Origin of the sequence: Hyphomonas adhaerens MHS-3, assembly GCF_000685235.1 — a bacterium.
GTDB classification, from domain to species: domain Bacteria; phylum Pseudomonadota; class Alphaproteobacteria; order Caulobacterales; family Hyphomonadaceae; genus Hyphomonas; species Hyphomonas adhaerens.
In genome coordinates, this window is the sequence record NZ_ARYH01000001.1 from 675,731 (window position 1) to 1,122,150 (window position 446,420).

General features: G+C 62.2%; 441 protein-coding genes and 2 tRNA genes (1 of these 443 cut by a window edge). 204 read left to right on the top strand and 239 right to left on the bottom strand.

Features of this window, described 5'->3' with window-relative positions; genetic code table 11:
- The 3 genes from thiD to HAD_RS03320 are packed head-to-tail and all read right to left on the bottom strand — an operon-like array spanning nucleotide 1 to nucleotide 2,814.
- Nucleotides 1–819 carry a bifunctional hydroxymethylpyrimidine kinase/phosphomethylpyrimidine kinase gene (gene thiD, locus HAD_RS03310; RefSeq protein ID WP_035569413.1) on the bottom strand — a complete coding sequence of 273 codons (819 nt, stop codon included), beginning with the start codon at nucleotides 817–819 and terminating at the stop codon, nucleotides 1–3.
- A gap of 4 nt (nucleotides 820–823) precedes the next feature.
- The gene (fsa, locus tag HAD_RS03315) at nucleotides 824–1,474 is read right to left on the bottom strand and encodes a fructose-6-phosphate aldolase (protein WP_035569415.1); all 651 of its coding nucleotides are present in this window, start codon (nucleotides 1,472–1,474) and stop codon (nucleotides 824–826) included.
- A gap of 29 nt (nucleotides 1,475–1,503) precedes the next feature.
- Nucleotides 1,504–2,814 carry a UDP-glucose dehydrogenase family protein gene (locus HAD_RS03320; RefSeq protein ID WP_035569417.1) on the bottom strand — a complete coding sequence of 437 codons (1,311 nt, stop codon included), beginning with the start codon at nucleotides 2,812–2,814 and terminating at the stop codon, nucleotides 1,504–1,506.
- A gap of 169 nt (nucleotides 2,815–2,983) precedes the next feature.
- On the opposite strand from HAD_RS03320, the gene HAD_RS03325 reads away from it, so the two are divergent.
- Nucleotides 2,984–3,622: a glutathione S-transferase family protein gene (locus HAD_RS03325; protein WP_035569418.1), complete on the top strand. Its 639-nt coding sequence runs from the start codon at nucleotides 2,984–2,986 to the stop codon at nucleotides 3,620–3,622.
- Between the two features lie 14 nt (nucleotides 3,623–3,636).
- Here HAD_RS03325 and HAD_RS03330 read toward each other — a convergent pair whose 3' ends face one another.
- The 4 genes from HAD_RS03330 to HAD_RS03345 form a co-directional block, all read right to left on the bottom strand.
- Nucleotides 3,637–5,151, bottom strand: coding sequence for a phosphohexomutase domain-containing protein (locus HAD_RS03330; protein ID WP_035571544.1), 1,515 nt, complete (start codon nucleotides 5,149–5,151; stop codon nucleotides 3,637–3,639).
- Between the two features lie 94 nt (nucleotides 5,152–5,245).
- Entirely contained in the window at nucleotides 5,246–5,965 is a 720-nt protein-coding gene (locus HAD_RS03335; RefSeq protein ID WP_035569420.1) for a glutamine amidotransferase-related protein, read from the bottom strand.
- A 6-nt stretch (nucleotides 5,966–5,971) separates the two neighbouring features.
- Nucleotides 5,972–7,831: an ABC transporter ATP-binding protein gene (locus HAD_RS03340; protein WP_035569421.1), complete on the bottom strand. Its 1,860-nt coding sequence runs from the start codon at nucleotides 7,829–7,831 to the stop codon at nucleotides 5,972–5,974.
- 71 nt (nucleotides 7,832–7,902) lie between these two features.
- Entirely contained in the window at nucleotides 7,903–9,666 is a 1,764-nt protein-coding gene (locus tag HAD_RS03345) for a DUF885 domain-containing protein (protein ID WP_241765287.1), read from the bottom strand.
- A gap of 108 nt (nucleotides 9,667–9,774) precedes the next feature.
- On the opposite strand from HAD_RS03345, the gene sdhC reads away from it, so the two are divergent.
- Genes sdhC through HAD_RS03365 form a run of 4 tightly spaced genes read left to right on the top strand, consistent with a single transcriptional unit; the run spans nucleotide 9,775 to nucleotide 13,192 of the window.
- Complete coding sequence (sdhC, locus tag HAD_RS03350) at nucleotides 9,775–10,173, top strand: succinate dehydrogenase, cytochrome b556 subunit (RefSeq protein WP_035569422.1); 399 nt, start codon at nucleotides 9,775–9,777, stop codon at nucleotides 10,171–10,173.
- 13 nt (nucleotides 10,174–10,186) lie between these two features.
- A complete protein-coding gene (gene sdhD, locus HAD_RS03355) occupies nucleotides 10,187–10,582 on the top strand; it encodes a succinate dehydrogenase, hydrophobic membrane anchor protein (protein WP_035569424.1) in 396 nt (131 codons plus the stop codon).
- 24 nt (nucleotides 10,583–10,606) lie between these two features.
- The gene (sdhA, locus tag HAD_RS03360; protein WP_035569425.1) at nucleotides 10,607–12,394 is read left to right on the top strand and encodes a succinate dehydrogenase flavoprotein subunit; all 1,788 of its coding nucleotides are present in this window, start codon (nucleotides 10,607–10,609) and stop codon (nucleotides 12,392–12,394) included.
- A gap of 15 nt (nucleotides 12,395–12,409) precedes the next feature.
- The gene (locus tag HAD_RS03365; RefSeq protein ID WP_035569426.1) at nucleotides 12,410–13,192 is read left to right on the top strand and encodes a succinate dehydrogenase iron-sulfur subunit; all 783 of its coding nucleotides are present in this window, start codon (nucleotides 12,410–12,412) and stop codon (nucleotides 13,190–13,192) included.
- Here HAD_RS03365 and HAD_RS03370 read toward each other — a convergent pair.
- From HAD_RS03370 to HAD_RS03445, 16 genes are all read right to left on the bottom strand, one after another.
- Nucleotides 13,189–13,800, bottom strand: coding sequence for a GNAT family N-acetyltransferase (locus HAD_RS03370; protein WP_051595892.1), 612 nt, complete (start codon nucleotides 13,798–13,800; stop codon nucleotides 13,189–13,191). The genes HAD_RS03365 and HAD_RS03370 overlap by 4 nt on opposite strands.
- A 204-nt stretch (nucleotides 13,801–14,004) precedes the next feature.
- Nucleotides 14,005–15,933, bottom strand: a complete 1,929-nt coding sequence (gene ftsH, locus HAD_RS03375; protein WP_035569428.1) for an ATP-dependent zinc metalloprotease FtsH — start codon at nucleotides 15,931–15,933, stop codon at nucleotides 14,005–14,007.
- Nucleotides 15,934–16,027: 94 nt separating this feature from the next.
- Nucleotides 16,028–17,002: a tRNA lysidine(34) synthetase TilS gene (gene tilS / locus HAD_RS03380; RefSeq protein ID WP_051595893.1), complete on the bottom strand. Its 975-nt coding sequence runs from the start codon at nucleotides 17,000–17,002 to the stop codon at nucleotides 16,028–16,030.
- Between the two features lie 68 nt (nucleotides 17,003–17,070).
- A complete protein-coding gene (gene ybgF / locus HAD_RS03385; RefSeq protein ID WP_035569429.1) occupies nucleotides 17,071–18,114 on the bottom strand; it encodes a tol-pal system protein YbgF in 1,044 nt (347 codons plus the stop codon).
- A 110-nt stretch (nucleotides 18,115–18,224) separates the two neighbouring features.
- A complete protein-coding gene (locus HAD_RS03390; RefSeq protein WP_241765288.1) occupies nucleotides 18,225–18,749 on the bottom strand; it encodes an OmpA family protein in 525 nt (174 codons plus the stop codon).
- 120 nt (nucleotides 18,750–18,869) lie between these two features.
- Nucleotides 18,870–19,415, bottom strand: a complete 546-nt coding sequence (pal, locus tag HAD_RS03395) for a peptidoglycan-associated lipoprotein Pal (protein WP_035569431.1) — start codon at nucleotides 19,413–19,415, stop codon at nucleotides 18,870–18,872.
- Between the two features lie 229 nt (nucleotides 19,416–19,644).
- Nucleotides 19,645–21,006 carry a Tol-Pal system beta propeller repeat protein TolB gene (gene tolB, locus HAD_RS03400; RefSeq protein ID WP_035569432.1) on the bottom strand — a complete coding sequence of 454 codons (1,362 nt, stop codon included), beginning with the start codon at nucleotides 21,004–21,006 and terminating at the stop codon, nucleotides 19,645–19,647.
- A 22-nt stretch (nucleotides 21,007–21,028) separates the two neighbouring features.
- Nucleotides 21,029–21,949, bottom strand: coding sequence for a cell envelope integrity TolA family protein (locus HAD_RS03405; protein ID WP_035569433.1), 921 nt, complete (start codon nucleotides 21,947–21,949; stop codon nucleotides 21,029–21,031).
- A 16-nt stretch (nucleotides 21,950–21,965) separates the two neighbouring features.
- Nucleotides 21,966–22,403, bottom strand: a complete 438-nt coding sequence (locus HAD_RS03410; protein ID WP_035569434.1) for an ExbD/TolR family protein — start codon at nucleotides 22,401–22,403, stop codon at nucleotides 21,966–21,968.
- Between the two features lie 4 nt (nucleotides 22,404–22,407).
- Nucleotides 22,408–23,121, bottom strand: coding sequence for a MotA/TolQ/ExbB proton channel family protein (locus HAD_RS03415; protein ID WP_035569436.1), 714 nt, complete (start codon nucleotides 23,119–23,121; stop codon nucleotides 22,408–22,410).
- A 248-nt stretch (nucleotides 23,122–23,369) separates the two neighbouring features.
- Nucleotides 23,370–23,834, bottom strand: coding sequence for a YbgC/FadM family acyl-CoA thioesterase (locus HAD_RS03420; RefSeq protein WP_035569438.1), 465 nt, complete (start codon nucleotides 23,832–23,834; stop codon nucleotides 23,370–23,372).
- A 66-nt stretch (nucleotides 23,835–23,900) separates the two neighbouring features.
- Nucleotides 23,901–24,449 (bottom strand): lipocalin family protein, encoded by a 549-nt coding sequence (locus tag HAD_RS03425; RefSeq protein WP_035569439.1) that lies wholly within the window; start codon nucleotides 24,447–24,449, stop codon nucleotides 23,901–23,903.
- A gap of 61 nt (nucleotides 24,450–24,510) precedes the next feature.
- Complete coding sequence (locus tag HAD_RS03430) at nucleotides 24,511–25,506, bottom strand: alpha/beta fold hydrolase (RefSeq protein WP_035569440.1); 996 nt, start codon at nucleotides 25,504–25,506, stop codon at nucleotides 24,511–24,513.
- 82 nt (nucleotides 25,507–25,588) lie between these two features.
- A complete protein-coding gene (locus HAD_RS03435; protein WP_035569442.1) occupies nucleotides 25,589–26,332 on the bottom strand; it encodes a HesA/MoeB/ThiF family protein in 744 nt (247 codons plus the stop codon).
- A complete protein-coding gene (locus tag HAD_RS03440) occupies nucleotides 26,329–26,925 on the bottom strand; it encodes a nicotinate-nucleotide adenylyltransferase (protein ID WP_035569444.1) in 597 nt (198 codons plus the stop codon). The genes HAD_RS03435 and HAD_RS03440 overlap by 4 nt, the downstream gene beginning before the upstream one ends.
- Nucleotides 26,922–28,208: a glutamate-5-semialdehyde dehydrogenase gene (locus HAD_RS03445; protein ID WP_084331755.1), complete on the bottom strand. Its 1,287-nt coding sequence runs from the start codon at nucleotides 28,206–28,208 to the stop codon at nucleotides 26,922–26,924. Before HAD_RS03445 ends, HAD_RS03440 begins: the two co-directional genes overlap by 4 nt.
- Nucleotides 28,209–28,337: 129 nt before the next feature.
- On the opposite strand from HAD_RS03445, the gene HAD_RS03450 reads away from it, so the two are divergent.
- The gene (locus tag HAD_RS03450; protein ID WP_035569446.1) at nucleotides 28,338–29,906 is read left to right on the top strand and encodes a long-chain-fatty-acid--CoA ligase; all 1,569 of its coding nucleotides are present in this window, start codon (nucleotides 28,338–28,340) and stop codon (nucleotides 29,904–29,906) included.
- Between the two features lie 335 nt (nucleotides 29,907–30,241).
- Nucleotides 30,242–30,649, top strand: coding sequence for a hypothetical protein (locus HAD_RS03455; protein ID WP_156942145.1), 408 nt, complete (start codon nucleotides 30,242–30,244; stop codon nucleotides 30,647–30,649).
- Between the two features lie 266 nt (nucleotides 30,650–30,915).
- Here HAD_RS03455 and HAD_RS03460 read toward each other — a convergent pair whose 3' ends face one another.
- The 6 genes from HAD_RS03460 to HAD_RS03485 form a co-directional block, all read right to left on the bottom strand.
- Entirely contained in the window at nucleotides 30,916–31,185 is a 270-nt protein-coding gene (locus tag HAD_RS03460) for a hypothetical protein (RefSeq protein WP_035569448.1), read from the bottom strand.
- 255 nt (nucleotides 31,186–31,440) lie between these two features.
- Nucleotides 31,441–31,962, bottom strand: a complete 522-nt coding sequence (locus HAD_RS03465; protein ID WP_035569449.1) for a CarD family transcriptional regulator — start codon at nucleotides 31,960–31,962, stop codon at nucleotides 31,441–31,443.
- 250 nt (nucleotides 31,963–32,212) lie between these two features.
- Nucleotides 32,213–32,554: a ferredoxin FdxA gene (gene fdxA / locus HAD_RS03470; protein WP_035569450.1), complete on the bottom strand. Its 342-nt coding sequence runs from the start codon at nucleotides 32,552–32,554 to the stop codon at nucleotides 32,213–32,215.
- A 93-nt stretch (nucleotides 32,555–32,647) separates the two neighbouring features.
- Nucleotides 32,648–33,085 carry a tellurite resistance TerB family protein gene (locus tag HAD_RS03475; protein WP_035569451.1) on the bottom strand — a complete coding sequence of 146 codons (438 nt, stop codon included), beginning with the start codon at nucleotides 33,083–33,085 and terminating at the stop codon, nucleotides 32,648–32,650.
- The gene (locus tag HAD_RS03480; RefSeq protein WP_035569453.1) at nucleotides 33,082–33,366 is read right to left on the bottom strand and encodes an RNA-binding protein; all 285 of its coding nucleotides are present in this window, start codon (nucleotides 33,364–33,366) and stop codon (nucleotides 33,082–33,084) included. Before HAD_RS03480 ends, HAD_RS03475 begins: the two co-directional genes overlap by 4 nt.
- 8 nt (nucleotides 33,367–33,374) lie before the next feature.
- Complete coding sequence (locus HAD_RS03485; protein ID WP_035571552.1) at nucleotides 33,375–36,116, bottom strand: helicase-related protein; 2,742 nt, start codon at nucleotides 36,114–36,116, stop codon at nucleotides 33,375–33,377.
- A gap of 122 nt (nucleotides 36,117–36,238) precedes the next feature.
- Between HAD_RS03485 and HAD_RS03490 the strand changes: the two genes are divergently transcribed.
- Both HAD_RS03490 and HAD_RS03495 read left to right on the top strand, forming a co-directional pair.
- Complete coding sequence (locus HAD_RS03490) at nucleotides 36,239–36,598, top strand: hypothetical protein (RefSeq protein WP_035569454.1); 360 nt, start codon at nucleotides 36,239–36,241, stop codon at nucleotides 36,596–36,598.
- Between the two features lie 77 nt (nucleotides 36,599–36,675).
- A complete protein-coding gene (locus HAD_RS03495; RefSeq protein ID WP_035569455.1) occupies nucleotides 36,676–37,803 on the top strand; it encodes an acyltransferase family protein in 1,128 nt (375 codons plus the stop codon).
- 11 nt (nucleotides 37,804–37,814) lie between these two features.
- Here HAD_RS03495 and HAD_RS03500 read toward each other — a convergent pair whose 3' ends face one another.
- The 8 genes from HAD_RS03500 to ftsE form a co-directional block, all read right to left on the bottom strand.
- Nucleotides 37,815–38,636 (bottom strand): UDP-2,3-diacylglucosamine diphosphatase, encoded by an 822-nt coding sequence (locus HAD_RS03500; protein ID WP_051595894.1) that lies wholly within the window; start codon nucleotides 38,634–38,636, stop codon nucleotides 37,815–37,817.
- A gap of 84 nt (nucleotides 38,637–38,720) precedes the next feature.
- Nucleotides 38,721–39,284 (bottom strand): HNH endonuclease, encoded by a 564-nt coding sequence (locus tag HAD_RS03505; RefSeq protein ID WP_035569456.1) that lies wholly within the window; start codon nucleotides 39,282–39,284, stop codon nucleotides 38,721–38,723.
- A gap of 138 nt (nucleotides 39,285–39,422) precedes the next feature.
- Nucleotides 39,423–40,064, bottom strand: coding sequence for a DNA-3-methyladenine glycosylase family protein (locus HAD_RS03510; RefSeq protein WP_035569457.1), 642 nt, complete (start codon nucleotides 40,062–40,064; stop codon nucleotides 39,423–39,425).
- Nucleotides 40,061–41,083 carry a DUF2125 domain-containing protein gene (locus HAD_RS17765; RefSeq protein ID WP_051595895.1) on the bottom strand — a complete coding sequence of 341 codons (1,023 nt, stop codon included), beginning with the start codon at nucleotides 41,081–41,083 and terminating at the stop codon, nucleotides 40,061–40,063. The genes HAD_RS03510 and HAD_RS17765 overlap by 4 nt, the downstream gene beginning before the upstream one ends.
- 14 nt (nucleotides 41,084–41,097) lie before the next feature.
- Nucleotides 41,098–41,844 (bottom strand): lysophospholipid acyltransferase family protein, encoded by a 747-nt coding sequence (locus HAD_RS03525; RefSeq protein ID WP_035569461.1) that lies wholly within the window; start codon nucleotides 41,842–41,844, stop codon nucleotides 41,098–41,100.
- A gap of 28 nt (nucleotides 41,845–41,872) precedes the next feature.
- The gene (locus HAD_RS03530; protein ID WP_051595896.1) at nucleotides 41,873–42,463 is read right to left on the bottom strand and encodes a YdcF family protein; all 591 of its coding nucleotides are present in this window, start codon (nucleotides 42,461–42,463) and stop codon (nucleotides 41,873–41,875) included.
- Entirely contained in the window at nucleotides 42,460–43,329 is an 870-nt protein-coding gene (locus HAD_RS03535) for a cell division protein FtsX (protein ID WP_035569462.1), read from the bottom strand. Before HAD_RS03535 ends, HAD_RS03530 begins: the two co-directional genes overlap by 4 nt.
- A complete protein-coding gene (gene ftsE / locus HAD_RS03540) occupies nucleotides 43,329–44,087 on the bottom strand; it encodes a cell division ATP-binding protein FtsE (RefSeq protein WP_051596213.1) in 759 nt (252 codons plus the stop codon). Before ftsE ends, HAD_RS03535 begins: the two co-directional genes overlap by 1 nt.
- A gap of 62 nt (nucleotides 44,088–44,149) precedes the next feature.
- On the opposite strand from ftsE, the gene HAD_RS03545 reads away from it, so the two are divergent.
- Genes HAD_RS03545 through HAD_RS03555 form a run of 3 tightly spaced genes read left to right on the top strand, consistent with a single transcriptional unit; the run spans nucleotide 44,150 to nucleotide 45,933 of the window.
- Nucleotides 44,150–44,866, top strand: coding sequence for a zinc-ribbon domain-containing protein (locus tag HAD_RS03545; protein ID WP_035569463.1), 717 nt, complete (start codon nucleotides 44,150–44,152; stop codon nucleotides 44,864–44,866).
- Nucleotides 44,863–45,393 (top strand): phosphoribosyltransferase, encoded by a 531-nt coding sequence (locus HAD_RS03550; RefSeq protein WP_035569464.1) that lies wholly within the window; start codon nucleotides 44,863–44,865, stop codon nucleotides 45,391–45,393. The genes HAD_RS03545 and HAD_RS03550 overlap by 4 nt, the downstream gene beginning before the upstream one ends.
- 18 nt (nucleotides 45,394–45,411) lie before the next feature.
- Entirely contained in the window at nucleotides 45,412–45,933 is a 522-nt protein-coding gene (locus HAD_RS03555; RefSeq protein ID WP_035569465.1) for a hypothetical protein, read from the top strand.
- A gap of 11 nt (nucleotides 45,934–45,944) precedes the next feature.
- Here the strand turns inward: HAD_RS03555 and HAD_RS03560 are convergent, their stop codons facing one another.
- Complete coding sequence (locus HAD_RS03560; protein WP_035569466.1) at nucleotides 45,945–46,931, bottom strand: 2-hydroxyacid dehydrogenase; 987 nt, start codon at nucleotides 46,929–46,931, stop codon at nucleotides 45,945–45,947.
- Between the two features lie 140 nt (nucleotides 46,932–47,071).
- Here HAD_RS03560 and HAD_RS03565 point away from each other — a divergent pair, with 140 nt between their 5' ends.
- The 5 genes from HAD_RS03565 to HAD_RS03580 all read left to right on the top strand — a co-directional run bounded on the left by HAD_RS03565 (nucleotide 47,072) and on the right by HAD_RS03580 (nucleotide 50,032).
- A complete protein-coding gene (locus tag HAD_RS03565) occupies nucleotides 47,072–47,575 on the top strand; it encodes an SH3 domain-containing protein (protein WP_162177464.1) in 504 nt (167 codons plus the stop codon).
- An 83-nt stretch (nucleotides 47,576–47,658) separates the two neighbouring features.
- Nucleotides 47,659–48,195 carry a bifunctional 3-hydroxydecanoyl-ACP dehydratase/trans-2-decenoyl-ACP isomerase gene (fabA, locus tag HAD_RS03570; protein ID WP_035569467.1) on the top strand — a complete coding sequence of 179 codons (537 nt, stop codon included), beginning with the start codon at nucleotides 47,659–47,661 and terminating at the stop codon, nucleotides 48,193–48,195.
- Nucleotides 48,196–48,268: 73 nt separating this feature from the next.
- A complete protein-coding gene (locus tag HAD_RS03575) occupies nucleotides 48,269–49,084 on the top strand; it encodes an enoyl-ACP reductase FabI (protein ID WP_035569468.1) in 816 nt (271 codons plus the stop codon).
- Complete coding sequence (locus tag HAD_RS18760; protein ID WP_422119983.1) at nucleotides 49,081–49,311, top strand: YjhX family toxin; 231 nt, start codon at nucleotides 49,081–49,083, stop codon at nucleotides 49,309–49,311. The genes HAD_RS03575 and HAD_RS18760 overlap by 4 nt, the downstream gene beginning before the upstream one ends.
- 40 nt (nucleotides 49,312–49,351) lie before the next feature.
- A complete protein-coding gene (locus HAD_RS03580) occupies nucleotides 49,352–50,032 on the top strand; it encodes a nitroreductase family protein (RefSeq protein ID WP_035569469.1) in 681 nt (226 codons plus the stop codon).
- A 3-nt stretch (nucleotides 50,033–50,035) separates the two neighbouring features.
- On the opposite strand, the gene HAD_RS17770 is transcribed toward HAD_RS03580, so the two are convergent.
- Nucleotides 50,036–50,863, bottom strand: coding sequence for a CAP domain-containing protein (locus tag HAD_RS17770; RefSeq protein WP_051595898.1), 828 nt, complete (start codon nucleotides 50,861–50,863; stop codon nucleotides 50,036–50,038).
- Nucleotides 50,864–50,926: 63 nt separating this feature from the next.
- Complete coding sequence (gene udk, locus HAD_RS03590) at nucleotides 50,927–51,613, bottom strand: uridine kinase (protein WP_035569470.1); 687 nt, start codon at nucleotides 51,611–51,613, stop codon at nucleotides 50,927–50,929.
- A gap of 159 nt (nucleotides 51,614–51,772) precedes the next feature.
- On the opposite strand from udk, the gene HAD_RS03595 reads away from it, so the two are divergent.
- Nucleotides 51,773–53,185 (top strand): pyridoxal phosphate-dependent decarboxylase family protein, encoded by a 1,413-nt coding sequence (locus HAD_RS03595; RefSeq protein ID WP_035569471.1) that lies wholly within the window; start codon nucleotides 51,773–51,775, stop codon nucleotides 53,183–53,185.
- Here HAD_RS03595 and HAD_RS03600 read toward each other — a convergent pair.
- Nucleotides 53,182–54,087, bottom strand: a complete 906-nt coding sequence (locus HAD_RS03600; RefSeq protein WP_035569472.1) for an AraC family transcriptional regulator — start codon at nucleotides 54,085–54,087, stop codon at nucleotides 53,182–53,184. The two genes, HAD_RS03595 and HAD_RS03600, sit on opposite strands and share 4 nt — an antisense overlap.
- Nucleotides 54,088–54,225: 138 nt before the next feature.
- On the opposite strand from HAD_RS03600, the gene HAD_RS03605 reads away from it, so the two are divergent.
- On the top strand, nucleotides 54,226–54,981 hold the full coding sequence (locus HAD_RS03605; RefSeq protein ID WP_035569474.1) for an SDR family oxidoreductase: 756 nt from the start codon (nucleotides 54,226–54,228) through the stop codon (nucleotides 54,979–54,981).
- 225 nt (nucleotides 54,982–55,206) lie between these two features.
- Here HAD_RS03605 and HAD_RS03610 read toward each other — a convergent pair whose 3' ends face one another.
- From HAD_RS03610 to miaB, 21 genes are all read right to left on the bottom strand, one after another.
- Complete coding sequence (locus HAD_RS03610; protein ID WP_035569475.1) at nucleotides 55,207–55,698, bottom strand: SRPBCC domain-containing protein; 492 nt, start codon at nucleotides 55,696–55,698, stop codon at nucleotides 55,207–55,209.
- 131 nt (nucleotides 55,699–55,829) lie between these two features.
- Entirely contained in the window at nucleotides 55,830–57,965 is a 2,136-nt protein-coding gene (gene pnp / locus HAD_RS03615; protein ID WP_035569476.1) for a polyribonucleotide nucleotidyltransferase, read from the bottom strand.
- A gap of 73 nt (nucleotides 57,966–58,038) precedes the next feature.
- Nucleotides 58,039–58,308 carry a 30S ribosomal protein S15 gene (rpsO, locus tag HAD_RS03620; RefSeq protein ID WP_035569477.1) on the bottom strand — a complete coding sequence of 90 codons (270 nt, stop codon included), beginning with the start codon at nucleotides 58,306–58,308 and terminating at the stop codon, nucleotides 58,039–58,041.
- 219 nt (nucleotides 58,309–58,527) lie between these two features.
- A complete protein-coding gene (locus HAD_RS03625; RefSeq protein ID WP_035569478.1) occupies nucleotides 58,528–59,901 on the bottom strand; it encodes a PIN-like domain-containing protein in 1,374 nt (457 codons plus the stop codon).
- A 599-nt stretch (nucleotides 59,902–60,500) separates the two neighbouring features.
- On the bottom strand, nucleotides 60,501–61,436 hold the full coding sequence (gene truB / locus HAD_RS03630; RefSeq protein ID WP_035569479.1) for a tRNA pseudouridine(55) synthase TruB: 936 nt from the start codon (nucleotides 61,434–61,436) through the stop codon (nucleotides 60,501–60,503).
- Nucleotides 61,437–61,578: 142 nt separating this feature from the next.
- The gene (locus HAD_RS03635) at nucleotides 61,579–62,307 is read right to left on the bottom strand and encodes a sulfite exporter TauE/SafE family protein (RefSeq protein WP_035569481.1); all 729 of its coding nucleotides are present in this window, start codon (nucleotides 62,305–62,307) and stop codon (nucleotides 61,579–61,581) included.
- A gap of 202 nt (nucleotides 62,308–62,509) precedes the next feature.
- Nucleotides 62,510–64,138: a putative bifunctional diguanylate cyclase/phosphodiesterase gene (locus HAD_RS03640; protein WP_051595899.1), complete on the bottom strand. Its 1,629-nt coding sequence runs from the start codon at nucleotides 64,136–64,138 to the stop codon at nucleotides 62,510–62,512.
- Nucleotides 64,139–64,276: 138 nt separating this feature from the next.
- Nucleotides 64,277–64,681 (bottom strand): 30S ribosome-binding factor RbfA, encoded by a 405-nt coding sequence (rbfA, locus tag HAD_RS03645; RefSeq protein ID WP_035569483.1) that lies wholly within the window; start codon nucleotides 64,679–64,681, stop codon nucleotides 64,277–64,279.
- Nucleotides 64,681–65,208 carry a YcxB family protein gene (locus HAD_RS03650; protein ID WP_035569484.1) on the bottom strand — a complete coding sequence of 176 codons (528 nt, stop codon included), beginning with the start codon at nucleotides 65,206–65,208 and terminating at the stop codon, nucleotides 64,681–64,683. The genes rbfA and HAD_RS03650 overlap by 1 nt, the downstream gene beginning before the upstream one ends.
- Before the next feature lie 11 nt (nucleotides 65,209–65,219).
- Nucleotides 65,220–67,790, bottom strand: coding sequence for a translation initiation factor IF-2 (gene infB, locus HAD_RS03655; RefSeq protein WP_035569485.1), 2,571 nt, complete (start codon nucleotides 67,788–67,790; stop codon nucleotides 65,220–65,222).
- A gap of 60 nt (nucleotides 67,791–67,850) precedes the next feature.
- Complete coding sequence (locus HAD_RS03660; protein ID WP_035569486.1) at nucleotides 67,851–68,528, bottom strand: RNA-binding protein; 678 nt, start codon at nucleotides 68,526–68,528, stop codon at nucleotides 67,851–67,853.
- Entirely contained in the window at nucleotides 68,503–70,284 is a 1,782-nt protein-coding gene (gene nusA / locus HAD_RS03665; protein ID WP_035569487.1) for a transcription termination factor NusA, read from the bottom strand. Before nusA ends, HAD_RS03660 begins: the two co-directional genes overlap by 26 nt.
- Nucleotides 70,281–70,880 carry a ribosome maturation factor RimP gene (rimP, locus tag HAD_RS03670; RefSeq protein WP_035569489.1) on the bottom strand — a complete coding sequence of 200 codons (600 nt, stop codon included), beginning with the start codon at nucleotides 70,878–70,880 and terminating at the stop codon, nucleotides 70,281–70,283. The genes nusA and rimP overlap by 4 nt, the downstream gene beginning before the upstream one ends.
- Before the next feature lie 210 nt (nucleotides 70,881–71,090).
- Complete coding sequence (locus HAD_RS03675) at nucleotides 71,091–71,300, bottom strand: cold-shock protein (RefSeq protein ID WP_035569491.1); 210 nt, start codon at nucleotides 71,298–71,300, stop codon at nucleotides 71,091–71,093.
- A gap of 186 nt (nucleotides 71,301–71,486) precedes the next feature.
- Nucleotides 71,487–72,200 (bottom strand): tRNA (guanosine(46)-N7)-methyltransferase TrmB, encoded by a 714-nt coding sequence (gene trmB, locus HAD_RS03680; RefSeq protein WP_051596214.1) that lies wholly within the window; start codon nucleotides 72,198–72,200, stop codon nucleotides 71,487–71,489.
- Nucleotides 72,201–72,232: 32 nt separating this feature from the next.
- On the bottom strand, nucleotides 72,233–72,667 hold the full coding sequence (locus tag HAD_RS03685; RefSeq protein ID WP_035569492.1) for a helix-turn-helix domain-containing protein: 435 nt from the start codon (nucleotides 72,665–72,667) through the stop codon (nucleotides 72,233–72,235).
- A gap of 42 nt (nucleotides 72,668–72,709) precedes the next feature.
- Entirely contained in the window at nucleotides 72,710–74,353 is a 1,644-nt protein-coding gene (gene lnt / locus HAD_RS03690; protein ID WP_035569493.1) for an apolipoprotein N-acyltransferase, read from the bottom strand.
- Nucleotides 74,354–74,359: 6 nt separating this feature from the next.
- A complete protein-coding gene (locus tag HAD_RS03695; RefSeq protein ID WP_241765290.1) occupies nucleotides 74,360–75,103 on the bottom strand; it encodes a transporter associated domain-containing protein in 744 nt (247 codons plus the stop codon).
- A 144-nt stretch (nucleotides 75,104–75,247) separates the two neighbouring features.
- Nucleotides 75,248–75,697 carry an rRNA maturation RNase YbeY gene (ybeY, locus tag HAD_RS03700; protein ID WP_035569497.1) on the bottom strand — a complete coding sequence of 150 codons (450 nt, stop codon included), beginning with the start codon at nucleotides 75,695–75,697 and terminating at the stop codon, nucleotides 75,248–75,250.
- An 8-nt stretch (nucleotides 75,698–75,705) separates the two neighbouring features.
- The gene (locus HAD_RS03705; protein ID WP_241765291.1) at nucleotides 75,706–76,695 is read right to left on the bottom strand and encodes a PhoH family protein; all 990 of its coding nucleotides are present in this window, start codon (nucleotides 76,693–76,695) and stop codon (nucleotides 75,706–75,708) included.
- Nucleotides 76,692–78,101: a tRNA (N6-isopentenyl adenosine(37)-C2)-methylthiotransferase MiaB gene (gene miaB / locus HAD_RS03710; protein WP_035569499.1), complete on the bottom strand. Its 1,410-nt coding sequence runs from the start codon at nucleotides 78,099–78,101 to the stop codon at nucleotides 76,692–76,694. Before miaB ends, HAD_RS03705 begins: the two co-directional genes overlap by 4 nt.
- Nucleotides 78,102–78,247: 146 nt before the next feature.
- On the opposite strand from miaB, the gene HAD_RS03715 reads away from it, so the two are divergent.
- Entirely contained in the window at nucleotides 78,248–79,726 is a 1,479-nt protein-coding gene (locus HAD_RS03715) for an alanine/glycine:cation symporter family protein (protein WP_051595900.1), read from the top strand.
- Nucleotides 79,727–79,868: 142 nt separating this feature from the next.
- Here HAD_RS03715 and HAD_RS03720 read toward each other — a convergent pair whose 3' ends face one another.
- The 3 genes from HAD_RS03720 to HAD_RS03730 are packed head-to-tail and all read right to left on the bottom strand — an operon-like array spanning nucleotide 79,869 to nucleotide 81,717.
- Nucleotides 79,869–80,342: a VOC family protein gene (locus HAD_RS03720; RefSeq protein ID WP_035569501.1), complete on the bottom strand. Its 474-nt coding sequence runs from the start codon at nucleotides 80,340–80,342 to the stop codon at nucleotides 79,869–79,871.
- Nucleotides 80,342–80,797 (bottom strand): hypothetical protein, encoded by a 456-nt coding sequence (locus HAD_RS03725; RefSeq protein WP_035569503.1) that lies wholly within the window; start codon nucleotides 80,795–80,797, stop codon nucleotides 80,342–80,344. Before HAD_RS03725 ends, HAD_RS03720 begins: the two co-directional genes overlap by 1 nt.
- Nucleotides 80,798–80,832: 35 nt before the next feature.
- Nucleotides 80,833–81,717, bottom strand: a complete 885-nt coding sequence (locus HAD_RS03730; protein ID WP_035569505.1) for a methylated-DNA--[protein]-cysteine S-methyltransferase — start codon at nucleotides 81,715–81,717, stop codon at nucleotides 80,833–80,835.
- Between the two features lie 150 nt (nucleotides 81,718–81,867).
- Between HAD_RS03730 and HAD_RS03735 the strand changes: the two genes are divergently transcribed.
- The 3 genes from HAD_RS03735 (at nucleotide 81,868) to HAD_RS03745 (ending at nucleotide 85,472) form a co-directional block, all read left to right on the top strand.
- Nucleotides 81,868–82,815, top strand: a complete 948-nt coding sequence (locus tag HAD_RS03735) for a glutathione S-transferase N-terminal domain-containing protein (protein WP_035569507.1) — start codon at nucleotides 81,868–81,870, stop codon at nucleotides 82,813–82,815.
- 55 nt (nucleotides 82,816–82,870) lie between these two features.
- Entirely contained in the window at nucleotides 82,871–83,680 is an 810-nt protein-coding gene (locus HAD_RS03740; RefSeq protein WP_035569509.1) for an SDR family NAD(P)-dependent oxidoreductase, read from the top strand.
- A gap of 91 nt (nucleotides 83,681–83,771) precedes the next feature.
- On the top strand, nucleotides 83,772–85,472 hold the full coding sequence (locus HAD_RS03745; protein ID WP_035569511.1) for an acyl-CoA dehydrogenase family protein: 1,701 nt from the start codon (nucleotides 83,772–83,774) through the stop codon (nucleotides 85,470–85,472).
- Between the two features lie 56 nt (nucleotides 85,473–85,528).
- On the opposite strand, the gene HAD_RS03750 is transcribed toward HAD_RS03745, so the two are convergent.
- The 3 genes from HAD_RS03750 to hisI are packed head-to-tail and all read right to left on the bottom strand — an operon-like array spanning nucleotide 85,529 to nucleotide 87,714.
- Entirely contained in the window at nucleotides 85,529–86,368 is an 840-nt protein-coding gene (locus tag HAD_RS03750) for a glycoside hydrolase family 16 protein (protein ID WP_035569513.1), read from the bottom strand.
- Nucleotides 86,369–86,374: 6 nt separating this feature from the next.
- The gene (locus HAD_RS03755; RefSeq protein WP_035571566.1) at nucleotides 86,375–87,271 is read right to left on the bottom strand and encodes an N-acyl homoserine lactonase family protein; all 897 of its coding nucleotides are present in this window, start codon (nucleotides 87,269–87,271) and stop codon (nucleotides 86,375–86,377) included.
- Nucleotides 87,272–87,312: 41 nt separating this feature from the next.
- On the bottom strand, nucleotides 87,313–87,714 hold the full coding sequence (hisI, locus tag HAD_RS03760) for a phosphoribosyl-AMP cyclohydrolase (RefSeq protein WP_035569517.1): 402 nt from the start codon (nucleotides 87,712–87,714) through the stop codon (nucleotides 87,313–87,315).
- 98 nt (nucleotides 87,715–87,812) lie between these two features.
- On the opposite strand from hisI, the gene HAD_RS03765 reads away from it, so the two are divergent.
- Genes HAD_RS03765 through HAD_RS03775 form a run of 3 tightly spaced genes read left to right on the top strand, consistent with a single transcriptional unit; the run spans nucleotide 87,813 to nucleotide 90,841 of the window.
- Nucleotides 87,813–88,628 (top strand): enoyl-CoA hydratase, encoded by an 816-nt coding sequence (locus HAD_RS03765; RefSeq protein ID WP_035571568.1) that lies wholly within the window; start codon nucleotides 87,813–87,815, stop codon nucleotides 88,626–88,628.
- A gap of 7 nt (nucleotides 88,629–88,635) precedes the next feature.
- Nucleotides 88,636–89,547 (top strand): hydroxymethylglutaryl-CoA lyase, encoded by a 912-nt coding sequence (locus HAD_RS03770; protein WP_035569518.1) that lies wholly within the window; start codon nucleotides 88,636–88,638, stop codon nucleotides 89,545–89,547.
- A 55-nt stretch (nucleotides 89,548–89,602) separates the two neighbouring features.
- The gene (locus HAD_RS03775; protein ID WP_156942148.1) at nucleotides 89,603–90,841 is read left to right on the top strand and encodes a hypothetical protein; all 1,239 of its coding nucleotides are present in this window, start codon (nucleotides 89,603–89,605) and stop codon (nucleotides 90,839–90,841) included.
- 17 nt (nucleotides 90,842–90,858) lie between these two features.
- On the opposite strand, the gene cobT is transcribed toward HAD_RS03775, so the two are convergent.
- The 6 genes from cobT to rpmB all read right to left on the bottom strand — a co-directional run bounded on the left by cobT (nucleotide 90,859) and on the right by rpmB (nucleotide 97,247).
- Nucleotides 90,859–92,859 carry a cobaltochelatase subunit CobT gene (gene cobT, locus HAD_RS03780; RefSeq protein WP_035569522.1) on the bottom strand — a complete coding sequence of 667 codons (2,001 nt, stop codon included), beginning with the start codon at nucleotides 92,857–92,859 and terminating at the stop codon, nucleotides 90,859–90,861.
- Between the two features lie 32 nt (nucleotides 92,860–92,891).
- Entirely contained in the window at nucleotides 92,892–93,572 is a 681-nt protein-coding gene (locus tag HAD_RS03785) for a dienelactone hydrolase family protein (protein WP_035569524.1), read from the bottom strand.
- 1 nt (nucleotide 93,573) lies between these two features.
- Entirely contained in the window at nucleotides 93,574–94,557 is a 984-nt protein-coding gene (gene cobS, locus HAD_RS03790; RefSeq protein ID WP_199285841.1) for a cobaltochelatase subunit CobS, read from the bottom strand.
- A 110-nt stretch (nucleotides 94,558–94,667) separates the two neighbouring features.
- On the bottom strand, nucleotides 94,668–95,132 hold the full coding sequence (locus HAD_RS03795) for a YybH family protein (protein ID WP_156942149.1): 465 nt from the start codon (nucleotides 95,130–95,132) through the stop codon (nucleotides 94,668–94,670).
- A gap of 24 nt (nucleotides 95,133–95,156) precedes the next feature.
- Nucleotides 95,157–96,839, bottom strand: coding sequence for an amidohydrolase (locus tag HAD_RS03800; RefSeq protein ID WP_035569529.1), 1,683 nt, complete (start codon nucleotides 96,837–96,839; stop codon nucleotides 95,157–95,159).
- 123 nt (nucleotides 96,840–96,962) lie between these two features.
- Complete coding sequence (gene rpmB, locus HAD_RS03805) at nucleotides 96,963–97,247, bottom strand: 50S ribosomal protein L28 (protein WP_035569530.1); 285 nt, start codon at nucleotides 97,245–97,247, stop codon at nucleotides 96,963–96,965.
- Nucleotides 97,248–97,503: 256 nt separating this feature from the next.
- Between rpmB and HAD_RS03810 the strand changes: the two genes are divergently transcribed.
- Nucleotides 97,504–98,421 (top strand): DUF3108 domain-containing protein, encoded by a 918-nt coding sequence (locus HAD_RS03810; RefSeq protein ID WP_241765293.1) that lies wholly within the window; start codon nucleotides 97,504–97,506, stop codon nucleotides 98,419–98,421.
- Between the two features lie 29 nt (nucleotides 98,422–98,450).
- Here HAD_RS03810 and HAD_RS03815 read toward each other — a convergent pair whose 3' ends face one another.
- On the bottom strand, nucleotides 98,451–99,482 hold the full coding sequence (locus tag HAD_RS03815; RefSeq protein WP_035569532.1) for an RluA family pseudouridine synthase: 1,032 nt from the start codon (nucleotides 99,480–99,482) through the stop codon (nucleotides 98,451–98,453).
- A gap of 90 nt (nucleotides 99,483–99,572) precedes the next feature.
- Here HAD_RS03815 and HAD_RS03820 point away from each other — a divergent pair, with 90 nt between their 5' ends.
- Nucleotides 99,573–101,267, top strand: a complete 1,695-nt coding sequence (locus HAD_RS03820; protein ID WP_035569534.1) for an alkaline phosphatase D family protein — start codon at nucleotides 99,573–99,575, stop codon at nucleotides 101,265–101,267.
- Between the two features lie 15 nt (nucleotides 101,268–101,282).
- Here the strand turns inward: HAD_RS03820 and HAD_RS03825 are convergent, their stop codons facing one another.
- The 4 genes from HAD_RS03825 to HAD_RS03840 form a co-directional block, all read right to left on the bottom strand.
- The gene (locus HAD_RS03825) at nucleotides 101,283–102,041 is read right to left on the bottom strand and encodes an SDR family NAD(P)-dependent oxidoreductase (protein WP_162177465.1); all 759 of its coding nucleotides are present in this window, start codon (nucleotides 102,039–102,041) and stop codon (nucleotides 101,283–101,285) included.
- Between the two features lie 5 nt (nucleotides 102,042–102,046).
- On the bottom strand, nucleotides 102,047–102,352 hold the full coding sequence (locus tag HAD_RS03830; RefSeq protein ID WP_035569538.1) for a hypothetical protein: 306 nt from the start codon (nucleotides 102,350–102,352) through the stop codon (nucleotides 102,047–102,049).
- Nucleotides 102,353–102,412: 60 nt separating this feature from the next.
- Nucleotides 102,413–102,580, bottom strand: a complete 168-nt coding sequence (locus HAD_RS03835) for a YdcH family protein (protein ID WP_035569540.1) — start codon at nucleotides 102,578–102,580, stop codon at nucleotides 102,413–102,415.
- Between the two features lie 115 nt (nucleotides 102,581–102,695).
- The gene (locus HAD_RS03840) at nucleotides 102,696–103,382 is read right to left on the bottom strand and encodes a GGDEF domain-containing protein (protein ID WP_051595902.1); all 687 of its coding nucleotides are present in this window, start codon (nucleotides 103,380–103,382) and stop codon (nucleotides 102,696–102,698) included.
- A gap of 113 nt (nucleotides 103,383–103,495) precedes the next feature.
- On the opposite strand from HAD_RS03840, the gene purE reads away from it, so the two are divergent.
- The 7 genes from purE (at nucleotide 103,496) to HAD_RS03875 (ending at nucleotide 110,373) form a co-directional block, all read left to right on the top strand.
- Nucleotides 103,496–103,990: a 5-(carboxyamino)imidazole ribonucleotide mutase gene (gene purE, locus HAD_RS03845; protein ID WP_035569541.1), complete on the top strand. Its 495-nt coding sequence runs from the start codon at nucleotides 103,496–103,498 to the stop codon at nucleotides 103,988–103,990.
- Nucleotides 103,987–105,066 carry a 5-(carboxyamino)imidazole ribonucleotide synthase gene (locus tag HAD_RS03850; RefSeq protein WP_035569543.1) on the top strand — a complete coding sequence of 360 codons (1,080 nt, stop codon included), beginning with the start codon at nucleotides 103,987–103,989 and terminating at the stop codon, nucleotides 105,064–105,066. Before purE ends, HAD_RS03850 begins: the two co-directional genes overlap by 4 nt.
- 17 nt (nucleotides 105,067–105,083) lie before the next feature.
- Nucleotides 105,084–105,839 carry a creatininase family protein gene (locus HAD_RS03855; protein ID WP_035569544.1) on the top strand — a complete coding sequence of 252 codons (756 nt, stop codon included), beginning with the start codon at nucleotides 105,084–105,086 and terminating at the stop codon, nucleotides 105,837–105,839.
- A 98-nt stretch (nucleotides 105,840–105,937) separates the two neighbouring features.
- On the top strand, nucleotides 105,938–106,669 hold the full coding sequence (locus HAD_RS03860; protein ID WP_035569546.1) for an ABC transporter ATP-binding protein: 732 nt from the start codon (nucleotides 105,938–105,940) through the stop codon (nucleotides 106,667–106,669).
- Complete coding sequence (locus tag HAD_RS03865; protein WP_241765294.1) at nucleotides 106,666–107,424, top strand: ABC transporter permease; 759 nt, start codon at nucleotides 106,666–106,668, stop codon at nucleotides 107,422–107,424. Before HAD_RS03860 ends, HAD_RS03865 begins: the two co-directional genes overlap by 4 nt.
- Nucleotide 107,425: 1 nt before the next feature.
- Nucleotides 107,426–109,324: a Gldg family protein gene (locus HAD_RS03870; protein ID WP_035569548.1), complete on the top strand. Its 1,899-nt coding sequence runs from the start codon at nucleotides 107,426–107,428 to the stop codon at nucleotides 109,322–109,324.
- Complete coding sequence (locus HAD_RS03875; protein WP_035569551.1) at nucleotides 109,321–110,373, top strand: DUF4340 domain-containing protein; 1,053 nt, start codon at nucleotides 109,321–109,323, stop codon at nucleotides 110,371–110,373. Before HAD_RS03870 ends, HAD_RS03875 begins: the two co-directional genes overlap by 4 nt.
- Nucleotide 110,374: 1 nt before the next feature.
- On the opposite strand, the gene HAD_RS17775 is transcribed toward HAD_RS03875, so the two are convergent.
- Complete coding sequence (locus HAD_RS17775) at nucleotides 110,375–111,052, bottom strand: DUF1223 domain-containing protein (RefSeq protein WP_051595903.1); 678 nt, start codon at nucleotides 111,050–111,052, stop codon at nucleotides 110,375–110,377.
- A gap of 120 nt (nucleotides 111,053–111,172) precedes the next feature.
- Nucleotides 111,173–113,860 (bottom strand): aconitate hydratase AcnA, encoded by a 2,688-nt coding sequence (gene acnA / locus HAD_RS03885; protein WP_035569552.1) that lies wholly within the window; start codon nucleotides 113,858–113,860, stop codon nucleotides 111,173–111,175.
- 251 nt (nucleotides 113,861–114,111) lie between these two features.
- Here acnA and ccmA point away from each other — a divergent pair, with 251 nt between their 5' ends.
- The 5 genes from ccmA to HAD_RS03905 are packed head-to-tail and all read left to right on the top strand — an operon-like array spanning nucleotide 114,112 to nucleotide 116,799.
- Entirely contained in the window at nucleotides 114,112–114,696 is a 585-nt protein-coding gene (gene ccmA / locus HAD_RS03890; protein ID WP_277813271.1) for a heme ABC exporter ATP-binding protein CcmA, read from the top strand.
- Nucleotides 114,693–115,358 carry a heme exporter protein CcmB gene (ccmB, locus tag HAD_RS03895; protein ID WP_051595904.1) on the top strand — a complete coding sequence of 222 codons (666 nt, stop codon included), beginning with the start codon at nucleotides 114,693–114,695 and terminating at the stop codon, nucleotides 115,356–115,358. The genes ccmA and ccmB overlap by 4 nt, the downstream gene beginning before the upstream one ends.
- A gap of 20 nt (nucleotides 115,359–115,378) precedes the next feature.
- Complete coding sequence (gene ccmC, locus HAD_RS03900; RefSeq protein WP_035569554.1) at nucleotides 115,379–116,110, top strand: heme ABC transporter permease CcmC; 732 nt, start codon at nucleotides 115,379–115,381, stop codon at nucleotides 116,108–116,110.
- Nucleotides 116,111–116,116: 6 nt separating this feature from the next.
- Nucleotides 116,117–116,281 carry a heme exporter protein CcmD gene (gene ccmD / locus HAD_RS18530; protein WP_156942150.1) on the top strand — a complete coding sequence of 55 codons (165 nt, stop codon included), beginning with the start codon at nucleotides 116,117–116,119 and terminating at the stop codon, nucleotides 116,279–116,281.
- Nucleotides 116,278–116,799 (top strand): redoxin family protein, encoded by a 522-nt coding sequence (locus HAD_RS03905; RefSeq protein WP_035569555.1) that lies wholly within the window; start codon nucleotides 116,278–116,280, stop codon nucleotides 116,797–116,799. The genes ccmD and HAD_RS03905 overlap by 4 nt, the downstream gene beginning before the upstream one ends.
- Before the next feature lie 14 nt (nucleotides 116,800–116,813).
- Here the strand turns inward: HAD_RS03905 and HAD_RS03915 are convergent, their stop codons facing one another.
- The gene (locus HAD_RS03915; protein WP_051595905.1) at nucleotides 116,814–117,536 is read right to left on the bottom strand and encodes a MarR family winged helix-turn-helix transcriptional regulator; all 723 of its coding nucleotides are present in this window, start codon (nucleotides 117,534–117,536) and stop codon (nucleotides 116,814–116,816) included.
- Nucleotides 117,537–117,660: 124 nt separating this feature from the next.
- On the opposite strand from HAD_RS03915, the gene HAD_RS03920 reads away from it, so the two are divergent.
- On the top strand, nucleotides 117,661–118,212 hold the full coding sequence (locus HAD_RS03920; RefSeq protein WP_035569557.1) for an NUDIX hydrolase: 552 nt from the start codon (nucleotides 117,661–117,663) through the stop codon (nucleotides 118,210–118,212).
- Nucleotides 118,213–118,217: 5 nt separating this feature from the next.
- On the opposite strand, the gene HAD_RS03925 is transcribed toward HAD_RS03920, so the two are convergent.
- Both HAD_RS03925 and HAD_RS03930 read right to left on the bottom strand, forming a co-directional pair.
- Entirely contained in the window at nucleotides 118,218–118,877 is a 660-nt protein-coding gene (locus HAD_RS03925) for an inner membrane-spanning protein YciB (RefSeq protein WP_035569562.1), read from the bottom strand.
- 75 nt (nucleotides 118,878–118,952) lie between these two features.
- Entirely contained in the window at nucleotides 118,953–119,819 is an 867-nt protein-coding gene (locus tag HAD_RS03930) for an EamA family transporter (RefSeq protein WP_035569563.1), read from the bottom strand.
- A 133-nt stretch (nucleotides 119,820–119,952) separates the two neighbouring features.
- Between HAD_RS03930 and HAD_RS03935 the strand changes: the two genes are divergently transcribed.
- The gene (locus tag HAD_RS03935; protein WP_035569564.1) at nucleotides 119,953–121,692 is read left to right on the top strand and encodes an N-acyl-D-amino-acid deacylase family protein; all 1,740 of its coding nucleotides are present in this window, start codon (nucleotides 119,953–119,955) and stop codon (nucleotides 121,690–121,692) included.
- Nucleotides 121,693–121,698: 6 nt separating this feature from the next.
- On the opposite strand, the gene ftsY is transcribed toward HAD_RS03935, so the two are convergent.
- Together ftsY and mtaB are read right to left on the bottom strand one after the other, a co-directional pair.
- Nucleotides 121,699–123,084, bottom strand: coding sequence for a signal recognition particle-docking protein FtsY (ftsY, locus tag HAD_RS03940; RefSeq protein WP_035569565.1), 1,386 nt, complete (start codon nucleotides 123,082–123,084; stop codon nucleotides 121,699–121,701).
- Nucleotides 123,081–124,358, bottom strand: a complete 1,278-nt coding sequence (gene mtaB / locus HAD_RS03945) for a tRNA (N(6)-L-threonylcarbamoyladenosine(37)-C(2))-methylthiotransferase MtaB (RefSeq protein WP_035571581.1) — start codon at nucleotides 124,356–124,358, stop codon at nucleotides 123,081–123,083. The genes ftsY and mtaB overlap by 4 nt, the downstream gene beginning before the upstream one ends.
- 125 nt (nucleotides 124,359–124,483) lie before the next feature.
- Between mtaB and HAD_RS03950 the strand changes: the two genes are divergently transcribed.
- Entirely contained in the window at nucleotides 124,484–124,930 is a 447-nt protein-coding gene (locus HAD_RS03950; RefSeq protein WP_035569566.1) for a GNAT family N-acetyltransferase, read from the top strand.
- On the opposite strand, the gene dapF is transcribed toward HAD_RS03950, so the two are convergent.
- The 6 genes from dapF to HAD_RS03980 all read right to left on the bottom strand — a co-directional run bounded on the left by dapF (nucleotide 124,927) and on the right by HAD_RS03980 (nucleotide 128,959).
- Nucleotides 124,927–125,736: a diaminopimelate epimerase gene (gene dapF / locus HAD_RS03955; protein ID WP_035569567.1), complete on the bottom strand. Its 810-nt coding sequence runs from the start codon at nucleotides 125,734–125,736 to the stop codon at nucleotides 124,927–124,929. The genes HAD_RS03950 and dapF overlap by 4 nt on opposite strands.
- 51 nt (nucleotides 125,737–125,787) lie before the next feature.
- Nucleotides 125,788–126,204 carry a hypothetical protein gene (locus HAD_RS03960; RefSeq protein WP_035569568.1) on the bottom strand — a complete coding sequence of 139 codons (417 nt, stop codon included), beginning with the start codon at nucleotides 126,202–126,204 and terminating at the stop codon, nucleotides 125,788–125,790.
- Nucleotides 126,205–126,242: 38 nt separating this feature from the next.
- Nucleotides 126,243–127,301, bottom strand: coding sequence for a MaoC family dehydratase (locus HAD_RS03965; protein ID WP_035569569.1), 1,059 nt, complete (start codon nucleotides 127,299–127,301; stop codon nucleotides 126,243–126,245).
- Nucleotides 127,302–127,344: 43 nt separating this feature from the next.
- Nucleotides 127,345–127,611, bottom strand: a complete 267-nt coding sequence (locus HAD_RS03970; RefSeq protein ID WP_035569570.1) for a hypothetical protein — start codon at nucleotides 127,609–127,611, stop codon at nucleotides 127,345–127,347.
- Between the two features lie 92 nt (nucleotides 127,612–127,703).
- Complete coding sequence (locus HAD_RS03975; RefSeq protein WP_035569571.1) at nucleotides 127,704–128,051, bottom strand: arsenate reductase family protein; 348 nt, start codon at nucleotides 128,049–128,051, stop codon at nucleotides 127,704–127,706.
- 20 nt (nucleotides 128,052–128,071) lie between these two features.
- Complete coding sequence (locus HAD_RS03980) at nucleotides 128,072–128,959, bottom strand: HpcH/HpaI aldolase/citrate lyase family protein (protein WP_035569572.1); 888 nt, start codon at nucleotides 128,957–128,959, stop codon at nucleotides 128,072–128,074.
- A 130-nt stretch (nucleotides 128,960–129,089) separates the two neighbouring features.
- Between HAD_RS03980 and HAD_RS03985 the strand changes: the two genes are divergently transcribed.
- Genes HAD_RS03985 through HAD_RS03995 form a run of 3 tightly spaced genes read left to right on the top strand, consistent with a single transcriptional unit; the run spans nucleotide 129,090 to nucleotide 131,350 of the window.
- Entirely contained in the window at nucleotides 129,090–129,611 is a 522-nt protein-coding gene (locus HAD_RS03985) for a hypothetical protein (protein WP_035569573.1), read from the top strand.
- Between the two features lie 16 nt (nucleotides 129,612–129,627).
- Complete coding sequence (locus tag HAD_RS03990; protein ID WP_035569574.1) at nucleotides 129,628–130,731, top strand: serine hydrolase domain-containing protein; 1,104 nt, start codon at nucleotides 129,628–129,630, stop codon at nucleotides 130,729–130,731.
- 1 nt (nucleotide 130,732) lies between these two features.
- A complete protein-coding gene (locus HAD_RS03995; RefSeq protein ID WP_035569575.1) occupies nucleotides 130,733–131,350 on the top strand; it encodes a LysE family translocator in 618 nt (205 codons plus the stop codon).
- A gap of 132 nt (nucleotides 131,351–131,482) precedes the next feature.
- On the opposite strand, the gene rarD is transcribed toward HAD_RS03995, so the two are convergent.
- Nucleotides 131,483–132,391: an EamA family transporter RarD gene (gene rarD, locus HAD_RS04000; RefSeq protein WP_035569576.1), complete on the bottom strand. Its 909-nt coding sequence runs from the start codon at nucleotides 132,389–132,391 to the stop codon at nucleotides 131,483–131,485.
- 127 nt (nucleotides 132,392–132,518) lie between these two features.
- Here rarD and HAD_RS04005 point away from each other — a divergent pair, with 127 nt between their 5' ends.
- Nucleotides 132,519–133,910 (top strand): mechanosensitive ion channel family protein, encoded by a 1,392-nt coding sequence (locus HAD_RS04005; protein ID WP_084331760.1) that lies wholly within the window; start codon nucleotides 132,519–132,521, stop codon nucleotides 133,908–133,910.
- A 5-nt stretch (nucleotides 133,911–133,915) separates the two neighbouring features.
- Here HAD_RS04005 and HAD_RS04010 read toward each other — a convergent pair whose 3' ends face one another.
- Nucleotides 133,916–134,950: an aspartate-semialdehyde dehydrogenase gene (locus tag HAD_RS04010; protein ID WP_035569577.1), complete on the bottom strand. Its 1,035-nt coding sequence runs from the start codon at nucleotides 134,948–134,950 to the stop codon at nucleotides 133,916–133,918.
- Nucleotides 134,951–135,084: 134 nt separating this feature from the next.
- On the opposite strand from HAD_RS04010, the gene HAD_RS04015 reads away from it, so the two are divergent.
- A complete protein-coding gene (locus HAD_RS04015; RefSeq protein WP_035569578.1) occupies nucleotides 135,085–135,456 on the top strand; it encodes a nuclear transport factor 2 family protein in 372 nt (123 codons plus the stop codon).
- Here the strand turns inward: HAD_RS04015 and HAD_RS04020 are convergent.
- The 9 genes from HAD_RS04020 to cysK all read right to left on the bottom strand — a co-directional run bounded on the left by HAD_RS04020 (nucleotide 135,453) and on the right by cysK (nucleotide 142,374).
- Nucleotides 135,453–136,649, bottom strand: a complete 1,197-nt coding sequence (locus HAD_RS04020; RefSeq protein WP_035569579.1) for an amidohydrolase family protein — start codon at nucleotides 136,647–136,649, stop codon at nucleotides 135,453–135,455. The genes HAD_RS04015 and HAD_RS04020 overlap by 4 nt on opposite strands.
- A gap of 82 nt (nucleotides 136,650–136,731) precedes the next feature.
- On the bottom strand, nucleotides 136,732–137,574 hold the full coding sequence (locus tag HAD_RS17780) for a phytanoyl-CoA dioxygenase family protein (protein ID WP_051595906.1): 843 nt from the start codon (nucleotides 137,572–137,574) through the stop codon (nucleotides 136,732–136,734).
- Between the two features lie 167 nt (nucleotides 137,575–137,741).
- Nucleotides 137,742–138,794, bottom strand: coding sequence for a 3-isopropylmalate dehydrogenase (gene leuB / locus HAD_RS04030; RefSeq protein WP_035569580.1), 1,053 nt, complete (start codon nucleotides 138,792–138,794; stop codon nucleotides 137,742–137,744).
- 102 nt (nucleotides 138,795–138,896) lie between these two features.
- On the bottom strand, nucleotides 138,897–139,193 hold the full coding sequence (locus HAD_RS04035; protein ID WP_035569581.1) for a putative quinol monooxygenase: 297 nt from the start codon (nucleotides 139,191–139,193) through the stop codon (nucleotides 138,897–138,899).
- Nucleotides 139,190–139,375, bottom strand: coding sequence for a hypothetical protein (locus tag HAD_RS04040; protein ID WP_035569582.1), 186 nt, complete (start codon nucleotides 139,373–139,375; stop codon nucleotides 139,190–139,192). Before HAD_RS04040 ends, HAD_RS04035 begins: the two co-directional genes overlap by 4 nt.
- A gap of 31 nt (nucleotides 139,376–139,406) precedes the next feature.
- Complete coding sequence (gene leuD, locus HAD_RS04045) at nucleotides 139,407–140,036, bottom strand: 3-isopropylmalate dehydratase small subunit (protein WP_035569583.1); 630 nt, start codon at nucleotides 140,034–140,036, stop codon at nucleotides 139,407–139,409.
- Between the two features lie 10 nt (nucleotides 140,037–140,046).
- Nucleotides 140,047–140,901: a VOC family protein gene (locus HAD_RS04050; RefSeq protein ID WP_035569584.1), complete on the bottom strand. Its 855-nt coding sequence runs from the start codon at nucleotides 140,899–140,901 to the stop codon at nucleotides 140,047–140,049.
- Nucleotides 140,898–141,377, bottom strand: coding sequence for a hypothetical protein (locus HAD_RS04055; protein ID WP_035569585.1), 480 nt, complete (start codon nucleotides 141,375–141,377; stop codon nucleotides 140,898–140,900). Before HAD_RS04055 ends, HAD_RS04050 begins: the two co-directional genes overlap by 4 nt.
- Nucleotides 141,378–141,390: 13 nt before the next feature.
- Nucleotides 141,391–142,374 (bottom strand): cysteine synthase A, encoded by a 984-nt coding sequence (cysK, locus tag HAD_RS04060; RefSeq protein WP_035569586.1) that lies wholly within the window; start codon nucleotides 142,372–142,374, stop codon nucleotides 141,391–141,393.
- A 155-nt stretch (nucleotides 142,375–142,529) separates the two neighbouring features.
- Here cysK and HAD_RS04065 point away from each other — a divergent pair, with 155 nt between their 5' ends.
- Nucleotides 142,530–142,853: a DUF2834 domain-containing protein gene (locus HAD_RS04065; protein WP_035569587.1), complete on the top strand. Its 324-nt coding sequence runs from the start codon at nucleotides 142,530–142,532 to the stop codon at nucleotides 142,851–142,853.
- Here HAD_RS04065 and HAD_RS04070 read toward each other — a convergent pair.
- The 4 genes from HAD_RS04070 to HAD_RS04085 form a co-directional block, all read right to left on the bottom strand.
- On the bottom strand, nucleotides 142,850–143,236 hold the full coding sequence (locus HAD_RS04070; protein ID WP_156942151.1) for a hypothetical protein: 387 nt from the start codon (nucleotides 143,234–143,236) through the stop codon (nucleotides 142,850–142,852). The two genes, HAD_RS04065 and HAD_RS04070, sit on opposite strands and share 4 nt — an antisense overlap.
- Before the next feature lie 134 nt (nucleotides 143,237–143,370).
- Nucleotides 143,371–144,768: a 3-isopropylmalate dehydratase large subunit gene (leuC, locus tag HAD_RS04075; RefSeq protein WP_035569589.1), complete on the bottom strand. Its 1,398-nt coding sequence runs from the start codon at nucleotides 144,766–144,768 to the stop codon at nucleotides 143,371–143,373.
- A 104-nt stretch (nucleotides 144,769–144,872) separates the two neighbouring features.
- Nucleotides 144,873–146,867: a PAS domain-containing hybrid sensor histidine kinase/response regulator gene (locus tag HAD_RS04080; RefSeq protein ID WP_051595907.1), complete on the bottom strand. Its 1,995-nt coding sequence runs from the start codon at nucleotides 146,865–146,867 to the stop codon at nucleotides 144,873–144,875.
- Between the two features lie 42 nt (nucleotides 146,868–146,909).
- Nucleotides 146,910–147,914 (bottom strand): NAD-dependent epimerase/dehydratase family protein, encoded by a 1,005-nt coding sequence (locus tag HAD_RS04085; protein ID WP_051595908.1) that lies wholly within the window; start codon nucleotides 147,912–147,914, stop codon nucleotides 146,910–146,912.
- On the opposite strand from HAD_RS04085, the gene HAD_RS04090 reads away from it, so the two are divergent.
- Complete coding sequence (locus HAD_RS04090) at nucleotides 147,913–148,917, top strand: LysR family transcriptional regulator (protein ID WP_084331761.1); 1,005 nt, start codon at nucleotides 147,913–147,915, stop codon at nucleotides 148,915–148,917. The two genes, HAD_RS04085 and HAD_RS04090, sit on opposite strands and share 2 nt — an antisense overlap.
- Nucleotides 148,918–148,984: 67 nt before the next feature.
- Here the strand turns inward: HAD_RS04090 and rplS are convergent, their stop codons facing one another.
- Complete coding sequence (gene rplS / locus HAD_RS18845; protein ID WP_035569590.1) at nucleotides 148,985–149,548, bottom strand: 50S ribosomal protein L19; 564 nt, start codon at nucleotides 149,546–149,548, stop codon at nucleotides 148,985–148,987.
- Nucleotides 149,535–150,260: a tRNA (guanosine(37)-N1)-methyltransferase TrmD gene (trmD, locus tag HAD_RS04100; protein WP_035569591.1), complete on the bottom strand. Its 726-nt coding sequence runs from the start codon at nucleotides 150,258–150,260 to the stop codon at nucleotides 149,535–149,537. The genes rplS and trmD overlap by 14 nt, the downstream gene beginning before the upstream one ends.
- A 122-nt stretch (nucleotides 150,261–150,382) precedes the next feature.
- On the opposite strand from trmD, the gene HAD_RS04105 reads away from it, so the two are divergent.
- The 3 genes from HAD_RS04105 (at nucleotide 150,383) to HAD_RS04115 (ending at nucleotide 152,027) form a co-directional block, all read left to right on the top strand.
- On the top strand, nucleotides 150,383–150,952 hold the full coding sequence (locus tag HAD_RS04105; RefSeq protein WP_035569592.1) for a TMEM165/GDT1 family protein: 570 nt from the start codon (nucleotides 150,383–150,385) through the stop codon (nucleotides 150,950–150,952).
- A gap of 73 nt (nucleotides 150,953–151,025) precedes the next feature.
- Complete coding sequence (locus tag HAD_RS04110) at nucleotides 151,026–151,430, top strand: hypothetical protein (RefSeq protein WP_035569593.1); 405 nt, start codon at nucleotides 151,026–151,028, stop codon at nucleotides 151,428–151,430.
- 69 nt (nucleotides 151,431–151,499) lie between these two features.
- Nucleotides 151,500–152,027: a hypothetical protein gene (locus tag HAD_RS04115; RefSeq protein ID WP_035569594.1), complete on the top strand. Its 528-nt coding sequence runs from the start codon at nucleotides 151,500–151,502 to the stop codon at nucleotides 152,025–152,027.
- A 7-nt stretch (nucleotides 152,028–152,034) separates the two neighbouring features.
- Here the strand turns inward: HAD_RS04115 and HAD_RS04120 are convergent, their stop codons facing one another.
- Entirely contained in the window at nucleotides 152,035–152,361 is a 327-nt protein-coding gene (locus HAD_RS04120; RefSeq protein ID WP_035569595.1) for a DUF6614 family protein, read from the bottom strand.
- A 58-nt stretch (nucleotides 152,362–152,419) separates the two neighbouring features.
- On the opposite strand from HAD_RS04120, the gene HAD_RS04125 reads away from it, so the two are divergent.
- Nucleotides 152,420–153,193, top strand: a complete 774-nt coding sequence (locus HAD_RS04125; RefSeq protein ID WP_035569596.1) for a glycosyltransferase family 2 protein — start codon at nucleotides 152,420–152,422, stop codon at nucleotides 153,191–153,193.
- 60 nt (nucleotides 153,194–153,253) lie between these two features.
- Here the strand turns inward: HAD_RS04125 and HAD_RS17785 are convergent, their stop codons facing one another.
- From HAD_RS17785 to HAD_RS04180, 9 genes are all read right to left on the bottom strand, one after another.
- Entirely contained in the window at nucleotides 153,254–154,978 is a 1,725-nt protein-coding gene (locus HAD_RS17785; RefSeq protein ID WP_051595909.1) for a beta/gamma crystallin-related protein, read from the bottom strand.
- A gap of 70 nt (nucleotides 154,979–155,048) precedes the next feature.
- Nucleotides 155,049–155,600: a ribosome maturation factor RimM gene (gene rimM, locus HAD_RS04140; RefSeq protein WP_035569597.1), complete on the bottom strand. Its 552-nt coding sequence runs from the start codon at nucleotides 155,598–155,600 to the stop codon at nucleotides 155,049–155,051.
- 53 nt (nucleotides 155,601–155,653) lie between these two features.
- The gene (locus tag HAD_RS17790) at nucleotides 155,654–156,367 is read right to left on the bottom strand and encodes a beta/gamma crystallin-related protein (protein ID WP_051595910.1); all 714 of its coding nucleotides are present in this window, start codon (nucleotides 156,365–156,367) and stop codon (nucleotides 155,654–155,656) included.
- A 170-nt stretch (nucleotides 156,368–156,537) separates the two neighbouring features.
- Nucleotides 156,538–156,984, bottom strand: coding sequence for a 30S ribosomal protein S16 (rpsP, locus tag HAD_RS18850; RefSeq protein WP_035569598.1), 447 nt, complete (start codon nucleotides 156,982–156,984; stop codon nucleotides 156,538–156,540).
- A gap of 37 nt (nucleotides 156,985–157,021) precedes the next feature.
- A complete protein-coding gene (locus HAD_RS04160; protein WP_035569599.1) occupies nucleotides 157,022–157,333 on the bottom strand; it encodes a chorismate mutase in 312 nt (103 codons plus the stop codon).
- Nucleotides 157,330–158,787, bottom strand: a complete 1,458-nt coding sequence (gene ffh, locus HAD_RS04165; RefSeq protein WP_035569600.1) for a signal recognition particle protein — start codon at nucleotides 158,785–158,787, stop codon at nucleotides 157,330–157,332. The genes HAD_RS04160 and ffh overlap by 4 nt, the downstream gene beginning before the upstream one ends.
- A 201-nt stretch (nucleotides 158,788–158,988) precedes the next feature.
- Complete coding sequence (locus HAD_RS04170; protein WP_035569601.1) at nucleotides 158,989–159,579, bottom strand: GNAT family N-acetyltransferase; 591 nt, start codon at nucleotides 159,577–159,579, stop codon at nucleotides 158,989–158,991.
- Between the two features lie 98 nt (nucleotides 159,580–159,677).
- Nucleotides 159,678–161,780, bottom strand: a complete 2,103-nt coding sequence (locus HAD_RS04175) for a prolyl oligopeptidase family serine peptidase (protein WP_051595911.1) — start codon at nucleotides 161,778–161,780, stop codon at nucleotides 159,678–159,680.
- Nucleotides 161,781–161,814: 34 nt separating this feature from the next.
- Entirely contained in the window at nucleotides 161,815–162,411 is a 597-nt protein-coding gene (locus HAD_RS04180) for a hypothetical protein (protein WP_035569602.1), read from the bottom strand.
- Nucleotides 162,412–162,552: 141 nt separating this feature from the next.
- On the opposite strand from HAD_RS04180, the gene HAD_RS04185 reads away from it, so the two are divergent.
- The 3 genes from HAD_RS04185 (at nucleotide 162,553) to HAD_RS04195 (ending at nucleotide 164,916) form a co-directional block, all read left to right on the top strand.
- Nucleotides 162,553–163,692, top strand: a complete 1,140-nt coding sequence (locus HAD_RS04185) for an AGE family epimerase/isomerase (RefSeq protein ID WP_035569603.1) — start codon at nucleotides 162,553–162,555, stop codon at nucleotides 163,690–163,692.
- Between the two features lie 70 nt (nucleotides 163,693–163,762).
- On the top strand, nucleotides 163,763–164,476 hold the full coding sequence (gene gpmA / locus HAD_RS04190; protein ID WP_035569604.1) for a 2,3-diphosphoglycerate-dependent phosphoglycerate mutase: 714 nt from the start codon (nucleotides 163,763–163,765) through the stop codon (nucleotides 164,474–164,476).
- Nucleotides 164,473–164,916, top strand: a complete 444-nt coding sequence (locus HAD_RS04195) for a bifunctional diaminohydroxyphosphoribosylaminopyrimidine deaminase/5-amino-6-(5-phosphoribosylamino)uracil reductase RibD (RefSeq protein WP_035569605.1) — start codon at nucleotides 164,473–164,475, stop codon at nucleotides 164,914–164,916. Before gpmA ends, HAD_RS04195 begins: the two co-directional genes overlap by 4 nt.
- Nucleotides 164,917–164,943: 27 nt before the next feature.
- Here HAD_RS04195 and HAD_RS04200 read toward each other — a convergent pair whose 3' ends face one another.
- Nucleotides 164,944–165,993 (bottom strand): glycosyltransferase, encoded by a 1,050-nt coding sequence (locus HAD_RS04200; RefSeq protein ID WP_035569606.1) that lies wholly within the window; start codon nucleotides 165,991–165,993, stop codon nucleotides 164,944–164,946.
- Between the two features lie 134 nt (nucleotides 165,994–166,127).
- Here HAD_RS04200 and HAD_RS04205 point away from each other — a divergent pair, with 134 nt between their 5' ends.
- Nucleotides 166,128–167,153 carry a glutathione S-transferase family protein gene (locus tag HAD_RS04205; RefSeq protein ID WP_084331762.1) on the top strand — a complete coding sequence of 342 codons (1,026 nt, stop codon included), beginning with the start codon at nucleotides 166,128–166,130 and terminating at the stop codon, nucleotides 167,151–167,153.
- Between the two features lie 74 nt (nucleotides 167,154–167,227).
- Here the strand turns inward: HAD_RS04205 and HAD_RS04210 are convergent, their stop codons facing one another.
- Nucleotides 167,228–167,704, bottom strand: a complete 477-nt coding sequence (locus HAD_RS04210; protein WP_035569607.1) for an Hsp20 family protein — start codon at nucleotides 167,702–167,704, stop codon at nucleotides 167,228–167,230.
- Nucleotides 167,705–167,904: 200 nt separating this feature from the next.
- Here HAD_RS04210 and HAD_RS04215 point away from each other — a divergent pair, with 200 nt between their 5' ends.
- The 5 genes from HAD_RS04215 (at nucleotide 167,905) to HAD_RS04235 (ending at nucleotide 171,077) form a co-directional block, all read left to right on the top strand.
- On the top strand, nucleotides 167,905–168,813 hold the full coding sequence (locus HAD_RS04215; RefSeq protein ID WP_035569609.1) for a class I SAM-dependent methyltransferase: 909 nt from the start codon (nucleotides 167,905–167,907) through the stop codon (nucleotides 168,811–168,813).
- A 64-nt stretch (nucleotides 168,814–168,877) separates the two neighbouring features.
- Nucleotides 168,878–169,492: a TIGR02466 family protein gene (locus tag HAD_RS04220; RefSeq protein ID WP_035569610.1), complete on the top strand. Its 615-nt coding sequence runs from the start codon at nucleotides 168,878–168,880 to the stop codon at nucleotides 169,490–169,492.
- Between the two features lie 12 nt (nucleotides 169,493–169,504).
- Nucleotides 169,505–169,807, top strand: coding sequence for a putative quinol monooxygenase (locus HAD_RS04225; protein ID WP_035569612.1), 303 nt, complete (start codon nucleotides 169,505–169,507; stop codon nucleotides 169,805–169,807).
- 97 nt (nucleotides 169,808–169,904) lie between these two features.
- Entirely contained in the window at nucleotides 169,905–170,426 is a 522-nt protein-coding gene (gene ppa / locus HAD_RS04230) for an inorganic diphosphatase (RefSeq protein ID WP_035569613.1), read from the top strand.
- A gap of 21 nt (nucleotides 170,427–170,447) precedes the next feature.
- Nucleotides 170,448–171,077 carry a LysE family translocator gene (locus HAD_RS04235; protein ID WP_035569614.1) on the top strand — a complete coding sequence of 210 codons (630 nt, stop codon included), beginning with the start codon at nucleotides 170,448–170,450 and terminating at the stop codon, nucleotides 171,075–171,077.
- Here HAD_RS04235 and HAD_RS04240 read toward each other — a convergent pair.
- The gene (locus HAD_RS04240) at nucleotides 171,074–171,697 is read right to left on the bottom strand and encodes a carbonic anhydrase (protein ID WP_035569615.1); all 624 of its coding nucleotides are present in this window, start codon (nucleotides 171,695–171,697) and stop codon (nucleotides 171,074–171,076) included. The genes HAD_RS04235 and HAD_RS04240 overlap by 4 nt on opposite strands.
- Nucleotides 171,698–171,845: 148 nt before the next feature.
- Between HAD_RS04240 and HAD_RS04245 the strand changes: the two genes are divergently transcribed.
- Together HAD_RS04245 and HAD_RS04250 are read left to right on the top strand one after the other, a co-directional pair.
- Nucleotides 171,846–172,445 carry a TetR/AcrR family transcriptional regulator gene (locus tag HAD_RS04245; RefSeq protein ID WP_035569617.1) on the top strand — a complete coding sequence of 200 codons (600 nt, stop codon included), beginning with the start codon at nucleotides 171,846–171,848 and terminating at the stop codon, nucleotides 172,443–172,445.
- Nucleotides 172,446–172,543: 98 nt separating this feature from the next.
- Nucleotides 172,544–173,596 (top strand): acyltransferase family protein, encoded by a 1,053-nt coding sequence (locus HAD_RS04250; protein WP_035569618.1) that lies wholly within the window; start codon nucleotides 172,544–172,546, stop codon nucleotides 173,594–173,596.
- On the opposite strand, the gene HAD_RS04255 is transcribed toward HAD_RS04250, so the two are convergent.
- Nucleotides 173,593–174,141: a DUF1465 family protein gene (locus tag HAD_RS04255; protein WP_035569619.1), complete on the bottom strand. Its 549-nt coding sequence runs from the start codon at nucleotides 174,139–174,141 to the stop codon at nucleotides 173,593–173,595. The two genes, HAD_RS04250 and HAD_RS04255, sit on opposite strands and share 4 nt — an antisense overlap.
- Nucleotides 174,142–174,203: 62 nt before the next feature.
- A complete protein-coding gene (locus tag HAD_RS04260) occupies nucleotides 174,204–174,389 on the bottom strand; it encodes a DUF1192 domain-containing protein (protein ID WP_035569620.1) in 186 nt (61 codons plus the stop codon).
- A gap of 53 nt (nucleotides 174,390–174,442) precedes the next feature.
- Between HAD_RS04260 and HAD_RS04265 the strand changes: the two genes are divergently transcribed.
- Entirely contained in the window at nucleotides 174,443–175,447 is a 1,005-nt protein-coding gene (locus HAD_RS04265) for an NAD(P)H-quinone oxidoreductase (protein WP_241765296.1), read from the top strand.
- A 162-nt stretch (nucleotides 175,448–175,609) separates the two neighbouring features.
- Entirely contained in the window at nucleotides 175,610–176,281 is a 672-nt protein-coding gene (locus HAD_RS04270) for a DUF1013 domain-containing protein (protein WP_035569621.1), read from the top strand.
- Nucleotides 176,282–176,416: 135 nt separating this feature from the next.
- Here the strand turns inward: HAD_RS04270 and HAD_RS04275 are convergent, their stop codons facing one another.
- From HAD_RS04275 to HAD_RS04285, 3 genes are read right to left on the bottom strand one after another with little or no spacing between them, the layout of a single operon-like run.
- On the bottom strand, nucleotides 176,417–176,941 hold the full coding sequence (locus tag HAD_RS04275) for a Smr/MutS family protein (RefSeq protein WP_035569622.1): 525 nt from the start codon (nucleotides 176,939–176,941) through the stop codon (nucleotides 176,417–176,419).
- A 9-nt stretch (nucleotides 176,942–176,950) separates the two neighbouring features.
- Nucleotides 176,951–178,174: a murein transglycosylase A gene (mltA, locus tag HAD_RS04280; RefSeq protein ID WP_051595913.1), complete on the bottom strand. Its 1,224-nt coding sequence runs from the start codon at nucleotides 178,172–178,174 to the stop codon at nucleotides 176,951–176,953.
- A gap of 60 nt (nucleotides 178,175–178,234) precedes the next feature.
- Nucleotides 178,235–178,822, bottom strand: a complete 588-nt coding sequence (locus HAD_RS04285) for a Tim44/TimA family putative adaptor protein (RefSeq protein ID WP_241765297.1) — start codon at nucleotides 178,820–178,822, stop codon at nucleotides 178,235–178,237.
- A 154-nt stretch (nucleotides 178,823–178,976) separates the two neighbouring features.
- On the opposite strand from HAD_RS04285, the gene secB reads away from it, so the two are divergent.
- Nucleotides 178,977–179,489: a protein-export chaperone SecB gene (secB, locus tag HAD_RS04290; protein WP_035569624.1), complete on the top strand. Its 513-nt coding sequence runs from the start codon at nucleotides 178,977–178,979 to the stop codon at nucleotides 179,487–179,489.
- Here the strand turns inward: secB and dnaQ are convergent.
- The 5 genes from dnaQ to HAD_RS04315 are packed head-to-tail and all read right to left on the bottom strand — an operon-like array spanning nucleotide 179,477 to nucleotide 183,027.
- Entirely contained in the window at nucleotides 179,477–180,169 is a 693-nt protein-coding gene (gene dnaQ, locus HAD_RS04295) for a DNA polymerase III subunit epsilon (RefSeq protein ID WP_051596218.1), read from the bottom strand. The two genes, secB and dnaQ, sit on opposite strands and share 13 nt — an antisense overlap.
- A gap of 5 nt (nucleotides 180,170–180,174) precedes the next feature.
- Nucleotides 180,175–180,783, bottom strand: coding sequence for a dephospho-CoA kinase (gene coaE / locus HAD_RS04300; RefSeq protein WP_035569626.1), 609 nt, complete (start codon nucleotides 180,781–180,783; stop codon nucleotides 180,175–180,177).
- Complete coding sequence (aroE, locus tag HAD_RS04305) at nucleotides 180,780–181,595, bottom strand: shikimate dehydrogenase (protein ID WP_035569627.1); 816 nt, start codon at nucleotides 181,593–181,595, stop codon at nucleotides 180,780–180,782. The genes coaE and aroE overlap by 4 nt, the downstream gene beginning before the upstream one ends.
- Nucleotides 181,592–182,188 (bottom strand): Maf family protein, encoded by a 597-nt coding sequence (locus HAD_RS04310; RefSeq protein WP_035569628.1) that lies wholly within the window; start codon nucleotides 182,186–182,188, stop codon nucleotides 181,592–181,594. The genes aroE and HAD_RS04310 overlap by 4 nt, the downstream gene beginning before the upstream one ends.
- Complete coding sequence (locus HAD_RS04315) at nucleotides 182,185–183,027, bottom strand: pyruvate, water dikinase regulatory protein (protein ID WP_035569629.1); 843 nt, start codon at nucleotides 183,025–183,027, stop codon at nucleotides 182,185–182,187. The genes HAD_RS04310 and HAD_RS04315 overlap by 4 nt, the downstream gene beginning before the upstream one ends.
- Before the next feature lie 341 nt (nucleotides 183,028–183,368).
- Here HAD_RS04315 and hemE point away from each other — a divergent pair, with 341 nt between their 5' ends.
- From hemE to HAD_RS04360, 9 genes are all read left to right on the top strand, one after another.
- Nucleotides 183,369–184,406, top strand: a complete 1,038-nt coding sequence (gene hemE / locus HAD_RS04320) for a uroporphyrinogen decarboxylase (protein WP_035569630.1) — start codon at nucleotides 183,369–183,371, stop codon at nucleotides 184,404–184,406.
- Nucleotides 184,407–184,408: 2 nt separating this feature from the next.
- Nucleotides 184,409–185,479 (top strand): ferrochelatase, encoded by a 1,071-nt coding sequence (gene hemH / locus HAD_RS04325; RefSeq protein WP_035569631.1) that lies wholly within the window; start codon nucleotides 184,409–184,411, stop codon nucleotides 185,477–185,479.
- Nucleotides 185,480–185,492: 13 nt separating this feature from the next.
- The gene (locus HAD_RS04330) at nucleotides 185,493–185,921 is read left to right on the top strand and encodes a CopD family protein (RefSeq protein WP_035569632.1); all 429 of its coding nucleotides are present in this window, start codon (nucleotides 185,493–185,495) and stop codon (nucleotides 185,919–185,921) included.
- A 158-nt stretch (nucleotides 185,922–186,079) separates the two neighbouring features.
- Nucleotides 186,080–187,369, top strand: coding sequence for a transcription termination factor Rho (gene rho, locus HAD_RS04335; protein WP_321360217.1), 1,290 nt, complete (start codon nucleotides 186,080–186,082; stop codon nucleotides 187,367–187,369).
- Between the two features lie 16 nt (nucleotides 187,370–187,385).
- Nucleotides 187,386–188,711, top strand: a complete 1,326-nt coding sequence (gene mnmE / locus HAD_RS04340) for a tRNA uridine-5-carboxymethylaminomethyl(34) synthesis GTPase MnmE (protein ID WP_035569633.1) — start codon at nucleotides 187,386–187,388, stop codon at nucleotides 188,709–188,711.
- A gap of 65 nt (nucleotides 188,712–188,776) precedes the next feature.
- Nucleotides 188,777–190,642 (top strand): tRNA uridine-5-carboxymethylaminomethyl(34) synthesis enzyme MnmG, encoded by a 1,866-nt coding sequence (mnmG, locus tag HAD_RS04345; RefSeq protein ID WP_035569634.1) that lies wholly within the window; start codon nucleotides 188,777–188,779, stop codon nucleotides 190,640–190,642.
- Between the two features lie 3 nt (nucleotides 190,643–190,645).
- Complete coding sequence (rsmG, locus tag HAD_RS04350; protein WP_051595914.1) at nucleotides 190,646–191,266, top strand: 16S rRNA (guanine(527)-N(7))-methyltransferase RsmG; 621 nt, start codon at nucleotides 190,646–190,648, stop codon at nucleotides 191,264–191,266.
- Entirely contained in the window at nucleotides 191,262–192,065 is an 804-nt protein-coding gene (locus tag HAD_RS04355) for a ParA family protein (protein WP_034767098.1), read from the top strand. Before rsmG ends, HAD_RS04355 begins: the two co-directional genes overlap by 5 nt.
- Nucleotides 192,066–192,070: 5 nt before the next feature.
- Nucleotides 192,071–192,985, top strand: a complete 915-nt coding sequence (locus HAD_RS04360; protein ID WP_035569635.1) for a ParB/RepB/Spo0J family partition protein — start codon at nucleotides 192,071–192,073, stop codon at nucleotides 192,983–192,985.
- A 3-nt stretch (nucleotides 192,986–192,988) separates the two neighbouring features.
- Here the strand turns inward: HAD_RS04360 and holA are convergent, their stop codons facing one another.
- From holA to HAD_RS04380, 4 genes are read right to left on the bottom strand one after another with little or no spacing between them, the layout of a single operon-like run.
- Complete coding sequence (holA, locus tag HAD_RS04365; RefSeq protein ID WP_035569636.1) at nucleotides 192,989–194,023, bottom strand: DNA polymerase III subunit delta; 1,035 nt, start codon at nucleotides 194,021–194,023, stop codon at nucleotides 192,989–192,991.
- Nucleotides 194,023–194,496, bottom strand: coding sequence for an LPS assembly lipoprotein LptE (gene lptE / locus HAD_RS17795; protein WP_051595915.1), 474 nt, complete (start codon nucleotides 194,494–194,496; stop codon nucleotides 194,023–194,025). Before lptE ends, holA begins: the two co-directional genes overlap by 1 nt.
- Entirely contained in the window at nucleotides 194,493–197,057 is a 2,565-nt protein-coding gene (gene leuS / locus HAD_RS04375) for a leucine--tRNA ligase (protein ID WP_035569637.1), read from the bottom strand. The genes lptE and leuS overlap by 4 nt, the downstream gene beginning before the upstream one ends.
- Nucleotides 197,058–197,095: 38 nt before the next feature.
- Nucleotides 197,096–197,524, bottom strand: coding sequence for a DUF3576 domain-containing protein (locus HAD_RS04380; protein ID WP_035569638.1), 429 nt, complete (start codon nucleotides 197,522–197,524; stop codon nucleotides 197,096–197,098).
- Nucleotides 197,525–197,627: 103 nt separating this feature from the next.
- Here HAD_RS04380 and HAD_RS04385 point away from each other — a divergent pair, with 103 nt between their 5' ends.
- Nucleotides 197,628–198,794: a porin gene (locus HAD_RS04385; protein ID WP_035569639.1), complete on the top strand. Its 1,167-nt coding sequence runs from the start codon at nucleotides 197,628–197,630 to the stop codon at nucleotides 198,792–198,794.
- Nucleotides 198,795–198,874: 80 nt separating this feature from the next.
- On the top strand, nucleotides 198,875–199,333 hold the full coding sequence (locus HAD_RS04390; RefSeq protein ID WP_035569640.1) for an NtrZ family periplasmic regulatory protein: 459 nt from the start codon (nucleotides 198,875–198,877) through the stop codon (nucleotides 199,331–199,333).
- Between the two features lie 19 nt (nucleotides 199,334–199,352).
- Here HAD_RS04390 and HAD_RS04395 read toward each other — a convergent pair whose 3' ends face one another.
- Nucleotides 199,353–199,997 (bottom strand): thiamine phosphate synthase, encoded by a 645-nt coding sequence (locus tag HAD_RS04395; RefSeq protein ID WP_162177466.1) that lies wholly within the window; start codon nucleotides 199,995–199,997, stop codon nucleotides 199,353–199,355.
- Here HAD_RS04395 and HAD_RS04400 point away from each other — a divergent pair.
- On the top strand, nucleotides 199,981–200,646 hold the full coding sequence (locus HAD_RS04400) for a YggS family pyridoxal phosphate-dependent enzyme (protein WP_035569641.1): 666 nt from the start codon (nucleotides 199,981–199,983) through the stop codon (nucleotides 200,644–200,646). The genes HAD_RS04395 and HAD_RS04400 overlap by 17 nt on opposite strands.
- Here the strand turns inward: HAD_RS04400 and HAD_RS04405 are convergent.
- On the bottom strand, nucleotides 200,637–201,158 hold the full coding sequence (locus tag HAD_RS04405) for a L,D-transpeptidase family protein (RefSeq protein ID WP_035569642.1): 522 nt from the start codon (nucleotides 201,156–201,158) through the stop codon (nucleotides 200,637–200,639). The two genes, HAD_RS04400 and HAD_RS04405, sit on opposite strands and share 10 nt — an antisense overlap.
- 99 nt (nucleotides 201,159–201,257) lie before the next feature.
- On the opposite strand from HAD_RS04405, the gene HAD_RS04410 reads away from it, so the two are divergent.
- Nucleotides 201,258–201,944, top strand: a complete 687-nt coding sequence (locus tag HAD_RS04410; protein WP_035569643.1) for a response regulator transcription factor — start codon at nucleotides 201,258–201,260, stop codon at nucleotides 201,942–201,944.
- On the top strand, nucleotides 201,941–202,393 hold the full coding sequence (locus HAD_RS04415) for a GNAT family N-acetyltransferase (RefSeq protein ID WP_035569644.1): 453 nt from the start codon (nucleotides 201,941–201,943) through the stop codon (nucleotides 202,391–202,393). Before HAD_RS04410 ends, HAD_RS04415 begins: the two co-directional genes overlap by 4 nt.
- Here HAD_RS04415 and HAD_RS04420 read toward each other — a convergent pair.
- Nucleotides 202,390–203,196: an exodeoxyribonuclease III gene (locus HAD_RS04420; RefSeq protein WP_035569645.1), complete on the bottom strand. Its 807-nt coding sequence runs from the start codon at nucleotides 203,194–203,196 to the stop codon at nucleotides 202,390–202,392. The genes HAD_RS04415 and HAD_RS04420 overlap by 4 nt on opposite strands.
- A gap of 308 nt (nucleotides 203,197–203,504) precedes the next feature.
- Nucleotides 203,505–204,164: a LolA family protein gene (locus tag HAD_RS04425; protein WP_035569646.1), complete on the bottom strand. Its 660-nt coding sequence runs from the start codon at nucleotides 204,162–204,164 to the stop codon at nucleotides 203,505–203,507.
- Nucleotides 204,165–204,394: 230 nt separating this feature from the next.
- On the opposite strand from HAD_RS04425, the gene trxA reads away from it, so the two are divergent.
- Genes trxA through HAD_RS04445 form a run of 4 tightly spaced genes read left to right on the top strand, consistent with a single transcriptional unit; the run spans nucleotide 204,395 to nucleotide 206,541 of the window.
- Nucleotides 204,395–205,282 carry a thioredoxin gene (trxA, locus tag HAD_RS04430; protein WP_035569647.1) on the top strand — a complete coding sequence of 296 codons (888 nt, stop codon included), beginning with the start codon at nucleotides 204,395–204,397 and terminating at the stop codon, nucleotides 205,280–205,282.
- A gap of 59 nt (nucleotides 205,283–205,341) precedes the next feature.
- Nucleotides 205,342–205,992, top strand: coding sequence for an LON peptidase substrate-binding domain-containing protein (locus HAD_RS04435; protein ID WP_084331763.1), 651 nt, complete (start codon nucleotides 205,342–205,344; stop codon nucleotides 205,990–205,992).
- Nucleotides 205,993–205,999: 7 nt separating this feature from the next.
- Nucleotides 206,000–206,224 (top strand): Trm112 family protein, encoded by a 225-nt coding sequence (locus HAD_RS04440; RefSeq protein ID WP_199285842.1) that lies wholly within the window; start codon nucleotides 206,000–206,002, stop codon nucleotides 206,222–206,224.
- Complete coding sequence (locus tag HAD_RS04445) at nucleotides 206,221–206,541, top strand: gamma-butyrobetaine hydroxylase-like domain-containing protein (protein ID WP_035569649.1); 321 nt, start codon at nucleotides 206,221–206,223, stop codon at nucleotides 206,539–206,541. Before HAD_RS04440 ends, HAD_RS04445 begins: the two co-directional genes overlap by 4 nt.
- Here HAD_RS04445 and HAD_RS04450 read toward each other — a convergent pair.
- Nucleotides 206,531–207,781 (bottom strand): FAD-dependent monooxygenase, encoded by a 1,251-nt coding sequence (locus tag HAD_RS04450; RefSeq protein ID WP_051595918.1) that lies wholly within the window; start codon nucleotides 207,779–207,781, stop codon nucleotides 206,531–206,533. The genes HAD_RS04445 and HAD_RS04450 overlap by 11 nt on opposite strands.
- Before the next feature lie 212 nt (nucleotides 207,782–207,993).
- On the opposite strand from HAD_RS04450, the gene HAD_RS04455 reads away from it, so the two are divergent.
- Complete coding sequence (locus HAD_RS04455; protein WP_035569650.1) at nucleotides 207,994–209,382, top strand: ammonium transporter family protein; 1,389 nt, start codon at nucleotides 207,994–207,996, stop codon at nucleotides 209,380–209,382.
- A 74-nt stretch (nucleotides 209,383–209,456) separates the two neighbouring features.
- Here the strand turns inward: HAD_RS04455 and HAD_RS04460 are convergent, their stop codons facing one another.
- On the bottom strand, nucleotides 209,457–209,858 hold the full coding sequence (locus HAD_RS04460; RefSeq protein WP_035569651.1) for a hypothetical protein: 402 nt from the start codon (nucleotides 209,856–209,858) through the stop codon (nucleotides 209,457–209,459).
- Nucleotides 209,859–210,083: 225 nt separating this feature from the next.
- Here HAD_RS04460 and HAD_RS04465 point away from each other — a divergent pair, with 225 nt between their 5' ends.
- The gene (locus HAD_RS04465) at nucleotides 210,084–212,651 is read left to right on the top strand and encodes a DNA translocase FtsK (protein ID WP_241765298.1); all 2,568 of its coding nucleotides are present in this window, start codon (nucleotides 210,084–210,086) and stop codon (nucleotides 212,649–212,651) included.
- Between the two features lie 79 nt (nucleotides 212,652–212,730).
- Here the strand turns inward: HAD_RS04465 and HAD_RS04470 are convergent, their stop codons facing one another.
- From HAD_RS04470 to HAD_RS04480, 3 genes are all read right to left on the bottom strand, one after another.
- Nucleotides 212,731–214,401, bottom strand: coding sequence for a trehalase family glycosidase (locus tag HAD_RS04470; RefSeq protein WP_051595919.1), 1,671 nt, complete (start codon nucleotides 214,399–214,401; stop codon nucleotides 212,731–212,733).
- Complete coding sequence (locus HAD_RS04475; protein WP_035569652.1) at nucleotides 214,364–215,380, bottom strand: aldo/keto reductase; 1,017 nt, start codon at nucleotides 215,378–215,380, stop codon at nucleotides 214,364–214,366. Before HAD_RS04475 ends, HAD_RS04470 begins: the two co-directional genes overlap by 38 nt.
- Nucleotides 215,381–215,474: 94 nt before the next feature.
- Nucleotides 215,475–215,987, bottom strand: coding sequence for a prolyl-tRNA synthetase associated domain-containing protein (locus HAD_RS04480; protein WP_035569653.1), 513 nt, complete (start codon nucleotides 215,985–215,987; stop codon nucleotides 215,475–215,477).
- 51 nt (nucleotides 215,988–216,038) lie between these two features.
- Here HAD_RS04480 and HAD_RS04485 point away from each other — a divergent pair, with 51 nt between their 5' ends.
- Complete coding sequence (locus HAD_RS04485) at nucleotides 216,039–216,776, top strand: DUF6065 family protein (protein WP_035569654.1); 738 nt, start codon at nucleotides 216,039–216,041, stop codon at nucleotides 216,774–216,776.
- Nucleotides 216,773–217,261, top strand: a complete 489-nt coding sequence (locus HAD_RS04490) for a GNAT family N-acetyltransferase (RefSeq protein WP_035569655.1) — start codon at nucleotides 216,773–216,775, stop codon at nucleotides 217,259–217,261. Before HAD_RS04485 ends, HAD_RS04490 begins: the two co-directional genes overlap by 4 nt.
- 4 nt (nucleotides 217,262–217,265) lie before the next feature.
- On the opposite strand, the gene hisE is transcribed toward HAD_RS04490, so the two are convergent.
- On the bottom strand, nucleotides 217,266–217,613 hold the full coding sequence (gene hisE, locus HAD_RS04495) for a phosphoribosyl-ATP diphosphatase (protein ID WP_084331764.1): 348 nt from the start codon (nucleotides 217,611–217,613) through the stop codon (nucleotides 217,266–217,268).
- A 97-nt stretch (nucleotides 217,614–217,710) separates the two neighbouring features.
- On the opposite strand from hisE, the gene HAD_RS04500 reads away from it, so the two are divergent.
- Nucleotides 217,711–218,523: a crotonase/enoyl-CoA hydratase family protein gene (locus HAD_RS04500; protein ID WP_035569657.1), complete on the top strand. Its 813-nt coding sequence runs from the start codon at nucleotides 217,711–217,713 to the stop codon at nucleotides 218,521–218,523.
- A gap of 13 nt (nucleotides 218,524–218,536) precedes the next feature.
- Here HAD_RS04500 and hisF read toward each other — a convergent pair whose 3' ends face one another.
- Both hisF and HAD_RS04510 read right to left on the bottom strand, forming a co-directional pair.
- Nucleotides 218,537–219,310, bottom strand: coding sequence for an imidazole glycerol phosphate synthase subunit HisF (hisF, locus tag HAD_RS04505; protein WP_035569658.1), 774 nt, complete (start codon nucleotides 219,308–219,310; stop codon nucleotides 218,537–218,539).
- A gap of 137 nt (nucleotides 219,311–219,447) precedes the next feature.
- The gene (locus tag HAD_RS04510; RefSeq protein ID WP_035569660.1) at nucleotides 219,448–219,717 is read right to left on the bottom strand and encodes a hypothetical protein; all 270 of its coding nucleotides are present in this window, start codon (nucleotides 219,715–219,717) and stop codon (nucleotides 219,448–219,450) included.
- Nucleotides 219,718–219,960: 243 nt separating this feature from the next.
- Between HAD_RS04510 and HAD_RS04515 the strand changes: the two genes are divergently transcribed.
- Nucleotides 219,961–220,659 (top strand): M24 family metallopeptidase, encoded by a 699-nt coding sequence (locus tag HAD_RS04515; RefSeq protein ID WP_035569662.1) that lies wholly within the window; start codon nucleotides 219,961–219,963, stop codon nucleotides 220,657–220,659.
- 13 nt (nucleotides 220,660–220,672) lie between these two features.
- Here HAD_RS04515 and HAD_RS04520 read toward each other — a convergent pair whose 3' ends face one another.
- The 3 genes from HAD_RS04520 to hisH all read right to left on the bottom strand — a co-directional run bounded on the left by HAD_RS04520 (nucleotide 220,673) and on the right by hisH (nucleotide 223,190).
- Entirely contained in the window at nucleotides 220,673–221,713 is a 1,041-nt protein-coding gene (locus HAD_RS04520) for a hypothetical protein (RefSeq protein WP_051595920.1), read from the bottom strand.
- A 93-nt stretch (nucleotides 221,714–221,806) separates the two neighbouring features.
- Nucleotides 221,807–222,541 carry a 1-(5-phosphoribosyl)-5-[(5-phosphoribosylamino)methylideneamino]imidazole-4-carboxamide isomerase gene (gene hisA / locus HAD_RS04525; RefSeq protein ID WP_035569663.1) on the bottom strand — a complete coding sequence of 245 codons (735 nt, stop codon included), beginning with the start codon at nucleotides 222,539–222,541 and terminating at the stop codon, nucleotides 221,807–221,809.
- A gap of 7 nt (nucleotides 222,542–222,548) precedes the next feature.
- Nucleotides 222,549–223,190 (bottom strand): imidazole glycerol phosphate synthase subunit HisH, encoded by a 642-nt coding sequence (gene hisH / locus HAD_RS04530; protein WP_035569665.1) that lies wholly within the window; start codon nucleotides 223,188–223,190, stop codon nucleotides 222,549–222,551.
- Nucleotides 223,191–223,311: 121 nt separating this feature from the next.
- On the opposite strand from hisH, the gene HAD_RS04535 reads away from it, so the two are divergent.
- Together HAD_RS04535 and HAD_RS04540 are read left to right on the top strand one after the other, a co-directional pair.
- Nucleotides 223,312–223,629 carry an AraC family ligand binding domain-containing protein gene (locus tag HAD_RS04535; protein ID WP_035569666.1) on the top strand — a complete coding sequence of 106 codons (318 nt, stop codon included), beginning with the start codon at nucleotides 223,312–223,314 and terminating at the stop codon, nucleotides 223,627–223,629.
- Nucleotides 223,630–223,718: 89 nt separating this feature from the next.
- A complete protein-coding gene (locus HAD_RS04540) occupies nucleotides 223,719–225,155 on the top strand; it encodes an amidohydrolase (protein WP_035569667.1) in 1,437 nt (478 codons plus the stop codon).
- 17 nt (nucleotides 225,156–225,172) lie between these two features.
- On the opposite strand, the gene ftsH (HAD_RS04545) is transcribed toward HAD_RS04540, so the two are convergent.
- The 4 genes from ftsH (HAD_RS04545) to hisB all read right to left on the bottom strand — a co-directional run bounded on the left by ftsH (HAD_RS04545) (nucleotide 225,173) and on the right by hisB (nucleotide 228,658).
- The gene (gene ftsH, locus HAD_RS04545) at nucleotides 225,173–227,005 is read right to left on the bottom strand and encodes an ATP-dependent zinc metalloprotease FtsH (protein ID WP_035569669.1); all 1,833 of its coding nucleotides are present in this window, start codon (nucleotides 227,003–227,005) and stop codon (nucleotides 225,173–225,175) included.
- Between the two features lie 214 nt (nucleotides 227,006–227,219).
- Nucleotides 227,220–227,516, bottom strand: a complete 297-nt coding sequence (locus HAD_RS04550; protein WP_051595921.1) for a hypothetical protein — start codon at nucleotides 227,514–227,516, stop codon at nucleotides 227,220–227,222.
- Nucleotides 227,517–227,657: 141 nt separating this feature from the next.
- Nucleotides 227,658–227,891 carry a hypothetical protein gene (locus HAD_RS04555; protein WP_035569670.1) on the bottom strand — a complete coding sequence of 78 codons (234 nt, stop codon included), beginning with the start codon at nucleotides 227,889–227,891 and terminating at the stop codon, nucleotides 227,658–227,660.
- 170 nt (nucleotides 227,892–228,061) lie between these two features.
- Complete coding sequence (gene hisB, locus HAD_RS04560) at nucleotides 228,062–228,658, bottom strand: imidazoleglycerol-phosphate dehydratase HisB (RefSeq protein ID WP_035569671.1); 597 nt, start codon at nucleotides 228,656–228,658, stop codon at nucleotides 228,062–228,064.
- A 133-nt stretch (nucleotides 228,659–228,791) separates the two neighbouring features.
- Here hisB and HAD_RS04565 point away from each other — a divergent pair, with 133 nt between their 5' ends.
- The gene (locus HAD_RS04565; protein WP_051595922.1) at nucleotides 228,792–230,531 is read left to right on the top strand and encodes a putative bifunctional diguanylate cyclase/phosphodiesterase; all 1,740 of its coding nucleotides are present in this window, start codon (nucleotides 228,792–228,794) and stop codon (nucleotides 230,529–230,531) included.
- Here the strand turns inward: HAD_RS04565 and HAD_RS04570 are convergent.
- The 4 genes from HAD_RS04570 to HAD_RS04585 all read right to left on the bottom strand — a co-directional run bounded on the left by HAD_RS04570 (nucleotide 230,528) and on the right by HAD_RS04585 (nucleotide 233,193).
- On the bottom strand, nucleotides 230,528–231,049 hold the full coding sequence (locus HAD_RS04570; protein WP_035569672.1) for a GNAT family N-acetyltransferase: 522 nt from the start codon (nucleotides 231,047–231,049) through the stop codon (nucleotides 230,528–230,530). The two genes, HAD_RS04565 and HAD_RS04570, sit on opposite strands and share 4 nt — an antisense overlap.
- On the bottom strand, nucleotides 231,046–231,474 hold the full coding sequence (locus HAD_RS04575; protein ID WP_035569674.1) for a nuclear transport factor 2 family protein: 429 nt from the start codon (nucleotides 231,472–231,474) through the stop codon (nucleotides 231,046–231,048). Before HAD_RS04575 ends, HAD_RS04570 begins: the two co-directional genes overlap by 4 nt.
- Before the next feature lie 67 nt (nucleotides 231,475–231,541).
- Nucleotides 231,542–232,093 carry an energy transducer TonB gene (locus HAD_RS04580; RefSeq protein WP_035569675.1) on the bottom strand — a complete coding sequence of 184 codons (552 nt, stop codon included), beginning with the start codon at nucleotides 232,091–232,093 and terminating at the stop codon, nucleotides 231,542–231,544.
- 41 nt (nucleotides 232,094–232,134) lie between these two features.
- Nucleotides 232,135–233,193, bottom strand: coding sequence for an HpcH/HpaI aldolase/citrate lyase family protein (locus HAD_RS04585; RefSeq protein ID WP_035569677.1), 1,059 nt, complete (start codon nucleotides 233,191–233,193; stop codon nucleotides 232,135–232,137).
- A gap of 145 nt (nucleotides 233,194–233,338) precedes the next feature.
- On the opposite strand from HAD_RS04585, the gene HAD_RS18325 reads away from it, so the two are divergent.
- Nucleotides 233,339–233,515: a YqaE/Pmp3 family membrane protein gene (locus HAD_RS18325; protein ID WP_084331766.1), complete on the top strand. Its 177-nt coding sequence runs from the start codon at nucleotides 233,339–233,341 to the stop codon at nucleotides 233,513–233,515.
- A gap of 23 nt (nucleotides 233,516–233,538) precedes the next feature.
- Here the strand turns inward: HAD_RS18325 and HAD_RS04590 are convergent, their stop codons facing one another.
- The 3 genes from HAD_RS04590 to HAD_RS04600 form a co-directional block, all read right to left on the bottom strand.
- Nucleotides 233,539–233,775 (bottom strand): hypothetical protein, encoded by a 237-nt coding sequence (locus HAD_RS04590; RefSeq protein WP_035569678.1) that lies wholly within the window; start codon nucleotides 233,773–233,775, stop codon nucleotides 233,539–233,541.
- A gap of 90 nt (nucleotides 233,776–233,865) precedes the next feature.
- Nucleotides 233,866–234,780 (bottom strand): tyrosine recombinase, encoded by a 915-nt coding sequence (locus HAD_RS04595; protein ID WP_035569679.1) that lies wholly within the window; start codon nucleotides 234,778–234,780, stop codon nucleotides 233,866–233,868.
- Between the two features lie 58 nt (nucleotides 234,781–234,838).
- A complete protein-coding gene (locus HAD_RS04600; RefSeq protein WP_035569680.1) occupies nucleotides 234,839–235,420 on the bottom strand; it encodes a TetR/AcrR family transcriptional regulator in 582 nt (193 codons plus the stop codon).
- Nucleotides 235,421–235,549: 129 nt separating this feature from the next.
- On the opposite strand from HAD_RS04600, the gene HAD_RS04605 reads away from it, so the two are divergent.
- Complete coding sequence (locus HAD_RS04605; RefSeq protein WP_035569681.1) at nucleotides 235,550–236,509, top strand: SDR family NAD(P)-dependent oxidoreductase; 960 nt, start codon at nucleotides 235,550–235,552, stop codon at nucleotides 236,507–236,509.
- A 52-nt stretch (nucleotides 236,510–236,561) separates the two neighbouring features.
- On the opposite strand, the gene HAD_RS04610 is transcribed toward HAD_RS04605, so the two are convergent.
- The 4 genes from HAD_RS04610 to HAD_RS18815 all read right to left on the bottom strand — a co-directional run bounded on the left by HAD_RS04610 (nucleotide 236,562) and on the right by HAD_RS18815 (nucleotide 241,088).
- Entirely contained in the window at nucleotides 236,562–237,020 is a 459-nt protein-coding gene (locus HAD_RS04610; protein WP_035569682.1) for a DUF2721 domain-containing protein, read from the bottom strand.
- Nucleotides 237,021–237,092: 72 nt separating this feature from the next.
- A complete protein-coding gene (locus tag HAD_RS04615) occupies nucleotides 237,093–239,060 on the bottom strand; it encodes a DUF3604 domain-containing protein (RefSeq protein ID WP_051595924.1) in 1,968 nt (655 codons plus the stop codon).
- 86 nt (nucleotides 239,061–239,146) lie between these two features.
- Nucleotides 239,147–240,964, bottom strand: a complete 1,818-nt coding sequence (locus HAD_RS04620; protein ID WP_035569683.1) for a hypothetical protein — start codon at nucleotides 240,962–240,964, stop codon at nucleotides 239,147–239,149.
- Nucleotides 240,954–241,088 carry a hypothetical protein gene (locus HAD_RS18815; RefSeq protein ID WP_272989807.1) on the bottom strand — a complete coding sequence of 45 codons (135 nt, stop codon included), beginning with the start codon at nucleotides 241,086–241,088 and terminating at the stop codon, nucleotides 240,954–240,956. The genes HAD_RS04620 and HAD_RS18815 overlap by 11 nt, the downstream gene beginning before the upstream one ends.
- A gap of 109 nt (nucleotides 241,089–241,197) precedes the next feature.
- Between HAD_RS18815 and HAD_RS04625 the strand changes: the two genes are divergently transcribed.
- From HAD_RS04625 to HAD_RS04635, 3 genes are read left to right on the top strand one after another with little or no spacing between them, the layout of a single operon-like run.
- The gene (locus HAD_RS04625) at nucleotides 241,198–241,770 is read left to right on the top strand and encodes a shikimate kinase (protein ID WP_035569685.1); all 573 of its coding nucleotides are present in this window, start codon (nucleotides 241,198–241,200) and stop codon (nucleotides 241,768–241,770) included.
- Entirely contained in the window at nucleotides 241,767–242,897 is a 1,131-nt protein-coding gene (aroB, locus tag HAD_RS04630; RefSeq protein ID WP_035569686.1) for a 3-dehydroquinate synthase, read from the top strand. Before HAD_RS04625 ends, aroB begins: the two co-directional genes overlap by 4 nt.
- Nucleotides 242,898–242,917: 20 nt before the next feature.
- The gene (locus tag HAD_RS04635) at nucleotides 242,918–244,180 is read left to right on the top strand and encodes an HlyC/CorC family transporter (RefSeq protein ID WP_035569687.1); all 1,263 of its coding nucleotides are present in this window, start codon (nucleotides 242,918–242,920) and stop codon (nucleotides 244,178–244,180) included.
- Here the strand turns inward: HAD_RS04635 and HAD_RS04640 are convergent.
- Both HAD_RS04640 and HAD_RS04645 read right to left on the bottom strand, forming a co-directional pair.
- The gene (locus HAD_RS04640) at nucleotides 244,160–244,525 is read right to left on the bottom strand and encodes a hypothetical protein (protein ID WP_156942153.1); all 366 of its coding nucleotides are present in this window, start codon (nucleotides 244,523–244,525) and stop codon (nucleotides 244,160–244,162) included. The genes HAD_RS04635 and HAD_RS04640 overlap by 21 nt on opposite strands.
- A 73-nt stretch (nucleotides 244,526–244,598) precedes the next feature.
- On the bottom strand, nucleotides 244,599–244,877 hold the full coding sequence (locus tag HAD_RS04645; RefSeq protein WP_035569689.1) for a BolA family protein: 279 nt from the start codon (nucleotides 244,875–244,877) through the stop codon (nucleotides 244,599–244,601).
- A 31-nt stretch (nucleotides 244,878–244,908) separates the two neighbouring features.
- Between HAD_RS04645 and HAD_RS04650 the strand changes: the two genes are divergently transcribed.
- Both HAD_RS04650 and HAD_RS04655 read left to right on the top strand, forming a co-directional pair.
- The gene (locus HAD_RS04650; RefSeq protein WP_035569690.1) at nucleotides 244,909–245,541 is read left to right on the top strand and encodes a DnaJ domain-containing protein; all 633 of its coding nucleotides are present in this window, start codon (nucleotides 244,909–244,911) and stop codon (nucleotides 245,539–245,541) included.
- Between the two features lie 7 nt (nucleotides 245,542–245,548).
- Nucleotides 245,549–247,033 (top strand): glycerol-3-phosphate dehydrogenase, encoded by a 1,485-nt coding sequence (locus HAD_RS04655; RefSeq protein ID WP_035569691.1) that lies wholly within the window; start codon nucleotides 245,549–245,551, stop codon nucleotides 247,031–247,033.
- 20 nt (nucleotides 247,034–247,053) lie between these two features.
- Here HAD_RS04655 and HAD_RS04660 read toward each other — a convergent pair whose 3' ends face one another.
- Nucleotides 247,054–247,680 (bottom strand): hypothetical protein, encoded by a 627-nt coding sequence (locus HAD_RS04660; RefSeq protein ID WP_035569692.1) that lies wholly within the window; start codon nucleotides 247,678–247,680, stop codon nucleotides 247,054–247,056.
- Between the two features lie 21 nt (nucleotides 247,681–247,701).
- Nucleotides 247,702–249,993, bottom strand: coding sequence for a tetratricopeptide repeat protein (locus HAD_RS04665; protein WP_156942154.1), 2,292 nt, complete (start codon nucleotides 249,991–249,993; stop codon nucleotides 247,702–247,704).
- A 222-nt stretch (nucleotides 249,994–250,215) separates the two neighbouring features.
- Between HAD_RS04665 and HAD_RS04670 the strand changes: the two genes are divergently transcribed.
- Nucleotides 250,216–251,205: a complex I NDUFA9 subunit family protein gene (locus tag HAD_RS04670; protein WP_035569694.1), complete on the top strand. Its 990-nt coding sequence runs from the start codon at nucleotides 250,216–250,218 to the stop codon at nucleotides 251,203–251,205.
- 13 nt (nucleotides 251,206–251,218) lie between these two features.
- Here the strand turns inward: HAD_RS04670 and HAD_RS04675 are convergent, their stop codons facing one another.
- Nucleotides 251,219–252,073: an undecaprenyl-diphosphate phosphatase gene (locus tag HAD_RS04675; protein WP_035569695.1), complete on the bottom strand. Its 855-nt coding sequence runs from the start codon at nucleotides 252,071–252,073 to the stop codon at nucleotides 251,219–251,221.
- Nucleotides 252,074–252,304: 231 nt separating this feature from the next.
- On the opposite strand from HAD_RS04675, the gene HAD_RS04680 reads away from it, so the two are divergent.
- From HAD_RS04680 to gltB, 3 genes are read left to right on the top strand one after another with little or no spacing between them, the layout of a single operon-like run.
- Nucleotides 252,305–253,747 carry an NAD(P)-dependent oxidoreductase gene (locus HAD_RS04680; protein WP_035569696.1) on the top strand — a complete coding sequence of 481 codons (1,443 nt, stop codon included), beginning with the start codon at nucleotides 252,305–252,307 and terminating at the stop codon, nucleotides 253,745–253,747.
- Between the two features lie 2 nt (nucleotides 253,748–253,749).
- Entirely contained in the window at nucleotides 253,750–254,169 is a 420-nt protein-coding gene (locus HAD_RS04685) for a GFA family protein (RefSeq protein ID WP_035569697.1), read from the top strand.
- 1 nt (nucleotide 254,170) lies between these two features.
- Entirely contained in the window at nucleotides 254,171–258,709 is a 4,539-nt protein-coding gene (gltB, locus tag HAD_RS04690) for a glutamate synthase large subunit (protein WP_035569698.1), read from the top strand.
- A gap of 69 nt (nucleotides 258,710–258,778) precedes the next feature.
- Here the strand turns inward: gltB and HAD_RS04695 are convergent, their stop codons facing one another.
- The gene (locus tag HAD_RS04695; protein WP_051595925.1) at nucleotides 258,779–259,705 is read right to left on the bottom strand and encodes a DUF4349 domain-containing protein; all 927 of its coding nucleotides are present in this window, start codon (nucleotides 259,703–259,705) and stop codon (nucleotides 258,779–258,781) included.
- Between the two features lie 327 nt (nucleotides 259,706–260,032).
- On the opposite strand from HAD_RS04695, the gene HAD_RS04700 reads away from it, so the two are divergent.
- Nucleotides 260,033–261,196 carry a pyridoxal phosphate-dependent aminotransferase gene (locus HAD_RS04700; protein WP_035569700.1) on the top strand — a complete coding sequence of 388 codons (1,164 nt, stop codon included), beginning with the start codon at nucleotides 260,033–260,035 and terminating at the stop codon, nucleotides 261,194–261,196.
- Between the two features lie 44 nt (nucleotides 261,197–261,240).
- Here the strand turns inward: HAD_RS04700 and HAD_RS04705 are convergent, their stop codons facing one another.
- Entirely contained in the window at nucleotides 261,241–262,788 is a 1,548-nt protein-coding gene (locus HAD_RS04705) for an acyl-CoA carboxylase subunit beta (protein WP_035569702.1), read from the bottom strand.
- A gap of 209 nt (nucleotides 262,789–262,997) precedes the next feature.
- Between HAD_RS04705 and HAD_RS04710 the strand changes: the two genes are divergently transcribed.
- The 4 genes from HAD_RS04710 to HAD_RS04725 all read left to right on the top strand — a co-directional run bounded on the left by HAD_RS04710 (nucleotide 262,998) and on the right by HAD_RS04725 (nucleotide 266,949).
- A complete protein-coding gene (locus HAD_RS04710) occupies nucleotides 262,998–263,300 on the top strand; it encodes an SCP2 sterol-binding domain-containing protein (RefSeq protein WP_034766830.1) in 303 nt (100 codons plus the stop codon).
- Nucleotides 263,301–263,382: 82 nt separating this feature from the next.
- On the top strand, nucleotides 263,383–264,333 hold the full coding sequence (locus tag HAD_RS04715; RefSeq protein ID WP_035569704.1) for an alpha/beta fold hydrolase: 951 nt from the start codon (nucleotides 263,383–263,385) through the stop codon (nucleotides 264,331–264,333).
- Nucleotides 264,334–264,367: 34 nt separating this feature from the next.
- Complete coding sequence (locus tag HAD_RS04720) at nucleotides 264,368–265,837, top strand: AMP-binding protein (RefSeq protein WP_035569706.1); 1,470 nt, start codon at nucleotides 264,368–264,370, stop codon at nucleotides 265,835–265,837.
- A 107-nt stretch (nucleotides 265,838–265,944) separates the two neighbouring features.
- On the top strand, nucleotides 265,945–266,949 hold the full coding sequence (locus HAD_RS04725) for a zinc-dependent alcohol dehydrogenase family protein (RefSeq protein WP_035569707.1): 1,005 nt from the start codon (nucleotides 265,945–265,947) through the stop codon (nucleotides 266,947–266,949).
- Nucleotides 266,950–267,101: 152 nt separating this feature from the next.
- Here HAD_RS04725 and phbB read toward each other — a convergent pair whose 3' ends face one another.
- The gene (gene phbB / locus HAD_RS04730; protein ID WP_035569709.1) at nucleotides 267,102–267,827 is read right to left on the bottom strand and encodes an acetoacetyl-CoA reductase; all 726 of its coding nucleotides are present in this window, start codon (nucleotides 267,825–267,827) and stop codon (nucleotides 267,102–267,104) included.
- A 147-nt stretch (nucleotides 267,828–267,974) separates the two neighbouring features.
- Between phbB and phaR the strand changes: the two genes are divergently transcribed.
- Entirely contained in the window at nucleotides 267,975–268,565 is a 591-nt protein-coding gene (gene phaR, locus HAD_RS04735) for a polyhydroxyalkanoate synthesis repressor PhaR (RefSeq protein ID WP_241765300.1), read from the top strand.
- A 76-nt stretch (nucleotides 268,566–268,641) separates the two neighbouring features.
- On the opposite strand, the gene HAD_RS04740 is transcribed toward phaR, so the two are convergent.
- Together HAD_RS04740 and HAD_RS04745 are read right to left on the bottom strand one after the other, a co-directional pair.
- Nucleotides 268,642–269,109 (bottom strand): hypothetical protein, encoded by a 468-nt coding sequence (locus tag HAD_RS04740; RefSeq protein WP_035571637.1) that lies wholly within the window; start codon nucleotides 269,107–269,109, stop codon nucleotides 268,642–268,644.
- A 247-nt stretch (nucleotides 269,110–269,356) separates the two neighbouring features.
- A complete protein-coding gene (locus HAD_RS04745) occupies nucleotides 269,357–270,088 on the bottom strand; it encodes a glycosyltransferase family 2 protein (RefSeq protein ID WP_051595926.1) in 732 nt (243 codons plus the stop codon).
- A gap of 170 nt (nucleotides 270,089–270,258) precedes the next feature.
- On the opposite strand from HAD_RS04745, the gene HAD_RS04750 reads away from it, so the two are divergent.
- Nucleotides 270,259–272,253, top strand: a complete 1,995-nt coding sequence (locus tag HAD_RS04750; protein ID WP_035569713.1) for an ArnT family glycosyltransferase — start codon at nucleotides 270,259–270,261, stop codon at nucleotides 272,251–272,253.
- Here HAD_RS04750 and HAD_RS04755 read toward each other — a convergent pair.
- Nucleotides 272,250–274,463 carry a TonB-dependent receptor gene (locus tag HAD_RS04755; protein WP_035569715.1) on the bottom strand — a complete coding sequence of 738 codons (2,214 nt, stop codon included), beginning with the start codon at nucleotides 274,461–274,463 and terminating at the stop codon, nucleotides 272,250–272,252. The genes HAD_RS04750 and HAD_RS04755 overlap by 4 nt on opposite strands.
- Nucleotides 274,464–274,653: 190 nt before the next feature.
- Between HAD_RS04755 and HAD_RS04760 the strand changes: the two genes are divergently transcribed.
- A complete protein-coding gene (locus tag HAD_RS04760) occupies nucleotides 274,654–275,970 on the top strand; it encodes an amidohydrolase (protein WP_035569716.1) in 1,317 nt (438 codons plus the stop codon).
- A gap of 9 nt (nucleotides 275,971–275,979) precedes the next feature.
- On the opposite strand, the gene HAD_RS04765 is transcribed toward HAD_RS04760, so the two are convergent.
- The gene (locus tag HAD_RS04765; RefSeq protein ID WP_051595927.1) at nucleotides 275,980–276,552 is read right to left on the bottom strand and encodes an ActR/PrrA/RegA family redox response regulator transcription factor; all 573 of its coding nucleotides are present in this window, start codon (nucleotides 276,550–276,552) and stop codon (nucleotides 275,980–275,982) included.
- Between the two features lie 48 nt (nucleotides 276,553–276,600).
- On the bottom strand, nucleotides 276,601–278,049 hold the full coding sequence (locus HAD_RS04770; RefSeq protein ID WP_241765301.1) for an ActS/PrrB/RegB family redox-sensitive histidine kinase: 1,449 nt from the start codon (nucleotides 278,047–278,049) through the stop codon (nucleotides 276,601–276,603).
- On the opposite strand from HAD_RS04770, the gene HAD_RS04775 reads away from it, so the two are divergent.
- On the top strand, nucleotides 278,048–278,659 hold the full coding sequence (locus tag HAD_RS04775) for an SCO family protein (RefSeq protein WP_035569718.1): 612 nt from the start codon (nucleotides 278,048–278,050) through the stop codon (nucleotides 278,657–278,659). The genes HAD_RS04770 and HAD_RS04775 overlap by 2 nt on opposite strands.
- Nucleotides 278,660–278,674: 15 nt before the next feature.
- Here the strand turns inward: HAD_RS04775 and HAD_RS04780 are convergent, their stop codons facing one another.
- Nucleotides 278,675–279,457 carry a 3-hydroxybutyrate dehydrogenase gene (locus HAD_RS04780; RefSeq protein ID WP_277813272.1) on the bottom strand — a complete coding sequence of 261 codons (783 nt, stop codon included), beginning with the start codon at nucleotides 279,455–279,457 and terminating at the stop codon, nucleotides 278,675–278,677.
- Between the two features lie 93 nt (nucleotides 279,458–279,550).
- Between HAD_RS04780 and HAD_RS04785 the strand changes: the two genes are divergently transcribed.
- From HAD_RS04785 to HAD_RS04810, 6 genes are all read left to right on the top strand, one after another.
- Nucleotides 279,551–279,982 (top strand): DUF350 domain-containing protein, encoded by a 432-nt coding sequence (locus HAD_RS04785; protein ID WP_035569720.1) that lies wholly within the window; start codon nucleotides 279,551–279,553, stop codon nucleotides 279,980–279,982.
- A gap of 21 nt (nucleotides 279,983–280,003) precedes the next feature.
- Entirely contained in the window at nucleotides 280,004–280,825 is an 822-nt protein-coding gene (locus HAD_RS04790; RefSeq protein WP_035569722.1) for a S1 family peptidase, read from the top strand.
- Entirely contained in the window at nucleotides 280,822–281,721 is a 900-nt protein-coding gene (gene pyrF / locus HAD_RS04795) for an orotidine-5'-phosphate decarboxylase (RefSeq protein WP_035569724.1), read from the top strand. Before HAD_RS04790 ends, pyrF begins: the two co-directional genes overlap by 4 nt.
- 132 nt (nucleotides 281,722–281,853) lie before the next feature.
- Entirely contained in the window at nucleotides 281,854–284,004 is a 2,151-nt protein-coding gene (locus HAD_RS04800) for a PQQ-dependent dehydrogenase, methanol/ethanol family (protein WP_035569726.1), read from the top strand.
- A 68-nt stretch (nucleotides 284,005–284,072) separates the two neighbouring features.
- Nucleotides 284,073–284,606: a tellurite resistance TerB family protein gene (locus HAD_RS04805; RefSeq protein ID WP_156942155.1), complete on the top strand. Its 534-nt coding sequence runs from the start codon at nucleotides 284,073–284,075 to the stop codon at nucleotides 284,604–284,606.
- A 36-nt stretch (nucleotides 284,607–284,642) separates the two neighbouring features.
- Complete coding sequence (locus HAD_RS04810) at nucleotides 284,643–285,470, top strand: sulfotransferase domain-containing protein (protein ID WP_035569728.1); 828 nt, start codon at nucleotides 284,643–284,645, stop codon at nucleotides 285,468–285,470.
- Here HAD_RS04810 and HAD_RS04815 read toward each other — a convergent pair.
- Both HAD_RS04815 and HAD_RS04820 read right to left on the bottom strand, forming a co-directional pair.
- Nucleotides 285,454–286,134 carry a glutathione S-transferase gene (locus HAD_RS04815; protein ID WP_035569729.1) on the bottom strand — a complete coding sequence of 227 codons (681 nt, stop codon included), beginning with the start codon at nucleotides 286,132–286,134 and terminating at the stop codon, nucleotides 285,454–285,456. The genes HAD_RS04810 and HAD_RS04815 overlap by 17 nt on opposite strands.
- The gene (locus HAD_RS04820) at nucleotides 286,131–286,427 is read right to left on the bottom strand and encodes a YciI family protein (protein ID WP_035569730.1); all 297 of its coding nucleotides are present in this window, start codon (nucleotides 286,425–286,427) and stop codon (nucleotides 286,131–286,133) included. Before HAD_RS04820 ends, HAD_RS04815 begins: the two co-directional genes overlap by 4 nt.
- A 134-nt stretch (nucleotides 286,428–286,561) precedes the next feature.
- Between HAD_RS04820 and HAD_RS04825 the strand changes: the two genes are divergently transcribed.
- Nucleotides 286,562–287,161: a TetR/AcrR family transcriptional regulator gene (locus HAD_RS04825; RefSeq protein ID WP_035571641.1), complete on the top strand. Its 600-nt coding sequence runs from the start codon at nucleotides 286,562–286,564 to the stop codon at nucleotides 287,159–287,161.
- A gap of 261 nt (nucleotides 287,162–287,422) precedes the next feature.
- On the opposite strand, the gene tsaD is transcribed toward HAD_RS04825, so the two are convergent.
- Nucleotides 287,423–288,532, bottom strand: coding sequence for a tRNA (adenosine(37)-N6)-threonylcarbamoyltransferase complex transferase subunit TsaD (gene tsaD, locus HAD_RS04830; RefSeq protein WP_035571648.1), 1,110 nt, complete (start codon nucleotides 288,530–288,532; stop codon nucleotides 287,423–287,425).
- Between the two features lie 201 nt (nucleotides 288,533–288,733).
- On the opposite strand from tsaD, the gene HAD_RS04835 reads away from it, so the two are divergent.
- Entirely contained in the window at nucleotides 288,734–290,422 is a 1,689-nt protein-coding gene (locus HAD_RS04835) for a serine hydrolase domain-containing protein (RefSeq protein ID WP_035569731.1), read from the top strand.
- On the opposite strand, the gene HAD_RS04840 is transcribed toward HAD_RS04835, so the two are convergent.
- A complete protein-coding gene (locus HAD_RS04840) occupies nucleotides 290,419–291,258 on the bottom strand; it encodes a class I SAM-dependent methyltransferase (protein ID WP_035569732.1) in 840 nt (279 codons plus the stop codon). The two genes, HAD_RS04835 and HAD_RS04840, sit on opposite strands and share 4 nt — an antisense overlap.
- A 73-nt stretch (nucleotides 291,259–291,331) precedes the next feature.
- Here HAD_RS04840 and HAD_RS04845 point away from each other — a divergent pair, with 73 nt between their 5' ends.
- Nucleotides 291,332–291,757, top strand: a complete 426-nt coding sequence (locus tag HAD_RS04845; protein ID WP_035569733.1) for a helix-turn-helix domain-containing protein — start codon at nucleotides 291,332–291,334, stop codon at nucleotides 291,755–291,757.
- A 19-nt stretch (nucleotides 291,758–291,776) separates the two neighbouring features.
- Here HAD_RS04845 and lepA read toward each other — a convergent pair whose 3' ends face one another.
- Nucleotides 291,777–293,582: a translation elongation factor 4 gene (gene lepA, locus HAD_RS04850; protein ID WP_035569734.1), complete on the bottom strand. Its 1,806-nt coding sequence runs from the start codon at nucleotides 293,580–293,582 to the stop codon at nucleotides 291,777–291,779.
- A gap of 215 nt (nucleotides 293,583–293,797) precedes the next feature.
- On the opposite strand from lepA, the gene HAD_RS04855 reads away from it, so the two are divergent.
- From HAD_RS04855 to HAD_RS04875, 5 genes are all read left to right on the top strand, one after another.
- The gene (locus tag HAD_RS04855; protein ID WP_035569735.1) at nucleotides 293,798–294,718 is read left to right on the top strand and encodes a hypothetical protein; all 921 of its coding nucleotides are present in this window, start codon (nucleotides 293,798–293,800) and stop codon (nucleotides 294,716–294,718) included.
- Between the two features lie 15 nt (nucleotides 294,719–294,733).
- Nucleotides 294,734–295,510: a hypothetical protein gene (locus tag HAD_RS04860; protein WP_035569736.1), complete on the top strand. Its 777-nt coding sequence runs from the start codon at nucleotides 294,734–294,736 to the stop codon at nucleotides 295,508–295,510.
- A 136-nt stretch (nucleotides 295,511–295,646) separates the two neighbouring features.
- Nucleotides 295,647–296,750, top strand: coding sequence for an aromatic ring-hydroxylating oxygenase subunit alpha (locus tag HAD_RS04865; RefSeq protein ID WP_035569737.1), 1,104 nt, complete (start codon nucleotides 295,647–295,649; stop codon nucleotides 296,748–296,750).
- A gap of 25 nt (nucleotides 296,751–296,775) precedes the next feature.
- Nucleotides 296,776–298,050 carry an SDR family oxidoreductase gene (locus tag HAD_RS04870; RefSeq protein ID WP_035569738.1) on the top strand — a complete coding sequence of 425 codons (1,275 nt, stop codon included), beginning with the start codon at nucleotides 296,776–296,778 and terminating at the stop codon, nucleotides 298,048–298,050.
- Nucleotides 298,050–298,520 carry a DUF2269 family protein gene (locus HAD_RS04875; protein WP_035569739.1) on the top strand — a complete coding sequence of 157 codons (471 nt, stop codon included), beginning with the start codon at nucleotides 298,050–298,052 and terminating at the stop codon, nucleotides 298,518–298,520. The genes HAD_RS04870 and HAD_RS04875 overlap by 1 nt, the downstream gene beginning before the upstream one ends.
- Before the next feature lie 3 nt (nucleotides 298,521–298,523).
- On the opposite strand, the gene HAD_RS04880 is transcribed toward HAD_RS04875, so the two are convergent.
- Nucleotides 298,524–299,381, bottom strand: a complete 858-nt coding sequence (locus tag HAD_RS04880; RefSeq protein WP_035569740.1) for a hypothetical protein — start codon at nucleotides 299,379–299,381, stop codon at nucleotides 298,524–298,526.
- Between the two features lie 171 nt (nucleotides 299,382–299,552).
- Between HAD_RS04880 and HAD_RS04885 the strand changes: the two genes are divergently transcribed.
- The 7 genes from HAD_RS04885 to HAD_RS04915 all read left to right on the top strand — a co-directional run bounded on the left by HAD_RS04885 (nucleotide 299,553) and on the right by HAD_RS04915 (nucleotide 304,881).
- A complete protein-coding gene (locus HAD_RS04885; protein ID WP_035569741.1) occupies nucleotides 299,553–300,044 on the top strand; it encodes a hypothetical protein in 492 nt (163 codons plus the stop codon).
- Between the two features lie 72 nt (nucleotides 300,045–300,116).
- A complete protein-coding gene (gene ruvC / locus HAD_RS04890) occupies nucleotides 300,117–300,620 on the top strand; it encodes a crossover junction endodeoxyribonuclease RuvC (RefSeq protein ID WP_035569742.1) in 504 nt (167 codons plus the stop codon).
- Entirely contained in the window at nucleotides 300,617–301,237 is a 621-nt protein-coding gene (gene ruvA / locus HAD_RS04895; RefSeq protein WP_156942156.1) for a Holliday junction branch migration protein RuvA, read from the top strand. The genes ruvC and ruvA overlap by 4 nt, the downstream gene beginning before the upstream one ends.
- Nucleotides 301,234–302,274 (top strand): Holliday junction branch migration DNA helicase RuvB, encoded by a 1,041-nt coding sequence (gene ruvB, locus HAD_RS04900; protein WP_035569743.1) that lies wholly within the window; start codon nucleotides 301,234–301,236, stop codon nucleotides 302,272–302,274. Before ruvA ends, ruvB begins: the two co-directional genes overlap by 4 nt.
- A 21-nt stretch (nucleotides 302,275–302,295) precedes the next feature.
- Nucleotides 302,296–302,739 carry a nucleoside deaminase gene (locus HAD_RS04905; protein ID WP_035569744.1) on the top strand — a complete coding sequence of 148 codons (444 nt, stop codon included), beginning with the start codon at nucleotides 302,296–302,298 and terminating at the stop codon, nucleotides 302,737–302,739.
- A gap of 95 nt (nucleotides 302,740–302,834) precedes the next feature.
- The gene (locus HAD_RS04910) at nucleotides 302,835–303,524 is read left to right on the top strand and encodes a hypothetical protein (protein WP_051595928.1); all 690 of its coding nucleotides are present in this window, start codon (nucleotides 302,835–302,837) and stop codon (nucleotides 303,522–303,524) included.
- A 349-nt stretch (nucleotides 303,525–303,873) separates the two neighbouring features.
- Nucleotides 303,874–304,881 (top strand): phosphatase PAP2 family protein, encoded by a 1,008-nt coding sequence (locus tag HAD_RS04915; protein WP_035569745.1) that lies wholly within the window; start codon nucleotides 303,874–303,876, stop codon nucleotides 304,879–304,881.
- A 49-nt stretch (nucleotides 304,882–304,930) separates the two neighbouring features.
- Here HAD_RS04915 and HAD_RS04920 read toward each other — a convergent pair whose 3' ends face one another.
- The 3 genes from HAD_RS04920 to HAD_RS04930 form a co-directional block, all read right to left on the bottom strand.
- Nucleotides 304,931–305,362: a hypothetical protein gene (locus HAD_RS04920; protein ID WP_035569746.1), complete on the bottom strand. Its 432-nt coding sequence runs from the start codon at nucleotides 305,360–305,362 to the stop codon at nucleotides 304,931–304,933.
- A gap of 111 nt (nucleotides 305,363–305,473) precedes the next feature.
- A complete protein-coding gene (locus HAD_RS04925) occupies nucleotides 305,474–306,277 on the bottom strand; it encodes a hypothetical protein (protein ID WP_035569747.1) in 804 nt (267 codons plus the stop codon).
- Between the two features lie 4 nt (nucleotides 306,278–306,281).
- Nucleotides 306,282–307,523, bottom strand: coding sequence for an argininosuccinate synthase (locus tag HAD_RS04930; RefSeq protein WP_035569748.1), 1,242 nt, complete (start codon nucleotides 307,521–307,523; stop codon nucleotides 306,282–306,284).
- A 176-nt stretch (nucleotides 307,524–307,699) separates the two neighbouring features.
- On the opposite strand from HAD_RS04930, the gene HAD_RS17800 reads away from it, so the two are divergent.
- A complete protein-coding gene (locus HAD_RS17800; protein ID WP_051595929.1) occupies nucleotides 307,700–309,781 on the top strand; it encodes a hypothetical protein in 2,082 nt (693 codons plus the stop codon).
- Here the strand turns inward: HAD_RS17800 and HAD_RS04940 are convergent.
- Complete coding sequence (locus HAD_RS04940; RefSeq protein ID WP_051595930.1) at nucleotides 309,765–310,202, bottom strand: DUF4112 domain-containing protein; 438 nt, start codon at nucleotides 310,200–310,202, stop codon at nucleotides 309,765–309,767. The two genes, HAD_RS17800 and HAD_RS04940, sit on opposite strands and share 17 nt — an antisense overlap.
- A 71-nt stretch (nucleotides 310,203–310,273) precedes the next feature.
- Here HAD_RS04940 and HAD_RS04945 point away from each other — a divergent pair, with 71 nt between their 5' ends.
- Both HAD_RS04945 and HAD_RS04950 read left to right on the top strand, forming a co-directional pair.
- A complete protein-coding gene (locus tag HAD_RS04945) occupies nucleotides 310,274–310,624 on the top strand; it encodes a DUF952 domain-containing protein (RefSeq protein WP_035571659.1) in 351 nt (116 codons plus the stop codon).
- Nucleotides 310,624–311,676 carry a quinone-dependent dihydroorotate dehydrogenase gene (locus HAD_RS04950; protein WP_035569749.1) on the top strand — a complete coding sequence of 351 codons (1,053 nt, stop codon included), beginning with the start codon at nucleotides 310,624–310,626 and terminating at the stop codon, nucleotides 311,674–311,676. The genes HAD_RS04945 and HAD_RS04950 overlap by 1 nt, the downstream gene beginning before the upstream one ends.
- On the opposite strand, the gene HAD_RS04955 is transcribed toward HAD_RS04950, so the two are convergent.
- The 3 genes from HAD_RS04955 to HAD_RS04965 all read right to left on the bottom strand — a co-directional run bounded on the left by HAD_RS04955 (nucleotide 311,673) and on the right by HAD_RS04965 (nucleotide 315,222).
- Nucleotides 311,673–312,974 carry an MATE family efflux transporter gene (locus HAD_RS04955; RefSeq protein WP_035569750.1) on the bottom strand — a complete coding sequence of 434 codons (1,302 nt, stop codon included), beginning with the start codon at nucleotides 312,972–312,974 and terminating at the stop codon, nucleotides 311,673–311,675. The genes HAD_RS04950 and HAD_RS04955 overlap by 4 nt on opposite strands.
- 29 nt (nucleotides 312,975–313,003) lie before the next feature.
- Nucleotides 313,004–313,807, bottom strand: coding sequence for a phosphatase PAP2 family protein (locus HAD_RS04960; RefSeq protein ID WP_156942157.1), 804 nt, complete (start codon nucleotides 313,805–313,807; stop codon nucleotides 313,004–313,006).
- A gap of 113 nt (nucleotides 313,808–313,920) precedes the next feature.
- The gene (locus tag HAD_RS04965) at nucleotides 313,921–315,222 is read right to left on the bottom strand and encodes a dicarboxylate/amino acid:cation symporter (RefSeq protein ID WP_035569752.1); all 1,302 of its coding nucleotides are present in this window, start codon (nucleotides 315,220–315,222) and stop codon (nucleotides 313,921–313,923) included.
- Nucleotides 315,223–315,354: 132 nt separating this feature from the next.
- Between HAD_RS04965 and hrpB the strand changes: the two genes are divergently transcribed.
- Nucleotides 315,355–317,796 carry an ATP-dependent helicase HrpB gene (gene hrpB, locus HAD_RS04970; protein WP_035571661.1) on the top strand — a complete coding sequence of 814 codons (2,442 nt, stop codon included), beginning with the start codon at nucleotides 315,355–315,357 and terminating at the stop codon, nucleotides 317,794–317,796.
- Nucleotides 317,793–318,278, top strand: coding sequence for a GNAT family N-acetyltransferase (locus HAD_RS04975; protein ID WP_035569753.1), 486 nt, complete (start codon nucleotides 317,793–317,795; stop codon nucleotides 318,276–318,278). The genes hrpB and HAD_RS04975 overlap by 4 nt, the downstream gene beginning before the upstream one ends.
- Before the next feature lie 2 nt (nucleotides 318,279–318,280).
- On the opposite strand, the gene HAD_RS04980 is transcribed toward HAD_RS04975, so the two are convergent.
- From HAD_RS04980 to HAD_RS05005, 6 genes are all read right to left on the bottom strand, one after another.
- Complete coding sequence (locus HAD_RS04980) at nucleotides 318,281–318,928, bottom strand: pseudouridine synthase (protein ID WP_035569754.1); 648 nt, start codon at nucleotides 318,926–318,928, stop codon at nucleotides 318,281–318,283.
- Nucleotides 318,925–320,355 (bottom strand): sensor histidine kinase, encoded by a 1,431-nt coding sequence (locus HAD_RS04985; protein WP_084331769.1) that lies wholly within the window; start codon nucleotides 320,353–320,355, stop codon nucleotides 318,925–318,927. The genes HAD_RS04980 and HAD_RS04985 overlap by 4 nt, the downstream gene beginning before the upstream one ends.
- 15 nt (nucleotides 320,356–320,370) lie before the next feature.
- On the bottom strand, nucleotides 320,371–321,804 hold the full coding sequence (locus tag HAD_RS04990) for a dihydrolipoyl dehydrogenase family protein (protein ID WP_035569755.1): 1,434 nt from the start codon (nucleotides 321,802–321,804) through the stop codon (nucleotides 320,371–320,373).
- Nucleotides 321,801–322,562 carry a TVP38/TMEM64 family protein gene (locus HAD_RS04995; protein ID WP_035569756.1) on the bottom strand — a complete coding sequence of 254 codons (762 nt, stop codon included), beginning with the start codon at nucleotides 322,560–322,562 and terminating at the stop codon, nucleotides 321,801–321,803. The genes HAD_RS04990 and HAD_RS04995 overlap by 4 nt, the downstream gene beginning before the upstream one ends.
- On the bottom strand, nucleotides 322,559–323,380 hold the full coding sequence (locus HAD_RS05000; protein WP_035569757.1) for a DUF547 domain-containing protein: 822 nt from the start codon (nucleotides 323,378–323,380) through the stop codon (nucleotides 322,559–322,561). Before HAD_RS05000 ends, HAD_RS04995 begins: the two co-directional genes overlap by 4 nt.
- 120 nt (nucleotides 323,381–323,500) lie before the next feature.
- Nucleotides 323,501–324,679: a serine hydrolase domain-containing protein gene (locus tag HAD_RS05005; protein ID WP_051595931.1), complete on the bottom strand. Its 1,179-nt coding sequence runs from the start codon at nucleotides 324,677–324,679 to the stop codon at nucleotides 323,501–323,503.
- A gap of 220 nt (nucleotides 324,680–324,899) precedes the next feature.
- On the opposite strand from HAD_RS05005, the gene rpmH reads away from it, so the two are divergent.
- Genes rpmH through yihA form a run of 4 tightly spaced genes read left to right on the top strand, consistent with a single transcriptional unit; the run spans nucleotide 324,900 to nucleotide 327,981 of the window.
- On the top strand, nucleotides 324,900–325,034 hold the full coding sequence (rpmH, locus tag HAD_RS05010; RefSeq protein ID WP_035569758.1) for a 50S ribosomal protein L34: 135 nt from the start codon (nucleotides 324,900–324,902) through the stop codon (nucleotides 325,032–325,034).
- 36 nt (nucleotides 325,035–325,070) lie between these two features.
- Nucleotides 325,071–325,463, top strand: a complete 393-nt coding sequence (gene rnpA, locus HAD_RS05015; protein ID WP_035569759.1) for a ribonuclease P protein component — start codon at nucleotides 325,071–325,073, stop codon at nucleotides 325,461–325,463.
- Nucleotides 325,464–325,514: 51 nt separating this feature from the next.
- Nucleotides 325,515–327,335 carry a membrane protein insertase YidC gene (gene yidC, locus HAD_RS05020; RefSeq protein ID WP_035569764.1) on the top strand — a complete coding sequence of 607 codons (1,821 nt, stop codon included), beginning with the start codon at nucleotides 325,515–325,517 and terminating at the stop codon, nucleotides 327,333–327,335.
- 4 nt (nucleotides 327,336–327,339) lie between these two features.
- The gene (gene yihA / locus HAD_RS05025) at nucleotides 327,340–327,981 is read left to right on the top strand and encodes a ribosome biogenesis GTP-binding protein YihA/YsxC (RefSeq protein WP_035569765.1); all 642 of its coding nucleotides are present in this window, start codon (nucleotides 327,340–327,342) and stop codon (nucleotides 327,979–327,981) included.
- Here yihA and HAD_RS05030 read toward each other — a convergent pair.
- Nucleotides 327,978–330,140: a penicillin acylase family protein gene (locus HAD_RS05030; protein ID WP_035569766.1), complete on the bottom strand. Its 2,163-nt coding sequence runs from the start codon at nucleotides 330,138–330,140 to the stop codon at nucleotides 327,978–327,980. The two genes, yihA and HAD_RS05030, sit on opposite strands and share 4 nt — an antisense overlap.
- Nucleotides 330,141–330,303: 163 nt before the next feature.
- Here HAD_RS05030 and argB point away from each other — a divergent pair, with 163 nt between their 5' ends.
- The 6 genes from argB to HAD_RS05060 all read left to right on the top strand — a co-directional run bounded on the left by argB (nucleotide 330,304) and on the right by HAD_RS05060 (nucleotide 334,954).
- Nucleotides 330,304–331,200, top strand: a complete 897-nt coding sequence (gene argB / locus HAD_RS05035) for an acetylglutamate kinase (protein ID WP_035569767.1) — start codon at nucleotides 330,304–330,306, stop codon at nucleotides 331,198–331,200.
- Complete coding sequence (locus HAD_RS05040; RefSeq protein ID WP_035569769.1) at nucleotides 331,175–332,221, top strand: DUF1036 domain-containing protein; 1,047 nt, start codon at nucleotides 331,175–331,177, stop codon at nucleotides 332,219–332,221. The genes argB and HAD_RS05040 overlap by 26 nt, the downstream gene beginning before the upstream one ends.
- The gene (locus HAD_RS05045) at nucleotides 332,211–332,957 is read left to right on the top strand and encodes a pyrimidine 5'-nucleotidase (RefSeq protein WP_035569770.1); all 747 of its coding nucleotides are present in this window, start codon (nucleotides 332,211–332,213) and stop codon (nucleotides 332,955–332,957) included. Before HAD_RS05040 ends, HAD_RS05045 begins: the two co-directional genes overlap by 11 nt.
- Before the next feature lie 37 nt (nucleotides 332,958–332,994).
- Nucleotides 332,995–333,822 (top strand): 2,3,4,5-tetrahydropyridine-2,6-dicarboxylate N-succinyltransferase, encoded by an 828-nt coding sequence (dapD, locus tag HAD_RS05050; protein ID WP_035569771.1) that lies wholly within the window; start codon nucleotides 332,995–332,997, stop codon nucleotides 333,820–333,822.
- Nucleotides 333,823–333,905: 83 nt separating this feature from the next.
- Complete coding sequence (locus tag HAD_RS05055; RefSeq protein WP_035569773.1) at nucleotides 333,906–334,403, top strand: SRPBCC family protein; 498 nt, start codon at nucleotides 333,906–333,908, stop codon at nucleotides 334,401–334,403.
- 113 nt (nucleotides 334,404–334,516) lie between these two features.
- Nucleotides 334,517–334,954, top strand: a complete 438-nt coding sequence (locus HAD_RS05060) for a hypothetical protein (protein ID WP_035569774.1) — start codon at nucleotides 334,517–334,519, stop codon at nucleotides 334,952–334,954.
- An 18-nt stretch (nucleotides 334,955–334,972) separates the two neighbouring features.
- Here the strand turns inward: HAD_RS05060 and HAD_RS05065 are convergent, their stop codons facing one another.
- The 6 genes from HAD_RS05065 to gluQRS form a co-directional block, all read right to left on the bottom strand.
- A complete protein-coding gene (locus tag HAD_RS05065) occupies nucleotides 334,973–336,709 on the bottom strand; it encodes a bifunctional helix-turn-helix transcriptional regulator/alpha/beta hydrolase (RefSeq protein WP_156942158.1) in 1,737 nt (578 codons plus the stop codon).
- Between the two features lie 126 nt (nucleotides 336,710–336,835).
- Nucleotides 336,836–337,936: a Zn-dependent alcohol dehydrogenase gene (locus tag HAD_RS05070; RefSeq protein WP_035569776.1), complete on the bottom strand. Its 1,101-nt coding sequence runs from the start codon at nucleotides 337,934–337,936 to the stop codon at nucleotides 336,836–336,838.
- Nucleotides 337,937–338,026: 90 nt separating this feature from the next.
- Nucleotides 338,027–338,803, bottom strand: a complete 777-nt coding sequence (locus HAD_RS05075) for a hypothetical protein (RefSeq protein WP_035569777.1) — start codon at nucleotides 338,801–338,803, stop codon at nucleotides 338,027–338,029.
- Nucleotides 338,804–338,810: 7 nt separating this feature from the next.
- Nucleotides 338,811–340,403: an alkaline phosphatase gene (locus tag HAD_RS05080; RefSeq protein WP_035569779.1), complete on the bottom strand. Its 1,593-nt coding sequence runs from the start codon at nucleotides 340,401–340,403 to the stop codon at nucleotides 338,811–338,813.
- 62 nt (nucleotides 340,404–340,465) lie between these two features.
- Nucleotides 340,466–341,371, bottom strand: coding sequence for a DMT family transporter (locus HAD_RS05085; protein WP_035569780.1), 906 nt, complete (start codon nucleotides 341,369–341,371; stop codon nucleotides 340,466–340,468).
- Nucleotides 341,368–342,213: a tRNA glutamyl-Q(34) synthetase GluQRS gene (gluQRS, locus tag HAD_RS05090; protein WP_035569781.1), complete on the bottom strand. Its 846-nt coding sequence runs from the start codon at nucleotides 342,211–342,213 to the stop codon at nucleotides 341,368–341,370. Before gluQRS ends, HAD_RS05085 begins: the two co-directional genes overlap by 4 nt.
- 141 nt (nucleotides 342,214–342,354) lie before the next feature.
- Between gluQRS and HAD_RS05095 the strand changes: the two genes are divergently transcribed.
- Nucleotides 342,355–343,422 carry a hypothetical protein gene (locus HAD_RS05095; protein ID WP_035569782.1) on the top strand — a complete coding sequence of 356 codons (1,068 nt, stop codon included), beginning with the start codon at nucleotides 342,355–342,357 and terminating at the stop codon, nucleotides 343,420–343,422.
- 11 nt (nucleotides 343,423–343,433) lie between these two features.
- On the opposite strand, the gene msrA is transcribed toward HAD_RS05095, so the two are convergent.
- Entirely contained in the window at nucleotides 343,434–344,084 is a 651-nt protein-coding gene (msrA, locus tag HAD_RS05100; protein ID WP_035569784.1) for a peptide-methionine (S)-S-oxide reductase MsrA, read from the bottom strand.
- Nucleotides 344,085–344,189: 105 nt separating this feature from the next.
- Between msrA and HAD_RS05105 the strand changes: the two genes are divergently transcribed.
- Nucleotides 344,190–344,279, top strand: a tRNA-Ser gene (locus HAD_RS05105).
- A gap of 237 nt (nucleotides 344,280–344,516) precedes the next feature.
- A complete protein-coding gene (locus tag HAD_RS05110; protein WP_051595932.1) occupies nucleotides 344,517–345,431 on the top strand; it encodes an alpha/beta hydrolase family protein in 915 nt (304 codons plus the stop codon).
- A 35-nt stretch (nucleotides 345,432–345,466) separates the two neighbouring features.
- On the opposite strand, the gene HAD_RS05115 is transcribed toward HAD_RS05110, so the two are convergent.
- Both HAD_RS05115 and HAD_RS05120 read right to left on the bottom strand, forming a co-directional pair.
- Complete coding sequence (locus tag HAD_RS05115) at nucleotides 345,467–346,303, bottom strand: beta-keto acid cleavage family enzyme (protein ID WP_035569787.1); 837 nt, start codon at nucleotides 346,301–346,303, stop codon at nucleotides 345,467–345,469.
- Nucleotides 346,300–347,631, bottom strand: coding sequence for an aspartate aminotransferase family protein (locus HAD_RS05120; protein ID WP_035569789.1), 1,332 nt, complete (start codon nucleotides 347,629–347,631; stop codon nucleotides 346,300–346,302). Before HAD_RS05120 ends, HAD_RS05115 begins: the two co-directional genes overlap by 4 nt.
- A 96-nt stretch (nucleotides 347,632–347,727) precedes the next feature.
- Here HAD_RS05120 and HAD_RS05125 point away from each other — a divergent pair, with 96 nt between their 5' ends.
- The 4 genes from HAD_RS05125 (at nucleotide 347,728) to HAD_RS05140 (ending at nucleotide 354,718) form a co-directional block, all read left to right on the top strand.
- A complete protein-coding gene (locus HAD_RS05125) occupies nucleotides 347,728–348,678 on the top strand; it encodes a LysR substrate-binding domain-containing protein (RefSeq protein ID WP_035569790.1) in 951 nt (316 codons plus the stop codon).
- Nucleotides 348,679–348,803: 125 nt separating this feature from the next.
- Nucleotides 348,804–351,767, top strand: a complete 2,964-nt coding sequence (locus HAD_RS05130) for a TonB-dependent receptor domain-containing protein (protein WP_035569792.1) — start codon at nucleotides 348,804–348,806, stop codon at nucleotides 351,765–351,767.
- A gap of 90 nt (nucleotides 351,768–351,857) precedes the next feature.
- A complete protein-coding gene (locus HAD_RS05135) occupies nucleotides 351,858–353,093 on the top strand; it encodes a M14 family metallopeptidase (RefSeq protein ID WP_162177467.1) in 1,236 nt (411 codons plus the stop codon).
- Complete coding sequence (locus HAD_RS05140) at nucleotides 353,090–354,718, top strand: gamma-glutamyltransferase family protein (RefSeq protein ID WP_051595933.1); 1,629 nt, start codon at nucleotides 353,090–353,092, stop codon at nucleotides 354,716–354,718. The genes HAD_RS05135 and HAD_RS05140 overlap by 4 nt, the downstream gene beginning before the upstream one ends.
- Before the next feature lie 144 nt (nucleotides 354,719–354,862).
- Here the strand turns inward: HAD_RS05140 and HAD_RS05145 are convergent, their stop codons facing one another.
- The 5 genes from HAD_RS05145 to HAD_RS05165 all read right to left on the bottom strand — a co-directional run bounded on the left by HAD_RS05145 (nucleotide 354,863) and on the right by HAD_RS05165 (nucleotide 364,016).
- Complete coding sequence (locus tag HAD_RS05145) at nucleotides 354,863–356,491, bottom strand: HlyD family secretion protein (RefSeq protein ID WP_035569794.1); 1,629 nt, start codon at nucleotides 356,489–356,491, stop codon at nucleotides 354,863–354,865.
- Nucleotides 356,492–356,502: 11 nt separating this feature from the next.
- Nucleotides 356,503–358,092 carry a glycosyltransferase gene (locus tag HAD_RS05150; protein WP_051595934.1) on the bottom strand — a complete coding sequence of 530 codons (1,590 nt, stop codon included), beginning with the start codon at nucleotides 358,090–358,092 and terminating at the stop codon, nucleotides 356,503–356,505.
- A 195-nt stretch (nucleotides 358,093–358,287) separates the two neighbouring features.
- A complete protein-coding gene (locus HAD_RS05155; protein WP_035569796.1) occupies nucleotides 358,288–359,685 on the bottom strand; it encodes an efflux transporter outer membrane subunit in 1,398 nt (465 codons plus the stop codon).
- On the bottom strand, nucleotides 359,682–362,816 hold the full coding sequence (locus HAD_RS05160) for an efflux RND transporter permease subunit (RefSeq protein ID WP_035569797.1): 3,135 nt from the start codon (nucleotides 362,814–362,816) through the stop codon (nucleotides 359,682–359,684). The genes HAD_RS05155 and HAD_RS05160 overlap by 4 nt, the downstream gene beginning before the upstream one ends.
- Before the next feature lie 18 nt (nucleotides 362,817–362,834).
- The gene (locus HAD_RS05165) at nucleotides 362,835–364,016 is read right to left on the bottom strand and encodes an efflux RND transporter periplasmic adaptor subunit (protein ID WP_035569798.1); all 1,182 of its coding nucleotides are present in this window, start codon (nucleotides 364,014–364,016) and stop codon (nucleotides 362,835–362,837) included.
- Nucleotides 364,017–364,134: 118 nt separating this feature from the next.
- Here HAD_RS05165 and HAD_RS05170 point away from each other — a divergent pair, with 118 nt between their 5' ends.
- Nucleotides 364,135–364,755, top strand: coding sequence for a TetR/AcrR family transcriptional regulator (locus HAD_RS05170; RefSeq protein WP_035569799.1), 621 nt, complete (start codon nucleotides 364,135–364,137; stop codon nucleotides 364,753–364,755).
- A 35-nt stretch (nucleotides 364,756–364,790) separates the two neighbouring features.
- Nucleotides 364,791–365,996, top strand: coding sequence for a CaiB/BaiF CoA transferase family protein (locus HAD_RS05175; RefSeq protein WP_035571672.1), 1,206 nt, complete (start codon nucleotides 364,791–364,793; stop codon nucleotides 365,994–365,996).
- Between the two features lie 21 nt (nucleotides 365,997–366,017).
- On the opposite strand, the gene HAD_RS05180 is transcribed toward HAD_RS05175, so the two are convergent.
- The 3 genes from HAD_RS05180 to HAD_RS05190 all read right to left on the bottom strand — a co-directional run bounded on the left by HAD_RS05180 (nucleotide 366,018) and on the right by HAD_RS05190 (nucleotide 369,556).
- Nucleotides 366,018–367,046, bottom strand: a complete 1,029-nt coding sequence (locus HAD_RS05180; protein ID WP_035569801.1) for a glycerophosphodiester phosphodiesterase family protein — start codon at nucleotides 367,044–367,046, stop codon at nucleotides 366,018–366,020.
- 66 nt (nucleotides 367,047–367,112) lie between these two features.
- The gene (locus HAD_RS05185; RefSeq protein WP_035569802.1) at nucleotides 367,113–368,945 is read right to left on the bottom strand and encodes a TonB-dependent receptor; all 1,833 of its coding nucleotides are present in this window, start codon (nucleotides 368,943–368,945) and stop codon (nucleotides 367,113–367,115) included.
- Nucleotides 368,903–369,556: a TonB-dependent receptor plug domain-containing protein gene (locus HAD_RS05190; RefSeq protein ID WP_035569803.1), complete on the bottom strand. Its 654-nt coding sequence runs from the start codon at nucleotides 369,554–369,556 to the stop codon at nucleotides 368,903–368,905. The genes HAD_RS05185 and HAD_RS05190 overlap by 43 nt, the downstream gene beginning before the upstream one ends.
- A 574-nt stretch (nucleotides 369,557–370,130) precedes the next feature.
- Between HAD_RS05190 and HAD_RS05195 the strand changes: the two genes are divergently transcribed.
- The 5 genes from HAD_RS05195 (at nucleotide 370,131) to HAD_RS05215 (ending at nucleotide 375,605) form a co-directional block, all read left to right on the top strand.
- Nucleotides 370,131–371,462, top strand: coding sequence for a metallophosphoesterase family protein (locus HAD_RS05195; RefSeq protein ID WP_156942159.1), 1,332 nt, complete (start codon nucleotides 370,131–370,133; stop codon nucleotides 371,460–371,462).
- Nucleotides 371,463–371,613: 151 nt separating this feature from the next.
- On the top strand, nucleotides 371,614–372,006 hold the full coding sequence (locus tag HAD_RS05200; protein WP_035569804.1) for a DUF2946 family protein: 393 nt from the start codon (nucleotides 371,614–371,616) through the stop codon (nucleotides 372,004–372,006).
- 83 nt (nucleotides 372,007–372,089) lie between these two features.
- Nucleotides 372,090–372,668 carry a DUF2244 domain-containing protein gene (locus HAD_RS17805; protein WP_051595935.1) on the top strand — a complete coding sequence of 193 codons (579 nt, stop codon included), beginning with the start codon at nucleotides 372,090–372,092 and terminating at the stop codon, nucleotides 372,666–372,668.
- 23 nt (nucleotides 372,669–372,691) lie between these two features.
- On the top strand, nucleotides 372,692–374,836 hold the full coding sequence (locus HAD_RS05210) for a TonB-dependent receptor (RefSeq protein WP_162177468.1): 2,145 nt from the start codon (nucleotides 372,692–372,694) through the stop codon (nucleotides 374,834–374,836).
- Nucleotide 374,837: 1 nt separating this feature from the next.
- Nucleotides 374,838–375,605 carry a TonB C-terminal domain-containing protein gene (locus HAD_RS05215; RefSeq protein WP_156942160.1) on the top strand — a complete coding sequence of 256 codons (768 nt, stop codon included), beginning with the start codon at nucleotides 374,838–374,840 and terminating at the stop codon, nucleotides 375,603–375,605.
- Between the two features lie 16 nt (nucleotides 375,606–375,621).
- On the opposite strand, the gene HAD_RS05220 is transcribed toward HAD_RS05215, so the two are convergent.
- Nucleotides 375,622–376,164 (bottom strand): flavin reductase family protein, encoded by a 543-nt coding sequence (locus tag HAD_RS05220; protein ID WP_035569808.1) that lies wholly within the window; start codon nucleotides 376,162–376,164, stop codon nucleotides 375,622–375,624.
- A 252-nt stretch (nucleotides 376,165–376,416) separates the two neighbouring features.
- On the opposite strand from HAD_RS05220, the gene HAD_RS18660 reads away from it, so the two are divergent.
- From HAD_RS18660 to HAD_RS05260, 8 genes are read left to right on the top strand one after another with little or no spacing between them, the layout of a single operon-like run.
- Complete coding sequence (locus HAD_RS18660) at nucleotides 376,417–376,851, top strand: DUF11 domain-containing protein (protein ID WP_162177469.1); 435 nt, start codon at nucleotides 376,417–376,419, stop codon at nucleotides 376,849–376,851.
- A gap of 60 nt (nucleotides 376,852–376,911) precedes the next feature.
- The gene (locus HAD_RS05230) at nucleotides 376,912–377,541 is read left to right on the top strand and encodes a phosphoribosylanthranilate isomerase (protein WP_035569809.1); all 630 of its coding nucleotides are present in this window, start codon (nucleotides 376,912–376,914) and stop codon (nucleotides 377,539–377,541) included.
- 4 nt (nucleotides 377,542–377,545) lie between these two features.
- Nucleotides 377,546–378,757, top strand: a complete 1,212-nt coding sequence (trpB, locus tag HAD_RS05235) for a tryptophan synthase subunit beta (protein WP_035571680.1) — start codon at nucleotides 377,546–377,548, stop codon at nucleotides 378,755–378,757.
- Nucleotides 378,754–379,128, top strand: coding sequence for a hypothetical protein (locus tag HAD_RS05240; RefSeq protein ID WP_162177470.1), 375 nt, complete (start codon nucleotides 378,754–378,756; stop codon nucleotides 379,126–379,128). Before trpB ends, HAD_RS05240 begins: the two co-directional genes overlap by 4 nt.
- Nucleotides 379,125–379,445, top strand: coding sequence for a divalent-cation tolerance protein CutA (gene cutA / locus HAD_RS05245; protein ID WP_035569812.1), 321 nt, complete (start codon nucleotides 379,125–379,127; stop codon nucleotides 379,443–379,445). The genes HAD_RS05240 and cutA overlap by 4 nt, the downstream gene beginning before the upstream one ends.
- Complete coding sequence (trpA, locus tag HAD_RS05250) at nucleotides 379,445–380,272, top strand: tryptophan synthase subunit alpha (RefSeq protein WP_035569814.1); 828 nt, start codon at nucleotides 379,445–379,447, stop codon at nucleotides 380,270–380,272. Before cutA ends, trpA begins: the two co-directional genes overlap by 1 nt.
- A 28-nt stretch (nucleotides 380,273–380,300) precedes the next feature.
- On the top strand, nucleotides 380,301–381,272 hold the full coding sequence (locus tag HAD_RS05255) for an acetyl-CoA carboxylase carboxyltransferase subunit beta (RefSeq protein ID WP_035569815.1): 972 nt from the start codon (nucleotides 380,301–380,303) through the stop codon (nucleotides 381,270–381,272).
- Nucleotides 381,269–382,522, top strand: coding sequence for a bifunctional folylpolyglutamate synthase/dihydrofolate synthase (locus tag HAD_RS05260; RefSeq protein ID WP_035569816.1), 1,254 nt, complete (start codon nucleotides 381,269–381,271; stop codon nucleotides 382,520–382,522). Before HAD_RS05255 ends, HAD_RS05260 begins: the two co-directional genes overlap by 4 nt.
- Before the next feature lie 133 nt (nucleotides 382,523–382,655).
- Here HAD_RS05260 and mscL read toward each other — a convergent pair whose 3' ends face one another.
- The 7 genes from mscL to HAD_RS05295 form a co-directional block, all read right to left on the bottom strand.
- The gene (gene mscL, locus HAD_RS05265) at nucleotides 382,656–383,069 is read right to left on the bottom strand and encodes a large conductance mechanosensitive channel protein MscL (RefSeq protein WP_035569818.1); all 414 of its coding nucleotides are present in this window, start codon (nucleotides 383,067–383,069) and stop codon (nucleotides 382,656–382,658) included.
- Nucleotides 383,070–383,169: 100 nt separating this feature from the next.
- Nucleotides 383,170–383,469, bottom strand: coding sequence for an integration host factor subunit beta (gene ihfB, locus HAD_RS05270; protein ID WP_035569820.1), 300 nt, complete (start codon nucleotides 383,467–383,469; stop codon nucleotides 383,170–383,172).
- Nucleotides 383,470–383,580: 111 nt separating this feature from the next.
- On the bottom strand, nucleotides 383,581–385,539 hold the full coding sequence (rpsA, locus tag HAD_RS05275) for a 30S ribosomal protein S1 (protein WP_035571682.1): 1,959 nt from the start codon (nucleotides 385,537–385,539) through the stop codon (nucleotides 383,581–383,583).
- 149 nt (nucleotides 385,540–385,688) lie between these two features.
- Entirely contained in the window at nucleotides 385,689–386,327 is a 639-nt protein-coding gene (gene cmk / locus HAD_RS05280; protein WP_035569822.1) for a (d)CMP kinase, read from the bottom strand.
- Between the two features lie 125 nt (nucleotides 386,328–386,452).
- On the bottom strand, nucleotides 386,453–387,235 hold the full coding sequence (locus HAD_RS05285; protein ID WP_035569824.1) for an SDR family NAD(P)-dependent oxidoreductase: 783 nt from the start codon (nucleotides 387,233–387,235) through the stop codon (nucleotides 386,453–386,455).
- Between the two features lie 56 nt (nucleotides 387,236–387,291).
- Nucleotides 387,292–388,374: an NADH:flavin oxidoreductase gene (locus HAD_RS05290; protein ID WP_035569826.1), complete on the bottom strand. Its 1,083-nt coding sequence runs from the start codon at nucleotides 388,372–388,374 to the stop codon at nucleotides 387,292–387,294.
- Between the two features lie 55 nt (nucleotides 388,375–388,429).
- The gene (locus HAD_RS05295) at nucleotides 388,430–388,936 is read right to left on the bottom strand and encodes a macro domain-containing protein (RefSeq protein WP_035569827.1); all 507 of its coding nucleotides are present in this window, start codon (nucleotides 388,934–388,936) and stop codon (nucleotides 388,430–388,432) included.
- A 253-nt stretch (nucleotides 388,937–389,189) separates the two neighbouring features.
- Between HAD_RS05295 and HAD_RS05300 the strand changes: the two genes are divergently transcribed.
- On the top strand, nucleotides 389,190–390,005 hold the full coding sequence (locus tag HAD_RS05300; protein ID WP_156942162.1) for a tetratricopeptide repeat protein: 816 nt from the start codon (nucleotides 389,190–389,192) through the stop codon (nucleotides 390,003–390,005).
- A 38-nt stretch (nucleotides 390,006–390,043) separates the two neighbouring features.
- Here the strand turns inward: HAD_RS05300 and aroA are convergent, their stop codons facing one another.
- On the bottom strand, nucleotides 390,044–391,366 hold the full coding sequence (aroA, locus tag HAD_RS05305) for a 3-phosphoshikimate 1-carboxyvinyltransferase (RefSeq protein ID WP_035569829.1): 1,323 nt from the start codon (nucleotides 391,364–391,366) through the stop codon (nucleotides 390,044–390,046).
- 112 nt (nucleotides 391,367–391,478) lie between these two features.
- Here aroA and HAD_RS05310 point away from each other — a divergent pair, with 112 nt between their 5' ends.
- The 11 genes from HAD_RS05310 (at nucleotide 391,479) to HAD_RS05355 (ending at nucleotide 407,625) form a co-directional block, all read left to right on the top strand.
- Entirely contained in the window at nucleotides 391,479–391,994 is a 516-nt protein-coding gene (locus tag HAD_RS05310) for a TIGR02300 family protein (RefSeq protein WP_035569831.1), read from the top strand.
- A gap of 47 nt (nucleotides 391,995–392,041) precedes the next feature.
- Nucleotides 392,042–392,117, top strand: a tRNA-Ala gene (locus tag HAD_RS05315).
- Between the two features lie 408 nt (nucleotides 392,118–392,525).
- A complete protein-coding gene (locus tag HAD_RS05320) occupies nucleotides 392,526–393,989 on the top strand; it encodes a DUF4407 domain-containing protein (RefSeq protein WP_162177471.1) in 1,464 nt (487 codons plus the stop codon).
- Nucleotides 393,990–394,204: 215 nt separating this feature from the next.
- Entirely contained in the window at nucleotides 394,205–394,777 is a 573-nt protein-coding gene (locus HAD_RS05325; RefSeq protein WP_156942163.1) for a hypothetical protein, read from the top strand.
- A 16-nt stretch (nucleotides 394,778–394,793) separates the two neighbouring features.
- Complete coding sequence (locus HAD_RS05330) at nucleotides 394,794–395,153, top strand: hypothetical protein (protein ID WP_156942164.1); 360 nt, start codon at nucleotides 394,794–394,796, stop codon at nucleotides 395,151–395,153.
- Entirely contained in the window at nucleotides 395,150–395,434 is a 285-nt protein-coding gene (locus tag HAD_RS18540) for a hypothetical protein (RefSeq protein ID WP_156942165.1), read from the top strand. Before HAD_RS05330 ends, HAD_RS18540 begins: the two co-directional genes overlap by 4 nt.
- A 360-nt stretch (nucleotides 395,435–395,794) precedes the next feature.
- Nucleotides 395,795–396,343: an RNA polymerase sigma factor gene (locus tag HAD_RS05335; RefSeq protein ID WP_035569839.1), complete on the top strand. Its 549-nt coding sequence runs from the start codon at nucleotides 395,795–395,797 to the stop codon at nucleotides 396,341–396,343.
- A gap of 71 nt (nucleotides 396,344–396,414) precedes the next feature.
- Complete coding sequence (locus HAD_RS05340; protein ID WP_035569840.1) at nucleotides 396,415–397,197, top strand: hypothetical protein; 783 nt, start codon at nucleotides 396,415–396,417, stop codon at nucleotides 397,195–397,197.
- A complete protein-coding gene (locus HAD_RS05345) occupies nucleotides 397,198–401,409 on the top strand; it encodes a hypothetical protein (protein WP_035569842.1) in 4,212 nt (1,403 codons plus the stop codon).
- Between the two features lie 176 nt (nucleotides 401,410–401,585).
- Nucleotides 401,586–401,975 (top strand): hypothetical protein, encoded by a 390-nt coding sequence (locus HAD_RS05350; protein ID WP_156942166.1) that lies wholly within the window; start codon nucleotides 401,586–401,588, stop codon nucleotides 401,973–401,975.
- Between the two features lie 484 nt (nucleotides 401,976–402,459).
- Nucleotides 402,460–407,625, top strand: a complete 5,166-nt coding sequence (locus HAD_RS05355; protein ID WP_156942167.1) for a hypothetical protein — start codon at nucleotides 402,460–402,462, stop codon at nucleotides 407,623–407,625.
- Between the two features lie 447 nt (nucleotides 407,626–408,072).
- On the opposite strand, the gene HAD_RS05365 is transcribed toward HAD_RS05355, so the two are convergent.
- The 6 genes from HAD_RS05365 to HAD_RS05385 form a co-directional block, all read right to left on the bottom strand.
- On the bottom strand, nucleotides 408,073–409,545 hold the full coding sequence (locus HAD_RS05365) for a DUF3987 domain-containing protein (RefSeq protein WP_035569849.1): 1,473 nt from the start codon (nucleotides 409,543–409,545) through the stop codon (nucleotides 408,073–408,075).
- Nucleotides 409,542–410,489, bottom strand: coding sequence for a bifunctional DNA primase/polymerase (locus HAD_RS18335; RefSeq protein WP_084331776.1), 948 nt, complete (start codon nucleotides 410,487–410,489; stop codon nucleotides 409,542–409,544). The genes HAD_RS05365 and HAD_RS18335 overlap by 4 nt, the downstream gene beginning before the upstream one ends.
- A gap of 89 nt (nucleotides 410,490–410,578) precedes the next feature.
- A complete protein-coding gene (locus HAD_RS05370; protein WP_035571686.1) occupies nucleotides 410,579–410,785 on the bottom strand; it encodes a helix-turn-helix domain-containing protein in 207 nt (68 codons plus the stop codon).
- Nucleotides 410,786–410,857: 72 nt separating this feature from the next.
- Nucleotides 410,858–411,733 carry a hypothetical protein gene (locus HAD_RS05375; RefSeq protein ID WP_035569850.1) on the bottom strand — a complete coding sequence of 292 codons (876 nt, stop codon included), beginning with the start codon at nucleotides 411,731–411,733 and terminating at the stop codon, nucleotides 410,858–410,860.
- On the bottom strand, nucleotides 411,726–412,946 hold the full coding sequence (locus HAD_RS05380; RefSeq protein ID WP_206741244.1) for a tyrosine-type recombinase/integrase: 1,221 nt from the start codon (nucleotides 412,944–412,946) through the stop codon (nucleotides 411,726–411,728). Before HAD_RS05380 ends, HAD_RS05375 begins: the two co-directional genes overlap by 8 nt.
- A 172-nt stretch (nucleotides 412,947–413,118) precedes the next feature.
- A complete protein-coding gene (locus HAD_RS05385; protein ID WP_051595938.1) occupies nucleotides 413,119–413,769 on the bottom strand; it encodes a LysE family translocator in 651 nt (216 codons plus the stop codon).
- A gap of 312 nt (nucleotides 413,770–414,081) precedes the next feature.
- Between HAD_RS05385 and HAD_RS05390 the strand changes: the two genes are divergently transcribed.
- The 4 genes from HAD_RS05390 (at nucleotide 414,082) to HAD_RS05405 (ending at nucleotide 417,264) form a co-directional block, all read left to right on the top strand.
- Nucleotides 414,082–414,321, top strand: coding sequence for a DUF1150 family protein (locus tag HAD_RS05390; RefSeq protein WP_035569852.1), 240 nt, complete (start codon nucleotides 414,082–414,084; stop codon nucleotides 414,319–414,321).
- Between the two features lie 165 nt (nucleotides 414,322–414,486).
- Nucleotides 414,487–415,749: a parallel beta-helix domain-containing protein gene (locus tag HAD_RS05395; RefSeq protein WP_035569854.1), complete on the top strand. Its 1,263-nt coding sequence runs from the start codon at nucleotides 414,487–414,489 to the stop codon at nucleotides 415,747–415,749.
- Nucleotides 415,746–416,795, top strand: coding sequence for an SO2930 family diheme c-type cytochrome (locus HAD_RS05400; protein WP_035569855.1), 1,050 nt, complete (start codon nucleotides 415,746–415,748; stop codon nucleotides 416,793–416,795). The genes HAD_RS05395 and HAD_RS05400 overlap by 4 nt, the downstream gene beginning before the upstream one ends.
- Before the next feature lie 67 nt (nucleotides 416,796–416,862).
- Nucleotides 416,863–417,264: a VOC family protein gene (locus HAD_RS05405; protein WP_035569856.1), complete on the top strand. Its 402-nt coding sequence runs from the start codon at nucleotides 416,863–416,865 to the stop codon at nucleotides 417,262–417,264.
- Nucleotides 417,265–417,415: 151 nt separating this feature from the next.
- Here the strand turns inward: HAD_RS05405 and HAD_RS05410 are convergent, their stop codons facing one another.
- Complete coding sequence (locus tag HAD_RS05410; RefSeq protein WP_035569857.1) at nucleotides 417,416–418,261, bottom strand: CPBP family intramembrane glutamic endopeptidase; 846 nt, start codon at nucleotides 418,259–418,261, stop codon at nucleotides 417,416–417,418.
- A 1-nt stretch (nucleotide 418,262) separates the two neighbouring features.
- Entirely contained in the window at nucleotides 418,263–418,937 is a 675-nt protein-coding gene (locus tag HAD_RS05415) for a winged helix DNA-binding protein (RefSeq protein ID WP_084331778.1), read from the bottom strand.
- A gap of 35 nt (nucleotides 418,938–418,972) precedes the next feature.
- Between HAD_RS05415 and HAD_RS05420 the strand changes: the two genes are divergently transcribed.
- Both HAD_RS05420 and HAD_RS05425 read left to right on the top strand, forming a co-directional pair.
- On the top strand, nucleotides 418,973–420,199 hold the full coding sequence (locus tag HAD_RS05420) for a threonine ammonia-lyase (protein WP_035569859.1): 1,227 nt from the start codon (nucleotides 418,973–418,975) through the stop codon (nucleotides 420,197–420,199).
- 96 nt (nucleotides 420,200–420,295) lie between these two features.
- The gene (locus tag HAD_RS05425; protein WP_051595939.1) at nucleotides 420,296–421,177 is read left to right on the top strand and encodes an FKBP-type peptidyl-prolyl cis-trans isomerase; all 882 of its coding nucleotides are present in this window, start codon (nucleotides 420,296–420,298) and stop codon (nucleotides 421,175–421,177) included.
- A gap of 5 nt (nucleotides 421,178–421,182) precedes the next feature.
- Here HAD_RS05425 and HAD_RS05430 read toward each other — a convergent pair whose 3' ends face one another.
- Entirely contained in the window at nucleotides 421,183–422,760 is a 1,578-nt protein-coding gene (locus tag HAD_RS05430; RefSeq protein ID WP_084331779.1) for a caspase family protein, read from the bottom strand.
- A gap of 134 nt (nucleotides 422,761–422,894) precedes the next feature.
- Here HAD_RS05430 and cysQ point away from each other — a divergent pair, with 134 nt between their 5' ends.
- The 4 genes from cysQ to HAD_RS05450 all read left to right on the top strand — a co-directional run bounded on the left by cysQ (nucleotide 422,895) and on the right by HAD_RS05450 (nucleotide 428,060).
- On the top strand, nucleotides 422,895–423,683 hold the full coding sequence (cysQ, locus tag HAD_RS05435; protein ID WP_035569861.1) for a 3'(2'),5'-bisphosphate nucleotidase CysQ: 789 nt from the start codon (nucleotides 422,895–422,897) through the stop codon (nucleotides 423,681–423,683).
- A 72-nt stretch (nucleotides 423,684–423,755) separates the two neighbouring features.
- Nucleotides 423,756–425,096, top strand: coding sequence for a phosphoglucosamine mutase (glmM, locus tag HAD_RS05440; protein WP_035569862.1), 1,341 nt, complete (start codon nucleotides 423,756–423,758; stop codon nucleotides 425,094–425,096).
- 132 nt (nucleotides 425,097–425,228) lie between these two features.
- On the top strand, nucleotides 425,229–427,088 hold the full coding sequence (locus HAD_RS05445; RefSeq protein WP_035569863.1) for an AMP-binding protein: 1,860 nt from the start codon (nucleotides 425,229–425,231) through the stop codon (nucleotides 427,086–427,088).
- A gap of 81 nt (nucleotides 427,089–427,169) precedes the next feature.
- A complete protein-coding gene (locus HAD_RS05450; protein WP_035569864.1) occupies nucleotides 427,170–428,060 on the top strand; it encodes a low molecular weight phosphatase family protein in 891 nt (296 codons plus the stop codon).
- Between the two features lie 4 nt (nucleotides 428,061–428,064).
- Here the strand turns inward: HAD_RS05450 and HAD_RS05455 are convergent, their stop codons facing one another.
- Nucleotides 428,065–428,712: a 2-hydroxychromene-2-carboxylate isomerase gene (locus tag HAD_RS05455; RefSeq protein ID WP_035569865.1), complete on the bottom strand. Its 648-nt coding sequence runs from the start codon at nucleotides 428,710–428,712 to the stop codon at nucleotides 428,065–428,067.
- Between the two features lie 64 nt (nucleotides 428,713–428,776).
- Here HAD_RS05455 and HAD_RS05460 point away from each other — a divergent pair, with 64 nt between their 5' ends.
- Nucleotides 428,777–429,733 (top strand): alpha/beta hydrolase, encoded by a 957-nt coding sequence (locus tag HAD_RS05460; protein WP_035569866.1) that lies wholly within the window; start codon nucleotides 428,777–428,779, stop codon nucleotides 429,731–429,733.
- Between the two features lie 72 nt (nucleotides 429,734–429,805).
- Here the strand turns inward: HAD_RS05460 and HAD_RS05465 are convergent, their stop codons facing one another.
- A complete protein-coding gene (locus HAD_RS05465) occupies nucleotides 429,806–432,610 on the bottom strand; it encodes a TonB-dependent receptor domain-containing protein (RefSeq protein ID WP_035569867.1) in 2,805 nt (934 codons plus the stop codon).
- A gap of 380 nt (nucleotides 432,611–432,990) precedes the next feature.
- Here HAD_RS05465 and HAD_RS05470 point away from each other — a divergent pair, with 380 nt between their 5' ends.
- Both HAD_RS05470 and HAD_RS05475 read left to right on the top strand, forming a co-directional pair.
- Complete coding sequence (locus HAD_RS05470) at nucleotides 432,991–435,318, top strand: TonB-dependent receptor (protein WP_035569868.1); 2,328 nt, start codon at nucleotides 432,991–432,993, stop codon at nucleotides 435,316–435,318.
- 120 nt (nucleotides 435,319–435,438) lie between these two features.
- Nucleotides 435,439–436,842 (top strand): protein adenylyltransferase SelO family protein, encoded by a 1,404-nt coding sequence (locus tag HAD_RS05475; RefSeq protein ID WP_035571694.1) that lies wholly within the window; start codon nucleotides 435,439–435,441, stop codon nucleotides 436,840–436,842.
- Between the two features lies 1 nt (nucleotide 436,843).
- Here the strand turns inward: HAD_RS05475 and HAD_RS05480 are convergent, their stop codons facing one another.
- Entirely contained in the window at nucleotides 436,844–437,923 is a 1,080-nt protein-coding gene (locus HAD_RS05480) for a fatty acid desaturase (RefSeq protein WP_051595940.1), read from the bottom strand.
- A gap of 116 nt (nucleotides 437,924–438,039) precedes the next feature.
- Between HAD_RS05480 and HAD_RS05485 the strand changes: the two genes are divergently transcribed.
- A complete protein-coding gene (locus HAD_RS05485; RefSeq protein ID WP_035569869.1) occupies nucleotides 438,040–439,212 on the top strand; it encodes a CaiB/BaiF CoA transferase family protein in 1,173 nt (390 codons plus the stop codon).
- A 9-nt stretch (nucleotides 439,213–439,221) separates the two neighbouring features.
- On the opposite strand, the gene HAD_RS05490 is transcribed toward HAD_RS05485, so the two are convergent.
- The gene (locus HAD_RS05490; RefSeq protein ID WP_035569870.1) at nucleotides 439,222–440,157 is read right to left on the bottom strand and encodes a DMT family transporter; all 936 of its coding nucleotides are present in this window, start codon (nucleotides 440,155–440,157) and stop codon (nucleotides 439,222–439,224) included.
- A 249-nt stretch (nucleotides 440,158–440,406) separates the two neighbouring features.
- Between HAD_RS05490 and gap the strand changes: the two genes are divergently transcribed.
- The 5 genes from gap to HAD_RS05515 form a co-directional block, all read left to right on the top strand.
- Nucleotides 440,407–441,414 carry a type I glyceraldehyde-3-phosphate dehydrogenase gene (gap, locus tag HAD_RS05495; RefSeq protein ID WP_035569871.1) on the top strand — a complete coding sequence of 336 codons (1,008 nt, stop codon included), beginning with the start codon at nucleotides 440,407–440,409 and terminating at the stop codon, nucleotides 441,412–441,414.
- A 22-nt stretch (nucleotides 441,415–441,436) separates the two neighbouring features.
- Nucleotides 441,437–442,069, top strand: coding sequence for an SAM-dependent methyltransferase (locus tag HAD_RS05500; RefSeq protein ID WP_035569872.1), 633 nt, complete (start codon nucleotides 441,437–441,439; stop codon nucleotides 442,067–442,069).
- Between the two features lie 5 nt (nucleotides 442,070–442,074).
- A complete protein-coding gene (locus HAD_RS05505) occupies nucleotides 442,075–443,277 on the top strand; it encodes a phosphoglycerate kinase (protein ID WP_035569873.1) in 1,203 nt (400 codons plus the stop codon).
- A gap of 340 nt (nucleotides 443,278–443,617) precedes the next feature.
- Nucleotides 443,618–444,511, top strand: a complete 894-nt coding sequence (locus HAD_RS05510; protein ID WP_035569874.1) for a fructose bisphosphate aldolase — start codon at nucleotides 443,618–443,620, stop codon at nucleotides 444,509–444,511.
- Between the two features lie 126 nt (nucleotides 444,512–444,637).
- Nucleotides 444,638–446,420, top strand: partial view of a M3 family metallopeptidase gene (locus tag HAD_RS05515; protein WP_051595941.1) — the 5' portion only. 296 nt of this gene lie beyond the right edge of the window; only the first 1,783 of its 2,079 coding nucleotides appear in the window; it begins with the start codon at nucleotides 444,638–444,640; its stop codon lies beyond the right edge, outside the window.

Below are 446,420 nucleotides of genomic sequence, written 5' to 3' on the forward strand. Positions count from 1 at the left end.
CTAATCCTCATCATCCAGCACCCAGCCATGATGGAGCGGCCCGGCGCCTTTCCCGAAGCCCTTCGCCGCGCGGATTGCACCCATCAGGTAATCCCGCCCCTGCTCCACAGCCTCCGGCACACTCTCCCCTTGCGCCAGCAAGGCGGCGATGGCGGAGGCGAGCACGCAGCCGGTTCCGTGCGTGGACGTCGTTTCGATGCGGGGGCTTTCAAAGATCCATTCGCCGGTGGTTGTCTGCAGCACATCGGTAATCTTGCTGCCCGGAATGTGCCCGCCTTTTACCAGCGCGCCATTGGCGCCAAGCTCCAGCAGCTGTTCGGCGGCGCGGCGCTGGCCGTCGACCGTCTCGACGGCCTTGCCGGTCAATACTTCCGCCTCGGGCGCATTCGGCGTGACGAGCCGGGCACCTGGTACAAGCTCGGAGCGGATTGCCTCCACGCCCTTTGCCTCGACCAGCCGGTGGCCTGAAGTTGCGATCATCACCGGGTCGATCACGCGCGGGATCATCGATGCGTTGGCAGCAAGGCATTCAGCCACAGATTCGACGAGCGCGGCGCTGCCCAGCATGCCGGTCTTGATCGCGTCGGCGCCGATATCGGCAAGCGTGACCTGCATCTGCCCTGTCACCGCTTCAACCGGCACAGGCCAGACGCCATGCACGCCGGTCGTGTCCTGCACGGTAATCGCCGTCACGGCCGTCATGGCATAGCCGCCCAGCATGGTGATCGTCTTGATATCGGCCTGGATCCCCGCCCCGCCGCCGGAATCCGAACCGGCGATGACGAGCACCCTGCCCTGTGGGCCTTGCGCCTCGGTCATGGGATCAGACCTTGATGCCTGCCTTTTCAGCGTCCGCCAGGAAAGCAGCGAGGCCCTTGTCCGTCAGCGGATGAGTCGCCAGCGACTTGATCACGTTCGGCGGCATTGTGGCAACATCGGCGCCTGCCAGCGCAGACTCCTTCACATGGTTCGCCGTGCGGATCGACGCGGCCAGGATCTCGGTATCGAACAGGTAATTGTCATAGATCTGGCGGATGTCGGAGATCAGCTCCATGCCGTCGAGATTGATGTCGTCGAGACGGCCGATGAACGGAGAGATGAACGTGGCGCCGGCCTTGGCGGCGAGCAGGGCCTGATTGGCCGAGAAGCACAGCGTGACATTCACCATCGTGCCTTCGCCTGTCAGCGTCTTGCAGGCCTTCAGGCCGTCCCAGGTGAGCGGCAGTTTCACTGCGACGTTTTCTGCGATCGCGGCCAGCTTGCGGCCTTCGGTGATCATGCCGTCATATTCTGTAGCGACAACTTCGGCGCTGACCGGGCCTTCGACCAGGTCACAGATTTCCTTGATCACGTCCGTGAACGGCCGGCCTGCTTTGGCAATCAGGGACGGGTTCGTGGTGACGCCATCGATCAGGCCGGTTGCAGCGAGTTCCGAGATATCGTCAGTGTTAGCGGTATCGACAAAGAATTTCATGGGTCCTGTCCTTGTTTGCAGGGGGCAGATCAGACGGCCGGACGGCCGATAGACGTATAGGCGAAGCCTTTGGCGGCCATGTCTTCCGGCGAATAGATGTTCCGCAGGTCTACCACGACATTGCTGTTCAGCGCAGCCTTGATCCGGTCGAGATCAAGGGCACGGAACTGGTCCCATTCCGTCAGGATGACGAGGGCATCGGCATCCTGCGCGGCTTCGTAAGCGTTCTTCGCGAACTGAATATCCTTCAGGAGGTGGCTGGCCTCGGTCATGGCTTCCGGGTCGTAGGCCTTGATCGTCGCGCCGGCGGCCTGAAGCGCCGGAAGAATATCCAGGCTCGGCGCATCGCGCATGTCGTCGGTGTTCTGCTTGAAGGCGAGGCCGAGCACGCCGATCGTCTTGCCGCTGACATCTCCGCCCATCGCCGCGATCACCTTGCCGGCCATCGCCTTCTTGCGGGCCGCGTTCACTTCGACAACCGTATCGACGATCCGAACCGGGCTGTCGTAATCATTCGCGGTCTTGGTCAGGGCCAGCGTGTCTTTCGGAAAACAGGAGCCGCCATACCCGGGGCCGGCATTCAGGAATTTCGACCCGATCCGGCCATCGAGGCCGATGCCACGGGACACTTCCTGCACATTCGCGCCCACCTTTTCGCAGAGGTCCGCCATCTCGTTGATGAAGGTGATCTTCACGGCAAGGAAGGCATTGGCTGCATACTTGATCAGCTCCGATGTCCGGCGTGCGGTGAACAGGATCGGCGTCTCGTTGAGGAACAATGGACGGTAAAGCTCTCCCATTACCTGACGGGCGCGCTCGTCTTCTGTCCCGACGACCACGCGGTCCGGAATCTTGAAGTCCTTGATCGCCGCGCCTTCGCGTAGGAATTCCGGATTGGAGACGACGGCAAAGTCCCCATCAGGCCGTGTCTTGCGGATGATCTCTTCGACTTCGTCTCCGGTGCCGACGGGCACGGTGGACTTGGTGACCACGACCGTGAAGCCGTCCATCAGCTGGGCGATCTCTTCGGCGGCGCCATAGACATAGGACAGGTCTGCATGGCCGTCGCCGCGGCGGGACGGTGTGCCGACAGCGATGAAGACGGCATCGGCATCGCGGATGGCTTCGGCCGGGTCAGTCGTGAAGAAAAGACGCTCTTCCGCAACATTGTTGGCGACCAGGCTGTCGAGGCCGGGCTCGTAGATCGGCATCACACCGGCCTTCAGCTTCTCGATCTTGGAAGCGTCCTTGTCGACACAAGTGACGACATGACCGAAATCCGCAAAGCAGGCGCCGGAGACAAGCCCCACATAGCCTGTGCCAATCATCGCAACGCGCATGGGACTAACCTCGATTCTGCCAGTGTAAACTGGGCGGAGGGGTGCGATTTTTGTGTCCCTAGGTCAAGAGGGCATGGCTGCCGGTCCGGCAGTTTCAGCTGCGACGATTCCGGATTGACTCAGGTGAACGCGAAGGACTAGATCAAAACGTGAACAACCGGAGGGGCGCATGACCACGTTGAAACTCTATACAAACCCGATGTCGCGCGGCCGGATTGCCCGCTGGATGCTGGAAGAGGTCGGCGTGCCTTATGAGGTGGAATACCTCACCTACGACGGCACGATGAAGGCGCCGGAATACCTGGCCATCAATCCGATGGGCAAGGTGCCTGCGATCGTTCACGGTGATCAGGTGGTGACCGAATGCGCCGCCATCTGCGCCTATCTGGCAGACGCGTTCCCGGAGGCCGGACTCGCCCCGCCGGTGGACCGCCGGGCAGCGTATTACCGCTGGATGTTTTTCGCCGCGGGGCCCGTGGAATCGGGGGTCACGAACCGCGCCCTTGGATTTTCGGTGAACGAAGAGCGCAAGCGCATGGCGGGCTATGGCGATTTCGACGACATGTACGGGGTTCTGATCAAGGCCGTATCCGATGCAAGCCCATATCTGTGCGGCGACCAGTTTACCGCCGCCGACGTCTATCTCGGGGCGCAGGTCGGCTGGGGGCTGCAGTTCGGCTCCATGCCGGCGCACGATGCCCTCGCCGCATATTGGGCCCGGCTTGAGTCCCGGCCCGCCTGGATACGTGCCGGAGAGCTCGATGATGCGGCCGGTGCCGAGATGGGCATGCCGCCTGCCGGCAGTTGATCAGAGGTAGCTGATCAGATTTCCTGGTTGTAGGCGCCGACTTCCGGGTGCTTGCCGAGGCGCGGTTTGATTTCCTTGTGGAAGAGGTCGCGCATGTCGTCTTCGCTGGCCATGGATTCGACCACGACGACGAGTTCCGGTTTGTTCGAAGACGCCCGGATCAGAACCCAGCTGCCGTCTTCCAGCGTCACGCGGGCGCCGTTGACGGTATTCACATCGACCACTTTGCGGCCAAGGATTTCCGTGCCGTTCAGGCCTTCGTATTCTTCGACCATCTTGTCGACGATGCCGTACTTGGTTTCGTCATCGCAATGCGGCGACATGGTGAGCGAGGTCCAGGCCGTCCCCAGTTCGCCCTTCAGCTCCGCCATCGTCTTGCCGGGGTTGCGGTCCAGCATCTGCAGCACGGCTTTCGCGGCGACGAGGCCGCAATCGTAGCCGAGCCCGATCGGCGGGCGGAAGAAGAAGTGGCCGGACTTTTCAAATCCGGCGAGCGCGCCGAGCTCATTGGTGCGGCGCTTGATGTAGGAATGTCCGGTCTTGTAGTAATCGACCGTGGCGCCGTTTTCCTTCAGCACGGGATCGGTCTTGTAGAGGCCGGTCGATTTCACATCGACAACGAATTTCGAGTCCGGATATTGTTTCGACAGGTCGCGGGCCAGCATCAGGCCGATCTTGTCGGCAAAGATTTCCTCACCCGTATTGTCGACAACGCCGCAGCGGTCCCCGTCCCCGTCGAAGCCGAGCGCGACATCGGCGCCATGTTCGCGCACGGCGGCGGCCATGGCGTGCAGCATTTCGGAATCTTCCGGGTTTGGATTGTATTTCGGGAAGGTCATGTCGAGATTGCAATCCATCTCGATGACATCTGCCCCCATGGCGCGCAGCGCATCCGGCGCAAACGCCCCCGCCGTACCATTGCCGCAGGCGGCGATGACGCGCAGCGGACGCGACAGCTTCACGCCGTCAGCAACCGAGGCGATGTATTTCTCGCGAATGCCTTCGATACGGTAATGCTTGCCGCCTTCGCGCTCCACAAAGGCGCCACCCATGACGATTTCCTTCAGGCGGCCCATTTCTTCCGGCCCGAATGTCAGCGGCTTGTTGGCGCCCATCTTCACACCGGTCCAACCATTCTCATTGTGGCTGGCGGTGACCATGGCACAGCAGGGCGCGTCCAGTTCGAATTGGCTCCAGTAGACCATCGGCGAGAGCGCCAGGCCGACATCCATCACTTCGCAGCCGCCTTGTGTCAGGCCGAGGATCAAAGCGTTCTTGATCGGCTGGCTGATGGAGCGGAAATCATGGCCCGTCACCACTTTCGGCTCGACGCCCAGTTCGTGGAACAGCGTTGCCATGCCGAGGCCAAGTGCCTGAACCCCGGTCAGGTTCAGCTCCGGGGCTTTTTCCTTGCCGATGCCATTGAACCACCAGCGGGCGTCGTATTCGCGAAAGCCTGTCGGTTTCACCAGTGGCAGCACCTCGAACTCAAACGTATTCGGAGCAATGTCTGCGAGTGGTTTCGGCATCATGTCGGAAATCTCCACGGGTTGTGTGCGCGTGTTGAACACTGTTGCGCCGGTTTCCGCAACAGGATGCAGGTTTCACACCAATACCAATTCGTTAATGCCCGCGTCGGTGCGCCGAAAGGAATTCTGCGGTCCAGCGCGCCAGACGGGCATGATCGCCCTCGATTTCGAGGGATTCGAGCGCCCGGTCAGTTAACGATTCGCCGATCCGCGGGCGGCGCAGGGCGTAGAGCGCCGCGGAATAATCGTCCGCAAACTCCGGATGGCACTGAAAGCTGAGCGCCGGGGCCTCAGGATAATACAGCCCGGCAAAGGGCGTGAAATCCGACGCCACGACCACTTTTGCCCCCGGCGGCAGGGTGACGACCTGGTCCTGATGGCTGACCGCCGCTGACACCGTGGCCGGACACGCCTCGCTGACAAAATCCGGACAGGCGACGACTTCATAGGTGTGGCGCCCGACGCCCCAGCCCTTGTCTGACTTTATCACCTTTCCGCCCAGCGCCTCGGCCAGGATCTGGTGGCCGAAACAGATGCCCACCTGCGGCACACCGGCGGCGGCACCTGCGCGGATGAAATCCGCCAGAGGACCGATCCAGGCCTCCGTGTCATAGACCCCGGCGGGCGACCCGGTGATCAACACCGCTTCCACCGCGTCCGGATCCGGCAAGGGCTCACCCTTCACCACCGAGACGGTATCGAATTCAAACGCGCCGGTGCCTGCCATCAAGTGGCGGAACATGGCCGGATAGTCTTCGAAGTCCCCGCGGATCGGCTCCGGGACGAGGCCGGTTTCGATAATGGTCAGTTTCATGAGGCCCTACTCCGCCGCAACTTCGCTGTCTGCCTTGTCCGGTTCCACCAGGAAGCCGCCGGACTGGCGTGCCCAGAGCTCGGAATAGAGCCCACCCGCAGCCACAAGATCCGCATGGTTGCCGTGCTCGACGATCTGTCCCTTGTCGAGCACGATCAGCCGGTCCATCGCCGCGATGGTCGACAGGCGGTGTGCGATGGCGATCACCGTCTTGCCCTCCATCAGTTCGAACAGCTTCTCCTGGATAACGGCCTCGACCTCGGAATCGAGCGCAGAGGTCGCCTCATCCAGGATCAGCACCGGTGCGTCCTTCAGGAAGATGCGGGCAATCGCGATCCGCTGGCGCTGGCCGCCGGACAGTTTCACGCCGCGCTCACCCACATGTGCGTCCAGCCCGCGGCGGCCCTGGGAATCCTCCAGATCGTTGATGAAGTCCAGGGCGGCGGCTTTCCCGCAGGCCGTCAGGATGTCCGCATCGCTCGCGCCCGGCCGGCCATAGGCGATGTTCTCTCGGATGGAACGGTGCAGGAGCGAGGTATCCTGCGTGACCACGCCGATCTGTGCCCGGAGGGAATCCTGCGTGACATGGGAGACATCGTGCCCATCGAGAAGGATCGCGCCGCTTTCCGTTTCGTAGAAGCGCAGCAGCAGGTTCGTCAGCGTTGTCTTGCCTGCGCCAGACCGGCCGACAAGGCCGATCTTTTCCCCCGGTCGGATCGTGAGGGAGAAGTCCTCGATCACGCCGGATCCTTTGCCATAGTGGAAAGAGACATTCCGGAATTCGATCGCTCCTGCCCCGCGCGGCAGGTCTTCCGCATCCGGCGCATCGGCCACGGCAACCGGGCGGTTCAGCATGGCCTTTCCGTCATAGACCACACCGATATTCTCGAAGAGGCCGGCAACTTCCCACATGATCCACTGGGACATGGATTTGATGCGCAGGGTCAGGCCGATCGCGGCCGCCACGCCCCCCGCGCCAATCAAATTCCCCATCCACAGATAGATGCCGACCGCGCCGACCAGGAAGACCAGCAGGGAGTTGTTCAGATAGACAATAAAGTTGAAGCCGGTGACGTAGCGCATCTGCTGGTAAACCGTCCCAAGGAAGCCTTCCATGCTGTCCCTGGCATAGGCTTCTTCATGCCCGGCATGGGCGAAGAGTTTCACGGTCTGGATATTGGTATAACTGTCCACAATGCGCCCGGTCATGGCCGAGCGGGCATCCGCCTGTCGTTCGGCCACCTTGCCGAGACGCGGCACGAACCAGGTCATGACAAGGCAGTAGAGTCCGCCCCACAGCAGGAAGGGCAGCATCAGGCGCCAGTCCGATGACGCGACCAGCACAAGCGCCGAGACGAAATAGACGATCACGAAGACGAAGACGTCGAGGATCTTCATCACCGTCTCACGCACCGCCAGCGCGGTCTGCATCACCTTGGTTGCGACCCGTCCGGCGAACTCATTGCCGAAGAAATTCATCGACTGGCCCAGCATCTGCCGGTGCATGCGCCAGCGTGCACTCATCGGCACATTGCCCATCAGGCCCTGATAGACGATCAGCGCATGGATCAGGGTTGCCAGCGGCAGCACCACCAGCACGACGCCTGCCATCAGGGCCAGCCGCAGGCCTTCGCGTTGCAGGAAGCCTTCCCGGTCTGCAGACGACAGCCAGTCGACAATCCCGCCGAGGAAGCCGAACAGGGTCACCTCGCCCACGGCAATGATCGCCGTAAAGACGGCCGTGACGACCAGCCACGGCACGGCATCGCGCACATAGTGCCAGACGAAGGGCCAGAACCCTTGCGGCGGCACATCCAGCTGGGCGTCCGGGAACGGCGGGAGACGGTGTTCGAAGAAGCGAAACATGGTCAGCCCATTTGGCGTACCGGCCAGCAGGATACAAGCCTGACCGGAACAAATTCAGAGTCGCTTTGCCATCAGGGCGCGTCGGCTATTTCAGGGGCCGTATCCGGTCCTGCTCCACGCATCTGTTCCGCCTCGATCCAGTCATGGATCTGATCGTCCAGCACATCCAGCGGAACAGCCCCCTTAGACAGGACCGCATCGTGGAAGGCGCGGATGTCGAACGCGTCGCCGAGGGCCGCTTCGGCCTGATGGCGCAGGTCCAGGATTTTCAGTTCACCGATCTTGTAGGCCGTCGCCTGTCCGGGCCAGCCCATGTAGCGGGTCACCTCATTGCGGATGTTCAGCGGTGCGAGGGCGGAATTCTCGTTGAAACATTCCTCCGCCTCTTCCCGCGTCCAGCCATAAAGGTGCAGGCCGGTGTCGGCGACGAGCCGGCAGGCGCGCCACATCTCCATGGAAAGCCCGCCAAAGCGTTCATAAGGCGTCTCGTTCAGGCCCGCCTCCATGGCAATGTGTTCGGCATAAAGCCCCCACCCTTCCCCGAACGCGGTGGCGTAATATTGCTGGCGGAAGCGCGGCTGCCCCTTCATTTCCATGGCCAGCATGATCTGGAGGTGGTGCCCCGGCACGGCCTCATGCGCAGAAAGCGCCGGCAGTTCGTAGAGCGGGCGCTGGTCCAGCGCATAGGTGTTCACGAGATAGGTACCCGGCCGGTTCTCCTCTGGATCGCCCTGCACATAGCGGGCAGACGTGTAACCCGGCGCGATCGCCGCCGGCACAGGCTCCACATTGTAGCCATGCTCCGGCAGCTTACCGAAATAGTCCGGCAGGATGGCATCCAGTTTCGCCGCGACCGCTTTCGCCCGGCCCATCAACTCGTCCGGCGTTTTCGCGTAGAAGGCCGGATCGGTGCGCAGGAAGACGAGAAAGTCCTGGAAGTCGCCTTCGAAATGGATCTCCTGCAGGATCGCCTCCATCTCCCCCCGGATGCGGGCGACTTCGGAGAGGCCGAGTTCATGGATCTCCTCGGGCGAATAACCGGCGCCCGCTGTGTGGTGCTCAATCGCGGCAGCATAAACCGCACTGCCACCCGGCAGGTTCGCGATCCCTGCCCCGTCCCGTGTGTGGGGCGCATAGTCCGTTTCGATGAACGCCAGGGTTCTGCGATAGGCCGATATGGCATTCGCCACCGCGGTCAGCCCGTCCGTCTTCAGGCGGGAGGCGACGGCGGGGTCCATGTCTTCCGGCAAATTGCGGAACGGTGCGTACAGGCCGCTTGCGCTGGGGTCGTCGGAGATCTGCTCGCGAATCTGGTCTGTCATCACGCCCAGCGGATCGGCATGCGCCACCCAGCCCGTGGCGAGCCCCCGGCGCATGTTTGCAACATTTTCTGCGAAATAGCGCGGCACATCGTTCAGGCGCGCAATCCAGGCGTCGCCTTCGGCCTCGCTGGTGATCCGGGTCTGCATCGCCGCAAAGACCGGCTCGGCCTGAAACCCCCAGTCTCCGGTGAAGGGGATCCGGGCGGTATCCAAGCGCGCATTGTCGATATCCGTCGTCAGAAGACGCTTGAGAATCGCCTGGTCGGTAGTCCGTTCGGTTTCCAGCGCAGCAATCGCATCACGCAGGGCCGCCGCCTTCGCCGCCCGCTCTGCGACCGCCTCCGGCGCGACATTTCCCCAGCCCGACGCAGCTTCCCCAGCGGCACGTGCCGCTTCCTCCGGGGAAGCGTCACGGACATAAGCCTCATATTCCCCGATCAGGTCGTCCATCGGATCGGCAAATGCCGAAGGTGTGAACAGAAAGAGGGCCCCAAGCCACAGAAATCGTTTCATATTGTCACTCCATGACTTGCTGTGCGTTGACAGGATCATAGAGACTCCTAGAACCGCAGGCCAAGCACTTGAGTTAAACTCTTACATCCATCGGAAGGTGTCCTTCGCATGTCAGGATCGTCCGGGGCTGATGCCCGCCCGCTGTCGCCACACCTCCAGGTCTGGCGTCCTCATATTACCATGGCCGCCTCGATCACCCACCGCATCACGGGCGTTGCCCTCTATTTCGGTACTTTCCTGATTGCAGGCTGGATCATCGCCCTAGCCACCGGCGCAGACTGTTACGGCGCCATCGAAGGGATCCTCTTCTCCTGGTATGGCAGCGTGATCCTGTATCTCTGGGCTGTCGCCGTCCTGTTCCATCTCGTGAACGGTATCCGCCACCTGCTTTGGGATGGCCCGAACATCGGCTTCGACCCGGGCCGGGCCAGCGCCGTTTCCGTCTTCAATTACGCATTTGCCATTCTGGGCGCGGCAGCCATCTGGCTCGCCGCCGCCGGACTGTAGGAGGCAGAGACCCATGTCGAACAGCCAGTTCCTGACCCCTGCCAAAGCCGCCCGCGGCCTCGGTTCCGCCAAATCCGGCACGCATCACCATATCGGGCAGCGCGTTTCCGCCATTGCCCTGGTTTTCCTGGTGCCGTGGTTCCTGTTTTCGGTCATCAACGCCGTCCAGGGCGGTGAAGCCGCCGCGATCGAGTGGATTTCACAACCGCTGCCTGCGATCCTGCTGATCCTTACGGCCGGCGCGACCGTATACCATATGCGCCTCGGCATGCAGGTCGTCATCGAAGACTATATTGCGAAGACGGGGATGCGCTCGGCGCTGCTGATCCTGAACAGCTTCGCCTGTATCGCACTGTTTGCGGCCATCGCCCTTTCGGTCCTGAAACTGTGGATTGGCGCGGGCGCGTAAGCGGCCCCGCGGGAGAGTTAGAACATGAGCACCTATAACTGGATCGATCATACTTACGATGTCGTGGTTGTCGGCGCGGGCGGTTCCGGCCTGCGCGCAGCCCTCGGCGCGGCCCAGGCAGGCCTGCGCACGGCCTGCATCACCAAGGTCTTCCCGACCCGGTCTCACACGGTTGCCGCTCAGGGCGGGATCGCCGCCTCGCTCGGCAATATGGGCGAGGACAACTGGCGCTGGCACATGTACGACACCGTCAAGGGGTCTGACTGGCTGGGCGACCAGGACGCCATCGAATACCTGACACGCAACGCCCCGAAGGCTGTCTACGAACTCGAGCACTGGGGCATGCCCTTCTCGCGGACCGAGGAAGGCAAGATCTACCAGCGTGCCTTTGGCGGCATGACCCGCGACTTCGGCGAAGGCCCCGTGCAGCGCACCTGCGCCGCCGCCGACCGGACCGGCCACGCCATGCTGCACACGCTTTACGGCCAGTGCGTGCGTGAGGAGACCGAGTTCTTCATCGAATACTTCGGCATGGACCTGATCATGGACGAAGAAGGCGCCTGCCGCGGTGTCACGGCCTGGAAGCTGGATGACGGCACGCTGCACCGCTTCCGCGCCCAGAAAGTCATCCTGGCCACCGGCGGTTACGGCCGGGCCTTCTTCTCCTGTACCTCCGCCCACACCTGTACGGGCGACGGCAATGCCATGGTGCTGCGCGCCGGCCTGCCGCTGCAGGACATGGAATTCGTCCAGTTCCACCCGACCGGCATTTACGGGTCGGGCTGCCTCATCACCGAGGGTTCCCGCGGTGAAGGCGGATACCTGACCAATTCCGAAGGCGAACGCTTCATGGAGCGCTATGCGCCCTCCGCGAAAGACCTCGCCTCCCGCGATGTCGTCTCCCGCGCCATGACCGTGGAAATCCGCGAAGGCCGCGGTGTCGGCCCGGAAAAGGATCACATCCACCTGCACCTCGAACACCTCGGCGCCGAAGTTCTGGCCGAGCGCCTGCCGGGCATTTCCGAAACCGCGAAGATCTTCGCCGGTGTCGATGTCACCAAGGAGCCGATCCCGGTCCTGCCGACGGTCCACTACAATATGGGCGGCATTCCGACGAACTATCACGGCGAAGTGCTGACCAAGAAGAATGGCGACCCGGACTCCATCGTGCCGGGCCTGATGGCCGTTGGCGAAGCGGCCTGCGTGTCGGTGCACGGCGCCAACCGTCTCGGCTCCAACTCGCTGATCGACCTTGTCGTGTTCGGCCGCGCAGCCGGCCTGCGCTGCGGCGAGACGACGATTGCCGGCGCCACGCAGCCGGAGCTGCCGAAAGGCGCGACGGACAGCCATCTCGCCCGCCTCGACAAGTTCCGCAACGCATCCGGCGACCAGCCGGTGGCCAAGCTGCGCCTCGAAATGCAGCGCGCCATGCAGAACAATTGCGCCGTCTTCCGCACCGGCGACGTCCTCAAGGACGGTGTCGATGCAATCGAGGAAGTCTACAAAAAACTGCCGGGCATCGATGTCCAGGACCGCACCATGGTGTGGAACACCGACCTCGTCGAAGCCCTCGAATTCGACAACCTGCTCGCCCAGGCGGCCGTCACTGTGAACGGCGCCGCCACCCGCGAGGAAAGCCGCGGCGCCCATGCCCGTGAAGACTTCGCCGACCGCGACGACGAAAAGTGGATGAAGCACACGCTGGCCTGGAATGACGGAACCGGGAAGGTGAACCTCGATTACCGCCCGGTACACGACTACACAATGTCGAACGAAATCAGCTACATCGAGCCCAAGGCCCGGGTTTACTAAGAGGACCGAACGAACATGGTACAGCTCACGCTTCCCAAGAATTCCACGGTCCGCAAAGGCAAGACCTGGCCGAAGCCGCAAGGCGCGACCAATCTTCGCCAGTTCCGGATCTATCGCTACAACCCGGAAGAAGGCGGCAATCCGCGCTGGGACACCTATTGGGTGGACATGGACAAGGCCGGGACGATGATCCTGGACGTCCTGCTCTACATCAAGAACAATATCGACCCGACGCTGGCCTTCCGCCGCTCCTGCCGGGAAGGCGTTTGCGGCTCCTGTGCGATGAACATCGCCGGGCGCAACACAATCGCCTGCACCAAGGGCTTCGACGATTTGCCGAAAGGCGTGATCACGATCAGCCCCCTGCCGTCGCAGCCGGTGGTACGCGACCTGATCCCGGACCTGACCAATTTCTACGCCCAGCACGCCTATGTGCAGCCCTTCCTCAAGACCGACACGCCGGCCCCTGAGAAAGAGTGGAAACAGTCCGAGGCTGACCGCGAAGAGCTGAACGGGCTTTACGAGTGCATCCTGTGCGCCTCCTGCTCGACATCCTGCCCGTCCTACTGGTGGAATGGCGACAAGTATCTCGGCCCGGCCGCCCTGCTGCAGGCTTATCGCTGGCTGATCGACAGCCGCGACGAAGCCACCGGCGAGCGCCTCGACGATCTGGAAGACCCGTTCAAGCTGTATCGTTGCCACACGATCATGAACTGTGCGCAGGTCTGCCCGAAAGGCCTGAACCCGGCCAAGGCCATCGCCAAGATCAAGCACATGATGGTGGAACGCGTCTCCTAAGGCGCGGCCACCTGGTCATCATCGGCGCCATTGATCCGGAAGACCTCGCGGAGCCCCTGCGGGGATTCCATGGCGCGCAGCACACTGATCAGTTCGCCCACATGGAACTGCCACATCGTGGTCGGCGGCATCGGCCGGATCACATGTCCGCCCAGCGCCTTGAACAGATTGTTGGCCTTCCGGTTCTCCGGCAGGGTTTCGGCTTCCAGCGTGATGATGCCTTCGGCGTGGCAGCAAAGCGCCACACACGCGATCAGCATGCGGGACAGTCCCTGCGCATGGTAGGCGTCCAGCACGCCCATGGCGAGTTCGCCCTCTTCCAGCTCATTCGTCGTGCGGATGGCGTGCGCCGCCGCAATGAAGGGCTGGCCCGGTTCGTTTTTCAGGGCCGCGGCCCAGGCGATGTGGCGGTGTCCGTCCGCATCGGCGAGCGCATGGATGATCGATTTCGGGATCACCCTGGCGCCTGAGAAGAAGCGCAGGTAACGCGACTCCTCCGACATGTTCGCCACGATGTGCTCGAACCGTGGCTCATCTGCCGGCCCGGCCGGGCGCAGAATGACCTCCACCCCGTTCGAGAGTACGATGTCTACCGGTTTGATGGGCATTGCGTTGTCTCCGCCTGCCTGGCTGTTCCGACCGAATGATGCCCCTTAGAAACCAGAATGCTGCAGTGCAGCAATCCATAGAATGCAGAGCGGCTGTACTTACACCGGGCTAAACTGACCCGGCCCTCATTCCAAGGCAGACGAGACGACAGAAAAAAGGCGCCGCCAGGATGGCAGCGCCTAAATTCAGGAATCTTCAGTGGATCAGGCCGGATTCGGTTCCGGATCGCCTGCGGCTTCACCGCCGCCATCCTTCGGCTTCCGGCGCTTGCCGATGGCCGGCACGGCGGAGGCAGGGCCCGTATCTTCGGCGCCGAGATCCGGACGGGTCGGCGGCTTGCCGTTCAGCAGGTCGGTGATTTCGCTACCGGTCAGCGTCTCGTATTCGAGCAGGCCATTGGCGATGGCGGACCATTCATCATGGCAATCGGTCATGATCCGGCGGGCATCGTCCATGCCGGTCTGGATCAGTTCGCGCACTTCTTCCTCGATCTTGCGGGATGTGTCTTCCGAGACATGGCTCGACTGCATGATCTGCTGGCCAAGGAACACATCGCCCTGGTCTGAGCCGTAATCCACCGGACCGATCTCGTCGGACAGGCCGAACCGGGTCACCATGGCACGGGCCAAGCGCGTCGCCTGCTGGATGTCGGAGGCGGCACCGGCGGTGACATTGTCGTCGCCGAATTTCAGCTCTTCGGCCACGCGGCCGCCCATCATGATGGCGAGGCGCGAGGTCATCTCGATCTTGGACATGGACAGCTTGTCGTCTTCCGGCAGCTGCATGACCATGCCGAGCGCGCGGCCCCGCGGAATGATGGTTGCCTTATGGACCGGGTCAGCGGCAGGCACTTTCATGGCCACGATAGCGTGACCGGCCTCGTGCCAGGCGGTGAGTTCCTTTTCCTTCTCGGACATGACCATGGAGCGGCGCTCCGGCCCCATCAGGACCTTGTCTTTCGCGTCCTCGAACTCCTGCATGGCGACCACGCGCTTGCCGCGCCGGGCGGCCAGCAGGGCCGCCTCGTTGACGAGGTTTGCAAGGTCGGCGCCCGAGAAGCCCGGCGTGCCGCGCGCGATGGTCTTCGCGTCGACGTCTTTCGCCAGCGGCACATTGCGCATGTGGACGCGCAGGATCTTTTCACGGCCAAGAATATCCGGATTGCCGACGGTCACCTGACGGTCGAAACGGCCGGGACGCAGCAGCGCCGGGTCCAGAACGTCCGGACGGTTGGTGGCGGCGATCAGGATGATGCCTTCGTTCGCCTCGAAGCCGTCCATCTCGACCAGCAGCTGGTTCAGCGTCTGCTCGCGTTCGTCATTGCCGCCGCCAAGGCCGGCACCGCGGGATCGACCGACAGCGTCGATCTCGTCGATGAAGATGATGCACGGCGCCGAGCGCTTGGCCTGCTCGAACATGTCGCGCACGCGGCTCGCACCGACGCCAACGAACATTTCGACAAAGTCGGAACCGGAAATCGTGAAGAAGGGCACGCCGGCCTCACCGGCCACGGCGCGGGCCAGCAGCGTTTTACCCGTGCCGGGCGGGCCAACCAGCAGCGCGCCTTTCGGGATCTTGCCGCCGAGGCGCTGGAATTTGGACGGATCCTGCAGGAATTCGACGATCTCCTGCAGTTCTTCCTTGGCTTCATCGACGCCTGCAACATCGTCAAAGGTGACGCGGCCATGCTTTTCGGTCAGCAGGCGGGCGCGCGACTTGCCGAAGCTCATCGCGCCGCGGCCACCGCCGCCCTGCATCTGGCGCATCATGAAGAAGACAAAGCCGACGATCAGCAGGATCGGCAGGATCGAGAACAGGAGCGAGGCGAAATTGTTGCGGCCGCTGTCGGCGTCCACCGTGAACGGCACATTGTGGTCGCGCAGATAATCCTGCGTGCTCATGTCGAGGGCGCGCAGCTCGCTGACCATGGTCTTGCCATCGGTGGTTTTGACGATGATCTGGTCATCGCCCAGCGTGGCTTCAGACACCTGTCCGCTGTCGACGAGGGTGTAAATCTCAGAGAGTTTCGCGCGCTTTGCGCTGGCGGTTTCGGGATTCCCGCCCATCGCGACCGCCATACCGATGACGAGCAGCGCGATTGCACCCCAGATGGCCAGGTTCCGAACGTTCATTGCATCTCTCTCAGTTTGGAAAGCTTCTCGACAGATAACATAGGCTCACTGGGGCCGAAAAACGACTCCTTAGCTGCGCCGTGGACATTTTATCTCACATATGCCCTGAACAGGCCGTGACCATGGCAGCGAGGCGTGCAGGGATTGCGTTAACCTGTTCAGGCGCGAGCCCATGCTCTGCCGTGACATGGAGCCTGTCTTTGCGAACCGCGACGATCGCCCCACCCAGCGTGGCCGGGCGCAGCGTGTCAGGCCGGGTGACGCGGCGTGACAGCCGGCTGAGTGCATCCGAACGCACAGGACGTGTGCGCCCGCTGGCCAGGGCAATCAGGGCGGCCAGCGCCCGCTCTCCCCGCTCGCCCGGCGGCAGCGGCAAAGGCGCCCGCAACGCGCCGTCCGGGCGGAGCTCGACATCCGCCGTCAACCAATTTGCCAGCGCCTGGTCCTGTAACTGCCGCAACAGCTGCAGCCGCTCCTGAAGGGCCAGAATCCGGGCGCGCAGGGCCGGGTCTTCCGCCAGCGTCCGGCGTACGCGTACGCGCTCATAGGCGGGGTTCTCGTTCGACGGGTCCTCGACCCAGTCTTCTCCTTGGGTCCGCAGCAGGTCCCTCAGCGCAGCCCGAGGCGTGGCAAGCAGCGGACGGCCCAGCAAAACCGGCACGCCGGGCGGCTCTGCAGGGGACAGGGACAGCGGCTGGATGCCCGCCAGCCCATACCAGCCAGACCCGGCGCGGGCGCGGATCAGAAAGGTTTCGGCGTTATCGTCCTGCGTGTGTGCCGTGAGGATCACCACGCTGCCAGCCTCACGCGCCGCTGCTGCGAGCAGCTGATGACGGGCGCGGCGGGCCTTTGCCTGGCCAGGTTGGGGGGGTTCCCAGCGCAGCGTCCGGTGCGGGATGCCGTACCGGGCGGCAATTTCCGCAACGAAACGGGCTTCCCCGGCGGCTTCGGGGCGCAAGCCATGGTCCACCGTCAGGGCGCACACATCCCGCCCGCGCGTCTGCGCCCAGTCGGCTGCGATCAGCAGGAGGGCAAGCGAATCCCCTCCCCCGGAAACCGCGACACACACAGGCCCGGCGACAACTTGGCAAAGCCGGTCAAAAGAATCCGTCAGCCCTTTCGGGACTGTGGGGGTTTCTAATTGTCGCAACCGGACCGGGTCCGTTCGACGGCGGCCAGGTCACGCGTCACGCCGGAAGCATTCGGATAGCGTTTCGGCAATGTATCGAGGGCAACGCAGGCCTTGTCCTTGTCGCCGATGAGACGCATCGACCGGGCCAGTTTCACCAGTGCATCAGGCGCACGCGGATCATCCGGATACGACCGGATCATCGTCGTGTAGGCCGCGCCGGATTCGGCATAGGCCTTCTGCTGGTAGAGCGACTCGGCAAGCCAGTAATGCGCTTCGCCCGCCTGCGGATCGGTATCGAACTTGTCGAGGAAGGCACGGAAGGCCTGTTCGGCCCCGGCATAATCGAACTGGACCAGTTTCGCCTTGGCCGCCGCGAACAGCGGACCGGCCTCACCCGGCAGGGCACTTGCCGGCAATGTGCCAAGCGATCCCTGCGGCGCACCGGGCGGAACAGCCGAGGCAGGCGTGGTATCGACGGTCGCCGGGCCTTCAGCCGCCTCGGTTGCGCCGGAGCGCGGCAGCAGGCGTTTCGGGCCGGAAGGTTCTGGCTCCACGGTCGCGGAGCGGGACAGGTTGTCCGCGGCAGGCTGCTGCGGCTCGGCCGGTGCAGTGGAAGCCGCATACGGGTCCGGCGACGCGGCGCCCGGATAGTCGGACAAGCCGGTGGCCGCTTCCCCTTCCGGCGGATCCATGCCGAGGGAGCGGGCCTGAAGGTCCTGAATGGCACGCGACTGGGCGCGCAGCTCGTTCTTCAGCGTGTTGATCTCCCGGGCGAGCGACTCATTGTCGTCGACCAGAGTCTCATTGTCGTTGCGGACCTGCTGCAGCTGGAACTCCAGCGTTTCGACCCGGCCCCTCAGGGTCATCAGGTCGCTGGACACGGCATTCACCTGCACTTTGGTGTCCGCGCTCAGCTGGCGGGCCTGGGAAATCTGGTCAGCCAGGTCGAGGCTTGTCGTGCCCTGCGTGATCGGAGCACCGCGCTGGGCGACAGCGGGCGCAGCAAGAAGCAGGAAGCTGGCAAGGGCCAGGGCCGGGGTCTTGAACATGAGCGAATGCCTCCAGATGTTGCCGGACCATAGTAAAGCAGCCGGGGCCAAAATATGGCACCCGGCTGCAAATTCTTTGTGAATCAGGCGCCCGGAAGGGGCAACCGGCTTCAGCTGTTCGGCGAAACCACCTGGATGAACCCGTTCCGGTTCATGGCCCAGGCCTGTTCGTTCGATTCCGCAGCAATGGGACGTTCCTTGCCGTAGGAAATCGTGTCGATGCGATTCGGCGCGATGCCGAGGCTGACAAGATAGTCTTTCACCTTGGCCGCGCGGCGCTCGCCGAGGGCGAGGTTGTATTCCCGCGTGCCGCGCTCGTCGCAGTTACCAGCAACGAGAATGCGGACAGACGGATCGGACGTGTATTTCAGGGCGTGCTGGCGCAGGAGCGACTGGTCGTCGGTATCCAGCGCATCGCCGTTCAGATCGAAATAGACGCGGTCGCCGAGGGCCGGGGTCTGAACGATCTGGCCGACGCTTGCGTCGTCCACATTACCGGTATCGACGGTCCGAACCTCTTCGACCACGGTTTCCGTGGTGGTTGTGCCTTCGGTAATCGGGGCCGGCTTGGACGCACAGGCGCCGAGCAGGACGAGCGAAGCACCTGCGAAAACAGATGCGGTGCGAATGATCATGGACATACCTTTCATGATGAAAAAAGGGACAGGGGAACGCACAAACTCCCTGCCCCTAAACAAAACAGCCGGGGCCAAAATGTGGCGCCCGGCTGCGTATTGCTGAATTGAAATGTTCCGTTAGCTGGTGGTGCCCGAAACAATCTGGGTGAACCCGTTGCGGTTCAGGGCCCAGGAGGCTTCGTCCGAACCGGCAGCGATCGGACGTTCCTTGCCGTAGGAAATCGTGTCGATGCGCGACGGATCAACGCCGAGCGAGACCAGATAATCCTTCACGACGGACGCGCGGCGCTCGCCGAGAGCGAGGTTGTATTCCCGCGTGCCACGCTCGTCGCAGTTACCGGCGACCATGATGCGGACCGACGGGTAGGACTGCAGCCAAGCGGCCTGCAGCTTCAGGATTTCCTGATCGTCGGGGTCCAGACGGTATTCGTTCAGATCGAAATAGACGCGCTCACCAACGTTCACGCGGAAATCTTCGAGCGAACCCGGTGCCGGGCCTGTCGGCTCTTCAACCACCGGCGGAGGTGGCGGAGGCGGCGGCGGTGCAGGTTGTTCAACCGGCGGTGCTTCTTCGACTGGCGGCGGCGGTTCGGGTTGCGAAGCGCAGGCGCCGAGGGCGATGAGCACAGCGGCCGCTGCGGAGATTTTGAGATAGGATTGCATTACAGTCAGACTCCCCTGGATGTCCTGAGCTTGGTGACGCCTTACGGCCCCTGTCTTACCAGCAGCCGACGCGTGTTCGGTGGTGCTTCCACAATCGGGCCGAATTCCGGCAACAATCGGGCGCAAGCTGCTGAGTTAGGCCTTTTACACAAAGATTCTGGCGCTGTCTCCCTAAAGCAACGCCCCCGACCAAAGAATCGGGGGCGAAACCTGTATATTAATCAGCAGATTACTGCAGGAGCGGCGACCAGGCTGGATCGGAGGCTTCTGTCTGGGTCTGCAGGCGGTGTGCATTCCGGCCGGAGAGATCCACCGACCAGAGCTGAGGACCGGCGCCGGGACGGCTTTCGCGGAAGTAAATGATCACGCGGCCGTTCGGCGACCAGTCCGGACCTTCATCCAGATAGGCTTCGGTCAGCAGGCGCTCGCCGGTGCCATCGGTGCCGATGACGCCGATATAGAACTTGCCGCCAAGCTGCTTGGTGAAGGCGACGAGATCGCCGCGCGGGCTCCATACCGGCGTGGAGTACTGGCCCTTGTTGAACGTGATGCGGCAGGCGACGTCCCGGCCGCCCGACGGACAGGTGCGCGGGCTGCCATCCGTGTTCATGATGTAGAGCTGCGGGCTGCCCCCACGGTCTGACGTGAAGACGATGGCCTTGCCGTCCGGCGACATCGATGGCGATGTATCGATCGCCGGATGATCGGTCAGGCGGCGCGACTGCCGGGTCTGCAGGTTCATGATGTAGAGATCGGAATTGCCGCGTTCGGCCTGGGTCATCAGCACGCTTTCGCCATCGCGCGAGAAGCGCGGGGCAAAGGTCATACCAGGGAAATTGCCCAGCAATTCCTGGCGGCCCGTTTCGATATTGAAGAGATAGACGCGCGGACGTCCGCCCTCATACGACATGTAGGTGATTTCCTGCGCCGACGGGCTAAAGCGCGGCGTCAGCACCGTGTTGGTGCCCGGTGTCAGGTATTGCTGGTTGGCGCCGTCGGAATCCATAATCGCGAGACGCTTTACGCGGTTCAGTTTCGGACCGGTCTCGGCGATGTAGACGATCCGCGTGTCAAAGTACGGATCCTCGCCGGTCAGACGGGTGTAGATCGAATCGGCAATCTTGTGAGCGATGCGGCGCCAGTTGTCCGGAGTCGTGGTCAGGCGGCGGCCCGGCTGGCCATTGATCCGCATCACATCGCCTGCATAGACATCCCACAGCCGGAACGAGACGGCGATCTTGCCATCCGGCAGCTCCTCGAACGCACCGACGACGAGACCGTCAGTCTTGATGATCTTCCAGTCGGCAAAACGCGGCTGGACGTCGATCGACAGATCCTTCTGGATGAAGGAGGCCGGGTTCTGCATTTCGAACAGGCCGGTCGATTCGAGGTCGTTGCGCACAACGTCGGCGATCTGGCGGGCGAGCTCGGTGTTCGTGCCGCCGCGGACTTCGAAGTCCGGGATGGCCAGAGGCGTCGGCTGGAAATTGCCGCTGCCTTCGACCAGCACTTTGAGTTCGGCCGAGGCGGTCGGCGCCAGACCAATGGCGGCGGTGAACGCCATCACCAGGGCAAGCAGCAGGCGGGTCATGGGATTCCTCCTTTGAACGGGTCTAGGGCTGGGTCGGGCTGACGGTGACATTGATGTCTTTCCACAGGTCATAATCGTCTTCGGGCAATTGGTAAGGGGCACATTTGCGCACGGCACGCAACGCTACGTCCACGGCAATACCGGAGCGGCCGATCGGGCGCGAGCGCGGACTGACCAGTTCGACATTGCCTTTCAGCGTGCCGTCTCGGTTCAGCGTAACACGCATCTGGACATCGATCTGGTCTTCCTTCGGCAGGTCGGACACGCCGCGCCAGCAGGTATAGATCTGGCGGCGCATGGCGGCCTGGAGCGAGGCCGTGTTGCCGCGGCGCTCCCCGGCGCCGGGCCGGTCTTCCTGCGCATCGCGCAGCACCGGCTTGTTGATCTGCGGCGGCACTTCCTCACGCGGCGTGCGGCGTTCGTCCTGCGCCTTGTCTTTCAGGATGTCCTCGAACTCATTCAGGAAGTCGAGATCGTCATTTGCCTTGGGCTTTTGCTTCTCAATCAGCTTGGGCTCCTCCTTTTTCGGAGGCGGCTCTTCCTTCTTGGGCTCTTCCTTTTTCTCCGGCGGCGGAGGTTCAGGCTCCTCGTCCGGAATGACGACTTCTTCCTCTTCCGGAGCCGATTCTTCCTGAGGCGGAGGTTCGGGCGCCTCTTCCGCCTCTTCGGGGACGGCTTCCTCTTCTTCCTGCGGCTCCTCGGCCTTTTGCACGGGCGCAATGTCTGTCACGAGGCCGATCTCGACAAAATCGATCGGCACGTCGATGGCGCTGGCGCATTGCGGGATGCGCATGAGGATATCGACCGGGGCGAGGCCCGGCTCCTCCTTCTGGAGGCGTTCGATCATCTTGTCGCAATCCGACTTCTGGTGCGGCCATGACAAGACCGCCATCGCAAGGACGGACGCGTGCACGATCGTGGAGACTGTCAGGCCGCGAAGCATTCCTGCCGGCCGCTCCTTATTTCTTCTGTTCCGTCACGAGCGAGACGCGCGTGTAACCGGCGGCACGAATCTCGGACATGACTTCCATCATGATGCCGTAAGGCGTCGCTTCATCGCCGCGCACATAGATCGGCTTGTCATACCCTTCGCCAATGATCGCCTGCAGCTGGGGCCCCAGCGTATCGACCTGGACCTCGGTGTTCTGGATGAACACGGCACCATCCGATTTGATGGTGATTGCCAGAGGCGCATCGTTCGGGTCGGTCTGGATCGGGCCGGACTTTGTTTTCGGCAGGCTGATGTCCTCACCCCGCACCAGCATGGGCGCGGTGATCATGAACACGATCAGCAAGACGAGCATGACGTCCACAAAGGGCGTCACATTGATTTCAGCGTTCAGGGACCGGCGTCCGCGCCGTCCTCCCTTGCCGCCAGAGCCGAGGATCATACCCATGCGATCAATCCCGCGCCGGATCAGACGCCCGGCGCGACAGGCGCACCAGGACATCCTGCGAGAAGGCGTCGAGCTGGTCAGCAAAGCGCGTCAGGTCGCCCGTGAACTTGTTGTAGAAAATCACCGCCGGGATCGCGGCGACGAGGCCCATGCCGGTGGCGAACAGGGCTTCGGCAATCGGGCCGGCCACGGTGCCAAGGCTGGTATCCTGCTGGGCAGCGATGTTGAGGAAGGCATTCATAATGCCCCACACCGTGCCGAACAGGCCGATAAAGGGCGACGCCGAACCAATCGTGGCCAGAACGCCAAGACCGTTCCCGGCCCGGCCAAGTTCCCGGTCGACCGTGGCGCGCATGGAGCGCTCTGCCCGGCCGACAAGGGCGCTCGCCTCTCCGGAGCCTGGCGCCACGCGGCGGGCATCCGACCATTCGCGGGCAGCCGCCTGGAATACCCGGCTGGCCGCGTCGCCGCCGCCCGAGCCCGGGCGCAGGTCGAGGTCTTCGGTCCGGCCGTTCCAGAAGGCGTCTTCGAACTGGCGTGCTTTCTTCCGGGCCGATCCCAGCGAGAAGAGTTTCTCGCCGATCACGATCCAGGACCAGACCGAGGCCAGGAACAGCATGAACATGACCAGTTTGACGACCGGATCTGCCTCGAAAATGAGGGCAATCAGTGAAAAGTCGGTATTACTGGCCGCTGTGCCGATCGCTTCCGATTCCATAGGACGAATGTGCTCCTTGAAGATGGCAGGCCGGCAGCCCGCAGATAAGGCGTGCGTCCCGTGAAGACGGGCGCTTGGTGCCCCTGTTTCTACAACAATTCCGGCAGAATCACGGCAGAGCGCCCTGATTCCGCAGCTTGCCTCCCGGCTAGGTGGGAAGGGTTAAGATTTTGTTCGATTTTATTAACCCTGCACGGGAAAGCGGCACCACGGGTTCGCGTGCGGGGCCTCTGCACCGAGCCTGTCCGTCAGGCTGATTCTGCGCCCGTCCAGCGGAAGGCAGCGAGCGTGTCCTTCATCTCGCGCACGGGCCGGCGCGGGCGGCCGTCTGCATGGATCATCACGGCGGTGATCTCGCCCTCGGCAATCACCTCGCCGTCACGCAGGCAAGCCTGGCGGAACAGGAAGCGCGGCCCGTCGAGGCCGAGATAGCGCGTGCGGATCTGGAGCAGGTCATCGACTTTCGCGGCGCGTTTGTAGTCCACCGCGACCCGGGTCAACGTGAAGGCGGCCGGGTCTTCGCGGTTCAGCAGGTCCTGGTGCGACACACCCGCATCCCGCAGGCAGTCTGACCGGCCCCGCTCGAAAAAGCGGAGATAGTTCGCATGATAGACCATGCCGGTGAAATCGGTGTCTTCGTAATAGACGCGCACCTCGATCCAGTGCTGGCGATCGGCGTCGAAATTGCGGTCATCTAGGGCAGGCAGGCTCATGGCTTTCGCCGTATCAGAGCTGGCACAACCCGTCACCCCTGTTGCGCCTGACCTGCCATGACGGGCCTATTGCGGCTGGACCGTCATTTCGAGCGGCGCGGTCTCGTATCCGAGGTCTTCGGCGCGCTGTTTCAGGCCCTCCAGTTTCGCCGGCGCAAGCTGGGGCGTACGGGACAGGATCCAGAGATACTTTCCATCCGGGCTGCCGACGAGCGAGGCGGAATAGTCCGGCTCCAGCGCGAGGATCCAGTAGTCGCCCTCCGCGAACGGCACCCAGGACGGCGCAAACTTCACTTTGAGCTGGCTGTTGCCCGAGCCTTCCACGACGCGCGCCCGGCCCTCCGCCACCTTCTTCTCCCCGTCCAGCGATCCCTCGAAACAGGTATTGGTGACCGAGACCGTGCCGTCATCCTTCAGGCCGTATTCGGCGGTGACGCCCGTACAGTCCCGCTCGAACCGGTTGGGATAGCGGGCGATCTCATACCAAAGCCCGGCATAGCGGGTCAGATCCACAGACGGCACGGTGGACGGGGCGGCCGTCTCTTCACGATAGTCGGGCTGGCTGGTGCAGGCTGCAAGCAGTACAGCGGCGAAGGCGGGTAGGGCGAGGCGCATCAGAATTCTCCTTCTTCCCTTTATACGCGTGAAGACCCCCGCCGGTTTCCGGGACACAGCATCAACCGTCTTCCGCCGGCTCCGCCGAGGCCGTTTCCGGCGCATTGATGTCTGCCAGGAAAGACCGCAGATCCTCTGCGGATTCTTCCGCCAGCTCTTCCTGCGGCAAGTGGCCTGCATCGGGATAGATCACCAGTTCCGCCCCGGGAATTGCATCGGCAAATTTCCGGGCGGCGGCGACCGGGATCAGATTGTCCTGCTCCCCATGCAGGATCAGCGTCGGGGTCTTGATGTCCGACAGGGCTTCCTTCGTCGCCCAGATACGGCCCTTGCCGCCCGATGTCAGTGCCATCAGCGCATCGCGGTGGCAGGGCGCGCGGGCGAGCGCGGTGTACCGGTAGACCATCTCGTCTGTGGCCAGATCCGGATTGGCGAAACTGTCGCGAAGGCCGTCCCGCACCAGCCACGTCATGTCGGTATTCTTCATCAGGCGCCGGGCGACGGGATTCGACAACAGCTTGAAGACGAGGGGATCCGATTGTTCTTCCTGGGACGTTTCGGGCCAGCCGGACGCGTCGACCAGGACCAGACCCTCCAGCCGCGCCGGATGCGCCAGCGCATAGGCCCAGGCCACACCGCCGCCCATGGAATTGCCCGCAAGGGTGAATTTGTCGACGCCCAGTGCGCGCGTCACCGCATCCACCGTCTCGACGAATTGTTCTGTGCCGATGCGGTCGCCATCCAGGCAATTGGTAAGGCCATGGCCCGGCAGGTCCAGCGAGATCACGCGATAGTCCCGCTTCAGGTTTGCAACCCAGGGCTCCCATGTATGCAACGAGGACGAAAATCCGTGCACCAACACAATCGCGGGCGCGTCCCGCGGGCCGACATCGCGGTAATGCACGCGCAACCCGTTCTCAAGCGGCAGGATGCGGCTGTCGGAATTTGCATAGACGAGTTCAAGCCGGTCATAGCCGATATCGGCGCGCTGGAGGGCAAACCAGCCAGCAGCCAAAATCGCAACAAGGGTAAGCAGAACCACCAGAAAACGGCGCATGCCCGTTTCCTTCCTCCCGGTTGATTTCTGAATCAGATGCGCAGAGTAAGCGCGCCCGGTCCTGCCCTGTCAATTCCGGAAGTCACCTGATTGCGCAAACCGGGCAGCCTGAATCCCGGCGAAGTGTGACGGTCCGCGATTCAGCACTTAGGCCGTCGATCAGCAGAACCCGGCCGATCAATGGACGGCCCGCTCCGGTAATCAGTTTCACGGTCTCCATCGCCATCGCCGTGCCGGTCATGCCGGTCAGGGCGCCGACCACGCCAACTTCGTCGCAAGCCTCGGCGTCCGGCGGCGTCTCGGGCACCCAGCACTGGTAGCAGGGCGCATCTGCCTGCAGGCCGGAGGCGAAGACGCTGACCTGCCCGCTCCAGCCCGCCGCGGCCCCATGCACCATGGCCCGGCCGGTTTCATGCGCCAGCCGGTTCAGGGCATAGCGTGTGGGAAAATTGTCGGACGCATCGATCAGGATGTCTCCGGCAGGCGCCGCGCCTTCCCCAAACCGCTCGGCCATTACCTCCACCTTGATGGATGGATCCATTGCCTGCAGGCGCGCCGCGAGGGTCTCCGCCTTTGGCGCGCCAACATCTTTATCCGTGAACTGAACTTGCCGTTGCAGGTTCGACCGCTCCACCCGGTCATCGTCCCAGAGGTCGATCCGGCCAACGCCCGCCGCCGCAAGATAGAGCGCGCAAGGACCGCCAAGCGCCCCTGCCCCGATGATGGAGACATTCGCGGCGCGCAGTTTCTGCACGCCCGGCCCGCCAATTTCCTTCAGCAGGATATGGCGCCGGTGACGGTCCAGTTCTTCCGGGGTCAGGCTCATGCCTCTGCCTTCCGGATGGCCGTGGAGGAGGATGGGTCCAGCGGGCCTTTCAGGTAGACCCAGGCCGGCGCGGCAAGCTGTGGCAAGATCGGGGCATAGGCCTCCGGAATGCGATCCTTTGCGAATGTCCGGGCGAATTTCGAATTGCGTGCACCGGGCCCCACGCCCGGCCGCGCCACGATCGCGATCGGCATCATCCGGGCAATGTCCTGCCAGCGCCGCCAATGATGGAAGCTGGTCATATTGTCGGCGCCCATCAGCCAGACGAAATCCGTTTGCGGGGCATGAACGGACAGCGTCAGCAAGGTCTGCCAGGAATAGGTGTAGCCGAGCTGTTTCTCGATATCGGTGACGATCATCCGTGGATGATGCCCGGCCACCGCTTCTGCCGAGGCAAAACGGGCATGGAAATCGCCATGGTCTGTCTTTAGCGGATTACCGCGCGCGACGATCCACCAGATCCAGTCCAGCTGAAGCCGCTTCATGGCCGTTTCGGCGACGTGGAGGTGGCCCGTGTGCGCCGGGTTGAAGCTGCCACCGAACAGGCCGATGCGCAGCCCCTTTGCAGGACCCGGTAACCGGACTGGCCTCAAGGACGGACCTGCCCCTTGCCGCGGACGAGGTATTTATAGGTCGTCAGCTGTTCTGCCCCGACCGGTCCGCGTGCATGGATGCGGCCTGTCGCGATGCCGATTTCCGCGCCCATGCCAAACTCGCCCCCATCGGCGAACTGGGACGAGGCGTTGTGCAGCAGGATGGCGCTGTCGACATCGGCAAAGAACTTGTCAGCCACGGTCTGGTCTTCGGTGATGACCACTTCGGTATGCCCGGACGACCAGCGGGAAATGTGGGCGAGCGCGCCATCAATGCCATCGACCACGGCAACGGCCAGAATTGGCGCCAGGTATTCCGTGGCCCAATCTTCTTCGGTCGCAGGCTTCATGTCGGGCACGATCGCACGGGCACGTTCGTCACCACGCAACTCGCACCCGGCGGCTTTCAGCGCATCCGCCAGTTTCGGCAGCAATGTGTCCGCAATCGCCGAATCCACCAGCAGCGTCTCGGCCGAGCCGCAGATACCGGTGCGGCGCATCTTGGCGTTGACGACAATCGCAACCGCCTTTTCCGGGTCCGCCGCCTTGTCGACATAGACATGGCACAGGCCTTCGAGGTGGCCGATCACCGGCACGCGGGCATCCATCTGAACACGCTCGACCAGGCCGCGTCCGCCGCGGGGCACGATCACGTCGATCTCTCCGTCCAGACCGGACAGGAGATGGCCAACGGCCTCGCGGTCCTGCGTCGGAACCAGCTGGATGGCATCCTGCGGCAGGCCTTCTTTCTCAAGCGCGCCGCGCATGGCGCCGACCAGCGCACGGGACGAGCGGGCACTTTCCGAGCCGCAGCGCAGGATCGCCGCATTGCCGGAGCGCAGGCAGAGCGCGCCAGCATCGGCCGTCACATTCGGGCGGCTTTCATAGATAATGCCGATCACGCCCAGCGGCACGGCCACGCGGGCAATGTCCAGCCCGGACGGCACGGTCCAGCGGGCGAGTTCGCGGCCAATCGGGTCCGCGAGGCCGGAAACGGCCTCAACGCCCTTGGCAATGCCTTCCACGCGCGCCTCATCCAGCGCCAGCCGGTCCAGCATGGCAGCGTCCAGGCCCTTGGCGCGGGCGGCTTCCATGTCTTCGGCATTGGCGGCCAGGATATCTGGCGCAGCCGCGCGGATGGCGGCGGCAATGGCTTTCAGGCCGCGAGTACGGTCGTCAGCGGTCAGTTTGCCGAGCGCGCGCGACGCTGCCCGGGCATTCCGGCCCAGTTGCAGCATGGTTTCGGCGAGATCGGCGTTCGGAGCGGGGGTTTGAATAGTCATAGGCATCAAGTGCCGTAAACGCGCGAAGGCCGCAAGGGTTGCGCCTGCAGCAACAGTCCGGTCATGGGCTGACAAGCAGCTGGAACCGACTAGAGTTGGCCAGGATAAAAAAATATACCGGAGGACCCGATGATCGACACAGAGGCAATGCCTTTTCTGGCGGATGTCCCGCGCGTGCAGGCCCAGATGCGTCCTGAGGACACCGCTTTCTGGTTTGAAGGCGAGACAACGACCTATCGGGAACTCGACACCTATTCCAGCCAGGTGGCCAATGGCCTGATCGCGCTGGGGCTCGAGCCGGACGACCGGGTCGGCTATCTCGCGAAGAACACCTCTCAATATTACGAGATGCTGTACGGCGCCGCGAAGGCCCGCACCGTGATGACAGCGGTCAACACGCGCCTCGCTGCGCCGGAAGTGAAGTTCATCCTGTCCGACGCCGCCGCGAAAGTCCTGTTCGTCGGCCAGGATTTTTACGACATGGCCGAAGAGATCCGCGCCGAACTGCCCGATCTTGTCCAGATCATCGCTGTCGACGGCGGCCACCCGGAATGGCCCGACTATCGCGAATGGCGCGACAGCCAGAGCGCCTCATTGCCGGGCCTGACGCCGAAGCCGGAAGATGACGTCATCCAGCTCTACACCTCCGGCACGACCGGCCTGCCCAAAGGCGTGCAGCTGACCAATGCGAATTACCGCTCCCTGTTCGAGCAGGCGGCCATGCTGGAATGGTCCACCTATGGTGTGGGCGAAGGCGTGATGAACGCGATGCCCCTGTTCCATGTGGCTGGCGTCAATATCGGCCTGCTCGCCGCAATCCAGGGGGCCCGCACCGTCGTGCTGCGCGAGATCGACCCGCAGGCCATCCTCAGCCTGATCGAAGACCAGGAGATCATGCACGCCTTCTGGGTGCCCGCGGTCATCCTGATGCTGACCCAGCAACCGAACGTGCGCGACATCGACTGGAGCAAGCTCAAGCAGATCTTCTACGGCGCCTCCCCCATAGCCGAGAGCCTGCTGCTGGAAGCCAAGGAAATCATGGGTGCCCGGTTTACCCAGCTTTACGGCCTGACCGAAACTGTCGGCGCGGCGACGTTCCTGCCACCGGAAGCGCACGATCCGTCTTGGGGCAAGCTCCGCTCCTGCGGCGTACCTTATCCCGGCGCCGTCATCCGCTGCGTCGACGAGACCGGTACGCCCGTACCGACTGGTGAGGTCGGCGAGATCATCGTCAAGGCAAGCTTTGTCATGAAAGGCTACTGGAACCGTCCGGATGCCACAGAAGAGGCAATCCGCGACGGCTTCTTCCATACGGGCGATGCTGGCTATTTCGATGAAGACGGTTTTCTCTATATCCACGACCGCGTGAAGGACATGATCGTGTCCGGCGGAGAGAACGTCTATCCTGCCGAAGTCGAGAACGCGATCTTCAGCCACCCGGCTGTCGCAGATGTCGCCGTGATCGGCGTGCCGGACGAGAAATGGGGCGAAGCGGTGAAAGCCATTGTGGTGCCCAAGCCAGGCGAGACGCCAACACCGGAAAGCGTGATCGCCTGGGCGAAGGAACGCATCGCCGCGTACAAATGTCCGAAGTCGGTCGATATTATCGAGGCCCTGCCCCGCAACCCGTCCGGCAAGATCCTGCGTAAGGATCTGAGAGAGCCTTACTGGAAAGACATGGACCGCAGGGTGGGCTGAAGCGTGGGCTGACGGCGGCCTTTGTGCCGCCGGGAGACAGGTTTACACCGGCGGCGGCGTCTCAACCTGAAACAGGTCTCCGCCCTGCAGCGAGGCAAGACGGGCCTGCCGGGCGCTCACCGGCAGGCGGACACCCGCGCCCAATTCACGGTCAGCGCGGCCGATTGGCCCGTCCGCATACGCATTTACTGTAAAAACCGCACAAACCGGGGGTGTTCCGATCAATTCGATCGATTGGCGAAAACCGTCATAAAGGTTTCCAAGGAATTCTGGGGGGAATGTTCAAAAAAGCGGCGGGTCCGGGCACGTCCGGCATGCCGCAGAGGGAGACGAACATGAAAGACTGGCAAATCTTTTTCTGGGCTGCCGCCTTCTTCAACTTTGCAATCGGCGCGCCACTTTTCATCTCTCCGGAGACGATGGTCGCCATGACCGGCACGGTCGGAACCGTTGACCCGGCACTTATGAAAGTGACGGGGGCGCTCGTTCTGTGCTTTGGCGTTGTCTATGCGATTGTCGGCGGTGACCCTGTGCGGTACCGCCCGGTGGTCTGGGCGGGCCTCCTCGGGAAACTGGGCGTTGCCTATGTCTATCTGCCGGACTGGTACCAGGGCACGATCCCGTTCACGACGACACTGATCGTCCTGATGGACATGGGCTTCATCGTCGCCTTCCTCTACTTCCTGCTCCGGCCGACCCAGAAGAAGAGCGGGTTCCAGGCCAATCGCGCGGTGAGTTCGTAACACCGCCTCCCCTTTTGCCGGCGTCTATCCCCCCACAGCACCGGCAATTTATATGCAGCCATCTGCATCTGAAACGGTCTCCGGCGTGCATCTGCTTTCGGGCAGGCACACCGGGGGCTTTTTTGTTTCCGGCCGCCCCGGGGCAAGGCCAGGAATGCGCGTCACCCGCATACGTCCCTATGCGGTGCAAACGCACGCAGCGCGCCGCGGCGAAGGAAAGCTTTCACCTGCCGGGGCGGAATCACCCCGGCTGCAACCGCCGTGTCTTAGTGGGCGAGCTTCAGCCAGTCACGCGCAGCGGACAGCGCCATCTTCACTTCTTCCGAGCTCAGAAGCTCAGCCATTTCCTGGCGCTGGCATTTGGCTTCCTCATGCCCGCGCGAGGCGGCGAGGTTGAACCATTTGTGCGCGGCGACCAGATCGATGTCGGCATCGATTCCGGCGGCGCAAACAAGGCCGGCCTGGTAGAAGTCATCTGCGCAGGCATCTGCACCCAGAAGGGCACCTGGCGGCAAAGGCATATCTGAATAGGGCATCTCGTTCTCCTGTCACCCGTTTCCCGTCCGGCCGGAGTTTTCTCCGTGCTTTCGGGGTCCAACCCAAGGGTCACCGGAATGTCCGGCAACGGAGAAAAGAGTGCGCTTTCAGGTTTTCATTAAGGTTAACAGGACGTGGCCCGGCGAATCACTTCGTAAACGGAATACCCGGTTTTGTTAGGGATCAGACGCAAAAACGCCCTGCAGACGGGCTGCAGGGCGTTTTCGCATGATGAGACGGTCAGGCTTTCGCCGTTACGCCGCAACTTTTTTCTTGGCCAGGGACTCGGCGAGTTTTTCCATCGCTGAGCCCTTGTCGATGTTTTCGACAGCGGCGAGTTCGCGGGCCATACGGTCAAGCGCGCTCTCATAGAGCTGGCGCTCGGAATAGGATTGTTCCGGCTGGTCTTCGCCGCGGTGCAGGTCGCGAACGACTTCCGCGATCGAGATCAGGTCGCCCGAATTGATCTTGGCTTCGTATTCCTGGGCACGGCGCGACCACATGGTGCGCTTGATGCGGGCCTTGCCGCCCAGCGTCTTGAGGGCGTCTTCAACCAGTTTGGAGCCGGCCAGTGCGCGCATGCCGGAGGCTTCGGCACGATTGGTCGGCACGCGAAGGATCATTTTGTCCTGATCGAAGGCGACGACGTAAACTTCAAGGTCCATCCCGGCGACAGTTTGCTTCTCGACCCCGGTGATCTTGCCGACCCCGTGTGCCGGGTAAACGACGCTTTGACCCACCCCGAACGTCAATGAGGCATCTGTTTTTTTCGCCATGTCGGTTATCGCCCTTTTCTACACATATAAGAGCCGAAGAAACCTACCCCAGTCCGTTGTCGTTACGGTCTGAGTTAGGAAAGTGCAGCTCTTTTCATTTATTGCTCAAGACCGGACAGTATCACAAATGTGCAGCTTTTTCAACAGGTCTGCGCAAGCGTTAACCATGTATGAAGTTAACGAAGCGCCGGAAATCGTTAACTTTTCCTCAGTCCTGCAGCATCTGCGGGGGTCCGGGCGGACCAGACCGTCAGTCGCCAGCCCCCGGATTTGTGCTGAAGTATTTCTCAAGTTTACCAGTTTCCTGGGCAAATTGTTCGCGATCAGCGGGCGGCTCTTTCATTCGCGTGATGTTTGGCCACGTCTTTGAATAGTCGGAATTCAACTTCAGCCATTTGCCGTCCGGGTCATCCTCCGTATCGGGCTTGATCGCTTCGACCGGGCATTCCGGTTCGCACACGCCGCAATCGATGCATTCTTCGGGGTGGATGACGAGCATGTTCTCGCCCTCATAGAAGCAGTCGACGGGGCAAACCTCGACACAATCCATGTACTTGCAGCGGATACAGGCATCGACAACGATATAGGTCATGAGCGGGAGGCTTCTTCAGAGGATTTTTGCAGGGGCGAAATGGCGCGCTCAGCGGGCCCTGTCAATGCGGCGTCCTGCACGGTGTCTTTAGCTTTACGCAGTGCGGCGGGCTTCAGCGCGCTGACGGGCGCCCGCGCGGGCGACGTCATCGACATAGAGGAGCGAGGCCACATGACGGATGAAGGCATCCTCTACGTCCGAGCGCTCCCCATCGGAGAGGGCGACCCGGTAGAGCCCCTCAATCACAGAGACCCTTGATTTCATGGGAAGTTTCTTCACATGCCGGGTAAAATTGAAGGAATCGACGGCCTCCTCGGCCAGCGTTTCGCCCTCGGCGAGCAGCACATCCACCTGATCGGCGTCCAGTTCAAACGCCTCCAGCAGGATTTCCGCGATCATGTCGCTTTCGATGTTCACATAAACGCCATCGACCAGGGCGGCTTCGACAAGTAGCGCCGCAGCGGCCAGTTTCGGGTCCATGTCCCGCTCGGCCGGGGTTCGGGACCGGAAGAGATTTCTGAGAATGTTCATTCGGGTCCGCCTTCCAACAGTCTGTACAGTGCCTGGGCTTCGGCGGGCGGACCGCGCCGCGTGCCAAGGTCCATGATCTCAACGCTGGTTATATGCGCCCCGCGCACAAGGGTTACAACATCACCCTGTGTGATCACCTGGCCGGGTTTGTCGACCCGGCGCGTCTGGCCGTTATGGGACAGGCGTATCCCGCGCCGGCGCACATGGCCGGCTGCCAGAGACCGAGTCTTGAAAAAGCGCGCGCGCCAGAGCCAGACATCGAGGCGCAGCGTGTCGGCCATCGGCAGGCTCAGCTGAAGGGCGTGTAGGTAAAGCCGTCCTTCGCGACAGCGGCCTCGGTCCCGGCGGATTCGCCGCCAGCGCCCGGTTTCGGACCGTTCTTTTTCTTCGGCTTGCGCTTCTTTTTCGGCGGCGGTTCTGGCGGCAGGAGCGCTGCCAGAGCGGCGAAGGGGCTGTTCGGGTCCGGCTGGCGGCTTTGCGGCGCGGATCTGCGCGGCGAACCGGGCTTGCCGCCCCGGCGGGGGCCGCCTTTCCCGCCGTCGCGGTTTTCCGGGCGTTTACCCTGTCCTTGCCCGCCCTCGCGGCGGGGCGGGCGTCCACCGCCCTCTTCCGGACGGGACCGGGCGCCATAGCGCCACAACGTGACTGCGCCGGTTTCCTTGTCCTTCTCCGCCGGCGCCAGGCCGAAGCCCTTCAGCACGGCGGGCCAATCATCGGCCGGGCAGGACACGACCGATGCGAGATCGATCGGTACCGCGAACGCATTCTTGCCGGCCTCGCGGCGGCGCTTGGAGAGTTCCCAGCCGAGACGCTCTGCCAGGTCGGCCCGGACAGCGCGTTTGCCGAAGCGGAGATACCCGTTCGCGGCCAGCGCCTCTTCCGGCCACGTGCCGTCCAGCGCGAAGGAGCCCGCACCTTCCGGCGCGAGCGGGAAGCCTTCATCGGCAAACACCGCGCGCAGGATGGCAATCATGCGCTGGGCGGCCGGCTTTTGGGCGTCCGGGACATGCGCCGCCACCCGACCGGCGCGGATGCCGATGCCCTTGAGCGCCTCACGCTGTTCCGGAGTCAGGCGGATCGACTGGTCGTCATTGCGCAGGTCCACTGCCGCGCCGCTTTCCAGCACGCGGAAAGCCAGGCCCCGTGGCAGGCCTTCCAGCGTCTCGCCGGATTTTTCCGCAGAGAGTTTCCAGTGAACGGGCAGGAGGCGCGCGATTTCGCTGCGCAGCCATTCCTCGATTCGGGCCCGGGCGGGTTCGCGGTCGTGCGGCTCAGTCTCGGTGGCGCCGACCAGCTCAACGCGCGGCGTCATCCAGGCAGACCCTTTCGACAGGCGCGCCACGGCGGCGCCGTCATGTTCGATCGAGCCATCGTCGGCCAGCGTGAACGCGTCCGACGGCGCGCCCGCAATCAAGGCCAGGCGTTGCAGCAGCATCGGCCGGATAGCCGCGGCGGCGGCACCCCGCACAGCCTTGCCTTCAAGCGTACGGGCATCCAGGACCGGTTCGAAGGTCAGGCCTTTCAGGCGTCCGACGATGTGGCCTTCGACGGTCACGTCGCCTTCCGGCGTCAGGTCAGTCACGAGAGCATCTTCCTTTTTCAGGCTGGCAAGCAGCGCTGTTGTTCTTCGGTCCACGAATCTTGCTGTCAACGCCTGGTGTAGCGCATCCGACAAGGCGTCTTCTATCGTGCGGGTCTTTTCCTGCCAATAAGTAGGGTTCTCTAACCAGTCGGGGCGGTTGGCCGCATAGGTCCATGTGCGGATGCTGGCAAGGCGCTGCTGCAGCTTCGCAATGTCGCCCTCGGTGGAGGAAAGATCGTCCAGCCGCCGTTCCATCCCGGCATTCGACAGGCGCGCATCCGGGTCCATCAGCGTTTCAGCAAGGCCCAGAACCAGCCGGGCATGCCCCTCCGGGCCAAGTTTACGAAAGTCCGGCAGGCGGGCGACATCCCACAGGCGGCGCACCTTGCGCGTCCCGGCGACATCCGGCCCGATATGGCCATCCTCACTCATCCGGCGCAGCACCCATTCGTCCAGCGCGTGCGGCGTATGGATCAGCACCGGATTGCCGGAGGGCTTTTCCAGGCTTCGGATCAGCGTTTTCAACGATGAGAAATCAAGATCGGAATTGCGCCACTGGATCGCGTCCACCGGATCGAAGCGGTGCGCCTCGATCGCGCGCCACTGCTCTTCCTCAAAGGGCGGGCAGTCGGCTGTTTCGCCAAATTCCCCATCCTGCCGGAACCGTCCGGCCCGGCCGGCAATCTGTCCGCACTCGGCCGTTGTCAGCGGCCGGTGGCGGCGCCCGTCGAACTTGGTGCGCGAGGCAAAGACAACCCGGTCGACATCGAGGTTCAGGCCCATGCCAATCGCGTCGGTGGCCACGATGTAGTCCACTTCGCCGGACTGGAACATCTCAACCTGCGCATTGCGCGTGCGCGGGCTGAGCGCGCCCATCACAACCGCTGCCCCGCCCTTCTGACGGCGCAGCAATTCCCCGATGGCATAGACCTCTTCGGCGCTGAAGCCGACAATGGCCGTGCGCTTGGGCAGCTTGGTGATCTTAGTGTGGCCTGTATAGCGCAGCTCCGAGAACCGCTCCCGCGGCTCTGTTCCCGCGCCCAGTTTCAGCTGCCCCAGAATGCCGCGCATCGTATCGGATCCCAGCAGCAGCGTCTCGTGATTGCCGCGCAAATTCAGGATACGGTCAGTAAAAATGTGGCCGCGGTCTTCATCCTGGGCGAGCTGGATTTCGTCGATCGCCACGAAATCCGTACGCATCTCCACCGGCATCGCCTCGACCGTGCAGATGAAATAGCGCGCCGTGGACGGAACAATCCGCTCCTCGCCCGTGATCAGCGCCGCCGAGGCCGCGCCTTTCATGGCCACAACCCGGTCATAGACCTCGCGCGCCAGAAGGCGCAGCGGCAGACCGATCATGCCGGTGCCAAAGCCAGTCATCCGTTCAATCGCGTAGTGCGTCTTGCCGGTATTGGTGGGGCCAAGAATGGCCTTCAGGGAGGAAGTCATCGGCGTGGGGTGGCCGGGGCGGCGGGGGAAGTCAAGCGGGCCATTCAACGGCGGGAGACATTTCCGGATGCGGGCGCATCATTGCCGGGTTAAACAGGCGCGGTCATCAGAAAGGGCTTTTCATGCAACGTCTTTCAGTCTTCGCCACGGGCGCCGCTCTCTTCGCCCTTGCCGCCTGCAGCCCTGCAGAGACGGCGACCACGCCCGCCGCGAGCGGGGACAGCCCTCTCGATTGCGCGGCCCTGATCAGCGCGGCGGACCATCTGATCGCCGATGGTGCCCTGCCCGAAGACGCAGACTTCCAGTCGCAGCTGCTGGTGTCGGCGATGACCTATCTCAACGCCTATGCCATCCCCGAGGGCGTGTCCGAACTGGAAGCGTTTAAAGCGTTGAACCTGCGCCGGGGTGAGCTGATGGATACGGTGACGGGCGACGAAATCCTTGCCCGCGCGAAAGCCTGCGTCGCGAAGACGCCGGGCTAGGCCATTGCGAGGATGCGGGCCTGACTTGGCACCAATCCTGCAGCTGCTTCTCCACTCAGAGGAAGAGCGAGGCGCGCGTGACCAGCGGATCGACACAAAAAGGCGGCGCGGCAGTCCAGCGCTATTACGTCCTGGACGGGTTTCGCGGCATCGCGGCGCTGATCGTGGTCCTGTATCACTATATCGGGCCGGAAAATTATCCCTTCCTGACCAACAGCTATATCGCGCTGGACATGTTCTTTGTTCTCAGCGGATTCGTGATCTATCACTCCTATGCGAACCGTCTTCGCAGGGGCATGAGCGCGGGCACATATATCAACCAGCGCTTCGCACGCCTCGCCCCCACCGTGGCGATCGGCGTCCTGTTCGGCGCCGTTGCAACGCTCGCCTATTACAATTCGATCGGACGAGAGGTCGATTCCACCCGTTTCGCCCTGGTCCATGCCGGAAACCTTCTCTTCATTCCGGGCCTGGTTGACTACAATGTCCCGGCGACCGGCATTTTCGAGCTCTTCCCCTCCAACGGGCCGCTCTGGTCGATTTTCTTCGAATTCGTGGCCAGCGTCTGTTTCATCTGGTTTGTGCGCCTGCGCCGCCGGTCCATGCTGATCGGCAGTCTCGCCTGCTTCCTCATCCTGTTCATCGGCGCCTGCTACCTGACGCTGACCACTGGCCGGTTGCTGACACCGGGGGTCGGATTCGCACCGCAACATTTCCTGCTCGGATTCCCGCGGGTGTTCGCATCCTTCCTGGCCGGCATGCTGATTTATGCGCTGACCCAGGAAGCCCCGAAATACCTGACGCGGCGGCTGCCGGTCAGCCGCAGCCTGACAGCGGCGTTCGGCATCTATGGTGTCATGCTGGCCATGCTGTTCTTCCCGTTCCACATGTCCGGCTTTTATCCGTTCCTCGGCGTTGCGGTGCTTTGCCCGCTGCTGATCACGGTCGGCGCGCGGATCCAGCCGCAAGCCCGTTGGTTCAATTGGGTGTCGGATTATCTGGGGCAGGTGTCTTTCCCGCTCTACTGTATCCACGTGCCGGTCTTCCTGCTGGTGCGGACCTATCTGGCTGACGCCCCGTGGAAGGTTCAGGTTCTGCTGTCGCTCGGCGTGGCGTTCGGGGCTTCGGTCCTGATCCTGGCCCTGATCGAATCCATGCGGGTCCGCCAGAATGTCACCAGACTGCTGAAACCTGTGCTGGGCTAGAAAGCCGCCGTTCAGGCCACCGCGCGGATGCGGGCCTCTTTTGCGACCGGCTCGTCTGCCTTGACGGTGTGCGGCTGGAAGTGGAGCAGCTCCCAGCGGCCATCATGATGCTCGACAAGGGCAGAGCAGCTCTCCACCCAGTCGCCATCGTTCATGTAGGTTATACCGTCGATGTCGCGCATCTCGGCAACGTGGATGTGGCCGCAGATGGCGCCGTCATAGCCCTTGCGGCGGCAATAGTCCGCCACATGACCTTCGAAATTGTGGATGTGGTTCAGCGCCCGCTTGGTGCGTTTCTTCAGGGCCTGCGACAGCGACCAGTAAGGCATGCCGAGGCGGCGGCGGATCGCGTTGAGCTTCGTGTTCGTCCACAGCAGGAAATTATAGGCATGGTCGCCGAGGTGCATGATCCATTTGCGGTCAGCCCGCATCATGCCGTCGAACATGTCGCCATGCACGACGAGATAACGTTTGCCGTCCTCGCCATCGTGAAGGGCGCGATTCTTCACGCGGATATCGCCGAAGGCCAGCCGGAACTGCAGGAAAGCGCGCAGGAACTCGTCATGGTTGCCGATGATGTAAGTGACTTCCGTGCCGCGCTTGGCGGCCGTCAGGATGCGGCGGACGACGTTCGTATGGGACTGCGGCCAATACCATTTCTTGCGCATGCGCCAGCCGTCAATGATGTCACCGACAAGATAGAGCTGTTCGGATGTATGCGTTTTCATGAACGCGCACAGCGCATCTGCCTGGCACCCGGCACTGCCGAGATGCACATCGGAGATGAAAATCGCCTTGTAATCCGGCCTGGGCTTCTGACGCGAGGAGGGCATCCGTTGGCGGATAGCCCGATTTCATAAGGCTTTTGTGACAGTTCGGGTGCGAATATGTAACAAATACAGCGGTCTGATGGTTAATCAGCTCTCCAGCTCGACGTCCCAGTAGAGATAATCCATCCACGTCTCATGGAGGTGGTTGGGCGGGAATCGGCGGCCGGTTTCCTGCAGCTGGTAATTGTTGGGCCGGAAAGGCCGGCGCAGCAGGTGCAAATCTGTCTGATTCAGCAGCTTGTTGCCTTTTTTCAGGTTACACGGGCTGCAGGCGGCAACGATATTGTCCCAGGTCGTGCGACCGCCTTTCGAGCGCGGCGTGACATGATCGAAGGTCAGCTGGTCCTGCGCCCCGCAATAGGCACACTGGAAACCGTCGCGCAGGAACACGTTGAAACGGGTAAAGGCCGGCGGGCGGTCCTGACGCACGAAATCGCGCAGGGCGATGACGCTCGGCAGGCGGAATTCCGTGCTCGGAGAGCGTACGACATAGTCGTATTCTGCAATAACATCGACACGATCGAGGAAAACCGCCTTCACGACTTCCTGCCACGGCCACAATGATAGCGGATAATAGGAAAGCGGCCTGTAATCGGCATTCAGAACCAGTGCAGGCCGCCCGCTGGGCGGCGCTGTGAGAACCTCAGCCATGATGACCCCCCATCTGGCAAAGAACGGAAACCTGATTGAACTGACTGAAGACGCACGCTCCTCTTTGGTCACCCGGTAATCTAGGCGATTCTTGTCATGAGAATATGACAGTGACCGCCCTTTGGGAAGGCACGGCGCTCAGGCTGGCGGAATCCCGGCCTTTGCGCGCTCGTCATTTACCCACCCCCACAGGAGGTGCGCCGCAACGCCCCGGTGCGGGCGCCAGCTTTCCGCGTGCGCGGTAAATGCCTTGTTCGTCATGCGTGTTTCATAGCCGCCAAGGCGCCTGTGCGCTTCCATCAGCGCGGCATCGCCATGCGGGAAGGCGTCCATTTTTCCTGCGGCGTAGAGCAGGAACAGGTCCGCCGTCCACGGACCGATTCCCTTCACGGCCAGCAATTCCGCGCGCGCCGCATCCACATCCGCCGCCTCGACACGGACGAGGTTCAGCGCCCCGTCTGCGATGGCGGCAGCGATTGTGTTCATGTGAGAAAGTTTCGGGCGGGAGAGACCGCAGGCCCGCAGGCCCTCCTGATCGCAGGTCAGCACGCGCTCTGGCGTGACCTCTCCGAGGAAGGCGCCCACCCGGCCCCAGATCGCATCGGCGGCGCGGGTGGAGACAAGCTGGTAGACCACGGTGCGCGCCAGCAGCGCAAAGCTCGCCTCATGCGTCCGCCATTCCGGCACACCGACCGCCGCATGGGCCCGGGCCAGCGCAGGGTCGATTGCGGAAAGGGCCTCGCAGGCCGCCTGGATCGCCGCGTGCGACGGCGCCGTCACGGCCGGCTGCCGGGCAGCTTGCCCAGCGGCACCGGGCCGACGAAGACCGTATCGTCCTTGACAGGCAGCGTGAGGAATCCGTCATCGCGCGAGGCCGCTTCCAGCGTGCCGAAAACGATCTGTTCCTGCTGGCCCCAATAGCCGCTATCGATCATCGCCTGCTTCAGCTCATCGGCATTTTCGATGCGTACCTTGAAGGCGCCGTTGGAGCGGCCGTTTGCGAGGGTCAAATTCGCTTGCGCGCCGAGGTCCAGCGGGCCCCAATCCAGCAACAGCTGGGCGACTTCCACCTCGCCGCCGGTCTCCAGCATCACAGGCCAGACGCGATTGATTTCCCGGCCGGACGCCTCATAGGCCGGGAAGAATCCACGTACTTCCCCGATCAGGCGGGACGGCCCAAGTTCCGTACCCAGATAAGGGGCCCCGACAGGGGCCGCGTCCAATGCCAGCTTGTCCCATTGTATCGCCACCATCAGGTCGTCCGGGCTTTCCGGGCGCGGGGCGAGGTTCAGCGAAAGATTGCTGAGATTGTAGATCTGGCCCGCCAGCAGCGCCTGCGCCTCGCCGGACTGGAAGCCGAACCGGTTCAGCCCGGCCTTGTTCCAGGACAGGCTGAACGCCGCATGGCCGTCGAAATCCACGCTGTTGCGGATACCGTCAGCCCCGGTGATGACGTGATGGCCCGGCATCCGGCCGATCATGTGGGTCAGGTTCCAGGCCTGCATCACGAATTCGGCCCGGCTGCCTTCCCAGGACGCTTCCCCCGGCCGGCCCTCATAGGCAGGCGCGTCGAACACCAGTTCGAACCGGAAAGGGTATCCGCCCATATGCCGTCCGGCATAGGTGAAGGCCGCCCCGCGGGCCTCCTGTTGCGCGATCCATGTGTCGACCGCCTGATCGATCCGGCCACGAGCGACATGCCACCAGGCCGACCAGGCCCCGATGGCGAGAAAAAGAAGCACGAAGGGCAGGAACAAGCCGAGGCGCGACCGTTTCTTCGGGGGGGTGGGAGACGCCATATCCGGGAAATCCTCTAGCTGGCCGGCAGCTCGCGGCCCTGCACGGCAAGGCCTTCCTTCACCAGCGCATCGGTCGCCGGTTCCAGCTCGCCCTGCAGTCTTGCCATCATGTCCTTGCGCGGCAGGCCAGCGGGAATGGGCGGAAGGATCTCGTAGACCACCTTGCCGGGCCGCCGCAGGAAGCCCCTGCCCGGCCAGCACAGGCCCGCATTGGTGGCCACAGGCACGATCGGCGCCTCGATCGCTTTGGCCAGGGCCGAGATACCGGCCGCGTGATAGTCCGGCGGATCGCCCGGCGCCTTGCGCGTGCCTTCCGGGAAAATGACGATCTGGCGGTAGTTTTCCGCCCGCTTCTTCGCCTCGCCGACCATGGCTTTCAGCGTCTTTGTCGTGCCCGCCCGGTCAATCGGGATCATCGCGGCCTTCAGCGCATACCAGCCAAGGAAGGGATACCAGAGCAGTTCCTTCTTCATGATGATGGCGGGGTCGCGCATCACCAGGAAGGGAATGAACACGTCATACATGCACTGGTGCTTGCCCGCGTACAGCACGGGGCCTTCCGGCATGTTCTCGCGCCCGCGGATTTCCGTGCTGATGCCGCAGATCAGGCGCAGGCCGAGCCGGATGACCCGCGCATAGGTCCGGATGCCGAAAACCGTCGCCCCGCGCGGCAGGATCAGGCTGGGCAGGAACAGGATGCCGAGAATGGCCATCCAGAGATAAAGCCAGACCACGAACAGGAGGGAAGTGAAGACTCGCATGCCCGCTGGCTTAGCCAATCGCGCGCAATCATTCCAGCGTCGTTACCCGCCACTTCGCCCATTCGAGAAAGACGCCCTTCAGGGATTTGTAGTCCGTCAGAAGATGCGACGGATCAACAACCGTGCGCACAGGCCATGGTTCCAGCGCGATGTCCGGCATCGCATCCTGCAGCACCAGCAGGCTGCGGGCCATGTGATAGTCGGAGGTGACGAGGATCAGGTCCCGGTAGCCGTTCTCATAGGCCCAGGCCGCGGTCTCGTCGGCATTGCCCAGCGTCGTTTCCGCGGCATGGCCAATGGTGACGCAGCAGGCCCAGACGTCCGGGTCCCCGCCCGCAAGGCCGATCAGGTCTTCCATCGTCACGTCCGGATGCACGCCTGAAATCAGCAGATGCCCGCCCCGGCCTTCGGAGACCAGCTGCACGCCTTCCGCGATGCGCAGGCCCGATCCGCCGGTCAGGGCAACGATGGCATCGCCTTTCACCGCCGGATCCGGCTTCATGGTCGCCGCACGCTGCGCAAACAGCAGGAAATCGACCGCCAGCAGGCCCAGCACGAACACGGCCAGCATCACGCCGAAGCGGGGCCGTCCGCGGCGGAGGCGCGGCTCCCGGCTCACATCATGCTCTTGAGGGCTCGGATCACCGTCACGCGGGCGGCAAGACGCGCAGCAAGACCGGCGATCACCGGGGTCATCACCAGAACGACAAGATCGGTATAGTCGAGACTGAGTTCCGGCAGCAGGCCAGCATGCCCGCCATGGGCCCGGGCGGCAAAGATTGCAGCCGCCGCCGCGCCGAGCGCCAGCAACGCTCCGACCGCCCCGGCGCGCAGGCCGAGCACCCAGAACCGCCGCTCGAACAGGCTGGCAATGAAACGGTCGCGCGCGCCCGACAGGTGCAGGACATCGACAATGTCCCGCCGGGCCAGCAAGGCTGCATGAGTCGCAAAGGCGATCACGGCAACGGCTGTCGACGCGAGCAGCGCCACGGCGGTGAGCGCGATCAGGCGCGTGATGGCCAGCACGCGGCGCACGTCACCGGCCCAGTCCGCATGCTCATCGACGGCGCTGTCATAGCCCGCCTCCGTCAGGACGCGCTGCAGGGTCGGGCCCATGTCCACCGCGCCCGGATCGGCCGTCACGGCGATCAGCTGTGGCAGCGGCAGGCTGTCGGGCAGGCCCCGATTGCCGAAATTCGGTTCCAGCAGCTTGTCGATTTCCTCCTTGGACAGGAGGTGCGCCGCAGTGACGCCGTCGGTCTTCTCGATCAGTTTCCGGGCATCCTCAGCCGCTCGCCGGTCGACATCCTGCAATGTGACCGTCATTTCGCCTTCCACTTCCGCCGTCCAGGCCCGGGCCGCCCCGTAAGTGGACTTGGCCGACAGGGCGGCGAGCGCAGCAAGGAAACAGAGCGCCGCGACGACAAAGAACAGCGCCGCCTCGCGCGCGTCTTCGACCGGCAGAAGGGGAGTTTCACGCGCCATCAGTCTTCCGCCTTTGTCGGGTCGGTCCGCCGGCGGCCGGCCATGCCGTCTCCGCCATACTCCACGTCGCGCACCAGGAGGCCATTGTTCAGCCGGTAAACAGGCGCTTCCACCTGCCGCACGAGGCCGAGGTCATGCGTCGCGATGATCACCGTCGTGCCCCGGCGCTTGTTCAGCTCCAGGAACAGGCGCATCAGGCGCGACCCCATTTCCGGGTCGACATTCCCGGTCGGCTCGTCAGCAATCAGGATGTCCGGCTGGGTCACGACGGCGCGCGCGATGGCGACGCGCTGCTGTTCCCCGCCTGACAGCGTCGGCGGGCGGGCATGCAGGCGCTTGCCAAGACCCACCCAGGCCAGCAATTCCTCCACATCGGCCCGGTAGTCGGCATCCTTGCGGCCCACAACGCGCAGCGGCAGGGCAACATTCTCATATGCTGACAGGTGTTCCAGCAGGCGGAACTCCTGAAAGACGACCCCCACCCGACGGCGCATCGCCGACAGCTGGTCGCGGGCCAGGCGCCCCGTAGGGCGGCCAAACAGGGAAACGTCGCCCCGTGTCGGCTTCAGCGCCAGGTACAACAGTTTGAGAAGGCTGGATTTTCCAGCACCGGACGCGCCTGTCAGGAAAGTGAAAGATCCCTGTTTCAGGCTGAGATCAATACCGCTAAGAACGTCATCCGAAGTGTCGTAGCGTAACGACACGTTATCCAGACGCACAGCAATATCGTCAAAAGGGTCGAGTCTCGAGAGGTTCATCGGCTCCATCGATTGGCCCGGATGGCTGGATTATTGAGGCGAATTGCAGGAAAGACCAAGGCATGATCCTCACCTGCCCGAAATGTGAGACACAGTATTTCGCCGATGACTCAACAATCGGTGAAAGCGGCCGCACTGTGAAGTGCGCCGCCTGCGGGCATTCGTGGTTTGTCGCCCCGATCGGGCTGGAAACAGACAAGGCCGGCGCCAGCCCGGCAGCCGCCCATGAAATCTACCGCGAACGGGTGCGCGAACAGCGCCGCCGCAAAAGCCGCACGGCAGCCCTGCTCTCCTGGATCGGCACGGCGGTCCTGTTCTTTGTGCTGGGCGTCGCCGCCATCATGTTCCGCAATGATGTGGTGAAAGTGCTTCCGCAAGCGGCCGGCGCCTACAAGATGGCCGGCTTCACGGTGAACCGGTTCGGCATCGAATTCGCCGATATCGAACGCTCGCGGACCTTCAACGACACGATCCCCGTCGTCACCGTCTCCGGCCGGGCCGAAAACGTGGCCCGCTCCACGGTCAACACCCCGCTGGTGAAGGTCGACCTGAAAGACGAGCGCGGCCGGACCGTCGCCACCCGGTATGGTGCGATCCAGCCGGCCCGCCTGTCCGCCGGATCCGACGGCCGTTTCCAGGTCGTGCTGGAACAGGCCCCCATGGAAAGCTTCCAGATCGAATTGTCCCTGGTCGACAGGGCGGACGCCCCCAGGGACGCCCTGGCGCCCCCGGACGACGAGGCGGCGCCTGAAACGCCCGACGGAAACGAGACGGAATGAGCGACAACACGAACATCGAAGTGATCGTCCCGGAAGACCAGCTGATGGCCCGGATCGACGAACTGGCTGACCGGCTGGCCCCGCGCCTGACGGGCGACTGGACGGTCGTCTCCATCCTGATCGGCGCGACGCCCTTCACGTCTGACCTGATGAAAGCGCTGGCCCGGCGCGACATTCACCCGATGCTGGATGTGATCTGGCTGGAGAGCTATCGCGATGCCCGCGAAAGCTCCGGCCGCGTGGTCGTGCGCGCGGACCTGTCACGGCAGGTGAAAGATCGCGGCGTGCTGCTGCTGGACGATGTGTTCGACACAGGCCGGACGCTGGATTTCGCCAAACATCACCTTCTGGCCAAGGGCGCGAAGGAAGTCATCACCTGCACGCTGACCCAGAAGCCCTGGGCCCCGCGCGGAGAGAAAGGCGTCGATTTCTGCGCCTTCGATTCCCCGGGCCGCTACCTTGTCGGCTACGGCATGGACGACGCCGGCAAATATCGCGGCCTGCCTTATATTGGCGCGCTGGACTGATGAGGGATCGGAAGCGCGATGACGGAGCCACACGCGCTAAGGAACCAGCTTGCCGCTTTTGACCGGAAGTCTCCCTCCGTCCTCACTGAGGCGGCGGCAACATATGGATCCGGCGAGACCTATTTCGGTATGCTGGCAGATCTGTCTGCGGATGAAGACGATGCGGTTTCGTCCGGCGCGACCTGGCTGATCAAGCATCACGCCGAAAACGGTGAGGCGCTTGCCCCGGATCAGTGCGTGACGCTGGCAAACCACCTCGACCGGATCACGGCCTGGGATGCGCAGCTGCACATCTGCCAGAGTGCACGCCTCCTGCCCTATCCGGACAAAGTGACAGATCGCCTCCTCACCTTTGCCCGCCCGTTGCTGGCGCACAGGCGCCCTTTCCTGCGGGCCTGGTCACTGGATCTTCTCTGCCACCTCGCTGAGCGCGATCCGGGCATCACCGCCGAAGCCGAAAAGGTCCTCGCACTTGCAGAAGAAGATCCGGCCGCCTCCGTCCGCGCACGCGCACGCAACCTCAGGAAAGCACGGCGCTAGCTGGCACCAGTTCAGAGGATCGCGGGGATAACCCGGTCTGGCGGGCGGTGGCCGTCGGCGAAGGTCTTGATGTTGATGATGACCTTCTCACCCATCTCGGTGCGGCCCTCGATCGTGGCCGAACCCATGTGCGGCAGCAGCAGCACGTTCGGCAGGCCGATCAGCTCTTCATTCACGGCCGGTTCGCGTTCGAACACGTCGAGCCCCGCTCCGGCCAGCTTGCCGGCCTTGATGGCGCGGGCGAGCGCGGCCTCGTCGATCACTTCGCCGCGGGCGGTGTTCACGATGAAGGCTTCCGGCTTCATCAGCTCGATCCGGCGGGCATTCATCAGGTGGAACGTCGCCGGTGTATGCGGGCAGTTGATGGAGACGATATCCATCCGGGCCAGCATCTGGTCGAGGCTGTCCCAATAGGTCGCTTCCAGCTGTTCCTCGACCCGGGCCCCGACCGGCTTGCGGTTGTGATAATGGATTTGCAGGCCGAAGGATTTTGCCCGGCGCGCGACGGCCTGGCCGATCCGGCCCATGCCGATGATGCCGAGGCGCTTGCCGGCAAGGCGGCGGCCCAGCATCCAGGTCGGCGTCCAGCCATCGAAACCGCCGGCATCCATGATCTGCGCGCCTTCATTCAGGCGGCGCGGCACGGCAAGGATCAGCGACATGGCGACATCGGCCGTGTCATCGGTCAGCACGCCCGGCGTGTTGGTCACGGTGATGCCGCGCTGGATGGCGCTCTGCACGTCGATATTGTCCACACCAGCGCCAAACTGGGCGATGAGGCGCAGCTGCTCGCCTGCGCGCGCAAGCAGGCGGCCGTCGATATGGTCGGTCACGGTGGGCACCAGCACATCGGCGGTCTGCATCGCCTCGGCCAGTTCTTCCTGTGTGAACGGGTGATCGTCCTCATTGAGGCGGGCGTCGAACAACTCCTTCATCCGCAATTCCACCGCGGCCGGCAGTTTGCGAGTGACGACGATCTTCAGCTTCCTGGTCGGCATGAGCACCCTTTGTATCTTTTATATTCGACTCTGCGGAGGCCTTAGCAAAGCCCTGACGGAACGCCAATGCCGAAGATTTTACGGCTAATTCACCAGAGCGTGGAATCTTGTCGCAGAATTCGCTTTGGAAGCAGATGCACATGAAGTGGGCACCCTTTCTTATCTCGGCCGTGTTCTTCCTTGGAGGGGCCGCCATGGCACAGGCACCGGAACTGGTGCGGGTGTCGCGATTCTCGGGAAAACCCGTCCCCCGTTTCGAAACGCTGAAATTTGCCATGGTCAACGGACGGGCGGGCCCGTCCAAACAGCATCCGGTGCTGTGGGAATACCAGCGCAAGGGCCTGCCCCTGCTGGTGATCAAGGAAAGCCAGAACTGGCGGCGCGTGCGCGACCCCTCCGGCACCGAAGTCTGGGTCCATGCCCGCATGCTGGAAGACGGCCACAAGGCCTATGTGCAAACCCCCACCGTGCTGCGCCAGGACCCGATGCCGGGGGCAGAGGCTGTGGCCGATCTCGGACGGGGCGTTCTGGTCGATCTCGGCGCCTGCACACGGGGCTGGTGCCGCGTGCGGGCCCAGGATTTCCGGGGCTATGCGCCCGAACCGTCGCTGTGGGGCGCCGACCCCGGTGAAACGGGCCTCTGAGGCCAAAACAGCGCCATATGAGTTGACAATCCGGGCGGTCCAGTGCCTTCAAGTCCGGTTACAGACGCTGAGGAAAACTACGCATGTCCGGACCGCACGACTTTCACACGCCCCAATCTTCCTACTCCAAGGAAGACCTGCTCGAATCCGGCAAGGGTGGCTATTTCGGTCCCGGCAACGCCCAGCTTCCGGCCCCGCCGATGCTGATGATGGACCGGATCACCGAGATCACCATGGATGGCGGCCAGTTCGGCAAGGGCCATGTGGTCGCCGAACTCGATATCACGCCGGACCTCTGGTTCTTCGAATGCCACTTCCCGGGCGACCCCGTCATGCCGGGCTGCCTGGGCCTTGATGCGATGTGGCAGATCGTCGGCTACTGGCTTGGCTGGTCGGGCAGCCCCGGCAAGGGCCGCGCCCTCGGCGTTGGCGATGTGCGCTTCACCGGCGAAATCACGCCCGACAAGAAGCTGGTACGCTACGAAATCGACATGAAGCGCGTGCGCCGCGGCAAGCTGGTCCTCGGCATCGCCGATGGCCGCGTCTATGTCGATGACGAGCATGTCTACACCGCCACCGACATGCGCGTCGGCCTGAAGAATATGGACCAGCCGGCCTGATCCGGCGCGCTTGACGGGGGCCAACCGCCCCCCTAGCCGTTCTCTTCAAGGATAAGCAGGAAGGATTCGCGCCATGGCTGATGACTGGACCCCGCCCGAAGGCACCCTGATGAAGGGCAAGCGCGGCATCGTGATGGGTGTTGCCAACCAGAACTCCATCGCCTGGGGCATCGCCCAGCAGCTGGCCGCCCAGGGCGCCGAGATCGCCTTCACCTATCAGGGCGAAAACCTTGAGCGCCGCGTGCGCCCGCTGGTCGAGTCCATCGGCATGGACTTCATGATCCCCGCCGATGTGACCGATGACGCTTCGATGGACGCCGCCTTCGCCTCCGTGAAGGAAAAATGGGGCAAGATCGACTTCCTCGTCCACTCCATCGCTTTTGCCGGCAAGGACGAACTGGTCGGCTCCATGGTTGAGAACACCACCCGCGAAGGTTTCCGCCGCGCGATGGACATCTCGGTCTATTCCTTCATCGACAGCGCCCGCCGCGCGGCAGAAATCATGCCTGATGGCGGCGCAATGATCTGCATGACCTATCTGGGCGCGGAGCGGACCGTGCCGTCCTACAACGTCATGGGCGTTGCCAAGGCCGCGCTGGAGGCCTCCACCCGCTATGCCGCGCGTGACCTCGGCACGCAGGGCATCCGCGTCAACGCGATCAGCGCCGGCGCGATGCGCACGCTGTCGCTGGCCGGCATCCGCGGCGGCAAGAGCCTGATGGGCACGGGCCGCGACTGGTCCCTCCTCAAGGAAGACACCCGCATGTCCGGCGTCGCCGGCTGCGCGCTCTACCTCCTGTCAGAGCTCGGCCACTCCATCGCGGGCGAAGTCATCCACGTCGACGCCGGCTTCCACGCCGTCGGCGTTCCGGAGCTACCGGAAGAATAATCCACCTGCTCGCACAGGGCGGGCATATCGAAATCATCCGCAACGAACACAACAAGCCGGAAGACCTGCTTTGCTTCACCCGCGATGGCTGGCGCTATCCGGGCTTCAGCCTGCGCCTCTTCCGAAAGCTGAAGCGCAAACGCGCCATCGCCTCGCAGGGCGGCCAGCCCTACCGCATCACGCGGAGGGGGCTGGAACTCGTCCGTGCCGAGTTCGATAACCGGTAAGTGATGTTGCCGGAAAAGGGGCACATGGTATCGGTGAGGCATGAAAACCTCGCCCGACACCCATGTGCCCCTGACCGGCTATGCCGACCTGCCGGAAGACGACATGCTGGCCCGCGCCCTCGCCTTCCATGACCGGATGGCGGCTCGCCGCTCTGTCCGTCAGTTCTCTGACAAGCCTGTGCCGCAAGACATCATCGAGGCCTGCGTGCGCACGGCGGGCTCTGCGCCTTCCGGCGCGAACCACCAGCCCTGGTATTTCGCCTGCGTCGGCAGTGCGGAGAAGAAGCGCGAAATTCGCGAAGCGGCCGAGGCCGAGGAACGTGAATTCTATTCCGGCCGCGCGGGCGAGGAATGGCTGGACGCCCTCGCCCCGATCGGGACGGATGCCGACAAGCCCTATATGGAAACTGCGCCCTGGCTGATCTGCATCTTTGCCCAGCGCCGCGGCGGCGTGCGCGAAGGCGAAGACCGCAAGAATTACTACATCCATGAAAGCGTCGGAATCGCCACGGGCCTGCTGATTGCCGCCTGCCATGAGGCAGGCCTCGCCACGCTGGTGCACACACCGAACCCAATGAAATTCCTGAACCGCATCTGCAACCGTCCGGAGACGGAGAAGCCCTTCCTGATCCTCGTCGCGGGCCACCCGGCAGACGGCGCGATGGTGCCGAAGCACGCATTGATCAAGAAACCGCTGGACGAGATCGCCGGCTTTCTCTGACGCTTAGCGCCCCACCGTCACGGCGGGGCCTGGCAGGCGGATCGTGTAGTAGAGACCCGGCTGTTCCCCGCGCATCCGGCCATTCGCGGTCAGTTCGATATCCCCATGCAGGCCTGCCGGGATCGCCCGCCCCAGCGCGACATAGCGATTACCCGCCTGCTTCGCGCCGAAATTCTGGAAGTGCCAGCCGCGCAGGGCGGGCGTCATGTCCAGCCGCTGGCCCGGCCGCATGCGCACCGGCAGCGGCGCCGGGAGCGCGCCGGTCAGGTCCACAAAGACCTGCGTCACCCAGACACCGGATTTCGTCCGCACCACGCCCATCGCAACGTCGGTAATATCGGGATTGAGGATGTTCGCCCGGTGGCCGGGGCTGTCCATCAGATTGCCATGCAGCCGGGCAACGGCATCCCGCTGGTTCCACCGCCCCCGGACGGCTTCCACCATGGCGACGTTCTCGGCGCTGTATTTGACCAGGGCGCGGCGGTCGAAGGCGGCGACGCGCGCATCATGGTGGCGCCCGTCCGGGCTCTGGTGCCCGAAGAAACCATTGTACGCCATGTCGAGGCTCTGGAAGCGGGCCGCGTCCAGCAGTTCCGGGCGATAGCGCAGCGGTTTCAGCCCACGCGAGGTACGCTCGTCATTCACACGCGCCAGGAAATCGGCCTCCATCCGCGCATCGGCAAGATAGCCCGCCGGCCACTGCCGCAGGCAGGGCTGTACGGTTTCAACATAGTCCGCCACCGTCTGGCCGCGATGGCGCACATCCATATCGCACGCCGCCGCCGGCAAGGCCGCAATCAGGAATCCCATCGCAAGAAACAGCGCACGCATCGTCATGGTCTGCGCATTGTATCGCGCCGAACATGAACAGAACAGTTACAAGCCCCCGCGGGGTCAGGTCACCCCGGCGGTCTGGAGGCGCGCCAGCACAGGCGCCAGCATCCGTTCCAGCGCTTCGCCCGTGGGCCGCACATTGCCATAGGCCGGCAGGCCTTCATCGGCGATCACGAGATCGGCCTCGAATTTCGCCGGATGCGTCCAGCGGTAATGCGCCGCCCGGACGGTGCCGAGATATTGCTGCAGCACGCTTTCCACATCGCGCCCGCGTTCGACCACGTCCCGGCGGATCCGCCGCGCCAGGCGCAGATCGTCCGGCGTGTCGACATAGACCGACAGGTCGATCAGCGGCCGGATCTTGGGCATGGACAGCGCGTGAATGCCTTCCAGGATCAGCACCGGCGCAGGCTCGATCCGCCGCGTCTTTATGCTGCGGTCGTGGCGGTCATAATCATAGATGGGCTGGTCGATCCCCTGCCCGGATTTCAGCGCGCGCAGATCCTTCACCAGATGGTCCACCTCCTTGGAGGCCGGGGCGTCATAATTGATGGTCGCGATCAGGGCGAGGCGTTCTTCTTCGTTCGCCGGGTCACCGTAGAAGCTCATCGGGTGATAATAGGCATCCTCCCCGAACATCACGGCCTTGCCGTCCGGCAGATGGTCCAGCAGCGCCTCGGCCAGGGTGGACTTGCCGGAGCCGGACCCGCCGGACATCGCGATGAGGAAGGATTTGCGCTTGGTCATGCATTGGCTTTAGCGGCAAACCCCCTGCCCGTTCAACGGGGAAACCCCCGCCTGCCTGCCCGGGCCACATGTTTGCCCGGACAGCCTGTACAGTGCGGCGCAAATTCCGGGTGGCGGGACGATGGCATGGGCGTATGACGTAGCCTCAAGGAGGCCGACATGTCTGACCCATTCGAGCGCGCCCGGCACCATGCCCGGAAATGGCTGGAAAATCTGGACACCGGCCCCGCCGGGGCACAGGCGGGCGCCGCAGAGCTGCGCGCCGCGTTTGAGGCGCCCCTGCCGGAAACGGGCCGCGACGCCGGTGAGATCATTGACGCCCTGGCCGCGAAGGCCACGCCGGGCCTGAACGCCAATGCGGGCGGGCGCTTCTTCGCCTGGGTCATGGCCGGGTCCCTGCCCTCTGCCACAGCCGCCGACTGGCTTGTCTCGGCATGGGACCAGAATGTTGGCCTGTTCTCCGTCGCCCCGGCCGCTGCGATGATCGAGGAGATCACGGGCGAATGGCTGAAGGATCTGTTCGACCTGCCGCGAGACGCCTCCTTCGCCTTCACGACGGGGTGCCAGATGGCGCACGTCACGGCGCTTGCGGCGGCGCGGCACCGCGTCCTCGCCCATGCTGGCTGGAATGTGGAGGAAGAGGGCCTCTTCGGTGCACCCGCGATCCGCGTTCTGACAAGCCGCAACCGGCACGGCTCCATTGATTCCGCCATCCGCTATCTCGGCATTGGCCAGTCCAACATCGTGGACGTGGACACCGGCCCGATGGGCGACATGCAGCTGGACGACCTGGAGCAAAAGCTCTCCCATTATGACGGGCCGATCATTCTCTGCCTGAACGCGGCGGACCTGAATGTCGGCACGTTCGACGATTTCGCCGCGCTGATCCCGGTGGCGAGGGCGGCAGGCGCCTGGGTGCATGTCGATGGCGCGTTCGGCCTGTTCGCGCGGGTCAGCGAGCGGCTGCGGTCTCTGACCGAAGGGATCGAGCTTGCCGACAGCTGGGCGACCGACGGCCATAAATGGCTGAACGTGCCCTATGATTGCGGCATTGCCTTTGTGCGGGATGCCGAAGCCCACCGCGCCGCCATGGCGCTGGGCGCGGCCTACCTCTCTCCCAGCAGGGAGGCGCGGGACCCGAATGACTGGAACCTCGAACTCTCCCGCCGGGCCCGGGCGATCCCCGTCTATGCGGCCCTGCAGGAACTGGGGCGGCAAGGCGTGGCGGATCTGATCGACCGCTGTTGCGAGCATTGCCACGCGCTGGTCTCAGGCATCGGCGCCCTTTCCGTCCCCGGGGCCAGCGCAAAGGCGCTGAACGACCCCGTGCTCAATCAGGGCCTCGTCCGGTTTGAGCGGGCGGGTGCCAGCAAGGAAGAGAATGACGCGTTCACCGATGATATCATCGCCCGCGTTAACGCCAGTGGCGAAGCCTTCTTCTCCGGCACCACCTGGAACGGCCGCCGCGCCATGCGCGTCAGCGTCGTCAGCTGGCGAACGAATGACGCGGATGTCGCGCACTCAATCGCGGCGGTGCAGACCTGCCTCACCGGGGCCCTTGCCGGCACCTAGGCACTCTGTTGCACACGGGCACGCGCGGCGGCGATTTCCCGGCCCGGCGGCTGGCCGAACAGGCGGCCATATTCCCGTGTGAACTGCGGCACGCTTTCATAGCCGACCGCATAGGCCGCTTCGCTGGCTGTCAGCCCCTCGGCCAGCATCGCCCGGCGCGCTTCGATCAGGCGCAGCTGTTTCTGGAACTGCAGCGGCGAAAGCGAAGTGATCGCCCGGAAATGCTGGTGGAAGGACGACAGGCTCATCCCCGCCTCCGCCGCGAGGCGCTCGACCGGCAGCGCCTGCGCATAGTCCGACCGGAGCAAGGCCACGGCGCGGGCGATGCGCTGCGCCTGTCCGTCCGGCCAGCCGAACCGCCGGATCGCCGCACCGTGACGGCCTTCCAGCAGCCAATAGTGCATTTCCCGGACAAGCTGTGCCTGCAGCACGGGAACAGAAGCCGGACGATCGAGCAATCGCATCAGACGCAGCGCCGTGTCCGCCACTTCCCGCTCGGTCGGCTCCACCCGGACCGGCCCGCCATGCGGTGGCGGCAGCCCTGTCATTTCGGCACCGAGGTCCGCAATCACCGCAGGATCGAGATCGAGCACCAGTGAGTAATAAGGCGCCTCCGGGCTGGCCTGCCGGATCTGGCTGATCGTCGGCACGTCCGCCATGATCAGCAGCGACTCGCCCGCACCGAAATCATAGACGTTCCGGCCCATTGTCACCTGTTTACCGCCCTGAAGCACGAGGCAGACAACGGGGCGGGAAATCGCATAGTCCAGTTCGCTGGGTGCCCCGGCACGGATGCAGGTGAGCCCCGGAATGGGGGTCGGCGCGCCGGCCCCTGCCCCGGAAGAGACGCCGGCATGCGCATCCGCAAACGCCTGTACGCGCGAGAGAAGCGTATCTGTCATGAGGGCCTGTCTACCGCGTCTGCGGGCACTGCGCCAGCCGCCCCGGAGAATCAGGCAAGTATTGCGAAGGTTTCGGCAACGCCTTTCCCCGCCCCGGCCGGTATGCATCCGGCATCGCAGAGACAAAAGGAGACCTGCATGACAAAGATCGCACTCGTCACCGGCGGCAGCCGCGGCCTCGGCCGCAACACTGCCCTCAGCATCGCCCGCCGTGGAAGCGACGTCATTCTCACCTACCGCTCCCGCGCGGAAGAGGCGGAGGCCGTCGTCGGCGAGATCGAAGCCATGGGCCGCAAGGCCGTGGCCTTCCAGCTCGACACGGCAGACGCCGCAAGCTTCGCGGATTTCGCAGAGCGCCTCTCAGTCGCGCTTCGCCGGGTCTGGGACCGCGAAACCTTCGATCATCTCGTCAACAATGCCGGCCATGGCGACATGGCCCTGATCGCCGACACGACCGAAGCGCAGTTCGACGCCCTGGTGGATGTCCACTTCAAGGGCGTCTTCTTCCTGACACAGGCCCTGCTGCCGCTGATCGCCGATGGCGGGCGCATCGTGAACCTGTCATCGGGGCTCACCCGCGTCGCCGCACCCGGCTTCGCCGCCTATTCCGCAGTGAAAGGCGCCGTCGAAGTGCTGAGCGTCTATCTCGCCAAGGAAGTCGGCAGCCGCGGCATCGCTGTGAACACGGTCGCACCGGGCGCCATCGAGACCGACTTTCTGGGCGGGGCCGTGCGCGACACGCCGGACCTCAACCGCACTTTCGCGGAGATGACCGCACTCGGCCGCGTCGGCGTGCCGGACGATATCGGCCCGATGATCGCCAGCCTTCTGGCCCCGGACAATCGCTGGATCAATGCCCAGCGGATCGAAGTTTCCGGCGGTCAGGGCATCTGACCGCCCGGCCAGACATCCCCAGACAGCGACACCCCAGACAAAAAAGGCCGCCCGGTGAGGGGCGGCCTTTTCAATTCGGTGCCTGGGGCGAAGACTATTCTTCTCCCCCACCACCTGGAACGGCCAGCGCGCCATGCGCGTCAGCGTCGTCAGCTGGCGGACGGATGAGGAGGATGTGGCCCGCACGATTGCGGCGGTGGCGAAGGCGCTGTCAGACGCGAACGCTTAGCAGGGCTGGGCGCCGGCCTCGGAATAGATGATGCTGGCACTGGGCATGCGCTCCACCAGTGTGGCCAGCCTGTCCAGCGTCAACTCGAACTGGCGGGTCAGCCAGTCGGTGTCCAGGCCCGGCGGCGTGTCATCGGCCACGATCCTCAGGCATGTCCCCTCCGCGACGTCCTCAAGGCTCCATGTGACGCGCATCGTGCCGGTGAAGCCCTGCAAGGCGGAGTCGAGTTCCAGGATCTGCACAATCTGCTGGTCGCTGATGATGTCGATAAAGCGCCCATTGATGGCCTCGACGGGGCAGTCTCCATCGCGGCCGAAAGAGACGCGGAACGTGCCGCCCGGCCGCAGATCGAATTTGTCGATGCGCATATCCTCCCCATCCGGCAACAGCCAGAGGGCAAGCTGGTCCAGGTCCGTCATCGCGCCGTAAAGCGTGTCTTCCGGCGCAAAGACAATACGGGAGGCTTCATGAGTTTTGCAGGCAGGCATGTGTTCGGCTCGTCAATTCTTGTTGCTTGAGCGAATTGACGCGCGAAATGCGGCCGGGTTCCGGAAAACATCTGGGCAATAAAAAGGCCGCCCGTTTCGGGGCGGCCTTCTGAATACGGTTGGGGAGAGGTTTATTCCTCTTCGCCGTCCTTGTCTTCGGAGATTTCCTTGCCGGTCTCCTGGTCGACGACTTTCATCGACAGGCGGACTTTGCCGCGATCGTCGAAGCCGAGCAGCTTGACCCAGACCTTGTCGCCTTCCTTGACCACGTCTTTCGGATGGCCAACGCGCTCGTTCGCCATCTGCGACACGTGGACGAGGCCATCCTTCGGACCGAAGAAGTTCACGAAGGCGCCGAAGTCTTTCAGGCCAACGACCGTGCCCTGATAGATCTCGCCGACTTCCGGCTCTGCAACGATCTCCTTGATCATCTGCAGGGCCTTGTCGATGGACGGACGGTCAAGCGCGGAGACCTGCACGGTGCCATCATCGTCGATGTTCACCTTGGCGCCGGACTCGTCCACGATGCCGCGGATCACCTTGCCGCCCGAGCCGATCACGTCGCGGATCTTGTCGGTCGGCACTTTGATGATTTCCATCTGCGGGGCATTCTCGGACAGTGCGCCACGGCTTTCGCCGAGGGCTTCGGCCATCTTGCCAAGGATGTGCATCCGGCCGCCATTCGCCTGGGCGAGGGCTTTCTCCATGATGTCCTTGGTGATGCCGGCGACCTTGATGTCCATCTGCAGCGAAGTCACGCCGACTTCGGTACCAGCGACCTTGAAGTCCATGTCGCCGAGGTGGTCTTCGTCACCCAGGATGTCGGACAGGACGGCGAACTCTTCGCCTTCCAGGATCAGGCCCATGGCGATACCGGAGACCGGACGGGTCACCGGCACGCCGGCGTCCATCATGGCCAGCGAGCAGCCGCAGACCGTCGCCATCGAGGACGAGCCGTTGGACTCGGTGATCTCGGAGACAAGACGGATCGTGTACGGGAATTCCGCGTGATCCGGCAGAACGGCTTTCAGCGCGCGCCAGGCGAGCTTGCCGTGGCCGATTTCGCGGCGGCCTGCCCCACCCATCCGGCCGGTTTCACCGACGGAGTATGGCGGGAAGTTGTAGTGCAGGAGGAAGTTTTCCTTCCGCGTGCCGTCGAGGCTGTCGATGTACTGTTCGTCATCGGATGTTCCCAGCGTGGCCACACAGATCGCCTGCGTTTCACCGCGGGTGAAGAGCGAGGAACCGTGCGTACGCGGCAGGAAGCCGGCTTCGGCCAAGATCGGGCGAACCTGATCCAGCTTGCGGCCGTCGATGCGTTCGCCGGTCTTCAGGATGTCCCCGCGGACCACAGCGGCTTCGGTTGCCTTGAAGGCGGCCTTGAACGTGTCACCGGACATTTCGCCCGGCTCTTCTTCGGTGCCCACCAGCGCGGCTTTCGCCTTGTCGCGGGCTTCGCCAACGGCGACCTGGCGCGACAGCTTGTCGGTGATCTTGTAGGCGGCAGACAGGTCTGCGCCGACAATCTTCTGGATCGCAGCGACGGCGGCGGAATTGTCCACCGGCTCGAAGTCGAACGGGGCCTTGGCGGCTTTCTCGGCGAGGTCGATGATCGCGTCGATCACCGGCTGCATGGCGTCATGGCCGGCGACAACGGCGCCCAGCATGACTTCCTCGGAAAGTTCCTTGGCCTGAGATTCCACCATCATCACGGCGTCGGCGGTGCCGGCGACGACGAGGTCCAGCTCGGACTCTTCAAGGTCCATCTGGCTCGGGTTGATGAGGTATTCGCCATCCTTGTAGCCGACGCGCGCTGCGCCGATCGGGCCCATGAACGGGGCGCCGGAAAGGACGAGCGCCGCAGAGGCGCCGATCATGCCGAGCACGTCCGGATCGTTTTCGAGATCGTAGGACACAGCCGTCAGCACGACCTGGACTTCATGCTTGAAGCCGGACACGAACAGCGGGCGGATCGGGCGGTCGATGAGGCGCGAGGTCAGCGTCTCTTTCTCGGTCGGGCGGCCTTCACGCTTGAAGTAGCCACCCGGGATGCGGCCCGATGCGTAGTATTTTTCCTGATAGTTGACAGTCAGCGGGAAGAAGTCCTGTCCGGGCTTGGCTTCCTTCGCAAAAACGGCCGTCGCGAGGAGGACCGTGTCGCCGTAAGTCACCATAACGGCGCCATCGGCCTGGCGGGCCACCTGGCCCGTTTCAATCGTCAGCGTGCGGCCGGCCCATTCCAGCGACACGGATTGCTTGTTAAACATTTCGTCTTGTCTTTCTTCACATACGAAAAGCCCGCCGCGGCCCTATTGCCCGGCGGGCTTGTTTTGGGTCGCCCTAGCGGCGAATGCCCAGTTCGGCGATGAGTTTGGTATACCGCGCCTCATCCTTGCCCTTGACGTAATCAAGCAGCTTTCTGCGCGTTGCCACCATGGCCAGCAGGCCGCGGCGGGAGTGGTTGTCTTTTTTGTTCGTTTTGAAGTGGTCGGTCAGATTGTTGATCCGTTCGGTCAGGATCGCGACCTGCACTTCCGGAGAGCCCGTATCGCCGGGTTTGGTGGCGAATTTCGTGATGAGCTCTGCTTTTTTCTCAGCGGTGATCGACATCGTATATCTTTCGTACTGTCGCCTTGCGGCGGGGTTTACATAAACGCCTGATTTGGCGGGGTTTTTCGGTGTTTTCCGGGGTCATTGGCCACAGCCGGGATGTCGTCCAGCAGGGTCAAGGTCCAGAGGCCCACCTCAAGCGGCGGCTTATGGCTCATTTTGGGGGGGAATGGAAGGGGGCGAGGTGAGTTGAGAAATCGCTGATCAAATGCCTAAATATCAAAAGACGTGGACAACGCCAAATAGCTGACCGTTCAGCAAGCTACTCACAAAAACGTTCAGCTTTGGGTCGTGATAAGCTTCCGCCATCTGGCTCAGTAGACGGGTCAACGGTTCCTGCGTTCCCTCACATAGAAAATATAGCTCTACGCTTTCAAAATTATTCTCTGTGGCCATACCACGTGTAATGTTCAATGCTTTTTCTATTTTAGAAAAACTTGTTTGGTCGGAAATGGTTTTCACCTCTACAGCAATAGAGGTGGCTTCTTTTAAATTGCGAACGATGAAGTCATAAGATCGCCCCTGAGAAAATTCGATGTGAGCGCCGGGATACTTTTCGAGCAGATATTCATATACGGCATTTTCAACTTCCAACTCGAACACGCGACGCTTGAATAATAAAGCCGTCTTGAGGTTGCTCGCATTCTCCGACCGGCGTTCATTTCTACGAGCAACATCTTTAACAGTCTCAATTGCGTCAGAGCTGATTTCTGCGCCTTCGTTCTCTTTCGCATATCGCAGAAAAGAGTCCGAAGCGTATGCAATGACATTCTTCGACCCAGTAATCTGACAGAATTCTTCTACCAGTTCTCTTCGAATACCGATTGTCTTGTTTCCAGAGGAACGTACCCTCCACCACCAATCATCTTTCGCATCGTCAGTCACGATCACAAGCGACGCTGATTTAACATCAGAAAAGTAAGAAAGAATCTGATGCCAGTTCAAATAATCCCCAAAAGCGCTCTGGTAATGCAAACCATTGAAGTGGAAATGACCTTCTGAATCCTCTGCTTTTTCTGCGTCCTTAAAACCAGGAGGCATCAGATCATCGTATCGCTTTTGACCCTCAACATATATTGAATCAAGCTCTTCTTGATCCTTAGGCGGACTACCCACACGGCCTGAAAATATTGCATCGATTCTGCTGCGAATTGGATCAAAGTCGTTCACGTCGATTTGTTTGTCGGCAGACTGAGAAATTATTTTAAGTGCTTTCTCCTTTGCCCCATCAAACACATCAATGATTGCTTGGGGGTCGATGAAAGAATGTCGTTTATCTAATTCGAGCTTCGAAAACTCTCGCGACAACTGGGTGACAGAGCCATCTACTAGCTTACGAACGTCACCTATCCGCTCACGCTGTGCTGCAATAACTTTCAGTCTGTTCCTCTGATATTCAAGTGCGATGTTATGGGGAACCCAAACTCGGTCTTTGAATTTCTCGATTGTATCTAGAAGCTCTGTCGCAACCTTTTCGGGATATCTATAAACATTCAAGAGAACGTTCGCATCAAACACGAAAGTGGCATCGGCCCAGACCTTTTTCGCACCAGCTTCATCAAACTTGTAAAATGATGGGAATTGATCCCGCATCTTCTGCCACCTCCGATAGCGTCAAACACAAAAGCACCAGATTTCCTATAAATTGCAAGCGTGGAGAATGGACAACCAATCCCACACGCTTGGCAACCTCGCTCCCCCACTGCAACAGCAAAGTAGCGCCTCTCCCACCCTCCCAATCCACCCCATATCCCCACCCGGGCATTCTGTGCGCCTTCTCAGGGCGGGGGCCGGGCCGGTACCGTTCGGTTTGCTTTGGGGAGGATTGGAGAGATTGGTTTGCACCCGGGGTAACGGCCGGGGGCAAGTCTAGAGAATCCGGTCGGGTGGGGGTGAAGGGAAAGACGACCTACCAAGGCCAGGACTGCTATGGCGGATCCGGTTTCATCCTTTCGGGGGTGTTGCTGGGCCGGCCGGGCATGGCAGGTGCATCCTGTCATGAAACGGCGGACGCGCCCGCGGATATCGAAATCTCCAGTCGGCGCGGCGGGCGGTAACGCTCCATTCCGTAGCCTATCTTTTGACTTCTGGCGGAGCGCCACGGCGCCCGCTGCGCCATGGCCCCGTTAGGGCCGGAATGTTCCGTCACCGGATGGCTGAGGCCATGCCGGTTCAAAGTGCTGGGCGGGATGTCAGGCGACGAACACGCGGGCCGGTTCGAACCGTCCGGCGCGGATCTCGCCCATGGCCACGGCGTGGCCGTCGCAGATGACGAGGGCGGCGCGGTCATCGTCCACGCGCTCGGCCCGCCACTGTTCCACAAGGTGGGGCATCAGCTGGATCTCGCGGCCCTGGCGCACATTGGCCGCCTCGCCGCGGGTGATGGTGAGTTGGGGGATATCGTCCAGCACGGCCTGGACCGGCTGCAGCAGGGCGAGCAGCTCGGCCTTGTCTTCGGTCTCCTCGATTCTGGAGACCGGCACGGCCTGCGCGGCGCCGAAATTGCCGACGCGCGTGCGGCGCAGCTGGCTGATATGGCCTTCGCAGCCAAGATCGAAGGCCAGGTCCCGCGCCATGGCCCGGACGTAGAAGCCCTTGCCGGAGGTGACATGGATCACCGTATGGTCCGCATCCGGCATGCCGATCACGGCGGCGTCGAACACGTCCACTTCGCGGGCCTTGAGCTCGAAATCCTCGCCCTCACGGGCCAGGTCATAGGCGCGCTGGCCGTCCACCTTGATGGCGGAATATTTCGGCGGCACCTGTTCGATCGTGCCGACATAGGATTTGAGGAGCTCCTCGACCGCTTCTCGCGTCGGCCGCGCATCGGAGGTGGCGGTCGCCTCCCCTTCTGCGTCCTGGCTGGCGGTGGAAATGCCCCAGCGGATGGTGAAGACATATTCCTTCTCGGCGTCCATGGCCCATTGCACGGTCTTGGTCGCCTCGCCGAAGGCAATCGGCAGGATACCGTCTGCCAGCGGATCAAGCGTGCCGCCATGGCCCACCTTCGCGGCATTGTAGCGGCGCTTCAGGATCGCCACGGCCTGGGTGGAGGTCATGTCCACGGGTTTAAACAGGTTCAGCCACCCGGTCACCGGGTCGCCCTTGCGCTTGCGTTGTCTCGCCAAGATCAACTCCCTTGCACCGGCCGGCGGATCGGACGCCGCGATGCGGTCTGGCAGAATGGAAAGCGTGGGCCTTAAGCGGGCAGGCAGGCGCCGTCAACCGGGCGGAATGCGCCGAATTGCCGGGGCGGCGTTGGGGGCGGCCTCAGGAGGCGGGCTTCATCGCGTCGGCGATCTTGTCGAACAGGGCATCCTGATGGTCGTCATCATGCCGGCGGGCAAGCTTTGGCAGCGGCGGGTCATCGGCGGCCTCTTCCAGGTCCGGCAGCGGTTTCGGCTCCGGCTCGGCCGGGCGGTCCGGCGTGGCGGTGGCCCGCCCACGGGGCGGGTCAGGTTCGGGCTGGTTCGGGGATTTCAGGTTCACGACGTCGAGGTTCAGGTCAAATTCGCCGACCAGCGTGCGGTCTTCGGTGTCCATCTTGTGGCGCACCACGTCGCGGATCTTGCACAACACCTCGCGATTGTCGTCCACCAGCGGGATCTGGCGGGCATCGGATGTGCCGATGACGAGGCGGAAATATTTCTGCTTCACGCGCAGCTTCGCCGCGATCATGCCCGCGCGCAGGCCGCAGATCATGGCGCCCAGCAGCATCACGATGCCGATGCCCAGCATCACCAGGCTGGCCGGGCGGCCTGGCAGGACGGCCCACCAGCCGATCCCCATGAGCGCGAAGAACATCATCGACACGAAAGCCGTCGCATAGCCCTTCTGCGTCACCCGGTTCTTCGGCGTGTCCCACGGGAAGAAATCATTCGCTTCCACCGTCATGGTGGCGATGCGCTGGATGGCAATCGTGTCATCGCCCATCTGCAGGGAAGCAGCGGAAATCTCACCCTGGCGGGCGCCTTCCATGTCCAGCGTCTGACGATCCATCACTTGCCCCTGTTGCGGGACCCTTTTCGAGGCCCTGTTCCGGGCCGTCGTCCGGCCCCTTTTCGGCATGTCATGAAATGCTGGCAATGTGGCCAGAGTAAGTCAACTTACATCGGGTCCAGAAACCAGCCGGCGCGGCACATGCCGCTTCTGTCGGGCGTATGCGCTTCAGAAAGCACGGTCCACGGTCCTGACGTCGACATCAGGCCTGCTTGCGATGTGGATCCGTCGGCTCATCCGATACAGGATATTCGTTATCAGGCCCGTCTTCGTTGGCCGCCGGTGACGCACGTCCGGCACCGACCGCTTCAGGCCGGCCGAACAGGAATCCCTGGCCGATATCGCAGCCGAACTCTGAAACGGCCGTCGCATTGTCGACCGAGTTGACGCCCTCTGCCGTCACGATCAGGCCGAGACTGTGGGCCATGGACGTGACGGTGCGCACGATGGTCTGCGATGTGGTGTCCACGGACAGGTTTTCGATGAACGACCGGTCAATCTTCAAAACTTCGAAAGGCAGTTCGCTGAGGTGACGCAGGGAGGAATAGCCCGTACCGAAATCATCCAGTGAAATGTGGATGCCCTGGTTCTTGAGAGACCAGAGAACATCCCGGGCAATCTGGAAATCACCGACCAGAGCATTCTCCGTCACCTCGATATCAAGGCGTCCCGGCTGGATGCCTTCTTCGACCAGGATCTGAAGAATACGCTCCACAAGCCAGGGGTCGTTGAACTGAACCGGCGAGAGATTGACTGAAAACGTCAACTCGCTGGGCCAGGTCCGGGCGGCCTTCGCGGCTTTTCTCAGAACGACATAGAAGATGTCCGAGATAAGCCCGGCTTCTTCGGCGATCGAGATGAATTCATCCGGCTCGCGGCACGTTCCGTCTCCCATGCACCAGCGTGCCAGCGCCTCATAGCCAATGATTGTCTTGTCCTCGAGCCGCACGAGCGGCTGGAAGTGAGCCTGGATCCTGTCTTCGGCCAGGGCCTGGCGCAGTTCTTCTTCCACTTTCGCACGGCGCAGCGCGGCGACTTCCATACCGGCTTCAAAGAAGCTGAATCCGTTGCGGCCATTGTTCTTGCACCGGTACATGGCGGCATCCGCCTGGGACATGAGTTCATCCATACTGGCATTGGGATCGGACGTCGTCGTTGCGCCGACACTCGCCCCGACCGAAACCGACACATCGGTCAGGTCGAACCGGCGATCGAACGCCACCGAGATGGCTTCGACCCGCGCCAGCAATTCATCTTCCGAGAAGGCGCCCGGCAACAGGACACAGAATTCATCCCCGCCAAAACGATAGACAGACGCCCGGGGCCCTGCCGCATTGATCAGGCGGGCGCCCGCCGCGAGCAGCAATTCATCGCCGATCGCATGGCCATGCAGGTCATTCACCGGTTTGAAGCGATTAAGGTCGATCGAGATGAGCGTGACCGGCTCCTCTTCTGCCCGTTCGAGGGCTCGCGAAATTTCGACCTGCGCCTTGCGGCGATTGCCCAGCCCGGTCAGCGTGTCATGCAAGGCCATCTGGCTGGCTTCCGTCTCCGCCACCTGCCTGCGCCTGAGTTCCGCGCGGGCCTCGTCCAGGCGGCGTTTGGCATAGATCACCAGCCCGATTGGCAACAGCATCATCGTGGTCATGATCTCATCGAGTTCCCAGCTCTCATGCTGATGAGACAGGTCAACGACGTATTCGAACGCTTCCAGATGGATCGCGAACAGAAGAATTGTACCGAAGAAGACGATGATCCAGCCGGCATCAAGAAATGGGCTGGATCGCCAGAACGGCATATCTGCGCGTTCGTCTTGGGAATAATCGTGCATATGGCTCCGCCAGAGTGGCGACCTGATAAAAGTTACGATGTACCCAAGACAATTGGTTTCTAGCCACTCATCATTTCGAATGGCTTAAGTGGTCCGGTCAAATGTGACGGACCCTCTGAAGTTCAGGATAAGCTTGGCTTATTCGCCTTCCACGTCCCGGCGGACCTTCGGGTCCATCAGGAGACGGTCGATCGCCGTCGCGTCATCATAGGAATTATCGGCAATGAAGTGCAGTTCCGGCGTATAACGCAGCTCGATTTCGCGTCCGAGACGGCCACGGAGGAATCCTGCCGCCCGGTTGAGCGCGGTGGCCAGCCGGGTGCGGCCTTCGTCCGAGTCGTCCCCCAGAGGAGAAATAAAGACATTCGCATGTTTCAGGTCCGGAGAGCAGCGGACCTCTCCGACTGTAATCATGACCTGTTCAAGGTCCGGGTCGCGGAATGCCTCGCGTGAGAGAATGTCCGTCAGGGCATGACGCACGAGTTCGCCGGCGCGCAGCTGGCGCTGCGACGGCATACCGGGCGGGGCTGACTTGCGTGCCATCAGGACTGAACCTTCTCTCTGAGCCGGGCCAGGAAAGCCTGGCGCGCAGCCTTGTTTTTGCCAAACCAGGCATTCGGGACGATCAGCGGCGCGGCGCCGTCGAGCCTGACCGTAACATGCCCACCCGATGCCGCCACATCCACGACACTGCTCCAGGTGGCACGTGTTTCGATGCCGCCCCGCCGGATGACCAAACCGTCCTCTTCCAGCGCGATACAGGTCTCAAGCTTGGTTTCCGTGCCGCGGCCATGCGCATGCCGATAAGACCAGCGGATAAAGATCAGGTACCAGGCGATCCCGGCAAAGGCCGCGACGAACGCCGCGATCAGCCACTGCCAATACGGGCTCGCGCCGACCATGATCATGGCATTGCGCATCAGAACCGACATGCTGGCGGAGATGATCGGCGCCGTCACGCCGGCATAATACACGGCCGTCGGCCCGACTGTGCCGCCACGCGCCAGACGTGTCAGCTTCCTGACATCCTTTTCGGTCAAAAGACCCGTGACGGTGAGCGGCTCAGTCATGGAAGACCAGACTAGTCGAGCGTTCTTGCGATTTCCTCAACCTGGAAGCATTCGATCTTGTCGCCGACACGGATGTCGTCATAGCGCTCGAACGCCATGCCGCATTCCATACCGGAAGACACTTCGTTCACTTCGTCCTTGAAGCGTTTCAGTGTCTTCAGCTTGCCTTCGTGGATCACGACATCGTCGCGCAGCAGGCGCACACCACAGCCGCGGAGAACCTTGCCTTCGCTGATCTTACAGCCGGCAACCTTGCCCACTTTGGTGATGTTGAAGACTTCGAGGATCTCGGCATAGCCGATGAAGGTCTCGCGCTTCTCCGGTGCCAGCATGCCCGACAGGGTCGCTTTCACGTCGTCGATCAGGTCATAGATCACCGAATAGTAGCGGATTTCCACGCCTTCCTTTTCGGCGAGGTCGCGGGCCTGCTTGTTGGCGCGGACGTTGAAGGCGAAGATCGGCGCTTCCGACGATTTCGCCAGCAGCACATCGCTTTCCGAGATACCGCCGACGGCCCCGTGAATGACATGGGCGCGGACTTCCTCGGTCGAGAGTTTGTCCAGAGACTGCGAAATCGCTTCGACAGAGCCCTGAACATCGCCCTTCACCACCACAGGAAGTTCCGATGTTTCCACCGCGCCTTCCTTCAGGCGGTTCATCAGCTGGTCCAGAGATGCACGTGCGGCCGCACCGGCCTTGCCGGACACCTGGCGCTTCGTCCGGATACGGTAATCCGTAATCTCGCGCGCTCTGGCTTCGGTGTCGACCACCACGAAGGACTCACCCGGATCGGGCGCACCATCAAGACCGAGCACCTCAACCGGCTGGGACGGGCCTGCGTCTTTCAATTGCTGGCCGCGCTCGTCGACCAGGGCACGTACCTTGCCCCACTGCGTTCCGGCCACAACAATATCGCCACGCTGCAGCGTGCCGCGCTTCACCAGAACCGTCGCCACCGGGCCACGGCCCTTGTCGAGCTGGCTTTCCACCACGATGCCATCAGCATCCCGGTCCGGATTGGCCTTCAGTTCCAGCAGTTCAGCCTGCAGCGAGATGGCATCTGTCAGCTCATCGAGGCCGGCGCCGGTCTTGGCCGACACGGCAACCGCCTGCGTTTCACCGCCCATGCTTTCGACCTGGACGTCGTGCTGCAGAAGGTCCGTCAGCACCTTGTCGGGATCGGCCGTTTCCAGATCGCTCTTGTTGACAGCGATGATGATCGGAACACCGGCCGCCTTGGCGTGATTGATGGATTCGATCGTCTGCGGCATGACGGAGTCGTCCGCAGCCACCACGATGATCGCGATATCGGTCGCCGTAGCCCCGCGGGCCCGCATGGCCGTGAAGGCTGCGTGACCCGGCGTGTCGAGGAAGGTGATCCGGTCGCCCGACTTCAGTTTCACCTGATAGGCACCGATGTGCTGGGTAATGCCGCCGGCTTCGCCGCCGACCACATCGGTCTTGCGCAGGGCGTCAAGCAGCGAGGTCTTGCCGTGATCGACATGGCCCATGATGGTCACGATCGGCGGGCGCGGCTTCAGATCCTTCGGATCGTCCTCTGCCCCTTCCAGACCGATTTCGACATCGGATTCCGCAACGCGCCGCACCGTGTGGCCGAATTCCTCGGCGATCAGTTCGGCCGTGTCGGCATCGATGATGTCGTTGCCGCGGAGCATCTCGCCCTGCTGGATCATGAATTTGACGACGTCGGCGACGCGTTCGTTCATCCGGCCGGCCAGGTCCTGCAACGTAATCGTTTCAGGCAGCGTGACCTCGACGGACACTTTTTCGCGCTGATCGCCACCACCACCGCGGCGTTCGCGTTCACGCTCGCGGGCCCGGCGAACCGAGGCGAGCGACCGCTGGCGGTCGGCATCATCGCCAAGTGCAGACGTAATGGTCAGCTTGCCACGGCGGCGGGAATCGCCACCGCGTCCACGCGAGGACGTGTCGCTGCGCGTCCGGTCGCTGCTGCGGTCATCCCGGCCGCCCTTGCCGCGCTTGCCACGGCCGCTGCTTTCTTCTGCAGCCGGGGCGGGTGCGCCGGGCGCAGCCTGGAAATCCGATTTCGCACGGGACGATTTGGAGGCGTGCTCGGCACGCTCCTTCTCAGCCGCTTCCGCAGCCTTGCGGGCTTCTTCCTCAGCCTTGCGGCGGGCTTCGGCCTCTTCGCGTTCTTTTTGTTCCTGAAGCTTGCGCTCTTGTTCGGACCGGAGGCGCTCCTGAGCTGCCTTGTCTTTCTCGATCTCTTTTGCGCGCGCGTTCTGCTTGTTCTTCTGTTCGGCCAGAGCTTTCTGCTGCGCAATCAGCTCCGCGACGGTGATGCCGCGCTGGGCCGCAATCGCTTTCAGCTTCTGCTCGAGCGAGGGCTCTCCCTTGCCGGAACCGGATGCCGCAGCACCGCCTCCTTCAGAGCCGCCCGAACCGCCCGGACCCACGGTCCGTCGCTTCTTCGTCTCCACGACGACCTGTTTGGACCGGCCATGGCTGAAGCTCTGCTTCACCGTACCCGATGTCTTGCGGGAAACAGTGAGCGGCTTGCGCCCGCCCGTATTGCCACCAGTGTCTTTCGTATCGCTCATTCGTCCTACATATCACAATTCTGGCCAGCGCACCCACATGGCGCGAAGGCGGTTTGTCCGCTACCGATCCTGATCCGTAAACCAGTCCAGCTCCGGCCTCTCCCGAAACCCGGCAAGGCGCGCATACGCGGCCTTCAGAGCTTTGGCGAAAGGCCCCTTGCGGACGAGACCGTGTATCACACGCTCACGTCCGAATGCCATGCCCAATTCAGCCGATGTCAGGGCACCCGCAACTTCCACCCCGCTATATAGTCCTTTCGCGAGGAAATACAGCTTAGAACGGCCATCTTCTGCACCGTCGGATGCCTCCAGCATGAGTCCGGGGGCCCGCTTGTTGAGGGCGTCACGCACCTGATCGAAGCCGATCACCACGTCCCCGCCCTTCTTCGCCATGCCCAGCAGGCCAATGAAGCGCTGCACCAGCAGGCTTTCCACCGTATCCGGAAGGCCATCGGGAACTTGGACGGAAGTCTTGAATGCGCGGGCAAACGCATTCTTCTTGAGTGCCTCTGCCAGAACGGCGAGGTCTGCCTTGATCCAGACCCCGCGTCCGGGAAGCTTTTCCGCCACATCCGGCGTCACGACGCCGTCGGGCGAAAGTGCGAAGCGCACAAGCGCCTCCTTGCCGAGACGCTCACGCGTCACGGCACACTGCCGGACGGAAGCATCGCTTCCGTCCGCAGGGATTCCTTCAGTGCCGGTTACTGCGACATCACTCTTTGGGTGCGGCTTCGTCATCGCCGCCCTCCGCTGCCAGAGCTTCAAGGTCAATGTCGCCGAGATCACCCAGCTCACCGAGGTCGCCAAGGTCGATTTCCTCGGCCTCACTGCTATCGAGCGTGTTCAGCGCCAGCAGCGCCCGCTCTTCCTCGGTCAGCTCCTGAGGCGCTTCGGCTTCTTTCTGGGCGGCGATCATCTGATCGATGGCATCCGCCTCGATCCATCCAGCCGCAACGCGGGCCTTCATGATGAACATCTGCGCGTCGTCCTTGCGCATTTCGCCCTTTTTGAGAACGCCCTCGACCCAAACCGGTTTGCCGTCCGGGCCCGGCTCGCGCCAGCCGGTGATGTCGTCCGGCACCAGGCCAGCGACGTCATCCAGCGTCTTCACGCCTTCCTCACCCAGGCGAACCGCGAAGGACGGGTTCATGCCCTCAAGTTCCATTACCGCATCTTCAACGCCCAGCTCCTTGCGCTTGGCATCGTTTTCAGCGGCCAGGCGCTCAAGATATTCGCGGGCACGTTCCTGCAGCTCGGCCGCGACGTCTTCGTCGAAGCCCTCGATCGAGATGAAGTCTTCCGGCGCGACGTAAGCGATCTCTTCGACCGTTTCGAAGCCTTCGGAAGCCAGCAGCTGAGCCAGCGTCTCGTCGGCGTCGAGCGCCTTCATGAACAGCTCGGTCCGCTCCTGGAATTCGCGCTGGTAACGCTCGGAGTCGGAGGTTTCCGTGATCAGGTCGATCTGCCAGCCGGTCAGCTGAGATGCGAGACGCACGTTCTGGCCGCGGCGGCCAATGGCCAGCGGGAACTGGTCGTCGGCAACCACGACTTCCACACGCCGTTCTTCTTCGTCGAGCACCACTTTCGACACTTCGGCCGGCTGCAGCGCGTTCACGATGAAGGTCGCGTCGTCATAGCTCCACGGGATGATGTCGATCTTCTCGCCCGACAGCTCGCCGACAACGGCCTGCACGCGCGCACCGCGCATACCGACACAGGCGCCGACGGGATCGATGGAAGAGTCGTTGGAAATCACGCCGATCTTGGCACGCGATCCCGGATCGCGGGCACAGGCCTTGATCTCGATCACACCTTCGTAAACTTCCGGCACTTCCTGGGCGAACAGCTTGACCATGAAGTCAGGCGCGGCGCGCGACAGGAAGATCTGCGGACCCTTGGTCTCGCGGGAGACCTTGTAGAGATATGCACGCACACGATCATTCGGCTGGAAGTTCTCGCGCGGGATACCGTCATTGCGGCGGATAATGCCTTCGGCGCGGCCGAGGTCCACGATCACATGGCCATACTCGACGCGCTTGACGACGCCGGAGATCACTTCGCCGACGCGGTCCTTGTACTCATTGTACTGACGCTCGCGCTCGGCATCGCGCACCTTCTGCATGATGACCTGCTTGGCGGTCTGAGCAGCAACGCGGCCAAAATCGAAGGGCGGCAGCTCTTCGGTCAGCTCACCGCCAATTTCGAGCGACGGGTCGATTTTCTTGGCTTCCGCAAGACGCAGCTGTTTGGCGTCGTCTTCGAATTCCTCTTCCGGGACAACCGTGAGAACACGCAGCAACGTCTGCTCGCCGGTGACCGGGTCGATGGTGGCGCGGATATCATGCTCCTGGCCGTATTTCGCCTTGGCAGCCTTCTCGATAGCTTCCTGCATGGCCTCGATGACGATCGACTGGTCGATCGACTTCTCCTCGGCCACGGCCTTGGCGATCTGCAGAATTTCGAGCCTGTTGGCTGAAACGCCGATAGCGCTCATTGGACGTCTCCCGTCTCTTCATTGGATTCTGTGTTGTCTTCCGTCTCGTCGATCTCAAGATCGCCGAGGTCGTCTTCATCCGGCTGCGGCGGCAGGTTTCCGGCTGCACGCGCCGCCTCAATCAGTTCGTCGGTCAGCATGAGGCTCGCCCGGCTCATCTCGTGAACGTGGGCCACCAGCTCGACATCATCGTCCAGCTCGATATGCGCGCCGTCCGCGTCTTCGCCCATGATCACACCGGTAAAGCGGCGGCGGCCGTCAATCGGGCGGGCCAGTTCCACTTTGACCAGATGGCCGACCCAGCGTCCGAAATCCCCTTCCCGCGTCAGGGGCCGGTCGATGCCGGGGGTCGAGACCTCCAGCGTGTAGGCTTCCTTGATCGGGTCACTTGCTTCCAGCACCGGGCCAATGGCACGCGACAGGCGCGCGCAATCTTCGACATCGGTCGGCGCCCCGCCTTCTTTCTCGGCCATGATCTGAAGGTGGGGCCGGCGCCCGCCCTGGATACGCAGGCGCACGATCTCCATGCCCAGAGACTCGGCCACGGGCGTGGCGAGGCTGAGAATTCTGCGTTCCTGTTCAGTCAGCGCGATCATGCAGGCAGACGGGACCTTCCGGTAAAGAAAAGCGGCGGCCCCGTTTCCGGAACCGCCGCCGATATGTTTCGACTTGGATAGATATATAGTCCTCCCGGCGGGCTCTGTCGAGAGGGACGCTCAGCAGGGCCTTTCCAGACAAAAATGGCCCCAACAAAAAACGGCAGCTCCGAAGAGCTGCCGTTCCAGTTCCTGAATTTACAGGAAACCTTAGAGGATCTTCAGGTCCACCGCCGAGGTCTTGCCGCGGCGCTCGTCCTTGTAGAGCTCGTAGGAAACTGCCTGGTCTTCCGCCAGCGTGCGGAGGCCCGAGCGTTCAACTGCGGAGATGTGAACAAACACGTCCGTGCCGCCTTCATCAGGTTTGATGAAGCCAAAGCCCTTCTGGTCGTTGAACCATTTCACTTTGCCAGTTGCCATTACTTGTCGTCCTTTGTGTCGTAGAAAGCAGCCGATCCCGGAATTCGGGGAGGTCTGCCTATCGAAACGGGTAGGAAGAAAGTCATGGCCGTCGGTCTGACGGGGTCTTGATATTTCAGACCGACCGAATTCGATGCGACATTTTGTACACGGGTTCGGGATTTCCGTCAAGAATATCCGCAGGCGTCAGACGATTTCGAAATCGTACCAGACCGGGTCACAATCCCCGAGCCGCTTTGTTTCATAACGGGTCGTCACATGGTCGGCCGGCGGGCGGCGCCAGTCATCTGCGGCCCCGGCCAGCCAATTGTATCCGCCATGCTGCAGGAAGCGCCAGAGCGCCTCGTCGGCATAGCTCGTGACATCGGTGGCGAAACGGACCTGCGCCCCGGTCCGGCAGGCCCGGTGCAAGCTGTCCAGAAAGTCCGGCTGGATCAGGCGGCGCTTCTGCTGGCGCTTCTTGGGCCACGGGTCCGGGAACATGATGAAGACACGCGCCAGGCTGCCCGGCGACAGCCCGTCGACCAGCGGCCGGGCATCATCCATCCGCAAACGGACATTGGTCAGCCCGTCTGCATCCACCTGTGTCAGCGCCTTGGCCATGCCTTCAATGAAGGGCTCACAGCCGATGAGACCGACATCCGGATTGCGCCGGGCCTGTTCGGCCAGATGCTCTCCGCCGCCGAAGCCGATCTCCAGCCAGGTTTCCCTGAGGCCGGGGAACAGTGTCTGCGGATCGGCCAGGCCTTCCGGAACCTGCAGCCGCGGCAGCAGATCGTCGACCAGCGCCTGCTGGCGCGCGGACAACGCCCGCCCGCCGATGCGGCCGAATGTACGGATGGGGCGGCCGGCCTGATCGCTGCCTGGTGTGCCGCCCTTTTGATCTGACGTCTCGTTCATGGCGCGCCTGATGCCCGAGCGCCGCGGCGCAATCAATCCTCGCTCTGCTTCGACTCGAACGCAGAGGCCGCGGCCCGCACCGTGTTCAGCAGGGACTTGCGCAGGGAATCGTCCTCGATCTTCTGGAACGCCGCGATCAGGTCCAGCGTCTCGGCATCGAGGACAGGGGCCCGCGGCCCCTCATTGGCGCCGCCGCCCTCGGCGAAGCGGTACGGACGGCTGTCTTCCAGCTGGCTTTCGGCGCCGTCATAGAAATAATTGACCTGCACGCCCATCACCGAGGCGATCTCGAACAGGCGTCCGGCGGAAACGCGGTTCACGCCTTTCTCGTATTTCTGAACCTGCTGGAAGGTCAGGCTCAGCAATTCGGCGAGTTGTTCCTGAGACAGTTTGAGCTCCCGGCGGCGCCAGCGGATACGCTGGCCGACCACGCGGTCTATTCCACTCGGAAGCTTGCTATCAGACATGTGTCCCCTACCCGCAGCGCAATTCTGGTCCGGCGCGCACTCCTAGCGGCGCCAAGTTGCAAATGCCAGTCCCACAAAGCCTGCAAGGGTGAGCCAGAACAGCACGACCCCCGCGCGGCTCTGGAACAGGGTCACCTTTGCCGGGGCCGGCAGCTTGCCGCGCCCGAAGGTCGTGCTCCACCCCGACGGCGCATCCTGCACGGGAGAGGCCCGCAGGACTTCGCGGCCATATCCGTCGATAATCGCGGAGGCCCCGCGGCTGGCGACCCGGGCCATGGGCAGGCCGCTCTCAATCGCACGATACCGGTTCTGGGCATAGTGCTGGGCCGGGCCCATGCCGCCGCCGAACCAGGCGTCATTCGAGACCAGCACGATCCAGTCCGCCCGGGCGGCAAGGTTCGCTGCGCGCGTAATCTCCGGGTACAGGCCCTCATAACAGATCAGGGCCACGAAGGGCGGCACATTGTCGGCAAAGATCACGGCCGGGCCGGTGCCGGGCTGGAAGCCGTTGCGCGCCAGTTGCTGCATCGCGCCTGGCAGGTAATCCGATATGGACTGCCCGAACGGGATGATTTGCGCCGCCGCCAGTTCCCCGAACGGGACGAGGCGGAATTTGTCATACAGCGCCACGGCGCCAGACCGGCTGACATTCTCGTCCAGCACGACCATGGAATTGAAATACACCCGCTCGTTCTGGCCTTCCAGCTGATAGCGGGTCGTCCCGGCGATCAGGGTGCGCGGGCCGAGATAGGCGCCGATCGCATCCAGCGCATTGATATCGTTCAGCAGGCTGGTCGGAACCGCGCCTTCCGGCCAGACGATGATGTCGCCCGGCTCGCTCTCGCCATTGGTCAACATGCGCAGGTATTCGACCATCACGGCATCCGGGCCGACTTCCCATTTCTCGTCCTGCGGTACGCCGGAATCCATCAGCACGACATATTGCTCGGTCAGCGGAGACGGCGCGGCGATGCGCTGCGCGCCCCAGGCCCAGCCGAAAGCGAGCAGAATGACCGCACCGAATGAGGGGGCGATCCGCAGCACCAGGCCGCGCGCATCGCGCGTGTCGACCATCGCCGCAGGCGCCGCCATTACGAAAACCGTCAGCAGGGTCAGCCAGTAGACCCCGCCCAGCGAGGCCGCCTGCGACAGCGCCCCGCCCGGCACCCAGGTCGTGCCCGGCAGGTTCCAGGGGAAGCCGCCGAACAGGTGGCCACGTACAAATTCTGCCAGCGCAAAGAAGAATGCAAAGACGAAGACCCGCGACGGCGAGGCAGACCAGAAGGCCCCTGCCATGGCCCCGAACGCCCCCCAGATCAGCGCCATGCCTGCCGGCAGCAGGATCAGCGGCATCCAGAGAAAGACGGCGAAACGTTCCGGCTCGACCAGGAAGGGTTCAGCCGTCCAGTGCATGGAAATCAGCGTAAACCCGACGCCAAACGCCCAGGTCCGCATGAACACCGCCCTGCCCCATCGGCGATGACCGCGGGCGCCGTCGATCATCCAGATCAGGCCGGTGAAGGAGAGGGCCAGCACAGCGCTGAAATGGAACGGGGCGAACGCAACGGCCGAAAACGCGCCCAGCAGGACAGCGGCCCCGGCAGCGGCCCACCCGGTCAGCCGGGCAAACGCTTCGTGAAGGGGTCCAAGCGCAGTGAACCCGTGGCTGCGGACAGCGGTATTCATTTTTGCCTACTCCTGCGGCTTGGGCGCGGGCACAGGTTCAGGCGTCCGGAGACGCAGGCGCCGGATGCGGCGGGCATCGGCATCGAGGACTTCGATCTCGACCCCGGACGGGTGGCGCAGGATTTCCCCGCGCACAGGCACACGCCCGGCGAGCGCGTAGGCGATCCCGCCCAGCGTGTCGAATTCCGAATCCTCATCAGTGAGTTCGAGGTCAATCCCCGTCTCCTCGGCGAAATCCTGTATTTCGGTGCGCGCATCGACTTCCCACACCCGTGCGCTGCGCCGGACGAACATGGGCTCTTCATCGTCGTGTTCGTCTTCGATGTCACCGACGATTTCCTCTACCAGGTCTTCCAGACTCACCAGTCCGTCCGTTCCACCATACTCATCCACAACCAATGCCAGATGAATGCGGGTGGACTGCATCTTCACCAGCAAATCGGACAGTTTCATGGAGGGCGGAACATAAAGCACTTCCCGGTGCAGCCGCTCAAGCGGCCGCTTGGTCGGTTCGCCGCCCTTGGCCAGTTCGCTGACCACATCCTTGATGTGCACAAAGCCGATCGGATCATCCAGCGTTTCGCGGAAAACCGGCAGGCGGGAATGGGTGCATTCGGCAAACACTTTCAGGAGATCGGGAAATTCGGTGTTCACCTCGACGGCCTTCACCTCGGCCCGGGCAACCATCACGTCTTCGACGCGCAATTCCTGGAATTCCTGAATGCGCAGGCGCATGGCCTGAGGGGTCACAGGGGCGGACGCCTCCGAATTGCCGTTTGGTTCAGCCGGCGCTGCAGGCGCACTTTCCTGCCGGCGGCCTATTCCGAAAAAGGTACGCCGCCGCTTTTGCGGCGTGGTATCAGAAGGGTCTGGATCGCTCATCGTCTCAGTAAATCAGTCTGTTCCATATGGGTTTGGAATGCCGAGCGATGCAAGCGCCTTTATCTCCAATCCTTCCATAAGGGCGGCTTCCGCCTCCCCTTCATGATCATGCCCCAGCAGGTGCAGGTATCCATGCACCAGCAGATGGGTCAGGTGATCGGCGAGGCCGATGCCCTGCGCGTCTGCATCACGCGCCGAGACCCCCAGCGCCACGGCGATATCGCCCAGCAGCGGCCGGTCCATCTCATGGGCCGGGAAAGACAACACGTCCGTCGGCTTGTCCTTGCCCCGGAAATCCCGGTTCAGCTGGTGCAGGACCGTATCATCGGCCAGCAGAAGCGACACGGTGCCGTCCGCCGGCTCCACAGCCGCTGCCGCCGCAAAGGCGCGGTCGCACAGGGCGGCGAGGTCCGGCAGGGCGTCCCAGCCGGTCTCTGCAATAATCAGGTCTGTCGTGATCATGGGGTGGCTCAGTTGCCCTCGCCCGCCGCGGCATAGGCGTCGATGATGCGGCTGACCAGGCCATGACGGACGACGTCCGCGGCGGTCAGCGTGTGGACATTGATCCCTTCGACATCCGACAGGATCTGCAGCGCATGGCGCAGGCCGGAGGTCTGGATTCCCGGCAGGTCCACCTGCCCCGGATCGCCGGTCACGATCATGCGGCTGTCACGGCCCAGCCGGGTCAGCACCATTTTCATCTGCGCAACGGTCGTATTCTGCGCCTCGTCCACGATCACGAACGCATTCTTCAGCGTCCGCCCGCGCATGAAGGCGATGGGCGCCACCTCGATTTCGCCGCGCGCCATGCGCCGTTCCATCTGTTCCTGCCCCATCAGTTCGCGCAGGCTGTCCCAGATGGGCAGCATGTAGGGGTCGACCTTCTCTTCCAGCGTGCCGGGCAGGAAGCCGAGCTTTTCGCCCGCTTCAACGGCCGGACGCGTCACGATCAGGCGCTGGCGCATGCCGGACATCAGCTCCGCCACACCTGCGGCGACGGCCAGGAATGTCTTGCCCGTGCCCGCCGGGCCGATGCCGAAGACGAGCCCGTTTTCCGGATTGCCCAACAGATTGATGTAGCGCGCCTGTCCCTTGGTCTGCGGCGTGATCGGCTTTTTCAGGCCCTTCAAGCCGCCGCCGAAACTCTGCGCCGGGGTTGAGGCCGCCTCGATGGCCGCGTCGAGATCCATGTCGGTGATGTCCACGCCAGCGCGCATGCGGCGCTCCAGTTCGGCCAGCGCCGCCTCTGCAATGGAGACACCTTCCGCCGTGCCGGCCAGCAGGATACCGCCGCCCTGGCTTTCCGCGCGCAGGCCGAAATCCTTCAGCTTGTCTTCCAGCCGGTGCAGGTAACGGTGGTGCGGCCCGCACAGGTCGCGCAGGCGTTCGGCATTGCTGACTTCGTAGAAACGGCTCACCGGCACGCCCGGGGAGAGATTGGGACGGCGCTTTCCGTTCACAGGGCCGCCTCGCGCATCTCAGCCACCTCGCCAACCAGCTCACCTGAAAGCGAGTTGAGGCTGGCGTCGATCACGCGAACGTCCACGATACGCCCCTTCAGGTCCGGTATGGTCATGGCATGATCCTGCGGCAGTTCGAAATGAACCGCCTGAAGCCATGGCGAGCGGCCATGCGCCTGGCCCGGATTCCGGCCCTTGCCGGTAATCAGGACCGGCACGGTCTGGCCGATCTTGGAGCGATTGAAAGCGGTCTGCTGTTCCCGCAGGAGCTGTTGCAGCTGCTGCAGGCGCGCGTCTTTCACCTCTTCCGGAACCTGGCCGAACATGTCCGCCGCCGGTGTGCCGGGACGGGCGGAATATTTGAAGGAATAGGCGATCGCATAGTCCACATCCCGGACCAGCTGCATCGTCGCCTCGAAATCGGCGTCGCTCTCACCCGGAAAACCGACAATGAAATCAGAGGCAATCGCGATATCCGGCCGGGCTTCGCGGACCTTGCGGATGATCTCGCGGTATTCGTCCGCCGTGTGGCCACGGTTCATGGCCTTCAGGATATTGTCGGAGCCCGACTGCACCGGCAGGTGCAGGAAAGGCATCATTTCCGGCACATCGCCATGGGCGGCGATGAGGTCATCATCCATGTCGCGCGGATGGCTGGTCGTGTAGCGGATCCGCTCGATCCCGCCGACTTTCGCGATATGCCGGACAAGCTGGCCGAGCGTCCAGTCCGCTTCATTGGTCAGGGCCGGTGCGGCGCCGTGGAAGGCGTTCACATTCTGGCCGAGCAGCGTGATTTCGCGCACGCCCTGCGCGGCAAGGCTGCGGGCCTCCATCGCAATATCATCGACAGGACGCGAGAGTTCTGCGCCGCGCGTGTAGGGCACCACGCAGAACGTACAGAACTTGTCGCACCCTTCCTGCACAGACAGGAAGGCCGTCGGACCATCGGCTTCGCGGGTCTTCGGCAGCGCATCGAATTTCTCGAGCGTCTCGAACTCGGTTTCGAGCCGGTCACCCACGGCGCGGCTGGCCCGCGCGATCATCTCAGGCAGCTTGTGATAGGATTGCGGCCCCAGCACCAGGTCCACCGCCGGCTGGCGGCGCATGATCTCGGCGCCCTCGGCCTGCGCAACACATCCCGCCACGGCGATGGTGAGATTGCCGCCGCGCGCCTGCTTGGTCAGTTTCAGCTGGCCGAGCTCCGAATAGACTTTTTCCGTCGCCTTTTCACGGATGTGGCACGTGTTGAGAACGACCAGGTCAGCCTCATCCGCACTGTCTACCGGCGCATAACCGAGCGGCCGCAGCACATCTCGCATGCGCTCGGAGTCATATACATTCATCTGGCAGCCATAGGTCTTGATGAAGACGCCTTTGGCCTGTTTGGGTTCGCGCGGGTCGGTCATTCGCGGGCTTATGCCTGAAAACAGGCCGTCCTTCCACAGCCGATTGCGTCGCCATTGCAGCGTTACATGCCTGCAATGCTCGCTTCACACATAGGCAAACGGGGTTAGTGTCGGCCTCAAGCAGACAAGAGGAGCCGGGGAGGCTTATGGAAAGTATTATTCGGGCGCTAAACGAGTTTGTCTGGGGGCCGCCCATGCTGGTGCTCCTGCTGGGCACAGGGCTTTACCTGACAGTCGGCCTGCGGCTGCTGTCGGTCCTGAAAATTCCGTTCGCCTTGCGCCAGCTGTTCAAGAAGCCGGACCAGCACGAGGAAGGGGATGTCACGCCTTTCGCCGCCCTGATGACCGCGCTGTCCTCCACCATCGGCACAGGCAACATTGCCGGCGTCGCGGCCGCAATCGCGATCGGCGGACCGGGCGCCGTCTTCTGGATGTGGATCACGGCCATTGTCGGCACGGCCACGAAATATTCCGAAGGCGTGCTGGCCGTCCGCTTCCGTGAAATCGACCATCAGGGACGCCATGTCGGCGGGCCGATGTATTACATCAAGAACGGCATGGGCAAGAAATGGATCTGGCTTGGCGGCACGTTCGCAACGCTGGGCATCCTGGCCAGCTGGGGCACAGGCGCCTCGATCCAGTCCAACTCGATCGCCGATGCCCTCAATGCGACCTACAATATCCCGCCGCTTGTCTCTGCCATCGTCCTGGCCGGCGCAGCCGCCGGCGTGATCCTGGGCGGAATCAAGCGCATCGCCCACGTTGCCAGCCGCCTCGTGCCGGTCATGGCGATCTCTTATCTTGCCGGCGGCCTGCTCGTGATCTCGCTTCATCTTGATGCGGTGCCGTCGGCCCTGAGCATGATCTTCAGCGGCGCGTTCGGATTCGACAGCGCCGGCACCGGCATCTCCATCGGCCTGCTGATGCTGGCAATGCAGAAGGGCGTCGCCCGGGGGATCTTCTCCAATGAAGCCGGCCAGGGCTCTGCGCCGATCGCGCACGCCGCCGCCAAGATCCAGGACCCGGTTGACCAGGGCCTCGTTGCGATGCTGGGCACGATCATCGACACGCTGATCGTCTGTACGATCACCGCCCTTGTCATCCTGACCTCCGGCGTGCTCGGTCCGGAATGTATTCCAACGGCCGCCAACGCGGCTGACATTCTGGCGAGTGGGCAACCTGCCGGATGCGACACGGGTGCCCCGCTGACAGTTGCGGCGTTTGACGCCGGCCTGACGGGCATCGGCGAACATATCGTTGCCATCGGCCTGACCGTGTTCGGCTTCACGACCATTCTCGGCTGGAGCTATTATGGCGAGCGCTGCGCGGAATACCTGTTCGGCGAAAAGTCCATCCTGCCGTTCCGCATCAGCTGGATCGTGGTCACCTTCTTCGGGGCCGCCGCCCTGATGTTCGAAGGTTCTGTGGCCAATATCGTGAACCTGTTCTGGCTCGTGTCTGACACGCTGACCGGCATGATGGCCGCGCCGAACCTGGTCGGTCTGGTCTTCCTCAGCCCGGTCGTGTTCGCGATGACCAAGGCGCACTTCGACGCTGTCCGGACCGGCCAGCCGAAGCCGCGCTATCCGATCATCGACCAGCGCAAAGAGGCGCCGGAAGAGTAGGGCGCCTCCCCCCAAAACGAACGCCCCGCCGGCATCTGCCAGGCGGGGCGTTTTCATTTCAGGACCCTCAAAAGGACCCTCAGGAACACCGTCTATGGACCCTATATGGACCGTCTATACGGCGGCGTTTACGGGACGGCGCCTACCAGCTGCCGATATTCTCCGCGCTCGCCCAGGGTTCTTTCGGCGCCAGCGGCTTGCCCTGCTGGAGCAGTTCGACCGAGATGCCGTCCGGCGACCGGACAAAGGCCATGCGCCCGTCGCGCGGCGGCCGGTTGATCGTGACCCCCAGGCCCTGCAGCTTTTCAACCGCCGCATAGATGTCCGAGACCGAATAGGCGAGGTGGCCGAAATTGCGGCCGCCGCCATAGTCTTCCGGGTCCCAGTTGTGGGTCAGTTCGATCATCGGGATCTGCATGTCGGTCGGGCTCTTGCCCTCCGGGATGCCGCCGCAGCGTTCGATATCGGCAGGCGAGGCAAGGAAGACGAGCGTGAACCGCCCGGCCTCGCTGTCATACCGGCCGACTTCCGTCAGGCCGAGGCCGTCACAATAGAATTTGAGCGAAGCGTCGATATCGGTGACGCGCACCATGGAATGCAGGAATTCGATGCTCATCAGGCACCTCCGTTCAGATCGCGAATGACTTGTTTGAGATTGGGCGGCATCAGCGCGTAATAGCGGCGCATGGCAATCGCCAAAAGGGCGATCGTGGCAAACATGAAGCTCAGGAACACCATGAATGTGTGGATCAGCGTGCCGGTCTCGAACACCGGCGACTTGCCGCTCATCTGCCAGAACATGGTCCAGACCGCATTGAAGCCCGCCACGAACGGGCCGAGCAGCAGGAACAGGATGGACGCGCAGGCGAAGAAATAGGTTTCCCCGCGCGGGCCTTCGCTGCGCAGGTAGAGATCGGTGAATTCCGCGTCGGTGACGTCGTCTGGAATTTCCTTGTCACGCTTCTTCGCGGCGAGGACGTCCGGCGCGAAGGCCCTGACCTCTTTCCAGCGCCAGCCAAGGCTGATGCCCCAGACCAGCAATCCGGCAATGGCGAAGTAGTAGATCAGCATGAGCAGGCCGTCCGGGCTTGCGCCCTGGCCAGCGATCAGGCGGCGTGGGCGCGTTCATATGTGAGCATGGCGCGTTTGCGGTCCACACCCCAATGATAATTATGAAGACGCCCATCCGCCGCAAGGGCGCGATGACAGGGAATGAACCAGCTGACCGGGTTTGCCCCGACCGCCGCCCCGACCGCCCGCGCCGCTTTCGGATGTCCGCTGGCAACCGCCAGTTCGCCATAGGTACAGGTGTCGCCCGCCGGAATATCCAGCAGCGCGCGCCAGACCTGCCGGCGGAATGGCGTGCCATACAGGGCAACCGGCAGGGGTTCGCCCTTTTCGAAGACCTGCGCCGCCATCTGGCGGGCCGCCGCATCGTCCCGGCGGATGTCAGCCCCCGGATACCGTCCGGCGAGATCGGCAAACACCGCGTCCTCGGCATATCCCGGATGCACGAACCCCGCCTTGGCCGGCGCATCGTCGTCAATGAAGCCGAGCGCAACGAGGCCGCGCGGCGACATCAGCCAGGCGCCTTCCCCGAACGGCGTCGGTGCCCGGCCGAGCACGAGATCGGCGCCGCGTCCGCCCGCCTTGGCCTCACCGGGGGTCAGGCCTTCATGGGCGATGAACAGGTCGTGCAGGCGGCCGGGGCCGGACAGGCCCGTCTCGAACGTGGCGTCCAGCACGCTGGCCCCCTGGCGCAGCAGCTCGCCCGCCTCGGCATGCGCGATGGCCGACTGGAACTGGCGCGGGGACACGCCGGCCCAACGGGTAAATTCGCGCTGGAAATGGCTGGGGCTGAGTTTCATGGCGGCCGCAAGCGAAGCGAGATCCGGCCAGTCCCGCCATGTATCGCCAAGATATGAGAGGGCCTTTGCCATCCGGTCATAGGCCGCGGCGCGCTCGTCCAGAGGGGTGTTTCGATCCGTCATGGCCGCCAATCTGCCTGACTGGCCGGGGCCCTGCCACCCGAATCTTGCGCCTCTGCAGAAAGCCAGTTGGTCAGAATTGGCCTCTTCCCTGCCTGCGAAAAGCCCGGCATGACTACACAATCCAAAACAAGAGACCGGAGCGAAACGGACATGGCGGACGCACGCAGCATTATTCTGCACGAATACCCTACCTCGCCATATGCGGAAAAAATCCGGCTCGCCCTGCGCCTGAAGAACCTCGCCTGGTCGCGCGTCGAGATCCCGGTCATCATGCCCCGGCCGGACCTGATGCCACTGACCGGCGGCTATCGCCGGACCCCGGTCATGCAGATCGGCGCAGACATTTACTGCGACACGGCCATCATCCTGCGCGAACTGGAAGCCCGCTTCCCGATGCCCGCCCTGAAACTGCCGGGCCATGAGGGCCTCGCCCAGATGGTTGCCGGATGGACCGACGGGCGCTGGTTCCAGTCATCCGTCGCGGTCATTTTCGGCGAGATGGGCGACAAGGTCGGCGAGGATTTCATAAAGGACCGCGAAAAGCTTTCGGGCCGGCCGTTCGACGTGAATGCGATGAAAGCCGTCGCCCCCATGATGCGCGACCAGTGGCGTGCCCGGCTGATGCTGCTGGAGGAACGCCTGCAGGGCGGGCAGGGCGCCGGGGCGGGCCTGTACCTGGTTGGCGCAAAACCCGGCCTTGTGGACGTGCATGCCTATATGAATGTCTGGTTCATGCAGCAGAACGTGCCGGATTTCCTGGCCAAATGTTTCGAAACCGCCGACCTGACCAAGGCCTGGTTCGAACGGCTGCAGGAATTTGAAGGCCAGGACCCCGAGACCATCACCTCGGCAGAGGCCCTCGAAATCGGCAAGCACGCCGCCCCGCGCCTTGTCGTGGCGACGACGAAATACGAGCCGCAGGACATCGCGCCCGGCGACATGGTGGCCGTGGCCCCGGACGATTACGGACAGGTCTGGGTCGAAGGCGAAATCGTGCACGCAGACTCGCAGCGCGTGATCCTCCAGCGCATGTCGGAGGAAGCCGAAACGGTGCACGTTCACTTCCCGCGCGCAGGATTCCTCGTCCGCCGCATCTGACGGGCCTGTTACCTTTGGCGGAATACACTACATTTACAGGCAAAGGAGGGCATTTATGGAACGCCGACTTTGCCTGATTACAGGGGCTTCCGCCGGGATCGGCGCAGAATTCGCCCGCCAGTATGCGGCGCTTGGCTGGGACGTCGCGCTGACGGCCCGCCGCGCCGACCGGCTGGAGACACTCGCCGCCGAACTCGAGGAAAAGCACAAGGTGACGGCGATCGTCATCGCCGAGGACCTGGCGAAGAAGTCCGCGCCGGCCAAGATCCTCGCCGCGCTGGAAGAAAAGGGCCGCCATGTCGATGCGCTGGTGAACAATGCCGGTTACGGCCTGCCGGGCACGTTCTTTTCCACCAGCTGGAAGGAACAGGGCGATTTCATCCAGGTGCTCTACACCGCGCCGCTGGAGCTGTGCCATCGCGTCCTGCCGGGCATGGCCGAGCGCGGCTATGGCCGCATCATCAATGTGGCCTCGCTGGCGGGCTATGCCGCCGGAAGCGCCGGGCACACGCTGTATGCCAGCGTGAAAGCGGGCCTGATCAAATTCTCCGAAAGCCTGAACGCCGAATGCCAGACGCTCGGCCATGACGATATCCACTGCACCGCGCTCTGCCCCGGCTTCACCTGGAGCGAGTTCCACGATGCGAACGGCACGCGGGAACAGACCGACAAGATGCCGAAATGGATGTGGATGGCTGCAGAACCGGTCGTCCGGCAGGGCATCGAGGCCGTAAACAGGGGACAGCCGGTGATCGTGCCGGGACTCGTCAACAAGGGGATGGCCACCCTGTCCCGCATCGTGCCGGAGCCCCTGGGCCGGGCCATGGTCCGCGGCCAGAGCCGCCGGTTCCGGAAAATGGAATGACCTGTCCCTGCGTTGTTGCACCGCACAATTATGGACTGACAGGGTCAGAAGAGGCCCCTATAAAGGCAAAAAACTGAAAAGGGGCAAGGATATGAGCACCGGCGAAATGGTTCAGGAAAAGCAATCTGCGGTCATGGATGGCCTCACGGCCACGATGCGCGACGCCCTCGGCGCGCTCGACACCTATGCCGCCGCGGCCACATCCGGCGCCCGCGGCGAGCTGGTCGGCGAAGACGGCCGCCCGGACCGCAAGGCGTTCGAGCGCCACCAGCACCTCGCCCACGGCCTGTCCTGGCTCGTCACCTATGTCGAGACGCTGCGCCAGGTGACCGAATGGGCCGCCCGCCTCGAAGCCGAAGGCAAGTTCACCGACGTCGAAGCCCTGCTCTCCCAGATCCTGTTCAGCGAATACTGCGCCCAGATCGTCGGTGGCATTCCGATGAACCAGGGCGAGACCATCCGCCCGCACGAACTTGGCAGCCTGGAGGCGTCCGACACGCTGTTCGCAGACCCGGCGATCAAGAAGCTGATCACCGAAGGCAAGACGCCGGCCTCCATGGCCCAGGCCGCCGCCCTCCTGCCGGATGCCCTGTCGCGCAACACGGTCGAGGAGACCGGGCTCGACGAGACGATGAGCATGGTGCGCGAGCAGTTCGCCAAGTACGCCGCCGAACGCATCAAGCCGCATGCGCATGGCTGGCACCTGCGCAATGAGTACATCCCGATGGACGTGGTCAACGAGATGGCAGAGCTCGGCGTGTTCGGCCTGACCATTCCGGAAGACTTCGGCGGCCTCGGCATGGGCAAGACGGCGATGTGCGTCGTCTCCGAAGAACTGTCGCGCGGCTATATCGGCACCGGCTCGCTCGGCACCCGGTCTGAAATCGCGGCGGAACTGATCCTGATCGGCGGGACGCCGGAGCAGAAGGAAAAATGGCTGCCGATGATCGCCAGCGGCGAGATCCTTCCGACGGCTGTCTTCACCGAACCGAACACCGGCTCCGACCTTGGCTCCCTGCGCACCCGCGCCGTGAAGGATGCCGACGGCGCCAATTACACGATCACCGGCAACAAGACCTGGATCACCCACCCGGTGCGCGCAGACGTCATGACGCTGCTCGCCCGGACCGATCCGGCCACGAACAATTTCTCCGGCCTGTCCATGCTGCTGGCTGAAAAGCCGCGCGGCGACGATGCCAATCCGTTCCCGGCTGACGGCATGACCGGCGGCGAGATCGAAGTGCTGGGCTATCGCGGCATGAAGGAATACGAGATCGGTTTCGACGACTTCAAGGTGAAGTCCGAGAACCTGCTTGGCGGCGTCGAAGGCCAGGGCTTCAAACACCTGATGGCAACGTTCGAAAGCGCCCGCATCCAGACGGCCGCCCGCGCCATCGGCGTGGCGCAGAATGCGTTCGAGACCGGCCTGCAATACGCCCTCGACCGTAACCAGTTCGGCAAGCCGATCTTCGAATTCCCGCGCGTTGCCAACAAGCTGGTGATGATGGCGGCCGAACTCGTCGGCGTGCGCCAGCTGACCTATTACTCGGCGCGCAAGAAGGACGAAGGCAAACGGTGCGACCTGGAAGCCGGCATGGCCAAGCTGCTCGGTGCCCGCGTGGCCTGGGCCGCAGCCGACAATGCCGTGCAGATCCATGGCGGCAACGGGTTCGCGCTGGAATACACGATCAGCCGTATCCTGCAGGATGCCCGTATCCTCAACATCTTCGAAGGGGCGGGCGAAGTGCAGGCCATGGTGATCGCGCGCCGTCTGGTCGAAGGGGGCAACTAGCCCCCGCGCGTCACAGCCGGCAGCCTGTTCCGTCTGCGGTCTGTTCTGTCTGCGGCCTATTTCGTCTGAGGAACGTGTTCGTAGACGCGCACCCAGTCGACCACGAACTTGTCGGGGAATTTCCGCGGATCGGGCTTGTTCGCCCACCAGATGTTCGCGGCCCCGTCGGTCGTGTCGATTTCACCCGACAGCTTCACCCATAGCGGCGCCTGGCTGACACCGCCGGCGGATGTCCGCCAGGTCTCCTGCCCGTCGACATAAAAGATGTATTTGTCGGGAAACCATTCCAGCGTGTAGGTGTGCCAGCCGCGCCGGATGCCGGGGCGCATCGAGGCGAACACGCTCCACTGGTGCGCCTCCCCGTAACCGTCCCAGTGCAGCGCATGGTTCACCTTGTCGGTCCAGCCGAAGGTTTCCATGATGTCGACCTCGGTGCCGTCCCGGCCGGATCCGTCGACATTGTGCACCGTATTGGAAAACAGCCAGAAGGCTGACCACCAGCCCGGCGCCTTTGGCAGTTTCGCGCGGACTTCATAGCGTCCGAAGGCCTGCTCGAACTTTCCCTCCGTCGACACCATGGCGCTGGCATAGTCATAAGGGTCGGAATCCTCTTCGGGATTCCGGTTCTCGATGACCGTCGTCTGAATGATCAGATGGCCGAGCCCGTTGAGATAGGCATTACCCGCATCCCACCAGCCGTCCGGGCCGTTTTCGTTGGGACGGCGATTGTACGCCTTGGAGATCCATTTGTCCGGGTCCGGACGTCCCTTGCCGCTGAAATCGTCCTGGAAGACGAGCTTCCATTCGGACGCCCCGTCATCCAGCGCAGAAAAGGTCGGCGTTTCACATGCGCCAACCAGAAAGACCAGGAACAGGGACGCGAAGAGGCGTTTCATGCCTCCCTACCGGATCACGCCGCCGAGCGGCTCGATATCATCCGGTTCATGTTGCAGGATCACTTTCGCACCGAGCTCGTCGGCCAGCGCTTCGAACTTGTCCATCGACACCAGCGTTTCCGGCTCGCTCCAGTTAAAGCGCGGAACCCGGCGCAGCGCGCGGCTTTCCTTGCGGTGATACAGATCGCCCGCAAGCAGGACCGGACCGCTTTCCGGCATGTCCAGCAGCAGCACCGAATGGCCCGGCGTGTGGCCCGGCATTTCGAGGATCTTCACCGTGCCGTCGCCGAAAACATCATAGTCGCCGCTGATCTTCTCCGCCTTCATCGGGCCGAAGGCCGCCCACATGGCCGCGAGCTGCGGGTCGGCATTCGCCTCGGTGCCTTCCGGCGGGAACATGTCGTTGTACTCGTCTTCCTGCACGATCCAGGTGGCGCCCTGCACCTGGCCGACCTGTCCGATATGATCGAAATGGTCGTGCGACAGGGAGACATAGTCGATGTCATCCGGGGTGAGGCCGAGATCGGCGAGCTGCTGGGTGATCGTCTTGTCCAGCGAGACATTGAAGATGCCGCCGACAGTCTGCTCTCCGGCGCCAGCCAGCATGCCCGGCAGGCCGAGATCCCAGAGCAACCGGCCGTCCGGATGGTTGATCAGGAAACAGGAGTCGGTGAGCGTATCGGTCTGGCCGGCATAATCCCCGGCGCTGGAGAAGGCATCGAGGTCCGTGACGTTGATCGTGCCGCAGTCCAGCACATTCACGGTCAGCGGCGCGGGCGCTTCGGCCTCGGCGACCGCCTCGACAACCGGTTCGGCTGGCGTATCGGCCGGTGCCGCCTTCGGCGCACAGGCCGGTGCAAGCGTAAACGCAGTTGTGGCAAGCAGCGCATGGATCAGGCGCATCGGAACCCCCTTCAGTTCTGTGAAACCCACTGAGGCGAAGCCTACCCCATGTCCTGATCGTGCGAAAGCGCAGACCCGTCAAAGGGGACAATGCGGTAAAAACAACTCGCCCGGCCGGTGTGACAGGCCCCGCCAGCCTGTTTTACCTTCAACAGGACCGCGTCCTGGTCGCAGTCGATCCGCACCTCGACGACCTCCTGCGTGTGGCCGGAAGTTTCGCCTTTCACCCACAATTCCCCGCGCGACCGGGACCAGTAAGTGGCCCGGCGGGTCGCCAGCGTCGCGGCCAGCGCGTCGGCGTTCATCCAGGCCATCATCAGCACATCGCCGCTGCCCGCGTCCTGCGCGATCGCGGCGATCAGGCCGTCAGCATTGAATTTCGGGCGCAGGTCGGGCGTCTCATCCTGCGCGCTGCCGGAAAGGGGGGGCGGAAATTGAGTCATGCCCGCTCCATACGTCACCCCTCCCCTTCGCGCCAGCCACAGTCTAGGCTGTGATGATACGAGTCCAAAACGGACCAACCCATGATGGAGGCATGACCATGGCGGATTATGAGCAGATCCTGAGCGACCAGAAAGACGGAGTCCTGACGCTGACCCTCAACCGGCCCGACCGGCTGAACGCGTGGACCGACGTCATGCACAATGAGCTGAAGCACGCCATCGTCACCGCCAGCAGTGATGACGCCGTCCGGGTGATCGTGGTGACCGGCGCCGGGCGCGGCTTCTGCGCCGGGGCGGACATGGACGTGCTGCAGGGCATCCAGGGCGGCGCGCGCGACCGGCTGACGGAAATCGAGGAGGCCCCGTCCGACCTGCGGGATCTCTATCCCGGCCGGTTCGGCTACATGTATGCCTGCCCGAAGCCGATCATCGCGGCGATCAATGGCGCGTGCGCGGGCATCGGCCTGATCTTCGCCCTGTTCGCGGACCTGCGCTACGCCGCGGCCGAGGCGAAATTCACGACCGCCTTTTCCCAGCGCGGCCTGATTGCCGAACACGGCATCGCCTGGCTGCTGCCGCGGCTGGTCGGCGAGGCAAACGCACTGGACCTGTTGTTCACCGCCCGCAAATTCACCGGCCGGGAAGCGGCAGAGCTTGGCCTCGTCAACGACGCCCTGCCGGTCGGCGAGCTGATGGGCAATGTGCAGCAGACCGCGCACCACCTGGCCACCATGGTGTCGCCCCGCTCCGTCGCGGTGATGAAACAGCAGGTGCGCAAGACCTATTTCCAGAGCTTCGGCGACTCGCTTTCAGAAGCAGATGCTGCAATGGAGGAAAGCTTCGCCACATTCGACTTCAAAGAAGGGGTGGCGAGCTTTGTGGAGCGCCGCGCCCCGGCATTCAAAGGACGATAGGAGAGCCATGACCCGCCGCATCGACATTGTGGAAGTCGGCCCGCGCGACGGGCTGCAAAACGATCCCGCCAACCTGACCGTTGAGCAGAAGCTGGAATTCATTTCCCGCCTCGAAGAGGCCGGCGTGACGCGGATGGAATCCGGCAGCTTCGTCAACCCAAAGGCCGTGCCGAAAATGGCGGACAGCCCGGCGGTCTTCGCCGGGCTCGACCGGTCGAAGCCGACGCGCCACATTGCCCTCGCCCTGAACGAGAAGGGCGTGCGGCGCGCCATCGATGCGCAGGCCGACGAGATCAATTTCGTGCTGGTGGCCAGCGAAACCTTCGGCCGCAAGAACCAGGGCATGAGCCCGCAGGACAGCGCCGACATGCTGGCCCTGTGCGCGCCGCTGGTGCACGAGGCGGGCATTCCCCTGTCCGCCACGATCTCTGTGGCCTTTGGCGACCCGTATGACGGCGAGGTCGATCTCAATGTCGTTGGCAATCTTGCCGCCCAGTCCCAGCGCGCCGGTGTCGCGGAGCTTGCCCTCGGCGACACGATTGGCGTGGCAGACCCGTGGGCCGTGCGGCGTGCCATCGACCGGGTACGGATGGAGTCGCCGGACGTGTACCTGCGCATGCACTTCCACGACACGCGCGGACAGGGCCTCGCCAATGTCGCAGCGGCGGTGGATGCAGGCATTGATGTGATCGATGCCAGCTGCGGCGGCATCGGCGGCTGCCCCTTCGCCCCGGCGGCGACCGGCAATGTGGCGACCGAAGACGTCGTCTACATGCTGGAACGCGGCGGCTTCGAAACCGGGCTGGACCTCGGCAAACTGATCGAAACCTCGAAATGGCTGGAGACGGTGCTACAGCACCCGGTCAGCTCAGCGCTCAGCCGCGCGGGCGGGTTTCCTCCCGCCATGCCAACTGGGTAGACGAATGCCTCTAAACTGGGCTTTATCAAGGGAGAGAAAAAGCGGGAGTGTTTAGGTGGGACCAATTGCACTTTTCGACAAATCGTTTCTGCAACTTCTCACTCTTGACGAATCTTGCGTGTTCGATGCGCTTTTCTCTGCAAACATTCCGCCAATCTTTCTTGCAGAAGTTCTTGCTGATTTAGCGAAAGCCGGGAAATCTCCCGCTCAAACGAAGCGTTTTGTGGCGTCTTTAGCCGAAAAAACCCCTTGTCTTCATAGTTATCCCAATGCTTTTCATTTTGGACTAATGCGAGGTGAACTGATTGGACTGAAAGTGGAAATGAGCGGACGCCCTCATATACATGGCGGTCAATTCGCGCGTTCAAATAAAGGGATCCACATCGTTCACGACAAGCCACCGGAAATGGAGGCTTTGAGCCGATGGGAAGACGGACAATTCGACGAAGTTGAAGCGCAATTCGCAAAGCAATGGCGTGAACAAATCGAATCTATTGATCTCAAAGAGGTCGCCGCACGTGTTGCTGATGCAGACACATTTGCGGGAAAAATTCGTGACCTATCGGAGGCCAGAACGCGGGCGGAAGAGTATCTCAACAATCCCCACCATCAACTTTCGATTCTAAAACTACTCATCGAGATGCTCGGCTTCGGGAATGTGCGCCGTAGAATTATTTTGGATCGTTGGACGAAATCCGGACGTGCACCGATGAGTAAGTTTGCTCCGTATAGTTTATACGTGCTGACCGTTGACATTTTCTTTGAGCTCGCACTCGGCAAGTCGATGATTGGTGCTCATCGCCCAAGCAATAAGATTGATATGTCGTATCTGTACTATCTGCCGTTCTGCCAAATTTTTGTGTCACGCGACAAACTTCACAAGCGGGTGGCTCCGCTATTCTTACGTGGAAGTCAGGAATTTGTCTGGGGTGACGACCTAAAATCCAGCCTCTCTGAACTGGTAGATGTTTTCTCCAGCTACCCAGAATCCGTCAAAGAAACCGGGCTTATGAAGTTCGCGCGTACCCCACCACTTGAGCACTCAGGGGCCGTCGCACAGCTTTGGGACAATCATGCTGGAAGTTGGAGGTCGAAGCAAAAGCCACCTGCCCTAAGCCCCAAAAAAGAAAGAGAAATTCTCGACATGCTCAAATCACAAATGAACTTGCCTCGACTGAAAAGTTCGCAAGCTTCATCAGCAGACATGAGAGCAGAGCCTCAGTCGATGTCAATTTCCAGAATGGTTCCACGAAAAAGAGGGCAGTGGTACATGCTGCCAAAAGACATAAAGTAATTCGCCCAAGAGCGCCGTTACTTCTTAGCGCCCTTCACTTCCTGGAAGCTGGTGGTTTTTACGGCGCGGCCGATGTCGACTTTTTTGCCTTTGCCGTAGGAGGGCGCGCCGCTGGCGGCGCCTGAGACGGCGCCGGGGCGGACGGTGCGTTCCGTCAGCGGAGGAATGGCCATGGCTTTCGGATTCGGCTGGTTCTCGTCGAACAGGCTGGCGAGCTGGTCCGTCATCGCGCCGCCCAGTTGTTCGGCATCCACGATGGTGACGGCGCGCTTGTAATAGCGCGTCACGTCATGGCCGATGCCGATGGCGATCAGTTCCACCGGGCTGCGCGTTTCGATCTCTTCGATCACCTGGCGCAAATGGCGCTCAAGATAGTTTCCGACATTCACGTTCAGCGTGGAATCGTCGACCGGCGCACCATCGGAAATGACCATCAGGATCTTGCGCTGTTCGGTCCGGGCGAGCAGCCGGTCATGCGCCCAGAGCAGCGCTTCGCCGTCGATATTCTCTTTCAACAGGCCTTCGCGCATCATCAGGCCGAGATTCTTGCGCGCGCGGCGCCAGGGGGCGTCGGCCTGTTTGTAGACGATGTGGCGCACATCGTTGAGGCGTCCCGGCGATGGGGGCTTGCCGGACTTCACCCAATCCTCACGCGACAGGCCGCCCTTCCACGCCTTGGTGGTGAAGCCGAGCACTTCAGTCTTCACATTGCAGCGTTCCAGCGTGCGGGCCAGAATGTCCGCACACAGCGCCGCCACCATGATCGGCCGCCCGCGCATGGAGCCGGAATTGTCCAGCAGCAGCGTCACGATCGTGTCGCGGAATTCGGAATCGTCTTCCTGTTTGAACGACAGCGGCGCGGTCGGATCGGTGATGACGCGCGTCAGGCGGGCCGTGTCCAGAACGCCCTCTTCCAGATCGAAGCTCCACGACCGGTTCTGCTGTGCCATCAGCAGGCGTTGCAGCTTGTTGGCGAGTTTCGAGACCGCGCCCTGCAGGCCCTGCAGCTGGTGGTCGAGATAGGCGCGCAGGCGCGTCAGTTCTTCCGGATCGCAGAGGTCCGGCGCCTGGGCCACTTCGTCATGCTCACGCGTGAAGACCGAATAAGTGAACCGGTCCCTGTCATCGCCATCGCGGAAATTGGGGCGCAGCGGCTGGGTGCCGTCCTCCTCGTCGTCCGGCGTATCGTCGGACTCCATGTCCATGTCCTGATCGACGGAGACATTGGATTCCTCGCCTTCCATTTCCTCCGTGTCGCCAGCTTCCATCTGCTCGGAGGAGGCGCCCATCGGCTCCTCGGATTCCATGTCCTGGTCGCCCTGGTCCGGCTGCTGCTCGGACTCCATTTCGCTGTCCTGCTGGTCGTCGCTGGTTTCAGCGTCCTCGCTGGGCGCGTCGGTGGCCGTCAGGTCGCGGATCATGTCGCGTACGGTGCGGGCAAAGCCCGGCTGGTCGTGCAGCTGGGAAATCAGCTTGTCGAGCGCATCGCCGGTCTTCTCGGCCACCTGTTCGCGCCAGACATCCGCCACGCGGCCTGCCGCCTCCGGCAGGGCCCGGCCGGTCAGGCGTTCGCGCAACAGGAATTCAATGGCGGGCGCAAGGACGGCTTCCGGCTCCTCGGTGCCCATGCCGAACTCGCCGGACTCGCAGCGGTGGGTCAGGACAGCGTCGAGATTGTCCGCCGTGCCGCGCATGGCGTTGGCGCCGAGGCTTTCGATCCGCGCGTTTTCCGCCGCATCATAGACCTGCCGGGGCAGATCCCCCTGCGGACGGTGCTTCATGTGCGCGCCCGCATCATGGTGCGCCTTGCGCAGCGCCACGGCGTCTGCCTCGCCGCGGATCCGCGCCGCCACCTCTGCCGGCAGCGTCACCGGCGGCGGCCGCAGCACGATGCGCTCGGCATCGGCGCCCGGCTCGTTGCCATAGCCAACTTCCACGTCCCGGTCGGCGCTCATCGCCTTGGTCGTCACGGCGAGCGCTTGCTTGAAGAGTTCCTGGGGGGTGGTGTCCTTGGCCATATATGTCTTGTCTTGTGCGCCTTCAGCGCAATCTAGAAGCCGGCGTCGGCTGCGGCCTGGTTGAACAGGTCGAGCGTGCGCCGGAAAGCGAGTTCGTCGGCATGGGCGTCATAATCGTCCGAACGCCGCCGGGCGAAACCGTGACCGGCGTCATAGATATAGACCGGCACATCATGCCGGGCCTGTTCGAACGCGCGCACGCCATCCATCGGGATATGCGGGTCATGCTGGCCGAAATGGACGATGGTCGGGCATTTGGGCGACTGGTCCTTCGCGCCGGGCACGAGGCTGCCATAATAGCCGCTGGCCGCTGACAGCCCGTCCAGCTGGCAGGCGGCAAGATACGCCATCGACCCGCCATAGCAGAAGCCGGTGATGAAGACCGGCGCTTCCAGTTCGCCGATACAGGTTGCGATATCCGCCATCGCATTTTCGAGGCCATTGGCGCGGGCATAGCCGCCGCCTTGCGCGATGGCATCGGGCGAATGGCTTTCTGTGGAGAAGCCTTTGTCCTGCCGGTCGAACATGGACGGCGCGAGCACTTCATAGCCTTCGGCGGCGAAACGTTTGCACGCCTCGATCATGTAGGAATTCACGCCGAAAATTTCCTGCACCAGCACGAGGCCGCCCTTGCGTGCGCCCTGTGCCGTTACATGCAGCGCATTGAACCGGAAGCCGTCACCGCTTGTGAGTTCGATGACCTTGGTGTTCATCTCAGGCCACCCGCACCATCAGGGCGCTTTCCGGCAATTCCTCCGCGAAGCAGCGCTGGTACATTTCGGCGACCAGCGGCCGCTCCAGCTCGTCACACTTGTTGAGGAAGGTCATGCGGAAGGCGTGGCCGAGATTTCCGAAGATGGCGAAGTTCTCCGCCCAGGTGATCACGGTCCGCGGGCTCATCACGGTGGACAGGTCGCCGGCCATGAAGGCGTTCCGCGTCAGGTCTGCCAGCGTCACCATCTTGGCCAGCGTGTCATCGTCGACGCCGGTGGCCTTGGACTTCACGATCTGCACTTCGGCATCATGCTCAAGGTAGTTCAGCGTGGTGACGATGTTCCAGCGGTCCATCTGGCCCTGGTTCAGCTGTTGCGTGCCGTGATAGAGGCCCGTCGTATCGCCGAGGCCGACCGTGTTGGTGGTCGAGAACAGGCGGAAATTCGGGTTCGGCGCGATCACGCGGTTCTGGTCCAGCAGGGTCAGCTTGCCCGAGCTTTCCAGAACGCGCTGGATCACGAACATCACGTCCGGGCGGCCGGCATCGTATTCGTCGAAGGTGATCGCCACCGGGCGCTGCAGCGCCCATGGCAGGATGCCTTCACGGAATTCGGTGATCTGCTGGCCGTCCTTCAGGACGATGGCGTCCTTGCCGACCATGTCGATCCGGCTGACATGGCTGTCGAGGTTGACCCGGATCATCGGCCAGTTGAGGCGCGCGGCCACCTGCTCGATGTGGGTGGATTTCCCGGTGCCGTGATAGCCCTGCACCATGACGCGGCGATTGTGCTCAAAGCCGGCCAGGATGGCGAGCGTCGTCTGCGGGTCGAACCGGTAGGCATCGTCGATTTCCGGCACATATTCGGTGCGGGTCTTGAAGCCATGCACCACCATGTCCGTATCGAGGCCGAACACCTTGCGGACATTGATTTTCTCGGTCGGCTCCATGCCGTCCAGGGCAGTGCTGTCACTCATTACGGTCATTGCAAATATCTCAGGCTTCGGGAGGTCTAGTCATACAAAGAGGGTTCTAGCACGGCTACGTGTCCGGGCTAGTGCGACGTAGGGTAAATCCTGCAGCCGGTCTGGAGCGGCTAGCGGTCTTCCGGCGCAGGCGCCCCGGACCCCATATCGGCAATCCACTTCCAGCTGCCGTCATCCTGACGCTGCCAGACCGTGATGTACTTGCCGTAGGACGCCCCTTCCTGCCCGGCCTGTGTGTAGGTCGCATAGCCCCAAGTGTAGCCGAAATCGCCGCCCTGTCCGGCATGGGCCGCCTCGGGCGCCCATTCGATGATCATCTCCTCCGGCCATCGGGACGTCCACGCTTCGACGGCCGCCTTCCCTGTTTCCGGCACGCCGGCAGACGGGAAAATCGTGACATCTTCGGCGGCGAACTCGACAAAGGCCGGACCGGCACCGATCTCGAGCGCGCGGGCGGCAAAGGCCCGGTCGGCTGCCATCATTTCCTGTTCGGTTGTGGCCGGGGCGGACACGGTGGCGCACGCGGCAAGCCCGATCGCCGGCAAGACGATCAGACGCTGCATCATTGGAGGCATTCGCCTCTCCTTGGACTTGTACCCCTACTCGTCCTCAGCCGTGCTGGAATCATACACGATCTTGCCGCCCACAACAGTCATCACGGTTTTCGCGTCGAGGATTTCGGCTTCCGGCACGGTCATCAGGTCGATGTCGAAGACGGTGAAGTCGGCGAGCTTTCCGGCCTCAATGGTGCCGAGATCGTCTTCCTGGAAGGCCGCATAGGCCGCCGCGGAGGTGAAAAGGGCGAGCGCCTGCTCGCGGGTCAGTTTCTGTTCCGGGTGCCAGCCTTCGCCTTCGAAGCCTTTCAGGTCCTTGCGGGCCACGGCGGCATAGAACTCGATCAGCGGCGAGCCGACTTCGACCGGCGCATCCGATCCGCCGGCCACAACGGCGCCGTCATCAATCAGCGCTTTCCAGGCATAGGCCCCGGCCAGACGGTCCATACCGAGGCGGGACGGGGCAAAGTGAAGGTCGCCGATGGCATGGCTCGGCTGCATGGAGGCGATCAGGCCCAGGTCGCCGACACGGGCAATGTCGGTCGGGGCGAGGATCTGCGTGTGCTCGATGCGCCAGCGCTTCTCCGGCGGGTAGCCGCCAGCCTCGTAGATATCGAGGATGCGCTGATTGGCGAGGTCGCCGATGGCGTGGATGGCCACCTGAATGCCGCTCTCGTCGGCGCGCGACATGAAGTCTGCCAGGTCTTCATCGGTGATGAGGGACAGGCCGGACGTGTCCGGACGGTCGGAATAGGGCTTGATCAGCTGGGCGCCGCGCGATCCGAGCGCCCCGTCCATGTAAAGCTTGATGGCGTGGTTGGTGATCGTCGGCGTCTCATAGTCCTGCGCGGCCGCCAGCGCCATGCCGTCCTCGGTCGCGTCGAACGCGTTCCACAGGCGCAGGGGCATTTTCCCCTCCCCTGCCAGTTCCTGCATGATCGGGGCTTCGTCCGGGCCGACACTCATATTGTGCACGCCGGTCCAGCCGCGCGAGACATAGACTTCCGCGCCGGTTTCCAGCGCGCGCGCCTTGGCGGCGGCGTCCGGTTGGGACCGCAGCGGGGCGACCAGCGCCATGGCATTGTCGATCAGCATGCCGGTGGCATGGCCGTCGGCATCGCGTTCGATCGCGCCGCCGTCCGGATTTTCCGTTTCGTCTGTAATGCCCACAGCGTCCATGGCCGCGGAGTTGGCGACCAGGGCGTGGCCGTCCGAGCGGATGAGGATCACCGGATTGTCCGGGCTGACGGCATCAAGGTCGGCCGCCGACGGCATGCGGCCTTCCGGCCAGCCCGTCTCGATCCAGCCCCGGCCGAACAGCAGGACGCCCGGCTCCATGCCATCCAGTTCGGCGCCGATCCGGGTGACCAGCTCCGCAATAGAGGCCGTGCCTTCCAGGCTGAGGTTCAGCTCCCGCTGGCCGATACCCATCAAGTGGGCATGGGCATCGGTAAAGCCGGGATACATGTAGGCCCCCTTGAGATCGACCAGGTCGATCTCGGCCTCGTCCCAGTCTTCCGACAGCGGCGGGGCGGTGCCGACAATGCGGCCATCCTCACCGACGACGACCGCGTCGACCGTCGGCAGGTCCGGGTTGCCGGTATAGATCGTGCCGCCCGTGAAGACGGTCAGGCGTTGCGCCGGCTCTGTCTCTGCCGCCTCTGGTGTTTGGTCCGCGCTACAGGCGGCAAGTGTCAGGGCTAGGGCGAGACTGGCAATACGCAACATTCGGACCTCCGTTGATCAGCGGTCCAAGTCCTGCCATGCGATCTGCGGAGGGGCAAAAGAAAAGCGCGCCAAACTGGCGCGCTGTTCCGTTTCTGCAATTTCTGCTGCAGCAATGGGCAGATATCAGGCAACGGCCTTTTTGGCGATATCACGCTTGATCTTGAGGGCCTTGGCCGGCAGCGTGTCGTCCTTGGCTTTTGCCAGGAACCCGTCGAGGCCACCCAGCTTGTCCACCGTACGCAGGGTGGATGCCGTGATACGCATCGGGAAGTTCTGGTTCAGGGCTTCGGAATGAAGCGTTACACGCACCAGATTCGGGCGGAAGATCCGCTTCGTTTTGATCTGGGAGTGGCTGACACGGTTGCCGACCATGGGCTTGGTGCCGGTAAGTTCACACTCGCGGGACATGGTCTCGCTCCAATAAATGGGTCTATCTCGAAGGCGCGCTGTTAAAACGCCTGGGCCCTCTCTGTCAACTCCGGTGTGCGGCGAATCCTCAGTTCACAGGCCCTGTAACTGCTTGTCACAAGGTTTGACCTCAAATCCGCCTGAATAAGGCGGGAAAACGGCACCCTTGTTCAGGCGGCGTTGGCACCCAATGCTTATATATGGCTAAACAGAGTGTCCGGCCCCTTCCGGCCGGTCAGGAAACGGTACAGTTCAGATGATGAAACGTTCGATCTTCCTTGCATCCGCCGCCGCGCTCGCCCTCACCGGGCTGGCGACGGCAGGCCTGGCCATGGCGGACAAATCGCCCGCACCGAAGAACGCGTCCGGCGCCATCCTCACCAATGTGAAGGCCGGCACGCCGACGCGGATGGAGTATGAGCTGCGGGCCAAGGCCTATATCTTTTTTATTCCTGCAACCGGGCGGGCGACGTTTACGACCGACCTGAAGCCTGACAGCTACACCATCGACTCCCGCGTGAAGGTTACCGGCATCGCGGACTGGTTCGTCAATTACGACATGAACATCCATGCCGAAGGTGAAACACGGGAAAACGAACTCAAGACCCGTACCTATGTATCCCAGAACAAGGACGGGAAGAAAAACCGCAAAGTGGAACTCGCCATCGGCGAGACGGATTTCTCCATGAATGCGAACCCGCGGTTCGGGAACCTCGGCGATCCGGCCGCGACGACCGAACAGGTGCTGAAGACGAATGACCCGATCACCGCGCTGATCACGTTCGCGCTGGAACCGCGCGCCCCGGGTGCAGACCCGTGCGGCGGCCCGATCCGCATCTTCGACGGGCGGCAGCTGACCTATCTTCACCTCAAGAATGCCGGCACGAAGCGCGTCGACACGCCCGTCTGGACCGGGGACGCCATCGAGTGCCATGTCACCATGGACAAGATCGCCGGCTACAAGAAGGGCGAGGCGGACAATGACAACCTGACCGGCATCGACGGCCCGCTGCGCATGTGGCTCGCCCCGCTGGACAATGGCGCCTCGGTGCCGATCAAGATCGCGGCCGATTCCAAGAAAATCGGTGACGTGACCCTGACGGCCAAGAAACTGCGCTTCGAACCGCTGGTGACCACCGAGGCGGCGGCCGGACAGGACGTGGCCGAGAACTAGGCCTTTTTCGTCCCTAAACCTTTTTGGGCCTAAACCTTTTTGGGAAGGCGCCGCAGCGCCGCGATCAGATCACTCATATCTTCAGGCAGAGGCGCTTCGAACCGGAGCGCCTCTTTCGTTACGGGATGGATGAAGCCCAACACCGCCGCGTGCAGGGCCTGGCGCGGAAAGGCGCGCGCGGCATCGAACCCGGCATCGCGCCCCGGCCCGGACCCCAGCACGGAGACACCCTTGTGGCGGCCATAGACCGGATCGCCCACCAGCGGCGTGCCGATATGCGCCATGTGCACGCGGATCTGGTGCGTGCGGCCGGTTTCCAGACGGCACTCGACCAGCGCCGCTGAGGGAAAGTTCGTCCCCTTTTCGCGGATGCCGAACGTCTCCAGCGTCTTGTAATGCGTCACGGCATGGCGCCCGAACCCGGCCTCCGGGTTTTTCACGACGGCCATCTTCTTGCGGTCGGCGGACGACCGCGCGAGGTGTTCGTCCACCGTGCCGTGCGACGGCCGGGGCGCCCCGCGCGTCACGGCCAGGTAGGCGCGCTCGATGTCATGCGTGCTGAACAGGGCCGAAAGACCGAGATGCGCCGGTTCGGTCTTGGCGGCGACCAGCACGCCCGTGGTCAGCTTGTCGATCCGGTGCACGATGCCCGGCCGCTCCACCCCGCCAATGCCGGAGAGCTGGCCCTGGCAATGGAACAGCAGCGCATTGACCAGCGTCCCGTCATGACTGCCGGGCGCAGGGTGCACCGCCATGCCCGACGGCTTGTTGATGACGATCAGGTGCTCATCCTCGAACAGCACGTCGAGCGGAATGTCCTGTGGCTCCGGCGTTGCCGCCACCGGCTCCGGCACGGCAACCGCATATGTCGCGCCGGCGACGACCGGCTTTTTCGGATTGGTTTCCGCCGTGCCGTCCATCGTTACGGCCCCGTCCAGAATCAGGGCTTTCAGGCGGGAGCGCGACAGGTCGTCGGCTGCCGCGGCGAGGAAAACATCGAGGCGCTTGCCGGCGTCGTCCGGGGCGGCGGTGAAGGTCAGTCGGTGGGTTGGGCGGGTCATCGCGCGGCTTATAGACGAAAGGCGAGGCGTGCGTCATGCTATTGTCTCGAACCGGCGCTAGACCGGGCCCGCCCTGTAGGAGGATTTTTCATGACAAACGTCACACGCCGCGGTCTGCTTGGTGCTGCCGCCACCGGAACACTCAGCCTTGCCGCGTGCGCGACGCCCGCCGCCAAGACCGGCCCGTCCGGTTACGCAGGCGAGGTGGAATTTCTCCACGGTGTCGCATCCGGCGACCCGCTGACAGACCGCGTCATCCTCTGGACCCGTGTGACTCCGAAGAGCGGCGACGGCCCCATCCCGGTCAAATACGAAGTGTTCGGCCAGGACGGCAGCCTCGTCACCTCCGGCATGCTGAGCGCCGATGCCGCGCACGACTTCTGCGTGAAAGCCGACGCCAAGGGCCTGAAGCCGGCCACCGTCTACACCTATAAATTCACCGCCATGACCGAAGGCGGCGATGTCACCTCCCCCACCGGGCGCACCCGCACGACGGCGGCCTCCGGCGAGACGCCGGTCAAGATGATCGTCATCTCCTGCTCCAACTGGCAGTTCGGCCAGTTCAACGCCTACAAGGCCCTGTCGGAAGAACCCGATCTCGATGTGATCCTGCACCTTGGCGATTACATCTACGAATACGGCATCGACGGCTATGGCGGCGAGATCGCCAAGAAGCTCGGCCGCGAGCACGATCCGATTACGGAATGTATCACGTTGTCGGACTATCGCCTGCGCCACGCCCAGTACAAGACCGATCCGAACCTGCAGGCCGCCCATGCCGCCGCCCCGTGGATCTGCACCTGGGATGACCATGAAAGCGCCAATGATTCCTACCGGACGGGCGCAGAGAACCACAATCCGGAAAACAATGAAGGCAGCTGGTCGGACCGCAAGATGGCCGCCATTCAGGCCTATTTCGAGTGGATCCCGATCCGCGAACCGGAAGCGGGCAACATCACCTCCGCCGTCTGGCGCAGCTTTGAATTCGGCGACGTGGCAACCGTCCACGCGCTGGAATCCCGGCTGACCGGCCGCTCGCCGGAACTGGAATGGTATTCCGTCGTGACCGGTAATCCGTCTCAGGAAGAGATGATGGCCCGCGTCCAGGCGAAACTGGCCGAGGTCAACGATCCTGCCCGCACCATGCTGGGCGCCGAACAGGAAGCCTGGCTGGAAGGCGAGCTTGGCAAATCCGTCTCCGCCGGGAAAACCTGGCAGGTGCTGGCCAATCAGGTGATCATGGCCAAGGTGGTCCTGCCGAACATGGGCGAAGTCCTCACCCCGGAACAGATCGCCGCGCAGGACAGCCCCTATGTCGAAGGCATGGTGGGCTTCTCCGCCCTTGGCCTGCCCTTCAACCTCGATGCCTGGGACGGCTTCCCGGCGGCTCGGGAACGTCTCTACACGTCAGCGAAGAAAACCGGCGCACGCCTCGTCACCGTCACCGGCGATACGCACACAGCCTGGGCCAACACGCTGCACGATGACGCGGGCGACCAGCGCGGCGTGGAATTCGGCTGCACCTCGATCACGTCACCGGGCATGGGCTCTGTCATCAAGGACGAGCCGAACCTCGGCGAACTGTTCACTGATGCCAACAAGGAAGTCGACTGGCACGACCCGTTCGGCCACGGCTATATCGTGATGACGCTGACCCCGGATACGGCGCATGCGGAATTCAAGAAAGTGTCGGGCATCCTGACCACGGACTGGACGGTTGACTCCGTGTCCGCTTGGAAAGCCGAGGCCGAAGACACCGGCATGTCGGACCTGAAGCCTGCCTGATCAGTCCAGCCCGGTTTAATCCAGAATACCGGCGAGGCCTGAGCGCCCCCCATCGAGGCGCAACACCTCGCCGGTAATGATGGCCGCCTCGGGCGAGGCCAGGAACGCTGCCGCATCGGCGATCTCATCGGCGAGCGCCGCCCGGCCAAGGGGCGTGCGCTTTCCGGTCCAGGTTTCCATCTTTTCCTCACGCGGACGAATCGCAACGATCGCGTTCACGCGGATGCCCGCTTCGGCAAGTTCGAGCGATCCGGCCCTCACCACACCCAGCACACCGGCCTGCGTCACCGATTCGGTGAAGCGGCCGGGCATTGTGGCGAGCGCGGAGTAAGACAGGACGAAGGTGACCGTGCCGCGCTGGCGGATGCGTTCGGCCCCGGCGGTCGGCAGGTCTGCCTGATCGGCAATGCGTTCGGCGAAGACTTTCAGGCACTGCGCCGCGCCGCGGACGGTCTTGGCCAGCGCCTTGTCGAATTTTTCCTGTGAAAAATCGTGAATGGAGTCGGGCTGTTCGATGCTGGGGATGACGACCAGATTGTCGATCCGGCCGAAGCCTTCGACGGCCGCGGCAACGGCATTGCGCAGGCCGAGCTTCGTGTGCAGGTCGCCAAGATGCAGCAGCACTTTCTCCGGCATCGCATTCTGCGCGGTCAGCAGACGGTCACCGCTGGAATCGGCAGCCAGCACATTGTGCCCGATTTCGTGGAACCGGCGCGCAGCCGCGTCCCCGACCTCGCGGCCAAGGCCCAGAATGGCAGTTACGGGAGAGCCCACGGCGCTCAATCCTCGTCCGCACTGCGGACAGACCGCAGGTCATCGCCGAGTACGGTCAGCCGGTCATTGAGGCGGTGCATCGACGCCAGAAGCTCTGTCAGCAGCCGCACGACGAGGAAGAGGAAGCCGAGGACGGCAAACGCGCCCAGGGTTTCGACAAAGGCCCCGATAAAGTGTCCGGTGAACAGGCGGCCAAGGCCGCGTAAAACTGACAGCAGCACCAAAGCCGCCAGAAGCAGGTTGAATATGCCTGCGGCCTGGCGGATCGCGCCCAGGCTGAGTGATTTGTCCTGATCGAAAATGTCCCGCATGGAACCGGTCCTTTCGCCTGCATTATACACCGGCGAAAGGACCTGAGGTCCATTCAGCCGTTAGCTGGCTTCAAGCCATCGCAGCTCTTCTTTAATCTTGAGTTTCTGTCGCTTGAGGTCTTTGAGGCGAAGGGTGTCGGCAGCCGGGCGCTTTTCTTCTTCTTCAATTTTCTGGTCCAGCTGGCGGTGCTTGTTGGCGAGCTCACTTTTCCGGCCCTGTAGCGACATATTTGCCTCCTTCTGCTTGTTAAGTGGCTGTGTCTTAACAGCAACACTTAAGCACAAGCCTGCCCCTTCGTCACCCTGATCTCAAATGAATCCTCCTTCAGAATCGGACTCCGCTTCAACCACGGGCAGAGCGCCCGCTTTTCCTGTGCGCTTTTTGCGCAAACATGGCCTGATCGGCCCGCGCAATGAGGTGCTGGGCATCTTCGCCGGTCTGCCAGGCCACGACGCCGCAGGACGCGCCGATGCGCAGTCCTTTGGCCGGGGCATCGTCGGCGCCGCGCACGGTGAGGGCGTCGATCCGTTCCGTCAGCTGGGCGGCCTTGCGCTCTGAATCGGCCAGCGTGGCCTGCGACAGCACAATCCCGAACTCATCCCCGCCGAGGCGACCGACAATGTCGGTATCGCGCGTCAGGCTGAGCAGGATTTCGGAGACTTTCAGCAGAACCGCATCGCCGGTGGCGTGTCCGAAAATGTCGTTCACCGGCTTGAAATGGTCGAGATCGGTGAAAATCAGGCTGAGCGGCGTGCCGAACCGGCTCGCCAGCGCGATCTCGCGGCGGACCTCGCGTTCAAAGGCCCGGCGGTTGAACATCGGGCACAGGGCATCATTGTCGGCCAGCAATTCGGCATCGGACAGGGCCCTGCGCGCATGGGCCAGGTCTTCGCGCAGGGAAATCACCTCGTCGCACAGGGCCTCGATGGCCGCGCGCGTATGCCGGTCGACGCTGTCCAGGTCGACACCCAGAATGTCGATCAATGCGCGCCGCCGGTCTGCCTGCGGGGAGAAGCCATCGTCTGCCATTCCGGAAGGATACGTCCAGTCCGCCCCCTTGTGGAGCGAGTTCTCCCAGCAGGCGGCAGTTGACGAGGCAGGCCGCCTGCATATGGTGCGCGCTTTCCGCCAGCGAGGAAGCCATGGCAACAAGCGAATCCCCCAAGGTCGGCATCATTATGGGCAGCCAGTCGGACTGGCCCGTGATGAAGGAAGCGGCTCGCCTGCTGGGCGAGCTTGGCGTGGCTTATGAGGCCCGGATCGTCTCCGCGCACCGTACGCCGGACCGGCTGGTCAGCTATGCCAAGGACGCGAAGGGCCGCGGCCTGAAAGTGATTATCGCGGGCGCCGGCGGGGCCGCGCACCTGCCCGGCATGACCGCCTCGATGACCCCCCTGCCCGTGCTGGGCGTGCCGGTCCAATCGAAAACCCTGTCCGGCCTCGACAGCCTGCTCTCCATCGTCCAGATGCCCCGCGGCGTGCCGGTCGGCACGCTCGCCATCGGCGAAGCCGGGGCGGTGAATGCTGGCATCATGGCCGCCTCCATCGTGGCGCTGGAAGATGACAGCGTCGCAGCGAAACTGGACGCCTACCGTCAGGCTCAGACCGATGGTGTGGGGGAGACGCCGGAAGGATGACCCCCGTCGCGCCAGGCAGCGTTATCGGGATCCTCGGCGGCGGACAGCTGGGCCGCATGCTGGCGAATGCCGCGCAGCGGCTGGGATTCGACGTCGACATCTATTGCCCGGAAGACAATCCGCCCGCCGCCCGCGTGGCCCACCATCACTGGAAAGGGGCCTATGATAACAAGGCCTTGCTGGGCGAGTTCGCCAAGGCCTGCGCGGTCATCACGCTCGAATTCGAGAACATTCCCGTTGCCGCCGCCGAAGCGATCGAAGCGGCCGGAACGCATCTTCACCCCGGCGCGAAATCGCTCGCCGTGTCGCAGGACCGGGCGGAAGAAAAGGCCTTTCTGAACGGGATTGGCATCGCCACAGCGGACTATCGCGTGATCAATTCGGATCATGACATTGCCAAGGCCCTGCCGGAACTGGGCGGCACCGGACTGCTGAAGACCCGCCGCGACGGCTATGACGGCAAGGGCCAGGCCTGGATCCGCTCCCCCGATGACATCGCCGCCGCCTGGGCCGATGTCGGCGCCGCGCCCTGCGTGCTGGAAGCGCCCGTGCCGTTCGAGCGCGAGATCTCGGTCATCGTCGCCCGCTCCAGCCAGGGCGAAACCGCCACCTGGGCGCCGCCGCAAAATGTGCACCGGGACGGCATCCTCGCCACCTCCACCGTGCCGTCGGGTCTGCCGCTGGACGTCGAACAGGCCGCCCGGGAGAAAGCCATCGCGCTGGTCGATGCGCTGGGCCATGTCGGCGTGCTGGCGCTGGAGCTATTCGTGCTGCCGGATGGCGGTCTGCTGGCCAATGAATTTGCCCCGCGCGTGCACAATTCCGGGCACTGGACGCCGGAAGCCTGCCAGACCGGCCAGTTCGAACAGCATATCCGCGCCATCTGCGGCTGGCCGCTGGGCGATACGCGCCGCCTGTTCGATGCCGAGATGGAAAACCTGATCGGCGAGGCGGGCAATGTGGACCCCACCACCCTTGCCCCCGGCGACGTGCTGACCCTTTATGGCAAGCACGAGGCCCGCCCCGGCCGCAAGATGGGTCACATCACCCGCAGACTCGCCCCCCGGAAGGCCTGAAATCTAGGACTGACGCCATGCTGCTTCCCGTTTCCACCTGGCAGGACATCGAATCCTGGCTGAAGACATCCCGCACCATCCTGATCCCGATCGGGTCGATGGAACAGCACGGGCCGAACGGCTTTGTCGGTACCGATGCGCTGTGCCCGGAAATCATCGCCCACCATGCCGAAGCGCAGGCGCCGGACGAGGTTCTGGTCGGCCCGACCTTCTCGGTCGGCTGCGCGCAGCACCATCTGGGGTTTCCGGGCACGATCACGCTGCGCCCGACCACGATGATCGCGGCCATGACGGACTGGACCGAAAGCCTGATGCGGCACGGCTTTGAGCGGATCTACTGGCTGAACGGGCATGGCGGGAACATTGCCACGATCCAGGCGGCCTTCTCTGAAATCCATTCAAAACGCAGTTTCGACCCGAACGGCGCCGACAACCGGCCGGGCCTGGAGCTGAAACTGCGCAATTGGTGGGATTTCTCGCCGGTCATGAAGCTGTGCAACCAGCTCTATCCTGTCGGCCATGGCAGCCACGCGACGGCCTCTGAAGTGTCGGTCACCTATTTCGGCTATCCGGACCGGGCCCGGCCGGAAGTGGAGATGAGCCCGAAACTCGCCCCCAATGGCAAGATCGGCGATGCGGTGCAGTACCGCCGCGACTTCCCGGATGGCCGCATCGGCTCCGACCCGACCCAGTCGAATGCCGAAGACGGGCAGAAGATCGTCGAAGCCGCCGCCGCCGCGGTCCTGGACGAGGTGAAACGCTTCGCCGCGTAAACCCAACCTTACTGACAGCGTAATTTTCCGGACTCTGGCCAGATGCGGCCAAGGACGGTATCAGAATCTCTCATGATAAGAGGCGTCTGAACCAGAGAATGCTCGACATTCGCAATCTGGAAAAAAGCTTTGGCGCCAAGCGCGCCGTGCAGGGCGTATCCTTCACGCTCGACAAAGGCACGGTGCTCGGCTTCCTTGGCCCGAACGGCGCGGGGAAATCCACGACGATGCGCATGATTGCCGGTGTGCTTGAGCCGGATTCCGGCGATGCGCTGATCGACGGCAAATCCATCGTGTCCGATCGCCGGACGGCGCAGGCGGCGCTCGGCTATCTGCCCGAAGGCGCCCCGCTCTATGAAGACATGACCCCGCCGGAATTCCTGTCCTTCATGGCCGCGGCCCGGAAGATCGACCGGGCCAAACGCAAGGACGCCGTGGAGCGGGCGATTGCGGATGCCCGCATCACCACCGTCGCGGGCCAGCGGATCGGTTCGCTCTCCAAGGGCTATCGCCGCCGCGTCGGCCTCGCCGGGGCGATCCTGCACGATCCGCCGGTCCTGTTGCTGGACGAGCCGACCGATGGCCTCGACCCCAACCAGAAACGCGCCGTGCGCGCCCTGATCGCCCGCATGGCGCCGACCAAGGCGATCCTCATCTCGACCCACACGCTGACGGAAGTCCCGGCCATGTGCACGCGGGCCATCATCGTCGACCGGGGCCGCGTCGTGGCCGACGGGACACCGGCAGAGCTGACGGAGAAATCCGATGACGGATCGCTGGAAAGCGCCTTCATGCGCCTGACAGACCAGGCCGAGGCGAACGCGCGATGATGGAATTTCTACGCCAGCAGATGGGCGGCTTTGGCGCCACCTACCGCCGGGAACTCGGCGCCTATTTCGCCACGCCCATGGCTTATGTTTTCCTGGCCGTCTTCCTGCTCGCCCTCGGCGTGTTCACCTGGGAAGCGGGCGGCTTCTTCGATACCGGCTCAGCCGATCTTTCCACCTTCTTCGTCTGGCACCCCTGGCTCTACATGATCTTCCTGCCCGCGCTGGCGATGCGCCTGTGGGCGGACGAACAGGGCGCGGGAACGGACGAGCTGTTGCTGTCCCTGCCGCTCGGCATGCCGGGGCTGGTCCTCGGCAAGCTATGCGCGGCCTGGACGGTGGCCGGGGTCGGCCTGCTGCTGACCTTCCCGATGTGGATCACGGTGAATTACCTTGGCGGGCCCGACAACACGGCTATCGCGCTGACCTATCTGGTCAGCTTCCTGATGGCGGGGGCCTATCTCTCCATCGGATCGGCCGTATCGGCCCTGACAGGCAGCCAGGTGACGGCGTTCGTCATCAGTGTCCTGATCGCCTTTGCCTTCACTGCTGCCGGCTGGCCGCTGGTGCTGTCGACCGTGAAAGCGGTGTTCGGAACGGGATTTGCCGACCTTGTCGCCCAGTTCTCCTTCCTGACGCAGTTCGAAGGCGCCCAGCGCGGCGTGCTGGAACTGCGCTCGGTCATGTTCTTCCTCGGCTTCACCGCCTTCTGGTCCATCCTCAATGGATTGTGGGCCGCCCGGCAGAGGCTCGGCTGAGATGAAGTCGAAGCATTACCTCCTGATCGCGACTGCGCTGGTCACCGTCATTTTCGTGGCGGGGAATTTGCTGGCGCAGAAAGTCCTGACCGGGGCGCAGATCGATTTTACCGAAAATCATCTCTACTCGCTGTCGAAGGCGACGCGGGAGAAGCTGTCGGACATTGCCGAGCCGGTGGACGTGACGCTCGTCTATTCGCGCAGCGTCGCGCAGGACTATCCGGCCGTGCGCGCCTATGCCGCCCGCGTGCGGGAATTGCTGAAGGCGTATGAGTCCCAGTCCGGCGGCGCTGTCCGCGTGCGGGAGATCGACCCCACCCCCTTCTCCCCGGCTGAAGACGAAGCGCTCGCCGCCGGGATTACCGCCATCGACACAAATGGCGACGACCCGCTCTATTTCGGCATCATCGGCCACAACACGATCGACGATCAGCGCGTGATCCCGTTCCTGGCGCCGGAACGCGAGGTCTCACTGGAATATGATCTCACCCGCATGGTCGCGCGGCTGGACGATCCCGATCCGCCGCGCGTGGGCATCCTCACCACGCTGCCCGGCATGTCGGCCCCGGGCGGACAGGGCGGCTACACATTGCTGGCGGACATCAACCGGTCGTTCGAAGTCGTTCCGATCTCCGACAATTTCCAGTCGCTGCCCGCCGATCTGGACGTGCTGCTGGTGGCGCACCCCCCACCCCTGTCGGACCGGCAGGAATGGCTGATCGACCAGTTCGTGCTGCGCAAGGGCCGGGCGGTGTTCCTCGTCGATCCCGCCGCGAAGACAGCTGTCGGCCAGGGCCTTTTCGACATGTCGGACGCGGAAGCGCATTCCGGTCTGGGCAAGCTGGGCGAGTCGTGGGGCATCACCGTGTCGCATGACGCGGTCGCGGATGCTGCGGGCGCCTTGCCTGTGCCGGTGGATGTTGGTGACGGGCGGATCGAGGAACAGGCCCATCCGCTGTTCATCGCCGCCCCGGCCGGGGACATGAACCAGGATGATCTGATTACGGCTGACCTGACGCGGGCGGTGAATTTCGGGGCGCCCGGCGCGCTCGTCGTGTCGGACCTGCCATCGGACGTCACCTTCTCGCCGCTGATCGAAACCGGGCCGAGCCCGTCCTATATCGACGCCGACCGGGCCGTGCATGACATGACCCCGTCGGACACGCTGAAATCCTATCAGACGCAGCCGGGCCCGCTCGTGCTGGCGGCGCGCCTGTCCGGCCATCTGGCCACCGCCTTCCCCGCCGGGGCCCCGGCGCTGAACGAACCCTCGGACCCGGTGATGGCGGAACTTGCCCGCGCCGATGCTGCCAACGCGCCGCCGCACATCTCGGCCAGCGAAACCAATGCCGAGCTTGTCTTCATCGCCGACGTGGATTTCATCGCCGATGATTTCTACATCGTGCCGGGACGCGACATCGTCGTGGCGGACAATGGCGCGCTGGTCCTGAACGCCCTTGATGCGCTGGCCGGTGGCGGGGAACTGTCGCGGCTTCGTTCGCGCGCGCCCAGCCTCCGGCCGATGAGCCGGATCGACAAGATGCGCGCCTCTGCCGAAGCCAAATATTTCCGCCAACAGGCCGAGCTGGAGGCCAGCCTGCAAGAGGCACAGGGGCGGCTGGAAGAGCTGCAGGCCATCGGCTCGACCGACGGCTTCTTCGAAGGCGACGCCGCCGCGGACCTGACCGATGACGAACGCACGGAACTGGCCCAGCTTCGCGAGCGGATCGTCTCCCTGCGCGGCGAGCTGCGGGCCATCGAACGCGACTACCGGCGCGACATCGACCATCTGGAAGCGACGCTGAAAGCCATCAATATCTGGGGCGGCCCAATCCTGATCGCGCTGGCCGGACTGCTTGTCTGGCGCCGCCAGCAGGCACGTGCGCGGAGGGAGTCATGACCGAACTCCGCCAGCGCCAGCGCCGCAAGCGCCTGCAGATCCTCGCCGCCGCTGCCGGTGTTCTGACCGTGCTGGCCGTGCTGGTGAACCTCGATTTCCGGGGCGGACCGGTGCAGACCGGGCGGACCGGACAGCCCGTCCTGCCGGATTTTGCCGAGACCCGCGCCGAAGCCGCCGAGATCCGCGTGACGCTGGCCGACGAATCCTACCGCCTGCTGAACAGTGTCGATGGCTGGACGCTGGAAGGCACGCATGGCTATCCCGTCCGGGCCGACCGGCTGGCCGACCTGGCCACAGGCCTCGGCGAGCTGGTCTGGGGCGAAGCGCGCACACGCGACCCCGGCAAGCTGAACCGGATCGGCCTCGGCGATCCGCGCAAGGGCGGCACCGGCGCGCTGATCGAACTGGCCAATGGCGACGGCGACATCACCGCCGCGATCATCACCGGACGGAAGGGAGAGCATCTCTACGCCCGCCGCCCGGATGAACAGCAGGCGTATCAGGTGAAGGGCGACCTGCCGCCGCTTTACAATGCCGATGCCTGGCTGGACCTGAACATTCTGGATATCAGCCCGGATGCGGTCTCCGCCGTCCGGCTGTTCGACCAGTATGGCGAGAGCCTCTATCTGCAACGCGCCGTGGGCACGAGCGAGCGCAGCTTCCGGCCCGGCCCGCCCTATCAGGATTTCCGCCTGATCAGCCGGATTGCCGCCTCCACCCCTGCCCTGGCGCTGAGCCGGTTCCAGCCCATCGGGGTGAAGCCGGCCGCGGACCTGACGACACGTCCGGTTGGCCGGCACATCACCGAAACGCATGACGGGCTGGAAGTGGAAGTCGAGGCCTATCGCGAACCGGACGGCTTCTTCGTCACGCTCCGTGCGGTCGAGGCGGGCGAAGGCGCGCATCGCGGCAGCACGATCAATGACAAGGCAACCGGCTGGGCGTTCGAATTGTCCGAATATGACTGGAACGATTTCACCCCGGCCGTCAGCTCGATTGTCCGGCCACCGGAAATCGCTGTGCCTGACACGCCTTCAGATACGCCCTAGGCTATTTCTCAGGTAGTGGGCTCAGCGGCCCCGGGTCCAGCGGCAGCGTGGCCAGCACCGGGCCAAACCCGGCTTCCTGGACAATCACGGCGCAATGCGAGTCGCAGGGCGGCAGCGTGACCGAGGTCCGGCCGCCAAGCCACGGACCAAGGGCCGTCACCCGCGTCACCGGATGGACCATGTCCGTCGTATTGTCGGCGCCGTCCAGGTAATCGACATACCAGATATCCGTCAGGCCCGCCGCCTTGCCGCTGAGTTCCACCCCATCCCCCTTGCGGACGAGGCGGACGCCTTCCGGCGTTTCCTTGCGGGCTTTGGAAATGGCGGACTCGACCTTGCCCGGCTTGTTGCCCGGACATTGCTCGACGCCGTTATAGACGGTCTGCGGCGTGTACGGCCCGCGCAGGCGGAACCGGTCGACATAGGCGCGCTGGCGTTCCTTGGACTCGCCCATGGCCATGGGGTCCTTGCCGCCCAGATAGTCCCAGTAGTCCACCGACCAGGTGAGGATGAGGACATCGTCCCGGGCTTCGTCCACAGCCTTCAGCGTCTTGTGTGCCTTCGGGCAAGCCCGGCAGTTCTGCGAGGCGAATAACTCAATCAGGGTCGGCGACTCCGCCTGAGCGGCGGGGACGGCGACGGGCGACAGGACGAAAAGGGCTGCGAGCAGGCGTTTCATAGCGGTTTCTGTATAGATCACCCTTGTCCCCACAACACAATCACAGCGGTGTGAGGGCTGCAAAAAACCCCCGCAGCGCCTGCTGCGGGGGTTTTCGTTATTAAGTTCCGGTCAGCCGCCTCAGGCAGCGCCGCGCGCCAGGTTGCGCAGCACATAGTGCAGGATGCCGCCATTGCGGTAGTAGTCCAGCTCGTTCTCGGTATCGATCCGGACCACCGTGTTGGCGGTGAAGGTCGTGCCGTCTTCACGGGTGATCTTCACGGGAACCGACTGGCGCGGCTTGATGTCTTTGACGCCTTCGATCGTGACCTGCTCCTTGCCGGTCAGGCCGAGCGTGGCGGCGCTTTCGCCTTCCGCGAACTCCAGCGGCAGGACGCCCATGCCGATCAGGTTGGAGCGGTGGATTCGCTCGAAGCTGCCAGCGATCACGGCGCGGACGCCGAGCAGGACGGTGCCCTTGGCAGCCCAGTCACGCGAAGACCCGTTGCCGTAGAGGTCGCCGGCGAAGATCACCAGCGGCGTGCCTTCGGCTTCGTACTTCATGGCGGCATCATAGATCGCCATCTGCTCGCCGTCCGGATAGTGGACCGTCACGCCGCCTTCGACGCCCGGCACCATCTGGTTCTTGATGCGGATATTGGCGAAGGTGCCGCGCATCATGACTTCGTGGTTACCGCGGCGCGAGCCGTAGGAGTTGAAGTCGAGGACCGAAACCTGATGTTCCTGCAGGTATACGCCTGCCGGGCTGGACGCCTTGATCGAACCGGCCGGAGAAATGTGGTCGGTGGTGATCGAGTCGCCGAACACGGCGAGCACGCGGGCGTCCTTCACATCCGTCGGGGCGTCCACGTCGAGCGTCATGCCTTCGAAGTAAGGCGGGTTCTGAACATAGGTCGATGCAGGCGGCCAGCTATAGGTCTGCCCGCCGGACACTTCGATGCCCTGCCAGTGCTCGTCGCCCTTGAAGACGTCGGAATAGCGCTCGGCGAACATTTCCGGGGTCACGGCCTTGGACATGATCTCGGCGATCTCGTGAGAAGTCGGCCAGATGTCTTTCAGGTAGACGTCATTGCCTTTCTTGTCGGTGCCGATCGGATCCTTGGTCAGGTTCTTGCGCAGCGTACCGGCAATCGCATAGGCGACGACCAGCGGCGGCGAGGCCAGATAGTTCGCCTTGATGTCCGGGCCGATGCGGCCTTCGAAGTTCCGGTTGCCGGAAAGCACCGAGCAGGAAACCAGGTCGCCGTCCGCGATGGCCTTGGCCAGGTGCGGATCCAGCGGGCCGGAGTTGCCGATACAGGTGGTGCAGCCATAGCCGACCAGGTTGAAGCCCAGGGCGTTCAGGTCGTCGGTCAGGCCGGCCTTGTCGAGATAGTCGGTGACCACCTGCGATCCGGGCGCCAGCGACGTCTTCACCCAAGGCTTGCGGGTCAGGCCCAGCTCATGGGCCTTCCTGGCCACGAGGCCGGCGGCGATCAGCACGGACGGGTTGGACGTGTTGGTGCAGGACGTGATGGCGGCGATGAACACGTCACCATGGGTGACCGTGTAGTCTTCGCCTTCCACGGCGATCGGCTCTGCGGCGTCAGACGCCTTGCCGAACTCCTTCGCCATGGCGTCGGCGAACGCGATGTCGCCTTCGGACAGCAGCACCCGGTCCTGCGGGCGTTTCGGGCCTGAGATCGACGGCACGACGGCCCCAAGATCCAGTTCCAGCGTGTCGGTGAAGACCGGCTCGGCCCGGTCCGGACGCCAGTAGCCCTGCGCCTTGGCATAGGCTTCGACCAGTTCCACACGGTCCGCATCGCGGCCGGTGTTGCTGAGATATTTCACCGTATCATGATCGACCGGGAAGAAGCCGCAGGTGGCGCCATATTCCGGCGCCATGTTGGAGATGGTCGCCTGGTCTTCCAGGGTCAGGTTCGACAGGCCCGGGCCGTAGAATTCGACGAATTTTCCGACCACGCCTTTTTCGCGGAGCATCTGAACGACGGTCAGCACGAGGTCGGTCGCCGTTGCGCCTTCGGCCATCTTGCCGTCCAGACGGAAGCCGATGACTTCCGGGATCAGCATGGAGACCGGCTGGCCGAGCATGGCGGCTTCAGCTTCGATCCCGCCGACACCCCAACCGAGGACCGACAGGCCGTTGATCATGGTCGTGTGCGAATCGGTGCCGACGCAGGTGTCCGGATAGGCAACCAGTTCGCCGTCCTCCTCCTTCGACCAGACGGTCTGGCCGAGATATTCGAGGTTCACCTGGTGGCAGATGCCGGTGCCCGGCGGAACGACACGGAAATTCTTGAACGCGGTGGAGCCCCAGCGCAGGAACTCGTAGCGCTCCTGGTTGCGCTTGTATTCGATCTCGACGTTCTTGGTGAAGCTGTCCGGACCGGCGAAGCTGTCGACCATGACCGAGTGGTCGATGACGAGGTCAACCGGGACCTGCGGGTTGATGGCATCTGCCGGAGCGCCGAGCTTCTTGGCAGCGTCGCGCATGGCGGCAAGGTCGACCACAGCCGGAACGCCGGTGAAGTCCTGCATCAGGACGCGCGCCGGGCGGTAGGCGATCTCGTGATCGTCCTTACCCTTGTTGTCGAGCCATTTCCTGAAGGCGAGGATGTCGTCCTTGGTGACGGTCTTGCCGTCTTCGAAGCGCAGCATGTTTTCCAGCAGCACTTTCAGTGAAGCCGGCAGGGAGGAGACATCGCCAAGACCGTTCTCGGCGGCGGCCTCAATGGAGTAATAGGTGTAAGTCTTGCCACCAGCGGTGAGCGTGCGTTTGGAATTGAAGCTGTCGAGGGACGGCATGGGAGGGGAACCTCGCGTCTAAGATGTGAATCCGGGGCCGCCGGGCGGATTGGGCGGCGCGTGCCCGTCTCATATAAGGCTGGAGGCGCTGACGCAATCGGGACAAAGGGACTATCCTGCAGCGCCTGAGCCGATAAAACGTCCCTGCAAACAGGCAGGTAGGAGATCCTGATGTCCCCACACGCGCCATATTCCCTTCATTTGCGCCTGTCCGGGCGCAGGAATGGGTGCTGCGCGGCGTGACCTCTCCCGTGTCTGGCCCCCTTTCTGGCCCCCTCCTTTCTGCAACCGGTCTCGGCATGATTCGGGGTGAACGGGTGCTGTTCACCGGTGTCGGCCTGTCGATTGCGGCGGGCGAGAGCCTTGTCCTGCGCGGCTCGAATGGCGCGGGCAAGACGACCCTGCTGCGCATCCTGGCCGGGCTGACCCGCCCGGAAACCGGTGACGTGACCCGCAGCGGCCCGCACCACTGGTTCGCACACCGCGAAGGGCTGAAGCCGCACGAAACCCCGCGTACACATCTTGGACTCTGGTCGCGCGCCTGGGGCTCAGAGTCTGATCTGGACTCAGTGCTGAGCCGGATGGGCCTGAAACGCCCAGCCGATGTGCCCGCGCGATACCTCTCTGCCGGTCAGCGCCGGCGCACCGCACTTGGCCGCCTCCTGCTGGAACAACGGCCCATCTGGATGCTCGACGAGCCCTACACCGCCCTCGATGCCGAAGGCCGGGACCTGGTGCTGGAACTGATCGAGGATCATCTGAAGGGGGGCGGCGGTGTGGTTGCGGCCATCCATGGCGAGTCGGGCTTTGTGCCAACGAGCGAGGTGGTGTTGTGAGGCCCGCCCCGATCCTGTCCGCCTTCCGGCAGGCGCTGGGCGAGGCCTGGGCCGGCGGCGCAGGCGCGCTGCTGCCGCTCGGCTTTTTCGCAGGCGCCGCCGTGCTGGTGCCGCTCGGGATCGGAACCGATCCGCAAACACTGCGCGCGGTCGGGCCGGGCATCCTCTGGGTGGCGCTGGCGCTGTCCAGCCTCGTCACGCTGGAACGGGTCTTTCAGGCGGATACGGAAGATGGCGCGCTGGACCTGTGGCTGCAGACAGGCGTGCCGGCCTCCGCGGTTGCCGCGGCCAAGACGTTCGCCCACTGGCTCGCTGCGGGCCTGCCGCTGGCCCTGCTCTCCCCGCTGCTGGCCCTGATGTTCCAGGCAGAGGCATCGGCCAGCCTGCTGCGCAACGCCGCGCTCTATGGGCTTGGCGGCCTTGCCTTCTATTTCTGGGGCGGTGTGGGCGCAGCCCTGTCGGCAACGGTGCGGCGAGGCGGCCTGTTGATCAGCCTTATTGCCCTGCCATTGTATGTCCCGACAGCCATTTTCGGAGCGCTCTCCATGACCCAAGGCCCCGGCAGCGAAAGCGCGCCCTTGTTCTTGGCGGCCTCAACCCTGTTCGCGCTGGCGGTCGCGCCCTTTGCCATGGCTGCAGCCTTGCGCTTGGCGGCAGACTGAGGGAGCGGTATCGCACATCCATGTTTTCCTGGTTCGCCAATCCCCTTCGTTTCATGCGCCTGTCGAACTGGCTGGCGCCGCTTTGCTACGCGCTGGCCGCGCTGCTGATCGGCTGGGGCCTGTGGCAGGGACTCTGGGTCGTTCCGAAAGACGACTATCAGGGCGGGGACATCATGCGCGTGATGTTCGTTCACGTCCCGGCCGCCTGGCTTGCCATGGCGAGCTATATGGCGATGGCCGTGATGAGCTTCATCTGGTTCATCTGGCGCCATGAAGTGGCCGACATTGCCGCGAAGTCCATCGCCCCGCTGGGCGCTGTGTGGACGGCGATCTGCCTTGCGACCGGATCGATCTGGGGCAAGCCGACCTGGGGCACCTGGTGGCAGTGGGACGATGCCCGCATGATGTCGGTGCTGTTCATGTTCTTCCTGTTCCTGGGCTACATGGCGCTGCGCGCGTCCATGGACACCCGCCAGAAGGCGGCCCGGGCCGGCGCGATCCTGGCCATGGTGGGCGCGATCAATGTGCCGCTGATCAAATTCTCCGTGGACCTCTTCACCTCGCTGCATCAGGATTCGAGCGTCATCACCGCCGACGGACCGAAAATGGCGGCTGTCTATCTCTGGCCTCTGCTGGCCAGCGGCCTCGGCCATACGATGCTGTTCGCCGGACTGACCCAGACCCTGATGCGCGCCGAAATCTGGGACCGGCGCACGGCGAAGGCGAATGCGAAACTGATGGCGGAAGGGTAAGCGGTCATGCTGCCGGATTTTGACAAGAATGCCGCCTTCATCTGGGCCTGCTACGGGATCGGTGCCGTCAGCCTGATCCTGACCCTGCTGGTTGTCACCCTGCGGGCGAAAGCTTCGCGGGCCAGAATGCTGCGGGCCGAAGCCCGCCTGCGCGGAGATGACGCAGCATGAAACGCTGGATTGCCGCCATTCCGGTCACCGCCCTGGTGCTTTTTGCGGGCCTGGCCGGCTGGGAACTCAGCCATCCGAAAAAAGGCGACTTCGAGCGCATATCCCGCACCGCGCCGGACCGGGCCTTCGAGCGGCTGGAGGGCGGTACGCTGAGGTTTGCGCCGACCCCCAATGGGCGGACGATCGCCGTGAACCTGTTTGCCAGCTGGTGCGCCCCCTGTGAGGCGGAGCATCCGCGCCTGACGGCGCTGGCCGAAGCCCATCCGGGGCAGGTTTATGGGGTGCTGTACAAGGATACGCCGGCCAACGGGCGGAAGTTCCTGGAAGAACTTGGCAATCCGTATGCCGATATCGTTCTGGATCCGTCTGGTCAGGGTGGTCTGGATTTCGGCCTGACAGGTGTGCCGGAAACCTTTGTCATCTCAGCCGATGGCGAGATTCTGGAGCATATCGCCGGGCCGCTGGACGCGGCGGCGGTAAAACAGGTGGGCGAGGCGCTCGCAGCGCCCCGCCCCTGATCCGTTAGGCCAGATTACTTTTTCTTGGCTTTACGAGCGGCCGGCTTCTTGGCCGGAGCTTTTTTCACGGCCGGCGCCTTTGCAGCAGCAGCGGCTTTCTTCGGTGCAGCCTTTTTAGGAGCGGCTTTTTTCGGAGCGGCCTTCTTGGCGGCCGGCTTCGTTGCAGCAGCTTTCTTCGGTGCAGCGGCTTTCTTGGCAGCCGGCTTCTTGGCCGGGGCCTTTTTGGCAGCAGGGGCTTTCTTGGCCGGAGCTTTCTTCGCCGGGGCCTTCTTCGCAGCAGCCTTCGGCGCGGCTTTCGGTGCCGGGGCCGGCTTGGCTTCTTCTTCAGCCAGGCCGACGAGGCCAGACATCAGGGCGTCCTGCTTCACTTTGGCGAGGCCCGAGAAGAGCGCAGTGTCAGCGGCCTGAACAGCCGGAAGGGCCTTATCGAGGGCCTTTTTGCCTTTTGCCGTCAGCGAGACAGACTTGGCGCGGGCGTCGGTTTTCGAAGCAGTGCGCTTGATCAGGCCACCAGCTTCCATACGGGCGACCATATCGGCCAGGGTCGAACGGTCGATGCCGGTGGCATTGACGAGATCGGACTGGCTGGAGCCGTCATTGCCGTCGAGGGCAGCGAGCAGCGAGAACTGGCGCAGCGTGATACCGGCGGTACGGAGCGCCTTGGCGCTGTGGTTTGCAGCAGCCTGCTGCGCACGATGCAGCAGGTGACTGGGCGAAGCGTTGAGATTGAATGACATATTGGTTTACCTTTCGAGGGATGACTTAACTAGTTCGGCGGCCGACCCACCCACAAGCCCCCTAAAGCAGAGGCCCGTGTGCGGATCAATACCCCTCTCTTAAACCGCGATTGGATAACAACAGATGACGGATCAATTATCGAATCCTTTCATTTCGCCCCTTTTTCACACGAAAATACCCCCAGGAGACGATAAATTGCGCCGTGTTTGCGCCCATTGCGAATTTATCGACTATGTGAACCCGAAAATCGTCGCTGGCTCCGTTGTGACCAAAGGTGACCAGATTTTGCTCTGCCGGCGGGCGATCGAGCCCCGAAAAGGTTACTGGACCCTACCGGCGGGATTCATGGAAGAAGGGGAAACGGTCGAGGAAGGCGCCCGCAGGGAGGCGCGCGAAGAAGCGTGTGCGGATATCCGGATCGAACAGTTACTCGCCGTTTACTCTGTTCCCCGCATCGCACAGGTTCAGGTCATGTTCCGCGCGGAACTGATGTCTGACATTTCTGCAGGGCCGGAGAGCGAAGAAGTCGGATTATTCGCCTGGAAGGATATCCCCTGGTCGGAACTCGCCTTCCCGACCGTGATCTGGGCGCTGACCCATTATGCGGAAACCCGGCATCTTCCGGCCTTCCCGCCCTTCGCCAACCCTCCGGGAACGGAAAAGCTCACCCATTAGGCGAGTCAGCGGTCGTCGGGATGGGTCTGCATATGCTTCAGAGTATAGGGAGTGTTCGCCAGAGCGAACACGAAACCAATGACGATATTGCCCATCTTCCAGTTCGCCCAGGCGGCCTCACCGAAGGCCTGCCAGACCACGATGTTCCATATCGCCATTGCGATAAAGTATAGGCCCCAGCGGATCGCCAGGACGCGCCATGCATAGTCCGGCAGATGAAAGAGCTCGTTGAACAGCATTTTCCAGATATTGCGGCCAACGGCGAGGCCGCCGAAAATCGCGCCGGCAAACATCAGATTGATAATGGTGGGCTTCAGGAAAAGCAGAAGCTTGGAATGAAACGCGATGCCCAGAACGCCGAAAACACCGATAAGACTTGATGAAACGAGCAGGAATGGCGGTATTCTCTGCTTACGGATCAATTTCATGGCGATCACGGCAGCCGTTGCCACAATCAGGACACCCGTGGCCCAGAAGAGCGCGTTTTCGCTGGAAAACAGCCCCTCTTCCGGAAAGCGCAGCATGACATTGTAGATGACAATGAAGGCCAGCGTCGGGCCGAGCTCTGTCCAGATTCCCCCGGCACGCGCGGCGGCGTCCTTGACGTTCGCCTCCTGAGGGGCATCGTCCGTGTGAATCGCAGTCTTGTTTTCCAACTCGGTCATATACTTCCTACGCACCATCCGTGCTTGCGGTTTTGTTAAAGCCGCTGTCGCACGAAATGTCGCACACGGCGAGTCTCAGGCTGCGCCGGCCTGCATCAGGACCAGACCCGTGGCAAGAACCGAGGCCGCAACGATGCGCCGGGCACCGAAACTCTCTTTCAGGAACACGGCCGCCATCACCGCCGCGAAGACGACGGAGGTTTCCCGTAATGCCGTCACCATGGCGGCATCTGTCATTGTGTAGGCAAAAATCGCCATGCCGTATGACAGGCACCCCACCATGCCGCCGATCATGCCGGAGCGGAGCTGCAGGCGGATCGTCTGCGTGTACCGGCCCCGCCGCTGCCAGAGGAAGACGAGCGTCACCCCGACCCAGTCGACCAGGAACAGGATGATGACGAAGGTCATCGGGTGCGGCATCGCCCGCGCCGCGCGTGTGTCGCTCACGGCATACAGCCCGATCCCGACAGCCGTCAGCACAGCCCAGAACAGAGCCCGCCGGTCCAGGCTGCGCCCTTCCCGCGTTACCGCTGTCGGCAAGGCAAAGAAGAGAATGGCAAAGGATGCGCAGAACAGGCCGATCTGCTGCATGGGGGCGAGATGTTCCTGCAGCAGGAATGTCGCGAACACCGCTGTGGCGAGCGGGCCAAGCCCGCGCATCACCGGATAGACGAGCGAGAGATCGCCCCGGTGCATCGCCCGGATCAGGCAGGCCTGATAAAACCAGTGAGACACCATGGAGATTGCCAGAAGCGGCCAGGTGCTCAAGGGCGGCAGCGGGAACACAAAAGCAAATGGCAGAACGATCAGCGCTGCGGTCACCTGAACGATCATCCGGCCGGTCAGAATATCGCCGCCGCCTTTGACCAGGACATTGGTCGTCGCCAGCGTGATCGCCGACATGAGGCAGAGGGCGATGGGAAGGATGTCAGAAACAGGCATGGCGTTCCGGGAGGCAGCAGGACGGCCCGTCTCATGCCCGAGTTTCCGAACCCTTTAAACTGCTGACGTGCGGTCAGGCTTTCTCGCGTGCGCCAGCTCTGGCATCCTTCCGGCAAATATAAAGGAGGAAACCATGGCGACGAGCGATCTGATTATCCGGGGCGGGACAATCGTGGACGGCACCGGGGCCGAGCCTTTTGAAGGCGACGTGGCCGTCTCCGGCGGACAGATCACCGCCATCGGCAAGGTTTCCGGCAAAGGCATCGAGGAAATCGATGCGCGCGGCCAGGTCGTCACCCCCGGCTTTGTCGACATCCACACCCATTATGACGGCCAGGCGGCGTGGGGCGAAGCGATCAGCCCTTCCTCCCTCCATGGCTGCACGACCGTGATCATGGGCAATTGCGGTGTCGGCTTTGCCCCTTGCCGCCCGGCAGACCATGACCGGTTGATCCGCCTGATGGAGGGCGTTGAGGACATCCCCTTCCCGGTCCTGTCCGAAGGCCTGCCGTGGAGCTGGGAAAGCTTCCCAGATTATCTGGACTTCCTGTCGTCCCGCCAGTTCGACACCGACATTGGCGCCCAGCTGCCGCACGCCGCCCTGCGCGTTTATGTGATGGGCGAACGCGGCGCGAACCGCGAAGAGGCCACCGCCGACGACATCGCCGCCATGAAACAGTTGGCGAAAGAGGCTGTGATGGCCGGCGCGCTTGGCTTCTCGACTTCCCGCACACTGAATCACCGCACGTCCGACGGCCAACCAACGCCGACCCTGACAGCCAGCGAAACCGAATTGATCGGTATCGCGGAAGGCCTGAAGGAAGCTGGCCGCGGCGTGTTGCAGTTCGTGTCTGACTTCAATGATCCGCAGAAAGAAGCCGCCATGCTGCGCCGGATTGTCGAAGCATCCGGACGGCCGCTGTCAGTTTCGCTCGCCCAGGCCGATGTTGCGCCGGAGGGCTGGCGGGCCCTGCTCGGCGCGATTGAGACGGCCATGAATGACGGCCTGCCGATGCGGGCGCAGGTGGCGCCGCGCCCGGTGGGGGTTCTGCTGGGCCTTGAGCTGACGATGAACCCGTTCAGCGCCCACCCATCCTATGCAGCGATCGCCAAACAGCCGCTGGCCGAACGGGTGGCCGCGCTGCGCGACCCGGCCTTCCGCGAAAAATTGCTGTCGGAAGAACCGGCTTCGGACAATCCCTTCCTGAAAGTCATGCTGCGCAGCTTCGGCAAGATGTTCCAGCTGCGCGACCCGGTGAATTACGAACCCGGCCCGGAGAGCACGCTGGAATACATGGCCAAAGAACGCAGCATCAGCCCGGAAGAAATGGCGCTCGACCTGATGCTGGAGCGTAACGGGCACGGCGTGCTCTACCTGCCCTTCCTCAACTATTCGCAAGGCTCGCTGGAACCCATCCGCGCGATGATGGAGAGCCCGGCCACCCTGCCCGGCCTGTCCGATGGCGGGGCGCATGTCGGCATGATCTGCGACGGCTCTTTCACCACAACGATGCTGACCCATTGGGCCAGGGACCGCCAGCGCGGGCCGAAACTGCCGATCGAGTATCTCGTGAAGCGCCAGACGCAGGACACGGCGCAGTGGATGGGCCTGCACGACCGCGGGGTGATCGCGCCTGGCTACCGCGCGGACCTCAACGTGATCGACCTCGCGAACCTGAAGCTCCACCTGCCGGAAGTGCAGTATGACCTGCCCGCCGGCGGACGGCGCCTGATGCAGCGCGCCTCCGGCTACACGGCAACCATCCTGAAAGGCGAGGTCACCCACCGGGACGGCGACCCGACCGGCGCGAAGCCCGGCCGGATGGTACGCGGCGCGCAGAGCCTGCAGACGGCCGCCATCGCAGCGGAATAAGCGGCCTTAGGCGCCCACACCCACAAGGGCTTTCGAGAAGGCCTCTGCACTGAACGGGCGGAGGTCTTCTGCTTTTTCGCCGATACCAATGAAGTGGATCGGCAAATCATAGGCCTCGGCGATCGCGACCAGCACGCCGCCCTTTGCCGTCCCATCCATCTTGGTCATGACAAGGCCCGTCACGCCGGCCGTATTGCGGAAGGCTTCCACCTGGCTGAGCGCGTTCTGGCCAACGGTGGCATCCAGCACCAGGATCACATCGTGCGGCGCGGTCGGGTCGAGCTTCTTGATGACACGGACGACTTTTTCCAGTTCGGCCATCAGCTCTGCCTTGTTCTGCAGGCGTCCGGCCGTGTCGATCAGGACGAGATCCAGATCCTCCGCCTTCGCTTTTTCGATGGCTTCATAGACAAGCCCCGCCGCGTCGGCGCCGGTCGGCTTCGACATGACGGGGATGCCCGCGCGGTCGCCCCAGACGGTCAATTGTTCGATGGCCGCCGCGCGGAACGTGTCGCCCGCCACCAGCAGGGCTTTGGCCCCCTGCTCTTTCAGTTTCGAGGCGATCTTGCCGATCGTCGTTGTCTTGCCGGATCCGTTGACGCCCACGAACAAGACGATGCGCGGGCTGGTGCCATCGGAAAAATCGACGATTTTCTCACGCGGTTTCAGGACGTCTGAAATCTCGCTGGCGAGGGCGAGGCGGATCTCCTCCTCGCCGATCTCCTTGTCAAAACGTTCTTTCGACAGATTGGTCGCAACCCGCGCGGCCACTTTCGCGCCGAGATCTGACGCGATCAGCAGGTCTTCAAGTTCCTCCAGCGTATCGTCATCCAGCTTGCGCCGGCCCAGCGCGGCAAGACCTTCAGTCAGGCGGGAAGACGAACGCGACAAGCCCTGCCCAAGTTTTGCGACAAAGCCCGGATTGTTCGCCTCGGCCTCCATCGCCGCACGGGCTGCGGCCTCGGCTTCGGCGCGCAGGCGCTCGGCCTCGCGCCGGTCGGCCAGAAGTTTCAGTTCCGCTTCGGCCTTGGCCTGTTGGGCGGCGCGTTCCTCGCGCGCCTTGCGGGCCAGTTCGGCTTCTTCGGCGAGGCGTGCGGCTTCTTCGGCATCTGCAGCCGCTGCAGCCTCTTCGGCGCGGCGGGCCTCTTCTTCCAGCCGCTTTGCCTCGGCGGCGGCCTCTTCGGCTTCGCGCGCCTGACGCTCTTCCCAGGCCTTGTTGGCCTCGGCAACGATCCGCTCGATTTCTTCCTTTTCGGCAGCCGCCTTGGCGGCCTCGGCTTCGGCCGCCTCTTTCGCGGCGAGGCCTTCTGCCGACAGCTCCGGCGAGGCCATCTCTGCGCCGGCCGTCTTCATTTCCTCTTTTTTCTTTTTCTTCCCGAACCAGAGGATCATGCGTCTATTTCTCCGATCAGCTGCCTGCCGTCATGCCCGGTTATATGGGCCCGCACGGGCCGTCCAGCTTGGCCGGGGTCGCGCGACAGTTTTACGGGGGTGAAGTCAGGCAGGCGGGCAGATGTGCCGCGCTCCACCAAAGCGTCCCGTATGCCCCCAATATGGCGCGAAAAGTGGGTTTTGAGCGCGTTTTCGCCCGTTTCCCGCAGGCGTGCGGCCCGTTCCTTGATGAGCGCTTTGTCCAGCTGAGGCATCCGCGCCGCCGGGGTTCCAGGCCGCGGGCTGTAGGGAAACACATGCAGGAAGGCGAGGCCGCATTCGTCCACAAGACGGACTGAGTTCTCGAAATGCACCTCAGTCTCGGTTGGAAACCCAGCGATGATGTCGGCGCCGAGTGCAATATCGGGACGCAGGGTGCGCAATTTCTCAGCCAGCGCTATCGCGTCATCCCTCGAATGGCGGCGCTTCATCCGTTTCAGGATCAGATTGTCGCCGTGCTGCAGTGACAAATGCATGAAGGGGGCAAGGCGCGGCTCGCCCATCGCCTCGAACAGGGCATCGTCGATCTCGATGGCATCGATGGAGGAAATGCGCAGCTGTTTCAGGTCCGGCACCAGTTTCAGGATGCGCTGGACAAGATTGCCGAGCTGCGGCGTGCCCGGAAGGTCTGCGCCCCAGCTGGTCAGGTCCACGCCCGTCAGCACAACTTCATAATGCCCCGTCTCCACGAGGCGGCGCACCTGCTCCACCACCTCACCCGCCGGCACCGACCGGGAGTTGCCGCGGCCATAGGGGATGATGCAGAAAGTGCAGCGGTGATCGCAGCCATTCTGGACCTGAACATAGGCCCGCGCGCGCCCGTCCATACCGTCGATCAGGTGGGCGGCGGTCTCCTTGACCGACATGATGTCGTTGACGCGGACCTTTTCGTACCCGCCCAGCAAGTCTGCCGGCTTCCAGGTCTCGGCCTTCATCTTCTCATGATTGCCGATGACGCGGGTGACTTCCGGCATCTCGGCAAACATGCCGGGGTCAATCTGCGCCGCGCAGCCTGTCACCAGAATGGGCGCGCCCGGATGGTCCTTTGCCGCGCGGCGGATGGCTTGGCGGGCAGAGCGCACCGCCTCCCCCGTCACCGCGCAAGTGTTCACGATCACCGCATCGGACAGGCCTGCACCGGCCGCATGGCCGCGCATCACCTCGGATTCATACGAATTGAGGCGGCATCCGAGCGTAATCAGCGTCGGGCTGGAAGGGGGGTCGGGCTTCGTCATGTCGATATCGTCCAGCGCACATCGCGCCGGAACGGGCACGAATCAAGGTCTTCCACCAGTCAGAGGGCGCGAGCCGCACAAAATGAGGCTACAGTCTCGTCAGATCATACGGGGTAAATACAACGATGTTGCGGGAAGCCTCCGTTTCAGATGCACCGGCGATTGCGAGGCTTCACACAGTCTCACGCGAAGCGGCCATGCCGTGGCTGCCCGTTGTCCATTCGCCGGAAGACGTCCTCGAATTCTTTCGCGACCAGGTCTTGCCCAGCCAGACGGTCATCGTCGCCGACACATTGGGCCATGTGACCGGGTTCGCCGCGTATACGGGGGGCTGGTTGAACCATCTTTATGTCGGCCCGGACGCCTGGCGAAGCGGTCTCGGCTCGCAATTGCTGCGCCGGGTCCAGGCGGCTTCCAGCCTGCTGCAACTCTGGACATTCCAGCGCAACAGCAACGCCCGCGCCTTCTATGCCCGGTTCGGGTTCGAGGAAGTCGAATTCACGGATGGACAGCGGAACGAGGAGAAAACGCCTGATGTGCGGATGATCTGGCGCCGGACGGAAGACCTTTAGATCTCTGTCTCGAATTCCAGTTCGACCGGGCCGGTCATGTAGACGCGGTCGTCGCTTTCGCGCCAGTCGACCAGCAACTCGCCGCCGTCGAGGATCAGCGTCGCCTTGCGCTCGGTGAGCTTTGCCCGCGCCGCACAGACCAGCGCCGCGCAAGCGCCCGTTCCGCAGGCTTTCGTCAGCCCGGCCCCGCGCTCCCATACCCGGAGGCGGATCGTGTTGCGGTCGATGACCTGCGCAAATCCGACATTCGTGCCTTCCGGAAACAGCGGATGCCACTCCACCAGCGGGCCAAGCGCCGGAATGTCATAGGCGTCGACATCGGACACGAAGAACACCGCGTGCGGATTGCCCATGGACACAACTGCCGGGCGCGACAGGATCGGGTTGTCCATCGGGCCGATTTTCACGTCGACCCCGCGCACATCCATCTTTTCCGCCAGCGGAATGTCTTCCCAGCCCATCAGGGGCGAGCCCATGTCCACCGTGATCAGGCCATCCTCAGCACGGAAGGCGCGCAGCATGTCGGCCTCGGTCTGAATCGTGATGCCGTCCTTGCCGGTCTCGTCCAGCAGCAGGCGGCCCACGCAGCGGCTGGCATTGCCACACGCGGACACTTCCCCGCCATCCCGGTTCCAGATACGCATGAACACATCGCGGGCCGCATCGCGTTCCAGCGCGATGACCTGGTCGGCGTTCATTTCCTCGGCCAGCTGGCGCACCTGGTCCTCCGTCGGGGAGAACGGCACCGACCGGGCGTCAAAAATGGCAAACGCATTGCCCGCCCCGTTCATCTTCCAGATTTTCATGCGCGTTTCCGGCTCCGGTGTTCAGGATTCTGCATAGCGGGCTCTATTGCCCTATCGCGGCAGTCGCGTCGAGACGATCCATCCCGCAACCTGAATGCCCAGCGCCAGCAGGAGGATTGCCGGCATCAGGCGGAAAGACACCAGGAGGGCCGTCACCGCCGCGGCGATGCAGGCATAATCGACCAGATCGGACGACATCAGCCAGCCTTCGGGTGTGCGGGCGCGGCGTACGTCCAGCAGCGTTACGCTGCGCCAGACGCGGCCCATGTCCGGCGGGCCGAACACGTCCTGCAAGCGTTTGGGATCCCGGATACCGGTCATTTCGGCCAGATCGCCGACCTGCGCCTCACCCAGCGCGATGTTCCGCTTGCGGCCGGATGTGCCGATCAGGCTCACCAATGCCGAAAGGACCACCGCAAGCGCGATGGCCACCAGCGTAAATCCGTCAAAAGGGCCATACCCGCTCATGGCACCTCATATAGGCGCGGGCACGGCCCTCTGGAAGGTCAGCGGCCGCTGAGCTTGGGAATGGACGCCCAGTAGTCGAAGTCGAGCAACACGCCGTCGGCATATTTGCCGTCACCGGTCTTGTAGGCGAATGCCCCCGGATCCTGGTCCTTCACGGCCACAAGGCGCAGGCGCAGGGCCCCTGCCTTGTCCGACAGGTCCGCCTTGTCCAGCACTTCGCTCCACGCATAGATCGTGTCGCCGGCGAACAGCGGGCTTGCATGCGTGCCGCCATTGATGGCCAGCACCTGCCCTGCATTGGCGAGGCCGTTGAAGGCCAGCGAGCGGGCGATCGAAATCACCACGCCGCCATAGATCAGGCGCTTGCCGAAGCGGCTGGATTTCTGGCCATGCGCATCGAAATGCACCTTCGCGGTGTTCTGGTAGAGGCGTGTCGCGATCTGGTGCTCGGCCTCTTCCACCGTCATGCCGTCGACATGGTTGATCTTCTCGCCGATCTCATAGTCTTCATACCCATAGGGCGACCCGGCGAGGGCAAAGTCCCAGTCCTCCATCGGGGCGAACCCTTCCAGCTCGCTGCCCGGCACGGCCTCCGGCAGGTCCGGAATGTGGGCGGGCGGCACAGCCGAATCCTCTTCCCACTTGTTCACCATCACCCAGCGCACGAAGGACATGACCTCGATGCCATTCTGGTTGAAGCCGCGTGTACGGACCCAGACGACGCCGGTGCGCTTGTTGGAGTTCTCTTTCATGCCGATGACTTCGGACACGGTGTTCAGCGTATCGCCGGGCATGATCGGACGGCGGATCCGGCCGTCGGCGTAACCAAGATTGGCCACCGCGTTCAGCGAAATGTCCGGCACCGATTTGCCGAAGACGACGTGGAAAGCATGGATCGGGTCGATGGCGAGGCCCGGCAAGCCGGCAGCCCGGGCAAATTCAGCCGAGGAATACTGGGCGTAACGGTTTCCGGTCAGCGCCCGGTAGAGCGCGATATCGCCCTCCGTCACGGTCTGGGGCGTGGCATGGACGAGCTCCATGCCGATCGAGAAGTCCTCGAAATAATTGCCGGGATTGGATTTTGTCTGTGCGGTCATGGCAGCCTCGTTTCCGGGGCTGCCGCTGGAATGCAAATCTGCCTTAGACCTGCCAGCTGCTGCCCGTCATCTGATCGGCGACTACCTGCACGCCGGTCCCGTGGGAAATCAAGGCCGGAGACGCCTGAAGCACCCAAACAAGTGAAATCGCCGCAGTCACCAGGCCGGTGAGCACGGCCTTGTCGGTCAGGCGGAGACGCAGCTGGTCCAGCACATGCCGCCCTGCGATCAAATAAGGCAGGCCGAAGAAACCGAAACCGGCAAAGACGAGGCACAGAGCCGCCAGGGCGAGAAGGACAGTCATCATCATGACGCCAGTCTCGCGCGGAGTGGCTTATATCCGGCAATCAGAATCGATGAAATTTGATCGAATCGCCCTGATTCAGGCCAAATTCGCAGTCATCAGGCAAGTTTCAGCAGGTCTTCCGGCGGACGGCCCAGCACGGCCTTCTTGCCCTTGATGCCGATCGGACGCTGGATCAGCTTCGGATTCTCCGCCATGGCCTCGAAAATGGCCTCATCGCTGGAATTTGCGTCGATTCCGGCCGCCGGGGCGTCCTTGGCCCGCATGAAGACGCGGGGGCTGACGCCGCCCATCTTTTTCGCGATGTCCTTCAGCTCCTCGACCGAAAGCCGTTCGGTGGCGTTCATGTATTTGCGGACGTCGGGCTCAATGCCGGCGTCTTTCAGCAGGTCCAGCCCCTTGCGCGATGTCGAACAGTTCGGGTTGTGCAGAATGGTGTAGCTCATCAGGTCCTCCCCTTCTCTGCTCAGGCCGTTTCGAAGGCGCGGATGGCCTCGTCCATGGCAACGGTGCGGCGGGCTTCGTCGAGGTGGAGCAGTTCGGTCATCTTGCCGTTGACCTTCAGGACACCCTTGCCAGCATTGGCAGGGTCTGCGAACGCCTCGATCACAGCCTTGGCCTGCTCCACGTCATTGTGGCTCGGCGCGAAGACACGGTTGGCCGTGTCCAGCTGCGACGGGTGGATCAGCGTCTTGCCGTCAAAGCCGAGATCGCGGCCCTGCTCGCATTCATTGATCAGGCCGTCCTCATCCTTGATGTCGTTGAACACACCATCGATGGCCGTGATGCCATAGGCGCGGGCGGCAGTAACCGACAGCTGCAACGCCACCTGGAAGGCGATCCGGTCCGGCGTCATGCGGGCACGGTACTCCTTGGCAAGGTCGTTGGTACCCATAACGAAGGTGGTGAGGCGCGTCTCGGCGGCGGTGGCGGCGATCTCCTCGATATGAAGGATGGCCTTCGGCATCTCGATCATGACCCACAGGCCGAAATCGGCCGGAGCCCCAGCCTCGGTCAGCGCCTTGTCGAGGACGTGAATATCAGCGGCAGATTCGACTTTCGGCGCCAAAACGGCCTTTGCGCCGCTGGAAACCGCCATTTTCAGGTCATCGGCGCCCCATTCGGTGCTGAGCCCGTTCATGCGGATGACAATCTCGCGGTAGCCATAGCCGCCCTGTTTCACGGCGCTGAGGATGGCTTCGCGTGCAGTCAGTTTCGCGTCCGGTGCAACGGCATCTTCGAGATCCAGCAAAAGCGTGTCAGCCGGCAGGCCGCGGGCCTTTTCCAGGGCCCGTTCATTGGCGCCGGGCATATAGAGACAGGAGCGGCGCGGGCGGTGCGTCTGTGAAGCCATGGTCGTGCAATCCCTTTTCAAGCGCGCGGACTATCGCCTTGCACTGCTGCGGGTGCAACTGCGGCAATTGCTTCAGGCCCGGAAAACCGGTTAGCTCGGTCATCGGTTCGGAAATCCCGGGAAGGCTTTCATGGCCCGGCGCCTCACACTCCCCCTTCTGTTTGCGGCTACCGCGTTATCGCCTGCGGCGTTCGCGGAGACCGTCACGGCCAGCCAGCTGCGCGGCGAACTCGTGAAATACGGCGCCGAGGCTGTCGAGATTTCCTATGAGGACGGTCATCCCATGCTGACCGGCGACATGCTGGGCCAGGCCTTTGATGTCACCTTGAGCGACTGTGACGGCCCGCAGCCGGCCTGCCGGTCCATCCGCTACGTGTCCTGCCGCGAAATGGCGGACTTTTCCCGTATCGAAGCGCTTGAAATCGCGAACACGCACAATGCCGGTTTCAAGGACACCACCGCCTTTGCGGAGGAAAAGTGGTTCGGACAGGTCGTCTGCCTCCGCCTGCAGCAGGAATTCAGGGGCGAAATACAATTCGGCCAGCGCCAGGTCTTCGAATGGCAGATCGAACTGGAAGACTTCCTGCAGGAAATGGACGATGCCCGGGCAGCCAAACAGGCAGCCATCAGTCTCGACAACAGCGCGGATTAGGCCGTATGGCCGGGGCATGACCGATTTTCCGATTTCCGGCTTCACCGCCGCTGGCCTCGAAAACGTGCGAAATGTCTTCGAGGCGAACTTCAAGGACATGGACGAGCTGGGCGCCGGGTTTGCCGTGTATCACCGCGGCGAACTGATCGCCTCGCTGCTCGGCGGCTGGGCCGACCGGCAGAAAACGACGCCCTGGAGCGCTGACACGCTGGTGCCGATTTATTCGACGACCAAGGGCATCGCTGCCTTCGTGCTCGCCTCCCTCGTCGACACGCTGCCGGACGGTTACGAAACCCCGGTCGCCGCTGTCTGGCCGGAATTTGCCGCCAATGGGAAAGACGCCGTCACGATCGGACAGGCGCTGAGCCATCAGGCGGGCCTGCCCGGCTTTCCGGAAGAGATCGACCCCGAAATCTGGCTGGACCCGCCAGCCTGCGCCGCCGCCATTGCCGAGCTGGCGCCGATGTGGCCACCCGGCACCGCGCATGGCTACCACCCCCTGACCTGGGGCTATATTGCAGGCGAGATTGCCCGCCGGATCAGCGGCGAGACTCTCGGCACGACGCTGAAGTCGATGTTCGCAGATGTGGATTTCCATATCGGCCTGCCTGCCAGCGAACATGACCGCTGCGCAGATATCAAACGCCCAAGCGCGCTTGCCGACCTTGGCGAGCTGAATGACTACCGGAAGGCCGCCTTCGTCTACAAATGGTCTGCCCCCAACCGGGGCGGCGCCATCTGGCGCGAAATCGAAATCCCCTCCGCCAACGGCCATGGCACCGCAGAAAGCGTCGGCGCGATTTACCATCACTATGCCCGCAGCGGCGGCGGCAAGCTGCGCTCCGGTATCTTCGAAGACCTGATCCGTCCCCGGACACACGGACCCGATCTTGTCCTGCCGCTGGAGACCAGCTTCGGCGCCGGCATCATGCTGAACACGCATGGCCTGTTCGGCCCGAACCCGGCAACGCTGGGCCATTCCGGCTGGGGCGGCTCCATGGCCGTGTCCGATCCGGATGCGGAATTGACCTGCGCCTATGTCATGAACCGGCAGTCGAACGTGCTGGTCGGCGATCCGCGCGCCGTCCGTCTCGTCGAAGCCGTTTACGCCGCGCTCTGACATGTTTGGCGCGCTCGACTGGCCGGCCTTTATCGTCGCCATGCTTGCGGTGGAACTGACGCCAGGCCCGAACATGGGATGGCTGGCCACCCTGTCGGCGCGCGCCGGCCGCCAGCATGGCTTCAAGGCGGTGGCGGGAATCACGCTCGGCCTCGCGGTCCAGCTTCTGGCCGCCGCGACGGGCCTGTCTGCCCTGCTCGCGGGATCGGTCACCTTCTATGAGGCGCTCCGATGGGGCGGGGTTGCCTTCATGCTCTACCTCGCCTGGGAAGCCTTTCGGGACGATGGCTCGGCCCCACCTGCCATGGCGAACAAGCTGGCCGGGTTCCGGCGCGGCCTGATTGCGAACCTGCTGAACCCCAAGGCGCTGGTGTTCTATCTGCTCGTTGTCGGCCAGTTCGCTGACCCCCGCCTCGGGCATCTCTGGCTCCAGATCCTCCTGCTCGGCAGCCTGCACATTCTCCTCTCCCTGATCGTGCACGTGACCATCGTATTGGTGGCCGACCATCTGGGCGGTTTGCTGGAAAAATGGCGTACATCTTTCGCGGCGCGGATCGGCTTTGGCCTGGCGCTCGCGATCGTGGCGCTCTGGATCGCCATGTCCACCTCACGCGCCTGACCGCATCAATTTCCGCGATCTGGCGTATTTATTGCAGGATACGCGCTCAGATAGGACTCCCATCTCTATCTGTCAGAAACTGACACGCCCCGGTGCCGATCCCCTTGGTGCCGGGGCTTTTTTGTCCTGATATCAGACAGGCCGGGCCGCGCGCGCCAGCCGCCGGGCCTTTGCCTCGCCCACCATGGAATCGACGGTGAACACGGCAAGCGCCAGCCAGATGAAGCCAAAGGCGATGGCAAGCGTCAGTCCGAACGGCTCGCGGAAAATGAAAACCGCGATCAGGAACTGAATGCTGGGCCCGATATATTGCATCATGCCGATGGTCGACAGTTTCAGCCGCTTGGCCGCCAGCGCAAACAGGATCAGCGGAAACGCCGTGATCGGACCTGCCGCCATCAACAGCGGAATGTCCCAGCCGCCCTGCCCCATCAACCGGCCGTCCGGCTGCTGTGCAAACCAGGCGAGCCAGCCCATGGCCAGCGGCACAAGCACGACGACCTCCATCAGGAAACCGGCCCGGCTGTCGACCGCCATTTTCTTCCGGATCACGCCGTAGGAGGCGAAACTCATGCACAGGAAGAGGGCGATCCATGGCACATGGCCATAAGCGACCGTCACGATCGCCACCCCAATTGCCGCAATCGCAACCGATGCCCACTGCGCCGGGCGCAGCGTCTCGGTGAAGAACACCATGCCGAACAGCACGCTGACCAGCGGATTGATGAAATAGCCGAGCGAGGCCTCAATGGTCCGGTCGGCATTCACGGCCCAGATATAGACGCCCCAATTGGCCCCGATCACCAGTCCGGAAAGGATCAGCCATTTTGCCGTGCGCCAATGGAAGGCCGCCCGGATGTCGCGCCAGTTGCCCGCCAGGGCGATCAGCAGCAGCGCCGTCGGAACGGACCAGATCACCCGATGTGCCAGCAATTCCTGCGGCAGGACATGCCGCATCGCCCGGATGTACAGCGGAAGGCTGCCCCAGATGAAATAGGCACACAGGCCAACCAGGAATCCGAAACGCTGGTTTGAAGACATGCGCTGCGCTGTATCAATCCGAATGACTCTTGAATAGTCACGAAAACCGGCGTCGGTTGCCTTGCTGCGTGCATCGTCTAGATTTCAGGAAGAACACCCACGCCACGCATGGAGAAACGCCCGCCAGATGGAAGAAACATCGCCCTCGCTCCTGAACACGCTGAAGTTCGAAGACGTGCTTCGCTCTGTTCAGGAAGACGTGGCCCATCTGGCAGCGGAATTCCTGTCTTATGAATCGCTCTGGCAGTTCCTGGCGATCATCCTGGCCGGGATTGTCGGATTCTTCCTCTCCCGTGTGCCGGTCACCCGGCTGAAAAAACTGGCGGCCAGCCGTGAGCGGTCGGATGTCCTGTTCCACGCCGCTGTGTCCTCGGCCCGCATCGTCTGGCCGGTGGTGACCGCGCTCCTGCTCTGGATCACGATCCCCGTCTTCGGCCAGTTCGGCCTGCGCAACGAGATCCTGCGCGTCGCTGCCAGCCTGCTGAATGCGTGGATCATCGTCCGCCTGATCACGTCAAATATCCGCGACGGGCTGGTCGCCAATACACTCACCCTGCTCGCCTGGCTGATCGCTGCGCTGTACATCCTGCGCCTGCTGCAGCCGGTGACGGAATCGCTGGACTCCACAATCATCGAACTCGGCGGGGTGAAGTTCTCGATCCTGCGCCTGCTGACCAGCCTGGCCGTGGCCGCCTTTGCGCTCTGGCTCGGCCGGATTGCCGGTGACGCGGCGCAGGCCCAATTGCGCAGTTCCAAGAAGCTGACGCCATCCATGGCCGGCCTGCTCGGCCAGGTTCTGAAGATTGCCTTCATCATCATCGCCATCCTGATCGCGCTTCAGGTGGTCGGGGTGAACCTGACCGCCCTGACCATCCTGTCCGGGACACTGGGCATCGGTATCGGCTTCGGACTGCAGGCGATCTTCTCGAACTTCGTGTCCGGCCTGATCATCCTGATCGAAAAGTCCGTGAAAGTCGGTGACTTTATCGAGCTCCAGTCCGGCGTCACCGGCCTTGTGCGCGAGATCAATATCCGTTCAACGCTGGTCACCACGAACGATAATGTCGACATCCTCGTACCCAACGAGGAGTTCATCAAGGCGCAGGTCATCAACTGGACCCTGCGCGAGGCCCGCCGCCGGGTCCGCGTGCCGTTCGGGGTCGCCTATGGCTCCGACAAGGAGCTTGTCCGCAAGGCCGGACTGGAAGCGGCTGAAGAAGTCGAATGGACTCTGAAGGGCATGCCGGGCCGCACACCGCAGGTGTGGCTGACCAAATTCGGCGACAGCGCGCTGGAATTCGAACTCGTCGCCTGGCTCACCGATGCGGCCGTCAGCCGCCCCGCCCGCGTGATCGCAGACTATAACTGGGCGATCCACACGGCGCTGGAGAAGTACGAACTCGAAATCCCCTTCCCGCAGCGCGACCTGCACCTCAAAAGCGCAACGGGCCTCAACGTCACCGTCGAGACCCGTTCAGAGAAATCAGACAAGGCAAAATTCGATTCGGATACGGACTAGTCCGTCTAGGCCGTCTGTTTTTCCGGTTTGATGACGCCGCGGTTCAGCAGCTCTTCCGCAATCTGCACCGCGTTGAGCGCGGCGCCCTTGCGCAAATTGTCCGAGACGCACCAGAACAACAGCCCGTTCTCGACGGTCGGGTCCTTGCGCACGCGGCTGATGAAGGTCGCCCAGTCACCGACGCATTCCTTCGGCGTGATGTAGAGGTCTTCCTTCGGATCATCGACCAGCATGATGCCGGGGCTTTCCCGCAGCAGGTCCTGCGCTTCCTTTGCGCTCATCGGGGCTGCCAGTTCCACGCTGACCGCTTCGGAGTGACCGACGAACACCGGCACGCGCACACAGGTGGCGACGAGTTCGATGCTTTCGTCGATGATCTTCTTCGTCTCGACGCGCATCTTCCACTCTTCCTTGGTGAAGCCGTCATCCATGAAGACGTCGATCTGCGGGATGACGTTGAAGGCGATTTCCTTCTGGAAGATCTCGGGCGTGGGCTCGTCGTTCACATAGATGCCGCGGGTCTGGTTCCACAGCTCGTCCATGGCGTCCTTGCCCGCGCCGGAAACGGACTGGTAGGTCGAGCAGACCACGCGCTTGACGCCGACAGCGTCGTGCAGCGGCTTCAGCGCCACCACCAGCTGTGCCGTCGAGCAATTCGGGTTCGCGATGATCCGCTTCTTCTCGTACCCCATCACGGCGTCGCCATTGCACTCAGGCACGACGAGCGGCACGTCCGGGTCCATCCGCCAGGCGGAGGAATTGTCGATGGTGATGGCGCCGGCCTTGGCGATCTTCGGGCACCATTGCTTCGCAGTGGAGCCGCCGGCAGACATCAGGACGAGATCGACCTTGGAAAAGTCGAAGCTTTCGATGTCCTGGCATTTGAGCGTCCGGTCGCCATAGGAGACTTCCTTGCCCTGCGACCGGCGCGATGCCACGGCGTGGACTTCGTCCGCCGGGAACAAGCGCTCGTCCAGAATGGCCAGCAATTCACGCCCGACATTTCCTGTCGCGCCGACAATCGCAATCCGTGTGCCCATGGCTTTTTCGCTCCTCGCAATTCGAGGCGGGCTTATGGCGCATTTCGAACCGATGCGCAAAGCCTGTTGCCATTCGGCCCCCTGTCAGGCAACACGAGGGGGCACCCGGAGACACATATGGAGGCCCCAGCCCCATGCTCGACGACGTAATTGCCCGCTATATTCAATGCTATAATGACCGTGACATTGACGGCATGCTCGATTGCGTGACCGATGATGTCGTGTTCGAAAACATCTCAAATGCCGGTGGATCCATGCGCCTGGATGGCAAGGACATGATGCGCCAGGTGGCAGATCTGTCCGGAAATGCCTTCTCATACCGCCGCCAGCGACTGGTCAATGTCGTGTCCGGCGGCGGCAAGGCAGCCGCCGAGATCGAATTCGAAGGCAAGGCCGCCGTCGACCTGCCGAACGGCATCAAGGCCGGTGAGACCGTGAAAGTGCGCGGCGCCAGCTTCTTCGAATTCCGCGGGAACCTGCTCTGCCGGATCGCAGACTACAGCTAGGCCGACCGCTGCAGTTCCGGCACGCGCAGGTCCGGGGCGAGGCCCTCACCCATCATGTCGATGAAATTGCCGGAATAGAACGCCTTGATGGCGCTTTTCGGCAAGTCTTGCAGGGTTTCATCAAACCGTTTCAGCGGGTTCCGGCCGCCTTCGACATGCGGGAAGTCGGAGGAGAACATGGCGATCTCCTCTCCAGCATTCCGGATGATCCAGCCGGCATCCTCATGCGGATAAGGCGCTGCGCGGAACTGGCGGCGGACGATCTCTGACGGCTTCGCGGAAAGCTTCTGCAGGCGTTCCTCATTGCGCATGAAGGCATGCGCGGCAGAATCCATTGCCCGCATCCAGCCTGGCACCCAGTTCGCGCCGAGTTCGATGGCGCCCCATTTGAGATCCGGGAAGCGGTCGAAAACACCATCGAAGATCAGCGTCGCCAGCGTCTGCATCGCCGCCTCGGGGATCGGCATGTAGGAGACGGAGGTGAAATTGTCGTCGCCGCCATGGAAGTCCGGCACCGGCGGCAGGCCGTTTTCCTTGTAGGCCGGGTTCAGTTTCTTCTCCCCGCCAACATGAAGTACGACCGGGACACCGGCCTCCTGCGCCGCCGCCCAGACCGGGTCCAGCGCAACATGGCTCGGCGAGTGATGCTGCGGGCAAAGGCTCGGCACCATCAGCGCCTTGGCCCCAAGCTCCAGGGCCAGCTTCGCTGTGGCGAGCGCCCGGTCGAAATCCTCCAGCGGCACGTAAGCGACAGCCAGAAGACGCCGGTCGATGCTGCAGAAGTCCGTCATCATCCGGTTATGCGCATCGGCTGCGGCGTAGCAGAGCTCCATGTCATCCGACTGGTCGAGGCCGAAATTGCCGAGACAGTGCGTGGTGAAGACGAGCTGACTGGCGAAGCCGAGCTTGTCCAGCGTGTGCGGCCGGTCCTGCCGGATCCATGCCCCGTGCGCGTCATAGTTCTTCCGCAACAGGATATTGTCGTCCGCCTCCGCCCGGAAGGCTGCATCCTGCTGCAGCGCCAGGCGTTCCCCGACATGTTCAGCCTTCGCCCCCGTGCGCAATTCCTTCACCCGCGGCAGCGCCAGGAAGCGGTCCAGCAAGCGTTTCTCGAAATACGGATCAAGACAATCGGCCGGCTCCATCAAATGGCTATCGGCATCATGGATCAGCCGTCCATCGGCGTATGACATGGCATTCCTCCCTCATATTTTTGGGGAATGCTCTCATGAGCTCTCCGCAGGGGCAATCTTACCCTTGCGTTATGTCACGATGTTAACGGGGCAACTGCGGCGACCGAGGCCACCAGTAGCCGCCATGATCGAACTGGCTGGCACCACCCACGGATTCCAGATCTGACTTGGAATAGTAGTGACAGACGAGGCTCTTGCGCGTCAGGTCCCAGTTCTGGATCGGCGATCCCCCATGAAGAAGGAAGGCATGCCAGATGAAGACGTCGCCCTTCTTGGCATGGTTCACCTGCTCTTGCAGGCCCATTTGCTCGGTGTGCTGCGCAATGTGATCGTCCCATCCGCTGACTTCCCCCGGAATCACCCGGATCTTGCCATTGGAGAACCGGTAGACCGGGATGTTGTGCGAACCAGGCATGTAGCGGAGTGGCCCAGAGTCAGGGTGGATATCCTCCAGCGCCACCCAGATCGCAATCATGTCCCGTTCGTTCGGCGGTGGCAGGTAAAGTGTATCCTGGTGCATGCCTTGGCCCGAACCCCATTTGAAGTTCAGGGACTGGCACAGGACCGGCTCCGTCCCAAGCAGTTCACGAAGGACATGTACCAGCTTCGGATCAAGGCTGACCGACCGGACTGGATCACTGACCAGGAACAGGTCATTCATCACGTACCGTTCCGTCCGCTCTTCCTCGGACAAACGGTCGAGATAATTCCTCACCCGCTTCTGGGTCGGGGAGTAGATCTGATTGTCGGCGACAATATCGTCACGCCGATTTTTCCATGCTTCCTCGGTCTCGTTGACAATTGCGTCCACCTGTTCGTCCGAAAGAAACTTTGGAAGGACGTAATAGCCATTTTGCTCCCAAAACGCTAAATCGACTTCCGGTTTTTCGTCAGTTTTCGGTACAATCTCGACAGTTTCTTTCATGTGATATCAGCCTCGCGTTACAAGGGCCAAAATGCACATGAGAACTATCTGGGCAAGAAAAAATTTCCTCTTACCGACGCACCGCACAGATCGTCTGAAATTCGGGGAGACCTGCCCGCGCCGCTCCGCATCCTGTAGCGGCGCCTGCGCGTTCGACGGCACGCAATTCAGAGTGCGGCGATGATCGCGTCGGCCATTTCGCTTGTGGACAGGCTGCCACCGAGGTCCTTCGTGCGGGCGCCCTGGTCGAGCGCCTTGCCGACAGCCGCAAACAGCATATCGGCCGCCTTCTCCCGGCCGAGCGACCAGCGCAGTGCCATTTCCAGCGACAGGATCGCGGCGCAGGGGTTCGCAACTCCCTGCCCGGCAATATCCGGCGCAGAGCCATGCACCGGCTCGTAAAGGCCGGGCGTGCCCGGAGCGCCGAGCGAGGCGGAGGGTAGCATGCCGATCGACCCGGTCAGCATGGCCGCCTCATCCGACAGGATGTCGCCAAACAGATTGCCTGCGAGGATGACGTCGAACTGCTTTGGCGCCCGGACGAGTTCCATGGCGCAGGCATCGGCATACATGTGCGACAGGTCCACGCCTGCGCCCATTTCGGCGTGCGCCAGCGTAACTTCCTGGCGCCAGAACAGGCCGGATTCCATGACATTGGATTTCTCGACCGAACAAACACGGCCCTGACGGCCGCGGGCGATCTCGAAGGCGACGTGCGCCACGCGCTCGATCTCCGGATGGGTATAAACCGACGTATCGTAGCCGCGGCGGATGCCGCTGGTTTCGTCGATGCCACGCGGTTGGCCGAAATAGACCCCGCCCGTCAGCTCGCGGACAATCATCAGGTCAAGGCCGGCCACAACGTCGTGCTTCAGGCTGGACGCTTCCACCAGCGCAGGGAAGCAGAAGGCGGGACGCAGGTTCGCGAACACGTCGAGGCCTTTGCGCAAGGCCAGCAGGCCGGCTTCCGGACGCTTGTCGCGCGCTGAGCCAACCCATTTCGGCCCACCGACCGCGCCGAGCAGCACGGCATTGGCCTGCCGCGCGCGTTCCAGCGTCTCTTCCGTCAGCGGATCGCCATGCGCGTCAATCGACGCCCCGCCGACCAGGCCTTCTTCCATTTTCAGGTCCGGCGCGACCACTTCCGCCACGCGGCGGGCTTCAGCGGTGACTTCCGGGCCAATCCCGTCACCCGGGAGCAGGAGGAGTGTCTGATGCATGTTCTGGCCTGTCTATTACGCAATACCGATGGGCGGCATTTACCGCTCCCCAGCCGCAATGTCACCCACGGTTTTTGACGCAGCCTGCCCGGTGAAAATGCCTCAGATCGGCTCTGGATCGGCCTCATACAGCCGCAGGGACCGGTCTGTTATGCCGAGGCTGGCGATTTCCTCGCGCCAGGCGGCCATATGGGGCGTGGCGAAATGCGCCTTCAGCGCCTCCCGGCTTTCCCAGCGTTCGGTCACCCGCACCAGGCCGGGGTCGAGCAGATCGACGCTGTAGGCATAGTCGATGCAGCCGGATTCGGCCCGGCTGGCACGGATCATGGTCTCCATCGCCGGACGGGCCGCTTCGATCCGTTCCGGCGGAACTCTGACTGTGCCTTCGATGACGATCATGAGTCCGTCTCGCTTTCTTCGGAGGTTGCGGCGCCATCATCTTCAGGCGCCGTGGCATCTGCCGGCGGCTTTTCCGGCAGGGTGACGTTCACTTCCGGCTTTATAGAAAACGGATCATTGTGGCAGGCGCCAAGCGCCGCCAGCCCCAGCACGAGGAAGATTGGTTTTACTCTGTCCGGCATCGGGTTTCCCTTCTCGGATGCCGTCCGGGCTTCAGCCCGCCGGCTCGAGCCACGGCATGGAGACCTTGCGGGTGGCTTCATAAGTGTTGATGTCACTTTCGGCCTGCAGCGAGGCGCCGATCTCGTCGAGGCCCTGCAGCAGGTTGGACTTGCGGCCCGGGTCGACGTCGAATGTGTAGGTCTCACCATCCGGTGCCGTCACGATCTGCGCTTCCAGGTCGACCGAGAAGACATGGTTCGATCCGCCAGCCTGCCGGGCGAGTTTTTCGCAGACGTCCACCGGCAGGCGCACCGGCAGAATGCCGTTCTTGTAGCAATTGTTATGGAAGATATCGGCGAAGCTCGGCGAGATGACGACCGAGATGCCCTGGTCCGCCAGCGCCCATGGCGCATGTTCCCGTGAGGACCCGCAGCCAAAATTCTCGCCCGCGATCAGGATATCGGCTTTTGCGAATTCCGGCTTGTTCAGTACGAAATCCGGGTTCGGCGAGCCATCGGCCAGGGTTTTCAGCTCATAGAACAGGCCTTTCGACAGGCCGGTGCGCTCTGTCGTCTTCAGGAACTGTTTGGGGATGATCATGTCCGTGTCGACATTGGACATGAGCTTGCCCTTTTCGAGCAGCGGCGCGGCGGTTCCGGTAATTTCAGTAAACGGTGTCATGGCGGCGTTCTTACTTCGGCTCATGCGCAATGAAAAGCGTCGGAACGCCCATTGTGCCATCCCTGACCGTAAAGACGCTCGAACCGGGTTTGCGGCCCTTGCGCAATTCCGAAACGTTGAAGCCTGCCCCGGTGAGACGGGCATGGGCGGCGGCAAGGTCCGCCACCTCCCAGGTCAGGCCCCAGATCCGGTCCGGCCCGGCCGGATCATGCGTTTCGCCGAGCCGGTGGATGACCTCAAAGGTCAGCCCGCCCGTGCGGAAGAACAGAAAGCGCGTTTTCCACTGAGGGGCATTCCGGTCGAGCGCCAGATCCAGCCCCAGCCGCGCCCCGTACAGGCCAAGTGCCCGGTCCGGATTGGGTGTGTCGATGACGATATGGTCCAGCGAAACGACGGCGCCGTCCGGAGCGTCCTGTGACGGCAGTGGCGTTTCGGGCTGAATCAGGAAGGTTTTGATGCCGGACGTCTGATCATCCGCGCAGCGGAAACGCTTCCAGCTTCGCGTGGCTCCATCCAGTTCATTCGTGCTCTCGCCCGGCACGATGTCCTGCGGGCCCATGCCCCGCCGCGTCAGCTTGTGATGCGCAGCCGCAATATCTGCTGTGCCGAATGCCAGCGTTTTCAGGCCAGGACCTTCTGCCTCGATAATCTCCCGCAGCCGGTCTGCCACAGGGCCCTCCCCTGCAGGCGCCATCAGTTCGAGACTGGTATTGGCGACGCGGAAGATCGCCGTCGCGGCCCCGCCCTCCCCGTTCGCCCGCCAGACGGGCGGGCGGCCCAGCAAGGCTTCATAGACCGCCGCGGCGGAGTCGATTTCAGGCGCGACGAGGACAATATGATCGAGGCCGGTGACGAGCTGGCTCATGTCTTTTTCTTCTTCCTGTCTTTTCTTCCAAAGCGTTTGCGGCGCGGAAACGGCATGACGCGAAACTGTTCCCCCTCATGGGCCAGGGCGACGAGGCGCCCTTCCCCGTCAAGCCAGGCCTCGCCCTCCAGTTCGCCCTTCTTGCACAACTGGCGAACCCGCCGGGAGATGCGCAGCGGCGTGACCCAAACCTCATCCCCGATTTTGACTTCAGCGAGAAAGGCCGCCGATTGCTTGTCTGTCGTCCGGCGGATCTCGAATGGCGCTGGCTGGGGCGTGCCGGTTTCCAGCACATGGGCCCGGCGTCGGTCGAACCTGAGCGAGAACCAGGACATGACCACAAGATAGACGCCGAACCCGGCCAGCAGCAGCTGGACCCAGCCGGACACGTCCAGCCGGATCATCGCATCGAGGCCAGCCGCCATGGCCAGCATGACGAGGCCGAGGACAAAGAGAGCTACAGTATGGAGCGCCATCACGCAGTGAGGCTTACAACCCCTCGAACAGGGCCGTCGAGACGTAACGTTCCGCAAAGCTCGGCAGGATCGCCACCAGCGTTTTGCCCGCCATGTCGTCGCGGCTGCCGACTTTCATCGCCGCCGTGGCCGCCGCGCCCGACGAGATGCCGCCCGGAATGCCTTCCAGCGCGGCCAGTTTGCGGGCGTTCGCCATGGCTTCTTCATTGGTGACCTTCACCACTTCGTCGATCAGGCCGGTGTCGGCGTTCGCGGGAATGAAGCCCGCACCGATGCCCTGAATCATGTGCGGGCCCGGATCCCCGCCGGACAGGACGGGGCTTCCTTCCGGCTCCACCGCGATCATTTTCAGGTCTGGCTTCTTCGCCTTCAGCACACGGCCACAGCCGGTGAAGGTACCGCCCGTGCCGATGCCAGCGATGACCGCATCCACCGCACCGTCGGTGTCGCCCCAGATTTCTTCCGCCGTGGTCTTTTCATGGATCGCCGGATTGGAGGGATTGTCGAACTGGCTCGGCATCACTGCGCCGGGTGTCGAGTCGAGAATTTCCTGCGCCTTGGCGATGGCCCCGCCCATGCCCTTCTCCTTCGGCGTCAGTTCCAGTTGCGCGCCGAGAAAAGCGAGCATCTTGCGCCGCTCGATCGACATGGATTCCGGCATGGTCAGGATCAGCTTGTATCCGCGTGCCGCGGCCACGAAGGCAAGGCCGATGCCCGTATTGCCGGAGGTCGGCTCCACCAGCGTGCCGCCGGGCTTCAGCTTGCCGGAAGCTTCCAGTTCCAGAATCATGTTCAGCCCAATCCGGTCTTTGACGCTCGACAGCGGATTGAAGAATTCGCATTTGAACAGGAGGTTCGCCTTGATCCCCGTCTCAGCCGAAAATTTCGGCGCCGCTACCAAAGGCGTCGCGCCAACCGTTTCGAGAATCGACGCATAGGTCCGCCCCCGCGGGCCATCCAGCGTTACACCGCCCGGAAGTTTCACCGTACCAGCCATCTTGTCCTCCTTCGTGGTTTTGCCGGACTATCCGCCCGCCACGATGCGGAAGCAACTGAAAGCTCGGTTTAAGAATTCGGGTTAGCGGACCAAGACGCGCCGCCTATCCGCGCTATAACACACCTGTTTCCCGCCCCTGCCACTTTGGAGAGACCATGAAACCGGCCGTTCTTGTCTATGCCCTGCTCGCTATTGCGGGCGCTGTTCTTCCGCTGTCGCAATTCCTGCCCTGGTTCATGGAACACGGGCTGGATGTGCCGCGCTTTGTCGGCGATCTCTTCGCGACGCGGATCGGCGGATTCTTCGGCTGGGACGTGATCGTCTCGGCCGTGGTGCTCACTGTCTTTATCCTGATCGAAGGCAGGCGCATCGGCCTGCGCTATCTCTGGCTGCCGATTGCCTGCACGTTCAGCGTCGGCGTCTCGTTCGGCCTGCCGGTCTTCCTGGCAATGCGCGAGCGGACGCTGAGGACGGACTAGTCCATCCAAGAAATATGGATGAGTTGCTCGTCCGGATAGACCGCGAGGCACGCTCCCGAATCCAATGTCGCAATGTACAAGGGTGAAGACTGGCTCGCTGCACGCAAAATATCCCGGAGCGTTTTGCCTTCCGGACGCAACTCACGATCAGAGCCGTAAATCTTGCATCCCCGCTGAGATCCCGCAGCATCCGGCGCCGGAAGATACTCCCAGTCACGGCGAAGGCCGCTTTCCGGGGAGTGGGTCGTCTCGATCAGGAAATCCAATCCCCTTCGGTTGATGTGTTCGGCAATGTCCGGATTCACCCGATAGGCAGACCAGGCCATGCCACCCTGGAAATCATATTCATGGCGACCATCCAGCCACTCGCCGGCTTCCAGCATGGACGGAACCTGCTCAATCAGAGCCGGTGCGTTTGCTGTCTTTCCCCGGGTTTCAAAGTGGAGGTGTGCCAGCCAGGCAACAGCAAGCACCAGCACCAATCCGCAAACAAGAACGAACGCGTTCCCTACGATCTTCAACCGATCACGCCGGTGATCGCGGCTTTCGCGGCGAGGGCCGGGCTCATCAGATGAGTGCGGCCACCGCGGCCCTGACGGCCTTCGAAATTCCGGTTCGACGTCGACGCACAGCGCTCGCCCGGCGACAGGGTGTCCGGGTTCATGCCGAGGCACATGGAGCAGCCCGGCTCACGCCATTCAAAGCCGGCATCGAGGAAGATCTGGTCGAGGCCCTCTTCTTCCGCCTGCGCACGAACGAGGCCGGAGCCCGGCACGACCATAGCGCGCACACCGTCAACCACATGATTGCCTTTGGCGACGTCTGCGGCGGCGCGGAGATCCTCGATCCGGGAATTGGTGCAGGAACCGATGAAGACGCGTTGTACCGGCGTTCCAGCAATCGGCACACCGCCTTCCAGGCCCATATAGTCCAGCGCGCGCTCACACGCAGCGGCTTTCACCGGATCGGAAAAGTCTTCCGGCTTCGGAATAATACCGGAGACCGGAATCCCCTGTTCGGGGCTGGTGCCCCAGGTCACGGTCGGCTCCACGTCTGCGGCGTTGATTTCGACGACATGATCGAAGACGGCATCTTCATCCGTGTGCAGTGTCTTCCAGAAACTTTCCGCAACTTCCCATGCGCCGCCCTTTGGAGCAGCCGGACGGCCCTTGATGTAGGCGAAAGTCTTTTCGTCCGGCGCGACGAGCCCTGCGCGGGCGCCGCCTTCAATGGACAGGTTGCACAGCGTCATGCGCCCTTCCATGCTCAGGTCACGGATCGCTTCGCCTCGATACTCCATTACACTGCCCGTGCCACCGGCCGTACCGATCTGGGCAATGATGTGCAGGGCGAGATCCTTGGCCGTAACACCTGACTTCAGCTTGCCGGTCACTTCGATCGCCATGTTCTGCATCTTCCGGGCCCGGAGGGTCTGGGTCGCCAGAACATGCTCGACTTCAGACGTACCGATGCCGTGCGCCAGTGCGCCGAACGCGCCATGGGTGGAGGTATGGCTGTCGCCGCAGACAATCGTCATCCCCGGCTGGGTACGTCCTTGTTCCGGCCCCACGACATGGACGATGCCATTATTGATATCGCCCATTGGGAAGAACTTGATGTTGTATTCGGCAACATTGCGCGACAGCGTTTCCAGCTGGTTGCGCGCTTCCGGATCCTTCACCCCGGCGAGGCCTGCGGCCTGGTTCTCGGTCGGCGTGTTGTGGTCGGCCACAGCGAGGGTCAGGTCAGTACGGCGAACGCCCCGCCCAGCTGCTTTCAGCCCCGCAAAGGCCTGCGGTGTCGTCACCTCATGGATCAGGTGCAGGTCGATATAGAGTAGGCTTTCCCCCGACGCCTCATCGGTGTGCACCAGATGGGCATCCCAGATTTTGTCGTAGAGTGTCTTGCCTGCCATGGGCCGAATATTCCCTGCTTGTAGAAAATTATTGCGCGCAAACGCGCCGGTCAGCGCGTCTCGTGCAACACACGGCGCATCGCGTCAATGTGTCAGATGGCAGTTCAGGCGACCTGGCGGGCGGTCCGCCCGGTCCACGTTCGCACGGTTTCCAGCAATTCCGCCTTGTCGAGCGGTTTGGTCAGCACGGCGTCCGCCCCGCGCGATAGAAATTCGCGGCGTTCCTCGGTCATGGCATGGGCCGTCACGGCGATGACAGGTGTCGGGGGCCGGCCTCCGGTCGCTTCAAAGTCCCGGATAACGCGCGTCGCCGCCATCCCGTCCATGACCGGCATGGAAACATCCATGAGCACAAGGGCATAGGCATTCTGGCGGAACAGGTCGACCGCGATTTTTCCGTTTGCCGCGAAGTGAAGTTCATAGCCCGCCCCCTCCAGCAGACCGGCGATGACCCGCTGGTTCACCTCATTGTCTTCGGCAATCAGGATACGGCCGCCCGGCGGCGGGGCCGGCGCGACAGGCGGCACCGGCTTCGGAGCTGTGACCGGAGCGGGACGCCGCGTACTGCCGATGACCCCGCTGACTGCCTTGCCCAGCGCCCCGCTCAGCAGCGGCTTGATCAGGAAGTCGTTGACCCCGGCCTTGAGGAATGCCGCCTTCACATCCTGGGAATCGACGGAAGACACGACGACAATCTTCAGCCGGTTGAAGGCCGGTTTGGACCGGATCATCCGGGCCACACGCAGACCGTCAATGTCCGGCATCTGGTAGTCCAGCACCAGCAGATCGTACGGCTCACGCCGGTTGTGAGCCTCGGCCAGGCGGCGCAGGCCCTGCCGCGGATCGGTCTCATGGTCGGACCGGATGCCATAAAGGGCCAGCTGGCTGGCCGAGATCCGGCAGTTCAGCGAAATGTCGTCAATCACCAGCGCGCGGACATGGCTGAGGTCGGCCCGTTCGACCGGTTCCAGGAAGAGGCGCGGCTCATCATCGGCAATCGGCAGGGTCAACTCGACCCGGAATGTGGAGCCCACGCCGAAGGTCGACGTGACGTCGATCTGCCCGGCCATCGCCTCCACAAGGCTGCGGCAGATGGACAGGCCAAGGCCCGTGCCACCGAAGCGCCGCGTGGTGGAGGCGTCCGCCTGTTCGAACTGGTGGAACACGGTTTCCAGCTTGTCTTCCGGAATGCCGATGCCCGTATCGTCTACCGTGATCGCGAGATGGGCGTAGCCGTTCTCTCCCGACCCTGTAATGCGCACAAGGATATGACCTTCAGTCGTGAACTTGATCGCATTGCCGACCAGGTTTGTGAGGATCTGGCGGATGCGGCCAGCATCGCCCACCAGCTCATCGGGCACATCGCGGGAAATGTCCGTGATCAGCTCAATCCCCTTCTCGTTCGCGCCCGACCCCAGCAGCGCGGCAACATCGTCCAGCACAGTGGACAGGGAAAAGGGTTCTGCATCGATCGTCAGCTTTCCGGCCTCGATCTTCGAGAAGTCGAGAATATCGTTGATCACGGTCAGCAGTGCCTCGCCGGACCGTTCGATCATGTCGACAATCTCGACCTGCTCCTCGTTCAGTGCCGTGCGGCGAAGCACTTGGGACATGCCGAGAACGCCATTCATGGGTGTGCGGATCTCATGGCTCATATTTGCCAGGAATTCCGTTTTCGATTTCGCCGCGTTCAGCGCCGTCTCACGCGCCTCTTCCAGCGCCGTTTCGCGCAATATCCGCTCCGTCACATCCGTCAGGACACCAACGATGAAGACATTGCCTGCAGCATCCTCGAAACAGGATTTCGAGGATTCGACCCAGCGCACCTCGCCGTCGGCATTCGTGAACTGGACAGTATTGACGCTGCCAGCGCGCGTCTCCAGCACGCCATTGTCCACTTCCCGGAAGAGGTCAGCCTGGTCTTTTGGGAAAAAGTCATAATCGGTATGCCCGATGAGCGACTCGCGCGGACGACCGCCAAACCGGCACAGGGCGTCGTTCACCTCGATCCAGACATGGTCTGAATTCTTGATGAATACGGGATTGGGCAGGAGGTTCAGCACCCCCTTCAGCAATTCGGTTTTGCCGTCGCCATTCATCAGATCACACGCTCCCCACCATCGGAGGAGAACATAGGCGCCTCAACAATCCCTTAAGTTGAACTCGGTTTTAACCCGGGTGGTTTCCGGCAGGCATCCCATGGCCTCCAGCGTGGTGTGAAGCGCTGCCCGCACCGGCGTGCGCGGCTCCTCACCCAGGCACTGCACCAGTTTGCCATTGTCGAGTCGGCCGGGCACGTCCCAGAGATATTTCATTTCCGACAGTTCCCGGAACAGGCGGACAAAAGGTGACAGGCCCTGAATCAGCCACCAGGGAAATCTGCGGATCGGTGCATCCGGCACGCCCGCCGCCGCCCGGATGGCTTCAGCAAAATCCCGTCCGTCTTCGAACCAGTGCCCGGCAAAATGGAAGGTCTCGAAGGCAGCCATCCTGGCATCCTGCTCGACAAGCCGGGCGACCGCTTCGCCATAGTCCGGCAGATAGGCCCAGGCATGCCCCACCCCGGCCCGCCCGGGCCAGGTGACGGATTTGACCGGCTGGCCGGGTTTCACAAGGCCCGCGCTGAACCAGGAATTGCTCGTGCTGTGCGGCCCATAGAAATCACCCGCCCGGACGATCAGGACGCGCACCCCCTGCCCGGCTGCCCGTTGCAGGCGGTCTTCCATCTCCACCCGTATGGCGCCTTTGCGCGTGTGCGGGTTTTGCGGCGTGCTTTCCTTCAACAGGGGGAACGCATCCGGCCCGTAATTGTAGATTGTGCCCGGAAACATGATCCGCGCGCCGGCTGCCTTTGCGGCAGCAATCGTATTGTCCAGCATTGGCAGGGCGAGGCCCCGCCAGTTGCGGTAGCCCGGCGGGTTCACAGCATGGACGATCAGATCGGCATTGATGGCTGCGTCGGCCACTTCGCCGGCGTTCATCGCATCACCCTTCAGCCAGTCGGCATAAGGCAGAAGGGTCTGGCCATGGTCCGGCCGGCGGCTGAGCGCCCGGATTTGCCAGCCCCGGCGATGGAGCGCTTCGGCGATTTCAAAACCAGCCCCGCCAGTCGCGCCGAGGATGAGGGCTGTATGTGAACGGGTCATGGAACGTCTCCTTTGTGTCTGCCTCACAAAGGTGGTCGCGCCACGCGCTAAAGAAAATTGCGATAATTTCTACATCCGCTATACGAAATTAGTGGAACCCCTCCCCCTCTCCTGGGACCATTGCCGGTCTTTCCTGGGTGTCTGGCGCACCGGCAGCCTGTCGGCGGCCGCCCGGGCGGACGGCCTGACCCAACCCACCGTCGCCCGTCACATCTCACAGCTGGAGGCGGCGCTCGGCGGCGGCGCCCTGTTCATCCGCTCCCCGCATGGCCTGTCCCCGACAGACCTTGCCGGAACGCTCATTCCTCACGCCCTCACCATGGAGGCCGCCGTGGCGGCCATGGTCCGCTCCGCGTCGGGTGCGGACGGCGAGATCGCAGGCACTGTCCGGCTAAGCGCGAGCCAGATTATCGGCGTGGAAGTCCTGCCGCCGATATTGGCGCGGATCGGCGCCGCCCATCCCAGCATCACATTCGAACTGGTCGCGACGAATGAAACGTCTGACCTCCTGCGCCGCGATGCCGACATCGCCGTACGGATGGTCCGGCCCGCCCAGGGCGCGCTGGTGGCGCAGAAGGCCGGCGACATCCAGCTCGCCATGTATGCCCACAAGGACTACCTCGCCCGCCGCGGCCAGCCGGACACAATCGACGCCCTGACGGACCATGCGATTGTCGGCTTCGACCGGCAGACCGCGGGCATAGACGCGTTGCAGAATATTGGCATGCCTCTGACGCGGCAGATGTTTTCCTTCCGGACCGACAATGACCTGGCCCAGCTGGCTGCGATCCGGGCCGGGTTCGGCGTCGGCATCTGCCAGACCAGTCTCGCACGGCCCGATCCGAACCTTATCCGCCTCTTTCCGGAGGAAATGAGCTTCGCGCTGGAAACCTGGATCACCATGCATGAAGACCTGCGCGGCAACCGCCGCATGCGCCTCGTCTTCGACCACCTCGTGGCTGACATGACGGCCTATGCAAAAGCCAGCCTCGGTCTGCACTGACAGCCGCAACGAAAACGCCCCCGCCTTTCGGCAGGGGCGCTTGTCATGTGCCTGTGGCGGAGGAGGTCTATTCCTCGGTGCCACCCTCTGCAGTTTCTGCAGCGGCTTCGGCCTCGGCGGCAGCCGCCGCAGCGGCGTCTGCTTCAGCCTTTGCCTTGGCAGCTGCTTCGCGCTCGGCAGCAGCCGCTTCCTTGCGGGCAGCCTTGGCAGCGTCTTTCTGGCGGCGGCGCTCGGTTTTCGAGACAGCGATCTCGACCTGCTCGATGCCGTGGCCGGTGGTCCGCTCTGCGATACGGGCACCCTTCCCGCGCAGGCCGCGCAGGTAGTAGAGCTTGGCGCGGCGAACGCGGCCCTTACGCTTCACTTCGATCGACTCGATCATCGGCGACACCAGCGGGAACACACGCTCCACGCCTTCACCGAAAGAGATCTTGCGGACCGTGAAGCTCTCGTTCACGCCAGCGCCCGAACGAGCAATGCACACACCTTCAAAGCGTTGCACGCGCTCACGGTCGCCTTCCGTAATGCGGACGTTCACGGCCAGCGTGTCACCAGGCGAGAATGCCGGGATGTCTTTGCCGCTGAGGACGCGGGAAACTTCTTCTGCGTCAAGCTGTTCAATAATGTTCATCGCCTGTCTCCGGCGCTTGGATATCGTGGGTTTCGGAGTAAGCGGCGTATAAATCGGGGCGGCGTTGCTTTGTCAACGCCTTTGCGCTGTTCAAACGCCATTCTGCGATGCGTTTGTGATCGCCGGACAGCAAGACGTCCGGAGTCCCATGAGGGCCCCACTGGCGCGGCATTGTATACTGGTCATGTTCCAGCAGGCCATTTTCGAAGGATTCGTCACTTAAGGAGTCGGCATTCCCTGCCACACCCGGCAGCAGGCGCACCACCGCTTCGGTCAGCGCCATGGCCGCCACTTCCCCGCCGGCAAGCACGAAATCCCCCATCGACACTTCTTCCAGGCCATGTGTGTCGATCACCCGCTGGTCGAGCCCCTCAAACCGGCCGCAGAACATGATCAGTCCGCGGCTGCTGGCGAATTCGTGCGCCATTTTCTGGGTGAACGGTTTCCCGCGCGGAGAGAGATAGATGAGATGCTTGTTGTCGGTGACGATACTGTCCAGCGCGGCGGCGGCCACATCGGGGCGCAGCACCATGCCGGCCCCGCCCCCGGTCGGCGGGGCATCGACATTGCGATGCTTGCCGAGGCCGAACTCGCGAAGCTGGATGGTTTCCCAGTCCCAGATGCCTTCCTTGCGGGCGCGTTCCAGGATGGACACGCCCAGCGGGCCAGGAAAGGCCTCGGGAAACAATGTGATGAAACTCGTCTCGAACATGGGCTGAGGCTTTAGCCTACACGGGACGTTCCGTCACTGCCGGCCATCACCGGTCCGCCTTGCCCCTGCATCCGGTACAGCTTATTCGGGCGCCTTGCCTGTACGAGGATTCCTGCCGTCCCATGGATGCCTTTCTCACTTCCACCACCATCGTCACGCTGGCTGAAATCGGCGACAAGACACAATTGCTCGCCATCCTGCTCGCGACCCGTTTCCGCGCGCCGCTGCCAATCATTCTCGGCATCTTCGCCGCGACCATCGCCAACCATTTCCTGGCCGCCCTGCTGGGCGCCAGTGTTGCCAGCCTGCTGGACGGGGACTGGTTCCGCTACCTGATCGCGGCATCCTTCATTGCCATGGCCGCCTGGACGCTGGTGCCGGACAAGGTCGATGACCTCGATGACAAGCCGGCCCGGTTCGGCGCCTTCCTCACCACGCTTGTCGCCTTCTTCCTCGTTGAGATGGGCGACAAGACACAGGTGGCGACCATCGCCCTCGGCGCCCGGTTCGACAATCTCTTCATGGTCACGATGGGTACCACGCTGGGCATGATGCTGGCCAATGTGCCAGCTGTGTTCCTGGGGCATGAACTGATCGAGCGTGTGCCATTGAACATTGTGCGTATCATCGCGGCATTGCTCTTCCTTGTGCTCGGTCTCTGGCTGGCCGCGCAGACAGCAGGTTGGATCTAGCCTTTCCGCTATTGACAGAATATGTCGTGAAATCAAAAGTAGAAGCGCGGTGCGCGGCCTTGGGGGACTCAGAATGGAAAAATTGTTTCCGGAAATCACATCTCTTGAGGACGTGATGCGACTGGCGAAAGGTGGAGCCATTGCCGGCATCGTGTTTGCCGCTCTCGTCCTGTTTGACGTCATTTTCGGATCGTTCCCGGCTGTCGTGCCGGGCATTCGGCTGGCCGGTGCAGGCCTTGAAGCCGTGTTCATCCTGCTCCTGTCCTGGCGCATCTGGACCGGGCGCAACTTTGTCAGCGCCATCTTGCTGATGGCCCTTCTGGTGCTCGCCACTTTGACCGGCGTCCGCGACGGCGTGTTCGGCGTGGCCTGGCTGGCGGCGTATTTTGGCCTGGGCCTGATGATGCTGAACGCGATCCGCGCCTGCCTGCGCCATGACACCTATTCCCGGGAAACGGCCCCTGCCCGCACGGCCTGATTCCGGCGGGTGAATTGACCTTCCTCCTGTGCTGGCGCTTGATAGTGCCTGTCCTGGGGAGGAAGACAGATGCTCGACACCATCGCCACCATTGCCAATATCTTTGCGTCCGCCGCCGTGGTGTTGACGCTGGTCTTTATCGGCTTCCAGCTGAAACAGAATGCGGAACTGACGCGCATGGCCGCCGCGCAGACTTCGGCGCAGCTATTGTCCACCAATCTCGGCCGCATCATCGAGAACCCAGACCTCGCCGAACTGATCACCAAGGACGGCGCGCCGGACAGCTGGACCCGGCCGGAACGCCTGCGCGTCTCCAACTTCCTGTCAGCCAGCTTCCGGCATTATGAAGTTCTGCATACGCACAGACGGTTTGGCGTGTTCGAAGAAGAATTATGGGGCGGCACAGAAGCCCGCCTGCGCGACAGCCTCGACTCCGCCGCCATCCGTGACTGGTGGGCCGAATCGAAAGCCTTCTACGCGAAAAGCTTCGTCACTTACGTCGACGAAATCGTCGCCGAATGGGAAGCGATCGAAGCGATTGCAGGGATGGGAGATAGCGGGGGCGGCAGTCTCTTGTCTGCGAATACCACCGGCTAAGCAGACGTTACGCCCAATCCGGCCAGTCCCGGAACAGTCCGAACTTCACATTGGTCACCATGGCGTTGGCCGTGAAGTGCAACTCGTCGACCTCCCCTTCCCTTGCCGCCGCGGCGCGGAAGGCCTCATCCAGCTGGGCGAGGTCTCGCGTTTCGATCATGATGTGAAACTCGCGGATAGTATCGGGGCGTAGACCCAGCTTGCAGCGCATCATGCGCCAGGCCTCAATCCGGCCGTCTGATTTCATCCGGTTCAGGAAATCTGGCAGCGCTTTCGCAAAGGCTCGCTCGTCCGTGTCCGGCTTCAGATCGAACCAGATGTGATAGATATCCATTGCAAATCACTCGCAAATAAGTTTGCCGGATGGGCCGGTCTTCTATACGGGAGAAGATATGGCCGCGCCTCCCGCCCTCTCTGTCATCATTCCCTTCTTCAATGAAGCCGGAAATGTGCACCCCGTGATCGACGAGGTGCATGCGCAGCTGGACGGAATCCCCTTCGAAATCATCTGCGTGAATGACGAGTCGTCGGACGCGACCGGCGCGGAACTGGCAGAGGCCAGGAAGAAGCACCCGGATACGGTTTTCGTATTCAGCCATATCCAGCGGCGCGGAAAGTCGGCCGCCCTTTTCACCGGGCTCAAAGCGGTGCGCGGTGAATGGGTCCAACTTCTGGATGGAGATGGGCAGAACGATCCCGGCGATACCGCCCGGCTGTGGAAGGCGATTATCGCCCCCGGCGCGCCAGGGGCCCTCGGCCTCATTGCAGGCAAACGAAACAGCCGCAACGATTCCGGCTTCAAATGGGTCCAGTCACGCGTCGCCAATGGTGTGCGCCGCTTCGTCCTGCAGGATGATGCGACGGATACGGGCTGCGGCTGGAAACTGATCCGCACCGCCGCCTTCCGGGATTTGCCCTATTTCGCCTCCATGCATCGTTTCCTGCCGGCACTGGTCAAGCGGGCGGGATGGGATGTCCGCGAAGAACTGGTGAATGACCGGCGGCGTCTGGCGGGCGAGTCCAAATACGGATTTCTCGGACGGCTCGGTGCCGGAATCTTCGACCTGATCGGCATGTTCTGGCTGGTCCGCCGGGGCGGCTATGGCATCGCGGCCGAATGGAACGACCCGCGCGCTGATGGCCCGGTCCGAACCGACCGGTCTTAAGCCTTTTACCTACAATTTATCCGGGGTCTGCCTGAAGTATGCCCCGTTGTCCGTGATGGCTCAGTCCTGCTGTTGGCCTGGCCGGCGGTCCATCCGGCGCAATCCGGGCGGACGCGTATCGCGTTTCGGCGTTGCACGCGGGGGCGAGCTGGCCGGACGCGGCGCGGCCTGGACCGGCCTCGAAACACGTGGCGGTGGCGCGGCTTGCGGGGTTTTCACGGGCTGACGCGCTGCAGGTGCACGCACATCCGGAGCCCGGGCTGCTGGGGCGCGTGTAATCGGCCGACGGGCTTCCGGGGCGCGGGTCACGGGCCGTTCCATGCGGCGCATGGCCGGCGGGCGGGTGTCCCGGGTGGGTGCAACCCGCGTCGGCGCCGGGCGGACGGGTGTCTTGCGAACATCCGGCGTACGCGGCGTCACACGGCTCGGCACGGCGCGGCGGTCCGGCGTGTCCATGCGGCGACCGGCAGCACGACGCTCAAGGGCGCGGCGTTCGGCCCGGGCAAAGTCGGGTTCGCGGGTATCGCGCATCCGGCGCTGGATCCGGTCCTCCCGCCGCGTGTCGGGTCCGCCGGAAAGGGCAGGATCGACCCGGCGCTCCACCACACGCTCTCCAGGCCGGCGGACCGGCTGCGGCGTGATCGTGCGCGTGGACGGCGCAGCGGATTTTGCAGCCGCTTGCTGCGCCTGCATGTTGCGGATGCCCGGTGGCAGGCGGCCCGGCTTTGGCGGAGCGCGGCGGGCCGAGTCTCCGGTACCAGGGGTGAATCCGGCCTGCGGCGTATCCCGGCGGGTCCGGTCGCCTCTCCTTCCGTCTCTCGGGCCGTCTCTCCGGCCATCGCGTTCGTGGCGGTCCCAGCGGTCATGGCCTGTACTGCCGACCGGACGGATGGACGAAATATTGTCGTTCAGGCGAAGACCGTTCAGCCGGTCGACCGATGCATCGACAATCTGGCAGCGGCCCTGGAAATTGGCGTGCTCGCACACTTCCCATTTGCCCGAACGGATCTGGATCGACGACACATTGTCGTTGAAGCGGTAGCGGCTGAGATCGCGGACGCCGCGATTGATGCCCAGCGACGCGCCCCGGTCAAAAGAGTCGGTGTAAAGCGTTACGGATGCGTCGCGCGCGCCATAATGCCCGCGCAGCGGCGGCCGTTCGCGGCGGTAATGGGTCGAGGAATAATAAGGCCTTGAATAGTTGGTCCATCCAAACCCGTAAGGGTCGTAGCCAAGCCGCGGATCGTAATAGCCATACTGCCTGTATTCCGGCGAGTAGCCGTAATGATAAACTTGGATGGAGGTCGAGGCGCCATAGCCATAGCTGTAAGTGTCATGGCCATAGCGTTCATCATCGACATAGCGGATGTAGCCATTGTCATCGCGCACGAACATCAGGCCATGCTCGGCATCTGTATATTCATATACAGGGCGCACGGATGAGATCTCACCCGCCAGGCCATACCAGGCAAGGTCTGGCACGTCATAGCGCAGGAACACGCAGCGGCCGGTGAAGTCGCTGTGCTGACAGACCTCCCATTGTCCGGACAACACCGCAATGGAGCGGGCACGGTCATTGAACTGCAGATTCGGCAGGGCATGGATCGGGTCGTAGATTTCCCGCACTTCGCCGGAATACTCCGGTCCGCTGTACAGGATCAGGGACGGTGGGTTGTCATCCTGTCCGGCATATTGGTCATACGGCTCTGTATCGGCCTGTGCGCCGCCAGCCATTGCAATGGGGGTCGCGAGCACTGCCAGAAGGCGAAGGAACTTTGTCATCATCGGCCATACTTTCACTCAGTCTGGCTGAAAGTATGGCAAATATTGTCTGAACGCCGCGCAACGCGGGGATTCAGGCGTCTGACGGGGCGTCTTCCTCGCCGTCCGCTTCCAGCCATTCCTCCAATGTCGCCAGCACAACACGGCCTGCAGCGAGGTCCACAACCGGCACATCGGCCAGGGTGAACGGCACGAACACGCTGCCGCCCCCGGCCAGATCGATTTCCAGAAGTTCCCCTGCCCCGAAATCCTGAACCGCACGGATACGCCCGGCGCGTTCGCTGCCGCCTGTGTAGACGTCGAGGCCGACGAGATCCTCGATATAGAACTCATCCTCATCCGCTTCCGGCAGGCTGGCGCGGGGCACGTACAGCAGCGTACCGCGCAGCGCGTCCCAATCTTCCTTCTGCTTCTGCTCTTTCGGGCGGACGATGAAATGATCTTTCGCGGGGCGGGCGGATTTCGGCGTCACGATCACCTTCCCCGCCTCGTCCAGCAACGGGCCGAAATCGAATACAGCGTCCGGGTCAGCCGTGAAGCTTCTCACCCGCACATCACCGCGCACGCCATGAGCGCCCTTCAGGACGCCCACCGCTATCAGCCTGTTGTCTACTGTCTTGTTCATGCCGCCTGTGTAGCGGCGCGCGCGCCAAGGGCAAGCGGCAGCTGCCGCCCGCTTCAGCGCCAGTCTCTGTAACGCCGGATCGACGAGATATTGTCGTTCATCCGGATCGGCCTCAGGTCTCCCGCGCCGGCGGTGAGGATTTCACAGCGGCCCCGATAGTTCGCATGTTCGCACACCTGCCAGGTGCCGGCGCTGACATAGAAGGAACTGGCCTTGTCATTGAACCGGTAGCGGCTGAGGTCGGACACATCCTGGCCGATTTCCATCGCCGGGCCGCGCTGGTTGGAATCCGGGAACAGGATCAGGCCCTGCCCGCCGCGCCCACTGTCCCAGCCGCCGCGCTTCCCGTGATCCCGGTCGCTCCGACGGTCGTCGCGTCCGCGCCTGTCATATCCGGCAGGACGCAGCGACGAAATGTTGTCGTTCAGGCGATAGGCGTTCAGGCGCCCTGCACTGGTATCGATGATTTCACACCGCCCCCGGAAATTGGCATCCACGCACACTTCCCACACACCGCGATTGATCACGATGGAAGACGCCCGGTCATTGAACCCGATACGGCCAAGGCTGGGCACAGCGCCATCAACCCTCACCGCCTCTCCCCGGAACCCGGCATTGGAATACAGCACCGCCCCGCCCTGCCGGCCCTGATAGTCACCGCCGCGCCAGGTATCACGGCCGCCGCGATGATCGGCGCTGGCCGGCAAAGCGAGCGCAGCAAGACCCGCTGCAAGTGCAAACGTGGAAACGAGGGACGATATCTTCATGACAGGCTCCTTTCGGGACAGGCCGTTTCTAGACAAAACGGTGTGAACCCCGTCAGGGCGGGCCGTTATCCGGTGTTCAGATTCCGAATGGATTTTCTGGCCGCATACGGAAAAGGCCGGCACCCTTCCCGGATGCCGGCCCTTCCATGGCCTGCCAGATGGCGGGCAGCTTATTCGGAAGCAGCTTCTTCTGCTGCGGCTTCTTCTGCCGGAGCTTCCTCAGCCGGTGCTTCTTCGGCCGGCGCAGCAGCGGCTTCAGCAGCAGCAGCCGCTTTTTCTTCACGCTCTTTGGCGCGTTCCTGGGCTTTCTTGCCCGGCTCGGCCTTTTTCGGGTTGTTGCCGTGCGTCCAGGCCACGACCGGTTTGCCGTCGACTTCGATCTGCGACAGGAAGCGTGCGACACGGTCCGTCGGCTGAGCGCCCTTGCGGACCCATTCAGCGGCTTTTTCGGCGTCGATCTTCACGCGGTTTTCCGAATCTTTCGGCTGGCGCGGATCATAGGTGCCGATCTTCTCGATGAAGCGGCCGTCACGCGGGGCGCGTGCGTCGGCAACAACGACGGAATAGTAAGGGCGTTTCTTGGACCCGCCGCGGGCGAGCCGGATTTTGAGGGCCATGGGGTTATCTCCTGTGTACTGGCGTCTCTGGAATGTTCTAATCGGCCTCAAGGCCGCGGATATGCTCATGATGGCGGATCACTTCCGCCACGATGAAATTGAGAAATTTCTCGGCAAAGGCCGGGTCGAGGCCGGACTGCTGCGCCATGTTGCGCAGCCGTTCGATCTGTTCTGCCTCGCGGGACTTGTCTGCGGGCGGAAGGTTATGCTGCGCCTTCAACTTGCCGACCTGCTGGGTCAGCTTGAAGCGCTCGGCCAGCGTATGAACGAGGATGGCATCGAGATTGTCGATGCTGTCGCGGAACTGGCTCAGCTGGAACTTGGCCAGCGTCGTGTCGATATCGGTCATTTCTTTTTCCCCCCCAACAGGTCGCCCATGCCCGGCGGAAGCGACCCGCCACCAAGGCCCGGCAATTGCTGGCCGCCCATCTTGGCGAGATCCGCCTGTGAAATCCCGGCCTGCTGCGCCATGCCCAGCATGTTCTTCATGCCGCCTTTTGTGCGCATCTTCTTCATCATGCCGGCCATCTGCTGGTGCATTTTCAGCAGCTTGTTCACATCCTGCACCGTGGTGCCGGACCCGGCCGCAATGCGCTTGCGGCGCGAGGCGTTGAGCAGCGCGGGCTTTGCGCGCTCGGCCTTCGTCATGGAGGAAATGATCGCCTCCTGACGTTTCAGGACATTGTCGTCGAGGTTCGCCGCTTCCATGGCCTGCTTGGCCTTGCGGGCGCCCGGCAGCATGCCCATCAAGCCGCCAAGGCCGCCCATTTGCTGCATCTGCTTCAGCTGCTCGGCGAGATCATTGAGGTCGAAGATGCCCTTGCGCATCTTCTCCGCCATCCGCTCGGCCTTCGCGGCGTCCATCTGTTCGGACGCTTTTTCGACCAGCGAGACAATGTCGCCCTGCCCGAGAATACGCCCGGCCACACGCTGGGCGTCGAACGTGTCGAGCCCGTCGAGTTTCTCGCCGACACCGAGGAATTTGATTGGCAGGCCTGTGACCGCACGCATGGACAGCGCCGCACCGCCGCGCCCGTCGCCATCCATCCGGGTCAGGACAAGACCGGTCAACGGCAGGCGCTCATGGAAGCGCCGCGCGGTTTCCACCGCGTCCTGGCCGGTCAACGCGTCAGCAACCAGGAGGGTTTCTTGAGGCTGGGCGATTTCGGCGATTTCGGCCGCCTCGGTCATCATCTGTTCGTCGATGCTGGTCCGGCCGGCGGTGTCGAGGAAGAGAACGTCATAGCCGCCGATCTTTGCGGCATTCAGCGCGCGCCGGGCGATGTCTGCGGGAAGCTGGCCCTGGATGATTGGCAGGGAGCTGACGGAGTCGCCGCACTGGTCGGCCAGAATCGCCAGCTGCTCCATGGCCGCCGGGCGGCGCACGTCGAGCGAAGCGAGGAGGACTTTCTTGCGGCCCTTTTCCGACAGGCGCTTGGCCAGTTTACCAGTTGTCGTCGTCTTACCGGAGCCCTGCAGGCCCGCCATCATCACGACCGCTGGCGGGCTGTCGATGCGCAGGCTGGTGTCGGCGTCTTCCCCGCCCAGCATGTCGACCAGCCCGTCATAGACGATCTTGATGACCTGCTGGCCCGGCTTCACGGAGCGGATGACTTCCTCGCCCACGGCGCGGGTCTTCACCTTGGCGATGAAGTCCTTGACCACGGGCAATGCGACGTCTGCTTCCAGCAGCGCAACCCGGATTTCGCGCAGCGCTTCGGACACATCCTTGTCGGAAAGCGCCCCGCGCCCCGTCAGGTTGTCGAATATGCCGCCGAGCCGTTCGCTGAGGGCGTCAAACATCGCGTTACTCCTTATGCCGTCTGTCAGATCTGTCCTGACATGGGCGCTCCACAGGTTCAACGCAAAGACCAAGAGCCCCGCTGAGCGAAACTTCGCCGGGCGGGGGGCCTCGCTGTCCTCACGGGATCGGTCAAGGCGCGCTTCTGGATTTGCGCAGATTTCGCGCGGCTAAAGCACGCGAATGCCAGCGGCGTCAAGCATTTAAGCCTGTTGCAGGGCTCGTACCCGGTCCTTCAGCAGGGCCATCGCAGCCACAGCTTCGTCTCCAACCAGCGACAGGACCGCCATATCGGCCCAGGTTCCATTGGCCATTCGGATATAACTGCGCAGCGTGCCTTCGCGCTTGGCACCGAACCGCTCAATCGAGCGGACGGAGCGTTCATTGGCATCTGGCGTCAGGATTTCGATGCGCCGCATGCGCGAGGCAACCGCCCGCTCGATCACGGCAAGCTGTACGGCCGGAACAATCTCGGTGCCGCGCATCTCCTCGACGATCCAGAGCGACGCCATCCGTAACCGCCGATGGGTGCGGGAAATGTCCGCATAGGCGACGACGCCGACGAACGCGCCGTCAGATTTCCGCCAGATCGTGAAGGGGATGTAGTCCCCGGAGTCCTTCATCTCCAGCGTATGGTCGAAATAGGAGTGAAAATTGGTCCCCGTCGCGATCACGGGCATCCATTGCCACATGGCCTCGACGGCGCTGGTACCGGCCAACACGTCCCGGTCGGCCTCCGTCAGCACTTTCAGGCTGACAAGCTCGTTCTCAAGGCCTGGATCGTCCAGCTTCATGGCCTGACAGTCTCACGCTTGGGTATTTTGACAAGCCATTGGAATAGAAAAACCGGGCGCCTCATTGGAATGTGACCAAAGGAATCTGAATCACAGACTCAGTTCGACTGGCCGGCTCCGGCAAGTTTCTGGCTGAGATAGGTGAATTCCAGGGCGGTACGCTTCGCGCGCTCTGTCTGGTTCGCTGCGGCCGCGTGTCCGCCGTCTATGTTCTCATAGTATAGGAATGGCAGGCCAGCGGCCTCGAATTTCTTCGCCATCTTTCGCGCATGGCCGGGGTGGACCCGGTCGTCCTTTGTCGAGGTCACGAAGAAAGGCTCCGGGTAGGGCTTGCCGGCATCGAAATTCTGGTAGGGCGAGATCGTCTCGAGGAAGGCCCGCTCTTCCGGAATGTCCGGCGAGCCGTATTCATCCACCCAGGACGCCCCCGCGAGCAGGAGATGATACCGCAGCATGTCCAGGAGCGGCACCTGAACCACGACCGCACTCCAGAGGTCCGGCTGCTGGTTCAGCATGACGCCCATCAACAGGCCGCCATTTGAGCCCCCCATGATGCCGAGATGATCTGCACTAGTCACACCGGACGCAATGAGGTCTTCGCCCACGGCAACGAAATCATCATAGATAAGCTGGCGGTTCTGCTTCAGGCCCGCCTGGTGCCAGGCCGGGCCAAATTCTCCCCCGCCGCGGATATTCGCCAGCACATAGGCCCCGCCCTGCTCCAGCCACAGGCGTCCGGTAACCGGGCTGTAGGCGGGATTCATCGAGACCTGGAAGCCGCCATAGCCATAGAGCAGCGTCGGCGTGGAGCCATCCATCGGAATGTCTTTTCGCGCGACCAGAAAATACGGCACTTTCGTTCCGTCTTTCGACGTCGCGAAATGCTGTTCCACCTTCAGGCCGGCCGCATCGAACTTGGCGGGCACGCTTTTCAGCATGCTTGCCACGTCATCCCCGGAATCGAATTCAAGCAGCGAGCCCGGGGTGAGGAAGTCCTCATAGTTCAGGAAGACGATCTCTTCATGTGGATTGGCAAAGGCGATGCTGGCCTGGCCCTCGCCGGGCAGCGCGACACGCCACGTACGCCAGCCATTCTCGCCCGGTTCAGCGCGCATCACCTTGCCGACAGCCGTATCGCTGACGGAGAGCAACATCGCGCCCTTTGCGATCGCGACCCCTTCCAGCGCCTGCGCTTCGGAGGGGTGGAAAACGCGCGAAACGGGCGGCAGCGACCGGCTTTCCATGAAGGCCGCAACGTCGAACGCGACCAGGTCACCAGACCTGAACGTGTCCGCCTGGCCGTCCGGTGACCAGTCTTCCTGCAGGGAGACCAGAAACTGGCCCCGGTAAATGCCTTCCGGCGTGGATTTCTTCGGGATCGGCCATTTGACCGGCGTGGCCTCCCCTTCCGGGAACCACCAATAGCTGGAGGTGAAGAAGGTCTCCGCCTCCACAGCGCCTTGAAGGATTGTGCCATTGTCCAGTTCCAGCGTCATCGGCCAGACGCCGACATCGGTGACGTCGCCGCGGTAGACTTCTTCGGCACTTTCCAGCGGCGTCCCGCGCTGCCAGCGCTTCACGACGAAAGGATAGCCGGACTCCGTCAGCGTCCCCTCGCCCCAGTCGGTGGCAATCAGAACCGTGTCCGGCCCGGCCCAGGCGAGGCCCTGCTTGGCTTCCGGCGTGACGAAGCCGTCATTCACGAAGGATTTCGTGGCAAGATCGAACTCGCGCTGGATCACGGCGTCCTTGCCGCCATCTGACAGCGAGACCATGCATTTGTAGGCGCCGGTCCCTTTCAACGCGAAACAGTTCGCGCCCTTGTAGACCCAGTTCTGGCCTTCCGCTTCAGCCAGCTGGTCGAAGTCGACCACAGTCTCCCAGTCCGGCGCCTCGCTGCGATAGGACTCGAGCGGTGTGCGGCGCCACAGGCCGCGCACGTTCGTGTCGTCCTGCCAGAAATTGTAGACGAAGCCGGAGCGCACGACCCCATAGGCGATGCGTTCCCTGGAATTCAGCGCATCGAGCGCCGCGGCCTCGAAACCGGCATAGCGCGGATCCGCCTGCAGCGTGGCGAGGGACCGCGTATTCTGGGCACGAACCCAGGCAAGCGCCTCGTCGCCCTCTACCTCTTCCAGCCAGAGATACGGATCTTCGCCTTGCTGGGTTTCGGTGGGCGTGGACGTGTCTGTATCAGCCAATTCGGTCTCCGGATTCTGTGTTGTACCGCTGGTCCTACTCGTCCGCCCAGCGCTGGAGGCGTTCGAATTTGACCTCTTCCACGATCAAGGCCCGGGATTTGTCGGGCACGACCGGACGGATGCCAAAATAGTCGACCCCTTGCTCACCTTCGATCACCGGCACGTCATACTCGAAACTGAAATCCTCGGCGTCAGGCTGCAGGTCGAACACCTGCCAGCCCGAATCTCCTGCCCGGCCGGCAGAATAGTTCGCTTCCATCTGCAAGGCGCCGCGCGTGTCAGCCGGACGGGCCCGCACTGTGCTCCGGACGGTGTAGCCGGCGAACTGGACCTCCATGTCCGCTGCCAGACGGAAATGCGGGCCAAGTTCCGGCGCGCCCTCCAGCGTACCGGCCTCCACCTCGATATAAAGCTGCTTGCGGCCATTCGGGCCATCGATCAGGCGGGTTTCGGCGTCCCCACCGGCGACAACCTTGTTGAGGTAGATGCCGGAAACCGTAATCTCGTTATAGTTCTTGCCATCCCCTGTCACCGCCCCGGACGGCAGGCGGCCAACGCCGGGTAAAATGGCAATCCCCACCAATCCGGCCGCAACCAGCAGGGCAAGCGGGAAGAAGATCCTGTCCTTCATCGGGGCCTTTCCTACTCTGTTGCATTCAGGCGCGGCAATGGGCCGACGCCGCTGGTCAACGGGGCTCGCTCCTGATAGCAGGTGCGCGTCGGGTCTGGCGAGCGGCATTCGCCGCCGCATCTGCTACGGGGTTTGCGTCATATGTCAAAGTCCGCCTTGAAGCGCCGGGCGCGGGAAGCCCGCCACTGGCTGATGGATGCCTGCTTTCCGCTGTGGTCGGAACGCGGCGTCGGTGACCACGGCCTGTTTCGCGAAACACTGACACTCGACCACCAATCTGCGGACCAGGACATAACCCGTGTCCGCGTCCAGGCACGGCAGACCTATGTCTTTGCCGAAGCCCTGCGGCTGGGCTGGAAGCCGGACACGGGCACCGATCTTCTGGCGATGGGATTGTCCACGCTGACAGGCCCTGCCCTGCGGCCCGACGGGCTTGCCGGCCGGGTGCTGGGGTCTGACGGGTCCGGCTTCACCGACGACACGGCAGATCTTTACGACACGGCGTTCGTCCTCTTTGCCCTCGCTGAAACGGCAAGCGTCCTTGAAGGCGCCGAAGAGGCGCTGGCAGGTGCACGCAGGATTCTGACGGCTGCTGACGCAAAGCTGCGCGCACCGGATGGCGGGTATTTCGAAACACTGCCTGCAGACCAGAAGCGCCACCAGAACCCGCACATGCACCTGCTGGAAGCCTGTCTTGCCCTGCACCGGGCGGATCCGGACGGCGACCATCTTTCCCGTGCGGGCGAGATTGTCAGCCTGTTCGACAGGTTCTTCACGGCCGGGCCAGGCGACCTGCTGGGCGAGCATTTCGCCCCGGGCTGGACCCAACCGGCCGGACGCGATGCCGATATTGTCGAGCCCGGCCACCAGTTCGAATGGGTCTGGCTGTTGCACGCCTATGCCCGGGCCACCGAGATGCCGGTCCACGCCCGGGCGGAGAAACTTTACGCCTTCGCCTGCTCAACCCTCGATGACGAAGGCCGGGCCTTGCAGGAAGTCACGCGTGAAGGCGCCGTCGCCGACGGGTCGCGCCGCACATGGCCGCAGACTGAAGCCCTGAAGGCGCACCTCGCCATGTTCGAGTCGACGGGCGATGAAGCCTTTGCCGCTGCGGCGTGCCGCAGTTTCGACGTGCTGATGGACGAATATCTGACGCCCGAAGGCGGCTGGATCGATCAGTATGATTCCACCGGAAAGCCGATGGCCCACAACATGCCCGCCTCAACCGGTTATCATGTCGTATTGGCCATGGCGGAGCTGATGCGGATCATGGACGCTTGAATCTGCGCCGTTTTGCGCCGAAAAGGCCGCCAGAAAGACATTCAGGACCACAAAAGGACTTCTCACCGCGATGCCGAAGCTAGCTCTCGTCCGCCACGGACAATCCGCCTGGAACCTCGAAAACCGCTTCACCGGATGGTGGGATGCGGACCTGACCGAAAAAGGCGAAGCCGAAGCCAAAAAGGCCGGTCAGCTGCTGAAAAGCGTCGATGCAGATTTCCGCGCCTCCTTCACCAGCTACCAGACGCGCGCCATTCGCACGCTCTGGCTGGCCCTGGCGGAAATGGGCCGCGCCTGGATGCCGGTGGAAAAAGCCTGGCAGCTGAACGAACGCCACTATGGTGGCCTGACCGGCCTCGACAAGGCAGAGACCGCCGCCAAGCATGGCGACGAACAGGTCCATGTCTGGCGCCGCTCCTATGATGTGCCGCCGCCGCCGCTCGAAAAGGGCTCGACCTGGGACCTCTCCACCGATCCGCGCTACAAGGGCATCGACATTCCGGATACGGAAAGCCTGAAACTGACGCTGGACCGTGTGCTGCCCTATTGGGACGCAGAGATCGCCCCGGTGCTGAAATCCGGCAAGGACGTCGTCATCGCCGCGCATGGAAACTCGCTTCGCGCGCTGGTGAAGCACCTGTTCAGCGTGCCAGACGACGAGATCACCTCGCTTGAGATTCCGACCGGCAATCCGCTGCTGATCGATCTCGACGACAATCTGAAGCCGGTCGCTGTGCGCTATCTCGATGCCGACCGCGCACGGGACCTTCCGGCCCTGCCATGAGCAAACGGCGCGACCAGCGCATGATGGGGCGAGCGCTTGCGCTCGCCCGGCTCAATCACGGCCTGACGGGCGAGAACCCGTCCGTCGGCTGCGTAATCCTGGATTCGCATGGCCATATCGTCGGTGAAGGAGTGACTGGCCGGGGCGGCCGGCCCCATGCCGAAGAGGTCGCGCTGGAAGAGGCCGGAGAGGCCGCCCGCGGCGGGACCGCCTATGTCACGCTGGAGCCTTGCCGCGAACGCTCCGCTGGCGGCAAGTCCTGCTCCATGAAACTGGAAGAGGCCGGCATCGCCCGCGTCGTCTGCAGTGTGCTGGACCCGCACCCAGTGGCGAATGGCGGCATCCTGCGCCTGCGCCGCGCGGGCATCCGGGTCGATATCGGCCCCGGCCGCCATGCCGCGGAAGGCCTTTACCGGGCCTTTTTCGCCAGCATCAACTAGCCCGCGCTCCGTGCTTTGATTTTACGATCAGCCCGGAAACGGGCCGGCGTGCGCGATGATCTTTTCGTAGAAGGCTTTCGAGTCACGCTGGAAAGCCGCCTTGTTGAACTGCGTTTCGTAAGACTTGCGGCCACCGGCGACGAGTTTCGCCGCAAGGTCCTTGTCCGAAATCACGCGGGTCAGCGCATTCGCCAGCGCGTCCACATCATTCTTCGGGATCAGCAATCCGTTCTCGCCATCCTTCACATAGGCCGCCGGGCCGACGGCATCTGCCGCGACCAGCGGGCGCGAGGCCGCCCAGGCGTCGACGGTGACCGTGCCGAATGGCTCATAGCGTGACGGGAAAGCCACCACATCGCAGGCCGCCAGCAGCGCGCCGCGATCGTTGCGCCACCCGAGGAAACGCACACGGTCATCCAGGTTCAGCCGCTTGCAGTGCGCGCGCAGTTCCGCCTCCAGCGGCCCTTCCCCCGCGATCCACACATACAGGCCAGGCACTTTCGCGGTGGCATCGAGGAGCGTGTCGAGGCCCTTCTTTTCGTGCAGGCGGGCCAGGGACAGGGCAACCGGCGCATCCGCTGGCGTGTCGAGGCTTGCGCGGTCGACGGGGTCTTCGCCTTCGAAATCGGCATAGGTGTGAATGATGCCGGACCGGTCGTCACTGACGCCCTGTTCGCGGATGTGGCGCAAGAGGTCGATCGTCAGGCCGACATGCCATTCGCAATTCGCGAAGCGGGCGAGCTTGTAATAGCCACCATACCAGCCGATCGACCGGTTGCGGTATTCCTTCGGCGCGAACTGTCCGGCGCGGCCCATCCAGTATTCAATGACGTCCGGTTTGAACGCCTTGATCGCATCGCCCAGCACACGGCGCGTGGGGAATGGCCAGGCATTGTTGAACGGCGCCACATCGACGCCGATACCGGCCTCGCGGAATTTTTGTACCCGGAACTGATTGTCCGGGCGGGTCACCACATGTTGGGTCAGGCCGGCTTCCGCCAGCGCCAGGACCGATTCCAGCATGATATTTTCCGCGCCGCCCTCGGCGGCACCGGCCATGACGTGCATCACGCGCATGGGCCTCTCCTTCATGTCAGGTCAGAATGTCTTGTCACGCGCATAGCCATTTACAGGCACGGCGGCAAACACTGGTTGGCAGTCCGGGCTGAAATGCCTAAGCAGGGGCCGAGCCGAGACGGGAACCAGAAGCCATGTCAGCCTATCGCCTCTTCGGCGCCGAAACATCGCCCTACTCGCTGAAAGTGCGGGCCTTCCTGCGTTACAAGGGAATTGCGTTCGAGTGGATCACCCGGTCGCGTGAAACTGAAACCGATTTCCGCGCGCTGTCACGGATCGCGACCGTGCCGCTGCTGGTCTCACCCGACCGGCCGGTGAGCCAGGAATCGACACGCATGCTGTTTGCGCTGGAAGCCGCCCAGCCCGAACCGTCCGCCACGCCCGAAGATCCCGCACTGGCGGCGCTGTCTCTCATCCTTGAGGACTATGGTGACGAGTGGCTGAACAAGTGCATGTTCCAGCAGCGCTGGGGGAACAAGCCGGACCGTGAGCAGGCCGGCCTGCGCGCGCTGGTGCAATTGTCGGGCGGCAAGCGCCCACGCGCCTGGAAGAAACCCTCCGTCCAGATTTCCGAGCGCATGGCGGACCGTCTGCCGCTCGTCGGGGCGTCGCCCGAGAACCAGCCGGTGCTCGACGCCTCCTGGCGCCGCTTTGCGGAATTGCTGAACACGCACCTGAAAGCGCACCTGTTCATCTTCGGCGGCCGTCCGGCCTTCGCCGATTTCAGCCTGGCGGCCCAGCTGCAGCAAATGCTGCTGGATCCGACCCCGGCAGAATGGCTGAAAGACCGGGCTCCCTTTGTCGTGGCCTGGTGCGAAAACATGGACGACCCGAAAGCCGGTGGTCCGTTTGCGGACATGCCCGCGCTGGAACCGACGCTGGCGCCCCTCTTCGCAGAAGAAGTCGGCAAGACCTACCTGCCCTGGGCCAAGGCAAATGCCGCTGCGGCGCGGACCGGCGCAGGACAATTCTCCGCGACGCTGGAAAGCGGCGCCTTCGAGCAATCGACCCAGAAGCACGCCGCCGAAGCCTTCAATGCGGTGGACAGGTATGTCAGCCGCACACTGAAGGACTCCCGGACGCTGGAAGTGTTCCTTGGCGAGACGCATTGCCTCGAAGTTTTCCGGCATGCCGAAAAAATGGCGAAGTCCGACAGCTGACCTGCCGCACAATGGAAAACGGCGCGCCCCTGCCGGAACGCGCCGTTTCAGTCTGTGGTCTGTGACGGGCCCGCTTAGGCGGCGTCAGCCTTTTTCTTGCCGATCAGTTTCGGTTCCTGCGATTCGGAAGCGCCGATCTCGATCTTGCGGGGCTTTTTCTCTTCCGGAAGTTCGCGGATAAGGTCGATCCGCAGCACGCCATGATCCAACTGAGCACCGGTCACGAGAATGTGATCGGCCAGCTGGAAGCGCCGGATAAAGCTTCGCTGCGCAATGCCGCGATGCAGGTAGTCCTTGCCGCTGGCATCTTCGGTATCGGATTTTTTGCCTGCGACCGTCAGCAGGCCTTCCTTCGTCTCGATTTCCAGGTCGGCCTCAGTAAACCCGGCAACGGCGACCTCAATGGCGAAGGCGTTTTCGTCGACTCGCTCAATATTATAAGGCGGATAGCCCTGCGAGCCGTCCAGGCGCGCGGCCTGATCGATCATGTTGGCCATGCGGTCAAAGCCAACCATCGTGCGGTAAATGGGGGTCAGATCTATATTCGACATGTGTTCAGTCCTCTGTCTCAAAGCAACTGGGAGCACCCTGATCGGGAGGCTCCGTCTTGGGTTCGAACTTCGCAAACACCCGGCCCGAACGATGGCACCGGCACGAAATCCGGCCACAGCCCGCATTGCGGCACCGTGACACGATACATGTGGGAGCCTACAAGAATCGTTCAAGAGGTCCCATCGACGGAGAAACACTGATGAAAACCGCCGTATCTGCTTCCCTCATTACCCTGGCCCTGCTCGCAGGCTGCTCGCCCGCCCCGGCAGACAGCCCGGAAGCTGTCGCCGAAATCGATACCGAAATGGCCGCCCCAGAGGCGCCCGCCACCGAAACCGCCCTGGAGGCCGCCATCGCCAGCGATGTGCGCTCGCCCGAGGAAAAGGCCCGCGACGTGTGGCGTCATCCGAAGGAAACGCTGGAATTCCTCGGCGTTGAACCGGACGATACGGTCGTTGAAATCTGGCCGGGTGGCGGTTGGTACACCAACATCCTCGCCCCGTGGCTTGCGTCCGGCGGCGGCCAGCTGGTCGAAGTCCTGTTCGATCCGACCGGCATCGAGGATGCCGAACGCGTCGCCCGGATCGAGACCAACAACGAGACCTTCAAGTCGAACTATACCGACCCGAAATTCGGCACGATCAGCTATTCCGGTTTTTCAGCCAATAGCGGCCCGCTGACAGACCCCGATACGGCAGACGTCGTGCTCACCTTCCGCAACATCCACAACTGGATGAACGGTGGCTACGAACAGAAATTCTTCAACGACGCCTACGCGGCATTGAAGCCCGGCGGCGTCCTTGGCGTCGTGGAACACCGCCTGCCCTCGACGGCAATTCAAGACCCGAAGGCACCCAGCGGGTATGTCCATGAGGACTACGTGAAAACGCTGGCCGCCAATGCTGGATTCGAATTTGCCGGATCGTCCGAGATCAACGCCAACCCGGCCGACACCGCCGACCACCCCTACGGCGTCTGGACCCTGCCGCCGGTCAGCAACCAGCCGGAAGAAGGCGAGGAAGCGCCGGAAGGCTGGGATCCGGAAGCCTACAAGGCCATCGGCGAAAGCGACCGCATGACGCTGAAATTCATCAAGCCGGCGGAATAGTCCGTCTTCAGAAAACCCCTGCCCCGCCGGCCAGCCCGGCGGGGCCTTTCTTTTTGAGCCTGCAATGACACTCAAGACCCTGTTCCCCACCCCGGTGAAGGAAGTCGCCCTGGGCACCGAAGCCATGCGCACCGAACTGGAAGCAGTCTGCTGGCTGCTGGAAGACGAGGATACCGCCGGCAATGACTGGTGCGACGAGCAGGGCTATGACGGCTACACGTCCTATGCCTCGCTCGACGACCTGCCGGAACGGTTCCCGGAATTCGCGGCCCTCAAGGAATTGCTGGATAGCCAGGCCGCCGAATTCGCGCGCGACCTGCACTGGGACATGGCCGGCTTCCATCTCGAACTCGATGCGCTCTGGGTGAACATTCTCGGTGAAGGCGGCAGTCATTCCGGCCATATCCATCCGGGCAGCGTGATTTCCGGCACCTATTATGTGACCGTGCCGGACGGCGCCGGAACACTGAAGATGGAAGACCCGCGCCTCACCTTCATGATGGGCGCCCCTCAGCCTGAAGACGACGCCCCGGAGTTGGCCCGCCGCTTCGTCTATCTCGAACCGAAGGAAGGCCATGCCCTGCTCTGGGAATCCTGGCTGCGCCATGAAGTCATGCCGAACCGGTCCGAAGACCCGCGTGTGTCGATCAGCTTCAACTATGCCCTGATCCGCGACTAGGAGGTTCCTGCGATGATCATCGTCACCGGCAGCGTCCGCACCCAACCCGAAAAAGAGGCAGAACTCATTGCCCTGTGCCGGGACCATTGCGCCCGCTCCCGTGCGGAGGATGGCTGCATCGCCCACAATGTTCACGCCGATTGTGACGATCCGGCCCTCTTGGTCTTCGTCGAATACTGGCGCGACATGAACGCGCTGAAGGCGCATTTCGCCCTGAAAGAGAGCCGGGAATTCGTCAAGGCGGCCCGCCGGCTGTCTGCCGGAGGCACGCGCATGCGGATATTCCAGGCGGAAGAAGTAAAGGCAGACGCCTAAGACATTAGTCGTCTGCGGCAACGCCGCCCTTGACGTTATGGCCTCAAAAGGCCATCGCCACGCGAACTCTCACTTCCTCCCTAAGCGAGCGCAGACAATGGACCTTTCAAAGATCAGCGCGGGCCAGAACCCGCCGGATGACCTTAATGTTTTGATCGAAGTGCCCCTCGGCGGCGACCCGATCAAATACGAGATCGACAAGGATTCCGGCGCCATGTTCGTCGACCGCTATCTCTACACCGAGATGCGCTACCCGTGTAATTACGGCTTCGTGCCTCACACGATGAGCCTCGACGGCGACCCGATCGACGTCATGGTTGTCGGCAACCGGCCGCTGGTGCCGGGTTCCGTCGTGCGGGCGCGCCCGGTCGGCGTTCTGATGATGACGGACGACAAGGGCCCCGACGAGAAAATCCTCGCTGTGCCGCACCCGAAGCTGACGGCGTACTACGACAAGATCGCGACCTATCACGACCTGCCGCAGACGCTTTGTGACAAGATCGCTCACTTCTTCACGCACTACAAAGACCTCGAAAAGGGCAAATGGACCCGGATCGAAGGCTGGTACGGCATCGAGAAGGCCCGCGAACTGATCTCGGCCGCTGTCGAACGCGGCTGATCAAGCCTGACGGGGGCCTGAATGGACCTTTCGGTCTGGATTGCCCTGGTTGCCCTGTTTGTTGCGGGCGGCCTGACCCCCGGCCCGGCTGTGATGCTGGTGATGAGCACGTCGCTGCGCTATCGCGCGCCGACAGCGCTCATCCCTGCCCTCGGCGTCGCTGCCGCTAATCTGATCTGGATTTCGCTGGCCGCCGGCGGCATCGCGGCGTTTGCTGCACAATTTCCCCTGCTGCTCAACGGACTGAAGGTTGCCGGGATCTGCTTCATCGCCTGGCTTGCCTGGTCATTGGCCACGGCAGATCCGTCGAGCCCCCATGCCAGTGCAAAGGACGCCCCGCCGCGGGGCAAACTGTTCGCCCGCGGGGTCGGCCTGCAGGTGCTGAACCCCAATGCGCTGGTGTTTTTCGGCCTGTTGCTGCCGTCCTATTTCGACATGACCCACCCGGTCGTGCCGCAGGCCCTGATCATGATGGCGACGATCACCGTCTGCGAAATGACCGGCCTGACGCTGTATGCCTGGCTGGCCGACGGCATGAACCATCATTTCGAATCGCCCGCCTTCACCCGCTGGTTCAATCGCGGCGCGGCGCTGGCCATGCTGGCGTCAGCCATTTTTGCTTCAGTTTCGACGTTTACGCCGCACACTTAGCGGTCGACGACCTCGAACCGGCCGGTTTTGGCGTTCCGCCAGTGCAATTCGCCATGCTTGATGGCAAACCATGCGCCGTGAAGCGCCAGGTCGCCCGCACTGACAGCCTTTTCCACGAAGGGAAAGCTCAGCAGGTTCTTGAGCGAGGTTTCGATACCTTCCAGTTCCAGCGAGAATTGCGGATTGATGGAGCCGGATTCGAGGACCCGCTCGCGGGCTTCATCGAGAAGAGAGACCCAGGGGGTCACAAATTCCCCGATCAGCGGATTGTCGTCGCCGGCCAGAGAGGCCTGAACACCGCCGCAGCCGCCATGGCCCATCACCACGATGTGGCGTACTTTCAGCACATTCACCGCATATTCCAGCGCCGAACTGACCCCGTGCAGTTTTCCGTCGGGCATGTAGGGCGGCACGAGATTGGCCACGTTGCGCACCACAAACAGCTGGCCAGGGGCCGCCGCGAAGATGTCGGACGGCTCGGCGCGGCTGTCGGCGCAGGCAATCAGCATGATGGCCGGGCTCTGGCCTTCGCCGAGTTCACGATAAAGTGCGGCCTGTTTTGAATACACACCCCCGCGGAAGCGCCGGTAGCCTTCAATCAGTTCCTCAATCGTCTTCATGGTCCCAATCCTGTTCTTTGGCCTGTTCCTGCCGGCGCCTCTCTATTGCATACTGCAGAAGTCGCCAATGTGAATCGGACATTGTTTACCCGTTTGACCTAGGCTCTCGAAAGAGGCCCCCAAAGTTCCGGCCAGGGAGACCAATCGAATGCCGACAGATGCCAGCGTGAAGAAGACGTCCCGCAAAGGCCCGTCGCGTAGCGAAGAGTCCCGTTCTGCCATTCTGGAGGCGACGCGGGCCGAGCTCGCTGAAAGCGGCTGGCGCACCTTCAGCGTGGATGCCGTGGCCAAGCGGGCGAGCGCCTCAAAACAGACGATTTACCGCTGGTGGCCGTCCATCGGGGCGATGTGCGTGGATGCAGCGCTGGCGCTGGTGCCGGACAGCCCGGACGGCGGGCGCGACCCGCAGGAGCGGATTGCCACCCTGATTGTGCCGCTGGAGGCCGCTGCCCGCACCGGAAACGGCCATGCGGTGCTGCGCGGGGCGCTGATGGCCGCCGCTGACGACCAGCATGCCGGAGAGGCCTGGCGCGCCTGGATGAGCCGAGACATCCGCCAGCCCATGCGCATGGTCCTGGCCGAATTGGCGGCAAAGCGCGTCATCCGGCGCGATTTCGACCTCGATGAAGTCATCGAACAGCTGCTCGGGCCGCTCTGGCACCGGATCTGTGTGATCCGCGGGCCAGTCAAAGAAGGCTACAGCGTACAGCAGGCCAGGTACGCTCTGCGCGTCTATTCAACCATCTGACACGCCGGAAGCGGCACCGGACGCCCGGGCCGGAACAGGCTTAATCCCTTCCTGCACGAATCTTGCAGCGGATTTTCCCAAATAGGGAGGAGCCCCGCATGCACGCCGGTCGCATTGCCTGGATCGATCACTCAAAAGGCCTTGGAATCATCCTCGTGGTGATGTCGGTAGCCGCGCTCAGTTACGGCACGCCGGATGGCGCCCTGAACTGGATGCAGGGCCTGGCCGCATGGACCGCCCCGTTCGTCGTTCCCGCCTTCTTCCTGATTGCCGGCCTGTTCCTGCATCGCGCCATCTTCGGCTCGGCCCCGGCCTATTTTGACCGCAAGGTGCTGCGCCTTGTCTATTTCTTCGCCCTTTGGCTGGCCATTGAGACAGTGGTCCTGAACGCGGGCGCCTTCACGCGTGGCCCGGCCGTGCTCGCGCGCGTTTACCTTTCCGGCTTGATCGCGCCGGACAGCCCGCTCTGGTTCCTCCAGCAGCTCGCTCTGTTCTACCTCGTCACGCGCGCCATCCGCCGGCTGAAGCCTGCCCGCGTCCTGGCCGCTGGCGCCCTGCTGCAAATGCTGGCCGCCGCCGGCCTGTTCCACACCGGGTGGTCCGTGGCCGATCATTTTGCCGCCAATTATATCTACTTCTATGCCGGATATGCCGGGGCCTCTCTGGTCTTTTCCTTCACGCAGGGCGCCGCCATGCGCTGGCGCGACCTTGCCTGGGCCCTTGTCATCTGGGCCGGGGTCCACACGGCCTTTGTCGCCATGGGCATCGCGGGCCTGCCGATCGTGTCGCTGATCCTTGGTTTTGCCGGATGCTTCGCCCTGGCCGGACTGGGCGTTGTGCTGTCGAAACTGCCGGCAGCCCACTTCATTGGAGACACCGGACGCCAGTCCATGGCCGTCTATCTCGGATTTTTCATTCCGCTCCAGGCACTGGTCACACTGGTCCAGGCAAGCGGTATCTTTGCGGATTCGGGCGCTGCCAGCCTCGCCGTCGCGGCTGCCGCCCTGATGATTGCGCTCGGCATGCACCGGCTTGCCATCGAGACACCGCTGCGCGCGCTCTACGTCCGTCCCCGGATTTTCAGGTTGAAGCCATCACAAGTGTCGCAGCGGGGCTGTCTTCTGCCGTCTCCGACCCAGCCGGACGTCTAGCGCCCGCGGTTCCACACCATGAGCGGGTCGAACGCGCCCGTTTCGGCCGCTTTCTGAAGCTGTGCAATCTGATCCGACACCGGATTTGCCCCGGAGGCCTTCGCCTGCGCGCCATACAACGCTTCATCCAGGCGGCAGATCTGCTCGAACAGGCCCTCTGACCGGTCCACCAGTTCCAGGAAACGTGCGGGCAGGCCCCTGCCCTCCTGCGCGCTCACGTCGAGCGGCGGATCCTCTCTCCGTATGCGGTATTTCTTGGCGGCCGCATCGTCGCGCTTCATTTCGCCGTCGCGTACCGCTTTCTGCATGACCAGCCAGCTCGCCGCCTGCATCAGGCGCGTCGTCAGCTCCATGCTCCAGGCGGCATAGGTCAGCCCCGGTTCCCGCTCCAGCGTCTTGGCGTGTTCGCGGCCCGGCCCGTCCAGATAGGTGGCGGTTTCCTCCACCAGCGCCATGCCACGCGTGAAGACGGTATCGAACAGCTTGCCGCCGGTGAACCCGTCCGACATGCTCATGCCTTCGCCTTGCGACTGTTCCGCTGCCATAAATCTGTTCCTGACATTCTGGACGCCAACGCATGTTTTACCATGTCGATGTTTCTGTCCGCTTAATCCCCGCCGCCGAACAGCGCGTCGGCTGCTGACTTCTGGGCCCGTTTCTTCTCGATTTCCCGTTCACAGGCGGCAATACCGTCTTTCAACGCGGCAATCCGCATTTCCAGCTCTTCCACCGACATCTGCTCCAGCGTCTGCGGTGTGTTAACGAGGATCGGCTCTTCATCTGAAATCGCCATCATCGCCTCCTGATCCGTCTCTTGGGGTTCATCAAAGCAGAAACAGGCCTTACATGCGACTCCTCAACACGGGAGTCATGCACATGGGCGAGACGATGAAAGCCGTCGAAATCGAGACAGACGGGCCGCTATACCTGGCGGACCTGCCAAAGCCGGAACCGGGCGTGAACGAGGTTCTGGTCAAGACGGCCTTTTCCGGCCTCAACCGGGCGGATCTCGTCCAGCGCGCGGGCGCCTATCCCCCGCCGCCCGGCGCTTCGACCATTCTGGGTCTCGAAGTGTCCGGCACGGTCGAAGCGGTTGGAAGCGATGTCTCGCGCTGGAAAGCGGGCGACAAGGTCTGCGGCCTGCTGGCGGGCGGTGGGTATGCCGAATATGTCGCCGTCGATGCGGGCTCCCTCTTCCCGGTGCCGGACAGTATGGGCCTGGATCAGGCCGGCTGCCTGCCCGAAGCCATGATGACCGTCTGGGCCAATGTGTTTGACCGGGTCGGCCTGAAAGCCGGTGAAAACTTCCTCTGCCATGGCGGCACGTCCGGCATTGGCGTCATGGCCATCCAGATGGCGAAAGCTGCGGGCGCCGCGAAAATCTTCGCCACCGCCGGCACGGACGAGAAATGCCAACTGGCAAGCAGTATCGGCGCCACCCGCGCCATCAACTACAAGACCGAGGATTTCGTCGAGATCGTCAAAGACGAAGGCGGATCCGACGTCACGCTCGACATGGTCGGCGGCGACTACATCCAGAAGAATATCTCCGCGGCCAATCCGGACGGGCGGATCATCAACATCGCCTACCAGAACGGCTTCCAGGCGAACGTCAATTTCGCCCCGGTCCTGATGAAACGCCTGACATTGGCCGCCACCACGCTGCGCGCCCGGCCCCTGCCGGAGAAACAGCGTATCCGCGATGCCGTGGAAGCCGATTTCTGGCCTCACATTGCCAGCGGTGCGATCATTCCGGTGCTGCAGAAAGTCTTCCCCGCGGCAGAGGCCGAACAGGCCCACCAGCTGATGGCCTCCGGCACGCATTCCGGCAAAATTCTGCTGTCCTGGTAAAAAAGGCCCAATTAACAGGCCCCTGTGGCTGACGCCTTTCCAATACAAGGCAGCTGTATTATAGGAACAGGCAAGGTTCAGCACGCGCCTGACCCCAACCGCCCGGCACGACGTGCCGGGCGGCTGCATTTCAGGCGGCGTAAAAATGACAGGGAGAGCCTCATGTCCGAAGTCCTCATGCCGAAGGCCACAGCCGTTTGGCTGCTCGACAATACCAGCCTCACCTTCGCCCAGATCGCGGCGTTCTGCGGTCTGCATCACCTTGAAGTCAAAGGCATTGCCGACGGCGATGTGGCCGAGAACATGCGCGGCGTCGATCCGATCGCCGGCGGCATCCTCTCGCGCGAGGAAATCCAGCGCGGCGAGAATGACGAAAGCTACCGGATGAAAGTGGCCGAGTCGAAAATCGCCCACATCCCGCAGCCGAAGCGCAAGGGCAGCCGCTACACGCCGGTGATCCGCCGCCAGGACAAGCCGGACGCCGTGGCCTGGTTCATCCGCAACCACCCGGAAGTGTCCGATGCGCAGATTTCCAAACTGATCGGCACCACCAAGTCGACGATCAACAATGTGCGCGACAAGAGCCACTGGAACTCGCCCAACATCCGTCCGGTCGACCCGGTGACGCTCGGCCTGTGCACCCAGATCGAACTCGACGAAGTGATCGCGAAATCGGCCGAGAAGCGCCGCAAGATGGAAGCCGAGAAGGCGCTCCGCTCCGAAGGCCCGGGCCTCGCCCCGGCGCAGGACGACCCGGGCGCCTATGATTCACAGGAAGAAGACGACGCCAAGAAAGACGTCTCCGCCGACGACGTGTTCCGCGACTTCAGCTGATCGAAGCGTACAAATCGAATTGGAAGCCGGCGCCGTGAAGGCGCCGGCTTTTTCATGTCCGGCATGGTCCTGGCTGGTCCGGCACAGCCGTGACCTGGTCCGGTATGATCCGGTTTAGTCCCTGCGTCGTCGCCCTTAAGCTTGCCGCAGGAACACATACCAGGCACCGGACCCGCCATGCCTCGGATGGGACTCGGAATAGCCTGAGACGAGCGCACGCGCCGCCGGCATCTCCAGCCAGCGCAGGAAATTGCGGCGCAGAACGCCCTCCCCGCCCTTCCCCTTGCCTGTGATGACCAGTACGCAGCGCGCGCCTTCCGCCTGTTTGCGGGCCAGGAACTCCGGCAGCGCTGCCTCAGCGGAGATCTGGGTATGACCATGCAGGTCGAACCGTCCTGCGAGTTCCAGCTTGCCCCGGCGCACGCGTTTCTCGTTCGCCCGGTTCTGAGGCGGAGCGGGAGATTTCACGGCTTTGGTGGCGGGTTTCTCTGGCGGCAGTGCCACCGATTTCGCCTTGCCGTGACGCAGGACCGGTTCACCGTGTTCCAGTGCATCAATGAAAGTGTCGATATCGTCTGTCTTCGGACCGATCGGCTTTACCGTCCGCGCAACGCGGGCCCAGGCGCGGGCTTCGTCAGGGGTCAGGCGGCGGTGGCTCATGCCCGCCCCTTACGGCGCCGCCGGGGCCATGTCGAGACTGGCATATCCTTCGGCCCGCATCCGTTCTGCCACCGCGCGCGGCAGGAGAACCCAAAGACGACCGGGCGCGTTCATCGTTCCCGCCCGCTCGCCCGCTTCCGGTCCGGTGCCGAAATAGATATCGCCGCGCACCGGGCCCTTGATCGCGCCGCCGGTATCCTGCGCAATCAGGAGGCCGGACCAGTCGCCGCCCAGCCCCGGCGCTGTGGTCTGAACGAACATGGGCACACCCAGGGGATGAAGGCTCGTATCGACCGCCATGGAGCCCAACGGTGTCAGTGGAACACCTTCCGCCCCGGCAGGACCCAGCGAGGGGTCGCCCTCAGCCTCGGCCCGGAAGAAAACAAATCGGGGATTCTGGTTCATCGCCATGCGCGTTTCGGCCGGGCCCGCGCGGTTCATCCAGGCCCGGATGCCCTGCATGCTGGCCTCCCCTCTGGAAATGCGCCCGGTACGGATCAGCCAGTTGGCGGTGGATTTGAACTTGTGCCCGTTATGCGCCGCATAAACCGCGCGCATCGTGGTTCCATCCGGAAAACGGAGACGGCCAGATCCCTGGATCTGAAGGAAGAACACATCGGCCGGGTGGGCATAGGCAATCGCCTGCACGCCCGACGTGGTAATCTGTGCCCGCGCCGGATATGGCCGGGTCCTTCCGTCCGGCAGGCGTTGAAGCGGTTTGCCATTGTTCGGGATCAGGTCTGCCGGCAAGGCCGGGACAGGCTCGGTAAATGGCGGGGTCGGCGTCCGCCGGGCGTCATATGTTGGCTCGAAATAGCCCGTGAACTTCCGCGCGCCATCGGGCGGGATCACTTCGATCGGGACAAACACCCGCTCGATCAGGGCCCGGGCCTCTTCGTCGCTGCGCGCGGCTGACAGGGCGCCGCAAGGTTCTGCCCAATCTTCCACGCGCCCCGCCCAGGGTGCCGATCCGGAAAGGGCCGACGTCAGGTTCAGGTTCGAGAATTTCTCGCAGGAGCGCTTGAAAGCGCTGACAGCGGCTTCAAGCTTTACAGCCGGCCAGTTCGGCAAGTCAGAAAAGGCGGCAGGCGTTTCCCAGGCCGGAAGTTGCGAGGATTCCACCGGTGGCGGCGTCTCCGGCTGCGGAATTGTCATCACCTTGATCGGTGCAGGCTGGGTCTGGCAAGCGGCCAGCAGGACCAGGAGGGCAAACGAACGGAAACGCGACCACATTCACGCTTTATGGCGTGGTTCCGGCGGAAGTGTCACCCTGAAAAATTCTGGCAACTGGCCTTAGCTCGCGACCTCGACATCATCGAGAATCCAGTTCGGATCATTCTCCTGAACGTTCCGCATGAACGTCCAGATTTCCTTCGCTGTGCGCGTCATTTCGCCGTCTCCGAGCTCTGCCTCGTAGCGCACGGAAACACGCGCGATGGCCCCATCCAGCTCAGCGCTTTCGATTTCGGCCTTGCGGATGCGCAACAGTTCAAAGGTTGGCTGGTCTGGCTGGCGCGCGGCGATGGCCGCGTCCCACGCCTCATAGACATCGTCGTCCAGCATCGGGCGGAGCTTGTCGCGGTCGCCCCGGGCAAAGGCCGAAACGATGATTTCATACGCCGCGCGTGCGCCTCTCATGAAGGCAGGTGTGCTGAAGCTCCGGTCAGCATTGTAGATTTCTTCCAGTCCGCCGGCAGCAGGACCTGTAAAAATCGGCTGGTCGGCATGCGCCAGCGCTTCATCCTTGGCTTTGGGCTGACCGGGCGCATCCTCCCCGGCAGTTGCCGGAGACGGGCGGCTGACAGGGTTGTCATTGTCACCCTTGCCGAGCGCAAAATAGAGGCGCGACAGGACAAACAGCGCAACAGCTGCCAGGATCATGACTTGCATCACGGGGTCCATTGGTGGTGGCGTGTCCTTGCATTCGTGTTCAGTCAGCCCTCAAGATAGGGCCGACGGGCCTGCAGTGCCAGTGATACATTGCGCGTTAAGGGGCCGCATGCTAGCGCCCGCCCCGTAGAGTTGGGAGGTAGACATGACCGATACAAGTGCCCCGCAGGCACCAAATGAAGGCCAGAACGGCGCGACCCCGGCGGGTCTGCGCGTCCTCGCCCAGTACGTGAAGGACCTGTCCTTCGAAAATCCGGGCCATTCTCCGGTACAGTCACAGCCGAATATCGATCTGGGCATTGATGTCGGCGCAACGCCGCATGCCGACGGCAACGGGCTTTACGAAGTTTCGCTGAAATTGTCGGCCAAGGCCGTCGCTGACGGCACTGTCCTGTTCATTACCGAGCTCGACTATGCCGGCCTCTTCCAGCTGCAAAATGTGCCACAAGCCCAGCTTGAGCCGCTGCTTCTGATCGAATGCCCGCGTCTTCTGTTCCCGTTCGCCCGCCGCATCGTGGCGGAAATCACGCGTGAAGGCGGTTTCCCGCCGCTGCTGATAGATCCGGTGGATTTCGTGCAGCTTTACCAGCAGCAATATCGCCGGGCGCAGGAAGCCGCAGCCGATTCCGGGCAGACGCCACCAGTTCAGGACGCGTAACGCTTCCAGAAAGCTTCATCGCCAAGGCCGCTCACGAAGGTTTCGTGGGCGGCTTTTTCGTCTTCGGTCAGACGCGAGCCGAGCGGTTTGGGCCGCTGGCGCGCCGGCAGAATTTCACCAACTTCTTCGGTTTCAACAACCGCCTCGAACGAGAACGCCCGTGCCCGGCCGCCCAGGAGTTCCAGGTAAACTGCCGCCAGCAACTGGCTATCCAGAAGGGCGCCGTGGAATGTCCGGCTTTCGAGAGAAATGTCGAAACGCTTGCACAGCGCGTCGAGGCTGGCCGGGGCACCCGGAAACTTGCGGCGGGCCATGGCAGCCGTATCAACCCAGCGGTCATCCGGGACAGGGTCGCGCCCACAGCGGCCGAGTTCCATGTTGAGGAAGCCCCGGTCGAAGCTTGCATTGTGAGCCACAAGCGTCGCATCGCCAATAAACTCGAGAAAGGCATCGATGACTTCGGGCGCCTCGAAGGGTGGCGCATCCTTCAGGTCATCATCGGTAAGCCCGGTAATGCGGACCGTATCGGCGGAAACGGCGCGTCCCGGATTGATCAGCGTCCGGAAGGTGCGGCCGGACGGAATGTGGTTGATCATCTCCACGGCGCCCAGCTCGATAATGCGGTCGCCATCTTCCGGCTTGAGGCCTGTCGTCTCGGTATCGAATGCAATCTCGCGGATCTGACTCATGCGTTATCCCCTACGGCCTTGCGATTCATCAGGGCCACTATGGCGCGAACATGATCGTGTGCAAACTCGAATCCATGCGCTGTCGACAGGATAAAGTCGGCTTTTGCCCGCTTCTCCGCATCTGGCACCTGGCGGGCCAGAATGGCCTCGAACGTCTCCGCCGTCACACCCGGACGAGACAGCACACGGTCGCGCTGCACCTCGGGCGGCGCTGTAACGACCAGGACATAATCGCAATAGCCGGAGCCGCCTGTCTCGTACAGCAAGGGAATATCCAGCACCGCGAAGGCCGCGCCGGACTTTCTGGCGGCTTCACGGAAGTCTTGTTGCGCGGCGCCGGCCAGCGGATGGACGATGCTTTCAAGCTGCTTCATCGCGGCGGTATCGTTCAGTACACGTTCGCGCAACAGCGTCCGGTCGATCGCGCCCTCCACCTTCACGCCCGGAAAGGCCGCTTCGACGGGATCCACTGCGGCGCCGTCCTTCTGGTAGAGTTGGTGGACAGCTGCATCGGCATCGTAAACCGGGACACCTTCGTCCCGGAATAGAGTTGCCGTTGCAGATTTGCCCATGCCGATCGAACCGGTGAGACCAAGAATGATCACGTCGTCGCCTCCACGAGTTTGCGGCAATGCGCGAGCGCTTCCTTCGTGTCCGGCAATACGCCGAACCAGTGCTCAAAACTGTAGGCAGCTTGCGCTACCAGCATGCCAAGCCCGTCCATTGGCTGCCAGTTCTTGGCCAGCGCTTCAGCACGGATTGCGGCGGCGGGCTTTCCGTAAGAAATATCGTAGAAATATTGTCCTGTGGCCTCGGGCAATTCAAGGCTCTTGCCTGAATGGCCAAGGCTGAGCGTGTTGATCACGACATCGGCAGTGGCCGCTTGCGAGATCCCCTCCTCCAGAGAGCAGATCTCGGCTGTGATTCCTGTTTCCGAGACCAGCGCTTTCGCGCGCTCGCGCGTGCGGTTGGCAATCGTAATCTCGGCACGCAAATCCATCAGGCTGATCGCGACTGCACGGGCAGAACCACCCGCACCTAGCAAGGTCACCCGGGATCCGGCAACTTCGATCCCGGCGTCCAACAGGCTCCGCACAAAGCCCGGCGCATCGGTGTTCTCCGCACGCCAGCCCCCCTGCTCCCGTCGGACCAACGTATTTGCCGCGCCAATGCGGCGCGCAATGTCGCTTGTCTCATCCGCCAGGGCGAGCGCATCTTCCTTATGCGGAAGCGTGATATTGAAGCCGAGCGCCTCTCGCTGTGACAGGGTTTCAAGCGCGTGTTCGAGCTCGCCCCGTTTAACTTGCAGAGCTTCATAGGTCGCATCGAATCCGTGTTCACGGATCCACATTTTGTGGATCACGGGAGACAGGGAATGCGAAACCGGATCGCCGATGACACCGAGCAGCCAGGTCATGTTTTCAGGACGCCTCTTATGCGGAGATAGTCGAGCAAGGGCAGCAGCGGCAGACCGAGAATGGAAAAGTAATCCCCCTCGATTTTGTTAAACAGCTGCGCGCCAAGGCCTTCCAGCTGATAGGCACCAACGGTCGACAGAAGCGGCTCACCCACCTTGTCGACATAGTCTTCGATGAACTCCTCGCTGAGCGAACGCATGGTCAGCCGAGGCCGCGCGAGATGGCGCCAGACAGGTTGCCCGTTTTCACAAACGACAATCGCAGTTTCGAGCGTGTGGGCCTTTCCGGACAGTTTGCGGAGATGATCACGCGCGCCATCCAGATCCTTTGGCTTGTCGAACGCTTCATCGCCGAGCGCCAGCATCTGGTCACCGCCAATCACAAGACCCGGCTGGCGTTGGGACACTTTTGCCGACTTGAGTTCTGCCAGGCGCATCGCCTGATCGCGCACAGAGACGCCTTCGGCGCGCAACCCGGCTTTCATGGCATCTTCGTCGACATTCGGGCGGACAGCGGCGGCTTCGACGCCTGCAGATTCCAGCAGGCGGCGCCGGCTTTCACTTCCCGATGCCAGGACAATATCAAGACTCACGGATGCCCCCGGCGTTCATTCAGCAGATTCAGGATCGCAGCAGCTGTTTCTTCAACCGAGCGCCGGGATACGTCGATGGTGCGCCATTTGTTGCGCTGGAACAGGCGGTTGGCCTGGGTGACTTCATCGCGCACGGCATCCTCATCGGCATAAATCGTGTGCTCGTCCTGGTTCAGCGAAATCAGGCGCGCGCGCCTGATTTGCACGAGGCGTTCAGCACTGATTTTGAGACCTACGATCATCGGGCCCTTGTCGCCCATCTTCTCGATGTGCGGTGGTAGCGGAACCCCGGGTACCAGCGGGATATTCCCGGCACGAACTTTCCGGTTGGCCAGATACACACAGGTCGGAGTCTTGGATGTGCGGCTGACGCCCAGAAGGATGACATCAGCGCCCGTCAGGCTCTCGACATTCTGGCCATCATCATGGGCAAGCGTGAAATTGATCGCTTCCATGCGTTCGAAATAGTCGTCGTCCAATGCATGCTGGCCAGCGACTTTCTGGTTTGCGGAGACGCCAAGATGCCGGCTGAGCATGGCGATGGAGGCATCGAGCACCGGAAGGGTCGGCACTCTTTTCTCGCGGCAGAAGGATTCCAGCCGTCCGCGCAGGGCCTCATCGGAAATCGTGTACCAGACGACGCCGGGCGCGGCTTCGATCTCCCGCATCACGCGTTCCAGCTGGCGTTCGGAGCGGACAAGGTAATAGTTGTGTTCCAGCGGCTGTACGTTTTCGAACTGGGCACAGGCTGCACGCTGGATGGCGTTCAGTGTCTCCCCCGTCGAATCCGAGACGAGGTGGACGTTGAAATAGATGCTGGGGCGTTGGGACCGAGTCATGGTCCCCTTCTCTTGCCGAGGTTCGGGGATTTCACAAGACCTGTGACTCGCCTGTGGATAGCGCTTTTTGTCCCGAAGGAATCACAAAAATCCCACAGGCACCGGAATCCGACTCCGCGGAATCACCTTCCGTTCCAACCTGTGACTCCACTTGGCCTGTTTACGTTTGGTTAACTATTGAATCCCGGGCCTTAAGACCCTCTTAACCTTGTTCGCGAGCCTGTGACTCCTGTGTGGAATTCTCTGGACAAATCCGCACATCACCCTTTTTCCCACGGACTCACCGTCTAATAGTCATAAGCGCCCTGACGGGCTTGTTTTAGATTTTGGGAAAAAAAGCCATGGGCACCGACGGATCGAAAAAACTGCTTCAGGTTCTCGGTGGAGAGCGCCTTGAAAGGCCACCGGTATGGATGATGCGTCAAGCCGGGCGACACCTGCCCGAATATCTTGAGCTTCGGTCGCGTGCAAAGAACTTCCTGGATTTCTGCTACACGCCATCCATGGCAGCTGAAGCCACGCTGCAGCCAATACGCCGCTATGGCATGGATGGGGCAATCCTGTTTGCCGATATCCTGCTGATTCTGGACGCCATGGGACTGGACGTAAAATTTGAAAAAGGTGTCGGCCCGCTGGTGGAACAGGTATCCGGCCCAGCAGATCTGGACCGGGTGCCAGCCGTCAAGGCGGCTGACAGATTGTCTCCGGTTTATGAAACCGTCTCCCGGGTGCGAGAGGGTTTGCCGGCAGAAACAACGCTGATCGGGTTTGCCGGATCTCCCTGGACGGTGAGCCTGTATGCCATCGAAGGCCGCGGCAAGACTGACAAGTCCGAAGCCTGGCGCTGGGCGCATGGCCGGCCGGAAGATCTGGCTGCGCTTATGGACAAGGTTGGTGAAGCAACAGCCGAATATCTTGCCCGGCAGGTGGACGCCGGCGCCGAAGCGCTCATGCTGTTCGACAGCTGGGCTGAGGGCCTGCCAGACAATATCTTCCGCGAAGTCATTATTGCGCCGACGAAAAAGCTGGTCGCCCGCCTTCGGGAACGCGGCATCACTGTTCCGCTGATTGGCTTCCCACGCGGTGCCGGGGTCATGCTGGAAGCCTATGCAAAGGAAACCGGCGTAACGGCCGTCGGCCTCGATACGGCTGCTGTGCCATCCTTCGTCAATTCTGCCTTGCCAGCGGACATGCCGGTTCAGGGCCATCTGGATCCCCTGCTGCTGATCGAAGGCGGAGAGCGAATGGACGCCCGCGTACGGGAATTGATGGCAGCGTATTCCGGCCGTCCCCATATCTTTAATCTCGGACATGGCGTCCGTCCGGAGACGCCGATCGTAAACGTCGAGCGTGTTCTGAAGATTTTGCGGGAAGGTTGAATATGGGCCGGAAGATTGCCGTCGTACTGTTCAATCTGGGTGGACCGGACAAGGCGGAGTCCGTCCGTCCCTTTCTGAAGAACCTGTTTCGCGACCCGGCGATCATTACGGCCCCTCTGCCGATCCGCTGGTTCCTGGCCCGGCTGATCTCGCGGACGCGGGCGCCGAGCGTCATCAAGAACTACGCGATGATGGACGCAGGTGGGGGGTCTCCCCTTCTGCCGGAAACAGAGGAACAAGCCGCGGCCCTGCAGACAGAACTGGCGAAGCAATTGCCAGAGGATGAGGTGCGTTGCTTCATCGCCATGCGCTATTGGCATCCTTTTACCGAACAGGCCGCAAAAAATGTCAAAGCCTGGGGCGCGGATGAAGTGGTTCTGCTGCCGCTGTATCCACAATTCTCCACGACAACGACGGGGTCTTCGCTGACGGCCTGGAAAAAGGCTTACAAGGATCCGGTCCGGACGGTCTGTTGTTACCCCTTCGAGGAGGACTTCGTGTCGGCCCATGTCGAGCGGATCATGCAGGCTTGGGAGAAGGCAGGCCGCCCGGAGAATGTGTCCCTGCTCCTGTCGGCGCATGGTCTGCCGGAAAAGATCGTCAAGGATGGCGATCCCTACCAATGGCAATGCGAAACCATGGCGGAAATGATCATCGGACGCGTTCCGAGAGATTGGGAGGTGACGGCCTGTTACCAGTCACGGGTTGGGCCGTTGAAATGGATCGGCCCGCCGACCGAAGAGGTCATCGCGGAAAAATCAAAAGCCGGAAAGAACATCCTGATCGCGCCGATCGCGTTTGTTTCCGAGCATATCGAGACATTGGTGGAGTTGGGTGAAGAGTACCGCCTGGTGGCCGAAGAACACGGCGCCGCGAGCTATACGCGGGTAGAAGCCCTGGGCACGCATCCCGACTTCATTTCCATGCTGGCGCGCGAAACAACAGAAGCGCTGAGCATGAAAACACCGATGCGGTCCTGCGGCGGAGACCGTCTCTGCCCGCATGAATTCAGCGGATGTCCGCACAAACAGCCAGTCCGCAAAGCGGGCCAGGCAATCAATCCGCAATCCTGAGAGACCTGCTGAGATGCTCTACAACTGGATCAAAGCCGCGCATGTGATCTTCGTCATCGCAACGATGGCGAGCCTCATGATCTATCCGCGCTACAAGATCCACCAACTGGCAAGCCAGCCGGGTGAACCGCTGTTCGAAACGATGAAGTCAGCTGCCAACAAGCTGCGCCTGATCGTGATGAATCCCTCGATCATCCTGATTTGGGTGTTCGGCGTCCTGATGCTGTGGATGAACCCCGCCCTGCTCTCGCAGCCCTGGATGCATGTAAAGCTCCTGTTCGTCACCCTGATCACAGCCATGCACGGCTACTATGTTTATGTCGGAAAGCGGATCGACCGGGGCACATCCAAAGTTTCAGCCCGGACCCTTCGGATGCTGAATGAAGTGCCGTTCCTGATGATGATCGTGGTGGTCATCATGGTCTTGGTTCGGCCCTTCTGACCGGACCTGTTGCGCAGAAACCCTTGACGAACCGGGCACGGTAAGCCCATAAGCGCCGCAATCCGGTGCACAGTCCTTGTGCCTTGCAACGCTGTTTGCGCTGCCCGGGCCTCCCAAAACCCGTCTCCCGCAGACCCCTACAATTGGAATCCATCGGCATGGCCTCTTCGATGCTCGACAACGTCACCAGCGTGACCCTTCGTGAACTGAAAGCGAAGTCACCTGTAGAGCTACTCGCTTATGCAGAAGAGCTGGAAGTCGAAAACGCCTCCTCTATGCGGACGCAGGACATGCTCTTCGCGATCCTGAAAGAGCTGGCCGACAGTGAAGTGGAAATCACGGGCCAGGGTGTTCTGGAAGTTCTCACAGACGGCTTCGGCTTCCTTCGTTCGCCGGAATCTAACTATCTGCCCGGTCCGGACGACATCTATGTCAGCCCGGAAGTCCTGAAGAAGGGCAACATCCGCACGGGCGATACCGTGGAAGGCCCGATCGTCGCGCCGCAGGACAGTGAGCGTTACTTTGCCCTGACTGACGTGTCGCGGATCAATTTCGAAGAGCCGGACAAAGCCAACAAGAAAGTCCACTTCGACAACCTTACCCCGCTCTATCCGGAAGAGCGCCTGCGCATGGAAAGCCAGGACCCGACCCGGAAAGACCGTTCCGGCCGCGTGATCGATATCGTCGCGCCGATCGGCAAAGGCCAGCGTGCCCTCATCGTGGCCCCGCCGCGCACCGGTAAGACCGTGCTGCTGCAGAACATCGCCTCGGCCATCGAGGAGAACCACCCGGAATGCTACCTGATCGTGCTGCTGATCGACGAGCGTCCGGAAGAAGTCACCGACATGCGCCGCACGGTGAAAGGCGAAGTTGTCGCCTCAACCTTCGACGAGCCGGCAACCCGTCACGTTCAGGTCGCCGAAATGGTGATCGAGAAAGCCAAACGCCTCGTTGAGCACAAGCGGGATGTCGTCATCCTGCTCGACTCGATCACGCGTCTTGGCCGCGCCTACAACACGACTGTCCCCTCTTCCGGCAAGGTGCTGACCGGTGGTGTCGATGCCAACGCCCTGCAGCGTCCGAAACGTTTCTTCGGGGCCGCCCGGAACGTGGAAAATGGCGGCTCTCTCACCATCGTCGCAACAGCGCTGATCGATACCGGAAGCCGGATGGACGAAGTCATCTTCGAGGAATTCAAAGGCACGGGTAACTCCGAAGTCGTGCTCGACCGGAAGATCGCCGACAAGCGGACCTTCCCGGCCATCGACATCATGAAGTCCGGTACGCGGAAAGAAGAGCTGATCACGCCGCAAGATCAGCTGTCGAAGATCTACATTCTTCGCCGTATTCTTGGACCGATGGGCACCAATGATGCGATCGACTTCCTGATCGACAAGTTGCGCCAGACGAAGACAAACGACGAATTCTTCGAAGCGATGAAGAACTGACGGGAGGCGTTTGGCCATGAGCGAGCGCGACACGATCTGCGCCCTCGCTTCGGGCCAGCCCCCTGCTGCAATCTGCATCCTGCGCCTGTCGGGCGACAAGGTCTGGAAGGTCGCCGGCGCCCTGCTCGAATGCGGCCTGCCTGAGCCACGGCATGCAACCCTCACAAAATTCCGGGATGAAGACAGCACGCTGATCGACGAAGGCCTCGCCCTCTTCATGCCAGGGCCGCATTCCTACACAGGCGAAGACACGCTGGAGCTGTATCTCCATGGCGGTCCCGCTGTGATCAAACACTCACTAGAGACTTTGACAGCCCAGCCGGGTGTACGGCTCGCAGAGCCGGGAGAGTTCACACGCCGCGCCTTTGAGGCTGGCAAGCTGGACCTGACCGAAGCTGAAGGCGTGGCCGATATCATTGAAGCCGAGACCGAAGCGCAAAAGGCCCAGGCGCTGCGTCAGCTGACTGGCGGCCTGACGGAGACCTATGATCGCTGGCGGGCCGAGCTGACGGGCGTCCTCGCCCTGATCGAAGTCATGGTCGATTTCCCGGATGAAGGCGACACGCCGGAAGATACGGTTCGGCCGATCCTCGACAAGCTGGATCTGATCATCACAGAGCTGGAGGACGCGCTCGGCGACCGGGGTATCGGCGAGAAAATCCGGGACGGATTCCGGGTGGCGATTGTTGGTCCTCCGAATGCCGGCAAGTCTTCCCTGCTCAATCGGATCGCCCGCCGGGAAGCCGCCATCGTGACCGACATTGCCGGGACGACACGTGACGTGGTCGAGGTCCGTCTCGTGCTGGGCGGCCAGGTCGTCTGGCTGGCAGATACAGCCGGTCTTCGGGAAACGGCAGATATCGTAGAAGCCGAAGGTGTCCGCCGGGCGGAACGTGCCGCGCGTGAAGCTGACCTCCGCATTCATGTGATCGACGGGGCGAATCCGGAACCGCCTGCCGGGCCGGTGGAACAGCAGGACATCGTGGTCTTCAACAAGGCCGACCAACGCTCTGCCGCTCTGGCACCCGACAGCGCCCTGCCCGTTTCGGCTGCGACCGGTGAGGGTGTTGAAAAACTGGAATCCTGGATCGGCAGCTTCATTTCCCAACGCGCCGCCTCCGTGGAAGCCCCGGTCATCACGCGGGCGCGCCATCGGGAGAAGCTGAGTGCAGGTCTCGCCAGTCTGGCCCAGGCCCGGCAGCTGCTCGAAGATGACATGGGTGCAGAACTTGCGGCCGAAGATGTCCGCATGGCGCTGCGCCAACTGGGCGCTGTGATCGGGACGGTCGGCGTGGAAGATATTCTGGGCGCTGTCTTCTCCCAGTTCTGTATCGGCAAATGACCCCTAGGGTTTAGGCGCACCCGGCGTTATATAGCCCGCTCATTATCCACAGGATGAGCAGAGCCATGACGGGAAATACCCGCTTTGATGTCATTGTCGTCGGTGGCGGCCACGCCGGATGCGAAGCCGCATCCGCTGCTGCGCGCTATGGCGCGAAGACGGCGCTGGTAACGCACAAGATATCCACGATCGGAGAGATGAGCTGCAACCCGGCGATTGGCGGGCTGGGCAAGGGTCACCTCGTCCGGGAGATCGACGCGCTCGATGGCCTGATGGGACGGCTCGCCGACAAGGCGGGTATCCAGTTCCGCATGTTGAACCGGTCCAAAGGCCCCGCCGTCTGGGGTCCGCGTGCTCAGATCGACCGGAAGCTTTATCGCCAGGCTATGCAGGAAGAGATCCTGAACCACACCAATTTGACAGTCATTGAGGATGGCGCCGAAGATCTGATCGTGAAGGACGGGCAGGTTGCAGGTGTCGTGGGCCTTGGTGGCGACTCTTATCATGCGGCCAAAGTGGTCATCACAACCGGGACTTTCCTGAAAGGCGAGATCCATATCGGCGCAAAGCGTATTCCGGCAGGCCGGGTTGGTGAAGCGCCGGCAATTGGTCTGTCAGACCGGCTCTACAGCCTGGACCTGCCGATGGGCCGTTTGAAAACCGGCACGCCTGCCCGGCTGGATGGCCGGACCATCGACTGGGATCGGCTGGAAATGCAGCCGGCCGATGAGACGCCTGTGCCCTTCTCCTACATGACGGACCGGATTGATGTGCCGCAGATTTCCTGCGGCATTACGTGGACCACGCCGGAAACCCACGCGATCATCGAAGAAAACATGGAACAGTCGGCCGTTTATTCCGGGGCGATTGCGGGCCGGGGTCCACGTTATTGCCCCTCCATCGAAGACAAGGTGAACCGGTTCGCCGACCGGGACCGGCATCAGGTTTTCCTGGAACCCGAAGGTCTCGACGATCACACGGTCTATCCGAACGGCATTTCCACATCGCTTCCCGAAGAGGTCCAGGAACAATTCGTCCGGACGATCCCCGGTCTGGAGAATGTGAAAATCCTCCAGCACGCCTATGCCATCGAATATGATTATGTCGATCCGCGCGCCCTGAATGCGGCGCTGGAAGTGAAGGTCCTGCCCGGTCTTTATCTTGCGGGCCAGATCAATGGCACGACTGGCTACGAAGAAGCCGGCGCCCAGGGCCTTATGGCCGGACTCAATGCGGCCCGCGCCACGGACGGGAAAGATCCAATCATTCTGGACCGGGCCGAAGCCTATATCGGGGTTCTTGTCGACGATCTGATTACACGCGGTGTGACGGAGCCCTATCGGATGTTCACATCACGGGCGGAATACCGGTTGGCCCTTCGCGCTGACAATGCCGATCAGCGTCTGACCGGGAAAGGAATCGAGGCCGGATGCGTCGGTCCGGACCGGGCGGCGATGTTTCACGTGAAACATTTGGCCCTCTCGGAATCCCGAAAAACGCTCCAAACCCTGTCATTGTCCCCCGCCAAGGCCCGGGAGGCCGGGTGGAACGTTAATCAGGATGGCCGGGTCCGTACCGCCTGGGAATATCTCGGATACAAGGACATCTCTCTCGAGACGCTCGTGAAAGTTTGGCCGGAGCTTTCCGGAATTGAACCGGACATCGCGGCACAATTGGAAATCGAGGCGCTTTATTCGGGATATATCGAACGTCAGGCCGGAGATGTCGAAGCGCTCCGCCGGGATGAAGCGCTCCGTATTCCCGAGGCAATCGACTATTCGGCGATTGGCGGCCTTTCAAACGAAGTCCGGCAGAAGCTTGAGGCCATTCGTCCGGCCACGCTCGGACAAGCTTCCCGCATTGAGGGAGTCACGCCAGGTGCCCTCACGGCACTATTGGGTCACGTCAAACGCCGCCGGAAGGCGGGCTAAGTCATGGTAAATCAGGATCGCGCGGCCTTTCTCGCCGCAGAGGATGTTTCACGTGAAACACTGGAGCGGCTGGATCGTGTCATCGCGACGCTCGACGAGTGGCGGAAACGCAGCAATCTGATCGGCCCGAGGGAATGGCCGGTGATCTGGACGCGACATGTCGCCGATTGTTTCCAGCTTCTGGATCATCTTCCGGATGATGCGAAGGTCGTGGACCTGGGATCAGGGGCCGGCTTTCCGGGATTGATCATCGCGGCCGCCCGGCCGGCGGGTCATGTGACCATGATTGAAAGCGTCGGAAAGAAGTGTGCGTTCCTGCGCGCCGCCATTGAGGCCGCAGGTCTGACGGCATCTGTTCGTCAGGAGCGGGTCGAATCTGTGGGCCCCATACCGGCCGACTATGTCACGGCGCGGGCTTTTGCACCGCTTCCGAAACTGCTCGAATATGCTGCGCCCTGGCTCGAACAGGGTGCATCAGGGCTTTTCCTTAAAGGCGAACGCTGGAAAGAAGAATTGACGGAGGCTAGCCAAACATGGAACTTCGCTTATGAGGCGATTCCAAGCCGGGTTGGTGGGTCAGGTACAATTCTGATTGTCAGGGAGCTACGAGGTGGCAGGTATTAGGCCTAGAATCTTTGCTGTCGTGAACCAAAAGGGTGGCGTCGGCAAAACCACAACTTCAATCAATCTCGGAACGGCGCTTGCCGCCGTTGGCCGCCGCGTCCTGATTGTCGACTTCGACGCACAGGGCAACGCCTCCACCGGTCTGGGAATCGAACGAACCGACCGCGCGACGACGTCTTACGACATCGTCGTGGATCGTTTGCCATTGGAACAGGCGGTTCTGTCGACCATCGTTCCACGCCTCGACATTGTCCCTGGTGATGAGAACCTGTCGGGCGTCGAGACGGAACTGGCCGCAGATCCGCACCGGTCCTATCGCCTGCGTGAAGCACTCCACAACTATGTTGACCGCGCAGAAGAGCAGGGTCTGCCGCGCTATGACTACATCCTTATCGATTGCCCGCCGTCACTGTCGGCGCTGACGATGAACGCCATGACCGCCGCCGATGCGCTGCTCGTTCCGTTGCAGTGCGAGTTCCTGGCGCTCGAAGGTCTCAGCCAGTTGCTTCGTACCGTGGATGTCGTGCGTCAGGGCCTGAACCCGAATCTGGAAATCCAGGGCGTTGTGCTGACCATGTATGACCGGCGCAACAATCTTTCGGACCAGGTGGCCGATGAGGTCCGGGCCTTCTTCGGCAACAAGGTCTACAACACGGTGATCCCGCGCAATGTGCGTCTGTCTGAGGCACCATCCTTCGGCAAGCCAGCGCTGCTGTATGATTATCGCTGTCCGGGCAGTGAAGCCTATATCCGGCTCGCCTCGGAAGTTCTGCAGCGCGAAAAGGCACGGGCGGCCTGACCGACATGGCAAAGGAATCCAAACAGAAACCAAGCCGCCTCGGTCGTGGCCTGTCATCCCTGATTGGCGAGGTCGAAGCATCGACGCCAGCAAAGCCGGAGCCGGGAACAGGGGCCGCTCCCGCAGGCGTCAATGAAATTGCGATCACGAGCATCCGGCGCAACCCGTCCCAGCCGCGCCGGACATTCGATGAAGCCGCCCTGCAGGAACTGGCGGAATCGATCCGCACCAAAGGTATTCTTCAGGCCATTCTTGTCCGGCCCGATCCGAAAGATGCTGGCAAGTATCAGATCATCGCGGGAGAGCGCCGTTGGCGCGCCGCCCGGCTTGCGGGTCTCGAATCGATCCCGGCTGTCGTCCGGAACGTCGACGAGCTGGAGCTGCTGGAAGTCGGCATCATCGAAAATGTGCAACGCGCAGATCTCAATCCGATCGAAGAGGCTGAAGCCTATGAAGCGCTGATGAGCCGGTTTGGGCGGACTCAGGAAGGCCTCGCCAGCAGCGTCGGCAAAAGTCGTGTACACATCACCAACACGCTCCGTCTGCTCCAACTGCCGGATGCCGCGCGGGCCTATGTTCGTGAAGGCAAGGTCAGTGCGGGCCATGCCCGTGCAGCACTTGGGGCACCGGATCCGGAAGCCGTTATCGAGATGGCAGCGGAACGCGGCCTCAGCGTCCGTGAGGTCGAAGCCCTGGTCAAAGGCGCCCGGGATGGCGGGTCTCTGGAAACGAGGTCTGCCAAGCCCAAGGCCGCCGAAAAGGATGTCGATACGGAAGCGCTGGAAGCCGACCTGATGCGTCAGCTTGGCCTGCAGGTGGATATCCGGCACGGCCAGAATGGCGGGGAACTGCGTATCAAATATCGTGACCTGGAGCAGCTGGACGATGTCTGCCGCCGGCTGACACGGCGCAAGACCTGATTCCTAACGGGCGGCCTCTGCCGCCCTTGCAAGATCATTCATCAGTACACGGACAACAGCGTCTGTACTGCCGCCCGCCCGCTTTGCCTGGGCTTCGGCGTCATAGATCCGTTCCATCACGCGGGTGAGGCGCCTGACAGGCCATTTGCTGAGACGGGCGCGATAAGCAGGCCATTCACTCTGCCAGACGGGCGGGCGCAGCTTCATGTTCGGGTTAGACTGTCCTTCTTCGATCCGGACATGCGCGTCCAGCATCCGGCGAACCTCGAACTGGAGTGAACGCAGAACGCTGATCCCCGCCGTGCCAGCCAAAGCGAGTTTTTCGAACGCGGCATTGGCGGCTGCCGGATGGCCGTCCAGCGTGGCCGAAATGGCCGTTGACAGAGTCTGTTCGAACTCGGTTGCGCAGAGCGCCCGGACATCCGCCACCGAAACGGCCCTGCCGAGGCCACGGGCATAGAGTCCCAGTTTTTCGATTTCGGAATTGGCGGCCATACGATGCCCGGGCAGGTCGCCGACGAACAGACGCAAGGCTTCAGGATCGATGTCGACCCCGGCTTCCTTGAGCGCCTGCTTGGCGCGCTGCTCGATATCAACACCTTCATCCGCGAAGAACTGAAGACCGGCTGTCCGTTTTGCCGATTCAGCCGCGCTGCGAAGCTTGGACTTTTTCGGCAGGCTGCCAGCCTCGATCAGCAGATGTGCACTGAACCGGCCATCACTTTTATCGCCGTCTTCAATCGCCTCGATCAGCAGTTTTGCGATCTTGTCGCCGCTGGTTCTCACGCGAACAACACGTGGATCGCCCAACAGGGAAACGGCTTCGAGTGCGTCGAACAAAAGGGCAGGTTCTTTTCGGATAGCGTCGTCGTCCAGCAGGGTGACGTCGGCATGTGCGTCCTTGCCCGCCCAGGCGGAAATCAACAGCTGGCCATTGTCGCTGGCCAGGCCCTCGTCCTCTCCAAAGGCAAGCACCGCCCAGACATCGGGATCCGGCTTCCGGGCAAAGGATGCAGCCTTTTTGCCCTGGAGCAGCATCAGTTTTTCGTGGAGAGCTGCAACCGCAAGTCATCGACAATGCGGCCGGCCAGGACACGCATCACCCGATCGCTTGCATTGGTCTGGGCTGAAATGTCCCCATAAGGTGCGTCCGGCACGGAGAAGCTGGTTTCGGCATCGGAATTTCCGAAGACGCTGATTTTCTCCCCCGACAGCACATAGGATGCACTGGCATTATAGGATGAACGCGATGCGGCCCCGTCCGGTTTGAACTGCAGCCGGGTTAGCCCGTCACTCAGCTTCACTTCAAGGGTCGCCGTCGTGCTGAGATTCGGCAGGCCTGCGGCGAGTTCCTGCTGCAGCGCGCGGCGCAGCATATAACCCGAGCGGCCTGGAATCTCTTTGATGGTGATGTTGCCGGACGCAAACGATGCGCTGCCGCCAGGCGCATAGACAGGCTGGAAGCCGCAGGCCGGCAGAACAAGAGCGAGCGCGATCAGGAAGCGTTTCATGCCACCACGATATTCACGATGCGGCCCGGCACGACAATGGTTTTCTTCACGGTCTTGCCTTCGATAAACGAGACCACTTCGGGCAGGGCGTGTGCGACAGCCTCCACGGCTTCGTTGGATTCGCCTTTCGGGACGGTGATTTCGCCGCGGCGCTTGCCATTGACCTGAACGGCCATGGTCACGGCATCGTCCTCGGTGAGCGTCTTGTCGGCCACTGGCCAGGGCGCAGCAGACACAAACCCTTCTCCGCCGATCCGTTCCCAGCAGGATTCGGCCAGGTGCGGCATGAAAGGTGTCAGGCAGCGGGCCAGCATGGAGGCACCTTCAAAGCGGGCCCCGACAGCTTCGTCCGAAGATTCGGCTTTTTTCAACACGCTCACCCATTCATGGATACTGGCAACGGCGGAGTTGAAGCGGAATTCCTCAATGGCTTTGTCGATGGCGGCGACAGCCTTGTGGCTTGCCTTGCGCACCGTGATGGAGGCGGCATCTTCGGCAGGGCTGGCTTTTTCCAGATCGCCCAGCGCGTCGAACAGGCTCCAAAGGCGCTGCCCAAAGCGGCCTGCCCCTTCAACGCCAGCCTGGGTCCACTCAACATCGCGCTCTGGCGGGGAGTCGGACAGCACGAACCAGCGGGCAACGTCGGCCCCGAACTCGGCAATGATCGCATCGGGATCGACCGTGTTCTTCTTGGATTTCGACATCTTCTCGATCGGACCAGGCGTTACGATTCCGCCAGTGGCCTTTTCAATCCAGGTGTCACCTTCCTGCTCGACTTCCGATGGCTGCAGCCATTGCCCGGCGGCGGACTTGTAGGTCTCGTGGGTCACCATGCCTTGTGTGAACAGGCCGGCGAAGGGCTCGCCGCTCGGCAGGTCGAGTTCGCCTATGTCCCGCATCGCACGGGAGAAGAAGCGGGAATACAACAGGTGCAGCACGGCATGTTCGATGCCGCCGACATATTGATCGACCGGCAGCCAATAGGCGCGTTCTTCCAGATCGTCCGCGCTGGCGAAGCGCGCATAGTACCAGGAAGAATCCACGAACGTATCCAGCGTGTCGGTTTCACGCCGGGCCGGTTTGCCACACTTCGGACAGTCGACATGTTTCCAGGTCGCGTGCCGGTCCAGCGGGTTCCCCGGCTGGTCAAAGGTCACATCGTCCGGCAGGCGTACGGGCAGGTCGCTTTCCGGCACCGGCACCACGCCGCAATTCTCACAGTGTACCACCGGAATGGGGCAACCCCAGTAACGCTGCCGGGAGACGCCCCAGTCACGCAGGCGGTAGTTCACCGTACCGGCGCCGAGACCCATGCTCTCGATTCGTTCGATTGCGGTGCGTTTGGCGTCTTCAATGCCGAGGCCATCGAGGAACTCGGAATTGAAGATGGAGCCGGGGCCGGTATAGGCCTCGTCTTCAACCGTGTAGCTGGCCCGCTCGGCGCCAGGCGGCAGCACGACGGGCGTGACGTCCAGACCGAATTTGCGGGCAAACTCGATGTCCCGCTGGTCATGTGCCGGACAGCCGAAAATCGCGCCGGTGCCATAACCCATCAGAACGAAGTTCGCGACCCAGACCGGTAGGGTTTTTCCGTCCACGAACGGGTGCTTCACAGTCAGGCCCGTGTCGAAGCCCAGCTTCTCGGCCTTCTCGATGGCCTCCTCGCTGGTGCCGACCTGGGCGCATTTCCCGCGGAAGGCTTTCAGCTCTTCGGAGGTTTCCGCCAGCTGGATAGTCAGCGGATGATCCGGCGACAGGGCAATGAAGCTTGCACCGAACAGCGTGTCCGGCCGTGTCGTGAAAATTTCGATGCCGGTGTCGAAATTGGCCGGCGCGTCGCCGTCCCACTCGAACTGCATCTGCAGGCCTTCCGACCGGCCGATCCAGTTCGCCTGCATGGTGCGCACCTTTTCAGGCCAGCGCTCCAGCTTCTGAACTTCTTCCAGAAGGTCCTCGGCATAATGCGTAATGTTGAAGAACCACTGTGTCAGTTCGCGCTGCTCAACCAGCGCGCCCGAGCGCCAGCCGCGCCCGTCGATCACTTGTTCGTTCGCCAGAACCGTATTGTCGACCGGGTCCCAGTTCACCTTGGACGCTTTCCGGTAGACCAGGCCCTTGTCCAGCATCTTCAGGAACAGGGCTTGCTGCGCGCCGTAATATTCCGGGTCGCAAGTGGCAAATTCCCGGCTCCAGTCCAGCGACAGGCCGAGTTTTGCAAACTGGGCCTTCATCGCGGCGATGTTCTGGTAGGTCCATTTGCCGGGGTGGACGTTTTTCTCCATCGCGGCGTTCTCCGCCGGCATGCCGAAAGCGTCCCAGCCCATGGGGTGCAGCACATTGTACCCCTTGGCGCGGCGGTGGCGGGCAACGACATCGCCCATGGCGTAGTTCCGCACATGGCCCATATGCAGGCGCCCGGACGGATATGGGAACATCTCCAGCACGTAGGCTTTCGGGGCGTCGCCGGCTTCCTTCGGCGATTTCGCCCTGAACAGGTCCGCCTTGGCCCAGGCTTCACGCCATTTCTCTTCCGCGGTTTGCGGATCGTACCGGGTGGCCATTGGCCTCTCCCTTGATTGTCGTCTGATCTGACCGGCTTTTAGCCGAGTTGCGAGTTCTTGAGGTTCCGCGCGCGGTCAAGGATCGCATTTTCAAGCTGCATCGAGGTTTCCGGATCAACCGGTGCATCGACCCAGGTGCCATCCTGATTTATTTGCCGGAACACGGCCACTTTTACACCGTCGGCGCGTAGCCGGGTATCAAGGATATAGACAGTCGCCTTGATGCGTTCATTCTCGGAGCCCGGGAAGCTTTTCCAGTCATACACGATCAGGCCGCCGATCGGATCGGTGCTCTGCACGGGCATGTTGGTGAACGTGTCGAGCGAGGCGCGCCACAGATAGGGGTTCACTGTCCCGACATTCGTCGCAGCGACCTGGGCGTCTGCGCTGAGCCGCTTTCCACCACCTTGGCAACCGACCAGTGCAAACAGGGCAGCGGCTGCCGCGGAGAAGACATATTTGTTCATGAGGTAAGTTCCCGAGCGCAATACCTTGTAGACCGGCGTTGTATAACAACACGAGTCTGGGCTCGCCAGTGCTCATGTGTGCAGCACCCCGGAGGAGAAAAGCATGAAACGTCCGATCCTTCTGGCCTTTGTCTCGGCCACGGCCTGCCTGCCTGCGCTGGCTCAGGAAGATTGGTCCCTATGGGAAACGGACTGGAAGGCCGAGGCGGGCCTCGTGCTGTCGCCCGGTGCCGATCAGCCTGCGCTTTACCGGTTGGGCTTCGGCGTTGATACCAATCGCGCGCTGGACAATGGCCTTGTGCTTGGGCTGGCGCTGCAGATGGACGCCCAACAGGACCATCCATCCCGGCTGGGATTTTCCGGCATCGTTGCTGCGCCGGTGCCCGGTACGCCCGCCATCGCCGGGGCCTTCAGCGGGCTCGCCCGGTCGCCAGGCATGGAAGACGATGGCGCGCGCAGCGTTTTGCAGACAGCCTATCTCTACGCCGAGGGCGGATATGGTGAAGTCCGCCTCGGGCGGGACGAGGGGATTGCGAAACGGTTCTCACAGGGCGCGCCCTCCCTGTTTTCGACGGTTTCACTGCACGCCCCCAGACTGGATCCGGACGGCGGGGCGATTGTGCGGACGGATCATGACCTGACGGGTCCGGCCGCAAAAGTGTCCTACACCACGCCGAGAATCGTCGGTTTCAAGGGCGGACTTTCCTATACGCCCGACGCAGATGTGCGTGGTCTGGACCGCGATCCGGTGCGGATCCTGCCCGGCACGGCCGCCTATTCGATCTCCGATGCAGGAGAAGCCAGCCTCAGTTTCAATCACCGTTTCAGGGAAAGTGGCGTGCGCGTGCGCGCATCAACAGCGTGGAGCCGCGCGGACGTCGATGCGTCTCCGGTGTCACCGGTGACATACGGCACGGTGGAAACCTTGTCGTTCGGCGCAAATGCAGAGTGGAAGGATACAGTTGTCGGTGCCAGCTGGCAGGGCAGCGATAATGGCCTGACGGGACGTCCAGGGGACTATTCGGCCTGGACTGCGGGGATCACGCAATCGGCTCTCGGTTTCGACTGGGGCGTTGAATATGGCCGCGCCACCGACGAAGCCGCAGGCGTCGAAGGGGAATCCTGGCGCGCCGGACTCGCCCGGCCGGTGACTGAGTCTGCACGAATTGCGTTCGGATACCGTCATGACCAGCTGGATTTCACGGCAGATGCGGCTTCTTACCCCCTTGGAGGGGAAGGAATTGTGATAGAAATCACACTATCGCATTAGTTTATCAGGACTGTCCGATAATTAATCTTCTGTTTAGGTCATCGGACCCCTAATGTTAGGCGAGGAAAACGGTGCAAATTATGCGGCTTGGGCTTCTGCTCACTTGTGTGTTCTCAGCGACGGTTCTGGCGATGCCAGCAGCCGCGCAGGAGGATTCGCGCGTGCCGACGGTCACCGTGGATACACCGCAGCTTTCCGAAACTGAGGCCGGCAAGATCGACTGGTATCGCCAGTTTGCCATTTCAAAGCCGGTCGATGCCCGCCCCGTCTGGCAGGCTGAGCCGTCTGAAGATGTCTCCATGCAGTTCTCCGGCAGTGATCGCTGGGAATTCCGGATCGACAGGCTGTCGCGTCCATCTGCGAGCCTTTCCCCGCTTCCACGCCAGGAAATGCAGGCCGGAGCCACCTTCAAGATCACGCCGCGTTTTTCGGTCGGCGGTGAAGTCAGCGTCGGTGCCGACGATCTGAACGCCGTTTCGACGTGGGAAGAGCGTGACATGGAAACCGGTGTCCGTCTGAAGTCCGCCTTCAAGTTCTAAGGCCGTTCCAGATCCGGGCCTATGGGCCGAATACGGCCTCTATTCCTTCAATTGCTGCAATACCTGCAACAGGGGCGACCTGACCGGCCGTGTCTGCGTTGATGCCGCCGAGCGCATAGACCGGTAGGGCGGATGCGCGCGCCAGTTTGCGGACCTTCAGCGGGCCGAGCGGCGTGCGGGCGCTGGGGCTGGCAGACGGGAAGGCCGTGGACAGCAGGGCTGCGTCGAATCCTGCATCCTGTAGCAACCGCAACTGTTCCGGCGTGTGCGCGCTGGCGGTCATCAGGGAAAACCGGGTACGCCACTTTCTGGCCTCGCCCCGCGCGGCGAATGGCCAGTGCACACCGTCTGCGCCGACCTGCATGGCGAGCCGGGGATCGTTTGCGATGAGGAGCCTGACATGCCGGTTGCGGCAGACTTTGGCCAGATCAGCAGCGACTTGTGCGTGCCCCGGCTGACCATAATGCCGGTAAACCAGACCATGCCATGACGATAACCGACCAGCCGTGACCACCGGATCCGGCGTCCGGACCGGATCGGTCAGGTAAAGGACCGGCGGCAAGCCGGACGGCAGGTGCCGGCCCGCGACACGTGCGGCGGTGCGGAGCTTGCGTTCCGCGCGGTTTCGGTCTTCCTGCATCATCGTGATGACTGATACCGACACACTCTCCATTGCCAAGCGCCGCGAGGCGGTGCTGGCCGAACTTTCCGACGCCGCCTCCCCGGCGCCCCAGCTGGTGGCGGTGACAAAAACGCAGCCTGACGCGGCAATCGACGAGATCCTCGCCACGGGCCAGCGCGTGTTCGGCGAAAACCGCGTGCAGGAGGCCGAAGCCCGCTGGAGCGGCCGACGGTCCGCCTATCCGGACCTCGAATTGCACCTGATCGGCCCCTTGCAGACCAACAAGGCCGAAATCGCGGTGCGCCTGTTTGACGTGATCGAGACGCTGGACCGTCCGAAACTGGCCGATGCGCTGGCAAAGGCGATGGAAAAAGTGGGCCGCGCCCTGCCCGTCCTGATCCAGGTGAATACCGGCGAGGAGCCGCAAAAGGCCGGTGTGGCCCCGCACGAACTGCAGCAACTGCTACAGTATGCACGTGATAAGGGTCTCGATGTTCAGGGCCTGATGTGCATCCCGCCCGTGGACGAGCCGGCCGGACCGCACTTCGCCCTGCTCGCCAAGCTGGCAAAGGAGGCGGGCCTTTCCGTGCTCTCGATGGGTATGAGTTCCGACTATGCGACCGCCGCCAGGTTCGGCTCGACACATGTTCGCGTCGGGTCCGCGCTGTTTGGCCCGCGGGACTATCCCTGATCCTGGAGCCGGATCTCGATCTCCGATCCGCGGGCCGACAGGCGCAGGATTTCCAGCATGTCATCCAGTGTCACGGCGACACAGCCAGCCGTCGGGCCCCAGTCGGGCCGGGCGAGGTGCAGGAAGATGGCGCTGCCAAGCGGCGGAACAGGCGGGTCGTCATTATAGCCCAGCTCCACGATGACATCGTAGACATGGTCTTCCAGCCAGAGATTCTCGTGGCTGGCCGAATAGGGCAGCTTGACCCAGCGATTGTAGAGCGGGTCATCTGGCGCATCGCACCAGCCGTCTTCCGGGGTCAGCGGCACAAGCGGCAGCAGGGTTTTCGGGGCGTCCAGCCGGTCGGGCCTGTAGAAGACGCGGCGCATGGGCCAGGTGCCGGCGGGCGAAAACCCATCACCTTCCCGCTTGTCCTTGCCTGCGATGATACCGCTGCGCCCGACCGAACACCGGGTTTCCCGGCCGGCCAGCAGGAAGCGTCCATCTCCAAAGGCAACAAAATCGGCGCTCACGGCACCCTCCCGCTCTTGTGATCGTTCGTGCGTTACATTCATATGGCATCGTGAAGCGATGTGGATAGAAGCAGCACTCACTTGAAACAGGAGAGTCGCATGGCTGCCAAGAAAACGGTCCTTCTGGTGGACGATGATGAAGACCTGCGCGAGGCACTGGCAGAACAGTTCGAGCTGCACGACAGTTTCGAAACGATTCAGGCCGCCAATGCGAATGAGGGCATCGATGCCGCCACCACCCAGCGCATTGACCTGATCCTGCTGGACGTGGACATGCCCGACATGGACGGCCGCGAGGCCTGCAAAATCATGCGGCAGAAGGGCGTCCGTGCCCCGGTGATCATGCTGACAGGACAGGATGGCGATGCCGACACGATCCTTGGCCTCGAATCCGGCGCCAATGATTATGTGACCAAGCCATTCAAATTCTCCGTCCTGCTGGCCCGTGTCCGGGCCCACCTCCGGAGTTTCGAACAGTCCGAAGACGCGACATTCAAGGTCGGCCCTTATGAGTTCCGCCCCGCGATGAAGCTGCTGGTCACCGATGAAGACAAGAAGATCCGCCTGACGGAGAAGGAAACCAACATCCTGAAATATCTCTACCGGGCGGGCGGCAAGCCGGTGGCGCGCGATGAGCTGCTGGCGGAAGTCTGGGGCTACAATGCCGCCGTCACGACCCACACGCTGGAAACGCACATCTACCGCCTGCGCCAGAAAGTCGAGCCGGACCCGGCCCACGCCCGCCTGCTGCTGACCGATGCGGGAGGTTACCGCCTGCAGCCGTGATCATAAGGCCTGCTACGCCTGCGGATTATCCGGCACTTGCCGACCTCTGGTTTGACAGCTGGCAATCCATTGGCATTTCGAACGAAACAGACCTGGACCGCGCAGGCGTGCACGAACGGTTCCACCGCGACGCGGCGGGTCGCTGGAGTCTGTACACGGCCGAACTCGACGGCATGCTGGTCGGCTTTCTGGCGCTGGTCCCTGAACTATCCCGTATCGATCAGATCTTTGTTGCGCCTGCCGCCAAAGGCAGCGGTGTTGGCCTTGCCATGCTCAATCATGCAAAGGGGCTGATGCCCGGCGGCATGGTTCTGACGACGCATGAGGCCAATGGCCCTGCCCGCGCTTTTTATGAATCCCGGGGCTTTGTTCTGACCGGAACCGAACCGGATCCCGTGCACCGGCGGACGAAGTGCCACTATGCCTGGCGGCCGGCAGCTCCGGCTTAACCTGCCTTGATCTGCACACTGACCGGTGCGTGGTCTGACGGTTTCCAGCCACCGCGCCAGCCGAGATGGATCTTGTAGCTGTCGACCAGCGTGTCCGGCAGGCCCGCCTGATTGACCCAGATATGATCCAGGCGCCGTCCGCGGTTCGAGGCGGCCCAGTCCTTCGCGCGATAGCTCCACCAGGTGTAGAGCTTCTGCTCGTCCGGCACGGCGAGACGGGCGATGTCTTCGAATTTTGCCTGCTTGCGGGAAGCTTCCAGCCGCTCGGTCTCGCCCGGCGTGTGGGAGACGATCTTCAACAACTGCTTGTGCGACCAGACATCGTTTGCGTGCGGCGCGACGTTCAGGTCGCCGACCAGAATGCGCGGCGTTTTCGATTGCTTCTTGTAGGCCGGGCCCAGGCGTTCGAGGAAATCGAGCTTGTGGGCGAACTTCTCGTTCTTGTCCGGGTCGGGCACGTCTCCGCCGGCGGGCAGGTAGATATTGTGAATCTCGATCCCGGCGACCTTCGCGGCGATGACACGCGAATGGCCTTCCCGGCACAGGTCTGGCGCGTCGATGCGCTCAATCGGCAGGCGTGAGGCAATGGCCACGCCATGATGGCCGCCCTTCTGGCCGTTCAGCACCAGATGCTTCAGCCCCATTTCATTGAAGGCCTTTTCGGGAAACTCCCCGTCCTGGCATTTGGTTTCCTGCAGGCAGATCACATCCGGCTTTTGTTCTTCGACAAAGGCCGCGATGTTCGGGGCCCGCAGGCGAACCGAGTTGATGTTCCAGCTGACGATCTTGAGCGGTTTTGGCATCCGGGCTGCGTAGCATTGTTCCCTGAAACGTCAACGCGCCCGAACGCGGGGGGTTCGGGCGCGTCAGACGCGGTTTCCAACGTCTCGCCGGGAGGGGAAGGCTCCGGCTGCGACAACACGGTAGTTCACAGCGGGGGGGTCGGGTGCTGCGCGGGGTATGCCGTGTGTCGACAGTTGCAAAGATGTCACTACGGGCAAAAATTTCAAGTAAAATATGTGTTAAGTACTTGGGTGCCTGCCGGTAAGGAACACCCCGCAAGACGGGTCTTGCGGGGTGCCGGGAGCGGGAATCTGTTGCAACTGTTACACTATTCGTCGTCGAAGTCCTTGACGATGAAGAGGCGCGGATTGAGCTTTTTCCCGGTTTTGACATCGTGCAATCCGACCTGGGTGAGGTTGCCGGCGCTATCCAGTGTGCGCCAGCCGGTCAGGTCGTGCTCCGGGCCGCTGAACAGCAGGGTAAGCGTGCCGTCCATTTCGCCATCCGGGTCGCGCAGGGTGACCTCGACCTTTTCGCCTTGTTTGCTGACATCGACGATCTCGGCTTCGGTGTTGAAATCCAGATTGTCGTCCAGCAGCAGGGCCAGAGGCGTGGAGCCGAGCGGCACGCGGTCTGTCGTCTCCAGTTCGGAGTCCTGCATCGCAACCGTTGTGCCGTTGGCGACGATCAGAAGCGGGGAGGGGGCATCATAGTCGAACCGCACCTTGCCGGGGCGGGAGAGCGCAAAGCTTCCGCTGGTTGTCGTGTAATCCGGGGAAATCTGGTCGAAGCGGCCAGAGGCCGTCTTCACCTTTTCCATGGACGCGGCGATTTCGTTCAGCAGGGCGGTGCGCTGCGCGGCGGTCATGCCGGCCGGCGTGGCGGTGATTTTTGTGGGGGCCGCTTCGGGGGTTCCCTGACGCGCCAGCGCGAGGGGCGCGGCGGCGAGGGCGGCAGCGGCAACCAGGGCAGCGAGTTTGGTCTTCATCGAACGGGTCTCCTTTTCGTGACCTTGCGCTTACACTTAGTCGCCTGAACCCTGCCTAAACAGGGCGGGATCAAGGTCATTCGGCCGCTTTTCGTTGGCTGCCATTCAGCTTCCCGGCCCGCGCAGCGCAAGACCTGACCGCAGATGAACACGCAGGTGTGTCGGCGGCCCGGCTTGCGAAACGCGGCCCGAACGCCCATCTTTCCGCCAGATTTTGAAGGAAGACCGCCATGGCCGATGCCGCCGCCCTGCATACCAAAGACACCACCGACCAGGAGTTCATGACCGATGTGGTCGAGGCGTCGAACACCCAACCCGTCATTGTCGATTTCTGGGCGCCCTGGTGTGGCCCCTGCCGCCAGCTTGGCCCGGTGATCGAGAAAGTGGTCGAAAGCCATAAGGGCGCGGTCAAACTGGTGAAGATCAATATCGACGAGAACCCGGCCTATGCAGGCCAGCTCGGTGTGCGGTCCATTCCGGCCGTCTATGCCTTCGACAAGGGCCGCCCGGTCGATGCTTTCATGGGCGCGCTGCCGGAAGGCCAGGTGCGCGGTTTCATCGACAAGCTGGTGACCGGAACCGATTCGGCGCAGGAAATCGCCGATGCGCTCGCGCAGGCCGAAGCCGCCAGCCAGGCTGGCGATGTCGCCACGGCCGCTCAGATCTATGCTGCTGTGGTCCAGCACGATCCGGAGAATGTCGCCGCAATTGCCGGGCTTGCACGCTGCTATCTTGCCAATGGCGACAAGGAACGCGCCAGCGCGACGCTGGACATGGTTCCGGAAGACCAGAAGCACGACTCCGCCATCAAAGGGGTGCGGATGGCCATCGACATGATGGAAGATGCCCCGGCTGCGGATGAATTTGATGAATTGCTGAACGCTGTCATGGCCGCGCCGGACGATCACGCCAAGCGGTTCGAACTGGCCGAGAAATATGCGGCCGCCCAGCGGTATGGCGATGCGGTGGATCACCTGCTGATCATTCTCGGGTCAAAGATGGACTGGGAAGAGGGCAAGGCGAAGGAAAAGCTGCTGCAGATCTTCGAAGCCGCCGGCCCGACAGACCCGGTGACGGTGGAAGGCCGCCAGCGTCTTGCATCACTGATGTTTGCCTGAGGCCGCCGCCTCCCGCATAATGCCATGATGCGAGGGGGCGACGCCGCTCCGGAGGCAGCATGAGCAGCATGACCTATCATTCGGTGGATCAGTTGCCGGACACGCTGACAGTGTTTCCGCTGCCCGGGGTTGTGCTGTTTCCCCACTGGCACCTGCCGCTGAACATATTTGAGCCGCGCTACCTGAACATGGTGGATGACGCCATGGCCGGGAACCGGCTGATCGGCATGATCCAGAGTGTCGGTGGCGACCGTCTCAAGCCGGACCTGATCGGCGTCGGGTGCGCCGGGCGGATCACGTCCTATTCGGAAACGGATGACGGGCGTTACCTCATCACGCTGGCCGGCATTGCCCGGTTCCGGGTTCTTGAGGAACTGGCGGTGATGACGCCTTACCGGCAGGTGCGCCCCAACTGGGCCCCGTATGCGAACGATCTGAGGCCTGATTCCCTGATTGGCCTGCCGTCCCGCGAGGACCTGGTCGATGCCCTGCGCAAATATGTCAGCAGCCACGACATGAAGGCGGACTGGGACGCGGTGAAGGTCGCCCCGATTGATGCGCTGGTCCAGGCGCTGGCCGCCGGCAGTCCATTTTCGGTGATGGAGAAACAGGCCCTGCTTGAAGCGCCAACCCTGAAAGACCGCGCCGACATGCTGATCACGATCCTGACAATGGATTCCGCTGGTCCGGATGACGGAACCCTGCAATAGGACGCCCATGACTGACGACACTTCCAGCCCGCGACGCGCCCATTCCGGCGTCGACCCGCGCCTTCTCGAAATCCTGATCTGCCCGCAGACACGCCAGCCGCTGCGCTATAATGCCGAAGCGGACGAACTGGTCTCGCCCAAGGCGCGGCTTGCCTACCCAATCCGGGGCGGCATTCCGATCATGCTGGTGGAAGAGGCCCGTGACCTCGATGCGGAAGAGGGCGGAGCATGAGCAGCATGGCCTGGCCGGTCAAACTGGCTTTCCGCAAATCCGACGCCGTGTTGTATGCCGAATTTGACGACGGCAAGTCCGGCACCGTCAGCTACAAGCGATTGAGAGAACAGTCGCCTTCAGCGGCCGTGCGTGGCCATGGCGGCGGTCCGCCCCCGCCGCAGGCGCCCGTGCCGGACGATATCAGCGTGCTGCGCGCCGACCCGGTCGGCCGCTACGCCCTGCGCATCGTCTTCTCGGACGGACACGACAGCGGGCTCTATAACTGGGACCTGATCCGGAAGCTGACCGTCGGCGACGAAGCCGTTATTGCATAAGACTCGGCAGGTGCGACTGGTCGGCACTGGCCTGGCGGGCCATGGCCCGGCGCAGCGGACCGATCTTGTTGGCGGCCGTCATGGCAAGGCCCCGCAGCGGTTTCAGCACGGCATTGTCGTTTGAGAAGGCCCGGTCGATCACATCCATGAACAACGCGACGCTCGTCATGTCGAAGCGGCGCCATTGCTGGTAACGCTCCAGGGCAGGGGCTGCGCCATGATCGAGGCCGACCTCGCGGGACTCCACCATGATGTCGATCAGGGCGGCGACATCCTTGAAGCCGAGATTCAGCCCTTGTCCGGCCAGCGGGTTGATCCGGTGGGCGGCATCGCCCAGCAGCGCCACGCGCGGCCCGGTCATTGCCTGGGCCAGGCGCATTTTCAGAGGATAGGAAATCACGGGCCCGTCGATGGTCATGCGGCCGGCGAAATCGGCGAACCGGTCATTCAGCTCGGCCTCGATGTCTTCCACCGGCATTTCGGCCAGCGCCTCGGCGGCGCCGCGTTTCATGTACCAGGCGAGGTTCGCCTTGTTGTCGGGCATGGGCAGGGTCGCAAAGGGGCCTTCCGGCATGAACAGCTGGCGGGCGATGCCTTCATGCGGCCGGTCCAGTTTCACATTCGCGGCAAAGACCGATTTGCCATAATCATGATCTTCCGTCCCGATGCCGAGCGCCGTGCGAACCGAGGAATTCACCCCGTCACAGGCCGCCACCAGGCGCGTCCGGATCCGGGTGCCGTCTTCCAGCAATACCGTCGCCGGACCGGGCCCGTCCTCCAGGGCCTGAAAACGGGCGCCATTAAGGATAATGAGGCCCTGATCAGTGCCTGCAATCTGACCAGCAACCTCGTCGAGGGCCTTCTGGAGGGCCGCTGACGGGACCATTTGTCCTAGGGGTTGGCCATCATCATCCTGTGGAAGATCCTCATTTCCGAAGATTACCCCCGGTGCCCCGAAGACATGGCTGCCCCCGTCGACGGCCTCGAGGCCATTCAGCGGCTCGGTGACACCTTCGAGCAGGGGATGAACCCCGGTCGCCCCCAGCATTCGCCAGCTGCCGCGGACAATGGCGAATGTACGCGTATCCGTAGCAGGCGTTGCAGATGGGTCGCGCGCATCAACAAGGATGGTGGAGAAGCCGCGCTGGACGGCCAGAATGGCCAGTGAAGTGCCAACCGGTCCGGCCCCGACAATAACGAGGTCTACGGGTTCGTTGGACGCAGGGGAGGGTTTCAACATGATGACTAGCTACGCCCGTCCCAACGCCTCGTCTAGCGGTGGTGACGAATTGGTCGATTAGCCGCAACGCTGCACAAAAATTGACCACGAGCCTTCAGAATACCCCTCTGAGCGGAGGCGCCAAGCGACTTTCATGGGCACCCGAAATCATATCGGGAGTGGGAGAGCGCGGGGGGTCCCGAGCTCCGAAACCTGCGACATGGAGGGGCCGAATGGGCCAGTTACTAAAAAGAATGACGCGCGGGGTGGCCTTGTTGCCAGTCTTTGCGATCTCGGGGGCGCTCGCATACGCACAGGACGCAGATCTGGAAGCGCGGCTGTCGGCGCTGGAAGAGTCGGTCAGTGCCAGTGCGAGTTCCTATGTTGATAACTCCTACCTGTTCCTGATCGGCGGTATCATTGTCATGCTGATGGCAGCCGGCTTCCTTTGCCTGGAAGTTGGTCTGGTGCGTTCCAAGAACGCTGCCATGCAGTCCATGAAGAACGTGCTGCTGTACTCGATCGCCGGCCTGATGTTCTGGGTCGTCGGCTACAACATGGCCTATCCGGGCGAAAGCATCATGGGTCTTGTCGGCACGACGCCGGGCCCGTGGGCACCTCCGCCACTTGACCAATCTCACGGCGACTACGCTGCATCCTCCGACTGGTTCTTCCAGATGGTGTTCGTTGCAACCGCCGCGTCGATTGTCTCCGGTACCGTGGCTGAGCGCGTGAAACTGTGGGGCTTCCTTGCCTTCACGGCCGTCCTGACGGCTTTCATCTACCCGATCGTTGTGTCCTGGGAGTGGGGCGGCGGCTACCTCGACTCCGAATGGGCCTTCTCCGACTTCGCCGGTTCGACGCTGGTGCACTCGGTTGGCGGCTGGGCGGCTCTGATGGGCGCGATCATCATCGGCCCGCGGACCGGCAAGTATTTCGGCAAGCAAATCCACCCGATGCCGGGGTCCAACATCCCGCTCGCCGGTCTTGGCACGTTCCTCCTCTGGTTCGGCTGGTTCGGCTTCAACGGCGCATCGGAACTTGCTGCTGGCGGCATCCAGAGCATCAATGATGTGGCGGCAATCTTCGCCAACACCAACATGGCGGCTGTCGGCGGCGTGCTGGCTGCAACCGTGACGACGGCAGTCCTGTACAAGGGCAAGGTCGACGCAACGATGGTCTTCAACGGTGCAATCGGCGGTCTCGTGTCCATCACGGCCGAGCCGCTGGCTCCGAGCATGGGCGCTTCGGTCCTGATCGGCGCTGTCGGTGGTGTCCTCGTCGTGGTCAGCGTTCCGCTGCTCGACAAGTTCAAGATCGACGATGTCGTCGGCGCCATCCCGGCTCACCTGGTCTGCGGTATCTGGGGCACGCTCATCGTGGCGGCGTCCTATGGCAACCACGTCATGCCGGTGGAAATCGAAGGTGAGCTCCAGACGAGCTACTTCGGTCAGCTTGTCGGTGTCCTGCTGACGGGCGTGTTCGTGTCGGTCGCTTCCGTTATCGTCTGGATGGCCCTCAAGGTCACGATCGGCATCCGGGCGACCGAGGAAGAGGAAATGGCCGGTATGGACGTTTCCGAAGTTGGGATCGAAGCCTATCCGGACTTCACCAACGCCTAAGGTTGCGGCTCTCCGAAACGAAGACCCCCGGCAGTCTCTGCCGGGGGTTTTTCTTTGGGGGAAGGGAAGGGGACTTATTCTTCGGGCGAGTTGAGATCGCCGTCTTCCACCGCCTCCGTCTCACTTTCATAATAAGGGCCGCCGACAGCGACCTCTGCCGGGCCTTCGTCCGGGACAATGACTTCCTCGCGCTCTGCGGTGAAGACAAGTTCCTCCTCCGGTTCCGGCGTGTCGGCAACGACAACCGGCGCCTCACCGGTCATCTCGGCAATCTCGAAAGCGTTCTGTTCCAGACGGGCGCGTTGCAGCTCATTCAGGTCCTGAACCGACATGCCTTCCTGGTCAGCCGGTACTTCGTCAAAAATAACCTGCTTGGAGGCGTTAACTGCAGAGGCATCTTCATTCATTTCCTGCGCATTTGCAGACATAACCGTTAACAGCGCAAACGCTGCTGGCGTGATCAGGGCGTGTCTCATTTCTTGGCTCCTTTTCGGGTTCCAGATTGTCCTGAATCAATCCGGCACCGGGCTGGATGTTCCGTGGTTACAGGAAATAAATGTACTGAGGGCGCCGGTGCTGCGGGACTCGGCGTGAGGTGACGCCCGGCCGCGGCCGACCCGTTTCAGACCAAAACCGGCCCGCTGAAATCGTTAATTCGCCGCTGAAAAAGTCTTCAGCGCATTTGCCCAGAGTTAAGGTTGATGGGTCAGATTGGCCTCTCCACCGACAACACGGAGCCGTCCCCCTTCATGACCGACTATGCTTATGATGACGACGCAACCCATTTCAGCGTTAGCGATCCAGTCTGGCGCATCCTCACGGGTGCTGCCGCCTTTGCGATCGGCGTGTTCATCTGCGGCAGTGTCGGCTCCTATGTCGCGACGGATCCTTCCTGGAATGCGGCGACCGATTCGGATGTGCAGAACCTGTTCGGCCGGTCCGGCGCGGTCTTTGCCGATCTCGCCCGCCAGACCCTTGGCTGGTCGGCCTGGACAGCCGGTCTCGCCCTGATGATCGGCGGAGCGATGCGCACCGTGCTGATCGGCGCGCCGCGCATGCACCGCTGGGTGAAAGGCTTCCTGTTCGTGCCGTTCTCGGCAGCTTTCTTCGCCGCCTGGCCGGTACCGCAGTCCTGGCCGCTGAGCGCCGGGCTGGGCGGTGTGGTCGGCGACGGCATGTTCCACTTTGCCGCCATGCCGTTCCGCGCGCTGATGCTGCCATCCCCGGAAAGCTGGGCAGCCTTCTTCCTTGGCACGCTGGCGCTGTGGGCCGGCCTGTCTGCACTTGGCTTCCGACGGGGGGATGCGCGCCTGCTGAAGCATGCGGCGGCCTCGTCCGGCGCCCGCGCAGCCCGCAAAGCCAGCGGCGTTGGCGGCATCCTGCTGGCCGTTGCCCGTGCCTTCGCACCGAAGCGCAAGGCCGAACTGGAAGACGAGACGATTGATCCGCGTGACGACCGCGCCCGCGTCGTGATGTCCGATGACGACGAAACGCCGGGCTTCCTGAGCAAGCGCGGCAAGAACGTCATCGAGATCGAGGATGACGAGGATTACGACGACGAAGAGGAATATCTCGACGACGCCGAAGACGATTACGACGATTATGAAGACGAGATCGAGAACGACGCAGACGACTATGATGACGAGGATGAAGAGCAGGAGCGCAAGCCGCTCTTCACCCTGCCGAAACCGAAGCCCAAGCCGAAAGCTGCGGCGCCCCGCGTCTCGAAACCGACGGAACGCCGCCGCAAGGCCGGCCGCCTGCCGACGATCGACCTGCTGGAGCAGACCGTTGAGCGCGCCGATTCGATCGATGAAGATGCATTGCTCGCGAAAGCCGCCAAGCTGTCGGATGTCCTGAAGGAATTCGGCGTTCGCGGCCGCGTGAAGGAAGTGCGGCCCGGTCCGGTGATCACCCTGTTCGAAATGGAACCGGCGCCTGGCGTGAAATCTTCCCGCGTCATCTCGCTGGCCGACGATATTGCCCGCTCGATGAGTGCCAAGTCTGCGCGTGTCGCTGTTGTGCCGGGCAAGAATGCCATCGGTATCGAACTGCCGAACGAAGACCGCGATACGGTTTACCTCCGCACGCTGCTCCAGTCGGATGCCTATACCGGCTCGCGTGCCAGCCTGCCGATGGCGCTGGGCGAAGACATCGGCGGCGTGCCGACCGTGGTGGACCTCGCCAAGATGCCTCACCTGCTGATTGCCGGTACCACGGGCTCCGGTAAGTCGGTTGGTGTGAACGCGATGATCCTGTCGCTGATCTATCGCCACACACCGGAACAGTGCCGCTTCATCATGATCGACCCGAAAATGCTGGAACTCTCGATCTATGAGGGCATCCCGCACCTTCTGGCGCCGGTCGTGACCGATCCGAAAAAGGCCGTGAACGCGCTGCAGTGGACGGTACGCGAAATGGAAAGCCGTTACGAGCTCATGTCCAAGGCGGGCGTGCGGAACCTGGCCGGCTTCAACGACAAGGCCACGAAATACCGCAATGCCGGGGAAGACCTTGTCCGCAAGGTTCAGACCGGCTTCGATGAGCGCGGCAAGCCGGTCTACGAGACCGAGATCCTGCCGACCGAGCACATTCCGAACATCGTGGTCGTGATCGACGAGATGGCCGACCTGATGCTGGTGGCCGGCAAGGAAGTGGAAGGCTGTGTCCAGCGCCTCGCCCAGATGGCCCGTGCGGCCGGCATCCACCTGATCACCGCGACGCAGCGTCCGTCCGTGGACGTTATCACCGGTACGATCAAGGCCAACTTCCCGACCCGTATCTCCTACATGGTGACCACGAAGATCGACTCCCGCACCATCCTCAACGAGCAGGGCGCCGAACAGCTGCTTGGCATGGGCGATCTGCTCTATCAGGCACCCGGCCAGAAATCGACGCGCCTGCACGGCCCGTTCGTGTCGGATGAAGATGTTGGCGCGGTCACCGACTGGCTGCGCGATCAGGGCGAGCCGGACTATGTGATGGATATTCTGGAAGCGCCGGATGACGGCTCCACCGGCTCGGCCGTGATGGATGCGATGCTCGGCACCTCCACGGGCGACGAGGAAGACGATCTCTTCTCCCAGGCGATTGCCATCGTGGTCCGCGACCAGCGCGCATCGACCTCCTATCTCCAGCGCCGCCTGAAGATTGGCTACAACAAGGCGGCTGGCGTGATCGACCGGCTGGAAGAAGAAGGCATCATTTCCGCGCCGAACCATGCCGGCAAGCGCGAAGTCCTGGCGAACGGACGTCCGTCTCCGGAATGACCGCCGCCTGAATCATCTCACCCGGTTAAGGTGGGCAGTAGGGGCAACCCCCGTTCGCAGTGAAACGCGAACGGGGGTTTCACTTTATGGCGACGCAGCTTTCCGGGTCTTCGGCCGGGTGGGTCTCCCCGTAGAAGGACAGGTCCGGATACGCCTCTATCAGGGCGATTGTGACGCCATTGGTCCAGCCGAATCCGTCCTGCGTCGGATATTCTCCGCCGCCACCCGGCCTGTGTTCCAGCATGTCGTATTTCTCGACCAGTTTCCCCGTCTCGCAATAAGAGCGGGCGACCGTGGCGAGCCAGCGCTGCGCGATGTCGTGGGCAAGGTCGTCGTAGCCGTATCTGCGGAGACCTTCGATGGCGATCCATTGCAGCGGCGCCCAGCCGTTCGGGGCATCCCATTGCTGGCCGGTGGTAAGCGGTGTGGTCAGCAGGCCGCCGGGGGCCAGCAATTCGTCATCCACCATATCGGCAGCGATTGCGGCCTGCTCCTCGGTCGCGACGCCGAAGAAAAGGGGGTAGAGGCTGGCAGCGGAAACGCGCGCTGTCGTCTTGCCGGTATCGAGATCGAAATCCATGAGCAGGTCCGACCGGCCCGGCAAGGCTTCCAGCATGTCAGACCTCCGCTCGCTGGCGCGCTGGCCATAGTCCATGGCGCAGGCGGCATCGGCGGCGCGGAGGCATCCTTCGGCAATCGCGTGTTCAAGCCCGTAGAGCAGGGCGTTCAGGTCGACCGGGACGATCCGCGTTGTCCGGATCGTTGACAGATCGTCCGGGTCCTCCAGCCAGCGTGATGAGAAATCCCAACCGCTTTCGGCCCCGGCGCGCAGGTCCCGGTACAGGTCCGCATCCGGCCGGTCTGCTTCGTCCGCCGTGGTGTGATCCTGAATGTAGGATTCGTCCCGCGGCACCGTCCGCCCACCCCAATACCGGCTAAGGACGATGTCATCCGAAAGGACAACGCGGTGTGGCCCGGTCGTCCAGTAGGCATGTTCTGCGCGCAGTTCCGGCAAATACCGGGCCCAGGCAGCCGCGGGATCGTCCGGTGACAGAAGGCTGATCATCATGAAAAAGAAGGGCGGTTGGGACCGGCTGAGATAATAGCTGCGATTGGCGTTGGGGATGTGGCCGGTTTCGCGGATCAGCGACGCGAAATTGTCGACCATGTCCTGCTTGATGTCATCATGTTCCGGCCCAAGGCCGAGCAGGGTGAAATAGGCGTCCCAGTAATAGACTTCCCGAAAGCGCCCACCCGGCACAATATAGGGATGCGGCAGCGGCAGAAGCGATCCGCGCGCCGTACCGGGATCGGCTGACCGGGTCAGGTGCGGCCAGAGCGCGTCGATATGTTCTGTCAGTGTCAGGTCGTCCGGCAGGTCAACGCTGCCGGCCGGTTCCGGCAAATCGAACCAGCGCCCGACAAATTCAGCGAGCGCTTCGTCCGTGTCCGGGGCATCCTCTGCGAAGGCGGCCAGGATCTCCGCATCCGGTGCACGCGGTTCGGCATCAACCCAGTCTTTCGGGTCCACCACGCCGCTCAGCGCCACACGCTGGAACAGGCCCGGATAGCGCAGCGAGGGCGGCGCGATCTGTTCCACAGCTGCCGGTTGGTCTCCGGCAGACGGCACGGCCACACAGGCGGTGGGTACGGCAAATGCCAGGGCGGCCGCAGCGAACCGGATCGCTGCGGCGCCTGGCAATTTGGGGCGGTCAGCCCATCGGATACTGGATTTCTTTGGTGACGGCATTGCAGGCTTTCATCACATCGTCAGCGAGGGTCAGATCGGCCGCAGCAAAGATATCGTCCAGCTGGTCGAATTTCGACACGCCGACAATGGTGGACGCAACAAAGTCATGCTGTTTCGACCAGGCTGTCGCGAGTGTCACGACGTTGATGCCGGCCTCTTTCGCGATGTCCATGAAACGGGCCGTGGAGGCGAGGGACTTCTCATTGACGAACCGCTGCGCCATGGCCGCCTGGCGTCCGCCGATTTCCAGATACCGCGAGAAGCGCGCCCCTTCAGGCCGGGCGCCGTCCTGGTACTTGCCGGACAGCACGCCGCCGCCGATCGGGGAGTAGGGGATGAGGCTCACATCTTCCTTGCGGCAGACTTTCGAGAGCGCATCCTCGAAACGGCGATTGTTCAGGCTGAAATTGTTCTGGATCGTCTCATAGCGGACGGTGCCGAGGCGGCTGGATGCTTCGAGGCTTTTCATCAGGCCCCAGGCGTCTTCATTGGAGCAGCCGACAATGCGCACTTTTCCGGCCCGGACCAGATCGTCCAGCGTTTCCATCGTTTCGTCATAGGCCGTGCCATGGTCCGGCCAGTGAGTCTGGTAAAGGTCCACATAGTCCGTTCCGAGACGGGTGAGGCTGTCTTCGATGGCCTTGGTGATGTTGTGGCGGTCCAGCGCGGTCATGCCGGCGCGCTGGCTGCCCTTGATCCAGCCATGGGACGGGCCGCACACCTTGGTCGCGAGGATGATGGAGTCGCGGTCCTTGGTCTTCAGCCACTTGCCGACGATTTCCTCCGTTCGCCCGGCCCATTTGGTATCCGGCGGCACGGGATAGTTCTCGGCCGTGTCGTAGAAATTGATCCCGGCATCGAAACTTGCGTCGAGAATACGCAGGGATTCGGCCTCGTCGGTCTGGGAGCCGAACGTCATCGTGCCCATGCAGATGTCGGATACATAAATGGCGCTTCGGCCGAGTCGGCGGTGTTGCATATTGGCGTTCTCCCTGTCTTGTTGCGGCGACACTAGCGGCCAGAAGCCGCATGACCAGAGGCGAGCGCGAACAAATTCGTGAAGCGCGGGCCGCTCACTCCGCCCCGGTCAGCAGCTGGGTGAAGTCGATCACCTCAAATCCATGCCCTGTGGTGCGGACGAATTTTTCGAAATCCGCCCGCGAGACGGCCGTGGTGCCGGTATTGGTCAACGGGTGGAAGTTCACCGGATCATGTTCCATCAGGGCCGCATCGACCAGGAAGCGCACGCGTCCGTCTGTGTCGTTCATCAGCGCGAATGCAGTGACAGAGCCCGGCGTGACGCCAAGAATTTCCTCCATCAGCTCCGGCGGCCCGAAGGACAGGCGCTTCGTGCCGATCAGCCGGTGCAGCTTGTTCAGCTTCAGCTGTGAGTGCGCTTCGGCGGCAATCAGGATGATGGCGCCGTCCTTGTCCTTCAGGAACAGGTTCTTGGTGTGCCCGCCCGGCATGCCGGCCTTGAGGTCCCGGCCTTCCTCAACGGTGAACACAGGCTCATGCCAGTGCGTCGTGTGCGCGATGCCCAGCGTGTCGAGATAAGCGAACAGGTCTTCGGGGGTTGCCGTCATGGGGCCCTTTGGGCCAAGACTTGTGGCCTCCGTCAAGCGGTGAGCCTCCCCATGTTTCTTGATTGCTACAAAATCTATGATGTCGCGCCGGATCTGGTGCCCGCCCGGTCAAATCGTGACTGGATGGACGCCTTTACCGACCGCCATCCCTATCGCTGCCTGCCGCTGACCATGGCGAACTCCACGGGCTGGGAATTGCTGGCGCCGATGGACATCAAGATCGAATGGAATGGCGGCCCGCGCAATGAGGATATCCGCCTGCTGACCCGCGGGGACCCGCGCGCCATCGACAGCTTTGCCGGGGCGCATTTCGCCCGCGGGATCGTTACGTTCCATACCGGCCACCTGTTCCGCACCCCGCCCGGCTGGGGCGTCTGGGTCACCGGCCCGCCAAACTGGCCGAAGGATGGCATCTATCCGCTGACGGGCCTGGTTGAGACCGACTGGCTTCCATTCCCCTTCACCATGAACTGGCAAATGACCCGCAAGGGCAGCGTGGTCTTCGAAAAGGGCGAGCCCTTCGCCTTCATCACGCTGATGGAACACAAGAAGCTGGAAGAGATACAGCCGGAACGCAAAGCCCTGCGCTCGAACGCGGAGCTGGTGAAGGAATATACCGCCTGGACCGAAAGCCGGGCGGACTTCAACAAACGCCTCGGCGAGGGCGAGGAAAACGCCATGAAAGCGCGTTGGCAGCGCCACTACATGCGCGGAGAAAAGCCGACCGGCGACAAGGCTGACAGCCACCAGACCAAGCGCCGCCTGAAGCCGCCGAAAGAGATTTCATGACCACAATCCGGGCCTATGTGCCCTCAGACCTGCCGGCCCTGCACGCGATCAACGAGCAGGGGGTGCCGGGCGTCAGCCGCGAAACGGCCGAAAGCCTTGGCAAATGGGTATCCCTGTCCGAATGCCTTGTCGCCGTCGATGACACCGGCCGCCCGATAGGTTTCCTGAATCTCGTCCCGCCCGGCACCGCCGCCTATACCAGCGACAATCTCCGCTGGTTCGAGGCGCGGGAAGGCAATGCGAACTATGTCGACCGGATCGCGATTGATGCATCGGCGCGGGGCCAGCGCATCGGCGAAGCGCTGTACGAGGCCGCTTTTGCGGCATGCGCCGGGCGCTATGATTCCATTGGATGTGAAGTGAACCGCGTGCCGCCCAATCCGGGCTCACTGCGCTTCCACAAACGGCTTGGTTTCGTCGAGGTCGGTGCCCAGGCTTTCGTGCCCGGGAAGAAGGAAGTGATCTACCTGGAGCGCGCGCTTTAAGGGATCAGTCCTTGCGGCTCGCCTTTTCCGCAATCCCGCTGGTGCCCTGGCGCTTCTCAAGCGCGGCGGCCACATCATCGAGGCTGACGCCTCGCACGCGCAGGGCGACGAGGGCATGGTAGAGCATGTCGGCGGCTTCGCTGGCGACGCGGTCATCGCTCTCTTCCCGCAGGGCCTGGATGAATTCACCGGCCTCTTCCTCGGCTTTGTCGGCGCAGGCGCCGACCCCTTTCGACAGAAGTTTCGCCGTCCAGGACGAACTCGCATCGCCGGTTTCGGCACGTGTATCGATGGTCATGCCCAGATGGGCGAGGGCTTCGGCGAGGCGGTCGGCAGATCCGAGAATAGACATGGCGTCTCCATACCCTCCTTCCGCGAGGGGAGGAAGCCTGCCAGCTTGACGCGGGCGCGGGGGGCGTCACTTTTATCCCAAACAAGGAGGATTCCTGATGAGCGACCGGGTGACGATCACGCATCTTGAGGACGGCATTGCAGATGTCCGCATGGTGCGCACCGACAAGATGAATGCGCTGGACACCGCCCAGTTCCAGGCGCTGGCCGATACGATCGAAGAGCTGCATGGCACCAAGGGCCTGCGCTGCGTCGTGCTGTCGGGGGAGGGGCGCGCCTTCTGCGCCGGGCTGGACCTGTCCAGCATGTCCGGCAATTCGTCAGGCGACGGCGAGAAAAAAGGTGGGGCAACGGGGGACCTTGCCACACGGGCATTCGGCGACGCGAACCTCGCCCAGCACGTCGCCTGGGGATGGCGGAAGCTGGAAGTCCCCGTGATTGCTGCAGCTCACGGCGTGGCGTTTGGCGGCGGGTTCCAGATCCTGTCCGGCGCGGATGTGCGCTTTATCCACCCGGATACGCGCTGCGCAATCATGGAAATGAAATGGGGCCTGGTGCCTGACATGGCCGGTTTCCCGCTGTGGCGCGGCAATGCGCGGGACGATGTGATCCGCGAGCTGACCTATACGAACCGGGAGTTCAACGGCCGCGAAGCCCACGCCATGGGCTTTGCCACGCATGTTTCGGACACGCCGCATGAAGACGCGCTGGCGCTGGCACGGATCATCGCCAACAAGCACCCGGCGGCCATGCGCGGGGCCAAGACGCTGTGCAATGCGATGGCGGACCTGTCCGACGCTGACCTGCTGATGCTGGAAAGCACCGAACAGCTGAAAGTGATCCGCACGCCGAACCAGATGGAAGCGGTGATGGCGGAGATGCAGAAACGCAAGCCGGTCTTCGCGGAATAGGCCCCAAAAGGGTCTAGAACGGACGGACAGGGGCCCCCGCGGCGTGCAGCGCCCGGCGGGCATCTGCGACCGTTGCTTCGCCGAAATGGAAGATCGAGGCGGCCAGCACCGCGGTCGCCCCGCCATCCAGCACGGCGGCCGGCATGTCGTCCACGCTGCCCGCGCCGCCGCTGGCCACAACCGGAATGTTTACAACAGATGTGATCGCCTGCAGCAGCGGGATGTCATAGCCGGACTTGGTGCCGTCCTTGTCCATGCTGGTCAGCAGGATTTCGCCTGCGCCCTTGCTCTCGGCGAGTTTCGCGAACTCGACCGCGTCGATGCCGGTGGCGGTTCGCCCGCCATGGGTGAAGATCTCCCAGTGTCCTTCACCGGGTCCGCCGACCCGCCGGGCATCAATGGCGACGACGACAGCCTGGCGCCCGGCCTTCGCGGCGCAGCGGGCGACGACATCCGGGTCTGCGACGGCAGCGGAATTGATCGCCACCTTGTCGGCGCCGGCCCGCAGGAGGGCCACCAGATCCTCGGCGCTGCGTACGCCGCCGCCGACGGTCAGCGGCATGAAGCACTGTTCCGCGGTGGCCGAGACGATGTCCAGCAGCGTGCCGCGGCCCTCATGGCTGGCCGTGATGTCGAGGAAGCAGAGCTCGTCGGCGCCCTGCGCGTCATAGGCTTTCGCCAGCGCCACGGGGTCACCCGCGTCTTGCAGGTCCACGAAGTTGACGCCCTTGACGGTGCGCCCGTCTTTGACGTCGAGGCAGGGGATGATGCGGGTCTTCAGGGTCATGGGCACGGCTTTAGACGGGAAAGCCCGCGCGGCAAAGCCTGCGCTGTGACGCGGGCCCGCGCCAGCCACAAAAAAACGCGCAGGCGGCACCTGCGCGTTCTTGTTGGTCGGGTCTGCTTCTGCAGTGCCTTCGGGGCTCAGCCGCCGTTCGCGAGGGGGTCTGCGGTCTGGAGGCCGCGGCGTTGGATCGAGTTGGTGGAATCGCGGCCGGCATTCTTGTGCTGGGCCCATTGGGCTTCCGTCATGCAGATCTTGCCCGGATAAATCTTGCCGGGAATCGGCACGCGCTCGCACACCAGCGGCTCGCCATTTGCGGCAACCTTGGGATCACCGCGTTCCTCGCGGGGAACTTGTGTGCAGGCTGCCAGAGAAGCCGCAAGGGCAAGCGTCAGAAGAGGTAGTTTCATAGGTAATGTCTCCAGAATTTCGGCCGGACCTAGCATAATCTTCCAGAAGAGTCTGCCAGTTCTTGGGCTCTTTTATAGAGGTTCAGGGCATCTCCACAATCACAATTACAGCTGCCGGTTGCACGCCCGGCCATCCGGCCGCCCGCCGCCGGAGGCACCCTCACGAACACCCTCAATACACCTTCTATAGACCGTCTATACCGCCCGGTTTGACAGGCGGGCTGAGGCGGTTAGGCCTTGGGCATGACACATCAGACCGAAGACGACGCCGCCCGCTGGGCAAGAATGGTAGACGCGGAGGAGCGCGCCTTCGCCCTGCTGGACGCGATCGAGGCGGCGGGCATCATGAAGCCGGGCCGCACCGAAGGGGAGGTGGACCGCGACATCGAAGCCATCGCCGCAGACCAGTTCGGCATCGCGCGCAACTGGCACCAGCGCCTGGTGCGCGCCGGGCCGAACACGACCTGCATCTTCTCTGACCGGCCGGACGAAGTGACCATCGGGCCGGAAGACACGGTCTATGTCGACATGGGCCCCGTCTTCGAACAGGCCGAGGCCGATGTCGGCCGCACCTATGCCATGGGGCAGGACCCGGCCCGCCATGCGCTGGTCGCCGCGCTGCCCGAAGTGTTCGAGGAGATGCGCGCCTTTGCGCTGTCCAAGCCCGATGTGACGGGGGCGGAGGTTTATGACTTTGCCTGCCGCGCGGCAGAGGCGCGGGGCTATCATTTCGGCGGCAAGATCGCCGGGCACACCGTGGGCGAGTTCCCGCACGCCACCTGGCCGCTGGAGCCGGCCCACCAGCGCCTCTGGCCGGACAATCCGGAGCCGCTCAGCAAGCCCGACCATCTCGGCCGCCCCCGCTACTGGATCCTGGAAGCCCACCTCGTGGAACCGGGCCGCCAATGGGGCGGGTTTTATGAGCGGTTGCTCAGGGGGTAGTTGGTTCGTCGGTTTAACCGTCTGCAGGGTTTGATGATCCTAGAACACGAGGGAGCAACTGTAGCATAGCTGCACCCTGGGTCGGCGAACCACCTGCTGATCGGGAAAATCCGGAATCGCGTCCTGTGAATATGCATTCGGAAGCCTGCATAAGAACTATGTCTTGCTTGCCCTCGACCGAGGCAGCATCCACCAAAGCTTTGAATGTGACCAGTGCATTTTGGCGATGTCGGTTCACGACTTCGTTGTGCTTATGCGCAACGAAATTCCGAACACAGACGACAAGCATGTATCCCACTGCGCCGAAAAGGATCGCTTTACTAATCGAAAGCTGCACAGTCTCATACAAATTTGTCGGCGCGAGAAAATCCCATTTATGAACAAAAATTGATACGATCGCCAACAGCCCAAGTCCGATGGCGGTCAGGACAGTGTACATGCCCCACCTGTCAGCGGCCTTCTTGTGTTTGTCGGCCTCGGCTTGGAAGTGGATGGCCTGTTGAGAAACACCTTGCTCCGCAGCCACATCACGAATCGTTTGCAGCGTGGATTCAGCTTCAGACCCCTGAGCTCGAACTTCTTTGACAACGTCTTCCGCGGCTCGTTTTGCTTCTTGAACAGCGGCCCTTGCATCAGTTTCTAGCGCTGAGAAATCAGTGCTGCGCGCGGTAAGATAGGAGATCAGAGGGAAGAGTTTCGAGAATAGCGGCTGATACTGACCAATTATATTGTCCACTATCTGATCGCGGCGAACCGTATTATCTGTTGGGTTTTCCGGATCAAATTCGTGAATTGACTCCAGCAAGTTGGTGAAGGAATCAGCAGCCTGCTGGATAATTTGGAGTTCTTTTTCCGGTAATTCTTCCAGATGACTGGTCGGAATTAAACGGAATATTCCAACGATTTGCTTCGCTGGAAGGACAGCACGTTCAAATGAAAATGTTTGGCCCAATTCTTCCCGTCGCGTGATGCTGGACAGGTCATATTCCAGAACATCTGAAAGAGCGCGCTTCGTTTTATCGAGCTGAGAGAGTTCTTGATCGTCGTCTGACATCGATAGTGCACCTCAATTTCGGAGCACTACGACTGATTCTACTTATGCGAGTCAAACAAATACTGTTGCAGATACAAGGTTGCTGTGTGGAATTCAGGATAGAATGTTTGAAATTTGTAGCGCCTCACTCGGCACAATATCCCCGTCATAAAGTGCCCGTCCAAGGATAGACCCGGCGATCGGCGCATCTGCGGCCATCAGGGCACGGATGTCGTCGGTGCTGGCGACGCCGCCGCTGGCGATGACGGGGATGGAGACGGTGTTGGCGAGCTCTGCCGTGAACGGAACGTTGACGCCGGTCTTCAGGCCGTCACGGCCGATGTCGGTGGCGACGATGGCGGCGACGCCGCACCCCTCAAAAGCCTTGGCGAGTTCGGTGGCCTTCATGTCGCTGGTCTCGGCCCAGCCTTCGACCGCGACCATGCCATTCTTCGCATCGATGCCGACCACGACCTGGCCGGGCAGGGCGCGGGCGGCGGCTTTCACCAGTTCCGGATCCCTGAGCGCAACCGTGCCGAGGATGACGCGGGAGATGCCGGCCTCCAGCCAGGCGTCGATCTGTGCCCGCGTGCGGATGCCGCCGCCGAGCTGTACCGGCGCATCGGTCGCCTTCAGGATCGCCTCGACCGCCGCGCGGTTCACGGCCTTGCCCTCAAAGGCGCCGTTCAGGTCAACCACATGAAGATGGGTGAAGCCCGCCTCGCGGAAGGCCTTGGCCTGCGCCGCCGGGCTGTCGGAGAAGACGGTCGCCTGGTCCATCTCGCCGCGCAGCAGGCGTACGCACTGGCCGTCTTTCAGGTCGATGGCGGGGTAGAGGGTAAAGGTCATCTGGTACTCAGGGCGCCCATTGCAGGAAGTTTGAGAGGATCTTGAGCCCGGTGGCCTGGCTCTTCTCCGGGTGGAACTGCGTGCCGAACATGTTGCGCCGGGCGACCGCGGCGACGATCGGGTGGCCATAATCGGTCGTTGCGGCGATGTCGGCCGGGTTGTCCGGCTTCATCGCATAGGAATGGGTGAAATAGACGTGCGGATCGTCGCCCAAATCTGCCAGCACGGGGTGGGGGCGGGGGATCTCCAGCCCGTTCCAGCCCATGTGCGGAATGCGGAAGCCTTCGCCCGGCGCGATGATGTCGACCGTGCCCTTGATCCAGCCGAGGCCGGCCGTGTAGCCGTCCTCCAGCCCCGCCGTCGCCATCAGCTGCATGCCGACGCAGATGCCGAAGAAAGGCTTGGCCTCCTTCAGCACCGCCTCGTTCAGGGCGTCGACCACGCCGTCCCGGGCACGCAGGCCCGCGGCGCAGTCAGCGAAATGGCCTACGCCGGGCAGCACGATACGGGTGGATTCGAGGATGACGTCCGGGGAATCGGTCACGACAATCTCGTGGCTTGTCCCCGCCAGCGCCGCCGCCTCCCGCAGGGCCCGTTCGGCCGAGTGGAGGTTACCGGAGCCGTAATCAATCAGCGCGACCTGTGTCATGCGCGCGTGTTAGCCGGGCGGCGGGCATAGGAAAAGACATTTCCTGTCACCGGCATGGTTCTTCCTTGTGGGAAAGCAGGCTAGGTTGCCGCCCGTCCAGCCGTAGTGAACAGGGTTATTCATGCCGGAAATCATACAGGATGCGCAGACCTTCCGGGCCGACAAGGCCTGGGGCGCGCGCGAGATCGCCCGGATCGACGGGGCGAGCGTGCGCCTGCACTGGACCGACCAGCCCTATAAATGGCACGTCAATGACGGCGCGGAGGTGTTCGTCGTGATGCAGGGCGTCGTCGACATGCACTACCGGGAAAACGGCGCAGAAAAGATCGTGCAGCTCGGCGCAGGCGACATGTTCGTCGCCGGGGTGGGGGACGAACACGTCGCGCATCCCATCGGAGAGGCACGTGTGCTCGTGATTGAGCGCGAAGGGTCTGTGTGACACCGCGGCAGCCCGGTTTTCCTTGTGCGGCCCGGCGAGCTGTCCCAATGTCCGCGCCAGATTCGAGACCTTTTTACGGAGTATGCCTCATGCGCCCCATTCTGCCTCTCCTCTCCACCGCCCTGCTTGCGGCCTGCATCACCGGCCCGGCCTGGCCCGACAGCCGCGATGCAAACCTGATCGAGCAGGTGGAAGAAAAGGCGGACCTGTCGAACAGCCTGTCTGACCAGATCTGGGAATGGGCCGAAGTTGGCTATCAGGAGGAAAAATCCTCCGGCCTGCTGCAGCAGACCCTGAAGGTCGAAGGCTTTGACGTGGAGGCAGGCGTCGCCGGCATCCCGACCGCCTTCGTGGCGGAATATGGCACCGGCGGCCCGGTGATCGCCATCCTCGCCGAGTTCGACGCGCTGCCGGGCATCAACCAGACCGCCAGCCCGGACCGGGAAGAGCGCGACGGCATGGGCGCGGGCCACGCCTGCGGGCACAACCTCTTCGCGGCAGGCTCCACCACGGCGGCCATCGCGATCAAGGACTGGCTGGAAGAGACCGGCACGCCGGGGACGATCCGCCTGTACGGCACGCCAGCGGAAGAGGGCGGCAGCGGCAAGGTCTACATGGTCCGCGCGGGCCTGTTCAACGATGTCGACATCGCGCTGCACTGGCATGCGGGGGACCGCAACTCCGCCGCTGCACGCACGACGCTGGCCAACCGCTCGGCCAAGTTCCGCTTCCACGGCCTCTCGGCCCATGCGGCCGGCGCACCGGAGAAAGGCCGCTCGGCGCTCGACGGCGTCGAAGCCTTTGACATGATGGTCAACATGATGCGCGAGCATGTGCCGCAGGACGCCCGCATCCATTACGTCATCACCTCCGGCGGCTCCGCCCCGAATGTGGTGCCGGACTTTGCCGAAGTCTTCTACTATGTCCGCCATCCGACCGCGGACGGCGTGGAAGCGATCTGGACGCGCCTGGAAGACGCCGCGCGCGGCGCAGCCCTCGGCACAGGCACGACGGTCGACTGGGAAGTCATCCACGGCAACAACCCGCTGCTGGTAAACGAGACGCTGGCGAAAATGATGGATTCGAAGCTGCGCGAAGTTGGCGGGGTCACGTATAATGAAGAAGAGAAGGCCTTCGCCGAAACCATCTACGCCACGCTGACGACGCCGACCCTGCCGATCGGTTCGGAATCGGAGATCCAGCCCTTTGAGGTCTCGCTCGGTTACGGTTCCACCGATGTGGGCGATGTGTCCTATGCCGTGCCGACCGTTGGCCTGAACACGGCGACCTGGGTGCCGGGCACGCCGGCTCACTCCTGGCAGGCCGTCGCGGCATCCGGCACATCCATCGGGCACAAGGGCACGCAGGTGGCGTCCAAGACGTTGACGCTGGCCGCGATCGAACTGTTCACGAACCCGGATCTGCGCGCGGAAGCCCGCAAGGAGTTTGATGAAAAGCGCGGACCGGATTATCAGTACCGCTCGCTTCTCGGCGACCGCGACCCGCCGCTCGATTACCGCAAATAAGAACCCGGAGGGCGACCTCACTCGGCTGCGCGCATGCCGGGTGGGGTTGCCCGCTTCAGGGCTTTTGAGATCTCGGCGATTTCATCTTCGTCCAGCGTTTCTTTGACGAGCAGGTCCTGCGCGCACTTTTCGAGCAGGCTGCGATTGTCCGTGAGGATGGCCGTGGTGCGCTGGAAAGCGTCCCTGATGATGTCTGACACTGCCGTGTCCAGACGTTCGGCCGTCGCCTCGCTGATGGACGTTGACCTGACCGGCTGGTTGTCGAGGAAATAGGGGCGGTCTTCCTGGAAGACCAGATGGCCCAGTTTTTCATCCATGCCGAACCGCTCGACCATGCTGCGCGCAATTTCGGTGGCCTTGGTGAGATCATCCGCGGCGCCGGTCGAGACTTCATCGAACACCAGTTTCTCGGCTGCGCGGCCGCCCAGAAGCACGCAGATCTTGTTGACCAGTTCTTCCCGGGTCATCAGGTAGCGGTCTTCGGTGGGCCGCTGGATCGTGTATCCGAGCGCCCCGACGCCGCGCGGAATGATCGAGACTTTGTGCACCCGGTCCGTGCCCGGCAGGGCGAGGGCCGTGATCGCATGCCCCATTTCGTGATGGGCCACGATCCGGCGTTCTTTTTCGTTGAGCAGGCGGTTGCGCTTCTCAAGCCCGGCCACGATCCGTTCGATGGCAGCGGAGAAATCCTCCATGCCGACCGTGCCGGCCCGGCGGCGGGTCGCCAGGATGGCCGCTTCGTTGACGAGGTTGGCGAGGTCTGCGCCGGTAAACCCCGTCGTCATCGCCGCAACCGGTTCCAGATCGACATCCGGTCCCAGCTGGATCTTGCGAGTGTGGACTTTCAGGATCGCCACACGGCCCTTCTTGTCAGGCTTGTCGACGAGGACCTGCCGGTCGAACCGGCCCGCCCGCAGGAGCGCGGGATCAAGAATTTCCGGCCGGTTGGTTGCCGCAAGCAGGACGATTCCCGAAGACGGGTCGAAGCCATCAAGCTCGGCGAGGAGCTGGTTCAGGGTTTGCTCGCGTTCGTCATTGCCGTTCATCTGCCCGAGGCTGCGCGCGCGCCCGAGGGCATCGAGTTCGTCGACGAAGATGATGGCGGGCGCCATCTTGCGGGCCTGGGTGAACAGGTCCCGTACCCGGGCGGCGCCGACCCCGACAAAGATTTCGACGAATTGGGATCCGCTGATGGAAAAGAAGGGGACTCCGGCCTGACCGGCGACGGCGCGGGCCAGAAGCGTCTTGCCGGTGCCCGGCGGGCCGACCAGCAGGACGCCTTTCGGAACATGGGCGCCAAGCCGTTCATATTCGCCGGGGTTCTTCAGGAAATCGATGATTTCCATGAGTTCGAGTTTTGCTTCATCAACGCCAGCGACGTCATCGAACGTGACCCCGGTCTCTTCTTCGGCGAAGATTTTTGCGCCGCTCTTGCCGAGGGAAATCGCGCCGGCGCCGCCGCCAGCGCCGATCGAGCGCCGGAACAGGAAGAAATAGAGCCCGAGGAACAGGATGAGCGGCGCGAGCATGGAGAACAGCGCCCCCAGAACCGGGTTCGGCGGAATGTTCTCGATCTCGATGTTCATGCCTTCGAGGCGGTCGGCCAGAGCCGGATCGACGAGGGTGGTCCGGAACCGGTCGTTGCCGTCAACAGGCTGGCGGAATGTGCCGGTCAGCGCCGACCCCGAAATTGTCACCTTCTCGACCTGGCCTTCGCGGGCAAGCTTTTCGAATTCGCTGTAGGACAGTCTCGACTGGTCGGCCGGGCCGGGAAGCAGGGCCTGCATCAGGAAAAAGAGCGCAATGAGCGTCATGAACGGCCAGAGCTGGAAATCGTCGTCTTTCTTCATTCCGGTCCCTGACCTGCCTGGATCTCATGATGCGTTGCGGTTGCGCCTGATGATAGGCACCCATCCGGCCGAACGCAAAGACGATACGCCGCCATCCGCGCGGGGGCAGGGGCCGACGCGGTTGCGCCCATCGGCGCAGTCAGGTGAGGGGATCATCCCGGGAAGGCGACCTGCGCCAGATCCGGACAGCCTGCAGAGACGCGGCGAGGGCGCGTCAGCGCCCCGACATGCCTTCGTTTTCTGCCCGGTCCAGAGGCTGTTGATCGCGTGCCTGCGCGGCTGCCAGATCGGCCGGATCAATGGTCACGAACTTTGTTTCTGTCCGTAAGCCGCGTTTCCTGTGGACGATCATCGTGGTGCTGACCCGCCGGTAGGCGAGGAAAGACGCGCTATCCAGCGGCTCTTCTTCCGTCTCGATCGTGTAATCGCCCGCGGGCCATTCGTCTTCGAGGCTTTCGAGATAAAACGGGCTGCGGAAGGTTACGAGGTGTTTTGAAATGCGATTCGTCATGGCGGTTCCTTTCCGGTCTCCACGTCTCGCCCCCGTGGTTCCGGGTTGATGCGGGAAAGCTGCATCCGGACATTCGTTCCGGACGCGGCGCCCAGACGGCTATCAGACCTTGGGGGAGGGCCTGACAGCAGATGGGAACGACTAATTTTTGGGGGGCTGTTCCTTGTCCTGCTTGCCTTGCTGGCGGGCTTGCTCAGCCCGCTTTTCCTGCATCGATTGCGGCATCGGCGGCGGCGAGGGCTTTCCAGGTTTGCCCTGCTTGTTCTGAGAGGACATGGGAGTCGCTTTCATCTGTCCGGAAAAAATATTCCGTCCAGTATATATGGTGATGAAATCGGCATTTACATCACGGCCAAAATAAAAGCCGGAAACCAAATTTCCAATAGTTTCAGGGTAGATAGTAATCGAAGAGTATTTAGGCCAAACGGCAAAATGCCCAACGGGCTCTGCCGATTGGCGAACAGGAAATTGGTTACACCCCGCCTGTTCCTGTCCCCATCACTGTCTCTGGGGCAGGAAGCGCTACGGCATAGATCCGGAAGAGTCTAGAGGCTGCCCTTGGTGCTGGCTGGCTGGCCGCCGAGGCGCGGGTCGACCGTTACCGCGGCGCGCAGGGCACGGGCGGTGGCCTTGAAGCAGCTTTCGGCGATGTGGTGGCAATTCTCGCCATAGAGATTTTCCACGTGCAGGCACATGCCGCCATTTCCGGCCAGGGCGTGGAAGAACTCCTTGAAGAGCTCTGTGTCCATTTCGCCGATCTTGTCGCGCGTGAACTGTACTTTCCACACCAGGTAAGGGCGTTTGCAGAGGTCGAGGCTCGCCCGGCTCAGCGTTTCGTCCATCGGGATATAGGCCGTGCCGAAACGGGTGATGCCGGCAAAATCGCCCAGCGCCTTCAGGATGGCCTGGCCGATCACGATGCCCGTATCCTCGACGCTGTGGTGCATGTCGATGTGCAGGTCGCCGTCGCAGCGCACGGTCAGGTCGATGGCCGAGTGCTTGGAAAAGCTCTCCAGCATATGGTCGAAGAACCCGATCCCTGTCTGGATGTCGGATTTTCCTGTGCCGTCGAGGCCCACGGTCACGGTAATGTCCGTTTCCTTGGTCTTGCGGCTGACGGTTGCGGTGCGGTTCTGGGTCATGGCTGCCGATATAGTGTGTAGATCGCACTACAGCTAGCGCATCTTGTTCACTGATTTCTAAACATATTGGCAGAATGTGCGTTTGGGAAAGCGCGCCTTCGGGTGCGGTGAGGCGAGGATTTCTTTGCGCAAGATGTCGCAGATACGCCGTTTTTTCGGCTCGATGACGCTGCCGGCATTTGCCGCGACTGCCGGCGCCGTTGCGGCTGTCCTCGTTTATGGCGCTGTGACCGTCCTCGAACAGACCTATCGCGTGATCATCGGCGGACACGCCTGGAACGATATGGCGTCGCCGCCCGAAGTGATGCTGGGCCTGGTGCTGATGTCCATTGCCTGCGGGGCAGGGGCCTCCTTCGTGCTGGCTCGGTCCTTTCAGCGGGTCCTGCAGCGTTTCCTCGCTTATCTGGACGATACGACCTCGGTCCGCCCGCGCGGTGTGGATACGGTCATGTTCAAGGAACTGCGCCGCCTGCGCGTCGCGGTGACCCGCCGCGTCAGCCATCTGCGCCGTGAAAACGAACGCCTCGCCACGATCGCCTATGTCGACCAGCGGACCGGCCTGCCGAACACGATCGCCCTGGAGGCAGAGATCGAGCGCAAGCTGCCATTCGCCTCCTACGATTCGCCTGCCGCCTTTTTCCTGCTCGATCTCGACCAGTTCGGCCGCGCGGCCGAACGGCTGGGCAGCCTGGCCACGAATACGCTGCTGAAATCGGTCGGCGAACGCCTGACCGGCAGCATGAGCCGTCTCGACCCGACGGTCGCCCCCAGTCTCGATGACGCGATGATCGCAGCGCTGCACAATGACCAGTTTGCGATCTTCCTGCCGAGCGCGATCACGCGGGAGAACGTGTCGAACATTGCGCGCGCCATCCGGGTGGCCTTTGCGCAGCCGTTCGAGATCAATGGCCAGTCTGTCAGTATCGGGATGTCCGGCGGAATCGTCATGGCGCCCGAAGATGCGGATTCGCCTCAGAAACTGTTCCGCCATGCGGATCTGGCGCTCCAGCAGGTGCGTCAGGAATCGGCGTCCGGCTTCCGCTACTTTTCTCCGCGCCTGAACCGCGTCGCCCGCGGCAAGTACATGCTGGAAGCGGAACTGCGCGAGGCCGTTGCGGCCCGGGAGTTCAAGGCGGTGTTCCAGCCCAAGGTCGATTTTGCCACGGGCAAGATCGTCGGCTGCGAAGCGCTCGCCCGCTGGCAGCGTGCCAATGGCAAGATCATCTCTCCCGCCGCCTTTATTCCGCTGGCGGAGGAAACCGGCCTGGTCAACCAGATTGGCGAGCAGATCCTCGAATCGGCTTGCGAATGCGCCGTCGTCTGGATGAAAGAGGGCTTCGATGTCTCCGTGGCGGTCAACGTGTCGCCGCGCCAGTTCATGACGGTGGACCTGACCAATCTGGTGCTCGAAGTGCTGAAGCGGACCGGCCTGCCACCAGCGCGTCTGGAACTCGAGATTACCGAAAGCATGGCTGTGTCCGACCCGACAAAGGTCGACCGGGTGATGCGTCCGTTGCGTGCGCTGGGCGTCAAGCTGGCGCTCGACGATTTCGGCACCGGCCATTCCAACCTGTCCATGCTGACCCAGCTGCCGTTTGACGTGTTCAAGATCGACCGCCAGTTCGTGTCCGCCCTCGATGCAGATCGTCAGGCCCCGGCCATTGTCGAGATGATCCTCGCCATGGCGGAAACCCTGGGACTCAAGACGGTGGCAGAGGGCGTGGAGACCGAACGCCAGGCCGAGTTCCTGTCCCGCCGCGGCTGTTCCATGGCACAGGGCTTCCTGTATTCGCCCGGCCTGCCGCAGGAAGGCTTCCTTGAGCTGCTGCGCGGCTGGGACAAACGCGCGAGCGCCCCGCGCAAGGCAAGCTAGGCACCGCCGCGCCTGAACACCATGACCGGATGATCGCCGAGCAGGGCCATCTGCCAGTATTCATACCCGCATTTTTCCGCCACCCGGCGGGAGGCCTTGTGATCTTCATCAATGATGCAGACGCTCGGGCCCGGGCGGTTCCGGTCCAGCCAGTCATGGGCAAGGCCCACGGCTTCGCTGCCGATGCCGCGGCCCCATGAGGCGCGGGAAAAGGCCCAGCCCGCTTCCGGCCATTGCGACAGGTCCGGGTCGATCCCGCGCATGAAATCGGCGAACCCCACCTCGCCGAGAAAGGTGCCGGTCTCCCGGTCGATCACCGTCCAGTTACCATAGCCCTTCACATCCCACATGCCCCGGCCACGGACGGAGGCGAACCAGACGTCCTGCCGGCTGCGTGTCTTGCCGCCGATAAACCGGACAACATCCTCATCGCCCCACATGGCGGCGGCATGCGGAAAGTCGGCGTCTTCGAAGGGGCGAAGAACCAGCCGGTCTGTCGACAAAGTGGGTGGGTTCATGCGCCGGCTTTCATCTTGGCGAGCATGGCGCCCATCGCCGCGTGCACGGTCTGGATGGCCTTCAGGGGACGGACCATGACCTTGAAATCGGAGATCTGGCCCGCATCATTCCATTGGATCATGTCGACGCCATTGACCTGGATGCCATCCATCACGCACTCGAATTCCAGCACGGCCTTGTCGCCGCAATCGAAGGCGCGGACATAGCGGAACGTGTCGCCGCCCAGCGTCTCCCCGGCGGCCGTGAGATAGGCCATCGTGATCGGCTTGCCTTCCTGCGGCGTGTGGACGACCGGGCTGCGGAACACGACATCATCCGCCAGCTGGCCGGACAGGCCCTCTGGCGAATGGTCGCCTTCCATCCAGTCGAACCAGCGCTGCAATTGAGGCGAGTAGCCGGTCGTCGGAATAAGATGCTTGGCCATTTTGTTTCCTCCCATGCCAAAGACTGAGCTTAGCATGCGATGGATGGCGCAAAAGGGCCAAATCCGATCAGGGCGCGGCCGTCTCTTCGTCGGACCGGCAGAAATTGACCGGGACGAGCACATTGTCGATGGCCGGGCTGTCCTGTCCTTCGGCCGGTTCGAATTCGAGCGGCGCGAACACATTCGCGGCGGCCTCGTCGAACCCGGGCAGGCTGCAGCTTGTCTGGATATTCTGCGTCTTGCCGCCGGCCGTGATGTCGAACATGGCCTCGCACGCACCTTCCACGCCCAACAGCTGATAAACGGCCGGATATTCCAGTGTCAGGCCCGTGGTCGGCACGGGAAGAACCTGGTCGCCGCCTGCAGCGTGGGACGTTTCGAGCCGGGCCTCCCAGCCGTCCGGCGGGTTCATCGTAATGGCCTGCGTGCCGCCGCAGGGCTCGATCTCTGTCGAATGGCTCAGCACTTCCAGAGCGGACTCGGTCAACGGCGTTTGCAGTTTCTCATTCAGCGCGTCGACCGTTTCCGGCTTGAATCCATGGTAATTTTTTTCAGCATGTGCCGCGCCTGCAAGCGGAATGGCGCAGACAGCGGCGGCGAGTAGGTGGGTAAATTTCAAAGCGTTTCTCCTTGGTTGCCCCAGGAACCCCGCCCCGCACACTAATCGCCAGAATACGCTTTTGCCAAATCGGGGTCCTTGCCGGCGACGAGATCGGCCAGATCGGAGATCACCTTGGCCTGTTTCCAGGTGGCGTCGTCCTGCATCTTGCCGTCGATCATGGCGACGCCCGTGCCGTCCGGCATGGCGGCCAGGATCTTGCGGGCGAATTTCACTTCGTCCGGATCCGGGCTGAAGACCTTTTTCGCGATGGCGATCTGGTTCGGGTGCAGGCTCCACGTGCCGGCGCAGCCGAGCAGGAAGGCATTGCGGAACTGCTGTTCGCAGGCGTCGAGGTCGGCAATGTCGCCGAACGGGCCGTAGAAGGCATTGATCCCGGCCATGCGGCAGGCATCGACCATGCGGGCAATCGTGTAGTGCCACGGGTCCTGCTGGGCGCTGGCGCGGTCGCTGCCGTCTTCCTTCGGATCCTCGATCACGCGGTAGAAGGGGTGGCCGCCGCCAACGCGGGTTGTTTTCATCTTGCGGTCGGCGGCAAGGTCTGCCGGGCCGAGGCTGATGCCCTGCATGCGCGGGGAGGCCAGCGCGATGTCTTCCACCAGCGCCATGCCCTGCGCGGTTTCGAGGATCGCGTGGAACAGGATCGGGCGGGTGAGGCCCGCCTTGGCTTCCAGCTGGGCGACATACTGGTCGGCGAAGTGAATGTCCCACGGGCCCTCGACCTTGGGCAGCATGATCACGTCCAGCTGGTGGCCGGCATTGAGGACCAGCTGGGAAACGTCTTCCTGGAACCAGGGCGAGTTCAGCGGGTTCACGCGGCTCCAGAAGCCGGTGCCCTTGCCCTGCCAGTCATACATGTTGGCCATCTCGATGGCGCCGGCGCGGGCAGCATCCTTGGCATCTGCGGGGATCGCGTCTTCAAGGTTGGCGAGGATCACATCCACGCCGGGGGCCATGGAGGGCACCTTGGCGCGCACTTTATCCAGGTGCGGCGGGACGAAATGGATCATCCGCTCCAGCTTGACGGGAAGGTCCCGCATTGGCTCCGGCGCGCCGATGGCGAGCGGCTTGAAGAAATTACGCGGTGTTTTCTGTGACATGATCTCTGCCCCTGACTTTTGCCGATACGCCTAGGGCGAATGGTGCAGCGCGTCAAACCGCCATTTGGCCGCGACGGCGGCAGATGGAACGACCGCTTCCCCGGGGCGTTGGTTAGCACGAACTGCTGACGAGAAAGGTCCAATCATGTCTATTCTGATGATCCTGCTGACCATCCTGTTCCCGCCTGTGCCGGTGGCCCTGAAGGAAGGGATCGGCGTGCAGCTCCTGCTCAACGTGCTTCTCACGCTGGTTGGCTGGCTCCCGGGCGTCATTCACGCCTTCTGGGTCCAGACCCGCGGATCGGGTGCAGTCGAGATTTAAACCGAAAGGGCGGTTTCAGGCGCTTAAGCGTCAGCCGCCGCATCGGCCGATGCCATGCGCTTTTCAGAGCGGATGGCACGGCGGAACACGGCAACGCCAATGGCGATCACGCCGATGGCTGTCACGGCTTCACCGCCCAGGATCACCGATTTCCCGAAATGCATCTCCGCCAGGATCGACCAGGTGGCGGTAAAGAAGACAATGGCGGCGATCTCGGTGAGCAGCGCGGCCGGAATAATCGCTTTGAACAAGGGGCCCATGGGGACTCTCCACATCTGACGCAGGCAATATCGGCCCACAGACGCGGGATCGCAAGCGTCATTATCCGTTACGTGCCAGCAAGCTGATTATCAGCGGCTTGCCAGCGGGTGGGCCGTTTCCAGCAATTCGGCGAGTTCGTCGGTCAGGACGTGGGTGTAGATCTGGGTCGTGGCGATGTCGGCGTGGCCGAGCAGGGTCTGCACGCTGCGCAGGTCTGCGCCGCCCATCAGGAGGTGGGTGGCATAGGCGTGCCGCAGGGCGTGGGGATGGACCCGGCCGGGCCGGATACCGGCCATGATCGCCAGTTCTTCCAGCAATTGGCCGAGGCGGCGGCGCGTCAGGTGGCCTTCCTTTCCGCGTGAGGGGAAGACGAATTTCTCCGCGCGGGTGCGGGCGAGGCTGTTCTTGGGCAGGGTCTCTTCGCGCACGGCCAGCCAGTCTGAAAGGGCCGCCAGCGCCGGGCCGCCCAGCGGGCACAACCGTTCCTTGCCGCCCTTACCGCGAATGATGACATCGCGCGTCACCCAGCGCTCGCCCTTGCGGCGGGGGAGGGAGCCGAGCGTCAGCGAGACAAGTTCCGACACACGAAGCCCCGCGCCATAGAGCAACTCGACCAGCGCCTTCAGCCGCAAATCTTCCCCGCAGGTGTCGATCAGGCGGGCCATTTCCTCACGCGACAGCACATCCGGCACATCGCGGGACGGTTTCGGCCCGTCCAGCTTTGCGGTCGGGTCGTCCTTGCGGTCGCCTTCTTCGAACAGGAAGTGGAAGAACCGCCGGACGGCGGAGAGCTTCCGCGCCTGGGAAGACGGCGCCATGCCGCGCGCGGCGAGATCCGACAGCCATCCGGCCAGGTCCCGCGCGCCGGCGGTCTCCAGCTTGCCGCCGCAATATTCCGAGGCGTCCAGCAGGTCCCGCCCATAGGCGTCGAGCGTATTGGGGGAGGCGCCCCGTTCGGCGGACATCATTTCCAGGAAGGCTTCGATACGCGCGCGATCTGACATGATGCCACTATCGCACGGAACCTGTTGAAAGCTTGTGAACGGGCGGGGCGGCCGGTTGTCAGGTCTTGCGGAGGCCGGCGATCAGCAGGTCGATCACATTGCGGGCGCCGGACTCTGCCTGCGGGTCCGCCGCGGGGGAGACGTAGAGCACGCCGGCCACGGCACGCAGGAGGTCGAACGGGTCCGCCACGGGCCGGATATCACCGGCGGCTTCGGCCCGGCGCACCAGATCGGCGAGGGCATTGCGCATGATGTCGCCGGTGCCTGCATAAAGCGTGTCGGCACTGCCGCCGAGCGCCGTGATGGCTTCGGTCATGATCCGCTTGGTCGAGATGTAGTCGACAAACAGCAGCAGCCATTCGCGGATGGCATCGAGCGGGGCATGGGTTTCCGCGAGTTGCCCGGCCGCTTCTCCCAGCTGGACGACGGCGTTGCGGTAGACGTCTTCCACCAGCGTGTCGCGCGACGGGAAGTGCCGGTAGAGCGTGCCGATGCCGACCCCCGCCGTCCGGGCAATTTCCTCCAGGCTGGCGGATGCCCCGTCACGCGCAAATACCTCCTTCGCCGCTTGCAGCAGGCGTTGGCGGTTACGTTCTGCGTCGGCGCGCAGGCGTTTCTGTCCGGTCTTCGTCTCGGTCATCTCAGTCGCAATTATTTTGTCGTCCCCTTGTAAACGGAGGGACCCTCCACATATGAAAGCGGAGGCGCCCCTCCACTTAATGCGGTCCGGTGCCCGAATCCAGAACAGAATCCAAGCAAGGAGCTCCTCATGTCAGGATCGTTTGGTGCCACTTCCACAACCGAAGATGTCCTCGCGGGCGTCGATCTCAGCGGCAAACGCGTGCTCGTCACCGGCGTTTCCGCCGGCCTCGGCGTCGAAACTGCGCGGGCCCTCGTGTCCCATGGTGCTGCCGTGGTCGGCGCGGCGCGTGATCTCGCCAAGGCCGAAAAAGCCATGAAGGCCGCCCTCGGCGACTTGCCGATGATCGACCTGGTCGAACTTGACCTCGCCTCTCTGGCCAGCGTCCGCGCCGCATCGGACACGCTGAAAGGGAAGGGCGATACATTCGATCTCGTCATCGCCAATGCCGGGGTCATGGCCACCCCGCCGATGAAAACCGCCGACGGTTTCGAGATGCAGTTCGGCACGAACCATCTCGGCCACTTCACCTTCATCAACCGCATCGCACCGCTGATAAAAGATGGCGGCCGGCTGGTCATGCTGGCGTCCTCCGGCCACCGCTTCTCGGATGTGAATCTGGACGACCCAAACTTCGAGACGACGGAATACACCCCGTTCGGCGCCTATGGACGATCGAAGACGGCGAATGTTCTCTTCGCGGTGGAGTTCGACCGGCGCCACAAGGCGCGCGGCGTGCGGGCAGCGGCGGTGCACCCGGGCGGTATCCAGACAGAGCTTGGCCGCCACATGACCGAAGCGGACATGGCCGCCCTGGTCGAGCGGCTGGATGCAGACCGGGAAAAGTCCGGTGAGCCGCCGTTCACGTTCAAATCCATCCCGCAGGGGGCGGCGACGTCACTCTGGGCGGGTGTCGTGGCCGACGCGGATGCCGTAGGCGGAAAGTATTGCGAAGACTGTCACGTCGCCGAAATCGTGTCCGGTGATGTCGGCGCCAGCGCGTCCGGCGTCCGGGCCTATGCGCTGGACCCCGCCAACGCCGCGGCGCTCTGGGCGAAGAGCGAGGAGATGGTCGGCGAGAAATTCTGATCTCCAGCCGATCCGACAAAGGCCCGTCCCGGTGTCCCGGGGCGGGCTTTTCTCATGTCCGGTGCTTCAGCGTATCGCGGGCGACCCGCAGCGTCCGGCTGGAAATGCGGATTTCGAGCAGGAAGGACAGCAGCGCCGTCACCAGAACACTCATGGCCGCAATGAACAGGATCGAAACGGCGCGGGTTACCGAGACGTGCAGCAGCTGGCCTGTGAACAGGAAGATAATCACGACGCAGACAAGCAGGGCGGCAAGGGTCGACAGCGCAATGGCCCGGTTCGAGTGCGCCATGCGCCGGTCGAGGATGCCGAGTTCTGTCACGTAAATCCGGCGGCGCGCGTCATCGCAGCCGGACAGCTCCGCTTCCAGGGAGCGCCAGCGGTCCACCACCCGGCCCAGCCGGTTGGTCATCACGTTCAGGAACGCCCCGATGCCGGCCAGCAGGAAGACGGGCGCGATGGCAATCTGGATGACGTGGGCGATGTCGCCGGGGATGACGAAGTCGGGCATGGAACACCTGAAGCAGGACGGTCTGATAAGCGCAGGGCAGGCTCTCTGCCCCGCGCTTCAGGCAGAATTGTGTCAGTCCTGCGGATTGTACCAGACGGGGCTGGTCCAGGCCCGTTCCTGGATTGTGGACGGCATGTCCGGATTGGGCGGCGTGCCGTTGCGGGCCGCATCCCAGCTGGACCAGCGGCAGGACGGGTTTTCCAGCACACGGACGTAATAGGCCGAGCGCCGGGCCGGGTCGAAGTCCGGATCGGTCCACAGGGCTTTCATCTCGCCTGCACCTGTGCCGTCCTCGGTGGAGCAGTCGGCGAGGTCGACGCTGGCGCCATTGTCCGGACACCGATGGGTTGCCGGGTCTGGCGCGGCGCCGCCGGAGCAGGCGGCGTCATAGACGGCCTCATGCGCGGTGCCGTCTGCATCGGTCCAGACCTTCACCACCTGCACGCGTTGCAGGGGATAGGAGTCCGGATCGCGCAAGGCCCAGGCGAGGATCTTCGGCGCAGCGCCGCTGCCGGTCAGGTTCCCGCCCTGCGGGACACCGGCCTCATAGGCGCTGGCGACGAGATCCGGATCGTTCAGGATGTCATCGCCGAAATCGAAGCTTGCGAACATGCGGGCCTTCAGGCGCGGGCCGGACGTTCCGAAGGTTTCCTTGCGGCGGATCGCATCGAAGATTGCTTCGCGCGTGTTTTCGTCCGCCCACACACCGGCGAGGCCCGAGGCGCTGTACTGGCTGGCAGCCAGCAGGCGGCGCATGTTCGGAACCATCACGCCATCGGCCGGAATGGTGATCCGGGCGCCTTCGGCGTCCCAGGTTTTCGCGCCATTCGGCGGAATGGAGTGGCGCTTGGCCGGATCTCCGCCATCGACCGGGAACTTGCCCCAGAAGGTTTCCTCAATGAACGGACCGGCCCCGATATGCGTATCGCTGGAGCCGATGAAGCCAAACCGGAACGGGTTGAAGCCTTTCGTGTCGGCGAGGCCGAGCCCGCGGGCGAGTGCATTGCGGGCATAGTCGCCGATGTGCGGAGTCGTTTTCGCCGCGCTGCCGACAAAGGTCTCATAGAGTTCGAAATTGGCCCATTCGTCATTCGGCGAGAGGGCGGGGTGGGCCTCGGATGTGCCCTTGATCTGGGTGATCTCGATCACAGGCTCGTTGCGCATGCGGGTCACGGCATAGTCCGCCGTCAGCTCGCCGCCCTCATAGGTTTCCGATGCGAACATCTCGCCATTGGAGGCGTTCGAATTGTGCGGGATGGACATGACGTCCCGGCCGTCGGCGCGCTGGGCATCCATCCAGGTCCAGAGATCCTCCGGGTTCGGCGAATCAAGGGTGGAGAACAGGCGCGGCGGTGCCTCGCCCCGGAAGATGACATTGCGGTGCAAATTGGCTGCGGCCGGGATCTTGGATTCGAGCACAGGCGTCATGGCGGTGAATTCATATCCGGCAAACGTCGTGAACTTGCCGGGCTCATAGTGGCGCTCTGCCGCGTCGATGGCGCGGTGCCAGGCCGAATCGATCACGTCCCGGTCATAGATCTCTTCAATCTCGTCGCCGGACACGATCGTCAGGCCGACCTTCTGGAAGGACTGGGCCGGATTTTCCGCGTCCGGTCCGAAGACGGATTTTGCGAAAGCGGTCTGGGACAGGGCCGTGCCGGGCGTCGCCATGGCCGGCATGATGCCCATATATTCGCCATGGTCGGTCACGGCGAGGAAATCGAGCGGGCCGTTCAGCTGTACGTCATAGCCGCCATCAGTCGTGATCTTCTCGCCCTTGGCAAAGCGATAGGCATCGTCGGGCGTGGCCCGGACAGAGGAGATGAAGGCATCGAAGGACTGGCCGGTGTGGACGTGCAGGTCACCGAACAGGGCAACCCGGTCTGCCGGAGCAGGGGCCGTCATGTCTGCCGGAGTCGCTTCGGCCAGGGTCTCCGGCGTTGCGGCGATGGTTTCGGGTGGTGTGGTCGTTTCCTGCTGAGCGGTGCAGCCAGCCGCCAGCAGCAAGACGGCGAGGCTCGCCTGTCCCAGGTATTTCATGCATTCCTCCCTCGGGCCTCTCATGCGGGCCTTCCAAGTGAGGGCAGCATCTGCCTTTTCCGGCAGAGATCAAGGCTGCGTTTGGATCAGGGCGCGTCTTTCCAGTATCCCGTCGCCTCCAGCGCTAGCTGGCGGGCGGCGTCTTCGGCCCCGATGTCTTCCAGGGCGGCGAGGATCAGGGTGATGTCTGCCAGTCCGATGTCAGACGGATCGCCATTGGTCAGCGACACCGTCCTCAGCACGACTTCCGCCGCCGTGCCGGACCGGGCCGCGGCCCAGACGGCAATCGCGTCACCGGGGGCAGAGGAGGACTGGTCCGTCGGGCTCTCGACCGACAGGAAAGTGCGGGCTTCGGACGGCGGGGCTGTCCCGGCAGCGGTCCAGAGCGCGAACATGCGGGCGGCGGCCTCGGTCTTGTCTTCATTCTCTGCCGCCGCGATCAGCTGGTCGGCCGCTGTCTTGATGGCGCTCTTGCCGGCCTCGGCATCCGCCAGAATGGCCAGCGCGCCGATCCAGGCGGCCTCGAATGCCGGGGGTTCCGAAAGGACGGGCGGGTCCGGCGGCAGCATGTCGTCTTCGCCGGCAAGCGGGTCAGCGGTCTCGTCTGCGGGCGGGCTGCCGGTTTCGATCGTTATGCCGTCCGGGATCAGAAGGTCCGTCGGCGTGCCTGCGGCGCTGCTTTCCGGGGCAAGGCCGATCTCTTCCACAGAGGAGGGGTCGGACAGGGCCGGTGCTGGGGCCGGTGCGGGGGCGGGTGCTGGCTCCGGTTCTGGCGGCGTGACCCAGCGGACCGCTTCGCCGAGTTCCCCGGCCGCGATATTGGCGCGGGCGAACAGGAAAGCCTTGTCTTCCGTGTCGGGGCCAAGCGGCAGACGCGCCATGCCCGCGCGCAGCAGGCTGGCGGTTGCGGCGAACCGCGCCGGGTTCTCCTGGGCTTCCTCCAGCGCCGCAGCGATGGCGTCCGCCCTTTCGGCGACACTGCGCGCGCTGTCGACGGCGGCGAACCGGGCTTCGCTCAGCAGCGTGCGCGGATTGAACCCGTCTGCGGCGAGCGCGGAATTGTAGGCGATCCGGAACTGTTCGCGGTCGATCAGGCCGGCTTCGGCGGCGATCTGGGCTGCTTTGACGCGCACAGCTGGCGGGGTCAGCTTGCGCCGCGCCATGGCGGCGGCAATGTCGGCCCGGTCCTGCGGGACGGCGTCGGGGGTCACTTCCAGAAAGGCGCGGTTCGACATGACGAAGCTGATGCCGCTGTCGAACTTCGCTTTTGGCGGTTTCGGCGCGACGCCCGACATGGCGAAGATCGCGCTGGCCAGCCAGCTGTCTTCCACGCCCTGGGCCTGCGCCATCTCCATGGCCAGTTCGGCCCCGGACGTATTGCCCGCCAGCGCCGCGCACACCGCGCGCAGCCTCGGCCAGTAATCGTCCTCAAGGTGCGGCGTCTCCAGCGCGCCGCATGCGGTGGCTTCATTGCCGAGCACGAGATTGAGGTCCGCGGCCATGGCAGCCGGGTCGACGCCGGGCGGGGGCGTCGTCAGTTCCGAGAACTGGCCGGCTGCGGCCGCCGCCTCGCCAAGTTCGAAGGCAATCCGCGCGCGTTCAGCCAGCAGCGCGTCGCGGTCCTCACCGGCGGGTGCGCGTCCGCCCGACAGGACCAGGCGGCGCATCAGGGTCTGTTCCGCCGGGCTGAGGCCCTTCGTGCGGGCGTTCTGCATCAGCGCCAGCAGGTCTTCGCCCCGCGCGCCCCGCCACATGTCGGTGCCCAGCGCCGGTTCGTCCTCGCCGAGATAGCTGATTCCCCAGGGATCGACCTGTTCGAGCCAGCTGTCTTCGATCTGCGCGTGTGCCGGACAAACAAGAAGTGTGGCCAGCGCCGCGCCTGCCAGGGCGCGCCTAGACCACATCTTCAACCTCGATCCGGATCTCGCCGGGTGCGGGCTTGCCTTGTTCCGCCTTGGTGCCCAGCCACCACAGGCCTGCCAGCCCAATCACCACCAGGAGTCCGAGCAGGATCAGGAATTTACGCATGGGATCACACCTCTGGGTTGTATTCGGTCTTTTGCGGCCCACCTTCACCAATTGCGAAGGCCTTACCGTCTCTATAGGAAATGAACCGAACCGGCCATGAAAGTCCAGAATGCCTTCTGACAGTGACAGTCCAGCGCAGGAAAAACCGGCGGCTCTGCCTTTTGAGTCGCGGACAATTGCGCTTGTTGGTCTGATGGGGGCAGGCAAGTCGACCGTCGGACGCCGCCTGGCGGAAAAGCTGGGCCGGCCTTTCTTTGACAGCGACACCGAAATCGAGAAGGCGGCCGGCCTTTCGATCTCCGACATCTTTGCCCTGCATGGCGAGGCAGACTTCCGGCGCGGCGAGCAACAGGTGCTGAAACGCCTCCTGACCCTGCCGCCGCATGTGCTGGCCACCGGGGGCGGGGCCTATCTCAATGACGAGACGCGGGCCCTGATGCGGGAACATGCCATCACCGTATGGCTGAACGCCGATCTCGAAACCCTGTGGAAGCGCGTGCAGAAGCGGGACTCGCGCCCCCTCCTGAAGCGGGGCAATGCCAAACAGGTGCTGACCGATCTGTTGGCCGAGCGGGAACCGGTCTATTCGCAGGCCGATCTCGTGGTGCGATCCAAGGACGGTCCGCACACGAATACGGTGAATGCCATCCTGAAGGCCCTGAAGACCTGGAAACCCAAATGAGCGTAACGGCCCCCGAACTGGAAACCGTGTCTGTCGATCTCGGCGCCCGGTCATACGATATCCTTGTCGGCCATGGCGCGCTGGACCAGCTCGGTCCGCGCCTCGCGGCGATGCTGAAGCAGAGCCGTGTCTTCGTGCTGACCGATGCCAATGTCGAAGCCGCGCACCGCGCCCGCGTCGAGGCGGCCTTGTCGGCGTCCGGTATTTCGTCCAGCTGGCTGGCGCTGACGCCGGGCGAGAAAACCAAGAGCTTCTCCAATCTCGAAGCCATTCTCGACTGGCTGCTGGAAGGCGGGGCCGACCGGTCCGACATTCTGGTGGCGCTGGGCGGCGGGGTGATCGGCGATATTGCCGGCCTGTCCGCCAGCCTGATGAAGCGCGGCATGGGATTTGTGCAGGTGCCGACAACGCTGCTGGCGCAGGTCGATTCCTCTGTCGGCGGAAAGACCGCCGTAAACAGCCCGCGCGGCAAGAATCTGATCGGCGCCTTCTACCAGCCCCGGCTGGTGATCGCGGATACGGGCCTGCTTGAGACGCTGCCGGCCCGGGAGTTGCGGGCGGGCTATGCAGAGATCGTCAAATACGGCCTGATCAACGACCCGGCCTTTTTCGACTGGCTGGAGGCGAACGGCGCCCGCGTTCTGGCGCTGGACGCCGAGGCGATCACCTATGCCGTCGCCGTCAGCTGCCGGGCGAAGGCCGCCATCGTGGCTGAAGACGAAACCGAAAAGGGCGTACGCGCGCTGCTCAATCTCGGTCACACATTCGGCCATGCGCTGGAAGCGGCGAATGATTACCGGCCGGACCTGTTGCATGGCGAAGCGGTGTCCATCGGCATGGCGCTCGCCTTCCGCTATGGCGCCGCGACAGGCATCACGCCGCCGGAAGATGCCGACCGGGTGACGCGGGTGCTGGAAGCGTCCGGACTGCAGGCGGCCATTCCCGGCCGGCAGGGCGGGGCGTATACGGCCAGTGAACTCGTCCGCCTGATGCAGCAGGACAAGAAGGCCAGCGGGGGGAAAGTGCCGCTGATCCTCGCCCGCGGAATCGGACAGGCATACATTCATCCCGATGCAGACCTTGCCGCCGTGGAAGACTTCCTGCGCGGCGAAACATCTGAGGGATAAGAGGGGACAGACAGGCTGACATGATCGCCGGTTACATCATCGCCATCTTCGTCTTGCTGGCGCTTTCAGGCTTTTTCTCGGGATCCGAGACGGCGCTGACAGCGGCCTCGCGGGCGCGCATGCACGCCCTGGAGAAGGAGGGCGACAAGCGCGCCGCCGCCGTGAACCGGCTGATCTCCAACCGCGAGGGGCTGATCGGCTCCATCCTGCTCGGCAACAATGTCGTCAATATTCTCGCCTCGGTGCTGGCGACGTCTCTGTTCACCCAGCTGTTCGGGCAGGGCGGCATGGCCATGGCGATGGCCACGGGCGTGATGACGATCCTGGTGCTGGTATTTGCCGAGGTGATGCCGAAGACCTATGCCATCGGCCGCCCGGATGCGATGGCGATGAGCGTCGCGGGAATCATCTCCGTTCTGGTGGCGGTGGCCTCGTGGATCGTGACGGCGATCCAGGCGATCGTCTCGGTGACGCTGAAACTCGTCGGTCTCGGGGCCCCGGCCGAGGCGATCACGGCGGATGAGGAAATCCGCGGCGCCATCGACCTGCATGCCTTTGAGGGCGGGGTGGACGCCGCCGACCGCCAGCGCCTCGTCGGCGCGCTGGACCTCAAGGAACTGACGGTCGAGGACGTCATGATCCACCGCAAGAACATCAAGATGCTGAGCGCGGACCTCGATCCGCGCCAGATGGTGATGAAGGCGCTGGCGAGCCCCCACACGCGCATCCCGCTTTATCGCGGCGAGAAGGAAGAGATTGTCGGCATTCTGCACGCCAAGGATCTGCTGCGCGCGATCATTCCGCTGGGCGGCAATCTTGCCAGCCTCGACCTTGATTCCATCATGCGCAAACCCTGGTTCGTGCCGGAAACCACGCCAGTGCAGGACCAGCTGGACGCCTTCCTGAAAGAACGCAGCCACTTCGCCCTCGTCATCGACGAATATGGCGAATTACAGGGCCTGATTACGCTGGAAGACATTCTGGAAGAGATTGTCGGGTCCATCCATGACGAACACGACATTGCCGTGCAGGGCGTGCGCCCGCAGGAAGACGGGTCGGTCAATGTCGATGGCTGGGTGCCGATCCGCGATGTGAACCGGGCGATGAACTGGAACCTGCCGGATGATGAAGCCGTCACGGTGGCCGGGCTCGTGATCCACGAAGCGCAGACCATTCCGGAAGCCGGGCAGAGTTTCGTGTTCCACGGTTACCGGTTCAATGTGCTGCGCCGCCAGCGCAACCAGGTGACCGGCCTGAATATCTCAGTAATCGAGCCCGCCTGAGTCCGGCGTCACGGTCGACACATCCATAAGGACCTGCTGGCGTGCGGCCGGGCTGTGACAGCCATGGCGGATCAGCCAGGCGCGCTGCTGCGGGGTCACGACATGGGCGCTGATTACATCAAGATTGTCGGCGGGCAGGATGGCGTAGGTCGTCTCGCGCGCCGGCATGTCGTTGGAAACCGGCAGGAACAGAACCTCGCCGCCCGTCGCGCAGACGGTGTCGCGGATTTCGTAAAGCTTGCCCAGGTCCGGGCCCAGGTCGGGGCCGGAGCCTGCTTCCTGGGCGGCCGCTGCGCACACGCAGCCGCCTGCGGCCAAAGCCGCCATGATCATCCTGATTACCATCACCCGTTCTCCTCGACGGTGTTGAGGAGAATACGTTCAGGTTGGCAAAGGGGTTCCGAAAGAATCCCGAAAATCAGGTTTTGGGCGCGCTCGCCTTCAGGGCAAGGGCGTGCAGGCCGGTATCGAATTCCTGTTGCAGGGCCAGCATAACGCTGCGCTGGATCTGCACGCGCGACAGGCCTTCGAACGCCGCGGAGGTGATTCGCACGCTATAATGCGTCTGGCCTTCGGGCGCGGCACCCGCATGACCGGCATGTTTTGCGCTGTCATCCGTGATTTCCAGCTCCACAGGCTGAAAAGCTTCAGTCAAAAGGTCATGAATCCGCGACAGTCTGTCAGTCAGTTGTGGCATCTTTAACGCGCACTCCTTATTATCCCGGGTCATGTCCGATGGCGATCCATTCCCCTACCGTGTCAAGTTCACCGATATAAGGGTGAACCCACCGGCCGACGAGGTCTCGCGTGCGCGAGCCCGCAAGACGCGTGTCTGCGACCACAAGGGCTGCGACCTTGAAGGTAGCTACCCGGCCCCCAAGCGGGGGGCGAAGGGAAAGGGGCGCCATCATTTCTGCGCCAAGCACATCGCCGAATACAATCGCAGCTTCAATTTCTTTGAAGGCATGTCCCAGGCCGAAGCCGCCGCCTTCACCCGGGCGGAGCGATTCGGCCACAAGCGCACCTGGCGTTTCGGCACCGGTCCGATGGCCGGAAAGAAAAGCGCAGACCAGTTCGATCCGCGCCGCTGGTCCGGGCGCCGCTTTTTCGACATGGACGATGTCGCCGAAGCGACCGGCAATGCCACATCCGGGCGCCGGTCCGGCCTGCAGGTGCGGGCGCTGAGGGAGCTGGACCTTGAGGTCGATGCCTCGCCGAACGAAATCCGCGTGCGCTATGCCGAATATATCCGCCGCTTCCACCCGGACTCCAACAAGGGCGACCGGTCGTCGGAAGACAAGCTTCAGCGCGTGTTGCGGGCAGGCAAGCTGCTCAAGGCCGCTGGCCTGATGAAAGGGTAGGGCGGGCGTGCACGACCTGCTGGTCATCGGCGGCGGCATCAACGGCACCGGTATTGCCCGCGATGCGGCCGGGCGGGGGCTCGATGTCGTTCTCGTGGAAAAGGACGATCTCGCCCAGCACACATCGTCTGCCAGTACCAAGCTGATCCATGGCGGGCTGCGCTATCTGGAAATGTATGATTTCGCGCTGGTCCGCAAAGCGCTGATCGAGCGGGAGATCCTGCTGCGCGCGGCGCCGCACATCATCTGGCCGATGCGGTTTGTCCTGCCGCACGACAAGGACCAGCGTCCGGCCTGGCTGATCCGGCTGGGCCTGTTCCTGTATGATCATCTCGGCGGACGCAAACTGCTGCCGGGCACGTCCGTGTTGCGGCGGAAGACAACCCACAAGCTCGATCCGCTCAAGGACGAGTTCCGTCTGGCCTTCGAATATTCCGATTGCTGGGTGGAGGATTCCCGCCTTGTCGTGCTGAACGCGGTGGATGCGAAAGAACGCGGCGCCGAGGTGCACACCCGTACGGCCTGCACGAAACTTGTCCGCCACAAGGACCATTGGGAGGCGACGCTGACCTCCGCGGGCAATACCGAGACCCGCAAGTTCCGCGCCGTCGTCAATGCGGCAGGCGGCTGGGTGGACGAGATCATCGATCTCGCCGACCCGCAGGATTCCGCCACGCATCTGCGCCTGGTGAAGGGCAGCCACATCATCGTGCCGAAATGGCATGAGGGCGAGCATGCCTATTTCTTCCAGAACGCCGACGGGCGGATCATGTTCGCCATCCCGTATGAGCGCGGCGAGTTCACGCTGATCGGCACGACCGATATTCCGTATACCGCGAACAAGGACAAGGTCGAGATCACCGAGGACGAGATCGCCTATCTCTGTGCCGGAGCCAGCGAATACTACAAGCGCGCCATCACGCCGGACGATGTCGTTGCCACCTATTCGGGCGTGCGCCCGCTCTATGACGACCATGCCGCATCCGCGTCCAAGGTCACGCGGGATTTTGTGCTGCACTACGACACGGAAGGCGGCGCGCCGCTCTTGTCGGTGTTCGGCGGCAAGATCACCACCTACCGCGAACTCGCCGAGGAAGCCGTGGCAGAGCTTGCCCCCTTGTTTGATGGCCTGCCGAAGACCTGGACCCGGCATGCCAGCCTGCCGGGCGGCGATATTCCGGCCGCGAATTTCGACGCCTACCTGTCCGGCCTTGTCCTGACCCATCCGCACATGCCGGTGGAATTGCTGACACGTCTTGCGCGCGCCTATGGCACCCGCACGCGCGCCTTGCTGGGCGATGCGGACTCAATGGCAGACCTCGGCCGGGATTTCGGCGGCGGCCTGACAGAGCGCGAAGTGGCCTGGCTGGTCGATCAGGAGTTTGCCCGAAGCGCCGAAGATATCCTCCGCCGCCGCTCCAAGCTCTACCTGCACATGACAAAAGAAGAGCAGGGCGCCTTCACCGACTGGTTCGCCGCCAGATACGCATAAGCCTGTCAGGTCAGATTAGGTCAGGTCGACCCGCAGACTTCCTTCTCCTTGACGTGCCGGATGCTGAGGTCGCAGATGGCCTCTCCGTCGAAGTCGCAGGAATAGCCGGAGGCTGAGGGTTCGCATTGCCAGTCCGTTGCGGCGGCTGTTGCGGCCGTGAAGCGATACGAGGCGGTCGCGGCGAAACTCTTGCACATCTGCGCCGATTTCGTTTCGGCCCTGCCTGACACTGCGGCGCGGGCAGAGGCTTCATCCGCATAAGTGCTTCCATCGCCGGGGACGAATACGGCGAGGCGCTTCTGCGTCGGCTCCCAGACATCCGTCTTTTCGATCCGCATGGCAGCCAACATATCCGCTGCATCATCGCGGAAGGCGCCCGCAGGGAACATGTCGATATGGCGCCGCAGGGCTTCGCAGCTGCCGGCCTCGCGATTCTGCCAGGCGAGCCGTTCGGTTCGCGACGGTTTTCCGCCGAACCCCATGGCGCCGCAGGCATCAGAAATGCCTGGCTGGCCAAATTCGACGGAACACACCATTTCCTGAAAGGACAACAGGTTCGCGCCAAAGGACAGCACCGCGCCGAGACCCACAACCAGCGGGACACCGAACAGAACCATGCCGCCGGACTTCTTCTTTGTATCAGACATGTCTGCTCCCTTTTCCCTGCTTCATTTCGACGAGTCGGCGCTACGCTGGCGGATGATTTCCATCGCCTGTTCGACCTTTTGGTCGGTCCGTGCCTGATCCAGGTTCATTTCGATGGGGCTCTTATCGAGGACAAGATCAATGTTGCCCGGGTCCTGTTTTAACAGGTGTGTGTTGATCGCCAGCGCTTCTGTGTAGGCGGCGATGGCCGCGTCATAATCCTTGGCCTTATAGGCCGCTTCGCCAATTTTATTGTGTCCCTCCTGCAAGTCCCGTTGCCAGCCAATATTGGTCGGATCGGTTTTGGCGAGGTCCTTGATGATGTCGAGGCTCTGGCCGTAGTAGGACTTTGCCGTGTCGAAGTCTGACTGGTCGACATAGACGTCACCGATATATTGCAGGGTATGGCCGAGGGCGCGCTTAACACCCAGATTCCCCGGGTGCCTGGCTGCCCGGTCCTGAAGGATGCCGAGGCTTTCTTCATACAGGCCGAGCGCGGCGGCCTCATTCCCCAATAAGGTCTTTGCGAAGGCTTGCGTATTCAGCCCCATGGCGATGCGGGATTTCAACGTGTCGTTCGTCGGGTCGTTTGCCGATAGCCGGCGCAGCGTGGACAGGGCAGGGGTGAACGCGCGGTCGGCCTGTGCGAACTGCCTCTGGCCCATCAGGTCTCCGCCGATCAGGAGCTGAAGATGCGCGAGCTCGAATTCAAGGCCCGCGCTTTTCGCATCCGTCTTTGCAAGGCGGGAGAGAATGTCTGCCGCGCGCCTGTGTTTCTCTTCGGCAAGGTCATACACCCGGGCATCGCCGGCCTGATCGGCGCTGGCGGCATAGGCTTGGGCGAGATCCCTCTGCCAACTGACATTGGTCCTGTCCTGCTGGGCGAGCGTCTCGAGCATTTCGACAGCCTTGGTGTAATTCTGCGATGTGCAGACCATGTCGGACTGGATGCGGCACAGCCGGCCGATATCCAGATGGTTGAGCGCCAGGGCATGCGTCCATACTGCGTGGCCGGGATCGCGAACGAGAAGGCCTTTGAGGTCCGCCTCACGCCGTCTGAACAGCTCCAGCTCTTCCGCGATGCCGCCCGTTTGGAGTTCCGTACTGGCGATGAGCGACTGCAGGCGGGAGTAGTCTTCCTGCCAGGACAGTGTGTCGGGTGAGTCCGCCAGCAAAAGTGTCTCGATATCGAGCGCTTCCCGGAACAGGTTCAGGGCATCGCCGAGGTCTCCCTGTTCCTTCCGGACACTGCCTAAATCTGTCAGGATGGTGGCCCGTTTCCATTGGGCGCTGCTATTGTCGGGCTCTGCTGCGATGAGCCTGTCGGCGGCGGCAAGCGCCTGATTGTAGACAGGCAACACCGAGGCGAGATTCCCCCGGTCTCTGAGGAGGCGCCCCTGCAGTTTGTAGAGATCGGCCAGACTGTCCTGATAGCGTCCGGCATCTGGATGATCCTTCGACAGATCCTCGAGTAGGGCGGCGCTCTGCGCAAGCCGGGCTTGAGCGTCCGGCAGTTTGCCCTGATCGAATTCAATCGCGCCAAGCGTCTTCAGGGCGTCGGCCTTTGCTGCGGCATCCGGGGCCAGGTTGAGGGCCTGCTGCGCCGCTGCCGCCGCCTTGGAGAGGTTTCCGGCATCGCGGTAAAGGCCGCTCAGGGTGATCCAGTCGGACGCCTCGCTGCCGTCGAGTCGCGTGATCTCTTCAAACCGGTCGATCAGGTCTGCCGTCGTGAGATTGCCCGAAGCACGCGCTTCGAGGGCGAGCGCCGCGATCTGGCGCGCCTCCGAGGCGGACTCCTGGTTGACGCGGGCCATCCGCGCCGCGTCGCGCGCTTTGCGCAGATCGTCCAGGATGGCAATGGCGCCGACCTGGTCGCCGCGGTTGAACCGGCTGAGGGCGGCCAGGCCCTCCGGGGTTGAGGCAATGGATTTGACCGCATCCCCATAGACCGAGATCTCGCGCGCATACCCGGCATCCTGCTGGGCCAGAAGCTCGACGATCCTGCGCTCCTTGTCGGCCAGTTCGGCCTTCAGCGTCCCGATCTCATCGCCGCCGGAGGCGTTCGCGGCCACTTGCTGGCGGAGCGCGTCGATCTGCTTCCGGGCAGCCGCGAGCTGTTGCGTATACTGGCGCTCCATTGCTGCCTGCGTGGCCGAGGCGGCGTAGAGGGCGGCGGCGACTTCCGATTCGACGGAATAGGCGGCGGCGCCTGCCTGAATGCCGCTCCCGTTTATCTGACCAATTGCGGATCCCGTACAGGCAAGACCCAACCATACTCCCAGACCGATCGCGGCCATCGGCTTTAAAACAGGCAAGCCGCACCCTCCTGACTTTTCATCCCCGCAAATCTCTAAGCGACCAAACAGAGATACTTGGACAAAGAGGTCAAGACCTGAGCCACCCGGCCTGACGGCGCGCCTGCCGTTATAATGGGCACAGGCGGGTGCGCTGCTGCGCCCCGCACGGGGGCCATAGACAGGCCCCGCGGCGTGTGGTGAAAGGCGACAGATCAACTGTTCAGGCAGGGTTTGACCAACATGACCAAGGGCTTGGTGACCATTTTCGGCGGTTCGGGCTTTATCGGGCGCTATGCCGCCCGGGAGCTGGTGAAAAAGGGCTGGCGTGTCCGCGTGGCCTGCCGCCGGGTGAATCTGGCGGGCGAGGTGCGTCTCGCGGGTGCACCGGGCTGGGTCGACATCGCGCAGGCCAATATCCGCGACCGCGCCTCGATCGAGCGCGCGCTGGAAGATGCCGATGCCGTGGTGAACCTCGTCGGTGTCCTCACCGAAAAAGGCAAGCAGACCTTCGAATCCACACAGGCCGACGGCGCAGCCCTGCTGGCTGAAGTGGCGGCAGAGAAGGGCATCACCCGGTTCGTTCAGATTTCGGCCATCGGCGCCGATGCGGAATCGAAGTCGCACTATGCCCGGACCAAGGCCGAAGCCGAAGAGGCTGTGCGCAAGGCGGTGCCCACCGCCACCATCCTGCGCCCGTCCGTCGTGTTCGGGCCGGAAGACGAGTTCTTCAACAAGTTCGCCCAGATGGCCCGCGTGGCTCCGGTGATGCCGGCCATCGGCGGCGGCAAGACGAAGATGCAGCCGGTCTATGCCGGGGACGTGGCCGAAGCGATTGCCGTGTCGGTCGATGACGACACCACCGCAGGCAAGACCTATGAGCTTGGCGGTCCGCGCGTCTACACGATGAACGAGATCTACGACTTCATCTGCAAGACGATTTCCCGCCCGCGCTTCAAGATCAGCCTGCCATTCGTTTTGGCCAAGCCGATCGGTTACCTGTCAGGTGCGGTCTGGCGCTACGTTCCGCCGTTTTCCTGGGGCTTCCTTGGCCAGCCGCCGGTCACCGGCGACCAGGTCGAGATGCTGAAGACCGACAATGTCGTGGCAGACGATGCGCTGACGCTGGAAGATCTGGGTGTGACCACGCTGGAAACGCCGGAAGCCATCGTGCCGACCTATCTGTGGCGTTTCCGCGACTATGGCGAGTTCCACAAGGCGTCCGAAGCCTGATCCGGAACAAGACCTAGAACAGGCCGACCAGGGGAGAGCCCAGCAGCAGCAGGGCCCCCAGCAGGAACCGGTACAAAACAAAGGGCAGGAAGCTCATCCGCCGCAACAGGGCCATCAGGCCCCAGATTGAGGCGAGCCCCGTGATGAAGGCGATGCCTGCCACCACCAATCCATCCTTCAGGGTCAGCACGCCTGTGCCGTCCGGGTCTGCGGAAAACAGGCCATAGGCCCCGTAAAGGCCGGCGGCGGCAAGAATTGGCGCGCCGATCAGCATGGAAATACGGGCCGCTTCAGTGCGCTCATAGCCGAGGGCGCGGGCGGCCGTCATGGTGATGCCGGAGCGGCTGGTGCCGGGAATGATCGCAGCGATGGCCTGCGTTGCGCCGATCAGCGCGGCATGGGCGAGGGTCATGTCCTCTTCCTTGCGGGTGCGCGGTCCGGCCACGTCGGCCCACCAGAGCAGGGCGCCGAAGATGATGGTCGCCCCGGCCACGGTGTAGACGCTGCGCATCATGTCCTGCAGGTCCTGGGGCAGGACGGCCTCGTAGAGCAGGGCGGCAATCAGGGCGATGGGCGTGGCGACGATCACGCAGGCGGCGAGGCGCCCGCCCTGCGACAGGGGCTTTTTCGAGACAGGGGCGGCCAGAAGCTCAAACCCGCCGAGGAAAGCGAGGATCACATCCTTGCGGAAATAGATCAGCATCGCCGCCAGCGTGCCGAGATTGGAAACGGCATTGATGAGGAGTTCATCCCGTCCGGTCACTCCGAACGTGTCGGAGGCGAGCAGGACATGGGCGGAGGAGGAGATGGGCAGCCATTCGGTGATCCCCTGAAGGGTCGCGATAATGGCGAGCTGTAGCAGTGACAACGGGCTGGCCTTTCAGAACTTTGGCAGAAGGTCTAATTTGGTTTGACCGGAGAGGCACGCGCTTTTCTCAATATCGTTTTGATATATATTGGACATACCGACTCAGCCGCTCAGGGTCGCAGCAGCACTATTTTGGCCAATGAGTATCATGTTGATATTCGGTATTGCAGATTCATCTTGCCGCTTGCGCGCTCTGGTTCTATGCCCAGTGCAAATGTTCGGGAGGCCTTTATGGCGGAGAGAATGCTGCAGTTTATCCATGTGCCGCGCACCATGCCGGACAAGCGTGGGGCGAAACAGCGGGCAACGGATTTCGCGGAAATCTATGACGCGTTCGCCGCGGACGCCGCAAAGGCGCAGGCGTCGCGCTGTTCGCAATGCGGCGTGCCGTTCTGCCAGCAGGGCTGCCCGTTGCAGAACAATATCCCCGACTGGCTGCGCCTGGCGGCCGAGGGCCGGCTGGAAGAAGCCTGGCGGGTCTCGTCCTCAACCAACAACATGCCGGAAATCTGCGGCCGCATCTGTCCGCAGGACCGGCTGTGCGAAGGCATCTGCACGATCGAGCAATCCGGCCACGGCACGGTGACGATCGGCTCGATCGAGAAATACATCACGGACAATGCGTGGGCCGAAGGCTGGGTGGAGCCGATCAAGCCGATGCGCGAGCGCAAGCAATCGGCGGGGATCATCGGGGCAGGGCCGGCAGGCCTCGCCGCGGCCGAACAGCTGCGCCGCAAAGGCTATCAGGTCACGGTCTATGACGCGTATGACCGGGGCGGCGGCCTGCTGACCTATGGCATTCCCGGCTTCAAGCTGGAGAAGGACATTGTCGAGCGGCGCATCAAGCGGCTGCAGGACTCCGGCATCAAGTTCAAGTTCAACACGCGGGTCGGCAAGAAGGTGACGCTGCAGAAGCTGCGCGACACGCACGACACGGTGCTGATTGCGACCGGCGTGTATGCCGCCAAGGATCTGAAATGCCCGGGCTCCGGCGCCGATGGCGTGCATGCCGCGCTGGATTACCTGACCGCATCGAACCGCAAGGGCTTTGGCGATGCCGTGGCGGAGTTCGACGTCGGCACGCTGGACGCGAACGACAAGCGCGTCGTGGTGATCGGCGGCGGCGACACCGCGATGGACTGCGTGCGCACGGCGATCCGCCAGGGCGCAAAAGCGGTGACCTGTCTCTATCGCCGTGACCGGGCCAATATGCCGGGCAGCCAGCGCGAAGTGCAGAACGCCGAAGAAGAAGGCGTCAAATTCGAATGGCTCGCCAGTCCGGAAGCCATTCTCGACACCAAGGGCAAGGCGAAGGGCGTTCGCGCTGCACGGATGAAACTGGGCGAACCGGATGCCTCCGGCCGCCAGAGCCCGGTGAAAACCGGTGAGACCTTCAATGTGAAGGCCGACATGGTGATCAAGGCGCTGGGCTTCGACCCGGAAGACCTGCCGGCTCTGTTCGATGAACCGGCCCTTTCGGTAAATCGCTGGGGCGCGGTGAAGGTGGACTATTCCACCATGGAGACCAGTCTGCCGGGCGTGTATGCCGCCGGTGATATTGTCCGCGGGGCCTCCCTCGTCGTCTGGGGCATCAAGGATGGCCGTGACGCAGCAGAGGCCATGCACCAGGCCATGAAGCAGGACGCACGCGCCTCGAAAGTGGCGGCGGAGTAGCCATGGCAGAGCGCATGAAAGGACGGTGCCTTTGCGGGGCCGTTCAGTTTGAAGGCACGCTGAAGGATGGCGACGAGTTCGGCGTCTGCCACTGCAACACGTGCCAGCACTGGAATGGCGGGCCGGGAATGGCGACCGAAATGGTCAGCATGAACATCTCCGGCGAAAGCCATCTGACATGGTATTCCAGTTCGGAGTGGGCGGAGCGGGGCTTTTGCGCCGGGTGCGGCAGCAATCTGTTCTATCGCCTGAAGGAAAACCGCGACCTCTATTTCGTTCAGGTCGGCTGCCTGGATGAACCGGGCCGCCTGACACTTGCCGAGCATATCTTCATCGAGGAAATGCCTGGCCATTATGATTTTACCGGCAATGCCCCGCGCCTGACCGGCGCTGAATTTCTTGCCCGTCTGCAGGGAGAATAAAATGAGTGAGATCGAACGCTATCTCGCAAATCGCGACATGCTGATCGAGGCGAATGCCTACAATCCGCTGGACGAGCATGATGCCTGCGGCGTCGGCCTTGTGGCCTCGCTAGACGGCAAGCCGCGCCGCGAGATTGTCGAGATGGGCATCAAGGCCCTGAAGAATGTCTGGCACCGCGGGGCCGTCGATGCCGACGGCAAGACCGGCGACGGCGCCGGGATCCGTGTGGAAGTGCCGCAGGAATTCTTCCGCGAGCACGTCACCCGCACAGGGCACAAGCCGACGGACGATCCGATCTGCGTTGGCCAGATCTTCCTGCCGCGCACGGACTTTGCCGCGCAGGAAGCGGCCCGGACGCTGGTCGAAACAGAAGTCCTGCACTTCGGCTTTTATATCTATGGCTGGCGCCAGCCTCCGATCGACGTGTCGGTGATCGGCCAGAAGGCGAAGGATACGCGGCCTGCAATTGAACAGATCATGTTCCGCGATGCGATGGGCCGCTCCAGCGAGGAACTGGAACGGGCGCTGTATATCTGCCGCCGCCGGATCGAACGCCGGGCCCGCGAAGCGGCGATCCCTGCCTTTTACATCTGTTCGCTGAGCAATGCCTCGCTGATCTACAAGGGCATGTTCCTGGCGCAGGATATCGACAAGTTTTACCTCGACCTGCAGAGCGAGCAATTCAGCTCCGCCTTTGCGATCTATCACCAGCGCTACTCGACCAACACATTCCCGCAATGGGCGCTGGCCCAGCCGTTCCGCATGATCGCCCATAATGGCGAGATCAACACGGTGCGCGGCAACAAGAACTGGATGAAGAGCCATGAGATCCGCATGGTGTCGGAAACCTATGGCGAGCATGTCGAAGACGTAAAACCGGTCATCCCGGACGGTACGTCGGACTCTGGCGCGCTGGACTCCGTGTGGGAGCTGCTCTGCAAGTCCGGCCGGTCTGCGCCGATGGCGAAGGCGATGCTGATTCCGGAAGCCTGGTCGAAGCGCGATTCGGTCATGCCGCTGGCCCACCGGGCGCTGTATGACTACTGCAACTCGGTCATGGAGCCGTGGGACGGCCCGGCAGGCATTGCGGCCTATGACGGCCGCTGGGCGATTGCCGGGCTTGACCGTAACGGCCTGCGCCCGCTGCGCTATGCGCTGACCACGGACGGCATTCTCGCCGTTGGCTCCGAAACAGGCATGTGCCCACTGGGTGATCATGAAGTGGCCAAGCGCGGCTCGATCCCCGCAGGCGGCATGATCGCGGCGGACCTGAAAACCGGCAAGTTCTATGACCACAAGGACATTGTCGACCACCTCGCCGCACAGGCGCCCTATGAGGAATGGCTGTCGGCCGTTACCGAACTGGAGCCGGAGATCAGCGTCGGGGAAGAGCCGCCGATGTTCGCCAAGGAAGAGCTGCTGCGCCGCCAGACGGCCGCTGGCTACACGCTGGAAACGCTGGAAATGATCCTGTCGCCGATGGTGGAGACGGGCAAGGAGGCGATCGGCTCGATGGGGGACGATACGGCCCCGGCGGTCCTCTCCTTCAACTATCGCCCGATGAGCCACTTCTTCCGGCAGAATTTCAGCCAGGTGACGAACCCGCCGGTTGATCCGCTGCGCGAAGAACGCGTGATGAGCCTCAAGACGCGGTTCAAGAACCTCGGCAACGTGCTCGATACCGACAAGTCGCAGCAGGAAGTCTTCGTGCTGGAAAGCCCGGTGCTGACCAATGGCATGTATGAGCGGCTGCTGACGCGCCTCGGCGTCTCCTACACCGAGATCGATTGTACGTTCCCGGCCGAAGACGTAACGAATGACGGCAGCGCGCTGAAGGAATCGCTCTCCCGGATCCGCCAGGAAGCCGAAGATGCCGTGCGCGAAGGCCGCGAGCACATTGTCCTGACAGACCAGTACCAGTCCGCCAGCCGGACAGCGATCCCGATGATCCTGGCCACCGGCGCAGTGCACTCGCATCTCGTGGCGCAAGGTCTGCGGACGTTCTGCTCCATCACGGTGCGTTCGTCGGAGTGTCTGGATACGCATTACTTTGCCGTGCTTGTCGGTGTGGGCGCCACCTGCGTGAATGCCTACCTCGCACAGGACGCCATCACCGACCGGCATGGCCGCGGGCTGTATGGCGATACGCCGCTTGAGGAATGCGTGCACAATTACAAGGCCGCTGTGGAGGCGGGCCTGCTGAAGATCATGTCCAAGATGGGCATCTCGGTGATTTCCTCCTACCGCGGCGGGTACAATTTCGAGGCGCTCGGCCTCTCCCGCGCGCTGGTGGCGGACTATTTCCCCGGCATGAACAGCCGCATCTCCGGCCTCGGCCTTGCAGGCCTGGAAGAGAATGCGCTGGTGCGCCACGAAATGGCGTTCGACGAGGATGTCATCTCCCTGCCGGTCGGCGGTTTCTACCGGCTGCGCGCCAATGATGAACCGCACGCCCTGGACGGCACGCTGATCCACACGCTGCAGACGGCCTGCAATACCGGCGACTACTCGGTGTACCGCAAGTTCGCCGATGCGCTGGAGGCACGCGACCCGATCCAGTTGCGGGACCTGCTGGACTTCAAACGCAATTTGCCACCGGTGCCGCTGACGCAGGTTCAGTCGATCAACGAGATCCGCAAGCGTTTCGTGACGCCCGGCATGTCGCTCGGTGCGCTGAGCCCCGAGGCGCACGGCACGCTGAACATCGCCATGAACCGGATCGGAGCGAAGTCCGTCTCCGGGGAGGGCGGGGAAGACCGTGCCCGCTACCGCCCGCTGCCGAATGGCGACAACATGAACTCTTCGGTCAAGCAGATCGCGTCTGGCCGTTTCGGCGTGACGGCGGAATATCTGAACCAGTGCCGCGAGATCGAGATCAAGGTGGCCCAGGGCGCCAAGCCCGGCGAAGGCGGCCAGCTGCCCGGTTTCAAGGTGACGGAATTCATTGCCCGCCTGCGCCATGCCACGCCAGGTGTGACGCTGATCTCACCGCCGCCGCACCATGACATCTATTCGATCGAAGACCTGGCTCAGCTGATCTACGATCTGAAGCAGATCAATCCGGAGGCCCGCGTCTGCGTGAAGCTCGTCGCACAGTCCGGCGTCGGCACGGTCGCGGCCGGTGTTGCCAAGGCCAAGGCGGACATCATCCTCATCGCCGCCGGTGTCGGCGGCACGGGCGCCAGCCCTCAGACCTCGGTGAAGTTCGCCGGCCTGCCATGGGAAATGGGCCTCGCCGAAGCGCACCAGATCCTGTCGCTCAACAATCTGCGCGACAAGGTTACCCTGCGGACCGATGGCGGCCTGCGGACCGGACGCGACATTGTCATTGCGGCCATGCTGGGCGCCGAGGAATACGGCATCGGCACGGCCTCGCTGGTGGCCATGGGCTGTATCATGGTGCGCCAGTGCCATTCCAATACGTGCCCGGTCGGCGTGTGTGTGCAGGACGAGGCGCTGCGCGCCCACTTCACCGGCACGCCGGAGAAGGTCGTCAATTTGATGAGCTTCATCGCCGAAGACGTGCGCGAGATCCTGGCCTCGCTCGGCCTGAAATCGCTGGATGAGGCCATTGGCCGGACAGACCTTCTGGCCCAGGTCAGCCGCGGCGCAACGCATCTCGATGACCTCGACCTCAACCCGCTCCTGGTCCAGGTCGATACCGACAAGCCCATCGTCTACCAGCCGACCCACCGGGAGGAAGTGCCGGACACGCTGGACGCCCAGATCCTGCGCGACGCAGAACCCTTCTTCGAACGCAGCGAGAAGATGCAGCTGGAATATGATGTGCAGAACACGATGCGCGCCATCGGCACACGGTCCAGTTCCGCCATTACCCGCAAGTTCGGTATGCATGCCCTGCCGGAAGGCCGGCTGCATATCCGGCTCGAAGGGTCTGCGGGCCAGTCGCTCGGTGCCTTCTCGGTGCAGGGCCTGCTGCTGGAAGTCATCGGCGATGCCAATGACTATGTCGGCAAGGGCCTGTCGGGCGCGACCATCGTCGTGGCTCCGCGTCCGCAAGACCGGCGCTCGGCCTCCGGCGATGCGATCATCGGCAATACCTGTCTTTACGGCGCGACCAGCGGCAAGCTGTTCGCCTCCGGCACGGCGGGCGTGCGTTTCGCGGTGCGGAACTCCGGCGCGAAGACGGTGGTCGAAGGCTGCGGCGCCAATGGCTGCGAGTACATGACCAATGGCCGCGCGGTGATCCTCGGCCCTGCGGGCGACAATTTCGGTGCCGGCATGACAGGCGGGGCGGCCTTCATCTGGGATCCTACCAACCGGTTCGAACGGATCGCCAACCCGGACTCGATCGACTGGTACCCGCTGCCGGAAATGCCGACCGAGCATATCGGCGAGGCCAAGGCCCTGATCGAGGAACATGTGCGCCGCACGGGCTCTGTCCGGGCCAAGGAAATCCTCGATGACTGGGACCGCGCCGTCCACGACATGCTGATGGTCGTGCCGAAGGAAATCGCGCACCTGCTGCTTGGCCGCACCAAGCCGAAAGCAAAGAAGAAAGTCGCCGCGAAGGCCTGATCTTTCATTCCATAAAGACAAAGCCCCGCGGATCGCTTCGCGGGGCTTTGCTTTTGGGGGAAGGGCGCCTCAGCTTTTCTTGCGGCGGACGCGCGGCCAGATCAGTTTCAGCCAGATCCAGACGAACACGCCGATCAGGATCAGCCAGGGCAGGCCGACGGCAAAGGCCGTGATCACGGCGGCGAGCGCGCTCGACAGATTATAGAAGAAATCCCCGAAGGCGCGGGCCAGCGGCTGCAGCGCGCCTTGCGAGACCGGGTTGCGCTTGGTCTCGTAACTGACCGACAGTTCACTCATGTTTACCCGCTGGCGCAGGGCGGCGAGCGAGGAGGTCAGCGAATCGATCTCGCCATTCACGCGGGCGAGTTCGCGCTCGGTTTCCAGCAACTCACCCAGCTTGCCGGGCCGGTCGGCCAGCAGCTGCTCCAGCCGGGCCTGCAGGGTCTGCTGGGCTTTCAGGCGGGCATCGGTGTCGATGATGGAGACGGTGAGGTCTTCGGCCGTGGTCTGGCGGTTGGTGATCTCGCCTTTTGCGGCTTCTGCCTCTGCCTCGACGCCGTTCAGGAACTGGTCGATCCAGGCAGGCGTCGCCCGCAGGTTCAGCGAGGCGGAGGCCTCGTCCTCGGAATAGGCGTTCATCCAGGAATTCGTCACCATGCAGACGGCCGGTCCGGCCTTGTTGCAGGCATCGATATGCCCCTGCAGCGTCGGCTCGATGGCCGCGACCGGCAGGCGCATGCCGAGGGAGTGGGAATAGGCGATGTATTGCTGGGCCACGGTTTCGCCGCCCGCCTGGCCGCCGCCTGCGTCCAGTTGCTCCATGAGCATGTCGCCTTCTGCGGCGAACTTTGCGCCCATGGACATTTCAGCCGGGGGAGGGGGCGCGCCCATCGGCCGGGCGGAGTCGCGGCTGGCGCCAGGGCCGCCGCAACCCGTCAGGGCAAGCGTCGACAGGGTGACCGCAGACAGTGCGATACGGAATGCTTTGATGTTCATGAATGTCCCTCCACTGGACGCAACTCCCACATGAAACGCGGAAAAAGGCAATATTCCGCTCGGAAAGCGAAAAATTGCGGCGTGGCCGTCACGGACGGGCGCCCGTTTGCCGGTTCGGCCCGCCGCTGAGTGCCAACTGCGCCCGCCTGTCAGGCGATTCTGGTCAGCAGGGATGCAATTGACGGCGGATTCCCCGGCCGGGCGACCTTTGTGTTGCCGAGACTGCAGGCGGGGCGGATCGTCTCGCCATATCCGGCGCTTCGGAGGGTGCGCCGGTCCTCCAGCCTCGGTGAGAGACCCTCCGGACCATTCTAAGGACTCAAGGCCATGACCAGATTTTCCAGCGAACCGCTCTTTTCTCCTTCCCGCCGCAGCCTGATGAAGCTGGCGGGCGCCGGCGCTGTTGGCGCAGCGACGGCCCTGACGGCCTGTTCGGAGACGGCCACCGCCGCCACGCCGGCCAATGATGCCGTCGATCCGGATGCGATTGCCATCCTGTCGTCGAACGAAAACCCCTACGGCCCGTCGCCGATGGCCGTTGAGGCGATCAAGGCCGAAGCGGGTAATCTCTACCGCTACACCTATCCGACCGTGATGAAATTCGCCGAGATGATCGCGGCGAAAGAAGGCGTCGCGCCGGAGCAGGTGCTGGTCACCAATGGCTCGACCCCGATCCTCGCCGCCTTTTCCGACTGGGTGAATGTGAATGGCGGCAAGATCGTCACCTCTGCCATCACCTATGAAGGCGTGCCGCGCGTTGCCGAGCAGGCCGGCACCGAAGTGGTCTACATGCCGCTGACCCAGGACATGGGCTATGACATGGAAGCCATCGCCGCCCGCGTCGGGCCGGACACCGGCGCGGTCTATCTCTGCAACCCGAACAACCCGACCGGCAAGACGATCCCGACGGCACAGCTGAAAGCCTTCGTCGAAGACGTCAGCAACAAGGTTCCGGTCTTCGTCGACGAAGCCTATCTCGACATGTCAGATGACTATCCGGGCAATGTGATGTCCGAATTTGTGGCAGCCGGTAAGCCGGTTATCGTCGCGCGGACCTTCTCGAAAATCTACGGCATGGCCGGTCAGCGCCTCGGCTATGGCCTGATGCCTGCCGACATGGCGATGGACATGCGCAAGACCGGCCGTCTGTCGAACGTGAACTATCTCGGCCTCGTCGGCGGTATCGCCAGCGTCAAGGATACGGCCCATTTTGAAAAGATGCGTGCCACCATGATCCGTGGGCGTCAGAAGCTGGTCGCGATGGCGGCAGACCTCGGCCGTCCGATCGCGCCGGATCCGCAGGGCAGCTTCATCTACATGGATGTCGGCATGCCGGCGAAGGATTTCGCGGCCAAGATGCTGGACCGCAATGTCCGCGTTGTGGGCGAACGCTGGAGCGACCTGCCGAACTGGACCCGTATCTGCGTTGGCCTCGATCACGAGATCGACAAGTGCCACGCGGCGGCAAAAGAAGTTCTGACTTCAATCTAAGGGGAGAGTGGGGGCTTCTACCCTGATACTGGCCCTGATTTCGGTCAGGGCCGGTATCCGACCTTGCGCACGCCGGGTTCCAGGGTCCGCCAGGCGTGATGGATGAAATCCACCAGCAGGGGCCGAGTGTCGCGCGGGTCGATGATTTCTTCCGCCAGAAAGCTTTCCGCCGTCCGGAAGGGCGAGCGGATCGCTTCGAATTTCCGGTACAATTGTTCTTTCAGGGCGTCGGGGTCTTCGGCCTCGGCGAGCTCCTTGCGGAAGGCGGCCTCGATGCCGCCGGCCATGGGCAGGCTGCCCCAGTCTCCGCTTGGCCAGCAATAGCGCCACTTGGTCCTTGACTGGTTCATCATCACCGATCCGGCCAGGCCATAGGCCTTCCGTATGACGACGGAACAGACCGGCACGTCGGCCTGGTAGACTGCGGTCATTGCCCGCACGCCTGCGCGGGTGACGCCTGCCGTCTCGGCTTTCACGCCCACGGCAAAGCCGGGACAATCGACAAAGTGGATGACCGGTAGGTGGAACATGGAGCAGAGATCCATGTGGCGGGTGACCTTGTCGCAGACATCCGCCGTCCACGCCCCGTCCAGGAAAAAGGGGTCGCCTGCCAGGATGCCGACCGGATAGCCGTCGATCCGGGCGAGGCCCGCGACGATACCGCGGCCCCATTCCTTGCCGATCTCGAAGAAGCTGCCATGGTCGACCGTGGCATCAATGATCTTGCGCGGCTTGTAGGGTGTCTTGCCATCGGTCGGCACGATGGAGAGCAGGCTCTCTTCTTTCCGGTCCGGATGGTCTGCCGGTGAGGTGCGCTCAGGCAGGTCGTGTACGGACGGGGGCAGGTAGGACAGGAAACGCCGCGCCGTGATGAAGGCGTCGGCTTCGGTGTCGACCACATTGTCCACCGTGCCGTTCTGCGCCTGGATCTTCCAGCCGCCGAGTTCTTCCTTGGTGACGTTTTCGCCCAGCGCAATCGCCACCGGCGGGCCGGCCACGAACACCTGGCTGAGTTCCTTGACCATGACCGAGAAATGGCTGGCCGCGACCCGGCCCGCGCCCATGCCGGCGCAGGGGCCGAGCGCGAGCGAGACAAACGGCACCTGCGACATGCCGTGGACGATCTCGTCCCAGCCGGGCGTTTCGGGAATATAGGTACGCGGGTCCTGTTCCAGAGATTTCACCGACCCGCCGCCGCCGGTGCCGTCGATCATCTGGACCAGCGGCATCCGGTATTCGGCGGCCATCTTGATCATCATGATCAGCTTGCCCCGGATCGAGGCATCCGAGGCGCCGCCGCGCACGGTGAAATCATCGGCGAGGATCGCGACGGATTCGCCATTGATGGTGGCCCGTCCGGTAACTGAATTGGACGGCAGGAACGCTTCCAGTTCATCATCGGCAGAATAGGTGGCCTTGCCGGCAATCTTGCCGATCTCGTGGAAGCTGCCGGGATCTGCCAGGAAGGCGACCCGTTCGCGGACGGTCAGCTTGCCGCGTCCGCGCTGGCGTTCGACGGGCTCTTCGCCGCCCATTTTCTCGGCCAGCCGTTCACGGCGGCGGAGTTCTTCAATCGACTTTTCCCAACTCATGCCGCGACCTTCCACGCTTCCGCAGCGCAAGGTCAAGCAGATCTGAAACGGCCCTTACATAATTTCAGGTGGTCAGGCGGCCGGGCCGCGCCGGGACCGGAACGCCCCGCTCACGGTCCCTTACGGTACGGTATGTCACACAGCTTTTCCTTGATTTTCATACCGGGGGTCTGCTTTATCGCTTCAAATCCATCCCAAGGAGGAATCTCATGGATCTCGCAGAACTTACAGCCAAGGCCAATGACGCTGTTTCCGCAGGCGGCGACTTCAAGAAAAAAGTGAAATTTGACTTCGGCGACGCCGGCAAACTTTTCATCGACGGCATGAATGGCGTGGCCAACAACTCTGACGACGCTGCGGATGCGACGATCAAGGTTGATTGGGAAGACTTCAAGAAGATCGCCTCCGGCGGCCTCGACGCCACAATGGCGTTCATGCAGGGGAAACTGAAAGTTGAAGGCGACATGTCGGTTGCCATGCAGCTTCAGAGCCTGATGAAGGCGCTCTCCTAAGGCGAGCAGCCCTTCGGGTTTGACAGGTCAGGCCGCCCCGGGACACCCTGCGGGCGGCCTTTTCCGTCTGGGATAAAATTGCATGGACACGCCTCTGCCGCCGGATACCGAATTCGTCCTCGTCCCCGGCAATCCGCCGCCGAAGGGGGCCGAGATCGTCTGGTTCAAGGGCACGGGCGGCCGGAATCTTCGGGCCTGCATCGCTCCGGCGCTGGCACCGGACAAGCCGCGCGGCACGGTGATTGTCTGTCCCGGGCGGACGGAATTCATCGAGAAATATTTCGAGGTCGGGCGCGAGCTGCAGACCATGGGCTTTGCCGTCGTCATTCTCGACTGGCCGGGGCAGGGCCTGTCGGACCGTCTGCTGGACGATTCGAAAAAAGGCCATATCGACCGGTTCGAGACGTTCATGGGCGCGCTGGCCAATGGGCTGGAAGCCCTCGATGACCGCCTGCCGCGGCCTTACGTGTCGCTGGCCCATTCCATGGGCGGGGCGATTGCGCTGGCCGCGATTGCCGATGGCCTGGTCAAAGTGGACGCAGCCGCCTTCAGCGCGCCGATGTGGGGGATCAAGTCGAAATTCCTCGGCATGCGCTATCTCGTCTGGGCGATGCGCGCGACGGGCCGGTCCGGCGATTATGCGGTCCAGCCCGGCCCGCCGGAGACGTTCGAGACGAATATCGTCACCCACGACAAGAAACACTGGCAGCTGCAGCGCGACCTGGTCGATGCCCGGCCGGACCTCGAACTCGGCCCGGTGACCTGGGGCTGGCTCGGCGCGTCGCTGGATATCCTGGCCGGCTTTACCAAGGCAAAGACGCTGAGCACGGTGACCATTCCGGTGTTCGTCGCATCGGCCGCCGAGGAACAGCTGGTCGACAATGCGACCCATACCTCGATCTGCAAACGGTTGCCGGATTGCGAGCACGTCACCATCGAGGGCGCGATGCACGAGATCCTGATGGAGACCGACGACAAGCGCGCGGAGTTCTGGGAGGGCTTCCAACGCCTTCTGAAACGTGCGGATATATAAACAAGAAAATTAGACTTGGGTGAGGAGGAAACCTGTGGCGATCATCACGCTTTCACGCATTGTGGCTTACTGGGCGGCGCAACAGCCGGACCGGCCGGCCATTGACCATGAGGGGGTCCAGATCAGCTGGGCCGAGCTCGACCGGCGCACAAACCGCCTGGCGCGGGCCTATGAAAAGCTGGGTGTGAAACAGGACGATTTCGTCACCATCGCGCTGCCGAACGGGATCGAATTCTTCGCGGCCTGCCTTGCCACCTGGAAGGCGGGCGCCACACCGCAGCCGATCTCCGCGCGCCTGCCCAAGCATGAGCGCGACCAGATCGTGGAGCTTGGCAAGCCGTCCCTCGTTGTCGGTGTTCCGGCCGGCGAATATGGCGACACGCCGTCGGTGCCGGAGAATTACGAGCCGGACGCGACCCTTCCGGATACGGAATTGCCCGAGCGCATGGCCGCCTCGATCAAGGCGATGACCAGCGGCGGTTCCACCGGCCGGCCGAAACTGATTGTCTCCAAGATCCCGGCCGCCTGGGACCCGGAGCTGCCCTATCTCGAAATCCCGGTACAGGGGGCGATGCTGATCCCCGGCCCGCTCTATCACAATGGCCCGTTCATGTGGGCGATGATCGCCCTGTTCAAGGGCTGCACCGTCGCCATCACGACACGCTTCGACGCAGAGAAGACGCTGGAAACCATCGAGCGGCTGAAGATCGACGTCGTCTACACCGTGCCGACCATGATGCGCCGCATCTGGGCCCTGCCGGAAGAGGTGCGGAGCAAGTATGACCTGTCCAGCCTGAAAGCGCTGTGGCACCTGGCGGCGCCATGCCCGGCCTGGCTGAAGGAATGTTTCATCGAATGGCTCGGCGGCGATGTCATTTGGGAACTGTATGCCGGCACGGAAGGGCAGGGCACGACAATCATTCAGGGCACGGAATGGCTGGAGCATCGCGGCTCTGTCGGCAAACCGGTCGAAGCGTGCGAAATGATCGTCGTCGACGAGACCGGCAAGGAATTGCCGCCCGGGGAAGTCGGCGAGATCTTCATGCGCCCGCTCGACGGGGCGGGCACGACCTATCGCTATATCGGCGCTGAAGCCAAATCGATCGAAGGCGGTTGGGAAAGCCTCGGCGACATGGGCTATCTGGATGAAGACGGCTATCTCTATCTGACAGACCGCCTGTCGGACATGATCCTGTCGGGCGGGGCGAACATCTATCCGGCCGAAGTGGAAGCTGCGATCGACGCCTATCCGGGCGTGCACTCTTCCGCCGTGATCGGCCTGCCGGACGAGGATATGGGCGCGCGCCTGCATGCCGTGATCTGCCGTCCCGAAGGCGCGGTGGACGAGGCCGACATGGCGGCCCACCTCTCCACCATGCTGGTGCGCTACAAGATCCCGAAGAGCTTCGAATATGTCAGCGAAGCGGTCCGCGACGATGCGGGCAAGGTGCGCCGCAAGACCCTGCGGGAAGAGCGAATCGCGGCGATGGCGCAAAACGCCTGAGTGCCTCTGTGGCGGTCAGGGCCGGGGCCCGGACCCCGCGCCGGTTCTGCTTGACTTACCCTAGGGCGGGGCCCGTCCCCTCCTGAAAAATTCAGGAGGAAGACCCCATGAAAGTTGCTGCTGTTAAGAAGCCTGGCGGGCCCGGCAATCTCGTCATCGAAGACCGTCCAGATCCCGTTGCAGGCCCGGGCGAAGTATTGGTGCGTGTGCGCGCCTCCAGCCTCAACTATCACGACTTCGTCGTCGTCATGGGCGGCATTCCGACCCCCGACGGGCGTATCCCCATGTCGGACGGCGCCTGTGAAGTGGTCGCTGTTGGCGAGGGCGTCACCAAGTGGAAAGTGGGCGACAAGGTATTGTCCCTGTTCTTCCCCGGCTGGCAGTCCGGCCAGATCGAGGCGGCAGGGTTCAATTCCGTCCCCGGAGACGGGGCAGACGGCTTTGGCGCCGAACTGGTGACCGCGCCCGAAACCGCCTTCACCCGCATCCCGGAAGGCTGGAGCTTTGAAGAAGCCGCGACCCTTCCGTGTGCGGCGCTCACCGCCTGGCGCGGGATCGTGGCCGAAGGCAAGATCAAGCCGGGCGACTGGGTGCTGACCCAGGGCACGGGCGGCGTGTCGATCTTTGCGCTGCAACTGGCCAAGGCGGCCGGCTGCCGGGTGATCTCCACGTCTTCCTCGCCGGAAAAGCTGGAGAAACTGAAAGCCCTCGGCGCCGATCATGTGATCAATTACAAGGAAACGCCGGAATGGGGCGCCGAAGCCTTCAAGCTGGCCGGCGGGCGCGGCGTGGATGAAGTCGTCGAGATCGGCGGGCCGGGCACCATGGCCCAGTCCATCGCGGCCTGCCGCCCGGGCGGGCATATCTCGCTGATCGGCGTGCTCACCGGCGTGTCAGGCGAAGTGCCGACGGCGGCGCTGTTCTCGCGCAACATCACCCTGTCCGGCATCACGGTCGGCTCGCGCCGCATGCAGGAAGATATGATCGACGCCCTCGAAGCGAACGGCATCAAGCCGGTGATCGATTCCACATTCCCGCTGGACAAGATTGCCGACGCTTTCGCCCACCAGGCCAGCCAGAAGCATTTCGGCAAGATCGTCCTGACGGTCTGATCCGCCGAAGTCCGTTATGGTCCGGCATGGTCATGTCTGGTCATGCCGGGGCACGGCCTGATCCATTATGGTCCGGTCATGATCATGCGTTGACATGAAAAAACGCCCTCCCGGCAGGGGAGGGCGTTTGTTTGTTCCGGAATGAAACAGGCTTAGCCGGCGATATACTGCGCGCCGTTCACCGTCATCGTTGCGCCGGTGATGAAAGCGCCGTCGTCGCTGGCGAGATAGGCGCACATGGAGGCGATCTCTTCCGGCTTGCCGAGACGGCCGACCGGGATGGTCGAGATGATGCTTTCGAGCACTTTCTCAGGCACAGCGCGCACCATTTCGGTGTCGATGTAGCCAGGGCAGACCGTGTTCACGGTGATGCCCTTCTTGGCGCCTTCCTGGGCCAGCGCCTTGGTGAAACCGATCAGGCCGGCCTTGGCGGCGGAATAGTTCGCCTGGCCGAACTGGCCCTTCTGGCCGTTGATGGACGAGATGTTGATGACGCGGCCCCAGCTGCGCTCGCGCATGCCGTCCCACACCTGGCGGGTGACGTTGAAGGCGGAGGTGAGATCGATGTCGATCACCTGCTGCCATTGGTCTTTGGTCATCTTGTGGAACGGCGCATCGCGCGTCACGCCGGCATTGTTGACGACGATGTCGATGGGGCCGAGATCTTTCTCGATGGCGGCGATGCCAGCGCCGACGGCGTCATAATCGGCGACGTCGAACTTGTAGACATGGATGCCGAGTTCGTCGGCCGTTGCCTTGGCGGCTTCATCGTTACCGGCATAGTTTGCCGCCACCTTGTAGCCGGCTTTTGCCATGGCTGCACTGATGGCGTGACCGATACCGCGTGTACCGCCTGTGACCAGAACCGTTTTGGACATGGGTGCTCCTCCCTGGATTTTTTGCACTGCAACACGCTTAGCGCTACTGTCGCAGGAACTTCAATAGCGCATTGGTCGCATGCAGAATTTATGCGAGATTATGCGGCATAGCACAAAAATTGCTTTTCCCATGGGGAAAGCTGAGGGATGAAAATGGTCAAAGGGACGGGCTCTACGGGGCCAATCATCATCAAGAAATACGCAAACCGGCGCCTCTACGACACGTCGACATCGTCTTATGTGACGCTGGATCACCTGTCGGAACTGGTCCGCGAGGGTCGGGATTTCGAGGTCCGGGATGCCAAGACGGGGGAGGATCTGACGCGTCAGGTTCTGACCCAGATCATCTTCGAGCAGGAAACCAAGGGCGAGGGCGCCTTGCCGCTGAACTTCCTGCGCCAGCTGATCGGCTTCTATGGCGGCGGCGCGCAGACCTTTCTGCCGGCTTTCCTCGACATGTCGATGAATTCCTTCGCCGAAGCGCAGAAGGAATGGCAGAAAGCGGCCAACCCGATGACCATGTTCGAGAAACAGGCCCGCCGGAACATGGTGATGTTCGAGCAGGCCATGAAGATGTTCATGCCGACGCTCTACAATTCGACCAAGCCGCAGAAGCCGGGGTCATCCTCGTCTCCCGCCGGCTCCATGATGGAAATGCAGGCCGAGGCGCTGGCCAACATGCAGGCCCAGATGTCCGCCATTCAGGACCAGCTGGCAGAGCTTTACCGCAAGGACTGACGCCCGCGCGCCTTCCGGAAACAAAAAAGCCCGCTCGGTTGAGCGGGCTTTTTCCGTTGTACCTGTCCGGTCAGGCTCAGCCGTGATCGACCCCGAAGTCGCGGCGGGCAGACACGATGGTCACCACCACGCCGGCCAGCACATCCAGAAGTGTCATCGACATCAGGATGAAGAAGGTGGAGGTGGCGAAGTTCGGCGCCAGCAGGAATTCGATCAGGCACAGAATGAACAGCATCATCGAAATCGCGTGATTGATGATGGTCGAGGTGCCGGTGCTGGTGGATTTCAGGATTTCCAGGAACAGGAAAACGATCGACAACAGCAGGATGGCATCGCCCTGTGTCAGCACCCACCGCACGCCGGAAATCATGGGCAGGGTAAAGAAAGTCTCGTTCAGCACCGCCTGGAGCGGAGCCATGTCGCTGGCAACGATCTGGCCCAGTTCATTGGTTGTGGTGGCCGGACCGCCAGCCATGACGGCCAGAAGGTTGTAGAGGGCCACCGGAACGACCAGTAGCGGAAAGATTCCGAAGATTGCACGCATCAAATACCCCTTTTCGGTGCTGCTGCGGGACCCGGCATTCTGCCGTCTTTTCCTGGCGATAAAACCGCCAGCGATGGCTGCCTGTGTGTCCTTTTTCATGTTCACTAACCCGTCGCTCAGCGCGTGTTAACACGAGGTGTACCGGATAGTTTCCGGCGAGGCGAGGAAAAACCCCCACGGCCTTAACCACCAGTATTCCCGTAAATCGGGCGATTTGCGGGCGGGCAGCCCGGGAATCCGGTAACGGTCAGATCTCGTCCGCGCCGCCCGGATGGCGCCGGCGGCGGATCAGCCAGGTGACGCCGCGCAGGTCAGAGAGGGCATCGTTCAGGCGGCCGAAATTCGTGTAGTTCGACTTGCCCGTCCCGCGCTCGCGGTGGTTCACATCGCGGTATTCCACATCGAGCCCCTCGGCCCGCATCAGGGCGGGCATGTAGCGGTGCATGTGATCGAAATAGGGCAGCTGGATATAGGCGGCGCGTTTCATCACCTTGATGCCGCAGCCGCTGTCGTCGCAATCATCCTTCAGCATGCGCTTGCGGATATTGTTGGCGAAGCGGGAGCCGAACCGCTTCCAGGCGGTATCCTTGCGCTTGGCCCGGCGGCCCATCACCATGTTCAGCTTCTCCGGCGCATCCTGCCGGGTCAGCTGGCGGTAGAGGTCTGGCAGGTCGGCCGGATCGTTCTGGCCGTCACCGTCCAGCGTGCCGATGACGGGGGCCTTGGCGGCAAGGATGCCAGACCGGATCGCGCGGCTCTGGCCGGCATTCTTCCGGTGGCCGATGACGCGAAGCATCGGATAATCCGCCTTCAGCTCCACCAGCCGGGCGCGGGTATCGTCGGTCGAGGCGTCGTCGACAAACACCATTTCATAGGCGCGCCCGTCGAGGGCCTTGGCGATCTCGCTGATCAGGGTTGCCACATTTCCGGATTCATTGTGCACCGGAACGACGACGGAAAACTCAAGAGCCTGGTCCAATTCCAGATCCCTTCTGCTGATGGGCCCCCGATAAGCCGGCCCCCGAAAGTCTTCGCGTCATACAGAGCGTTCCGCCAGATGGCGAGCCCTGCGCTTCACTTGCGGCTGATACGGGCACCTGCGTCCAAAAGCGCAAGACGAAGCGGCCCGAAGCGGTTAGAGCATGGGTCATGACATTGCTCGACCGCCTTTCGACCGGCTGGAAAGCCTGGGTCGCTCTCTTCCTCATTACGTTCAGCGCCGCTGCGCCCGGCGTTTTCCTGTTGCCCGCGCTGGACCGCGATGAAAGCCGGTTCGCCCAGGCCTCCAAGCAGATGCTGGAGGACCATGACTATATCCGCATCCAGTATCAGGATGAGCTGCGCAACAAGAAGCCCGCCGGGATCCACTGGCTGCAGGCAGCCTCGACGGCGGTCTTCACCGGGCCGGAAGCGAAGCAGATCTGGACCTATCGTTTCCCGAGCTGGATCGGCGCGAGCCTCGCGGCGGTGGCCTGTTTCTGGTGCGGCATCCCGCTGGTCGGGCGGCGGGCGGCCTTTCTCGGCGCGGCGCTGTTCGGCTCAACCCTGCTGCTGACCTCCGAGGCGCATATTTCCAAGACCGATGCGGTGCTGGTCTGCCTGACAACATTTGGCATTGGCGCGCTGGGACGGCTCTACCTCCGCGAGGGGCCGCCGAAGAAGGCGGCTCTCCTGTTCTGGCTCGCCATGGGACTGGGCTTCCTGATCAAGGGACCGGTCACGCCGATGGTTGCGGCCTATGCCGGGGTCGGCGCCTGGGTCTGGGGCCGGGCTGAAAACGGGAAGGGGGGCGACTGGTGGCGCCCGCTCATCTGGTGGCCGGGGCCGCTTCTGTTCGTGGCGCTGGTGCTGCCCTGGTTTACCTGGGTGCAGATCGCGACCAGCGGAGAATTCCTGCAGGGCGCCGTCGGCAAGGACCTGAAAGACAAATTCACCGGCGCCTCCGAAGGCCATGGCGGCTGGCCGTTCTTTCACCTCACCCATCTGCCAGTGTGGTTCTTCCCCGCGATCCTGCTGATCGTGCCCGGACTCGTTGCCGGCTGGAAAGATGTGCGGCAGGCGACTGTGCCGCGGGCCGGGCGGCCGGGGCTGATGATTGGCGGCGCGCTGCTCGCGCTGAGCCTGCTGCTGGCGCTGGTCCTGCCGGCATCCGCGGCCAATGGGATCAAGGTGGCCTACCCGGCGGTGCTGCTGCTTGTGTTCGGTTTCCTCTCGACACGGGATGAATGGTGGCGCCGGGCGCCGGTTTCGCCGGAAGCGTCGGCAGAGGTGAAGGGCCTGCGCCTGCTTTTGTCCTGGACGCTGCTGACCTGGGCTTTCTTCGAGCTGATGCCGACCCTGCTGAGCCACTATATCCTGCCCGCCTATCCGGGGATGGCGCTGCTCTGCGGCTATGCGGCCGTGCGGCTGATCGAAGGGCGGAGCATGCCGGTCTCGCGCTGGCTGTCGCTCGCGCTGTTCGGGCTTGGGGCTGCCTTGTTGCTGGGCGTCTCCTATCCGGGCGCGGCGCATTACTTCATGGCCGAGGCGGCAGGAGACTTTAAGACGGCGTCCGGACCCGAAATCCTGTCGACCTGGCAAGCCTATTACCAATACCCGGTCTGGCTGTGGTGGGCGGCGTTTGCGCTGTGCGGCGCAGCGGCGATCGAGTTCAGCCGTGCCCGGATGGTCATGTCCATCATTCTGGCTGTGGCGGGCGCCTTCGTGATCGGCTGGCATATCCGCATCTTCATGTTGCCCAGCCAGGTCTGGGTGCAGCCGACGGAAACCGCGCGGCTTGCGCTGGAAGATGTGTGCGGCATTCCGGGAGAGGCGTGTGCGATGACGCCGCCTGAGCGCATTCTCGCGCTTGGCTATGCCGAGCCGTCCTACATCCTGACCATGGGGACGCAGAACACCCACCCGCCGGAAACACCGCTGGACCTGCCGACGGACGAGCGCGCCTATCCGGTTGTCTACCTCGTGAACTATGAGGACCGGAAGGCCGAGCCGCCGGTGGCGGAGGAAGTGGAACACCTGCGCGATCAGGCGCAGGGTATGGGCCTCTGCATCACGGAGTCAGAGCCATATTATGCGCTGAACTATTCCAATGGCGATCCGGTCCATTTCGTTGCCATGCGCTTCGACAGGGATTGCGGACGCTAGAAGCTGTACCCGACGCGGATGCCGTAGGTGCGCGGGTCTGAGCGGAACGTGTCATAGCCGATGAACCCATAGCCCGAGAGCGCGTAGTCTTCATCCGTCAGGTTGCGGCCCCAGATCGTCACGTCGACACCGGAGTCTTCCAGCCGGATGCCCGCCTCCGCCTGTAGCGTCGTGAAGCCCTTCTGAGAGCGGGCCTCAAGGCCTTCCGGGTCCAGATAATAGCGGCTGCGATATTTGGCATGCAGGGAGAGGTGACCTGTGACGGAGGGGGCCAGGGCAACATCGTATCGTCCGCCGAGGGTCGCAGATGTTTTCGGCGCGAAGGGCAGGGGCTTGCCGTTGAACTTTGCGGCGTTGCCGCCGATGTCGGACGTCTGGTCGATTTCCGTATCAAGCAGGGTCAGTCCGCCATTGAGGGAGAGCGACTCTGTGGCTTGCCAGCTGAAGTCCGCATCGAGGCCGTAGACCATTGCGGCGTCGAGGTTCGACAGGGAGTTCGAGGTGATGCTGCCGCCGCCGGGAAGGGGAAAGTTCACGAAGATACGCGCCTGGGGGGAGTCATAGTCCTGCCAGAACAGGGCGGCATTCCAGACGAAGTGGGCGCTGGGCGTCGCTTTGAAGCCTGCCTCATAAGCTGTGACGGATTCGGCGTCGAAGAGACCTTCATCGGAAAAGTGCGCCGCATTGTTCTGCACTTCGCCATTGAAGCCCGCGGACTTGTAGCTGTTCGCAACGGACACATAAGCCGTGCCCGCGCCGGTCTCGTAGGCGAGGGCAAGATTGCCGGTCAGCTGCGTGTCGTCGATCTTGTTGGAACCGGATGCGAGGCCAAGCCCGCCGACATTGTTGTAGCCGACGATGCCATCATCGAAGATGTGCCGGCCGGCGCCGGCGCCTTCGATTTTCTCCTGCGTGATCCGTGCTCCGACCGTTGCGGTCAGCCTGTCTGACAGGGCGAACTCATTATAGGTGAACGCGGCGAGCACTTTGCGGTTCTGCCGGATGTCCGTCACAAGCGTCATGGCGGCGCCATCGGAAACGGGCGCCGGGCCTGCACGGCTGGCGGCGCCGACATAAGGGCAGGCGCCGAGCAAGGTGTCCGGATCCAGCTCGCCGCACCAGATCGTATAGGTCTGGCTGAAATCTTCCTGGGCCGCATAGATGCCAAACAGGGTGGAGCCACCGGCCCGTTCGGTCTTCAGGCGGACTTCCTGGGAGTATTGCCGGAAGTCGCGGAGGTAAGAGAGGTTCGCGCTGAGCTGGGGATTGCCAAAGAGCGCCGTCGCGCCGTCAAAGTCGAACCCGTATGCCTGATGAAATCCCTCGAACGCTGTGAGGGACGTCAGCGACCAGCCACCGATGTCACGCGTGTATTCGGCGGAGGTGCCGTAAAACGCGTTATCCGTATCCTGAATGCCGTCGCTGCCGACGGAGATCTCGTGATCCGACAGGTCCAGCGTGTCATTGCGCGGTGCGGCATTGATGCCATTGTCTTCCTCGTAATGCGTGCGGACCAGAAGTTTGCCGCCAAGGGCATCTTCCCAGTTGAGACCGAGCCGCAGGCCGAACTCGTCCCGTATGCCGCCGGCTGCGTCCGGCCCGCCGGCATTGTCCAGTGCAGCATCACGCGACAGGTAGCGCCCGGCGAGGCGGAAGCTGAAGTCATTGACGCTGTCCCCATAGGCCCCTTCGACATCTGTGCGTTCCAGGTTTCCATACCCGGCGCGGACGTAACGCGATTGGCCATCTCCCGGACGGGCGGTGAGGAAGCTGATCGCACCTGAGGACGCGTTGCGCCCGAACAGCGTGCCTTGCGGCCCCTTCAGCACTTCCACTCCCGCGAGATCATAGAGCATGAGGCCGGTCTGCACATTCGTCGCCAGCAACACGCCGTCGGAATAGACCGCTGCTGCGCCCGGCGTCAGGGCCTGATGATCCACCGCGCCGATCCCGCGTATCTGGAACGCCACCTGGGTGCCATTGGCCACGGCGGCTTCCACGCCGGTGAGCAGGTCAGTCACATCCTCTGCGCCGAGATAGGCGGAGGCGAAATCCAGCTCATCTCCGCTGATCACGCTGACCGACATGGGGATGTCGCTGAGTGGTGTCTGGCTGGCCGTTGCCGTTGTGACGACAGGATCGAGTCTTGCCGGGGCATCTTCCGGTTCGGCAGTGAATGTTGACGCGGCGAGGATAAGCGCAAGAGACATTTAGAGAGGCCTTCTTTGGGAAGAGGGCGCTTATCAGGCTTCGCGAAAGGCCATCAACAGGATCGCTGCCGCGTGCCTGCTAAAGTGACTTTGTACTTTACTTTCTGCAGGTTTGCCCGGGCCTGACAGGTCGGTGATTTACACCGCCGGGTCTGGCGCATAGCCTGAGGTGAACAGCGGGAGACATCACATGAACTGGACGTTTCGGGCGTGCGCCGCCTCACTGATCGCACTTGGAACGGCGGGCATGGCCTCAGCCGACAGCGACCTCAGCGCGGCGATCGACAAGGACTATCAGGAAAATCTGGGACCCTTGTTCCAGTATTTTCACCAGCACCCGGAGCTCTCTTTCCTGGAGACAGAAACCGCAAAGCGGCTTGCGTCCGAACTGCGGGCCCTCGGCTATGACGTGACCGAAGGCGTTGGCGGCACCGGCGTGGTGGCGGTCATGAAGAACGGCGACGGCCCGACGGTCCTGATGCGCGCCGACATGGATGGCCTGCCGTTGAAAGAAGATAGCGGTGTGGCGCAACCTTCCACGGTCACCCAGGTCGACATCGACGGCATCGAGAAGCCGGTGATGCACGCCTGCGGGCATGATGTGCACATTACCTCGCTGGTCGGCGCCGCCCGCCAGATGGCCGCGCGCAAGGAAGATTGGTCCGGCACGCTGGTGCTGGTCGGCCAGCCCGCAGAGGAGCGGATCGGCGGCGCACGCGCGATGATCCAGGACGGCCTCTATGAGCGTTTCCCGAAGCCGGACTATGCGATTGCCTTCCATGTCGCGTCCGAACTTGAGACCGGAACAATCGAGGTGCCTCTGGAACAGGTCGCGTCGAGTTCCGACAGTGTCGACATCATTGTTCACGGTGTCGGCGCGCACGGGGCCTATCCGCATATGGGGATCGACCCGGTTCTTGTGGCATCTCAGATCGTGGTCTCACTCCAGTCGATCGTCTCGCGGACGATTGCGCCGCTGGAGCCGGGCGTGATCACGGTTGGGGCCATCCATGGTGGCTTCAAGCACAACATTATCGGCGACAAGGTCGAGATGCAGATCACCGTCCGCTCCGACGATCCGGACGTGCGTGAGGAATTGCTGGACGGAATCGACCGGGTCGCGCGCGGCGTCGCGATCTCGATGGATGTGCCAGAAGACCTGATGCCGGAGGTTATCCGGTCCGAGACGGAAACCACACCGCCCACGATCAATGATCCGGCGACCGCCCAGCGCCTGCGCGATGCGTTTACGGCGCGTATTTCAGATGATGTGCTGGTGGACCCGCCGCGCGGCGGCATGGGGGCAGAGGATTTTGCCTATTTCGTTACGCCGGATACCGGCGTGAAGGGCGTCTATTTCAATGTTGGCGGCACGCCGGCCGATGAGCTGGAAAATGCGTCGTCCCACCATTCCCCGTTCTTCAGGATCTGGCCGGAGCCGTCGGTGGAACTGGGCACGGAAGCCATGGTCATCGGGGCGATGACCCTGATGCCGGTGAAGGACTGACGGAAAAGATCAGCGCGGCGCGCGCTTGGCGAGAATTCGCTGCAGCGTGCGCCGGTGCATGTTCAGGCGGCGGGCTGTTTCCGAGACATTGTGATTGCACAGCTCATAGACGCGCTGGATGTGTTCCCAGCGGACCCGGTCGGCTGACATCGGGTTTTCCGGCGGGGCCGGTTTTTCATCGGTCGTGGCCGTGAGGGCGCGGATGATGTCTTCCACATCGGCCGGTTTCGACAAATAGTCCACGGCGCCTGCCTTGACCGCTGCGACGGCGGTGGCGATGGCGCCATAACCGGTCAGGATGACGGCGCGGGCATCCGGGCGGCTCTTCTGCAGCACTTCCACCACATCAAGGCCGCTGCCATCTTCCAGGCGCAGGTCGAGCACGGCGAAAGCGGGCGGGTTGAGGCGGGCAATATCCTTGCCTTCGGCCACATTTGTGACCGCCGAGACGATGAATCCCCGCTGGGCGAGGGCACGGGCCAGACGCTGCACGAACGGGCCATCATCATCCATGACGAGGCAAGAGCGATCTTCAATGCCCTCCAAACTCTCGTGAAGATTGATATTTACTGGCCGTTCCATGCTCAGCTTCCCTAGCTACCTGATTCTTTTATAGGACTTCCAAATCAATTAATCCAACGCGGATGCTTCAAGAGCTGCACGTGGCCAGAGCGCCTGAACGATGGCGCCCTTGCGGGGTGGGGTGCGGTTCCTGGTGGCGATCCGGCCGCCGGTTCTTTCAATCAGGGTTTTTGCAATAAAGAAGCCAAGTCCCATGTCTCCGCCGCCGAGATGGGCTTCGCTCCGCTCCGAGACATAAGGCTCTCCCAGCTTCGGCAGGACTTCCTGCGCAAAGCCCGGCCCGTCATCGCTGATCGAGATCATGATCTGGTCTGCCGTCCAGCTGGCCTGCGCGGTGACCTGGGAATCGGCAAAGCTGACGGCATTTTCCACGAAGGCGCTGATGGCATGCAGGATTTCGGGACTGCGATTGAGAATGGGAGGACGGGAGTCATTTTCCTCGCCGGGCCGGACAACCACTTCCACAGCGACGCCAAGGCCCTTGAACGGTGCCGCGGCCTCCGCGACCAGCGCGTCCAGCGTCACGCGGGCATGGACGATGTCGGTGGCTTCGCGGGCCTCCCGGATTGTCGCGAGGATGTTCCGGCACCGGTCTGCCTGTTCGGCCAGAAGGGTGAGATCTTCGTATTTCGGGTCGTCTTCGGGGGTTTCGGCCAGCAATTCCTTGGCGACGAGGTGGATGGTGGCGAGCGGCGTGCCAAGCTCGTGCGTCGTCATGGCGGACATCGCGCCGATCGCAGAGAGCTTCTGTTCCCGCGCCATCACGATGCTGGCCGCATCGAGCGCGCGCACCAGCTTGGCTTCGTCCTGGCTGACGCGCCCGGCGGAGACGGCGAAAAACACGACGCCAACGGCAAGGGCTGCAAACTGGCCGAGATGGAACAGGGGCGGCAGTTCGACCATGGCGCCATTGATCCAGGGCAGGGGCAGGGAAATCAGCGGCATGACGGCCGCAAGGGTCAGCGCCAGCAGGGCGATCAGGACGGCCCGTGTGGGCGACAGGCTGAGCGCCGCCACCGTGACCGGCGCGACCAGCAAGAGCAGGAAGGGGTTCGACAGGCCGCCCGTCACCGCGACCAGCGCCGCCAGCTGTACGGTATCGAAGGCAAGCTGGAGCGAGGCTTCCCACCCGCGCGTCAGGCGCTGGCTCTGGAAGGCGAAGGACAGGAAGACGTTCAACCAGGCAGAGGCGGCGATAATGGCGAGGCACGCCGCCAGCGGCAGGTCGAAATGCAGCACGAAGGCCACGAACAGCACCGCGGCCGTCTGTCCGGCAACGGCCAGCCAGCGCAGGGTGATGAACGTCCGCAATCGCGTCCGGCCGAGGGCCGATTGGGCCGACCCAAGCCCTTCCGGGGCGAGGGTGAAGATGGCATCGTCGAAGCCGAGCCGGTCGGCACGGTTCACGTCTTGGCGGGACAGATCACTCATTTGTGTCTTATGCGGCAGCGTGACGCCCTCGCCAAGCGGTGGGTGGCCGTCATAGAGGAAGGTCATGACCAGATTTCGTTTGTCCGCGGCCCTGCTGGCTGCGCTGCTCGCTGCCTGCGGTCCCGCAAAACCTGCTGAGCCATCTGCCGGCGGTCCTTCTGCGGGCTGCATGTCCCGCGCCTATCCCAATATCGGCGGGCCGATTTCGCTGGTGAACCAGGACGGCGAACAGGTGACGGAGGCGACCTATAAAGGCCATCCGACACTGATCTATTTCGGCTTCACCTATTGTCCGGATGTCTGCCCGATGACTCTGGTGACCGTGAAGCGGGCCTATGACCGCCTGCCGGAGGGCGTCAGCCCGCCGCAGACGCTGCTGATTTCGATCGATCCGGAACGGGATACGCCCGAGCAACTGGCGCAATACGTCTCGACCAATGCTTTCCCGGACAATCTCCAGGGCCTGACCGGAACGCCGGAAGACGTGCGCGCCGCCGCCGATGCCTTCCTGGCTGACTATTCACGAATCGAGCAGCCGGGCAGTCAAAGCGAGTATTCGATGGATCACACGTCGCTGCTGTATCTGATGGATGAAGACTGGAAGCTGAAAACCTTCTTCACCCATGAAGACACCGACGAGATGATCGCGACCTGTCTCACCGAAATGCTGGAATAGTCCGGCCGCAGGGGCCTATTGGGCTGTCCAGCCACCATCGATCGGGAGCAGGGCGCCATTGATCTGGTCCGCCGCGGGCGAGCACAGGAATGCCGCCATGTCGCCGATCTGCTCGGCCGTGACGAATTCCTTGGTCGGCTGGGCCGCAAGGATCACGTTTTTCACGACCTCGTCCTCGCTGATACCGCGGGCCTTGGCCGTATCGGTGATCTGAGCGTCCACCAGCGGGGTGTGGACATAGCCGGGGCAGATCGCATTGCAGCGGACGCCATGGGTTGCGCCTTCAAGGGCGACCGTTTTGGTCAGGCCGGCAATTCCGTGCTTGGCCGCGACGTAGGCCGCCTTGTAGGGCGAGGCAACGAGTGCATGGGCCGAAGCGGTCTGGATGATACGGCCCCAGCCCTTTTCCTTCATGCCGGGCAGGCCCAGGCGGATCGTATGGAATGCGGCGGACAGGTTCAGCGCGATGATCAGGTTCCACTTGTCGACCGGGAAGTCCTCGACCGGTGACACGTGCTGCATGCCGGCATTGTTGACCAGAATATCGGCGCCGCCGAACTCACTCTGCACATAGGACATCATGTTCTCGATGGCAGGCACACGGGTGAGGTCTGCGCTCGAATAGCCGACCATGACGGAGTGTTCCGCCGCCAGGGACCGTTTGAGCGCATCGATCTCTCCGGAATCTCCAAAGCCATTGAGCACAATGTTGCAGCCCTCAGCCGCCAGCCGGGTCGCGATGGCCTTGCCAATCCCGCTCGTGGAGCCGGTGATAAGGGCTGTTTTACCTTTCAGCATGATGGTCTCCTTGAGCGGCGGTTGCGCCATGCTAGGAATAGGGCCGGTCTCCGGCCGGGTCACCACAATAATCACACAGGATTATCAGGAATCATGGGCGGAGAAATGGGTGCTTTTGTCGAGGCGTTTCCGAGATTTCTGATCTGGACGGCCAGCGCTGGCGTCATGCTGGTCGTTTCGAGCACAATTTATGTTCTGCTGACGCCCTGGAAGGAGTTTGCGGAGGTCAAGCGCGGGAACACCGCGGCGGGCCTGGCTCTGGGCGGGGCGATTGCAGGCCTGGCCCTGCCGATGTCGTCGGCGCTCGCCTCCAGCATCACCCTGATCGATTTTGCCATCTGGGGCGTGGTTGCGCTATTGTTGCAGCTGATCGTCTACCGGCTGGTAGATCTTCTGCTCGGCGGAATGCCGCGGAGGATCGAACAGGATGAATTGGGTGCGGCGGCCGTTCTTGTGTCCGCAAAACTCGCATCTGCCCTCATTCTTGCCGCAGGATTGTGGGATCCTGCGTTGCAGAGATTCTGATCTGAGGAGCATACAAGGCCCGTGCGTAAGTTCGATTGGCTGCTTTATGTGACGGCGCTCGGGTTGGTCGTCTTCGTCCTGTTTGCGCAGGGCGATCATGCCGACGCCCCGGAAGCGCCGCCAACTGTGCTGGAAGCGGATGGCCCGACCTTGCCGCCGCCCTCTCCGTTCGATGAGCAGATCCTGATCCAGGTGGATGCCCCGAAAGACGGGATCGGAACGGCCTTCGCGGTCAACCGGAAAGGCCAGTGGATTACCGCCCGGCACGTGGTCGATGGCTGCGATTCCGTCGGCCTGCTCGTCGCGCCCGGCCAGTATGTTCCGGTGGAGTCAGTGACTCTCGACCCGGAACATGACCTCGCCCTGATTTCCACGGGTCGCAGTCCCAATCCGGTCGAGCTGGACCTTGCGACGCCGCTGCGGATCGGTCTGGAAGGGTATCATGTCGGCTATCCGCAAGGCAGGCCGGGCGAAGTCGCGACGCGGCTGATGTCCCGGTCCAACATGATCACGCGCGGCCGGCGCGAGAGTTCAGAGCCGATCCTTGCCTGGGCCGAGTTCGGTCGCACGCGGGGGCTGACTGGTACGCTGGGCGGAATTTCAGGCGGTCCGGTCTTTGACGCGGCAGGCCGTGTCCGCGGTGTGATTGTTGCGGAAAGTCCGCGCCGCGGGCGCATCTACACAACGTCCCCCACGTCGGTCGAAGCGTTCCTGACCCGCCTGAATGTCAGCCCGGAAGACGGGCCTGCAGAGGCCTTTGACGAAGAGACCTATGGGCCGCGATCCGACAATGCCCGGCGTCTGTTGCAAGTGGTAAAGGTTGCCTGCAAGGTAAAACCATGAGCGATTTTGCCACCCGACTGATCGCCGGTGCCCGCCGGCTCGGCCCGTTGTGTGTCGGGATCGATCCGCATCCCGGAAAAATCCCGGACCTTTTCGGCGGCGACACGCCGGATGGGCTGGCAGCATGGGGCGAAGCTGTTGTTGCAGCGGCGGCCGACCGCGTCACCGTTGTGAAACCGCAGGTCGGACTGTTCGAGCGTCATGGCCCGGACGGCATGCGGGCGCTGCAGCGTGTCTGCAAGGCGTCGAAAGAGGCCGGTCTTCTGGTGATTACGGACGCAAAGCGTGGTGATATCGGTTCAACGGCCAAGGGATATGCGCTCGCCTATCTTTCCCCGACTGCTCCGTTCCCGTCGGATGCGGTGACAGTGAATCCCTATATGGGGCTCGATACGCTGGAGCCGTTTCTCGAACAGGCTGAAGCGAACGGGAAGGGCGTTGTCGTCCTCGCCCGCACGTCCAATCCCGGCTCGTCGGATTTCCAGGCCCGCGATCTGGAAGGCGCACCGCTCTATGCCCGTGTGGTCGAAGCGCTCGCGCCAGCGATAGAGCGGTTGAAGGGTGCGGAAGGCTGGTCCAGCCTGATGCTTGTCGCCGGGGCGACAGGGCCGGATGAAGCGCGCCATTTGCGCCAGCTCGCCGAGAATGCGTTGTTCCTCGTGCCGGGTTATGGCGCGCAGGGCGGCGGGGCGGCGGATGCGCTGGCCGGTTTCAAGCGTGCGGGCAACCGGCTTGAAGGCGGCGTGGTGAATGCCTCGCGCTCGGTTACGTTCCCGGATGGAGCGGATTCCGCGGCAACCCGGACGGAATGGACTGCAATCGTCGAGGCCGCGATAGACGAAGCTCAGGCGGACCTGTCGAAGCATGCCGGCAGTACATCTGCCATTCTGGCCTGATCCCGGCCTGATATCGGGCCAGCCTCTCTCCTTGGGTCACGCCTCGACAAACCCCCATGAAAGACTAGCATTGCGATTACAAAAGCGGCGGTAAGACCGCTTATGCATAATGTCGACGGGAGGAAAACCGACATGGCCGCTTGGAGTCGTATTTTTCTGGCAGGATCTGCGCTGGCATTGCTGGCCGCATGTGGTCCGAAGGAAACAGCCCCTGTACCGGAAGAAAAAGGATTTGCGGCGGTTGATACCGCGCGAATTGAAACGGCATCGGCCGGCGCCGAATGGCTGACCTATGGCGGCACTTATGATGAGCAGCGCCATTCGAAGCTGGATGCAGTCAACAAGGACAATGTCGACCAGCTGGGCGTTGCCTGGACGTTTGACCTTGCCACCAACCGGGGCGTTGAGGCGACGCCGATCGTGGTTGACGGTGTGATGTACGTCACGTCGGCCTGGACCGTCGTGTATGCCCTGGATGCAAAGACTGGCGCCCTTCTCTGGGAACACGATCCGGATGTGGATCGCTCGGTGGGCGTCAATGCCTGCTGCGATGTCGTGAACCGCGGGGTCGCGGTCTATGACGGCAAGATCTATGTCGGCGTGATCGACGGCCGCCTGCAGGCGCTGGATGCGAAAACAGGCGACCTTGTCTGGGAAACGGTGACGGTCGACCAGTCCAAGCCTTACACCATCACCGGCGCGCCGCGTGTGGTGAACGGCAAGGTCCTGATCGGGAATGGCGGCGCCGAACTGGGGGTCCGCGGGTACATCTCAGCCTATGACGCGGAGACCGGGGACAAGATCTGGCGCTTCTACACCGTGCCAAACCCGCAGAAACAGCCGGATGGCGAAGCCTCCGATGCGGCCTTCGAAACGATCGGCAATGTCACCTGGGGCGATGAAGGTGCCTGGGTGACCGATGGCGGCGGCGGCACGGTCTGGGATTCCATCGTCTATGATGACGTGAACGACCAGATCATCTTCGGTGTCGGCAATGGGTCGCCATGGAACCGGACGTTCCGTGACCCGTCGGGCGGGGACAATCTGTTCCTGTCTTCCATCGTCGCGGTCGATGTGAATACCGGTGAGTACAAGTGGCACTTCCAGACGACGCCTGGCGACAATTGGGATTATACTGCCACGCAGACGATTATCCTGGCTGACCTGCCGCTCGGACCGGACGGGGCCAGCCGCCGCGTTGCCATGCAGGCACCCAAGAACGGCTTCTTCTATGTGATCGATGCCGCGACGGGTGAGTTCATTTCCGGCGATGCGTTCGGACCGTTGAACTGGGCAACCGGCCTCGACGAGAATGGTCGCCCGATCGAAGTTGCTGCGGCCCGCTATGGCAAGGAACCGTACCAGCAGCTGCCGGGGCCGCTTGGGGCGCACAATTGGCAACCGATGGCTTACAATCCGGACCTCGCGCTGGCCTACATTCCGGCTCAGGAAATCCCGCAGGCCTATGCAGAAGATCCGCTTTTCTATTCCAAGGACACGGCCTGGAATACGGGGGCAGATTTCTCGGCTGGCGTGCCGCCGATTGCGACGCCGGAAGTGGCGAAGTTCCTTCGCTCGACTCTGAAGGGACGTCTCATTGCCTGGGATCCCGTGGCCCGCGCGCCGCGCTGGACCGTGGAGCATGAGAACGCCTGGAATGGCGGCGTGCTGTCGACTGCAGGGGGCCTCGTCTTCCAGGGCAAGCTGAACGGCCAGTTCGTTGCCTATGATGCGGCCACCGGCGAGAAGCTGTGGGACTACAATGTGAAGTCCGGCGCCGGCGCCGGACCCGGCACCTACATGATCGATGGCGAACAGTATGTGACCATCGCCACGGGTTGGGGCAGTGCATTCGCGCTCTCTGCCGGGTTTGCCTATGACGACACGGTACCGTCGACAGTTGGCAAGGTGGTGACGTTCAAGCTCGGCGGAACCGGTGAAATTGCCGATGCGGACCTGCCGCCAATCGACCGCACACCCAAGGCCGAACCGTTCGGAACAGATGCTCAGCTGGCGGAAGGCGTTGTGGACTATGCCCGCAACTGCGCGGTCTGCCACGGCCCGCTGGCCGTCAGTTCCGGCGTGCTGCCGGACCTGCGCTGGTCGGTCGTTTCCGCAGACCCGGAAGCCTGGAAAGGCGTCGTGCTGGAAGGGCACCGTGCGGCAAACGGCATGGTCTCGTTCTCGGAGTATCTGGACGAAGATGATGTTGAGGCGATCCGGGCCTATGTGCTGGCCCAGGCCCATGCGGCGGCGCCGACTGAAGACGACGGAGCGGAGTAACACTCCATTGCCTTCCGACGAAACCTGTAGCGCGGCCCGATGGGCCGCGTTACTGTTTTCGGATGCAAGTGCTCCTGCTCCTGTTTGGTATTCTGGTGGCGATCGGTGTGTGGTCGTGGCGGCTCCGCATGGCGCGGGAAGGCCTGCGCGAGGCTGGCAAACTGGCGCAGGCGGCGATCAACATGCCGCGCAAGCTGGCGTTCCGGTACAGGTCAGGGAAGGGGGGGCTGAGTCTGATCGAAGACCCGCGTGAAGCGGCGGCCATCATGATGATGGAAGTTGCCCGCGCGCGCGGCGGGCCGCTGACGGAGAACCAGACGGCTGCGATCGACCGCGAGATCATGCACCATTTCGAATTCGGCCAGGAGGAAGCCGACGCCCTGACGGCGCATGCAGCCTGGGCGACGAATTCAGCGCCCCCGCCCGCAGAAACCATGCGCAAGCTGAGCCAGCTGATCGTGTCATCTTCCGTGCTCGGCCCAAAGGAAATCGTCGACCTGGATGCGATGCTGGTGTCTGTGTCCGAAGCTGAAGGTCTGCCGACGCGTGACCAGTTGGCGCTACTCCAAGTCTATCGCGACAAGGCGGGCTTGAAGACCTGAGTTGCGCCGGTCGTGATCTGGCCCTAGGCCAGTGGCATGACAGCGACGACTCTCCCATCGGCCTACCGGGCCAAAGTGCTCAACGAGACCTGGACCAATTTCTCGGTGCTGCGCCACGGCGCGTTTGACGGTGTGCTGGTCACGTCGAAGAATTCCGGAACACACTGGCTGAAATACATGCTGGCTGTCGCCCTGGCTGATACGCATGGAATAGAGCGGCCTGAATATTTCTCCGAAAATGCCGTCCGGCCGTATATCGGCTGGCCGAAGGATGCGCCGGTCTTCCCGCAATTGCCGCGGCTTGCTTTCAGTCACACCATTCCGCATCGCCTGGCGGATTGGGGCTGGGCCCGCGGCATGGCCAAGCTGCCGCCTTATGTGCTTGCCGTGCGCCACCCCATGTCGATCCTCGCCAGCCACCATGCGAAATGGGAATACGACATCAAGGTCGACTGGCTGACCTATCTTGAAGGCGACCCTGCCGGATCGAAATACCGCTGTGATCTCTACTGGCTCGCCCGCTTCTGGAACCGCTGGGGGGACGTCCTGGCCCGTCATGGCGAGTCGATTCAGGTGGTTCACTACGAGGATACGCTGAAGAATCCGCGCCAGATTCTGGAAGCGGTAGACCGGCATTGGGGGCTGAACCTGACCGCAGACTCCATTGATGCAGCGCTCAAGGCCGGGACCAAGGAAGCCATGGCCGAAAAGGTCGACCCGGAGGCCGAGCCGAACGTCCTGCAGAACCGCAAGACCAGCCTGTCTGACCTTTTCTCTGGCGATGCGCTCGAGATTTACCAGCGGAAGACCGGCGAACTCTTCCGCCATGATCTGGGTTACGACCTGCTTAGTCTTCCTGTTTGAGATAGCCGCTGGACCGCCCGTCCGGTCCATACTTGATCCACCAGGGTTCGGCCTTTGCCTGTTCTTCCAGTTTCAGGAAGTCGGGGTCTGACAGGACGGCGGACGAATAATCTGCTGCCGCGCCGCTGAGGGGCAGTCCGTATGTCCGAAACCGTGTGACGACCGGCAGGTAGAAGGCATCTGCCGCGCTCCATTTGCCAAACAGGAAGGGCCCGTTCCGGCCGAACTCGCCGCGCAGTCCGCTCCACAATTCCTGAATGCGGTCGATATCGGCGGCGAGCTTGTCTGTCATTTCCGGCGGCAATTCGCGGCCCCGGATGTCCATGGGGCATTTGCCGCGCAGTTCCGGAAAGCCGGCATGCATCTCGCTGGCTGCGGCGCGGGCAGCGGCGCGCGCGGTTGGGTCTTCCGGCCAGACGTCGCCGGGCGGGGCCCATTCGGCGATCCATTCCGTAATGGCGAGGCTTTCCCAGATCGTCTGGTCATCCCAGATCAGCAGGGGCACCTTTGCCGTGGGGCTGATATCCTTCAGCCGGGCCGTCGTTTCCGGAAAATCCAGCGGAATGACCATCTCTTCCACCGGCAGGCCAACCTTGCGGGCCACCATGAGCGGACGGATCGACCAGCTGGAATAGTTCAGATTGCCAAGAACAAGGCGCTTCATGCCGGCTTGCCCTCGCCCATGGCCCAACGCGTTTCATTGATATGGACGTGCCCGAAAACGCCTTCTTTAACATACGGGTCTTGTGCATGGATTGCCTTCGCAGCGGCCAGGTCCGCCGCTTCCAGCAGGAATACCGATCCGACCATGTTGCCGTCGGCATCAAGAAGGGGACCGACCATGCGGACGCAGGGGCCGAGGTCTTTGGCCCAGGCCAGATGGTCTGGCCGGGCTTTGGCGCGCGCCTCGGCGCCCCCATCGGCTTTATCCAGGCAGTGCAGGCAGAAAAGGGGCATCGATCAACTCCATCCAGCGTTCCGGAGCACGCTATCGCACAGCCGATCCCGCCTGCCTATGGTTGCCGCGACAGATTCTCTGCCGCCTGAATGAATCATTGATCCTTCAGTATTTCCCGGTATGGTCCGGCTCCATGAACGATACCACTGATACCCGCCAGCAGATCCTGGATGCCGCGAACGAGCGGATCCTGCATTATGGTTACGCGAAGACGACGATGTCGGAGATTGCCAAGGACTGCGGCATGTCCGCCGGCAACATCTATCGCTTCTTCGCGTCGAAACTGGATATCGCTGAAGCTCTGGCCCGCAAGTTCAATGGCGAGATGTATCAGGCCTACGCATCCATTGCCCGGGAGAAGAAGCCGGCCCCGGACCGTCTGCGGGAATTCTTCGATTACGGGATGGTCAGCACCTATCAGGCGATCGAAGCCAAGGCGAAGATTCTGGAAGTGGCAGAGGTCCTGTCGGATGAGCGCCCTTTGTATATGAACGAACAGATGGCGCAGGAGCGTGTCTACCTGGTGCAAATCCTGGAAGATGGCATCCGGGATGGCGTTTTCCGCCCTCTGGACCGGCTCGATGAAACAGCGGAGTTCATGCAGGCCGCGCTGATGAAATTCCGGTTTCCCCAGCTGTTTTCCCATCTCACCCTGCCGAAACTGAAACGGGAGCTGAAAGGTGTCCTGGATCTGGTTCTGGCCGGATTGTCGAAGGATGCGAGCGTCCCGTGAGTGGGCAAAATACTGAACTCTGAATAATTTTAAAATCGTTCATTGATTTCTGTTCACGGCTTCGCTATATGGAGTTTGTGGACGGCGCAGCCTGCCGTTCCCGGACAAGGAACAGAGACAATGACCCTTTCAAAAACTGAATCCCGCCAATCGTTGGTTGCCCTGATGGCAGCCCTGCCGTTCACGGTCGGCCTTCTCGCCGTCATGGTGTCGTTCGCAGAATACGTTGTGTAAGGCGTTGCGCCTTTACATGCAGACCCTTCAGGCCTTGGCGCCCCGGCGCCCCGTCGAATAGGCCGGATCGGACTTCGCCGCCGCTTCATCGAGCGGCCAGCGCGGTCTCGCCCCGGCGCCAAGGTCACCTGCCTCGTTTTCGAGGCCGCCTGCCAGCCGTTCCGCCCCGGCCAGGGCAATCATCGCGGCATTATCGGTGCAGTGCCGCATGGGCGGCGCAATCAGCACCGCGCCAGAATTTTCCGCCACTTTCTCCAGACCGCTGCGGATCGCTTCGTTCGAGGCGACGCCGCCCGCCACGACAAACCGCTTTCCTGCACCATCGCCCGGATCGAAGTTTTCGATCGCCCGGTGCGCCTTTTCCGACAACACGTCCACAATCGCCGCCTGAAAACTGGCGCAGATATTGGCCATGCGCGTTTCGGTCAGGTCTTCTGCCTCGGCGGCGCGCGCGACAGCCGTCTTCAGCCCGGCGAAGCTCATGTCGAGCCCTGGCCGGTTCAGCAGCGGCCGCGGGAAATGGATGGCTTTCGGATCGCCCGCCGCACCGATGCGCTCAACGGCAGGGCCGCCCGGAAACCCTAGGCCCAGCAGTTTCGCGGTCTTGTCGAAGGCTTCGCCGGCGGCGTCATCGATAGTTGAGCCCAGCCGGCGGTAATCGCCGAGGCCGCGCACTTCCAGGAATTGGCAATGTCCGCCTGACACCAGCAACAGAAGGTAGGGGAAGGGGCAGTCATGGGTCAGCCGGGGGCTGAGCGCGTGTCCTTCCAGATGGTTCACCGCCAGGAACGGTTTGCCCGCCGCCTGAGCGATGGCCTTGCCTGTCATCATCCCGACCAGCACACCGCCGATCAGGCCCGGTCCGGACGTTGCCGCCACGGCGTCGAGGTCTGAATAGGCCAGTCCGGAGTCGGCCATGGCCGCTGCGACGGTCTGGTCGGCGAGTTCAGCGTGCGCCCGTGCGGCGATCTCAGGCACAACGCCAAGATAGGGTGCATGCTCTTCCAGCTGGGTGTGCACCTTTTCAGACAGGATCTGCACCTCCCCATCCGGAGAAAGACGGACCACGGCTGCGGCGGTCTCATCGCAGCTGGTTTCGATGCCAAGAAGGGTCAGCGGACGTGCCATGCCGGGCATATAGCGCCGGTTTCCATCCCGCCCAAGCGGCGATGTCGGCAGGGGAAGGCGGCTCGATGCAGAAATCACGGCTTTGGATCCTGTCCGGTCCGGCGTGTGAGCGAAATACATGCGGCGCGGTGGCCGGACGCAGGGTCGCCCCTTTAACCCGGCAGCGAACCAGATAAGCTTTTCCGTAGAAGACGCTGGAAAGGGCGGTGCATGGATATAGATCGCAGGGCGTTTATTGGTGCAGCCGCGCTTTCGACCAGCTACCTGGCTGCCTGCCAGAAGGCGGCGCCCGCGCCTGAGGACGCGCCACTCCCGCAGACTTCCACCGTGCCCGACGATCAGGTGACCGGGCCGCTGCGGGACTATATCGAGCAGCACCGGGCCGCATGGGGCCTGCCGGGCATGACCGTCGCCCTCGTCACGCGCGACGGGTACGAGGCGGTGATCACGGCGGGCTTTGCCGATATCGAACAAAATGTCCCGGTTGGCCCCGATCATCTCTTCCAGATCGGGTCGATCTCGAAAATGTTCACCGCACTTGCCGCCTGGTCGCTGATTGATGAGGGGCGGCTCTCTCCGGATGCAAACGTGCTGGAGGCGCTCGACGGGCTGGAGATCCGGGATGGAGACGATATTCACCTTCAGCACTTGCTGGATCATACGTCGGGCTTGCCGGGCGATTCCACCTTGTTTCCGGAAGGCGGTCTGTGGACCGGCTATACGCCGGGCACGAACTGGTCCTATTCGAATTGCGGCTACCGGTTGGCCGGAAAAATCGTGGCGCATGCGGATGGACGGCTTTTCCCGGATGTCGTTCAGGCGCGCGTGCTCGACAGGATTGGCATGAAGGCCAGCGTCGCGGCCTTGCACGTGGCGGACCGGCCTCGCTATGCGCAGGGGTATGAGCCGGCGCTGACCGATCGGTTGAACTCTGTTCCGGCCCGCATGAGCCCCGCGCCATGGGTGGACAGTGACAGTGCGGCGGGCAACATCGCCTGCACGCCGGGCGACATGGTGAAATTCCTGCGTTTCATGCTGGGCGTCGCCGACGGAAAGGGCGGGCCGGTTTTTTCGGATGAGGCGGCAAAGCGTTTCCTGGCAGACCCGGTCGATGGCTGGGGCGCGGGATCAAGATACGGGAACGGGGTGGCCCGCGTCGAAATTGGCGGGCGGACCTACCTGCACCATACCGGCGGCATGATTTCCTTCTGCTCGTCCCTCGATATCGATCCTGAAGCGGGCGTTGCCGCGTTTGCCTCGTGCAATGTCCACTATTCGCTGAACTACCGGCCCAGGGGGATCACCGTGCAAGCCTGTGAGCTGATGCGCGCCATGCAGGCGGGAACCCCGGCACCCGAACCGAAACCCCCGCGCGAGGCCCTGGACACGCCGGAACAATATGCCGGCCAGTTCACCGCTGCCGATGGTGACCGGTTTGTTATTGCGGCCTCCGGGGGAGAGATCCGCCTGCGGAAGAACGGTCGTGACAGCGCCCTCTATCCGGCCGCCGAACGCCTGTTCGCCACGGCTGATCCCGATCATGCCATCACCGGCATTGTGATCGAGTCCGAAAATGGCGGCGCTGTGCGCGCCTGGTGCGGGGACGTGGAATACCTCGTTGACCCCGCGGCCGGATACAAGCCGCCGGCACCGGAGCCGCTGCGCAAGCTGGCCGGCCGGTACGACAATGACAACCGCTGGGCCGGGCCGCTCTATGTCTATGCCCGGGATGGCAAGCTGTTCCTCGGCAACATCGTGGAACTCGTTCAGGCTGACAAAGGTCATTGGCGCACGACCGATGCTTCGTCGCCGGAACGGATCCATTTCGATGGCGTCATCAACGGCGTGCCGCAGAGACTGCTCTTCTCTGGCATTCCCTATATCCGGCGGTTCAGCTAGGCGGTCGCGCGAGTCAGCCAGCAGGCGGCGGTAAACTGAATGTCCGGCCCGGAGATGTATTCGCTGAAACCCTCACGGATGGCTGACATCACCCGTTCGCGCAGGGCATCGTCGGACTTCGCCAGCAGGTGGCCGACCGGGCCCATCAGGCTGAGATAGGTGTCGAGCGCCGACGCCGGGAACGTGCACATCATATCAACGGGTTCGCTGGAAACACCGGTCCAGCCAGCTTCGTCGAGAATGCTGTGCACATGACCCTGGTCGGCGAACGCAAACTGGCCAGGCCCGCCGCCGCGCTTTGGCAGATCGGGCAGGAGCGGGGCGGCCGCGCGCTCGGCGACGGTCATGAAGGGATTCTCCGAAATAGCCCGCCAGGAAATCATGGCGAGGGCAGCGCCCGGCTTCGCTGCGCGGCGAAGGTTTGCGAAGGCGCCGACGGGATCGGAAAAGAACATCACGCCGAAGCGGGAGACGATCAGGTCGAAGCTCGCGGCTGGAAAGTCATGCGTCTGGGCATCTCCTGCGAGGAAGCGGGCGGGGGAGTCTTCCTGATCCGCAAGCTTCTGCGCGTGTTCGATCATCGGGGCGGACAGGTCAAAGCCAAGCGCTGTGCCTTCCGGGGCGATGCGTCCGGCAATGGCGCGCGTGGTGGCGCCTGTGCCGCAGCCGACATCCAGTACGGAGCGGGCGCCAGCCTCTGCCGCCATATCCGCCAGCAGCGTCTCGAAGCCGCGAAAGGCCTCGTCGAGTAAAGCCTGCGCGGTGATCCAGCTGCGCGCGCCGGGGCCGTTCCACAGCTCGGCCATTTCGGGATTTGCCGTATGCGTTTCGCTCATCTTCGGTTCCTTAAATTTGCTTTTCCTATCCGATGTGCGCACTCTGCCACTTCAAGCAGACTTGAGGTCAAGTATGAAAGATCCGGATATTTCAGACGTGGCGAAACAGTCCGGCGTGCCGGCCTCGACGCTGCGGTACTATGAGGAAAAGGGACTAATCGCGCCCAGTGGCCGCCGCGGCCTGCGGCGCACCTTCGATCCGGACGTATTCGAGAAGCTTGGCCTGATTGCGCTGGGCCGCGCGTCCGGCTTCACGCTGGACGAGATTGCCGTGATGATGTCAACGGACGGCCCCCGCATCGACCGGAGCCGGCTTGTTGAAAAGGCTGACGAACTGGACGAGAAAATCCGCCAGCTGACCGTCATGCGCGATGGCCTGCGCCACGCATCGGCCTGCAACGCGCCCAGCCATATGGAATGCCCAAGCTTCCGGCGCATCCTGCGGGCCGCGATGACGGGACGGATTGCCCCGCCAGGAAATGCGGTGCCGGGGAAGTAGGGGGGCAGGGAGGAGGGGGTTAGTCCCCGTCCATCCGTAGCGCTGCGACGAACGCCTCCTGCGGGATTTCCACCTTGCCGAACTGGCGCATGCGCTTCTTGCCGGCTGCCTGCTTGTCGAGCAGTTTGCGTTTCCGGCTGGCGTCGCCGCCATAGCATTTTGCCGTTACGTCTTTCCTCAGCGCACTGAGCGTTTCGCGCGCGATCACCTTGCCGCCGATGGCGGCCTGAATCGGGATCTTGAACATCTGGCGCGGGATCAGGTCTTTCAGCCGCTCGCACATCTGGCGTCCGCGGCTTTCGGCCCGGTCACGGTGCACCAGCATGGCGAGGGCATCGACCGGCTCGTCATTGACGAGGATCTGCAGCTTCACGAGGTTCTCGGCGCGGTGGCCGACAATCTCGTAATCGAAGCTGGCATAGCCGCGGCTGATGGATTTCAGGCGGTCATAGAAGTCGAACACGACTTCGTTCAGCGGCAATTCGTATTTCACCAGCGCCCGCCCGCCGACATAGGACAGTTCAGTCTGGATGCCGCGCCGGTCCTGGCAGAGTTTCAGGATGGCGCCGAGATATTCGTCCGGCGTGTAGATCGTTGCATTGATCCAGGGCTCGCGGATTTCCTTGATCTTGGTCACTTCCGGCATGTCTGCGGGATTGTGCAGCTCAATCTCGGTGCCGTCTGTCATCGTCATCTCATAGACAACGGACGGGGCCGTCGCGATCAGGTCGAGATCGAACTCGCGGCTGAGACGTTCCTGGATGATTTCGAGGTGCAGCAGGCCAAGGAAACCACAGCGGAACCCCATGCCGAGCGCGGCGGAGGTTTCCATCTCCCAGGTGAAGGAGGCATCGTTCAGGCGCAGCTTGCCCATCGCAGCGCGCAGATCGTCGAAGTCCCCCGCATCCATCGGGAACAGGCCGCAGAAGACGACTGGCTGGACTTCTTTATAGCCCGGCAATGCCTTTTCCGCGGGGCGGCGTTCTTCCGTGATCGTGTCACCGACGGCCGTGTCGCCGACTTCCTTGATCGAGGCGACGAAATAGCCGACCTCTCCGGGGCCGAGCGACTCGACTTCGGTGAGTTTCGGATTGAACGTGCCGACCTTGTCGATCTCATACGTGCCGCCCGTCCGCATCATGCGGATCCTCTGCTTGGCCTTCAGCACGCCGTCATGGATGCGCACGATAACGACCACGCCGAGATAGGGGTCGTAATAGGCATCGACCAGCGCGGCCTTGAGCGGGGCATCCGCATCGCCGGAGTCCGGCGGCGGCAGGCGGGTGACGATGGCTTCCAGCACATCGCTGATGCCGAGGCCCGTCTTGGCGGAGGTCTCGATCGCGTCAGAGGCGTCGAGGCCGATAATGTCTTCGATCTGGTCCTTCACGCGCTGCACGTCGGCGGCCGGCAGGTCCACCTTGTTGAGCACGGGGACGATTTCGAGGTCCTGGTCGATGGCCTGGTAGACGTTGGCCAGCGTCTGGGCTTCCACGCCCTGCGAGGCATCGACCACGAGCAGCGCGCCTTCACAGGCGGCAAGGCACCGGGAGACTTCATAGGAGAAGTCGACGTGTCCGGGCGTGTCCATGAGGTTCAGGACGTATTCTTCGCCGTCATTCGCCTTGTAGCTCAGGCGCACGGTCTGGGCCTTGATGGTGATGCCGCGCTCTTTCTCGATGTCCATCGAGTCGAGCACCTGTTCCTTCATCTCGCGGACGGTCAGGCCGCCGCAGGTTTGAATCAGGCGGTCCGCCAGCGTCGACTTGCCGTGGTCGATATGGGCGATGATGGAAAAATTCCGGATTTTGTCGCGAGGTGTCATTCGCGCGATATAGCCGGGCCTGTGCGGGGCGGAAAGAGGTCTTTGACCGGACACAGCATGGCACGGGCGGATCTGCCTTTGGTGTTGCCTGTCTTCGGTGGGTTTGTCTGTTCCTGAGCGCCCTGCTGGCCGGATGCGTGATTTCTTCTTGCCCGGCGCGCATTCCGGCCACATTATTGTGGTTAACGGGGCGTAAAGATGGAGAATCTGCGCCCATGAGCAATGATGCCTTTGGCCAAAAAAAGGATGCGTTTGCCGTCGTCCAACCCAAGGCCCCGGAATCCCCGCGCGAATCCCTTCGCGATTCCCAGTCACAATCAGAAGATCCGCCTGCGCTTCAGGCCGAACACCTGCCGGATCAATCCTCACAGGATACGGGCGATCCCCTGAAAGAGGATCATGACCGCCGGGTCGGCGTCATCCGCACCCGTTTTGCCAGCCGGCTGGAGGCGTCGAATGCCCGGGTCAGCCGGGCGCAGTCGACCTGGGACGAGATCCATGGCGAGGTGAATCGCCAGCCACGCTATTCGGGCCCCTGGTTCTACATGCCCTTCATGGCCTTGCTGGCGATTGCCGAAGTGCCGATCAACCGGCTCAGCTTCGAGCTGTTCTTCCGGGAAAGCCCGGCGATCGCACTGGTCGTCTCCCTTCTGGTCGGCGGCGTGCTGGTTGTGCTGTCGCACCGGCTCGGCCTCGCTCTCGGACGGTTCGAATATTTCTCGAAACAGCATGGTTGGGTGCGGGAGACCTTGCAGGTCGTGGTCGTCACGGTCCTGATCGGGGCGCTTTGCTACGGTTTGTCCGTTCTGCGGCAAGGCTTCCTTGCAGCAGCCGTTGCGCCCGAGCTTGGCTTTGCCGACGCGATGAATGGCGGTGGTGCGGGGGCTGCGCTGATGTCGCTGGAACCGGGATTGACCCTCGAAGGCTGGATCTTCCTGTTCATCAACCTGGCCGTTGTCCTGGTCGGGGTTTCGGCCTCCTATTTCTGCCATGACGCCCACCCGGACTTCCAGAAAGCGGACGTCGAGCGAAAACAGGCGGAAAAGGATCAGGCAAAATTGAAAGCGCATGTCGCCGACGCCGAGGCGGCCGAGCAGCGCCGGTATGCCAATCAGCTGCGCCGCCGGGCCAGCTGAGCGGGAGGGGCTGACATGACAAAAGGATGGGTGGCGGCAAGCTTCGCCGCGTCTCTGGTATCGCTGGCGGCCTGTTCCCCGGGAGAGGGCGCCGGAGGCACATTCGATTATTGCGATGTGGGGAAGGCGACGTCCCTGTTCCTGATCGACCGGACGACGCAGGCCGATGCGACGGACAAGTCGGTGATGATGGAAAGCCTCGCCACCGTGGTCGACGGCCTCGACAGCGGTGACCGGATCGTCGTGGCAACGATCGGTCCGCATTATACAAACACCGAGCGGCTGGTGAATGCCTGCAAACCGGGCTGCCCCGAGAACCAGGGCGCGGTCGATTACATGCTCGGCCAGTGCAGCGCCATGCAGGCGAAGGCCGACGAGCGGGTCTTCATGCAGCAGCTGGTCCGGGCGCTGGAGCCTGTCACCCGGCAGGCGGACGAAGCCCCGACCTCCGACATCGTGCGCACCATTGCCCAGTGGACGCATAATCCGCCGGGCGGGCGCAGCTATTCCACGGTCTATATCTTCTCCGACATGCTGGAGAACAGCCAGGTCCTGCCGTGGCGCGATTTCCGTTCGCAGCCGCCGGAGGACTCCATCGCGGCGGTGGAACAATACCAGCTGGTGCCGGACCTGCCGGGCGCCGAAGTGCGTATTGTCGGTTTCGGCCGCTCGCACGATCCCGGCCGCCCGCCGCTGGATCCGGACACAGACCTGCGGGTGCGGACCTTCTGGACCGACTATTTTGCTGAAGGCGGCGCGACAACCTCGTTCGAGGGCGCGATACGGGATTAGGGCGAAAAGCGCGGTCGCTTGACGGCATTTTCAGCCTGCCAATCCCATGATCAGCCCGGATCATGCCATGACCATGGCGGACCACCTACGTGCCTCACCGGGTTTCCGCTGAACCTCTGCCGGTGTAAGGGGGATTATGCCTGACACACAGCACCCCGCCCCGGCGAAGACCGGCATCACCGAAGACGGCTTCCTGACGGATTGCTGGTATCTCGCGGCGCCGTCGGCCGAGCTGAAGGCGGGCAAGCAGCAGCGCATCATGGTTTTGGGCGAGCCGGTCGTCGTTGGCCGCACGCCGGCGGGTGAGCCGTTTGCCCTGCGCGACATCTGTCCGCACCGGCTGGTGCCGCTGTCGGCTGGCCAGCAATTGGAGACCGATGGCGAGTGGGCGCTGCAATGCCCCTATCATGGCTGGCGGTTCGGGGCAGGGGATGGCGTCTGCAAGATGATGCCGAGCCTGACCGATGACAGCCCGTACGACCCTTCCAAGGTGAAAGTGCGCCGCTATCCGGTGCATGAGGCGAACGGGGCAGTGTATCTCTACGTGTCCCACAATCCGCGTTCCGAGGACGCGCTGGCCGTGCCGCCGCCGGATTTCGGGCCGCTGCCGGACAAGCCGAAATTCATCATCCATGACGTGTTCAACGCGCATATGGACGATGCCGTCGTCGGCCTGATGGACCCGGCCCATGTGCCCTTCGTACACAATCAATGGTGGTGGCGCCCGCCGTCTGCCGGCCTGAAGCTGAAAGAAAAGCCCTTCGTGCCGACAGAGCGCGGCTGGGCCATCGACCGGCATGCGCCGTCGTCGAACTCGAAACTCTACCGCTGGATTTTTGGCGGCGATGTGCAGACCGAGATCCGCTTCCAGCTGCCGGGCTTCCGGTGGGAGATCGTCTCCAATGACACGGCACGCCTGCTGACGCTGACCTGCCTGACGCCGGAAGCGCCGAAGAAAACGCGCATCACCCAGTTCACCTGGTGGACAGGTGCGCCACTCCTGAACCTCGCCATTCCGATTGCAAAACCGGCAGGCAAGAAGTTCCTCGATCAGGACGGCACGATGGTGAACCTGCAGAACGAAGGCATGGCGCACCAGAAGGCGATGCTCTGGATCGACGACATCGACGTGCAGGCCAAATGGTATCAGCGCCTGAAACGCGAATGGATCGAAGCGCGCACCGAAGAACGTGACTTCAAAAACCCGATCGAACCGCGCACACTCCGCTGGATGAGCTGACGCGCTCGCCGGGGGAGGGGACAAATTGAAAATCCTTGTCCTTGGCGGATATGGCCTGATCGGCCTCTCAATCACCAAAGCGCTGCTTGCCGCCGGGCATGATGTGTCCGGGCTTGGCCGGTCGGTTCGCAAGGGCGAAGCCGCGGTGCCGGATGTGACCTGGATCGGGCGGGACCTGTCCCACATGACAGAGGCAGAAGACTGGACCCATGTCCTGACGGGCATCGATGTGGTCGTGAATGCGGCGGGCGTGTTGCAGGACGGGATGAACGACCGGGTCATGGCCGTGCAGCGGGACGCGGTGCGAGCCCTGGCCGCCGCCTGCAAACCGGCCGGTGTCCGCCAGATTGTTCAAATCTCCGCGCCGGGCGTGTCTGAAAGTTCGGACACGGTGTTTTACCGCTCCAAGGCCGAAGGCGATGCGGCGGTGAAGGCGAGCGGCGTAAACTGGGTCATCTTCCGCCCCGGCCTCGTCCTGTCGCCTCAGGCCTATGGCGGCACCAGCCTGCTGCGCCAGCTGGCTGCCGTGCCACTGGTCCAGCCGGTCATGCTGGCGGATGCCGATATCCGCACCGTCTATGTGGAGGATGTTGCCGCCGCGGTCGTCCGCGCGGTCGAGGAGGGGCTCACCGGAATCGATGCAGACCTCCTGTCATCGGAGCCGACCCGGCTGGAAGACCTGATCCTCGCCATCCGGACCTGGTTCGGCTTCGCGCCGCCGAAGGCCGTGATCCGCACACCGCTGTTTCTTGGGGCGCTCACGGCGCGGCTGGGGGATCTCGCCGGCTGGCTCGGCTGGCGCCCGGCTTTGCGGACAACCTCCCTGAAAGTGCTGGGGAAGGGGGTGACCGGACATGCGCAGCAATGGCCGGTGCGAAATCTCCCTGACACGCTGTCGGCCTTGCCCTCCACCGTGCAGGAAAGGACTTACGCGCGCACGGCGCTGCTCTATCCCTTCCTGCTGTTGATCCTGTCCGCCTTCTGGATCGTGTCGGGTATCGTCGGCTGGGTTCAGCAGATACCAGCCATGGCGGTTTTCGGGCCGGATCTTCCGGCGCCGCTGGCCAAAGGCTTTGTCCTCGGCGGCGCGGCGGCGGACATCGCCATCGGTGTCGCGCTTCTCATCCGTCCGCTGACCCGCCTCGCGGCACTGGCAGCCGTATTCGTCAGCGTCGCTTATCTGGGGGGCAGCGCCATTCTGGCGCCGCATCTCTGGGCCGATCCGCTCGGGCCTATGGTGAAAGTGTTTCCGGCGATTGCTCTGTCGCTGACCATCTGGACCCTGACGGAGGCGCGTTGATGGAATGGATGCATTTCCTGCGCTGGGCGCATATTATCGGGGCAACCGTCCTGCTCGGCACCGGGGCGGGTATCGCCTTCTTCATGGTAATGGCACATCGCACACGGGACGCGCGGCTGATTGCGCACACGGCGTCCATCGTGGTGATCGCAGACTGGCTGTTCACGGCGACGGCGGTGGTCGCCCAGCCCGTCACCGGCACGCTGCTCGCCCTGGAAATGGGCTGGCCGCTCACCCAGGGCTGGATCGTCGCGGCGCTGGCGCTCTACGTCTTCACCGGCCTCTTCTGGCTGCCGGTTGTCTGGATACAGCACAAATTGCGCGATCTCGCCCGTGAAGCCGCAGAGGCGGATGCGCCCCTGCCGGAGCGCTATTTCCGCCTCTATCGAATCTGGTTCGCTTGCGGGTTCCCGGCCTTCTTTGCCGTGCTGGCCATTCTCTGGCTGATGGTCGCCCGTCCGGTCTTCTAGGGCTTAATCGCCGACAGTCAGGAAGACTTCAGACGCCGCCACGGTGAGCGCGGAGACATCCGCGTCCAGCATATCGGGGCGTGCGGCGGTCGGGTAAGCTTCTCCCAGCAGGGTAAGGGCCCCGCGAATGGCCTTGGCCGCGTCCGGGTTCTCAACTTCGATGGCTTCCTGCGACGCTTCAAACTGGTCCTTCGCCGCAGTGTAGAAACCGTAGCCGTCGAGATAGGGTTCGTAGAAGTCCGACTCCCCGGCGAGGCGGTACATCTTGGTGGACCGGTCGATCATGTCTGCGACAACACCCGTGGTAACGCTGGCCGGGCTGGACCCGTCATCCGGGGCGTGGCCAGCCGCCGCGCGCAGGGTGGCGATAATGGCGGCGGTGCGTGCGTTGATTTCCTCGACGCTTTCGCCGGCGAACACGGCGGCGGACGCTTCCAGGAACTGGTTGGTGAAATCGGATACGCCCCGCGCCTCGAAGACAGGTTCCATATCGAACAGGACTTCGGACACCGGATGCGCAAACATTTCACCGGCGGCCTGGGCTTCGCCGTCACGATAGGCATCCCGGGCAGCCAGGACGTGGGCTTCGGCGACCGTCAGGGCGATATTGTAGACGACCGGATCGGTCAGCGCCGCTTCGATGGCAACCCCGCCTTCGCCCTCGCCGGAGGAGGCGGCGGCGCCGTTCACTTCTTCCAGCTTCGCTTCGACATCTGCTTCGGTGGGCGCATCGGCGGCCGGCTGCTCGCTGGCCGTCGGCTGGTCCTTTGCGGCCGGTTCACCACACCCGGCCAGCGCCGTCGTTGTCATGAGGGCGGCGCCAAGGCCGAGATGCGTCCAGCGTTTGATCTTGATGTCCATGGCCGTGCGGGGTCCTTCCGGGTCCGGGAAATAGGTTTGCGTCCCTCCTGCCCGAAATGAGAAGCATTCGCAACAATTAATCCGGTGCAGCTGCAGTTGCCGTGGTCTCCGGCCCGGTTGACCCTGTTTTGCGAACCCGTTCAGATGCCCCGAAAGCAAAGGAGCCCGCTCATGCGCCATCCCGTCCGACTGTCACTCCTCACCGCGGTCCTTTCCGCTTGTGCATTCGGGGCGTCAGCCCAGTCCTGGGGCGCAACCGCCCACCCGGCGACATTCGAAAACGGGACGCGCTATTGCATGCTGTGGTTTGGTGAGACGGAGCCGCTGATGAACGTCACGGCGACAGGCGATGCCCAGACCTATCTGGTTGTTTCCAGTGTTTTCAACGATGTGCCGGCCGGTACGGATGTGACGTTTGGGTTCAAGGGCGGCATACGCATCGCCGTTTCGCCCCTGGATAAGCTCCGGCCGCAGGAATATCCGGGCTTTATCTCGGGCGATGTTTCGGAAGAGGCGCTTTCGGCGATCCTCGCCCGCATGGCGCTTGGCAGTTCCGATACTGCGCCGATGACCGTGATCGCGGGCGGGAAGACGCAGGATTTCCCACTGCTCAGTTCAGCCGGCGATGCCTCCAGCTTCCAGGCCTGCAAGGCAGAACTGTGAGCGCCTTGCCGGAGTGAACAAATAGGGAATACAGTAAATGCCTGTTAAGCAACTCCTCAGATATGTAGCGGGATGACTCATACGATTCGAATACTCGGCATCGACCCGGGCCTGCGTCATACCGGCTGGGGTGTGATTGAGCTGTCCGGCATGCGCCTGACGCATATTGCGCATGGCGTGATCTCGATCGACCCGAAACTGGAAATGGCCGAACGGCTCGGCGGTATCTTCGAAGCCGTGGGCGAGCTTGCCCGCTATCATCAGCCGACCGCTTCGGGGGTAGAGGAGACGCTGGTGAACGCGAACCCGCGCTCGGCCCTGAAGCTTGGTCAGGCGCGCGGCGCGGCCATGGCAGCGCTGGCCATGGGCGGCGTTCCGGTGGCGGAGTTTGCCCCCCGCAAGATCAAGCTGGCCGTGGTCGGCACCGGCACGGCGGACAAGGACCAGGTGATGTTCATGGTCAAGCGCCTGCTGCCCAAGGCGGCGGACCTGAAATCGGACTCGGCCGATGCGCTGGCCTGTGCCATTTGTGCGGCCCATCATTTGCCCACGGATCTGAAACGGGGCGCAGCATGATTATCGGCCGTCTGGTTGGCGAGGTCGCGGGCCTCGGTACGGATCATCTGCTCGTGGACGTGAATGGCGTCGGCTATGTCTGCATGGCGGGCACGCGCCTGCTGTCGCGCACGCATGCGGGCGAGAAGATCACTGTCCATGTCGAAACGCGGGTGACGGAAAATTCGATCACGCTGTTCGGCTTCGGCACGGACGAAGAGCGCGCCTGGTTTGTCCGCCTGCAGGATGTGCATGGCGTTGCCGGCAAGGCGGCGATGGCGATCCTCGATGCGATCACGCCGGCGGAGCTGATGGATGCGATTGCGCTCGGCGATGCCAAAGTGCTGGAGCGAGCCAAGGGCGTCGGCAAGAAACTGGCCGAACGGATCGTGCATGACCTCTCGGGCAAGCCACCGCCACTTGGGCGGTTCGGACAGTTTGAGGCGGCCAGCGCTGCCGGCATGGCGAGCGCGCCGGTTGCCGCCGCCACGGGCGCGCGGGGCGAGGCGATCTCTGCGCTGGTCAATCTCGGCTATTCCCAGTCCGATGCCGCCCGCGCGGTGGCCGGTGTTGCGAAAGCAGCCGGTGACGATGTTGGCGGGCTTGTCAAAGCGGCCCTGAAGGAACTCGCACGATGAGCCGCGAGGGTGAACTCTCAGACCCCAACGCACAGGGCGGCGATGCGCTGGACCGGGCGCTCCGTCCCCAGACGTTCGAGGATTATGTCGGCCAGCGCAAGGCAAAGGCGAACCTCAAAGTCTATGTCGAGGCGGCGCGCGGCCGGGCCGAGGCGCTGGACCATGTGCTGCTGTTCGGCCCGCCGGGGCTGGGCAAGACGACGCTGGCGCAGATCCTTGCCCGGGAAATGGGGGTCGGCTTCCGCGCGACATCCGGCCCTGTGATTGCCAAATCGGGCGATCTCGCCGCGATCCTGACCAATCTTGAACCGAACGATGTTCTGTTCATTGACGAGATCCACCGCCTGCCGCCGGTCGTGGAGGAAATTCTCTATCCTGCGATGGAGGATTATGCCCTCGACATCGTGATCGGCGAGGGGCCGTCGGCCCGCTCCGTGCGGCTGGATCTGGCACCGTTCACGCTGGTCGGTGCGACGACGCGCGCGGGCCTTCTGGCGACGCCGCTGCGCGACCGGTTCGGCATTCCGGTGCGGCTGGAATTCTATGAGCCGGAAGAACTTGGCCGCATCGTCATGGCCGCGGCGCGCAAGCTGAATGCGCAGATCACGGAGGAGGGCGCCGTCGAGATTGCCAGCCGGGCGCGGGGCACGCCGCGGATTGCGCTGCGCCTGCTGCGCCGGGTGCGCGACTTTGCCGAGGCCGAGGGCAATCCGATCAACCGGGACAGCGCGGCCAGCGCGTTGAAACGGCTGGAGATCGATGCTGACGGCCTTGATGCGCTGGACCGGCGCTATCTGCATGCGCTGGTCAAAACCTATGCGGGCGGGCCGGTGGGCGTGGAGACGCTGTCGGCGGCCCTGTCGGAGGCGCGCGATGCGGTGGAAGACGTGATCGAGCCCTATCTGATGCAGCGCGGCTATGTTGCCCGCACGCCGCGCGGGCGCGTTGCAGCGCCGCTGGCCTATGAACGTCTTGGCCTGCCGAACCCCGGCGGCCAGCAATCCGGCCAACAAACAGGATTGTTCGGAGAAAAATAAGACGCATAAGGAGAGACCCTGATGATGCGTTCGGATGCCGATTTCATGAGTGAGGCCTATACCGAGGCGCAGAAGGGGCTTGAAGAGGGCGGCCTGCCCATCGGTGCGATCCTCGTGCGCGACGGCGAGATCATCGGCCGCGGGCACAATCAGCGTGTCCAGAAGGCAGACCCCATCCTGCATGGCGAGATGGCCTGTATGCAGAATGCCGGGCGGCAGGCGAGCTATAAGGGTACGGTGATGTACACCACCTTGTCGCCCTGCATGATGTGCACCGGTACGATCATTCAGTTCGGCGTGCCCCGCGTGGTGATCGGGGAAAGCGTCAATTTCAAAGGCTATCAGGACGTGCTGGCGCTGGCAGGGACTGAGGTGAAAGACATGCACGATCCGGCCTGTATCGACATGATGGCGGACTTCATCCGGCATCATCCAAGCCTGTGGAACGAAGATATCGGCCATTAGACCGCTAGGTCTGCGCGACACAATTTCAACACTATTCGGGCGCGATGGTGAGGATTGCGGCATTTTTTGCTGCCTGATCCCGAAAAGGACTCTCCATGCTTCGCCAGACATTCACCGCCCGGACGTCGTTCCGGTCGGGAACAATTTCTTTGCTGTGCGCAGTGATGACGGTTTTCTTCCCCACGATCTCGGCCAGCGCGGAACTGAACGTTCCGGAAAACGCCTCCGCCAATTCCTACAACACGAGCTGGCGTTGCGATGACGGATTCCAGGAACAGGATGATGCCTGCGTGACCGTCGAAATTCCGGACAATGCCTATCTCAACAACCGGTCCTATGGCCGGGGCTGGGAATGCGTCTTTGGCTACAAGCGGGTCGATGAAGGCTGTGTCCTGATCGATCTGCCCGACAATGCCTATCTTGAGCCGTCTGGCGTCCGGTGGAGCTGCGAGCGGGGCTTCACCATCGACGATGGCAAATGCGCGCCGATCAATGTGCCCGAGAACGGCTACCTGAGCGACCTCAGTTATAATGATGGCTGGGCGTGTGACCGCGGTTACAAGGCCGACGGCGACACCTGCGCCCGGATCAATGTGCCGGAAAACGGCTATCTCAGCACGGCCCGGTCCGGCCCCGGCTGGAAATGCGATCGCGGCTATGTCGCGTCCGGCGACTCCTGCGTGGCGATCAACGTGCCGGACAATGCCCATCTCGGCTACATGGAAGAGAGCTGGGAATGCAACAAGCCGCATGTTCAGCGCGGCGATGTCTGCGTCCTGCCATAGCGGCCAGCACATTTGCCCGGCGTAGCCATGGCTGCCCGGCGATAAAATCTGAATTCTGAAAAGCGCCCGCCCAGGGCAGACCACGCCCAGACCCGGCCGGACCTATCCGGACCAGGCCATGACCTGTGGCGCGACCAGGCCGGACCATACCGGATTATGTCGGACCCTACAGGACCTCCGCAGACTACTGCCAACTGGCCCCGGCCGTGGGCCCGTTGGCATCTGTGCGGGGGGAATCTGGTAAGTAGAATAAATTTCCCCTTTTCGATTACTTTATAGCAACTAAAAAGCACTAGCCATTCTATCTCTGGGAGCAACTGGGCGAGGCCCCCAAAGCCGGGAGATGGGAATGCCAAGATGGCTAATCGTATTTACGACAATTACGGTCGGGCTGACCGGCGCGGCCTTTGTCCTGTCGGGCCTTGCACAGACACCGTTGCCGAACCCATTCCACGGCTCGTTCCTGACCTCGTCGGCGCTGATGCTGAATGTCGGCATCTGGGCCATTGTCTGGCATGCGGCCTATCTGCTGTTCATTGAGAAGGACCTGCGCCTGCGCCGGCTGGCGGCGTTTTCCGCGGGGTTGTTCTCGCGCCACAATATCTACCACCGCATCCTGCCGGTACTGCTGACCAGTCTCTTCCTGGGCGCCTTTACGGCCTACAAGATCATGATCCCGCTGGTGAATCCGTTTTCCCACGATGCGATGTTCAGCGACCTGGACCGGATGATCTTCGGCACGGACCCATGGCGCCTCACGCACGCGCTGGTCGGGCCGACGGGCACGGCCGTTATCGACTATGTCTATGTGCTGTGGTTCCCGGCCTTCCTGATCATACCAATCCTTGTCAGCCTGTTTTGTGACATGGGCATCCGTAAACGGTATTTCTTCAGCTTCATCGGCGTCTGGGGATTGCTGGGGCTGGGGCTGGCCACGCTGTGGTCGTCAGCCGGCCCGTGCTTCCTGGAACTGATCGGCCACCCTTACCAGGACCGGTATGCAGACCTGCTGCCGGTTGCGGGCGCGCCCTATGCCATGGTCGGGCAGGAATATCTCGCCCAGGGCTATCGCGAGGGCGGCATGGGGATCGCGAAGGGGATTTCGGCGATGCCTTCGATCCACGTCTCCGTGGCGGCGCTCTATGTGCTGCTGGCCCGGCAATGCCACAGGGTGTTCCTGGTGCCGGCCCTGATCTTCTATGCGCTGATCCTGTTCGGCTCTGTGCACCTTGGATACCATTACTTCGTGGACGGTATTGCCGGCACGGCCGGCACGGTTGGAATCTGGTGGATGGTCGGCAAGCTGGTCTCGCGCCCGGCGCCCGCCGAAGAGACGATGGGTGTGCCCGCGGCCTGAAGCCGTGTCCTGAACCCACAGACTGACCCGGACGTTTGCCCTCAATGCGTCAGGGCAGCATCACGGCGCCGCCTTTCCAGAAGATCGCAATCAGGATGGATGCCGCCGACACGATCAGTGACAGCGCCGCCATGCGGGTGGAGATGCGGAAGCGTTTCGTGTCTTCCTGCAAATCGGCCAGCACGCTGGCCAGCAGGGGGAAGTTCACGCAGTGCGCATCCCGCCCGATGCGCAGGCTGAACACGTTCACACTGTCGCCATCGCCGGTGTGCGAGCCGTATTTGGCGTTCATGTGATAATAGAGCCGGCCGAAGATCAGGTCCGGGTCACAGCGGAAGCGCCTGGCCAGCACGTCGATATCGATCGGCACCCAGATCTTTGTCGAGCGGGTCTTGGTCTCGTCCGAGAAGTCAGAGAATTCGCGATCATAGCGCCGGTAGATTTCCGCCAGCAGGCGCTCATCCGTCGGGATCTTCGCCATCGGTCTCCCCTCCGCTTGGCTGTGTGCCGAGGATGGCAGGGGAGGGGTGGGGTGGCAAGAGCACCGCTTTTGATGCGAATGGGAGAGAGGCCAACCGTGGAAGCGATGATTTCAAATGAGACGGTGCGCATTAGTCAGATGCAGCACTGAAATTAGACCCAGTGCAATCGTCGGGGCAATTCGCATCGCGTCGAGCAAGACAGCAGATATCCCAATCAGCACCTTTGCTATTGGGTTCAATACCAAGCGTCTCTCAAGGGATAATTCCAATTCTGTCTGCCGTTGCGTGAGTCCGGTTTTGGCATTCTGAATTGATGCAACCTGATCTTTGTACTTTGATATCTCGTCCAAAATGTCATCATCACTTCGATCCTCGAAATATTTTGAACGATTCAGATGGATAGTATTGTTTACGTTTGGTGCCCCCGGCATTTCTTCAAGCGTAGATGCAAACTCTCTTCGATCAAGACGTTCCAAAAAGAACCGTGCCTCGCGAATAAATATGTTCGTGCGCACGATGGCCTGAATGCGCAAATTGTCCACTTTACTAATTTCTTCGTGGAGTTGTTTGAGCCGCTCATCTTTGGCCTTTGTCTGCTCAATGTTGATTCGAGTAAATGTGTCGGCAAGAAAGTCAGGGTATTTGGCGATTAATCCGGGTAGCTGAAAAAGTGTAAACAGCGATATGAATATCACACCGGAGAAAAGAGCATTGTGGATAACAAAGTTGTTCTCCTCGGAGAACGAAAAGATTAGAATTTTGCCGTCGATGGAAAATGCTTTGTACTCCATCAATATGGCGAACACGAAGAGGATTACAGCCCACTTCCGCTGTGTGATGGCTTTGGCGCGGAAGTAGGCGTCGTTTTCATCTGTGTCTTGGTCTGAAAATAGTGCCTTCAGCCAGTTTTGCATATTCCTAGTTCTTTCCGAACTTCCGGTCCCGACCGGCCAGCAGCTTGAGCCGCAGCGCGTTCAGTCGGATGAAGCCTTCGGCATCCTTCTGGTCGTAGGCGCCGTGGTCGTCTTCGAAGGTGACGATATCTTCCCGGTACAGAGAATAGGGGCTGGAGCGGCCGATCAGATAGGCCTGGCCCTTGTAGAGCTTGAGCTTCACTTCGCCGGAAACATAGCGCTGCGAATGGTCGATGGCGGCCTGCAGCATTTCACGCTCCGGGCTCCACCAGAAGCCATTATAGATGAGCTCTGCATATTTCGGCATCAGCTCGTCTTTCAGGTGCGCGGCGCCGCGGTCGAGCGTGGCCTGTTCGATGCCGCGGTGGGCGACCAGCAGGATCGTGCCGCCGGGCGTCTCATAGATGCCGCGGGACTTCATGCCCACAAAGCGGTTTTCCAGCAGGTCCAGCCGGCCGATGCCGTGCTTCTTGCCGTAGGCGTTCAGCGCGGTGAGCAGTGTCGCCGGGCTCATCTCTTCGCCATTGATCGAACAGGCATCGCCGCGCTCGAACCCGATGGTGATGATCTCCGGCTCGTCCGGCGCGTCTTCCGGGGCAATCGTGCGCATATGGACGAATTCCGGCGCGGGCTCGGCCGGGTCTTCCAGCACTTTGCCCTCGGAGGAGGAGTGCAGCAGGTTCGCGTCGACCGAGAAGGGGGCCTCGCCGCGCTTGTCCTTGGCGATCTCGATGCCGTGGGATTCGGCGAATTTCAGCAGGTCCGTCCGGGATTTGAAATCCCAGTCGCGCCACGGGGCGATGACCTTGATGTCCGGGTTCAGGCCGTAATAGCCGAGCTCGAAGCGGACCTGGTCGTTGCCCTTGCCGGTGGCGCCGTGGCAGACGGCGTCGGCGCCGACCATGTCGGCAATCTCGATCTGGCGCTTGGAGATCAGCGGCCGGGCGATCGAGGTGCCGAGCAGGTAGACGCCTTCATAGACGGCATTGGCGCGGAACATCGGGAAGACGTAATCGCGCACGAAATCCTCGCGCACATCCTCGATGAAGATGTTTTCCGGCTTCACGCCAGCGGCGAGCGCTTTTTCGCGCGCAGGGCCCAGTTCTTCGCCCTGGCCGAGGTCTGCCGTGAAAGTCACAACTTCTGCACCGAACTCGGTTTGCAGCCATTTCAGGATGATCGAGGTGTCGAGACCCCCGGAATAGGCAAGAACGACCTTTTTCGGGGCGGATTTCGGCGTGGACATGGAGAATTTTTCCCTGAGCGCTGCAGCTTGAGGCTGTTGCATTAAGGCGACGGCGGGGCGCTGACAAGCGGGGAGCCGCTTTCAAGACGCTTTCGATGCGCCATGGTTTTCGTTACATTAATCGTTTACCGTAACTTAGAGGGCAGGTTAATCGTCTGCACTGTGGGGTTAAGGTCATGATCGACAGGCAAAACGACGGAAACGGCACAGCTGGCAAGACGGCTGGCAAGGCCGCCGATCCGGGATCTTTCCGGGCCAGACTGATGGCGCGAAAGGCGGCGCGGCCGCAGTCCACGCTCGCCATCGACTCCGGCATCGTCTACCGGCCCGGCGCCTCCAGCACGCCGGAAAGCCGCCGCGCGGCCGATGCCGTGCGCGAAGAGGCCCGCCGGCGCCGCGCCGAAGCAGAGGCAGCAGCCAAGGCTGACGCCGCCGCCCGGGCAGAGGCCGAGCGCATCCGCGCCGCAACGGCTGTCGAAGTCCCGGCCGCTGAGGCAAAAACGCCGCCGAGCGATGAGGAACTGGTCTCGGTCATCGAGGAAGTTGCCGCCCGCAAGGACGAAGAGCGCCGCGCCCCTTCACCTGCGATGGCGCCAGCGATCATCCCGGCCGCAGCTGCGGCTGTGGACCATCCGAATGTCCGCCCGCATGTCGCTGAGCACGCGGCGCACGAAGACGTCTCCACCCGTCTGGGTGATGTCTCTCAGCTGGCCTTTGCCGGCCTCGCCATCCTGGGCCTCGCAGGCCTCTCCGTGCTGGCCGCGCAGAACGCCCTGAAGCACAATGACAAGACCGGCGACCCCGCCACAGACAATACCGAAACGGGCACGACCGAAACCGGCGCGCTCGCCCCGGCGCTGAAACCGGGCGGGGCCTCTGCCGTCGCGCTCGCCAGCGCTGCCGAGCCCGCCGCCCCGAAGGCCTGGTTCAACTATCAGGGCGTTGCCGACATGCTGGCCGAGCGCAAGGCCGGGATGGAGGCCGAAGCGAAGCTCGCCCGGGAAGCGGCCGAAAAAGAAGCCCGCCTGCGCGCCGCCAAGGCCATCGCCAATGCCGAAGCCGTCCGTGTGGCCGAGGCCGAAGCTGCTGCCGCAGCAGCCGCTGAAGAGGCGCGTCTCGCCGAGGAAGCTGAACGCCAGCGCCTCGCCGAGGCTGAAGCCACCCGCGTGGCACAGGCAGAGGCCGACCGGCTCGCCCGTCTCGAAGCCCAGCGGCAGGCCGCCGCCGAGGCCGAAGCCCAGCGCCTGGCAGATCTTGAAGCCAAACGCCTCGCCGAAGCCGATGCAGAGGCCCAGCGCCTTGCCGATCTCGATACGCAGCGCCTCGCCAAACTTCGCGCTGACCGCGAAGCCGCCGAGGCTGCGGCCCGTCAGGAAGCGTTCGAACTGGCCAAGTCGCAGGAGGCAGACCGTCTTCGCCTTGCTGCCCTGAAAGCGCAGGCAGAGGCCGATGCGGCCGAAGCGCGCCGCCTGGAACAGATCGCTGCACAGGCCGCCGCAGATCGTCTCGCCGCCGAGAAACTGGTCGCGGAACAACAGGCCCGCACGGCAAACCTTCAGAAAGTTGCCGCGCCTGCTGCCGTGTCTGAGCCCGTTCCGGAAACACGGGCGGCGCCCGAAGCCCCGGCGCCGAAGCCCATCGTCTTCACCGCCTATGAAGGCCCGGTGCCGGTCCCGGCCTCTCACAAGCCGGAAAAGCCAGCCCAGCTGATCCGCGCCTCCTACACGCCGGATGAAGGCAAGACCGTCACCCGCAAGCCGCCCGCTGCGCTGACCGCCAGCAAGGCCGACGTCCGTGACTTTGCAGAGACATCCGGCCTGCAGACGCCGGAAGCCTTCCTTGCCGGCCGGATCGAGCGGACGTCCGCTGAGCCCCTGATGACCGAGGATATGGAACTGGTGCGTCAGGCCTTCCGCAGCATCCTCGACAATGGGTCAGACGGCTCGAAACAGGCGATCATCACGCCGGACAACCGCACGCTGACCATCGTTCTTGAACGGACGGTGTCACGCGAGATGGGCCAGTCCACTGTGCGCACCGTCACTTACACGCCGGGCGTCAGCAAGGTGACCCGTGTGGTCACCGAACAGGCGCCCGTCACGGTCAGCGTGATGTGCCGGGATGTGGCCTATGCCTTTGCCGGGCAGGAGCGTGGCCGGTTTGCCGCCTGTCAGGCACCGGATGGCGGCTGGACCCTGGCCCGCGCCACCGATGTGGTGAAGGTCACGACGGCCAGCCTGCCTAATTCTGCGTCCTGACGGAAGCTGCCCTGCCTGACGCCGCATGGGCCTCGGCCCTGCGGACAAGGTGTTTCTCCACGATGCGATAATTCTTCCGGTTCGACCGGTAGAAGATGTCGAACACATCCCCGGCGATCGGAAGCGACCCCAATACCGTGTCGATGACAAGGTTCCAGACAATCCCGATGGAGGCCGATGCGGGCAGTTTCAGCCGCCACGCCGTGACGAGGGCGTGCAGGCCAATGGCGCCGGTCGCCGCGTCTCCGACAACAGGGACCAGCCCCAGCACGGAATCGAGGCCGAATTTCACGCCCAGCAGGCCAAACCGGGAATCGAGCAGCCGGGAAAACGCATCCAGCGCGGCAAGTTCCTGGCCGATGGTGCGCCCATGCGGCAGCATCATGGCGCGGATTTCCTCGTCGGTATGTTTCCTGGCCATTTGTCTCTCCCGCGGTGCCGGGAAAGCTTGCCGCAATTGCCAGCCTGCGCAAAGCCTGCTGAATGACAGGCATGAGCGATACGAACGAAACCCATGTCTACAAATTGCTGACCGGGGCTGACTGGAAAGCCGCCTCGGCCAATGGGGTGACCAGCGCCGCGATCGACGAGACCGATGGCTATGTCCATCTCTCAACCCGGTCACAGGTGGCCGAGACCGCAAAGCTGCACTTTGCCGGGGCAGAGGGCGTGCGCCTGTTGCGCTTCGCCGTGGCAGACCTGCCGCCGCTGACCTGGGAGGCGAGCCGGGGCGGGCAGATGTTCCCGCATCTTTATGCCCCGCTTGAAGTGTCCCTGGCCGACGCCGTCTGGCAGTTGCTGCCGGGACCTGACGGCGCGTTGCGCTTCCCGGAGGTATACTGATGAGCCTGACCGGTCTCGGCGCGGAAATCGTGAAATTGCTGCCGCCGGAAGCGGCGCATACGGCCACCATCAAGGCGCTGAAACTGCGCCTTGGTGTGCCGCTGAACCCGCCATTGGCCAATCCGGCGCTGGAGGTCGTGCTGCCGAAGTCCGGCCTGAAGCTGCCGTCGCCTGTCGGGCTGGCGGCCGGGTTCGACAAGAATTGCGATGTGCCGGATGCGATGGCGAAGTTCGGGTTCGGCTTTGTGGAATGCGGCACGGTCACCCCGCGCCCACAGCCTGGCAATCCAAAGCCGCGCCTGTTCCGCCTGAGTGAAGACCGGGCCGTGATCAACCGGATGGGGTTCAACAATGCGGGGCTCGATTATTTCGTCCGCAACCTGAAAACCTATCATGGCGAAGTGCCGGTGGGCGCGAATGTCGGTGCCAACAAGGATAGTGAAGACCGGATCGCGGATTATGTGACCGGCATCGAAGCGGTCGCCCCGCATGCAGACTATGTGACGATCAATATCTCGTCGCCCAACACGCCGGGTCTGCGCGGCCTGCAGGACCGCGCCTCGCTGGAAGCCTTGCTGACCGCCTGTGGGGCTGCCGCCCGGGCGGACAAGCCGGTTTTCCTGAAAGTGGCGCCGGATCTCGACGAACAAGCCATCGCCGACATTGTGGATATGGTGCGCGGGCCGGGCGCGTGGCTGTCTGGCCTGATCGTGTCCAATACGACACTGGCCCGGCCGGAGACGCTGCAAAGCGCCCATAAGGGTGAAACGGGCGGATTGTCCGGCGCGCCGCTGATGACTCCGTCGACGGAGGTTCTGGCAGCTTTTGCCCGCGCGCTGAAAGGTGAATTCGACCTGATTGGGGCAGGAGGGATCGCCAGTGCGGCAGATGCCTATGCCAAGATCCGTGCCGGGGCGAATGCCGTGCAGCTTTATTCCGCCATGGTCTATGAAGGGCCGGGTCTCGCGCAGGACATCAATCGCGCTTTGCCGGACCTGATCAGGGCAGACGGATATGCCACACTGGCCGATGCGGTCGGAACCGCGCTCTAGGCGGACTTGGCGGCGGGCTGCAGCCGCCTGAAGAGGCCGGGCACATAGAGACCCAGCGCCGCCCCGCGATAGAGATACATCAGCAGGAATGCGACCCACACGCCCGTATTGCCGAAAGCCGGGCGGAGGATCAGGTCCGTGCCGATATAGAGCACGGCAACGGCGACGCCGGCATTGCGCAGGGCGCGGCCTTGCGTGGTCCCCAGGAACAGACCGTCGAGCTGCCAGGGGACGATGCCGATCAGCGGCACCAGGGCGCAATAGGGCAGGTAGGCAAGCGCCGCGTCTCGCGCCTCGACATCGCGCACAAAGGTCGTGATGACCCAGCCGCCCCCGAGGAAATAGAGCAGCGCAAAGGCGAGCCCCGCGATCAAGGCAAACTCGCTGGTCAGCCGCATCGCGCGGGCGAGGCGCGGGGCGCTATTTGCGCCATAGGCCTCACCGGCTTCCTTCTCCGCGACGAAGGCAAAGCCATCCAGCACGAAGGCCGCCACCGTGATGAACTGCAGCAGGACTTCATTGCCCGCCGTGACAGCAGTGGAGATCAGCGTGCCGGAGCGGACGAACCAGCCGAAACAGAGCACCAGTGCCAGCGTGCGGATCATGATGTCCCGGTTGGCGCTGAACAGGGCGGTCAGGCGCGCGCGGTCGAACAGCGGCGCGGCGCCCCGGAATGCCGGGAAGACCAGCGCGAGGCCGAAGAGGAGGGCGGTCCATTCCGCAATCGCGGTACCCGCGCCGATCCCGGCCGGGCCGAGGCCGAGCCGCGCGACGAACCAGGTGTCCAGCCCGGCATTCACCCCGTTCATCACGATCTGGAAGGCCAGCATCTGGCCTGTCCGTCCGGTGCCGAGCATCCAGCCCGTGACCGCCAGACCCATCAGGTAGGCCGGGGCGCCCCAGATGCGGGCAGTGAAATAGGCCCCGGCCAGGGTCTCGACGTGTTCGGTGCTGCCAAAGGCTGCAAAGGCGAGCGGCTTCAGGATCGGGGAAAGGATGAGAAGGGTGAGGCCGATGGCGCCGCCCAGCGACAGGGCCCGCAGCAGGACGGCGCGTTTCTCCGCTTCATCCTCCCGGCCTGCCGCCTGCGCGGAAAGGCCCGTGGTGGACATGCGCAGGAAGCCGAAGCCCCAGTAGATGAAGCTGTAGGCGACCGCCGCGATGGCGACAGCGGCAAGATCTGCCTTGTCACCGAACCGGCCCATGACGGCGGTGTCGACGATACCGGTCGTGGCCGTGGCCGCCTGCGCCGCGATGATCGGCAGGGCAAGTTCGAGGGTTTTCCGGCGGGTCAGCATGGCGGGCGGTGTGTAGACCGCTTTGCCGCTCAGGGCGAGGGCATGGACCCGGCCGGTGTGCCGGGGCGCTGATGCAGTTCGATCGCCCGGTAGAGCGCATCGGAATCCGGCAGCGAGATCATCAGATAGATGGGGAAGGCGGCGGCGATCACGAACAGGGTGATCGGAATGGCGCGCGAAAATCTCGGCGGCTCGGGGTGTTTCGCCACGGCGATGGCCAGCATGACGAGGAACAGGCCCGCCAGCGCATATCCTGCCAGCACATCACTGAACCAGTGCGCCCCTAGATAGATGCGCGACACGCCGATCATCGCGACCAGCAGCAGGAAAGAGCCGGTCAGGCTCCAGCGCATCCAGCCGCGGAAGGTGACGAAGGTCAGCCCTGCAACGGCGCCATAGATCAGCGCCGAATGGGCGACATGGCTTGACGGGAAGCTGAACTGGTCAACGCCGGTATACGGAATGTCCGAGGGGCGGGGGCGGGCGATCCAGAGTTTTATCGTGTGGACCACGACCGGCATGGATCCGAAGCAGAGCGTGTAGCACATGGCCCGCCAGCGCGCGCCGGTGAACAGGAAGGAGGCAATTGTCACCACGGCGACCAGCGTCAGGAACAGGCCATCGCCCAGCGCCGTGACAACAAGCATCAGGTCGTAGAGCGATCCCCCGCGCAGGCTGCCCACCAGCCTGTCTACCAGACGGTCAATCGGGGTGAGGGGCCAGAAACCGGCAACGCCCAGGGCGAGGAGGGCGAGCACGATTGCAGCCACGCCCGCGACCCAGCCAAGCTGGCGTCCGCCGAACGTGGCAACGGTTCGCGCCCTGCGTCTCACGCGGGCCCGCGCTTTCCTGGCAATATGGTACGCAACACAGGTTTTACCTCACCGCCCGAATTCAACCCCGATACAGGCCATCAGCATAGGCCGAAGGCCTGTATCGGGAAAGATCAAACCGGATCGCGGGCGATGTAGATGTCGTAGTCGAACTCGTTTTCCCATTTGGCAACGGCGGTCGCCACGGTGGCGTCGCCTGTCACATTGGTGAGTGTCCGCATCATGTCGAGCAGCCGGTCGAAGGGCAGGATGAAGCCGATCACGAGATAGGCGGTTTCCTGCGGAATGCCGACCTGTTGCAGGGCCATGCCGGACAGGAGCAGGCCTGCACTCGGAATACCGGCTGCGCCGATCGACACCAGCGTTGCCATCACCGCCACCAGGACATACTGGCCGAGGCTGACATCCACCCCGAGGGCCTGGGCACCGAACAGGGCAACCATGCCGATATAGATGGCCGTGCCGTCCATATTGATCGTGGCCCCCAGCGGCAGGACCGAGCCCGCAATGGATTTGTCGACGCCAAGGTTTTCCTCGGCACAGGCAATGGTGACCGGCAGCGTCGCGCTGGACGAAGAGGTCGAATAGGCGACGGCCTGCGCGTCGGTGACACCGCGGAAGAAGGGCATCAGCGGCAGGCGCAGCACGAATTTGAGGATCCCGCCATAGGTGATGATGATGTGCAGGATGCAGGCAAGGTAAAGTGCGATGGCCAGCATGCCGAGGCTTTGCAGAATACCAAGGCCCTGGGTTGCCAGCACCCATGTCATCAGCGCGAACACGCCGAACGGCGCGGTTTCCATCACGAACTCGGTGACCTTCATCATCACTTCGGCGGCGCCGTCGAAGAAGGCGGCGACCGGCTTGCCGAGATCGCCTGCGAGCATGATGCCGACGCCGAACAGGATCGCGAAGAAGATCACCTGCAGGATGTCCCCATTGGCGAGGGCTTCGAATGGATTGGTCGGGACGATAGACAGGAAGCGATCGACGAACCCGCCTGCCTGGTCTGCCTTCTCGGCGATGCTGGCCATGGCGCTTCCGTCGACGCCTTCAAACATTTCCGGGGACAGGCTGGCGCCCGGCTGGAAGACGGTGGCCATGATCAGGCCCAGCGTGACGGCGACGGCGGTGGTCCCGAAATAGAGGCCGATCGTGCGCAGGCCGAGACTGCCGAGGCGTTTCGGGTCGCCCATGGCGATCATGCCGGACACGAGGGTAAAGAAGACGAGCGGGACGACCAGCATCCGGATCAGGCGCAGGAAAAGGTCGCCGATCCATTTGACCCAGTCGGTGGCGAATACCGCCGCCGCGTCAGGGCCCATTCCGGAGCGTAGGGCAATGCCCGCGATCGTGCCGAGGACCAGTGCGACAATCACACGTTTCCACAGATCGATTCCAAACCACCACTTCATCCACAGCTCCCTTGAAAGTTCGGCAGACCCTAGGGACGAGATTGAAGGAAGGCAATTGCGCCTTTGTCCGGCACTGTAATCAGGGCACCAGTGCTTGCCACAGGGGCAGAGGCGGTCTTATTGCGGCAGATGATGGCAAATATTCGCGCTTCCCTGCCAATTGACGAGGTGCTGGGGGACATTTCTGCCCGCCTCAGCGAGGCGCCACGGCTAGTCCTGGCTGCGCCGCCCGGCGCAGGCAAGACGACCCGTGTGCCACTGTTGCTGGCCGGTTTCCTCGATCTGCCAGCCGTCGTGACCGGGCGAATCCTGATGCTGGAGCCCCGCCGCATCGCCGCGCGCATGGCGGCGCAGCAGATGGCGAAGAGCCTGGGCGAGCCGCTTGGCAAGCGCGTCGGCCTGACCACGCGGGTGGACCGGAAAGTCTCCGCCGACACGGTGGTGGAAGTGATTACGGATGGCCTGTTCACCCGGCGCATCCTGAATGATCCTGAACTGGCGGGCGTAGGCGCAATCCTGTTCGACGAATTTCACGAGCGCCGGTTGAATTCCGACCTCGGCCTCGCCCTCGCACTGGAGAGCCAGTCGGCGTTCCGGGAAGACCTGAAACTTCTGATCATGTCGGCAACGCTGGATACGGCGCGTGTCTCGGCCGTGTTCGATGCGCCGGTTGTGGAAAGCCAGGGCCGGATGTTCCCGGTGGAGACCCGGTATCTCGGCCGCTCCGAAGACCGGATTGAAGACCGGATGGCCGCCGCTATTCGCCGGGCCTTGAGAGAAGAAGGCGGGTCGGTCCTCGTTTTCCTGCCAGGGGCGGGAGAGATCCGGCGCACGGCCGAACGCCTGGAAGGACTGGGCCCGGATGTGATCGTCGCGCCGCTGTTCGGGGCGCTCAGCCCGGCGGAACAGGACGCCGCCGTGCAGCCTGCACCGGATGGAAAACGGAAAATTGTTCTGGCGACGGACATAGCCGAAAGCGCCCTGACCATTGAAGGCGTACGGATCGTGATCGATTCCGGTCTGTCGCGGGTGGCGGAAGACAATATCGGCGGGCTTGGGTCCCGGCTCAGCACGGTGCGGGCCTCCCGCGCGTCGGTGGACCAGCGCCGCGGCCGGGCCGGGCGGCTTGAGCCGGGGGTCTGCTATCGCTTGTGGGATGAGGAAGCGACACGGGGCCTGATGCCTGCGCCGGTGCCGGAGATCCTGTCGAGTGATCTGTCCGGCCTCGTCCTGACCCTCGCCGAATGGGGCGAACGGGAGGCCGGAAATCTGACCTGGATGGATGCCCCGCCGGCCGGGCGGCTGAAGGCTGCAGCAGACTTGCTGCAGACATTGAAGGCCGTTGATGAAGACGGACGGCTCATGCCGCTCGGGTCCGAGATGTCGCGCTTGCCGCTGCCGCCGCGCCTTGCCGCGCTGGTTGCCGGAGCGAACGGTGGAGAACGGGCGCTTGCGGCGGAGGTGGCCGCGCTGGCCGGGGAACGCGGCGTCGGCGGAACATCGGTGGACCTGCGCGAGCGGCTGGCCCGTTTCCGGCAGGAGCGCACGCCCCGTGCGCGCGTGTTGCAGCAACAGGCAAAAAACTGGGGCAAGGGCGCGGCGCCGTCCGGCGATCTCGCAAAACTCCTGGCTGGCGCCTGGCCGGATGAGGTGGCCCGGAAACGGCCCGGCACCGCGGGCACTTATTTGCTGGCATCGGGGCGCGCGGCCACCCTCCCGGATAGTGATCCGCTGGCGAAGTCCGACTGGTTGGTGGTTGCCGACCTTGGCGGAGCATCAAAAGAGGCGCGCATCTCGCTGGCCATGCCCGTCAGCGAGGCGGACGCGTTGGCAAGTGGGGACGTGGTCAGCGAGGACCGGGCCGAGTTTGATTCGAAGACCGGCCGGTTCACCGCGCGGCGGGTCAAGGCGCTGGGGGCGATCGTCTTGTCGGCGTCGCCCTTGCCGAAACCGTCTGCGGCCGTGGCGGCCCGGGCGATGCTGGCGGCCATTGCGGAAGAGGGCTTCGCCGCCATCGGAGCGGGCGAGGTGGTTGAGGAAACGCTGTCGCGGATTGCCCTGCTGGAGCGGGCCGGGCTGGTCGAGGCGCAAGACCTCAGCGCAGACGGGTTGCAGGCCTCGGCGCCGGACTGGCTGTTGCCATGCCTGAAAAAGGCCGGGGCGCAGGTGCCGGCAGACCACAAGGTGCGCGAGGCCTTGATCGCCTCACTGGATTGGCCGGTACAGGAAGCCCTGCGCACCGGGGCACCGCTGTCGCTGGAACTGCCGTCCGGGCAGACGGCCCGCGTGGATTATCTGGATCCGCGTGCGCCGCTCGTGTCGGCCAGGGCACAGGCCTTTTGGGGGTGTGCGGAGCACTTGCGCATTGCGGACGGGCGTGTGCCGGTGACGGTGGAGATGTTGTCACCCGGTATGAAGCCGGTTGCGACAACACAGGACCTGCCCGCCTTCTGGCAGGGCGGCTACAAGGATATGGCGAAGGATATGCGCGGGCGCTATCCCAAGCATGACTGGCCGGAAGACCCGGCGGCGGCCCGCGCACATGAAGGCCGGACGAAGAAGCGATTGCGATGACCCGAAACGTCAATATCCGCAGTGACTGGCGCGACGGCGATGTTGAACGGATCGTCGATCTGCATCGGCGCGGCTATGAACAGGAGGGCGCACATTATGGCGCCGATTTCCTGGGCCATGTGCGGCACACGGTGGAAGAGGCCGATATTCCCGCGCGGCCCGGTAGCCGCGTCTGGTTCGCGGAACTGGATGGTGAAACAGTCGGCTGTGCCGCCGTGGTGGACCGGGGCGATACCGGCCAGTTGCGCTGGGTCGTGCTGACGCCGGAAACGCGGGGCCTGGGCCTTGGCGGAAAATTGCTGGATGCCGCGATGATGCATGCGAAGGCGCAGGACTGGAGTTCGATCTATCTCGAAACCACGGACGGGCTGGAAGCGTCGATGGCGCTCTACAGAAAGCTCGGTTTCGAAATGGAGATCGCGGAGGATCGCCCGCTCTGGCATGGCGGCGGCCGGTTTCTCCAGATGCGCCGGACCCTCTGACCTCAGAAGGGGCAGGGCAGGGACAGCGCCAGCCGGTCTCCCGTGCCCGGATGATCGAAAGCGATCGCGCTGGCATGCAGGCAAAGACGCGGCTCTGCGGCCAATGCGGCCTCATGGGCGTAGAGGTCGTCGCCGAGGATCGGGTGGCCGATGTCGGCGAGGTGGACGCGCAGCTGGTGTGATCGCCCGGTCAGCGGGGTAAGACGGAGACGCGTTTTGCCAAGGCGCGTTTCCATCGTTTCGTACAGGGTCTGGCTGGGCTTGCCGATCTCGTGATCCACTTTCTGGCGCGGCCGGTTCGGCCAGTCGGTGATCAGCGGCAGGTCGATCTCTCCGGCAGCGGGGTCTGGTGCGCCCCAGACATCGGCGATGTATTCCTTCTCCACTTTGCCCCGCTCGAACAGGCGGGACAGGGCCGACTGAACCGCTTTCGACCGGGCGAACACAAGCAGGCCGCTGGTGGCCATGTCCAGCCGGTGAACGGTCAGCACACCGGGATGCTCGGCATTGACGCGGGTGATGGCGCAGTCCGCCTTTTCCGGTCCTCGTCCGGGCACGGAGAGCAGGCCGGACGGTTTGTCGATCACGATCAGATCGTCATCGACGTGCACGTAGCGAGGCGGCCCCTGCGGCGGCGTGTAGGCGGTCACACGAGGAGGTCCGGCAGGATCAGGCGGAAGACCGTGCCTTCGCTACCGGTAGAGGCGAGCATCAGGTCTCCGCCCATGCCGGCCGCAAGTTCCCGCGCGATGACCAGGCCGAGGCCTGTGCCGGTCTTGCGGGAGGACGCGGCGAACGGCTTGAACAGATTGTCCTGCGCATTCGGCGGCAGGCCGGGGCCGGTGTCGGCGAACTCAACCCCGTCGCGCGTGAGCGTCACGGTGATGCGTTTGGGCAGGGAGGCAGCGGCGACCATGGCCTCGGCGGCATTGCGGATGAGATTTGCCGCGAGGCGGTGCAGGTGTTCGGGGTCGGCATTGATGATGCGCGCGCTTGGCAGCTCGTCGATAAATTCAACTTCCGGCCAGGCGGCGAGCGCTTCGGCGGCGGCCTCCTCGATGCAGCCGCGCAGGGACACGGGCTGGATATCTGCGGGCTGGGGCGCGGCCTTGCCATAGTCCAGCGTTTCGGAAGCAAGATTGATGGCGCGGGTGAGGGCGCGTTCGAGGCGCGGCGCGGCCTTCTGCACGCGCGGGTCTTCGGACCGGGCGAGCGTATCGGAAACGAGCTGCGCCGAGGCGAGCGAATTGCGCAGGTCGTGATTGATCTTGGCGACGGCTGTGCCGAGTTCGGCCAGGTGGGCGCGCTGGCGGAAGGCGTCAGCCACGGCTTCCTCCATGTCGGACAGGGCGTTCTGGGCACGGCCGATCTCGTCTTGCCGCGAGGTTGGCTGCAGGCGCCGGGACCAGCCACCGGGGTCCATCCGGAACTGTTCCACACTGGCGGTCACCCGCGCCATTGGCCGCACGACCAGGAAGTGCAGCAGCACGTAGATCACGGTCGCCGCAATCAGGGCGATCAGGAAGGACAGGCCGAGGATACGCTGGCCATAAGCGTAGAGGTCTTTCCGGAGCGGGGCCTGGGGGACGACCACTTCGATGATGCGGCTGGGCGTCGATCCGACAGCCGTGATGACGAGGATCCGGTCTTTCGGGGCGGCAAAGGCCCCCATGACCCGCATGACCCGGCTGACGGGCGTCGTTTCCCGCAGGTCGAGCTGGTAAAAGCTCCCCTCGATGTCCATGCCGGAATCGAGAAGCTGGATGTGCATGTCGTCTTCGACCTCAGCCACGGACAGGACTTCAGCATTCTCCAGCAATTGCCGGGCAAGTTCCTCCGACACCATGCGGGATGGAGAGGCATCAAGGGCGAGCGCAGCGATCCGCGCGGCCTGCAGCCGTTCATTCAGCCAGGCTGTACGGAACCCTGACGCGCTGGGAACGAAGATCAGGCCTTCGACAAAGAGAATGGCGGCAAGGGTGAAGCCGAAAAGGCGGAACGATAGCCCATGGTACCAGCGTGCGGGCGCAGGCTGGCGGACAGGGGCCGGAAGGGGTGCGCGTGCGTTGCCGTTCACACGCGCTGAAGTAGCCTACGGGATGCGTTGGAGCAAGCCGACGAGACGCTGCGCGTTCTTGCTGAACACGACCGGCGTGAAATGCGCAGACGCCGCCCGCTTCACAACTTCCGCGCGCGTCGGATAGGGCGAGATGAAATTGGTCAGCGCGGTCAGCTTCAATCCGTTCGACATGGCGACGGAAACGAGCTGGAGAATGTCGCCGGCGCCCTCGCCGACGATGGAGGCGCCGACCAGTTTTCCCTTGTACAGCACCAGTTTGCATTCACCGAGTGTCTTGCCCTCGGCAATCGCCCGGTCGTTTTCGTGGAAGGGGAAGGCGGACGTGGTGACCTTGCTGCCGTGTTTGGCAATCGCTTCGGCTTCGGTCAGGCCGAGCTGGGCGACTTCCGGGCTTGTGTACGTCACTGCAGGCACGGGCAGGCTGGAGGCCTTGGTGCCCTGTTTGAAAAGAGCCCGGCGGGTGAAGACCGAGGCGTGCCAGCCGGCGATGTGGGTAAATTGTTCCATCCCGGCGGCGTCGCCCAATGCCCAGACGCGGGGGTTGGAATGCGACCGCAGCTTGTCACCGACGACGATGCCTTTCTGATTGAACTCGACGCCGCCTTTTTCAAGATCCAGCCCGTCCGGTACGGCGCGGCGGCCGGTGGCGACCAGAAGATGGCTGCCTTCGATCATCGGGGCGGCGTCATTGTCCGTATGGACGCGGATGCTGCCGTTTTCCTGTGAAACGCGCTGGGCCTTGTGCTGTTCGAGGATCGTGACGCCTTCCTCCCGCAAGGCCTTGATCGCGATCGCCGCATGCTCGGCATCGGCGCGCGGCATGGCCCGGCCCATTTCGATCACGGTGACCTTCGATCCGAGACGGACAAAGGCTTGCGCCATTTCCAGACCGATCGGGCCACCGCCGAGGATGACGAGGTGGCGGGGCAGGTTCGGCACCGTGAAAATCGTTTCATTTGTGAGGTAAGGCGCATCTTTCAGTCCTTCGATCGGCGGAATGAACGCGCGTGAGCCTGTTGCAATGATGATTCGGCGCGCCTGTGTACGTGAGCTCTCCGAGACGATTGTCTTCTTGTCTGAAAAGCGGGCGGCTTCCCGGATCACGGTCACGCCGAGGCCTTCAAACCGTTCCTGGCTGTCGACCGGGGCGATGGTCGCAATGGCGCCCGCGACGTGAGCCTTGACGGCTTCCCAATCCGTTTTTGGGTCCACAGTCCGGATTCCGTACTTATAAGCTTCGCGCACGCCTGCAGCGGCCTTTGCCGCGCTCAGCAGGGCTTTCGACGGCACGCAGCCATAGTTCAGGCAGTCCCCGCCCATCTCATGCTTTTCATAGAGTACGACTTTCAGTCCGAGCTGGGCGGCGCCGGCCGCGGCGGACAGGCCACCGGATCCGGCTCCGATGATACACAGGTCGGCTTTCAGATCCTGGACGGAAGACGTCATAGAGGCGGGCTTTCGATTGTGGGCGCAGCCGCACCGGCAGTTCGGCGGGCAAAGATTTTTTTCCAGACGACCGGCATCAGCGAGACGACGGCGAGGGCGGCAAAGGCGGGTACGAGATTGCTGGCAACCGCGCCGATGTCGGGGTTTTCACCGGCCTCGAAGGTCGCGCCGAGGCCGGCGCCGATCCAGGTGTAGGCGACAACGCCCGGAATGATGCCGACGGCGGTGGTCAGGGCATAATCTGTATAGCGCGCACCCAGCAGGGCCGGGGCAATGTTGGCCACCGGGAAGGGGACGATGGGCAGGAAGCGCAGGGCGAACATGTAGGAACGGGGATTCTCGTGAAATCCTGTCTCCATTTTGCGCAGGAACGGCCCGGCCCGTTCGCGCAGCATGCTGCCGAAGGCGGTGCGTGCAGCCAGGAACAGCAGGCTTGCCCCGAGTGTCGCACCGATCACGGTCGTAACGGAACCGCCTGCCAGCCCGAAAAGGAACCCGCCCGCAATGGTAATCCAGAGGGCGCCGGGCACCATGAACAGGGTGGAGAGGGCGTAGATCAACACATAAGCCGCAACGGCGATGAACAGGTTCGCCTCGACGAAGCTGCGAAGGGCTTCATGCTGTTCCCGCAGGGTTTGCAGCGACAGGTAGTCGAACAGGCCGAGGCGCCAGCCGGCCAGCAGCCCGCCCGCGATCACATAGACGGGCCAGAGGCGCCGCCAGAGCGGCGCGGCAGATTTGATCTGTGTCTCGGTCATTCGGTTCCGGCCTTCTGCGAGTCGTTGAGGGACCAGTCATAGTCATACGCGCGAATGCGCGGATTGGTGCGGATTTCTTCGGCGAGGCCTGGTTCGGCATATTTCAGGAGATGATCGATGACGGCCTGTTTCGATCCGCCGAAATCGGACTCGAACCAGTCATAGATGGAAGACACGCTCAAACCACGTGGTGTGGGGGTCACGCCGCGCGGGTCGTTGATATAGGCGCGGGCGGCTGCGGTGAGGTCTTCGTCAAGCGTGGCGCCTTGCCAGGCCCTGGTCTGGAGGTTGGGACAGGAGAGGGCGGCGCAATTGATCGCATAGTGGACCAGCGGGGTGGCGAAACGCGGGCGCAGGATGCCGTGTTCGATCTCGTCGAGGGACACGGTCTGGCCGCCGGCGTTCACCTTGATCTTCTTCCAGGGGCCGCCGAACAGGTAGCCGTCGCGGATCGAGCCTGTGGGGTATTTCTCCAGGATATAGCGCACGGTGACGGCATTGTAGAGATTGGCCCAGGCGGCGAAGGTGGCCGCATCGGTTCCCGAAAGATCCATCTCCGCGAAGCTCGCAATGTAAGCGTCCAATGTGGCGCGGTCCTCAGTATCATCCTTGAAGGCGGCATAATCGACCCGGTTCACACCGTCCGTTCCCGGCTGGACGTATTTCTTCAGGAGGCAGGTCCATGCCGCATGGGCCGGTTTTTCCGCAGGCTGCTGCTGGACGACGCCGGAAACCGGCATGACCGGCTGCGCCAACGCACTGAGTGGCGTCAGGATCAGGGCGACAGGCAGGGCAAGACGGCAGGCGGCGGCAGGCATGGGGTTGGCGGGCTCCGGATCGTGCAAACTGAAGCCATGACATAGCGCAGGCGGCCGGGATATGCCCGTCACGCCTCGGTCCGCTGCGATCAAAGAGCCGTGATCGGATCGTCAGACCATTCAGCCGCCTGTCGGGGGTGGATCGATCTCCATCCAGTCCTGTGGCGGCAGGTTGTAGAGCATGTCCATGACTTCGAACCCGATCCCGTTCGGACGCCGGGAGCTGGAGTTCCAGAGGACGACCACGCCGGTGTCGCGGTCCGGGTCGAACAGGATGAAGGAGCGGTACCCCTCGACGGCGCCGCGATGGCCGACGACCCGGTCGCCATTGATGCCATACTTGTAAATCCGCCAGCCAAGGCCGTAGCGGGCGTCACGCACGGTTCCGCGGTAGCGGCTGGACATGCGCCGCTGCTCGCCGCTCGTATAGACACGCGGGGTCTGCAGCATGGTGAGGGCCGCATCGCTGAGCACGTCAGGGGCCAGCCCCATCTGCGCGCGGGCATAGCGGGCAAGATCCAGGATGGAGCCGTTCACGCCGCCCGCGGCCGGAACCCGGTAATAATCGTCATTGACCGTTTTTTCCTGCGGCGGTCCGGGCGCGCGAGACCGTTTGGAATGGGGACGGGCCCAGGATGGGGAGGCCTGCAGCCCGGCCCGGCCGATACTGGCGGTGACCATGCCGAGAGGTTCGAAAACCGAATGCCGGACGGCATCGGCATAGGGGGCGTGCGTGACGTCTTCGACGATTTCGGACACCGCATCGTAGGCGACGTTCTGATAGGTGTGGCAATCGCCGACCGGACAGAGCGGTTTCAGTTTCGCGAGGCTTCTCCGGATTCTCGCGGCATCCCAGCCATCTTCCAGACGGGTGTCATAGGCATTGGGGACGATGCCGAGCCGGTGGGAGAGGACGTCTTCCAGCGTGGCGCGGGTTTCTCCCCCTCCCGGCAGGCGAAGGGAGGTTTTGAAGGCCGATATCGTATCCGTCAGGCTCAGCTGATGCCGGTCGGCGAGGATCGCGACCTCTGTCGCCGCCACGCCTTTGGATAGCGAGGCCCACCGGAAGACGGTTTCATTGGTGACAGGCGACCCGCCGCGTTCGGTGACACCATATCCATTGGCGAAGCTGATTTCCCCCTTGTCGATCACGGCAACGGCAAGCCCGACGATCTCTTCCTCGGCCGACAGCCGGCTGATCCGGGCATCCAGGCGCTTGTAGTCGATCGTCTGGGCGAAAGCGGCAGGAAGCGGTAGCGTTGCAACAAGACAGACAGCCAGCGTGCGCAGGAAACGCATATTCTCATCCCGTGTTTTTACGGCCCGCCCGGAACAAGACACACCAAGACTTTTGGGTTGTGTAAAGTCAGATGGATGGTACCGGGTGAAAACTGTCGGCTGATCCGGCAGCGGGCGGGCTTGCATGGTCGCTTTTCATGCTGATCGCATGACTTGACCCGGCCGCGCCGGGCCTGTATTGGCCCCTCTTTCCGAGACACTTAGCTTCCAGAGCAGACCGATGAAACGCACTTTCCAGCCGAGCAACCTCCGTCGCAAGCGCACGCACGGCTTCCGTGAGCGCATGGGTACCAAGAATGGCCGCAAGGTTCTGGCACGCCGCCGCGCGAAGGGCCGCAAGACTCTTTCTGCGTAACAACGGCGCCAGTCCGCCTCTCCGAAGGAGACGGCCGTGACGGCAGATACCGAAAAGACTTTGATTGAGGTCGTCCGCCTGCGCGTGCGGCCTCAATTCATTTTTGTCCGCGGCGGCCGGGCCGAACGGCGGAAATCCCTCGTTGTTCAGGCGCGTAAGCGGTCAGGCAAGCGGACAGGCCAAGGGATAGGGGAGGCGGCAGCTCCCCATGCCGGGGCGGGTTTCACGGCGACCAAAAAGATCGGGAACGCCGTGATCCGGAACCGGGCCAAGCGGCGTCTGCGCGAGGCAGCACGCCAGCTGTTGCCGCGCCTTGGCCAGCCCGGCTGGGACTATGTGTTCATCGCGCGTCAGGATACCGCTGATATTGGCTGGCCGCGTTTGCTTGACGATATGGAAAGCGCACTGATAAGCCTCGCCGCTGATTAAACCCCTCCGCCCGTCCGGGCGATCCTGCCTAAAGTTTCCGGGACCCCCGAGATGGAAAAAGAAGACCAGCGCAATTTTCTGCTCGCAATGGTGCTGATGATCGCGCTCGTGCTGGGCTATCAGAAATTCTTCGTTGAACCGGCGCAGAAGAAGTACGAAGCGCAACAGGCCGCAATCGAAGCGGAAACCCAGAACAAGACAACCGACACGGGCGTTGTGGCCGTTGACCAGCTGAAGCCGGTCGAAGAAGCCCTGGCCGACTATCCGCGTATCGGGTTCGAAGGTGAAGGCGTGGATGGCTCCATCCGTCTTGCCGGCGCGCGCATCGATGATGTCAGCCTGCATGACTATTACCTCACGGTGGAGAAGAAGCAGGAAGTCCGCCTGTTCCGCCCGGAGAGCAGCGAGTACGGCTACTTCGCGACGTATTACTGGGCCTCCGGCGGAACGCTGGTGGCTGGGCGCAACTCCCCATGGACCCAGGTGTCCGGCGACAAGCTGACCCCGACCACGCCGATTGTCCTGAAGCTGGAAGGCGATGGGGTGACGATCGAGCGGACCGTCTCGCTCGACGAGAACTACATGTTCACCTTCACAGACAAGGTGACCAACACGTCCGATACCGCGCGCAGCTTCCGTGCGGTCGGCTCGATTGAACGGTTTGGCGATTTCAAGGGCTTCCTTGAGGCGACCGACCCTGGCTCCTCGGTGTCCACAGCCGCGCATATGGGCCTGATGGGCAATACGGACGGCTCGTTGCGGCTGAAGAAGTTCAGTGGCCTCTACAAGATGAAAGACATCAAGGGAGAGTCTCCCGACGGGACATTCCCGGCGCCGAATGGCGGTTGGTGGGGCCTGTCTGACAAATATTGGCTGGGCGCGCTGATCCCGCAGCAGGACATGGCCTTCTCCGGCCTGATCGACAAGAAGAAGCTCGCCACCGGCAAGGACCTGGAGCTTCGGACCGAATCTGCCTCGCTTGACCTCGCGCCGGGCGCCAGTGCCACCATGGAAAACCGCATCTTCGCCGGCGCCAAGCGCTACGAAGTGCTGAAGGACTACGAAAAGAACCTCGGCATCCCGAAATTCGAGGATGCCATCGACTGGGGTATGTTGTTCTTCCTGACCAAGCCCTTCTTCTATGCGCTCGAATGGCTGTCCGGTATCGTCGGATCCTTCGGCTGGGCGATCCTGGCCTTCACGGTGATGGTCAAGCTGCCGCTCGTGCCGCTCTACAATCAGAGCTACAAGTCGATGGCGAAGATGAAGAAGCTGCAGGAGCCGACCGCGGAGATCCGCGAACGCTTCAAGGCCGATCCTCAACGCCAGCAGCAGGAGATCATGAAGCTGTACAAGGAAGAGGGGGCCAACCCGCTCGGCGGCTGCCTGCCGATCCTTGTGACGATCCCGATCTTCTTCGCCCTGTTCAAGACGCTCTACGCCACGATCGAAATGCGCCATGCCTCCTTCCTGTTCCTGAAGGACCTTTCGGCGCCGGACCCGACGGCAATCGGGAACTTGTTCGGCCTGATCCCGTGGTGGTCTGCGGCTGACCTGAAATCCATTCCCTTCATCGGCATGGTGATCGGCGTGGGGATCCTGCCGATCCTCTACGGCGCGACCATGGCGGCTCTCCAGACCCTGTCGCCGCCGCCGCCGGACCCGATGCAGCGCCGCATGATCCAGTTCATGCCGCTGATCTTCCTGTTCGTGTTCGGAGGGTTCCCGGCTGGCCTGGTCATGTACTATATCTGGTCGAATACGCTGTCCTTCATCCAGCAATACTTCATCATGCGCCGGAACGGTGTCGATACCGAGATCGGCAAGTTCGTGAAAAAGATTTTCACGGGCGGCAAGGAACCAGCCAGCTGATCCGATGACAGAAGAAACAGGCCCCAGCGATGACGCCCTGGAAGCAGGCCGCCGCCTGTTTGCGGGTGAGGCCACCTTCGTCATGGGCGTGGTGAATCTGAAGCAGTTGCCGACAGCCGACCGGACCGAAGTCTGCTTTGCCGGCCGTTCAAATGTTGGCAAGTCCAGCCTGATCAACGCACTGACGAACCGGGCGAAACTGGCGCGGTCCTCGGCGGAACCGGGGCGGACGCGGGAGCTCAACTATTTCGACATCGGCGAGGGCCAGCTCTATCTCGTTGACCTGCCGGGATTTGGCTACGCCAAGGTGTCCCGGTCCCAGACCGAGGCGTGGACACGCCTGACAAAGTCCTACCTGCGCGGGCGTCCGTCCCTGCGCCGGGTCTTCCTGCTCGTCGATGGCCGCCGTGGCCTGATGGACACGGATGAGGACGTGATGAACATGATGGACAAGTCCGCCGTCACTTATCAGATCGTCCTGACCAAGGTGGACAAGGTACCGAAGGGCGAAATCGAGACGCTGGCGGCGAAGATCGAGGCCAAGCTCAAAAAACGCGGTGCCGCCCATCCGGTGGTGCTCATGACCTCCTCCGATAAAGGGTGGGGCATCCCTGAACTTCGCGCCGAGATCGCAGGCCTGATCTAGTCCGCATCCGCGCCCGGATGATAACGCCGTGTCGCGCTTTCGGCGATTTGCAACCAGTCGAGATGGGCCTTGCGCCAGTTTTCCGTCGCGAACAGTTCTGCCTGGTCGGCATAATGGGGTGAGTTCGGATCCAGCGTGGCTGATCCGAAGGGATGGATGACCCGGGCGGTCTGGTTTCCGTCGCTGTCCCACTCCACAAGCGCAATCCAGGTGTCGCCGGCATTCATGTGCAGTTCGCCATCATCCCGGATGCTGGACGGGTAGACCGCCCGCAGTGTGTCCGGCCCGCCGCTGATCGGCCAGGTCTGGTTGCCCCGGGCAAGCTTGTTGACCTCGCCCCATTCCGGATCGATGCGGCCATGGTGGGTGTTCAGCCAGCTGACGGCTTCCCGGAAGGCGGTTTCGGGAGTGGGGGGCGGTTCGTGCGTGAAACGCGCCGTAATCTGGCGCAGTGTGGTCAGCCCGCCAAGCGCGGCGTGGCGGGACTCCATATCCATGCCGAAATCCCATTCCGCGAGGAAGGCGGCCGCTTCGGCCAGGTCCGGCTCATCGCTCCAGTCATGCGCAAGGACGGCATCGACCACCTGTTGCGCCTCGGATCCTTCGGCATAGGCCGTGTCGAACTTGATGGACAGCAGCCGGTCCCGGTCCATGGTTCCGGTGCCATCGGTCAGCTCCATGATGCGAAGGGCGCGGTTTGTCTGGTTGGTCTGCAGGCCCATGCTTTGCGGGAAATCATCCGGCGCCAGATTGTCCGGCCCGTCCGTCGCACTGTAGGGCGTGTTGTTGGCGTTGAAGACAAAGCCGGAGGCAGGATTGATCAGTTTCGGCACGTCCGCCCAGTCGCGATAGCCGTCCCAGATCAGATCCGACCGGTCGCCCGGCAGGTCGCCGCTCCAGTCCCAGGCATCATCGCGGGCGGGGTATTGTGCATTATGGATAAAGCCGACATTCCCGTTCTTGTCGGCAAAGATGTAATTGATCGAGGGCAGGGCGTTCAGTGACATTGCGCTCAGGAAGCTGTCGAGGCCGGTGGATTTGTTGAGGCGGTAATACTGTTCCAGCTGCCGGATCTCGCCCATGCCGGCATACCGGATGGCATAGGTGCCGGTGGGTGCCTCGATCACCGGTCCGTGGGCAGAGCGCAGGACAGGGCGTTTCACCTTCAGGGCAAAAGGTCCCCATAGTTTCACATGCAGGGTCGCCGTGGATTTCTCGAAGTCCTGCCACGCCCCATCCAGCATGTACTGGTCCTTGTTGTCCGGATTGCGGGTCAGGACATAGGTATCCGACAGGTCCTGCGCGCTGACCGTGTTGGCCCAGCCGATGTCATGGTTGAACCCATGCAGGATGACCGGCGTGCCGGGGAAAATGCCGCCCGTGATGTCCAGCCCTTCATCCGACGCAATCTGCGCCTCATACCAGGCGACCGGTCCGGTCAGCGGCTGGTGAGAGTTGATGATCAGGCGCGTGACACCATCGCCGCTGCGGGCGGGGGAGACGGCGAACGCGTTTGATCCGCGTTCAGACAGGGGCTTGGGCGCCATCAGGAAGGCTTTGTCATCTCCCTGCGGGGCGAGGGCGATGGCTTGCGTGTAATCGTCCGAGAACAGGCCGGTCAGCGTTTCGTCCAGGCCGTAGAAGAAGGGCGTCTTGAACAGGAAGCCCGCGATGATGTCCTGAGGGGTGAAGGGGGCAAGCCCGGCCCATGTTTCGTCCGGATGCTCTGAGGCGTACAGGTTCAGTCCAGCCGAATAGGCGTCTGCCAACGCCTTCACATCATCCGGCACATCGCTTTCATATCGGGCGTCGATTGTCTCCCAGACGCCCAGAAGGGAGACGAGGTAATCGGCGGGTGCGGCGTCCTTTCCCCGGTAGCGCGCGAGGCGCCCGCGGGTGACGGCGACGACTTCCTGGATGGTCTCGAAATCATCCTCGGCGTGGGCGTAGGCAAGTCCGAAGGAGGCGTCCCGGTCCCGTTTGCCACGGATGTGCGGCACGCCATATTCGTCACGCAGGATTTCAGCGTCATAGCCGTCAGCGGTCGCTGCCAGAATGGCCGGAGGCGGGTTTGCTGGCAGGGGATCCCACAGAAAGATGCCGGCGCCTGCAAGAACGACGAGGGCGAGCCCCCCGAAACCGGACAGAATTCTTATCATCGATTGTGCTTCCTCAACCCGTACCGGCTGCAACCTTAGGAGCCTTTTCCGGCACGGCAAGCGGCTTGTCGGCCCGGGCGAACCCGGCGCTTGGAGACGTGGCTCGGATTGCTGCGGCGAATAGGCGTTTCGTCCTGCCGCAAAGCGCGGTAAAGGGGCGGCCATGACCGATAAGTTCTCTGCTGCCCAGTTCACCGCGAAGACCCTGTCAGAGGCGCTGCCCTATATTCAGCGCTATGTCGGGCAGATCGTGGTCGTGAAATATGGCGGCCATGCCATGGTGGATGAGTCGCTCTCCGCCATGTTCGCCCGCGATGTGGTCCTGCTGAAGACACTCGGGATCCACCCGGTGATCGTGCATGGCGGTGGGCCGCAGATCGGCAAGCTGCTGGACCGGCTGGGCATCGCGTCGGAATTCAAGGGCGGCCTGCGCGTGACCGACGAAGCGACGATGGAAGTGGTGGAGATGGTCCTCTCCGGCCCGATCAACAAATCCATCGTCCGGGCGATCAACCAGGCGGGCGGCCTGGCGGTTGGCCTGTCGGGGTCCGATGGCCAGCTGCTGCAGGCGACGAAGGCCACCAAGACCGAGCGCGACCCTGACAGCCATATCGAACAGGTGCTGGACCTCGGCTTCGTGGGAGAGCCCACAGGGGTCGATACCAGCGTGATTGAGGCGCTTTTGCAGGCCGATTCGCAGCTGATCCCGGTTGTGGCCCCGGTTGCAATGGGCCCCGATGGGCACCGGTTCAACGTCAATGCAGACATCGCCGCCGGCGCCCTTGCCGAAGCGCTGGGAGCCAGCCGCCTTCTGCTGCTGACAGACGTCGCCGGCGTGCTGGACAAGGACAAGAACCTGATGCGTGACATCAAGGTGGGGACCATTCCGGGTCTCATCGAAGATGGCACAGCTGTTGGCGGCATGATTCCGAAGCTTGAAACCGCGGCACATTCCGTAAATCATGGTGTTGGGGCGGCGGTTATTCTGGATGGACGTGCGCCGCACGCCCTCCTCATGGAGCTGTTTACCGAACATGGCGCTGGAACGCTCATTTCGTAACGTCCTGGCGGCCCTTGTGGCTGCCGTCTGTTTTCCCGGGTTTACCGCTTCCGCGCAGGGAAGCGGGGCGACGGACGGTTGGACCCTTTGCAACAAGACATCCTACATCATCGATGCCGCTTTTGGCGTACCCGAGGAAAAGGATGTCACGGTTGAAGGCTGGCTGAAACTCCGGCCGGGCGAGTGCAAGGTCGCCGTCGAGACACCGCTGGAGCCAAAATACCATTTCCTTTATGCGCGAACCTCGCTGGCCCACCGCGGCGGGGCGCGGGAATGGGGCGGCCGCACGGAATTGTGCGTCGACCCGACCGGAAGCTTCACGCTGGAAAACCCGCCTGAATGTGCCCCCATGGGGCTGGAGGCGCGTGGCTTCCGGGCTGTGGAGATTTCCAGCAAGGTGCGCTGGCGGACAGACCTGACCGAGATCGAGAATTACAGCCTGGACAAGGCCCGCGCAGCTGGCCTGCAACGGCTTCTTGAAGAGGCCGGCATCACGAGCGGCGCCATCGACGGCAATATCGGCCGCCGCACCCGCCTCGCCATTGGCGAGTTCCTGAAACAGAACAAGCTCCCTGCGACGACGTCAGACGATGACCTCATCGATTTCCTTGAACAGGTGGCGAAGGAGCGAGGCCGCAATGTCGGCTTCACGCTGTGTAACCGCACCAAGAAACGGATCTGGAGTTCGATCGCCCGGCGCGGCGCCGAAGGCTGGGAAAGCCGCGGCTGGTGGCTGCTGGAAGCGGGCGGGTGTGCCCGCGTGATCGACCGTCCGCTGCGGGGCACGGAATATTACGTCTATGGCGAGATGGAAGACGGCTCGAAGATCCGCACGCTGTCCAAGGCGTCTGATGCGTTTTGCGTCGGCCATGCGAAATTCGCCATTGCCGGGCGCGACCAGTGCGAGGGGTCGGCCTATCGTACGGCCCTGTTCGCCGCCACGCCCCCGCCGAACGAACGCAAGCTGGTCTTCGAATTCTTCGAGCGGGACTTTGCCAAGGCCGGCGGCAATGACCGCTAAGTCTGCCGGCGTCCACATCGCCCCTTTCGGGAAATTCAATCACGTCGCAGACTGGGTGTTCGATCTCGACAACACGCTTTACCCGGCCGAATGCGACCTCTTCGCCGAGATCGACACACGCATGACGGCATTCGTCTCCCGTGTGCTGGCCTTGCCGCCGCAGCAGGCGCGCAAGGTGCAGAAGGATTATTACAAGACCTATGGCACGACGCTGTCGGGGCTGATGCATGTCAACCAGATCGAACCGGCCGATTTCCTGCACTATGTGCACGACATTGACCTGTCACCCCTGCCGGACTTGCCGGACCTGCGCGCGGCCATCGAGGCACTGCCTGGCCGGAAATTCGTCTACACCAATGGCTCGCGCCGCCATGCCGAGCGCGTGACCGAAAAGATGGGCCTCTCCCACCTGTTCCATGACAGTTTCGGAATTGAGGACGCCGCCTATACGCCAAAGCCCCGGCAGGGTTCCTATGACCGGTTCTGCGGCCTGCATGACGTTGACCCGAAACAGTCCATCTTCTTTGAAGATCTCGCCCGCAACCTGTTGCCAGCCAAGGAAATGGGCTTCACCACGGTGCTGGTTCATTCCGAAAAGGACTGGAGCCACGAGCCCATCGAGGCCCGCCCTGCGACGCTTGAGGACATTTTGAAGGATGACGGGCCGGATCACATCGACTATGTCACCGGCGACCTCTCGGCCTTTCTCGAAGCGGCCCGGGATACATTGAAATAAAAACCAAGACTGAAAAACAAAAACTGGGGGACAACCCATGACCGAAGCCCTTGCCCGCGTAATCAACTCTGCCTGGGAGGCGCGCGATACGCTCTCCACCGACACGAAAGGCGAAGTGCGCGATGTCGTGGATGCCGCGATCGAGCTGATCGACAGCGGCCAAGCCCGCGTGGCCGAAAAAGGCGCCGATGGTGAATGGGTCGTGCACCAATGGCTGAAGAAAGCCGTGCTGCTGTCTTTCCGTCTTAACGCCAATGGCATGATCGGCGGTGTGCCGGGCGGCGGCAATTGGTGGGACAAAGTGCCTTCCAAGTTTGAAGGCTGGGGCGAGACCGAGTTCAAGGAAGCCGGGTTTCGTGCCGTCCCGCCTTGTGCTGTTCGCCGCGGCGCGTTTGTGGCGCCGAATGCCGTGCTGATGCCGTCTTATGTGAATATCGGCGCCTATGTCGGTGAAGGCACGATGATCGACACCTGGGCCTCTGTGGGCTCGTGCGCGCAGGTCGGTGCGAACTGCCACATCTCCGCGGGCACGGGCATCGGCGGCGTGCTTGAGCCGCTGCAGGCGAACCCGACCATTATCGAAGACAATTGCTTCATCGGCGCGCGGTCCGAAGTCGTCGAAGGCGTGATCGTGGGGGAGGGGTCTGTGATCGCCATGGGCGTGTTCATCACCCAGTCCACCAAGATCGTGAACCGCGCCACCGGCGAGATCAGCTATGGCAAGATCCCGCCTTACTCCGTCGTCGTGCCGGGCACGCTGCCGGACAAGAATGGCGGGCCGAGCCTCGCCTGCGCCGTCATCGTGAAAACGGTCGACGCCCAGACCCGCTCCAAGACCGGCGTGAACGAACTGCTGCGGGCCTAGCGGCCTGCGGGTGTTCCGCCGCGTCACGGGTTCCGCTGCCTGGTGAAACGCGGTCTGATCTTCCGGCGAACGGAGGATCAAGCATGGCGAAGAAGCTGAAACAGCACAAAGCGGTGGGCGAAGACTATCTCGCCACGGTCGGCCCCAAGCTGAAGGTGAGCCACGCCTTTCCGTTTCCGGCCTCCGCCGTCTGGGCGGCGCTGCTGGACGCAAAGGCGTGGACGGAATGGCTGGCGATCACGAAGGTCACCTGGACCAGTCCGGAGCCTTATGGCGCCGGCACAACCCGGACGGTCGAGATCGGCGACATGGTCATCGACGAAGTCTTCTTCATCTGGGAAGAGGGCAAGCGGATGGCCTTCTATTTCGACAAGTCGACCCTGCCGATCTCTGCCGGCGTCGAGGATTACCACGTGGTCGAGACACCGGACGGCTGCGAGCTGCGATGGGCCGGCAAAGCCAGCGCGCCACTCTTCCTTGGCGGCATTGTCTCGAAACAACTGGCCAAAGGCATCGCCGAAGGCCTGCCGAAACTGGAAGCTCTGATCCGCGACAATCCCGGCCGGTTTGGACTCAGTTGATGCCCGCGGGCCTGACACGGGCGGGAAATCTCGGATTTAACCCTTCAGGGTGATGAGGCGCTGCGGTTTCCGGCGTCTATGGCTCCATTGATGACAGCGATGGAGCCGCTCCCATGAAACACCTGATCCTAGTCCCAGCTTTGGCAATTGCCCTTGCCGCCTGCAGCACCACAACTGGCGCGTCCGGAGACACCGCAGAACTTGCCCCTCTGCTGGTGGCAAATCAGCCCGGAGATGGTGACATGAGCTGTCAGCAGATCTCTGCCGAAATCGACAATATGAACCTCCTGATCGTCGAGGCGGAGCAGGCATCGGCAAATGCAGAGGCCTCAGGCGCTGCTGCGGGCGCCGCCAGTGGTGCGGCGGTCAACGCTGCCCTCTATAGCGGTGCGCTTGGACGCATGCCGGGTCTGGGGTTTGCCGCCAATGCTGCGGGTGGCATCGCACAAAAACAGGCCAAGGCGCAGGCTGAACGACAGGCTGAGAATGCCAGACGGGCCGAGCTGCGCCGGACGGCTCTGACAGGAATCTCTGCAGGCAAAGGCTGCTGAGCTGGGTGGGGGGACGCACTATCGGCTTGATTCTCTCAACGATAGTGCGTCGTCCACAGCCCCCGAAATGAACTCCGCGACGCGGCCGGGCCGCTCATGGAGCATGATCGAGCCAGCACCCGGCTCGATCGTAAAACGTGCGTCATGCAGACGTTCGGTGACCGCGCGCACATCGTCCGGCCGGGCGATGCGGCATTTCTCCGGCTGCAGCCAATATTGCGGACAGCGCACCTCATTGAGATGCTGTCCCCAGTCTGAGTGTTTGGACAATTCGTCGAGATAGAAGGGCGAGCCGTCCTGCTCGCAGGCGTGAAATATTCCCAGCGCGTGCGCTTCCATGGCACCGGGACGGGTCAGGGCCCGCATGTCGGCGTCTGACTGGCTGTAGCGGTCGATCAGGAAATGCTTGGCGCCCCGTCGCCTGAAACTGCGCAGGCCCAGCGCATTGCTCAGTTTCAGGACCGATGGGGCATACCGCGCCGACATGGCCGCCAGCCGGACGCGCCTGTCCATGCCGGAATAGTGTTCCTTCGACAGGGGGATTCCGCCATTCACCAGGATAAGCGATGCCGCGCGCGGGCCGAGCGCATTGACGAGGCGCGCCCCATGGCTGGTGCCAAGTTGTTGCGCGATGACATGCACCTCGCCGCTGGTATGCTGGTCGATCACAGCCAGGGCATCCAGAAGACTTGTTTCCTCGAACGCGGCCTCGGTCTCCGCCGGACTGGTATAGCCATAGCTCGGCCGGGAAGGGGCCAGGAGCGTGAAATCCCGCTCCGCCAGATGCGCCAGGAATTCGGGCTGGAAGAACGGTCCCTGGATCAGGGCGTGGAGGAAGACGAGCGTGTGCTTGCCTGTTCCATGCCGGTAAAATGCAACCGTTCGCCCTGCGCGTTGCAGCGTATGCATGTGCTCCCGCGGCGTGGTCCAGCTCGTCAGCAGGTCATCACCGGACGCCGCGGGGATCTGATGGAGCATGAACGCAATGCCTGCGGACAGCTGAACCAGGTCGGCAATGCGGGCGCAGCCGGTCTTCCGCAGGATGCTCTTTGACTGGGCCTTGATCGTTTCGGTCGAACGCCCGCGCGTATCGGCGATCTGTTTCGGGGTCTTGTTGGAGAGGTAGCCGGCGAGCACCTGCGTTTCAGAGTCTGTCAGGCCGAGGGCAGTGCCCAGCCTGGCCAGCAAATTCTCGGACCAATGGACAAAGGACAGGGAGATGCGAAGCGCAGCGTCCGGGTCTGCCGGGCGGTGGATCAGGCCAAGACATGTGCTTTCAGCATCTTCGCCGATGTTGCCCAGGAAAATCCTGTCCTGTTCTGCTGCCCGGTTCAGCGTCTTGTAGATAAGCCCCCGCGTGTCGGGATCCAGCGGCAGCTCTTCCAGAGGTACGGGCAGGTCGCATTTCAGCAACACGCCTGCGGCATCATTGCCGCAGACCTGCAGGCTGCCGGGCCTGATCTGCAGGACGGCGTGATACGTATCCTGACTGGCTGATTGCGACTTCTCCAGCGCGACGGCCATGTCGAAGATTTCGAGCAGGCGATCAGTATGCGTATCAAGTTCCGATTGAGCGGCCTCATTCTGCAGGACAGACGGGCTGATCTCGCCGGTCTTTGGGTTCACCGCAAAAAAATCGTGCGCCGTATCCAGGAAGTTTTCAAATGCCGTGTTGTCCAGCGGCACCTGATAAGCGACGCCAAGCAATTCGATATAGGGGGCTTCTGCCGCTGCGTCTGAAGGGGGCGGTTTCACGATGTCGGAACTCACTGCCAGTCAACACACAGGAATGGCTGGTGCGTCCCGCATGGGACGCACCAGTGTTCGCCAGCATATTCAGGCAGCTTCGTTGCGGCAAGCCGGCAGGTCCCGGCATCCGGGTCAGTCAAACATCACAACCTGACGGGCGACGGTGCCTTTGTTGTCCTTCAGGTTCTGCAAGGCGCCCGTGATGCCATCGAGGCCGATCCGGTCCGAGATCATGTCGTCGAGGTGGAGCTTGCCCTGCCGGTAGAGTTCCACGAAGCGGGGGAAGTCGATCCGGAACTGGTTCGAGCCCATGATCGCGCCCTGAAGGCGCTTTTCGGTCACCAGCATCTCGATGCCGGGAATCTCGATATTCACGCCAGGGGTGATCATGCCGATCAGGGTGGCAACACCGCGCGGGCGCATCATGTGATAGGCCTGCTCGGCGGTTTGCTTCAGGCCCACACATTCGAAGGCATAGTGCACGCCGCCCTTGGTCAGTTCTTTGACGGCCTCAACGGCATCGACCTTGGACGGATTGACCACGTCGGTCGCCCCGAACCGCACGGCCAGCTGCAGCTTCTCGTCTGACAGGTCCACCGCGATGATCCGGCTGGCCCCGGCAATCGCCGCGCCATTAATCGCTGAGAGGCCAACCCCGCCGCAGCCGACCACGGCGACGGTCGATCCGGGCTCCACCTTGGCGGCATGGAAGACCGAGCCGACGCCCGTGATCACGCCGCAGCCGATCAGGCAGGCGCGGTCCAGCGGCATGTCCTTGTCGATGGCGCAGAGCGCATTCTCATGCACCAGAATCTGCTCGGCAAAGGAGGAGAGGTTCAGGAACTGGCCGACCTTTTCGCCCTTGATCGACAGGCGCGGGGCCTCGCCCATCTGGCGCTGGAACTGGTCCTTGTTGATCGTGTGGCAGACCGACATGTGGCCGGAGAGGCAATACTCGCACGTGCCGCAGAAAGGGGAGAGGATGGAGATGACATGGTCGCCCGGCTTCACGGCCGAGACCATGGAGCCGACGGCCTCAACAACGCCCGCGCTTTCATGGCCGAGGATGACCGGCGTTTCGACCGGGAAATTGGCATCCCAGAAATGCACGTCGGAATGGCAGACTCCGACAGCTTTCAACCGGACAAGGACTTCGCGCGGACCGGGTTTGTCGATGGTGACCTCTTCAATCGACAGCGGCTTGTTCGGCTCCCGCATCACAGCAGCTTTCATGGCATTTCCTCCTGGGATTTTTTTATTTCCGGGGAAGATGACCGGGAAAACAGGCTTTGGCGAGGCCTTCCGCTAGGTGAGGGCTGGCCGCTAGGAGAGCGACGGGCGCGTCAGGGCGCGCCACGGGGCGGTCAGGGTTGTGCGATCTGAGTCCGGAATCAGGTGTGGCGCGCCAAGCGCAATGGCGGCTTCGATCAGACAGAGGGATGCGGTGAACCAGGGTTCGGCCAGGTGCATGTCAGGATCCTCTACGTCCGGCCCGTCTGTCGTGTACCAGGCGTTGTCGCCGAAGAGCCGGATCGCCGTGGCGCAAACGCTGTTGAAAATGGCGGAGAGGCCCCGTCCGACCGGTGAAACCGGGACAGTGCCCCCAGCCCCGATAATGCCTTCCCAATCTTCGAACACGCGTTTGTCGTCGGGCAGGCCGTCCCAGTTCATCCAGGCCCGGGAGTAGAGCAGACCGGCGTTTGCGGCGCGGTGTTGCGAAAGCGTCTCGGCCTCTTCGCGGGTGAGCTCTATGGCGCGATCCAGGATCCAGGCCACAGCCTCTCCGTGCGGCCCGAACAATTCGTGTGGCGGGACCGTCCTCAGGATCCGGACGGCCACCGCCCGCGTATAGTCGCCCTCATGGTTCTGAGGACGGATGGCATCCAGGACTTCCACTTCCCAGAGCGAGCCTGGCCAGCTGGTGACCAATACGCCGTCCAGCGTCCGGTCGACGACAATCCACGGCGCGTCGCGGGTTTCGTTGTGAATCTCGTCTCCCGGCGCGGCCCCGGCAAAACGCAGGTCCCGGCGTTCATCGGCAATATAGATGAAGCCGGTCTGCCTTTTCCGCCGAAGGCCGCGGAACGGGTTTGAGACCATGGAAAGCCTATTCGCCCTCCGGCCCGGCAACCAGCCCGCTGGCGCGGCCCATGACCTGGAAGATCTCGTTCTGCTCCATCACGCCGGAGATCAGTTCCGATCCGGGGCCGGAGGCGAAGATGGCGACATCGTCGCCGCCATGGGTCTCCGACCACATCGGGTAGAGCGACTGCTGGCGGAAATCCTTGTCGGTCGTGTCGACGCCCGTGAGGTCCTTGCGCGTGCAGTCGAAGCCGTCTTCCGTCGCCGTACACGCGCCCGGTCCGTTCATGTAGCCGAGCGTTGTGTAGGGCATACCGTCGAGCGCCTTGTCGGGTGTCCCGTCCAGCGATGTGGATGACAGGCCCAGGATCGGATTGCCGCGGCGGGCATAGCCGGAAATCGTCAGGGTGTGGGAGTGGTCTGCTGTGACGATAATCAACGTATCGTCCGAATTAGTCATGTCCAAGGCCGTCTTGATCGCCTGGTCGAACTGGTCAGCTTCTTCCAGTGCGCGGGCGGCATTGCCGGCATGGTGGGCGTGGTCGATGCGTCCGCCCTCCACCAGCAGCACGTATCCGTCTGGATCCTGAGACAGGCGGGTGATGGCCGCGCGCGTCATTTCAGAGATTGACGGTTCGCCGGCCGGATCGTCTGCGCGATCGAGTTCGTATTCCATATGAGACGGCTCGAACAGGGCCAGAACCTTGTCTTCGCTGGCGAAATCCTGCGCTTCGAACCCCTCGCGGTCAATGATGAGTTTGTGGGCCGGTTTGGCGGTCCAGTCGGCGAGGAGGTCGCGCTGGTCCTTGCGGTCGCTGGTCTTGCCCGGATATTCGGGATCCTCGGCGCCGCCTGCCAGGAAGGCCGAGCGCCCGCCGCCCATGGCGACTTCAAATCCGTCCCCAGCCGGCCAGTCGATGAACTGGGTGGCGATATCCTCACACGACCCGGCCGCTGCGCCGCCATGGCCGACATAGGCTTCCCAGTCGCGGTTTGGGGTCTTGGAATAAGCTGCCCCCGGGGTTGCGTGTGTCAGGCGGGCGGTGGTGACAAGGCCGGTGGCGAGGCCTGCCTGTTCCGCGATCTCGAAGATGGAGTCGGTCTTGTGGCCCTCAATGCTGGCGCAATTGTCATAGGCGGCATCGCCGGTGATCCCGAGGGTGCGGGAATTGGTTTTCACACCGCTCATCATGGCCGTGGCGGTGGACGCCGAGTCGGCAATCTGGGCGTCATGGCTGTAGGTCTTGGACAGTGCGGAGTAGGGCAGCTGCTCCATTGTCAGCTTGTAGGATTCCCCATCGACGCCGCGCTTCTGGCCCGCATAGATGCGGGCGGCTGTCACGGTCGGGATGCTCATGCCGTCGCCGACAAAAAGAATGACATTCTTCGCCGGGCGCAGTCCGCGCGCGTCAATCTTGGTGTCGATCGCGGCCTGCGCGTTGAGATAGTAGTCGTTGTCGGCCTGCTGCGGCACAGCAGCTTCCCGCGCCAGCGTGGCCACCGGGGAGGCAATCGGTTCCGACACAGCGGCATCTGCCGTTTCGGTTGCAGCGGGCGCGGCCGCGCATCCTGCGATCACAAGAGCAATTAAGGGCAGGGCAGTGAGTGTTTTGCGCATGAGGGCCTCCGAGAAATTCGATTCTACTGCGTCGTAAGGAGTTTGTGTGACGGTTTTCCCTGTCAGTCGACTGCAACACGCGGTTTACGGCCGCGCTGGGCCAGCCAGACGGCAAACAGGATGACGACACCGCCCATTGCCTGCAGACCGGTCAGAGATTCTCCGAACAGGCGCCAGGAGACGGCTGCGGCGACAACAGGCTGGACGAGAACAAGCAGGCCCGCGACGGCGGCGGACGTTCTGCCAAGCCCCGTCACGATCAGGGCCTGACCAGCGATTTGGGAGACCAGCGCCAGGAAGATCGGGACCTTAAAGCCCGCCAGGGATTGGGGCAGGAATGTTTCTCCCGTGGCCAGAACAATGCATCCGGCGACGATGATTTCCACCAGGGTCAGCCAGAAGATCGCCTCGATCCCGCCGATGGAGCGCCGGGCGATGTTGGAGCAGAGCATGTAGCCACTAACGAGGAAGGCGGCGGCCACGGCGAAAAGGTCGCCATGAAGATTGCCCTTGCCGTCTGCGCCTCCACCAAGGGACAGGGCGGCGGCCCCCAGAATGGCCAGCGCGGCCGCCACGAACCAGAAGGCATGCGGGCGTTGCTTCAGGAAGAACCATGCGCCGAAGCCGACGAGAACATTGCCAAGGTTCACGATGAAGGTGGCATTCGAAACGGTCGTCAGGGTCAGTGCGTGATGCCAGAGCGCTATGTCGAGCGTGAAGAATGTTCCGGCAAGCAGGATGAACCGGTTCGGCAGGCGCGGCGCGCGCCGCTCGATCACGAAAACCAGCGCCAGCAGCAAGGGCAGGGCGAAGACATACCGCCAGAAGGCAATCGCCTGCGGCCCCAGTTCGTCGAGGCCAAAGCGCAGGCCAATGGGGGCAAATCCGATTCCGACACCGCCCGCCAGAACCATCAGCGGCCCGGTCCAGGAACGGGGCGTCGGCGGGGCGGCAGGTATGGCTGTCATGAATTGCCTGTCATCCGGCGAAGGTCGTCCGGCGTCTTGCCTTCATCACGCCATGCGCGCAATCCCCTGTCGCCAGCACGCTTGGACAGTTTCTTGCCGTCCGGCCCCAGGATCAGCGGATGAAACCGGTAGACCGGCTGGGGCCAGTCCATCAGCGCCTGCAGCAGAGCGTGCACGGCCGTCATTTCCCGGATGTCTTCGCCGCGAATGACATGGGTCACGCCCTGCAGGGCATCATCATGGCAGCAGGCGAGGTGATAGGAGGCTGGTGTCTCCTTCCGGCCGAGGACGACATCGCCAAAAGGACGGGGATCTGCCGGCACGGCGCGCGCGGCGCCGGTACTCTCATCCAGGTAGCTCAGCCTTGTATAGCGTGGCCCCAAGGCATCCCTGGCGGCTGCCAGGGACAAACGCAAGGCATACGCCTCCCCCCGGGCGATGCGGGCGTCTTCTTCGCTGGCGGGCAGGGGGCGTCCGACAAATCCCCCTTCATCCGGCCGGGCGCCGGCCGGCATGGCCGCGGCGATCTCACGGCGGGTCCGGAAACAGCGATAGACGAGTCCCCGGCGACGCAAATTCTGCAGAACGGCTTCATATTCGTCGAAATGCTCGGACTGGCGGCGCACCGGCCCGGTCCATTCAAGGCCAAGCCACGTCAGGTCTTCGAGGATCTCCGCCTCGTATTCCGGGCGGCAACGGGTCTGGTCGATGTCCTCAATCCGCAGCAGGACCTGACCACCAGCGGCTCTGGCGGCGTCCCAGACATGGAAAGCGGAACAGGCGTGGCCAAGGTGCAGGTATCCCGTTGGAGACGGCGCAAAACGGGTCACGAAATCCGTCATTTCGTTCTGTTTGCCTCCCGCTGCCGACCCTGATCCAGACGGCATGCTGTGCGATAGGCCTCGCCCGCGTCAACAGCGTTTCCCTGTTGCATGGACGCTTCAGGAACCGTATCGCCATGAGGCTTGAGAGGTCCTATTTTCATGCCTGTGACGGACTGGCTGACAGCGGCGGAAACCTGGGCGGGAGCCCATGTGCGGGAGACCCGGTTTCTCGCAGTGTTGGGCCTTGTTCTGGGCGGTCTGTTTGCTGCCTTTCTACTGCTCCTGATGTTTCGTCTGTTTGTGCGGCTGGTCCGCCGCCTCAGCGATGTGGCGGCTGCCCGCGCGCTGCGCAGGGATAAGACGCCCGGCTATCGCATCATCCTGGCCCGTCCGGCCGGTGGGAAACGCGGCGCCACGCTGAAATGGCTACAGTCGGCGTTGGCGGATCATCTTTCCTCATTCAATTTCGGTGCGCCGTTCCGGGTCATGCGGATGAGTGTGCTGAAAGGTGGCCTGGCGCCTGAGACGATTGCGCGGGCGCGCAGGCGGATGGCCGCAGCGGACGCGGACCTGTTCGTGTGGGGCGAGCGCAACGGGCGAAAAGAGGATGGTCTGGCCCTGCATGGCCTGACGCGCGGAGGTGGCCTAAGCCCGGCAGATGCCCGGTTATTCACCTTGCGCCTGCCTGGCCGCGACAATGCGCTGGACGGCGAGATGCCAAAAATCGCAGCATTCCTGCTGGCCAAGAAACTGCAACCCGGGCTTGGCAATCCGCAATCCTTCCGTCCCGAGAAAATCAGCCTGCTCGCTGAAGTGCTGTCTGGCATGCTGGACCATGGTGGTCCCATGCCGGCGGCGCTCCGCAACGAGATCGAGGGAGATTTCTGCGCATCGGCTGTCCATGTCGCGGAAGCGGCGGGCGACCTTGCCGGGCTGGATCGTGTCATCGCGCTGCGCCGGGAACACCTGACCGAAGGGGCGGTCCAGGCCAATCCGGAACGGGCGATCCAGGCCCGGATGGATATCGGCAGGGCGCTGCTGGCGCGGGCCGCGAAAAAGTATGAGGCCGAACTGGTGCGCGAGGCGATCGGCCATCTTTCTCAGGTCGTTGAAGCGCTGAGAACCGATCCGTCCATCATGCGCGCGCAGGCGGCCTCTGATGCCATGTTCAAGGCGCAGAGCCTGATGGAAACGCGCAAACGCTTTGCGGTGAATTTCGGAACCTAGACCGGCAAATCTCAGACTGAGAGGCCTACCGGGCATGACACGCCAGTCCCGCCAATCCCGCAATATCCGGCCGGATTCTTGGCGAGATATTGCTGGTGGTAGCTCTCAGCGAAATAGACGTTTTGAAGAGGGGCCACCTCGGTCGTGATCTTCCCGGCAAGACCCGCCTCGGCAAGGGAGGTTTCGTAAGCCGCGATCATCCGGCGCGCCGTATCCGCCTGTGCCTCACTGGTCGTGTAGACGGCGGAACGGTATTGGGTGCCGACATCGTTGCCCTGGCGCATGCCCTGGGTCGGGTCGTGGCTTTCCAGGAAGAGTTTCATCAGGCCTTCGAAGGTCACCACCACCGGATCAAAAATGACATCCACAATTTCGGTATGGCCGGTGTGGCCGCTGCAGACTTCCTCATAGGTCGGGTTGGGCGTGTACCCACCCGCATAGCCGACGCGCGTCAGCCAGACCCCGTCCTGTTCCCAGAACTTGCGCTCGGCGCCCCAGAAGCAGCCAAGACCAAACACGGCCCGCTCGAAGCCTGCCGGAGTATCGGCCAGCAGGTCCCGGCCATTCACGAAATGCGTGTCGGCGGTCGGAATCGGGTGGTCCCGGCCCCTCAGCGCGGTTTCGGGTGTCGGCATCGCAGCGGGTTTACGTGTGAACAGCATGGCGGCCTCCTTCAGCTGTTCTTTTATATGGGACCTTGCTGCTGCAACGGCAATCACAGTCTTGCGAGGCGCGTCCCCATCAGTTAGAGCGTCCGCTGCTGGTTTGGTGAGGTGGCCGAGTGGTCGAAGGCGCACGCCTGGAAAGTGTGTAGGCTAGCAATAGTCTCCAGGGTTCGAATCCCTGTCTCACCGCCAGCCCTACCTCCGGACAGAGCATGTGACGCCCGCCTGCGCCGAATGCCTTTCACAGGGAAATTCAGCAGATCGGTTGAGGTTACGTTACATTGCGCAAAATTCCGGCTTGTTATGCCGGTAAAACCACGTTCAATCGCTCTTGCGTATGAAGGGGCTGGCAACTTGGTTTTCCGGATATTTTATCGGCCGTTGATGGCCTTGTTTGCTTGTGTGCTGTCGCTCACCGGGTGTTTGTCCATGCCGGGCGAGTCGCTGCAGCCGACGCGCCCGACTGCCTCGGTTTCAGCCAGTACACCTGATACGGCCGCATCCGGTGAAGCTCCAGACTCTCTGGCGGCGGGGCGCGGGCGGTTCACGCTTGCAGAGTGGGGCGGGCCTGACCTGCCCGTATGGACCTATGCGCCGGTCGGACGGGACATAACCGACATGCCAATTGTGATTGTCATGCATGGGGTCGGGCGGGATGCAGACCGGTACCGCGACGAATGGAGCGCGCTGGCGCAACTGGAAGGGTTTATTGTCGCCGCGCCCGAATTCTCGAAGGCGGATTGGCCGGGCGCTGCAGGTTACAATTTCGGGGCCGTACGAGCAGCAGGCGGTGTTGAGAGAAGACCGGAAGCGGAGTGGGCATTCTCCGCCATTGAGCCATTGTTCGAAGCCATTGTCGCCCGGACCGGCAGCCGTCAGCACGATTATGTTATTTTTGGCCACTCCGCGGGCGCGCAATTCGTGCACAGATTTCTCTTCTTCAAACCCAATGTGCGGGTGAAGCGCTACATCGTGGCCAATGCGGGCTGGTACACCATGCCGGACTATGATGAGGCCTATCCCTATGGCCTGGCGAAGGCGGATATCCCCGAAAGTAATCTCAAGGCGGCTCTGGCGAAAGACGTCGTTGTCCTGCTTGGCACGCAGGATATCGATCCGAACGATCCCAGTCTTCGCCGTTCACCCGAGGCGATGCGCCAGGGCGCATTTCGCTTCGCCAGGGGGCAGGCTTTCCATGAGGCTGGCAAACAGGCCGCTGCGCGGCTTGGCGTGGATTTCAACTGGCAGATTGCCACGGTGGAGGGAGCGGTCCACTCCAATGGCCAGATGGCATTCGGTGCTGTGCCACTTATTGTGGATCCAGTGTTTCTGGTTGCACCGTAGACAGAAGAGAGCCTTCTCGCGCGGGCGTGGGGGTATTAGGGGAAATTCGCCATGCGGCGCGCATCAGCGGCTGACATGGGTGTCAGGCCGAGATTCCTGAACGCCGCAGCGCACATGCTGACAAGATCCGCATTGTCTTGCGCAAGAGTGCCATCGGGGCGGTTCAGACCATTTTCGAAACCGACTCGCACATGCCCGCCCAAAGCAGCAGCGGCCGCCAGGATGGAAATCTGCGCCGTCCCGAACCCGCAAACCGCCCAGTCCGGCAGGGCTTCGCCCTCGGTGTGAAGGGCGCCCATCAGTTTGAGGAAGTCCCGTTGCCAGTCCTCGGGGTGCGGTGTGTAGCGCCCGATGACCAGAAGAATGAAGGGGTGGGCCTCCGGCACGACACCTTCCGACCAAAAATGGCGGAAGCGCCGGAGGTCTGCTTCATCATACAGGATATGCTGCAATGCGATGCCTTCGCGCTGACAATCCGAGAGGAATTGCGCGTATGTCTGCACGTCGTCAGCCTGATCGCTTGGGCAGAGCTCCCGGAGGGCGACAGAGCAGGCTTCCGGACGCACGGCTTCGACCGTGTCGATCTGTTCATCCCGGCTGTAGATCCCGCACGCCTCTGTCGTGATTTGAACGACCAGCTGGTCACCGACAGCGTCCCGGATCGCCGACACAGCGTCCTGATAGCGGGTCGGGTCCAGGCTGTGCCCGCCCGCCTCATCACGGACATGAAGGTGCAGGAGGCCTGCGCCTGCCGCAACGATCTCCCGGGCGGTTTGCGCAATCTCTTCAGGCAGGATCGGAAGTGCAGGATGGTCAGCTTGCGTACGGCGGGCGCCATTCGGGGCCACGCCGATCAGGCGGCGATTGGTCATGCCACTTCCGCCAGGACGGTGGATATGGCGCGGGCGAGACGGGACGCGACTTGTTCGAGGTCTGACCGTTCTGCGATGTAAGGCGGGGCGATCAGGATGTGATCGCCGGATCGTCCATCAACGCAGCCGGAATTTGGATAGACGATCAGGTCTTGCGCCATGGCGGCCTTTTTGATGGCGGCGGCCAGCTTCATCTCGGGCGGGAAGGGGGTCTTGGTTGCTGTATCGCGAACAAGCTCGACCCCGATCAGGAGGCCGCGGCCGCGAATCTCCCCGATCATGCCCGTCGGGCCAAGCGCCTGATGGAGCAGATCCACGAGCACAGGATGTAATTCGAGGATGTGCTCAAGCAGGCTCTCCTCTTCAATAGTCCGTTGAACGGCAAGGGCGGCTGCGCAGGCGGTCGCATGGCCGATATAGGTGTGTCCGTGCTCGAAATAGCCGGGGCCAGAAACGATCGCATCGTAAACCTCGCCAGAGGCCAGCACGGCGCCGATGGGCTGGTAACCGCCGCCCAGTCCTTTCGCCATGGTGATGATATCCGGGCGGACATTTTCCTGCTCCACGGCAAATAGGGAGCCTGTTCGTCCCATGCCGCACATCACTTCATCCGCAATGAACAGGACGCCATAGGTCCGGCAGATTTCCGAGATGCGCTGGAAATAACCTGGCGCTGCGGTTACGGCGCCGAGGGTCGCGCCGACAACCGGTTCTGCAATGAAAGCGGCGACATTTTCGGGGCCTGCCGCGAGAATTTCCGCTTCCAGCTTGTCAGCGGCCCGGCGGCCATAGGCTTCCGGCGTTTCGTCTGCATACTGGTGGCGATAGGCGTAGCACGGATCAATGAACCGGCAAGGTGCGAGAATGTCGAGATAAGGTGCGCGCCGTCCGGGATTTCCGCTGACCGAAAGCGCGCCGATGGTCGCGCCATGATAGCTCTGATTGCGGGAGATGAAGACGGACCTGGATGGCTCTCCGCGCGCGACATGATAGGCGCGGGCGAGCTTGAGGGCCGCTTCCGTTGCTTCAGATCCTCCGGAGCAGAACATGACCCGGGGCGCGTTGATGGGCGCGCGGTTCGCCAGAAACTCGGCCAGCTGCTCACTGGGTTCATTGGTGAAAAAGGCCGTGTGGGCAAACGCCATTTTCGACGCTTGCTCGCGGATCGCTTCAATCACACGCGGATGGCCGTGCCCCAGCGCAGATACAGCGGCGCCGCCGGACGCGTCCAGATAACGCCGGCCATTCGAGGCTTCCAGCCAGACTCCCTGGCCGCCAATGGCCGTCGGCAGCGAAGCGCCGGGTGAACGGTGAAATATGGATGTCATGGCTACCTCCCTGATTTGGCTGGACATAGGCTCAGGACCAGGTATTCGTCAAATACAAGAAATTTCCATATGTATAGATATTGGTTATGGTGTGATATGCTCAGCTACCGGCAGGTCGAAGTCTTCCACGCGATTATGATGGCGGGCAGCGTCAGTGGCGCGGCCGAGCGGCTCGGGCTCTCGCAGCCCTCCGTGTCCAAGACACTACAGACAATGGAGTATGACCTCGGCTATTTGCTGTTCGACCGGATCAAGGGCCGGCTGCAGCCAACCGAGGAAGCGCGGGCGCTTCTGCAGGAGGCCGAGCGGGCCCGTGAGGCATTGCAGGATGTGCGGTCGTTCGCGCGCAGACTACGCCACGGCGAGGACAGCAAGCTGCGGGTGACCGCAACGCCCGCCCTTGGCCTGCAAGTGCTGCCGGAAGCCGTCTCACGATTCCGCGAATTGCAGCCGCGAAGCCTGTTCGACATCTCCACCCACCATTCGGGGGCTATCCTCGATACCATTTCCCGCAAGAGTTTTGGCTTCGATGTCGGTTTCACCTTCGGGGCCGAAGGGGCAGAATCGCCGGTGGGATCTGTAGAGATCGGCTCAGTTTCGCTTGCATGCGTCGCCAAGCGTGGCGTCCTCGACAATTACCCGGAAGAGATTGGCCTCGAGGATCTGGCGTCCCTGCCAGTCATCAGCCTGCATGAGAGCGAACCGCTCGGCCGGCTGCTCGCAGAGAAGGCTCGCGAACTCGGACTGACCCTGGATACCCAGATACGAGTCCAGACTTATGGAATCGCCTGTGCGCTCGCCGAGCGTGGAGGCGGGCTTGCCATTGTCGATGCGATGACCGCAGTCGGTCATGCGCAGAATAATCCCGCCGTTGATCTTCGCCGTTTCGATGCGAGCTTGTCCCTGCCGGTGACCGCTATCTACCCGCTCGCGCGCGGATTGCCTGTAAACACAAGGCGGTTCGTCGATGCATTCGCCGAGGTGCTTGATGAGAAGCATGCGAGCTTCCTCGACCGGTCAGCCATAAATCCGGATATGGATATATAACTAAAACGAATAAGATTTTCTATTCGTTTGTCTTGAGTTATGGGTGTCCGTGATAGGACGTGCCCCGGATACGAAAAGAGCAGGGCCGGCCTCGACAGACTTAATGCGGGGAAGGATCCACAAAAATGAAGATTGTAAGACCAGCACTGCGTGCATTGCTCGTTGCCGGCGTGGCCGGTTCGGCGCTGACTGCGGTGGCACAGGAAACCGGTACAACTCCAACCGGAGAGGAAACGCGCGTCGAGGACAAGATTGTCGTCGTCGGCTCATACATTCAGGGCGTGGGAGACTCCGGCGCGCTACCGGTCACCGTTCTGAATCGCGAAGAACTGGATGTCACCGGCGCCTTGTCTACCGGCGACCTGCTGGTGAACATTCCGTCTGTCGGCGACATCGAATTCACCGACGGGAACACCGGCACAAACGGAGCTCGCGGCGATGTCACCGGCATCAATCTGCGCGGCCTGGGATCAGGCCGGTCGCTGGTTCTCGTCAATGGCCGCCGCATCACGGGTCACCCGCAGTCCGAAGCAGTCGACGGCGTTCCGGTGACCTTCTTCAACGTGAACACCGTTCCCTCGACACTGATCGAGCGGGTCGAAGTGCTGCGCGACGGCGCATCGGCCCTTTATGGTTCCGATGCAATTGCGGGCGTCGTGAACCTGTCGCTGTTCGGTGATTATGATGAAACCTACATCACCACCCAGTATGGTGCATCGACTGAGACCGATTTTGCTGAGTATTCGATCGGCGGCCGTACCGGCTTCGAGTTCAATGGCGGCCGGACGCACCTGACCATCGGCGGCAGCTACTATGGCCGTGACCCGGTCGAGGCGTGCGATGTCAGCGAATGGAATTGCAATCTCGACCGGCGCGACATGCTGCCGGAAGCCTGGCAGGGTGATACGCAGTTCGACAACCGGTCGACGATCGGTCCCTATGGCCGCTTCCAGGTGGGCGTCCTCAATCCGGACGGCACATTTGACGGAACGGCCGTTGCTCAAGACGGCACCAACCTGACTACGTCATCCGGCGTGTTCCATATGCAGCCGGATGATTTTCCGGGCAGCCGCGCCTCCATTGGCGGCGGTGTGTCGATTGACGATGGCTCGCAGGACCGCGATCTGCGCTACAATTTCGCCGAATCGCAGCGCCTGATCCCGGACTCGACCCGCTTTAACCTCGCCGCGACTTTCTCGCATGAGCTTAATAGCGGGGTCGAGCTGTTCGGCGAGGCCATGTACTACGAGTCGGATTCGACCACCCAGCGCGCAGCCGGCCCGTTCGACCAGTCGCTCGCGCTGATCATTGTGCCGGCTTCGAACTACTACAACCCGTTCGGCGCTGTTGGCAGCCCGAACCGCCTGCCGGATATTAATGCGCCTGCGGAAGGGCTCGACATTGTGATCCAGGGCTATCGGCCGCTGGAAATGGGTCCGCGGATCATCAAGGTGGAGCAGGACCTTTACCGCCTGCTCGGTGGTGCACGCTGGGACTGGAGCGGCTGGAACGTCGAAACGGCGCTCGGCTATTCCGAAGCCACGGCACGCGATGAGGAATTCAACCGGATTTCAAAAACGCTGCTGCAGGACCAGATCTCCCTCAGCACGCCGGATGCCTTCAATCCGTTCGGCGGCCCCGATGTGAACTCCGCAAGCGTCCTTCAGGCGGTCCGCGTGAGTTCGGTGCGCTACGGCGAATCATCACTGCTGACGTGGGATGCGAAGGCAACCCGTGACGACCTCTTCTCACTTCCGGGCGGCGATGTCGGCATCGCGGTGGGTATCGATTATCGCAGCGAGGAGATTTCTGAAGACAGCGATCCGCGTCTCGATGGCACAATTCAGTTCACGAATGGCGCCATTCCGGACGAGAGCGATCTTGTCGGCGTGTCGGCGACCCGCGACTTCAGCGGCGACCGGGACGTCTGGTCGGCCTTCACGGAACTGTCTATCCCGATTGTCGGTGAGGGCAACCGCGTGCCGGGCATCTATGCTCTCGACCTCCAGCTGGCAGCCCGGTTCGAGGACTCCTCAGACTTCGGCGACACATTCAATCCGAAGATCTCCGGTCACTGGTTCCTGACGCCGGGGCTTTCTGTTCGGGCAGCTTATGGCGAAGGCTTCCGGGCGCCGAACCTCGTCCAGATCAATCAGGGCACGATCACCCGCCGGAACCAGGGTGATGCCGACCTGTATCGTGAGGACGTCGTCGGTACGCCGAATGATGTTGGCGATACGTATCGCCCATCGGTCCGCGAGGGTAATCCTGACCTGGAAGCTGAAGAGAGCGAAAGCCGCGTTCTCGGCGTTATCTTCCAGCCGGTGGAGGGGCCGCTCGACGGCCTGCGCGTCTCGCTCGACTACTGGAGTGTCGAAACCACCAATGCGATCACAACGCTCGGCGTCGACCGTCTTCTGGATGACGACTTTGCCAGCCTGATCGCCGGTGGAGCAGGTAGCCCGAATGTTATCCGGGGTGGACTGACGCAGGAGGATATCGACGCCTTCGCAGCCTACAATCTGGCGAATCCTTCCGACCAGCGCATGGCCGTTGGTGAAGTGCTCTACGTGATCGACGGATACGTCAATCTCGATGGGCGCGAGGTTGCCGGCTACGATATTGCGGCGTCCTATGATTTCGATACCAATTCGCTCGGCGATTTCGCAATCGGCGCGTCGGCGACAAAGATCGAAACCTATGAGGAAACGCGCGACGGATCCGTGTTCGATGAGTTGCGCCGCAATGGCAATCCGGAATGGCGGGGCAGCCTGTTCGCCCGCTGGAACAATGGCCCATGGAAAGCCGGCGCCCAGTTGCGCTATGTTTCGGATGTCTATGACAGCAGTGCCACCAATGATGACACCGGAGATGTCTGGGAAGTGGATAGCTGGACGAGCGTCAACGGATATGTCGGTTACGGTTTCGAAGGAGAGGGCAGCATCCTGTCAGGCGGCGATGTCCGGCTGGGCGTGCGCAATCTGTTCGACGAGCTTCCTCCGAAAGCAGACGAATCCGCTGGCTATCTCTCCGGCCTCTACTCGGTAGAAGGGCGTGTCGTCTATCTGCAGCTTTCCAAAACCTTCTAAGGGGATTGGAGACAGGTTCGGCCGGGGTGACGCGATCCCGGCCGGACACCTTTACGCATGTTCGTTGTCCGTTCGGAGAGAGGTACCTCCATGGCCATGCTGACGCCTTCAGTATTACTGCGGACCATCGGCAGCCTTTTCGGACTTGCGCTGGCCGCGGGTTGTGTGACGGCAGGCTCGTCCGGGCCTGAAAGTATCGGAGCCTTTCAGCTCGGACCGGTCTGTGCCTATGAGTCCCTCCGCTTTGATGGATCCATCGGGACGGGCCGCCTCAATGGCTGCCGTCGCGATGGCCCAGAGACTTTTACATTGTATATCCATCCGGAAGACGCGCCGATCAATCCGAGCAGCTGGTACGCGTTCAGCCTGACAAGCGACACTCAGACCCATCTCGACCTGACACTGGCCTATGCGCACGGACGCCACCGCTACGCACCGCATATCAGCAGTGATGGCGGGCAGACCTGGCGCACGATCGATATGGTCGAAGGCGCGGACACGGATCGGGCACGCTTTGGACTGGACATCGCTCCGGGTACGACACTTATCAGCGCACAGCCGCGCAGAAACCTGGCAGATCGCCAGGCGTGGATCGACGGGATCGCGGCCATGCCCGGCGTCACCCGCACGCGATACGGCACTTCCGAGCAGGGGAGATCGCTCGAAGGGCTGGAATTTGGCGCTGAGGACAAGCCCGCACTCATCCTGACTGGTGGGCAACACCCCCCTGAAGTGCGCGGCGCAATCGCGATGGAGAGTTTTGTCGAGCGTCTGCTCGAAGACGATATGCTTGCCCGCGCGTTTCGCGAACAGTTCCGCGTCGTTCTCGGTCCGGTAATCAATCCGGACGGGATTGCCGAAGGTCACTGGCGGCACAATTCGCGCGGCGTCGATGTGAACCGCGACTGGGGGCCGTTTACACAGGCCGAGACCCGCAGCTTTAAGGAATGGATCGACGGCCGGGTTTTCCCCATCGCCTTGCTTGATTTTCACGGCACCTGGAACAGCGTCCTGTACACTTCGCCGGATGAAGGCGAAGGAGACCGCAACTGGTTTCCCGGGGCCTTTCATGCCAGCCTGGCCGAGGTGCTTGGTGAGGATGCGCCGGCGCGCGTGCAGGGGCACAATGCCGGCAGCAGCGTCGCCAAGAACTGGTTTCACGAGACCTATGCGATCCCCACTATAACGTATGAAGTCGGTGATGCTGTGCCGCTTGAGGCAGTGCTGTCCAGAGCCCGGCTGAGTGCAGAAATCACCATGCGGCTCCTCTTGGAAGGACCGCCGGACCAACCCGATGATGCCCAGGATGGAGAAATCCCGAAATGAAGTTTGCCCGCCCCCTCGCTGTCTCCGGTACGGTCACGTGCCTGTTCCTTGCGGCGTGTGCCACCTCCGCGTCTGCTCCACAGCTCACCTATGGGGTCGTTTCGTCGGCCTCGCCCGAGGCGACCGCTGCTGGCGTGGAAATCCTTGAGCGCGGTGGCAACGCAATCGATGCCGCCGCAGCGGTCCAGTTTGCGCTGGGCGTGACCGAACCGGCAATGTCCGGCCTTGGCGGGCAGACTCAGATCGTGCTTCAGAAACCGGGCGAGCCGGCCATCGTCATCAACGGAACGTCATTTGCCCCTGCCGGTATTCCGGACGTGGTTGCGGAACAGGATCTCAAGACCAGCTATTCCGCGACAACCGTTCCGTCCACGGTGAAAGTCATGGACTTCGCCATGCGCAATTATGGCAGCGGAAACGTTTCCTGGGCAGACACGCTGGCGCCAGCCATCCGGTATGCAGATGCTGGTTTCGTCATCGGTTCATTCCGGGCGCGGGTCTATTCACGCCACGAGACTGACGTGCGCGCCAATCAGACGGTCGCCCGGCTTTTTCTCAATCCGGATGGTACCCTGCCACAGCTCGGAGATGTCTTGCGCCAACCTGTCCTTGCCGCGACGCTCCGGCGCCTCGCTGAGGCCGGCGCAGACGACTTCTATACCGGCGAGATCGCCGCAAAGATCGCGGAAGACATGGCGGCCAATGGCGGATGGATCACGCTGGAAGACCTTGCCAGTACGCCAGATCCGGTCGTGATGGCGCCGCTGACAACCTCCTATCGTGGTTTTGAAGTTTCCACGCTTCCGCCGCCAGCTGGTGGCTGGGTTGTGCTACAGGCCTTGAATCTTCTGGAGCAGACGCAGGCTGAAGACCTGGATGAGGCAGATGCGACCCGCGCCGCGGCGCTCCTGGTCGCGCTCGATATTGCGCACACCTCCCGCGCGGAAAATCCTGAACTTGACCTTGTGTCTTTCGGCGCGGACATGTCCCACCGTATCGACAAGGCGACAGCCGTGGCTCTTCTAGAAGACCGGGATCATGGCGAGACAACCCACTTCTCCGTTGTGGACAAGGACGGTATGGCGGTCTCCGTCACATCGAGCATCGATTCCTATTTTGGCTCTCGCGCGGCCAGCCCGGAACTTGGGTTCCTTTACAACAACTACATGCAGACATTTGAGCTGGCACCGGGCGAGACCTTCTCTCTCGCGTCGCATGCCATGCCGTATTCTTCCATGAGTACCAGCATTGTCTCAAAGGACGGTCAGCCCGTTCTGGTCCTGGGCAGCCCCGGCAGTGCACGGATCATTTCAGCTGTGACCCAGGTGATCAGCCACTGGGTGGATGTCGATGAAGGCATCGAGACGGCGGTCGCAGCCCCGCGCGTTCACGTTGTGATCGACCGCAAGGATGGGCGCGACAATGCCTATGTCGAGCAGATGGTGGAAGGCCTGGATGTCGATGCTCTGGGGTTCGACCTTGCCAATCCTCAGACAGACCTCATTCAGAACGGCCTGAACGCATATTTCGGCGGTGTCCACGCCATCGCGCTGGAAGAGGGCGGCTGGCGCGGCGCTGCTGACCCGCGCCGGGACGGGACTGTTGGATACGCAGGCGACAGGTAGAACAGGCGTAAGGCAGGCGGGGTGAGGGCTGCTTTTTCACAGTGCGAGGCCGCTTGGCCTGAGCCGTGTGGACAGATCGGAGCCCGGGAACTGCTCGGCTGCGAGAATGGAGATGCGCGCGCTTTCGTCTGTCGGCACCGCCAGCTAGAAGCGGAAAATCTCGGCCAGCCAGCGAAGCAGGGGCCGGTGGATCGTTGTTTCAACGGCCGCGCCGGGCGCATCGGCATATTCCTCCGACAGCCGGATGCTCAGCTGGGCATATCGCTCAGGGTTGAGGTCCCGGCTGTAAAGCTTGTTTTCGCTCGATAGCTGGATCGTCGTGCTGATATCGGCGATCGTCGCGTTCTGGTCCCGCCGGCCATCGGCCAGCCTCACGCTGACGCGCTGGCCGACCTTCAGGCGTCTTGCACCTGCATGGGTCACAAACGCCGAGACCATGCGCGTTTCTCCGATCGCCTCAAGGCGCATGAGCGGCTCGTGCGCCGTCACACGCTCACCCGGCTGGAGGATGATTTCAGACACACGGCAATTACAGGGGCTGACGACTGACAGCTCATCGAGCCGGCTTCTGAGCCCGTCAATTTTGACCTCGGCTGCGGCAATTTCCTGTTCGGTTTCGCGAATGGTCACCTGCAGGGTCGCCGGTTCATATCCCGTTGCTCTGGCATTGCCGGTGAAGTAGCCCGACCGCGCTGCACTGAGTCGCGACCGTGCATCTTCAACATCGCGTTCAGCCTGACCGATACGCTCGGTAATCTCCGCTACTGCCTGTTCCGCATTTGTACGGGTGCTGAGGGGGACCAGACCGGGTGTGGAGACCGACCTCAGCTTTTCCACCTCGGCCATGGCTGCCGAGAGTGATTGCTGCAATTCATCCCGGCGAGCTTGTGCCTTCCGGAGGGCTCGGACCGCCTGCGACGATTCCGTTTCCAACATGCCGCTACGGCCGTCGAGGATAGCATGCAGACCCTCCAGCCGAACCTCCATGACACGTTTGTTGGCTTCGGCGTCTGCAAGCTCAGCTTCGAGTGGCCGGTTTGACAAGGTCGCGATCGTTTCGCCCGGCGTCACCTGTGTGCCTTCGTCGGCAAGGATATTCTTCACGACCGATGGCTCCGGCGCACTGATCTCGATCAGCTGCGTGTCCACCCATGCGGCAACACTGCTGACGCTTGTCATGGCCAGGATCGAGGCTCTGGCACTCAACAAGGCCAGCACCGCCAGAAGCGCGAAGATGCCCCGTCGGACAAATACCTTGCGCCGGCCGATCCGAAGGACGTGGTCGACCTCTTCCTCGCTGGTCGCAGATGATGCGCCTGCGCTGACATTGCGGAGCACACCATCGACGTTTTTGAGTTTACCCGACAAATGTGCGCTGGAAATGAACCCCAGTGCACGCACCTCTTCAGGAGTCAGACCCGAGAATGTGAAGGCAGCTTCCCGCTTCTCCGGATAAAGCCTCAGAAGCTCTGCATGCGTCTCAAACTTGAATTCGAAATCCGAGATTTGGACAGAGACCGTCGCCCGGACCTTCTCTCCTGCCAGCGCAAGTTGACGCACTTCGCCGATCCTGAAACCGCTGAGAGACCAATCAAGAGCCGGATAGGCGTGACCGTTGATCTCTATGGTCAGAGGCGCGGAATAGCGCGGATACTTGCGTTTATCGCGCCCGGCTGCCTCCATCGCATCTCCAAGCGATACGAAGTCTCCCGCCTCTGCCTTTTCGGCAGGCTTGTTCGGTTGTGCGTCTTCGGGGCGTTTGTTTGCGCTCATAGTATTCCGGGTCAGGTTCTGGCGGCGATGGCTGCAAAAGTTATCATTGAACAAATGAAGATCGTAATAACCAGGCCCTTGAGCCAGTCTCCATGAATCGATGTCCGCAACTGGTGGACGGCCGCGGTGCCTGAATCGATATTCTGTCGTGTCCATTTCTGCCGATCGAGATGGAACAAGACCTGGATCTTGATGAACGAGCCCACGAATTGCTGATGCAAAAGGAGCAAAGGCACGAACGGTGAAGCAAGGCCGCCCTGGTGCGCGACATTGACGGTCTGGATGAACCGCGTCGCCAGCACGATGGACAGATAAGCCGGAAGTGCGACCCATTGGCCCTGCAGCAAAAAGAAGGCGAGGAAGATCGGGCCGGTCAGGCTGGTCCACATGCTGAGGCGCTGGTCCACGAGGCACCACCAGGTAAACAGCCCCATACGCCGGGGTCCCAGCGCGATCGCCCGGTCGGAATTGCGGAGCATGTTGCCGAACCAGCGCTGCATCAGCTGAGCGGATGCATTCAGGAAGCCGCCTTTCGGCAATTCTTCCATGCAACTGACATAGGTGTCGGGCAGGTAGATCATTGCCCATCCGTCCTTGAGGCAATGATACCAGGTCGACTTGTCATCACCCGTCAGCATCGGGAGTTTCCCAAGCCGCCAATGGTTCAGAATGTCCAGCTGCAGGCGGTCCACAAATGCTGTGTCCAGTGCGACACTTGCGCGGAAGACCGAGAACCGCCCGGTCAGGCACAGAACCCGGCGGGAGAGGCTCAGCGAACTCATATACAGATTTCGCAGCGCAAATCGCATGGCGTACCAGGTCTGCGCCAGGGCGCCGCCACGTACTTCAGCCGCGTTGTTGACCGTGAGGGCAGCCAGGTCCGGCATCATGGTGAAGAAGGGACAGGTCTTCTCCATCAGGCCGGGTGTGACGACGGTATCGCCATCCATGAGGACGACGATGCCTTCGCCGGTTTCATTGCTGCGCTGCAGGGCTCGCAGCGCAGCAGCCATTGCGTCGCGCTTCCCGGTTCCGGCCTGGAGCTGGGTGATGAGATCGATATGTCCCGGCAGCTTTGCCTCGTTGAAGATCTGGTGGATGAGGCGGGCATCTCCGTCATCGGTCACCGAGGCCACCACTGTGGCCGGCACACCGTAGGCGGCAAGTTCCTGAAACAGGGAAGAGTAGACGCCAAAATTTTCCGACGCCGACATCTGATAGGAGGTCACAACGACACCGACATGTTCCGGCAGTGTCGAGGGATCGGCAGCGACCGTCGTGGCCTGCCGGCGTAATCGGGGAAAGACCTTGTTCCTGTAGTGCTCCGCCCGCAAAAAATGTGTCAGCTGCCAGCCATATCGCCAGGTTGCGATGAATCCCAGTGGCCAGACGATATGATCTATCCCGTGCACGGGCGATTGCGACAGGGTCACGGCAAGCAGGAACAGGAATGCTGTGACGTAAACGGACCAACTCAGGGAATACGTTGCAAACGCCACATAAAGGCGCCGGACTTCATTGCCCGCCCGTTTGACACCGTCGGCCAGCCACCCTGTTGCGTCACTCCATGGCGCAGGAAGGGAAGTTGCCTCTGAACGCATTTAAAACACCGTTTATTCTACAAGCTCAGAAGCTTGTCCGGCATTATTATTTATATTGTGTTCCGTTCCTGGTTGCGATGGGCTGGGGCGGACGGGCGAAACGGGCTTCAGGGGCGAGGCTCCCGCGCCCGGTCTTCAATTTCGGAGACGGGTTCGGAAGGGTCTGCCTGCCTTACCAGTCAGCACCTGTTTTCCTTATTCTTCGCTCCAGGTGCCCAGTGCTTTGTAGAGGGCGATGCTGTTCAGACTGTTTTCGAGATTCGCCTGGATCAGCTGTTGCTGGGCGCTATAGTATTCACGCTGGGCATCGAGGACCGTCAGGTATCCATCAAGACCGGATTTGAACCGTTCTCCGGACAGCTCAAACGTGACCTGCGTATCCTCCGCAAGCTGTTGGAGGGCATTCAGGCGCCGGTCAATCGTGTCGGCAATCGCAGCAGCATCGGCGACTTCCCGGAAAGCCTGCTGGATCGTACTCTGATAAGTCGCAAGGGCGGCATCGGCATCTGCGCGGGCGGCGTCCAGATTTCCGCGCCGCCGGTCAAAGTCAAAAATCGGCAGGTCGATGGCGGGTGTGAAGGTCCATCCGGTCGATCCGTCGCCATTGAAAAGGTCATCGAGTGAGCCGCTGGCTGCACCGACACCTCCCGTCAATGAAATGCTTGGGAAATAGGCAGCCCGGGCGGCGCCGATATTTGCATTGGACGCTCGCAGGCGGGCTTCCGCGGCGCGCACGTCCGGTCTTTCCAGCAGGACAAGAGAAGACTGGCCGACGGGCAGGTTCAGCGCGACCGGGGCAGGGAGGAGGCTGACCTCGCCCAGAATCGCAGTGGGCAGCGGAGCGCCAACAAGCAATTGCAGGGCGTTGACGTCCCGGCGTACCGCCGCCTCATACTGGGCCGCCTGCGCCTGTGCCCGCGCAACGGATGCGGAGGCGCGGCGCACATCCAGTTCGCTGGCGGTTCCGGCTGCAAACAATTCCCGCGTCAGATCGAGACTTTCGGTCTGGCTCTCCGCCGTGCGATTGGCGAGTTTCAGGAGTTCATGGTCGGCAGCCAGCTGCATCCAGGTTTCGGCGACCGTTCCGGCGAGGGAAATCTTTGCGGCACGCTCGCCTTCTTCGCTCGCAAGATATGCCTGAAGGGCCGCGTCGTTGAGGTTGCGAATCCGGCCAAAGAAATCCAGCTCCCATGCGGAGACGCCGATCTGACCGTAGGTGCTGTCATCGAAGCGATTTGCGCCAGTTGTGCCTTCGTCGAACGTGTCGCCGGTTTGTGCACTGGCGCTGGCCCCCACGGCAGGCCAGAGCGCGGAGCGGGAGACGAGCAGGTTTGCCCGTGCCGCACGCACATTGGCGGCGGTGGCGCGCAGGTCGCGGTTCTGTTCCAGCGCAATGCCGATGACCTGCTTCAGGGCAGGCGAGGTGACCACGTCGTTCCACAGGAGGGGCGCGGCGGGTGCCGCATCAGGTGTGGCGCCAGGCAGATCGGCCGGAACAGGCAGATCACCCGCCTGGTACGCGGGCGCAAGATTGACGCAGCCGGCCAGCATCAATGTGCCCAGGGCGGTTGCGAGGAGTGCGTTGGATCTCATGCGGGGGTCTCCGCTTGTTTGTCGGGGCCGGAAAAGCGATTGGTGAGTTTGCGGACGATCACATAGAACACCGGCGCAAACAGCAGACTGAATGTCATGGCTGCAATCACGCCTCCCAGCACGATGATGCCGATGGCATTCCGGCCCGCTGCCCCGGCGCCCGTGCTGAGCGCGAGTGGCAGGACACCGAAGCCAAAGGCGAATGACGTCATCAGGACCGGGCGTATCCGCAAGCGCACGGCTTCAATCGATGCCTCGACCAGTTCCTTGCCCTGTTGCTCCAGAGAGCGGGCGAATTCGATGATCAGGATCGCGTTTTTCGAAGCAAGCCCAACAGTGGTCAACAAGCCGACCTGGAAGAAGACGTCATTGGAGAGACCTGCAAAGCTGGCGCCAGCAACGGCGCCGGCAACACCCAGCGGGGCAACAAGCAGGACCGAGATTGGAACCGTCCAGCTTTCGTACAGGGCTGCGAGACAGAGGAAGACAAACAGAACCGAGATGCCGTAGAGGGCCATGGCCTGATTGCCTGATTCACGTTCCTGGCGGCTGAGACCGCTCCACGCATATCCGATGCCTTCCGGGAGTTTCGAAACCAGCTCCTCCATCGCCACCATGGCAACACCAGAGCTTTGTCCCGGTGCTGCGGATCCCTGGATGTTGAAAGCCGGGACACCGTCAAAGCGCTGCAGTTGCGGTGGGCCGTAAGTCCAGTTCGTGCTGGCAATTTCACCCAATGGGGCCATTTGTCCGGTGTTTGTCCGGACAAACCAGTCACTGACATCGTCCGGTTGCATCCGGTCCTCTGCAGCGCCCTGCACATAAACCCGCTTGATGCGTCCACGGTCAATAAAGTCGTTTACATAGGTGCCGCCGAAAGCGACGGACAGCAGGTTGGTCGCGTCCGAAATGGATACGCCGAGCGCCTGAGCTTTCTGGTAGTCCAGATCAATGTTGAACTGCGGGCCGTCTTCCAGACCGTTCGGACGAACGCCGGTCAGCCGCGGATCCTGGCTCGCCATGCCCAGCAATTGGTTACGGATATTCATGAACTCTTCGTGGGTGTAACGTCCGTCATTCTGCAGGAACATGTCGAAACCGCTGGAGTTTCCGAGTTCGCGAATCGCGGGAGGCGAGATGGCGAACACCTGCGCTTCTTCGATCTGGGACAGTGCGCCCATCGCGCGCCCGACAATTGCCTGCACGGAGTTTTCCTTGCCGGGCCGTTCAGACCAGTCCTTCAGCGCTGCGAAGGCGATCCCGTTGTTCTGGCCCTGTCCCGCGAAGCTGAAACCGGCAAGCGCGAAAATACCTCTGACGTTGTCGCCTTCATTCGTCTGATAATAGTCGACAACTTCCTGCATGACATCTGCTGTCCGCTCGAGGCTGGCATTGGCCGGCAACTGGGCGAGCGTGAAGTAGCTGCCCTGGTCCTCATCCGGCAGGAAGGATGCGGGCAAGCGGATGAAGGCGAACCCTGTCAGGATGATGATTGCGGTAAATCCGACCAGCATGACCGACTTGCGGCGCAGGGCCCGCGTGACGACGGCCTCATAGGCCTGGGAGAGCTTGTCGAACCCGTTATTGAAAATACGTGCCGGGGCCGCCATCAGCGGATGAGCCTCACCATGGCTCGGCTTGAGGATCGTTGCGCACAGGGCAGGGGAAAGGATAATCGCTACCAGCACTGACAGAGTCATCGCCGAAACGATCGTCACCGAGAACTGACGGTAGATCACGCCTGCCGATCCCGGGAAGAAGGCCATCGGAATGAAGACGGCCGAAAGCACAACAGCGATGCCGACGAGTGCGCCGGTAATCTGCTCCATCGACCGGACGGTCGCCTCTCGCGGTGGCAGCTTGTCCTGAGACATCACCCGTTCGACGTTTTCGACCACCACAATGGCGTCATCGACCAGGAGGCCAATGGCGAGCACCATGGCGAACATGGTGAGCGTATTGATGGACATGCCCATTATGAGCAGGACGGCGAACGTCCCGAGCAGAACCACAGGTACGGCGATCAGCGGGATGAAAGAGGCGCGGAAACTCTGCAGGAATACGAAGATGACGATAAAGACGAGCCCGATGGCTTCGAACAGGGTCTTCTGGACTTCGTGGATCGAGGTTTCGATGAAGGGGGTGGTGTCAACCGGAAACGCATATTCCATGTCTTCCGGAAAATTGCCGGACATCGCCTCGACGGCGGACTTCACGCGCTCGGCTGTATCCAGCGCGTTGGCGCCCGTAGCGAGCGACACGGCGAAGCCAGTCGCCGGATACCCGTTGAACCGGGAAATGAAGGCATAATTTTCCGCCCCCAGTTCGATATCGGCGACATCGTCCAGCCGGACAGACCCACCTTCCGGTGTTGTTCGCAGGAGAAGGTTCCTGAACTGCTCTGGTGAGGAGAGGAGGGATTGCAGGGTAATGGTGACATTGATCTCCTGCCCTTCGACCGAAGGGGCTCCGCCGAGTGCGCCAGATGAGATCTGTGCGTTCTGGTCACGGATCGCCTGCACCACGTCGCCCGGCATCAGATTGTATTCGACGAGTTTTTCTGGCTTCAGCCAGACGCGGATTGCATAGGGTGAGCCGAATGCCGTGACACTGCCGACGCCGTCCAGACGGCTGATCGTGTCATACATGTTGGAGCGGACATAATCGCCAAGGTCCGTCTGGTCGAATGTTCCGCCCGGGGAATAAAGGGACGTAATCAGGAGGAAGCCAGTGCTGGCCTTGCTGACCGTCACACCTTGCCGCTGTACCTGTTCCGGCAGGAAGGGGGTCGCCAGCGACAGCTTGTTCTGCACCTGCACTTGGGCGATGTCCGGGTTCGTGCCCGGACGAAAAGCAAGCGTAAGGGACGCAGATCCATCAGAGCTGGATGTCGAGTTGACATAGTCCAGCCCGTCCAGCCCGGTCATTTGCTGCTCAATGATCTGAGTAACGGAGTTTTCTACCGCTTGTGCGGAGGCACCGGGATAGTTCGCCATGACACTGATCGTCGTTGGCGCGACGTCGGGATACTGTGCGACCGGCAGCGTGCGGAGAGCGAGCCCACCCGCAAGCATGATAAGGATCGCGATCACCCAGGCGAAGACCGGGCGGTCGATGAAGAACTTTGCCATCAGACTTACCTGTGTATGTTATTTCGATCCGCCGCGCGTCTCTTTCGCGGCGGAGGTCTGCTCGCTGGCGGGTTCAGGCTGAACCTTCATGCCGTCGCGGATGGATTGCAGGTTCGCTGTCGCGACCTGTTCTCCGGCATTCAGGCCACTCAGAACCGTCCAGGTGTTGTCAGTATTCTGCTCAACCGTGATCCGTCTCTGCCGGACCGTTCCGTCCTTATCCACAACCATGACGGTGGCATCGCCAGTGGGCGTGCGGGAAACAACGGACTGAGGCAGGGTCGCCACGTTCTCATAATAACCGGCGATGAACTTGGCCCGGACGAACATGCCCGGCAGTATCATGTCTTCGGGATTGGGAACGACAACCCGCACGGCCACGGTGCCTGCACTTTCTTCAACATTCACTTCGCTGAATTCGAGGTCGCCTGCCTGGGGGTAGGGGGTTCCGTCGCCCAGAATGATGTCGACGGGGACCGTGTTCTGGTCGGTGGTTGCGATTTCGCCGTCGGCAATCTGTTGGCGCCAGCTCAGGAGGCGTGCGCTGGACACGGTCAGGTCGACATAGATCGGGTTGGTCTGCAGGACGCGGGCGAGTGGTTCAGTCTGGTTCTGAGTCACAAGGGCACCCTGTGTAACGGACGAGCGGCCGATACGCCCTTCGATCGGGGAAGAGATCTTGGTGCGTGCCAGATCAATGCGCGCGCGGTCGAGGGCGGCTTTCTGAATACCGATGTCGGCATCCGCCTGGCTGGCAGATGCGACGGCCTGATCGTATTCCTGTTGGCTGACGGCATTGATGCTGGCCAGCCGTTCGAAACGTGCAGCCGTTTCGCGGGCAACGGCAGCGGTGGCCTCGGCGCGCGTCAGGGCGGCTTCGGCACTACGAACAGCGGCAGAATATTCAGCGGCGTCTATCTGGTATAGCGCCTGGCCCTTCTTGACTGTGTCGCCTTCCTTGAACAGGCGCTCGCTGATGATGCCGGTGACCTGCGGACGGATCTCCGCTTCGGCATAGGCGCGGGCACGTCCGGACAATTCAATCACATTCGGCACGTCGGTCAGGCGGACCGTCATGGTCTGGACGACGGGTGCGGGAGGTGCGGTCGCTTGCTGCCCGGCCGTCTCACCACCGCAAGCGGCGAGCACGATGGCCGTGGCGAGCAAGAGGGCTGGCATGCTCTTCTTGGCGGTCTGCATGAAAGTATCCTTGACGGCGTATTGGGAGGAAGGCTATCAAAATAGAATGAACGCTCTATCTAATGGTGCGGCGCACAAAGTCAAGGTGCAGATAATTAACGAGGGGGAGTAAAAACAGATGGGTGAAATGCCCGTGTCGAAGACGGCTGCAAAACGCGAGGCGCGGATCTGCGAGATCCTCTCCTGTGCAGAAAAACACTTTTCAAACAAGGGATTCCATGGTGCCGGCATTTCCGGTATCGCGGCTGATTGCGGTATCAGCGTGGGGCATCTCTATCACTATTTTGGTAGTAAGGATGAGTTGATCCTGGCGGTTGTGAAATCGGAGATGGGACGTCAGGACGAGAGTATCACGGCCTTCGAAGACCTGTCTCCTGAAAACCTGCGGTTGGAAATGGCTGAGCTTACGACAGCAATTTTTTCGACCGACGCGGAGCCTTTCCGGACGGTCCTGAACTTTGAAATCCTGGCCGAAGCACAAAGAAACCCTGAAGTTGCGGCGCTTCTTCAACAGCAGGATACTCAGATGCGGCGCCGATTCGTGACCATACTTCGGCGCGCGGGGATCGATGACCCTGAAACGCGGACGGAACTGATCTTCACCATCTTTTCCGGCCTCTCGGCGCGGGCCCTGCGTCATCCGGAACAGGAACGCGCGGCGTTGCTGGAAGTCATTAAGGACGTGATCCTGAAAATTCTTGGTGATAAGCAGGTGGCGTCCGGTGCACTCAGCGCATGATTCAGGGCAAAGCGGCCGGACAGGCGGAGAGTAAAATGGAAAATACGGCGGAAACGGCACAGGGGCCCCTGGCGGGACTTCGTGTTCTCGAACTCGGCCAACTGATTGCGGGGCCGTTCTGTGCCCAGCTCTTCGGCGACATGGGCGCCGATGTTATCAAGGTTGAGGCGCCGGGGCAGGGCGATCCGATGCGTACCTGGGGGCGGACGGGTTATCCGCTGCTCTGGTCTGTCTGCGCCCGTAACAAGCGCTGCATCACGGCAAACCTGCGCGAGAAGGAAGGCCAGGACATCGTCCGGCAGCTGGTTCGTCAGGCAGATTTCGTCATCGAGAATTTCCGCCCGGGCACGATGGAAAAATGGGGCCTTGGCTATGAAGACCTGAAAAAGGAAAATCCCGGGATCATCATGATCCGTATCTCCGGGTACGGGCAAACGGGGCCGTATTCGAAGCGCCCCGGTTATGCGTCCGTGGGGGAGGCCATGGGCGGCGTGCGCTATCTGATGGGGGAACCCGACCGGAAACCGTCCCGCGCCGGCATTTCCCTCGGTGATACGCTTGCCGGCACGTTTGCCACAGTGGGCGCGCTGGCCGCGCTTCATCACCGGGAGAAGACCGGGGAAGGCCAAGTGGTTGATGCCGCGATCTATGAATCGATCCTGGCGATCACCGAATCCCTGGTGCCGGAATACACGGTCGAGAATTTCACCCGCGAGCGGTCCGGCTCTTACTTGCCGGCGATTGCGCCTTCGAACATCTATGACGGCTCGGATGGCATGGTGATCATTGCAGCGAACCAGAACACGGTTTTTGCCCGGCTGTGCGACGCCATGGGCCGGCCTGAACTGAAGGACGATCCACGATACGCAACCCATGTCGCCCGCGGCGAGAACCAGGAAGAGCTGGACGCGCTGATCAATGACTGGACCAGGACCCGTACCATCGATGAGGTCGAGGCTGTCATGATCGAACACGCTGTTCCGGTCGGCAAGGTCTATCGCGCCCGCGACATGCTGGATGACCCGCACTTTGCCGCCCGCGACGCGCTGGTCGATCTCGCAAGCGAACGCTGGGGCACGATCAAGATGCAGAACGTCTTTCCAAAACTGTCCGCGACGCCAGGCTCGGTCCGCTGGTCCGGGCCGGAGACGCTGGGCGCGCATACCGAGCAGGTTCTCACCGAGCTGCTGGACCTGACGCCGGAACAGATCGGCAAGCTGCGAAACAGCGGGATTGTCTAGGCGCGGGCCCGGCGAGCTGCCTTAGTCTTCCGCTTGCCCGCGCACCTCGACGGCGGTTGCCGGGAAGTCCGCCCAGACGCCGTCAACACCGGCGTCGAACAGGGCGGCGAGTTCCGCGCGGCTGTCGGTAAAGGGCGCATCCGGGCGGTCGTCCCGCACGGTGTAGACATGGACGAGCAGCCCAGCTTCATGGGCGCGGGTGACAAAATCCGTCGGCTGGCCATCCTTGCCGAGCACATAGGAGACGTCGGCGCCGACGCCGTCTGTCGTCATGTCGTCCAGGTCGTATTCCAGTCCCATCATGGCGGCATAGGGTGCGCCGACCATGTTCTGGATCAATGGCAGGTCGCTCTTCTCCGCGACCTCAGCCAGGAAGGGCGGTTCGAAGCACTGGATGTAAACCGGGATGCCGGCGGCCTTCAGGCCTTTCGCTTTCATGGCGTCGAGGATCGGATCGGCAAGGCCTTTGCCGATTTCGGTGTAGTGGCTCGGCCATTTGGCTTCGACGTGCAGGCCGACAATGTTGCCTTTCTCCGCTTCGGCCAGGACGAGGTCCATGATCTCGTCGAATGTCACGAGATCCAGCGTGTCATTGTACTGCATCGGGCGGCCATCGAATTGCTGGCGGGCTTTCAGGGTCTGGATTTCCGCAAAGGTAAAGTCGTCGGCCCACCAGTCTTCCTGTTCGCCGAACGGGGTCTGGCGTTTTACCTTGCGGTCAGCGAATTCGGGATGGTCTGCAATGTCGGTTGTCGCGGAGAGGTAGAGGTCATGCCGGGCGATCAGGACACCGTCTGATGTCATCACAAGGTCCGGTTCGATAAAGTCCGCCCCCTGCGCAATGGCCGTCTTGTAGGCCATGATCGTGTGTTCGGGGTAGAGGCCGCTGGCGCCCCGGTGGGCGATGACGATCGGGCGTTCGCCGGTCAGCGTGTTCCATGCGGCGGCAGGTTCTGCGGCGGCGGATGTTTCCACCGGGCCTGACGGGGTGGCGGGCGCATGGGTGCACGCGGCCAGGACGAGCGCGGAAGCTGTGATCAGACGTTTCATGTCAGGCACTTTCAGGAAAGAGGCAGGTCCGCCGGGAGGGGAGGTCCCTCCCGGCGGGACCATGGATCAGAATTTGACGTAGACGCCGGCTTTCACCATCTGCGGCTTGCCGCGGATGATCGTGTGCAGGCCGAAGGCCCCGCCGGTATTGCCGACATCGATCAGGTATTCCTCATCGAAGATGTTCTCGCCGAGAACATAGGCGCCCCAGCGCTCGCTGGCCGCATCGAAGCCCACGCGCAGGTTCGCCACGCCATAGGCCTTCTGGTATTCCTGCACCACGGTGCCGTCCGGATAGGTTTCCGGCGTCCGGACGAAACCGCCATTGCCGTCTGCGGCATAATTGAAACCATTGTCATCTTCGAAGAAGTGCTTGCTCTTCCAGATATAGCTCGGGACGATGGAGATATCGCCGTGCTCACCCATGGGCACGGTGATGTCCGCTGCCAGGGAAAAGCTCTGTTCCGGGCTGAGACGGAAACTGTTGCCGGCAAACTGCAGCGGGTTTCCGTTGTCGTCTTTGTCGTCATATTCCGAATGCGTGTAAGCATAAGTCGCGAGCAGGCGGACATAATCATTGACCAGCGCCTGGCCGTCGAATTCGAAACCGTACTGGGTTGCGTTGCCGGAATTCTCGGTGATGAACACGCCATTGATCGGGTCGAAACGTGTCGTCTGGAAGTCCTTGTACTGTCCATAATAGACAGAGCTGGTCATTTGCAGGCGGTCGTCGAAGAAACGGCCGAAGACACCCGCTTCCACATTGTCCAGCGTCTCGGCGTCGATCAGGTTGTAGTCCGCACCCTCGGCAGACAGGACTTCCGGACGGCGGCCGCGGCCATAGGCGACCCAGGTGTTCACATTGTCGGACACGCGGTAGGCGGCGTTGAGACGCCAGGTGAAGGCGCCGTCGGTGCTTTCCGATGCTGACGCCATCTTGTCGAGCGTGTCAGCGCTCAGCAGCAGGGTTGGCTGCAGGGTCACACCGTTGAGGCCACCCAGACCAAGAAGGTAAGGGTTGGTCTTCAGCGCATGGCCGATCGTGCTCGCGCTGATATCTTCCTTCGTATAGCGAAGACCGGCGGTCAGCTTCAGCCGGTCGGTCACGGCATAGGTGACATCGCCGAAGAGATCGTAGGTATCGCGGCCATTGGTCGACAGCGACTGTTCAAGATGTTCGCCATAGAGCGGCACAAGCTGGTTCAGCAGCAGGGCGGCAAGCGCGGAATACTGGAGGGGCGTATCGAAGCTGCCGAAATTCTCGCCACCCGGAACGCCGCCCAGAGCGAGGTAAGTCTGCGCTTCTGCCAGGCTCAGGCCAGCCCCGGCAGCGAGCGACGGGGCGAACAGCGACTGGGCATAAGCCTCGTCGGTCGAGAAGCGAAGCTCTGCCTTGTTGTCGATGGTGAAGTAATTGCCGCCGAAGAAGGCTGTCAGCTTGCCGCCCGCATCATAGTTGAGGCGCAGTTCCTGGCTGAATGTATTGGCCTTCTGCCCCTGAAAGAACTGGAGAAGGTTGAACGCGGCGCCATCGGAGTCCCACGCTTCCTTGGAGGTCAGGTTGCGATAGTCGGTCAGGGAGGTCAGCGACCAGGCATCGTTGATGTCGTATTCGATGTTGGACGTGATGTAGAACAGCTCACGGTCATTCCCGAGCTTGCTGCGCACCTGGTCCGGATTGATGTTCATGGCGGTGGCGCCGAACGGATCGACCTTGCCATTCACAGGGAAGAAACCGGAAGTGAACTGCGTGCCGGTGGAATCGTCTTCCTGGTAGTTGACGAAAATGTCGGCCGTCAGCTGGTCTGTCGGCGCCCAGCGCAGGGCGGTCCGCAATGCGGTCGTGTCCTGACCCATCAGGTCGGGCGAATTGGCCGTGTTCGGAACATAGCCGTCCATCTGTTTGACTTGTCCCGCAAAGCGCAGGGCGAGCGTGTCGTTGATGGCCAGTTATAGTGGCCTTCCGCCCGGACGGAGTTGTAGTCGCCGGCTTCCAGCGTGGCGGCGCCTGAATTGCCGGCCAGCGAGGCGTGGTTCTGGATGAAGTTGATGCCGCCGACGAGGGCGCCCTGGCCGAACAGCGTGGCTTGCGGGCCTTTCACGACCTCGACGCGTTCCATGTCGAAGATGGCGAGGTTTGCGCCATAGCCCGGATTGCCAATGGCGACGCCGTTCTGGAACAGGGCAACGCGCGGCGTGCCGCTGTCGGAAACGACCCCGCGCAGCGAGTAGCTCGGCGCGTTGAGGCTCTGTGCCTGAACCTGCAGGCCCGGCACGAAATTGCCGAGGTCTTCAATGTCGTCAGCTGCGAGTTTGTCGATCAGGTCCTGATCGGTGACGGACACGTTGATCGGAACGTCGATCAGGGTCTGTTCCTGCTTCTGGGTCGTCACCGTAACGGTTTCAAGGCGGCGGTCGCTATCTGCGGCATCCGGGTCGGCGAAGGCGACGAATTGGCTGGAGAAGGTGAGAGCTGCAAGCGCGGTTGCAGAACGAAGATGACGTTTCATGAAAAGCCCATTCCTTGTTGCGGCGCACAATCTGCCGCTTGGCGGGCTGGCTATTTTTTTTCGCCCCGGCCTTCAAATCAAAGTTTTGCGAACGTACTTCTGTAACAATTCCGTATACGAAGTAGAAGGGTTTTGGCGATTTGAGCGGCAAGATACGCCTGGCGGTCTGTCCGCAGAGATGGGGCATATGACAACGGATGACGAAATAGATGCGGCGCCGTGTAGGGGATGCGTATCTGTCGTGACGTATTCTTGAAAAGATTGTTCCTTGCAGGCGAACCCCGACGGACATCGGCACCGGAAGGTGGAACCGTTCCGGTTTCATTTATCTGTCATGCCCGGTCCGGATTGGGGCAGCGGCCCCGGCCTGCTGGTGCAAACCCGTCTTTGAAAGGCTACAGAAAACTGGCAGCGCCGTTCTGGCGCACTGCAATTTCTGTCCGCTCTGTTGCCATTGCAACACGGTCCTGCTGGTCCAGCCAGACAAGAAACTGTCATGGGATGCCGTTACAGCCCGACCTGAATTGTTCCGGGGCAGGGCCTGTTTCCGGGAAATACGTCAGGAGACAGATTAATGCGAATTTCATTTCTTCCGTCGCGTCCGGTGATGGCGGCCGCGTTGCTTGCCGTTGCTGGTCTTGCGGCCGCCTGTGCCAGTTCGGTCGCTCCACCGGTTGGGCCGCCGGCGGCAGACACGGAATTCACGATCGCTGTCCTGCCGGATACCCAGAACTATCTCGACTACACGCACCAGACCGCGGAGGGCTTCCCCTTCGATGCGAACGAGATGTTCCTGGAGCAAATGCAGTTCGTCGCCGACAATCTGGAATCCGAAGGCGGTGAGATCGCCTTCGTCTCTTCACTCGGCGATGTCTGGCAGCATCAGACGCTCGCCATGGATGAAGAACACAGGGCGCGGGGGTTCAAGTCCGTGCCGAACCCGATCATGGATGGACACTTCGCACCGACTGAAAAGGTGAAGACCGTCGAGATGCCGAAGGCCCATGAGGGCTTCTCCCTGATCGCCGGCAAGACGCCGTTCTCGGTTGTGCCGGGCAATCATGATTATGACTCCATGTGGACATCGGCGAAGTTCCCGCCGCAGGCCAGTAGCCCGGCGGATGTCGATCCGAACGATCTCAAAACCTCTCTCGGCGTCGTGCATCCGGGCGGACTCGACAATTTCCGGTCCGTGTTCGGGGCGGAGACGGCCTTCTTCAAGGACAAGCCCTGGTATGTCGCCTCGCATGATGGCGGGGCAGACAGCGCGCAGGTGTTCGAAGCGGGCGGGTATCGTTTCCTCCATATCGGCCTCCAGTTCGATCCGCCGAATGCGTCGCTTGAGTGGGCCGCTGCGGTGATGGCGCAGTATCCCGGCCTGCCGACGATCGTCTCGACACATGACTACATGACCAAGGAAGGGGAGCGCCTGCCCAACCCGATTGTCGACGGGCATGCGGTCGACCCGATCAACAACAGCCCGGAAATGGTCTGGGAAAAGCTGATCAGCCAGCAGGACCAGATCTTCCTCGTCCTCTGCGGCCATGAACATGGCCAGGCCTGGCGGGTCGATGACAATGCGTTCGGCAATCCGGTCTGGCAGGTGCTCGCGGATTATCAGGACCGCGGGCAGACGGCGAAGGATGCCGGAGTGCAGTCGGCCTGGCCGGTCGGCATCGGCGATGGCTGGATGCGCCTGATGAGCTTCGACTTCGGCAAGGAGGTACCGGAACTGACGGTCGAGACCTATTCGACCTATTACCGGAAACAGAGCCGGGACATGGCGGAGTATGCCGGCTGGTACAAAGCGGCCGAGAAACCGGACCTGACGGATGAGGCCTTCCACGAGGAAGATGACTATGTGCTGGTGCTGGACGATTTCCGGTCGCGTTTCGGCACGCCATAGTCCGTTATGGTCATGCTGTGATCCGGGCAGGTCCGGACTGATCCGCCCTGGTCACCCACTGATCTGTGGCCGCATGACACAGTTGTCATTCTGAGGAGGCTGTGGCCTTCCTCCGGTCAGTATGTGGAACCGATCTAACCGCTCAGGACTCATGTCGCTGCTCAGCGCTGTCGCGCTGATGGCCATGATTGTGCGCGGCCTGGTTCCGGCAGGCTACATGCTCGCGGCTGCAGATACGCCGGGCGATTTCGTCAGCATCGTCATCTGCCACGGTGACGGCACGGATGGCACGCAGGCCCTGCTGGACCTGAAAAACGGCAAGATCGTCGATCCGGAAGAGATCCCGGGCCAGACCGACGACGGCAAGAACCAGGCCTGCCCATATGCCATGTCGGCACATTTCACGCCGGTAGACGTATCCGGCAAGCTGGCAGAACCTGTTGAAGCGCCCGCCCGTTTCCTCACGCAGTTCGACTATATCGTTCCCGGCCGCGGCCTTGCGGCCCCGCCGCCGCCCGCCCGCGGACCGCCCCTGACCATCTGATTTTCCTCGCGCGCGCATGTCTGCGGACGTGCGCGTTGGTGCGCGGGCGAATGCCTTGCGCGTCCGGAATCGGATGAATTTCAATGCACAACAATCTGATCGCAGCCCCTGACGGGCTGCAGGTTCCCCAGATCGGGGACCGTGAAATACACCGGCCCGGTGCCGGTGAAGACGTTGGACGGATCTGGCTGGATGCGGTCATCACGCCGAACGTTTCGCTGAACAACCGGGTGGCGCTGATCCTGGCGGCGTCCCTGATCCTGCCGGGCAGCCTTATCTGCCTCGCCACGGCGTGGATGGGCGCCTGGCTGGTCACGCCGCTTGTGTTCCTGTCGGAGATCGCCCTCGGCGCGATGATCCTCTGGCATGCCCGGTCGCTTGGCCAGTACAGGCAGCGCGTCTGCCTGACCGACACATCCATCTTTGTCGAAACACGCGAGCGGGGGGCCGATGCCGTCACCCGGTCGGACCTTTCCCCGCACTGGCTTCGCATCGACCGGGTCAACGACACCGGCCGCGGCTGCGACTCTCTCCTGCTGCGGGCAGGGCCCCGGCGCCTGGAAATCGGCTCCGTCCTGTCACCTCCCGAACGCGCTTCGCTGGCCGATGCCATCGAAGCCGCACTCCAGAATCGCCGCTGCGGCCAGTCGCTGGCGGCCTGACTTCCTCTCAGAAAGTAATGAACATGAAACACACACTCCTTTGCAGTACAGCCGCCGCGCTCCTCGCCTCTGCCGGCATTGCGCTTCCCGCCGCCGCCCAGGCGCCGACCGAACTGCCCCCCATTGATGCGCAGGATGCGGGTTCGGCCCGCGCGGGCGACGTGGCGGTGAGCGGCACCGAAATCGCGGGAGAGGCCATTGAATCCGGTCTCGCCACATCTTCGGATTCGCTTCAGCTCATGTCCCGCGCGCCGGGCGTCTCGCTTCAGTCGAATGGGGGTATCGCCTCGCTTCCAATTCTCCGGGGACTCGCAGATGACCGGGTCGGGGTGCTGATCGATGGCCAGCAGTCCACAAATTACTGCCCGAACCACATGAACCCCGTTTCCTCCTATATCGATGCATCGCGTGTCGAGCGGATCGTCGTGACGCCGACCCTGTCGCCGGTCAGCATGGGCGGCGACAATATTGCCGGTATCATTTCGATCGAGAGCCGGGCGCCGGAATTTTCCAGTGGCGGAGTCGAGTTCTTCGGTGAAGCCGGAGCGACGTATCGCAGCGTTTCGAATGGCATCGGCGCGTCCCTGCAGGCCAATGCAGCGGGCGAGAAAGTCAGCGCGCGATATGAAGCGAGCTGGAACAAGGCGGACAATTACAAGTCCGGGTCGGGCGACGAAGTGCGCTCCACCTTGTACCAGAATTACGACCAGTCACTGCTGCTCGCGGCTCGTCCGGCAGACGATGTGCTGCTGTGGGTCCGGATCAGCCAGCAGGGCGTGCCTTATGAAGGCTTTGCCAACCAGCGCATGGACCTGACCGACAACAAGAGCAACAGCGTGCAGGTGCATGGCGAGGGTCCGCTCGGTGCAGGCCTGCTGACGGCCGAAGCCTCCTGGCGCAGCGTCGATCATGAAATGAACTTCCTGTCGGACAAGGGCGGGGCGGCAACTGGCGGTATGCCGATGATCACCGAGGGCGAGGATACGTCGGTCAAACTGTCGTACGACACGCCGGTGGAAGGTGTCGGCCGGGTCCGGGTCGGGGCGGAAATGTTCCGCGCGTCGATGGACGACTACTGGCCCGCCGTTCCGGGTTCCATGATGATGTCGCCGCTCGATTATGTGAACATCAATGATGGCGAGCGGAACCGCACAGGCGTGTGGGCCGAATGGGAAGCCGCCCCTGCGCCCGCATGGTCGACCCTGTTCGGGGTTCGCTATGAAAACGTCGAAATGGATACCGGAGAGGTGCAGCCTTATTCCTGGACCGGCATGATGAACATGCCTGACGCCATGGCGGCCATGGCCTTCAACGCGGCGGACCGCGCCCGGGAAGATGACAATATCGACGTCACCGCGAAAGCGACATGGCGGCCGAGCGATACGCTGGCCGTCGAGTTCGGCGCCGCACAGAAGACCCGGTCTCCGAACCTTTATGAGCGCTACGCCTGGGGCAGAGGCTCCATGTCCAGCTCAATGACCAACATGACCGGTGACGGCGCCGGCTATGTCGGCGATATCAATCTGGAACCGGAAGTCGCGCGCAGTCTGGCGGCGACGCTCGACTGGTCGGATGGCGTTAAAGATGGCCGTGTGCTGCGCGTTTCCGGCTGGGCCACCCATGTCGAAGACTATATCGACGCCGACCGGATTGGCAGCCTGCGCGATGGCTTGCCGATGCTCCAGTTCGCCAACCACAAGGCGGAGCTCTACGGCCTCGAAGCCACCGGTGCGATGCCGCTCTGGCAGACGGGGTATGGCGACACGCGCTTCACCGGAACGGTCAGCTGGGCCAAGGGCGAGAACAAAGACACCGGCGACAATCTCTACAACATTGTTCCCCTTCAGGGCCTGTTCGCGCTGGAGAACCGGAAAGGTGTCTGGACCCAGGCGCTCGAACTGGAACTGGTCGATGAGAAGGATGACATCAGCGCCGTGCGTCAGGAGCTTCGCACGCCGGGCTATGTGCTGGTCCATCTGCGGGCAGGCGGGGAGATCGGCCGGGTACGCTTTGCCGCCGCGATCGAGAACCTGCTGGACCAGGACTATGACCTGCCGCTGGGCGGGATTGCGTTCGGCGACTACAAATATGATGGCCGGACCGGTCCGTACCATCAGGTCGCCGGGCCGGGCCGTTCGTTCAATCTCAGTCTGAACGTCGCCTTCTGACGTGCTGGGGAGGATTTTCACCTCCAGCTATATGGCGGGCGTGGCTCTGGCTGCGCTCGCCCATGGCGGTTTGCTGGCAGGAGTTTTCCTGCTGGCGCCCGCCAGCGCGTCCAATTTCGGCGCGCAGGAAGATGCCTTTACCGTAACCCTGGTGGAGGACCTGGTGCCGGAACCTGTCCCGGAGCCCGAGTCAATGCCGATGCCGGAACCGGAGACGCCCAGCCCACCCCCGGTCCCTGAGATTGCTGAGCCGCGGCCTGAGCCCGCCGTTCAGACGGCGGCAGAACCGGCCCCGCCTGAGGGGATGGTTCCGTCAGATGAAGTGCCGCCAGCCGAGGCTCCGTCGGTTGATGCCGGGACCGATGAAGCAACACCTGCTGCCGACAAGCCGGCGGCTCTGACACTTGATCCGGGCCTTCCGGTTACGGCGTCTGAAGCCCCGCCTACCAAGACGCAGGCGCCTGCCAGCGCAGCCGCCCTGGACGGAGAGGGGCAGGCCAAGCTGGACGCCTATGTGCAGGCGGTGCGGTTGCAGCTTGCCCGGCATGCGCCGCGCGGCGTTCGCGGGGCCGGAGATTGCCAGGTCGAATTCCGCCTCTCCCGTGCCGGAGAAGTGGTCTTCGTCGGAATACGGACAAGCAGCGGCAGCAGGCTGTATGACCGGCGATGCCTGTCCTCTGTCACGTCCGCAGTGCCGTTCCCTGCCGCGCCGGACGGAGCTGTCGAAACGGATCTCAGCTTCACCATCGTGATGCAGCAGAAGCGCTGACGCCCTGCCGGGCTGGTCAGAGCCCTCCGGGAAGCTTCGATGCCATCATGGCCTTCCGGTCGATCCGCCGCCCATCGACAATAAAGGTGCCGTCACCCACGGCGTGAAGGGTGCGCTGTTCCTGGCGTGTGTCATCGCGATAGGCCGCCAGGCTTTCGAGAATGACGATGCCGTGAGGCGCGATGATCTCATCCACGCGGCACTCGATGTTCGCAAGGCATTTGCCGAGAAGCGGGGCGCTGACATGTTTCGCCTTTGCCGGGGCGAGGTCGAATTTGTCGAACTTTTCGGTGTCCGCGCCGGAACAGGTACCGATGCCGATCACCGTATCAATCATGTCGACCGTAGGGATGGCAATGACACATTCTCGCGTATCGCGGAGTGCCTGAAAGGAATGGTTCCACGGCCCGGTCGTGATGGCGATGCGGCCGGAAAAATCGAGCACCATCGTCCAGGTGATGGTCATCACATTGTTCTTGCGGCCATCATGCGTCGCGACGAGGGTGACGGGTCCGGGTTCAATCAGGGTGAAGGCCCGGCTGAGTTTGATGCGTTTCATTCCGGTGTCTCGCGTTTCTGGCATTCTGCAAACCTGGGCACCAAGCCTTCCGTTGCCGGACAAATAGGCAGCCAAGGCCCATATTTTGCCCAAGTGTCGGGATTGATGAAAGAACGCCTTTCCGGAGTCTGTCTTTTAATTAATCTTAACGCTTGTGATGGATGGTCACAATCGTTAGCAGAAACGTGCCCCGTATTAAGAATGATGCTCAAGGTTTTTCCAGTCTCCCTCGGTTTTCTCGTGGCGTGTGCCATGAGCGCCCTGCCTGCGCAGGCCGATGTCCTTCTGTCTTCGGCTTCGGTCGAGAGAGTGGTGTCGATGGAATACGAGGACGGATCAACCGAGACGGAGTATGTGCCGGCCAAAGCGGTCGAGCCCGGTGAGGAACTCGCTTATGTGGTGAGCTTCCGGAATGACGGGGCTGAACCGGCGGACAGCGTGGTGATGACCATCCCGGTACCGAAAGACATGATCTATGTCGAGAATTCGGTCATCGCCGACAATGCGGCCGTGGATTTTTCCGTCGATGGTGGCGAATCCTTCGCTCCGCGCGATAAACTGACCGTCGAGGATGGCGAGCAGGTCCGCAAGGCGGCTGCCGATGAGATCACACATGTACGCTGGACCATTGCGCGCATGACACCCGGTGAGGAAGGCATGCTGGCCTTCCATGCCATCCTGAACTGAACCTACCCGTCAGCTGCCCTGCATTGACCGGTGCGCCCGCCCTGGCGTAACGCCGGTGCCATGACTCGTGTAAAGATCTGCGGCCTCAAGGATCCGGACCTCGTGCGCCTCTGCGCAGCGGAGGGGGCGGACTGGGTCGGCTTTGTCTTTGTCGAGGCGAGCCCGCGCTATGTGACGCCCGAAGCGGCGGAGACCTTGCTCCTCGGCGTTGGCCGGTCTGTGCCGGTGGCCTTGCTGGCAGACGCCGATGACACCCTGATTGACCGCGTGACCGCGACCGGTATCCGCGTGCTTCAGCTGCATGGGCGCGAGACCCCGGAGCGTGTGGCCGAAATCCGCGCGCGCACCGGATGTGAGGTCTGGAAGGCCTTTGGCGTGGAAACGGCGGAAGACATTGCCGGGGCAGGGGCCTTTGCCGCCGCCGACCGGCTGCTGATCGATGCAAAGCCCCCGAAGGATGCGGATCGCACGGGCGGGCATGGCCAGGCCTTCGACTGGTCGATCCTGAATGACTGGGCAGCGCCGAAACCCTGGATACTGGCCGGGGGGCTGACACCGGAGAATGTTGCCGGTGCCATCGCTGCGACAGGTGCACCGGCGGTTGACGTCTCCTCTGGCGTGGAGCGCCTGCGGGGGCTAAAGGACAAGGAGCTGGTGCGGGCGTTTCTCCGTGCCGCCAAAGAGGTCTGAAATGATGGACGTTAGAAATACCTGGGACCAGTGGCCGGACCTGAATGGCCGGTTCGGTGAGTTCGGCGGACGCTATGTCGCTGAAACGCTGATGCCGCTGATCCTGGAACTCGAAGCCGAATACCGCCGGGCGCAGAAAGACCCGGCATTCAAGGCCGAGATGGACGACCTCTGGACCCATTATGTCGGCCGCCCGTCACCGCTCTATTTTGCGGAGCGGCTGACCGAGCATTTCGGCGGGGCGAAGATCTACTTCAAGCGCGACGAGCTGAACCATACCGGCGCGCACAAGATCAATAACTGCCTCGGCCAGGTGCTGCTGGCACGCCGCATGGGCAAGACCCGCATCATCGCCGAGACCGGTGCTGGCCAGCACGGCGTGGCGACGGCGACGATCTGTGCCCGTTTCGGCCTCGAATGCGTCGTCTTCATGGGGGAGACCGATGTCGAGCGCCAGAAGCCAAACGTGTTCCGCATGCGCCTGCTGGGCGCGAAGATCGTGCCGGTTTCCTCGGGCACGGGTACGCTGAAAGACGCGATGAACGAGGCCTTGCGTGACTGGGTCACCAATGTCGACAACACGTTCTATTGCATCGGCACCGTGGCCGGGCCTCATCCGTACCCGGAACTGGTACGTGACTTCCAGTCGATCATCGGCAAGGAAGCCCGCGAACAGATCCTGGAACGGGAAGGGCGCCTGCCGGATGTGCTGATGGCCTGTATTGGCGGCGGCTCCAACGCCATCGGCCTGTTCCACCCGTTCCTTGAGGACGAAAGTGTCCGCATGATCGGTGTCGAGGCCGCTGGCCATGGGATCGAGACGGGCGAGCATGCCGCCGCGCTGAACGGCGGGCGGCCCGGCATCCTGCACGGCAACCGCACCTATCTGCTGCAAACCGATGACGGCCAGATCCTCGATGCGCACTCGATTTCTGCCGGGCTCGACTATCCCGGTATCGGGCCGGAACATGCCTTCCTGCGTGACACGGGCCGGGCCGAATATCTCTCAACGACAGACAAGGAAGCGCTGGAGGCGTTCCAGCTCTGCACCAAACTCGAAGGCATCATCCCGGCGCTGGAGCCGTCCCACGCGCTCGCCCGCGTCGGGGAAGTGGCGCAGGAGCTCGGACCTGACGGCCTGATCGTCCTGAACATGTGCGGCCGGGGTGACAAAGATGTGTTCTCTGTTGCCAAGCATCTCGGAGTGGAGATGTGAGGCAGGTTCTTCCCGTTATCCTTCTTGTTTTACTGGGCGCCTGCGTGCCGACGACCAAGTATACATATGTCCCGCTGACGCAGCAGAATTTCGAGGCGGCGCAGAATGGCGAGAAGATTCCGCTCGTGGCGCACGATACAGTGCTCTGTTTTGCCGATGGGCGGACGGCACCTATCCGGGATGCGGAATGGACCGATAATGGCATCTGCGGGCAGGCACATCCCCCGATTGGCGATGATGATGGCAACCGATGCTATGACTGGGACCAGATCGCCGGTATCGGCATTCCATACGAAGGGCGCTCCCTGTCGGTTATTCCCATGGCCGCCGTGCAGATAGGAAAATGTGACCTGGAGGCGCTTGCAGAATGACCGACCTTCTCCTCATCCGCATCACTTGCCCGTCCCAGCGCGTGGCCGAGGACATCGGCGATGCCGCCGTTGAGCACAAACTGGCCGCCTGCGCGAACCTCGAAGGCCCGGTCTCGTCCACCTATCGCTGGAAAGGCGTGGTGGAGCAGGCGTTTGAATACATTCTCTGGCTCAAGGCGCCGAAAGCAAATTGGGACCGGATCGAGGCCCTCGTCCTTACCCATCACCCTTATGATGTCCCGGCCATGGTGGCGCTGCCTTGCCTTGAGGCGCACGACCCCTATGCCGCCTGGGTCCACGAAAACACGGAAGTCTGATGCCAACGGAACGTATTACCGCTGCCTTCGACCGCGCGAAGGCCGACAAGCGCGCAGTCCTTGTCTCTTATCTCATGGCCGGCGATCCGGACCTTGAGACGAGTTATCAGGCGCTCTGCGCCCTGCGCGACAATGGCGCCGACATTATCGAGCTGGGCGCGCCCTTTACTGATCCCATGGCCGATGGCCCGGCGATCCAGCGGGCTGGCCTGAGGGCGCTCGCCGCAAAGACGAAGCTGACCGATGTGCTGGCCCTGATCGCCCGGTTCCGCGAAAGCGACCAGACCACGCCGATCATCATCATGGGCTATGCCAATCCGGTCCATTCCATGGGGTATGGCGCGTTTGCCGAAGCCGCCCACAAGGCCGGGGTCGATGGCACGATCATCGTTGACCTGCCGCCGGAAGAGGACGGCCCGCTGCGGGAAGAATACGCCAAATACGGCCTCTCCGTGATCCGTCTGGCCACGCCGACCACGCATGAGGCGCGCATGAAGAAGGTTGCCGAAGGGGCCTCCGGATTTCTGTATTTCGTCTCCGTGACCGGTGTGACAGGGGCGGGAAGCGCCGATCCTGCAGCAATTGCTGCGAATATCGACATGGCCCGGCGCGTGTCCGGACTGCCGGTTTGTGTCGGATTCGGTGTAAAAACCGGTGCACAGGCTGCGGAAATGGCTAAAATAGCCGATGGGGTTGTCGTAGGCAGTGCTTTCGTGGAGCATGCAGAGGCGGCTCACGAATCAGGGGATCTGGCCTGCGCGCCCCAGGGAATGGGGGTTCTGGCCGGAGAACTGAGCAAGGCGATCGCAGGGGTCGCAAAACCGTAGTGGCTATTACAGCCGTGGAGGTTGTCGGATGAACTGGATCAACAAGGTCACCCCGCCGGGCCTGAAGACCATGCTGGCCAAGCGTGACACGCCGGATGATCTGTGGGTGAAATGCCCGCTCTCCGGTGAGCTGGTCTACAAAACCGACCTGGAAGAGAACTGGCATGTGACGCCGGCGGGTGCGCATCTGCGTATTTCGCCGCGCACGCGGTTCCGTCTCCTGTTCGACGATGAGCGCTGGGAGCCGATCGAGCTGCCGGGCGTGGCCCTGGATCCACTGAAGTTCAAGGACGACAAGCCCTATCCGGCCCGGCTGAAAGCGGCCAAGTCGAAGATTGCGGCTCGCGAAAAGAAAGAAACCGAAGGCGGCGGTGCGCCGTTGCTGCAGGACGACTGCATGGTTGCGGCCTATGGCAAAATCGGCGGCGTTCCGGCTGTTGTTCTTGTTCAGGACTTTGCCTTCATGGGCGGCTCGCTCGGCATGGCAGCCGGGGAGGGGTTCATCACCGCGGCCCATATGGCGCTCGCCCGCAAGGCGGCCTTCGTCGTCTGCACGGCGTCCGGCGGGGCGCGCATGCAGGAGGGCACGCTCAGCCTGATGCAGATGCCGCGCACGACGCTCGCCATCAACGAACTTGGCGAAGCGAAACTGCCTTATGTCGTCGTGCTGACCGACCCGACCTCGGGCGGCGTCTCGGCCTCTTACGCCATGCTTGGGGATGTCCATATCGCTGAGCCGGGCGCAATGATCGCGTTCTCCGGTCCGCGCGTGATCGAGCAGACCATCCGCGAAAGCCTGCCCAAAGGCTTCCAGCGGTCGGAGTTCCTGCGTGAAAAAGGCCAGGTCGATATCGTCGTCGACCGGCGCAAGATGAAAGAGACGCTGTCGCGCGTGCTCTCCATGCTGATGCCGAAGTCGCGCCGGTCCAGTGACAGCATACCGGCCTCTCTGAATCCGCCGAAAACGCACGTGTCCAAGTCCAAGGGCAAGTCTGATTGAGCGGAGACAGTGCGGCCCTTGCCGCAGCGCTGAAGCGTTTCGAAGGGCTCTATCCTGAAGTCATTCACCTGTCGCTGGGACGGGTCGAGGCTGCTTTGGAAGCGCTCGGCCGTCCGCAGGACCGGCTGCCGCCTGTCATTCATGTCGCCGGCACGAACGGGAAGGGGTCCACCTCCGCCTTCATGCGGGCGATGGCCGAAGCGGCGGGCCTGAAGGTCCACGTCTTCACCAGTCCGCACCTTGTCCGGTTCAATGAACGTATCCGGCTGGCGGGCGAGATCGTTGACGATGACCGCCTGATCGACTGGCTGACGCGCACTTACGAGGCCACGCGGGGGAAGGAAATCACCCATTTCGAGGCGACGACGGCGGCGGCGCTGCTGGCCTTTTCCGAAGTGCCGGCGGACCTGCTGATCCTCGAAGTCGGCCTCGGCGGCCGCTATGACGCGACCAATGTGATCGAGCAGCCGGCGCTGTGCGTGATCACGCCGGTGGACTTTGATCACAAGGCGTTTCTTGGCTCGGACATCCGCAAGATCGCGGGCGAGAAGGCGGGGATCATCCGGCCGGGCCGTCCGGTGCTCAGCGCCATCCAGCGCAAGGTCTGCGATGATGTCATCACGGCCGAAGCAGCCCTTCAGGGGGCGCCGCTTTACAAGCTCAAGGCGCACTATATCGATGCCATGCCGGATCATATCGGACTTATAGGTGAGCATCAGCGGGCCAATGCGGCACTTGCGGCGATGGCCATGCAGCTGTTCGGCAATTCCACCCGCATTCCGCAGGAGGCCATCTTTGAAGGGGCGCGCACCGCGACCTGGCCAGCCCGGATGCAACGCCTGAAAGACGGCCCGCTCACGGCGCGCGTGCCCGGCACCGAGGTCTGGCTCGATGGCGGCCACAATCCGCATGCGGCCCGGGCCATCGCCCGCCACCTCGCAAAGCAGGAAGGGAAGACCGTGCTTGTTTCGGCGATGCTGGCCTCGAAGGATGCGACCGGCTTCTTCCTGCCGTTTCGCTCTTTGCGCCCACAGGTCTTCACCGTGCCGAATGCGCCGGGCCATCGGGCCGCAGAACCGGACGAACTGGCCGAAGCGGCGAACACGGCCGGACTGGACGCCGTTGCATGTGACAGCCTGGAAGCGGGGCTGAAAGCGGCAGCCGAAACGGGGGCAGACCGGATCCTGATCTGCGGATCGCTGTACCTCGCCGGGGAAGTCCTGTCGAAAAATGAGGAAGAGCCGGTCTAGGCACCTGAAAAGGTTTCCGGACATGGAAAAAGGGCGGCCAATCAGGCCGCCCTTCCCACTCTACGCGTACTCTACTGTCCGGGAATATGGGCATTGAACCCTTAACAGAACCCGAACGCGGTGACCGCAGGGCCTAGCTGGACTGTTTTGCCAGCAGGTTGCGGATTTCTTCCAGAAGCACTTCCTGGCGCGGCGGGGCCGGCGGCGGAGCGGCTTCTTCCTTTTTCTTCATTTTGTTCATGCCCTTGATGAGGAGGAACATGACGAAGGCGACGATGGTGAAGGAGATAATGGCGGAGATGAAGTCTCCGATTTTCACGACGACGGCCTCCTTGAGGACTTCGCCGTCGGCGCCGAGCGTGGCAGGCACCATCTCGTAATTCCAGCTGCCGAAATCCAGGCCGCCCATGACCGGACTGAGCAGGGGCAGGAAAACCCCCTGGATGAAGGCGGTGACCAGTGTCGCGAATGCGCCGCCCATGACAAAGGCAACCGCCATGTCAACGAGGTTGCCCTTCATTGCGAACTCTTTGAATTCCTTGAACATTCAGTGTCCCTTCCTGCGCTTCTTTCCCTTTGCCATCCAGACTGATGGTCTTGTTCCAAAATCTGGTCAAGACAGTTTACATCTGGAAAGGCGGGGTCACCTACCGGGCTTCCGGGTCCTCGCCGCCATTCACGCGGGCGCGCAGTTCCTTGCCGGCCTTGAAGAACGGAACGGATTTGGCCGGCACTTCGACCGGTTCCCCTGTGCGCGGGTTGCGCCCCTTGCGGGAATCGCGTTCGCGGACAGAAAACGCGCCAAAGCCGCGCAGCTCGACACGGTCACCGCGGGCGAGCGCGGCGGCGATCTCGTCTAGGATGACATTCACGACCTTTTCCAGATCTTCCTGGCGAAGGTGCGAATATTCCGTAGCGAGTTTTGCGATCAGTTCAGACTTCAGCATCCCATTGATATAAAACGCATTTGCGGCGGGAGCGCTAGGCCCCCGCCGCAAAGATTTCGTCAAATTTAGAAAGCTGGTCTTGCCGGCCCAACCGGGCCGGCCTTACCCGGCTCAGCCCTGAAGGGCTTCAGCCTCGGCTTTCCAGTCAGCGCCCTTGCCGGACGTGCCAACTTCTTCTTCCAGAGTTGCCAGCTGTTCGTCCGACATGGAGGCGATCTGCCAGAAGTGGAAGATACCGGCTTCGTTCAGCTTCTTCTCGAAAGCCGGGCCAACACCTTTGATCTGCTTCAGATCGTCAGCTTGTTCCTGCGGGGCCGACAGGCGGCCATTCGCATCGACATCGCCGGAATCTTCAGCCGGAGCGGCTTCTTCCTTGCTGCTGCCCGAGGAGGCCAGGGCCGCGCCGAGAATATCACCCAGCGAGGCGCCGGCATCTGCCGAACCATACTGTGCGACGGCTTCTGCCTCTTCAGCGATTTCCAGGGCCTTGATCGAGAGCGACACGCGGCGCGAGCCACGATCGACCTGGATCACCTTGGCGTCGACCTTGTCGCCAACAGCGAAGCGTTCCGGACGCTGATCTGCGCGGTCACGCGACAGATCGGAGCGGCGGATGAACGACTTCATTGCCGGTTCGCCGAATTCGACTTCGATCCCGCCCGAGGTGATCTCGGTGACGGTGCAGGTCACGGTCGAGCCGCGCTTCACGCCGCCGCCGGTATTGAGCGATTCCATCGGATCGCCTGCCAGCTGCTTGATGCCCAGCGAGATACGCTCTTTGTCGACATCGACGTCGAGCACTTTCGCCTTGACCATGTCACCCTTGTTGTAGGCTTCGATGGCCTGGTCACCCGACTGATCCCAGGAGATGTCGTTGATGTGAACCATGCCGTCCAGGTCCGGGCCGAGGCCGACGAACAGGCCGAACTCGGTGATGCCGCGGACTTCGCCTTCGATCTCGGTGCCGATCGGATGCTCTGCCAGGAAGGCCGACCACGGATTGTCCATGGTTTGCTTCAGGCCGAGCGAGATGCGGCGCTTCTCGGAATCGACGTCCAGCACTTCCACATCGACTTCCTGAGAGGTCGACAGGATCTTGCCGGGGTGCACGTTCTTCTTGGTCCAGCTCATTTCGGAGACGTGGATCAGGCCCTCGACACCGTCTTCCAGCTCCACGAAGGCGCCGTAGTCGGTGATGTTGGTGACGATGCCCTTGAGGCGCGCACCAACCGGGTAACGCACATCGATGCCATCCCAAGGATCGGCGCCGAGTTGCTTCATGCCGAGCGAGATACGCTGGGTTTCCGGGTTGATCTTGATGATCTGGACTTCGACTTCCTGGCCGACTTCAACCACCTGAGACGGGTGATTGATGCGCTTGTAGGACATGTCGGTGACGTGCAGCAGGCCGTCGATGCCGCCGAGGTCAACGAACGCACCGTAATCGGTGATGTTCTTGACGATACCCTTGCGGACGTCGCCTTCAGCCATGTCGGACACGATTTCAGCCCGTTGTTCGGCGCGGCTCTCTTCGAGGATGGCACGGCGGGAAACAACGATGTTGCCGCGCGAGCGATCCAGTTTGAGAACGGCGAACGGCTGGACTTCGCCCATGAGCGGGCCGACATCGCGCACGGGGCGGATGTCCACCTGGGAGCCCGGAAGGAAGGCGTTGACGCCGCCGAGGTCGACGGTGAAGCCGCCTTTGACGCGGCCGGAGATGGCGCCCTTGACCGGTTCGTTGGCGTTGAAGCTCTTTTCGAGCTTGATCCAGCGCTCTTCGCGGCGGGCCTTGTCACGGGACAGGACAGCGTCGCCAAGGGCGTTTTCGATACGATCGAGATAGACGTCGACAATGTCGCCGGATTCCGGCTGCTTGTCTTCCATCGAGAATTCGCGGAGCGGGATACGGCCTTCGGTCTTGAGGCCGATGTCGACGAGCACGGCATCGTTTTCAATGCGGATGACGGTGGCCGGGACAACCTGGCCTTCCTGCATTGCCGACGCCGCAGCCGACGATTCGAACATGGAGGCGAAATCGTCGGAGGAGGGGTTCATAGATTCAGTCATGTAAGGTTCCTGAGGCGGGACGAACGGTTCAAGGCAGGCGCGCACCATTGCGGCCTGCTGGATCGACCCGAGAGCGTGGTCTCTTTAAATCTTCAGTGGTGCAACCTGTTTGGATTTGAGGCCCCCTGTATTTACAGGAGAAAGCCCCTTCAGGTGCGGTTTCCACGGGCGAGGGCGACCTTGACGGCTGCCAGCGCCTTTTCCACTGCGGCCTCTATAGTCAGGTCGGTGGTGTCTATCAAGACCGCATCTGCCGCCATGGCGGCCGGGGCGTCCTTGCGGTTCTGGTCGCGCTGGTCGCGTTCGCGCAGCTGCTGGATCACCTGTTCGAGGGAAACCTCCTCACCAAAGCCCAGCAGTTCCCGCCAGCGCCGGTAGCCGCGCTGCTCGACATCGGCATCCACCCAGAGCTTCACATCGGCGTCCGGGGCGATCACCGTACCGATATCGCGGCCGTCCAGAAGGGCGCCGCCGTCCTGCAGGGCGAAGGCGCGCTGCAGCTCGAACAGGGCCTGGCGGACCTTGGGCAGGGCGCTGACCACGGAGGCGGCCTTGCCGGCCTCGGCCGTGCGCAGCTCCGCTTCGTTGAAATCGGCAAGATCCAGCGCCGAGGCGAGCGCCGCGAGGCGGGCCTCATCGTCCAGCGGGACGCCCTGTTTCAGCGCCGCCACGGCCGTCGCGCGGTAAAGCCGCCCGGTGTCCATGTGGGGCAGGCCGTAATGCGACGCGAGCCGCTTCGCGATGGTGCCTTTCCCGGAGGCCGTCGTGCCGTCGATAGCAATGATCATGGGCGCGGGGAGTGAGGGAAGGTCTCGGTGAAGTCAAGCGGGAGAAGTGGGGCAGGTTCCCGCACGAGCAAAGCGAAGGCGCAGCGGCCCCGCGCCGGAGGCGCGGGAACCGCCGCGAGCAGTCCTTATCTTGGCGCCATGCGGATGGCGCCGTCGAGGCGGATGCACTGGCCGTTGAAATAGGTATTGCGGGCCAGCTCCATGGCGAGGGAGGCGTATTCCTCCGGCTTGCCGAGGCGTTTGGGGAAGGGGACCGACGCGGCGAGGCTGTTCAGCACCTTCTCCGGCGCGCGCAGCATCAGGGGCGTTGCGAAGATGCCCGGCATGATCGAGTTCACGCGGATGCCGATGTCCATCAGGTCGCGCGCCATGGGCAGGACGAGGCCGTTCACGCCCGCCTTGCAGGAGCCATAGACGACCTGTCCGATCTGGCCATCCTGCGCAGCAACGGACGCCGTCAGCGTGATGCAGCCGCGCTCGCCGTCTTCCAGTTCCGGCAGTGTCGACATACCCAGCGCCGAGAGCGAGGCGATACGGTAGGACGCAACCAGCACGCCCTGCGCGCCGAAGGCATAGTCTTCGGTCGGCAGGCGCTTGTAGCGGGCGTTTTCCTTGTCCCAGGACAGCGTCTTGCCGCCTTTCGCAGCCATGGCGCAGTGGACGGTGATCCGTTCCTGTCCGTGTGCGGCGCGGGCCTTCTCGAAGCCGGCCACGCAGGAGTCTTCGTCCATGATGTTCACATTGCAGAAGATGCCGCCGATTTCCTTGGCGGTGGCTTCACCGGCGTCCTCGTTGATGTCGAAAATGGCGACCTTGACCCCGGCCTTTGCCAGCGCGCGGGCTGTGGCCTGGCCGAGGCCAGAGGCGCCGCCCGTCACGACGGCGGCGGTGTCATTGGTGATCTGCATGGTGTTTCCTCCTGATTATAATGGACTATGCCGGACTTTGCTGTGATCAGGCCTGATCACGCCGTGTCTTCGACAAAGCCCTTCCATGTCTTCATGTAGGTGACGAAGGTCTCGCCCAGCCCTTCGGCGCGAAGGTGCGCTTCGGGCACGGGCAGGGCAATGGGGGTGAAGTCCGGATCGGCCAGCACCTTCTCCGGGAAGTCATGGTGCAGGATGGCGCCGCGGCCGATGACGACAAAGTCCAGCCCGGCCTCCATCGCGTCCTGGCAGGCCTTGCCGGTGGTCAGCTTGCCCGCTGCGCCGAGGCGGCAGTCGCCGCGCGGCAGGTCTGTGAACCAGTCGACCAGACGCTTGCCCTTGTAGGCTTCGTCCTGCGGTTCCTTGAATGTGTTCCAAAGTGACATGTCGAGATAGTCGACCTTGCCGCCGGTCATGATCTCTCCGGCGAGGCGCCGGATCTCGCCAAGGTCCATGCCGAAGCGTTCGGGCGAGAGACGCACGCCGAGGGAGAAGTCCTTGCCGCACTCGCTCCGCACCGCGTCGATCATCTCCATCAGGAATTTCACGCGGTTCTCATAGGCGCCGCCCCATTCATCGTCGCGGAGGTTCACCTCGCCGCTGATGAACTGGCAGATCAGGTAACCGTGCGCGCCGTGCAGCTCGACGCCGTGGAACCCGGCTTTCTCCGCGCGCTTGGCGGCCGCGACGAAATCGTCGAAGGCCTGTTTCACCTCATCGCCCGTCAGGGCGCGGGCGCCGAACTCTTCATTGTCCGACGGGCAGACGGGCGCTTCGCCGATCAGCTCTGCGGGCGAGCGCATGCCGGCATGGTGCAGCTGGACGACCGAATGGCTGCCGGTCTTGTTGATCGCCTCGGCCAGGCGGGTGAGGCCCGGCAAATGCTTGTCGTCGAAAATGCCGAGCTGGCCGGGGAAGCCCTGGCCGATGGCCTGCACGTGCGCGGCGCAGGTCATGGTGAGGCCGAAGCCGCCCTCGGCGCGATAGGTGAGCCAGCGGAACTCGTCATCGCTGAGCGTGCCGTCGGCATGGCTTTGCAGATTGGTCAGCGGCGCCAGCATGAAGCGGTTCTTCATGGCCGGGCCATGGGCGAGAGTCAGGGGATCGAAAAGTGAGGTCATGCCCGTACTGTGGCGTGGCCAGCGCAGACGTCAATTTTGCCGTTGGGGCAGGGGGCTAGCGGACGGCGTTCAGCGCGGCGCCAAGCGCTGCCCGGTTTTGCGGGTCAATCACCGCAAAGACGATCTCCGCTTCCCGCGCCGCCGGGTGCCGCGCGCAGATCGTTACAGCGATATGAGCCGCCTGTGCGGGCGGGTAGCCGTAGGCGCCGGTCGAGATGGCCGGGAACACGATCCGGCGGAGGCCGCGCTGGCTGAGTTCGGTCAGGCAGTTGCGGTAGCAGTTTGCTAGAATGTCCGCTTCGCCATTCTGCCCGCCATGCCAGATGGGGCCGACCGTGTGGAAGATGAGGCGCGGGGCGAGGCCGAAGCCTTCGGTGACGCGCACCTCCCCCGGCGGGCAGGGGGCGAGCGGCCGGCAGGCCTCTTTCAGCGCAGGTCCGGCTGCATAATGGATCGCACCATCCACCCCGCCACCGCCCATCAGGCTGGAATTGGCAGCATTGACGATCACGTCCGTCTCAATGTCGAGCAGGCTGCCGGGATAGAGAACGAGACGGGGCATCAGAGGTCACTTCGTTTCGCGGTCTGGTTCAGGCGACCGGAAGAGACGTATCAGCGTGGGGCTGTTCTTCATAGGCAGGGCATAGGTCTGCTGCCGAAGTGGACTCACGAATGGCGACTGTTGGCCCTATTCGGTCATTGTGAGATTTCCCGCAATTGAGCATTGCAGGTCCTTAGCTGAAGATAGATCAGACGTCTTCCGAAGGCCGAATTTATCCAATATGTTCTTCTAACCAAGGTGGAGGGAAGAGAAGTTGCGGGACAGTTTCAAAGCGATCGGCTGTTATGGAATTGTAGTGGTGTCGTTTAGCGTCGCCGCACCAATCGCAGCAGCCCAGAGTATTGAACAACAATGGGCCTACTGTGTATATCACGGCAACGCCTACGGGCCGGAACTAAACATAAGTGGTTGCACAGCGGTGATTGAGTCTGGAGAGGAATCTCCCGCAAATCTCGCAATGGCTTTTAATAATCGTGGTAACGCTTATCGTGATCTAGGTGACTTCGCCCGTGCCTTCGCAGACTACGATCAGGCGATCGAACTCAATCCTCATTATGCGACCGCCTTCAGCAATCGAGGAAACACCTACGCTGATCAGGGAAACCAAGCGCGTGCCATCGCAGACTTGGACCAGGCAATCCAACTCGACCCACAAAACGTGAATGCCTTCTTTGGCCGCGGCAATTCCTACTACGCACAGGGCGACTATGCGAGCGCAATTGCCGACTACGACCAAGCGATCGAACTCAATCCGCAAGCAGCGTTGGTCTTCAACAATCGTGGCTCTGCTTATGCAAAATTGGGCGATCATGCGCGCTCCATTGCCGATTTCGACGAAGCAGCACGGCTCGAACCACGATTTGCGGATGCCTTCTTCAACAGAGGGAACGTCTATCTCTACCAAGGCGACTATGCGCGCGCCATTTTAGACTACGACCAAGCGATTCAGCTCGACCCACAAAAGGCCGATGCATATTACAATCGCGGCATCGCCTACCGCAATCAGGGCGACTATACCCGTGCCATTGCCGACATTGATAAAGCGATCAAGCTTAGTCCGCAAAAGTGAAGGGGCGGTGAGAGTCTAAAATCGGCGATTTCCGGCCACTACCCCCCCGAGATATCCGCCCCGAGCGTCGCCATGTGGGCGAGGAAGTCCGGATACGATGTATCGATCATGGAGATGTCGTCGACGCGGACGGGGGCCTGCGCGGCGGTGCCCATGATGAGGGCGCTCATGGCGATGCGGTGGTCGTGGTGGGTTTCGACGAGGCCGCCGCCCGGCACCTTGCCGGCGCAGCCCTGCACGATGAACCCGTCCGGCGTCTCTTCGGCCTCGACGCCATTGGCGCGCAGCATGGCGACGGTGGCGCCGATGCGGTCGCTCTCTTTCACGCGCAGTTCTTCCGCGCCTGAGACGATTGTCTCGCCCTCGGCAAAGGCGGCGAGGACGGCGAGGATCGGGAATTCGTCGATCATGGCGGCGACATAGCGCTCCGGCACATGGATGCCTTTGAGCTGCGCATAGCCGGACGCGATGTTGATCTGGCGCTCGCCGGCCGCTTCGCCGGCTTCTTCGGCGCCCAGATGCGCGCCCATCAGGTTTGCGACATCATAGAAGCCGGACCGGGTCGGGTTCGACATGACGCCGTCGACCTGAACATCGCTGGCCGGGGAGAGAATGCCTGCCGCGACGAGGAAGGCGGCGGAGGAGGGGTCGCCCGGAATCGCGGCCTCAATGGCGCGCAGCACCTGGCCGCCCGGAACGGAGATGCGTGTGGGCTCGCCCGGCTTGCGCTCGACGCCCACTTCGGCGCCGAAGCCGCGCAGCATGCGCTCGGTATGGTCGCGGGTGGGTTTGGCTTCTTCGACAATCGTCGTGCCGTTGGCCGAGAGGCCCGCCAGCATGACGGCGGACTTGACCTGCGCAGAGGCCTGCGGCGGGGCGTAGGTGATGGCCTGCAGGGTTTTCGAGCCGGTCAGCGAGAAGGGCAGGCGCCCGTCCGGGCCCGCCGTGTCCTTCAGGCCCATCTGGCGCAGCGGGGTCAGAATGCGGTTCATCGGGCGTGAGCTGAGACTCTTGTCGCCGGTCAGCTCTGCGGTCAGGTCATGGCCTGCCATGACGCCCATCATCAGGCGCGAGCCCGTTCCCGAATTTCCGAAGTCCAGCACGCCGTCCGGAGAGGAGAGGCCTTTGGCGCCGACGCCCGTCACTTCCCAGGCCCCGCCGCCAAGGCGTTTCACGTCCGCGCCGAGGGCCGACATGGCCTGTCCGGTGCGCAGAACATCGTCGCCTTCCAGCACGCCTGTGAAGCGGCTGGTGCCTTCGGCGAGGCCCCCGAAAATCAGCGCTCTGTGGCTGCAGGATTTGTCTCCGGGCGCCCGGACGGCGCCTTTCAGGGATTTGACGGGACGGCTGGTCCAGACCATGTAGATTTCCGAGCTGAATTTTTGCGTGAATTGGGGCTTTGACAGCGCGCGGCGTTCATGGCAAGCGCCGCCCAGATCAAAAACCAGAAATCCAACGAGGAGGCATTCGCCCGTGTCGAAAGACAAGCTTGGAACCAAGCAGGTTTGCCCGTCCTGCGAAGCCCGTTTCTACGACCTGAACAAGCGTCCGGCCGTGTGCCCGAAATGCGGGGAGGAATTCGACCCCGAAGATGAGGTCATCCGCACGACCATCACCAAGGTGAAGGCCAAGGCGGCGCGTGCTGCGGTGAAGACCGAGGACGAAGACGAGGATGACGACGAGGAGGCCGAAAAGGCCACCAAAACGCCTGATGACGCCGACGACGACGAAGATGAAGGCGCCGATGAGGAAACGGCCAAGGAACTTGGCGAGGATGACGATGAAGTGATCCTCGAAAGCACCGACGACGAGGAAGACGACGAGTCGGGCAAGAAAGTCCCGGCCGGCTTCAACGAAGACGGCGTTGACGATGACGACGAAGACGACATCATCCTGCCCGACGACGATGATGACGACTTCGAAATCGACGACTCGGACGACGATGACGACGACGACCTCACCCTCGACGACGAGGAAGATGAGAAATAGACTTGAAAGCCGGAAGAGGCGGGGATAAACCCCGCTCTTCCCGGTCCGGGGCCATAGCTCAGTTGGGAGAGCGCTTGCATGGCATGCAAGAGGTCAGGGGTTCGACTCCCCTTGGCTCCACCATTTCTCAATCATAGCTGATTGATTTATTTTAAAATTATTTTATTTCTGTGTTTGCGGCCCCGCCGTTTACCCCGCCACTGGTTTTGTGCGGTTAGAACTAACATTTTGTGGTTTGGCTCGCGACCGTGACGGGAAATGCATTTCTCCCAACGACGATTGCTGAAATGGAACGCGGCACTTCCAACATCTACCTGATGTGACGGGTAGCATCGGAAGAAGCTCAAGCGACGCCCCATCCAATATTGAAAGCGGTCCCGCGACCCACCTGACACTCTAATGTGCAGGTCGGGAAAGCTCATCAAATGCACGCTCGCGCCAAAAAATTGTCCGAATTCCGGGAAGGTGCAACGCGACTCGCGACTGAACCTGCACACGGCAACACGAACCAGCCTAAAGGAGTGCAGGAAAATGAAAAAAAATTCGGATCAAGATCTGAAGCGCACAACTATTAGGACGCCCAGACTGTCCGTCGGGACAAGCGTCGCTGCAGCGTTAACCGGCGCAAGCAAACAGGAGCTTTCTGCTGCGCCTGAAGCTGAACATCGCGCTGTTCGCCTGGCCAGTTTGTCTCTGCTTCTGATCAGCGCCGCAAACATGCTTGGCTGGTGGGTAGCCTTGGGAATCGCTCGTGGCAGTCACTCGCCTTGGCATCTGCCCTATGCTGTTTTGGGGGGAATTCTTGTTTACGCAGTGGATCGTGCCATGTTGCGTGCACTATGGTGTCGTGCCGGAATGAGTGCGGCCAGAACCCGTGGCTTTGCACTCGAGGATCAGGAGCGCGGATTTAACCCAATAATTCAGACATTCTCCCGGGTCGCCGTTTCCGTAATCATCTCGCTGACCACGGCGTCGTTCATCGAACTGGAAATGTTCCACAGGGACATTGATGCATTTCTGGAGCGTCGGACCTCGGAACAGAACGAGCCGGTCTTTCAGGCCGCTTCGGACCGGGTTGACGCCCAAATCGCGCTTAAACGCGCTGAAATTGAGCGGCTTGATGGAGAGGCTGCTGCTATTCTGGCGGATGCGCGTCAGACCGATGTTACTGCTCAGAGTGCGATTGCTGCACAGGTCGCTACGCTCATCGCAGAGCGTGCGGCGTTGCAGGACCGCATTGCTAGTCTGTCGAAGGAACTGGACTGTCAGACAACGAACCTTGGCGCGGAGGAGGCAGGTGGAATCCGTTGTGACGGGGTTGTGGCTTTTGCGGGCACGAGAACGAAACATAAAGTTGCTGGAGACCTTGCAGATTACGCGCGGGAGGAACGTGCAAATGCTGCAGCCCGCGTTGATGAGGTGGATCGGGAGCTGGCGCGTCTCCAGGTGCCATCGTCCACGACTAGTATCACACCAGAAGTGCAACAGCTGCTTGACCCGATAGCGGTCTCGCGAGTGCAGACCATGGCAGATCTTGATGAACTGGTTCAGGACCGCGACTTGATGATTTCGAAGAGCGCCGCACAGGATGCAGCTTATGCGGTTGTACCAGAAGGCCTGATCGTACGTGGCGAAGCGCTGGAAACTTTGGCCCGCTCATCTCCCTGGCTCGCCGGTCGCATCCTACTCGTCAGCCTGTCGTTGATCGTTCTCGATCTGGCCGCTGTATTCGTGATTACCGTACAACCGCCCCCGAAAAGTCTCGTTCTTAGAGAAGTCCTCGCCTCAGAGATCGCGATGTATGAAGCGATCTCTAAGGCCGAGCTGGCCATTGGCGAAGAGAAGCAGTCGATCTTTAGCGTCCGGGACATCACGACGAAGGCTGAAGACGAAAGTGATCAGCGCGTTACTTCTCGCAGGCAGGCCATGAAGACTCGGAAAATGGTCAGTGACCGGATCGACAACGATCTGGAGGTCCGCGTTGGCAGTCGGTGAGACAATGGGCGGCTGCTATCGAGAGAATGTGGCGCGCGAAAAAATTTTCTCACTGCCGGGAAAAACGAAAACCACGCTCGACTGATTGGGTGCAGGTGGATGGCGACAACCCCTTAAATATTGGTCGCTGCCGTCATGAACCTGCGGTTCACCCAGAAAGGTGAGCGGTACTAACAACCCTGGAAGATCCAATCAAACCCCAAAGGAACAAGAGAATGACGAACATGTCTTTACGCTCAAGCAAGCCTCGAGTTTCCCCTCTGGCTGTTAACGATGAGATGAGTCAGTCGGTCACCAACGCGATTGACCATCTGACCGCCGGCGACGCATCCCTTTACACCCGGTGGCGCCTTCGGGGTGCCCGTAGCCGGGAGGCGATCAAGCTCGCTGAAACTGCTCTCGTCGAATCCATGGCTGCCAAGCGCCGTGCCTTTGTATTCGCCGTTGGTCTGAGTGAGGACCATGTCAAGAAGGTCATGCTTTCAGAGTCGATGAAGCAGACCGAAGAGATCGAGCGGGAAATCGCGAAGACGATCGCTGAGGCAGTGGGGAATTTCGAAGAGCTGATTATCGGCCGGGAGGAGGCTGCCTATCGTGCAGAACTCGCACGCATCGCGGAAGCGCAGAAGATGTTTGAAAAAGGCGAACTGAGCGAACGCCGTTTCGAGCAGCTGATCGTTAGTATCGAGGCTTCGACGGACAAGATTGTCGATACGGTGCATAAGACGACGCGCGAAATTCTGACGAATCTCGAAAGCCGCTTTAATGCGGCTCTTCGCCAGAGCTGATGGGGGAGAGGCTATCGTGATCCGCTTCATCGGCTTCATTGCAGCAGTGGTCCTGATGGCCCTGATCCTGACAACCTATAGCGGGGGCGGGCCTGATGGCCCGCCCAAGCAAACATCTATCGCCGAACTTCGTGGTGCGCCTGAGCGCTGGGATGGCGAACATATATTGGTCACGGGCTTCATTGGAGACCGAATTGTCCTCATGGGATTTGGCGGATTTGTTCTTCGCGACGAGTTGGGGAACGAAATACTTGTCTTAGGTTCACCTGCATTGGCGGCGATTGATCAGACCGTGACCATCAATGGCAAGTTCGTCACCGCATTCGCAGCTGGGGACATCACCGTACCCGTCATTTTTGTCGGCGATCAACCATGAGCACCATGAAAATAGAAGTAGACCGGGCACATTTTCAGATGAACATCGCTCGGAACCAAAAGGTCATTTGTGCGGGTTCGCTTCGTCTTTTCTCTGCACCGATTGCCTGCCTCGTTGCGAACCACTGTTCCGATGTTGAAATACCGGTGTTGACGACGGGAAAGACGGTCGCTTTGGCGAAATGGCCTGATACAATGAACTTCAGGCAAACTGTCCGGATCGACCCGTTTGGTCGCCGTAAAGACGAAAAGGAGACCTGCTTCGGAGCGGCCTTACGGTGAAGTTTGAAGTAAGGCCTCATACAAAATCACTTCCCGTTTGTTGTATGTAGTTGGATTTGCGCACGTCGGGGTAGCGACACGCTCTTCGCTACGGCGAACCCGCTACCGACAAGTAGGGATAAGAAATACTCGTAGCCGTCCTTGGGATGGTCCCAAAACGGCCAATTGACTTCTCATAGCTAACATAATTGGAACCAGAAAATGATGCCGGATGGAGAAAAATCGTACTTAACCAGACCGCCCGGAGCACCGAAGGGTTCACCCTATTCGGCATCCGATTGTGATAAGATCATTTCCCGCGTGCTGCACCGTTACACCCCACACATCTATGCCTTCGCGAAGAGTCGACTGAGAAGCGACATGAAACAAAAGTTTGTCTCAGGTGTGTTTATGGGAATAAGCAGCATGGTCAGACGTGGAACGCCCCCTTTTGACGAGTGTGTCGTCGATGGCAAAATAAACTGGGACCGGTATGGGCCAATAATTTATAAGCTGATCAAGGAGCGAATGAATTGGGACCGGAAGTCGTTATTTAAAAGCTATTTCAAGAAACGTCAGGTAGTCCCGAAAGAAACTTCCCTGCATCCTCTCGAGTCATTCCTTAGCGAGCCCGTTCCCGAGCAAGAGCTGGATGACCCCTGGCCGTCCTACGAATTCGTCGAAAGAGACATGACATCGATATTGGAGTATCTGGTCGAGTGCCGATTGATGAACGATCTGGCTCGACAGTGCTTTCTGCTGCGTGTTCGCGAGGAGCTAACCTATGTCGAAATCGGCGAGAGAATCGGCAGGTCAAAAACAAGAGCTGAGTACTGGCACAAGAAAGCGGTCGAAGTGCTAGAGAATGAAAACATTCGTGAACGGATTCGAAGCCATTTCGAAGGAGGTGGTCATGAATCAAGAAAGTAATAGCGGCATAACTTCGCGCCAAATCCAATTTTACTCAGGCCGTTTCGTGCTTGAGATTCGGAGTGTAACCAATGACTAAGAGGAATAAAAGTCAGTCCTCTGACGAGATCATAGAACTGATGTTGCAAAAGGCTCGTATTCTTGACGGTCTAGAAGATGGCGAAGCAGAAGATGAGCCGGCGCCATTTCTGCTAGAGGGCTACCGGTTTGATCAGGATTTTGAAAGTGCTATAGATACGGCCCTTGAGCAGTGCGGAATTTCGCGGACGGAATTTGACAAGCACTTCGATGATCCGGTCGTGGACGACTGTGCTGATGGCCAGAGTGGTGTGGGTCCGCAACGGATAGCGCAAAAATTTGGACAAAATCTGGCGGGATTCTCCGATTGGGTGAATGCGACCCTCAATAATCTGGGGGGGGCGTTTGGGCGCCCTGTGTATGCGATGGCTAGTTCTGGGCGAGCCACTCGTCGGAGATCAGCATCTCGATCGAACAATGTTTCGTCAGTAGACCGAATTTGGATGCAGGGAGACGTTAAGCTCTCGCTGCATAGCTCCGGTAAACGCGAACTCAAAGTTACCTTGCTTGTCGAGGGAGATGTTCATGGCAAGCCCACCAGACTGTGCTGGCTGGATGAATCATCCTTTAGCGCTGGGCCTGAAGATCCGCTGACGCTGATCACATTTCCAATCGATTGTCAGGATGATGGAACTTATCGGGTGATAATCCCTGCGGGTATCTACAGCAAGAGAATGCAGTTGATAGCAGCTTCAGAAGAACGGGATGATGTGGAGGAGACGTATGTGCGTCTTCTGCTTCCCTTTTTGGAAACAGAGCAGGTGCTGTCCGAGTAAATGAGTAACAAGCTATCTGACCACTGGTTGCGCGATCAATCATTTGCATTTGCCGCAACTTTGCTCGGGGATTACGATCCGGAAATTTTTGAACCGCGCCAATCGGCCTGCGCCATGCTATTGGCGCAGAGCGTTGACACTGTTCGCGCAGGGTTGATTTCAGACAGCACTCTTTCGCTTATCAGTACAATCGATGAATCCTATGTTGATGAGTCGTTTCTCGCGAAAAATGGATGGAATGAACTAACAGCGGCTGCTTTGCCGTTGGGCCATGCGGTGTTGGTGGCGCGAGAGGAGTTAAGTAAGCGGGATGAGGTATCAGCAAACGGATTAAACCGGGTTCTTATCTCTCATGCTGTCTATGTCCTGAAGCGACGACATATGACTGCCGTCAAATTTCTCAAGTGGCTTCAGAGGGCCGTACCTGGCGCCGTGCCGGGCGTTGATAGAGCCATTCAAAATATTCGAGCCGGGGGGGCTGGATTTGTTGAGCGCGTTGAACAAGCCCTGGCAGCAAGCCGAGATGCCGATCTGCAAACGAGAGACCGCCTCGAAGAGATTGATCGCTTTCACGATTTGATCCTTGACGCGGCAGAAGCAGATCGTGACTTATTGCATCCTTGGTGGACCAGAATCTGTATGGCTTACAGGAGTAGTTTGTTCTGCTGGCCGCTGCTTATCGAAGGTAACAGTAGTGATGATGAATCCGCTATACCTACCGGACGCGGACTGAGTCTTCCGGTATCCTTGTTCCTGCTGGAGGATGGAAAATCATCGTGGAAGAGCGGGCAGAATTTTTATGGCCAGAGGATTTGGTTCAAATACAAACTATCAAAAACTGAGGAAAAATTCTCCACTGAACCAAGATTTCGGGAGGCGCGCGATGAGCTTCCCGCGCACATAGACGGTTTTCATTTCGGCTTCACGCAAGAGTGGTGGACCGCTTTTGCCATCGGAGTTGATGTCGCCAAGAAGCTCTGGTCGAGCCAGAATGGTCGTCTTCGGTTTGCTGATAAGCAGGCTGCACAAGCGAAGCTTCAAGCGAGTCTGAATGTAGATCTGAGGGCGGCTTGCGACATTGTCGAGTCCGTCTATTCGCTTGTGCCTGATAATGCCTGGAAAGCTCTGCGGCCGTGCGACCGCTTTTTCATGGTCGGAGATCGCAGTGCGGAGGCCTACTGGGTCCAATGTGTATTGGGCCTCCTTCTGCCAGCGCGTGAAATTCCGCTTGGCCTCTGTACGGGAAGGGTGGAGTACCTCGACGGTGAATTTGAAATGGAGGATGTCGCCGGGGTGGTTGCCAAGCTCGAATACGCTAATCGAGCTGGAGTTCCGCGAGTTGTGCTTCCGGGGGACCGCCAAGAGTATTTTGAGGGGGGCGTCGATGATGAAAAAGAAAGCAGCGTACAAGCAGAGGTGGCGGAGTTCCTGGATCGAATCGCAGCAGACCAGTCTCGGAAGACCCTTGAAATCAACTTCGCCCGCTCCGCGCGGGCGGCCGCTGATGCAATGCAGTCCGCCGGTTGGAGGCGGACGAGTTTCTTGCGTACAGCCGGGCTTCAGAAAACTCTCAGCTATCACCAGCACCGTTTGTTTATTCGAGACTTGTTGAAAAGTAGCAAGCTCAAGCGCCGACTGAAGAAGAAAGACGTCGAATGGTACAACAACCATCGAAAATGGTTTGATGTTGAGACGGAACAATTGGAGGACTTGGACTCGGTACTATTATCGAGCGCCAAAAGATCGGTAAAGTACGTCTACGGAAATCAACTCATCGGTAAGATACCTGGAGCCTCAATTGAGCAAACTCTGGGCAAATGGATCGCGTGGAAAGACAACCAGATTAGGAGTGGAGAGGAGACGGGGTACCGAGGGCCCGGGCTTGGTGTTCTCGCTCTGCGGACTGCCGATGGCGATCGCGAGATTCGTGTGTGGGCTGCGCTCTCTGAGATGCTGGATGCCGATGACGGCTGGTGGGACCAGTTCCAGTGGTCTGATTTACCTATGTCTGCCCAGTTTCTGGCGCAGCTCCTGTGCAACCAGCGGGCGGATCCAACTGTCAGCGTGGGTTCCGCGCCGGATCTTATAATAATCTTCGACGATGCCGGCATGACGCAAACCAGAACAAATGTTGTTTTTCCAAAGAATTTCCACCATCAGTTTTTTGACCTACTCAATCCTCGTCATCCGGAAAACCACAAGCGGGATTTTCTGGACGAAGCACTGAAGCGGTTCGGCGGCGGTGCCCTCAATCATCCCACGCGCATTATCGTGGTCCTTCCTGGCGATGAGGAGCTGTCTGACAATAGGGGGAGTGTGCTTGAGCAGGCAGACCGTGATATCTTGGAGCGTCTCGCAGTCTTTCGCTTTGGATTTAGTCGGCAGGCGGCATTTTCAATGGCAAATTTCCGTCGAGAGGTCGAAGGTCGTTTGAGCTGGAAGGAATTCGAACTTGCCGCGGGCCGTTTAATTAAGAACAAGTTGCTCACAGGCAGTAGGGACATCCTTGTAGTTCCCAGTGCAACTCGAAAACTTCTCGGTGATTTCAGCCTGTTGAAAGACCCAGATGCGCATCAACATGCTGCGGAGTCACTTTGCCCTATTCTCAATCCGAAGGGTGTGCGAATTTCAGCTAACAGAGATCGTCAACTAGAGCCAGAGAGCATTCTGGAAGCAGACTGGCACTTGCAGCGCGCATACTCATTGGTCCCCTGGCGTTTCCAACCCAAAAGACCCAAGCGAAATGGAAGACCGAGAGTTGCCGATTCTCAGGCTCTTCTTACGTTTCTGCGTACTTCGCCAGATTGGGATACAGTGAAGCGCCTTCGGGTCAATTCCAAGACACGGAAGGAGAGCCTAGATCTGTGCAAAGAGCTTTTCGACACTCAGCGTACCCTTACCGGACAACAACCTCAATCCACCACTATCGCTCTTTATATTGAAACGTTGGGGAGACTTTATAGGAACGAGCAACAACGTCAGGACCAGATTGATTCTTTGGCGGACGACATCGTATATCATGTGGATACCGCAATCGAGCATTTGAAATCGGAGGAGTTAAGCAAATCCGAGTGGCAACGGCGCCTCCGTCATCTCTTTTCTAGGCAGGTCTTTGCGTTGCGAATGCTTGGATTGCCATTGACTGATCATCGGGTGGCTGGTTCGAAATCATACTTAGATAATGCGATCACAGAAATTCTGGAACGAGATTTCATCGGCGGCTTAGGTGAAGACCTTGGTGGGTTAGACGATTATCCAATTTCTCACGACTTCTGGCGTTGTATGTGGTCCGATGGAAAGGACGAGGGAACACCAAACAAGACGTTGAGTTTGAACGAGCGGTCCACTTATGCTTATGCGGCGGCTAGGGCTAGTCTTGGGCAGAGGCGTGTGGGCAGGCCTTCCAAGGCTCCTTGGGACGAACCATGGATTGCGTACTTTATTCTCACACAGCCCGAATATGTCGCTGCAGCCCAACTGGTTGGGCCGCTGAGCACGTGGCGGGAGATTTATGGAAGTCCGCCCGAGTCTGCTTCGGGTTTTGGTTCTCGGGTTTTGAATTTGCAGCCGCATGCCAAAAAGAGAAAAGGCAAATGGGAGGAGGCCTGGTCCGGCGATATTCTCGGAGCGTGTCTAAACTTATGGAGCTACTTGACGCACCCAGATAACACACAAAGACTTTTTGGCGCTCCAGTGGCCCCGGCGCTTGATTTAATTAGAGTACTGGCGTTGGAGGAAAGCCTGCCAGCCTACCTGTTCTTGAAACAGTGCGGAACGGAATGGCTCGATAGGTTCGCAACCATCGTTACACAAAGCAGCAACCGTTGGTCAGAACCAGCCCATGGCACGTACGGCTTTGTCGCTGAAGCGTGGACTACTTTCGGGAATACAGTGGTCGGGTTGTCAGCCGGATGGATCGCGATGCTCGATAGTCTTGATGGCCTTGCCGACGATGATGCGCGTCTGTTCCGTGTCACGGGTTGGCTCCGCGCCTTTGAAGCGGCTCGCATTGATAACGTTCGGCACTCGGATCCTGAGAACCTCGCTGGAATTGCCAGCAATATGCCATCGATTCAGGATTTCAGAAACGCGGCCTTTCGCGCAAAAAGGAATGCGGACCACATCTTTAAGTTGCGCAATGCGCGTGGTTGGGCGCTCTATGGGCATTATCGGATGCTGCTGTCTGAAATCGTACGTTCGGTACCCACTTGATCTCTGGTCGATAGTCCACTCCCGGATATTGCTACTCCGTTATCCGAAATCTTTTGTCTTTCGACGTGTTCAGCGGGAAAAGTGCGCCGATTGATCGACTTCCTAGTCAAGCCTGCCAGCCTGGCCGGCCTGATCAGAAGGAGAAGTCGATGTCAAATCACATAGCGAAGAGACTAATGAAGCGTGCACAGATGTGGGGAGCCACTAACTTGCGCATTGAGTATGGCGGTAAGCATCCCAAGCTTGTTGGGGATTTTGAAGGCGCTACATTCAAGTACGTTGTCCCCGCAACTTCAGGCGATCGACGCTCTGAGTTAAACTGTCTGTGTGGCTTGCGCCGGATGCTCGGTGTCACAAGGAACGAGCAGCAAAAATTGCGTCAGGCGCCCCGACGTCGCCGGCGCCTCCGTCCGCATGACGCAACACCCAAGTTCAAACCGGTCTCTGCGCCCAAGACGCAACGTGAAGACAAGTTTTACACCCCTCTTGCGCGCTTGATGGAAACCTTCTCGGGGGAAGAGCGGGCCAACATTTCCCACATGACCTACAATCCGGATGAATGCTAACGGGGATGGGTACAGAAACGATGCTTAGAAGGGATGGGGACGACTTCTGATCACATCTGCCTGGCAACCCGCGACGCCGGATATCATTGTGACAACACCTATTTCCCCTTTTGTTTTTATTTCGCGGTACTGTGTGCAAATGTCACCCGCCGGTTCTGTTGAGTTTACCTTTTGACATCAACCCCACCCTCCCCATCTTGAAGTTCGACAGGCAAAGTCACCGAATTAGATAGTCCCAGTATTTAGAATAACGCATCGGCTGTCTCGCGAGTCGGCATTTCAGAACAATGAGGCGGAGGATGAGAAAATAGGCACGCCTAAAATGAAATCCAGATCATCTGAACTTACCGGCGGCGAGGGATTTACCTACGAAGATGTTGTCGCTGCCTATTATCTTACCTCTTTATTGAGGATGGATGCCGCCCCTGGCATCGACGGTTCCGTGTTTCGAGTTGCCGTCCAACAGCAGGCTCAAGGTGAGCCCATGGATGATCTTATCGTCGACACTTCTGTCGATGGCGAAACAAGGAGATTGAGTCTTCAGGTAAAGAGGTCAGTCACGATCAGCGATGCTGAGTCCAATACGGACTTTCGCGAAATCATTGCAGGCGCGAAAGATACACGTGCGAAAGCGGATTTTCTTAAAGGGCGAGATCGTTATGGCTTTGTGGCCCGTACGGTAGGAGATGGCCGCTTCCAGTCCTTGAACCGAATTATCGATTGGGCGCGAGCTAGCGACAGCGCTTCTCATTTTGCTGCACGATTTGAACCGAACGCAGAAGCGAACCAAACCGATATCCTTGTGCGTCGGCAAATTTGCAACTTGCTTACGCCAGCAAGTGTCGAGGAAGAGCGTGCATTCTTCTCAGATTTCGTTGCACTGCAACTAGATGGATTTGAAGTTAATGCTCCACGCTACACGGAATATTGCAACCGGCTTTCCGACATCGTCTCTGATCGCTCAGAAGGTGGAGCGGCTCTCGGAGCAATTTTGTGTCGATTGGTGCGAGAAGGAGAGGGCAAGGCAAAGGTGTGGACTCGTCCTTCGCTCCTCTTCGACCTTCGTTCGATTATAAAGCTGAATACAGCTCCCGCTTTTGCTTCCGACATCTCGATTTTGCACGGAATGTCGATTGCTGCGTGCCAAGATATAACGATGGATATAGACGGAGTGACATTGGATCGATCCGATCTGGTTGTTGCTGTCAACGAAGCGTCGGGGAGCTTCAGATTTACAAACATTCGTGGACTGCCCGGTGCTGGAAAGTCCGTCATTCTCCGACGCATCGTTGATCTAGCTTCAAAAGAGGGGCCGGTCCTCCTCTTGAAATCTGATCGGTTGGAGGGTGCGTCCTGGGTAAGTCATGCAAATGCAATTGGGCTCCGAACCAGCGATCCTCATGAGCTGTTAGCGCAAATTGGCGCGGTTGGGACGCCGGTATTGTTCATCGACGGCATCGATAGGATACCCCCCGATCGCCGAGGCGTTATAAAAGACCTTATGCAAGCGATTGAGTGCGATCCAGCTCTCGATCATTGGCGAGTTATAGCGACCTCACGGGATCAGGGGCTCGAAGCTTATCGCAACTGGGTGCCTGTTACCTTTTACAAATCGACAGGCATTGGCGACGTGCATGTCGAAGGTCTGAACGACGAAGAATCGAAGCAGTTAGCCGAAGCCATTCCAAGTTTGAGGCCGCTTCTATTCGGTTCTGAAGGCGTGAAATTAATTGCGCGCCGCCCATTCTTTGCGTCAGTGCTCGCAAAGAGAAAGGGCGATGATGAACTAGACCCGCCAACAACCGAAACCGCGCTAATTGATGCTTGGTGGAAAGCTGGAGGTTATAACGCTGAACCGCATCATGTTTTGGCGCGACAACGGGCGCTGCTAGAGTGCGCTGTAAAAGGCGCATCTGCTCTGGGTAAATCCATACGCCTGCGATACTTGGAGGGTTCAGCGCAAGTCGCCCTGCCAGGTCTTCTTCAAGATGACGTTTTTCAAAGCCTAGAAGACGGCGTCGAAATTTCGTTCGCCCACGACATCTATTTCGAGTGGGCTTTTTACAAGCTCTTGATTGATGCCGGGGAGGATTGGATCAACGTGTTGAAAGCGGCTGGTGAGCCACCACTCCTCGGGCGAATTGTTGGCCTTTATTCCCAGAGAGAGTTTGAGCGCTCCGAAAATTGGTCTGCAAACTTTCTGGCTCTCAACGAAAGTTCACTTCGTCCGCAATGGCGACGCGCGTGGATGCTCGGTCCAACCTACAGCGTGACATTCACTGAGAAAATCACTCAATTTGAAGTGTTACTTTTCGGGCAAAATTTCGAATGGTTAGGCAGGTTCCTGACTTGGTTCCAAGCAGAAGGCACGATCCCTAACCCAATCGTTCTTAAGCTGCCACCGACAACTCTTGATAGTGCTGCTCTAATTCGAGCGGCAGATTATCTTGGTTGGCCATCCGATGTTGCTGCGTGGCGCCGCGTGCTGGATTGGTTGTTGGCGCAGATTGATCAGTTGCCGGCTTCTGTTTTGCCGAGTGTCGCCAGCCTATTCGCTGTATGGCAAAACATGTTTTCTGACCTGAAGAACCCGATATCCCAACAAATATTGAATTGTGTGCAAAATTGGCTTGATGAGCTTCAAAGCGTGAGGCGCCCAGATGATCCGACTAGAAATAGATGGAAAGATTTGGAGCAGGACGTATACGCACAATTCGTCTCGTCTCTTCGCAACCTCATTCTTCGATCTGCGCGAGCCTTCCCAGAGTTTGCGACGGGTGTCGTTGAAAATTATCCGGCTAACCAACGGAATGGAGACGAGCAGTTTATAGAAATTGCGGCATTTTCCCCTATCCTGGTGGAAACATGTCCGGATGCCATCGCAGACATGGTTCGCCGAGCACTCATGGAAGAATTACCGCAGCAGAAGATTGATAGGGAACGACGAGAGTCTGAGACGCATTATGCCCATCTGAGAGCGATCCGTGAGAAGCCGGAAGGTGAGCGAACCGAACACGAAAAGAAAATTCTCTCGTTTCCTCGTAGTATTGAGTCAAGCAGAGAATATGACTTTGACGATATCGGCATTGAAAAACATCATCGAGCATTTTTTCCCTCAACTCCGCTCGACCAACCCTTTGCGGCATTGCTGGAGAAGGCTCCCGAAAAGGGGTTGAAGCTCATATGTGATTTAAGCAATCACGCTACGGAGGGGTGGAGACAAATTCATTCAATCAATTCTCCAAAATATGGCACACCGTTGCCGCTTACGATCTATTGGCCTTGGGGGCAGCAAACATTTTATGGCGATGGACGAACTTATACTTGGTATCTTGGGTCATTGCCGCCACAACCACTGCAATCTGCGTTTCTTGCATTAACCCACTGGGCACATCAGTCGATCGACGCCGGGCGAAGCGTCGATGAGGTTATAAAAGATGTCGTCTGCGGACACGAGAGTTGGACCGTCTTAGGTTTGGCAATTTCACTGGCGCTCGAAAAGGCACATGTTTCAGAAACAGTCCTCTCGCTGCTAAGAAATCCACGCTTGTGGGCTATTGATATAAGTCGCCAAGTTCAGGCGCCTATACAGAAATTTACTTTGCCGGGCCTGGACCCTCGGAACCGTATGTCGCCCTTACAGAGGGATGGGCAAAGCTATCTGCAGGAGAGGGCGTTTCACAACCGATCTTTGAGGGATCTCACGCCACTCTTTGTGCTGAATTCAAATCAGGAATTGAGCTCAGCCGCCCAGCGAGCTATCAGCTCCTTTCCTGATGAGTTGCCCTTCGATTATGAAGAGGAAAGAAGTGATCGGTCCCGGGAAGAGTATCTGCGCAATTTGGCAAAGTCTTGGGCCGCAACCGGTGATCCCTCCAACTACATAGCAGAGGAGGCCGCTGGAAGGGAAGGCGCGGTTGCGATCAGATACCAAGCCTCACAGCCGCTGCCCGATGATTTGCAAGCAACATTAGCTCATAGCGAAGCTGCTCTCCTTGACCATCAGGCTCTGCATTGGGCGATGAAAGGACTGGAGACAGGAAAAATTGATGCCAATATCGATGCTGACGCGGTGCTAGCTCATATCAGAAGCCGAGCACCCGATATCTCTTTAGGTGAAGTAGAGGAAGCCGGCATTGGCATTCCGCAGTCTGCGCTGGTTGCTTGCGCAGCGTTGGCCACTCGTCACTTTTCTGCTCACCATGATTGGGCATGGGATGTGCTCGCGCGTGTCGATAATATGAAGGAGGAGTCCACGGGGTTCTATTCCTCCCCAAACAGATATCATCCGAAGCAATTTCTGATCGCAGCCTTGTGCTTCGATTTGCAGGCAAAATCAAATCGTCCAGATTCAGCGAGCCGTCTTTTGACGCTCTCGGCAGATGACAATTCTGAAATATCCAAATCGGCTCTAATTGCGCTAGGTAGTCTGTATCCATACAATCCGGCGTTGGCATGGACAGGAGCATTTATCGCGACATCGCTCTTCTCTCTACCGATCGGAGACTATGGTGAGGATGGCAGGCGGGATAGAAGTCAGCAATTCGCATACCGTACGTCGACATTGGCCTCTGCGTTGAAAGCCTTCAACGAAGACCTTGCTTTATCTTTGGTGCCGCCTCCACCGGCGTGGGTTTTTGAAATACCTCCTCGTCGCCGCGAATGGGAACCTACGCCAACAGAACCTGAATGGCGCCGACCAAATATAGAATTTAATCATTCATTGGCTGCGGCAGTTTTACGACATTTTCCCTTTGAGGATTGGCTTCATGATGCGGGAAAGAAAGAACAAGTTACGGAGTACCTTTGCCAACTTGTGACGTGGAGCAAAGAACGAGCATTTCCTGAATGGGAAGAAGAGGCAAGTAGACGGAGTGCAACCGAGCTTTACGAGTGGTACCGTGCGTTGGCGGATCTTTGCGTCCGCGCAACACCAGCATTGACTTCTGATTTTGTGATCGAAAAACTACTATTACCAATCATTGCAAAGCCAGACGAAGACGCGTTGAGCTTTGCAGCTGATTTCGTGTCATCTACCGCGTGCCGCCTGGTGATGGATGCAGCGAACGTAGAAAATGATGCGATGAAGATCCTGTCGGTCTGTCTTGATAGACTGCTACAAGAGAATTGCTTTAAGCGGAGCTCCTATCGCGCAGGGCGGATTGGCGGCCTTGTAATGCCGGGAATGATTCGTGATCTCATGTTTGTGGAAGTCAAAGATGCTTCGGGTGCGATGCGTTTCGCGAATGGCGATTGGTCAGAATTGGATTTGGTTTTGCCAATTGTGGACAGACTTATGAAGGAGGGGGGATGGTCAGAATTTGTAATGGATACCTATCTGACCTTGTGTCAACGAGCGGGGCCGAAATTGCGGATTGCCGATTTTACAAGACACGTTTTGCCGCATTTGTGTGATGGCCGTTCTTATCTTCGACCAGGGCAAGGTTCATTAATTCCAGCTCGGATTGCCGGTGTTATCCAAGCTTTGGCCGATGCAAATTACCCGCTGAACGAGAGCGACGCACAGTCACTACTGTGGATGCTTGATAATCTCGTGGATATGGGTGACCGCCGAGCGGCAGCACTGCAACAGTCATCTCACTTTCGTGAAATTCAATTTCAATCACCAGCTCCAGCTTCAACAGATTGAAGAATGTAGAATTGAAACAAATATAGCGTCAGATTTGCAGGATTGCCGGTGAGGCATCATGGGCAATCATCGAGGATGATATCCGTTCGTTAGAAATTCCAGAATGGACGGCCTCTATCCGATAAGAAAATTGGACAGCAAATCTTAATCACATTAGGCGGTCCGAAAATGCGCTTCTCACGAGGTTGGCAGCTCTTTGTTCGGACGACTTTCGATCCAGTCCTCCATCGTATTCCATGATCGCCGCGCGCTCCTCCCAATCCATCCAGATTTCAATGTGGCTGTCATGTTGCTTCGCCTCGCATTCTGGCGCTTTCGTTGCCAAACGGTGCGTGCCAAGCGTGCCAGCCGTGCCAACCTCCGGACAGTTTGATTGACGCGACACGCCTGGCACACTTGGCACGCACTGTGCGTCGGAAAAGTGTTTGGCTACGACTTCCCGCCAACTCATGACACCAAATCTGTATGCAGGATGGGATTCACTTCGTAATCCTTCGCTCCGCCCGCCCTTGAAACTCGCCTAATCCAGCCAGCTTTTTCGCCTATGCTGGCAGCTTCATCGAAGCGTTTCGTCGCACCACCACCCCGAGAGCCAGGAATACCCCATTCACGGCGCGCTGCTCGGAGATTGAAGCGTGTTAGCTTGGCTTTTCGACAATACTGGAGGATAGATGTTACGATTACCTCTTCCGAGGAAAGGTCGGCGCCATGGTAAGTGCGTACGATTTGCGGCACCAGATAGTCTTCTACCAGCATCACAGCCGCCGCCATATGGCGTTCACTTATTTCACCTGATGGTTCGTCCTCAGATGTTCCAAATGACCAATCCAATAAGTGGAGTATTCCTGCCAAGCGCACGGTCTGTCCAGGCAACTTTCCGAAGGCGCTTCCAATCTTTCCCAATGTTCCAACCCGCCCGGCATAAGCATCACCATACCAATCCTCAAAGCATTTGAATGCATCCGGAGAGAATTGTAGGACATGCTCTTCATACGGCGCCTTGATGACCCTAAGGCGTTCAAGAGCCTTCTCCATATCTGAGTGTGAACATCCGGCTGATATTCGCGACGGTCGGACAAAAGCCGGCCAAAAGACCAGAACTCGAGCCATGAAGCCGTCATCGTCCCCGGACTCGATCAGCAGGCTTTGCAATCTGTCTGGCTGTATTCCTCCAGAGATACTGAAGCTATGGTTCTCGATGAAATATGCGCCATATTTGACCCTCTGGAGCGAGTATGCCCCGCGTTGCCAGGCTTCGAGATAGAATGGCCGGTCGACGCCAGAGCTGTATCGCTCCAGCGAACTGATAAGGCCGGCGAGCTCGTCCCGATCGACGAGAAGGCCGCGATGAGCATGGGGTTCGATACGGGCGAGCGCTTCGACCGTTGAATCGCCTACCATGCAGCGGGGCGGGGTGGCTTTGAGTTCATCCAGCTTCTCCATCTCGCGCTTGATGGCTTCCTGCTTTTCCTTTCCGGAGAGGTTAGGAATGCCGTAAGCTTGCAGTTCGGCGATCATTTCATCGACCTTCTTTTCGTGCTCTTCGATCATTTTCTGCTGGATGGCGTAGAGCCGTTTCCGGATAGGTTGGCTGGCTGGCGTCTTTCCTGAACTGGGAGGGCCCACCACTGCCAACCAGAGGATAAGCGGTTCATGCCAACTCCTGTGCACACGAACCTCGAACGTTCGTCCGGTCAGGGCTGACGTAGCTGCGAGCAACATAGCGGCAACATAATCCACAGGGGCATTTGCACCCTCAGCCGCGCGCTTGATGTAATCTCCCGCCGAGCCGAAGCATTCGATAGGCAATCGCGGAGCGCTTGGCAGAGCATCGCCCAGCAGGGATTTGTCAGGAGCCTCCCAGTTGGCCCCCATGCCTGCATCACGGGCCTGGTCGAGATCTGGCTTGATGTCTGTCATTGCTCTGCTCCCACAAAAGTCCGTGGGCGTTCCTGACCGCGTTGTATTCCGCTTTTAATCGTAGCCAGGATTGCACGTTGCCCGTCTTCCCGGATCAGCCCACAGGCATCAGCGGCCATGAGTAACGATTGCAGAACGTGGTTCAAAGGTAGCAGACCAGCTCCGATGAAAGACCCCAGCGCAGCAGAGGAACGGAACAACTGGGCGTTCCGGTCGCCGCGCGCGCACAGCCTCACAGCAGAAATTTCCGCTGAATAAGCGGCCTCAACATACGCGCTCAGGTTGGCACTACACTTAGGAAGCGGGCGAGGATGATAGACCTCTGCGGGCGGACACAGATCTTTTACCAGTGAGGCCGGCGCCATCGAAAGAGAGGGCATTGGCGAGGCCCAATTATAGGTTGATCCGTATTCCTTCGCGCTCGGAGGAGCAACGACAAATCCCCCTTCTGTACGGACGTCCACGCCTTCAATTGGGAAGCAATTGTGAGCGCTCGTCCAGTTCCTGGCTTTGGCCTCACGAGGAAGAGACAACCAGATATGATAGCCACCACTTGGTGTGCGAGCTACAGGCGTCTTACCCGACAAGCTGTAACGACGCCAGAGGCTCCAGATCGTTTCTGTCGCGTCCCAGCCTTTGGAGGGCCGGTGATCGATGTCGAGCACAACCACATCGGCCGGCAGAGCTATGCCGATCATGATTGGCCCGCACCGAGCAGACAGGCTTTGGAAAAGTACTGCCGCTTCGTCTGCGCTCTTCGGCAACCCGTCCGTATGTCTTCGCCATTGTATCAGGGGGCGTTTGTTTTTAGCCCTAACCGGAAAAGGCGCCCAGCCGTTCCGGAACCATTCCACTGCTGCTTCCGGGATGGAAATTTCTGGCGTGATCAGAGGTACACAGCGAGTTTGAATTTGCTTGGATGTCGGGTAGTCTAAATGGGTCATGCTGATTTTCCTTTTTGGAATCAGTGGAAAGCGCCCGGCCAAGGTTGCAGACAAAAAAGCCCGCTCCGTTGCGACCGGAGCGGGCTTTCCTATTGGGATTGTTGTGATGCGTTCCGCCCGTCAGGCAGATTTTCGAGCCAGGCTTTCAGGTCTGCGGCAAGAATTAGCGTCCTTGAGCCCATTTTCTTGGTGCGAAGGGCACCTTTAGCGATAGCGGCGTATATACTGCTCTTTCCGAGGCCGGACGCATTGCAGGCTTCGGGGATGGTGTATGCAACCGGAACAAACTTGGTCATTGGCTTCTCCATTCACGTCCTCGCGGAAGTTCGAGGACATGCCTGGAGAGTGAGGATTATCTTGGGGGGAACCTATACGCCTCGTTTCCCCCAAAGTTCTTGCTCGCTAAACCATTCTTCAACAGCGGCTTTCAGCACCTTCGGTATGAACCTTATGAGCAAGTCGTTTTTGCGGGAAAGCGCCCATGCTAGAAATGATGGGGCCACTTTGTTCTGAGTTGACGATGAATCGATTTCTTTTCGCCAAGAAGGGACTACGTCGTCTCCGAACCATGACAATAAAATGTCTTCATACGATCGATAAGTTTCTGCCTCTCTGTCTTCGTCTCCAACGATCTCATACCAGTCTTTTCTGAGTGTATCAGGAGCGACATACTCGCCGTATTTGGCTAGAAGGTTGGAAACGTTCTCAGAGGCCTTTCTTCGGCTAAGTCCTGAACCTTGCAGCAATCGAACGGAGCCGATTGCACATCTTTGAAGGTCTCGAAAAGATACGGATACAGACTTGTGTTGGGAATGCGATGGGTGGATTCCGAGTTCGGGTGATGCGCCTACCATTGCGGCCTGAGCGATACGCGATCGAGCGTGTGAAATCATGCTTTGGATTTGCTTGTAACCTTCATAGATCTCGTTGCGTTGATGAATTAGGAATTCCCCCCAGAACAGCCGCATTTGAACTATCGAGAGCACACCTTCAATTTCACGAAAGCGTTGCCGCCTCGTATCCGCGTGATTTGAGGTTCCGAGTTGGAGGCCTAAATCAGACAATTCCCTGATTAAAATACGGGCCCAGGCGGCGATATGTTCATCGGGGATGTCGTCTAAACTGTTCCAACTCTCTGGCACGTCGGAGAATAGACCGTTCGTATCGTCGATGTGCATCTCAAGGGATTCGAACTTTTCAGCTGCTTCAGCAATCCATTGGTCGAGTTTGATCACCTCAACCATGCAGAGACACTACTTTTTCTTCCGTCTCGCCACGACAGAAGGTCGCCCAGGCGTTCATGAGATCCCGACGCTTATCTAGCGCATCACCACGACGATAGGCCCGTTCAGTCTGGTCTCCGACGGCATGAGCCAATGCCATTTCAGCCACATCGCGATGGAAAGAAGTCTTTTCACCTGCCCAGTCTCTGAAGGAGCTACGGAATCCATGGATAGTGAATGCGTCGGCTTGCATGCGTGTCATTAGATTGCGGACCGCCGTCTCAGATATGTGTTTATCGCCGCCAAAGGATGGAAAAACAAAATCACTGCACCTCACTTCGAGTAGCTGTTCAATAAGAGCCATCGCCGGATCGGAAAGCGGAATGCGGTGTTCTTTTCCTGCCTTCATTCGTTCGGGTGGCAGCGTCCATAAGCGGGCATCTAAATCGAACTCCGACCACCGAGCTCCACGGCCTTCAGATGACCGAGTTGCGGTGAGAATTAGAAGTTCCAGAACTTTTGCGCTCAATGCGTCACGTGTTCGAAGGCGCAACATAAATTCCGGAACTTTTAGAAATGGCATCGCTGCAAGATGCTCTACCTGCTTTTTCTGGTCTGGTAGCAGCGCCTTTAGATGTCCTCGCCAGCGCGCGGGGTTTTCGCCATCTCGAAGACCTTTTGCCTTTGCCGCATCAAGCACTTTCTCCATTCGTCCCCTGACGCGCCTCGCTGTTTCACGCTTCTCGTTCCAGATGGGCTTTAAAGCCTGAAGTACGTGCGCTGTTTCAACGGCGTTGACCTGAAGCTCCCATAAAGGCTTCGCGTATGCCGATAGGGATTGGCGCCATTGATAACGATGTTTTTCATTTCGGAAATCATCGAGGTTCGCGTCCAACCATTCTTCGGCGAATGTTCCGAATGTCGGAATATCTGCTTGTTTCGATCGGGCCGCTAGAACATCGCGCGGATTTTGAGGGGGACGACTAGCCAGCATGAACCGAGCTTCCTCCGCTCTCCTGCGCGCTTCCGCAAGCGACACGGTCGGGTAAGACCCCAATCCAATCTCAGGTCTTTTTCCTTGCCAGCGATATATGAAGAGCCAGGACTTCGAGCCCTTCTCGGTGACCTGTAAATGTAAGCCACCGCCATCATTTATCAGAGCTTTGCCCTTGGCGTCTTTAACTTGCTTTGCGGAAAGCCGATTGAGAGTCACTGCCATAATATACCCCGCCATTTACCCCGCCAGATTATGCGGATTGGAGCGGATTGTCATGGAAATTCACGGACACGAACTGCTTTAATACGTTATGTATTAAGGGGAATATTGGATGGTAGCGGACGAGTGCGGAGAACGGTGTGGAGGACCTTGGCTCCACCATTTTCCTTCCGGACACTTCAGGCGAATGCTACGCGGTTTTCAGCGTCAGCAGCTTGAGTCCGGCTGCGCCGAACAGGGCGCCCACCACCACGTCAAATGGCCGCCGCATGCGCCGGTAGATGCCTGCGGCAGACCGTGTCGAGAACAGAAACGCATAGCCGACAAACACCAGAAGACCGGTGAAGGCGCACAGCGTGACGGCCGAAAACAGGAAGGCTGGCGGGGCCGAAGCCGCCGCGCCGACGGAAAGTGTTGCCATCCAGACGAGCGGCGCTTTCGGGTTTGTCAGGTGCAGCAGCAGGCCGCGCAGGAAATGCGTCCGGAAGGATGTGCGGGCAGGGGTGTTTTCCGCAGGGATTACAACGCCCTTGCGGCTGGCCGAGCGCAAGGCCCGGAACGCCAGGAACAGCAGATAGAGCCCGCCGGCAAATTTCATCGCCGTGAAGAACAGGACCGAGGCCTTCAGCGCCGCGACCAGTCCGAAGGCGGCAAGACATCCCCAGAAGGCCGATCCGGCGACGATGCCGAGCGCCAGCAGGGCGGCGGGGGCACGGCCTTCGCGCGCGGCCACATTCACGATCATCAGGGTGGCCGGTCCGGGGCTGGCCGCGCCGACCACAAAGACCGACAGGATCAGTAACAGATTCGGCAGGTGCAGGCTGATGGCTTCGTGTGGCACGGCGCGTCCTTTCCCGGGTCTCTGGACAGGGACGGATAGCAGGTTCACGTCAAAAGAGGCAGGCCGTTCCCTTCAAGGGATCGTTTAAGGAATCTCCTGCCCCGCGGCGCCCGGCCAGGCCGTGAAATACCGCGGATTGTGCCCGAACGGCCGCACTTTTACGTGATCGCCCGCCCCGATCACGCCGCATCGCGGCACTTGAAGCGCCACAATTGCACCCCACCTTTAAGGAGAACGAAAGGTGCCCGCAGGTGCCCTCCTCTGGGACCCCATGTTCGCCGTATCTGTCGTACGACGGAAAGGAGTGCCGACATGTTGAACGACGAAAACACCCCCCGCTTCGATGCGGATCCTATCGTCTACATTCGCCACCTGGGTGAAGACGAAGTGCAGGACCTTGTGCCGGAAAATGCCCTGAAAGGCATTGGGCATTCGGAAGACCTGTTCCTTGTGTCCTCCGCCGACGGCCAGCAACTGGCCATCGTGGAAGGCCGGGAGGCAGCATTCGCTGCCGCCCGGATGCATGACCTGACCCCGGTCAGCGTGCACTGAGGACCATCAACAACACCATCTATAGACCCTCTATGGACCCTATATGCCCCGCCCGCAGAGATGCCGGCGGGGCTTTGTGTTCCGGCGACGGGTTTTCCGGCCCTTGCCATTTTGCCCGCACAAGATGACACTACCGTCAACTATAACCCGGGGGAGATAACGGGCATGAGACCGATCATTCTGGCAGTGGCTGCTGCCGCAATTCTGGCGCCTGCCGCCTGTTCCAAAAAAGACGAGGCCGCTGCGCCGGAAATCGCCGCGCCCGCGGAGGACGGGGTCACCCATGTTTCCGCCGAGGGGGATTTTGCCGAAAACCTGCAACTTGCCCTGATTGAAGCCGAGCCAGGCGACAAGATCGTCATGCCGGAAGGCACGTTCGAGTTCACCACCGGCCTGTCGCTGGACGTGGACGACGTGACGCTGGCCGGGGCCGGGCAGGGCAAGACCATCCTCGACTTCGCCAACCAGACCGGCGCGGGCGAGGGCCTGCTGGTGACCGCAGACGATGTCGTGCTGAGTGATTTCGGCATCCGCGACACCAAGGGCGATGGCATCAAGTCCAAGGATTCAGACCGCATCACCTATCAGTACATCACGGTGGAATGGTCGGGCGAGCCGGATGAGACGAACGGCGCCTATGGCATCTATCCGGTCGAGTCGACCGATGTGCTGGTGCAGAACTGCACGGTCCGCGGCGCCTCCGATGCGGGCATCTATGTCGGCCAGTCGCAGAACATCATCGTCCGGGACTCGGTCGCCGAATACAATGTCGCCGGGATCGAGATCGAGAATTCGTCCTTTGCGGACGTGTACGGAAATGTTGCCCGCCACAATGCGGGCGGCATCCTCGTGTTCGACCTGCCGGACCTGCCTGTGATGGGCGGACATTCCACCCGCGTCTATGACAATGACATCGTCGAAAACAACACGGTGAATTTTGCCCCGGTCGGCAATATCGTGGCGGGCGTGCCCAGCGGCACCGGCATGATCGTCATGGCCAATTCCGATGTTTACATCACCGGAAACCGGTTTGCGGACAATCGCACGGTGGACGTCATGCTGAATGCCTATACAGAGCCGTTCACGGATGAAAACTACAATCCGCTGCTGACGGATATCACCCTCAGCGGCAACACGTATGAAGGCGGGCTGGATGATCCGCAGGGCATGCTGGCGCCTGTCGCGGCTGTGCTGGGCGGGTCGCTGCCGTCCATCGTGACAGATGGCGTCACCCGCTGGAATGGCGGGGAGGACCAGGCCGTCAATCTCGTGATTGCCGAGGCGCCCGAAGTCGGTTTCCTCAATCTGGGGCTCGGCGAATATCCGCTCGACCCGTCGAAGCTGCAGCCCAGCATGGACCGCCCCGCCGGGACACCTGTGCCGGAGCGTGAGGCCGTAGTTCTGCCGCAGGACACGAAACAGCCATGAGACACGTCCTGCCGTTTGCCTGCCTGATCCTCGCGGCATGCGGGGCAGGGCAGGCGGCGGCGCCCACTGTACCGGATCTTGAAACCATTCTGGCGGACAAGCCCGCGCCGGTCCTGTCCGACTACGGCTTTTTTACCGATGCAGGCGCCGATCATCCGGCAAAACGGGTCAAGTCCTACGACCTGATCAATCCGCTCTTCTCGGATGATGCGGACAAGCACCGGTTCATCTATGTCCCCCCGGGTGAACGGGCAAAGGCCGATGGCGCAGGCCTGCCGGAGTTTCCGGTCGGCACGGCGCTGATCAAGACATTCGCGTTCGCGCCAGACCTGCGGGATCCTGAAACCGGGAATTTCAAGGTCGAAACGCGGGTGATCATCCGCAAGGCCGATGGCTGGGCGGCGTTCCCCTATGTCTGGAACGAGGACGGCACACAGGCGACATATGCCCCCGTCGGCGCGCGCCGGACGATCGAGACGATCAGCCCACAGGGCGAGCCGCTGCAGATCCATTACGAAGTGCCCAACAAGAACCAGTGCAAGACCTGCCATCAGAGCGGCGATGTGGTGGAGCCCATCGGGCCGAAACTGCGCAACCTGGATCATCCGGGTCCGGCCGGTGTGGACCAGCTGTCGGACTGGGTGTCGGCGGGCATTCTGGACGGCGTGCCGCTGGGCATGAAGCGGACGCCGGATGCGATGGATGTGAGCCTGCCGCTGGACGCGCGGGCGCGGGGCTATCTCGATATCAATTGCGGCCATTGCCACAATCCGGGTGGCTCGGCGTCGAACTCCGGCCTGTGGCTGATGCTGGAAGAAACTTCCCCCACGCGCCTTGGCCTGAAGAAACATCCGACGGCAGCAGGGCGCGGCTCCGGCGACCGGCGCTATGTCATCGATCCGGGGCACCCGGAGGAATCCATCCTCGCCTTCCGCATGGCCTCCACCGAACCCGGCATCGCCATGCCCGAACTGGGCCGCACCCTGCCAGACCCTGTGGGCATCGACCTGATCAACCAGTGGATCGCGGGGATGGATACGGAATAGGGGGGCGCCTTGCGGACATTCCACGGAATTCATGCATAGTGGCGGATGCAAAGCGGAGGAATAGGGAATGAAGGTCAACGCACTCGACCACGTCAACATCATCACAGACGACATGAAAGGGACGATCGGATTTCTCGTCGACCTGTTCGATCTGGATGTGCGCGATGCGCCGCCGCCGCTTCCTCCGGAACATTATCAATGGCTGTATGACGCCAATGACCGGGCGATATTCCACATCAACTCCAAGCAGGCGCCGCAGGCCTATGTGCGGGATACGCAGGCAGGCCCCACGACGGGCGCCATCCACCATGTCGCGCTCAGCTGCAGTGGGCATGATGCGTTCAGGGAGCGGCTGGAAAAGCACGGCGTCGACTACAAGCTGAACGACATCCCGTCGGTGAACCTGAAGCAGATCTTTTTCACAGAGCCGAACGGCGTGCTGATCGAACTCAATTTTTACGGTTCATGAGCGGCCAGGCACCTTCCGGGGCATGGAGCGCTCCCACTTCAAATTCTAATTCATGTCTGTCTGGTCTCTCAGGTCTGCTCTCACCCGAGATCGGGCGAACATGAGCAGGATGCTGTGAGGCAGGCATTTGGATGCAGGCAGATGATTGCAACTACATCCCCTCGGCTTTTGCGCGCCTCCAGTAGTAGATGGCCATGAGCGTGACGATAGCGGGGACCATCAATCCATATTCGTCGATCCAGAACCGCGTCTGATCATTAGGCGTGGTGAGTGGTGAGAAGATCTTCTGGATGTAGATATTGTGGGCGCCGTGGAAGAAGATGGCGGGCCACAGGGAGTTCGACCTGAACGTATAATACGCCATGATGACGGACATGCTGGTGATCATCAGGGTGAAGCAGGCGATCTGGAAAAGCGGGTCTCCAAATCCGTATTTGATGATGATCGGATAGTGCCACGCGGACCAGACGATGCCGCTGATCAGGGCGACGCCGCTGAATGGCAAAACCTTTCTCAGTTCCCAGATGAAGAAACCACGCCAGCCGATTTCCTCGCCCGCGATCGTGCCGAGGGATTTTGCGAATTGTATCGTTGCGAACAACGCCACCATCAGCGCCGCTGCCAGAACCGGGCTGCCCGGCAAGCCAAGGTCTTCCGACCACTCGGACATCGTGTTTGCGTCGAATGCGCCGCCGAAGCCAGCAATCCAGGCGAGCGCATAGCTGATCGTCACATAGGCGACCGGGACCAGATAGGATTGGACGTTGTCGCGCCAGTTCCCGATTCCCCACGGCAGCGACGCAATTTTCCGCCCCGTGATCTTGAGCGTCAGAAACGCTGCGATGGCCGGACACCACATCAAGGCGCCCACATAGATGCTGACCGGCGCGAGGCCGACAATGGCGAAATGCCAGACTGCGCTGATGGCCGTCAGAATGACCAGGAATATGGCGATGGCCTTCCAGGCAGCCCGCTTGTCCGTTTCGGCGGTCGTCATGTCATCTGGCTTTCTGGTTCTTGTCTGATGCTTCGGCCTTTGTCGCATGCTTGCGAATGCGCTCGAGCAAGGGCGTACGGCGCAGCGCATCGATCGCGCCATCCAGAATGGCTGAAAGGTCGTGATCGATTTCGGCGTACAGATCGTTGAATGCCTGTTCGATCTCTGCCAGGCGAACGCACAAGCGCTGATACTGCACCTTGCCGTTCTTCGTCAGTCGCAGGACTTTGCGGCGGCGATCCTTTGGGTCGTCCCTGCGTTCCAGCAAGCCAAGCCGTATGAGGCCCTCGACACGTTGAGCCGACAATTGGTGGGGTTCATCAAGGGCCTTGGCGATATCCGCCAGGGAAACCTGGTCCTTTTCTCCGATGAACAGGGTGCAGGCGACCGCCCTTGCAGGGACCGTGATCTCCGCCTCACGCAGCAGGTCGTCGCCTTGATCGGCGATGAGGTCCACCAGTCTCAGGAGCTTGTTGGACACGAACGCGCCTTTCAGCGCGTGCTCGTCTCTGAAATTCGTCGCCTTCATGTTGTCCACCATATACGCATTAAATTGCGCAATTAATTGCGTATATGGTTCGCGCAGGCGAATGTCAAATGGCGCGCGGGTCTCCTCAGAGAAGGGCGATATCCCCCGAACGCCCCATCCCGCTTGCTCTTCCACAGGCTCGGGCATAGGGTGCGCGCGCTTTAACCCGAGGACCGAAACCCATGGCCGATACGCAGCGCCCAAGCCTTCCCGTCACGCTCGATGATGTGAAAGCCGCTGCAATGATTATTGCAGGCCAGGTGGAAAGAACGCCGTTCAGGCACTCGAAAACGCTGTCGGATATCACCGGCGCGGAAGTGTGGGTGAAATTCGAAAATCACCAGTACACCGCCGCCTTCAAGGAGCGCGGCGCGCTGAACCGGCTGTCGTCCCTGTCAGATGAGCAGAAAAAGGCCGGCGTCATCGCCGCCTCGGCCGGCAATCACAGCCAGGGCGTGGCCTATCACGCCAAGCGGCTGGGCATTCCGGCGACCATCGTGATGCCGGAAACGACGCCCTTCACAAAGGTTGAGCAGACCCGGTCGCATGGCTGCCGCGTCCTGCTGAAGGGCCTGAATTTCGATGAGGCCAAGGCCGAAGCCTATAATGTGCAACAGCGCGAAGGGCTGACCTTCATCCACCCGTTCGACGACCCCCACATCATTGCGGGGCAGGGGACGGTCGCGCTGGAAATGCTGGAAGACAAGCCGGACCTCGACATGCTGGTCATCCCGATCGGCGGCGGCGGCCTGATCGCCGGCTCGGCCGTGGCGGCCCGGGGGATCAACCCGGAGATCAGCGTCATCGGCGTGGAGTCGGCGATGTATCCGGCGATGCGACAGGAACTCGCCGGAGAGTCCGTCCATGTCGGCGGCTCGACCATTGCCGAGGGCATCGCCGTCAAGGATGTCGGCCGGATGCCGCTGGAGATCGTGCGCCAGCTGGTGGACGATATCGTCCTCGTCGAAGAGGCGCACCTCGAACGCGCGATCACGCTCTATGCAGAGGTCGAGAAGACGATTGCCGAAGGCGCCGGCGCCGCGGGCCTTGCGGCGCTGCTGGCCCATCCGGCGCGCTTCAGCGGCCACAAGGTGGGCGTCGTGCTGTGCGGCGGCAATATCGACACGCGGCTGCTCGCCTCGGTGCTGACCCGGGCGCTGGTACGCGAGAACCGGCTGGCCCGTATCCGCATCATCGGCGACGACCGGCCGGGCCTGCTGGCGCTGGTCTCCAAGATCATCGGCGATGCCGGGGCGAACATCATGGAAGTCGCGCACAACCGCATCGCGCTGGACGTTCCGGCCAAGGGCGCGGAGTTCGACATCCTGATCGAGACCCGCGACAGCCAGCACACGCAGGAAGTGGTCGAAGCGCTGACCATGGCCGGCTATCCGCCGCGCAGCATGTGACATCTGTAATGTTGAACGCTGGCCGGGACGGGTGACTCCGCCCCGGAAGCGGCCTAGACCCGGACCCAAATAAAGAAGCCCAAACGGAGCCTCAATATGAAGCGCATCCTCGCTGTTGCCGCCAGTGCGGCCCTTGCCCTGATTGCCGGCTGTACCGGCGACCAGACCCCGACCGATATCGACGCAGTGTTCGATCAGCACCTGCCATGGAACCCCGATGCCAAAGGCGTCCAGACCGACGAATCCGGCCTGCAATGGATCGTGATCCGGGAAGGGGATGGCAAAGGGGCGAGCCCGGAGGTCAGCGACCTCGTCAGTGTCGATTATGAAGGCCGCACGGCCGATGGCGAAAAATTCGATTCCTCATTTGACCGCGGCAAGCCCGCCATGTTCCGCCTGAACCAGGTGATCCCCGGCTGGACCATCGGCCTGCAGAAGATGCACGAGGGCGACCAGTACCTGTTCTACGTCCCGAACAAGCTGGCCTATGGCAATGCCGACCGGGGCCCGGTGATCAAGGCGGGCGACGATCTCACCTTCCTGGTCGACCTTGTCGATGTGATGGAGCCGAAATCCGTCGATACGGCGGCCTGGGAAAAGTACACGCCGTGGGATCATGACTCGCCGGACGTGAAGAAAACCGGGTCCGGCCTCGAATATGTCGTCCTGGCAAGCGGGGACGAAGACGGGGCCAGCCCGGTGAACGGGCAGGACGTCGTCGTCTATTATGAGGGCCGCCTCGCCGAGACGGGCGAAATGTTCGACAGCGCCTTCCAGCGCGGCGCGCCGGAAATCTTCCCGTCCAACCGCCTGATCCGCGGCTGGGTCGAGGCCCTGTCGATGATGAAGCCGGGCGACCGCTGGCTGCTCTACATCCCGTCAGACCTTGCCTATGGCAAGAAAGGTACGCCGGGCGGGCCGATCCCGCCGAATTCCGATCTCGTGTTCGAGGTCGAGCTTGCGGACGTGTTGAACTAGCGCGCTCAGCTGTCTTCCACGTCTGCCCGGAAGAAGATGGGCAGGCGGACGGATGACTGGAACCAGGGCTGTTGCTGGTTGGCGGTTTCGGCGATCACGTCGCCGCTGACCTGCAGCATCACCTTGTTGATGTCGATGCGGTCCGGTGACCGGACGCGGCGCGCGAACGCATCGGCAAAGACGGATGGGCCATAGGTGTCCGGCCGGGTCGTGCCGGGCTTGTCGGCATAGGCGATCACGACATTGGCGTCGGATGTGTAGTCGGCAAAGCCGGGCTCCAGCCCCTTGGTCTCCATCGGCGAGTCGTATTTGCGTCCACAATCGACCATGACGATCACGGCCTGCGCAGCGGAGTCTTCCAGGAACTCGACCGCGTCCTGCAGTTTCGCCCCGCTCTCCCCGACCTCGTAATCATTGCGGGGCAGGGGGCCGTTCGGGATCAGGTAATTGTCTTCGCCATAGAGGGATGCTCCGTATCCGGCGAAATAGACGACGCCCACGCTGGCCGGGCCGGCCGCGTTCAGGGCGTTGCGCAGCATGGCAAGCCCGTCATTGAAGCCGGCAAGGTCTGCATTCCGGATGTGGCGCACCTTGTAGCCGCTTTCGCCAAGCGCGCTGGCGACTTTCTCACCGTCCGCATGCGTGTTCGGCAGGCCATAGGGATCGCTTTCGGAGTAATCATTGGAAAAGACGAGCGCCACGCGCAGCGGGTTCTGGCTGACCGGCGCCGAGGGGGCACCCGGCGCCCGGCTCCACGATCCGATCTTGATGTCGCTGGACCGGCGCTGCAGGCGTGACAAATTCATCGGCTCCTGACGCTGCCGCGTCATTTCCAGCACGTCGAGGCGGACATTCTCGAACATGTCGCGCACCGTGACGGCGGGCTCCAGCAGGCGCGTGCCGAGGGCCTTCGCATAAGGGCCATTCCCGTCATCGGCCAGCCCGTCGCTGGCGGTCTCGCCCTCCCAGGTGGCGAAGGAGATGAACATGTTGCGCTCTTCCGCGCTGCCAGCAGACCGGCGCAGGCCGCGGAAGGATTCTCCGCCGCCGAGCGCGCGTTCCGCTTCCGGCAGTTTCAGCACATTGCGGCAGGCATCAATCGACAGGACGGTCGGCGCCTCGCTATCAGTCAGCTTGCCCATTACCCAGTCGAGGGACACCGAATCGTCCCACAGCGCCTCGTCCAGCACGGCGGCGTCCTCCACCGGGATCAGGAAATTGCCTTCGCCGTCGCGGGCGGCGCCATGGCCGGAATAATAGACAAAGCCCGTGGCATCCGGCCCGCTGGCCTGCATCGCGTCGACATAGGCGCGGAACGCCGACATCATCTCCGACCGGCCGGCATCCTTCACCACATCGCCGGTCACGAGGGAGAAGCCGCATTCGACAATGCCTTCGGCCACGCGGTGAGCGTCCCTCACCGGATTGGCCAGGGTGCCGATGCCCTCGGAATAGGCCGCATTGCCGATGATCAGCGCGTGGCGGGGCCCGCGGCCGCTTCCGTTCCCGCTCTCGTCGGCCCGGCCGGGCCAGGGCAGGGCGGCAGCGCCTCCGAGCAACAGTAAGTGCCGGCGTGAAATCATGTTCCCACTCCACTCATCTCACGAAGGTTAATCGTCTCGTAGAGCCGCGCGCCAGTCAATGACGCCGCTGCGGGCTTGCCTATGGCAACCCGGCCTGACAGGAAGGGCGCCGGATTTCCATCAGGAGGACAGGTGTGGCGATTACAGGTGACACGCTGGCGCGCATTGCGCTGGATGCGGGCAAACTGATCATGGAAATCTATGACGGCGATTTCGATTTTACGCGAAAAGGCGACGATTCTCCGGTCACGCTCGCGGATGAGAAGGCCGAGGCGCTGATCCTGGCTGCGCTGGCCGAGGCCGATCCGGACCTGAAAGTCATCGCCGAGGAGGCCATGGCCGCCGGGCAGATGCCGGAACACGGGGCCCGCTTCGCGCTGGTCGATCCGCTGGATGGCACCAAGGAGTTCATCAACAAGAATGGCGAGTTCACCGTGAACATTGCCATTATCGAGCATGGCCGCCCGGTCATGGGCGTTGTCTATGCGCCGGCCCAGTCGCGCCTGTTCGTGGCAGACGCCCACAATTCCGCCTGGCAGGCAGAGGCTGCGCCGGGCGCGGACGTACCGGGCGAGCGCACGCCGCTGCGCATCCGCAAGGCGCCGGAAGAGGGGCTGACAGCGGTCGCGTCCAAATCCCACCGCACGCCGGAAACTGATGCGTTCCTCGAAAAGTTCACGATTGCCGACATCAAAGGCGCGGGCTCTTCCCTCAAATTCTGCCTGATCGCGGCGGGCGAAGCCGATCTCTATCCGCGCATGGGGCGCACCATGGAATGGGACACCGCTGCCGGACAGGCCGTGGTGGAAGCCGCCGGTGGCCGGGTGCTGACCGAAGAGGGCGCGCCGCTTCTCTATGGCAAGCGCGAGCGCGGCTATGATAATCCGTATTTTATTGTGTATGGCGGCGTGTCTCCGGTCTGACATAGTCCTGCCACGTTCCGGTATCGTTTTCTCCAGCTTTTCCTGCGACCAGTTCGGTCAGGGAGTATCATCATGGCACGTCAGTTCTTTGGCACGGATGGCATCCGCGGCCGCGTAAACCAGAAACCCATGACCGTGGAGACGGCGCTGCGCCTGTCCATTGCGGCGGCCCGCGCCTTTGCGCCCGATGGCGGCCGGGACGTCATTGTCGGGCGGGACACGCGCCGTTCCGGCGAGATGATCGAAGCCGCCATTGTTGCGGGCCTCAGCAGCATGGGCCTGACGCCGGTCTGCGTCGGCATCGTGCCCACCCCGGCGGTCGCCCTGCTGACGCGGGAGACCGGCGCGGCTTTCGGCCTGATGGTGACGGCCTCGCACAACAAGTTCCAGGACAATGGCCTGAAGCTGTTTTCGCCGGATGGCGTGAAGTTCACCGATGAGGTCGAGGAAGCCCTCGAGACCGGCATGTTCGATGCGTTCGAGGGAAGCTATGCCGCCCCGGCAGACGTCGTGACGCCGCGCAAGATGGAAGAGGGCGTCCGGCGCTATGTCGAGCGGTGCCTTGAGGCGGTTGAACCGGAAGCGGACTTTTCGAAACTGAAAGTCGTGCTCGACTGCGCCAATGGTGCGGCCTACCGGGCAGGCCCGGATGCGCTGCGCAAGCTTGGCTGTGATCTCACCGTGATGGGCGTGTCGCCGGATGGGGTGAACATCAATGCCGGGGTCGGCTCAACCGACACCAAGGCGCTGATGAAGGCCGTGACCGACAGCAAAGCCGATATTGGGATTGCCTTCGATGGTGACGCAGACCGGCTGATCGTGGTCGACGAGCTGGGCGAAGAGGTCGATGGCGATCAGGTGATGGCGCTGATCGCGACGGAACTGTTCCACACCGGGCGCCTGAAGGGCGGCGGCATGGTGGCGACCGTCATGTCGAATATGGGGTTGGCGGAGTATCTGAAAGGCCTTGGCCTGACACTGGCCCGCACGAAAGTGGGCGACCGCTATGTCGGCGAACATATGCGCGCGCACGGCTTCAATCTGGGCGGCGAGCAGTCCGGCCATATCATCCTGTCGGATGTCTCGACCACGGGCGATGGCCTGCTGGCGGCGCTGCAGGTGCTGAAGGTGCTGGCCCGTACGGGCAAGAAGGCGTCCGTAGTCGGACGTGTGTTCGAACCCGCGCCGCAGAAGCTCGTCAATATCCGCTATGCCGGGACCAATCCGCTGGAGACCGACCGGGTGATATCCGCCATTGCCCGCGCCGAGGCCGAGATGGGGGAGAAGGGGCGTCTGGTGGTTCGCAAGTCCGGCACCGAGCCGCTGATCCGCGTCATGGCCGAAGCCCTGGAAGAAGACATGATGAAACAGGCGCTGGATGATGTGGTGGAGGCCGTCGAGGCCGAAGCCTGATTTGGCCACGATTTCCGCCGGGGATTGCCCCTCGGGTATGCCCGCCTGCCTTTCGTTGGGGAACGAATTGCCTCTCTGGCCTGATCGCCTATCATCCGGCGAAACAAGAACAGGTATTGGGAGACACACTGCATGGCCGACGCGACCGAGTTGCCGCCCTTCCGCCCGCTGCCGCAGAAGACACCGGATGTCGAGATGCGCACCGCGCCGGGCGGGATCCATTACATTTCCGCCCGTCAGGCCCCGGGCCCGCGCCCGCGCACCATCCCGCACTGCCTGGACGAGCGCGCCGCCGAGCATCCGGACCGGCCGTTTCTGAAACAGCGTGATCCGGAAACCGATGAATGGGTGACCGTCACCTATGGCGAGGCGGCCCGGATCACGGACAGCCTGGCGCAGGCCTTCCTCGACATGGGGGCCGGGCCTGATGCGCCGGTGATGATCCTGTCCGGCAATTCGATCCGGTCTGCCATGGTGATCCTGGCGGCGCAGAAAATCGGGGCGCCGGCCGCGCCGATCTCGGTGCCGTATTCCACCATGTCCACCGATTTCGAGAAGCTGAAACACTGTTTCGGGGCCGTTAGCCCGAAGATCATTTTCGCCGAGACGCTGGAGCCGTTCAAAAAGGCAATTGCCGCGCTCGATTGCGATGACTGCAAAGTGTTCGCTGCCGATACGGGCGGCGACAATACGGTGCTGTCCTATGACGCGCTGGCAGCGACCGAGCCGACAGACGCGGTCCGTGAGGCGCGGGACCGGCTGACCGATGCCAGTATCGGCAAGTATCTTTTCACCTCCGGCTCGACCGGGATGCCAAAGCCGGTGCCGACGACGCAGGGCGCCATGTGTTCCATGATCGCGGGGCAGGAAGGCCTGCGCGATACGGCGCGTGACCCGGATCATGATCCGGATACGGCCGAAAACCTGCTCGACTGGCTGCCCTGGAACCATATCTCCGGCTCCAATGTGAATTTCAATGGGGCGCTGTGGAATGGCGCGACCTTCTGGATCGATGGCGGCAAGCCGACCCCGGCGCTGTTCCACGAGACAATCCGCAATGTCCGGGATTGTTCGCCGTCGGTCTTTGGCACCGCGCCGATTGCGCTCGCCATGCTGGCCGAAGCCATGGAAGCCGATGACGAGCTGCTGACGGCCTTCTTCAGGAACATGCGTTCCATCGGATATGGCGGGGCGACCCTGTCGGACGATCTGTATGAGCGCCTGCAGGCACTGGCGATCAAGGCCACCGGCAAGCGCATTCCGATCGTCACCATGTATGGCGCAACCGAAACGCAGGGCATCACCGTGGTGCACTGGGAGGTGGAGCGGGTCGGCCTGATTGGCCTGCCGTTGCCGGGATCGGAACTGAAACTGGTGCCGAATGGCGACAAGCTGGAAGTGCGCGTCAAAGGCCCGTCGGTTATGCCCGGTTATCACAACAACCCGGAAAAGAATGCTGAAGCGTTCGACGAAGAAGGCTTCTACTGCCTCGGCGACGCGGTGAAGTTTGTCGACGAGAACGATCCGAACAAGGGTCTGATCTTCGACGGCCGGGTCGGGGAGGACTTCAAGCTCTCCTCCGGCACATGGGTCAGTGTCGGCACGCTGCGGCCGGATTATGTGGCGGCCTGTTCGCCGCTGATCTTCGACGCGGTGATCTGCGGCCAGGACAAGGACGTCATCGGTGCGCTGGTCTGGCCATCGCCGGCCGGGATGGAGCAGCTGGTCAAGGAGAACAATGGCGACATGCAGGCAGCCTTCGGTGTGCTGACGGAACAGCTGGCGAAGAAAACGGCTGCCTTCAATGCCAATGAACCCGGTTCGTCCCGCCGTATCCGCCGGGTCATGGTGATGGCGGAGCCGCCAAGTGTCGATGCGGGCGAGATCACCGACAAGGGCTATGTGAACCAGCGCCTGGTGCAGGCCCGCCGGTCCGATCTGGTGGCCGCGCTGTTCTCCAACCCGCCGGGGCCGGGCGTCATCACGCTCTGACGGCTGAAAACCCTTGCAAGTTTAAGTCGTTGGAAGGCTTTTCCATGTAAATCTGCCGTCGGATTTTCGTGGGGAGAGATCATGACCTTCGACGCGCGCAAGGCAAATTCTGCGTCTGCGTCCGGCCGGCAGAACGCGCTGTTCGCATTGATAACATTGACGGTTGTGTGCGGCGCGTTTTTCGCTGTGCTCAGCCTGCCGCAAAACGCGGCGGGCCATGACACGCCATTGGGGGACCGGGTGTCCTCACTGACGATCGACATGCCGGACCTGCCCGGCGAAGCGGCCGAGGCCTATTTCATCGCCCTCGGCAAGGTGGATCCGGAAGCCCAGATGGCCCTCTCCGGCGAGATCATGCAGGCCGGCAAGCTGGACGAAGCCGCCGTCACTGGCCTCGTCATGGCGCATGCCGAGACCGTGCTGCGCGACCATGCCGGCGAACTGGCGCAAGCCGACACGAAACATGTCGACGATATTCTGGACATGACCCGTAACAAGCTGCGCACGGCATCGCGCAAGCGCAGCAAATGGTGCGATGCCGGCCGCTATGCCGACCTGGCGGATATCGAATTCCAGAAGCCGGATGTCTTCGAGCAGACGCTGGCAGAAGTCAAAGCCCCGCTGAACGATTATTCGTTTGACGTGATGACCGGCCTGATGATCGCGATCGAGGATGCGCGCACCCACCCGGTCGAGCGCGGTGAGATGACCCGCGCCGACGAGGCGGCACTTCAGGGCATGGTCATGTCGATCATGGCCGATCCGGATGTCCTGCCCCTGATCGTGTCGCTGCAGTCTGGCGGCGATGCGAGGAAGGCGCTGAAAGGCGTGAATGTCTGCAATCTCGGCGCCACGGCCGTGACAGCAGCCAAGACCCTGCCGCAGGAAACAAAAGGCCGCCTCCTTGCGGAAGCGGCCCGGGAAATGAAAGAAAATGGCGCCTCGGCTTTCCGGACCGGGGTCGCTTTCTGAGGCGTCAGTCCTTGCGGGCGACGCCGGATTCGCCCAGCCGCCATTCCAGCAGGTCGATCCGGTCCTGTCCGAAGAAAGCCTCGCCCTCGAACACCATGAGCGGCACGCCCCAATGATGCGGGTCCTGTTCGGCCTGGTTTGCGGCGATCACGGCTTCCAGCCGGTCCATCTCGGCTTCCTGGCGTGCATCCAGGACTTCCAGGTCAAATCCCGCGCGGGCCGCTGCTTCACTCAGCGCGGTGCCTTCGGTCCAGGCGCCGCCGGACCAGATCAGGGTGGAGATCTCGTCCATGAAGGCCCAGCCCTCCTCATCGCCTTTTTCGCACGCCAAGATGCCGAGCCGGGTGAGCCGGCCGATATAGGGCTGCTCGGGCGAGATCTCGCGGGTCATCATGTCCATCACGACCGGGTCCGGGTTCAGCGGCCCGATCGGCAGGCCGAGATATTGCGCATTCCGGACATAGTCCCGGATCAGGTAGGGCACCCATTGCGGGCGGATTTCCTGAAAGAAATTGGGGGTTCGAATCGCGATCGGATAGACCGGACGCGGGCGAACGCGTACTTCCCATTTTGAGGGGAGGGCGCGGAGGCGCTTCGTTGCCAGATAGGAATATGGCGAGCGGAACGACCAGAAGACATCGACAGTTCTCATGCCAATAGTTTGACGTCTTCATGCCGCCTTCACAAGGACCAATTTCGATACCATCTTGCCTGCCATGACTCTCGACCAGACCCTTCGCCAATTCATCGACCGGTTCACCATGCCGGACCTCAAGGGTCTGGACTGGCAGACCACGGCTGACCGTCTGCGCCGCCAGTTCTATCTGGCCAGCCATGCCATCGAGAAAGACGCGCCGGAAATGGCCGATATCTCCCATATGACCGTGCCGTCCGGGCCGGGCGGGGTGAAGGCCCGCGTCTACACGCCGCTCGGGGCAGGCATCGCGCCGGGGCCGGGGATCATCTTCTTCCATGGCGGCGGCTTCGTCATTGGCGACCTTGAAAGCCATGACATGCTTTGCAAGCGACTGGCGGAGGGGGCCCGGTGCCGGGTTGTCTCGGTCGACTACCGGCTGGCGCCGGAGCACAAATTCCCGGCCGCACACGAGGATGCGCTGAATGTCTGGCATTGGGTGCAGGACAATGCCGGCAAGCTGGGGCTCGACCCCGAGCGGCTGGCCGTGTCGGGTGACAGTGCGGGCGGCAATCTCTCAGCCTTTCTGTCGCAGGAAATGAACCGGACCGGCGGACCGGCCCCGGCGTTCCAGCTGCTGCTCTATCCACTGGTGCAGTTTGCCGACATCCGTACAAAGAAGATGCCGTTCAATGAAAGCGGCTTTTTCATCTCGGCCAACCTCTTCGAATTCTTCCGCGATGCCTATCTGGCGACGCCGGAAGACCGGATGGATATTCGCGTGTCGCCCCTGTTCGCGGCGGAGGATTGTTTCCGCGGCCTGCCGCCGGCGCATTTCGTTCTGTGCGGCTGGGACCCGCTGCACGATGAGGGGCTGGCCTATGCCGACAAGATGGCCAGTTTCGGTGTGCCGGTGACGGTGCGGGAATATCCCGGCATGGTCCATGGCTTCATGAACCTGACAGCCCTGTCTGACACGATCCGGATCGCCATCCGCGATGCCGGGCAGGTGACGGGCCGGGCGCTCGGCGCGATCTGACGCATTTCAAAAAACCAAAGAAAAAGGGCGGTCCCGAAGGACCGCCCAGGTATGTCGGCTTCTAGGAGAGAATTACTCTCCAGGGCCAAACTTTTTCGTCAGGCTGATCTTGAACGTCCGCCCGAACGGATTGTGGGTGTACGGGTCGTAGCTGAGGTCGAAGGCCGCAAACGGCGGATCTTCGTCCGTCAGGTTGACCACGCCAAGACCGAGGTCAAAGCCGTACGGTGCCTGCCAGTTGTAGAACAGGTCAAACGTCGTCTGGCTGTCGATCTTGGCGCCGACACCGCCACGTGCTGCTGAGGCCCGTTCGTCCTTGTAGCTGTCTACGTGACGCATGATCAGGCGAACATTGTGATCGCCCATGGCGAGGTTGCCATACAGGTTCGCCTTCCACTGAGGCAGGGAACGCGAGAAGTTTCCGCGGTTGAACTGGCCAACCCGGTCACCCCCCTCGATCATGACACCTTCAATCTCGAAATCGTCAACGACGTATTCGATGATGTAGGACGCATCGAGCCCGGCGGTAAATTCAGCACCGCCACCGAAGACGTTGCCGAAGTTGTTTTCCATGCGGACGTCGACACCCGAGGTTTCAATACCCGGCCCGTTGGTCACGTTCGTGCGAACACGGGAAATGGTGCCAGCGGATGGAGCAGTCGGGTCGTTGAAGGTAATCCGCGAAAGGATCGGGGATTCGGTGTCTCCGGCGGCAAGTGCAGCAACTGCAGCATTCACAATGCTTGCCTGGTCTTCGACGATGATCGGATCAGAGAAGTCGAAGTTGTAGTAATCCACCGAGGCAAAGAAGCCGCCGGATTCATAGATGCCACCCAGGTTGAAGCTGAAGGCCGATTCCGGTGACAGATCCGGATTGCCAAACTGGTCCACGGCTTTGAACGCGAGTGCCGGAGCAACATACTGAAGCGTTGTGGCGACAGCATTGTTGTTCTGGTTCAGCGTCGGGCCTTTGAACGAGGTCTGTGCCGATCCACGGAACGAGAAGTTATCCGTCACCTGCCACTTGGCTGCGACTTTCGGGTCAAACGTCGATCCCGTATTGCCACCATAATCCTCGTAGCGCACGGCGACCTGAACATCGAGGTCGTCATAGAGCGGGATCTGGAGTTCGCCGAACAGAGCGTAGATCGTCTGATCCTCATCCAGCGCGTTGGTGCCCGCCAGGAAGGAGAACGGACCGTTGCCGGCCGGACCCGGATTGAGGGCGAGGTCGGTCACTTCATTTGGATCGACTTCGTAACCTTCACGGCGAACCTGGAAACCGGCCGCCCAGCCAATTCCGCCGCCAGCAGCCTGAATGCCGCTCTCGCCGGAAACGACGCCATCGAGAACGATGAGGTCGGAGGTCACAACAGACCCGACGCCGTCGGTCATCCATTCAGCGAGCGCAACGCTATTCTCGAGACCTGGCACGTAGTTCGGATTGGCTACACCCGTGACGGCATTGGCTGCAATGGCGTTGGAGAAGGGGTTGTAGTATTCACAACCGCCCTGGCCAGGAACAGCCCCTGCCGGCACATCACCCGAATTCGGATCGCCACAAACACCGAAGCCCTGAAGCGCAATGGTGAGGCCATTGATATAGGTGTCGTTTGTGACCCGTTCGCCTTCGGTGCTGTGATAGGTCAGGCCGAGGTCCCAATTGACACCATTCGACCACTGACCATCGACCGAACCGGACAGGCGCAGCGTATCATACTTCCGGAAGCCTTCCTGAGAGCTTCCAGTCGCAGGGAAGCCGCCCCAGCCAAACGAACGGCCAAGGTAAAGGGCCCCAAGGTCAGCGAGGTCAGCTGCACCCGGATTGTCAGCCACATATTGCAGCAAGCCCGGATGGGTCGCAGGGACGACCTGATTCAACAGGGATTGCGGCGGATAGGAGGGCGAGGTTTTCCAGCTCGGCACATCTGTCTTGCCCCACAGGGCTTCGAGGTGCAGATTCGCGCCACCGATCTCGCGATTGTATTCGGAGTAGATGTTGTAGCGTTCTTCCTCTTCAACGAGATTGTCGAACTGAGTGAACTGGAACCGGCAGGTGCCGACGACAATACCGCCGACGTCGGTACAGCCATTATCCAGAACCGTCGAGCCACCATTCAGCGGAATGTAATATCCGGGGTTGGAGAGCGAAGACCAGCCCCCGACCGGGTTGTCTGCGTAAGGCAGGATGGCCCAGTCCTTTTCGAGCAGCGGAACTTCGTTCTTGAACGAATAGCCAATCGACGTGACCCAGTTCCAGTCATTGCCTTGCAGGCCATAGGCGGCACTGAGCTGATACTCACCATCCGTGCCGTCATACGTCTGATAGTTACCGCTGACTTCCAGACCTTCGAGATCGTCGCGTGTGATGAAGTTCACAACACCGGCAATGGCGTCTGAACCATAGAGCGCCGCGGCGCCATCCTTCAGCACTTCGATCCGGCCGATCGCGGCAGTTGGAATCATGTTCGTGTCGACGAACAGCTGTGCCTGTTCACCGATCGCATAAGGGTGAAGGACCTGGCGGCGGCCATTGAGCAGCACCAGTGTCCGGCCTGGGCCGAGACCGCGGAGGTTCACGTTGGATGTGCCTTCCAGGCCGTTCGAGGCGAACTGGTTGGTCTGGCTGTCGGTGCCCGACGATACGCCGAGGTTCCGGATCAGTTCGTCAATGCTGGGGCTGCCTTCGAGTTTGAGGTCTCCGGCGGTCAGAACGTCGACTGGCAGGGCCGCGTCTTCGGGGGTGCCGGCAATGTAGGAACCAGTGACGGTCACTTTGGACTGGCGAAGTTCCGAACCTTCCTGGGCGATGGCTGGCAGAGCCAGAAGCAGGGATGCCACTGACGTACCCGCCAGTAGCCTGATTGATTGTCTCATTTGTTTCCTCCGTTTGTGTGAGGCACCGGATCTTGATGTCCGGATTTGCTCTCACGACAGGGCAGGATAGGCAGACCTAAGACCTCTCGAACAGGAAAAAATATTGTGCGGCGCAGCAGAAGAACGGCCCGGCGCGAAATATTTGCCCGTGCACAACGTTGTCATTCGCCTGATTGGTGTTTGAAATGCGCAAGTATTGGGCGCTTGTGTGCCCAGTTTTGGGGGATTGTGGCTCTATTGTAACACTCGACCAAAATATTCGGGTGCGACTGTGAGACTACTGTGAATGCTTCAGGGCTCGCTGCTAAGTTGGAAATAGCCCGCATGAGAACGGGTACGAATATTTCTCCCAGATCAACTTGAACTCAAATGAGGAAACCATGGCGCTCAAGCATAGCTTGCTTGCGACCGCTTCTGCGGTCTTTTTTCTGACGTCTGCAGCCCACGCTCAGGAAACCACCCCCCAACGCGAATCCGCGATCGACAAGGTGCTCGGCACCGTCACAGTCACCGCAACCAAGAAGGCCAATGTCGAGAACGTCCAGGACGTTCCGGTAGCCGTTACGGCCTTCAACTCCGATACGCTGGACGCGCTGAATGTGCGCGACCTCGGATCGCTCAGCTACTCGACCCCGAACGTGAACCTGACGGATGTCGGCACCTCGCGTGGCGTGGCAAACTTCTCCATCCGCGGTCTCGGCATCAACTCGTCGATCCCGTCCATCGACCCGACTGTGGGCGTGTTCGTGGATGGCGTTTATCTCGGCACCAACAGCGGCGTCGTGCTCGACCTGTTCGACCTGGACAGCGTTGAAATCCTGCGCGGTCCGCAAGGCATCCTGTTCGGCCGTAACACGACCGGCGGCGCAGTGCTGATCAACACCGGCAACCCGACGGACGAGTTCCATTGGAAAGCCCGCGGAAGCGTCGAGACCCCGATCGACGATGATCGCGGCGGCCCGAACTCCACCGTGCAGGCCACCGTGTCCGGCCCGCTGGTCGAAGGCAAACTGAACGGCAAGCTGGGCGTCTACTACAACTCTGACGCCGGTTACTTCAAGAACCTCTACAATGGCGACAATCAGGGCGAAGCGCAGACTTCCATCGTCCGCGGCGCCCTGGAGTGGATGCCGACCGACGACATCACCTTCCTTGGCAAGGTCGAGCGCTTCGATACGCGCGGTGACGGCCCGGCGGCTCAGAACCGCGGCCTTTTCGACCGCGACTCGTTCGACTTCTCGATCAACAATCCGGGCCTGCAGGACAGCAATGCCACCTTCGCCACGCTGCGGACCGACATCGATGTGGACTTCGGCAATGGCCGTATCACCAACATCATCGGCTATCGTGATGTCGAGGGGCAGACCTCCGGTGATATCGACTCGACCCCGCTGACCCTGTTCCACTCCATGACGGAGTCGACGCAGGAGCAGTTCTCCGAAGAGCTTCGCTATGCCGGCACCTTCGGCAAGGCTGAAGTGACGGTCGGCGGCTTCTACTTCACGCAGGACGTCCGCTACACCGAGATCCGTTCTCTGCCGACGCTCAGCGCCGCGACCTTCTATGGTGGTGGCCGCCAGGACCACAATGTCTACGGTGTATTCGGCCAGGTGGACTATGCTGTGACCGATCGCCTGACGGCCATTGTCGGCCTGCGCTATGGCTATGAAGAGAAAGATGCGGACATCACCTATATCCGTCCGCGTCCGGCCTGTTCTGTTGTGGATGCAACCTGTCCGACGACCGGCACCAACCCATTCGTCCCGGGTGAGCCGAACGGCTTCTCCAACAAGGATGACTGGAGCAACTGGTCGCCGAAGATCGGCTTCAAGTATGAGCTGGACGATACCTCCCAGATGTATGCCCACTACACGAACGGCGTGCGTTCGGGCGGCTACAACTTCCGGATCACCGACCCGGCACTCTTCCTGTCGGTCTTCCCGAACCCGAACCTGAATTCGGCGACCGACGAAGAGAACGTCGACAGCTATGAAATCGGCTTCAAGCACCAGACCGAAGATGGCCGTGGCCAGTTCAACGCGGCTGTGTTCTTCAACGACATCTCGGACATGCAGCGTGAGCTGAACCTGCCGTCGCCGTCTTCCGGTGTGTCGCAGGTCATCCTGAACACGGCTGATGCCGAGATCCTCGGATTCGAAGCGGAAGGCCGTTATGCGGTGCTCGACAATCTGCTGCTCACGGCAAACGTCGGCGTGATCAATGCTGAATATACGGATGTCAGGTACGACATCTCCAGCGATGGTCTGATCAATGGCCGTGATCTCAATCTCGACCTGCCGCGTGTGCCGGAATCCACCTATGGCGTTGGCTTCATTTACGACCATGACCTGGGTGACAATGGGACGCTTGTTGCGCGCGCCAACTACCAGCACCGCGACAAGAACGCCTTCACCGACAACAACTGGGGCTGGATGAACGAGGCCGACATGGTCGATGCCAACCTGACCTGGAACACGCCTTATGAAGGCCTGTCCGTGGCCCTGTTCGGCAAGAACCTGCTTGACGAAGTCACCGCTGGTAACGACACGCAGCTGCCGTTCGGCGGTAGCGTCTCGCCGCTGGTGCCGGGCAGCTCCAACCTGTCGACCGGCGCGAACACGCCGTATGCTTACTACCCGGGTGCTGGCACGCTGTCGCCGCTGATCCCGGGCCGCCGCATCGGCTTCGAAATCACCATGAAGCGCTAGGCTTCCTGGACATTCTTTCCGAGAGGGGCGGGCGGCAACGTCCGCCCCTTTTGCATTTTGGCATACACACCATTTCGTGTGTGGCCTTGCGGATGGGGCAGGTGGATGCTGAGTGAGGGCATGACCGATACGCCCCCGATTCTCGCCCTTGCCGATTTCATTGCCGACCCTGTCGATCCGGCGGACTTTCCGCAGCATCAGGTCCGTTTCTGGAATGACCGCTGGGCCGGCGAGGTGGGCCTTGGCGACCTGGATACGGACGGACAGATCGCCCATTTCGGGCGGTTCGAACCCTTGTCCGGAAACCTGCCGCAGCCGCTGGCACTCCGGTATCATGGGCATCAGTTCGGCGTGTATAATCCACAACTGGGGGACGGGCGCGGCTTCCTGTTTGCACAGCTGCGCGACAAGGCGGGACGGTTGCTGGACCTTGGCACCAAAGGCTCCGGACAGACGCCGTGGAGCCGGCAGGGTGACGGGCGGCTCACCCTGAAAGGCGGGGTGCGGGAAGTGCTCGCCTCATCCTATCTCGAAGCGCTGGGCGTCAACACGTCGAAATCCTTCGCCCTGATCGAGACGGGCGAACAGCTTGCGCGCAATGACGAACCGTCGCCGACCCGGTCAGCGGTGCTGACGCGCCTGTCGCACAGCCATATCCGCTTCGGCAGCTTCCAGCGTCTCGCCTATCTGGAACAGGGCGCTGATCTGGCCCGGCTGGTCGATTATTGCGTGGACCAGTTCCATCCGCAGGCCGCCGATCCGGACCTGGCCCGCCGGGCCTGCAACCTGCTCGAAAGCGTCGCCGTCGCGACGGGCAAGATGATCGGCCAGTGGATGGCGGCCGGATTTGTGCATGGCGTGATGAATACGGACAATTTCAACATCACCGGCGAGACGTTCGATTTCGGGCCGTGGCGGTTCCTGCCAGTCTCGGACCCGAACTTCACAGCGGCCTATTTCGACCAGCAGGGGCTTTACCGGTTCGGTCGCCAGCCTGTGCAGGGCGGCTGGGCGCTGCAACAGCTCGCGTCGGCGCTGCTGGCAACCGGCGCGGATGCCGATGACCTCGCCAAGGCGCTCGCGCCGTACCAGCTGGCCTATCGCGACAGCTTCATTGCGCACACGCACGCATTGCTCGGCATCGCGCCGGCAGGGGAGGCGGAAGAGGATGCCGGGTTCCTGCAGGCCTTCTATGGCTGGATGACGGAAAGCGAAGCGGCCTGGCCGCAGGTCTTCCATGACTGGTTTGGCGGGGCGGCAAGTGAGGCCCGTGCAGCGGCCTCTCCGCAGGCGGCGCTGTATGAGGGGGAGGCCTTCGCGCCGGTGAAGGCGCAGATTCTTGCGCGCGATCCGATGCAGCCCGGCAGGCTGGCGCACGCAATTTTCAAGCGCGCTGTGCCGCCATCCCTGCTGATCGATGAGGTCGAAGCGCTCTGGGCGCCGATTGCGGAAGCGGATGACTGGTCGGCCTTGCAAGAAAGGCTGGCGGATATCGAGGCCCTGCGCATCGCACGCTGGAGCTGATCTATTCCGCAGGCACTTCCTTGCGGCCGGTCTCGTCTGGTCCGGAATAGTTCTTCGCAAACGGGTAGGCGGACTTCCACACTTCCTTGCCGTCTTCGCTTTCCACGAAGTGACAGCCAATCAGCGTCCGGACAAAGTCCGCCAGCACGAACCGGTCTGACTTCATGTACCAGTCACCCAGAACGGGCCGCACCGCATCGGTGGCCTCCTGCAGGCGATAGTGCGGGATGGTCGGGAAGATGTGATGGATGACGTGCAGGTTGCCGATATTGTGGGTCAGCCAGTTGAACGGGCCGTAATTGCGGTCGACCGTCGCGAGCGCGCCTTTCAGGCCGGACCAGTCACCGGAATCATAGACCGGCACTTCCGGCGCGACATGCTGCATATAGGTCACGAAGGTCAGCCAGGCGGCATAGATGAAATAGGGCGCGACGATATATTTCAGCGCGAAGACCCAGCCGAACTGTACCCCCAGGAAAATATAGAGCGCGAGGAAGGCGAGGTTCACGCCGAGGCTCGCATACCAGGACCATTTCACATGGGAGGCGTAGAGATCGCTGACCGGCAGGTAGTGGCTGCCATGAACGGGGTCATAGGTGGTGAGGTTCCGGAAGCCGAGCTTGTACATCGGCCAGCCGATCAGCACGAAAATGCCGGAGCGGAACAGAACCTTGCGGCTGAACCAGTCCTGTTCGGCCCGGCAGGCGCGGAAGACTTCCTCTTCCTGCAGGTGGCCGGTTTTCATGTGGTGCATCGCATGGCTGCGCTGCCAGCCGCGATAGGGCACCAGGATGGGCCCGTGCGTTGCCAGGCCGACAAGCGTGTTGACCAGCCGCGAGCGGGAAAAGGCGCCATGCCCGGCGTCATGCCCGATCACGAAGATCGACCAGAACAAGGTTCCCAGCAGGAAGATCAGCGGCACTTCGAAATACCAGGCAGACGTGCGCGACAGCGCCCAGTAGCAGAGGGCAATCAGGGCAATATCGAAGACAAGATAGGCGAAGGACCGGGCGGTATCCGGCCGGAAGCAGCGATCCGGAATCGCGTTTTTCAGGTCCTGCCGGGTAAAGGTCGGGTCCAAGGCGAAGCCTCCTTCAATCTCCGCAAGAACATACTGGTTTGCTTGACAGGAGATAAAGAGACCTTCCATCCCGAACATTAAGAAAAGACACAATTCGAGTGAAGCAAAGGTGAGACATGAGCGTTGAGAAGGCATCCGGCCCGCTGGCTGGCCTGAAAGTCGTGGACATGAGTTCGGTGGTCCTTGGACCCTTTGCGACCCTGATTTTCGGGGACCTGGGTGCCGACGTCGTGAAAATCGAAAGCGGGCAAGCCGGCAAGGGCGGCGACATGATGCGCTATGCCGGCAAGTCCCCGACCGGGGATCTCGGCCCGCTGTTCATGGCGCTCAACCGCAACAAGGCGTCGATCCAGCTGGATGCGAAGACAGACGCAGGCAAGGCGGCGCTGACGGCCCTTCTGAAGGATGCCGATGTCTTCTTCCATAATGTCCGCATGGCCGGGATGGGGCGACTGGGCTTCGGCTATGAAGACGTGAAGGCCATCAAGCCGGACATCGTCTACGTCCATTGCGCCGGCTTTGGAGAGGGCGGGCCTTATGAAAAGCGCCAGGCCTATGACGATCTGATCCAGGGCGCGTCGGGGTTTGCCGCGCTGAATGCCATGCGCTCCGGCGGGGCGCCGGAATATGCCCCCTCGCTGGTGGCCGACAAGACGGTCGGCCTGTTTGCCGCCTATGCGACGCTGGCGGCGCTGTATCACCGGGAGAAGACAGGGCAGGGGCAGTTCGTGCAGGTGCCGATGCTGGAAGCGTTCACCTTCTTCAACATGGTCGAGAATCTCTATGGTGAGACCTTCGTGCCGCCGTCCTATGGCATGGCTTACACGCGCTCCATCAACCCCAACCGCAAGCCATACCCGACCAGGGATGGCTATATCGGACTTGTGCCATATTCGGATGCGCAATGGGCGCAGTTCTTCGAGATCGGCGGCATGCCCGGCGTATTCGAGGATCCGCGCTTCGCCACTTATCAGGCCCGCACGGAAAACGTGACCGAGCTCTACGCCCTGATCGAACAGGTCGCGGCGACCAAGACGACGGATGAATGGCTGGACCTGCTGGACGCCGCCAATATTCCGGCTATGCGCTACAATACCGTGGAGGATGTGCTGGAAGACCCGCACATGAAAGCCGTGGACTTCTTTGCGCAGCGCACCCATCCCGACGCCGGAACCTATCGCAGCATGCGCCATCCAGTGCGGTTCTCCGAAACGCCGGCCTCGGTGCGCACAGAGCCCCGGCGTCTTGGGGAGGATACCGAGACCGTGCTGCAGAGTCTCGGGCTTTAGGACGTGGCTCTAGGCGGTCTTGTCCCCGCCGCCATGGCGGGCAAGCCAGACGCCGGACAGGATCAGGGCGAATGCGATCATGGCGTGCCAGGTCTGCGTTTCGCGGAACAGGATGAAGCCCAGCACGGCGGCCATGACCGGGATGGAATAACCGGTCAGCGACAGGAACGTCGCCGACGTCCGCGCGATCAGCAGCATGTAAAGCGCCTGCGCGATGGCTGACGGGACGATGCCGAGTCCGACGACGCCGGCCCAGTGCGTCCAGTCGGCATGGACCGTGGCCGGGTCCACCATCAGCGCGAACGGCCAGGTCACGATGGCCGCGACGGTGACAAACCCTGTGGCGAAGCTGATCGAGGGCATGGGCGGGGCGCCGCGGGCGAGCAGGCTGGACAGGGCGTAGAACATGGTCGCCCCGATCAGCATGAATTGGGCGATCGTGCTGGCCGAATCGAGACTTTGCAGGGCGTCCGGCCCGAACAGGATGGCGACCCCGGCAAACCCGGTGATAACCCCCAGCGCCGAGCCGAGGGTCAGGCGCTCGTCCCGGAACATGAAGTGGGCGCCGATGGCCACGAACAGGGGCACGGCGGCCGTATAAAGCGCGGCAAGGCTGGAATTGACGGTCTTCTGCGCTGTGGTGATCAGGAAGAAGGGGAAGGTCGAACTGGTCAGGCCCATCAGGAGGATGATTCGCCACCGCCCGAAGTCGGTCAGGGGCGGCAGGCGCCGTCCCATGGCCAGCATGATGACCCACAGCACCGCGGCGCCGATGGTCAGCCGCCCGGCGAGGACCCAGGCCGCGGGCAGGCCAGCCTCCGGATTTCCCTTGTCCACGGCGATGCGCGTCAGCTGGTAGGCACCCGCCCACATCAGGCTGAGCAGGGCAAACAGCGCCCAGTCGCTGGCCGTCCGTCTGCCGCTCTGACCTACCTGCTGTGCCATGGATAGCGGGTCCTCCAACCGGGAAGGGGCCCCGGCTCGCCCGGATAGGCGGGCAGGGCGGTGAAGTCCATGTCAAAGTTGCACGGAACTTGCACACAGACGGGGCAATTGCTCTGGTTCGCCGTGAGCCCTGATCACAGAAGCGTTGGCGGCGCCCTGCCGCACGGTCTTCGGGTGGACGACGGGCCCGCGGCGTCGTAAAGGGCGCCCAAAGTTTTCCGGTTTTCATCCCCCAAGAGGAGAATCTCCATGACCGTTCGCGTCGCAATCAATGGTTTTGGCCGTATCGGCCGCCTGGTCCTGCGCTCCATCATCGAAAACGACCGCAAGGACATCGAAGTTGCCGCGATCAACGACCTCGGCCCGGTCGCGACCAACGCACACCTGCTGCGCTTCGACTCCGTGCATGGCCGTTTCCCGGCTGACGTCCAGGTTGATGGCGACAAGATCGTCATCAATGGCAAGCCGATCCTGTGCACCGCCATCCGCGATCCGAAAGACCTGCCGCACCGCGAGCTGGACATCGACATTGCGATGGAATGTACCGGCATCTTCGCCGACAAGGAAAAGGCCTCGGCCCACCTCGAAGCCGGCGCCAAGCGCGTGCTGGTCTCTGCCCCGGCCACCAATGCCGACAAGACCATCGTCTTCGGCGTGAACCACGACCTGCTGACCAAGGAAGACCTCGTCGTCTCCAATGCATCGTGCACCACGAACTGCCTCTCGCCGGTCGCCAAGGTCCTGCATGACCTGGTCGGCATCGAGAAGGGCATGATGACGACGATCCACTCCTACACGAACGACCAGCCGTCGCTCGACCAGATGCACAAGGACCTCTATCGCGGCCGCGCAGCAGCCGTGTCGATGATCCCGACCTCCACCGGCGCCGCCAAGGCCGTCGGCCTGGTCCTGCCGGAACTGAACGGCAAGCTGGACGGTATCTCGGTCCGCGTGCCGACGCCGAACGTTTCGGTTGTCGACCTGAAATTCGTCTCCAAGAAGAAGACGACCCCGGAAGAGATCAACGCGGCGATCAAGGCGGCCGCCGATGGCCCGATGAAGGGCGTCCTCGGCTACACCGACCAGCCGAACGTCTCGATCGACTTCGTGCACGACCCGCACTCCTCGATCTTCCACCTCGACCAGACCAAAGTCATGGACGGCAATTTCTGCTCGATCCTGACCTGGTATGATAATGAGTGGGGCTTCTCGACCCGCATGGCGGACACCGCGCTCGCCATGGCGAAACTTATCTAAGCAAGGCACAGGAGCGCTGTTCATGACGACGCCGGGTATTCCGAAGGATTTCTGGAACGCCCGCTTCAGTGAACAGGGTTTTGCCTATGGGGAGCGGGCGAGCCGGCTGTTGCTGGCTTTCCGCGACCTGCTGCGGCCAGGCCAGCGTGCGCTCGTCCCTGCTTGCGGGGAGGGGCGTGACGCAGTGTTCCTGGCTGAATGCGGGCTGGACGTGACGGCGGTGGACTTGTCCGCCGCCGGTCTCGCCAAGACCGCAGAGCTGGCCGCTGAACGCGGTGTTCCGGTCACCTGTATCGAAGCCGACCTCAGCGAATGGGACTGGCCGAAAGCGGAATATGACGTGATCGCGTCCATGTTTCTGCATGTGCCGTCGTCATTCCGGCCCACGCTTCACGCTTTCATGCTGGAATCGCTGAAGCCCGGCGGGCATGTCTTCCTGGAAGGCTTTTTGCTGGAACAGCTCGATTACCAGAGGTCCCACAATTCCGGCGGTCCGCCCGTGCTCGACATGCTGTTCGCCCCTGTCGACATCAACATGGATTTCAAGGACGCCGAGGCCGTGTCTTTCCTGACCGGCATCGAAACCCTTTCTGAAGGCCCTTACCATTCCGGACCGGCAGCGATCTTGCGCGCCGTGTTCCGCAAACCGGAGTAACACCCATGTCCGACTTCCGCCGTATCGAAGATGCCGGGGACCTGACCGGCAAGACGGCCCTGGTCCGCGTCGATTTCAATGTTCCGATGGCGGACGGCAAAGTGACCGACGCAACACGTCTTCGCTCCGCATTGCCGACCGTCGAGGCCCTGCGGGAGAAGGGGGCCAAGGTGGTCCTGCTCGCCCATTTCGGCCGTCCGAAAGGCCAGATCGTGCCGGAGCTGAGCCTGAAGCCGATCGCCGCAGCTTTCGCGGACGTCCTGGGCGTACCGGTGCACTTCGCCGAGAATTGCGGTTTCGGCCCCAAAGCCAAGGCATTCGTGACCAGCCGCGCGCCGCGTGACGTGATCCTGATGGAGAATACGCGCTTCGAGGCGGGCGAGGAGAAGAACGATCCGGCGCTCGCCAAATCGATTGCCGCGCTCGGCGATCTCTTCGTGAACGATGCTTTCTCTGCGGCGCACCGCGCCCATGCGTCCACGGAGGGTGTGACACACTACATTCCGGCCTATGCCGGCAAGGCGATGGAAACGGAGTTGGATGCGCTGGAGAAAGCTCTCGGCTCTCCGGAGCGCCCGGTCATGGCGGTTGTCGGCGGGGCCAAGGTCTCGACCAAGATCGACCTGCTGAAGAATCTGGTCTCCAAGGTGGACATGCTGGCCATCGGCGGCGGCATGGCAAACACATTCCTGGCCGCCAAAGGCGTGGATGTCGGCAAGTCGCTCTGTGAGCACGACCTGGCCGATACCGTGCTGACGATCCTGAAGAATGCCGAAGAGTCCGGCTGCGAGATCCTGCTGCCGCTGGACGTTGCCGTGGCGACCGAATTCAAGGCGCATGCGCCTGACCATCGCGTCTGCCACGCAAACGAAGTGAGTGCGGCGGAGATGATCCTCGATGCGGGGCCGCAGACGGTCACGGTGCTGACCGACGCGATGGACAGGGCCAAGACGCTGGTCTGGAACGGTCCGCTCGGCGCGTTCGAGCTTGAACCTTTCGACACCGCGACGGTTGCCGCTGCGAAGGCGGCCGCCGACCGGACGAAAGCCGGCAAGCTGATCGCCGTGGCCGGGGGCGGGGACACCGTCGCCGCGCTGAACCACGCGGGCGTCGCAAATGATTTCACCTTCGTCTCGACCGCCGGCGGCGCCTTCCTCGAATGGATGGAAGGCAAGCCGCTGCCCGGCGTGGACGCCCTGAAAGCCTGACCCTTTCCGGCACAGATTCGATTTCCCGTCCTGAGCGGTCGCGGCACAGCCTGCGGCAAATCGCGCCGGTACAGGGAATGATAGCGCTCACATTTTGGCGGTTAGACAGGCTTCTAAAAGCTTGATGGCCCCCCTGAAACCAATTTCGGGTCAACCCGATCACCAGCAAGGGGCTTATTTTCTGCCGAAAACCGGTAACATGCCCGGAATCAAAGGGGTTCAGCCCCTGCCGGGTACAGGCTTGCCAACGGTTGACGCCTGCAACCGGCACGGTACTTGAACGCAAACTTTGCAAGACAAGCATTGTTCACAGGATCCATTCAGAATGACGGTAGTTGAAATGGCAAACGAGACCATGGCGAAGCAGGCAGCAGAGAAGGCGGGCTTTATCGCCGCGCTCGACCAGTCTGGCGGTTCCACCCCGAAGGCCCTGCGCCTCTACGGCGTTGAGGAAAGCGCCTACGCCAACGATGAGGAAATGTTCGGCAAGATCCACGAGATGCGGGCCCGCATCATCAAGTCGCCGGCCTTCAATGGCGACAAGGTGATGGGCGCCATCCTGTTCGAGCGCACCATGGACGGCGAAATCGATGGCGTGCCAACCGCCGAATATCTCTGGAAAGAGCGCAGCGTCGTTCCGTTCCTGAAGGTCGACAAAGGACTCGCCGACGAAGAAAACGGCGTTCAGGTCATGAAGCCGATGCCTGATCTCGACGCCCTGCTTGAGCGCGCTGTCGCCAAGGGCATCTTCGGCACGAAGATGCGGTCGGTCATCAATGCTGCCAACCCGGAAGGCATCGCCGCCGTCGTTGCTCAGCAATTCGACGTCGGCCGCCAGATCCTCGGCCACGGCCTGATGCCGATCATTGAGCCGGAAGTCACGATTTCGATCTCCGACAAGGCGGAAGCGGAAGACATCCTGCTCGCCGAAATCCTGAAGCAGCTGGACGCCCTCGGCCATGACAAGCAGGTGATGCTGAAGCTGACGCTGCCGGAGAAGGCAAACCTCTACAAGCCGCTGGTCGACCATCCGCGCGTGATGCGCGTCGTGGCCCTGTCGGGCGGCTATTCGCGCAATGATGCGAATGCCAAACTGGCGTCGAACACCGGCATGATCGCCTCTTTCTCGCGCGCCCTGACTGAAGGCCTCTCGGCCCAGCAGAGCGATGCAGAGTTCGATGCGGCGCTCGCCGAGTCCGTCGACAGCATCTACCAGGCCTCCAAAGCCGGCTGATCTGGGACCGGGTGCACAGAGGCGGGCTAGCCGCCTCTGGACTTACCGGTCAACGCAACGTCATATTGCCCGCCATTCCGATGGCGGGCATTTTTGTTCGTGCATCACCTGACACAAAGGGAAATCATGCCGCTCAAGCCTAACCTGCTCGCCGCCGCGTCTGTTGCCGCATTGTTTCTTCTCCAGGCGTGCAGCGTCCCCGAAGCGCCGGCGAGTTCTGACCGTAGCAAACTTTCAAATGATGGCATGGCGATGCTGAAAACGCTGGAGCTGGCCCCGGCGTCTGCCGAGGCGTTTACAGCGCGCTGCGATGGCGCCCTGACACAGGTCGAGAAAATGCTGACCGATCTGGAAACCCGGGATGGTCCGGCCGGGGTAGGGGACCTCAAGGATTATGACGCCCTGCTGAACCTTGCCTTGGGTGTGGGGTATGGTGAGGCCGCGGTCATCGCCGAAGCCAATCCGGATGCCGCCATCCGCGAGACGGGCGACACCTGCCAGCAGAAAACGTCGGACATGACAACGCGTATCTCACTGTCTCGTCCGCTCTACGATCGCCTCTCGTCGATCGATTCGACGAAGCTGGACGCGCGGTCAGCCTATTTTCTTGAAAAGACACTCGCGGAGTACCGCCGGGCCGGTATCGACAAGGATGAGCCGACCCGGGAAAAGGTCCGCAGTCTGAATGCAGATCTTGCCGAGTTGTCGACGGAGTTCAGCAAGAACCTTCGCGAGATCCAGGGCAGTGTGAAAGTTTCACCTGAGGACCTGATGGGCCTGCCGGAAGATTACATCACCACCCACCCGCCGGGTGAGGATGGCATGGTGACCATCACTACCGATTATCCCGACGTGTTCCCCATCTACACGTATTCACCCGATGAAGACCTGCGCAAGAAGCTCGCTTCGGAGTTCCTGAACCGGGCCTATCCGGAGAATGTGGCATCGCTGCGCGGCTTGCTGGAAAAGCGCTACGAACTGGCGACGACGCTGGGCTATGACAATTGGGCTGCCTACGTTACCGAAGACAAGATGACAGGCTCACCGGACGTGGTGAGCGACTTCCTCGAATCTGTTGAAGGCGCCGCCCGCAATGCGGCCGAGCTGGAATATGACCGGCTGTTGGAAAAGCAGCAGGAACTGATGCCGGGTGCGACGGCCGTCAATGACTGGAGCCGCAGCTATCTTGCGGAACTTGTCCGCAAGTCCGATTACGAGCTCGACTCCCAGGAAGTGCGCAAATATTTCGCCTACAATGATGTCCGCGATGGCATCTTCTCCCTCGTGCAGGATCTGTTCGATGTCGAGATCAAGCCGTGGGACGGGGCGCCGGTCTGGCAGGATAGCGTCAGCGGGTATGAGATGTACCAGGAAGGAACGCTGATTGGCCGGTTCTTCCTCGACATGCATCCCCGTGAGGGCAAGTTCAAACATGCGGCGGCGTTTCCGATCCGCTTCGGTCCGACTACGGATGAGGTGCCGGTTGGTGCCTTGCTTTGCAACTTCCCGGCCGGGGATCACGCGACCGGCCTGATGGAGCACAGTCAGGTCGAGACCTTCCTGCATGAATTTGGCCACCTGATTCACGGCATGTTCTCAGGCCAGCCGGATTACGCGAACCTCTCCATGGGAAGCCTTGAGTGGGACTTCATCGAAGCCCCGTCCCAGATGCTGGAGAACTGGGTCTGGGATTACGACACGCTCGCCAGGTTCGCGAAGGATGCAGACGGCAATGTCATCCCGCCGGAGCTTGTGGAGAAGATGGTGGCCGCACGTGACTTCGGCGTCGGTGTCGGCACGCTGCGCCAGCTGCTCTACGCGAATGTCTCACTCGACTATTACAACCGTCCGCCTTCGGAGGTCGATTTCGACGAGATCTGGAATGAGAACCAGTCGAAGCTGAGCCCCT

Excerpts from the sequence above, each read along its gene's own strand:
- HAD_RS04950 (WP_035569749.1), top strand. The coding sequence starts at position 310,624 with ATGAGCCTGACCGGTCTCGGCGCGGAAATCGTGAAATTGCTGCCGCCG.
- HAD_RS04605 (WP_035569681.1), top strand. The coding sequence starts at position 235,550 with ATGTCAGGATCGTTTGGTGCCACTTCCACAACCGAAGATGTCCTCGCG.
- HAD_RS03755 (WP_035571566.1), bottom strand. The coding sequence starts at position 87,271 with ATGCGCCTGATCCATGCGCTGCTTGCCACAACTGCGTTTACGCTTGCA.
- aroE (WP_035569627.1), bottom strand. The coding sequence starts at position 181,595 with ATGACCTGGCTGCTCGGTGTCATCGGCGATCCGGTTTCGCATTCCCTG.
- HAD_RS05340 (WP_035569840.1), top strand. The coding sequence starts at position 396,415 with ATGACTAAGAGGAATAAAAGTCAGTCCTCTGACGAGATCATAGAACTG.
- HAD_RS04390 (WP_035569640.1), top strand. The coding sequence starts at position 198,875 with ATGCGGCTTGGGCTTCTGCTCACTTGTGTGTTCTCAGCGACGGTTCTG.
- rpsO (WP_035569477.1), bottom strand. The coding sequence starts at position 58,308 with ATGTCGATCACCGCTGAGAAAAAAGCAGAGCTCATCACGAAATTCGCC.
- mltA (WP_051595913.1), bottom strand. The coding sequence starts at position 178,174 with ATGTGGTCGCGTTTCCGTTCGTTTGCCCTCCTGGTCCTGCTGGCCGCT.
- HAD_RS04975 (WP_035569753.1), top strand. The coding sequence starts at position 317,793 with ATGACCCGAAACGTCAATATCCGCAGTGACTGGCGCGACGGCGATGTT.
- HAD_RS04915 (WP_035569745.1), top strand. The coding sequence starts at position 303,874 with ATGCCAAGATGGCTAATCGTATTTACGACAATTACGGTCGGGCTGACC.
- HAD_RS05425 (WP_051595939.1), top strand. The coding sequence starts at position 420,296 with ATGAAGCGCATCCTCGCTGTTGCCGCCAGTGCGGCCCTTGCCCTGATT.
- ppa (WP_035569613.1), top strand. The coding sequence starts at position 169,905 with ATGGACCTTTCAAAGATCAGCGCGGGCCAGAACCCGCCGGATGACCTT.
- HAD_RS03915 (WP_051595905.1), bottom strand. The coding sequence starts at position 117,536 with ATGTCATTCAATCTCAACGCTTCGCCCAGTCACCTGCTGCATCGTGCG.
- ruvC (WP_035569742.1), top strand. The coding sequence starts at position 300,117 with ATGACTCATACGATTCGAATACTCGGCATCGACCCGGGCCTGCGTCAT.
- HAD_RS03980 (WP_035569572.1), bottom strand. The coding sequence starts at position 128,959 with ATGGCTTCACAGACGCACCGCCCGCGCCGCTCCTGTCTCTATATGCCC.
- rarD (WP_035569576.1), bottom strand. The coding sequence starts at position 132,391 with ATGTCTTCAAACCAGCGTTTCGGATTCCTGGTTGGCCTGTGTGCCTAT.
- HAD_RS04055 (WP_035569585.1), bottom strand. The coding sequence starts at position 141,377 with ATGGCGCTCCATACTGTAGCTCTCTTTGTCCTCGGCCTCGTCATGCTG.
- HAD_RS03435 (WP_035569442.1), bottom strand. The coding sequence starts at position 26,332 with ATGAGCCTGACCCCGGAAGAACTGGACCGTCACCGGCGCCATATCCTG.
- HAD_RS04170 (WP_035569601.1), bottom strand. The coding sequence starts at position 159,579 with ATGAAGCTGGACGATCCAGGCCTTGAGAACGAGCTTGTCAGCCTGAAA.
- HAD_RS04440 (WP_199285842.1), top strand. The coding sequence starts at position 206,000 with ATGACTGACGACACTTCCAGCCCGCGACGCGCCCATTCCGGCGTCGAC.
- HAD_RS03490 (WP_035569454.1), top strand. The coding sequence starts at position 36,239 with ATGCAACGTCTTTCAGTCTTCGCCACGGGCGCCGCTCTCTTCGCCCTT.
- HAD_RS03745 (WP_035569511.1), top strand. The coding sequence starts at position 83,772 with ATGAGCACCGGCGAAATGGTTCAGGAAAAGCAATCTGCGGTCATGGAT.
- rsmG (WP_051595914.1), top strand. The coding sequence starts at position 190,646 with ATGGTAAATCAGGATCGCGCGGCCTTTCTCGCCGCAGAGGATGTTTCA.
- HAD_RS04700 (WP_035569700.1), top strand. The coding sequence starts at position 260,033 with ATGACCAGATTTTCCAGCGAACCGCTCTTTTCTCCTTCCCGCCGCAGC.
- leuB (WP_035569580.1), bottom strand. The coding sequence starts at position 138,794 with ATGCATCAGACACTCCTCCTGCTCCCGGGTGACGGGATTGGCCCGGAA.
- ccmD (WP_156942150.1), top strand. The coding sequence starts at position 116,117 with ATGCTGCCGGATTTTGACAAGAATGCCGCCTTCATCTGGGCCTGCTAC.
- HAD_RS04845 (WP_035569733.1), top strand. The coding sequence starts at position 291,332 with ATGAAAGATCCGGATATTTCAGACGTGGCGAAACAGTCCGGCGTGCCG.
- mtaB (WP_035571581.1), bottom strand. The coding sequence starts at position 124,358 with ATGACGAAGCCCGACCCCCCTTCCAGCCCGACGCTGATTACGCTCGGA.
- HAD_RS04245 (WP_035569617.1), top strand. The coding sequence starts at position 171,846 with ATGCCGACAGATGCCAGCGTGAAGAAGACGTCCCGCAAAGGCCCGTCG.
- HAD_RS04050 (WP_035569584.1), bottom strand. The coding sequence starts at position 140,901 with ATGAGCCAGCTCGTCACCGGCCTCGATCATATTGTCCTCGTCGCGCCT.
- HAD_RS03605 (WP_035569474.1), top strand. The coding sequence starts at position 54,226 with ATGACAAAGATCGCACTCGTCACCGGCGGCAGCCGCGGCCTCGGCCGC.
- hisB (WP_035569671.1), bottom strand. The coding sequence starts at position 228,658 with ATGACCCAGAACCGCACCGCAACCGTCAGCCGCAAGACCAAGGAAACG.
- tsaD (WP_035571648.1), bottom strand. The coding sequence starts at position 288,532 with ATGCCCGGCATGGCACGTCCGCTGACCCTTCTTGGCATCGAAACCAGC.
- HAD_RS04380 (WP_035569638.1), bottom strand. The coding sequence starts at position 197,524 with ATGAACAAATATGTCTTCTCCGCGGCAGCCGCTGCCCTGTTTGCACTG.
- HAD_RS05490 (WP_035569870.1), bottom strand. The coding sequence starts at position 440,157 with ATGGCACAGCAGGTAGGTCAGAGCGGCAGACGGACGGCCAGCGACTGG.
- tolB (WP_035569432.1), bottom strand. The coding sequence starts at position 21,006 with ATGACCCGCCTGCTGCTTGCCCTGGTGATGGCGTTCACCGCCGCCATT.
- ccmC (WP_035569554.1), top strand. The coding sequence starts at position 115,379 with ATGTTTTCCTGGTTCGCCAATCCCCTTCGTTTCATGCGCCTGTCGAAC.
- HAD_RS04535 (WP_035569666.1), top strand. The coding sequence starts at position 223,312 with ATGCCGGAAATCATACAGGATGCGCAGACCTTCCGGGCCGACAAGGCC.
- HAD_RS04105 (WP_035569592.1), top strand. The coding sequence starts at position 150,383 with ATGGATGCCTTTCTCACTTCCACCACCATCGTCACGCTGGCTGAAATC.
- mnmE (WP_035569633.1), top strand. The coding sequence starts at position 187,386 with ATGAGCGAGCGCGACACGATCTGCGCCCTCGCTTCGGGCCAGCCCCCT.
- HAD_RS04570 (WP_035569672.1), bottom strand. The coding sequence starts at position 231,049 with ATGAACCCACCCACTTTGTCGACAGACCGGCTGGTTCTTCGCCCCTTC.
- HAD_RS03965 (WP_035569569.1), bottom strand. The coding sequence starts at position 127,301 with ATGACCGCACAGACAAAATCCAATCCCGGCAATTATTTCGAGGACTTC.
- HAD_RS05355 (WP_156942167.1), top strand. The coding sequence starts at position 402,460 with ATGGATGATCTTATCGTCGACACTTCTGTCGATGGCGAAACAAGGAGA.
- HAD_RS04225 (WP_035569612.1), top strand. The coding sequence starts at position 169,505 with ATGATCATCGTCACCGGCAGCGTCCGCACCCAACCCGAAAAAGAGGCA.
- HAD_RS04645 (WP_035569689.1), bottom strand. The coding sequence starts at position 244,877 with ATGCCACAACTGACTGACAGACTGTCGCGGATTCATGACCTTTTGACT.
- HAD_RS05445 (WP_035569863.1), top strand. The coding sequence starts at position 425,229 with ATGGCCGACGCGACCGAGTTGCCGCCCTTCCGCCCGCTGCCGCAGAAG.
- HAD_RS04695 (WP_051595925.1), bottom strand. The coding sequence starts at position 259,705 with ATGAACATCAAAGCATTCCGTATCGCACTGTCTGCGGTCACCCTGTCG.
- HAD_RS05470 (WP_035569868.1), top strand. The coding sequence starts at position 432,991 with ATGGCGCTCAAGCATAGCTTGCTTGCGACCGCTTCTGCGGTCTTTTTT.
- HAD_RS04210 (WP_035569607.1), bottom strand. The coding sequence starts at position 167,704 with ATGTCGAATATAGATCTGACCCCCATTTACCGCACGATGGTTGGCTTT.
- HAD_RS04010 (WP_035569577.1), bottom strand. The coding sequence starts at position 134,950 with ATGGGCACACGGATTGCGATTGTCGGCGCGACAGGAAATGTCGGGCGT.
- HAD_RS18335 (WP_084331776.1), bottom strand. The coding sequence starts at position 410,489 with ATGACCCATTTAGACTACCCGACATCCAAGCAAATTCAAACTCGCTGT.
- HAD_RS17790 (WP_051595910.1), bottom strand. The coding sequence starts at position 156,367 with ATGAAGATATCGTCCCTCGTTTCCACGTTTGCACTTGCAGCGGGTCTT.
- HAD_RS05415 (WP_084331778.1), bottom strand. The coding sequence starts at position 418,937 with ATGCCCGAGCCTGTGGAAGAGCAAGCGGGATGGGGCGTTCGGGGGATA.
- HAD_RS04235 (WP_035569614.1), top strand. The coding sequence starts at position 170,448 with ATGGACCTTTCGGTCTGGATTGCCCTGGTTGCCCTGTTTGTTGCGGGC.
- holA (WP_035569636.1), bottom strand. The coding sequence starts at position 194,023 with ATGCTGCTCCAGGGCAAAAAGGCTGCATCCTTTGCCCGGAAGCCGGAT.
- HAD_RS04750 (WP_035569713.1), top strand. The coding sequence starts at position 270,259 with ATGACATTGCTCGACCGCCTTTCGACCGGCTGGAAAGCCTGGGTCGCT.
- mnmG (WP_035569634.1), top strand. The coding sequence starts at position 188,777 with ATGACGGGAAATACCCGCTTTGATGTCATTGTCGTCGGTGGCGGCCAC.
- HAD_RS04200 (WP_035569606.1), bottom strand. The coding sequence starts at position 165,993 with ATGCGCGTGATGCACGTCATGGCCGGTGCCGCCGAGGGCGGCGCGGAA.
- HAD_RS04925 (WP_035569747.1), bottom strand. The coding sequence starts at position 306,277 with ATGCAAAACTGGCTGAAGGCACTATTTTCAGACCAAGACACAGATGAA.
- sdhD (WP_035569424.1), top strand. The coding sequence starts at position 10,187 with ATGTCGAACAGCCAGTTCCTGACCCCTGCCAAAGCCGCCCGCGGCCTC.
- HAD_RS03990 (WP_035569574.1), top strand. The coding sequence starts at position 129,628 with ATGACCGATTTTCCGATTTCCGGCTTCACCGCCGCTGGCCTCGAAAAC.
- HAD_RS03535 (WP_035569462.1), bottom strand. The coding sequence starts at position 43,329 with ATGGCGCGTGAAACTCCCCTTCTGCCGGTCGAAGACGCGCGCGAGGCG.
- phbB (WP_035569709.1), bottom strand. The coding sequence starts at position 267,827 with ATGTCCAAAACGGTTCTGGTCACAGGCGGTACACGCGGTATCGGTCAC.
- infB (WP_035569485.1), bottom strand. The coding sequence starts at position 67,790 with ATGAGCGATACGAAAGACACTGGTGGCAATACGGGCGGGCGCAAGCCG.
- HAD_RS03830 (WP_035569538.1), bottom strand. The coding sequence starts at position 102,352 with ATGCGGGACATTTTCGATCAGGACAAATCACTCAGCCTGGGCGCGATC.
- HAD_RS04160 (WP_035569599.1), bottom strand. The coding sequence starts at position 157,333 with ATGACCGATATCGACACGACGCTGGCCAAGTTCCAGCTGAGCCAGTTC.
- HAD_RS04600 (WP_035569680.1), bottom strand. The coding sequence starts at position 235,420 with ATGACCGAGACGAAGACCGGACAGAAACGCCTGCGCGCCGACGCAGAA.
- pyrF (WP_035569724.1), top strand. The coding sequence starts at position 280,822 with ATGAGCGATTTTGCCACCCGACTGATCGCCGGTGCCCGCCGGCTCGGC.
- HAD_RS04275 (WP_035569622.1), bottom strand. The coding sequence starts at position 176,941 with ATGAGCCACCGCCGCCTGACCCCTGACGAAGCCCGCGCCTGGGCCCGC.
- HAD_RS18660 (WP_162177469.1), top strand. The coding sequence starts at position 376,417 with ATGAGCGCCCTGCCTGCGCAGGCCGATGTCCTTCTGTCTTCGGCTTCG.
- HAD_RS04855 (WP_035569735.1), top strand. The coding sequence starts at position 293,798 with ATGAGCAATGATGCCTTTGGCCAAAAAAAGGATGCGTTTGCCGTCGTC.
- HAD_RS04125 (WP_035569596.1), top strand. The coding sequence starts at position 152,420 with ATGGCCGCGCCTCCCGCCCTCTCTGTCATCATTCCCTTCTTCAATGAA.
- rpsP (WP_035569598.1), bottom strand. The coding sequence starts at position 156,984 with ATGGCCCTCAAAATCCGGCTCGCCCGCGGCGGGTCCAAGAAACGCCCT.
- trpA (WP_035569814.1), top strand. The coding sequence starts at position 379,445 with ATGCCAACGGAACGTATTACCGCTGCCTTCGACCGCGCGAAGGCCGAC.
- HAD_RS03850 (WP_035569543.1), top strand. The coding sequence starts at position 103,987 with ATGACCCCCGTCGCGCCAGGCAGCGTTATCGGGATCCTCGGCGGCGGA.
- HAD_RS04360 (WP_035569635.1), top strand. The coding sequence starts at position 192,071 with ATGGCAAAGGAATCCAAACAGAAACCAAGCCGCCTCGGTCGTGGCCTG.
- HAD_RS04255 (WP_035569619.1), bottom strand. The coding sequence starts at position 174,141 with ATGGCAGCGGAACAGTCGCAAGGCGAAGGCATGAGCATGTCGGACGGG.
- HAD_RS04205 (WP_084331762.1), top strand. The coding sequence starts at position 166,128 with ATGTCAGCCTATCGCCTCTTCGGCGCCGAAACATCGCCCTACTCGCTG.
- HAD_RS03840 (WP_051595902.1), bottom strand. The coding sequence starts at position 103,382 with ATGGCAGACGATGGCTTCTCCCCGCAGGCAGACCGGCGGCGCGCATTG.
- HAD_RS04090 (WP_084331761.1), top strand. The coding sequence starts at position 147,913 with ATGGAACGTCTCCTTTGTGTCTGCCTCACAAAGGTGGTCGCGCCACGC.
- HAD_RS04785 (WP_035569720.1), top strand. The coding sequence starts at position 279,551 with ATGGGCGGAGAAATGGGTGCTTTTGTCGAGGCGTTTCCGAGATTTCTG.
- HAD_RS18540 (WP_156942165.1), top strand. The coding sequence starts at position 395,150 with ATGAGCACCATGAAAATAGAAGTAGACCGGGCACATTTTCAGATGAAC.
- HAD_RS03785 (WP_035569524.1), bottom strand. The coding sequence starts at position 93,572 with ATGAACACCAAGGTCATCGAACTCACAAGCGGTGACGGCTTCCGGTTC.
- HAD_RS05485 (WP_035569869.1), top strand. The coding sequence starts at position 438,040 with ATGAGCGTTGAGAAGGCATCCGGCCCGCTGGCTGGCCTGAAAGTCGTG.
- HAD_RS05110 (WP_051595932.1), top strand. The coding sequence starts at position 344,517 with ATGCCGGGCGAGTCGCTGCAGCCGACGCGCCCGACTGCCTCGGTTTCA.
- HAD_RS03865 (WP_241765294.1), top strand. The coding sequence starts at position 106,666 with ATGATGGAATTTCTACGCCAGCAGATGGGCGGCTTTGGCGCCACCTAC.
- HAD_RS04005 (WP_084331760.1), top strand. The coding sequence starts at position 132,519 with ATGGAAGAAACATCGCCCTCGCTCCTGAACACGCTGAAGTTCGAAGAC.
- gap (WP_035569871.1), top strand. The coding sequence starts at position 440,407 with ATGACCGTTCGCGTCGCAATCAATGGTTTTGGCCGTATCGGCCGCCTG.
- HAD_RS05135 (WP_162177467.1), top strand. The coding sequence starts at position 351,858 with ATGGCCATGCTGACGCCTTCAGTATTACTGCGGACCATCGGCAGCCTT.
- HAD_RS04065 (WP_035569587.1), top strand. The coding sequence starts at position 142,530 with ATGAAACCGGCCGTTCTTGTCTATGCCCTGCTCGCTATTGCGGGCGCT.
- HAD_RS04260 (WP_035569620.1), bottom strand. The coding sequence starts at position 174,389 with ATGGCGATTTCAGATGAAGAGCCGATCCTCGTTAACACACCGCAGACG.
- HAD_RS05160 (WP_035569797.1), bottom strand. The coding sequence starts at position 362,816 with ATGGCAAAGTTCTTCATCGACCGCCCGGTCTTCGCCTGGGTGATCGCG.
- HAD_RS03750 (WP_035569513.1), bottom strand. The coding sequence starts at position 86,368 with ATGAAACGCCTCTTCGCGTCCCTGTTCCTGGTCTTTCTGGTTGGCGCA.
- HAD_RS05390 (WP_035569852.1), top strand. The coding sequence starts at position 414,082 with ATGTTGAACGACGAAAACACCCCCCGCTTCGATGCGGATCCTATCGTC.
- hisE (WP_084331764.1), bottom strand. The coding sequence starts at position 217,613 with ATGTCTATTCTCGGATCTGCCGACCGCCTCGCCGAAGCCCTCGCCCAT.
- HAD_RS03855 (WP_035569544.1), top strand. The coding sequence starts at position 105,084 with ATGCTGCTTCCCGTTTCCACCTGGCAGGACATCGAATCCTGGCTGAAG.
- HAD_RS03720 (WP_035569501.1), bottom strand. The coding sequence starts at position 80,342 with ATGAGCATCGAATTCCTGCATTCCATGGTGCGCGTCACCGATATCGAC.
- HAD_RS05430 (WP_084331779.1), bottom strand. The coding sequence starts at position 422,760 with ATGATTTCACGCCGGCACTTACTGTTGCTCGGAGGCGCTGCCGCCCTG.
- HAD_RS05335 (WP_035569839.1), top strand. The coding sequence starts at position 395,795 with ATGAAACAAAAGTTTGTCTCAGGTGTGTTTATGGGAATAAGCAGCATG.
- HAD_RS04445 (WP_035569649.1), top strand. The coding sequence starts at position 206,221 with ATGAGCAGCATGGCCTGGCCGGTCAAACTGGCTTTCCGCAAATCCGAC.
- HAD_RS04450 (WP_051595918.1), bottom strand. The coding sequence starts at position 207,781 with ATGTTGAAACCCTCCCCTGCGTCCAACGAACCCGTAGACCTCGTTATT.
- HAD_RS04195 (WP_035569605.1), top strand. The coding sequence starts at position 164,473 with ATGAGCAAACGGCGCGACCAGCGCATGATGGGGCGAGCGCTTGCGCTC.
- HAD_RS03365 (WP_035569426.1), top strand. The coding sequence starts at position 12,410 with ATGGTACAGCTCACGCTTCCCAAGAATTCCACGGTCCGCAAAGGCAAG.
- HAD_RS03715 (WP_051595900.1), top strand. The coding sequence starts at position 78,248 with ATGGAAAGTATTATTCGGGCGCTAAACGAGTTTGTCTGGGGGCCGCCC.
- HAD_RS03675 (WP_035569491.1), bottom strand. The coding sequence starts at position 71,300 with ATGGCAACTGGCAAAGTGAAATGGTTCAACGACCAGAAGGGCTTTGGC.
- HAD_RS03560 (WP_035569466.1), bottom strand. The coding sequence starts at position 46,931 with ATGCCGACCAGGAAGCTGAAGATCGTCGTCACTCGCAAACTGCCGGCC.
- purE (WP_035569541.1), top strand. The coding sequence starts at position 103,496 with ATGGCAACAAGCGAATCCCCCAAGGTCGGCATCATTATGGGCAGCCAG.
- HAD_RS04660 (WP_035569692.1), bottom strand. The coding sequence starts at position 247,680 with ATGTCTGATACAAAGAAGAAGTCCGGCGGCATGGTTCTGTTCGGTGTC.
- HAD_RS03445 (WP_084331755.1), bottom strand. The coding sequence starts at position 28,208 with ATGACTATTCAAACCCCCGCTCCGAACGCCGATCTCGCCGAAACCATG.
- HAD_RS04270 (WP_035569621.1), top strand. The coding sequence starts at position 175,610 with ATGTCCGAAGTCCTCATGCCGAAGGCCACAGCCGTTTGGCTGCTCGAC.
- HAD_RS04110 (WP_035569593.1), top strand. The coding sequence starts at position 151,026 with ATGGAAAAATTGTTTCCGGAAATCACATCTCTTGAGGACGTGATGCGA.
- HAD_RS17805 (WP_051595935.1), top strand. The coding sequence starts at position 372,090 with ATGCACAACAATCTGATCGCAGCCCCTGACGGGCTGCAGGTTCCCCAG.
- HAD_RS04610 (WP_035569682.1), bottom strand. The coding sequence starts at position 237,020 with ATGCCCGACTTCGTCATCCCCGGCGACATCGCCCACGTCATCCAGATT.
- HAD_RS05370 (WP_035571686.1), bottom strand. The coding sequence starts at position 410,785 with ATGACCAAGTTTGTTCCGGTTGCATACACCATCCCCGAAGCCTGCAAT.
- HAD_RS03405 (WP_035569433.1), bottom strand. The coding sequence starts at position 21,949 with ATGCTTCGCGGCCTGACAGTCTCCACGATCGTGCACGCGTCCGTCCTT.
- HAD_RS04705 (WP_035569702.1), bottom strand. The coding sequence starts at position 262,788 with ATGAGTTGGGAAAAGTCGATTGAAGAACTCCGCCGCCGTGAACGGCTG.
- HAD_RS03725 (WP_035569503.1), bottom strand. The coding sequence starts at position 80,797 with ATGCTGATCTACTACTTCGCCATTGCCGGATTGCTGGTCTGGGGCATC.
- HAD_RS05380 (WP_206741244.1), bottom strand. The coding sequence starts at position 412,946 with ATGGCGGGGTATATTATGGCAGTGACTCTCAATCGGCTTTCCGCAAAG.
- hisA (WP_035569663.1), bottom strand. The coding sequence starts at position 222,541 with ATGACCTTTACCCTCTACCCCGCCATCGACCTGAAAGACGGCCAGTGC.
- HAD_RS05170 (WP_035569799.1), top strand. The coding sequence starts at position 364,135 with ATGGGTGAAATGCCCGTGTCGAAGACGGCTGCAAAACGCGAGGCGCGG.
- phaR (WP_241765300.1), top strand. The coding sequence starts at position 267,975 with ATGAAAATGGTCAAAGGGACGGGCTCTACGGGGCCAATCATCATCAAG.
- fsa (WP_035569415.1), bottom strand. The coding sequence starts at position 1,474 with ATGAAATTCTTTGTCGATACCGCTAACACTGACGATATCTCGGAACTC.
- HAD_RS04680 (WP_035569696.1), top strand. The coding sequence starts at position 252,305 with ATGGCGGAGAGAATGCTGCAGTTTATCCATGTGCCGCGCACCATGCCG.
- HAD_RS04035 (WP_035569581.1), bottom strand. The coding sequence starts at position 139,193 with ATGATCGTCATCGAAGGCACAGTCAGAGTTCCGCCGGAACGGATCGAA.
- HAD_RS04085 (WP_051595908.1), bottom strand. The coding sequence starts at position 147,914 with ATGACCCGTTCACATACAGCCCTCATCCTCGGCGCGACTGGCGGGGCT.
- HAD_RS03415 (WP_035569436.1), bottom strand. The coding sequence starts at position 23,121 with ATGGAATCGGAAGCGATCGGCACAGCGGCCAGTAATACCGACTTTTCA.
- HAD_RS05230 (WP_035569809.1), top strand. The coding sequence starts at position 376,912 with ATGACTCGTGTAAAGATCTGCGGCCTCAAGGATCCGGACCTCGTGCGC.
- HAD_RS05185 (WP_035569802.1), bottom strand. The coding sequence starts at position 368,945 with ATGGACGGCTATGTTCCGAACACGGCCAATTCGCCCGACCTGATGGGT.
- HAD_RS18325 (WP_084331766.1), top strand. The coding sequence starts at position 233,339 with ATGTCTATTCTGATGATCCTGCTGACCATCCTGTTCCCGCCTGTGCCG.
- HAD_RS04475 (WP_035569652.1), bottom strand. The coding sequence starts at position 215,380 with ATGCAACACCGCCGACTCGGCCGAAGCGCCATTTATGTATCCGACATC.
- HAD_RS04400 (WP_035569641.1), top strand. The coding sequence starts at position 199,981 with ATGACTGATACCGACACACTCTCCATTGCCAAGCGCCGCGAGGCGGTG.
- hrpB (WP_035571661.1), top strand. The coding sequence starts at position 315,355 with ATGGCAAATATTCGCGCTTCCCTGCCAATTGACGAGGTGCTGGGGGAC.
- dapF (WP_035569567.1), bottom strand. The coding sequence starts at position 125,736 with ATGAAAATCTGGAAGATGAACGGGGCGGGCAATGCGTTTGCCATTTTT.
- HAD_RS04460 (WP_035569651.1), bottom strand. The coding sequence starts at position 209,858 with ATGAGACACGCCCTGATCACGCCAGCAGCGTTTGCGCTGTTAACGGTT.
- HAD_RS03905 (WP_035569555.1), top strand. The coding sequence starts at position 116,278 with ATGAAACGCTGGATTGCCGCCATTCCGGTCACCGCCCTGGTGCTTTTT.
- HAD_RS05255 (WP_035569815.1), top strand. The coding sequence starts at position 380,301 with ATGAACTGGATCAACAAGGTCACCCCGCCGGGCCTGAAGACCATGCTG.
- HAD_RS04990 (WP_035569755.1), bottom strand. The coding sequence starts at position 321,804 with ATGACGTCTTCCGTCCAGGATCTGAAAGCCGACCTGTGTATCATCGGA.
- HAD_RS04385 (WP_035569639.1), top strand. The coding sequence starts at position 197,628 with ATGAAACGTCCGATCCTTCTGGCCTTTGTCTCGGCCACGGCCTGCCTG.
- HAD_RS04285 (WP_241765297.1), bottom strand. The coding sequence starts at position 178,822 with ATGATCCTGGCAGCTGTTGCGCTGTTTGTCCTGTCGCGCCTCTATTTT.
- HAD_RS04480 (WP_035569653.1), bottom strand. The coding sequence starts at position 215,987 with ATGACGGCAACCCCCGAAGACCTGTTCGCTTATCTCGACACGCTGGGC.
- HAD_RS03545 (WP_035569463.1), top strand. The coding sequence starts at position 44,150 with ATGATCCTCACCTGCCCGAAATGTGAGACACAGTATTTCGCCGATGAC.
- HAD_RS04020 (WP_035569579.1), bottom strand. The coding sequence starts at position 136,649 with ATGTCATACGCCGATGGACGGCTGATCCATGATGCCGATAGCCATTTG.
- lnt (WP_035569493.1), bottom strand. The coding sequence starts at position 74,353 with ATGAATACCGCTGTCCGCAGCCACGGGTTCACTGCGCTTGGACCCCTT.
- HAD_RS03480 (WP_035569453.1), bottom strand. The coding sequence starts at position 33,366 with ATGGCCGACACGCTGCGCCTCGATGTCTGGCTCTGGCGCGCGCGCTTT.
- HAD_RS05500 (WP_035569872.1), top strand. The coding sequence starts at position 441,437 with ATGACGACGCCGGGTATTCCGAAGGATTTCTGGAACGCCCGCTTCAGT.
- HAD_RS03975 (WP_035569571.1), bottom strand. The coding sequence starts at position 128,051 with ATGAGCTACACCATTCTGCACAACCCGAACTGTTCGACATCGCGCAAG.
- HAD_RS03610 (WP_035569475.1), bottom strand. The coding sequence starts at position 55,698 with ATGCCTGCCTGCAAAACTCATGAAGCCTCCCGTATTGTCTTTGCGCCG.
- HAD_RS05395 (WP_035569854.1), top strand. The coding sequence starts at position 414,487 with ATGAGACCGATCATTCTGGCAGTGGCTGCTGCCGCAATTCTGGCGCCT.
- HAD_RS03320 (WP_035569417.1), bottom strand. The coding sequence starts at position 2,814 with ATGCGCGTTGCGATGATTGGCACAGGCTATGTGGGGCTTGTCTCCGGC.
- HAD_RS17780 (WP_051595906.1), bottom strand. The coding sequence starts at position 137,574 with ATGAAAGAAACTGTCGAGATTGTACCGAAAACTGACGAAAAACCGGAA.
- HAD_RS03370 (WP_051595892.1), bottom strand. The coding sequence starts at position 13,800 with ATGCCCATCAAACCGGTAGACATCGTACTCTCGAACGGGGTGGAGGTC.
- HAD_RS05040 (WP_035569769.1), top strand. The coding sequence starts at position 331,175 with ATGGCGCTGGAACGCTCATTTCGTAACGTCCTGGCGGCCCTTGTGGCT.
- HAD_RS03505 (WP_035569456.1), bottom strand. The coding sequence starts at position 39,284 with ATGGCTGAGGTTCTCACAGCGCCGCCCAGCGGGCGGCCTGCACTGGTT.
- HAD_RS05080 (WP_035569779.1), bottom strand. The coding sequence starts at position 340,403 with ATGCGCAAAACACTCACTGCCCTGCCCTTAATTGCTCTTGTGATCGCA.
- HAD_RS05045 (WP_035569770.1), top strand. The coding sequence starts at position 332,211 with ATGACCGCTAAGTCTGCCGGCGTCCACATCGCCCCTTTCGGGAAATTC.
- HAD_RS04330 (WP_035569632.1), top strand. The coding sequence starts at position 185,493 with ATGCTCTACAACTGGATCAAAGCCGCGCATGTGATCTTCGTCATCGCA.
- HAD_RS03555 (WP_035569465.1), top strand. The coding sequence starts at position 45,412 with ATGACGGAGCCACACGCGCTAAGGAACCAGCTTGCCGCTTTTGACCGG.
- HAD_RS17785 (WP_051595909.1), bottom strand. The coding sequence starts at position 154,978 with ATGATGACAAAGTTCCTTCGCCTTCTGGCAGTGCTCGCGACCCCCATT.
- HAD_RS03875 (WP_035569551.1), top strand. The coding sequence starts at position 109,321 with ATGACCGAACTCCGCCAGCGCCAGCGCCGCAAGCGCCTGCAGATCCTC.
- HAD_RS04880 (WP_035569740.1), bottom strand. The coding sequence starts at position 299,381 with ATGGACATCAAGATCAAACGCTGGACGCATCTCGGCCTTGGCGCCGCC.
- HAD_RS03960 (WP_035569568.1), bottom strand. The coding sequence starts at position 126,204 with ATGAGCGGGTATGGCCCTTTTGACGGATTTACGCTGGTGGCCATCGCG.
- sdhA (WP_035569425.1), top strand. The coding sequence starts at position 10,607 with ATGAGCACCTATAACTGGATCGATCATACTTACGATGTCGTGGTTGTC.
- secB (WP_035569624.1), top strand. The coding sequence starts at position 178,977 with ATGACCGATACAAGTGCCCCGCAGGCACCAAATGAAGGCCAGAACGGC.
- HAD_RS03580 (WP_035569469.1), top strand. The coding sequence starts at position 49,352 with ATGAAAACCTCGCCCGACACCCATGTGCCCCTGACCGGCTATGCCGAC.
- HAD_RS05295 (WP_035569827.1), bottom strand. The coding sequence starts at position 388,936 with ATGCCCCGTCTCGTTCTCTATCCCGGCAGCCTGCTCGACATTGAGACG.
- leuC (WP_035569589.1), bottom strand. The coding sequence starts at position 144,768 with ATGGCAGGCAAGACACTCTACGACAAAATCTGGGATGCCCATCTGGTG.
- HAD_RS05285 (WP_035569824.1), bottom strand. The coding sequence starts at position 387,235 with ATGCAGATCACCAATGACACCGCCGCCGTCGTGACGGGCGGCGCCTCT.
- nusA (WP_035569487.1), bottom strand. The coding sequence starts at position 70,284 with ATGAGCGCTATCGGCGTTTCAGCCAACAGGCTCGAAATTCTGCAGATC.
- HAD_RS05290 (WP_035569826.1), bottom strand. The coding sequence starts at position 388,374 with ATGACCTCACTTTTCGATCCCCTGACTCTCGCCCATGGCCCGGCCATG.
- rbfA (WP_035569483.1), bottom strand. The coding sequence starts at position 64,681 with ATGGCACGCAAGTCAGCCCCGCCCGGTATGCCGTCGCAGCGCCAGCTG.
- acnA (WP_035569552.1), bottom strand. The coding sequence starts at position 113,860 with ATGCCGTCCCTCGACAGCTTCAATTCCAAACGCACGCTCACCGCTGGT.
- HAD_RS03575 (WP_035569468.1), top strand. The coding sequence starts at position 48,269 with ATGGCTGATGACTGGACCCCGCCCGAAGGCACCCTGATGAAGGGCAAG.
- HAD_RS04565 (WP_051595922.1), top strand. The coding sequence starts at position 228,792 with ATGTCGCAGATACGCCGTTTTTTCGGCTCGATGACGCTGCCGGCATTT.
- ftsH (WP_035569669.1), bottom strand. The coding sequence starts at position 227,005 with ATGAAGAAAGACGACGATTTCCAGCTCTGGCCGTTCATGACGCTCATT.
- HAD_RS05085 (WP_035569780.1), bottom strand. The coding sequence starts at position 341,371 with ATGACAGCCATACCTGCCGCCCCGCCGACGCCCCGTTCCTGGACCGGG.
- HAD_RS04945 (WP_035571659.1), top strand. The coding sequence starts at position 310,274 with ATGAGCGATACGAACGAAACCCATGTCTACAAATTGCTGACCGGGGCT.
- HAD_RS04650 (WP_035569690.1), top strand. The coding sequence starts at position 244,909 with ATGTCCGATGGCGATCCATTCCCCTACCGTGTCAAGTTCACCGATATA.
- HAD_RS04840 (WP_035569732.1), bottom strand. The coding sequence starts at position 291,258 with ATGAGCGAAACGCATACGGCAAATCCCGAAATGGCCGAGCTGTGGAAC.
- HAD_RS04770 (WP_241765301.1), bottom strand. The coding sequence starts at position 278,049 with ATGACCTTCCTCTATGACGGCCACCCACCGCTTGGCGAGGGCGTCACG.
- msrA (WP_035569784.1), bottom strand. The coding sequence starts at position 344,084 with ATGCTGTTCACACGTAAACCCGCTGCGATGCCGACACCCGAAACCGCG.
- HAD_RS03930 (WP_035569563.1), bottom strand. The coding sequence starts at position 119,819 with ATGCCTGTTTCTGACATCCTTCCCATCGCCCTCTGCCTCATGTCGGCG.
- HAD_RS04485 (WP_035569654.1), top strand. The coding sequence starts at position 216,039 with ATGTTTCTTGATTGCTACAAAATCTATGATGTCGCGCCGGATCTGGTG.
- lepA (WP_035569734.1), bottom strand. The coding sequence starts at position 293,582 with ATGACACCTCGCGACAAAATCCGGAATTTTTCCATCATCGCCCATATC.
- HAD_RS05060 (WP_035569774.1), top strand. The coding sequence starts at position 334,517 with ATGAAACACCTGATCCTAGTCCCAGCTTTGGCAATTGCCCTTGCCGCC.
- HAD_RS04470 (WP_051595919.1), bottom strand. The coding sequence starts at position 214,401 with ATGCCGTCACCAAAGAAATCCAGTATCCGATGGGCTGACCGCCCCAAA.
- HAD_RS04625 (WP_035569685.1), top strand. The coding sequence starts at position 241,198 with ATGCCTTCTGACAGTGACAGTCCAGCGCAGGAAAAACCGGCGGCTCTG.
- HAD_RS04315 (WP_035569629.1), bottom strand. The coding sequence starts at position 183,027 with ATGACTCGGTCCCAACGCCCCAGCATCTATTTCAACGTCCACCTCGTC.
- HAD_RS05095 (WP_035569782.1), top strand. The coding sequence starts at position 342,355 with ATGCCTGTGACGGACTGGCTGACAGCGGCGGAAACCTGGGCGGGAGCC.
- sdhC (WP_035569422.1), top strand. The coding sequence starts at position 9,775 with ATGTCAGGATCGTCCGGGGCTGATGCCCGCCCGCTGTCGCCACACCTC.
- hemE (WP_035569630.1), top strand. The coding sequence starts at position 183,369 with ATGGGCACCGACGGATCGAAAAAACTGCTTCAGGTTCTCGGTGGAGAG.
- HAD_RS04640 (WP_156942153.1), bottom strand. The coding sequence starts at position 244,525 with ATGGTAATCAGGATGATCATGGCGGCTTTGGCCGCAGGCGGCTGCGTG.
- udk (WP_035569470.1), bottom strand. The coding sequence starts at position 51,613 with ATGACCAAGCGCAAATCCTTCCTCATCGCGATGTCCGGCGGGTCCGGC.
- HAD_RS04420 (WP_035569645.1), bottom strand. The coding sequence starts at position 203,196 with ATGCCAAAACCGCTCAAGATCGTCAGCTGGAACATCAACTCGGTTCGC.
- HAD_RS04885 (WP_035569741.1), top strand. The coding sequence starts at position 299,553 with ATGCGCCATCCCGTCCGACTGTCACTCCTCACCGCGGTCCTTTCCGCT.
- HAD_RS03925 (WP_035569562.1), bottom strand. The coding sequence starts at position 118,877 with ATGACCGAGTTGGAAAACAAGACTGCGATTCACACGGACGATGCCCCT.
- HAD_RS03485 (WP_035571552.1), bottom strand. The coding sequence starts at position 36,116 with ATGACTTCCTCCCTGAAGGCCATTCTTGGCCCCACCAATACCGGCAAG.
- HAD_RS05000 (WP_035569757.1), bottom strand. The coding sequence starts at position 323,380 with ATGCCTGCCGCCGCCTGCCGTCTTGCCCTGCCTGTCGCCCTGATCCTG.
- rimP (WP_035569489.1), bottom strand. The coding sequence starts at position 70,880 with ATGATCGCGCTGACTGAACAGGAACGCAGAATTCTCAGCCTCGCCACG.
- HAD_RS04520 (WP_051595920.1), bottom strand. The coding sequence starts at position 221,713 with ATGTCAGACGACGATCAAGAACTCTCTCAGCTCGATAAAACGAAGCGC.
- HAD_RS03455 (WP_156942145.1), top strand. The coding sequence starts at position 30,242 with ATGAAAGACTGGCAAATCTTTTTCTGGGCTGCCGCCTTCTTCAACTTT.
- HAD_RS04760 (WP_035569716.1), top strand. The coding sequence starts at position 274,654 with ATGAACTGGACGTTTCGGGCGTGCGCCGCCTCACTGATCGCACTTGGA.
- cysK (WP_035569586.1), bottom strand. The coding sequence starts at position 142,374 with ATGGCTGGTACGGTGAAACTTCCGGGCGGTGTAACGCTGGATGGCCCG.
- HAD_RS05455 (WP_035569865.1), bottom strand. The coding sequence starts at position 428,712 with ATGAGAACTGTCGATGTCTTCTGGTCGTTCCGCTCGCCATATTCCTAT.
- HAD_RS04040 (WP_035569582.1), bottom strand. The coding sequence starts at position 139,375 with ATGCCGGACAGAGTAAAACCAATCTTCCTCGTGCTGGGGCTGGCGGCG.
- HAD_RS03685 (WP_035569492.1), bottom strand. The coding sequence starts at position 72,667 with ATGTCTGATAGCAAGCTTCCGAGTGGAATAGACCGCGTGGTCGGCCAG.
- HAD_RS04435 (WP_084331763.1), top strand. The coding sequence starts at position 205,342 with ATGAGCAGCATGACCTATCATTCGGTGGATCAGTTGCCGGACACGCTG.
- HAD_RS04490 (WP_035569655.1), top strand. The coding sequence starts at position 216,773 with ATGACCACAATCCGGGCCTATGTGCCCTCAGACCTGCCGGCCCTGCAC.
- HAD_RS04765 (WP_051595927.1), bottom strand. The coding sequence starts at position 276,552 with ATGGAACGGCCAGTAAATATCAATCTTCACGAGAGTTTGGAGGGCATT.
- HAD_RS03345 (WP_241765287.1), bottom strand. The coding sequence starts at position 9,666 with ATGAAACGATTTCTGTGGCTTGGGGCCCTCTTTCTGTTCACACCTTCG.
- HAD_RS05365 (WP_035569849.1), bottom strand. The coding sequence starts at position 409,545 with ATGACAGACATCAAGCCAGATCTCGACCAGGCCCGTGATGCAGGCATG.
- HAD_RS03475 (WP_035569451.1), bottom strand. The coding sequence starts at position 33,085 with ATGAACATTCTCAGAAATCTCTTCCGGTCCCGAACCCCGGCCGAGCGG.
- HAD_RS03335 (WP_035569420.1), bottom strand. The coding sequence starts at position 5,965 with ATGAAACTGACCATTATCGAAACCGGCCTCGTCCCGGAGCCGATCCGC.
- argB (WP_035569767.1), top strand. The coding sequence starts at position 330,304 with ATGACCGATAAGTTCTCTGCTGCCCAGTTCACCGCGAAGACCCTGTCA.
- HAD_RS03340 (WP_035569421.1), bottom strand. The coding sequence starts at position 7,831 with ATGTTTCGCTTCTTCGAACACCGTCTCCCGCCGTTCCCGGACGCCCAG.
- HAD_RS04410 (WP_035569643.1), top strand. The coding sequence starts at position 201,258 with ATGGCTGCCAAGAAAACGGTCCTTCTGGTGGACGATGATGAAGACCTG.
- HAD_RS03325 (WP_035569418.1), top strand. The coding sequence starts at position 2,984 with ATGACCACGTTGAAACTCTATACAAACCCGATGTCGCGCGGCCGGATT.
- HAD_RS04015 (WP_035569578.1), top strand. The coding sequence starts at position 135,085 with ATGCTCGACGACGTAATTGCCCGCTATATTCAATGCTATAATGACCGT.
- HAD_RS03635 (WP_035569481.1), bottom strand. The coding sequence starts at position 62,307 with ATGGATCGTCAGACGCTGGACATGGAAGGCGCCCGCCAGGGTGAGATT.
- HAD_RS05450 (WP_035569864.1), top strand. The coding sequence starts at position 427,170 with ATGACCTTCGACGCGCGCAAGGCAAATTCTGCGTCTGCGTCCGGCCGG.
- HAD_RS18815 (WP_272989807.1), bottom strand. The coding sequence starts at position 241,088 with ATGCGTAAATTCCTGATCCTGCTCGGACTCCTGGTGGTGATTGGGCTG.
- ftsE (WP_051596213.1), bottom strand. The coding sequence starts at position 44,087 with ATGAACCTCTCGAGACTCGACCCTTTTGACGATATTGCTGTGCGTCTG.
- ihfB (WP_035569820.1), bottom strand. The coding sequence starts at position 383,469 with ATGCTGAAGTCTGAACTGATCGCAAAACTCGCTACGGAATATTCGCAC.
- trmD (WP_035569591.1), bottom strand. The coding sequence starts at position 150,260 with ATGTTCGAGACGAGTTTCATCACATTGTTTCCCGAGGCCTTTCCTGGC.
- rpmH (WP_035569758.1), top strand. The coding sequence starts at position 324,900 with ATGAAACGCACTTTCCAGCCGAGCAACCTCCGTCGCAAGCGCACGCAC.
- ftsY (WP_035569565.1), bottom strand. The coding sequence starts at position 123,084 with ATGATCCTCTGGTTCGGGAAGAAAAAGAAAAAAGAGGAAATGAAGACG.
- trpB (WP_035571680.1), top strand. The coding sequence starts at position 377,546 with ATGGACGTTAGAAATACCTGGGACCAGTGGCCGGACCTGAATGGCCGG.
- HAD_RS05350 (WP_156942166.1), top strand. The coding sequence starts at position 401,586 with ATGAAGCGTGCACAGATGTGGGGAGCCACTAACTTGCGCATTGAGTAT.
- yidC (WP_035569764.1), top strand. The coding sequence starts at position 325,515 with ATGGAAAAAGAAGACCAGCGCAATTTTCTGCTCGCAATGGTGCTGATG.
- HAD_RS04710 (WP_034766830.1), top strand. The coding sequence starts at position 262,998 with ATGGATCTCGCAGAACTTACAGCCAAGGCCAATGACGCTGTTTCCGCA.
- HAD_RS05145 (WP_035569794.1), bottom strand. The coding sequence starts at position 356,491 with ATGAGCGCAAACAAACGCCCCGAAGACGCACAACCGAACAAGCCTGCC.
- HAD_RS04635 (WP_035569687.1), top strand. The coding sequence starts at position 242,918 with ATGATCGCCGGTTACATCATCGCCATCTTCGTCTTGCTGGCGCTTTCA.
- gpmA (WP_035569604.1), top strand. The coding sequence starts at position 163,763 with ATGCCGAAGCTAGCTCTCGTCCGCCACGGACAATCCGCCTGGAACCTC.
- HAD_RS05190 (WP_035569803.1), bottom strand. The coding sequence starts at position 369,556 with ATGAAACGTCATCTTCGTTCTGCAACCGCGCTTGCAGCTCTCACCTTC.
- HAD_RS05180 (WP_035569801.1), bottom strand. The coding sequence starts at position 367,046 with ATGAAACGTCTGATCACAGCTTCCGCGCTCGTCCTGGCCGCGTGCACC.
- HAD_RS05320 (WP_162177471.1), top strand. The coding sequence starts at position 392,526 with ATGAAAAAAAATTCGGATCAAGATCTGAAGCGCACAACTATTAGGACG.
- HAD_RS17770 (WP_051595898.1), bottom strand. The coding sequence starts at position 50,863 with ATGCGTGCGCTGTTTCTTGCGATGGGATTCCTGATTGCGGCCTTGCCG.
- HAD_RS03810 (WP_241765293.1), top strand. The coding sequence starts at position 97,504 with ATGATGAAACGTTCGATCTTCCTTGCATCCGCCGCCGCGCTCGCCCTC.
- HAD_RS04265 (WP_241765296.1), top strand. The coding sequence starts at position 174,443 with ATGCGACTCCTCAACACGGGAGTCATGCACATGGGCGAGACGATGAAA.
- pal (WP_035569431.1), bottom strand. The coding sequence starts at position 19,415 with ATGCAATCCTATCTCAAAATCTCCGCAGCGGCCGCTGTGCTCATCGCC.
- HAD_RS03795 (WP_156942149.1), bottom strand. The coding sequence starts at position 95,132 with ATGCCTCCAATGATGCAGCGTCTGATCGTCTTGCCGGCGATCGGGCTT.
- HAD_RS03420 (WP_035569438.1), bottom strand. The coding sequence starts at position 23,834 with ATGAGCCTGCCTGCCCTAGATGACCGCAATTTCGACGCCGATCGCCAG.
- HAD_RS03815 (WP_035569532.1), bottom strand. The coding sequence starts at position 99,482 with ATGACCCGCCCAACCCACCGACTGACCTTCACCGCCGCCCCGGACGAC.
- HAD_RS03565 (WP_162177464.1), top strand. The coding sequence starts at position 47,072 with ATGAAGTGGGCACCCTTTCTTATCTCGGCCGTGTTCTTCCTTGGAGGG.
- HAD_RS03820 (WP_035569534.1), top strand. The coding sequence starts at position 99,573 with ATGACAAACGTCACACGCCGCGGTCTGCTTGGTGCTGCCGCCACCGGA.
- HAD_RS04910 (WP_051595928.1), top strand. The coding sequence starts at position 302,835 with ATGCTTCGCCAGACATTCACCGCCCGGACGTCGTTCCGGTCGGGAACA.
- HAD_RS04725 (WP_035569707.1), top strand. The coding sequence starts at position 265,945 with ATGAAAGTTGCTGCTGTTAAGAAGCCTGGCGGGCCCGGCAATCTCGTC.
- HAD_RS04825 (WP_035571641.1), top strand. The coding sequence starts at position 286,562 with ATGAACGATACCACTGATACCCGCCAGCAGATCCTGGATGCCGCGAAC.
- HAD_RS05405 (WP_035569856.1), top strand. The coding sequence starts at position 416,863 with ATGAAGGTCAACGCACTCGACCACGTCAACATCATCACAGACGACATG.
- hisH (WP_035569665.1), bottom strand. The coding sequence starts at position 223,190 with ATGACACAGGTCGCGCTGATTGATTACGGCTCCGGTAACCTCCACTCG.
- HAD_RS04250 (WP_035569618.1), top strand. The coding sequence starts at position 172,544 with ATGCACGCCGGTCGCATTGCCTGGATCGATCACTCAAAAGGCCTTGGA.
- HAD_RS04740 (WP_035571637.1), bottom strand. The coding sequence starts at position 269,109 with ATGCGTGCAATCTTCGGAATCTTTCCGCTACTGGTCGTTCCGGTGGCC.
- leuD (WP_035569583.1), bottom strand. The coding sequence starts at position 140,036 with ATGACACCGTTTACTGAAATTACCGGAACCGCCGCGCCGCTGCTCGAA.
- dapD (WP_035569771.1), top strand. The coding sequence starts at position 332,995 with ATGACCGAAGCCCTTGCCCGCGTAATCAACTCTGCCTGGGAGGCGCGC.
- HAD_RS04755 (WP_035569715.1), bottom strand. The coding sequence starts at position 274,463 with ATGTCTCTTGCGCTTATCCTCGCCGCGTCAACATTCACTGCCGAACCG.
- HAD_RS17775 (WP_051595903.1), bottom strand. The coding sequence starts at position 111,052 with ATGAAACGCCTGCTCGCAGCCCTTTTCGTCCTGTCGCCCGTCGCCGTC.
- HAD_RS04575 (WP_035569674.1), bottom strand. The coding sequence starts at position 231,474 with ATGGCCAAGCATCTTATTCCGACGACCGGCTACTCGCCTCAATTGCAG.
- HAD_RS03660 (WP_035569486.1), bottom strand. The coding sequence starts at position 68,528 with ATGACGAAGCCGCACCCAAAGAGTGATGTCGCAGTAACCGGCACTGAA.
- HAD_RS04620 (WP_035569683.1), bottom strand. The coding sequence starts at position 240,964 with ATGTGGTCTAGGCGCGCCCTGGCAGGCGCGGCGCTGGCCACACTTCTT.
- HAD_RS04670 (WP_035569694.1), top strand. The coding sequence starts at position 250,216 with ATGACCAAGGGCTTGGTGACCATTTTCGGCGGTTCGGGCTTTATCGGG.
- gluQRS (WP_035569781.1), bottom strand. The coding sequence starts at position 342,213 with ATGACGGATTTCGTGACCCGTTTTGCGCCGTCTCCAACGGGATACCTG.
- HAD_RS05115 (WP_035569787.1), bottom strand. The coding sequence starts at position 346,303 with ATGACCAATCGCCGCCTGATCGGCGTGGCCCCGAATGGCGCCCGCCGT.
- HAD_RS03625 (WP_035569478.1), bottom strand. The coding sequence starts at position 59,901 with ATGCGGGATCAATTCCCATCATTTTACAAGTTTGATGAAGCTGGTGCG.
- HAD_RS04930 (WP_035569748.1), bottom strand. The coding sequence starts at position 307,523 with ATGTCCACGCCGAAATCCGCCCCGAAAAAGGTCGTTCTTGCCTATTCC.
- HAD_RS04515 (WP_035569662.1), top strand. The coding sequence starts at position 219,961 with ATGACACATCAGACCGAAGACGACGCCGCCCGCTGGGCAAGAATGGTA.
- HAD_RS03450 (WP_035569446.1), top strand. The coding sequence starts at position 28,338 with ATGATCGACACAGAGGCAATGCCTTTTCTGGCGGATGTCCCGCGCGTG.
- ruvB (WP_035569743.1), top strand. The coding sequence starts at position 301,234 with ATGAGCCGCGAGGGTGAACTCTCAGACCCCAACGCACAGGGCGGCGAT.
- thiD (WP_035569413.1), bottom strand. The coding sequence starts at position 819 with ATGACCGAGGCGCAAGGCCCACAGGGCAGGGTGCTCGTCATCGCCGGT.
- HAD_RS03860 (WP_035569546.1), top strand. The coding sequence starts at position 105,938 with ATGCTCGACATTCGCAATCTGGAAAAAAGCTTTGGCGCCAAGCGCGCC.
- HAD_RS04425 (WP_035569646.1), bottom strand. The coding sequence starts at position 204,164 with ATGAAGACCAAACTCGCTGCCCTGGTTGCCGCTGCCGCCCTCGCCGCC.
- HAD_RS04860 (WP_035569736.1), top strand. The coding sequence starts at position 294,734 with ATGACAAAAGGATGGGTGGCGGCAAGCTTCGCCGCGTCTCTGGTATCG.
- HAD_RS05400 (WP_035569855.1), top strand. The coding sequence starts at position 415,746 with ATGAGACACGTCCTGCCGTTTGCCTGCCTGATCCTCGCGGCATGCGGG.
- HAD_RS04920 (WP_035569746.1), bottom strand. The coding sequence starts at position 305,362 with ATGGCGAAGATCCCGACGGATGAGCGCCTGCTGGCGGAAATCTACCGG.
- HAD_RS05375 (WP_035569850.1), bottom strand. The coding sequence starts at position 411,733 with ATGGTTGAGGTGATCAAACTCGACCAATGGATTGCTGAAGCAGCTGAA.
- HAD_RS03500 (WP_051595894.1), bottom strand. The coding sequence starts at position 38,636 with ATGCCCTCCTCGCGTCAGAAGCCCAGGCCGGATTACAAGGCGATTTTC.
- leuS (WP_035569637.1), bottom strand. The coding sequence starts at position 197,057 with ATGGCCACCCGGTACGATCCGCAAACCGCGGAAGAGAAATGGCGTGAA.
- HAD_RS03425 (WP_035569439.1), bottom strand. The coding sequence starts at position 24,449 with ATGCGCCTCGCCCTACCCGCCTTCGCCGCTGTACTGCTTGCAGCCTGC.
- ybeY (WP_035569497.1), bottom strand. The coding sequence starts at position 75,697 with ATGATCACGACAGACCTGATTATTGCAGAGACCGGCTGGGACGCCCTG.
- HAD_RS04540 (WP_035569667.1), top strand. The coding sequence starts at position 223,719 with ATGCGCCCCATTCTGCCTCTCCTCTCCACCGCCCTGCTTGCGGCCTGC.
- HAD_RS04595 (WP_035569679.1), bottom strand. The coding sequence starts at position 234,780 with ATGTCAGATCGCGCGCGTATCGAAGCCTTCCTGGAAATGATGTCCGCC.
- HAD_RS05030 (WP_035569766.1), bottom strand. The coding sequence starts at position 330,140 with ATGATAAGAATTCTGTCCGGTTTCGGGGGGCTCGCCCTCGTCGTTCTT.
- HAD_RS04815 (WP_035569729.1), bottom strand. The coding sequence starts at position 286,134 with ATGAAGCGCCTTGTTCTTGGCAATCTGAACTATTCCAGCTGGTCGATC.
- HAD_RS03640 (WP_051595899.1), bottom strand. The coding sequence starts at position 64,138 with ATGCACGATTATTCCCAAGACGAACGCGCAGATATGCCGTTCTGGCGA.
- glmM (WP_035569862.1), top strand. The coding sequence starts at position 423,756 with ATGGCACGTCAGTTCTTTGGCACGGATGGCATCCGCGGCCGCGTAAAC.
- pnp (WP_035569476.1), bottom strand. The coding sequence starts at position 57,965 with ATGTTTAACAAGCAATCCGTGTCGCTGGAATGGGCCGGCCGCACGCTG.
- HAD_RS05200 (WP_035569804.1), top strand. The coding sequence starts at position 371,614 with ATGTCGCTGCTCAGCGCTGTCGCGCTGATGGCCATGATTGTGCGCGGC.
- HAD_RS05510 (WP_035569874.1), top strand. The coding sequence starts at position 443,618 with ATGGCAAACGAGACCATGGCGAAGCAGGCAGCAGAGAAGGCGGGCTTT.
- trxA (WP_035569647.1), top strand. The coding sequence starts at position 204,395 with ATGGCCGATGCCGCCGCCCTGCATACCAAAGACACCACCGACCAGGAG.
- HAD_RS05465 (WP_035569867.1), bottom strand. The coding sequence starts at position 432,610 with ATGAGACAATCAATCAGGCTACTGGCGGGTACGTCAGTGGCATCCCTG.
- HAD_RS03950 (WP_035569566.1), top strand. The coding sequence starts at position 124,484 with ATGTTGCGGGAAGCCTCCGTTTCAGATGCACCGGCGATTGCGAGGCTT.
- HAD_RS04070 (WP_156942151.1), bottom strand. The coding sequence starts at position 143,236 with ATGCTGGAAGCCGGCGAGTGGCTGGATGGTCGCCATGAATATGATTTC.
- HAD_RS17765 (WP_051595895.1), bottom strand. The coding sequence starts at position 41,083 with ATGGCGTCTCCCACCCCCCCGAAGAAACGGTCGCGCCTCGGCTTGTTC.
- HAD_RS04940 (WP_051595930.1), bottom strand. The coding sequence starts at position 310,202 with ATGGCCAGGAAACATACCGACGAGGAAATCCGCGCCATGATGCTGCCG.
- HAD_RS05155 (WP_035569796.1), bottom strand. The coding sequence starts at position 359,685 with ATGAGATCCAACGCACTCCTCGCAACCGCCCTGGGCACATTGATGCTG.
- HAD_RS04955 (WP_035569750.1), bottom strand. The coding sequence starts at position 312,974 with ATGCTGACCCGCCGGAAAACCCTCGAACTTGCCCTGCCGATCATCGCG.
- HAD_RS05325 (WP_156942163.1), top strand. The coding sequence starts at position 394,205 with ATGACGAACATGTCTTTACGCTCAAGCAAGCCTCGAGTTTCCCCTCTG.
- HAD_RS03460 (WP_035569448.1), bottom strand. The coding sequence starts at position 31,185 with ATGCCCTATTCAGATATGCCTTTGCCGCCAGGTGCCCTTCTGGGTGCA.
- HAD_RS03870 (WP_035569548.1), top strand. The coding sequence starts at position 107,426 with ATGAAGTCGAAGCATTACCTCCTGATCGCGACTGCGCTGGTCACCGTC.
- ybgF (WP_035569429.1), bottom strand. The coding sequence starts at position 18,114 with ATGTTCAAGACCCCGGCCCTGGCCCTTGCCAGCTTCCTGCTTCTTGCT.
- HAD_RS04865 (WP_035569737.1), top strand. The coding sequence starts at position 295,647 with ATGCCTGACACACAGCACCCCGCCCCGGCGAAGACCGGCATCACCGAA.
- HAD_RS03740 (WP_035569509.1), top strand. The coding sequence starts at position 82,871 with ATGGAACGCCGACTTTGCCTGATTACAGGGGCTTCCGCCGGGATCGGC.
- HAD_RS04080 (WP_051595907.1), bottom strand. The coding sequence starts at position 146,867 with ATGAATGGCGACGGCAAAACCGAATTGCTGAAGGGGGTGCTGAACCTC.
- HAD_RS03465 (WP_035569449.1), bottom strand. The coding sequence starts at position 31,962 with ATGGCGAAAAAAACAGATGCCTCATTGACGTTCGGGGTGGGTCAAAGC.
- ruvA (WP_156942156.1), top strand. The coding sequence starts at position 300,617 with ATGATTATCGGCCGTCTGGTTGGCGAGGTCGCGGGCCTCGGTACGGAT.
- HAD_RS05475 (WP_035571694.1), top strand. The coding sequence starts at position 435,439 with ATGACCGATACGCCCCCGATTCTCGCCCTTGCCGATTTCATTGCCGAC.
- HAD_RS03600 (WP_035569472.1), bottom strand. The coding sequence starts at position 54,087 with ATGACAGATACGCTTCTCTCGCGCGTACAGGCGTTTGCGGATGCGCAT.
- HAD_RS03995 (WP_035569575.1), top strand. The coding sequence starts at position 130,733 with ATGTTTGGCGCGCTCGACTGGCCGGCCTTTATCGTCGCCATGCTTGCG.
- HAD_RS04905 (WP_035569744.1), top strand. The coding sequence starts at position 302,296 with ATGATGCGTTCGGATGCCGATTTCATGAGTGAGGCCTATACCGAGGCG.
- yihA (WP_035569765.1), top strand. The coding sequence starts at position 327,340 with ATGACAGAAGAAACAGGCCCCAGCGATGACGCCCTGGAAGCAGGCCGC.
- HAD_RS04685 (WP_035569697.1), top strand. The coding sequence starts at position 253,750 with ATGGCAGAGCGCATGAAAGGACGGTGCCTTTGCGGGGCCGTTCAGTTT.
- rimM (WP_035569597.1), bottom strand. The coding sequence starts at position 155,600 with ATGAACAAGACAGTAGACAACAGGCTGATAGCGGTGGGCGTCCTGAAG.
- HAD_RS05345 (WP_035569842.1), top strand. The coding sequence starts at position 397,198 with ATGAGTAACAAGCTATCTGACCACTGGTTGCGCGATCAATCATTTGCA.
- ftsH (WP_035569428.1), bottom strand. The coding sequence starts at position 15,933 with ATGAACGTTCGGAACCTGGCCATCTGGGGTGCAATCGCGCTGCTCGTC.
- HAD_RS05130 (WP_035569792.1), top strand. The coding sequence starts at position 348,804 with ATGAAGATTGTAAGACCAGCACTGCGTGCATTGCTCGTTGCCGGCGTG.
- rpmB (WP_035569530.1), bottom strand. The coding sequence starts at position 97,247 with ATGTCCCGCGAGTGTGAACTTACCGGCACCAAGCCCATGGTCGGCAAC.
- HAD_RS03985 (WP_035569573.1), top strand. The coding sequence starts at position 129,090 with ATGGCCCGGCGCCTCACACTCCCCCTTCTGTTTGCGGCTACCGCGTTA.
- HAD_RS05125 (WP_035569790.1), top strand. The coding sequence starts at position 347,728 with ATGCTCAGCTACCGGCAGGTCGAAGTCTTCCACGCGATTATGATGGCG.
- hisF (WP_035569658.1), bottom strand. The coding sequence starts at position 219,310 with ATGACCCTGAAGACCCGCATCATCCCCTGCCTCGACGTCAAAGACGGG.
- HAD_RS04800 (WP_035569726.1), top strand. The coding sequence starts at position 281,854 with ATGGCCGCTTGGAGTCGTATTTTTCTGGCAGGATCTGCGCTGGCATTG.
- HAD_RS03595 (WP_035569471.1), top strand. The coding sequence starts at position 51,773 with ATGTCTGACCCATTCGAGCGCGCCCGGCACCATGCCCGGAAATGGCTG.
- HAD_RS03770 (WP_035569518.1), top strand. The coding sequence starts at position 88,636 with ATGACCCGCCGCATCGACATTGTGGAAGTCGGCCCGCGCGACGGGCTG.
- HAD_RS04180 (WP_035569602.1), bottom strand. The coding sequence starts at position 162,411 with ATGAAGGACAGGATCTTCTTCCCGCTTGCCCTGCTGGTTGCGGCCGGA.
- HAD_RS04715 (WP_035569704.1), top strand. The coding sequence starts at position 263,383 with ATGGACACGCCTCTGCCGCCGGATACCGAATTCGTCCTCGTCCCCGGC.
- HAD_RS03735 (WP_035569507.1), top strand. The coding sequence starts at position 81,868 with ATGGCGGACGCACGCAGCATTATTCTGCACGAATACCCTACCTCGCCA.
- HAD_RS04995 (WP_035569756.1), bottom strand. The coding sequence starts at position 322,562 with ATGACCGAGACACAGATCAAATCTGCCGCGCCGCTCTGGCGGCGCCTC.
- mscL (WP_035569818.1), bottom strand. The coding sequence starts at position 383,069 with ATGTTCAAGGAATTCAAAGAGTTCGCAATGAAGGGCAACCTCGTTGAC.
- HAD_RS05505 (WP_035569873.1), top strand. The coding sequence starts at position 442,075 with ATGTCCGACTTCCGCCGTATCGAAGATGCCGGGGACCTGACCGGCAAG.
- HAD_RS04590 (WP_035569678.1), bottom strand. The coding sequence starts at position 233,775 with ATGGGCCCCTTGTTCAAAGCGATTATTCCGGCCGCGCTGCTCACCGAG.
- fabA (WP_035569467.1), top strand. The coding sequence starts at position 47,659 with ATGTCCGGACCGCACGACTTTCACACGCCCCAATCTTCCTACTCCAAG.
- aroB (WP_035569686.1), top strand. The coding sequence starts at position 241,767 with ATGAGCGTAACGGCCCCCGAACTGGAAACCGTGTCTGTCGATCTCGGC.
- HAD_RS04215 (WP_035569609.1), top strand. The coding sequence starts at position 167,905 with ATGAAAACCGCCGTATCTGCTTCCCTCATTACCCTGGCCCTGCTCGCA.
- HAD_RS03550 (WP_035569464.1), top strand. The coding sequence starts at position 44,863 with ATGAGCGACAACACGAACATCGAAGTGATCGTCCCGGAAGACCAGCTG.
- HAD_RS05195 (WP_156942159.1), top strand. The coding sequence starts at position 370,131 with ATGCGAATTTCATTTCTTCCGTCGCGTCCGGTGATGGCGGCCGCGTTG.
- HAD_RS04615 (WP_051595924.1), bottom strand. The coding sequence starts at position 239,060 with ATGAAATACCTGGGACAGGCGAGCCTCGCCGTCTTGCTGCTGGCGGCT.
- HAD_RS03650 (WP_035569484.1), bottom strand. The coding sequence starts at position 65,208 with ATGACTGAGCCGCTCACCGTCACGGGTCTTTTGACCGAAAAGGATGTC.
- HAD_RS05165 (WP_035569798.1), bottom strand. The coding sequence starts at position 364,016 with ATGCAGACCGCCAAGAAGAGCATGCCAGCCCTCTTGCTCGCCACGGCC.
- HAD_RS04500 (WP_035569657.1), top strand. The coding sequence starts at position 217,711 with ATGAGCGACCGGGTGACGATCACGCATCTTGAGGACGGCATTGCAGAT.
- HAD_RS03935 (WP_035569564.1), top strand. The coding sequence starts at position 119,953 with ATGGCGACGAGCGATCTGATTATCCGGGGCGGGACAATCGTGGACGGC.
- HAD_RS04835 (WP_035569731.1), top strand. The coding sequence starts at position 288,734 with ATGGATATAGATCGCAGGGCGTTTATTGGTGCAGCCGCGCTTTCGACC.
- aroA (WP_035569829.1), bottom strand. The coding sequence starts at position 391,366 with ATGGTCTGGACCAGCCGTCCCGTCAAATCCCTGAAAGGCGCCGTCCGG.
- HAD_RS04510 (WP_035569660.1), bottom strand. The coding sequence starts at position 219,717 with ATGAAACTACCTCTTCTGACGCTTGCCCTTGCGGCTTCTCTGGCAGCC.
- HAD_RS03410 (WP_035569434.1), bottom strand. The coding sequence starts at position 22,403 with ATGGGTATGATCCTCGGCTCTGGCGGCAAGGGAGGACGGCGCGGACGC.
- hemH (WP_035569631.1), top strand. The coding sequence starts at position 184,409 with ATGGGCCGGAAGATTGCCGTCGTACTGTTCAATCTGGGTGGACCGGAC.
- HAD_RS03390 (WP_241765288.1), bottom strand. The coding sequence starts at position 18,749 with ATGATCATTCGCACCGCATCTGTTTTCGCAGGTGCTTCGCTCGTCCTG.
- HAD_RS05005 (WP_051595931.1), bottom strand. The coding sequence starts at position 324,679 with ATGCGTTTCCTGCGCACGCTGGCTGTCTGTCTTGTTGCAACGCTACCG.
- HAD_RS05220 (WP_035569808.1), bottom strand. The coding sequence starts at position 376,164 with ATGAAACGCATCAAACTCAGCCGGGCCTTCACCCTGATTGAACCCGGA.
- hisI (WP_035569517.1), bottom strand. The coding sequence starts at position 87,714 with ATGACTCAATTTCCGCCCCCCCTTTCCGGCAGCGCGCAGGATGAGACG.
- fdxA (WP_035569450.1), bottom strand. The coding sequence starts at position 32,554 with ATGACCTATATCGTTGTCGATGCCTGTATCCGCTGCAAGTACATGGAT.
- HAD_RS05140 (WP_051595933.1), top strand. The coding sequence starts at position 353,090 with ATGAAGTTTGCCCGCCCCCTCGCTGTCTCCGGTACGGTCACGTGCCTG.
- HAD_RS04550 (WP_051595921.1), bottom strand. The coding sequence starts at position 227,516 with ATGACGAATCGCATTTCAAAACACCTCGTAACCTTCCGCAGCCCGTTT.
- HAD_RS04185 (WP_035569603.1), top strand. The coding sequence starts at position 162,553 with ATGTCAAAGTCCGCCTTGAAGCGCCGGGCGCGGGAAGCCCGCCACTGG.
- HAD_RS05420 (WP_035569859.1), top strand. The coding sequence starts at position 418,973 with ATGGCCGATACGCAGCGCCCAAGCCTTCCCGTCACGCTCGATGATGTG.
- HAD_RS04780 (WP_277813272.1), bottom strand. The coding sequence starts at position 279,457 with ATGCTGAAAGGTAAAACAGCCCTTATCACCGGCTCCACGAGCGGGATT.
- HAD_RS03835 (WP_035569540.1), bottom strand. The coding sequence starts at position 102,580 with ATGTCGCTACAGGGCCGGAAAAGTGAGCTCGCCAACAAGCACCGCCAG.
- HAD_RS03330 (WP_035571544.1), bottom strand. The coding sequence starts at position 5,151 with ATGCCGAAACCACTCGCAGACATTGCTCCGAATACGTTTGAGTTCGAG.
- cobS (WP_199285841.1), bottom strand. The coding sequence starts at position 94,557 with ATGACCGTAATGAGTGACAGCACTGCCCTGGACGGCATGGAGCCGACC.
- trmB (WP_051596214.1), bottom strand. The coding sequence starts at position 72,200 with ATGAACGAGACGTCAGATCAAAAGGGCGGCACACCAGGCAGCGATCAG.
- HAD_RS03970 (WP_035569570.1), bottom strand. The coding sequence starts at position 127,611 with ATGATGATGACTGTCCTTCTCGCCCTGGCGGCTCTGTGCCTCGTCTTT.
- HAD_RS04115 (WP_035569594.1), top strand. The coding sequence starts at position 151,500 with ATGCTCGACACCATCGCCACCATTGCCAATATCTTTGCGTCCGCCGCC.
- cmk (WP_035569822.1), bottom strand. The coding sequence starts at position 386,327 with ATGATCATTGCTATCGACGGCACGACGGCCTCCGGGAAAGGCACCATC.
- HAD_RS04775 (WP_035569718.1), top strand. The coding sequence starts at position 278,048 with ATGACCAGATTTCGTTTGTCCGCGGCCCTGCTGGCTGCGCTGCTCGCT.
- miaB (WP_035569499.1), bottom strand. The coding sequence starts at position 78,101 with ATGACCGACCCGCGCGAACCCAAACAGGCCAAAGGCGTCTTCATCAAG.
- HAD_RS04455 (WP_035569650.1), top strand. The coding sequence starts at position 207,994 with ATGGGCCAGTTACTAAAAAGAATGACGCGCGGGGTGGCCTTGTTGCCA.
- cutA (WP_035569812.1), top strand. The coding sequence starts at position 379,125 with ATGACCGACCTTCTCCTCATCCGCATCACTTGCCCGTCCCAGCGCGTG.
- HAD_RS04965 (WP_035569752.1), bottom strand. The coding sequence starts at position 315,222 with ATGAAGTGGTGGTTTGGAATCGATCTGTGGAAACGTGTGATTGTCGCA.
- HAD_RS05210 (WP_162177468.1), top strand. The coding sequence starts at position 372,692 with ATGAAACACACACTCCTTTGCAGTACAGCCGCCGCGCTCCTCGCCTCT.
- HAD_RS04220 (WP_035569610.1), top strand. The coding sequence starts at position 168,878 with ATGACACTCAAGACCCTGTTCCCCACCCCGGTGAAGGAAGTCGCCCTG.
- HAD_RS04810 (WP_035569728.1), top strand. The coding sequence starts at position 284,643 with ATGACAGCGACGACTCTCCCATCGGCCTACCGGGCCAAAGTGCTCAAC.
- HAD_RS04820 (WP_035569730.1), bottom strand. The coding sequence starts at position 286,427 with ATGCCCCTTTTCTGCCTGCACTGCCTGGATAAAGCCGATGGGGGCGCC.
- HAD_RS05460 (WP_035569866.1), top strand. The coding sequence starts at position 428,777 with ATGACTCTCGACCAGACCCTTCGCCAATTCATCGACCGGTTCACCATG.
- HAD_RS03800 (WP_035569529.1), bottom strand. The coding sequence starts at position 96,839 with ATGTTGCGTATTGCCAGTCTCGCCCTAGCCCTGACACTTGCCGCCTGT.
- rplS (WP_035569590.1), bottom strand. The coding sequence starts at position 149,548 with ATGAACATTATTGAACAGCTTGACGCAGAAGAAGTTTCCCGCGTCCTC.
- HAD_RS05120 (WP_035569789.1), bottom strand. The coding sequence starts at position 347,631 with ATGACATCCATATTTCACCGTTCACCCGGCGCTTCGCTGCCGACGGCC.
- HAD_RS05075 (WP_035569777.1), bottom strand. The coding sequence starts at position 338,803 with ATGGTCTCAAACCCGTTCCGCGGCCTTCGGCGGAAAAGGCAGACCGGC.
- HAD_RS17800 (WP_051595929.1), top strand. The coding sequence starts at position 307,700 with ATGATCGACAGGCAAAACGACGGAAACGGCACAGCTGGCAAGACGGCT.
- HAD_RS05410 (WP_035569857.1), bottom strand. The coding sequence starts at position 418,261 with ATGACGACCGCCGAAACGGACAAGCGGGCTGCCTGGAAGGCCATCGCC.
- HAD_RS04465 (WP_241765298.1), top strand. The coding sequence starts at position 210,084 with ATGGGTCAGATTGGCCTCTCCACCGACAACACGGAGCCGTCCCCCTTC.
- HAD_RS03430 (WP_035569440.1), bottom strand. The coding sequence starts at position 25,506 with ATGCGCCGTTTTCTGGTGGTTCTGCTTACCCTTGTTGCGATTTTGGCT.
- rpsA (WP_035571682.1), bottom strand. The coding sequence starts at position 385,539 with ATGACTGAATCTATGAACCCCTCCTCCGACGATTTCGCCTCCATGTTC.
- HAD_RS03765 (WP_035571568.1), top strand. The coding sequence starts at position 87,813 with ATGGCGGATTATGAGCAGATCCTGAGCGACCAGAAAGACGGAGTCCTG.
- HAD_RS04120 (WP_035569595.1), bottom strand. The coding sequence starts at position 152,361 with ATGGATATCTATCACATCTGGTTCGATCTGAAGCCGGACACGGACGAG.
- HAD_RS03730 (WP_035569505.1), bottom strand. The coding sequence starts at position 81,717 with ATGACGGATCGAAACACCCCTCTGGACGAGCGCGCCGCGGCCTATGAC.
- ffh (WP_035569600.1), bottom strand. The coding sequence starts at position 158,787 with ATGTTTGACGCCCTCAGCGAACGGCTCGGCGGCATATTCGACAACCTG.
- HAD_RS05055 (WP_035569773.1), top strand. The coding sequence starts at position 333,906 with ATGGCGAAGAAGCTGAAACAGCACAAAGCGGTGGGCGAAGACTATCTC.
- HAD_RS05070 (WP_035569776.1), bottom strand. The coding sequence starts at position 337,936 with ATGAAAGCTGCTGTGATGCGGGAGCCGAACAAGCCGCTGTCGATTGAA.
- HAD_RS04875 (WP_035569739.1), top strand. The coding sequence starts at position 298,050 with ATGGAATGGATGCATTTCCTGCGCTGGGCGCATATTATCGGGGCAACC.
- HAD_RS03920 (WP_035569557.1), top strand. The coding sequence starts at position 117,661 with ATGACGGATCAATTATCGAATCCTTTCATTTCGCCCCTTTTTCACACG.
- HAD_RS03525 (WP_035569461.1), bottom strand. The coding sequence starts at position 41,844 with ATGCGAGTCTTCACTTCCCTCCTGTTCGTGGTCTGGCTTTATCTCTGG.
- HAD_RS05150 (WP_051595934.1), bottom strand. The coding sequence starts at position 358,092 with ATGCGTTCAGAGGCAACTTCCCTTCCTGCGCCATGGAGTGACGCAACA.
- HAD_RS05175 (WP_035571672.1), top strand. The coding sequence starts at position 364,791 with ATGGAAAATACGGCGGAAACGGCACAGGGGCCCCTGGCGGGACTTCGT.
- HAD_RS04240 (WP_035569615.1), bottom strand. The coding sequence starts at position 171,697 with ATGAAGACGATTGAGGAACTGATTGAAGGCTACCGGCGCTTCCGCGGG.
- rho (WP_321360217.1), top strand. The coding sequence starts at position 186,080 with ATGGCCTCTTCGATGCTCGACAACGTCACCAGCGTGACCCTTCGTGAA.
- cobT (WP_035569522.1), bottom strand. The coding sequence starts at position 92,859 with ATGGCCAAGGACACCACCCCCCAGGAACTCTTCAAGCAAGCGCTCGCC.
- lptE (WP_051595915.1), bottom strand. The coding sequence starts at position 194,496 with ATGAAACGCTTCCTGATCGCGCTCGCTCTTGTTCTGCCGGCCTGCGGC.
- gltB (WP_035569698.1), top strand. The coding sequence starts at position 254,171 with ATGAGTGAGATCGAACGCTATCTCGCAAATCGCGACATGCTGATCGAG.
- HAD_RS04585 (WP_035569677.1), bottom strand. The coding sequence starts at position 233,193 with ATGTCACAGAAAACACCGCGTAATTTCTTCAAGCCGCTCGCCATCGGC.